This is a genomic window from Krasilnikoviella flava, assembly GCF_900167525.1.
GTDB classification, from domain to species: Bacteria; Actinomycetota; Actinomycetes; order Actinomycetales; family Cellulomonadaceae; genus Isoptericola; species Isoptericola flavus.
In genome coordinates this window covers 1-461,373 of sequence record NZ_FUZQ01000001.1, presented here as the reverse complement: position 1 = coordinate 461,373, position 461,373 = coordinate 1, and the positions used below count along the sequence as shown (strand labels likewise).

373 protein-coding genes, 2 tRNA genes, 1 rRNA gene and 2 pseudogenes (1 of these 378 only partly in view) are annotated in these 461,373 nt (G+C 74.0%); 234 read left to right on the top strand and 144 right to left on the bottom strand.

The genetic code is table 11. The features are described from left to right. Positions 1-95 carry the final stretch of a transcription-repair coupling factor gene (gene mfd, locus B5Y66_RS01875; RefSeq protein WP_079570186.1) on the top strand. Its footprint begins 3,535 nt before the window's first position, so only the last 95 of its 3,630 coding nucleotides appear in the window; its start codon lies off the left edge, out of view; the stop codon is at positions 93-95. Positions 96-113: 18 nt separating this feature from the next. Here mfd and B5Y66_RS01870 read toward each other — a convergent pair whose 3' ends face one another. After that, the gene (locus tag B5Y66_RS01870; protein WP_079570184.1) at positions 114-548 is read right to left on the bottom strand and encodes a TIGR03618 family F420-dependent PPOX class oxidoreductase; all 435 of its coding nucleotides are present in this window, start codon (positions 546-548) and stop codon (positions 114-116) included. Between the two features lie 172 nt (positions 549-720). On the opposite strand from B5Y66_RS01870, the gene B5Y66_RS01865 reads away from it, so the two are divergent. The 3 genes from B5Y66_RS01865 (at position 721) to B5Y66_RS01855 (ending at position 5,629) form a co-directional block, all read left to right on the top strand. Next, complete coding sequence (locus B5Y66_RS01865; protein ID WP_079570182.1) at positions 721-2,151, top strand: hypothetical protein; 1,431 nt, start codon at positions 721-723, stop codon at positions 2,149-2,151. A gap of 64 nt (positions 2,152-2,215) precedes the next feature. Continuing rightward, positions 2,216-3,139, top strand: a complete 924-nt coding sequence (locus B5Y66_RS01860; protein ID WP_079570179.1) for an aminoglycoside phosphotransferase family protein — start codon at positions 2,216-2,218, stop codon at positions 3,137-3,139. A 123-nt stretch (positions 3,140-3,262) separates the two neighbouring features. Then, positions 3,263-5,629, top strand: coding sequence for an arylsulfatase (locus B5Y66_RS01855; protein WP_079570177.1), 2,367 nt, complete (start codon positions 3,263-3,265; stop codon positions 5,627-5,629). Positions 5,630-5,779: 150 nt separating this feature from the next. Here B5Y66_RS01855 and B5Y66_RS01850 read toward each other — a convergent pair whose 3' ends face one another. Further along, entirely contained in the window at positions 5,780-7,039 is a 1,260-nt protein-coding gene (locus B5Y66_RS01850; protein ID WP_079570175.1) for a DUF2254 family protein, read from the bottom strand. Positions 7,040-7,067: 28 nt separating this feature from the next. Further along, positions 7,068-7,517, bottom strand: a complete 450-nt coding sequence (locus B5Y66_RS01845) for an SHOCT domain-containing protein (RefSeq protein WP_322788686.1) — start codon at positions 7,515-7,517, stop codon at positions 7,068-7,070. A gap of 130 nt (positions 7,518-7,647) precedes the next feature. Here B5Y66_RS01845 and B5Y66_RS01840 point away from each other — a divergent pair, with 130 nt between their 5' ends. Then, on the top strand, positions 7,648-7,968 hold the full coding sequence (locus B5Y66_RS01840; RefSeq protein ID WP_079570172.1) for a carboxymuconolactone decarboxylase family protein: 321 nt from the start codon (positions 7,648-7,650) through the stop codon (positions 7,966-7,968). Positions 7,969-7,981: 13 nt separating this feature from the next. Here B5Y66_RS01840 and B5Y66_RS22835 read toward each other — a convergent pair whose 3' ends face one another. Continuing rightward, on the bottom strand, positions 7,982-10,231 hold the full coding sequence (locus B5Y66_RS22835; RefSeq protein ID WP_079570170.1) for a LuxR C-terminal-related transcriptional regulator: 2,250 nt from the start codon (positions 10,229-10,231) through the stop codon (positions 7,982-7,984). On the opposite strand from B5Y66_RS22835, the pseudogene B5Y66_RS22830 reads away from it, so the two are divergent. Further along, positions 10,223-10,813, top strand: a pseudogene (locus B5Y66_RS22830) (DNA alkylation repair protein); the annotation flags it as partial. The gene B5Y66_RS22835 and the pseudogene B5Y66_RS22830 overlap by 9 nt on opposite strands. Before the next feature lie 242 nt (positions 10,814-11,055). On the opposite strand, the gene B5Y66_RS01825 reads toward B5Y66_RS22830, so the two are convergent. Beyond that, the gene (locus B5Y66_RS01825) at positions 11,056-11,787 is read right to left on the bottom strand and encodes a hypothetical protein (protein ID WP_139820670.1); all 732 of its coding nucleotides are present in this window, start codon (positions 11,785-11,787) and stop codon (positions 11,056-11,058) included. 177 nt (positions 11,788-11,964) lie between these two features. On the opposite strand from B5Y66_RS01825, the gene eno reads away from it, so the two are divergent. Together eno and B5Y66_RS22825 are read left to right on the top strand one after the other, a co-directional pair. Next, complete coding sequence (gene eno, locus B5Y66_RS01820; RefSeq protein ID WP_079570166.1) at positions 11,965-13,248, top strand: phosphopyruvate hydratase; 1,284 nt, start codon at positions 11,965-11,967, stop codon at positions 13,246-13,248. A 307-nt stretch (positions 13,249-13,555) separates the two neighbouring features. Next, positions 13,556-14,329, top strand: coding sequence for an FtsB family cell division protein (locus tag B5Y66_RS22825; protein ID WP_245806863.1), 774 nt, complete (start codon positions 13,556-13,558; stop codon positions 14,327-14,329). A gap of 15 nt (positions 14,330-14,344) precedes the next feature. Here B5Y66_RS22825 and B5Y66_RS01810 read toward each other — a convergent pair whose 3' ends face one another. Continuing rightward, positions 14,345-15,166: an IclR family transcriptional regulator gene (locus B5Y66_RS01810; protein ID WP_079570163.1), complete on the bottom strand. Its 822-nt coding sequence runs from the start codon at positions 15,164-15,166 to the stop codon at positions 14,345-14,347. A 68-nt stretch (positions 15,167-15,234) separates the two neighbouring features. On the opposite strand from B5Y66_RS01810, the gene B5Y66_RS01805 reads away from it, so the two are divergent. From B5Y66_RS01805 to B5Y66_RS01775, 7 genes are all read left to right on the top strand, one after another. Next, positions 15,235-16,245 carry a 2-dehydro-3-deoxygalactonokinase gene (locus B5Y66_RS01805; RefSeq protein ID WP_079570160.1) on the top strand — a complete coding sequence of 337 codons (1,011 nt, stop codon included), beginning with the start codon at positions 15,235-15,237 and terminating at the stop codon, positions 16,243-16,245. Continuing rightward, on the top strand, positions 16,242-16,862 hold the full coding sequence (locus tag B5Y66_RS01800; protein WP_079570158.1) for a 2-dehydro-3-deoxy-6-phosphogalactonate aldolase: 621 nt from the start codon (positions 16,242-16,244) through the stop codon (positions 16,860-16,862). The genes B5Y66_RS01805 and B5Y66_RS01800 overlap by 4 nt, the downstream gene beginning before the upstream one ends. Before the next feature lie 10 nt (positions 16,863-16,872). Next, complete coding sequence (dgoD, locus tag B5Y66_RS01795) at positions 16,873-18,021, top strand: galactonate dehydratase (protein WP_079570155.1); 1,149 nt, start codon at positions 16,873-16,875, stop codon at positions 18,019-18,021. A 77-nt stretch (positions 18,022-18,098) separates the two neighbouring features. Continuing rightward, positions 18,099-18,620, top strand: a complete 522-nt coding sequence (locus B5Y66_RS22820) for a DUF501 domain-containing protein (protein WP_245806862.1) — start codon at positions 18,099-18,101, stop codon at positions 18,618-18,620. A gap of 105 nt (positions 18,621-18,725) precedes the next feature. After that, the gene (locus B5Y66_RS22815) at positions 18,726-19,685 is read left to right on the top strand and encodes a Ppx/GppA phosphatase family protein (RefSeq protein ID WP_281251980.1); all 960 of its coding nucleotides are present in this window, start codon (positions 18,726-18,728) and stop codon (positions 19,683-19,685) included. Positions 19,686-19,762: 77 nt separating this feature from the next. Next, entirely contained in the window at positions 19,763-21,214 is a 1,452-nt protein-coding gene (locus B5Y66_RS01780) for an NAD(P)/FAD-dependent oxidoreductase (protein ID WP_079571659.1), read from the top strand. Between the two features lie 113 nt (positions 21,215-21,327). Beyond that, positions 21,328-21,404 (top strand) — tRNA-Leu (locus B5Y66_RS01775). A gap of 257 nt (positions 21,405-21,661) precedes the next feature. On the opposite strand, the gene B5Y66_RS01770 is transcribed toward B5Y66_RS01775, so the two are convergent. After that, on the bottom strand, positions 21,662-22,570 hold the full coding sequence (locus B5Y66_RS01770; protein ID WP_079570150.1) for a LysR family transcriptional regulator: 909 nt from the start codon (positions 22,568-22,570) through the stop codon (positions 21,662-21,664). A gap of 71 nt (positions 22,571-22,641) precedes the next feature. Between B5Y66_RS01770 and B5Y66_RS01765 the strand changes: the two genes are divergently transcribed. Genes B5Y66_RS01765 through B5Y66_RS01755 form a run of 3 tightly spaced genes read left to right on the top strand, consistent with a single transcriptional unit; the run spans position 22,642 to position 24,594 of the window. Further along, positions 22,642-23,580, top strand: a complete 939-nt coding sequence (locus tag B5Y66_RS01765) for an EamA family transporter (RefSeq protein WP_079570147.1) — start codon at positions 22,642-22,644, stop codon at positions 23,578-23,580. Between the two features lie 10 nt (positions 23,581-23,590). Next, positions 23,591-23,986, top strand: coding sequence for a helix-turn-helix domain-containing protein (locus B5Y66_RS01760; RefSeq protein ID WP_079570145.1), 396 nt, complete (start codon positions 23,591-23,593; stop codon positions 23,984-23,986). A 32-nt stretch (positions 23,987-24,018) separates the two neighbouring features. Then, positions 24,019-24,594, top strand: coding sequence for a YciI family protein (locus tag B5Y66_RS01755; RefSeq protein ID WP_079570143.1), 576 nt, complete (start codon positions 24,019-24,021; stop codon positions 24,592-24,594). On the opposite strand, the gene B5Y66_RS01750 is transcribed toward B5Y66_RS01755, so the two are convergent. The 4 genes from B5Y66_RS01750 to B5Y66_RS01735 form a co-directional block, all read right to left on the bottom strand. Beyond that, entirely contained in the window at positions 24,591-25,202 is a 612-nt protein-coding gene (locus tag B5Y66_RS01750) for a ClpP family protease (protein ID WP_079571657.1), read from the bottom strand. The genes B5Y66_RS01755 and B5Y66_RS01750 overlap by 4 nt on opposite strands. A gap of 11 nt (positions 25,203-25,213) precedes the next feature. Beyond that, positions 25,214-25,840, bottom strand: a complete 627-nt coding sequence (locus tag B5Y66_RS01745; protein WP_079570140.1) for a ClpP family protease — start codon at positions 25,838-25,840, stop codon at positions 25,214-25,216. Between the two features lie 90 nt (positions 25,841-25,930). Continuing rightward, complete coding sequence (locus B5Y66_RS01740) at positions 25,931-28,345, bottom strand: hypothetical protein (RefSeq protein ID WP_079570137.1); 2,415 nt, start codon at positions 28,343-28,345, stop codon at positions 25,931-25,933. A gap of 156 nt (positions 28,346-28,501) precedes the next feature. After that, complete coding sequence (locus B5Y66_RS01735) at positions 28,502-29,023, bottom strand: MarR family winged helix-turn-helix transcriptional regulator (RefSeq protein WP_079570134.1); 522 nt, start codon at positions 29,021-29,023, stop codon at positions 28,502-28,504. A 145-nt stretch (positions 29,024-29,168) separates the two neighbouring features. Here B5Y66_RS01735 and B5Y66_RS01730 point away from each other — a divergent pair, with 145 nt between their 5' ends. Then, positions 29,169-30,401: an MFS transporter gene (locus B5Y66_RS01730; RefSeq protein WP_245806861.1), complete on the top strand. Its 1,233-nt coding sequence runs from the start codon at positions 29,169-29,171 to the stop codon at positions 30,399-30,401. Positions 30,402-30,620: 219 nt separating this feature from the next. Beyond that, complete coding sequence (locus tag B5Y66_RS01725) at positions 30,621-34,022, top strand: efflux RND transporter permease subunit (protein ID WP_079570132.1); 3,402 nt, start codon at positions 30,621-30,623, stop codon at positions 34,020-34,022. A gap of 60 nt (positions 34,023-34,082) precedes the next feature. Here B5Y66_RS01725 and B5Y66_RS01720 read toward each other — a convergent pair whose 3' ends face one another. Beyond that, the gene (locus B5Y66_RS01720; RefSeq protein WP_079570129.1) at positions 34,083-34,955 is read right to left on the bottom strand and encodes an ABC transporter permease subunit; all 873 of its coding nucleotides are present in this window, start codon (positions 34,953-34,955) and stop codon (positions 34,083-34,085) included. After that, the gene (locus tag B5Y66_RS01715; RefSeq protein WP_079570127.1) at positions 34,952-35,914 is read right to left on the bottom strand and encodes an ABC transporter ATP-binding protein; all 963 of its coding nucleotides are present in this window, start codon (positions 35,912-35,914) and stop codon (positions 34,952-34,954) included. The genes B5Y66_RS01720 and B5Y66_RS01715 overlap by 4 nt, the downstream gene beginning before the upstream one ends. Positions 35,915-36,103: 189 nt before the next feature. Between B5Y66_RS01715 and B5Y66_RS01710 the strand changes: the two genes are divergently transcribed. Beyond that, complete coding sequence (locus B5Y66_RS01710) at positions 36,104-36,973, top strand: Bax inhibitor-1/YccA family protein (protein ID WP_079570125.1); 870 nt, start codon at positions 36,104-36,106, stop codon at positions 36,971-36,973. Between the two features lie 31 nt (positions 36,974-37,004). Here B5Y66_RS01710 and B5Y66_RS01705 read toward each other — a convergent pair whose 3' ends face one another. Genes B5Y66_RS01705 through B5Y66_RS01695 form a run of 3 tightly spaced genes read right to left on the bottom strand, consistent with a single transcriptional unit; the run spans position 37,005 to position 39,203 of the window. After that, positions 37,005-37,727: a hypothetical protein gene (locus B5Y66_RS01705; protein ID WP_079570119.1), complete on the bottom strand. Its 723-nt coding sequence runs from the start codon at positions 37,725-37,727 to the stop codon at positions 37,005-37,007. Next, a complete protein-coding gene (locus B5Y66_RS01700) occupies positions 37,724-38,341 on the bottom strand; it encodes a TetR/AcrR family transcriptional regulator (protein WP_079570117.1) in 618 nt (205 codons plus the stop codon). The genes B5Y66_RS01705 and B5Y66_RS01700 overlap by 4 nt, the downstream gene beginning before the upstream one ends. Further along, positions 38,334-39,203: an alpha/beta fold hydrolase gene (locus B5Y66_RS01695; protein ID WP_079570114.1), complete on the bottom strand. Its 870-nt coding sequence runs from the start codon at positions 39,201-39,203 to the stop codon at positions 38,334-38,336. The genes B5Y66_RS01700 and B5Y66_RS01695 overlap by 8 nt, the downstream gene beginning before the upstream one ends. 154 nt (positions 39,204-39,357) lie before the next feature. Between B5Y66_RS01695 and B5Y66_RS01690 the strand changes: the two genes are divergently transcribed. Beyond that, entirely contained in the window at positions 39,358-39,786 is a 429-nt protein-coding gene (locus tag B5Y66_RS01690) for a YciI family protein (RefSeq protein WP_217700703.1), read from the top strand. Then, positions 39,783-41,096 (top strand): RNA polymerase sigma factor, encoded by a 1,314-nt coding sequence (locus B5Y66_RS01685; protein WP_079570111.1) that lies wholly within the window; start codon positions 39,783-39,785, stop codon positions 41,094-41,096. The genes B5Y66_RS01690 and B5Y66_RS01685 overlap by 4 nt, the downstream gene beginning before the upstream one ends. A gap of 37 nt (positions 41,097-41,133) precedes the next feature. On the opposite strand, the gene B5Y66_RS01680 is transcribed toward B5Y66_RS01685, so the two are convergent. Beyond that, on the bottom strand, positions 41,134-42,108 hold the full coding sequence (locus tag B5Y66_RS01680; protein ID WP_079570108.1) for a DMT family transporter: 975 nt from the start codon (positions 42,106-42,108) through the stop codon (positions 41,134-41,136). 84 nt (positions 42,109-42,192) lie between these two features. Here B5Y66_RS01680 and B5Y66_RS01675 point away from each other — a divergent pair, with 84 nt between their 5' ends. Next, complete coding sequence (locus tag B5Y66_RS01675; protein ID WP_079570107.1) at positions 42,193-43,098, top strand: LysR family transcriptional regulator; 906 nt, start codon at positions 42,193-42,195, stop codon at positions 43,096-43,098. Between the two features lie 76 nt (positions 43,099-43,174). Next, complete coding sequence (locus tag B5Y66_RS01670; RefSeq protein ID WP_079570106.1) at positions 43,175-43,576, top strand: FKBP-type peptidyl-prolyl cis-trans isomerase; 402 nt, start codon at positions 43,175-43,177, stop codon at positions 43,574-43,576. 68 nt (positions 43,577-43,644) lie between these two features. Here B5Y66_RS01670 and B5Y66_RS01665 read toward each other — a convergent pair whose 3' ends face one another. Further along, positions 43,645-44,856, bottom strand: a complete 1,212-nt coding sequence (locus B5Y66_RS01665; RefSeq protein ID WP_079571648.1) for a class I SAM-dependent methyltransferase — start codon at positions 44,854-44,856, stop codon at positions 43,645-43,647. Positions 44,857-44,990: 134 nt separating this feature from the next. Between B5Y66_RS01665 and B5Y66_RS01660 the strand changes: the two genes are divergently transcribed. After that, positions 44,991-45,323, top strand: coding sequence for a SelT/SelW/SelH family protein (locus B5Y66_RS01660; RefSeq protein WP_079570105.1), 333 nt, complete (start codon positions 44,991-44,993; stop codon positions 45,321-45,323). Positions 45,324-45,363: 40 nt separating this feature from the next. Here the strand turns inward: B5Y66_RS01660 and B5Y66_RS01655 are convergent, their stop codons facing one another. Beyond that, the gene (locus tag B5Y66_RS01655) at positions 45,364-45,771 is read right to left on the bottom strand and encodes a DUF5997 family protein (protein WP_079570104.1); all 408 of its coding nucleotides are present in this window, start codon (positions 45,769-45,771) and stop codon (positions 45,364-45,366) included. Positions 45,772-45,825: 54 nt separating this feature from the next. Between B5Y66_RS01655 and B5Y66_RS01650 the strand changes: the two genes are divergently transcribed. Next, complete coding sequence (locus B5Y66_RS01650; protein ID WP_245806859.1) at positions 45,826-46,749, top strand: LysR substrate-binding domain-containing protein; 924 nt, start codon at positions 45,826-45,828, stop codon at positions 46,747-46,749. A gap of 138 nt (positions 46,750-46,887) precedes the next feature. Beyond that, positions 46,888-47,796, top strand: a complete 909-nt coding sequence (locus B5Y66_RS01645) for a dihydrolipoyllysine-residue succinyltransferase component of 2-oxoglutarate dehydrogenase complex (RefSeq protein WP_139820669.1) — start codon at positions 46,888-46,890, stop codon at positions 47,794-47,796. A 13-nt stretch (positions 47,797-47,809) separates the two neighbouring features. Here B5Y66_RS01645 and B5Y66_RS01640 read toward each other — a convergent pair whose 3' ends face one another. Then, on the bottom strand, positions 47,810-49,366 hold the full coding sequence (locus B5Y66_RS01640; RefSeq protein ID WP_079570101.1) for an ATP-dependent DNA ligase: 1,557 nt from the start codon (positions 49,364-49,366) through the stop codon (positions 47,810-47,812). 113 nt (positions 49,367-49,479) lie between these two features. On the opposite strand from B5Y66_RS01640, the gene B5Y66_RS01635 reads away from it, so the two are divergent. Continuing rightward, a complete protein-coding gene (locus B5Y66_RS01635) occupies positions 49,480-50,286 on the top strand; it encodes a metallophosphoesterase family protein (RefSeq protein ID WP_079570098.1) in 807 nt (268 codons plus the stop codon). Here B5Y66_RS01635 and B5Y66_RS01630 read toward each other — a convergent pair. After that, on the bottom strand, positions 50,271-51,128 hold the full coding sequence (locus B5Y66_RS01630; RefSeq protein WP_079570095.1) for an aldo/keto reductase: 858 nt from the start codon (positions 51,126-51,128) through the stop codon (positions 50,271-50,273). The genes B5Y66_RS01635 and B5Y66_RS01630 overlap by 16 nt on opposite strands. Before the next feature lie 60 nt (positions 51,129-51,188). Between B5Y66_RS01630 and B5Y66_RS01625 the strand changes: the two genes are divergently transcribed. Beyond that, positions 51,189-52,073, top strand: coding sequence for an aminoglycoside phosphotransferase family protein (locus B5Y66_RS01625; RefSeq protein ID WP_245806858.1), 885 nt, complete (start codon positions 51,189-51,191; stop codon positions 52,071-52,073). 246 nt (positions 52,074-52,319) lie between these two features. On the opposite strand, the gene B5Y66_RS01620 is transcribed toward B5Y66_RS01625, so the two are convergent. Continuing rightward, positions 52,320-53,006 (bottom strand): DedA family protein, encoded by a 687-nt coding sequence (locus tag B5Y66_RS01620; RefSeq protein WP_079570093.1) that lies wholly within the window; start codon positions 53,004-53,006, stop codon positions 52,320-52,322. 131 nt (positions 53,007-53,137) lie between these two features. Between B5Y66_RS01620 and B5Y66_RS01615 the strand changes: the two genes are divergently transcribed. Both B5Y66_RS01615 and B5Y66_RS01610 read left to right on the top strand, forming a co-directional pair. Next, entirely contained in the window at positions 53,138-54,307 is a 1,170-nt protein-coding gene (locus B5Y66_RS01615) for a sensor histidine kinase (RefSeq protein ID WP_079570090.1), read from the top strand. Then, positions 54,307-54,945 (top strand): response regulator, encoded by a 639-nt coding sequence (locus B5Y66_RS01610; protein WP_407656356.1) that lies wholly within the window; start codon positions 54,307-54,309, stop codon positions 54,943-54,945. The genes B5Y66_RS01615 and B5Y66_RS01610 overlap by 1 nt, the downstream gene beginning before the upstream one ends. A 13-nt stretch (positions 54,946-54,958) precedes the next feature. On the opposite strand, the gene msrA is transcribed toward B5Y66_RS01610, so the two are convergent. Further along, complete coding sequence (gene msrA / locus B5Y66_RS01605) at positions 54,959-55,639, bottom strand: peptide-methionine (S)-S-oxide reductase MsrA (RefSeq protein WP_079570085.1); 681 nt, start codon at positions 55,637-55,639, stop codon at positions 54,959-54,961. A gap of 126 nt (positions 55,640-55,765) precedes the next feature. Here msrA and B5Y66_RS01600 point away from each other — a divergent pair, with 126 nt between their 5' ends. The 3 genes from B5Y66_RS01600 (at position 55,766) to ilvA (ending at position 58,994) form a co-directional block, all read left to right on the top strand. Beyond that, on the top strand, positions 55,766-56,380 hold the full coding sequence (locus B5Y66_RS01600) for a YdeI/OmpD-associated family protein (RefSeq protein ID WP_079570082.1): 615 nt from the start codon (positions 55,766-55,768) through the stop codon (positions 56,378-56,380). 127 nt (positions 56,381-56,507) lie between these two features. Next, positions 56,508-57,770 (top strand): AI-2E family transporter, encoded by a 1,263-nt coding sequence (locus B5Y66_RS01595; RefSeq protein ID WP_079570079.1) that lies wholly within the window; start codon positions 56,508-56,510, stop codon positions 57,768-57,770. Then, positions 57,771-58,994 carry a threonine ammonia-lyase gene (gene ilvA, locus B5Y66_RS01590; protein WP_079570076.1) on the top strand — a complete coding sequence of 408 codons (1,224 nt, stop codon included), beginning with the start codon at positions 57,771-57,773 and terminating at the stop codon, positions 58,992-58,994. 90 nt (positions 58,995-59,084) lie between these two features. Here ilvA and B5Y66_RS01585 read toward each other — a convergent pair whose 3' ends face one another. Next, the gene (locus B5Y66_RS01585; protein ID WP_245806857.1) at positions 59,085-59,942 is read right to left on the bottom strand and encodes a helix-turn-helix domain-containing protein; all 858 of its coding nucleotides are present in this window, start codon (positions 59,940-59,942) and stop codon (positions 59,085-59,087) included. Between the two features lie 89 nt (positions 59,943-60,031). Here B5Y66_RS01585 and B5Y66_RS01580 point away from each other — a divergent pair, with 89 nt between their 5' ends. From B5Y66_RS01580 to B5Y66_RS01540, 9 genes are all read left to right on the top strand, one after another. Next, entirely contained in the window at positions 60,032-61,798 is a 1,767-nt protein-coding gene (locus B5Y66_RS01580; protein WP_079570073.1) for an ABC transporter ATP-binding protein, read from the top strand. Further along, on the top strand, positions 61,795-63,510 hold the full coding sequence (locus tag B5Y66_RS01575) for an ABC transporter transmembrane domain-containing protein (protein ID WP_079570071.1): 1,716 nt from the start codon (positions 61,795-61,797) through the stop codon (positions 63,508-63,510). The genes B5Y66_RS01580 and B5Y66_RS01575 overlap by 4 nt, the downstream gene beginning before the upstream one ends. 89 nt (positions 63,511-63,599) lie before the next feature. Continuing rightward, a complete protein-coding gene (gene melA / locus B5Y66_RS01570; protein ID WP_079570068.1) occupies positions 63,600-65,033 on the top strand; it encodes an alpha-galactosidase in 1,434 nt (477 codons plus the stop codon). Positions 65,034-65,132: 99 nt separating this feature from the next. After that, positions 65,133-66,446, top strand: coding sequence for an ABC transporter substrate-binding protein (locus B5Y66_RS01565; RefSeq protein WP_079570065.1), 1,314 nt, complete (start codon positions 65,133-65,135; stop codon positions 66,444-66,446). After that, entirely contained in the window at positions 66,430-67,401 is a 972-nt protein-coding gene (locus B5Y66_RS01560; protein ID WP_245806856.1) for a carbohydrate ABC transporter permease, read from the top strand. The genes B5Y66_RS01565 and B5Y66_RS01560 overlap by 17 nt, the downstream gene beginning before the upstream one ends. Next, positions 67,398-68,285: a carbohydrate ABC transporter permease gene (locus tag B5Y66_RS01555; RefSeq protein ID WP_245806855.1), complete on the top strand. Its 888-nt coding sequence runs from the start codon at positions 67,398-67,400 to the stop codon at positions 68,283-68,285. The genes B5Y66_RS01560 and B5Y66_RS01555 overlap by 4 nt, the downstream gene beginning before the upstream one ends. A gap of 111 nt (positions 68,286-68,396) precedes the next feature. Further along, positions 68,397-68,771: a YciI family protein gene (locus B5Y66_RS01550; RefSeq protein WP_245806854.1), complete on the top strand. Its 375-nt coding sequence runs from the start codon at positions 68,397-68,399 to the stop codon at positions 68,769-68,771. Beyond that, complete coding sequence (locus tag B5Y66_RS01545) at positions 68,771-69,115, top strand: YciI family protein (protein ID WP_079570062.1); 345 nt, start codon at positions 68,771-68,773, stop codon at positions 69,113-69,115. Before B5Y66_RS01550 ends, B5Y66_RS01545 begins: the two co-directional genes overlap by 1 nt. Then, positions 69,112-70,437, top strand: coding sequence for an RNA polymerase sigma factor (locus tag B5Y66_RS01540; protein WP_079570059.1), 1,326 nt, complete (start codon positions 69,112-69,114; stop codon positions 70,435-70,437). The genes B5Y66_RS01545 and B5Y66_RS01540 overlap by 4 nt, the downstream gene beginning before the upstream one ends. A 78-nt stretch (positions 70,438-70,515) precedes the next feature. On the opposite strand, the gene B5Y66_RS01535 is transcribed toward B5Y66_RS01540, so the two are convergent. The 5 genes from B5Y66_RS01535 to B5Y66_RS01515 form a co-directional block, all read right to left on the bottom strand. Then, positions 70,516-70,932 (bottom strand): ectoine synthase, encoded by a 417-nt coding sequence (locus tag B5Y66_RS01535; RefSeq protein ID WP_079570057.1) that lies wholly within the window; start codon positions 70,930-70,932, stop codon positions 70,516-70,518. A gap of 50 nt (positions 70,933-70,982) precedes the next feature. Beyond that, the gene (ectB, locus tag B5Y66_RS22650) at positions 70,983-72,281 is read right to left on the bottom strand and encodes a diaminobutyrate--2-oxoglutarate transaminase (RefSeq protein WP_217700702.1); all 1,299 of its coding nucleotides are present in this window, start codon (positions 72,279-72,281) and stop codon (positions 70,983-70,985) included. 119 nt (positions 72,282-72,400) lie between these two features. Continuing rightward, the gene (ectA, locus tag B5Y66_RS22645) at positions 72,401-73,024 is read right to left on the bottom strand and encodes a diaminobutyrate acetyltransferase (protein ID WP_079570054.1); all 624 of its coding nucleotides are present in this window, start codon (positions 73,022-73,024) and stop codon (positions 72,401-72,403) included. Positions 73,025-73,299: 275 nt separating this feature from the next. Beyond that, a complete protein-coding gene (gene greA / locus B5Y66_RS01520) occupies positions 73,300-73,782 on the bottom strand; it encodes a transcription elongation factor GreA (RefSeq protein WP_079570050.1) in 483 nt (160 codons plus the stop codon). 201 nt (positions 73,783-73,983) lie between these two features. Then, positions 73,984-74,403 carry a DUF4307 domain-containing protein gene (locus tag B5Y66_RS01515; protein ID WP_079570047.1) on the bottom strand — a complete coding sequence of 140 codons (420 nt, stop codon included), beginning with the start codon at positions 74,401-74,403 and terminating at the stop codon, positions 73,984-73,986. Positions 74,404-74,509: 106 nt separating this feature from the next. On the opposite strand from B5Y66_RS01515, the gene mca reads away from it, so the two are divergent. From mca to B5Y66_RS01500, 3 genes are read left to right on the top strand one after another with little or no spacing between them, the layout of a single operon-like run. Beyond that, positions 74,510-75,385, top strand: coding sequence for a mycothiol conjugate amidase Mca (mca, locus tag B5Y66_RS01510; protein WP_079570044.1), 876 nt, complete (start codon positions 74,510-74,512; stop codon positions 75,383-75,385). After that, complete coding sequence (locus B5Y66_RS01505) at positions 75,382-75,750, top strand: hypothetical protein (protein WP_079570042.1); 369 nt, start codon at positions 75,382-75,384, stop codon at positions 75,748-75,750. The genes mca and B5Y66_RS01505 overlap by 4 nt, the downstream gene beginning before the upstream one ends. Beyond that, positions 75,747-76,712 carry a carbon-nitrogen hydrolase family protein gene (locus tag B5Y66_RS01500; RefSeq protein WP_079570039.1) on the top strand — a complete coding sequence of 322 codons (966 nt, stop codon included), beginning with the start codon at positions 75,747-75,749 and terminating at the stop codon, positions 76,710-76,712. The genes B5Y66_RS01505 and B5Y66_RS01500 overlap by 4 nt, the downstream gene beginning before the upstream one ends. Positions 76,713-76,740: 28 nt before the next feature. On the opposite strand, the gene trhA is transcribed toward B5Y66_RS01500, so the two are convergent. Beyond that, the gene (gene trhA, locus B5Y66_RS01495) at positions 76,741-77,424 is read right to left on the bottom strand and encodes a PAQR family membrane homeostasis protein TrhA (protein ID WP_245806929.1); all 684 of its coding nucleotides are present in this window, start codon (positions 77,422-77,424) and stop codon (positions 76,741-76,743) included. 349 nt (positions 77,425-77,773) lie between these two features. Here trhA and B5Y66_RS01490 point away from each other — a divergent pair, with 349 nt between their 5' ends. The 7 genes from B5Y66_RS01490 to hemQ all read left to right on the top strand — a co-directional run bounded on the left by B5Y66_RS01490 (position 77,774) and on the right by hemQ (position 83,968). Continuing rightward, complete coding sequence (locus B5Y66_RS01490) at positions 77,774-78,529, top strand: isoprenyl transferase (RefSeq protein ID WP_176168780.1); 756 nt, start codon at positions 77,774-77,776, stop codon at positions 78,527-78,529. Positions 78,530-78,629: 100 nt separating this feature from the next. Beyond that, a complete protein-coding gene (locus B5Y66_RS01485) occupies positions 78,630-79,418 on the top strand; it encodes a hypothetical protein (RefSeq protein ID WP_079570034.1) in 789 nt (262 codons plus the stop codon). 27 nt (positions 79,419-79,445) lie between these two features. Beyond that, positions 79,446-80,639, top strand: coding sequence for a sensor histidine kinase (locus B5Y66_RS01480; RefSeq protein WP_079571627.1), 1,194 nt, complete (start codon positions 79,446-79,448; stop codon positions 80,637-80,639). After that, the gene (locus B5Y66_RS01475) at positions 80,636-81,319 is read left to right on the top strand and encodes a response regulator (RefSeq protein ID WP_079570029.1); all 684 of its coding nucleotides are present in this window, start codon (positions 80,636-80,638) and stop codon (positions 81,317-81,319) included. Before B5Y66_RS01480 ends, B5Y66_RS01475 begins: the two co-directional genes overlap by 4 nt. 68 nt (positions 81,320-81,387) lie before the next feature. After that, positions 81,388-81,903, top strand: coding sequence for a MarR family winged helix-turn-helix transcriptional regulator (locus B5Y66_RS01470; protein ID WP_245806853.1), 516 nt, complete (start codon positions 81,388-81,390; stop codon positions 81,901-81,903). A 110-nt stretch (positions 81,904-82,013) separates the two neighbouring features. After that, positions 82,014-83,159: a ferrochelatase gene (locus tag B5Y66_RS01465; RefSeq protein ID WP_079570027.1), complete on the top strand. Its 1,146-nt coding sequence runs from the start codon at positions 82,014-82,016 to the stop codon at positions 83,157-83,159. Positions 83,160-83,203: 44 nt separating this feature from the next. Continuing rightward, complete coding sequence (gene hemQ, locus B5Y66_RS01460) at positions 83,204-83,968, top strand: hydrogen peroxide-dependent heme synthase (RefSeq protein ID WP_079570024.1); 765 nt, start codon at positions 83,204-83,206, stop codon at positions 83,966-83,968. Position 83,969: 1 nt separating this feature from the next. On the opposite strand, the gene B5Y66_RS22110 is transcribed toward hemQ, so the two are convergent. From B5Y66_RS22110 to B5Y66_RS01450, 3 genes are all read right to left on the bottom strand, one after another. Beyond that, a complete protein-coding gene (locus B5Y66_RS22110) occupies positions 83,970-84,812 on the bottom strand; it encodes a putative protein N(5)-glutamine methyltransferase (RefSeq protein ID WP_245806852.1) in 843 nt (280 codons plus the stop codon). An 80-nt stretch (positions 84,813-84,892) separates the two neighbouring features. Beyond that, the gene (locus tag B5Y66_RS22105) at positions 84,893-86,191 is read right to left on the bottom strand and encodes a Glu/Leu/Phe/Val family dehydrogenase (RefSeq protein ID WP_139820668.1); all 1,299 of its coding nucleotides are present in this window, start codon (positions 86,189-86,191) and stop codon (positions 84,893-84,895) included. 269 nt (positions 86,192-86,460) lie between these two features. Further along, complete coding sequence (locus B5Y66_RS01450; RefSeq protein WP_079570021.1) at positions 86,461-87,054, bottom strand: biotin transporter BioY; 594 nt, start codon at positions 87,052-87,054, stop codon at positions 86,461-86,463. 206 nt (positions 87,055-87,260) lie between these two features. On the opposite strand from B5Y66_RS01450, the gene B5Y66_RS01445 reads away from it, so the two are divergent. Then, the gene (locus B5Y66_RS01445; RefSeq protein ID WP_079571619.1) at positions 87,261-88,559 is read left to right on the top strand and encodes an Nramp family divalent metal transporter; all 1,299 of its coding nucleotides are present in this window, start codon (positions 87,261-87,263) and stop codon (positions 88,557-88,559) included. Positions 88,560-88,618: 59 nt separating this feature from the next. On the opposite strand, the gene B5Y66_RS01440 is transcribed toward B5Y66_RS01445, so the two are convergent. Next, entirely contained in the window at positions 88,619-89,440 is an 822-nt protein-coding gene (locus B5Y66_RS01440; RefSeq protein ID WP_245806851.1) for a helix-turn-helix domain-containing protein, read from the bottom strand. A 53-nt stretch (positions 89,441-89,493) separates the two neighbouring features. On the opposite strand from B5Y66_RS01440, the gene B5Y66_RS01435 reads away from it, so the two are divergent. The 4 genes from B5Y66_RS01435 (at position 89,494) to B5Y66_RS01420 (ending at position 96,808) form a co-directional block, all read left to right on the top strand. Next, the gene (locus tag B5Y66_RS01435) at positions 89,494-93,087 is read left to right on the top strand and encodes a proline dehydrogenase family protein (protein WP_079570018.1); all 3,594 of its coding nucleotides are present in this window, start codon (positions 89,494-89,496) and stop codon (positions 93,085-93,087) included. 78 nt (positions 93,088-93,165) lie between these two features. Continuing rightward, positions 93,166-94,035 (top strand): patatin-like phospholipase family protein, encoded by an 870-nt coding sequence (locus B5Y66_RS01430; protein WP_079570015.1) that lies wholly within the window; start codon positions 93,166-93,168, stop codon positions 94,033-94,035. Then, positions 94,032-95,093, top strand: coding sequence for a 1-acyl-sn-glycerol-3-phosphate acyltransferase (locus B5Y66_RS01425; RefSeq protein WP_245806850.1), 1,062 nt, complete (start codon positions 94,032-94,034; stop codon positions 95,091-95,093). Before B5Y66_RS01430 ends, B5Y66_RS01425 begins: the two co-directional genes overlap by 4 nt. A gap of 98 nt (positions 95,094-95,191) precedes the next feature. Continuing rightward, the gene (locus tag B5Y66_RS01420; RefSeq protein WP_245806928.1) at positions 95,192-96,808 is read left to right on the top strand and encodes an APC family permease; all 1,617 of its coding nucleotides are present in this window, start codon (positions 95,192-95,194) and stop codon (positions 96,806-96,808) included. Between the two features lie 67 nt (positions 96,809-96,875). Here the strand turns inward: B5Y66_RS01420 and B5Y66_RS01415 are convergent, their stop codons facing one another. The 7 genes from B5Y66_RS01415 to B5Y66_RS01385 all read right to left on the bottom strand — a co-directional run bounded on the left by B5Y66_RS01415 (position 96,876) and on the right by B5Y66_RS01385 (position 107,192). Further along, positions 96,876-100,025, bottom strand: a complete 3,150-nt coding sequence (locus tag B5Y66_RS01415; RefSeq protein ID WP_139820667.1) for a hypothetical protein — start codon at positions 100,023-100,025, stop codon at positions 96,876-96,878. A 249-nt stretch (positions 100,026-100,274) separates the two neighbouring features. Then, positions 100,275-101,285: a LacI family DNA-binding transcriptional regulator gene (locus B5Y66_RS01410; protein ID WP_079570006.1), complete on the bottom strand. Its 1,011-nt coding sequence runs from the start codon at positions 101,283-101,285 to the stop codon at positions 100,275-100,277. Between the two features lie 9 nt (positions 101,286-101,294). Further along, complete coding sequence (locus B5Y66_RS01405) at positions 101,295-102,878, bottom strand: glycoside hydrolase family 1 protein (protein ID WP_079570003.1); 1,584 nt, start codon at positions 102,876-102,878, stop codon at positions 101,295-101,297. A gap of 80 nt (positions 102,879-102,958) precedes the next feature. After that, positions 102,959-103,882, bottom strand: a complete 924-nt coding sequence (locus tag B5Y66_RS01400; RefSeq protein WP_079570001.1) for a carbohydrate ABC transporter permease — start codon at positions 103,880-103,882, stop codon at positions 102,959-102,961. Next, positions 103,879-105,024 (bottom strand): carbohydrate ABC transporter permease, encoded by a 1,146-nt coding sequence (locus B5Y66_RS01395; RefSeq protein ID WP_079569998.1) that lies wholly within the window; start codon positions 105,022-105,024, stop codon positions 103,879-103,881. The genes B5Y66_RS01400 and B5Y66_RS01395 overlap by 4 nt, the downstream gene beginning before the upstream one ends. Positions 105,025-105,131: 107 nt before the next feature. Next, positions 105,132-106,460 (bottom strand): ABC transporter substrate-binding protein, encoded by a 1,329-nt coding sequence (locus tag B5Y66_RS01390; protein ID WP_079571612.1) that lies wholly within the window; start codon positions 106,458-106,460, stop codon positions 105,132-105,134. Positions 106,461-106,670: 210 nt separating this feature from the next. Further along, a complete protein-coding gene (locus B5Y66_RS01385) occupies positions 106,671-107,192 on the bottom strand; it encodes a DUF2505 domain-containing protein (protein WP_079569996.1) in 522 nt (173 codons plus the stop codon). 63 nt (positions 107,193-107,255) lie between these two features. Here B5Y66_RS01385 and B5Y66_RS01380 point away from each other — a divergent pair, with 63 nt between their 5' ends. After that, positions 107,256-108,746 carry a sensor histidine kinase gene (locus B5Y66_RS01380; RefSeq protein WP_079571610.1) on the top strand — a complete coding sequence of 497 codons (1,491 nt, stop codon included), beginning with the start codon at positions 107,256-107,258 and terminating at the stop codon, positions 108,744-108,746. A 128-nt stretch (positions 108,747-108,874) separates the two neighbouring features. Here the strand turns inward: B5Y66_RS01380 and B5Y66_RS01375 are convergent, their stop codons facing one another. The 4 genes from B5Y66_RS01375 to B5Y66_RS01360 all read right to left on the bottom strand — a co-directional run bounded on the left by B5Y66_RS01375 (position 108,875) and on the right by B5Y66_RS01360 (position 117,626). Continuing rightward, entirely contained in the window at positions 108,875-109,123 is a 249-nt protein-coding gene (locus tag B5Y66_RS01375) for a WhiB family transcriptional regulator (RefSeq protein WP_079569994.1), read from the bottom strand. 127 nt (positions 109,124-109,250) lie between these two features. Then, positions 109,251-114,140: an FtsK/SpoIIIE domain-containing protein gene (locus tag B5Y66_RS23095; protein WP_139820664.1), complete on the bottom strand. Its 4,890-nt coding sequence runs from the start codon at positions 114,138-114,140 to the stop codon at positions 109,251-109,253. Between the two features lie 58 nt (positions 114,141-114,198). Next, the gene (locus B5Y66_RS01365) at positions 114,199-116,811 is read right to left on the bottom strand and encodes an ABC transporter permease (protein WP_245806848.1); all 2,613 of its coding nucleotides are present in this window, start codon (positions 116,809-116,811) and stop codon (positions 114,199-114,201) included. A gap of 20 nt (positions 116,812-116,831) precedes the next feature. Beyond that, positions 116,832-117,626, bottom strand: a complete 795-nt coding sequence (locus B5Y66_RS01360) for an ABC transporter ATP-binding protein (protein WP_079569987.1) — start codon at positions 117,624-117,626, stop codon at positions 116,832-116,834. 518 nt (positions 117,627-118,144) lie between these two features. Here B5Y66_RS01360 and B5Y66_RS01355 point away from each other — a divergent pair. Further along, positions 118,145-118,723: an endonuclease domain-containing protein gene (locus tag B5Y66_RS01355; protein WP_245806847.1), complete on the top strand. Its 579-nt coding sequence runs from the start codon at positions 118,145-118,147 to the stop codon at positions 118,721-118,723. 53 nt (positions 118,724-118,776) lie between these two features. On the opposite strand, the gene B5Y66_RS01350 is transcribed toward B5Y66_RS01355, so the two are convergent. Next, positions 118,777-119,487, bottom strand: coding sequence for a response regulator (locus B5Y66_RS01350; protein ID WP_079569984.1), 711 nt, complete (start codon positions 119,485-119,487; stop codon positions 118,777-118,779). Next, positions 119,484-120,875, bottom strand: coding sequence for a sensor histidine kinase (locus tag B5Y66_RS01345; RefSeq protein WP_079569982.1), 1,392 nt, complete (start codon positions 120,873-120,875; stop codon positions 119,484-119,486). The genes B5Y66_RS01350 and B5Y66_RS01345 overlap by 4 nt, the downstream gene beginning before the upstream one ends. Before the next feature lie 220 nt (positions 120,876-121,095). Here B5Y66_RS01345 and B5Y66_RS01340 point away from each other — a divergent pair, with 220 nt between their 5' ends. The 4 genes from B5Y66_RS01340 to purE are packed head-to-tail and all read left to right on the top strand — an operon-like array spanning position 121,096 to position 124,936. Next, positions 121,096-121,779, top strand: coding sequence for a response regulator transcription factor (locus tag B5Y66_RS01340; RefSeq protein WP_079569979.1), 684 nt, complete (start codon positions 121,096-121,098; stop codon positions 121,777-121,779). Between the two features lie 24 nt (positions 121,780-121,803). Further along, the gene (locus B5Y66_RS01335) at positions 121,804-123,147 is read left to right on the top strand and encodes an ATP-binding protein (protein ID WP_079569977.1); all 1,344 of its coding nucleotides are present in this window, start codon (positions 121,804-121,806) and stop codon (positions 123,145-123,147) included. A gap of 31 nt (positions 123,148-123,178) precedes the next feature. Then, positions 123,179-124,387, top strand: coding sequence for a 5-(carboxyamino)imidazole ribonucleotide synthase (locus tag B5Y66_RS01330; RefSeq protein ID WP_079569971.1), 1,209 nt, complete (start codon positions 123,179-123,181; stop codon positions 124,385-124,387). 9 nt (positions 124,388-124,396) lie between these two features. Beyond that, entirely contained in the window at positions 124,397-124,936 is a 540-nt protein-coding gene (gene purE, locus B5Y66_RS01325) for a 5-(carboxyamino)imidazole ribonucleotide mutase (RefSeq protein ID WP_079569968.1), read from the top strand. Positions 124,937-125,129: 193 nt separating this feature from the next. On the opposite strand, the gene B5Y66_RS01320 is transcribed toward purE, so the two are convergent. From B5Y66_RS01320 to rfbB, 3 genes are all read right to left on the bottom strand, one after another. Then, positions 125,130-126,503 (bottom strand): LCP family protein, encoded by a 1,374-nt coding sequence (locus B5Y66_RS01320; protein ID WP_079569965.1) that lies wholly within the window; start codon positions 126,501-126,503, stop codon positions 125,130-125,132. Positions 126,504-126,516: 13 nt separating this feature from the next. Beyond that, the gene (locus B5Y66_RS01315; protein WP_245806846.1) at positions 126,517-127,884 is read right to left on the bottom strand and encodes an LCP family protein; all 1,368 of its coding nucleotides are present in this window, start codon (positions 127,882-127,884) and stop codon (positions 126,517-126,519) included. A gap of 115 nt (positions 127,885-127,999) precedes the next feature. Then, the gene (rfbB, locus tag B5Y66_RS01310) at positions 128,000-128,995 is read right to left on the bottom strand and encodes a dTDP-glucose 4,6-dehydratase (RefSeq protein ID WP_079569962.1); all 996 of its coding nucleotides are present in this window, start codon (positions 128,993-128,995) and stop codon (positions 128,000-128,002) included. Between the two features lie 126 nt (positions 128,996-129,121). Here rfbB and B5Y66_RS01305 point away from each other — a divergent pair, with 126 nt between their 5' ends. Genes B5Y66_RS01305 through B5Y66_RS01290 form a run of 4 tightly spaced genes read left to right on the top strand, consistent with a single transcriptional unit; the run spans position 129,122 to position 133,894 of the window. Further along, positions 129,122-130,816: a DUF2142 domain-containing protein gene (locus tag B5Y66_RS01305; RefSeq protein WP_139820663.1), complete on the top strand. Its 1,695-nt coding sequence runs from the start codon at positions 129,122-129,124 to the stop codon at positions 130,814-130,816. Further along, positions 130,813-131,778, top strand: a complete 966-nt coding sequence (locus B5Y66_RS01300; protein WP_079569959.1) for a glycosyltransferase family 2 protein — start codon at positions 130,813-130,815, stop codon at positions 131,776-131,778. The genes B5Y66_RS01305 and B5Y66_RS01300 overlap by 4 nt, the downstream gene beginning before the upstream one ends. Then, positions 131,775-132,926, top strand: a complete 1,152-nt coding sequence (locus B5Y66_RS01295; RefSeq protein ID WP_079569956.1) for a glycosyltransferase — start codon at positions 131,775-131,777, stop codon at positions 132,924-132,926. Before B5Y66_RS01300 ends, B5Y66_RS01295 begins: the two co-directional genes overlap by 4 nt. Further along, positions 132,923-133,894 carry a lysylphosphatidylglycerol synthase domain-containing protein gene (locus B5Y66_RS01290; RefSeq protein WP_245806845.1) on the top strand — a complete coding sequence of 324 codons (972 nt, stop codon included), beginning with the start codon at positions 132,923-132,925 and terminating at the stop codon, positions 133,892-133,894. Before B5Y66_RS01295 ends, B5Y66_RS01290 begins: the two co-directional genes overlap by 4 nt. Here the strand turns inward: B5Y66_RS01290 and B5Y66_RS01285 are convergent. After that, entirely contained in the window at positions 133,870-134,487 is a 618-nt protein-coding gene (locus B5Y66_RS01285; protein WP_079569954.1) for a dTDP-4-dehydrorhamnose 3,5-epimerase family protein, read from the bottom strand. The genes B5Y66_RS01290 and B5Y66_RS01285 overlap by 25 nt on opposite strands. A gap of 155 nt (positions 134,488-134,642) precedes the next feature. Here B5Y66_RS01285 and rfbD point away from each other — a divergent pair, with 155 nt between their 5' ends. Both rfbD and B5Y66_RS01275 read left to right on the top strand, forming a co-directional pair. Then, positions 134,643-135,479: a dTDP-4-dehydrorhamnose reductase gene (rfbD, locus tag B5Y66_RS01280; protein ID WP_281251985.1), complete on the top strand. Its 837-nt coding sequence runs from the start codon at positions 134,643-134,645 to the stop codon at positions 135,477-135,479. Between the two features lie 65 nt (positions 135,480-135,544). Then, a complete protein-coding gene (locus B5Y66_RS01275) occupies positions 135,545-136,300 on the top strand; it encodes a class I SAM-dependent methyltransferase (RefSeq protein ID WP_079569949.1) in 756 nt (251 codons plus the stop codon). Positions 136,301-136,311: 11 nt separating this feature from the next. Here the strand turns inward: B5Y66_RS01275 and rfbA are convergent, their stop codons facing one another. Then, positions 136,312-137,175 carry a glucose-1-phosphate thymidylyltransferase RfbA gene (gene rfbA, locus B5Y66_RS01270; RefSeq protein WP_079569946.1) on the bottom strand — a complete coding sequence of 288 codons (864 nt, stop codon included), beginning with the start codon at positions 137,173-137,175 and terminating at the stop codon, positions 136,312-136,314. A 49-nt stretch (positions 137,176-137,224) separates the two neighbouring features. Continuing rightward, positions 137,225-137,986, bottom strand: a complete 762-nt coding sequence (locus B5Y66_RS01265; RefSeq protein ID WP_079569943.1) for a TIGR03089 family protein — start codon at positions 137,984-137,986, stop codon at positions 137,225-137,227. 162 nt (positions 137,987-138,148) lie between these two features. Here B5Y66_RS01265 and B5Y66_RS23090 point away from each other — a divergent pair, with 162 nt between their 5' ends. From B5Y66_RS23090 to B5Y66_RS01250, 3 genes are all read left to right on the top strand, one after another. Continuing rightward, positions 138,149-138,484 carry a WhiB family transcriptional regulator gene (locus tag B5Y66_RS23090; RefSeq protein WP_079571598.1) on the top strand — a complete coding sequence of 112 codons (336 nt, stop codon included), beginning with the start codon at positions 138,149-138,151 and terminating at the stop codon, positions 138,482-138,484. 150 nt (positions 138,485-138,634) lie between these two features. Beyond that, positions 138,635-141,961: a glycosyltransferase gene (locus B5Y66_RS01255; protein WP_176168747.1), complete on the top strand. Its 3,327-nt coding sequence runs from the start codon at positions 138,635-138,637 to the stop codon at positions 141,959-141,961. Next, positions 141,958-143,649, top strand: a complete 1,692-nt coding sequence (locus B5Y66_RS01250) for a DUF5719 family protein (RefSeq protein WP_139820662.1) — start codon at positions 141,958-141,960, stop codon at positions 143,647-143,649. The genes B5Y66_RS01255 and B5Y66_RS01250 overlap by 4 nt, the downstream gene beginning before the upstream one ends. 29 nt (positions 143,650-143,678) lie before the next feature. Here B5Y66_RS01250 and B5Y66_RS01245 read toward each other — a convergent pair whose 3' ends face one another. Continuing rightward, positions 143,679-144,155: a metallopeptidase family protein gene (locus tag B5Y66_RS01245; protein ID WP_322788685.1), complete on the bottom strand. Its 477-nt coding sequence runs from the start codon at positions 144,153-144,155 to the stop codon at positions 143,679-143,681. A 125-nt stretch (positions 144,156-144,280) separates the two neighbouring features. Here B5Y66_RS01245 and B5Y66_RS01240 point away from each other — a divergent pair, with 125 nt between their 5' ends. The 6 genes from B5Y66_RS01240 (at position 144,281) to B5Y66_RS01215 (ending at position 154,298) form a co-directional block, all read left to right on the top strand. Next, positions 144,281-144,640: a DUF3499 domain-containing protein gene (locus B5Y66_RS01240; RefSeq protein ID WP_079569935.1), complete on the top strand. Its 360-nt coding sequence runs from the start codon at positions 144,281-144,283 to the stop codon at positions 144,638-144,640. A gap of 158 nt (positions 144,641-144,798) precedes the next feature. Then, on the top strand, positions 144,799-146,736 hold the full coding sequence (locus tag B5Y66_RS01235) for a polysaccharide pyruvyl transferase family protein (protein ID WP_079569932.1): 1,938 nt from the start codon (positions 144,799-144,801) through the stop codon (positions 146,734-146,736). A 70-nt stretch (positions 146,737-146,806) separates the two neighbouring features. Continuing rightward, positions 146,807-148,648, top strand: a complete 1,842-nt coding sequence (locus tag B5Y66_RS01230) for a glycosyltransferase family protein (RefSeq protein WP_079569929.1) — start codon at positions 146,807-146,809, stop codon at positions 148,646-148,648. Further along, positions 148,645-151,605: a polysialyltransferase family glycosyltransferase gene (locus B5Y66_RS01225; protein WP_079569926.1), complete on the top strand. Its 2,961-nt coding sequence runs from the start codon at positions 148,645-148,647 to the stop codon at positions 151,603-151,605. The genes B5Y66_RS01230 and B5Y66_RS01225 overlap by 4 nt, the downstream gene beginning before the upstream one ends. Positions 151,606-151,633: 28 nt before the next feature. Next, complete coding sequence (locus B5Y66_RS01220; RefSeq protein WP_079569923.1) at positions 151,634-153,103, top strand: polysaccharide pyruvyl transferase family protein; 1,470 nt, start codon at positions 151,634-151,636, stop codon at positions 153,101-153,103. 13 nt (positions 153,104-153,116) lie between these two features. Next, positions 153,117-154,298, top strand: a complete 1,182-nt coding sequence (locus B5Y66_RS01215; RefSeq protein ID WP_079569920.1) for an FkbM family methyltransferase — start codon at positions 153,117-153,119, stop codon at positions 154,296-154,298. A gap of 107 nt (positions 154,299-154,405) precedes the next feature. Here the strand turns inward: B5Y66_RS01215 and manA (B5Y66_RS01210) are convergent, their stop codons facing one another. Further along, a complete protein-coding gene (manA, locus tag B5Y66_RS01210) occupies positions 154,406-155,614 on the bottom strand; it encodes a mannose-6-phosphate isomerase, class I (RefSeq protein WP_245806844.1) in 1,209 nt (402 codons plus the stop codon). A 103-nt stretch (positions 155,615-155,717) separates the two neighbouring features. Here manA (B5Y66_RS01210) and B5Y66_RS01205 point away from each other — a divergent pair, with 103 nt between their 5' ends. The 5 genes from B5Y66_RS01205 to B5Y66_RS01185 all read left to right on the top strand — a co-directional run bounded on the left by B5Y66_RS01205 (position 155,718) and on the right by B5Y66_RS01185 (position 162,081). Then, entirely contained in the window at positions 155,718-157,163 is a 1,446-nt protein-coding gene (locus tag B5Y66_RS01205) for a phosphomannomutase/phosphoglucomutase (RefSeq protein ID WP_079569915.1), read from the top strand. Then, positions 157,160-157,378, top strand: a complete 219-nt coding sequence (locus B5Y66_RS01200) for a Trm112 family protein (RefSeq protein ID WP_079569912.1) — start codon at positions 157,160-157,162, stop codon at positions 157,376-157,378. The genes B5Y66_RS01205 and B5Y66_RS01200 overlap by 4 nt, the downstream gene beginning before the upstream one ends. Before the next feature lie 131 nt (positions 157,379-157,509). After that, entirely contained in the window at positions 157,510-158,952 is a 1,443-nt protein-coding gene (locus tag B5Y66_RS01195) for a polysaccharide pyruvyl transferase family protein (RefSeq protein WP_139820661.1), read from the top strand. A 103-nt stretch (positions 158,953-159,055) separates the two neighbouring features. Next, positions 159,056-160,978: a glycosyltransferase gene (locus B5Y66_RS01190; protein ID WP_079569906.1), complete on the top strand. Its 1,923-nt coding sequence runs from the start codon at positions 159,056-159,058 to the stop codon at positions 160,976-160,978. Positions 160,979-160,980: 2 nt separating this feature from the next. After that, entirely contained in the window at positions 160,981-162,081 is a 1,101-nt protein-coding gene (locus B5Y66_RS01185; RefSeq protein ID WP_079569903.1) for a sulfotransferase domain-containing protein, read from the top strand. A gap of 48 nt (positions 162,082-162,129) precedes the next feature. On the opposite strand, the gene B5Y66_RS01180 is transcribed toward B5Y66_RS01185, so the two are convergent. Beyond that, complete coding sequence (locus tag B5Y66_RS01180) at positions 162,130-163,491, bottom strand: SpoIID/LytB domain-containing protein (protein WP_079569900.1); 1,362 nt, start codon at positions 163,489-163,491, stop codon at positions 162,130-162,132. Positions 163,492-163,649: 158 nt separating this feature from the next. Between B5Y66_RS01180 and B5Y66_RS01175 the strand changes: the two genes are divergently transcribed. The 5 genes from B5Y66_RS01175 (at position 163,650) to glf (ending at position 171,857) form a co-directional block, all read left to right on the top strand. Then, positions 163,650-165,611 carry a peptidoglycan recognition protein family protein gene (locus tag B5Y66_RS01175; RefSeq protein WP_079569898.1) on the top strand — a complete coding sequence of 654 codons (1,962 nt, stop codon included), beginning with the start codon at positions 163,650-163,652 and terminating at the stop codon, positions 165,609-165,611. 123 nt (positions 165,612-165,734) lie between these two features. After that, positions 165,735-166,949 (top strand): hypothetical protein, encoded by a 1,215-nt coding sequence (locus B5Y66_RS01170; protein WP_079569895.1) that lies wholly within the window; start codon positions 165,735-165,737, stop codon positions 166,947-166,949. Positions 166,950-166,959: 10 nt separating this feature from the next. Then, positions 166,960-168,816 carry a glycosyltransferase gene (locus B5Y66_RS01165; RefSeq protein ID WP_079569893.1) on the top strand — a complete coding sequence of 619 codons (1,857 nt, stop codon included), beginning with the start codon at positions 166,960-166,962 and terminating at the stop codon, positions 168,814-168,816. Between the two features lie 10 nt (positions 168,817-168,826). Next, complete coding sequence (locus B5Y66_RS01160) at positions 168,827-170,695, top strand: glycosyltransferase (RefSeq protein WP_079571592.1); 1,869 nt, start codon at positions 168,827-168,829, stop codon at positions 170,693-170,695. Positions 170,696-170,720: 25 nt separating this feature from the next. Further along, a complete protein-coding gene (gene glf, locus B5Y66_RS01155) occupies positions 170,721-171,857 on the top strand; it encodes a UDP-galactopyranose mutase (RefSeq protein ID WP_079569890.1) in 1,137 nt (378 codons plus the stop codon). Positions 171,858-171,928: 71 nt separating this feature from the next. On the opposite strand, the gene B5Y66_RS01150 is transcribed toward glf, so the two are convergent. Continuing rightward, the gene (locus B5Y66_RS01150; protein ID WP_079569887.1) at positions 171,929-174,064 is read right to left on the bottom strand and encodes an acyltransferase family protein; all 2,136 of its coding nucleotides are present in this window, start codon (positions 174,062-174,064) and stop codon (positions 171,929-171,931) included. A gap of 157 nt (positions 174,065-174,221) precedes the next feature. Further along, positions 174,222-175,547 carry a mannose-6-phosphate isomerase, class I gene (gene manA, locus B5Y66_RS01145; protein ID WP_322788684.1) on the bottom strand — a complete coding sequence of 442 codons (1,326 nt, stop codon included), beginning with the start codon at positions 175,545-175,547 and terminating at the stop codon, positions 174,222-174,224. 180 nt (positions 175,548-175,727) lie between these two features. Between manA (B5Y66_RS01145) and B5Y66_RS22640 the strand changes: the two are divergent. From B5Y66_RS22640 to B5Y66_RS01135, 3 genes and pseudogenes are all read left to right on the top strand, one after another. Then, positions 175,728-176,849, top strand: a pseudogene (locus B5Y66_RS22640) (cytidylyltransferase domain-containing protein); the annotation flags it as partial. Between the two features lie 177 nt (positions 176,850-177,026). Beyond that, entirely contained in the window at positions 177,027-177,884 is an 858-nt protein-coding gene (locus B5Y66_RS22635) for an N-acetylneuraminate synthase family protein (protein WP_245806924.1), read from the top strand. An 11-nt stretch (positions 177,885-177,895) separates the two neighbouring features. Then, positions 177,896-179,011 (top strand): glycosyltransferase family 2 protein, encoded by a 1,116-nt coding sequence (locus tag B5Y66_RS01135; RefSeq protein WP_079569881.1) that lies wholly within the window; start codon positions 177,896-177,898, stop codon positions 179,009-179,011. Between the two features lie 68 nt (positions 179,012-179,079). Here B5Y66_RS01135 and B5Y66_RS01130 read toward each other — a convergent pair whose 3' ends face one another. The 4 genes from B5Y66_RS01130 to B5Y66_RS01115 form a co-directional block, all read right to left on the bottom strand. Continuing rightward, on the bottom strand, positions 179,080-180,294 hold the full coding sequence (locus B5Y66_RS01130) for a DUF6716 putative glycosyltransferase (RefSeq protein ID WP_079569878.1): 1,215 nt from the start codon (positions 180,292-180,294) through the stop codon (positions 179,080-179,082). Then, the gene (locus B5Y66_RS01125; protein ID WP_079569875.1) at positions 180,291-181,349 is read right to left on the bottom strand and encodes a hypothetical protein; all 1,059 of its coding nucleotides are present in this window, start codon (positions 181,347-181,349) and stop codon (positions 180,291-180,293) included. Before B5Y66_RS01125 ends, B5Y66_RS01130 begins: the two co-directional genes overlap by 4 nt. Before the next feature lie 78 nt (positions 181,350-181,427). Beyond that, positions 181,428-182,543 carry an acyltransferase family protein gene (locus tag B5Y66_RS01120; protein WP_079569872.1) on the bottom strand — a complete coding sequence of 372 codons (1,116 nt, stop codon included), beginning with the start codon at positions 182,541-182,543 and terminating at the stop codon, positions 181,428-181,430. An 82-nt stretch (positions 182,544-182,625) separates the two neighbouring features. Next, a complete protein-coding gene (locus B5Y66_RS01115) occupies positions 182,626-185,100 on the bottom strand; it encodes a glycosyltransferase (RefSeq protein WP_079569867.1) in 2,475 nt (824 codons plus the stop codon). 134 nt (positions 185,101-185,234) lie between these two features. On the opposite strand from B5Y66_RS01115, the gene B5Y66_RS01110 reads away from it, so the two are divergent. Genes B5Y66_RS01110 through B5Y66_RS01100 form a run of 3 tightly spaced genes read left to right on the top strand, consistent with a single transcriptional unit; the run spans position 185,235 to position 188,732 of the window. After that, positions 185,235-186,719, top strand: a complete 1,485-nt coding sequence (locus B5Y66_RS01110; RefSeq protein WP_079569864.1) for a glycosyltransferase — start codon at positions 185,235-185,237, stop codon at positions 186,717-186,719. Positions 186,720-186,741: 22 nt separating this feature from the next. Continuing rightward, the gene (locus tag B5Y66_RS01105) at positions 186,742-188,040 is read left to right on the top strand and encodes a CDP-glycerol glycerophosphotransferase family protein (protein ID WP_079569861.1); all 1,299 of its coding nucleotides are present in this window, start codon (positions 186,742-186,744) and stop codon (positions 188,038-188,040) included. Continuing rightward, a complete protein-coding gene (locus B5Y66_RS01100) occupies positions 188,037-188,732 on the top strand; it encodes a phosphocholine cytidylyltransferase family protein (protein ID WP_079569858.1) in 696 nt (231 codons plus the stop codon). The genes B5Y66_RS01105 and B5Y66_RS01100 overlap by 4 nt, the downstream gene beginning before the upstream one ends. A gap of 68 nt (positions 188,733-188,800) precedes the next feature. Here the strand turns inward: B5Y66_RS01100 and B5Y66_RS01095 are convergent, their stop codons facing one another. Next, entirely contained in the window at positions 188,801-190,075 is a 1,275-nt protein-coding gene (locus B5Y66_RS01095) for a CDP-glycerol glycerophosphotransferase family protein (protein WP_079569855.1), read from the bottom strand. A gap of 163 nt (positions 190,076-190,238) precedes the next feature. On the opposite strand from B5Y66_RS01095, the gene B5Y66_RS01090 reads away from it, so the two are divergent. Both B5Y66_RS01090 and B5Y66_RS01085 read left to right on the top strand, forming a co-directional pair. Next, positions 190,239-191,237 carry an ABC transporter permease gene (locus B5Y66_RS01090; RefSeq protein WP_245806843.1) on the top strand — a complete coding sequence of 333 codons (999 nt, stop codon included), beginning with the start codon at positions 190,239-190,241 and terminating at the stop codon, positions 191,235-191,237. Continuing rightward, the gene (locus B5Y66_RS01085; protein ID WP_079569852.1) at positions 191,230-192,186 is read left to right on the top strand and encodes an ABC transporter ATP-binding protein; all 957 of its coding nucleotides are present in this window, start codon (positions 191,230-191,232) and stop codon (positions 192,184-192,186) included. Before B5Y66_RS01090 ends, B5Y66_RS01085 begins: the two co-directional genes overlap by 8 nt. 49 nt (positions 192,187-192,235) lie before the next feature. On the opposite strand, the gene cysC is transcribed toward B5Y66_RS01085, so the two are convergent. Together cysC and B5Y66_RS01075 are read right to left on the bottom strand one after the other, a co-directional pair. Further along, positions 192,236-193,513, bottom strand: coding sequence for an adenylyl-sulfate kinase (cysC, locus tag B5Y66_RS01080; protein ID WP_079569850.1), 1,278 nt, complete (start codon positions 193,511-193,513; stop codon positions 192,236-192,238). Then, the gene (locus B5Y66_RS01075; RefSeq protein ID WP_079569847.1) at positions 193,510-194,475 is read right to left on the bottom strand and encodes a sulfite exporter TauE/SafE family protein; all 966 of its coding nucleotides are present in this window, start codon (positions 194,473-194,475) and stop codon (positions 193,510-193,512) included. The genes cysC and B5Y66_RS01075 overlap by 4 nt, the downstream gene beginning before the upstream one ends. Before the next feature lie 131 nt (positions 194,476-194,606). Here B5Y66_RS01075 and B5Y66_RS01070 point away from each other — a divergent pair, with 131 nt between their 5' ends. The 6 genes from B5Y66_RS01070 (at position 194,607) to B5Y66_RS01045 (ending at position 204,560) form a co-directional block, all read left to right on the top strand. Continuing rightward, a complete protein-coding gene (locus tag B5Y66_RS01070; protein ID WP_079569844.1) occupies positions 194,607-195,518 on the top strand; it encodes an inositol monophosphatase family protein in 912 nt (303 codons plus the stop codon). Continuing rightward, entirely contained in the window at positions 195,515-196,417 is a 903-nt protein-coding gene (gene cysD, locus B5Y66_RS01065) for a sulfate adenylyltransferase subunit CysD (RefSeq protein WP_079569842.1), read from the top strand. The genes B5Y66_RS01070 and cysD overlap by 4 nt, the downstream gene beginning before the upstream one ends. A gap of 3 nt (positions 196,418-196,420) precedes the next feature. Continuing rightward, entirely contained in the window at positions 196,421-197,758 is a 1,338-nt protein-coding gene (gene cysN, locus B5Y66_RS01060) for a sulfate adenylyltransferase subunit CysN (RefSeq protein WP_079569839.1), read from the top strand. Between the two features lie 19 nt (positions 197,759-197,777). Beyond that, the gene (locus tag B5Y66_RS01055) at positions 197,778-198,494 is read left to right on the top strand and encodes a sulfotransferase family 2 domain-containing protein (protein WP_079569836.1); all 717 of its coding nucleotides are present in this window, start codon (positions 197,778-197,780) and stop codon (positions 198,492-198,494) included. A gap of 160 nt (positions 198,495-198,654) precedes the next feature. Next, positions 198,655-202,149, top strand: a complete 3,495-nt coding sequence (locus B5Y66_RS01050; protein WP_079569833.1) for a bifunctional glycosyltransferase/CDP-glycerol:glycerophosphate glycerophosphotransferase — start codon at positions 198,655-198,657, stop codon at positions 202,147-202,149. A gap of 29 nt (positions 202,150-202,178) precedes the next feature. Beyond that, on the top strand, positions 202,179-204,560 hold the full coding sequence (locus tag B5Y66_RS01045) for a polysaccharide pyruvyl transferase family protein (RefSeq protein WP_079569831.1): 2,382 nt from the start codon (positions 202,179-202,181) through the stop codon (positions 204,558-204,560). A 109-nt stretch (positions 204,561-204,669) separates the two neighbouring features. Here the strand turns inward: B5Y66_RS01045 and B5Y66_RS01040 are convergent, their stop codons facing one another. Beyond that, complete coding sequence (locus B5Y66_RS01040; RefSeq protein WP_176168746.1) at positions 204,670-206,766, bottom strand: acyltransferase family protein; 2,097 nt, start codon at positions 206,764-206,766, stop codon at positions 204,670-204,672. Positions 206,767-206,926: 160 nt separating this feature from the next. Here B5Y66_RS01040 and B5Y66_RS01035 point away from each other — a divergent pair, with 160 nt between their 5' ends. Both B5Y66_RS01035 and B5Y66_RS01030 read left to right on the top strand, forming a co-directional pair. Next, the gene (locus B5Y66_RS01035; RefSeq protein WP_176168745.1) at positions 206,927-208,222 is read left to right on the top strand and encodes a hypothetical protein; all 1,296 of its coding nucleotides are present in this window, start codon (positions 206,927-206,929) and stop codon (positions 208,220-208,222) included. A gap of 145 nt (positions 208,223-208,367) precedes the next feature. Then, a complete protein-coding gene (locus B5Y66_RS01030; RefSeq protein WP_079569823.1) occupies positions 208,368-210,050 on the top strand; it encodes a glycosyltransferase family 61 protein in 1,683 nt (560 codons plus the stop codon). Here B5Y66_RS01030 and B5Y66_RS01025 read toward each other — a convergent pair. Next, positions 210,025-210,861, bottom strand: a complete 837-nt coding sequence (locus B5Y66_RS01025; RefSeq protein ID WP_176168744.1) for a class I SAM-dependent methyltransferase — start codon at positions 210,859-210,861, stop codon at positions 210,025-210,027. The genes B5Y66_RS01030 and B5Y66_RS01025 overlap by 26 nt on opposite strands. Before the next feature lie 162 nt (positions 210,862-211,023). On the opposite strand from B5Y66_RS01025, the gene B5Y66_RS01020 reads away from it, so the two are divergent. The 3 genes from B5Y66_RS01020 (at position 211,024) to B5Y66_RS01010 (ending at position 215,890) form a co-directional block, all read left to right on the top strand. Next, positions 211,024-213,126 (top strand): acyltransferase family protein, encoded by a 2,103-nt coding sequence (locus tag B5Y66_RS01020; RefSeq protein WP_079569820.1) that lies wholly within the window; start codon positions 211,024-211,026, stop codon positions 213,124-213,126. Positions 213,127-213,215: 89 nt separating this feature from the next. After that, positions 213,216-214,727: a S8 family peptidase gene (locus tag B5Y66_RS01015; protein ID WP_079569818.1), complete on the top strand. Its 1,512-nt coding sequence runs from the start codon at positions 213,216-213,218 to the stop codon at positions 214,725-214,727. A gap of 188 nt (positions 214,728-214,915) precedes the next feature. After that, complete coding sequence (locus B5Y66_RS01010) at positions 214,916-215,890, top strand: polysaccharide pyruvyl transferase family protein (protein WP_079569813.1); 975 nt, start codon at positions 214,916-214,918, stop codon at positions 215,888-215,890. 13 nt (positions 215,891-215,903) lie between these two features. On the opposite strand, the gene B5Y66_RS01005 is transcribed toward B5Y66_RS01010, so the two are convergent. The 6 genes from B5Y66_RS01005 to B5Y66_RS00980 all read right to left on the bottom strand — a co-directional run bounded on the left by B5Y66_RS01005 (position 215,904) and on the right by B5Y66_RS00980 (position 222,849). Beyond that, positions 215,904-217,811: a gamma-glutamyltransferase family protein gene (locus B5Y66_RS01005; RefSeq protein WP_079569810.1), complete on the bottom strand. Its 1,908-nt coding sequence runs from the start codon at positions 217,809-217,811 to the stop codon at positions 215,904-215,906. After that, positions 217,808-218,500 carry a YoaK family protein gene (locus tag B5Y66_RS01000; RefSeq protein ID WP_322788683.1) on the bottom strand — a complete coding sequence of 231 codons (693 nt, stop codon included), beginning with the start codon at positions 218,498-218,500 and terminating at the stop codon, positions 217,808-217,810. The genes B5Y66_RS01005 and B5Y66_RS01000 overlap by 4 nt, the downstream gene beginning before the upstream one ends. A 170-nt stretch (positions 218,501-218,670) precedes the next feature. Continuing rightward, a complete protein-coding gene (locus B5Y66_RS00995; protein ID WP_079569807.1) occupies positions 218,671-219,594 on the bottom strand; it encodes a glycine betaine ABC transporter substrate-binding protein in 924 nt (307 codons plus the stop codon). Positions 219,595-219,656: 62 nt separating this feature from the next. Continuing rightward, positions 219,657-220,580 carry a glycine betaine ABC transporter substrate-binding protein gene (locus B5Y66_RS00990; RefSeq protein ID WP_079569804.1) on the bottom strand — a complete coding sequence of 308 codons (924 nt, stop codon included), beginning with the start codon at positions 220,578-220,580 and terminating at the stop codon, positions 219,657-219,659. 65 nt (positions 220,581-220,645) lie between these two features. Further along, a complete protein-coding gene (locus B5Y66_RS00985; RefSeq protein ID WP_079569801.1) occupies positions 220,646-221,524 on the bottom strand; it encodes an ABC transporter permease in 879 nt (292 codons plus the stop codon). Then, entirely contained in the window at positions 221,521-222,849 is a 1,329-nt protein-coding gene (locus tag B5Y66_RS00980; protein WP_079569798.1) for a quaternary amine ABC transporter ATP-binding protein, read from the bottom strand. Before B5Y66_RS00980 ends, B5Y66_RS00985 begins: the two co-directional genes overlap by 4 nt. A 657-nt stretch (positions 222,850-223,506) precedes the next feature. Here B5Y66_RS00980 and B5Y66_RS22410 point away from each other — a divergent pair. The 6 genes from B5Y66_RS22410 (at position 223,507) to B5Y66_RS00950 (ending at position 232,148) form a co-directional block, all read left to right on the top strand. Then, the gene (locus B5Y66_RS22410) at positions 223,507-225,780 is read left to right on the top strand and encodes a hypothetical protein (protein ID WP_079569795.1); all 2,274 of its coding nucleotides are present in this window, start codon (positions 223,507-223,509) and stop codon (positions 225,778-225,780) included. A gap of 241 nt (positions 225,781-226,021) precedes the next feature. After that, positions 226,022-226,645 carry a sunset domain-containing protein gene (locus tag B5Y66_RS00970; protein ID WP_079569792.1) on the top strand — a complete coding sequence of 208 codons (624 nt, stop codon included), beginning with the start codon at positions 226,022-226,024 and terminating at the stop codon, positions 226,643-226,645. Between the two features lie 175 nt (positions 226,646-226,820). Continuing rightward, complete coding sequence (ahcY, locus tag B5Y66_RS00965; protein ID WP_079569789.1) at positions 226,821-228,359, top strand: adenosylhomocysteinase; 1,539 nt, start codon at positions 226,821-226,823, stop codon at positions 228,357-228,359. A gap of 203 nt (positions 228,360-228,562) precedes the next feature. Then, a complete protein-coding gene (locus tag B5Y66_RS00960) occupies positions 228,563-230,050 on the top strand; it encodes a sensor histidine kinase (RefSeq protein ID WP_245806842.1) in 1,488 nt (495 codons plus the stop codon). Further along, on the top strand, positions 230,047-230,754 hold the full coding sequence (locus tag B5Y66_RS00955) for a response regulator transcription factor (protein ID WP_079569785.1): 708 nt from the start codon (positions 230,047-230,049) through the stop codon (positions 230,752-230,754). The genes B5Y66_RS00960 and B5Y66_RS00955 overlap by 4 nt, the downstream gene beginning before the upstream one ends. Positions 230,755-230,894: 140 nt before the next feature. Then, positions 230,895-232,148 carry an acyltransferase family protein gene (locus B5Y66_RS00950; RefSeq protein ID WP_245806841.1) on the top strand — a complete coding sequence of 418 codons (1,254 nt, stop codon included), beginning with the start codon at positions 230,895-230,897 and terminating at the stop codon, positions 232,146-232,148. 24 nt (positions 232,149-232,172) lie between these two features. On the opposite strand, the gene B5Y66_RS00945 is transcribed toward B5Y66_RS00950, so the two are convergent. Beyond that, the gene (locus tag B5Y66_RS00945; protein ID WP_322788682.1) at positions 232,173-232,997 is read right to left on the bottom strand and encodes an RDD family protein; all 825 of its coding nucleotides are present in this window, start codon (positions 232,995-232,997) and stop codon (positions 232,173-232,175) included. A 42-nt stretch (positions 232,998-233,039) separates the two neighbouring features. Between B5Y66_RS00945 and B5Y66_RS00940 the strand changes: the two genes are divergently transcribed. Further along, the gene (locus B5Y66_RS00940; RefSeq protein ID WP_079569780.1) at positions 233,040-234,029 is read left to right on the top strand and encodes a stage II sporulation protein M; all 990 of its coding nucleotides are present in this window, start codon (positions 233,040-233,042) and stop codon (positions 234,027-234,029) included. Between the two features lie 19 nt (positions 234,030-234,048). On the opposite strand, the gene B5Y66_RS00935 is transcribed toward B5Y66_RS00940, so the two are convergent. The 5 genes from B5Y66_RS00935 to B5Y66_RS00915 form a co-directional block, all read right to left on the bottom strand. Next, positions 234,049-235,461: a DUF58 domain-containing protein gene (locus B5Y66_RS00935; protein ID WP_079569777.1), complete on the bottom strand. Its 1,413-nt coding sequence runs from the start codon at positions 235,459-235,461 to the stop codon at positions 234,049-234,051. Between the two features lie 82 nt (positions 235,462-235,543). Beyond that, positions 235,544-236,695: an AAA family ATPase gene (locus B5Y66_RS00930; RefSeq protein ID WP_456073084.1), complete on the bottom strand. Its 1,152-nt coding sequence runs from the start codon at positions 236,693-236,695 to the stop codon at positions 235,544-235,546. After that, positions 236,692-237,981, bottom strand: a complete 1,290-nt coding sequence (locus tag B5Y66_RS00925; protein WP_079569775.1) for a DUF4350 domain-containing protein — start codon at positions 237,979-237,981, stop codon at positions 236,692-236,694. Before B5Y66_RS00925 ends, B5Y66_RS00930 begins: the two co-directional genes overlap by 4 nt. Further along, positions 237,978-238,664: a DUF4129 domain-containing protein gene (locus tag B5Y66_RS00920; protein WP_245806840.1), complete on the bottom strand. Its 687-nt coding sequence runs from the start codon at positions 238,662-238,664 to the stop codon at positions 237,978-237,980. The genes B5Y66_RS00925 and B5Y66_RS00920 overlap by 4 nt, the downstream gene beginning before the upstream one ends. After that, complete coding sequence (locus B5Y66_RS00915) at positions 238,661-239,890, bottom strand: glycerophosphoryl diester phosphodiesterase membrane domain-containing protein (protein WP_079569772.1); 1,230 nt, start codon at positions 239,888-239,890, stop codon at positions 238,661-238,663. Before B5Y66_RS00915 ends, B5Y66_RS00920 begins: the two co-directional genes overlap by 4 nt. A gap of 203 nt (positions 239,891-240,093) precedes the next feature. On the opposite strand from B5Y66_RS00915, the gene mtrA reads away from it, so the two are divergent. The 8 genes from mtrA to secA all read left to right on the top strand — a co-directional run bounded on the left by mtrA (position 240,094) and on the right by secA (position 252,486). Then, on the top strand, positions 240,094-240,774 hold the full coding sequence (mtrA, locus tag B5Y66_RS00910; RefSeq protein ID WP_079569769.1) for an MtrAB system response regulator MtrA: 681 nt from the start codon (positions 240,094-240,096) through the stop codon (positions 240,772-240,774). Continuing rightward, positions 240,761-242,545: an MtrAB system histidine kinase MtrB gene (mtrB, locus tag B5Y66_RS00905; RefSeq protein WP_245806839.1), complete on the top strand. Its 1,785-nt coding sequence runs from the start codon at positions 240,761-240,763 to the stop codon at positions 242,543-242,545. The genes mtrA and mtrB overlap by 14 nt, the downstream gene beginning before the upstream one ends. After that, entirely contained in the window at positions 242,542-244,308 is a 1,767-nt protein-coding gene (locus B5Y66_RS00900) for an LpqB family beta-propeller domain-containing protein (protein ID WP_079569766.1), read from the top strand. Before mtrB ends, B5Y66_RS00900 begins: the two co-directional genes overlap by 4 nt. 124 nt (positions 244,309-244,432) lie before the next feature. Then, positions 244,433-245,281, top strand: a complete 849-nt coding sequence (locus tag B5Y66_RS00895) for a ComF family protein (RefSeq protein ID WP_139820659.1) — start codon at positions 244,433-244,435, stop codon at positions 245,279-245,281. A 191-nt stretch (positions 245,282-245,472) separates the two neighbouring features. Further along, positions 245,473-246,135 carry a ribosome hibernation-promoting factor, HPF/YfiA family gene (gene hpf / locus B5Y66_RS00890; protein ID WP_079571569.1) on the top strand — a complete coding sequence of 221 codons (663 nt, stop codon included), beginning with the start codon at positions 245,473-245,475 and terminating at the stop codon, positions 246,133-246,135. A gap of 234 nt (positions 246,136-246,369) precedes the next feature. Next, positions 246,370-247,617 carry a winged helix-turn-helix domain-containing protein gene (locus tag B5Y66_RS00885; RefSeq protein ID WP_079569763.1) on the top strand — a complete coding sequence of 416 codons (1,248 nt, stop codon included), beginning with the start codon at positions 246,370-246,372 and terminating at the stop codon, positions 247,615-247,617. Between the two features lie 90 nt (positions 247,618-247,707). Next, positions 247,708-249,312 (top strand): cation:proton antiporter family protein, encoded by a 1,605-nt coding sequence (locus B5Y66_RS00880; RefSeq protein WP_079569761.1) that lies wholly within the window; start codon positions 247,708-247,710, stop codon positions 249,310-249,312. A gap of 237 nt (positions 249,313-249,549) precedes the next feature. Further along, positions 249,550-252,486, top strand: a complete 2,937-nt coding sequence (gene secA / locus B5Y66_RS00875; RefSeq protein WP_079569758.1) for a preprotein translocase subunit SecA — start codon at positions 249,550-249,552, stop codon at positions 252,484-252,486. Positions 252,487-252,560: 74 nt separating this feature from the next. Here the strand turns inward: secA and B5Y66_RS22800 are convergent, their stop codons facing one another. Both B5Y66_RS22800 and B5Y66_RS00865 read right to left on the bottom strand, forming a co-directional pair. Continuing rightward, positions 252,561-253,355 (bottom strand): Rv3235 family protein, encoded by a 795-nt coding sequence (locus B5Y66_RS22800; RefSeq protein WP_245806838.1) that lies wholly within the window; start codon positions 253,353-253,355, stop codon positions 252,561-252,563. 46 nt (positions 253,356-253,401) lie between these two features. Next, entirely contained in the window at positions 253,402-254,301 is a 900-nt protein-coding gene (locus B5Y66_RS00865; RefSeq protein WP_139820658.1) for a LysM peptidoglycan-binding domain-containing protein, read from the bottom strand. Positions 254,302-254,460: 159 nt separating this feature from the next. On the opposite strand from B5Y66_RS00865, the gene B5Y66_RS00860 reads away from it, so the two are divergent. Then, positions 254,461-255,009, top strand: a complete 549-nt coding sequence (locus B5Y66_RS00860; RefSeq protein WP_079569753.1) for a hypothetical protein — start codon at positions 254,461-254,463, stop codon at positions 255,007-255,009. Between the two features lie 29 nt (positions 255,010-255,038). Here the strand turns inward: B5Y66_RS00860 and B5Y66_RS00855 are convergent, their stop codons facing one another. After that, entirely contained in the window at positions 255,039-255,248 is a 210-nt protein-coding gene (locus tag B5Y66_RS00855; protein WP_079569750.1) for a helix-turn-helix domain-containing protein, read from the bottom strand. 132 nt (positions 255,249-255,380) lie between these two features. Here B5Y66_RS00855 and B5Y66_RS00850 point away from each other — a divergent pair, with 132 nt between their 5' ends. The 3 genes from B5Y66_RS00850 to B5Y66_RS00840 all read left to right on the top strand — a co-directional run bounded on the left by B5Y66_RS00850 (position 255,381) and on the right by B5Y66_RS00840 (position 258,012). Next, a complete protein-coding gene (locus B5Y66_RS00850) occupies positions 255,381-256,034 on the top strand; it encodes a hypothetical protein (protein ID WP_079569747.1) in 654 nt (217 codons plus the stop codon). Beyond that, a complete protein-coding gene (locus B5Y66_RS00845; protein WP_079569745.1) occupies positions 256,034-257,398 on the top strand; it encodes an AAA family ATPase in 1,365 nt (454 codons plus the stop codon). Before B5Y66_RS00850 ends, B5Y66_RS00845 begins: the two co-directional genes overlap by 1 nt. A gap of 71 nt (positions 257,399-257,469) precedes the next feature. Next, positions 257,470-258,012 (top strand): DUF6912 family protein, encoded by a 543-nt coding sequence (locus B5Y66_RS00840; protein WP_079569742.1) that lies wholly within the window; start codon positions 257,470-257,472, stop codon positions 258,010-258,012. 32 nt (positions 258,013-258,044) lie between these two features. Here B5Y66_RS00840 and hisN read toward each other — a convergent pair whose 3' ends face one another. Next, on the bottom strand, positions 258,045-258,866 hold the full coding sequence (gene hisN, locus B5Y66_RS00835; RefSeq protein WP_079569739.1) for a histidinol-phosphatase: 822 nt from the start codon (positions 258,864-258,866) through the stop codon (positions 258,045-258,047). A gap of 101 nt (positions 258,867-258,967) precedes the next feature. Between hisN and B5Y66_RS00830 the strand changes: the two genes are divergently transcribed. Beyond that, a complete protein-coding gene (locus B5Y66_RS00830; RefSeq protein WP_079569736.1) occupies positions 258,968-259,735 on the top strand; it encodes a dihydrofolate reductase family protein in 768 nt (255 codons plus the stop codon). 5 nt (positions 259,736-259,740) lie between these two features. Here B5Y66_RS00830 and B5Y66_RS00825 read toward each other — a convergent pair whose 3' ends face one another. The 7 genes from B5Y66_RS00825 to B5Y66_RS22405 form a co-directional block, all read right to left on the bottom strand. After that, positions 259,741-260,313 (bottom strand): hydrolase, encoded by a 573-nt coding sequence (locus B5Y66_RS00825; protein ID WP_079569733.1) that lies wholly within the window; start codon positions 260,311-260,313, stop codon positions 259,741-259,743. Then, positions 260,310-261,617 (bottom strand): MFS transporter, encoded by a 1,308-nt coding sequence (locus B5Y66_RS00820; RefSeq protein WP_217700700.1) that lies wholly within the window; start codon positions 261,615-261,617, stop codon positions 260,310-260,312. Before B5Y66_RS00820 ends, B5Y66_RS00825 begins: the two co-directional genes overlap by 4 nt. Beyond that, positions 261,614-262,084 (bottom strand): MarR family winged helix-turn-helix transcriptional regulator, encoded by a 471-nt coding sequence (locus B5Y66_RS00815; RefSeq protein WP_079569731.1) that lies wholly within the window; start codon positions 262,082-262,084, stop codon positions 261,614-261,616. The genes B5Y66_RS00820 and B5Y66_RS00815 overlap by 4 nt, the downstream gene beginning before the upstream one ends. A gap of 93 nt (positions 262,085-262,177) precedes the next feature. After that, the gene (gene rsgA, locus B5Y66_RS00810) at positions 262,178-263,221 is read right to left on the bottom strand and encodes a ribosome small subunit-dependent GTPase A (RefSeq protein WP_079569728.1); all 1,044 of its coding nucleotides are present in this window, start codon (positions 263,219-263,221) and stop codon (positions 262,178-262,180) included. Next, on the bottom strand, positions 263,221-264,579 hold the full coding sequence (gene aroA, locus B5Y66_RS00805) for a 3-phosphoshikimate 1-carboxyvinyltransferase (RefSeq protein ID WP_079569726.1): 1,359 nt from the start codon (positions 264,577-264,579) through the stop codon (positions 263,221-263,223). Before aroA ends, rsgA begins: the two co-directional genes overlap by 1 nt. Before the next feature lie 72 nt (positions 264,580-264,651). Beyond that, on the bottom strand, positions 264,652-265,185 hold the full coding sequence (locus B5Y66_RS00800; protein WP_079569724.1) for a DoxX family membrane protein: 534 nt from the start codon (positions 265,183-265,185) through the stop codon (positions 264,652-264,654). Between the two features lie 66 nt (positions 265,186-265,251). Next, positions 265,252-265,392 (bottom strand): hypothetical protein, encoded by a 141-nt coding sequence (locus tag B5Y66_RS22405; protein WP_176168743.1) that lies wholly within the window; start codon positions 265,390-265,392, stop codon positions 265,252-265,254. A gap of 93 nt (positions 265,393-265,485) precedes the next feature. On the opposite strand from B5Y66_RS22405, the gene B5Y66_RS00795 reads away from it, so the two are divergent. The 3 genes from B5Y66_RS00795 to rsrA all read left to right on the top strand — a co-directional run bounded on the left by B5Y66_RS00795 (position 265,486) and on the right by rsrA (position 267,685). Further along, on the top strand, positions 265,486-266,451 hold the full coding sequence (locus B5Y66_RS00795; protein ID WP_079569721.1) for a GlxA family transcriptional regulator: 966 nt from the start codon (positions 265,486-265,488) through the stop codon (positions 266,449-266,451). Between the two features lie 266 nt (positions 266,452-266,717). Further along, entirely contained in the window at positions 266,718-267,407 is a 690-nt protein-coding gene (locus B5Y66_RS00790; RefSeq protein WP_079569718.1) for a sigma-70 family RNA polymerase sigma factor, read from the top strand. Then, complete coding sequence (rsrA, locus tag B5Y66_RS00785) at positions 267,404-267,685, top strand: mycothiol system anti-sigma-R factor (RefSeq protein ID WP_079569712.1); 282 nt, start codon at positions 267,404-267,406, stop codon at positions 267,683-267,685. The genes B5Y66_RS00790 and rsrA overlap by 4 nt, the downstream gene beginning before the upstream one ends. 120 nt (positions 267,686-267,805) lie before the next feature. On the opposite strand, the gene B5Y66_RS23240 is transcribed toward rsrA, so the two are convergent. Continuing rightward, positions 267,806-267,880, bottom strand: a complete 75-nt coding sequence (locus B5Y66_RS23240) for a 50S ribosomal protein bL37 (protein WP_375791718.1) — start codon at positions 267,878-267,880, stop codon at positions 267,806-267,808. 155 nt (positions 267,881-268,035) lie between these two features. Here B5Y66_RS23240 and B5Y66_RS00780 point away from each other — a divergent pair, with 155 nt between their 5' ends. Then, positions 268,036-268,836: a DUF4097 family beta strand repeat-containing protein gene (locus tag B5Y66_RS00780; RefSeq protein WP_079569709.1), complete on the top strand. Its 801-nt coding sequence runs from the start codon at positions 268,036-268,038 to the stop codon at positions 268,834-268,836. Between the two features lie 64 nt (positions 268,837-268,900). Beyond that, positions 268,901-269,428, top strand: a complete 528-nt coding sequence (locus tag B5Y66_RS00775) for a mycothiol transferase (RefSeq protein WP_176168742.1) — start codon at positions 268,901-268,903, stop codon at positions 269,426-269,428. Positions 269,429-269,446: 18 nt separating this feature from the next. On the opposite strand, the gene B5Y66_RS00770 is transcribed toward B5Y66_RS00775, so the two are convergent. Beyond that, the gene (locus tag B5Y66_RS00770) at positions 269,447-270,049 is read right to left on the bottom strand and encodes a GDSL-type esterase/lipase family protein (RefSeq protein ID WP_245806837.1); all 603 of its coding nucleotides are present in this window, start codon (positions 270,047-270,049) and stop codon (positions 269,447-269,449) included. Positions 270,050-270,174: 125 nt separating this feature from the next. Further along, complete coding sequence (locus tag B5Y66_RS00765; protein WP_079571555.1) at positions 270,175-271,101, bottom strand: aldose 1-epimerase family protein; 927 nt, start codon at positions 271,099-271,101, stop codon at positions 270,175-270,177. A 141-nt stretch (positions 271,102-271,242) separates the two neighbouring features. Between B5Y66_RS00765 and B5Y66_RS00760 the strand changes: the two genes are divergently transcribed. Further along, positions 271,243-272,238, top strand: coding sequence for an aldo/keto reductase (locus B5Y66_RS00760; protein ID WP_079569706.1), 996 nt, complete (start codon positions 271,243-271,245; stop codon positions 272,236-272,238). A gap of 52 nt (positions 272,239-272,290) precedes the next feature. On the opposite strand, the gene B5Y66_RS00755 is transcribed toward B5Y66_RS00760, so the two are convergent. From B5Y66_RS00755 to B5Y66_RS00745, 3 genes are all read right to left on the bottom strand, one after another. Next, the gene (locus B5Y66_RS00755) at positions 272,291-276,088 is read right to left on the bottom strand and encodes a multifunctional oxoglutarate decarboxylase/oxoglutarate dehydrogenase thiamine pyrophosphate-binding subunit/dihydrolipoyllysine-residue succinyltransferase subunit (RefSeq protein WP_245806836.1); all 3,798 of its coding nucleotides are present in this window, start codon (positions 276,086-276,088) and stop codon (positions 272,291-272,293) included. A 334-nt stretch (positions 276,089-276,422) separates the two neighbouring features. Then, the gene (locus tag B5Y66_RS00750; RefSeq protein ID WP_079569700.1) at positions 276,423-277,559 is read right to left on the bottom strand and encodes a sensor histidine kinase; all 1,137 of its coding nucleotides are present in this window, start codon (positions 277,557-277,559) and stop codon (positions 276,423-276,425) included. Next, the gene (locus tag B5Y66_RS00745; protein WP_079569698.1) at positions 277,559-278,305 is read right to left on the bottom strand and encodes a response regulator transcription factor; all 747 of its coding nucleotides are present in this window, start codon (positions 278,303-278,305) and stop codon (positions 277,559-277,561) included. The genes B5Y66_RS00750 and B5Y66_RS00745 overlap by 1 nt, the downstream gene beginning before the upstream one ends. A 224-nt stretch (positions 278,306-278,529) precedes the next feature. On the opposite strand from B5Y66_RS00745, the gene B5Y66_RS00740 reads away from it, so the two are divergent. The 3 genes from B5Y66_RS00740 (at position 278,530) to B5Y66_RS00730 (ending at position 281,973) form a co-directional block, all read left to right on the top strand. Beyond that, complete coding sequence (locus tag B5Y66_RS00740) at positions 278,530-279,870, top strand: hemolysin family protein (RefSeq protein ID WP_079569695.1); 1,341 nt, start codon at positions 278,530-278,532, stop codon at positions 279,868-279,870. Beyond that, a complete protein-coding gene (locus B5Y66_RS00735; RefSeq protein ID WP_079569692.1) occupies positions 279,867-280,904 on the top strand; it encodes a hemolysin family protein in 1,038 nt (345 codons plus the stop codon). Before B5Y66_RS00740 ends, B5Y66_RS00735 begins: the two co-directional genes overlap by 4 nt. Before the next feature lie 391 nt (positions 280,905-281,295). Further along, entirely contained in the window at positions 281,296-281,973 is a 678-nt protein-coding gene (locus tag B5Y66_RS00730; RefSeq protein WP_245806835.1) for a M15 family metallopeptidase, read from the top strand. Positions 281,974-282,098: 125 nt separating this feature from the next. Here the strand turns inward: B5Y66_RS00730 and B5Y66_RS00725 are convergent, their stop codons facing one another. The 4 genes from B5Y66_RS00725 to B5Y66_RS00710 all read right to left on the bottom strand — a co-directional run bounded on the left by B5Y66_RS00725 (position 282,099) and on the right by B5Y66_RS00710 (position 286,490). Then, the gene (locus B5Y66_RS00725) at positions 282,099-282,725 is read right to left on the bottom strand and encodes a CYTH domain-containing protein (RefSeq protein WP_079569686.1); all 627 of its coding nucleotides are present in this window, start codon (positions 282,723-282,725) and stop codon (positions 282,099-282,101) included. A gap of 83 nt (positions 282,726-282,808) precedes the next feature. Beyond that, the gene (locus tag B5Y66_RS00720; RefSeq protein WP_079569683.1) at positions 282,809-283,987 is read right to left on the bottom strand and encodes a bifunctional 2-methylcitrate synthase/citrate synthase; all 1,179 of its coding nucleotides are present in this window, start codon (positions 283,985-283,987) and stop codon (positions 282,809-282,811) included. A gap of 62 nt (positions 283,988-284,049) precedes the next feature. Continuing rightward, the gene (gene prpB / locus B5Y66_RS00715) at positions 284,050-284,961 is read right to left on the bottom strand and encodes a methylisocitrate lyase (RefSeq protein WP_079569681.1); all 912 of its coding nucleotides are present in this window, start codon (positions 284,959-284,961) and stop codon (positions 284,050-284,052) included. Between the two features lie 11 nt (positions 284,962-284,972). Further along, complete coding sequence (locus B5Y66_RS00710; RefSeq protein ID WP_079569680.1) at positions 284,973-286,490, bottom strand: MmgE/PrpD family protein; 1,518 nt, start codon at positions 286,488-286,490, stop codon at positions 284,973-284,975. Positions 286,491-286,879: 389 nt separating this feature from the next. On the opposite strand from B5Y66_RS00710, the gene B5Y66_RS00705 reads away from it, so the two are divergent. Then, the gene (locus tag B5Y66_RS00705) at positions 286,880-288,388 is read left to right on the top strand and encodes an MFS transporter (RefSeq protein WP_079569679.1); all 1,509 of its coding nucleotides are present in this window, start codon (positions 286,880-286,882) and stop codon (positions 288,386-288,388) included. Positions 288,389-288,509: 121 nt separating this feature from the next. Here the strand turns inward: B5Y66_RS00705 and B5Y66_RS00700 are convergent. After that, a tRNA-Arg gene (locus B5Y66_RS00700) sits at positions 288,510-288,582 on the bottom strand. A 119-nt stretch (positions 288,583-288,701) separates the two neighbouring features. On the opposite strand from B5Y66_RS00700, the gene argS reads away from it, so the two are divergent. From argS to B5Y66_RS00575, 25 genes are all read left to right on the top strand, one after another. Further along, positions 288,702-290,369 (top strand): arginine--tRNA ligase, encoded by a 1,668-nt coding sequence (argS, locus tag B5Y66_RS00695; protein ID WP_079569677.1) that lies wholly within the window; start codon positions 288,702-288,704, stop codon positions 290,367-290,369. 23 nt (positions 290,370-290,392) lie between these two features. Continuing rightward, entirely contained in the window at positions 290,393-291,781 is a 1,389-nt protein-coding gene (locus B5Y66_RS00690; RefSeq protein ID WP_079571552.1) for a diaminopimelate decarboxylase family protein, read from the top strand. 182 nt (positions 291,782-291,963) lie between these two features. Further along, entirely contained in the window at positions 291,964-293,265 is a 1,302-nt protein-coding gene (locus tag B5Y66_RS00685) for a homoserine dehydrogenase (protein ID WP_139820719.1), read from the top strand. A gap of 1 nt (position 293,266) precedes the next feature. Next, a complete protein-coding gene (thrC, locus tag B5Y66_RS00680; RefSeq protein WP_245806834.1) occupies positions 293,267-294,376 on the top strand; it encodes a threonine synthase in 1,110 nt (369 codons plus the stop codon). Between the two features lie 49 nt (positions 294,377-294,425). Beyond that, the gene (gene thrB / locus B5Y66_RS00675) at positions 294,426-295,388 is read left to right on the top strand and encodes a homoserine kinase (RefSeq protein ID WP_079569672.1); all 963 of its coding nucleotides are present in this window, start codon (positions 294,426-294,428) and stop codon (positions 295,386-295,388) included. 279 nt (positions 295,389-295,667) lie between these two features. After that, entirely contained in the window at positions 295,668-297,704 is a 2,037-nt protein-coding gene (gene rho, locus B5Y66_RS00670; RefSeq protein WP_079569669.1) for a transcription termination factor Rho, read from the top strand. A gap of 141 nt (positions 297,705-297,845) precedes the next feature. Then, a complete protein-coding gene (gene rpmE, locus B5Y66_RS00665; protein WP_079569666.1) occupies positions 297,846-298,055 on the top strand; it encodes a 50S ribosomal protein L31 in 210 nt (69 codons plus the stop codon). Positions 298,056-298,221: 166 nt separating this feature from the next. After that, the gene (gene prfA / locus B5Y66_RS00660; protein WP_079569663.1) at positions 298,222-299,319 is read left to right on the top strand and encodes a peptide chain release factor 1; all 1,098 of its coding nucleotides are present in this window, start codon (positions 298,222-298,224) and stop codon (positions 299,317-299,319) included. Beyond that, complete coding sequence (prmC, locus tag B5Y66_RS00655; RefSeq protein ID WP_139820657.1) at positions 299,312-300,277, top strand: peptide chain release factor N(5)-glutamine methyltransferase; 966 nt, start codon at positions 299,312-299,314, stop codon at positions 300,275-300,277. The genes prfA and prmC overlap by 8 nt, the downstream gene beginning before the upstream one ends. Then, on the top strand, positions 300,274-301,014 hold the full coding sequence (locus B5Y66_RS00650; protein ID WP_245806833.1) for an L-threonylcarbamoyladenylate synthase: 741 nt from the start codon (positions 300,274-300,276) through the stop codon (positions 301,012-301,014). The genes prmC and B5Y66_RS00650 overlap by 4 nt, the downstream gene beginning before the upstream one ends. Continuing rightward, positions 301,011-302,276, top strand: coding sequence for a glycosyltransferase family 4 protein (locus tag B5Y66_RS00645; protein ID WP_079569660.1), 1,266 nt, complete (start codon positions 301,011-301,013; stop codon positions 302,274-302,276). Before B5Y66_RS00650 ends, B5Y66_RS00645 begins: the two co-directional genes overlap by 4 nt. After that, entirely contained in the window at positions 302,273-302,758 is a 486-nt protein-coding gene (locus tag B5Y66_RS00640) for a hypothetical protein (RefSeq protein WP_079569658.1), read from the top strand. Before B5Y66_RS00645 ends, B5Y66_RS00640 begins: the two co-directional genes overlap by 4 nt. Before the next feature lie 170 nt (positions 302,759-302,928). Then, positions 302,929-303,798, top strand: a complete 870-nt coding sequence (gene atpB / locus B5Y66_RS00635) for a F0F1 ATP synthase subunit A (RefSeq protein ID WP_079569655.1) — start codon at positions 302,929-302,931, stop codon at positions 303,796-303,798. A 101-nt stretch (positions 303,799-303,899) separates the two neighbouring features. Then, positions 303,900-304,130 carry an ATP synthase F0 subunit C gene (locus tag B5Y66_RS00630; RefSeq protein ID WP_079569652.1) on the top strand — a complete coding sequence of 77 codons (231 nt, stop codon included), beginning with the start codon at positions 303,900-303,902 and terminating at the stop codon, positions 304,128-304,130. Next, positions 304,130-304,729 (top strand): F0F1 ATP synthase subunit B, encoded by a 600-nt coding sequence (locus B5Y66_RS00625; protein ID WP_407656353.1) that lies wholly within the window; start codon positions 304,130-304,132, stop codon positions 304,727-304,729. The genes B5Y66_RS00630 and B5Y66_RS00625 overlap by 1 nt, the downstream gene beginning before the upstream one ends. Further along, complete coding sequence (locus tag B5Y66_RS00620; RefSeq protein WP_079569649.1) at positions 304,729-305,544, top strand: F0F1 ATP synthase subunit delta; 816 nt, start codon at positions 304,729-304,731, stop codon at positions 305,542-305,544. Before B5Y66_RS00625 ends, B5Y66_RS00620 begins: the two co-directional genes overlap by 1 nt. Before the next feature lie 83 nt (positions 305,545-305,627). Then, on the top strand, positions 305,628-307,256 hold the full coding sequence (gene atpA, locus B5Y66_RS00615) for a F0F1 ATP synthase subunit alpha (protein WP_079569646.1): 1,629 nt from the start codon (positions 305,628-305,630) through the stop codon (positions 307,254-307,256). 2 nt (positions 307,257-307,258) lie between these two features. Continuing rightward, positions 307,259-308,158 carry a F0F1 ATP synthase subunit gamma gene (locus tag B5Y66_RS00610; RefSeq protein WP_079569643.1) on the top strand — a complete coding sequence of 300 codons (900 nt, stop codon included), beginning with the start codon at positions 307,259-307,261 and terminating at the stop codon, positions 308,156-308,158. A gap of 73 nt (positions 308,159-308,231) precedes the next feature. Further along, on the top strand, positions 308,232-309,713 hold the full coding sequence (atpD, locus tag B5Y66_RS00605; RefSeq protein ID WP_079569640.1) for a F0F1 ATP synthase subunit beta: 1,482 nt from the start codon (positions 308,232-308,234) through the stop codon (positions 309,711-309,713). Between the two features lie 100 nt (positions 309,714-309,813). Beyond that, positions 309,814-310,098, top strand: coding sequence for a F0F1 ATP synthase subunit epsilon (locus tag B5Y66_RS00600; RefSeq protein WP_079569637.1), 285 nt, complete (start codon positions 309,814-309,816; stop codon positions 310,096-310,098). 11 nt (positions 310,099-310,109) lie between these two features. Further along, the gene (locus tag B5Y66_RS00595; protein ID WP_079569634.1) at positions 310,110-310,529 is read left to right on the top strand and encodes a DUF2550 domain-containing protein; all 420 of its coding nucleotides are present in this window, start codon (positions 310,110-310,112) and stop codon (positions 310,527-310,529) included. Between the two features lie 58 nt (positions 310,530-310,587). Further along, positions 310,588-311,283 (top strand): endonuclease NucS, encoded by a 696-nt coding sequence (gene nucS / locus B5Y66_RS00590; RefSeq protein ID WP_079569631.1) that lies wholly within the window; start codon positions 310,588-310,590, stop codon positions 311,281-311,283. Between the two features lie 61 nt (positions 311,284-311,344). Then, on the top strand, positions 311,345-312,628 hold the full coding sequence (locus B5Y66_RS00585; protein ID WP_079569628.1) for an N-acetylglucosamine-6-phosphate deacetylase: 1,284 nt from the start codon (positions 311,345-311,347) through the stop codon (positions 312,626-312,628). A 144-nt stretch (positions 312,629-312,772) separates the two neighbouring features. After that, entirely contained in the window at positions 312,773-315,283 is a 2,511-nt protein-coding gene (locus B5Y66_RS00580) for a beta-glucosidase family protein (RefSeq protein ID WP_079569625.1), read from the top strand. A gap of 32 nt (positions 315,284-315,315) precedes the next feature. Continuing rightward, positions 315,316-315,927: a YesL family protein gene (locus B5Y66_RS00575; RefSeq protein ID WP_245806832.1), complete on the top strand. Its 612-nt coding sequence runs from the start codon at positions 315,316-315,318 to the stop codon at positions 315,925-315,927. A 99-nt stretch (positions 315,928-316,026) separates the two neighbouring features. Here B5Y66_RS00575 and B5Y66_RS00570 read toward each other — a convergent pair whose 3' ends face one another. From B5Y66_RS00570 to B5Y66_RS00550, 5 genes are all read right to left on the bottom strand, one after another. Continuing rightward, a complete protein-coding gene (locus tag B5Y66_RS00570; RefSeq protein ID WP_079569619.1) occupies positions 316,027-317,784 on the bottom strand; it encodes a type 2 periplasmic-binding domain-containing protein in 1,758 nt (585 codons plus the stop codon). 29 nt (positions 317,785-317,813) lie between these two features. Next, entirely contained in the window at positions 317,814-318,731 is a 918-nt protein-coding gene (locus tag B5Y66_RS00565) for a carbohydrate ABC transporter permease (RefSeq protein ID WP_245806831.1), read from the bottom strand. Positions 318,732-318,743: 12 nt separating this feature from the next. Beyond that, entirely contained in the window at positions 318,744-319,772 is a 1,029-nt protein-coding gene (locus B5Y66_RS00560) for an ABC transporter permease (RefSeq protein WP_245806830.1), read from the bottom strand. Positions 319,773-319,927: 155 nt separating this feature from the next. After that, positions 319,928-320,926: a LacI family DNA-binding transcriptional regulator gene (locus B5Y66_RS00555; RefSeq protein WP_079569611.1), complete on the bottom strand. Its 999-nt coding sequence runs from the start codon at positions 320,924-320,926 to the stop codon at positions 319,928-319,930. A 2-nt stretch (positions 320,927-320,928) separates the two neighbouring features. Next, entirely contained in the window at positions 320,929-323,502 is a 2,574-nt protein-coding gene (locus B5Y66_RS00550) for a glycosyl hydrolase family 95 catalytic domain-containing protein (RefSeq protein WP_079569608.1), read from the bottom strand. A 209-nt stretch (positions 323,503-323,711) separates the two neighbouring features. On the opposite strand from B5Y66_RS00550, the gene B5Y66_RS00545 reads away from it, so the two are divergent. From B5Y66_RS00545 to nrdF, 10 genes are all read left to right on the top strand, one after another. Next, a complete protein-coding gene (locus B5Y66_RS00545) occupies positions 323,712-325,037 on the top strand; it encodes an ABC transporter substrate-binding protein (protein ID WP_079569606.1) in 1,326 nt (441 codons plus the stop codon). Positions 325,038-325,041: 4 nt separating this feature from the next. Further along, positions 325,042-326,004, top strand: a complete 963-nt coding sequence (locus B5Y66_RS00540) for a carbohydrate ABC transporter permease (protein ID WP_407656352.1) — start codon at positions 325,042-325,044, stop codon at positions 326,002-326,004. Further along, positions 326,004-326,873: a carbohydrate ABC transporter permease gene (locus B5Y66_RS00535; RefSeq protein WP_079569602.1), complete on the top strand. Its 870-nt coding sequence runs from the start codon at positions 326,004-326,006 to the stop codon at positions 326,871-326,873. The genes B5Y66_RS00540 and B5Y66_RS00535 overlap by 1 nt, the downstream gene beginning before the upstream one ends. A gap of 78 nt (positions 326,874-326,951) precedes the next feature. Beyond that, positions 326,952-329,258, top strand: a complete 2,307-nt coding sequence (yicI, locus tag B5Y66_RS00530; protein ID WP_079571534.1) for an alpha-xylosidase — start codon at positions 326,952-326,954, stop codon at positions 329,256-329,258. A gap of 125 nt (positions 329,259-329,383) precedes the next feature. Next, positions 329,384-330,844 (top strand): GH1 family beta-glucosidase, encoded by a 1,461-nt coding sequence (locus B5Y66_RS00525; protein WP_079569598.1) that lies wholly within the window; start codon positions 329,384-329,386, stop codon positions 330,842-330,844. Between the two features lie 25 nt (positions 330,845-330,869). After that, on the top strand, positions 330,870-332,282 hold the full coding sequence (locus B5Y66_RS00520; RefSeq protein ID WP_079569596.1) for a serine hydrolase domain-containing protein: 1,413 nt from the start codon (positions 330,870-330,872) through the stop codon (positions 332,280-332,282). Positions 332,283-332,868: 586 nt separating this feature from the next. Next, positions 332,869-333,111 carry a glutaredoxin-like protein NrdH gene (nrdH, locus tag B5Y66_RS00515; protein WP_079569593.1) on the top strand — a complete coding sequence of 81 codons (243 nt, stop codon included), beginning with the start codon at positions 332,869-332,871 and terminating at the stop codon, positions 333,109-333,111. 149 nt (positions 333,112-333,260) lie between these two features. Beyond that, positions 333,261-333,692, top strand: coding sequence for a class Ib ribonucleoside-diphosphate reductase assembly flavoprotein NrdI (nrdI, locus tag B5Y66_RS00510; protein WP_079569590.1), 432 nt, complete (start codon positions 333,261-333,263; stop codon positions 333,690-333,692). Between the two features lie 38 nt (positions 333,693-333,730). Beyond that, positions 333,731-335,857: a class 1b ribonucleoside-diphosphate reductase subunit alpha gene (gene nrdE / locus B5Y66_RS00505; protein WP_139820717.1), complete on the top strand. Its 2,127-nt coding sequence runs from the start codon at positions 333,731-333,733 to the stop codon at positions 335,855-335,857. A gap of 41 nt (positions 335,858-335,898) precedes the next feature. Continuing rightward, the gene (nrdF, locus tag B5Y66_RS00500) at positions 335,899-336,879 is read left to right on the top strand and encodes a class 1b ribonucleoside-diphosphate reductase subunit beta (protein WP_079569584.1); all 981 of its coding nucleotides are present in this window, start codon (positions 335,899-335,901) and stop codon (positions 336,877-336,879) included. Between the two features lie 116 nt (positions 336,880-336,995). On the opposite strand, the gene B5Y66_RS00495 is transcribed toward nrdF, so the two are convergent. Further along, the gene (locus B5Y66_RS00495; RefSeq protein ID WP_217700699.1) at positions 336,996-337,556 is read right to left on the bottom strand and encodes a TetR/AcrR family transcriptional regulator; all 561 of its coding nucleotides are present in this window, start codon (positions 337,554-337,556) and stop codon (positions 336,996-336,998) included. Between the two features lie 69 nt (positions 337,557-337,625). Here B5Y66_RS00495 and B5Y66_RS00490 point away from each other — a divergent pair, with 69 nt between their 5' ends. Further along, a complete protein-coding gene (locus B5Y66_RS00490) occupies positions 337,626-338,555 on the top strand; it encodes an alpha/beta fold hydrolase (protein WP_217700698.1) in 930 nt (309 codons plus the stop codon). Positions 338,556-338,559: 4 nt separating this feature from the next. Here B5Y66_RS00490 and B5Y66_RS00485 read toward each other — a convergent pair whose 3' ends face one another. Next, positions 338,560-339,102 carry a phosphoribosyltransferase gene (locus B5Y66_RS00485; protein ID WP_079569581.1) on the bottom strand — a complete coding sequence of 181 codons (543 nt, stop codon included), beginning with the start codon at positions 339,100-339,102 and terminating at the stop codon, positions 338,560-338,562. Between the two features lie 129 nt (positions 339,103-339,231). Next, positions 339,232-340,203, bottom strand: a complete 972-nt coding sequence (locus B5Y66_RS00480; protein ID WP_079569577.1) for an FKBP-type peptidyl-prolyl cis-trans isomerase — start codon at positions 340,201-340,203, stop codon at positions 339,232-339,234. 120 nt (positions 340,204-340,323) lie between these two features. Here B5Y66_RS00480 and B5Y66_RS00475 point away from each other — a divergent pair, with 120 nt between their 5' ends. The 3 genes from B5Y66_RS00475 (at position 340,324) to B5Y66_RS00465 (ending at position 342,392) form a co-directional block, all read left to right on the top strand. Continuing rightward, positions 340,324-340,623: a hypothetical protein gene (locus B5Y66_RS00475; protein ID WP_079569574.1), complete on the top strand. Its 300-nt coding sequence runs from the start codon at positions 340,324-340,326 to the stop codon at positions 340,621-340,623. 93 nt (positions 340,624-340,716) lie between these two features. Beyond that, positions 340,717-341,490: an alpha/beta hydrolase gene (locus B5Y66_RS00470; protein ID WP_079569571.1), complete on the top strand. Its 774-nt coding sequence runs from the start codon at positions 340,717-340,719 to the stop codon at positions 341,488-341,490. A 56-nt stretch (positions 341,491-341,546) separates the two neighbouring features. Next, positions 341,547-342,392 carry an alpha/beta fold hydrolase gene (locus B5Y66_RS00465; RefSeq protein ID WP_079569569.1) on the top strand — a complete coding sequence of 282 codons (846 nt, stop codon included), beginning with the start codon at positions 341,547-341,549 and terminating at the stop codon, positions 342,390-342,392. Between the two features lie 57 nt (positions 342,393-342,449). Here the strand turns inward: B5Y66_RS00465 and B5Y66_RS00460 are convergent, their stop codons facing one another. Beyond that, positions 342,450-343,892, bottom strand: coding sequence for a coiled-coil domain-containing protein (locus tag B5Y66_RS00460; RefSeq protein WP_217700697.1), 1,443 nt, complete (start codon positions 343,890-343,892; stop codon positions 342,450-342,452). A 307-nt stretch (positions 343,893-344,199) separates the two neighbouring features. Here B5Y66_RS00460 and B5Y66_RS00455 point away from each other — a divergent pair, with 307 nt between their 5' ends. The 3 genes from B5Y66_RS00455 to B5Y66_RS00445 are packed head-to-tail and all read left to right on the top strand — an operon-like array spanning position 344,200 to position 347,651. Further along, positions 344,200-345,663, top strand: a complete 1,464-nt coding sequence (locus B5Y66_RS00455; protein ID WP_079569566.1) for a hypothetical protein — start codon at positions 344,200-344,202, stop codon at positions 345,661-345,663. Then, complete coding sequence (locus B5Y66_RS00450) at positions 345,660-346,673, top strand: hypothetical protein (RefSeq protein ID WP_079569564.1); 1,014 nt, start codon at positions 345,660-345,662, stop codon at positions 346,671-346,673. Before B5Y66_RS00455 ends, B5Y66_RS00450 begins: the two co-directional genes overlap by 4 nt. A gap of 24 nt (positions 346,674-346,697) precedes the next feature. Beyond that, a complete protein-coding gene (locus B5Y66_RS00445; RefSeq protein ID WP_079569561.1) occupies positions 346,698-347,651 on the top strand; it encodes a tetratricopeptide repeat protein in 954 nt (317 codons plus the stop codon). Between the two features lie 82 nt (positions 347,652-347,733). Here B5Y66_RS00445 and glgB read toward each other — a convergent pair whose 3' ends face one another. Then, positions 347,734-349,947, bottom strand: coding sequence for a 1,4-alpha-glucan branching protein GlgB (glgB, locus tag B5Y66_RS00440; RefSeq protein WP_079569558.1), 2,214 nt, complete (start codon positions 349,945-349,947; stop codon positions 347,734-347,736). 109 nt (positions 349,948-350,056) lie between these two features. Here glgB and B5Y66_RS00435 point away from each other — a divergent pair, with 109 nt between their 5' ends. After that, a complete protein-coding gene (locus tag B5Y66_RS00435; RefSeq protein WP_079569555.1) occupies positions 350,057-351,079 on the top strand; it encodes a LacI family DNA-binding transcriptional regulator in 1,023 nt (340 codons plus the stop codon). Here B5Y66_RS00435 and B5Y66_RS00430 read toward each other — a convergent pair. Together B5Y66_RS00430 and B5Y66_RS00425 are read right to left on the bottom strand one after the other, a co-directional pair. Continuing rightward, entirely contained in the window at positions 351,066-353,198 is a 2,133-nt protein-coding gene (locus B5Y66_RS00430; protein ID WP_079569552.1) for an alpha-galactosidase, read from the bottom strand. The genes B5Y66_RS00435 and B5Y66_RS00430 overlap by 14 nt on opposite strands. After that, a complete protein-coding gene (locus B5Y66_RS00425; RefSeq protein WP_079569549.1) occupies positions 353,195-354,457 on the bottom strand; it encodes an ROK family transcriptional regulator in 1,263 nt (420 codons plus the stop codon). The genes B5Y66_RS00430 and B5Y66_RS00425 overlap by 4 nt, the downstream gene beginning before the upstream one ends. A 132-nt stretch (positions 354,458-354,589) precedes the next feature. Between B5Y66_RS00425 and B5Y66_RS00420 the strand changes: the two genes are divergently transcribed. From B5Y66_RS00420 to B5Y66_RS00390, 7 genes are all read left to right on the top strand, one after another. Further along, the gene (locus B5Y66_RS00420; protein WP_079569546.1) at positions 354,590-356,284 is read left to right on the top strand and encodes an ABC transporter substrate-binding protein; all 1,695 of its coding nucleotides are present in this window, start codon (positions 354,590-354,592) and stop codon (positions 356,282-356,284) included. 39 nt (positions 356,285-356,323) lie between these two features. Then, the gene (locus tag B5Y66_RS00415) at positions 356,324-357,313 is read left to right on the top strand and encodes an ABC transporter permease (RefSeq protein WP_079569543.1); all 990 of its coding nucleotides are present in this window, start codon (positions 356,324-356,326) and stop codon (positions 357,311-357,313) included. 13 nt (positions 357,314-357,326) lie between these two features. Continuing rightward, positions 357,327-358,391, top strand: a complete 1,065-nt coding sequence (locus B5Y66_RS00410; protein WP_079569541.1) for an ABC transporter permease — start codon at positions 357,327-357,329, stop codon at positions 358,389-358,391. Beyond that, positions 358,388-359,314 carry an ABC transporter ATP-binding protein gene (locus tag B5Y66_RS00405; protein WP_079569538.1) on the top strand — a complete coding sequence of 309 codons (927 nt, stop codon included), beginning with the start codon at positions 358,388-358,390 and terminating at the stop codon, positions 359,312-359,314. Before B5Y66_RS00410 ends, B5Y66_RS00405 begins: the two co-directional genes overlap by 4 nt. Beyond that, positions 359,311-360,237, top strand: coding sequence for an ABC transporter ATP-binding protein (locus B5Y66_RS00400; protein ID WP_079569535.1), 927 nt, complete (start codon positions 359,311-359,313; stop codon positions 360,235-360,237). Before B5Y66_RS00405 ends, B5Y66_RS00400 begins: the two co-directional genes overlap by 4 nt. Continuing rightward, the gene (locus B5Y66_RS00395) at positions 360,234-362,273 is read left to right on the top strand and encodes a beta-galactosidase (protein ID WP_079571527.1); all 2,040 of its coding nucleotides are present in this window, start codon (positions 360,234-360,236) and stop codon (positions 362,271-362,273) included. Before B5Y66_RS00400 ends, B5Y66_RS00395 begins: the two co-directional genes overlap by 4 nt. 74 nt (positions 362,274-362,347) lie before the next feature. After that, complete coding sequence (locus tag B5Y66_RS00390) at positions 362,348-364,903, top strand: glycoside hydrolase family 2 protein (protein WP_079569532.1); 2,556 nt, start codon at positions 362,348-362,350, stop codon at positions 364,901-364,903. Between the two features lie 49 nt (positions 364,904-364,952). On the opposite strand, the gene B5Y66_RS00385 is transcribed toward B5Y66_RS00390, so the two are convergent. From B5Y66_RS00385 to B5Y66_RS00375, 3 genes are read right to left on the bottom strand one after another with little or no spacing between them, the layout of a single operon-like run. Next, positions 364,953-366,359, bottom strand: a complete 1,407-nt coding sequence (locus B5Y66_RS00385) for an aminoglycoside phosphotransferase (RefSeq protein WP_079569529.1) — start codon at positions 366,357-366,359, stop codon at positions 364,953-364,955. Continuing rightward, positions 366,356-368,134 carry a maltose alpha-D-glucosyltransferase gene (gene treS, locus B5Y66_RS00380; protein ID WP_079569526.1) on the bottom strand — a complete coding sequence of 593 codons (1,779 nt, stop codon included), beginning with the start codon at positions 368,132-368,134 and terminating at the stop codon, positions 366,356-366,358. The genes B5Y66_RS00385 and treS overlap by 4 nt, the downstream gene beginning before the upstream one ends. A 24-nt stretch (positions 368,135-368,158) precedes the next feature. Continuing rightward, a complete protein-coding gene (locus B5Y66_RS00375) occupies positions 368,159-370,222 on the bottom strand; it encodes an alpha-1,4-glucan--maltose-1-phosphate maltosyltransferase (RefSeq protein ID WP_176168740.1) in 2,064 nt (687 codons plus the stop codon). A gap of 148 nt (positions 370,223-370,370) precedes the next feature. Here B5Y66_RS00375 and B5Y66_RS00370 point away from each other — a divergent pair, with 148 nt between their 5' ends. Further along, on the top strand, positions 370,371-371,360 hold the full coding sequence (locus tag B5Y66_RS00370) for a hypothetical protein (RefSeq protein WP_139820656.1): 990 nt from the start codon (positions 370,371-370,373) through the stop codon (positions 371,358-371,360). A gap of 76 nt (positions 371,361-371,436) precedes the next feature. On the opposite strand, the gene B5Y66_RS00365 is transcribed toward B5Y66_RS00370, so the two are convergent. The 3 genes from B5Y66_RS00365 to B5Y66_RS00355 all read right to left on the bottom strand — a co-directional run bounded on the left by B5Y66_RS00365 (position 371,437) and on the right by B5Y66_RS00355 (position 376,158). Next, positions 371,437-373,152 carry an FAD-binding dehydrogenase gene (locus B5Y66_RS00365; RefSeq protein WP_079571523.1) on the bottom strand — a complete coding sequence of 572 codons (1,716 nt, stop codon included), beginning with the start codon at positions 373,150-373,152 and terminating at the stop codon, positions 371,437-371,439. Positions 373,153-373,240: 88 nt separating this feature from the next. Beyond that, on the bottom strand, positions 373,241-375,529 hold the full coding sequence (gene glgX, locus B5Y66_RS00360) for a glycogen debranching protein GlgX (RefSeq protein WP_079569520.1): 2,289 nt from the start codon (positions 375,527-375,529) through the stop codon (positions 373,241-373,243). Positions 375,530-375,570: 41 nt separating this feature from the next. Next, entirely contained in the window at positions 375,571-376,158 is a 588-nt protein-coding gene (locus tag B5Y66_RS00355; RefSeq protein WP_079569517.1) for a TetR/AcrR family transcriptional regulator, read from the bottom strand. 55 nt (positions 376,159-376,213) lie between these two features. Between B5Y66_RS00355 and B5Y66_RS00350 the strand changes: the two genes are divergently transcribed. From B5Y66_RS00350 to B5Y66_RS00330, 5 genes are all read left to right on the top strand, one after another. Beyond that, a complete protein-coding gene (locus B5Y66_RS00350; RefSeq protein WP_079569514.1) occupies positions 376,214-377,059 on the top strand; it encodes an alpha/beta hydrolase family protein in 846 nt (281 codons plus the stop codon). Positions 377,060-377,110: 51 nt separating this feature from the next. Next, entirely contained in the window at positions 377,111-378,388 is a 1,278-nt protein-coding gene (locus B5Y66_RS00345; protein WP_176168739.1) for an MFS transporter, read from the top strand. Between the two features lie 65 nt (positions 378,389-378,453). After that, entirely contained in the window at positions 378,454-379,260 is an 807-nt protein-coding gene (locus B5Y66_RS00340; RefSeq protein ID WP_079569508.1) for an electron transfer flavoprotein subunit beta/FixA family protein, read from the top strand. A 12-nt stretch (positions 379,261-379,272) separates the two neighbouring features. Further along, positions 379,273-380,283, top strand: coding sequence for an electron transfer flavoprotein subunit alpha/FixB family protein (locus B5Y66_RS00335; RefSeq protein ID WP_079569505.1), 1,011 nt, complete (start codon positions 379,273-379,275; stop codon positions 380,281-380,283). A gap of 199 nt (positions 380,284-380,482) precedes the next feature. Next, entirely contained in the window at positions 380,483-386,554 is a 6,072-nt protein-coding gene (locus tag B5Y66_RS00330) for an Ig-like domain-containing protein (RefSeq protein WP_079569502.1), read from the top strand. 67 nt (positions 386,555-386,621) lie between these two features. Here the strand turns inward: B5Y66_RS00330 and B5Y66_RS00325 are convergent, their stop codons facing one another. The 13 genes from B5Y66_RS00325 to B5Y66_RS00265 form a co-directional block, all read right to left on the bottom strand. After that, positions 386,622-386,942 (bottom strand): MoaD/ThiS family protein, encoded by a 321-nt coding sequence (locus tag B5Y66_RS00325; RefSeq protein WP_322788680.1) that lies wholly within the window; start codon positions 386,940-386,942, stop codon positions 386,622-386,624. 1 nt (position 386,943) lies between these two features. After that, positions 386,944-388,062, bottom strand: coding sequence for a GTP 3',8-cyclase MoaA (moaA, locus tag B5Y66_RS00320; RefSeq protein WP_139820655.1), 1,119 nt, complete (start codon positions 388,060-388,062; stop codon positions 386,944-386,946). A gap of 4 nt (positions 388,063-388,066) precedes the next feature. Further along, entirely contained in the window at positions 388,067-388,384 is a 318-nt protein-coding gene (locus B5Y66_RS00315) for a DUF6457 domain-containing protein (protein ID WP_079569500.1), read from the bottom strand. Beyond that, positions 388,381-389,112 carry a molybdenum cofactor guanylyltransferase gene (gene mobA, locus B5Y66_RS00310; RefSeq protein WP_079569497.1) on the bottom strand — a complete coding sequence of 244 codons (732 nt, stop codon included), beginning with the start codon at positions 389,110-389,112 and terminating at the stop codon, positions 388,381-388,383. The genes B5Y66_RS00315 and mobA overlap by 4 nt, the downstream gene beginning before the upstream one ends. A 1-nt stretch (position 389,113) precedes the next feature. After that, positions 389,114-390,553, bottom strand: coding sequence for a molybdopterin molybdotransferase MoeA (locus B5Y66_RS00305; protein ID WP_079569494.1), 1,440 nt, complete (start codon positions 390,551-390,553; stop codon positions 389,114-389,116). A gap of 100 nt (positions 390,554-390,653) precedes the next feature. Continuing rightward, positions 390,654-391,886: an MFS transporter gene (locus B5Y66_RS00300; protein WP_079569491.1), complete on the bottom strand. Its 1,233-nt coding sequence runs from the start codon at positions 391,884-391,886 to the stop codon at positions 390,654-390,656. Between the two features lie 16 nt (positions 391,887-391,902). After that, positions 391,903-392,664 carry a respiratory nitrate reductase subunit gamma gene (narI, locus tag B5Y66_RS00295; protein ID WP_079569488.1) on the bottom strand — a complete coding sequence of 254 codons (762 nt, stop codon included), beginning with the start codon at positions 392,662-392,664 and terminating at the stop codon, positions 391,903-391,905. Beyond that, positions 392,655-393,377: a nitrate reductase molybdenum cofactor assembly chaperone gene (gene narJ, locus B5Y66_RS00290; RefSeq protein WP_079569486.1), complete on the bottom strand. Its 723-nt coding sequence runs from the start codon at positions 393,375-393,377 to the stop codon at positions 392,655-392,657. The genes narI and narJ overlap by 10 nt, the downstream gene beginning before the upstream one ends. Then, the gene (gene narH, locus B5Y66_RS00285) at positions 393,374-395,071 is read right to left on the bottom strand and encodes a nitrate reductase subunit beta (protein ID WP_079569484.1); all 1,698 of its coding nucleotides are present in this window, start codon (positions 395,069-395,071) and stop codon (positions 393,374-393,376) included. Before narH ends, narJ begins: the two co-directional genes overlap by 4 nt. Beyond that, positions 395,068-398,913: a nitrate reductase subunit alpha gene (locus B5Y66_RS00280; protein ID WP_079569481.1), complete on the bottom strand. Its 3,846-nt coding sequence runs from the start codon at positions 398,911-398,913 to the stop codon at positions 395,068-395,070. Before B5Y66_RS00280 ends, narH begins: the two co-directional genes overlap by 4 nt. A gap of 155 nt (positions 398,914-399,068) precedes the next feature. Further along, positions 399,069-399,524, bottom strand: a complete 456-nt coding sequence (locus tag B5Y66_RS00275) for a hypothetical protein (RefSeq protein WP_139820654.1) — start codon at positions 399,522-399,524, stop codon at positions 399,069-399,071. A gap of 9 nt (positions 399,525-399,533) precedes the next feature. Next, a complete protein-coding gene (locus B5Y66_RS00270) occupies positions 399,534-400,010 on the bottom strand; it encodes a hypothetical protein (protein ID WP_139820653.1) in 477 nt (158 codons plus the stop codon). Between the two features lie 12 nt (positions 400,011-400,022). Further along, entirely contained in the window at positions 400,023-400,475 is a 453-nt protein-coding gene (locus B5Y66_RS00265) for a hypothetical protein (protein WP_079569471.1), read from the bottom strand. Between the two features lie 183 nt (positions 400,476-400,658). On the opposite strand from B5Y66_RS00265, the gene B5Y66_RS00260 reads away from it, so the two are divergent. The 4 genes from B5Y66_RS00260 to B5Y66_RS00245 all read left to right on the top strand — a co-directional run bounded on the left by B5Y66_RS00260 (position 400,659) and on the right by B5Y66_RS00245 (position 406,934). Then, positions 400,659-401,432, top strand: coding sequence for an AfsR/SARP family transcriptional regulator (locus B5Y66_RS00260; RefSeq protein WP_079569468.1), 774 nt, complete (start codon positions 400,659-400,661; stop codon positions 401,430-401,432). Positions 401,433-401,602: 170 nt separating this feature from the next. Further along, on the top strand, positions 401,603-402,961 hold the full coding sequence (locus tag B5Y66_RS00255) for an MFS transporter (RefSeq protein WP_079569463.1): 1,359 nt from the start codon (positions 401,603-401,605) through the stop codon (positions 402,959-402,961). Continuing rightward, positions 402,958-405,297: a molybdopterin oxidoreductase family protein gene (locus tag B5Y66_RS00250; protein WP_079569460.1), complete on the top strand. Its 2,340-nt coding sequence runs from the start codon at positions 402,958-402,960 to the stop codon at positions 405,295-405,297. The genes B5Y66_RS00255 and B5Y66_RS00250 overlap by 4 nt, the downstream gene beginning before the upstream one ends. Then, positions 405,294-406,934: an FAD-dependent oxidoreductase gene (locus B5Y66_RS00245; protein WP_079569457.1), complete on the top strand. Its 1,641-nt coding sequence runs from the start codon at positions 405,294-405,296 to the stop codon at positions 406,932-406,934. Before B5Y66_RS00250 ends, B5Y66_RS00245 begins: the two co-directional genes overlap by 4 nt. A gap of 53 nt (positions 406,935-406,987) precedes the next feature. Here B5Y66_RS00245 and B5Y66_RS00240 read toward each other — a convergent pair whose 3' ends face one another. Further along, complete coding sequence (locus tag B5Y66_RS00240) at positions 406,988-407,740, bottom strand: class I SAM-dependent methyltransferase (RefSeq protein ID WP_079569454.1); 753 nt, start codon at positions 407,738-407,740, stop codon at positions 406,988-406,990. Between the two features lie 25 nt (positions 407,741-407,765). On the opposite strand from B5Y66_RS00240, the gene B5Y66_RS00235 reads away from it, so the two are divergent. The 5 genes from B5Y66_RS00235 (at position 407,766) to B5Y66_RS00215 (ending at position 413,350) form a co-directional block, all read left to right on the top strand. Next, positions 407,766-408,236 carry an AAA family ATPase gene (locus tag B5Y66_RS00235; protein WP_245806829.1) on the top strand — a complete coding sequence of 157 codons (471 nt, stop codon included), beginning with the start codon at positions 407,766-407,768 and terminating at the stop codon, positions 408,234-408,236. Positions 408,237-408,338: 102 nt separating this feature from the next. Continuing rightward, positions 408,339-411,029: a nitrite reductase large subunit NirB gene (nirB, locus tag B5Y66_RS00230; protein ID WP_079569448.1), complete on the top strand. Its 2,691-nt coding sequence runs from the start codon at positions 408,339-408,341 to the stop codon at positions 411,027-411,029. Further along, positions 411,026-411,433: a nitrite reductase small subunit NirD gene (gene nirD, locus B5Y66_RS00225; protein WP_079569445.1), complete on the top strand. Its 408-nt coding sequence runs from the start codon at positions 411,026-411,028 to the stop codon at positions 411,431-411,433. The genes nirB and nirD overlap by 4 nt, the downstream gene beginning before the upstream one ends. Next, a complete protein-coding gene (gene cobA, locus B5Y66_RS00220; protein WP_079569443.1) occupies positions 411,430-412,209 on the top strand; it encodes a uroporphyrinogen-III C-methyltransferase in 780 nt (259 codons plus the stop codon). Before nirD ends, cobA begins: the two co-directional genes overlap by 4 nt. A gap of 40 nt (positions 412,210-412,249) precedes the next feature. Continuing rightward, a complete protein-coding gene (locus B5Y66_RS00215) occupies positions 412,250-413,350 on the top strand; it encodes a uroporphyrinogen-III synthase (protein WP_079571516.1) in 1,101 nt (366 codons plus the stop codon). A 37-nt stretch (positions 413,351-413,387) separates the two neighbouring features. Here the strand turns inward: B5Y66_RS00215 and B5Y66_RS00210 are convergent, their stop codons facing one another. The 4 genes from B5Y66_RS00210 to B5Y66_RS00195 form a co-directional block, all read right to left on the bottom strand. Then, a complete protein-coding gene (locus B5Y66_RS00210) occupies positions 413,388-414,443 on the bottom strand; it encodes a sulfate/molybdate ABC transporter ATP-binding protein (RefSeq protein WP_079569440.1) in 1,056 nt (351 codons plus the stop codon). Continuing rightward, the gene (locus B5Y66_RS00205) at positions 414,440-415,213 is read right to left on the bottom strand and encodes an ABC transporter permease (RefSeq protein WP_245806919.1); all 774 of its coding nucleotides are present in this window, start codon (positions 415,211-415,213) and stop codon (positions 414,440-414,442) included. Before B5Y66_RS00205 ends, B5Y66_RS00210 begins: the two co-directional genes overlap by 4 nt. Positions 415,214-415,278: 65 nt before the next feature. Further along, a complete protein-coding gene (gene modA, locus B5Y66_RS00200; protein ID WP_079569435.1) occupies positions 415,279-416,067 on the bottom strand; it encodes a molybdate ABC transporter substrate-binding protein in 789 nt (262 codons plus the stop codon). Beyond that, positions 416,064-416,471 (bottom strand): TOBE domain-containing protein, encoded by a 408-nt coding sequence (locus B5Y66_RS00195; RefSeq protein ID WP_079571514.1) that lies wholly within the window; start codon positions 416,469-416,471, stop codon positions 416,064-416,066. Before B5Y66_RS00195 ends, modA begins: the two co-directional genes overlap by 4 nt. 113 nt (positions 416,472-416,584) lie before the next feature. On the opposite strand from B5Y66_RS00195, the gene B5Y66_RS00190 reads away from it, so the two are divergent. The 6 genes from B5Y66_RS00190 (at position 416,585) to mnmA (ending at position 424,489) form a co-directional block, all read left to right on the top strand. Continuing rightward, positions 416,585-417,880 (top strand): molybdopterin molybdotransferase MoeA, encoded by a 1,296-nt coding sequence (locus B5Y66_RS00190; RefSeq protein WP_245806828.1) that lies wholly within the window; start codon positions 416,585-416,587, stop codon positions 417,878-417,880. Further along, a complete protein-coding gene (gene moaC / locus B5Y66_RS00185; RefSeq protein ID WP_079569429.1) occupies positions 417,877-418,413 on the top strand; it encodes a cyclic pyranopterin monophosphate synthase MoaC in 537 nt (178 codons plus the stop codon). The genes B5Y66_RS00190 and moaC overlap by 4 nt, the downstream gene beginning before the upstream one ends. Further along, on the top strand, positions 418,410-419,510 hold the full coding sequence (locus tag B5Y66_RS23210) for a molybdenum cofactor biosynthesis protein MoaE (RefSeq protein WP_079569426.1): 1,101 nt from the start codon (positions 418,410-418,412) through the stop codon (positions 419,508-419,510). Before moaC ends, B5Y66_RS23210 begins: the two co-directional genes overlap by 4 nt. A 141-nt stretch (positions 419,511-419,651) precedes the next feature. Continuing rightward, positions 419,652-421,892 (top strand): PhoX family protein, encoded by a 2,241-nt coding sequence (locus tag B5Y66_RS00175; RefSeq protein WP_079569423.1) that lies wholly within the window; start codon positions 419,652-419,654, stop codon positions 421,890-421,892. Positions 421,893-422,099: 207 nt separating this feature from the next. Beyond that, positions 422,100-423,338 carry a cysteine desulfurase family protein gene (locus B5Y66_RS00170; protein ID WP_079569420.1) on the top strand — a complete coding sequence of 413 codons (1,239 nt, stop codon included), beginning with the start codon at positions 422,100-422,102 and terminating at the stop codon, positions 423,336-423,338. Next, a complete protein-coding gene (gene mnmA, locus B5Y66_RS00165; RefSeq protein WP_079569417.1) occupies positions 423,335-424,489 on the top strand; it encodes a tRNA 2-thiouridine(34) synthase MnmA in 1,155 nt (384 codons plus the stop codon). Before B5Y66_RS00170 ends, mnmA begins: the two co-directional genes overlap by 4 nt. Positions 424,490-424,706: 217 nt before the next feature. Here the strand turns inward: mnmA and B5Y66_RS00155 are convergent, their stop codons facing one another. Both B5Y66_RS00155 and B5Y66_RS00150 read right to left on the bottom strand, forming a co-directional pair. Further along, entirely contained in the window at positions 424,707-425,519 is an 813-nt protein-coding gene (locus B5Y66_RS00155) for a TrmH family RNA methyltransferase (protein ID WP_079569411.1), read from the bottom strand. A 21-nt stretch (positions 425,520-425,540) separates the two neighbouring features. Further along, positions 425,541-426,032, bottom strand: coding sequence for an ester cyclase (locus tag B5Y66_RS00150; RefSeq protein ID WP_079569408.1), 492 nt, complete (start codon positions 426,030-426,032; stop codon positions 425,541-425,543). A gap of 135 nt (positions 426,033-426,167) precedes the next feature. Here B5Y66_RS00150 and B5Y66_RS00145 point away from each other — a divergent pair, with 135 nt between their 5' ends. The 9 genes from B5Y66_RS00145 to B5Y66_RS00105 all read left to right on the top strand — a co-directional run bounded on the left by B5Y66_RS00145 (position 426,168) and on the right by B5Y66_RS00105 (position 436,909). Continuing rightward, positions 426,168-427,217, top strand: a complete 1,050-nt coding sequence (locus tag B5Y66_RS00145) for a uroporphyrinogen decarboxylase/cobalamine-independent methonine synthase family protein (protein ID WP_079569405.1) — start codon at positions 426,168-426,170, stop codon at positions 427,215-427,217. A gap of 197 nt (positions 427,218-427,414) precedes the next feature. Beyond that, on the top strand, positions 427,415-428,182 hold the full coding sequence (locus tag B5Y66_RS00140) for an HAD family hydrolase (RefSeq protein ID WP_139820651.1): 768 nt from the start codon (positions 427,415-427,417) through the stop codon (positions 428,180-428,182). Beyond that, positions 428,179-430,656 carry a glycoside hydrolase family 65 protein gene (locus B5Y66_RS00135; protein ID WP_079569399.1) on the top strand — a complete coding sequence of 826 codons (2,478 nt, stop codon included), beginning with the start codon at positions 428,179-428,181 and terminating at the stop codon, positions 430,654-430,656. The genes B5Y66_RS00140 and B5Y66_RS00135 overlap by 4 nt, the downstream gene beginning before the upstream one ends. 135 nt (positions 430,657-430,791) lie before the next feature. Then, complete coding sequence (locus B5Y66_RS00130) at positions 430,792-431,829, top strand: LacI family DNA-binding transcriptional regulator (protein ID WP_079569397.1); 1,038 nt, start codon at positions 430,792-430,794, stop codon at positions 431,827-431,829. 74 nt (positions 431,830-431,903) lie between these two features. Further along, positions 431,904-433,184 (top strand): sugar ABC transporter substrate-binding protein, encoded by a 1,281-nt coding sequence (locus B5Y66_RS00125; RefSeq protein ID WP_079569394.1) that lies wholly within the window; start codon positions 431,904-431,906, stop codon positions 433,182-433,184. Further along, positions 433,181-434,143, top strand: coding sequence for a carbohydrate ABC transporter permease (locus B5Y66_RS00120; RefSeq protein ID WP_079569391.1), 963 nt, complete (start codon positions 433,181-433,183; stop codon positions 434,141-434,143). Before B5Y66_RS00125 ends, B5Y66_RS00120 begins: the two co-directional genes overlap by 4 nt. Before the next feature lie 5 nt (positions 434,144-434,148). Further along, positions 434,149-434,961, top strand: coding sequence for a carbohydrate ABC transporter permease (locus B5Y66_RS00115; protein WP_079569388.1), 813 nt, complete (start codon positions 434,149-434,151; stop codon positions 434,959-434,961). A 47-nt stretch (positions 434,962-435,008) separates the two neighbouring features. Beyond that, positions 435,009-435,812, top strand: a complete 804-nt coding sequence (locus B5Y66_RS00110) for a ThuA domain-containing protein (RefSeq protein ID WP_079569386.1) — start codon at positions 435,009-435,011, stop codon at positions 435,810-435,812. After that, on the top strand, positions 435,809-436,909 hold the full coding sequence (locus B5Y66_RS00105; RefSeq protein ID WP_281251973.1) for a Gfo/Idh/MocA family protein: 1,101 nt from the start codon (positions 435,809-435,811) through the stop codon (positions 436,907-436,909). Before B5Y66_RS00110 ends, B5Y66_RS00105 begins: the two co-directional genes overlap by 4 nt. Positions 436,910-437,003: 94 nt before the next feature. On the opposite strand, the gene B5Y66_RS00100 is transcribed toward B5Y66_RS00105, so the two are convergent. Beyond that, a complete protein-coding gene (locus tag B5Y66_RS00100) occupies positions 437,004-439,214 on the bottom strand; it encodes a prolyl oligopeptidase family serine peptidase (protein ID WP_079569382.1) in 2,211 nt (736 codons plus the stop codon). Positions 439,215-439,422: 208 nt separating this feature from the next. On the opposite strand from B5Y66_RS00100, the gene B5Y66_RS00095 reads away from it, so the two are divergent. The 5 genes from B5Y66_RS00095 to B5Y66_RS00075 are packed head-to-tail and all read left to right on the top strand — an operon-like array spanning position 439,423 to position 443,422. Further along, positions 439,423-440,805, top strand: coding sequence for a histidine kinase (locus B5Y66_RS00095; protein ID WP_139820650.1), 1,383 nt, complete (start codon positions 439,423-439,425; stop codon positions 440,803-440,805). After that, complete coding sequence (locus B5Y66_RS00090) at positions 440,802-441,227, top strand: roadblock/LC7 domain-containing protein (RefSeq protein ID WP_217700696.1); 426 nt, start codon at positions 440,802-440,804, stop codon at positions 441,225-441,227. Before B5Y66_RS00095 ends, B5Y66_RS00090 begins: the two co-directional genes overlap by 4 nt. A gap of 8 nt (positions 441,228-441,235) precedes the next feature. Next, the gene (locus B5Y66_RS00085; RefSeq protein WP_079569376.1) at positions 441,236-441,601 is read left to right on the top strand and encodes a DUF742 domain-containing protein; all 366 of its coding nucleotides are present in this window, start codon (positions 441,236-441,238) and stop codon (positions 441,599-441,601) included. Then, positions 441,582-442,196: a GTP-binding protein gene (locus tag B5Y66_RS00080; RefSeq protein ID WP_079569373.1), complete on the top strand. Its 615-nt coding sequence runs from the start codon at positions 441,582-441,584 to the stop codon at positions 442,194-442,196. The genes B5Y66_RS00085 and B5Y66_RS00080 overlap by 20 nt, the downstream gene beginning before the upstream one ends. Further along, positions 442,193-443,422, top strand: a complete 1,230-nt coding sequence (locus B5Y66_RS00075) for a cytochrome P450 family protein (protein WP_079569370.1) — start codon at positions 442,193-442,195, stop codon at positions 443,420-443,422. Before B5Y66_RS00080 ends, B5Y66_RS00075 begins: the two co-directional genes overlap by 4 nt. Before the next feature lie 45 nt (positions 443,423-443,467). Here B5Y66_RS00075 and B5Y66_RS00070 read toward each other — a convergent pair whose 3' ends face one another. Continuing rightward, entirely contained in the window at positions 443,468-444,964 is a 1,497-nt protein-coding gene (locus B5Y66_RS00070) for a flavin-containing monooxygenase (protein ID WP_079569367.1), read from the bottom strand. Between the two features lie 142 nt (positions 444,965-445,106). On the opposite strand from B5Y66_RS00070, the gene ligA reads away from it, so the two are divergent. Both ligA and B5Y66_RS00060 read left to right on the top strand, forming a co-directional pair. Beyond that, entirely contained in the window at positions 445,107-447,584 is a 2,478-nt protein-coding gene (gene ligA, locus B5Y66_RS00065; protein ID WP_245806827.1) for an NAD-dependent DNA ligase LigA, read from the top strand. Positions 447,585-447,606: 22 nt separating this feature from the next. Beyond that, complete coding sequence (locus tag B5Y66_RS00060; RefSeq protein ID WP_079569361.1) at positions 447,607-448,713, top strand: hypothetical protein; 1,107 nt, start codon at positions 447,607-447,609, stop codon at positions 448,711-448,713. A gap of 37 nt (positions 448,714-448,750) precedes the next feature. Here B5Y66_RS00060 and B5Y66_RS00055 read toward each other — a convergent pair whose 3' ends face one another. Next, on the bottom strand, positions 448,751-450,991 hold the full coding sequence (locus B5Y66_RS00055; RefSeq protein ID WP_245806826.1) for an MMPL family transporter: 2,241 nt from the start codon (positions 450,989-450,991) through the stop codon (positions 448,751-448,753). A gap of 87 nt (positions 450,992-451,078) precedes the next feature. Between B5Y66_RS00055 and B5Y66_RS00050 the strand changes: the two genes are divergently transcribed. Then, positions 451,079-451,711, top strand: coding sequence for a TetR/AcrR family transcriptional regulator (locus B5Y66_RS00050; RefSeq protein WP_079569358.1), 633 nt, complete (start codon positions 451,079-451,081; stop codon positions 451,709-451,711). 10 nt (positions 451,712-451,721) lie between these two features. On the opposite strand, the gene B5Y66_RS00045 is transcribed toward B5Y66_RS00050, so the two are convergent. Next, positions 451,722-452,903 carry an ROK family protein gene (locus tag B5Y66_RS00045; RefSeq protein ID WP_079569355.1) on the bottom strand — a complete coding sequence of 394 codons (1,182 nt, stop codon included), beginning with the start codon at positions 452,901-452,903 and terminating at the stop codon, positions 451,722-451,724. A 75-nt stretch (positions 452,904-452,978) separates the two neighbouring features. Between B5Y66_RS00045 and B5Y66_RS00040 the strand changes: the two genes are divergently transcribed. The 6 genes from B5Y66_RS00040 (at position 452,979) to B5Y66_RS00015 (ending at position 460,055) form a co-directional block, all read left to right on the top strand. Next, a complete protein-coding gene (locus tag B5Y66_RS00040; RefSeq protein WP_217700695.1) occupies positions 452,979-454,535 on the top strand; it encodes a sugar ABC transporter ATP-binding protein in 1,557 nt (518 codons plus the stop codon). Further along, complete coding sequence (locus tag B5Y66_RS00035) at positions 454,532-455,536, top strand: ABC transporter permease (RefSeq protein WP_079569352.1); 1,005 nt, start codon at positions 454,532-454,534, stop codon at positions 455,534-455,536. Before B5Y66_RS00040 ends, B5Y66_RS00035 begins: the two co-directional genes overlap by 4 nt. A gap of 88 nt (positions 455,537-455,624) precedes the next feature. After that, positions 455,625-456,692 (top strand): substrate-binding domain-containing protein, encoded by a 1,068-nt coding sequence (locus B5Y66_RS00030; protein WP_079569349.1) that lies wholly within the window; start codon positions 455,625-455,627, stop codon positions 456,690-456,692. Positions 456,693-456,747: 55 nt separating this feature from the next. Continuing rightward, complete coding sequence (locus B5Y66_RS00025) at positions 456,748-457,944, top strand: Gfo/Idh/MocA family protein (RefSeq protein ID WP_079569346.1); 1,197 nt, start codon at positions 456,748-456,750, stop codon at positions 457,942-457,944. Positions 457,945-458,002: 58 nt separating this feature from the next. Beyond that, positions 458,003-459,004 (top strand): sugar phosphate isomerase/epimerase family protein, encoded by a 1,002-nt coding sequence (locus B5Y66_RS00020; protein ID WP_079569343.1) that lies wholly within the window; start codon positions 458,003-458,005, stop codon positions 459,002-459,004. A 67-nt stretch (positions 459,005-459,071) separates the two neighbouring features. Then, on the top strand, positions 459,072-460,055 hold the full coding sequence (locus tag B5Y66_RS00015; RefSeq protein WP_079569340.1) for a sugar phosphate isomerase/epimerase family protein: 984 nt from the start codon (positions 459,072-459,074) through the stop codon (positions 460,053-460,055). A gap of 55 nt (positions 460,056-460,110) precedes the next feature. On the opposite strand, the gene B5Y66_RS00010 is transcribed toward B5Y66_RS00015, so the two are convergent. Further along, entirely contained in the window at positions 460,111-460,734 is a 624-nt protein-coding gene (locus B5Y66_RS00010; RefSeq protein WP_079569338.1) for a GNAT family N-acetyltransferase, read from the bottom strand. A gap of 510 nt (positions 460,735-461,244) precedes the next feature. Between B5Y66_RS00010 and B5Y66_RS00005 the strand changes: the two genes are divergently transcribed. Then, positions 461,245-461,373: ribosomal RNA gene (locus B5Y66_RS00005) — 16S ribosomal RNA — on the top strand; the annotation flags it as partial.

Genomic DNA, 461,373 nt, shown 5'->3' with positions numbered 1-461,373 from the left:
GCGCCGAGGTGCTCACCTGGGCGCGGCAGCTCATCGACGCGGTCGTGCTGGGGGAGGTGTCCGCGGCGGCGAGCGTCGGCACGGGCGGTCGCTGACCGCCGCCCGGCGGGCCGTCAGCGGAACGACTGCGCGATCGCGTGCTCGACGTCGACGAGGAACGCGATGCGGTCCTCGCCGCGCGGGTAGTCGGCGCCGGTGTACCCGTGGGAGATCCGGTCGACGACGGCCCAGCCGGTGTCACCGAGGAGCACGCGGTCCACGCGGCCGCGCAGCATCGCCATCTCCCACGGGCGCTCGGTGTGCGCCACCGAGATCGCGACGCGCGGGTCGCGGTCGACGTTGCGCGCCTTCTGCGAGCGTGGGCCGGTGAGGAACGCGAGCCGGGCGCCCTCCCACGCCACCCACAGCGGCACGCTGTGCGGCGAGCCGTCCGGCAGCAGCGTCGCGAGGTGCGCGACGTGCGGTTCGGCGACGAGGGTGCGGGCCAGGTCGGGCAGGTGTGCGGGGCCGGGCAGCGGAGCCCGGCCGTCGGTCGGTGCGGTCGTCATGCCAGGGACGACCGGCGTACTCCATGGAACTGATCGCCGGGCGCTTTCACCTCGTTTCGGCAGGTGGGAACGGGCGCGCGTCCCTAGCATGATCCGGAGGGGGCGCCGTGCGGCACGCCCGCGCCGTCCGTGGCGTGGGGTCCCGGGCGACGGGCGACGGACGGAGACCAGGATGAGCGGGACGACCGACGGCGCTGGCAAGGGTGCCGCGCTGCCCTCGGACGCGGCGGCGCGCCTGGCCGCGCTGGAGCGGGAGAACGCCGAGCTGCGCGCGCGGCTCGCAGCCGGCGGCGGCCAACCCGTCGTCGTGGCCGCGGCGCCGGCGCCCGCCGCACCCCGGGAGCGGCGGCACCGCGGCCGGGCCGCGGCCGCCGTCGTGCTCGTCGTCCTGGGCGCGCTGCTCGCACCCGTCGCCGCGGTCGCGGCCTGGGCGGAGCGCACGCTCACCGACACGGACCGGTACGTCGCGACCGTCGGGCCGCTCGCCTCCGACCCCGCGGTCCAGGGCGCCGTCGCCGGCCGCCTCACCGACGTGGTGATGGAGCAGATCGACGTCGACGCCGTCCTCGGCACCGTCGTCGACGGGCTGGAGCAGCGGGGCGTCGGGCCGCGCGCCACCGACGCGCTGACGCAGCTCTCCGGTCCGCTGACCAGCGGCGTCGAGTCGTTCGTGCGCCGCGCCGCGGACAACGTGGTCAGCAGCAGCGCGTTCGAGGACGCGTGGGTGCAGGCCAACCGGGTGGCGCACGAGCAGCTCGTCGCGACGATGCGGGGCGAGGGCGGCGAGCTGTTGCAGATCGGCCAGGACGGCCAGCTCACCATCCAGCTCTCGGGCATGATCGACCTGCTCAAGCAGCGGCTCGTCGACCGGGGCCTCGGGGTCGCGGCGCAGATCCCGGAGGTGAACGCCACGTTCACCCTCATGCAGACGTCGCAGCTGGTGCAGGTGCAGAACCGGTACGCGCAGGTCGTGGCGCTGGGGACGTGGCTCCCGTGGATCTCGCTCGGCCTGCTCGCCGCCGGGGTGCTGGTGGCGCGGCATCGGTCGCGCGCGCTCGTCGTGGCGGGGCTGGCGCTCGCGGCCGGGATGGTGGTGCTCGCCGTGGGGCTGGCGATCGGGCGCGGCGTCTACCTCGACGCGCTCAAGGACGTGGTGCTCCGCCTCGACGCGGCCGAGGTGCTGTTCGACCAGACCGTCTCCTTCCTGCGGGTCACGCTGCGGACGGTCGGCGTGCTCGGGCTGGTGGTCGCGCTCGTCGCGTACCTGGGCGGGGGCAGCGCGTCCGCGCGGTCCCTGCGCGCGGGCGCGGGTCGCGGGTTCACCCGGCTGCGCGAGTACGGCGACCGGCGCGGCGTCTCGACCGGCCCCGTCGGCGAGTGGCTCGGCCGGTACCGCACGCTCGTCCGGGTGGCGGTGATCGCCGTCGCCGCCCTGGTGCTGCTGCTGGCGGGCAGCCCGACGGCGGGGCTCGTCATCGGCACCGCGCTGGTGGCGGGCGTCGTGATCGTGCTGCTGGAGGTGGTAGCGAGGCCGCCCCGGCCCGGCGCCGACACCGACGCCGACGCCGACGAGGCCGTCGACGCGTCGGTGCCGACGTCGTGACGGTTCGGTGAGCGGTCGTGGCGCGGCGCCGGTCCGGCGGTGCGCACCGCTAGCGTGACGCGGCGTGACCACCACCGACGTCGAGATCACCGCCGACCTCGTCCAGGAGCTGCTGCGCGAGCAGCACCCCGACCTCGCCCACCTGCCGGTGCGCCTCGGCGCCCGCGGCTGGGACAACCAGCTGTGGCGGCTGGGGGACGAGTTCGCCGTCCGGCTGCCGTGGGCCACGGACGGCGCGGACGCCCTGCTGCGCAAAGAGCACGCGTGGCTGCCCGGTCTCGCGCCGCACCTCCCGCTGCCGGTGCCCGTGCCGCAGCGGCTCGGCGAGCCGGGTGCGCTGTTCGGCCGGCCGTGGATCGTCACCACCTGGGTGCCCGGGGAGCCCTCTGACCGCGCCCCCGTCACCCGGCCCGAGGCGGCCGACACCCTTGCCGGCTTCCTGACCGCGCTCCACCGGCCGGCCCCCGACGACGCCCCCACGGGCCGAGGCCGGGGCGGCCCGCTGGAGGACCACTCGGCGGGGTTCGAGCAAGGGCTCGCCGAGGCCGCCGGGCGAGGGCTCGTCCCTGACCCCGAGGGGGTCCTCGCCGTCTGGCGCGACGCCCTCGCCGCCCCCGCGTGGGACGGCCCGCGGGTCTGGCTGCACGCCGACCTGCACCCCGCCAACGTGCTCACCGCGGACGGCGGCCTGTGCGGCGTCATCGACTTCGGCGACCTGTGCGCGGGCGACCCGGCCTACGACCTCGCCGGCGCGTGGCGGCTGCTGCCCGACGGCGCCGTCGACCCCTTCCACGCGGCCTACCGCGGCCCGGACGGGCGGGTCGCGGACGAGGCGACCCGCCGCCGCGCCCGCGGGTGGGCTGCCGGCACGGCGCTGGGCGGCCTCCTCGTCGGCGAGGCCGGAGACCACGGGCGTCCGGGCGGCAAGTCCTCGTGGGGCCCGCCCGCCCGCGCGGCGCTTGCCCGCCTCACCGCGACGCTGCCCTGACCCGCGGGGCCGACCCCGAGGGTGCTGCCGCAGCGTCGTTCACCTTGTCTGGGTGATGTGCCGGCCGGGGCGGCGTCCTAGCGTCAACGGTGCCCGTATCCGAGCCCGACAGGCGGTGGAACCATGCCCCCCGACGCGCACGCCCGCACCATGCTGCCCATCCCCGACCGGCCGGCGCCCGGCCTCACGACCTACGACGCCAAGGACCCGGACACCTCCTTCCCCCCGATCGAGCCGCTGCTGCCGCCCGAGGGCGCCCCGAACGTGCTCGTGGTGCTGCTGGACGACGTCGGGTTCGGTGCGTCGAGCGCGTTCGGGGGCCCGTGCCGGACACCGACGGCGGAGCGCCTCGCGGGGGGCGGGCTGCGGTTCAACCGGTTCCACACCACCGCGCTGTGCGCCCCGACGCGGCAGGCGCTGCTCACCGGCCGCAACCACCACTCGGTGGGGATGGGCAGCATCACCGAGACGGCGACGTCGGCGCCCGGCAACAGCTCGCTGCGCCCCAACACGAAGGCTCCGCTGCCGCTGACGCTCAGGCTCAACGGCTACTCGACGGCGCAGTTCGGCAAGTGTCACGAGGTGCCGGTGTGGCAGACGTCGCCGATGGGCCCGTTCGACGCGTGGCCGACGGGCGGCGGCGGGTTCGAGACGTTCTACGGGTTCATCGGGGGCGAGAACAACCAGTGGGACCCGGCCCTGTACGACGGCACCACGCCCGTGGAGCCGCCCGCCACGGCCGAGGAGGGCTACCACCTCACCGAGGATCTCGTCGACCACGCGTGCGCCTGGGTGCGCCAGCAGAAGGCGCTCATGCCCGACCGGCCGTTCTTCGTCTATCTCGCGCCCGGGGCGACCCACGCGCCGCACCACGTGGCCCCGGAGTGGATCGAGAAGTACCGGGGCATGTTCGACGACGGCTGGGACGTCCAGCGCGAACGGATCTTCGCCCGGCAGCAGGAGCTCGGCGTCGTGCCGGCCGAGGCCGAGCTCACCACCCGGCACGACGAGATCCCCGCCTGGGACGAGATGCCCGACGACCTCAAGCCCGTGCTGGCGCGCGAGATGGAAACCTACGCGGGCTTCCTCGAGCACACCGATGTCCAGGTGGGCCGGCTCGTCGACACGCTCGAGGACCTGGAGGTCCTCGACGACACGCTCGTGATCTACATCATCGGCGACAACGGTGCGTCCGCCGAGGGCACCCTCCAGGGTGCGTTCAACGAGATGGCGAACTTCAACGGCATGGCCGCGCTCGAGACGCCGGAGTTCATGCGCAGCAAGCTGGACGAGTTCGGCTCGCCGAGCTCCTACGGCCATTACGCCGTGGGGTGGGCGTGGGCCATGGACACCCCGTACCAGTGGACCAAGCAGGTCGCCTCGCACTGGGGCGGCACGCGGAACGGCACGATCGTGCACTGGCCCGGAGGGATCGCCGAGCGCGGCGGGTTGCGCTCGCAGTTCGCGCACGTCGTCGACGTCGCGCCCACGGTGCTCGAGGCGGCAGGACTGCCGGAGCCGACCACCGTCAACGGCGTGCTGCAGTCGCCCATGGAGGGCACGTCGATGCTGTACGCGTTCTCGGACGCCGAAGCCTCCGAGCGACACGACCTGCAGTACTTCGAGATGTTCGGCAACCGCGGCGTCTACCACCGCGGCTGGAGCGCCGTGACGAAGCACCGCACGCCGTGGGTCATGGTCGGCGGCGCGGTGCCGGCGTTCGACGACGACGTGTGGGAGCTCTACGACGGGGTGGCGGACTTCAGCCAGGCACACGACCTGGCTGCGGCCCACCCGGACGTCCTCGCGCGGCTGCAGCGGCTGTGGCTCGTCGAGGCGACCAAGTACCAGGTGCTGCCGCTGGACGACCGTGTTGCCGAGCGCATCGACCCTGCCCTCGCCGGCCGGCCGACGCTCGTGCACGGCACGTCCCAGCTGTTCTACCCGGGCATGGGGAGACTCTCGGAGAACAGCGTGGTGAGCGTGAAGAACCGGTCGTTCGCCGTGACGGCGGAGGTTGACGTGACCGGTCCCGAGGCGCGGGGCGTCCTCATCGCTCAGGGTGGCCGGTTCGGCGGGTGGAGCATGTACGTCCACGACGGGCGGCTGAGCTTCACGTACAACGTGCTCGGCATCCACCTGTACCGGGTGACGTCCGACGAGCCCGTCCCCGACGGTACCCACCAGCTGCGGGCGGAGCTCGCGTACGACGGCGGCGGGTTCGGCAAGGGCGGGGACGTGACGCTCTACCAGGACGGCACGCTCGTCGGGTCGGGCCGGGTCGAGGCCACGCAGCCGCTGATCTTCTCCGCCGACGAGACGACGGACGTCGGCTACGAGTCCGGCACCACCGTCTCCCCGGACTATTCGGCCCGCGACAGCCGGTTCACCGGCCGGCTCCACTGGGTCCAGCTCGATGTCGGCACGGAGGACGCCGACCACTTCGTCAGCCCCGAGGAGCGCCTCCGTGTCGCGATGGCCAGGCAATAGCGGCCGAACGTGCGGGCGGCGGAGGACATGCCGCGTGGCGATGCCGTCGTTGAGGCCGCTCTCGACATTGAGCGTGCGGCGCCGTGAGGCCTGGACGGCCGAGCCGGTCGGCCCGGACGCACCAGGCGAAGATCGTGGCGAGCACCGCCGTCAGTGCCGACGCGTCCATCCCGCTCCCCGCCGGGACGGCTCGGCGAGTTCCGACCGCACGTCGTCGCGGATCGGTACCAGCGCGTCCCGGGCGGCGGGCGGAGCCACCCCGAGCAGATGGTCGAGCAGCCGCACCATCCGTCGCAGCACCATCGGGGACGCAGCGGCCACCGGCAGCAGGTCGGCGACCCCGGTGCGGACGACGTCCTCCCACGTCGGCACGACCAGCCGGACCCGCACCACGCCGCGGTCGTCGCGGACCTCGGCGACGTCGAGGTCCCGGGTGATGAGGTGCCGCAGGAGCCCGTCGGTGGCGTCGAGCGCGTCGACGGCGGACGCCGGGTCGTTGACCGCCGGGGACAGTGCCCGCAGGGCGATGTCTGCCAGGAGGCGGAAGGCGAGCAGCGGGTCCTGGTCGAACGACCGTTCTGTGCCGCGGACCACGGCGCGACGCACGACGTCGTCCGGGGGGCCGCTGCCGTCGACCGTCGCGAGCGGCGCTCCCTCGTGCACCGTGTCGCCGACCGCGACCGTCATGGACACGACGGCGTCGGCCTGTGAGGCGGCGACCACCAGGCGGGGCAGGTCGAGCTGTTGCACGACCCCGGACCGACCCGTCCAGACCACCGCGTGGTCCGCCGGCGTGGGCCCCGGAGTGCCTTCGCCGTGAGGGCGTCCCGCGGGAGCGTCTCGCGAAGGTGCGCCGGTGACAGCGCCGGAGCGCGGCGGGTACAGGTGGTCGATGACACGCCTGCCCTGGGCCCCGATCGCCTTGAGGACGTAGGCCAGCTGGATCGAGGCGAACGCGCGCAGCTGCAGCCGGCGGATCAGCCCGACGGCCACCAGCACCCCGAGGATCGCCGCGCCCGGCACGAGGACGGACACCCGGTGCTGGTCGGCGCCGGCCACCGCGGCGACCGTGCAGTACACGAAGACCCCGATCGCGAAGGCGAAGGTCCGCCACACCATCGGGTCGTCGCGGAAGAGTGCCAGCCGCGGGGAGAAGGTGCCGGCCGACCACTGGACCACGCCGAAGAGGAGCGAGTAGACGATGCTGACCACGCCGACCACCCCGACCCCCAGGGTGACCAGGGGCTCGGTCAGGCGGCCGCCGTCCACGAACGGGCCGACGCCGGAGGAGGGCAGCGCGAGCCCCGCGACGACGCCCCCGGCCGCGCAGAGCAGCTGGACGACGCCCGACCGCAGCCGGCGGCGCGCCTGGAGCGGTGCTCGGTCGGGCGGGCGACGGGGGAGCCTCATGGCCGCTCCGGCCCCGGCACCGGAGCGGTCAGCCCATAGCCCTCGTCTTGAGGGCGGCGAACTCCTCGTCGTTGATCGCCCCGGCGTCGTACAGAGCCTTGGCCTCGGTGATCTGCGAGGCGGCGGTGGGGCCCCCGGCGGTGGCGCGGATGTACGCGTCGGTCTCGGCGCGGGCCGTGCTCACCCGTGCCGACTGGCGCTCGGCCATCCCGCGGCCGCGGGCGATCAGGTAGACCAGGGCCGAGACGAACGGCACGACGAGCAGCGCGATGAGCCACAGGGCCTTCCACCAGCCGTTCAGCTCATGGTCGCGGAACAGGTCGCCGATGATGTGGAACAGCACCATGAGGTACATGACGAACGCGAACCACCAGAGCATGAGCCAGAACCAGTCCATGAAGCTGTCCACGGGACTGCCCTCCTTGCCGTCGGGGCGGATGTCCGCAGCGTGCGCCGGGAGGAGCCCGCGCGTCGTCACGCAGAGTGCATGAAGTCCGTGGTCACGACGTCCCGGCCGGCCAGGTTCATGTGATCGGGGTGATGCCGCAGTCCGGCCCGAGCGCGTCAATGGAGGAGCAGGTCGACCCGATGCCGGAGAGGCGGACCCCGTGGACTACATCGACCGACTGCGGAGGTTCGCCGTGAACGACCCGCGCCTCGACGGCGACCTGGAGCTCGAGCCGACGCAGCTCGACCCGAGGGACGTCGCGCTGGCCCGCCTGGCCGCGCTCGTCGCCGTCGGCGGGGCCGAGCCCACTTACGGCAGCCTCGTGGACGAGGCGGTCACGGCGGGCGCGAGGTCGGCCGAGATCGTCGACGTGCTCGCCGCCGTCGTCCCGATCGTGGGCCTGCCCGGAGCCGTCGCGGCGGCCCCGAAGCTCGCGCTGGCGCTCGGGCACGACCTGTTCGGGACGGACGGGGCAGGCTGACCGGACGGACGGGTCAGGAGCCGAGCAACCCCATCGCGGTGGCCCGGGCGACGGCCTCGCCGCGCGAGGAGACCCCCAGCTTGCGGTAGATCGAGCCCACCTGGGAGCTGACGGTGTTGCGGGTCACGAAGAGCCGCCCCCCGATCTCCCGGATCGACAGGTGCGTCTGCAGGTACGGCAGGAGCCGCAGCTCCGCGGGCGTGAGCGGTGGCCGCCCGGGGCTGCCCGGTGGGAGGGGGTGGCCGCCGGTGCCGAGCGCCTTGCGCAGGTCGGCGGCCTCGTCGACCAGCACCCCCAGGGCGGGCCGGTGCAGCAGGACGTCGTCGACCTCGCGGAGCAGGTGGCGGACGGCGGCGACGTCACCCGTCGACCAGCTCGCGCGGGCGAGGTGGAGGCGGACCCGGACGGCGACCGTGGGGAAGGCGTAGGTGCACAGCGCCCGGGCCCGCATACCTTGCGTCAGCCGCCTCCGGGCCGCGGCTACGTCGCCACGGTGCAGCGCGAGGCGCGCCCCGGCGGCGTAGCCGAGGGCGCTGGTCGCGTAGTCGTCCGTCCGGTGCCGCCCGATCGCGCCCAGGGCGATCCCGACGCGCTCCGCGGCCTCGTCCCAGCGGTCGCGGTCCATGTCGAGCTGGGCGAGCAGCGCCGCGCCGAGCACCAGGGTGTCCGCGTTCCCGAGGGCGGACGCCGCCTCGACGGCCTGCTCCAGGCGTCGGACGGCTCCCACGGTGTCCCCGGCGAGCAGGAGGGCGTCGCCGGCCAGGACGAGCGCCGTGTCGCGCCACGCGCTCCAGCCCGGTTCCTCGGCCAGGGCGAGGTCGGCGTCGTCGACCATCTGCTGGGGCCCGCCGGGACAGCGCAGCGCCCGGAACATGGCGCGTGCCGAGGCGAACGAGGCGGTCCCGTCGACGGTCGGGCCCGCGAACGACGCGGCGTCGGCGACGGCGCCCCAGCGCTCCGCCTCCAGGGCGTGCCCCTCGTACACCGCCACGTACCCCGCGAGCACCGCGAGCGGCGGGTGGGCCGCGACGGCGTCCTCGCCGAGGGTGCGCAGCCACCGTTCGACGGTCGCGATGCGCCCGGCCCGGAAGTTCCCCATGACGATCCGCGTGACCAGCCCGACGCACCGGTCGCGCTCGGGCGTGGCGAGCAGCTGCTCGACGGCCCGCTCCGGCGAGCCATGGGCCTCGAACCAGTCCGCGGCGCGCACCCGCAGGGCGTCGGCGAGTCCGGGTTCGGCGTCCACGAGCTCGGCGAGCAGGAACTCCCGGAAGAGGGCGTGGTAGCGGAAGAGCTCGCGCCGCCGGTCGAGGGGGACGAGGAACATGCTCGACGCCTCGAGCCGGCGCAGCAGGCGGTGCGACGACTGCTCGCCGAGGACGGCGTCGCAGAGCGGTGCGGACAGCACGTCCAGCACGGCGGTCCGGCGCAGGAACCGCCGGGTGGTCGAGGACAGGCGCCGGAACGTCTCGCGCTGCAGGTAGTCGGCGATGTACGGGTCGGCCCCGGTGATCGTCACGGCGCGCGGGTCGCCGTGCCGGGCGACGAGGGAGGCGAGGTAGACGCCCGCCGGCCATCCCTCGGTGCGCTCCGTCACCGTGGCGGCGACCTCGTGCGAGACCGGCACGCGCGAGGCCTCGAACACCCGCTCCGTCTCGGGGACGCCCAGGGCCAGGTCGGCCGTGACGATCTCGACGACGTCGCCCGACGCGCGCAGGCGCGGGACGTGCGGCTGCTCGGCCCGGCTCGCGGCGACGACCTGCGACCCGTCGGGGATCCCGGCGACGACGACACCGAGCACGTCGTGGCAGGCGGGCGAGCGCACCTCGTGCAGGTCGTCGAGGACGAGGAGGAACGGGTCGGGGCTCTCGTGCAGGGCCGACGCCAGCCGGGGGGCCGCCCGCCCGAGCACCGACACGTCCGGCCCGACCATCTCCGCCGCCAGGTCGGGGTGGCCCGGGAGGATCCGCGAGAGCGCGGAGGCGAGGACGACGAGCAACGAGAGCGGCTCGTCGTCGAGCCGGTCGAGCGACACCCACGCCACCGCCCGGTCGTCGCGCGACGCCCACTCGGCCAGCAGCGTCGACTTGCCGTACCCGGCGGGCGCCGTGACGCCGACGACCCGCCGGCCGCTCGCCCGGGCGGCGTCGATGAGGCCCGCCCGGCTCACCGAGGCGCGCCATCGGGGCGCGGTCGACCGGGCCTCGAGGAGCAGGCGGTCGAGCTCCGCGGACGCCCGTGCCGTGCCCGGCTCGTGGCTCACCCTCCGACTCTAGGAACGGGCGGGGGCGGGGACAACGGGCACGAGCGTCAATCACCCGCCGGATCTCCTCCGGCGGGTGCCCCACCGCCTGGGCTCGTCGGCGCGACCGCGTACGGTGACGACGTGGACCTCACCGCGGACGCCGTCGTCGCCGACCTGCGTGCGGTCGCCGACCCGGCGGCGCACCCGAACCGGCACTACGCCGGGTCGGGCGAGGTGCTCGGGGTACGGATGGGCACGCTGTTCGACGTCGCGAAGCGGTACACCGCGATGCCGCTGGACGAGGTGCACCGCCTGCTCGACGAGCCCGCCTACGAGCCCCGGCTCGCCGCGTTCTGCGTGCTCGACTTCGCGGTGCGCGCGCCGCGGGTCACCGACGCGGAGCGGGAGGCGCGGTACCGCGCCTACCTCGACCGGCACGACCGCATCGACACCTGGGACATGGTGGACCGGGCCGCGCCGCGCGTCGTGGGGGTGTACCTGCGCGACCGTTCGCGCGAGCCGTTGTTCGAGCTCGCCCGCTCCGACGACCCGCTGCGCCGTCGCACGGCGCTGACGGCGTCGCTGGCGTACACCCGCCCGCCCCACCCTGCGGGGATCGCCGACCTGCTGCGCCTCGTCGAGCTGCTGCACACCGATCCCGCCCGGTGGTCCGCAAGCCCGTCGGCATCGCCCTCAAGCACGCCGGCGGCGCGGACCCGGCGGTGGTGCGCGTCTTCCTCGACCGGATGGGCGACGCCCTCGCCGTCCCGCTGCGGCGCGCGGCGCGGCAGAAGCTGCCGGCCGAGCCCTGACGCTCCGGCCGGCGCCGTGAGGCGAGCGCGTCAGGTGCCGGGCCGGTGGCCGGCGCCGCCCGCGGCGTCGTCGTCCCGGGCGACGTCTCGCGGGACAGGGCCCAGCAGGCCGGCGATGCGCTGCTCGAGCGCGTCGGTGGCGGCGTCGGGCAGCACGACGATCCCCTCGAGCTCCTTCATGGCCCGGCGGTAGGCGGACTGCCGCTCGGCCTGCGACGAGCCCTCGTCGTCGGCCAGGGCCAGGAGCTTCTTGGCCCGGTCGAGGGCCTGCCGCTCGGCGGGGGAGAAGTCCGACGCGCGCCGCCGCTTGGCCTCCCGCTCGGCGACGTCGAACCGCACCTGCATCTCGCGCACGGCGTCGCGGTAGCGGTCGAGGCGGCGGCGGACACGCAGCTCGTCGACGTCGTCGGGGCGCAGGTCCTCGGCCGCCCGGCGCGCGCGGTGGAAGTCGACCGTGACCTGCTCGCGCATGTCCTGCATCAGCGGGTACTCGAGGGCCTTCACCGCGTCGAGCTCGTACTCCAGCCAGCGCCGCTGCGTGTCGTCGTGGGCGGACAGCGTGCGCTCGATCTCGCTGGTCAGTGCCTCGTCGTCGACCTGCGCCGCCTGCGCGTCGGCGTGCTTGAGCCGGTACATCTCGAGCTTGTCCTTGCGCCGTCGCTCGTCCCACACCTGGGCGCCGCGGATCCAGCCGCCGACGATGCCGCTCAGCGGGAACACCAGCCACCAGTAGGAACCGAGGAAGTCCCAGATGCTGTCCACGGTGCCCACGCTAGCGGCGGCGGCGTGACCGGTCCGTGGTCGCGGGCGCTGTGGGTGGAGGGCCGGTCTAGGCTGGGTGCCGTCAACCCAGCACCGTCGCGGGCGTCAGCGGCCCCGGGCACCCTCGCCTGGGCCTTGCCGCGCGGTCGCCCGCGGTCCCCGTCTGAAGGAGCACCCGTGGCAAGCATCGAAGCCGTTGGAGCACGCGAGATCCTCGACTCGCGCGGCAACCCCACCGTCGAGGTGGAGATCGCGCTGGACGACGGCACGTTCGCCCGCGCGGCGGTCCCGTCGGGCGCCTCGACCGGCGCGTTCGAGGCCGTCGAGCGCCGTGACGGCGACAAGGGGCGCTACCTGGGCAAGGGCGTCGAGGGCGCGGTCAACGCCGTCATCGACGACATCGCCCCCGAGCTCATCGGCTACGACGCCGAGGAGCAGCGCATCATCGACCAGACCCTGATCGAGCTGGACGGCACCCCCAACAAGGGCAAGCTGGGCGCCAACGCGATCCTCGGCGTCTCCCTCGCCGTCACGAAGGCCGCCGCGAAGTCGGCCGGCCTCGACCTGTTCCGTTACGTCGGCGGCCCGAACGCGCACGTGCTGCCGGTGCCGATGATGAACATCGTCAACGGCGGCTCGCACGCGGACTCGACCGTCGACTTCCAGGAGTTCATGATCGCGCCGATCGGCGCGGGCACCTTCAAGGAGGCCCTGCGCTCGGGCGCCGAGGTCTACCACGCCCTCAAGGGCGTGCTGAAGGCCAAGGGCTTCTCCACGGGCCTCGGCGACGAGGGCGGCTTCGCCCCCGACCTGCCGTCGAACGTCGCTGCCCTCGACCTCATCATGGAGGCCATCGAGAAGGCCGGCTTCACGCCGGGCACCGACATCGCCATCGCGATGGACGTCGCCGCCACGGAGTTCTTCAAGGACGGCGCGTACCACTTCAAGAACGGCGAGGTGCACTCGACCGCGGACATGATCAAGCTCTACGAGAGCATGGTCGCGAACTACCCGATCGTCTCGATCGAGGACCCGCTGTCCGAGGACGAGTGGAGCGCCTGGACGCAGTTCGTCTCCGAGGTCGGCGACAAGGTGCAGGTCGTCGGCGACGACCTGTTCGTCACCAACCCCGAGCGCCTCGCGCGCGGCATCGAGGAGAAGGCCGCCAACTCGCTGCTGGTCAAGCTCAACCAGATCGGCACCCTCACCGAGACGCTCGACGCCGTCACGCTCGCGCAGCGCAACGGCTTCACCACGATGACGTCGCACCGCTCCGGCGAGACCGAGGACACCACCATCGCCGACCTGTCCGTGGCGACCAACGCCGGCCAGATCAAGACCGGTGCCCCCGCCCGCGGCGAGCGCATCAACAAGTACAACCAGCTCCTGCGCATCGAGGAGGCGCTGGACGACGCCGGCCGCTACGCCGGTCGTTCCGCGTTCCCGCGCTTCCAGGGCTGACACCCGGGACGCTGCTCGTCAACGGCCGGTCGCTCCCCCCGGGGGGCGGCCGGCCGTCGTCGTCCCGCGAGGTAGTCCGAACCGTGCCGAGGTAGTCCGAACCCTGCCGAGGTAGTCCGAACCGTGCCGAGGTAGTCCGAACCCTGCCGAGGTAGTTCCCGAGCCGCCGAGGTAGTCCGAGTCTCCGCGAGGTAGTGGACCGGACCACTACCTCGGCGCGGTTCGAACGACCTCGGGGAGGGGCGTCCTCGCGGGCGCGCCGACGACGGTCCCCGGCCAGGGCGGTGCGGCTCGGCAGAATCGGGGCGTGCCTGCCCGTCGCCCGACCTCGCCCGCCGCCCGCCGTCCGGCGTCGCGGCCACAGGGCGCGCGCGGCGGGTCCGCGCGGCCGACGACGACGGCGAACGGGTCGGTGGGCACCAGGCCCAAGGCCCCTGCGAAGGGCACCGGCAAGGGCGGCACCACGGGCTCGGCGAAGGGTGCGACGAAGGGCACCGGGACGAGTGCGGCGAAGGGTGCGGGCAACGGGTCCGGGAGCACGCGCCGGGGTTCGCGCCGTCCCGCCGGCCCGGCGCGGGAGGACCGGCGCCGCAGCCGTTACGGCCTGGTGCTGCCGGAGGTGCTCACCGTCCGGCTCGTCGTGCTGTCGGTGGTGGTGCTGCTGGCGGTGGTGCTGCTGCTGCCCACGGTGCGGGGCGCGGTGCAGCAGTCCCACGAGCTGGACCGGCTGCGCACGGAGCTGGCGCAGAACCAGACCGAGAGAGACCGCCTCGAGGTGGAGCTCGGCCGCTGGGAGGACCGCTCGTACGTCGAGGAGCAGGCGCGGTCGCGTCTCAGCTTCGTCATGCCGTCCGACAAGGTGTGGCGGGTGGTCGACCCGGACGCGGCGGGGGACGACGACGTCGACCCCGTGACGGGCGAGGCGGTCGACTCCGGGCCGGTGGGCACGTCGACCGGGCCGAGCGTGCCCTGGTATCAGTCGGTCTGGGAGTCGGTGCAGGTCGCCGACGGCCCCGCTGCGGCCACCGACGACGTCCCCGACCCCGGCAGCTCGCCGAGCCCGTCGTCGGGGAACGGCTGACCGCGACCGGGCCGGTCAGCGCCCGGCAGGGCGGTGCCCGAGCCCGGTGGCGACGACGGCGGCGGCGTCGAGCACGACGGGCACCAGCGCCTCCACCCGCGCCGGGGGCATGAACGGGCGCCTCGCTGAGACGCTGACGGCCGCGACGATCCCGCCCGACGCGTCCCGCACCGGAGCCGCCACGCACAGCACCCCCGGTTCGTTCTCCTCGAGGTCGAGGGCGGCGCCCCGCAGCGCCGCCGCCTCCATGACGGCGACGAACTCGTCGGCGGTGAGCACCTCGGCCTCGGGCGCGTCCCCGGACCCGACGCGCCGCTCGGCGAGGAACTGGTCGCGCCAGCGGTCCGGTCGATCGAGCAGCAGCGCCTTGCCGATCCCCGTACGGGTCAGGGGCATGCGGTGCCCGATCCGCGACCGCATCGGCGCCCCGCGGCTGCCGGGGATCTTGTCGAGGTAGAGCACCTGCCCGCGGTCCTCGATCGCGAGGTGCACGGTGTCGGACACCCGCGCGGCGAGGCGCTGCAGGGGATCGGCCGCGACGACCGCCACCGGGTTCTCCTGCAGCGCCTGGTAGCCCAGCTCGATGAGGGCGGGGCCGAGCGCGTGGCGGCCGCCGTCGAGCCGGCGCAGGTAGCCGGCGCCGACCAGCAGCTGCAGCAGCCGGTGGGTGGTGCTGCGGCCGACACCCGTGGCTGCCACGACGTCGCGCAGCCGCTCGTGCCCGCGGGCCACGGCGTCGACGACGGCGAGGCCGCGCGCGAGCGTCTGCGTGCCCTCCGGCGCGGAGCCGGCACGGGTCGCGGGGCGGGGCGTCGTCGGGTCGGGCGAGACGGTCACGTCCGCACGATATCCCGATAGTCGGGACGGGGTTCCCCCGGCCGCGGAGCGGGCCTAGCGTCCCGTGCATGGCCGACGACGCTCCCCGCCGCGACGCCGCGCTGGTCGCCCTCGACTGGGGCACCTCCGCGTTCCGCGGCTGGCTCCTGGACGGGTCCGGGCGCGTGCTCGACGGGGTCCGCTCGGGCGACGGGTCGTTGCGGACCTCGGCGGGGGCCGGGACCGCGGCCGAGCGTGCGGCGGCGTTCGGGCGGGCGTTCGAGCGGCTGTGCGGCGGCTGGCTCGCCGCGCACCCGGGGGCGCCCGTGCTGTGCGCGGGCATGGCGGGCTCCGACCACGGCTGGGCCGAGGCCGGGTACCTCGACGTCCCGGGACCGCTCGACGGGCTGGCCCGGCACCTGACCGCGGTGCCGGCACGCGACGCCGGCGGCGCCGACGTGCGCCTCGTGCCCGGGCTGCGGGTCGCGGGCGAGCTGCCCGACGTCATGCGGGGCGAGGAGGTGCAGCTGCTCGGGGCGCTCGAGGACGGCGAGGACCGGCCCGTCGCGGTGGTGCTGCCCGGCACGCACGCGAAGTGGGTGCGGCTCGACGGCGCGGGGGTGGCCGGGTTCGCCACCGTGATGACCGGCGAGGTCTACGACCTGCTGCGGCGCGACAGCATCCTCGCGCGCCTGGCTCGTGGCGAGCCGGGGCCGGTGCCGTCGGACGCCTTCGTGCGGGGCCTCGACGTCGACGCCGAGCACGGCGACGAGCGCGGCGTCCTGGCGCTGCTCTTCACGGCGCGCACGCTGGTCATGACCGGCCGGCTCGGGCCCGAGGACGTGGCCGACTACGTCTCGGGCCTCCTCGTGGGCTCCGAGGTGCGGCACGGGCTGCGCTCCCTGGCCGACGGCCCGGTCGCGGTCTGCGGTTCGGGCTCGACCACCCCGCGCTACCGGCTCGCGCTCGAGCGGCGCGGGCGGACCGTGCGCGCGGTCCCCGAGGACGTCGCGGCGCGCGGCCTGTGGCGGGTCGCCGTCGACGCCGGTCTCGTCGCCGGGCCGTCCGCACCGACACCGATCCTGGAGGACCAGCCATGACGCAGCGCACCACCGGCCTCGTCGCCATCCTGCGCGGGGTGACACCGGACGACGCGGCCGCCGTCGCGGGGGCGGCGCTCGGCGCCGGCCTCGACGCCGTCGAGGTGCCGCTCAACTCGCCGGACCCGTTCGAGTCGGTGCGTCGGGTCCGCGCCGCCGCCGGACCCGGCGCCCGGGTGGGCGCCGGCACCGTCCTGACCCCCGACGACGTGCGCCGCGCCGCCGATGCGGGCGCCTCGCTCGTCGTGTCCCCGAACACCCGGCCCGACGTGGTCGCCGAGGCCGTGCGGCTCGGCCTCGAGAGCTACCCGGGGGCCGCCACGCCCACCGAGGCGTTCGCCGCCCTCGACGCCGGCGCGACGGCGGTCAAGATCTTCCCGGCCACGACGGTCGGGATCTCCGGGATGCGCGCCTGGGCCAGCGTGCTGCCGGCCGGCGCGCGGCTCGTCCCCGTCGGCGGCGTCGACGAGTCCACCCTGGGGCAGTGGGCGCGCGCCGGGGCGGACGGCGCCGGCATCGGCACGTCCCTCTACCGCCCCGGGGACGCGGCCGCCGAGGTCGGCGCGCGCGCCGCCGCGCTCGCGCGGATCTGGGCCGACCATGTGACACGTAGCTGAGAGGACCCTCGTGAAGATCACGTCGCTGACGACGTTCGTCGTCCCGCCCCGCTGGCTGTTCCTGAAGATCGAGACCGACGAGGGGATCGTCGGCTGGGGAGAGCCGGCCCTGGAGGGGCGGGCCGCCAGCGTGGCGGCCGCCGTCGAGGAGCTGTCCGACTATCTCGTCGGCCAGGACCCGCGCCGGATCGAGGACCACTGGACCGTGCTGTACCGCTCCGGCTTCTACCGGGGTGGCGGTATCCACATGAGCGCGCTCGCCGGCATCGACCAGGCCCTGTGGGACATCAAGGGCCGGGCGCTCGGTGTCCCCGTGCACGAGCTGCTCGGTGGCCGGCTGCGCGACCGCATCAAGGTCTACTCGTGGATCGGCGGCGACCGCCCGGCCGAGACCGCCGCCGCCGCGCGCGACGCCGTCGCGCGCGGGTTCTCCGCCGTGAAGATGAACGGCCCCGAGGAGCTGCAGTACCTGGACACGCGCGACAAGGTGGAGAAGGTCGTCGCCAACGTCGCGGCGGTCCGCGCGGCGGTCGGGCCCGACGTCGGTATCGGCGTCGACTTCCACGGCCGCGTGCACCGCCCGATGGCGCGGGTGCTGCTCGACGCGCTCGAGCCGTACCACCTGATGTTCGTCGAGGAGCCGGTGCTGTCCGAGCACGTCGACGGGATCGCGGACGTGCTGCGCGCCTCGAGCACGCCGATCGCGCTGGGGGAGCGGCTCTACTCGCGCTGGGACTTCAGGCACGTCCTCGAGACCGGCGTCGTGGACGTGATCCAGCCCGACCTGTCGCACGCGGGCGGCATCACCGAGGTGCGCAAGATCGCCGCGATGGCCGAGGCCTACGACGTCGCCGTCGCCCCGCACTGCCCGCTGGGGCCGATCGCGCTCGCCGCGTGCCTGCAGCTCGACGCCGTCGCCTACAACGCGGTGATCCAGGAGCAGAGCCTGGGCATCCACTACAACACCGGCAACGACCTGCTCGACTACGTGGTCGACCCGTCCGTCTTCGCGTACGCGGACGGGATGGTCGACATCCCGCGCGGCCCCGGCCTCGGCATCGAGGTGGACGAGGACTACGTGCGCGAGCGCGCCGCGGTCGGGCACCGGTGGCGCAATCCCGTCTGGCGGCACGCGGACGGGTCGTTCGCGGAGTGGTGACCGGTCGCCGCCGCGGCATCCCCGTGTCCGGGGGAGAATGAGGGCTGCCCCGCCCGCGAACGCCTCGAGGACCCACCGTGACCGACCAGCCCGCCGTGCCCACCGACGACCCGACCGTCCTCACCGACCGTGACCTCGAGGTGCTCGCCGAGCAGCTCGGGCGCGAGCCGCGCGGCGTCGTCGGCATCGCCGCGCGGTGCGTGTGCGGCCGCCCGCTCGTCGTGCGCACCGCACCGCGACTCCCCGACGGCACGCCGTTCCCGACGACGTACTACCTCACCCACCCGGGCGCCGTCGCCGCCGCGTCGCGGCTGGAGGCGCAGGGCGTGATGAGGGAGATGACGGAGCGGCTCGGCGAGGACGAGGAGCTCGCCGCGGCGTACCGCCGGGCGCACGAGCACTACCTCGCGCGGCGCGCCGAGCTCGGGCAGGTCGAGGAGATCGACGGCATCTCCGCCGGCGGGATGCCCACGCGCGTCAAGTGCATCCACGTGCTCATGGGGCACGCGCTCGCCGCCGGGTCGGGCGTCAACCCGCTCGGCGACGAGGCCCTCGCGCTGGTCCGCGACCAGTGGCGCCCCGACCGCTGCTCCTGCTGACACCTCCCGTCGGTCGAGCTCCGGTGGTCGCGCCTGTCGGAACCTGGTCGGGTCCCGACAGGCTCGACCAGCGGTGAGTCGGTGGGTGGTGAGAAGGTAGGGCCCGTGATCCCGAGCTCCACCACGCGCGTCGCTGCGATCGACTGCGGCACCAACTCCATCCGCCTCCTCGTCGCCGACGTCGGCCCTGACGGCACGCTCACCGAGGTCGACCGCCGGCTGCGCATCGTGCGTCTCGGGCAGGGCGTGGACCGCACGGGCGAGCTCGCCCCGGAGGCCCTGGAGCGCACGCTCGAGGCGTCGCGCGAGTACGCGTCGGTGATCGCGGAGACGGGCGCCACGCGCGTCCGGTTCGTGGCGACGTCGGCCACGCGCGACGCGCGCAACCGGCAGGACTTCGCGGACGGCGTCCGAGCGGCCGTCGGCGTCGACCCGGAGGTGGCCTCCGGGCGCGAGGAGGCGGAGCTGTCCTTCCGCGGCGCGACGGCGGGGGTAGCCGCCCAGCACCCCGGGCCGTACCTCGTGGTCGACCTCGGCGGCGGCTCGACCGAACTCGTCCTCGGCACGACGACGCCCGAGGCCGCGCTGTCCCTCGACGTCGGGTCGGTGCGGATGACCGAGCGGCACCTGCACTCCGACCCGCCCACCCCGGCCGAGGAGGAGGCCGCGCGCGCCGACGTGCGCGCCGCGCTCGACCACGCGGCGCAGACGGTCCCGTTCGGGCGGACCACGACGCTGGTGGGCCTCGCGGGCTCGGTGACGTCGGTGACGGCGCACGCCCTCGGCCTGCCGGAGTACCGTCGCGCGGCGGTGCACGGCGCCGTCCTCGGCGTCGACCGGGTGCTCGCCGCCTGCGACGACCTGCTGCACCGCACCCGCGAGCAGCGTCTCGCCCTCGGCTTCATGCACCCGGGCCGTGCCGACGTCATCGGCGCCGGCGCACTGGTGTGGGCGGAGGTCGTGACGCGCGTGCGCGACGACGTCGCGGCCGCGGGCGGCACGCTGGCCGACGTCGTGACCAGCGAGAGCGACATCCTCGACGGGATCGCGCTCTCCCTCGCCTGACCTGCGGCGACGCGGCGGAGGGTCGCAGGTTGGACGGCCCGACTGCGGGGGTCCGGGGCGGTCGTAGAATGGTGATCATGCCTCAGAACGTTCTGTCGTCGGACACCTCTGTCCAGGACGCGCCCGCAGCGGCGCCGCGGCCCCGCAAGGTTCCCCGCATCGTCGTCCTCGGCGGTGGTTCCGTCGGCCTCTATGCGGCGCGTCGACTGCGCCGCAAGCTCGGCAAGCAGGACGCGGCGATCGTGGTCGTCGACCCCCGGCCCTACATGACGTACGCGCCGTTCCTGCCGGAGGCCGGCGCGGGCTCGATCGACGCCCGCGACGTCGTGGCCCCGCACCGCAAGGCGCTCAAGGGCATCGACGTGCTGCAGGGCCTGGTCAACCACATCGACCACGCCGGGCACAAGATCACGATCCACCCCGAGGAGGGGCCGGACTACGAGGTCTCCTACGACCAGCTCGTCATCGGCCTCGGCTCGGTGTCCCGCACGCTGCCCATCCCGGGCCTCGCGGAGAACGCGATCGGCTTCAAGAACGTGGAGGAGGCCATCGCGGTCCGCAACCACGTGCTCAACCGGATGGACGTCGCGTCGTCCACGTGGGACGCGGACGCCCGCAGGCGCATGCTCACGTTCACGTTCGTGGGCGGCGGCTTCGCCGGTATCGAGGCGCTGGCCGAGATCGAGGACATGGCGCGGTACGCCACGCGCAACTACCCGACGATCGACGCCGAGGACCTGCGGTTCGTCATGATCGAGGGCTCGGGCCGCATCCTGCCCGAGGTCTCCGAGCCCATGGGCCTGTGGGCGCTCGACGAGATGAAGAAGCGCGGCATCGAGTTCCACCTCAACACGTTCCTGTCGTCCTGCGTGGACGGCCACGTGGTGACCTCGACCGGCGTCGAGTTCGATACCGAGACGATCGTGTGGACGGCGGGCGTCAAGGCGAACCCGGTCATCAAGGAGGAGTCGGACCTGCCGTTCGACCGGATGGGCCGCGTCATCGTCAAGCCCACCCTGCAGGTCGCGACGGAGGACGGCGAGGTCGTCCCCGACGCCTGGGCCGCGGGCGACTGCGCCGCCGTGCCGGACGTGCTCAACCCGGGTCAGTTCTGCCCCCCGAACGCGCAGCACGCGATCCGCGAGGCGACCAAGCTCGCCGACAACATGGTCGCGGTCCTCAAGGGCGAGCAGCCCGAGGACTACGCGCACAAGAGCGTCGGCGTCGTCGCGTCCCTCGGTCTGTACAAGGGCGTCGCGGAGCTGTTCGGCTTCCTCAAGCTGCGCGGCCCGCTCGCGTGGCTCGCGCACCGCGGCTACCACGTGATGGCGATGCCGACCGGCAACCGCAAGGTGCGCATCCTGATCGGCTGGGTCGGCCAGTTCCTCATGGGTCGCGAGATCGTGTCCCTCGGCTCCCTGCACGACCCGCGCGACGAGTTCCGCAAGGCGTCCGTGCCGCCGAAGCAGCCCGGCGAGAAGGTGGAGCAGAAGGCCGAGTCGTCGGCCGCGCGCGCCGAGAAGGGCTGACGCGACGCCGAGAAAGAGAGCGTGTCACGACGAGATAGAGAGGGACGCACCGTAGCCGGCTACGGTGCGTCCCTCTCTATCTCGTCGTGACACGCTCTCTATCTCGGCACGACGCCCCCGTAGCCCAACTGGTAGAGGCAGCCGGCTTAAACCCGGTCCAGTCCCGGTTCGAACCCGGGCGGGGGCACCAAGCCTGACCTGCAACGACGGTGACCGTGATCGATCGCGTGCGCGTCCTGCGTACACACGCGGTCACCGCTGCCGGCGGACACCTCGTGGGTGCCGTCGATTGCCGGATGTCGGTCAGGCGGGGCGGGAGTGGTTCGCGAGCCAGAGTGCGCTGTCTTCGAGCCGCACTGAGGTCCGGGGTGACGTTGCCATCGAACTCTGTCGATCCGCGGCGCCGCTCAGGGCCGCTGTGACCGGGTCGAACCCGGGCGGGTCACGTCAGCTCATCATCTCGGCCGCGACGTCGGCTCCGGCGCGGCGGAACGCGTCGACCACACGCCGCACGGCGAGCCGCTCGGCGCGGTCGGGGCGCAGCACGGCGGAGACGTGCCGCGCGGACGCGATGCCGGCCAGCTCGCGCAGCACCAGCCGGTCGCCGGTGGGGGTGGTGAAGCGGGGGAGGACGGCGACCTGGTCGCCGGCGGCGACGAGCGCCTCGATGAGGCGGTTGTCGCGCAGCCGCTGGGTGACGTGCAGCTCGGCGCCGGTGGCCTGCTCGACGGCGAGGCGCACGGAGTCGAACGGGTAGCCGAGGGGGACCCCGATCCAGTCGGCGTCCACGAGGTCGCGGGGCCGCACCACCGGCAGCCGCGCGAGGCGGTTCCCGGCGGCCATGGCGATGTCGAGGGGCTCACGGGCCAGCGGCACCACGGTGAGGCCCTCGGTCCCGGCGGGTCGCACGCTGGTCAGGGAGTGCGCGACGACGACGTCGTGGTCGGCGGTGAGCGGGCCGTACTCCGCCTCGGCGATGTCGACGTCGGCGCAGCGCAGCGTGATCGCCGTGCCCGCGAGGTCGGCCATGACGCGCGGCAGCAGGAAGGTGGCGGCGCTGGCGAGCGCGGCGACGGTGACCGTGCCCGAGGGCTCGCCCTGGAACTCGTCCCAGCGGGCCTGCACCTGCTCGAGCGCGGCGGCGACGGACGCCCCGCCCTCGGCGAGCAGGCGACCGGCCTCGGTGAGGCGGAGCCCGCGGCCGGACGGCTCGACGAGCGGGGTGCGCAGCTCGCGCTGCGCGGTGCGCAGCTGCTGGGACACGGCCGACGGCGTGCGGTGGGTGGCGCGCGCGACGGCGGTGACGCTGCCCCGGTCGGCGAGCTCGCGGAGCAGCTCGAGATGCCGGACATCCATGAAGGCAGCCTACAGACAGCATGAAGAAACTTTCGCTTGTCCTTCATGGTGGGTGGGGTGAGGCTGGGCGCATGCCCGCACGCCACCGGTTGCTCGCCGTCCTCGTCGCCCTCCTGTGGGGCCTGAACTTCATCGCCATCGACGCGTCGCTGCAGCACTTCCCGCCGATGTTCCTCGTGGCGCTGCGGTTCGCGCTCATCGCGGTGCCCACGGTGCTGCTCGTGCCGTGGCCCGACGTCCCGGTGCGTTGGGTGGTCGGCTACGGGCTCGGCTTCGGCGCGCTGCAGTTCCTCTTCCTGTACTGGGGGATGGCGGCCGGGATGCCCGCCGGGCTGGCGTCGCTGGTGCTGCAGATGTCCGGTCCGTTCACCGTGCTGCTGGGCGCCACCTTCCTCCGCGAGCGGGTGAGCGGGCGGCAGGTGCTCGGCATCCTCGTGGCGGTCGGCGGGCTCACCCTGGTGGCGTGGCAACAGGCCGCCACGGCCACGGTCGTGCCCTTCCTGCTCACCCTCGCGGGCGCGTTCGGCTGGGCGATCGGCAACATCTGCAACCGGCAGGCCAAGCCCCAGAGCCCGCTGCGCCTCACGCTGTGGATGTCCGTGGTGCCGCCGCTGCCGATGCTCGCCCTGTCTCTGCTGGTCGAGGGGCCCGGCGAGATCGCGCACTCGCTCACGTCGTGGGACGACCCGGGCGCCGTGGGCGCCGTCGTCGGCCTGGTCTACACGGTGCTGGTCGCCACGGTGCTGGGCTCCGGCGTGTGGACGTGGCTCATGGCCCGCCACCCGGCGGGCGTGGTGGCGCCCTTCTCCATGCTCGTGCCGGTGGTGGGCATGTCGGCGGCCTGGCTGCTGCTCGGCGAGCGCGTCACGCCCGGCGAGGGGATCGGCGCGGTACTCGTCGTCGGCGGGGTGCTGTACGGGAGCAGCCGCGCGACGCGGCGCCTTCTGCCGTCAGCAGAACGACCGCCCGCCGTGCCGCTCGCGGAGCCGACGGACGCGGGTCGCGGGTAGCGTCGGCGGCATGACGGCGGACATGCGGTTCGGCAGGTTGGTCGAGGCGGAGCACGTGCGCGAGCCGCTGCTGCGCCATCTGGTCGGCGGCATCCTGCGCCGAACCCGGCTGCGCCAGGGCCGCACCCTGCAGGAGGTGGCGGGCACCGCGCGCATGTCGACGGCCTACCTGTCCGAGGTCGAGCGCGGCCGCAAGGAGGCCTCGTCCGAGGTGCTGGCGGCGGTGTGCGCGGCGCTCGGCATCCGCCTCGTCGACCTCGTCGCGCAGGCCCACGACGCCCTGGCCGCCGGCATCGAGCAGCAGGAGCGCGTGCGGGTGCTCACCTCGGTGCGCGAGCGCCCGTCGTCCTCGGCGCGGCACGTGCGCTCGACGACGACGTCGGACGTCGTCGCCCTCGCCGCCTAGCCGCCTCACGGCTCGCGCTACCGTCGGGCGGCATGGAGTTCTTCTGCTACCACCGAGACCGTGCCGGGTCGCTCGCGCTGCGCGAGGCGCTCAACGACGAGCACCTGGCCTACATGGACCGGTTCGCGAGCGGGATGATCGCGCGCGGCCCGACGACGACGGACGATGGCGCCACGCTGACCGGCAGCGTTCACGTCCTCGACCTGCCCGGGCCCGAGGCCGCCCGGGCGTTCGCGTTCGACGAGCCCAACTACCAGGCCGGTGCCTACCGGGACGTGCTGCTGCGCCGGTGGCGCAACACTCTCGGGCGCACCATGTGGGACTACGCCGGCGGCCCGGAGGGCGACCCCCGGTACCTGGTGCTCGGCCTGGGCTGGCAGGGAGCGGGCGAGCCGGGCGTCCCGTCGGCCGGACAGGACGGCCTCGTCGCGGGCCTCGTCGCGATGGGGCCGCTCCTGTCCGACGACGGCGCCGCCGTCCTCGGCGCCGCCGCGCTGGTCGAGGCCGCCGGCGCGGCCGACGCGCGCCGGGTGCTGGTCGCGGACGACTACGCGGTGGTGGAGGTCCACGACTGGAGCTTCGGCGGGCGCCCGGCGGCCGGCTCCTAGGCCGCGGCGCGGGCCGACAGCTTGCGCGACGTGACGACGGCGTCCGCGACCCCGTACTCCACGGCTGCGTGCGCCGACAGGATGAGGTCGCGGTCGGTGTCGGCCCGCAGCCGCTCGACCGTCTGTCCGGTGTGGCGCGCGAGCAGCTGCTCGGTCTCGGCGCGCAGCCGCAGCACCTCGCGCGCCTGGATGGCGAGGTCGGAGACGGTGCCCTGCCCCTGGGCGGACGGCTGGTGCAGCAGCACGCGCGAGTGCTCCAGCACCGTCCGCCTGCCGGGTGTGCCTGCCGCCAGCAGCACGGCGGCGGCCGACGCAGCCTGGCCCATGCAGGTGGTCGCGACGTCGCAGCGTACGTACTGCATGGTGTCGTAGATGGCCGTCATCGCCGTGGCGGAGCCGCCGGGAGAGTTGATGTACAGGCCGATCTCCTGCTCGGGCGCCTCCGACTCCAGGTGCAGCAGCTGCGCCATCACGACGTTCGCCACGCCGTCGTCGATCTCGGTGCCGAGAAAGATGATGCGGTCCCGCAGCAGCCGGCTGAAGACGTCCGCGTAGCGCTCGCCGAGCGGCGTCCGCTCGACGACGTTCGGGATCGTGTAGCCGCTCATCCGCTCGTCCATCACAGCCCCGCCTTCCGGCCGGCGGCCGTGGGCCGCACGTCCTCGACGGTCTCGACGATCCGGTCGACCATCCCGTACTCGACCGCCTCGGCGGCGGTGAACCAGCGGTCGCGGTCGCTGTCGGCGGCGATCTGCTCCACCGTGCGACCGGTGTGCTGGGCGATGAGCTCGTGCATGACGCGCTTGGTGTGCTCGAGGTTCTCGGCCTGGATGGCGATGTCGACCGCGGTGCCCCCGATGCCGGCGGACGGCTGGTGCATCATCACGCGGGTGTGCGGCAGGGCGTACCGCTTGCCCTTGGTGCCGGTGGCCAGCAGGAACTGGCCCATGCTGGCCGCGAAGCCGAACCCGACCGTCACGACGTCGTTCGGGATCAGCCGCATCGTGTCGTAGATGCCGAGCCCCGCGGTGACGGAGCCGCCGGGGGAGTTGATGTAGAGGGCGACGTCGGACCGCGGGTCCTCCGCCGACAGGAGCAGGAGCTGGGCGACGACGCGGTTGGCGACCGCGTCGTCGATCTCGGTGCCGATCACCACGATGCGCTGGTGCAGCAGCCGCGTGGTGAGCTGGTCGTCGAAGGCGGGCGGGCCGGTAGGTGTCGGTGTGCTCATGGCTGGTGTGCTCATGACCTCACCGTCCGCCGGCGGCAGCCGTCGCGGGAGGTCTCTCTGCCGCCAGCGCATCTGCTCAGGGCAGATCGCCGCCGCCCCGCGGGGTCAGGACCGCGGGAACCAGCGGCGTCGCACGCCCACCAGGGCGAGGCCCAGGAGCACGAGAGCGACCGCCGCCGGCAGGAGCCAGGCGTTGCCGATGCCGGTGTCGGCGAGCGCGCCGGGCAGCGGGGCCTGCTCGCTCCGCGGCGGGTCCGCCTGCGGCGGCTCGGGCCGCTGCTCCGCGCGCCCGGCGCCGTCGTCCTGGCCGGGGGAACCGCCCGTCCCGTCGTCGTCCCCGGCGCTCGGCGGGTCGGACGGCTCGGAGCTCTGGGGCGGGTCGGTCGGCCGGGGGGCCGGGGGATCGGTCGGGTCCGGGTCGGGCGGGTCTGTCGGGTCGGGACCGGGCTCGTCCTCCTGGGCGATGCCGCCGCCGAGCCAGGCCGTGCTCTCCGCGCCCTCGGCGAGCGTGCCGACCTCGCCCTGCGCCTCGACGGGCAGGCTGGCCGCCTCGGTCCGGGCGCTGCGCACCGTGCCGGGCAGCCGGGGGTGGTCCCGCTCGAAGGCCTCGGCGTCCACCGGGTCGCGCGGGGCGTCGGGGAACTCGACGCCGCCCGTGATCTCCAGCCAGTACTCCATGTCGCCGTGCTCGTACTCGTACCGGTACAGCGGCGTCTGCAGGCGCTCCAGGTACTGGTCGTAGACCTCCTGCGGGTCCCACGGGGTGCGCGCGGGCCAGGCGGAGACGTCGCTCGTGCCGATGACGTCGTGGAAGGCCCCGGGACGCTCGGCGTCGCGCTCCTTGATCCACTCCGACGCGACGCGGGCGGTGTACACACGGCGCAGGTCCGCGTACACGGGGTCGGTGTTCACCGCCTCCTCGAGGTACGGCGCGTAGGTGTCGACGATCCGCTGGTTGTTGCGCTCGACGACGTCCTCGGGGGCGCCGGCGCACACGTCCTCGCCCGGCATCTCCCAGTCCACCTCGACCGGCTCGATCTGGGCGCGCAACGGAGCGTCGAGGATGTACAGCTCGCCGTCGTCCTGGCGGACGGTCGCGGGCTTCGGGTCCACCCAGAACCGGTACCAGTCGTAACAGATGACGCCGTCCTCGGTGCGCTCCAGCGAGTCCCAGAAGGTCTTGCCGAGCTCCGTCTCCGGGTTCATGCCGTCGGCGATGGTGCGCTTGAACTCGAGGTCGGCCTGCAGCAGCACGCGGCCGGCGTCGGTGGTGGCGAACTGCTCGTCGATGACGGTCTCGGGGGTGTCGGGGTTGAGGTTGACCCAGAACTGGCTCGGGTCCAGCGCGAGCCAGGTGAACAGCGCGTCCGAGGACAGGTCGAGCGCGGCCTCGCCGCCGAAGCCGGGGTCCGCCTCGCCGTCGTCGGGCAGCTCGTCGGCGGAGAAGGCGTAGCCGTAGTCGTCGTTCCCGGGGTCGTCGGTGACGTACCTGAGCTCGAGCGAGCGCCAGTCGATCCCGCCCGGACGCCTCGCGCCGAAGCCGGGGCGGCGGCTGTCCTGCCCGAGGTCGTTGCGGATCCGCTGCCCCTCGCGGGCCTCGGCCGCGTTGCGCCCGGACCCGTTCGCGACCTGCTTGGCCGGGCCGGCTGTGGTGCGGCAGGCGAGCGTCGAGGGCCGGGCGGACGTCGCGCACCGCGGGTCCATCGCGGTGCTCCCGGGCGGGGACGAGGTCCTCGGCACGGCCGTCGAGCGCAGGTTCGAGTGCTCGATGCCGTACTGCTGCAGGAGGCGGACCTGGCCCGGCCGGGGCTCCTTGCTGAAGATGTAGACGACGCGCCAGCCCTTGGCCCGCAGCGCCTTGTCCGCACGCAGCTGCTCCAGCTTGAGCGGCGAGTCGCCCGACTTGAGCTCGTAGGCGATCTTGAGCTTGCGGTTCACCGAGTCGTACCGACGCTTCGAGTCGAGCCCCTGCTCCTCCCAGAGCTTGCTGTCCTCGCACATCCAGTCGGCCCCGCCGAGCTTGAGGCGCTTCGCGACGTTCCGGTGGTAGCCGTCGCCGCGGTAGTCGTTCGACACCGCGGGGATGTAGGTGTTGCGCCACCGGTCCCACGCGTAGTCGCCCTCGTAGACCTTCCAGCGGCGCAGCATGTGGTCCTCGGTGCCGGGCGTGTAGTCCTCGTAGCTGCCGGTGAGGGCGTCGAGCTCCGCCGTGGTCGGCTCCTGGCGGGGCCGGAGCTTCTCGGCCGGGTTGTCGTACTCGTAGTCGTCGATCGTCTCGGTATAGGCGTCGTCCAGGCCTCCGCCCGGCAGGTCGGCCAGGTCGGCGATGCCCTCGATGCCCTCGATGAGCTCGTCGCACCGGACGTTGAACTTCGGGGCGGACTCGCTCTCCGGTCCGGGGACGAGGACCAGCGAGACGGCGAGCGCGAGCACCGTGGCGACGGCGGAGGCGACCGCGCGCTGCACGCGTCGTCGCCGTCGCTCGTGGGGGCTCGGGTCCGCGGTGGCCTGGGTGCTCACGCCGATCTCCTCTGATCCGGTTCGCAAGACGCTGCGGGTCGCTGGCGCACGGCGTCGCCGCGGGCACCGACCATGACGCTAACCAGGAGCGGCGGGGACCGCGACCGGGACAACCGTTGCCTCGAAGAATCGTTCTGCGGGGGTGGCGCACCCGGGTCAGGCCGGGGGAGTGTCCCGCTTGTAGGCGTCGAGGTCGGCGTTGAGGCGTTCGACGAGGTCGGCGAGCTGGGTGCGGTCCTCGGGCGCCCAGCCGGCAAGCACGGTCGTGTACGTGGTGGCACGACGGCGGCGCTGCGCGCGCAGGGCGTCCCGGCCGCTGGCGGTGGCGGTGACGACGACGGCGCGGCCGTCGTGCGGGTCGCGGGAGCGCCGCACGTGGCCCGCGCGCTCGAGGGCCACGACCTGGCGGGTCACGGTGGAGGCGTCGATCCCGAGCCGGTCGGCGAGGGCCTGCACGCGCTGGGGCCCGTCGTCGCGCAGGGCGTGCAGCAGCAGGTATCCGGAGCGGTCGAGGTCGTGGCCCCCTGTCCGGACGGTGGTCGCCGCGGTGGTGCGCTCGGCGCGGCGCAGCAGCTGGGCGAGGCCGAGCTCGACGCGGGCGATCACCTCCGGGGTCGCGTCGCCCGCGCCCTGGTCGGGGCGCTCGTCCTCCACATTGTTTCCCGGGGAAGCGGTCATAGGTGTATCCTACAAGGAAATTGCCTGCATGATGCAGGCATCTCGCCGCCCGGAGCGGCGCGGGCCGGCGACGACGACGGCGCGGCAACCAGCAGACCGCAGCAAGACGAGCCCGCGGCACCCGTGGGGCAGGAGTGAGGAGTCCGTGGCAGGCACACGCAACGAACCGAACAAGACCGCGATCTACGCCACCGCGCTGACGGCGTTCTTCGCGATCGCCGGCATCGCGGTCGTCGACCCGATCCTCCCGATCATCGGCGAGGAGATCGGCGCCACCACGTGGCAGATCGAGCTGCTCTTCACGGCGTACATCGCGGTGATGGCCGTCGGCATGATCCCCGCCGTGCTGGCCACCGGGAAGTTCGGCTACAAGAAGATCCTCGGCGCTGGCGTCACGCTCGTCGCGATCGCCGCGATCCTCGCCGCGCTGAGCACGTCGATCGGCCAGCTCGCCGCCCTGCGCGGCCTGTGGGGCCTCGGCAACGCCATGTTCTTCGCCACCGCGATGGTGCTGCTCGTCTCGCTCGCCAACGACCGCGAGTGGGTGGTCGGCATCTTCGAGACCTGCGTCGGCCTCGGGTTCGCCGTCGGCCCCCTCATCGGCGGCCTGCTCGGCAGCATCAGCTGGCGCGTGCCGTTCTTCGCGTGCGGCCTGTTCATGATCGTGGCCCTGGCCGTGTCCGTCACCAAGCTCAAGGACCCCGCCGAGAAGCCGGCGCCGCTGCACGTGGGCCAGGTCTTCGGCCTGTTCCGCAAGCCCGCGTTCCTCGCCCTCGCCGTCGTGACCGCCACGTACAACTTCGTGTTCTTCATCATCCTCGGCTACACGCCGATCTTCCTCGGGCTCGACGTCGTCCCCCTCGGCCTGGTGTTCACCGCGTGGGGCCTCGGCCTCGCGTTCGGCATCCTCGTCGTCGGCCACAAGCTGGCCCACACGATCGGCGCCGTGCAGACCCTCGGCATCGCCGTCGCCGGCGTGCTCGTCACGACGCTGCTGCTCGCCCTCGGCCTCCCGACGGCCGCGTCGATCGTCGTGCTCGTCGTCGCGGGCGTGTTCATGGGGATCGCCAACGCGATCCTCACCGACCTGTCGCTGGCCCTCGGGGACCCCGACCGACGCGTCACGACCGGCGCCTTCAACCTCGTGCGCTGGGGCTTCGCCGCCCCGGCTCCCGTGATCGCGGGTCTGCTGCACCCGGTCGGCGCGTCCGCCCCGTACTGGGTCGGCGTCGGGGTGCTGGCCGTGGGCGTCGTCGTCTTCCTGCTCACCGCGCACCAGATGGCCGGGCAGCTCGGCGAGCGCGTCCTGTGGTCGCGGTGGAACCGCGCCGCACGCACCGTCGAGGGCACGCCCGAGGAGGCCATGTCCGAGCTGTGACGGTTCCGCCCCGGACGTCGGACCGGGGCAGGGGCGACGACGGGCGCCGGGCGGACCACCGCCCGGCGCCCGTCCGCCTCGTGCGACCCGCACGACCGTCGGCGGACGTCAGACCTTCGGACGATGTGCCGGGGAACTCGGGACGCGTATCGTCCGTTCAGCCCAAGCGTCACGACAGCGGAGTCGTGCCTCCCATGCCGACCGCCCTCTGGAGTGAGCGTGTTCCGACTTGCCCGCCTGTCCCTGGCGAACCGCGCCGTCGTCGCCCTGGCGACGATCGCGATCTTCGTCTTCGGGGTGATGAGCCTGGGCTCCCTCAAGCAGGAGCTCATCCCGTCCCTCGAGCTCCCTGCGGGCGCGGTCGTCGCGACCTACCCGGGTGCGTCGCCGGAGGTGGTGGAGCAGCGCGTCACCGAACCGCTCGAGGCCGCCGCCCAGTCGGTCGAGGGCGTCGAGTCGATCGGCTCGTCGGCGTCCACCGGCAGCTCGGTCACGACCGTGCAGTTCGAGTACGGCACCGACATGGACGCGGCCACTCAGCGGCTGCAGACCGCCGTCACGCGCGTCCAGTCCCAGCTCCCCGAGGACGTCGAGCCGCAGGTCGTCACCGGCTCGCTCGACGACCTGCCCGTCATCCAGCTCGCGGCCGCCGGCAGCCAGGGTTCGGGCGAGGACGTGGACGCCGCGGCGCTCGCGGACACGGTCGACACCGTCGTCGTGCCGGCGCTCGAGGACCTCGACGGCGTCCGCTCGGTCGCCGTGACCGGCGGCGAGACCGACCAGGTGCTGGTCGACGTCAAGACGAAGAAGCTCGCCGAGGCGGGCCTGACGACGCAGGACGTCGCCGACGTGCTGAAGGACAACGGCGTCGTGCTGCCCGCCGGCACCATCACCGACGACGACGTCACCTACTCCGTGCAGGCCGGCTCCAGCATCGACAGCGTCAAGGAGCTCAAGGCGCTCCCGCTCGTGCCGGACCCGGCCACCGGCGCCGGCGCGACGACGGGCGCGGGCGACGCCACCGGGGGCACCACCGGCGAGGTCGGCGACGGCACGGGCGCTCCGCCCGCGGCCGACGGCTCCGCGCAGGGCTCCGTGCCCGGCGCCACCGACCCTTCCGCCGCGCAGACACCGGCCGCCCCCGAGCCCGTGACGCTCTCCGACGTGGCGACCGTGGAGGTCGTGCCGGTGGAGGCCACCTCCCAGTCCCGGCTCGACGGCGAGTCCTCGCTGGGCGTCGCCATCACCAAGACCCCGGACGGCAACACCGTCGACGTCTCCCACGCCGTCCAGGACGCCATGGACGACCTGCGGCCCCAGCTCGAGGCCGCCGGGGTCACCACCGCCGTCGTGTTCGACCAGGCGCCGTTCATCGAGGAGTCGATCGAGGGCCTCGCCACCGAGGGCGGGCTCGGCCTCGTCTTCGCGGTGATCATCATCCTCGTCTTCCTGATGTCCGTGCGCTCCACGCTCGTGTCGGCCGTGTCGATCCCGCTGTCGCTCGCCGTGACCTTCGTGGTCATGAACGCCACCGGCTACACGCTGAACATCCTCACGCTGGGCGCCCTGACCATCTCGATCGGCCGCGTCGTCGACGACGCCATCGTGGTCATCGAGAACATCAAGAGACACCTGTCGTACGGGGAGGACAAGAAGGCGGCGATCCTCACCGCCGTGCGCGAGGTGGGCGGCGCGATCACCGCGTCCACCATCAGCACGGTCGCCGTCTTCCTCCCGATCGCGCTGGTCGGCGGCATGGTGGGCGAGCTGTTCCGGCCCTTCGCGATGACCGTGGCGATCGCGATGCTCGCGTCGCTGGTCGTCGCCCTGACGATCGTGCCCGTGCTCGCGTACTGGTTCGTCAAGTCGCCGTCCGTGGCCACCGACCCGGCCGAGGCGGAGCGGGTCCGCGAGGCCGCCGAGGCCAAGGAACGCCGCGGCCTGTGGCAGCGTGCGTACGTGCCGAGCCTCGGCGCCGCCCTGCGGCACCCGTGGGTGACGCTCGTCGTCGCGGTCGCCGTGCTGGGCGGCACCCTCGCGCTGGTGCCGCGCCTGGAGACCAACTTCATCGGCGACTCCGGCCAGGACACCGTCACCGTGACGCAGTCGTTCGAGACCGGCGCGTCCTTCGAGGCGCAGGACGCCGCGGCCGCCGAGGTCGAGGACGCCCTGGCCGGCGTGGACGCCGTCGAGAGCGTGCAGACCACGGTCGGCTCGGGCGACGCCGCGATGGCCGCGTTCATGGGCGGGGGCTCCGCCCCGCAGGCGACCTTCGCCATCACCCTCGACCCCGACGCCGACGGCGTCGAGGCGCAGGACGAGATCCGCGACGCCGTCGAGCCGCTGGCCGACAGCGGGGTGACCACCGAGGTCAGCGTCTCGGGCGGGGACTCCGGCTTCGGCTCGACCACCGTGGACCTCGTCGTGCAGGCGAACGACAGCGACGACCTCGAGACCGCCGCCCAGCGGGTCACCGACGCGGTGTCCGACCTGGATGGCGTGGCCGAGGTGACCAACGACCTCGCCGCCGCGCAGCAGGTGGTGCAGGTGTCCGTCGACCGCGAGAAGGCGGCCGAGGCGGGGCTGTCCGAGACCCAGGTCTCCGGGATCGTCGCCGCCGCGATGGAGCCCGAGCAGACCGTGGGCGAGGTCGACCTGGGCGACGGGCCCACCGACGTCGTGGTGCGGACCGGTGACGCGCCGGCCACGCAGGGCGCGATCGAGGACCTCGAGGTCCCCACCGCGGCGGGCATGGTGCCGCTCACCGATGTCGCGACCGTCGAGAAGGTCGACGTGCCCACGTCGATCTCCCGCACGGACGGCGAGCGGTCCGCGACCGTGTCGGTGACGCCCGAGACCCAGGACGTCGGCACGCTCAGCGCCGACATCACCGCCGCGACCGACGACCTCGACCTGCCGGCCGGGGCGACCGTGGAGGTCGGTGGCGTCGCCGCCGACCAGGCGGACGCCTTCGCCGACCTCGGCCTGGCGCTGGTGGCCGCGATCGCCATCGTCTACCTGGTGATGGTCGCGACCTTCGGGTCGCTGGTGCAGCCGCTGATCCTGCTGGTCTCGGTGCCGTTCTCCGCCACGGGCGCGCTGCTGGCGCTGCTCGCCACGGACACCCCGCTGGGCGTCCCGGCGCTCATCGGTGTGCTGATGCTGGTGGGCATCGTGGTGTCGAACGCGATCGTGCTCATCGACCTCATCAACCAGTACCGGGACCCGTCGAGGGAACACCCCCGGGCGCTGGAGGAGGCCGTGCGCGAGGGCGCCCGCAAGCGGTTGCGGCCCATCGTCATGACCGCGCTGGCGACGATCTTCGCGCTGACGCCGATGGCGATCGGCCTCACCGGCGGCGGGTCGTTCATCAGCCAGCCGCTGGCGCTCGTGGTCATCGGCGGCCTCATCTCCTCGACGCTGCTCACGCTGTTCGTGGTGCCCGTGCTCTACGAGCTCATCGAGCGCCGCAAGGAGCGCCGCCGCACGAAGCGCGACTCCCGCGTGGTGCGCCGGGCGGAGAAGGCGGAGCGGGCTGCGGCCCGCGCCGCGGAGAGGGCGGAGCAGGCCGAGGAGGCCGCCGCGGTCGCCCGCCGCGAGGCGGGTACCGACCCCGCCTGACGGGGACCGCCGGCCGTACCCGTCGGCCGAGCCTGCTCGGCCGGCGGCGTGCCGGCCGGGTCAGGCGTCGCGGCGCTTGAGCGTCACGGCCGCGACGACGAGCAGCACCACGGTGTACCCGGCGAGGACGCCGTAGCCGACCCACGGGTCGAGCAGCACGTCGGTCGCGGCGCCGCGCGAGATGACGCGCTCGCCGGCCACGCTGGGCAGCAGCTTGTTGACCCAGTCGGTCCACGCGGCGTCGGTGGCCTGGACGACGATGCTGAAGATCAGCGGCACCACGAAGAAGATCGCGACGATCGTGAAGATCGCGCCCGCGCTGTGCCGCATCAGGGTTCCCACGGCCAGGGCGAACGCGGCCACGGTGGCGAGGTAGAGCACGCAGCCGACCAGCGCGCGCACCTGCTCCGGGTCGGAGAGGTCCACGCTCAGCCCGGCGTCCTCGAGCAAGGGGGCGGTGGCGACGTAGGCGATCGCGAGCGCGACGGCCACCACCACCGCGGTGGTGAGCACGATGACGACCAGCTTGGCCCACAGCACGGGCAGCCGGCGCGGCACGGCCGCGAACGTGGAGCGGACGGTGCCGGTGGAGTACTCGCTGGTGACGATCAGCGTGGCCAGCACGCCCACGGCGAGGGCCCCGAACGAGTAGCCGAACGTGACGATCGTCGTGCCGGTGAGGCCGATCGCCTGCAGCCCCGGGTCCTGGGACATGCCCTCGGACATCTCGGGGGTGTCGGCCGCCACCTGCATGATCGCGGCCATCATGAGCGCCAGGCCCACCATGACGACGGCGGTGATCACCACGGTCCACACGGTCGAGCGCAGGGTGCGGAACTTGATCCACTCGCCGCGCAGCACCCGCGTGAACGTCACCCGCTGCACGGCCGTCGTGCTGCGGGCGGCCTCGGCGGTCGTGGTCGGCGCGGTCATCGGTGGCTCCCTTCCGGGGTGTCGGGACGGGCGGCGCCCGCCAGGGCGTCGGCGGGTCTCTCGGTCTGGTACTCGACGGCGTCGGCCGTCAGCTCGAGATAGGCCTCCTCGAGGGTGGAGGCCACCGGGGTGAGCTCGTGCAGGACGACGCCGCCCACGGCGGCGAGCTCGCCCACCCGCGCCGCGTCGACGCCGGTGACCTCGAGGGCGCCGTCGTCGCCCGGCGCGACGGCGCCGCCCTCCCGCCGCAGCGCCTCCGCCAGGGCGGCGGCCTGCGGGGAGCGCACGCGCACGAGTCGCCGCGAGGCGCCGTCCACCAGCTGCTGCACGGGCATGTCCGCCAGGATGCGGCCGCGTCCGATGACGATGACGTGGTCGGCCGTGAGCGCCACCTCGCTCATGAGATGGCTGGACAGGAACACGGTGCGGCCCTCGCCCGCCACGTAGCGGGCGAGGTTCCGCACCCACAGCACCCCCTCGGGGTCCAGGCCGTTGACGGGCTCGTCGAGGATGAGGGTGCGCGGGTCGCCCAGCAGCGCGACGGCGATGCCGAGGCGCTGCCCCATGCCGAGCGAGAAGCCGCCCACGCGCTTGCGCGCGACGGCGGCCAGGCCGGTGAGCTCGACGACCTCGTCCACGCGCGAGGGCGCGATCCCGTGCGTGGCGGCCAGCGCCAGCAGGTGCTGGCGCGCCGTGCGGCCCGGGTGCGCGGCCTTCGCCTCCAGCAGCGCCCCCACCTCGGCCAGCGGGCGGGTGTGCTGCGCGTACGGGCGCCCGTTCACGGTGACCCGCCCGGCCGTGGGCCGGTCGAGGCCCATGATCATGCGCATCGTCGTGGACTTCCCGGCGCCGTTGGGGCCGAGGAAGCCCGTCACGGTGCCGGGGCGCACGGTGAACGTCACGTCGTCGACCGCCAGCTTCGGGCCGTACCTCTTGGTCAGTCCGTGCGCCTCGATCATGATGCCCCTTGTCCCCCGGAGCGGCTCCGGGAACTCTGCTGACCATGCTCGCTCGAAGAGAGGGAGGTCGCGCGGGAACGTCTGCGTACGTCCGCGCGTTCACTAGCATGGATCGCACGGCCAGCGACCCGGCACTGCGCGCGCGACGACCCGTCGTCGGCACCCGGCAGCCGCGACCAGGAGGAGTTCATGAGCAACCCCGTCTTCTCGAACAGCGACGTCTTCGGCGAGCCCCGCCGCACCGCCGCACGCCGTGGGGCCCGGACCGGTAGCACCGCGACGGCGCAGCCGCAGTACGGGCAGGTCGCCTACGGCGCCGGATCCGCGGGCACCACCGGCGCGCAGGCCGCGGACGCCGCGAGCCTCGACGCCATGTACCAGGCGCCGTCGGCCACCACGGCCGACACGAAGCGCCTCACCTACGACGACGTCGTCATCAAGACGGGCGGCCTGCTCGCGCTGCTCGTCGTGGTGGCGGCGGCGACCTGGACGATGGCGCCGGGCATCTGGCCGATCGGCATGGTCGTCGGCCTCGTGCTGGGCCTGGTGAACGCGTTCAAGCGCAACCCGAGTCCCGTGCTGATCATGCTGTACACGGTGGCGCAGGGTGTCTTCCTCGGTGGCATCTCCGCGTACTACGAGTCGTTCTACGACGGCGTGGTCGGCCAGGCGGTGCTCGCCACGATCTGCACCTTCGGCGCGGCGCTGCTGCTGTTCCGCTCCGGCAAGGTCCGTGTGACCCCGAAGTTCACCCGTTGGCTCCTCATCGCCATGGTGGGCTACCTGGTCTTCTCCCTCGTGAACGTCGTCCTGATCTGGACGAACGTGCTCGACGGCTGGGGCATGCGCGGCGGCACGCTCGGCATCGTCATCGGCCTGTTCGCGGTGGGCCTCGCGGCTGCCTCGCTGATCGTCGACTTCGACTCGATCAAGCGCGGCGTCGAGCAGGGTGTCCCGGCCAAGTTCGCCTGGTCGGCGGCGTTCGGCCTGCTCGTCACCCTGATCTGGCTGTACCTGGAGTTCCTGCGCCTGCTGGCGATCTTCCAGAGCGGCGACTGACGCTCCGGCACGCACCACGGCCGACGGCCGGTCACCCCGCGGGGTGGCCGGCCGTCGTCGTGTCCGTGCTCGTGGGCCGGGAGACGGCCCAGGCCAGCAGCCCGAGGCCGAGGGCGACGAGCACGCCGTGCCCGACCCGCACCGCGGGGGCGCCGAAGAACTGCGGCAGGTAGAGCACCAGCCCGGCGGCGAGGGGGATCCCGACCCACGGCGGACGGAGCCCGCCGCGCCAGGTCGCGACGACCGCGAGGACCCCGGCCGCCGCCACGAGGGCGAGGCCCAGGCCGAAGACCGTCATCGCGGCGGGCTGCTCCCGCAGCACGTCGACCTCGGCGAGCAGCGTGGGGTCGCCGGTGCGCAGCGCGGCCTGGGCGATGGTGCGGATGCCGAAGATCTCGGCGCCGAAGTACAGGGCGCACAGCCCGGCACCCGCCCAGGCGGTGACGACCGCGGCGGTCGCGGCCCCCGTCCGCGCGGCGCGGCCGCGCAGCACCGCGCGCAGCCCGAGAAACGTGGGGGCCAGCAGGCCGAGCCCCGCGATCCCGCAGAGGTGGGCGAGCACCCAGCGGTCCGAGGCGAAAGCCTGGGCGAGCGCGAGGGCCGGGACGGACTCGTCGGGCCACGGCCGGAGCGCCGGGAACAGCAGCAGGAGCACGCCGGCCGCGGAGGCGCCGGCCACGGTCCAGGCCGTGGTGCTCCGGGTGGGGGCGGGCGCCGCCGGACGCGCGGCGGGGGCGGGCGTCGCGCGGGTCACGGCTGCTCCTGAGGGTCGGGCGACGACGGCGCGTCGGCGAGGGCGGTGACGCCGGTGACCAGCATGTCGACCAGGGCGTCGAAGCTGCGGTCCAGGTCCTCCGGCAGCCGGAACCCGCCGCCGAGCTCGAGGACCACGAAGCCGTGCACACCGGCGCGCACCACCCGTACCGCGTCGATCGTGCGGTCGTCCGGGAGGTCGAAGCCGTGCAGCACCGCCCCGACCAGCGCGACGACGCGTGCCGCGGCGGTGCGGTGCTCGGCGTCCTCGGCGGCCTCCGGGTCGGGCGCGAGCTGGACGGCGGCGTACCGGCCGGGGTGCGCGGAGGCGTAGGCCCGCCACGCGTGGGCGAGGGCGCGCAGGGCGTCAGGGCCGGCGCGGCCGACGGTCGCCGCGGCGCTCGCCGTCGTCAGCTCCTCCAGGGCGACCAGCGCGACGTGCCGGCGCAGCGCCGCCAGCGAGCCGACGTGCTTGTACAGGCTCGGGGTGGCCACCCCGGCGGACGCTGCCACCTTGGCGAGCGTGAGGTCGGCGAGACCGGTGGGCCCGCCCGCGTCCACCTGTTCCAGGGCGATGCGGACCACCGCGTCCCGCGACAGCCCGGCCCTAGGCACGGGCGCCCCCCTCGTCGACGCCGTCGTGCCCCGCGGCGGGCAGGCCGGCGAGGAAGTCGAGGACGGCCGGGGTGACGGCCTCTGGCGCCTGGTGCTGCGGGTAGTGGCCGACGCCGGGGACGAGGAGCTCCCGGCCGCCGAGCGCGTCGCGCATCCGGGCGAGCTCCGCGCCCGCGTCCTTGTAGTCGGGGTCGAGCTCGCCGACGACGACCAGCGAGGGTGCCTGCACCCGGCCGACGAGCGGCTCGATCACGGAGTGGTCGAGCGCGACGGCGAGGTCGCGGAACGAGCGCAGGTGCGCCCGGTCCGTCATGCTGCGGCGGATCTGCGCGACGTGCTCGGCGTGCCGGGAGGACTTGCGCCCCTTGGCGAACATCGAGGTGTAGAGCGAGGCCCACGCCGCCGCGCCCCAGGGTCCGGTGAACAGGGCGCGGTACAGCAGGCGGTTGAGGCGCAGCTGGCCGGGGGTGGCGAGCTCGCGCAGGTGCGGGGCGAGCAGCACCAGCCCGCGGACCAGGTCGGGCCGCTCGGCGGCGGCCCACACTGCGGCCGACCCGCCCATGGAGCTGCCGACCAGGACGGCGGGCCCGGCGTCGAGGTGCTCGACCAGCGCGACGAGGTCGGTGCCGGTGGCGACGTCGCCGTGGGTGGTGAACGTCGTGTCGGAGTCGCCGTGGCCGCGCAGGTCCGCGACGACGACCCGGTGGCCGGCGGCCACGAGCGCGGGGACGACGTCGTCGTAGGTGGAGCGCAGGTCGCCCATGCCGGGGACCGCGACGACGAGCGGGCCGCGGCCCGCGTCGGTGTAGGCGAGCCGCCCCTCGGGGCGGGAGAGGAACCGGGTCTGCACGGTCGTGGTCATGTCCATAGCCAACAAGCTAATACTGTTAGCCAACGGTGGCAAGAGGTTCCTCGAAAAAACTTCGGAGCCGATGTCGATCCCGCGGTTTCCCGTTCGACCTGGGGATGAGAAGGTCGCCACGAGGGTGACCGCGATCACGACAAGGAGCAGGACGATGGCCAAGTACATGCTGATCATGCGGGGGACCGACGAGGGCCAGGCCGCCTACGAGGAGATGGACTTCACCGAGGTCATCGCCGCGATGGGCCGCTACAACGAGTCGATGATGAACGCCGGCGTGCTGGCCGCGGGCGAGGGGCTGTCCGACGCGTCCGAGGGCGCGGTCGTCGACTTCAGCACCGACACGCCCGTCGTCACCGACGGGCCCTACGGGGAGACCAAGGAGCTGTTCAACGGCTTCTGGATCGTCGACGTGGCCTCCAAGGAGGAGGCGATCGAGTGGGCCAAGCGCGCTCCGCTGAGCGGCGCCGGCACCAAGCTCGAGGTGCGCCGGGTCAACGGCCCCGAGGACTTCCCGCAGGACGACGAGTGGATCCAGAAGGAGCAGGGGTGGCGCGAGGAGCAGGCCCAGCGGGCCCAGTGACCGCGGTCGTGCCGCACGACGAGGGCCGCGCCGACGACGGCGCGGCCTCTCGTCGCGTCGTCGAGGCGGTCTGGCGCATCGAGTCCAGCCGCATCGTCGGCGCGCTCGCCCGGTACACGAACGACTTCGCGCTCGCGGAGGACGTCGCGTCGGAGGCGCTCGCGGAGGCACTGGTCGCCTGGCCGCGCGACGGGGTCCCGCGCGACCCCGTGGCGTGGCTGCTCGCGACGGGGCGCCGTCGCGCGATCGACGCGTTCCGGCGGAGGTCCGGCCGGGACGACCGGTACGCGGCGCTGGCCCGGGACCTCGGCGAGGGGGGCGCCGTCACCGGCGGGCCGGGAACGGTCGCCGAGGCGGGCGACGACCTGCTGTGGGACCCGGACAAGATCGAGGACGACCGGCTCGCGCTGCTGTTCGTGGCATGCCACCCGGTGCTGTCCAAGGAGGCGCGGGTCGCGCTCACGCTGCGCGTGGTGGCCGGGCTCGGCAGCGAGGAGATCGCCCGCGCGTTCCTCGTGCCCGTGCCCACTGTGCAGGCGCGCATCACCCGCGCGAAGAAGACGCTGACGGCCGCGCGGGTGCCGTTCGAGGTGCCGGCCGCCGAGGACCGCGCGGAGCGGCTCGGCTCCGTGCTGAACGTCGTGTACCTCATCTTCTCGGAGGGCTCCACGGCGTCGGGCGGCGACGACTGGATGCGTCCGGACCTGGCCTACGAGGCCGTCCGGCTCGCCCGGGTGCTCACCCGGCTCTCCCCGGACCCCGAGACCTTCGGGCTGCTCGCCCTGCTGGAGCTCACCGCGGCCCGGTTCCCCGCACGCACCGGCCCGGACGGCGAGCCGGTGCTCCTGGAGCACCAGGACCGGCGCCGGTGGGACCGGTCGGCGATCCGGCGCGGTCGTGACGCGCTCGCCCGGGCGGTCGCCGTCGGCCGGGGCCTCGGGCCGTACGGGCTGCAGGCCGCCATCGCCGAGCAGCACGACGTCGCGGCGTCGGTGGCCGAGACGGACTGGGACCGGATCGTGGTGCTGTACGAGGCGCTGGGCCGCGTGGCGCCGTCGCCCGTCGTCGAGCTCAACCGCGCCGTCGCGGTGGCGATGGCGTCCGGGCCGGCCGCGGGGCTCGGGCTCGTGGACGACCTCGTCGCCCGCGAGGTGCTGTCCGGGTCCTACCTGCTGCCGTCGGTGCGCGGCGAGCTGCTCGCGCGGCTCGGGCGGCGCGACGAGGCGCGGGGCGAGCTGGAGCTCGCCGCCCGCCTGTGCGGCAACGCCCGTGAGCGCGGGGTGCTGGAGGCGAAGGCCGCCGCCCTCTGAGCGGCGACCCGTCAGAACCCCAGGTGTCGTCGTCCCGTCACCTGGCTCTGGCGGCGCGACGGGGAAGGGTCGCGACGGCGACGCCGGCCAGGGCCAGCACGCCGCCCACCAGGACGACGGGCACCGGGACCTCGTCGAGGAGCACCCACGACATGAGCACCACCAGCGGCGGCACGGAGTAGGTCGACGCGGCCGCCCGGCCGGCGCTGACGCGCTTGAGCACGTACGCCCAGGTGCTGAACGCGATGGCCGTCGGGAAGATCCCGAGATAGACGACGCCGAGCAGGGACGACGCCGGCGCGGCCCCGGCCTGCGTCACGAGCGCGGGCAGGAACGGCAGCGCGGCCACGGTGCCGGCCAGACAGCCCAGCCAGGTCATGGTGAGGGCGTCCGCGTGGGGCAGGAGGCGCTTCTGCAGCGTCGCGGCGCCGGCGTACAGCACGGCGGTGGCGAGGCCGAGGAGCACGCCGACGGCGTCGAACCGGCCGGTCGTGGTGGCCACCGCGATCACGACGATCCCGGTGAACGCGATCGCGATCCCCACCAGGAGCCGCCGGGGGAAGCCCTCGCCCAGCAGGAACCCGGCGAGCACGGCCACCAGCATCGGCGCGATGTTGACGAGCAGGGCCGTGGTGCCGGCGTCGAGGTGCTGCTCGGCGGCGTTGAGCGTGAGGTTGTAGGCGCCGAACCACGCGACGCCCCACGCGAGCACGAGGACGAGCACCCGGCCTCGCGGGAGCCGGACGGGCGTGCGCCGGCGGGCGTGCACGACCAGCACCATCACGGTCAGCGCGACGCTCCCCACGGCGACGCGGCCGAGGGTGAGCGCGCCGGCGTCGAGGTCGTGCCCGACGGCGCGGACCCCGACGAACGCCGACGCCCAGAGCACGGCGGTGACGGCCATCGCGAGCAGGGTGAGGGCACCGCGTGTCGCCGGTGCATCGGCGGAGGTCGCCGTCGGCGCCCCGGGCGGGATCGCGGTGGGGGCGTCGGGGCGGGCGGGCGTCGTCATGGGCATGATCCTGCCCGCCGCCGACCCGAAAGCACCAGTTCAGATATCTACCGAATTCTTCAGTGCGGCTGTAGCGTCGTGCGCATGCTCGACGTCCACCGCCTCCGCGTCTTCCGGTCCGTCGTCGCCAGCGGCTCGGTCGCCGCCGCGGCGACCAATCTCGGCTACACGCCGTCCGCCGTGAGCCAGCACGTGTCGGCCCTGCAGCGCGAGACAGGGTTGCAGCTGCTCGCCCGGCACGGCCGCGGGGTGCGCCCCACGGCGGCGGGCAAGGCCCTCGCCGTGCAGGCGGACGGCCTCCTCGCGCGCCTGGGGGAGGTGGAGACGTTCGTCGCCGACCTGCGCTCCGGCCGCTCCGGCAGCCTGTCCGTCGCCTACTTCGCGTCCGTCGGCGCGGCCTGGCTCCCGTCGGTGGTGAGCGCGCTGACCGCCGCGTTCCCGGGCGTGCGCCTCGACCTCGAGCTGACCGAGGAGATCTCGACCGACCCGTCCCGGCGCGCGGACCTGCAGCTCACCGTCGCGCAGCCCGACTTCGTGCCCGCCGCCGGCACCACTGCCCATCACCTGCGCGACGACCCGTACGTCGCCGTCCTGCCCGAGTCCCACCCGCTGGCCGACCGCGGCGAGATCGAGCTCGTCGAGCTCGTCGGGGAGCGCTGGATCGACAACGACTTCGCCCGCGGCTGGTGCCGGCGCAACCTGCTGGAGGCGTGCCGCGCGGCGGGATTCGCGCCCGCGTTCGCCGTCGAGGCGCACGACTACCCGACGGCCGTCGCCTTCGTCGCGGCGGGCATCGGCATCACCGTGCTGCCCGCCCTGGGCGCCGTGCGGCCCACCCCCGGCACGGTCGCGGTGCCGGTGCAGCGGCCGGTCCCCGTGCGGTCCATCTACGCGCTGGTCCAGGACGCCGTCGCCGAGACCCCGCCGGTCCGGACGGCGCTCGCCGCGCTGCGGGCCGTCGCCGGGGAACCGGTGCGCACCTCCGCGTAGGCTGGACGGCGCATCGCCGCCCGGGCTGTCGCCCGGCGGTCCTTCTGGATGACGACGACGAAGACGAGGTACCTCTGTGACCACGCTCCCCACCGCCACCGGCGGCTTCGGCGACAAGCCCGCGATCACGTTCCCGGAGGGCGACGCCCCCGCCGGCCTGCAGGTGCAGGTGCTCGAGGAGGGCACGGGCCCGGTGGTCGACGCCGGCCGCACCATCGTCGTCAACTACCTCGGCCAGACCTGGGCCGGCGGCGTGTTCGACAACTCCTACGACCGCGGCCAGACCATCGACTTCCCGATCGGCGTGGGCGCGGTCATCGGCGGCTGGGACAAGGGCCTGGTCGGCCGCAACGTCGGTGACCGCGTGCTGCTGTCCATCCCGTCCGAGCACGGCTACGGCCAGCGCGGTGTGCCGCAGGCCGGCATCCCCGGCGGCGCGACCCTCGTCTTCGTCGTGGACGTCGTCGACGTCCGCTGACACCGGGTGCGCTGACACCGACGGCGAGGTAGTCCGGTCCGCAGGATCGAGCTACCTCGCCGTTCGTGTCAGCGGCGGCGGGACCGGGTGACCGTGAACTTCGGGTTCTGCATGATGTGCACGGTGGGCCCGACGGCCCGGGTGAGCGCCTGCCGGTAGTGCAGCGCCGTGTTGAACACGCACCACAGCTCGCCGCCCTGGCGCAGCGCGCGCCCCGCCGCGACGAACATCCGGTGCGCGGCGTCCGTGCGCACGGCGGCGCGGTCGTGGAACGGCGGGTTGAGCAGGATCAGGTCGAGGCTCGCGGGCTCCAGGCCCTCGCCGGCGTCACCCCGCACGACGACGACACGCCGGCCGGCGCCGTTGGCCTCGGCCGTGGCCCGCGTCGACGCCACGGCGGCGGCCGACCGGTCCGTCCCGACCACCCGGGCCTCCGGGTAGCGCAGCGCGAGGACGGTGGCGAGCAGCCCGGTGCCGCTGCCGAGGTCCAGCGCGTCGTGCACGCGGTCCGCGGTGGGCCACTTGTCCGCCGTCGTGAGCAGGAACCGGGTGCCGAGGTCCAGCGCGGGGCCGGCGAACGTGCCGCCGTGCGCGGCGACGGTGACGCTCTCCGGCGGTGCCCCGCCCGCGGGGGTCGCGGCGGCCAGGAGCTCGTCGTCCCGCAGGACGGCGCGCGCGGGGAAGGACGCGGCGGCCTCGCGCGCCTCCGGCCGGACGCCGGTCGCCACGAGCACCCGGGACTTCTGGCGCGCGAGGCTGGCGCGGACGTCGGTGAACGACGCGGCCAGCACCTCGTTCATCGAGCGCGTCATGTGCTTGACGCGGCCGCCGGCCAGGACGGTGACGTCGTCCGCGGCTTCCCGGGCGATCGCCTCCGCGATCTCGGTGAGCTCGGCGAGCGACGACGGGAGCTGCAGCAGCACGAGGCGGGCGCCGTCGAACAGCCCGGGCTCGAGGTGGTCGAAGCCCTTGACGTCGACCTCGTCCCGGTCGCCCCGGACGGCGGCCATGAGCGGCTCGCCCAGGTGGTGCCGGAGCGCGGCCTCGGCGGTGACGGCGTCGGTGGACGTGCGGACCTCGCCGGGGCCGAGCGTCAGCGCCCCGAGAGCGAGCGCGCCGAACCGGTCGCCGACGATCACGACGTCGCCCGGGCCCGCCGTGGTGAGGAGGGGGGCGGCCTCGTCGAGCAGCAGCCGGTCGGTGGCGTCGACGGCGACCGGGCCGTCCGGGCGGGAGCCGTCCTCGGGCCAAGGGGTCAGCTCGGCCAGGACCGCCGCCAGTCGTGCGGCGGGGTCGGCGGGAGGCGTGGGATCGGGCGTGGCGTCGGGCTCAGAGGAGTGGTGCACCCGACCAGTGTCCCTGACCCGGGTCACGATCACCCGCCCGGGTCGGGCCCGCGACCTACCCTGGCGCCATGAGCGAAGCCGAAGCCGCGCCCGAGTCGTCCGCGCGGGTGTCGATCACCTACTGCACACAGTGCCGCTGGCTGATGCGTGCGGCATGGGTGGCGCAGGAGCTCCTGCAGACGTTCCGCACCCGGCTCGGCGAGGTGGCCCTGGTGCCGGGCACGGGCGGCGTCTTCCGGGTGGAGCTGGACCCGGGCGACGGCCGACCCGCGGTGCTGCTGTGGGACCGCGCCGTCGAGGGCGGGTTCCCGGAGATCCCGCCGCTCAAGCGCGCGGTCCGCGACGCGGTCGCGCCGGACCTCGCGCTCGGTCACACGGACCGGGCCGCCGCGCGCGACTGAGCGATCGCACGTGACGCGCGTCTCGCGTGACGCGAGCGGCTCAGCGGGAGCGCCGCGACTGGCGTGCGGCCTGCTCCGTCGCCTTGACCTTGACGCGGTCCTCCTCCTCGCGCACCTTGGCGGCGGTCTCCCGCTCGGTGGCCAGCCACGCGGGCGGGTCGTCGCGCAGCTCGTTGATCTGCTCGGTGGTGAGCGGGTCGGTGATGCCGCCGCGCGCGAGGCCGGCGATGGAGATGCCGAGGCGGCCGGCGACCACAGGACGCGGGTGCGGGCCGTTGCGGCGCAGGTCGGCGAGCCATTCCGGCGGGTTGGACTCGAGCTCCTCGAGCTCGGCGCGCGTCACGCCGTGCTCCTGGAACTCGGGCGGGGTGGCGGGCAGGTACACCCCGAGCTTCTTCGCCGCGTTCGTCGGCTTGAGGACCTGCTGGGAGAAGGGGGTTCCGGCCATGGGTACCAGGGTAGTCGCGGCGGGCGGCGCGGCACGCCCACGTAGCCTGGTGCCGTGACCGACCAGCCGGGCGATGCCCTCGACGACGCCGCGGACGACGCCTTCGACGGCGCCCCCGACGAGACCCCCGAGGACGGCGTGCGCCCCGACGACGACCGCCCGGCCTTCCGGCTCGGCTACGTGCCGGGCGCGACGCCGGGCCGGTGGGCGCGCACGTGGCGTGACAGGCTCCCGGACGTCCGCCTCGAGCTGGTGCAGACGGAGGTCGCCGACGCGCCCGCCGCGCTGGCCGGGCGGCGCGTCGACGCCGCGCTCCTGCGCCTGCCGGTGGACGGCGACGTGCTGCACGCCATCCCCCTGTACACGGAGCTGCCGGTCGTCGCCGTCTCGCGCGACCACCTGCTCGCGGCGACCACGGAGGAGGAGGTCGTCACGGCGGACGACCTGGCGGACGACGTCGTGTGGCTGCCGGCGGACGACGTGCTCTACCCGGCGGGCGAGGCCGTGCCCGGCCGGGCGCCCGAGGCGTACGACGACGGCGCGGGCGGCGTCGTCGAGCCGGAGCGGCCGGCGACGGCGGCGGACGCGATCGCGCTGGTGGCCACGGGGGTCGGCGTGACCGTCGTGCCGATGTCGCTCGCACGGCTGCACCACCGCAAGGACGTCACCTACCGGGTGCTCGACGGCGGGCCCAAGGCGCCCGTGGGCCTCGCGTGGCTGGTCGAAGGGCTGCCGGACGACGTGCACGAGCAGGTGGAGGAGATGATCGGCATCGTGCGCGGCCGCACCGTCAACAGCTCGCGCGGGCGTGCCGGGCGCGAGCGCGCCGAGACGGAGGAGGCGCCGCGCGGCGCCGCGGACGCACGCCGTGCCGCGGGGCGGCGGGACGGCGGCCGGGGCGTGGGCAGGACGCCCCGCCCACGTGGCGGTGGGAAGCCGGGGCGCGGACGCCCCCGCGGGGGGCGCGGCCGCCACTGACGCGACGTCGGCGGCGCGGGCGACTCGTCCGAAATTTCACCCTTCCCCGGGAAGGTCCGTCTCGTTAGCATTCGGGCGCGGCCGGAGGGCCGCGCCTTTGTATGTCGCGGTCGATCCCGCCTGCCCTTTGGAGTGCTCGTGCGCCCACCCACCGTCCTCGGAGCGTCGCTCCTGCTCGCCGCCGGACTCACGGCCGGCCTCGCTGCCGGCCCTGCCGTCGCGCTGCCCGCCGGCCACGGAGACTGGAGCGGGACGGGCGACTCGCGCACCGGCGGTTCCTGGGACGGCGGCTCGGCCACTGCGGACGGCGAGCGCTACTCGTGGCCCGAGGACACGCGCACCTGGGACGACAACGTCTGCCCGGACATGGACGAGCCGAAGACGGACGTCGACGGCGAGAAGCAGACGATCACCCTGCACGCGCCCGAGGGCGAGCTCATCTCCGCGTACTGCGTGAAGGCCGGGTCGGCCAAGCGGGGCGAGGGACCCAAGATCGTCGAGCTCGACGTGCCCGTCGCGGAGATCACGATCGCGTACCCGACCGGCGGCAAGTGCCGGGCGATCAGCCACTACGCCGTCGAGTACGTCGACGCCCCGGCGCCGTCACCGACGCCCGAGACGGCGACCACGCCTCCGACCGAGCCCTTGGAGCCCGCGGAGCAGACGACCCCGCCGGCGGACGACGGGAACACGCCCGCCGAGGAGTCGCCGACGCCGACCCCGCAGGCCGCCACGGAGGCGCCGCCCGCGGAGCCGTCCCCGACCGCCTCGGAGACCGCCCCCGCCGCCGTCGCCGAGCAGGGGCCGTCCGACGACGTCCCGGCGGGTGGCGCCGGTGGCGCCGACGACGCGGAGGCCGTCGAGACGCGCGCGCAGACCGGCACGGTCAGCACCGGCCGGGTGAGCGCCGACGTCGAGGCAGCGGCCGCCTCGCAGTCGCTCCCGGTCACAGGTGCACAGGTGCTCGGCCTCGTCATGGCCGCCGTCGCGCTGGTGGGCGCGGGCGTGGGCGCCCTGATCTGGACGCGCCAGCGACGCGCGAGCTGACGAGCCCGACGAGTCAGCCGGCCGCCGGGCCGGGGGCCGCCGCCAGGGCGCGCACGGTGTCGACCGTGTCCGCCTCGGCGGCGGTCTTGTCGTCGCGGTAGCGCACCACGCGCGCGAAGCGCAGCGCCATCCCACCGGGGTAGCGGGTGGAGCGCTGCACGCCGTCGAAAGCGATCTCCACCACCTGCTCGGGGCGCACCGTCACGACGTACGACGAGCCGTCGGCGGGCGACGTCGCGAGCTCGGTGAAGCGTTCCGTCTGCCAGGCGAGCATCTGGTCGGTCATGCCCTTGAACGTCTTGCCCAGCATGACGAAGCCGCCGGTGCCGGGGTCGCGGGCGCCGAGGTGGATGTTGGACAGCCGGCCCTGGCGGCGCCCGGAGCCCCACTCGACGGCGAGCACCACGAGGTCGAGGGTGTGCCGCGGCTTGACCTTCACCCAGCCGGCGCCGCGACGCCCGGCGGCGTAGGGCGCGTCCAGGGCCTTGAGCACCAGGCCTTCCTGCCCGCCGGCGACGGTGTCGGCGAAGAACCGCTCGACCTCGGCGACGTCCGAGGAGACCAGGCGGGGCACCACCACCTCGGGCGGCAGCACCCGGTCGAGCACCTCGAGGCGCTCGGCCGCGGGCGCGTCGACGAGGTCGGTGCCGTCGTGATGCAGCACGTCGAAGAACCGCACGCTGAGCGGCACGGTGGCGCTGCCCGCCTCCGCGTCGTGGCTGCCGGTGCGGGCCGCGGTCTCCTGGAAGGGGCGCGGGCGGCCGGCGTCGTCGAGGGCGATGGCCTCGCCGTCGAGCACCACGGTCCGCACGTCCAGCGCCCGGGCCACGGCGACCACCTCGGGCAGCCGCTCGGTGACGTCGTCGAGCGAGCGCGTGAAGACCACGACGTCGTCGCCGCGGCGGTGCACCTGCACCCGGATGCCGTCGAGCTTGGTGTCGGCGGCGACGGCCGCACCCTCGAAGCGCTCCAGCGCGGCGGCGACGTCGGGCGCGGACGCCGCCAGCATGGGCCGCACCGGGCGGCCGGGCTCGAGGTGGAAGCTCTCCAGGGCCGGCGCACCGCCGTCGAGCGCCGCCCGCGCGATCGGTCCGGTCAGGGCGCTGAACATCGCGGCGCGCCGCACGACCGGCAGCGGCACGTCGGCCGCGGCGGCGATCGCGTCGAGCAGCAGGGAGTCCAGCGCGCCCTGGCGCAGCTCGCCCAGCACGAGGCGCCGCACGAAGTCCTGCTCGTCGGCGGTGGCGCGCGCGAACAGCTCGTCGACGGCCGCCCGCCGGGCAGCTTGTGAGCCCGTGCCCGCGAGGCGCTCGAGGCGGCCGAGGGCGTCGTCGACGTCCGCCGGGCTCAGGCTCGCCACGTCGGCGGGCGGCGGGAGGCTGCCGAGGGTCCTCCAGCCCAGGCCGGTGCGGCGCTGGCGCGGACGCCCCGACAGGAAGGCCGCGGCGACCTCGACCTCGTCGCCCGGCTCTGCGGCGCGCAGGGCGTCCGCGAGCAGCTCCCGCTTGCGCAGCCGCGAACGCGTCGCGGCGACGGCGGCGTGCGTGGTGACCAGCTCGGCGAGCAGCACCCGACGATCGTCGCACCCGCCCCCGACGCTGTCGCGGTGCAGTCGTGCGCACGACCGTGCTGCGGGGAGCGGAACCGCGTGCGTCCCGGTCGCCCGCCTGGGAACGTGACGGCATGGATGTACGGAGGGGTGAGCTGGGCACCGTCGCGGTGCTCTCGGACGTGCACGGCGTGCTGCCCGTGCTCGGGGCGGTGCTGGACGAGCCGGACGTGCGCGCGGCGGACGCCGTCGTCGTGACGGGCGACCATGCCGCGGGACCGCAGCCCGTGGCCGTGCTCGACCGCCTGCGGGCGCTGGACGACCGGGCAGTGCTGGTGCGCGGCAACGCTGACCGCGAGCTCGTGTCGCACGCGCGCGACGGGTCCGGCCCGGTGCCCGACCCGATCACCCCGTGGGCGGCGGCGCAGCTGCGCCCGGAGGACGTGGAGCTCCTCGCCGGCCTGCCCCATCCCGTCGAGCTGCGCGTGCGCGGGTTCGGCCGCGTGCTGGCGTGCCACGGGACGCCGCGCGACGACGAGGAGGTGGTGCTCGTCGACTCCTCGCTCGAGCGGTGGGCCGACGTGCTGGGCGGGCTCGACGACGACGTCACGACCGTGCTGTGCGGGCACACGCACATGCCGTTCGTGCGGCTGGTGGACCGGCGCCTTCTCGTGAACCCGGGCAGCGTCGGGATGCCGTACGGCCGCCCGGGCGGGGCGTGGGCGCTGCTGCGCGACGGACAGGTCGAGCTGCGGCACACCACCGTCGACGTCGACGCCGCGGTGGCGGCCGTGGCGGCCGGCTCGACGTACCCCGACGCGCGGTCGTGGGCGGAGGAGTACCTGCGGTCGTCGGCCAGCGACGCCGACGCGTTGCGCGTCTTCGGCCCGCGGGACGGGCGGTCGGCCCGCCCCGCGGGGGAGCGTCAGAGCTCCTCGTAGACCGCCGGGTCCTGGTCGGCGGTGCGGCCGTCGGGGCGGCCGAGGCCGGTGATGCGGGCCATCTCGTCGTCGGTGAGCGCGAAGGAGAACAGGTCGAGGTTGTCGACCTGCCGCTCGGGGCTGGACGCCTTGGGGATCGGCACCACGCCGAGCTGCACGTGCCAGCGCAGGATGGTGCGGGCGGGGGAGACGCCGTGCGCGGCGGCCACCTCGGCGATCACCGGGTCGGTCAGCATCGCGTTGGCCCGGCCGATCGGGCTCCATGCCTCGGTGACGATGCCGCGCTCGGCGTCGGCGGCGCGCTGCTCGGCCTGCGGGAAGTACGGGTGCAGCTCGACCTGGTTCACGGCCGGCGTCACGCCGGTGGCCTCGATGACGGCGTCGAGGTGCTCGGGCAGGAAGTTGGAGACGCCGACGTGCCGGATCAGGCCGCGCTCGCGGCAGTCGACCAGCGCCTGGTACGCCTCGACGTACTTCCCGATCCGCGGGTTCGGCCAGTGGATGAGGTACAGGTCCAGGTGGTCGAGGCCGCTGCGGTACACCGACTCCTCGACAGTCGCGACGGCGTCGTCGTACGCCTGGCGGCGGCCCGGCAGCTTCGACGTGACCAGCAGCTCCTCGCGCGGCACGGACGACGCGCGGACGGCGCGGCCGACGGTGCCCTCGTTCTCGTAGCTGAAGGCGGAGTCGATGAGCCGGTAGCCGGCGTCGATCGCCCGCGCGATCGCGTCGGCCCCCTCCGAGCCCTTGAGCTTGTAGGTGCCGAAGCCGACGGCGGGGATCGCGGTGCCGTCGGCGGCGGCGTGGGTGGGGGCGGCGGGGGTGGCGTTCTGGTCGCTCATGCCTCCCATTCCACACCCGGGGCCCCGCGGGTCGTCCAGCGGTCGCCCTAGGGTGGCGTCGTGATCACCGTGCCGCCCTCCTTCCGCGCGATGCCGCGGTGGTGGCACGACGACGCCGGGCGCGGCTGGCTGGACGTCTTGCCCGGCGGGGTGGCCGCGCGGTGCGCGGCGTGGGGCCTCGTCGTCGACGGCGAGCCGGCGCACGGCTCGAACGCCCTGGTCGTGCCGGTGCGCCGCGGGGACGAGCGGCTGGCGCTCCGGCTGGCGCCGCCCGGGGACGACGTCGCCGGAGAGGTCCGCGCGCTGCGCGTGTGGGCCGGGCGCGGCACGGTGCTGCTGGTCGACGCCGACGAGGGCGAGGGCGCGACGCTCCTGGAACGTCTCGACGGTGGCCGGTCGCTGGCGGACGAGCCGCTGGACGTCGCGGTCGAGGTGCTGGCCGGGCTCACGCGGACGCTGGCGGTGCCCGCCCCCGACGACGTGCCGTCGACCGCCGCGATCGCCGCCGGTATGGCGGAGTCGTTCCCGCGCGAGTGGGCCGAGCTCGGGGAGCCGCTGCCGTCGCGGCAGCTCGACGTCGCGCTCGACCTCGCCGCCGAGCGCGGGGCCGCCCCGACGTCGTCCCTCGCCGTGGACGGCGACCTGCACCACGACCAGGTGCTGGCCGGCATGCGCGCGCCGTGGCTCGTCGTCGACCCCGTGCTGTGGCGGGGCGACCCGGAGGCCGACCTCGCGCGCGTGCTGTGGACCCGGCTGGACGAGCTGCCGTCCGAGCGGGACGTGGTGGCGGCCTTCGACGCGTTCGTCCGCGCGTCCGGCGTGCCGCGCGACCGGGCACGCGCCTGGGTGGTGCTGCGCGCGACGTCGTACCTGCTGTGGGGGCTCGCACACGGGCTCACCGAGGACCCGGTGCGCTGCCGGCGGCTGCTCGACGTGTTCGTCTGACGCGCCCGGCGAGTCGTCCCGTCCGGTGCCACGATCGGGGGGCTGCCCCCGGACGGCGCGATGCCCGGCGACGCTGTTCGCCGTTCTTCGACGTGCGGCAAGCCGCCGCGGCGTCGTCCTGCTGCCGGCCGTCGCGTCCGCGGCGATGCTCCTCGTCGTCTACGACCTCGGCGTCCGGCGCTGGCGCGTCACGCGGTGGGCGTTCGGCATGCACCAGGGCCGTTGAGATCCGCAGGTCCGCCACCGTCACCGGGAGCGAGCATGGCGCGGACCGTCCACCGCGCGACGGGTGATCACCGCATGGACGACGTACCAGGCGAGCGCGACGACGGCCAGCACGATCACGACGGACTGGTAGCGGCCGATCACGCCCTCGACGGCGTGCCACTGCTCGCCCAGCAGATACCCGACGAGCACGAGCGTGGTGTTCCAGATCGCGCTGCCGATCGCCGTCAGCGTCAGGAACTGGCCCAGGTGCATCCGTTCGACACCGGCGGGCACCGAGATCAGACTCCGCACGATCGGGATCAGACGGCCGAGCAGGACGGCGCGCGCGCCGTGGCGTGCGAACCACGCCTCGGCCGTGCCGAGGTCCTCGACGCGCACCAGGGGCATGCGCTCCACGAGGCGGTACAGGCGCTCCCTCCCGATGGCGGCGCCGACGAGGTAGAGGGCGAGCGCTCCGACCACGGAGCCCGCGGTGGTCCACAGGACCACCGACAGGAGGCCGAGGTCCCCCTGGCTCGCGGTGAATCCGGCGAGCGGCAGGATCACCTCGCTGGGGACGGGCGGGAAGAGGTTCTCGAAGGCGACCGCGAGCCCCGCGCCCGGGGCTCCGAGGGCCTCCATGAGGCCCACGGCCCAGTCCGTGAGGCGGGTGATGATGCCGGGCTCGGCGGTGCTGGCCGCCGCCATCAGGGGTGCTGTGCTCATGCCGTCGACGCTAGGGACGGCGGGGCGGTGGCCACATCGCGGCTTCGCGCACGGATCGCGGCGGGGAACCGCAGGTCAGGGGTGCGGTTCACCGCAGTACCGCGCGCGACGCGCGTGGCTAGGGTGGGCGCGTGGCCATCCCCAGCTCCGCCGCCCGCGCGACGTTCGGGGTCGTGCTGGGGGCCTTCCTCGTCCCGCTCGACGGCGCCGCCCTGGTGATCGCCGGAGGGGCGACGGCGGTCGGCGGCGTCGTCCCGGGCTCCGGCCCGTGGCGCGACCGCGTGCTCGGCGCCGCGGTCCGGGTGCACGAGCGGCGCCTCGAGCGGTGGCTCGACCGGCCGGCCCGCGCCGCCGGGCGCCCGGACCGCCGGGCCCGCTACCTCGCCGTGCGCCTGGTGGTCGGGCTCACCAGCCTCGGGGTCGTGCTGCTCCTCGCCTACGGGGCGCTCGCCGCCGCGCTCATGATCGCGTCGTGGGCGTTCGACGCCAGGGTGCCCGCCCTGTCGAACGACGAGGGGGAGCCCACCACCGGGCTGACGATCCTGTCCGCCGCGGTGCCGGGGATGCTCCTGCTCTACCTGGCCGTCATGGGGCTGATCGGCGCGGCCGCGCTCGAGCGGGCCGCCGCGGCCCGCTACCTGGGGACCGACGATCGGGCGGAGCTGGTGTCGCGCATCGAGTCGCTCGTCGCGTCGCGGGCCGGCATCGTCGCCGCCGTGGAGGCCGAGCGACGGCGGATCGAGCGGGACCTGCACGACGGCGCCCAGCAGCACGTCGTCGCGCTCGGCATGCTCGTGGACCGCGGCCGCCGAGCCACCGACGGCGCCGCCCGCGACGCCCTGCTCGCGCAGGCGGCGGACGAGACGGAACGCCTGCTCACGGCCGTGCGCGACGTCGCCTGGAGCGTGCACCCGACGGCCCTGGACACCCAGGGGCTGCGCCCGGTGCTGGGGAGGCTGGCGGCGCGAGCCGCACCCCCTGCCCGGCTGGACTTCCGCCTCGCGGGCCGACTGGCGCCGGCGGTCGAGGCTTGCGTGTACTACGTCGTCGCCGAGTCCCTCACGAACGTCTCGAAGCACGCCCGCGCCGCACGGGTCGACGTCGTCGTGGCGCCGACCGACGGCGCGACCGGGGCCGTGTCCGTGACGGTCCGGGACGACGGCGTCGGTGGGGCCGGGAACGGTCAGGGCCGCGGTCTCGCCGGGCTGTCGGCCCGAGTGGGCGCGCTGGGCGGCACGGTCGACGTCCAGAGCCCGACGGGCGGGCCGACGACGGTGCGGGCGGTGCTGCCGTGCGCGTGATGATCGCGGAGGACTCCGCCCTGCTGCGCGAGGGCCTGCGCGCCCTTCTCGCCGACGAGGGCGTCGACGTGGACGCCGCGGTCGGCGACGCGGACGAGCTCCTCGCGCTCCTGGGCTGCCGTCCGTCGCCGGACGTCGTGGTAGTGGACGTGCGGATGCCGCCCACGCACACGGACGAGGGCCTCCGAGCCGCGGTCGAGATCCGCCGCCGCTGGCCCTCCGTGGGTGTGCTCGTGCTGTCCCAGTATGTCGAGGGGCAGGCGGCGCGCGAGCTCGTGACGAGTGAGGGAGCGGGAGTCGGCTACCTGCTCAAGGACCGGGTCATGCGGGTGTCCGAGCTGCTCGACGCGCTGCACCGCGTGGCGCGCGGCGACTTCGTGGTCGACCCCGAGGTAGTGCGGCAGCTGTTCGCGGACACCCCACGGGTGGACCCGCTGGCACGCCTCACCCCGCGCGAGCGCGACGTGCTCGGCCTGATGGCGGAGGGCAGGACGAACGCCGGGGTGGCGTCCGCCCTGCACCTGTCGCAGTCCGCCGTGGAGAAGCACGGCAACGCCATCTTCACCAAGCTGGGCCTCGACGCGTCCGACGGCTACAGCCGCCGGGTGCTCGCCGTCCTGCAGTTCCTGCAGGGGTGAGGCCGGTGCTGCGCTACGCGGCGTCGGGGAACGGGACTCCGGTGGTCGCGTGGCAGCGGTAGCCGTGCGGGTTCTTCGCGTCGGACAGGTACTGCTGGTGGTAGTCCTCCGCAAAGAAGAACGGTCCGGCCTCGGCGGCCGGGCGCAGCTCCGTGGTGATCGGGTCGTAACCCTTCGCCGCGAGCACCTCGGAGTACGTCTCGGCCGTCTCACGGACCGCCTTCTCCTGCTCGGGCGTGGTCCAGTAGACCGCGGACCGGTACTGGGTGCCGACGTCGTTGCCCTGCCGGAAGCCCTGCGTGGGGTCGTGCCGCTCCCAGAAGATCTTGAGCAGCTCGGCCTCGGAGACCCGCGCCGGGTCGTAGGCCACAAGCGCGGTCTCGGTGTGCCCGGTGCGGGCCGTGCACACCTCCTCGTACGTCGGGTTCGGCGTCGTGCCGCCCATGTACCCGACGGCCGTGCTCACCACGCCCGGCACCTGCCAGTAGATCTCCTCGGCGCCCCAGAAACAGCCCATCGCCAGGTACACCACGCGCGTGCCCTCGGGCCAGGGCCCGGTGAGCGACGTGCCGAGCACCGTGTGCGGGCGAGCGGCGGGCAGGACGGGCGACTCGCGCCCGGGCAGCGCCTCCTCGGGCGCCACCATCGTGGACCTGCCGGAGCGGCCGAGCAGCTGGTCGAAGATCGAGTTCATCGCCGTACCTCCATTGACCTTCATTGCCCTACAGGGTCGGGACGCAGAGGTCCCGGTAGGCGCAACGACACCGTGGGGGCGCATGTTCCCGCGCTCCGAGGGCGTGGTTGGCGCTACGGTCCCGTCATGGCCGACGACCGCCCTGACCTGTCCGACCAGCTCCTGCTGCCCGACCCCGCGGCGTGGCGCGCCTGGCTCGACGAGCACGAGGGCGACACCCCGGACGGCGCGTGGCTGGTGCTCGCGAAGAAGGGCCGCCCGGCGCCGACGACGCTCACCCACGCCACCGGGCTGGAGGAGGCGCTGTGCAGCGGGTGGATCGACGCCCAGATGCGCAGCCTGGGCGCGGACACGATGCTGCAGCGGTTCTGCCCGCGTCGGCCGCGCAGCCGCTGGTCCGTGCGCAACCAGGAGATCGTGGCCCGGCTGACCGGCGAGGGCCGGATGCGGCCCCGCGGCCAGGCGGAGATCGACGCGGCGAAGGCGGACGGTCGCTGGGAGGCCGCCTACCACGGGCCGGCGCGGGCGGAGGTGCCGGCCGACCTGGCCGCGGCGCTCGCGGCCAGCCCCGCGGCGACGGCGACGTTCGACGTCCTCACGTCGCAGAACCGGTACGCCGTCCTGCACCGCCTCGGTGCCCTCAAGACGGCGGAGGCGCGCGAGCGCAACGTGGCGAAGTACGTCGCGATGCTGGCGCGCGGCGAGACCCCGTACCCGCAGCGGCGGCGCCCGGGCGCCTGACGACGGGCCGGCGCAGGCGCGCGACCTGTGGACGCGCCGTGAAGATCCTGGTCGACGGCCGGGCCCGTCCCGGCGCGCGGGGCGTGGCCCCCGCGCGACGTGGCCCCGGGCCACCTAGGGTTTCCGCGTGAGCTCGGAACACTCCTCCCCGTCCGGCGCGGACACCGTCCCGCTGAGCGTCCGCGCGGCCGCCTCCTGGTCGTGGCGCGTCCTGCTGATCGCCGCCGCTGTCGCGGCCTTCCTCTGGCTGCTCGCGTCGCTCAAGACGATCGTCGTGCCGGTCGCCATCGCGCTGCTGGTGACGGTCCTGCTGGCGCCCGTGCGCCGGTCCCTCCAGCGGTGGCACCTGAGCAAGGGCCTCGCGACGGCGGTGTCGATCGTCGGCCTGATCGTGCTGGTGGGCGGCCTGGTGACGCTGGCGGGCACGTCCATCGTGAGCGGCTTCCAGGACCTGGCGGACCAGGCCGTCGAGGGCTTCCGCCAGTTCACGACCTGGCTCGCCGAGGGCCCGCTCCAGCTCGACGCCGAGCAGCTGTCCGGGTACGGCCAGCAGCTCCAGAGCTCGTTGGTCGAGAGCTCGGGGATCGTCTCGGGGGCGCTCGGCGCCGCGACCACCGTGGGGCACGTCTTCGTCGGCGCGCTCATCGCCCTGTTCTGCACGATCTTCTTCCTGCTCGACGGCCGCACCATCTGGACGTGGCTCGTCAACCTGCTGCCCGTGCGGGCGCGGGAGAACGTGCACCAGGCGGGCCGCCGCGGGCTCGTCACCCTGTCGGCCTACGTGCGCACCCAGATCCTCGTCGCGTTCGTCGACGCCGTCGGCATCGGCGTCGGGTCGGTCTTCTTCGTGCCGGCCCTCGCGCTGCCCATCGGCATCCTGGTCTTCATCGGATCGTTCGTGCCGATCATCGGCGCGATCGTCACCGGCGCCATCGCCACGGCCGTCGTGCTGGTGGCCAAGGGGTGGATCGCGGCCCTCATCATGCTGGGCATCGTGCTGCTGGTGCAGCAGGCCGAGAGCCACATCCTCCAGCCGTTCCTCATGGGGCACGCCGTGTCGCTGCACCCCGTGGCCGTGGTGCTCGTCGTCGCCGCCGGAAGCCTCGCGGCCGGCATCGTCGGCGCGCTGTTCGCGGTGCCGCTGGCGGCCGTGCTCAACACGGTGCTGCTGTACTTCCACGGCCACGACAAGTTCCCCGAGCTCGGCACGGAGGACCATCTGCCCCTGCTGCGCAAACGCTCGCAGCTGCCCGGTACCCTGCTCTGGTCGGGACGGGGGTCGTCGCAGGGCGCGACGACCACGGGCGGCACCTCGGGCAGCACCATCGACCTGCCCGACGCCCCTGCCTCGCCCGCCACCGACGCGGGCCCGGCAGGAGAGAACAGGTAAGTGGCAGCACACCCCCCGATCGACCGCGTCACCCTCGAGGACGTCCGCACCGCCGCGGCCCTCCTGGACGGCGTCATCACCCGCACCCCGGTGCAGGCGTTCCGCGCGATGTCCGAGGCCGCGGGCGCGCCCGTCGTCCTCAAGTGCGAGAACCTGCAGCGTGCCGGGTCGTTCAAGATCCGCGGCGCGTACACGCGCCTGAGCCGGATGCCCGACGAGGAGAAGGCGCGCGGCGTCGTCGCGGCCAGCGCGGGCAACCACGCGCAGGGCGTCGCGCTCGCGGCCCAGATGCTCGGCATCCACGCCATCGTCTACATGCCCGTGGACGCGTCGGTGCCCAAGCTCGCCGCCACCCGCGGCTACGGGGCCGAGGTGCGCCAGGTCGGCGACAGCGTGGACGAGGCCCTCGTCGCCGCCCGGGCGGAGGCCGCCCGCTCCGGCCGCACCCTCATCCACCCGTTCGACCACCTGGACGTCGTGACCGGCCAGGGCACGGTCGCCCTCGAGATCCTCGAGCAGGTGCCCGACGTCGGCACGGTCGTCGTGCCGCTCGGCGGCGGCGGCCTGGTCGCGGGCATCGCGACCGTCCTCGCCGAGGCGGCCCCGCACGTCAAGGTCGTCGGCGTGCAGGCCGAGAGCGCCGCCGCGTACCCGGAGTCGCTCGCCGCGGGGCGCCCCGTGCCGCGGGCCCTGGGCGCGACGATGGCGGACGGCATCGCCATCGGCACCCCCGGTGACGTGCCGTTCGAGGTGCTGGCGCGCCTCGGCGTCGAGGTGCGCACCGTCTCCGAGGAGGAGATGTCGCGCGCGCTGCTGCTCGTGGCCGAGCGGGGCAAGCAGATCGTGGAGCCCTCGGGCGCCGCCGGGGTCGCGGCCGTGCTCGCCGCCGAGCCGGGCTCGCTGCCGGGCACCATCGTCCCCGTCCTCACCGGCGGCAACATCGACCCGCTGCTGCTGCTGCGCGTCGTGCAGCACGGTCTCGTCGCCGCCGGCCGGTACCTGCAGCTGCGCGTGTGCATCGACGACAAGCCCGGCTCCCTCGCCGAGCTGCTCGAGGTGGTCGCGCGGGCCGGCGCGAGCATCGCGCAGGTGGAGCACACCCGCACCGACACCTCCCTCAGCGTGTCGCAGGTGCTCGTGAACCTGCAGCTCGAGACCAAGGGCCACGACCACTGCGAGGCCGTCGTGGAGAAGCTGCGCGCCGCCGGGTTCGAGGTCGCGTGACGCCGGTGTCCGGCGACCGCGGCCCGGGACCCGCCTGACCGGCGTGCCCACCGCGCTCGCCCAGCTCGTGCGGCGTCGTCCGGCCCCCGATCAGCGCAGCGCGCGTCGGTAGTCCCCGGGCGCGCACCCGCAGATCTGGCGGAACGTGTCGTAGAAGCTGCTCTGCGACGTGAACCCCGCCGCGTGCCCGACCTCCACGGTGGTCGCGTCCGTGGTGATGAGCAGTCGCTGCGCCTCCGCCACACGGCACCGGGCGATGTACGTGCCGAGGGTGGTGCCCACCACCCGCTTGAACAGCGTCATCGCGTGGCTCGGGCTCAGGTGGACGGCCTGCGCGACGTCTGCCGGCGAGATCGGCGACCGGTAGTGCTCCGCGACGAACTGCGCCATGGCCGTGGCGCGGGCGGCCGCGCCCGACGGGCCCGGCGCACCCGCGGCGTCGGCGGCGTCCGGCGCCCCGCCGGGCGCCCCCGGTGCCTCCGCCGTCGTGAGGGTGCGCCGCACGAAGGCCTGCGCCTCCAGCATCACGACGGTGCTGTCGCCGCCCGCGAGGAGGTCGCGGTGCCACGTCGCGAACAGCGCGTCGACGTCGCGGGCGAGCGCGGCGGCGGGCACCACCACCGGGCGCGCCCGGAGCAGCACCGCGATCTGCTCGGCGGGCAGGGCCCAGCTCAGCACCTCCGTGAGCGGGATGTGCACCCAGGAGACGTCCGACGGGACGGCGTCCGGGTCGACGAGCTGGTGCGGCGTGCCGCCCCAGAAGAGTGCGACCTGGCCGGCGTCGACCCGCAGCGTCGACCCGCCGAAGAGGTACTCCAGGCGGCCCGAGTGCACGAGGTTGAGCTCGAGGTCGTCGTGCCGGTGCGGGTGTTCCATCACGGGCGGAGCACCGTGCCGCACCCACAGGGCGGCCTCCTCCCGGCGGACGTCGTCGACGCGGAGTGTCACGAGGCGAGCCTAGGGCGTGTGCCGGCGCCGGGCCGTGAGGGTCGATTCCACGTTGTACTGGTGGGGGTGGTTCGGCTACCGTCCGGGGCGTGCTCACTGGTGAGAACGCCCGGACGACGACGACGACGGCGACGGCGAGGCGCGGCGACTGGCGCTTTCTCTGGCCGTACTTCCGGCGCGAGTCGAGGCGGCTGGGGCTCCTCGGCGCGGTGATGCTCGGCGCGACCGGCGCGACGCTCGCCAGCCCCTTCGTGGTCCGGGAGTTCATCGACGGCGTCGTCACGGGCACGCTGGACGTCGCCGGTTCGACCCGCCTGGTGCTCCTGTTCGGTGTCCTCGGGCTGGCGCGGTACGCGCTGTCGGCCGTGGAGGCGGGCCTCGCCGAGTCGGTGGCCTGGCGCTCGACGAACAGGCTCCGCGAGGACGTGCTGCAGCACGCGATGGACCTCCCGCTGGAGCACCACCACACCGCGACCCCCGGGGAGTGGGTCGAGCGCGTGGACGGCGACATCAGCCTGCTGAGCAACCTGTTCTCCCGCTTCGTCATCACCATCGTCGGCGAGCTGCTGATCGTGGTCGGCGTCATCACCGCGCTGTTCTCCGTCGACTGGCGCATCGGCCTGCTGTTCCTCGTCTGCCTGCTCGTCGGGCTGGTCGGGATCCGCTGGGTCGCCGGCTGGGGCCGCGACGCCTACCGCGGCAGCCGCGGCGCCGTGGCGCGGTTCATGGGATACGTCGAGGAGCGGCTGCGCGGCACCGAGGACCTGCAGGCCCTCGGGGCGGTCGGCCACGCCATGGAGGGGTTGACCGACCGGCACCGAGGGGTCCTGCGCACCGACCTCCGTGCGGCGCTGGTGGGCAGCAGCCTGGTCTGGGCGTCCGCCTCGCTCTTCACGGCGCTCGTGACGGCGCTCGCCCTGGGCCTGGCGGGGTTGCGGTTCGGCCAGGGGGCGCTGACGATCGGCACGGTCTACCTGGTCTTCGCGTTCACCCAGCAGCTCCAGGAGCCCCTGATCCGCCTCTCGCACCAGCTCCAGGACTACCAGCGCGCGATGGCGGGCCTCAGCCGGACCCGCGAGATCCTCGACCTGCCCGTGGAGCCGCGCGGCGGCACGGCCGTGCTCCCGGACGGCCCGCACGACGTGACCCTGGACGGCGTGACCTTCGGCTACGCCCGGGAGCACCCGGTCGTCACCGACCTGGACCTCGAGCTCCCCGCCGGGCAGACGCTCGGGGTCGTCGGCCGGACGGGCGCCGGGAAGTCGACGGTCGCCAAGCTGCTCTCGGGCCTGGTCCGCCCGGACGCCGGGGCCGTCCGCATCGGCGGGGTGGACACCGCCGACGTGAGCGTCACCGACCTGCGGGCCGCGGTCGCCGTGGTCACCCAGGACGTCTTCCTGCTCGACGCCTCCGTGCGCGACAACGTCACCCTGATGGACCCGGACGTGAGCGACGAGCAGCTGGGCGCGGCCCTGGAGGCGCTCGGGCTGACCGAGTGGGTCGGGCGGCTGCCGCACGGGCTGGACACCCGGGTGAGCGAGCACGTGATGTCGGCGGGGGAGGCTCAGCTGCTCGCCCTGACGCGGGTCCTGATCCGCGACCCCGCGCTCGTCATCCTCGACGAGGCGTCGGCGCGACTGGACCCCGAGACCGAGCGACGCCTCGACGCGGCGCTGCGCCCGGCCCTCGCCGGACGGACGGCCGTGGTCATCGCGCACCGCCTCGCGACGCTGGACTCCGTGGACCTCGTCGCCGTCGTCGACGAGGGGCGGATCGTCGAGCTCGGCCCGCGCGACCAGCTCTCCGTCGACCCGGGGTCGCGCTTCGCGACCATGCTGCAGCAGGGGGGATCATGAGGACGCGCCGAGGTCTCGAGCGGCAGGACGTCGGCCGGGTCGGGCTGCTGGCCGGGATGGTCCGGCCCCACCTGCCCCTGTTCGTCGCCGACGTGGTGACGGGGATCGCCTTCTTCCTCTGTGCCGTGGTGCCCGGCCTGGCGCTGCGCGCCTTCCTGGACGAGCTGCCGGACCAGGCCGCCGGCTGGGCCCTGCCCGTGGCGCCGCTGCTGGCCTACCTCGGCTTCAAGGCCGCCGAGGCGGTCGGCGCCGCGGGCTGGATGGCGGTCGACACCGTGTTCCGCTACCGCATCTACCACGACGTCCGCGTCCGGCTCACCGAGCGCCTGCTGCGCCGCCCGGGCGCGTTGCCGCCCCCGGTGCCGACGGGCGACATCCTGTCCCGCTACCGGGACGACACCGTCGAGGTCGCCGAGGTGCTGGGCAAGCGGGGGATCCAGCTGGTCTCCTCCTCGGTCGTGACGAGTGCCGTCACGTTCGGGGTGCTGTTCTCGATCAGCCTGCGGACCACGCTCCTCGCGGTGCTGCCCACGCTGCTGATCGCGGTCATCGCCTTCGCCGCCAGCCGGCGGATCAAGGAGCTGCAGCACCACACCCGGCAGACCGCCGGCGACGTGTCCGCCTTCCTGCGCGACTGCTTCGCGGGGATCGAGGCGATCAAGGTCAACGACGCCGGCCGCCACGTCGTGGACCGCGTGCGGCACATCAACGACCGCCGCCGCCACGCGGCGGTGCTGAACGGGGTGTTCGGCGGCATCCTGGCGTCGAGCCAGAGCATCGTGGTGCTCCTCGGCACCGCCCTGGTGATGTGGACCTCGGCCGCGGGGATCCGCGACGGCAGCTTCAGCGTCGGCGACTTCGCGTACTTCATCTACGCGCTGGGCACGTTCGGCACCCTCGTCAACGCCGTGGGCCAGTTCGTCAGCCGGTTCCAGCGCTTCAGCGTGACCGGCGAGCGCCTGAGGGAGATCCTCCCCGGCCGGCGGCTGCGCGACCTCACCGCGCCGACTCCCGACCCTCCCGCGCCCATGGTGGTCGCCGACCGCGACGCCGGGCCGCGCGGTGGCCTCGAGGACGGGGCGCCCGTCCTCGAGGTCTCCGGGCTCCGGTACGAGCACCCCGGCGGGCGGCCGGGGGTCCGGGACTTCGACCTCACCGCGCGTCCGGGCGAGCTGGTGGTCGTCGCCGGCCCGGTCGGCGTCGGCAAGACCACCCTGCTGCGGGCCATCCAGGGCACCCTGCCCCGCTCCGCGGGCAGCGTGGCGGTGCGGGGCCGGGTGCTGCCGCCGGGCGTGGCGATGGCCCCGCCCCTCATGTCGCTCACGCCGCAGGCGCCGCACGTCTTCAGCGACACGCTCGCGACCAACGTGCTCCTCGGGAGCCCGCCGTCGCTGCTCGCGGACGTGCTCGCGGCGAGCACGCTGGACCACGACGTCGACCGCATCCCCCACGGCACCCAGGCCGAGATCGGGCCCCAGGGGCACCGGCTCTCCGGCGGGCAGCTGCACCGGCTCGCCGCCGCCCGGATGCTGGCGCACCCCGCGGACGTCATGCTCGTGGACGACCTGTCGGCCTCCCTCGACGTCGACACCGAACGGCGCCTGCTGGAGAACCTGCTCGCCACCGCCCGCGACCGCGTCCTCGTCGTGGTGAGCAACCGCCGCCCCATCCGGGACCTGGCCCACCAGACCTACGACCTCGTCGGCGACTAGGACGGCGGCGCGACCGCATCGAAGGATCCCGGAAATCGGGGCGACCGAACCGGAGGATCAACCGCCATCCTCGGGCCTAGCGTCGCTGCATGGCTCATTCCCCGAAGATCACCATCATCGGTGCCGGCGGCTTCGTCTTCCCGTTCCGCCTCATCGGCGACCTGCTCAGCTTCCCCGCCCTGCGCGGCGCCACGCTCAGCCTCATGGACCTCGACGCCGGCCGGCTCGACCGGGTGGCGACCGCCGCCCGCGAGCTCGTCGACCACCACGGCCTGCCGACCGTCGTCGAGCAGACCACCGACCGCCGCGCGGCCCTCGCCGACGCGGACTTCGTCATCATCACCTTCCAGGTGGGCGGCGTGGAGTCCTACCGGCACGACGTCGAGATCCCGCGCCGCTACGGCGTCGACCAGACGGTGGGCGACACCGTCGGCCCCGGCGGCGTCTTCCGCTTCCTGCGCTCCGTGCGGGCCTACCAGGACATCGCCGCCGACGCGCTCGAGGTCTGCCCGGACGCGCAGTTCATCAACTACGCCAACCCCATGGCGATGGCCACCGCCTACCTCAACGCGCTCGGCCTGCGCACCGTCGGCCTGTGCCACAGCGTGCAGGGCACCACGCGCATGCTCGCCCGCACCCTCGGGGTCCCCTACGACGAGGTGTCCTACCGGTGCGCGGGCATCAACCACCAGGCGTGGATCCTCGACTTCCGCCGCGGCACCGAGGATCTGTACCCGCGCCTGCGCCAGGTCATGGCCGAGCGTCACGTCCGTGGCCGGGCGGCCGCCGACCTGCTGGCCGACGACGGCGACCACTCCGACGCGGCGCTCGCGGCCAGCACCTACGAGGGCGGCAACGAGCAGGTGCGCACCACGCTGATGAACCACTTCGGGTACTTCGAGACGGAGTCCAGCCACCACGCGTCGGAGTACGTGCCGTGGTTCCGCAAGGACCCCGCCACGACGCTCGAGTACCTCCCGGAGCGCTGGGACTACTACGAGATCTGCTCCTCGCACGACGAGCAGGGCGACGTGGACGAGCAGCTCGAGCGGCTCAAGGCCGACCTCAGCCCGTCGGTCGAGTACGGCGCGTCGATCGTCAACGCCGTCGTCACGGGCGTGCCGGCCGTCGTCTACGGCAACGTGCCCAACGCGGGCCAGGTCATCACGAACCTGCCCGACGACGCGTGCGTCGAGGTCGCCTGCCTGGTCGACGCCAACGGCGTGCAGCCGACGTCCTTCGGCGACCTGCCCCCGCAGCTCGCGGCGATCAACCGCACCAACGTCAACGTCCAGACGCTCGCCGTCCGCGCCGTCCTCACCGGCGACGTCGAGCACGTGCACCACGCCGTCGCGCTGGACCCGCTGACGTCGGCGCACTGCACGCTCGAGCAGATCCGGTCGATGACCGACGAGCTCCTCGAGGCGCACGCCGCGCTGCTCCCCGCCGCACTGCGGCCCGCGTCGGCATCCGACGCCGCGGCGTCGTCGGGCGCGGACCGGGACCCCGTCCTGGCGCACTGAGCTCACCGGTGCCCCGGGCGACGACGCCCGGGGCGCCGCCACCCGGGGGCCGCCCGTCTCGACGGACCCTCGGCCCACCCTCGACGAAGAGGAGACGACATGCCGACCCCTGTGGTCCCTGGCAGGCGACCGGCCGCGCGCCGGCTGTCCCGCCGGAGCTTCCTGGCGGTCGCCGGGATCAGCGTGGCCGGGGCGCTCGCGGCCTGCTCCGGCGCCCCGACCGGCACGAAGCACCTGCGGCTGTCCTCGTGGAACATCCCGCTGGACCTGGAGTCCTACCAGGCGCTCGCCGACGAGTTCGTGGCCGCCCACCCCGGCACCAGCGTCGCGGTGGAGGTCACGACCGGGCAGTTCCACCAGTGGTTCATCACGCGCCTGGCGGCGGACCTCGCGCCCGACATCATCCGCATCACCCCGCAGCAGATCGGTCGCTACGCCGCCAACGGCAGCCTCGTGGACCTCACCGGGGCGGTGCCCGCCGACTACCAGGACGACTGGTCGAAGCCGTTCTGGGCCATCGGCGCCAAGGCCGACGGCCTGTTCGGCGTCTTCCAGCACACCGACAACTTCATCACCTACTACGACAAGCGGGTGATCGAGCAGATCGGCGTCGACGTGCCGCAGAGCCTCGACGAGGCATGGCAGTGGGACGAGTTCCTCGAGATCGCGGGCGAGGCGCAGAAGATCACCGGCCGGTACGGCTTCGGCTACGGCTGGAGCGGCCCCGAGACGGCGTACCGGTGGATGCCCGTCGTCTACCAGAACGGCGGCGCTTTCCTCGGCGAGGACGGCGAGACGCCGAGCATGGACACCGACGCCGCCGTCGGGGCCCTGGACTTCGGCCGGCGCTGGTACGCCGACGGGCTCGTCTCGCCGGCGAACATGAGCAAGTCCGGCGGCGGCGCCGTCGGCCGCGACCTCTTCACCACGGGCCAGACCGGGCTGCTCCTGGACAACCCTGAGGCGATCGCGGCCCTCGACGAGGCCCGGCCCGACGAGTGGGGCACCACGTACATGATCCGCAACGGCGGCGAGGCGTCCGACCTGGGCGGCAACGCCCTGGCCGTGACCAGGTCCAGCAAGCACCCCGAGCTGGCGGCGGAGCTCGTCGCGTTCCTCACCAGCCGGACGAACGTCGCCGAGTTCTGCCGCCGCGGCAACTGGCTGCCCGCGCGGTCCTCGCTCGATGCGGCAGACATCGGCTACGAGCGGCACGAGGCCACGATGCAGCAGTTCATCGACCAGGCCGCGACCATCCCGCTGTCCATGGTGCGGGCCCAGTCGGGGCCGTACTTCAGCTCGCTCAACTCGGTCTTCGCGGACTACCTCGACCTGTGCTTCCTCGGCGAGCTCACGCCCGCCGAGTGCGGCGCCCAGATGACGGAGGCGATGCGCAGTGTCACCACACGGTGAGACCCTCACGGCCCCGGAGGCGCCGACGGCCGCCACCCCGGCGGCGGACGTCGCGCGCGCGGCGTCCAGGACGGGCGGGCCCGCGGGCCGCCGTCGTGGCCGCTGGGCGCCCTACCTCTTCGTCGGCCCCGCGGGCCTGCTGTTCCTCGCGTTCTCGCTGGTCCCGATCGTCATCGCCGTCGCACTGTCCTTCCAGGACACCGCGACCCTCGGCGACGGGCAGTGGGTCGGCGCCGACAACTACCGGACCATGCTGTCCGACCCGCTGCTGCGCACCGCCCTGCTCAACACGCTGGTCTTCACCGTCGGCACCGTGCCCACCGCGATGGCGATCGGTCTCGCGCTCGCCGTCGCGCTCAACCGGCCGTTGCCGGGTCGGGGCCTGCTGCGCGCGCTGTTCTTCGTGCCGATGGTCGCGGCCGGCGTCGTGGTCGGCGTGATCATGTCGTGGATCTTCAACCCGGACTACGGCGTCGCGAACAACGCGCTGCGGTCGGTCGGTCTCGAGGGGCTGCCCTGGCTGACGTCGCCGCGGACCGCGATGGTGACGCTGGTGCTCGTCGTCGTGTGGACCCGCATCGGCTTCTGCATGGTGATCTATCTCGGGGCGCTGCAGTCGATCCCGTCCGAGCTGCGCGAGGCCGCCGCGATCGACGGCGCGAGCCGCTGGCAGCGGTTCCGGCGGCTGACCGTGCCGATGCTGGCACCGACGACGTCGATCCTGCTCATCCTCAACGTCGTGTTCTCGCTGCAGGCCTTCGACGTCATCTACGTGATGACCGGCGGCGGCCCCGGCTTCTCCACGACCGTCCTCATCCAGTACGTGTTCCGGTCCGCGTTCGCCGACGCCCGCATGGGTTACGCGGCCGCGCTCGGCCTGCTGCTCGTCCTGATCCTGCTGGTCTTCACGCTGCTGCGGCAGCGGGCGACGAAGAAAGCCGAGGAGCTCCTGTGACCACCACCGTCCTCCCCGCGCGCCCCGTCCCGGTACGGGCGGGCCGCTCGCCCCGCGAGCGCCGGTCGCACCGCCGCCGGTGGCTGCTCACGGCGGGTCTCACCGCCGTCGCGATCCTCGTCGTCTTCCCGCTGTACTGGATGGTCGTCTCGGCCCTCACCCCGGGCGGGCAGTCGCAGAGCAGCGAGTTCTACCTGTGGCCCGACGCGCCGACCACCGGCAACTTCACCGAGGTCTTCGCGACGCAGCCGGTCTGGCACTGGCTGGGCAACTCGTTCCTCGTCGCCACGGTCGGCACGGCGCTGTCCGTGTGCGTCTCGCTCGGCGCCGGCTACGCGCTCGCGAAGTACCGCTTCCGCGGCCGCGGCCTGCTGTACGCCCTGTTCCTCGTGACGATCATGATCCCGATCCAGGTGACGCTCGTCCCGGCGTTCCTCGTTGTCGCGCGCCTGGGACTGGTCGACTCGCCCTGGGCCGTCATCCTGCCGACCCTGTTCGACGTCGTCGGGATCTTCATCGCGCGCCAGTTCATGCTCGGCGTGCCCGACGCGCTCATCGAGGCCGCGCGGCTCGACGGCGCGGGGGAGCTGCGCACCTTCTTCCGGGTGGTGCTGCCGTCCTGCGGGCCGCTGGTCGGGGTGCTCGTGATCCTCGGGTTCATGAACCGCTGGAACGACTTCCTGTGGCCCCTGGTGGTGCTGCAGGGCAACGAGAGCCTCACCGTGCCGGTGGGGCTGTCCACCCTGACGTCCAACCCCGCGTTCAGCTCGCCCTGGGGAGCGGTGATGGCCGTCGCCACGGTGGCCGTCGTGCCGTTGCTCGTGGTGTTCCTCGTCTTCCAGCGCACCTTCGTGCAGGGCATCGCGAGCACGGGGATCAAGTAGCCCGTACGAGTTTCTCCCCGGGTGTCGGTCGGGGGCGCTCCCGTTCGTCGTCCTCATGTACACGGCCACCAGGGCCGTGCAGGATGAGGATCCGACCCGAAGGAGAACGTCGTGCGCTACCTGATGCTGGTGCTGTCCACCCCCGAGGACCCGGAGCTGCGGCCCGGGGACGCCGCGGGCGCGCCGCCCATCGAGGGATGGGTCGAGAAGTACTACGGCAGCGGGACCGCCGTGCTGGGGGACCGGCTCCGGCCGCCCGCCGACGCGGTCGGGGTGCGGGTGCGGGGCGGGCGCACGCTCGTCACCGACGGCCCGTTCTCCGAGACGAAGGAGGCGGTCGGCGGCTTCGACGTCATCGACGCCCCGGACCTCGACACGGCGATCACGATCGCCGGCGAGCACCCCATGGCCCACGCGGGCGCCATCGAGCTGCGGCCGTTCTGGCCGCTGGGCCTCGACGACGCCTCCGACGGGGGGCGGGCGTGATGCGGTACCTGCTGCTGGTGATCGAGCCCGACGTGCCCGACCGCGGGCCGGACGCCGACATCGTCGACTGGGTGCGCCGGCACGACGCCGACGGCTCCCGCGTGCTGGGGGAGCGGCTGCGGCCGGCCGCCGACGTGCGGCGCGTCCGGGTGCGCGACGGAAGCACCCTGGTCACGGACGGGCCGTTCACCGAGTCGAAGGAGGTCATCGGGGGCTTCGACCTGATCGAGGCGCCCGACCTCGACGCCGCGCTCGCGATCGCGGCCGAGCACCCCGGCGCCTGGGGCGGGGGCACGGTGGAGGTGCACCCGTTCTGGCCGACGGACGGGGTCGGGCCGGAGTGACCCCGTCCGCCGCCGTCGAGGACGCGTTCCGCAGCGAGTGGGGGCGCGTCCTCGGCGCGGTCGTGCGCTCCACGGGGGACCTCGACCTGGCCGAGGAGTCCGCGCAGGAGGCGTTCGCGACGGCGCTGCGCACGTGGGGGCGCGACGGCGTCCCCGAGCGGCCGGGCGCGTGGCTCACGACGACGGCGCGCCGGCACGCGCTCGACGTGCTGCGCCGTCGCCGGGTCGAGGCGGACAAGAGCGAGGCCGCGGCACGGCGGGGCGAGCGCGTCGACGGGCCCGGCAGGGCGCCCGACGCGGTGCACGACGAGGTCGAGCGCGGTCTGGACGACGAGGCCTGGACTCCCGACGACCCGGACGGCGACCTGCTGCGCCTGCTGTTCACGTGCTGCCACCCCGCCCTGCCGCTCGACGGGCGCGTGACGCTGACCCTGCGCTCTCTGACCGGCATGACGACGGCGCAGGTGGCGCGGGCCTTCCTCGTCCCGGAGGCGACGATGTCGCAGCGCCTCGTGCGGGCCAAGCGCCGCATCCGGGCCACGGGCATCGCGTTCCGGGTGCCGCCCCCCGCGCAGCGGCCCGAGCGCACGTCGTCGGTGCTCGCCGTGCTCTACGTCCTGTTCACCGAGGGGTACGACGCGTGGGCGGAGCCCGCGGACGACGTCGAGGGGTGCGCCGAGCGCCGGGCGCTCGCGGGCGACGCCGTGCGCCTGGCGCGGCTCGTCGCCCGGCTCCTGCCGGACGAGCCCGAGGCCCGCGGCCTGCTCGCGCTCCTGCTGCTGCAGCACGCGCGCCGCGGTGCGCGGACCGGGTCCGACGGTGTCTCGCGGACCCTCGCGGAGCAGGACCGCGCCCGCTGGCGCCGCGACGAGATCACCGAGGGGCTGTCGGTGCTCGACGGCGCGCTCGCGGTGCGTCGTCCGGGGCCCTATCAGGTGCAGGCGGCGATCGCGGCGCTGCACTGCCGGGCCGCGACGGCGGGGGAGACGGACTGGGCCGAGGTGCTGGCCCTCTACGACGTGCTGTTCGAGATGACGCCCACGCCCGTCGTCGCGCTCAACCGCGCGGTCGCGGTGGCCGAGGTGCACGGGGTCGAGGCCGGGCTGTCCGCCGTCGACGCCGTCGCCCGGGACCCGGCGCTGGCGAGCTACCACCTGCTCCCGGCGCTGCGCGCCGACCTGCTGACCCGCGCGGGGCGGCCCGCCGACGCCGTCGTCGAGCTGCGGCGCGCCCTCGACCAGGTCGACCGCGAGGGCGACCGCCGGCTGCTGCGCTCCCGCCTCGCCGCCCTGGGCGGCGCCTCCGCCCCGGACGCGGGCTGAGGCGGGGCCGGACCCGGTGGTCGAGCCTGTCGAGACCTCGTCCCGGGTCTCGACAGGCGCGACCGGCGGGGTCGTCGATCAGACCGCGGCGGGCTCCGGCTCGGCGGTCGGCTCGGTGACGAGCGGGTAGACGCCGTTCTCGTCGTGCACCTCGCGACCCGTGACCGGCGGGTTGAACACGCACACGCACGTGATGTCGGTGCGCGGGCGCACCTTGTGCTTGTCGTGGTCGTTGAGCAGGTACAGCGAGCCCGGCTTCAGCTGGTGCACCTCGCCGGTGCCGAGGTCCTCGATCTCGCCCTCGCCGGACGTGATGAAGACGGCCTCGATGTGGTTGGCGTACCAGAAGAAGCTCTCGGTGCCGGCGTACAGGGTGGTCTCGTGCACGGAGAAGCCCACGCCCTCCTTCGCCAGGATGATGCGCTTCGAGCGCCAGTTCTCGCTCTTGACGTCGGCGTCGGTGTCGGTGATCTCGTCGAGCGTGCGCACGAGCATGGGTGGTACCTCCGGTGGTTCGGGTGCGGTGGGGTGGACGGGGCGGGGTGTCAGTCCAGGACGGCGGCGACCGACTCGCTGATGATCTTCAGGCCGCGCTGCAGCTCGTCGTACGTGATGGTCAGCGGCGGCAGCAGCTTGACGACCTCCCCGTTGGGGCCCGAGGTCTCCATGAGCAGCCCGCGCGAGAACGCCTCGTCGCAGATGCGGGTGGCGGTCTCGCCGTCCGGCGTCTGCAGGCCGCGCGCGAGGCCGCGGCCCTTGGCCACCAGCACATCGTCGCCGTACCGGGCGACCAGGGAGTTGAAGTGCGCCTCGACCAGCGCGCCCTTGTCGATCGTGGAGCGCTCGAGGGTGTCGTCCGACCAGTAGGTGCGGATCGCCTCCGACGCCGTCGCGAACGCGGGCGCGAAGCCGCGGAACGTGCCGTTGTGCTCGCCCGGCTCCCAGATGTCCAGCTCGGGGCGCACCAGGGTGAGCGCCATCGGCAGGCCGTAGCCGGAGATCGACTTCGAGAGGCAGATGATGTCCGGCACGATGCCGGCCTCCTCGAACGAGAAGAACGCGCCCGTGCGGCCGCAGCCCATCTGGATGTCGTCGAGGATCAGCAGGATGTCGTGCCGCTTGCAGAGGTCGGCCAGCCCGCGCAGCCACTCGGCGCGCGCGGCGTTGATGCCGCCCTCGCCCTGCACCGTCTCGACGATGACGGCGGCCGGCGCGTTGAGGCCCGAGCCGCTGTCGTCGAGCAGGCGCTCGAGGTACACGAAGTCGGGCACGTCGCCGTCGAAGTAGTCGTCGTACGGCATGGGGGTGGCGTGCACCAGGGGGATCCCGGCGCCCCCGCGCTTCATGGAGTTGCCCGTCACGGACAGCGCGCCCAGCGTCATGCCGTGGAAGGCGTTGGTGAAGTTGATGACCGACTCGCGGCCCGTCACCTTGCGCGCGAGCTTCAGCGCCGCCTCCACCGCGTTGGCGCCGCCCGGGCCGGGGAACACGACCTTGTGGTCCAGGCCGCGGGGGCGCAGGATCACCTCGCTGAACGTCTCGAGGAACTCGCGCCGCGCCGAGGTGAACATGTCGAGCGTGTGCACCATGCGGTCGTCCGTCAGGTAGTCCAGCAGCACCTGCTTCAGCAGCGGGTTGTTGTGGCCGTAGTTCAGCGTGCCGGCGCCGGCGAAGAAGTCGAGGTACTCGGTGCCGTCCTCGGCGTGCACCGTCGCCCCGGTGGCCCGGTCGAACACGACGGGCCAGGAGCGCGAGTAGCTGCGAACCTCCGACTCGAGGGCGGTGAAGCCCAGCGGGTCGCCGGCGGCGGACGCCTCGGTGGTGGGGACGGTCGGGGTTGTCACGAAGGACACTCCTTGAGGTGGTGCGCGCCGGTGCGAGTCGTGGTGGGTGGGCTGCGTCGTCACCTGCGCGCCGAACCGGCGCAACCCGTGGTCTGTGCTGGACCTGGTCGTGGACCCCGTCAACGAGGAGGGCGGATGCCCTCGATCACCAGCAGCGGCTCGGCCTCGTGGCCGTCCGGGAAGTGGGCGGCCTCGTAGCCCGAGGTCTCGCGGAGCGTCGCGCCGCGCTCGGCGGCCCAGCGCGCGAACACGCGACGCGACGACGTGTTGTCGGTGGTCACGGTGGTGTGCAACCGGGTCACGGGGGGCCCGCCGTCGTCCGCCGCCGCGTCGACGACGGCGTCCAGCAGCCGCCCCGCGACGCGCCGGCCGCGGGCCCGCGGGTCGACGGCGACCTGCCACACGAACAGCGTGGCGGGGTCGGCAGGCAGCCGGTACGCGGACAGGAAGCCCACGGGCGTGCCCTCGGCGCCGTCCCCCGCGGAGCCGTCGCCCAGGAAGGCGAGGCGGCAGGTCGCGGCGAAGTGGTCCGCCAGCAGCAGGTACGCGTAGGAGGAGTTGAGGTCGAGCGAGCCCGAGTCGCGCGCCAGGCGCCACATCGCGGCACCGTCCGCGGTCGTCGGCGGGCGGACCGTGAGGCCTGCGAGGGGCTGCGCGGTGCGGGGCGACGCCGTGGTGCCCGGGGCGCCGGTCGAGCTGTCGTCGGTCGGGTGGTTGGTCGTTGCGGGGTCCGTCGTGTCCATACCGCCATCGACCATAGACGTATCGCGGGGGAAAGTTCACCTCGACCATGACCATTCCTCGACCAGCAGACCGTGCCGGGAGCGCCGAGGATCGTTGCCAGCGCGCCGAAAGGTCGCGATGACCATCGACGGATCATCGACGGATCTATGGAGCGTCATTCGTCTCGGAGTGTGAGACGAACGGGGGCGGGGACCCTGGAGACGACGATGGGCGTGCCCGTGGGGACGGGCACGCCCATCGGCATGCGTCGGGTCCGGGCGTCGCCCGGGAGAGGTCAGCCGGCGAAGGGCGTGGCCTTGAGGATCTCGACGGGGATCTCGCGACCGTTCGGCGCGGTGTACGCCGCCTTCTCGCCGATGCGGTGCCCGTCGATCGCGGCGCCGAGCGGCGACGTCGGCGAGTACACGTCGAGGTCGGTGGTGCCGGCGATCTCGCGGGAACCGAGCAGGAACGTCATCTCGTCCCCGGCGACCACGGCGGTGACGACCATGCCGGCCTCGACGACGCCGTCGTCCGCGGGCGTGCCGACCTGCACGTGCCTCAGCTTCTCGGCGAGCTCGCGGATGCGGGCCTCGTTCTTCGCCTGCTCCTCACGGGCGGCGTGGTAGCCGCCGTTCTCCTTGAGGTCGCCCTCGTCGCGGGCGGCGGCGATGCGCTCGGCGATCTCGGTGCGGGCGGGGCCAGAGAGGTGCTCCAGCTCGGCCTGCAGCCGGTCGTGAGCCTCCTGGGTGAGCCAGGTGACGGTGCTCTCGGTCACGAGGGCTCTCCTTTCGTGGTGCTCGTTGGCCTGTTTCGGCCGTGCGCGGGCAACCGACGGGCGTCGGCACGCGCGTCGGCTGGGGCAGGACTGCGTGTGAATCCCTCAGGATAGCCCGGCGATGCGTCAGAACCCAGGTCTCTGCCCTGGGCGAACAGGGTGACCGTCGGTGGTGGCGTGCCCGGGACGTCCCCGCAGGGGTCAGGAGGGGTCGGGGACGTCGCAGGACTCGACGACCGCCGTGGTGGCCTCTTCGGACGTGCGGAGCGTGACCGTGTACGTGGAGGTCTGCTTGTCGCTGGGGCCGACCGGTACCTCGAGGGTGCCCACCTGGGCGTAGCTCTGCGCCAGCGCCTCGACCTCGCAGACCGCCGTCGTGCCGGGCGGCATGTGCACCTGGAACGTCACGTCCACCTGCTCGGCGTCGCGCACGTCGAAGCCGACGACGTCCACGGTCACGGGGTCGCGACGGTTCTGCTCCACGGAGAACCAGGCGGCCACGGCGACGGCCGCCGCGAGCACGGCGCCGATCGCCACCTTGGCCCCGGTCCCGAGGCCGCGCCGGCCCTGGTGCGTGCCGTACCGGTCGGCGGGGGGAGTGGGGCTGACGGGCTCGCTCATGGTGCACCATTGTCCCTGAACCCTGCTGCCGACCGTCACCCCGGGAGGGACCTTGTCCTCCGCCTCCTCCGCGCCGCCCGCGGCGCCGTCCGAGCCCCTGCGTCTGATGGCGGTGCACGCGCACCCGGACGACGAGTCCAGCAAGGGGGCCGCGACCACCGCGCGGTACGCCGCCGAAGGTGTCGAGGTCCTCGTCGTGACCTGCACCGGGGGCGAGCGGGGCGACGTGCTCAACCCGAGCTTCGAGGTCCCCGCGGGGCACGAGTTCGAGACGATCGAGGGCCGCCGGGCCGTGCGCCGGCTGGAGATGGCTGCCGCGGCCGAGGCGCTCGGCGTGCGTCAGACCTGGCTCGGTTTCGTCGACTCCGGCCTGCCGGAGGGCGACCCGCTGCCGCCCCTGCCCGAGGGGTCGTTCGGCCTCGTGCCGCCCGCCGAGGCGGCCGCGCCGCTGGTGGAGCTCGTGCGCGAGTTCCGGCCGCACGTCATCACGACCTACGACCCGTCCGGCGGGTACCCGCACCCGGACCACATCAAGTGCCACGAGGTGGCCGTCGAGGCGTACCACGCGGCCGGCGACGGCTCCCGGTACGTCGTCGAGGGCGGCGCCGAGCCCTGGGAGCCGCTCAAGCTCTACTACAACCACGGATTCTCGATGGCGCGCATGCGCGCCGTGCACGAGGCGATGCAGGGCGCCGGGCTGGAGTCGCCGTTCGGCGACTGGATCGAGTCGCGAACGGCTCGCGAGATCCCCGAGCGCGAGGCGACCACCCACGTCGCCGTGGCGGACTTCTTCACCCAGCGGGACTCCGCGCTCGTGGCGCACGCGTCGCAGATCGACCCGGACGGGTTCTTCTTCGCCGTGCCGCGCGACCTCGAGGCCGACGTGTGGCCCACCGAGGAGTACGAGCTCGCGGACTCGCGCGTGCCGACGGCGTTGCCCGAGGACGACCTGTTCGCCGGCGTGCGGGAGGGTGACCGATGAGCATCGTCGGGACGCTGCTGCCCGCGCTCGCCGCGGCGCCCAGCCCGAGTCCCAGCCCGAGCCAGGGCCCGGACGAGCTGCAGGTGACGCCGGGCCTGGCGGGCTTCGTCGCGACCTTCGCCGTGGCGGTCGCGTGCGTGCTGCTGTTCCTGTCGCTCACCCGGCACCTGCGCCGCGCCCAGCACAACGCCGAGGAGCAGGGGATCCCGCTCCAGGAGCCCAAGCACCTGGGCTTCCGGCGCCCGGACGACGACGCCGCCTCGCCCGAGAGCCGGCCCGACGACCGGCCCGACGATGGTGACGGGCCGCAGGGCGGGCCGGACGGCGGGACGAGCGACGAGACGGACGGCCGGGCGGGCCGATGAGCGCCACGGTGCGCGTCACGGTCGGCCAGCTCGCGGTCACGGCCGACCACGACGCGAACCGTGAGGCGGTCGCCGAGGCGTTCCTCGCCGCCGGCCGGGTAGGCGCCGACCTGCTGGTGCTGCCCGAGTACTCCTCCGGCTACGACCCGCACGGCGTCGGCGTCGAGCACGCCGAGCCGCTCGACGGCCCGTTCGTCACGGCCCTGCGCCAGCACGCCGCGCGCTACCGCATCGCGGTGGTGGCCGGCACCACCCTGCCCGCGTACGGCGCGCCCGCGGCGGGCACGGGGCAGCACCCGGCCGTGAGCGGCACGTTCCCCGCGGTCACCGGCTCCTTCCCGGCGGTGACCGGTGCGTTCCCGGCGGTCACGGGGTCGCTGCCGGCGATCACCGGGACGACGCCGACGGTCGGCTCGCAGCCGGAGCCCCCGACGCGCGCCTTCAACACGGTCGTCGCCGTCGACGCCACCGGGTCCCTCGTCGGCGCGTACCGCAAGGTGCACCTCTACGACGCGTTCGGCACCCGGGAGTCCGACCGGCTCGAGCCGGGGCCCGCCAACGTGCCGCCGCTCGTGATCCGGCTGGGCGACCTCACGTTCGGGGTCGTCACCTGCTACGACCTGCGCTTCCCGGAGTCGGCGCGCCGCCTCGTGGACGCCGGCGCGGACGTCATCGTCGTACCGGCGGCGTGGGTGGACGGGCCCCTCAAGGCGGACCACTGGCGCACCCTGCTGCGTGCGCGGGCGATCGAGAACACGGCGGTGGTGATCGGCGTCGGGATGTCCGGCCCCGGCCTGGTGGGCCGATCCCTGCTGGCCGGGCCGGACGGCGTGGTCGGTCTCGAGCTCGACGAGTCCCCGCAGGTGCGCACCGTGGACCTCGACCCGGAGCCGCTGGCGCAGGTGCGCCGGCAGAACCCGTCGCTGGCGAACCGGCGCTACCTCGTGGTGCCGGCGACCTGACTCGGGCCGCGGTCACGAGGCCGGGCGGTCACAGGGCCGCCAGGTAGATCGCCACGGTGTGGCACGTGAAGCCGACCACGGTGAGCACGTGGAAGATCTCGTGGAACCCGAACCAGCGGGGCGACGGGTTCGGGCGCTTGGTGCCGTACACGACGGCGCCGAGGATGTACGCCGCGCCGCCCGCGGCGACGAGCCAGGCGACGGCCGGGCCGCCCGAGGCGGAGAACTGCGGGATGTAGCCGACGGCCACGCAGCCGAGCGCGACGTAGACGGGTACGTACAGCCAGCGCGGTGCGCTCATCCACAGCACCCGGGCCACCAGGCCCAGGATCGCGCCGCTCCACACGACGGCGAGCAGCACGGTGGCGGTGTCGCGGGGCAGCAGCATCACGGCCAGCGGCGTGTACGTGCCCGCGATGATGAGGAAGATGTTCGCGTGGTCCAGGCGTCGCAGCACGGCGGCGGTCCGCGGCGACCAGGTGCCGGTGCCGAGGTGGTAGACGGCGCTGGTGCCGAACAGCATGACGGCGGTGAGGCCGAAGACCGCGCACGCGATCTTGTCGGCCGTCGTGTCGGCCAGCACGACGAGCACGATCGCGGCGGCCAGCGCCAGCGGGGTCGTCACGGCGTGGATCCAGCCGCGCAGGTGGGGCTTGAGGAGAGCGGCCTTCCCGGCGGCGGCCGTCGACGCGGTGTGCACGGCGTCGCCCACGACGACCTTCGCCTCGCGGGCCACCTCCGCGACGTCGGAGACGTCGAGGCGGTCGGCCCGGTGGTCGTTCGGCTGGGCAGCAGCTGCCACGGTGGTCTCCTTGCTCCTCGATCAACCTACGCTTGCGTAGGTTACGTCAGCGTAGGGGACGCGCCGGGGCCGGGTCGAACGCACGCTGTGAAGATCATGCGTGGGGGTTGCGGGACGACCCGGCGGGCACGGGAGCGCTGGTCAGGCGGGTGCGGGGGAGCGGTACCGTTGACCCGCTCTCCGTCCGTCCCTGCCCGCCGGGTGCCCGCGCCGTCGCGCGCCCATGGTGCGGCCCGAACCCCCGAGGTCCCGCGTGCACATGCCCCACCTGCTCTACGGCCTGTACGAGCGGCGCCTCGCCGCCTCGCTGCCGACGGCGCAGACCCCCCGGCACGTCGGCGTCATCCTCGACGGCAACCGGCGCTGGGCCCGGTCGTTCGGGGAGGCGGCGGCCACCGGGCACCGCCGGGGCGCGGACAAGATCACGGAGTTCCTGGGCTGGGCCGAGGAGCTGGGCGTCGAGGTCGTCACCCTGTGGATGCTGTCGACCGACAACCTCGCGCGCCCCGCGGGCGAGCTCACCGACCTGCTCGACATCATCCGCGACGCCGTCCAGGACCTCGCCGAGTCGCGGCGGTGGCGGCTGCGGGTCATGGGTCGCCTCGACCTGCTGCCGGCCGAGCTCGCGGACGCCGTCCGCGCCGCCGCAGACGGCACCGCGGACGTCCAGGGGCTGCAGGTGAACGTCGCGATCGGGTACGGCGGCCGGCACGAGATCGCCGACGCCGTCCGCTCCTACCTCACGCAGGAGGCGGCGCACGGTGCCACGCTCGAGGAGCTGGCCGAGCGGATCGACGTCGACGACATCGCCGCCCACCTGTACACCAAGGGCCAGCCGGACCCTGAGCTCGTGATCCGCACGTCGGGGGAGCTCCGCGTGGGCGGCTTCCTCATGTGGCAGAGCGCGCACTCCGAGCTCTACTTCTGCGAGGCGTACTGGCCCGACTTCCGGCGCGTCGACTTCCTGCGCGCCCTGCGCGACTTCTCCCGCCGGGAGCGGCGGCTCGGGCGCTGATCGCCCGGGTCGTCGGTCGTCCGCGTCATCCCTGGGGATGACGTCGAGATCCATGCCCTGATCCGATGTCCGGCGGCGCGCCACGGGACAGGGTCGTGGCATGACCGCACAGACCGCCCCCTCGGGCGAGCCGACCACGACGCTCGTCGCCCGCCTCCGTTCCCTCCTCCCCGTCGAGCGGTGGCAGGCGCTGGGCTTCCCCGGCCGCTGGGTGGGGGGCACCGCCATGGTGCTCGGCCCGCTCCTGATGCTCGCCGGGGCATTGCTGCGGGCCCGTGTCCATTTCTTCTACCCCGACCAGCTCGCGGCGTTCCAGGAGCGCCCGGTGCTGATGTCCGCCGCGTACGGCCTGTTCGCCGCCGGGAACGTGCTGCTGTGGCCGGCCGTCGTCGCGCTCGCGTCCCGCATCGGCACGCGCCGGCCCGGCTGGGCCCTGTGGGGCGGGGTCCTGGCCGTCTCCGGACTGTTCGCCCGGGCGTTCCACGCCGGGGTGGACCACCTGGCGTTCCAGCTCGTGCGTGCCCAGGGCGCCGATGCCGCCACCGCCGCCGTCTCGGCCGGGTACGGCGCCTTCCACGTGTTCTCCGCCCTGAACCTCGCGGTGCTCGCCGGGTGGGTCGTCCTCGCGGTCGGGGCGTGGCGCGCCGGGGTGCTCGGCGCCTGGCGCGCGGTCGCGCTCGGGCTGGCGGCGATGCTGCCCCTGGGCGTCCTCAAGGGCACGACGCCGCTGTCGCTGCTGGCCCTGGCCGGCCTCGGTGTCGCGCTCGTCCCGCTGGGGGTCTCCCTCCTGCGCGCCCGCCCTCGCCCCGGGCGCGCGACGGCGCTGCGGTGGGTGACCACGACGTCGCTGGTCGTCGTGGTGCTCACGCTGCTCGGTCAGGCCGGCTGAGTGGACACGCTCGGCTACGGTCGGGCCATGAGGCCCGAGGCGGGGAGCCGCCCGCTGCTGCTGGTCGACGCCGCGGTCGCGCTCGCCCTGACCGCGGTCTACGTCGTCTTCGTCCGGCTGGGGTCGGACGACGGCCAGGCCAGCTACGCCGGGCCGCTCTGGCTGGGCTACCTGGTCGCCGCCGCGGCGGGCCTGCCGGTCGCGGCACGCCGCCTCCGGCCGGTCCCCGTCCTCGCGACGGTCGTCGCTGCCCTGGTGGTCGCGACGATGCTGGACATGGTCCGCGAGCCCTACGCCGCGGCAGGCCTGGCCGCCTATCTCGTCGCGCTCGCCGAGCCGACGCGGCGCTCGACGGCGGCCCTCGCGGTCGTCCTCCCGGTGGCGGGGGTCGCCGTCTACGTCGGCGGGGCGGTCGTCACCCCGACGGAGGGCCCGCAGGGGGCACTGGGCCTGGTCGCGCTCGTGGTGCTGGTGGTCGGCGGCGCCTGGACGGCCGGCTCCGTGGTGCGCGGCAGGCGCGCCGACGCCGAGCGGCGACGGCGGTACGAGTCCGAGCGGGCGCTCGAGGAGGAACGGCTCCGGATCGCCCGCGAGATGCACGACATCGTCTCCCACCACCTCAGCCTCATCGCAGTCCGGGCAGGCGTGGCCGGCCACGTCGCGGAGGCGGCGCCGGGGGAGACGCGCGCGGCCCTGCACGACATCGAGGAGACCAGCAGGAGCGCGCTCGACGAGATGCGCCGCACGCTCGGGGTGCTACGCAGCGACGGGGCGCCGCGAGGCCCTGCCCCCGGCCTCGGCGGCCTGGACGCGCTGGCGGCCGACGCACGGCGCGCAGGGGTCGACGTGGTCCTCACGGTCGACGGCACGGCCCGTCTCCCCGAGGGGGTGCAGGCCACCGTCCACCGGATCGTCCAGGAGGCGCTGACCAACGTGGTGCGGCACGCCGCGCCGACCCGCTGCACGGTCACGGTCGCCGGTCCCGACGGGTCCGACGAGACCGGTGACGGGAGGACGGGCGAGGTCCGCGTCGACGTCGTGGACGAGGGGCCGCCCCGCGGACGCCGGCACGGGCACCGGACGCTGCCGGGCGGTCACGGGCTGCTCGGGGTGCGGGAGCGGGTCGGGCTCCACGGCGGGACGTTCGCGGCCGGGCCTGGCCCCCGCGGGGGGTTCGCGCTGTCCGCCCGGCTCCCGGTCGGCGACGGGCGTCCCGCATGACCGGCGACGCTCCGGTCCGGGTGCTGGTGGCGGACGACCAGGCCATGGTGCGCGGAAGCTTTCGCCTCCTGGTCTCGCACGCGCCGGGGATGACCGCCGTCGGCGAGGCCGCGACGGGTGCGGAGGCCGTCGAGCTCGCCCGGCGCGAGCTGCCCGACGTCGTCCTGATGGACGTGCGGATGCCGGTGCTCGACGGGATCGAGGCGACCCGCCGGATCAGCGCGGACCCCGCGCTCGCCGGCGTCCGTGTCCTCATGCTCACGACCTTCGACCTGGACGAGTACGTCTACGCCGCCCTGCGCGCCGGTGCGGCCGGGTTCCTCCTGAAGGACTCGCCGCCCACCGACGTCCTGGCCGCCGTGGGGGTGGTGGCCGCCGGCCAGGCGCTCCTCGCACCGTCGGTCACCCGCCGGCTCATCGCCGAGTTCGCCCGTCGCGCCGAGCCGGGCCGGCCTCCCGCCCGATCCCTGGAGGGGGTCACGGACCGTGAGCTGGAGGTGCTGGGCCTGGTCGCGCGCGGGCTGTCGAACACGGAGATCGCGGAGCACCTCCGGGTGAGCCTCGCCACGGTGAAGACCCACATCGGCCACCTGCTCGCCAAGCTGCACGCCCGCGACCGGGCGCAGCTCGTCATCGTCGCCTACGAGACCGGTCTCGTCGGCGACGGGAGACGCACGTGAGGGTGCCGCGCACGACCCGCCGCGACATCGAGCGCGCGTCCGTCGGAGGCCTGCGGCACACTGCCACGGTGACCCCGCCCGAGCCGACGACGACGTCCCCACCCCCGCCCGAGCCCCGGCCCACCGCGGACGTCCGCCTCGCCGCCGAGGCGTGGGAGTCCCTGTTCCGCGCGCAGGTCACGCTGATGCGCCGGTTCCAGGCCGACGACATCTGGCACGACCTCACGATGCGCGAGTACGACGTGCTGTTCACCCTGTCGCGCGCGCCGCAGGGCGAGCTGCGGCTGCGGGACCTCAACGAGGGGATGCTCATCGCGCAGTCGTCGCTGTCACGGATGGTCGAGCGTCTCGAGGCGCGCGGCCTCGTGGCGCGGTCCGTGCCCGCGGACGACGCCCGCGGCACCCTGGTGCGGCTCACCCCCGAGGGAGCGCGGCGGCAGCGCGAGACCGGTCTCGCCCACGTGCGCACGATCGCGGAGTACGTGGCCCCGGGGCTTGCCGCGGACGAGCTGGAACAGCTGCGCGACCTGCTGGACCGGCTGCGGCTGGCCCAGGCGGAGATCCCGGACCGGCCGTCGAGCTGACCCACGGACCGGGTCGCCGGGCCGAGATGACAAGGCGTGCCATCAACGTCACGTCGCAGCACGGGCCTTCTCGGCGGGCCGGGCCGCGCCCTGGTGCGAGGATGGCAGTCATGTCGCTGACCCCCCAGTCGGCCGATGCCGGCCCCTACGACGCCCTGCTCCTGTACTCCTTCGGTGGTCCCAACAAGCCGGAGGACGTGGTCCCGTTCCTCCGCAACGTGACCGCAGGCAAGGGGATCCCCGACGAGCGGCTCGAGGAGGTCGGCGAGCACTACTACGGCTTCGGCGGCAAGAGCCCGATCAACGAGCAGAACCTCGCGCTGAAGGCGGCGCTCGAGGCCGAGCTCGCCGACCGCGGGATCGACCTGCCCGTCGTGTGGGGCAACCGCAACTGGGAGCCCTACACCACCGACGCGATCGACGAGCTCGAGCGGGTGGGGGCGCAGCGCGCCGTCGCGCTCGTGACGTCCGCGTACTCGTCCTACTCCGGCTGCCGCCAGTACCGCGAGGACCTCGCGGTGACGCTGGAGAGGCGCGGCCAGCTCGGCTCCGACGGCTCCACCGGCGTGCAGTTCGACAAGATCCGCTCCTACTTCAATCACCCCGGCTTCGTCGCGGCCAACGCCGAGGCCGTGCTCGAGGGGTACGAGGCACTCGAGGCGAAGGGCGGCGACCCGGCCGCGGCCAAGCTCGTCTTCGTCACGCACTCCATCCCCAACACGATGGAGGAGGCGTCCCGGGTCTCGCACGCCACCTACTCCGCGCAGCACCTCGATGTGGCCGCGGTCATCGCCGCGGTCGTGTCCGAGGTGCGCGGGCACGCCGTCGAGTGGGAGCTCGCGTACTGCTCGCGCTCCGGCCCGCCCTCGCAGCCGTGGCTCGAGCCCGACGTCAACGACCTGCTCACCGAGCGGGCCGGCGAGGGGCTCAAGGACGTCGTCCTGTCCCCGATCGGCTTCGTCTCCGACCACATGGAGGTGGCCTACGACCTCGACACCGAGGCGATGGCCACCGCCACCGAGCTGGGCATGACCGCCGTGCGAGCGGGCACCGTCGGCACCCGGCCGGTGTTCGTGTCCGGCCTGGTGGACCTGCTCCTCGAGCGCGCGGCGATCGCTCGCGGCGAGGAGGTCGCGGAGGAGACGGTCGGCAACCTCCCCGCGTTCCGGTCCGTGTGCGCGCCCGGCTGCTGCCTGCGGCGCGACGGCGAGCCCAGCGGCGTCCCCGCCCTCTGCAGCGTCGACCTGCACTCCTGACCCGCACTCCCCGACCTGCACCTGACCCGCACCGAGAGGACGTCATGACCGACAGCCACATCCACGGCGACACCGGCGAGAGCGTCGACGCCGCCGCGATCAACGGCTCCATCCGGTACGCGATGATCGCGGTCTTCTCCCTCGCGGAGCCCCTGCCGGCCGGCGACGCCGAGCGCGCCGAGGTCGCCGCCGAGGCGGAGGCCGCGCTGTGGGACGGCCAGCCCGACGACGCCCGTGACGCCGCCCGCGCCGAGGGCGACGTCGTCGTGCGCGGCGTGTACGACGTCGCAGGGCTTCGCGCCGACGCCGACCTCATGGTGTGGGTGCACGGCTCGTCCGTCGAGGCGGTGCAGGGTGCCTATCAGCGGCTGCGCGCCTCCCGGCTCGGGTCGGCCCTCGCGCCGGAGTGGTCGGTCGTGGCTCTGCACCGCGCCGCCGAGTTCAACAAGGGCCACGTGCCCGCGTTCCTCGCCGGCGAGCGTCCGCGTGACTACCTGTCGGTGTACCCGTTCGTGCGCTCCTACGACTGGTACCTGCTGCCGGACGCCGAGCGCCGCACCATGCTGCGCGACCACGGCATGGCCGCGGCCGGCTACAAGGACGTGCGCGCCAACACCATGAGCACGTTCGCGCTGAGCGACTACGAGTGGCTGCTGGCGTTCGAGGCCGACGAGCTGCACAGGATCGTGGACCTCATGCGTGACCTGCGGGCCACCGAGGCCCGCCGCCACGTGCGCGACGAGGTGCCGTTCTTCACCGGCCCGCGTGTCACCCTCGCCGACTGGGCGGAGAAGCAGCCCCGCGCCTGAACTACCTCGCCCTCAGGGTGGCGACGACGACCGTGCCGCCGGTGGCGTCGTCGTCGTCCGGGTCCTCGTCCGTGACGACGGCCGCGCGCAGGCCGTGGGCGGTGACCAGCGCCGTCGCACCGGGCACCTGGTCCGTGCCCACCTCGAACAGCAGCGACCCGCCGGGCGCGAGCCAGCCCGGGGCGGCGGCCACGACGCGGCGCAGGACGTCGAGGCCGTCGGTGCCGCCGTCCAGCGCGACCGTCGGCTCGTGGTCGCGCGCCTCTGGCGGCATGGTCGCGATGGCGGCGGTCGGCACGTAGGGCGCGTTGCACAGCAGCAGGTCGACGCGGCCCCGCAGGATGGCGGGGACGGCGCCCAGCAGGTCGCCCTCGTGCACGGCGGCGCCGAGCGGCTCCAGGTTGCGGCGCGTGTGCACCACGGCGGCCGGCTCGACGTCGCTCGCGTGCAGCACGGGCCGTGCCCCGGCGGCCCGCAGGCCGAGCAGCACGGACCCGCCGACCGCGCCGCACCCGCAGCACAGGTCGAGCACCGTGGCCGGCGCGGGCAGCGCCAGCGCGGCCGAGACCATCAGCTCGGTGCGGCGCCGCGGCACGAACACCCCGGGCCCGACCGACCAGCGCCTGCCGGCGAACGCGACCCAGCCCAGCACGTGCTCCAGCGGCTCGCCCGCGACGCGTCTGGCGACGAGCTCCTCGAGGCGCGCGACATCGACGACGTCGGCAGTTCGCGCTCGGGGCAGCAGTTCGAGCTGCCGCCCCGAGCGCGAGCTGCCGCCCCGAGGGGCCGGTACCTGGCTCGTGACGGCGTCGAGCAGCAGCGCCGCCTCGTCCTCGGCGAACACGCAGCCCGCGGCCCGCAACCGCGCGACCAGGAGCTCCCGGTCGCCGGCCGCGGACCGCGGGCTCGGGGTGTCGGTGGTGCTCAGGGGTACAGCCCTCGGATGCGGTGGGCCTCGGCGGTGCGCTGCACGCCGATGACGAGCGCGGCGTCGCGCAGCGACAGGCACTCGCGCCTCGCGAGCGCGGAGACGTCCCCGTACGCGGAGGTCATGCGGTGCTCCAGCTTGTCCGCGATCTCCTGCTCCGACCACCAGTACGTCTGGTTCGCCTGCACCCACTCGAAGTAGGAGACGACGACACCGCCGGCGTTGGCGAGCACGTCCGGCACCACCGTGACGCCGTTCTTCGCGAGGACCCGGTCGCCCTCGGTGGTGGTCGGGCCGTTGGCACCCTCGACGACCCAGCGTGCCCGGACGCGCGCGGCCGTGACGTCGTCGAGCACGCCCTCGACCGCGGCGGGCACGAGGACGTCGACGTCGAGGGCGAGCAGCTCGTCGTTCGACAGCGGGTCCGCGCCGTCGAAGCCGACGACGGAGCCGGTCGCGGCGACGTGCGCGAGCAGGCGGCCCATGTCGAGGCCGGCGTCGTTGCGGAGGCCGCCGTACTGGTCGCTCACCGCCACGACGGTGGCGCCGCGGGCCGCGAAGATCGCGGCGGCGTGCGAGCCGACCTTGCCGAAGCCCTGCACCGCGACGGTGACGCCGTCCAGGGGCACGCCGGCCTCGCCCAGGGCGGCGGCGGTGACGTGCACGATGCCGGCGCTGGTGGCGGTGCCGCGCCCGCGGGAGCCGCCCACGGCCAGCGGCTTGCCGGTCACGACGGCGGGGATCGTGTACCCGCGGTTGACGGAGTAGGTGTCCATGACCCAGGCCATGGTCTGCTCGTCGGTGCCCATGTCGGGGGCCATGACGTCGGTGTCCGGGCCGATCATGGGCATGATCTCCGACGTGTACCGCCGGGTGACGCGCTCCAGCTCGGCCGTCGAGTAGTCGCGCGGGTCGATGGCGATGCCGCCCTTGGCGCCGCCGTACGGGAGGTCGACGATGCCGCACTTCCACGTCATCCACATGGCCAGCGCCCGCACCTCGTCGATGTCGACGCCGGGCGCGTACCGCAGCCCGCCCTTGCCGGGGCCGCGGGAGATGTTGTGCTGCACGCGGAAGCCGTGGAACAGGGCCGTCTCGCCGTCGTCGCGGCCGAGCGGCACGGCCACGTGGATCTCGCGGCGCGGGGTGGCGAGCATCTGGTGCTGGCCCTCGTCGTAGCCGAGCACGGCTACGGCGCTGGCGAGCTGGCTGTGCGCGGTGGCGAGCGGGGAGCCGGCGCGGGGGGCGGGACCGGCGGGACCGGCCGGGGTGTCGGGCAGAGCTGTCGAGGTCATCGACGTCGTCGTCGTCACGGGTCCTCCAGGACACGGTGCCGGTGACCCCGGGTGAGGGCCCGGCAGGGGTGGCGCGGCCCGGGATGGTGGGCCTCGGCGCCCACCGTAGCCCCTCTCGCGCCCGCCTCGGCGGGCGAAACCCGAGGGTTGCGGAGCCGTGTCCGAGCGTTGACCCGGCCATGGCGCTGGTTGAGCTTGTCGACACCGGAAGCCTAGGTTTCGACAAGCTCAACCGGCGGACGACGGGCGGCGGACGACGGTGCCGAGGGTCAGCGCGCGAGCCGCCACGCCGTCGGCAGCAGGGCGGCGGCGAGGGCGGCCTTGAGCGCGTCGCCGGGAAGGAAGACGACGGCGCCGGTGAGCAGGGCGGCGCCCAGGGGCATCCCGGTGCTCACGGCCAGCCACGGCACGCCGACCGCGTACACGGCGAGGGTGCCGAGGGCGTAGGTGCCGACGGTGGACAGCACGCGGCGGTCGGCGCCACGACGTGCGAGCGCGCCGACGATCACGCCGGCCAGGAGGAATCCGACGAGGTAGCCGCCGGACGCGCCGGCGACGGACTGCCAGCCCGCCGTCGCACCGGCGAACACCGGCAGGCCGCCGACGCCGGCGGCGAGGTAGACCCCCTGCGCGGCGGCCCCGCGCCACGGGCCGAGGGCGGCGGCGCCCAGCAGCACGGCGAACGTCTGGCCGGTGAGCGGCACCGGCAGCCCGGGCACCGGGATCACGACCTGGGCCGCCAGCGCGGTGAGGGCGGCCACGGCGACGACGAGCACGGCGTCGCGGGCCAGGGCCCCGGGCAGGAGGTCCGCGAGGACGCGGTGCGGGCGGGCGGGGGCGAGGGGGAGGGCGGCTGCGGTCATGACGACGACGCTAGGTGCGCGCGGCCGGGCGGGTCACGCAGGAGTGCCTCCCGAGTCCGGGCGCCTCGTTTGTGCAGGTCGTACACACGGTCAGCCGCGAGCGGCGTGCCGGAGCACGATCGTTGTGGGAATCGTGCACGGCGACCGACGGCGTGTCCGGCATGTCGCGGATGGGCGGGAACGGGAAGCCGGTAGCCTCCGGCGACATGGCTGACAAGGACGTCTCACCTCCCGCCCTCGACCACGGCATCGACCACGGCTCCGAAGGGGAGCGCCCACGCTGGCGCATCGTCGGCCCCGGGCTGGTCGTCGCGGCCACGGGCATCGGCGCCGGCGACCTCGTCGCCACGCTCGTCGCCGGCAGCAAGTTCGGATACACGCTGCTGTGGGCGGCGGTGCTGGGCGTCCTCATCAAGATCGTGCTCGTGGAGGGCGCGGGCCGCTGGTCGCTCGCCACCGGCCGCACGATCTTCGACGGCTGGAAGTCGCTCGGGGCGTGGGCGAGCGTCTACTTCGGCATCTACATCGTGGTGTGGGGCTTCAGCTACGGCGCCGCGGCGATGTCGAGCTCGGCGCTGCCGCTCGTGGCGCTGTTCCCGCAGGTGGACCTCTTCTGGTTCGCGGTCGCGATGGGGCTGATCGGCGCGGCCGTCGTGTGGCTCGGCAAGTACAAGATGTTCGAGTACGTCATCGCCGTGCTCGTGGGCGTCATGTTCGTGACGATCGTGGGCTCCGCGGTGCTCACCGTGCCGAACCTCGGGGAGATCGTCGGCGGCCTCGTGCCGCGCATCCCGGAGGGCTCCATCCTCTACACGCTCAGCCTCGCCGGCGGCGTCGGGGGCACCATCACCCTGGCGGCCTACGGCTACTGGCTCAAGGAGAAGGGCTGGCACTCGCCGCGCTGGATGAAGGTCATGCGGATCGACAACGCCATGGCGTACGTGATCTCCGGCGTGTTCGTCGTCTCGATGCTCGTCGTGGGCGCCGAGCTGCTCTACTCCTCCGGCATCACGGTCGCCGACGGCGAGGGCGGCCTGGTCGACCTGGCCGACGTGCTCGCCGAGCGGTACGGCACCTTCATGGCGCCGCTGTTCCTCGTGGGGTTCTGGGCGTCGTCGTTCTCGTCGGTGCTGGGCGTGTGGAACGGCGTGTCCCTGATGTTCGCCGACTTCGTCGCGACCGCGCGAGGCCTGGCCGAGGACGACCCGCGGCGCAAGGCGGGCGGCAGCTACTACAAGGCGTACATCCTGTGGCTCACGTTCCCGCCGATGCTGCTGCTCCTGCTCGACAAGCCGATCGCCCTCGTCGTGGCGTACGGCGCGCTGGGCTCCCTGTTCATGCCGTTCCTCGCGATCACGCTGCTGATCCTCATGAACTCCTCGCGCGTGCCGGCGCGGTGGCGCAACAAGCCGATCACGAACGTGATCCTGGTGCTGGTGGCGGGGATGTTCGTCGTGCTCGGGGTGCAGCAGCTCGTCGAGGCGCTCGCGCCGGTCTTCGGCTGATCGTCGGTCGAGCCTGTCGAGACCACCTCCTGGGTCTCGACGAGCTCGACCACCGGGGCTCAGCCGGCGGCGCGGGCGCGGCGGCGGAACGACGACGGCGTCTCTCCGGTGAGCCGCGCGAACGTGCGCGTGAACGACGGCTGGTCGTAGAAGCCGGCCGCTGCCGCGACCTCGGCCAGCGGCGTCGTCGTCGAGGTCAGCAGGTGCGCCGCGCGGTCCACGCGGGTGCGCAGCACGAGCTGGCGGGGCGAGAGCCCGAAGACCTTGCGCACCCGGCGGTCCAGCACGGCGGGCGTGCTCCTCGACAGCCTCGCCAGGTCGGCCACCGACAGCGGCTGACCGGGGGAGTCGTCGAGGTGCCGCTCGACGGCGGCGACCAGGCGGGCCATCGCGTCCATGGTCGCGTCGTCGGCGTCGCCCGAGCGAAGGTCCTGCGACACGGAGACGAGGCCGACCACCCGGCCGGCGTCGTCGCGCACGGGCAGCTTCGCGGTGAGGAACCAGCCGGGCGTGCCGCCCACGCGGCGGATGAGCTCGAGCTCGTTGCGCAGCGGCCGGCCGGTGCGCAGCACCTCGGCGTCCTGCGCCTCGTAGCGCTCGGCGAGCTCGGGCACGAAGAGGTCGACCGCGCGCCGGCCCAGCACCTGCCGGCGGGAGCGCTCGTTGGTGCGGCGCACAAACACCTGGTTGACGGCGAGGTAGCGCCCGTCGGCGTCCTTGGCGCAGAACATGACGTCGGACAGCTCGTCCATCAGGGACACCATCACGGGGGAGAGCGCCGCCATGAGGGCGGCGGTGCCCGGCACGTCCGGGGGCGTCCGGGAGGGGTCGCCGACGGCGTCTCCCGGAGTGCCGGTGGTGTTGTCGGAATCTGCGCCCATCGCGCGCCCGATCGTACAAGACGGCCGCCCGCACGAGGGCGCACCCTGGGGGCATGAGTACCTCCGTTCCGGCGCACGGCGGCGCCACCTCCTCCGCCCTGCGCAGCGCCGACACCGGCGCAGGTCCCCTGGGTCAGGACGCGCTGGGCGCCGAAGCCCTCGTCGAGGACGCCGTCGCCCTCGCCCACCACTGGATCGCCGTCGCCTCCGGGTCGTCGGCGCAGGCCGGCGCACAGGCCACGCGGGCCGACCGCAAGACCCGCGCCACCGCCGAGCGGCTCGGCTCGCTCGTCTCCGACCCGGCCGGGCTCGAGCTCGCCGTCGGGTTCGTCGACGACGTCGCCCGCCCGCACGACGTCGGCGTCGCCGCCACCGCGCTCGCGCGCCTCGGCCGGGACGCCGGCTCCGCCACGTTCCTCGGCCCCGTCGACCGCGCGCTGTTCAAGGTGGGCGCGGTCGTCGCCCCCGTGCTGCCGTCCGTCGTCGTGCCCGCCGCGCGGGTGCGGCTGCGCCAGCTCGTCGGCCACCTCGTGGCAGACGCCGGCAAGGGCCTCACGCAGCACCTCGCGCGCACCCGGGCCGAGGGCTACACCCTCAACGTCAACCTGCTCGGCGAGGCCGTGCTGGGCGACGACGAGGCCGCCGCGCGGCTGCAGCGCACCATCGACCTGGTGCGCCGCCCCGACGTCGACTACGTCTCGGTCAAGGTGTCCTCCGTGGCGGCGCAGCTCGTCACGTGGGACCTGGACGGCTCGCGCGAGCGCGTCGTCGAGCACCTGCTGCCCCTGTACCGGGCGGCCCGCGACCACGGCGTGTTCCTCAACCTCGACATGGAGGAGTACAAGGACCTCGCGCTGACCGCCGCGGTCTTCACGCAGGTGCTCGATCGCGACGAGTTCCGCGACCTCGAGGCCGGCATCGTCCTCCAGGCCTACCTGCCCGACGCGATGGGCGCGCTCGACGAGCTCACCGCCTTCGCGCAGGAGCGCGTGGCCGCCGGCGGTGCGCGCATCAAGGTGCGCCTCGTCAAGGGCGCCAACCTGGCGATGGAGCACGTCGAGGCCGAGCTGCACGACTGGGCGCAGGCGCCGTACCCGACCAAGCCCGACGTGGACGCGAACTACGTGCGCATCCTCGACCACCACCTGCGCGCCGACCGCACCGCCGCCGTGCGCCTCGGCGTCGCGTCGCACAACCTCTTCCACGTGGCGCTCGCGGTGCTGCTCGCCCGCGGCCGCGGTGTCACCGAGGGCCTCGACATCGAGATGCTGCAGGGCATGGCCCCCATCGAGGCGCGCCTGGTGCGCGACGAGGTGGCCAAGGACGGCGGCCACGTCGTGCTGTACACCCCGGTGGTGCGCGACGAGGACTTCGACGTCGCGATCTCCTACCTGGTGCGCCGGCTCGAGGAGAACGCGGCCGAGCAGAACTTCCTGCACGCCGCCTTCGCGCCCGCCGCCGGGTCCGCGGGCGTCGAGGCCACGGCGATGGAGCGGCAGGAGCTCGCGTTCCGGGCGTCCGTGACGCACGGCGTGCACTACCAGCCGGTGGACGTCGCGCCCCGCCGCCGCGACCGCTTCTCGCGCCCGTCGGTCGAGCCCGTCGAGTCCACGGGTGTCTCAACCCTTCGACAGGCTCAGGACGGCGCAAGCTCGACCGACGAGTTCCGCAACGCCGTCGACACCGACCCGGCGGTCGCCGGGCACCGCGCGTGGGCGCGCGGCATCACCGGGCCGGACTCCGGGTACGTGCCCGTCCAGGCCCCCGAGGTCACCTCCACCGAGACGATCGACGAGGCCGTCGCGCGCGCCGTCGCCGCGCAGCGTGCCTGGGCCGCCGTCGCGCCCGCGGACCGGGCGCGCGTGCTGCGGGCCGCCGCCCGCGAGCTCGAGTCCCGCCGCACCGACCTCGTCACCGCCATGGTGCACGAGCCGGGCAAGACCGTGGCCGAGGCCGACCCCGAGGTCAGCGAGGCCATCGACTTCGCCAACTACTACGCCGCGTCGGCGGAGGCGCTCGAGCAGGTGGACGGCGCCACGTTCACGCCCGGCGGCGTCACCCTCGTCACGCCGCCGTGGAACTTCCCCGTCGCCATCCCGGCGGGCGGCGCGCTCGCGGCGCTCGCGGCCGGGTCGGCCGTGCTCGCCAAGCCCGCCCCGACGACGCCGCGCTGCTACGAGCTGGCGATCGAGGCCGTGCACGCGGCGCTCGACGAGGCCGCGCCCGAGATCGGGCTCGACCCGCAGCTCGCGCGCGACGTCGTGCAGTTCCTGCGGGTGCCCGACGGCGACCTCGGCAAGCACCTGGTGACGCACCCCGACGTGGCGCGCGTCGTCCTCACCGGCTCCATCGAGACGGCCGAGATGTTCGCGTCCTGGCGGCCGGAGCGTCCCCTGCTCGCGGAGACGTCGGGCAAGAACGCGCTGGTCGTGACGCCGTCGGCGGACCTCGACCTCGCCGTCGCCGACCTCGCGAAGAGCGCGTTCGGTCACGCGGGGCAGAAGTGCTCCGCCGCGTCGCTGGTCATCCTGGTGGGCTCCGTGGGCGACCCGGCCACCGAGACCGGCAAGCGGTTCCGCCGCCAGCTCGTCGACGCCGTGCAGTCGCTCTCGGTGGGGTCGCCCACCGAGCTGTCCACCGTGATGGGGCCGCTCACCGAGCCCGCGCAGGGCAAGCTGCTGCGCGCCCTCACGACGCTCGAGCCGGGGGAGTCGTGGCTGGTGCGACCGCGCCGCCTCGACGACGCCGCCCGCGCCGCGGGGCTCGACGAGGACCGGCTCTGGACGCCGGGCCTGCGTGACGGCGTCGCCCCCGGGTCGTTCTTCCACCTCACCGAGGTGTTCGGCCCGGTGCTCGGCGTGATGACCGCGAAGGACCTGGACGAGGCGATCCGCCTGCAGAACCAGGTGGACTTCGGCCTCACCGCCGGCATCCACTCCCTCGACGACGACGAGATCGCGACCTGGCTCGACCGCGTCGAGGCCGGCAACGTGTACGTCAACCGGCACATCACCGGCGCCATCGTGCAGCGCCAGTCGTTCGGCGGCTGGAAGGCGTCGGCGGTGGGCCCCGGTGCCAAGGCGGGCGGCCCCAACTACGTGGCCGAGCTCGGTGGGTGGGCGGACGCCGACGGCGTGCCGTCGCGGACCACCGACCCCGAGGGCTGGCTCGCCGCGGCGCAGGCGTCGGACGACGCCGCGTGGGCGGCCGAGGTCGGCGTCGGGCACGACAGGTCCGGTCTGCAGGTGGAGGAGAACACCTTCCGCTACCGGCCGATCGACCGCCTCACCGTGCGCGTCGGCGACGGCGCCCTGCCGATCGAGGTACGGCGCGTGCTCGCCGCGGCGAAGCGGGCCGGCGTGCCCGCCGTCGTCGTGCCGGACACCGACTCGGGCTGGGGCGTGCCGCACGAGGCGCCGATGTCCCACGAGGACTTCGCCGCCGCCGTCGCTGCGGGCCGGGTCACCGGCCGCGTCCGCGTGATCGGCGGTGCGCCGGGACTGCACGAGGCCGCGGCGACGTGTCTCGGCACCGTGACGGTCCTCGACGCGCCGGTCGTGGTCAGCGGCCGCCGCGAGCTGCTCGCCGTCGTGCGCGAGCAGGCCGTCAGCCGCACCCGGCACCGGTACGGGCACGTGCACGCCTGACGCGACCCTGCCGCAGGCCCGTGCCGTCTCCAGGTGCCCGCCGTGCCGACCCCGGGGGCCCGTGGCACGATCGCGGCCATGACGGTCGCGTTCGTGCTGGGCGGGGGCGGCGTGCGCGGTGCCGTGCACGTGGGCATGCTGCAGGCGCTCTTCGAGGCGGGCGTGGCGCCCGACCTGGTGGTCGGCACGTCGATCGGCGCGATCAACGGCGCCGCGGTGGCCGCCGAGCCGAGCACCGCCGTCGTCGACCGTCTCGCCGCGGCCTGGGCGTCCCCGACGGCGAACGAGGTCTACGGCGAGCCGTGGTATCGGCAGCTGACCCGGCTCGCCCGCTCCCGCACCCACCTGTACGACCCGGCGGCGCTGCGCCGACTCATCGCCGGGACCCTGGGTGAGCACGCGTCGTTCGAGGACCTGGCGGTGCCGTTGGTGGTCGCCGCGGCGAGCATCGAGCGGTCGTCGGAGCACTGGTTCGACTCGGGGCCGCTCGTCGAGGCGGTGCTCGCCTCGGCGTCGGTGCCGGGCGCCCTGCCGCCCACGGAGATCGACGGCGAGCACTTCGTCGACGGCGGCATGGTGAACTCCATCCCGCTCGGCGAGGCCGTGCGGCGCGGCGCCACGACGGTCTACGTCCTGCAGGTGGGCCGGGTCGAGGAGCCCCTGACCGTCCCGACCAAGCCGTCCGACGTCGCCCGCGTGAGCTTCGAGATCGCCCGGCGGCACCGCTACTTCCGGGAGCTGGAGGAGGCGCGCCGGGTGGCGACCGTGCACGTGCTGCCCACCGGCGGCGCGCTGCCGGGGGACGCGAAGCTGGGGGCGTTCCGCAAGCTGGACGTGACCCAGCGGCGCATCGCCCAGTCCTACGCCGCGGCGAGCGCGTACCTGTCCGACGCCGCGACCCGCGGCGCCCCCGGCGACACCTCCGACGGCGCCGGCGGCGACGCGTGATCGCGCCCCCGCCCCGCTGGGTGCGACGGCTGGTGCTGGCGCCGCTGGTCGTGCTGCTCGCGGTGCTGCTGGTGCCGACGTCGATCATGCTGGCCCTGGTCGTGGGCGCCGCGCTGACGTGGCTGCTCCCCGGCAGGCTGCGGGTGCTGCGCCTGCTGTGGATGCTGTCGTTCTACGTGCTGTGGGACGCCGCCGCGCTGGTCGTGCTGTTCGCGCTGTGGGTGGCCTCGGGCTTCGGGCTGGCGATGCGCCGGCCGTGGATGCAGCGGGCGCACGTGGCCGTCGCGCGGTGGGCCCTGGCGGCGCTGTTCTGGCAGGTGCGCTGGACGCTGCGGCTGAAGATCGTCGTCGAGGCCCCGACCGGCGCGAGCGTGCCCGACGTCCCCGTCCTCGTGCTCAGCCGGCACGCTGGTCCGGGCGACTCGTTCATCCTGGTCGACACGCTGCTGGGCCGCGGGCACCGGACCCCGGCCGTCGTCCTCAAGGACACGCTGCAGTGGGACCCGGCGATCGACGTGCTCCTCAACCGCCTGCCCGCAGCCTTCGTGACGCCGTTGTCGCGCCGCAAGCGGGGGCAGCCCGGCGCCACCGAGACGATCGCGCGGATCTCGGCCGGCCTGGGGCCCGACGGCGCGCTCGTGCTGTTCCCGGAAGGGGGCAACGTGACGCCGAGGCGCCGGGCCCGGCGGATCGCGGCGCTGCGGGCCCGCGGCAAGGACGTGCTCGCCGACCGGGCCGAGCGCATGCCGCACGTCATGGCGCCGCACGCGGGCGGGTTCCTGTCCGCGCTCGAGGTCGTCTCGCCCGACGCGGTCGTGCTCGTCGTCGCGCACAGCGGCCTCGAGCGGCTCGTCACCGCGCGCGACATCTGGCGCGAGCTGCCCATGGACAAGGAGATCGTGCTCGGCGGGGAGCTCACCCGGGTCGCCGACCTGCCCACCGACGCGGAGGGCCGCGAGCTGTGGCTCTTCGACCAGTGGGAGCGCGTGGACGCCTGGATCTCGGAGCGCGACGTCGACCGTCCGGTCGTGCGGGCACCCCGGGACCGCTCGCACTGAACGCCCCGTTCACCGATGTCGTAGCGTCGGGTAGGGTCTCCCAGCCGCCGCGTCCCGGTGGTATGGACCACCCAGTAAGGAGCACCACCGTGCAGCTCATGCGGAGGCGCTCGATCGAAGCGACGATCGCAGCGTCCGACGAGCCTCAGCGCCAGCTCAAGCGCACCCTCGGTGCCGGGGACCTCATGGTCCTGGGCATCTCCGTCGTCATCGGCGCCGGCATCTTCTCCAAGGCCGCCCAGGTCTCGGCGACGCAGACGGGACCCTCCGTCGTCGTCTCGTTCGTCATCGCCGGGATCGTCTGCGCGCTGGCCGCGCTCTGCTACGCCGAGTTCGCCTCGTACATGCCCGTGGCCGGGTCCGCGTACACGTTCTCGTACGCGTCGATGGGCGAGCTGCTCGCCTGGATCATCGGCTGGGACCTCATCCTCGAGATGTTCTTCGCCGCGTCGGTGGTCGCGAAGGCGTGGGGCCTGTACTTCGACAACTTCCTCCACGTGTTCGGCCTGGGCGGCGTGGACTCCGACGGTGTCCCGTCGGGCATCCACAACACGGTGCAGCTCGGCGGGGTCTCCTTCGACTGGGGCACCGCGATCCTCATCGCCGTGCTCGCGACGCTGCTCGCCGCCGGGACCAAGCTCTCGACACGCGTCACCGGCGTCCTGACGGCCGTCAAGGTCGCCATCGTGCTGCTCATCATCGTGGTGGGCTTCGCGTTCTTCAGCGCGTCGAACCTCAGCCCGTTCGTGCCCAGCCCGGAGTCGTTCGGCGAGTCCACGACGCACGGCACCACGATGACGCAGACCCTCTTCTCCTGGATGGCCGGCGCCGAGCTCTCGGTGGGCGGCGTCATGGGCATCCTCGCGGGCGCCGGCACGGTGTTCTTCGCGTTCATCGGGTTCGACGTCGTCGCCACGGCGGCCGAGGAGACCAAGAACCCCCGCCGGAACGTCCCGCGCGGCATCCTCGGCGGCCTGGCCATCTGCACCGGCCTCTACATCGCGGTGTCGATCGCGCTGTCCGGCATGGCCACCCCGCAGCAGCTGCGCGACGCCACGCCCGACGGCGGCGCGTCCGCGACGATCATCACCGCGTTCCAGCTGCAGCCGAACGCCCCGGCGTGGGCCACCCAGGTCATCACCGTCGGCATCCTCGTGGGCCTGACCACCGTGGTCATGGTGCTCATGCTCGGCCTGACCCGCATCGTCTTCGCGATGAGCCGCGACGGCCTGCTGCCCCGCGGCATGTCGAAGACGTCGGAGAAGCGCGGCACCCCGGTGATGATCCAGGTCGGCACGGCCGTGCTCCTGGTGATCGTCACCTGCTTCTTCTCCGTCGACGTGCTCGGCAACATGGTGAACATCGGGACCCTGTCCGCGTTCGTGCTGGTGAGCTTCGGCATCCCGATCCTGCGCCGGCGCCAGCTCAAGGCGGGCGGCGGCGAGGCCAAGGCCGACCACTTCAAGGTCCCGTGGTCGCCGGCGCTGCCGATCATCTCGGGCGTGCTGTGCCTGTGGCTGATGCTCCAGCTCGACGTCGAGACCTGGCTGCGGTTCCTCGTGTGGCTCGCCCTCGGGTTCGCGATCTACTTCGGCTACAGCTACCGCAGCTCGCAGCTGGGCAAGAACCCGGACCAGCTCGCCGCCGACTACCGCGAGGCCCTGCAGACGGCCGTCGGCGTGGACGACGACACCCCTCGTCGCGACCGCGACTGATCTCGGCCCGGCCGGTGACCGCACCCGAGTCCGGGGCGGTCACCGGCAGGGTGACGTCGCCGCCGCGTCAGCGGATCGTCGACGTCCGGTAGCTCGTGACCGACCTGGTCGCGTACCCGGTCCGGGAACCGACCACCGTGACGGTCAGGTGCTTGCCCCGCGCCCGCGCGGGGACGACGAACCGCTTGCTCTCCCGCGTCGCGATCCTGACGCCGTCCGCCTTCCACACGTAGGTCACCGACGACGGCGCCGGCGACCACGTCCCGCGGCTGACGGTCAGCGTCCTCCCGACCCGCTTCGTCCCCGTGATCGTCGGCCGCGACGCCGTGAAGGTCCCCCGCACGACGGTCGCGGTCGCGGCGCTCGTCACCGACCTCGTGGTGTAGCCGGCACGCGACCCGGTCACCGTGACCGTCAGCCGCTTGCCCCGCGCGGAGGCGGGCACCACGAACGTGCTCGACGTCCGCGTCGAGATCGTCGTCCCGTTCGCCTTCCACACGTACTTCACCGACGACGGCGCCGGGGACCACGTGCCGCGGCTCACCGTCAGCGTCCTGCCGACCTTGGCGGTGCCCTTCACCGTCGGTCGCGGTGCCGCGAACGTGCCCGGCACGACGGCGGCCGTGGGGGCGCTGGTCACCGACTTCGTCGGGTAGCCCGCGCGCGTACCGGTGACGCGCACGGTGATCCGCTTGCCCACGGCCGAGGCCGGGACCTTGAGCGTCGACGCCGTCGCGCCCGCGATCGTCACTCCGCCCGCCTGCCAGGAGTACGCCACGGTCGACGGAGACGGCGACCAGGTACCGAGCGCGGTGGTGAGCGTGGACCCCACCCGGGCGGTGCCGACGACCGAGGGCGTCGGGGCGACGAAGGCCCTCGCGATGTGCGACCAGGAGACAGGGTCCGCCTCGCTGGGGGAGTGCCAGGCCGATCCCGAGTAGCGCGCGCCGACCGCGAGCACGCCGAGGGGCAGTGCCGCGGCGTCGAGCCGGAACGAGGTGTCGCCCAGTCCTTCGGTGGTCTGCGTGGCGACGTCGGTCCCGTCGACGCTCAGCACGACCTGGGCGGGCCGGCCGAGCTCCTCGCCCGGTCCGTGCACGGCGACGTCGACCTGGACCTTGCCTGCCGCGACGTCCTCCGTCACGCCGGTGACGGTGGTCGTCGTCTCCGCCCGGCGGATGGTGAACTGCAGCGGCGAGGTCTCCGACACGAGCGTCGGCCCCGCGTCGGCCGAGGTGGCGTCGGCCGGCCGCGTACCCTCCCAGCGCACCACCACCTCGTGGTCGCCCGGCGCGAGCCCGAAGGTGTGCGCCGACCCGCTGAGCTCGAGCGACGACGTGGTCGAGCAGCCTTGTGCCACGGGGCCGAGGTCCGTGCCGTCCGTCAGCTCAGCGACCATCGACCCGCACTCGACGGCTGATCCGTCGAGCGTCTCGACGCGCGCCTCGACGTCGATCTGGTTCTCGTAGTGAACGGTCTCGTCGACCAAGGTCGCCGCGATCCTCGTCGCCGACGGCGGGCGGACGGTGACGGGACGGACCACCGGGTCTGACGAGGCCGCCGCGTAGTCCGCGACGTACCGGACCTCGAGCTCGTGCGGGCCGGGCGCCAGGCCCGACACGTCGAGCGAACGATCGGAGCCGTACCCGGTGGTGGACAGGCGCCCGCCGGTGACCCGGTCGACGACCTGGATCGTCCCGGACACGGCAGGGGTCCCGTCGACCGTGCCGACCGTGGTGACGAACGGGACGAAGTCGGTCCCCGTCCGCCACGACTCCGGGCCTTCCACGCCGACCGTCGTACGGGACGGCTCGGGCACCGTGAACGGCCGCTGCACCTCGGCGCCACGGAACGGCGGCCCGTCGAAGCGGACCTCCAGGGTCCGGGCCCCGGGCCAGGTCATCCGCAGCTCCTTCTCGGCGTGCCCCGTACGGTCCAGAGGAAGGTAGTGCTCGGCGTGGAACCCGCCGTCGGCGTCGCGGTACCCGACGCTGGCGGTGCCGCGCGGCGTGACCCCGCTCGACGACGTGACGTCGATGCTGACGGTCGCCGAGGTATCCATGTGCCACGGGTCCGGAACACCCGTCACCGTGATCTCGGTCGGCAGCAGGGGCGCGTCCATGAGCAGCCAGGTCGCCGTCTCGCCGCTCGCCATGGCCCGGTAGGCCCCGTGTGCGTCGGGCACCGCGGGCACGGCCCGTCCGCCGCCCCAGGTGAGCAGCGAGCCGTCGTCGAGCAGGGCCGCCCCGCCGGGCTCGCCGGAGCCGGTGGGCAGGCTGACCTTGCTCGAGGACAGTGCGACGACGGAACGACCGGTCGGCACGACCGGCGGCGTCGGCGCCTCACCGAACGGCACGACCGTGCCGTCGCTGCGGGCCGCGTACCCGTACCGGCGCGCGGTGTCGACCCCGACGAACCGGGTGCCGGCCGCGGGGTTCGTCACCCGGGCCTTCGTGTCGATGCCCTGCAGGCACGAGACCACGGCGCCGTCGGACCGCACGGCCATCCAGCTCACGTTCGTGACGTTGACCGCCTCGTACGCGGTCCCCGTCGGCGGCACGAGCGCCTCGGGGCAGGGCACCGCGATCGACGTCCGCTGCCGCTCGGCTACCAGGGCGCCGTCGGACCGCACGGCCATCGTGATCGTCGTGCCGGAGTCGATCGAGAGGTATCGCATCCCGGCCGGGGGGCCGGTGAACGTCGGCGTCGAGGACGAGCTCCTCCCCGTCCCGACGATCGACCCGTCCGAGCGGAGCAGCGCCGCGGAGGGCTGGCCCATCCCCGAGATGAGCGAGACGCCGGTGTAGCGCAGCCCCGCGGGCAGCTCCGGGATCGGGAGCGGGCCCCAATGCTCGTCGAGCGGGACGGCGGTGACCTGCCCGTCGCTGCGCAGCGCGAGCAGCGAGCTGCCGTCCGCGTCGATCCCGGTGTGCTGCACCCCGTCCGGCAGTTCCCACGGCCGCGACCCGTCAGGTTGCGCGAGCCCCCAGCCGTTGTCCCACGGCACGAGTCGGCCGCCCTGCGCCGCGGGGGTCCCCTCCTGGACGAAGCCCGACGAGACCGCGGCCACGGTGTCGGCACTCGCTGCCGGCGCGACCTGAGCGGGCACCGCACCCGCGGAAGTCGTGGCGAACCCGAGCACGAGCCCGGTCGCGACGAGCGACGCGCACGTCCGCCGGGCGGCAGGAACGAGCCGTCGGAGAGCTGAGGTCGACATCGAACGCTCCAGCTGGAAGGGCGCAGGTCCGTGCGCCAGGACGACAGGTCGCGTGGACTGTATCGGTCGCAACGCCACGATTACGCCGAAATCAGCACCGGTCGCCCTTTTCACCCGGTGCGTCTGGGTGGCCGCTTCCTGGTCTCCTTCAACGCCGGACGCCGCGAGCGCCGCGCCACGAAGGTCCTCGACCCCCTGGCGGCCTGGTCACGGCGCGCTGGCGCCGGGCGCCCAGCACGGTAGCGACGGCTAGGCCGACTCGCCCTCGATCAGGCGCGGCACGAAGATCTGCGGCTCGGCGGGCACGTCGGCCCCGCTGAGCACGTCGAGCAGCGTGGACGTCGCGGAGGTGACCATCTCGACGACGGGCTGCAGCACGGTCGTCAGCCGCGGCGTCGTCCGCTCGGCGCCGAGGGCGTCGAAGCCGACCACGGCGACGTCGTCGGGCACCTGCCGGCCGGCCTCGCGCAGCACCTGCAGGGCGCCGGTGGCCATGAGGTCCGACGCGGCGAACACGCCGTCGACGTCCGGGTGCTGCGCCAGGATCCGCTCCATCGCGGCAGCGCCCCCGGCGACGGTGAAGTCGCCGTTCTCGACGGCGACGGCCGGCAGGTCCGCGTCCTCGAGCGTGTGCTGCCACGCGTCGTGCCGGTCGACGGCGGCCGTCATGTCGAGCGGGCCCGTGATGGTCGCGATGCGCCGGCAGCCCCGGTCGACGAGCCGCTGGGTGGCCGTGCGGCCGCCCGAGGCGTTGTCGACGTCGACGAAGTGCAGCGACTCCGTGTCGAACGGGCGCCCCACGAACACGGAGGGCAGGTGGGACCGCATCAGCTCGGACTCGAGCTGGTCCTCCTTGTGGTGCGAGGCCACGATGACGCCGTCGACGTGCCCCGACCGCAGGTACCGCGCGATGTGGCCCGGCGGCTCGCCGGGGCGCGCGAGCAGGAGGACGAGCTGGAGCTCCGTGCCCGTCAGGCCCTCGCTGACGCCCCGCAGCACGCCCGCGAGGAACGGGTCGGTGAGGATGCGGGCGTCGGGCTCGGGCACGACCAGCGCGATGGAGTCGGTGCGACGGGTGACCAACGAACGGGCCGCACGGTTCGGGGCGTACCCGAGCCGCGCGACCGCGTCGTCGACGGCGGTCTGCGCCTCGGGCGAGACCCGGTCGCCGCCGTTGATGGCGCGTGAGGCCGTGGACCGTGAGACCCCCGCGGTCCGCGCGACGTCGTCCAGCGTGGGGCTGGCATGCTCGATGACCACCTGCGGAGACTACTCCGCGTCCGTGCCGGTCGAGCCGACGTCACCGGTGGCCGCGCCGTGCGCCGGAACGACGCCCGTGCGGGCGACGTCCGCGTACCAGCGGCCGGAGGACTTCACGGTGCGCTCCTGCGTCGCGTAGTCCACGTGGACCAGGCCGAAGCGCTTGGCGTAGCCGAGCGCCCACTCGAAGTTGTCCATCAGCGACCAGGCGAAGTAGCCGCGCACGTCGGCGCCGGCGTCGATCGCGTCGCGGACGGCGCGCAGGTGCGCGTCGACGAACGCGAGGCGCTCGGGGTCGTCGACGCTCCCGTCGGCCTGCACGACGTCGGGGTACGCGGCGCCGTTCTCGGTGATGAACATCGACGTGCCGCGCGGCCCGGTGTAGTCCTGCTGCAGCCGGGTGAGCAGGCGGGTGAGACCCTCCGGCTGCACCTCCCAGCCCATGTCCGTGGTGGGCAGGCCGCGGCCGTGGTGGTAGATGCCGTCGGGCACCGGGTTGGGGGAACGGGTCGCCCACACCGCCGCGTCGGCGCGCTCGCCGCCGGGGTCGGCCGTGCCCGCGGGCGCCTCGCCGGTCGGCCCCTGCGGCCGGGCCGAGACCGCACCCCCGTTGTAGTAGTTGACGCCGAGCACGTCGATCGGCGTGGAGATCACCTCGAGGTCCCCGTCGTGCACGACGTCGGTGAACCCGAGGTGCGCGACGTCGTCGAGCAGGTCCTGCGGGTACGCGCCGCGCAGGATCGGGTCGAGGAAGAACCGGTTGAACATGCCGTCGTCGCGACGCGCGACGTCGACGTCCGCGGGGTCGGACGGGTCGACGGGGTCGGACACGGTGAAGTTGAGCGTCAGCCCGACCACGGACTCCGGGTCGCGCTCGCGCAGGGCCCGGACGGCGCCGCCGTGGGCCAGCATCAGGTGGTGGGCGGCGGCCAGGCCGTCGGCCGGCGACTTGCGGCCGGGGGCGTGCGCGCCGGCGGTGTAGCCCAGGAAGGCCGAGCACCACGGCTCGTTGAGCGTCGTCCAGACCTTCACCCGGTCGCCGAGGGCCTCCTGCATGGTCACGGCGTAGTCGACGAAGCGGGACGCGGTGTCCCGGTTCGGCCAGCCACCGAGCTCCTCGAGCGCCTGCGGCAGGTCCCAGTGGTAGAGCGTCAGCCAGGGCAGGATGTCCGCGCCGAGCAGCTCGTCGACCAGGCGGGAGTAGAAGTCCAGCCCCTCGGCGTTGACGGTCTTCCCGTCGGGGACGACCCGGGCCCACGACGTCGAGAACCGGTACGTGTCGAGGTTCAGGCGCCGCATGAGCGCCACGTCCTCGCGGTAGCGGTGGTAGTGGTCGTCGGCGACCGACCCGTCGTCGCCGTTCCGCACGGCGCCGGGGACACGGCAGAAGGCGTCCCAGATCGAGTCCTCGCGGCCGCCCTCGGCGGACGCGCCCTCGATCTGGAAGGCGGCCGTCGCGGCGCCCCAGAGGAAGCCGTCGGGGAAGGTGACGGCCCCGGTGGCGTGCGGCGAGCTCGTGAGGGGTGCGGTGGGCGTGAACGGCACGGCCGTGCCGGGGGCCGCCCGGCGCGCGCCGGGGGTGGGGAGGGTCATGGATTCGGATCTTTCCATCGGTGGTGGGCCCACGCAGCCGCACGACGGTGCGGCTGCGCGGGCGAGACGACGAGTCGGGATCAGCCCTTGACGGCGCCGGCCATGATGCCTGCGACGAGCTGCTTGCCGACGAAGGCGAAGATCACCAGCAGCGGCAGCGTCACGAGGAAGATGCCCGCCATCACGAGCGAGTAGTCCACGAAGAAGTTGGCCTGCAGCGACTGCACCACGAGGGGCAGGGTCGGGTTCTCGCTGTTCAGCACGATCGACGGCCAGAAGAAGTTGGTCCACTGCTGCACGAACGTGAACAGGCCCAGCATCGCGGCGGCGGGTCGCGCGGCCGGCAGGGCCACGGACCAGAACGTGCGGATCATCGACGCCCCGTCGACGCGGGCCGCCTCGATGAGCTCGTAGGGCAGGGCCTCGGACAGGTACTGCGTCATCCAGAAGACGCCGAACGCAGTGACGAGGGCGGGAACGATGACCGCCTGCAGCTTGCCGATCCAGTCCAGGTCGGTCATGAGGATGTACATCGGGATGACGCCGAGCTGGGTGGGCACGGCCATCGTGGCGATCACGAACACGAGGAGCGGCCCGCGGCCGCGGAAACGCAGCTTGGCGAACGAGTAGCCGGCGAGCGTGGAGAACAGCACCACCGACGCGGACGTGACCACGGCGATGATCACCGAGTTGGTGAGGGCCTTCCAGAAGTTGATCCGTGAGGAGTTGATCACCTCGGCGAACTGCTGGAAGAGGCCCGCGTCGGGCAACCACTGCGGCACCGCGTTCTTCGCGATCGTGACCGGGTCGGAGGACCCGAGCAGCAGCGTGAAGTACAGCGGGAAGATCGAGATCAGCAGCGCGACCCCGAGAAGCGTGTAGGTGAGCCAGCCGGGACGGCGCTGTGCGCTGCGCGTGGCGCGCGAGCCGCGGTTCCGGCGCTTGGCGGCCGCGCGGGCCGCGCCCGGTCCGGCGGTCTGGGCGGTGACGGCGACGGAGCTCATCGGCGGTCCTCCCGGTCGGTGGTCGAGGTGGTCGGGGGGAAGGTGGGCGGTAGCGGCGGCGTGGAGGTCGTGGCCCCGCTAGCAGGGGCGGTCGAACCGGACGCCTGCGCGACCCGAGCCTCCGCCAGAACGCGACGGGCGTGCCGGCGGCTCACCTTGGCCCCCTTCGGGCCGGAGGTCGCGATCCGCTGCGTGATGAGGAAGTTGACCATGCCGATGACGATGATCAGCAGGAAGAGCAGCAGCGCGACCGCCGACGCACGGCCGAGGTTCTTCTGGTTGCCCCACGCGACGTCGTAGAGGTAGACGACCGTGGTCATCCAGTCCTGGTCGGGTCCGCCGAGGCCCTTCGGGTCGTACATGCGGACCTCGTCGAAGATCTGCAGGCCACCGATGGTCGACGTGATGACGACGAAGATGATCGTGGCGCGGATCTGCGGCACGGTGATGGAGAAGAACTGCCGCGCGCGGCCGGCGCCGTCGATGACGGACGCCTCGTAGAGCTCGCGGGGCACGGCCTGCATGGCGGCGAGGAAGATCAGCGCGTTGTAGCCGGTCCAGCGGAAGTTCACCATGCTGGCGATGGCGACATGGCTGGCGACGCGGTCGGTGTGCCAGCCGATCGGGTCGACGCCGACGAACCCGAGCAGCTCGTTGATGAGGCCGTAGTCGTCGGCGAACAGTCGGCCGAAGATCATGGAGACCGCGACCGGCGCGACGACGTAGGGGATCAGCACGCCCATCCGCCAGAAGGTGGCGGCGCGCAGGTTCTGGTCGAGCAGCGCCGCGATCGTGATCGCGAGGATCACCTGCGGGACGCTCGAGAAGACGAAGATCGAGAACGTGTTGACCAGGGACTTCCAGAACAGCGGCTGTGCCAGCACGGCGGCGTAGTTCTGCAGCCCCGTGAACTCGCCCTGGCCGCCGAGCAGGCTCCACTCGTGCAGGGACACGAACGCCGTGTACGCGAGCGGGAACAGGCCGGTGAGCGCGAAGAGCAGGAAGAACGGCGAGATGTACAGGTACGGGGAGACCTTCACGTCCCAGCGGCCGAGGCGCTGGGAGAGACCGACGCGTCGGGGAGGACGGGCGCCGGGGGCACCGTGTCGGTGCGTGGGCTGGGTGGGGGAGAGGACGGCCATCTGCTGCTTCCTGTGCTCGCCGGGCGGGCCTGGCGGACGCTGGTCGAGCCTGTCGAGATCCTGTCTCGACAGGCTCGACCAGCGAGGGTCAGTGACTGGTCAGGGGGTCAGAGCCCGAGCGAGGCGTACTCGTCGAGGGCGCCCTGCCAGCTCTTCTCCGGGTCGTCACCGTTGAGGTCCACGCGGTTCAGCGCGTTCTGCACGGCCGTGTGGATCGCGAAGTAGTTCTTGCCCTTGAACGGGGCACCCTCGATCGCCTGGGCGCGGGCCGAGAAGATCGGGCCGACCGGGGCGTCGTTGAAGAAGTCGTTCGTCGAGTTCTGCACGGCGTCGGAAGCCTGGGCGTCGAGCTGCGACGGGAACGTGTTGGCGTTCTCGTAGGCCTGGATCTGGACCTCCGGCGAGGTCAGCCACGCCGCGAGCTCCTTGGCCGCGGCGGCGTTGTCGCCCGAGGAGGGCACGGTGAGGAACGAGCCGCCCCAGTTGCCACCGCCGCCGGGGAAGACGTCCGCGACGTCCCAGCCCTTGACGCCACCGGCGTTCTGCTCGATGGACGCCGTCATCCACGGCGGGCAGAGCATGGTGGCCCAGGCGTTGTTCTGGAAGCCGGCGGTCCAGTCCTCGCCCCACTGCTCGAGGCCGGCGGACAGTTCGTCGTCCACGGACGCGGTCAGGACCTGGTCGTACAGGTCCTTGATCTCCTGGTTGGTCTTGAGGTCCTTGGGGTCACCGGTCGCGGGGTCCTCGTAGGCGCCCTCGAGCTGGTTCACCATGCCCTGGTAGGTCGGCACGGCCCCGTCGAACCAGGCCGAGTCCGACTTGGCGACGAACGTCTTGCCGAGGTCGAAGTAGTCCTGCCACGTCGCGTCGTCGCCGCCGAGGGCCTCGGCGACCTTCTCGCGGTCGGTCGGCAGGCCGGCCTTCTCGAAGAGGTCGGCGCGGTAGCAGATGGCCTCCGGGCCGATATCCGTGCCGTAGCCGATGAGCTTGCCGTCGGTGGTCGTGGCCTGCTGGACCTTCCAGTCCACCCAGCGGCCATCGAGGGCCGGGTCGGCCAGGTCCTCGAACAGGTCGGGGTACTGCATGAGCTCGGGCAGCCAGTCGACCTCGATGCCCTCGATGTCGGCCAGGCCCTCGCCGCCGGCGGCGAGCTTGGTCGTGAGGTTGTTGCGCGCGTCCTCGGACGTCGCGGCGGTGACCTGCTTGACGGTGACGTTCGGGTGGTCCTCGGTGTAGGAGGCGAGGAGCTCGTCGGTGTAGCCGAACTGGTTGAAGGTGGCGACGGTCAGGGTGATCTTCTCGTCACCGGTGGCGGTGTCGTCGCCGCCGTCGTCCGAGCCGCCGCAGGCGGTCAGGGCGAGGGCGAGGGTCGCGACGCCGGCGGTCGCCGCGACGACGCGGCGGGTTCGGCGGGTGGGTCGGGTGCTGCTGGGCACGGTGACTCCCTTGTCTGGGTCGGGCATGCGAGATGGAGGGTTGGTAGCGCTCCCACCTCCATGGTGGTAGCGCTCCCACAGCCAGGTCATGATGCTGGCTGTCGGTGATGACGAAAGTCAAGCCCGCCGAGGTGTCGATGCCGCACCGTGACCTGGGCGGCGGTGTCGGCGCAGGTCAGAAGAGTGAGTGGCCGCCGCGTGTCCGGATCGTTATCGGTCTTCCCCGGCGGTGGGCGGCGCCGAGAGCCACTCCTGGCCGGCCGCACCCTCGGCCTCGAGGGTCGAGCGGACCGCCCGCGCGGCGGCCTCGGCCACCGCGGCGCCGAACAGGGGCACCGTGGCCCGGACCTCGCCGTCGTACACCTGCCGGGTGCCGCCGTCCGCCGTCGGCTCGAGGCGGACCGTCCCGGTCACGCGCACGGGGGCGCCGGCGATCTCGAGGGCGATGGTCCCGGTGCGGCGGTCGCCGGACGGCGCCTCCCACACCTCCGCCTGGCGCACCTCGAGGTGGTCGCCGACGAACGGCCGTACCTGCGCGGGGATGAGGTCGGTGGGCAGCGTGCGCCGCACCGCGATGGTGAAGCCCTCGGCAGGGCTCCCGGTCACGTCTGCCTGCTCGACGCGGCCGCCCGGGCCGCGCATCGCACGCCAGCGGATGAACGACTCGTCGGCGAGCATCGCCACGACGGCGTCGGCGTCCGCCGCGTACGTCAGCTCCACGGTCAGGTGCACGAGGTCACCCTACCGAGGCCGGAGCGGAGCGGGAGCGCCCGTACTCTGGTGGGCGTGTCCGCCATGAGTGACCTCATCGCCCAGAACACCGACCTCTCCGAGGGGGACGTCGAGTGGTTGCACCTCCTCGTGGGCGACTGGCAGCTCGTGTCAGACCTCGCCTTCGCCGACCTGGTGCTGTGGCTGCCGACCTCCGACGACGGCTTCGTCGCCCTCGCTCAGGCCCGGCCGTCCACGGGCGCCACCGTGCACTACGACGACATCGTCGGGTCGTTCGCCCCCGACGGGCAGCGCCCGCAGCTCGCGGCCGCCATGACGGAGGTGCGGGCGCAGCGCTCGCGCGAGCCGCGCTGGTTCGGCGCGTACGCCGTCCGCGAGGAGGCGGTGCCCGTCGTGCACGAGGGGCGCCCCATCGCCGTCGTCGCCCGCCAGACCAACCTCGGCTCCGGGCGCACGCCCAGCCGCCTCGAGCTCAACTACGTGGAGTCCGCCGACGACATCCTCGCGATGATCGCGCGCGGCGAGTACCCCGCCACGAATGCCGCCACCGGCCCCCGTCGCGGCGCCCCGCGCGTCGGCGACGGGCTGATCCGCCTCAACTCCGAGGGCGAGGTGCTGTACGCCAGCCCGAACGCGCTGTCCTGCTTCCACCGGCTCGGCGTCATCGGGCCGCTGGTCGGGCAGTCGCTGGTCGAGGTGACCGCCGACATCGTGCAGTACCAGGACACGGTGGACGAGTCGCTGCCGCTGGTCGTCATGGGTCGCGCCCCGTGGCGTACCGACATCGAGGCCAAGGGCGTGGCGCTGTCCCTGCGCGCCCTGCCGCTCACGGACCGGGGGCAGCGCATCGGCGCGGTGCTGCTGTGCCGCGACGTGTCGGAGCTGCGTCGTCGCGAGCGCGAGCTCATGACCAAGGACGCGACGATCCGCGAGATCCACCACCGGGTGAAGAACAACCTCGCCACCGTCGCCGCGCTCCTGCGGCTGCAGGCGCGTCGCATGGACGTGCCCGAGGCGCGGGCGGCGCTGGAGGAGGCGATGCGGCGCGTCGCAACCATCTCGATGGTGCACGAGTCCCTGTCGCAGACGCTCGACGAGAACGTGGAGCTCGACGACATGCTGAGCCGCGCCCTGCGTTTGGCGGCCGACGTCGCGTCGACCCGCACGCAGGTGCGCACCCGCCAGACCGGGTCGTTCGGGCTCGTGCCCGCGCAGGACGCCACGCCCCTCGCGCTGGTGCTCACCGAGCTGGTGACCAACGCCGTCGAGCACGGGTTCCCCGGGCGGGAGTCCGGCACCGTCGAGATCGACGTGCAGCGCGACGGGGCATCGATGCGCATCGTCGTCGCGGACGACGGCGTGGGGATGCCGGAGGGGATCGCCGCGCTGGGGCGGGCGTCGCGCAGCGGCCTGGGTTCGCAGATCGTGCAGACCCTCGTGACGAACGAGCTCGGCGGCACCATCGACTGGGAGGCGCGCGACGGCGGCGGCACGCAGGTCGTGCTCAAGCTGGAGCTGCGCGACGGGCAGTCCTCGGCCCGCTCGGGGTACTGACGGCTAGCTGTGATGCCCAGCCAGGTCGGGGCAACGCCCTGACGAGACAACGAGGGGACGGACAGCCGAGGCGGTCCGTCCCCTCGTCGTCATACGGTGTCGTGCGGGAGCGGTGGCGACCGGTGAGGTCAGCCGGCGCGACGGGCGCGCGCGGTGCGGCGCTTGAGCGCGCGGCGCTCGTCCTCGCTCAGGCCGCCCCAAACGCCGGCGTCCTGGCCGGACTCGATGGCCCACTTGAGGCACGTGTCGACGACGTCGCAGCGACGGCAGACGGCCTTGGCCTCCTCGATCTGCAGGAGGGCGGGGCCGGTGTTGCCGATGGGGAAGAAGAGCTCAGGGTCCTCGTCGAGGCAGGCGGCCTTGTGGCGCCAGTCCATGTCATCTCCTCGGTGCAGGGGAACCCGGTCCGTCATGCGGCCGCATCAGGGCGCGCCAATCCGGGTCCGGTGGGTGGGGGTTGATCTGCCGTCCAGCGTCACACCTCGTGAAGCGCGGCACAAGGGGTTACGCGGAAGTTTCTCGCGCATGAAGCGTGAGTGCTTCATCACACTGTCGTGAAACCGCAGGTCGCACGTATTCTGACGTGTCATGCGCGCTCCTGTCACCCCCTCTTCCGACGCCGACGGCGCTCCCGACAGGTCCCGACCGCCCGGCCTGAAGGTCGTCGCCGTGGGGATCCTGATCGAGGTGGTGCTGCTCGTCGGCGCGGCAGGCATGGTCGGTTTCGAGGTCGTCCGCGGCGCCTCCAACAGCGTAGCCGTGAGCGTGTTCCTCGTGCTCTTCTTCCTCGGGCTCTCCTGGCTGCTCGTCGGGTCCTGCCGCGCCCTGTGGGCCGGCAGGCGCGGCGGCCGCGCGCCGATCGTGGTGTGGCAGATCATGCAGGGCCTCATCGGCATCAGCCTGCTGACCGCCGGCGTGTCCTGGGCGGTGCTCGCGGGCATCGGCCTGTTTCTCGTCGCGGCCTCCGTGCTCGTCGCGGTCATGACGCGCCGGGTCGTCGAGGCGACCTCCGGCTGAGCGCCCGCCCGGCCCCGCGGGCCGCGCCACCTGCACTGCCAGCACCTCGCCCGACTGCACGAGCGCGCCGCGTCCCGCCCGCGCGGGGCCCGGGTCGACCGCGTCCGCGAGCGGCACGCCCAGCAGGTCGTCGGCCCCGCGCTCGCCCGGGTGCAGCACCACGCCGGTGCGCCGGGCGCGCAGCTCGGCGAGCACGCCCCGGTGCGCCAGCGCCGTCCCCGTGGTCGTCGACGACGCCACGACGGCGTGGCCGGGCGCGTCGAGCAGCGCACCGATGCGGTCCGCCTCGAGCGGGTGCTGCTGGGCGAGGGCGTCCAGGTCGTCCACGAGGAGCACCTGCGGGCCCGTCGCCCCGTCGGCCCGCGGGACCGGCAGCCGGTCCAGCATCGCGGCCAGCGCCGACGGGGACGGCCCTGCCGCCGGGGCGTCGCCCGCGTCCCGTCGCAACACGGCGTCGCGCGAGACCACGCCGGCGAGCCGGCCGGCCGCGGCGAGGCGCCGGGCGATCACGCGCAGGACGGTCGTGCGGCCGCTGCCGCGGGGCCCGGTGACCAGCGCGCCCTGTGCGACGTCGAGCCCGACCGGTGCGGCATCGTCGCCCCCGACGCCGATCGGGACGACCAGCTCGTCGCCGGGCGGGACGTCGCGAGCCACCTCGTCGCCGGGCATCCCGGCGACGAGGTGGCGTGGGCGCCGCGTGGCAGGGCGGGGCAGGTCGTCCTCCGCGACGGTCGCGGGGAGCGGACGGACCACCACCGGGGGGACGGCCGGGCTCACCGGGGCCCGGCCGACCGGTGCGTTGACCAGGGCGCCGACCGGGGCGCCGTGCGGGTCGAGCCCGAGGTCGTGTCCCAGGTCGAGGTCTCCCGGCAGCAGGACCTGGCACAGGAGCTGCTCCTGCCCGAGCCATGCCGCACGACCCGGTGGCCCGCCGCGCCCCGCCAGGTCCGACGGCGCGCCGAGGATGACGTCGGCGTGCGCCTCACGCCCGACGAGCACCAGCCGCGACCCGACCCGGGCAGCCAGCCCGCCGAGCATCGCGCCGTCGGACGCGAGGGCGAACGCGACCCCGGGCGTCGCCAGCGCCCGGACCAAGGGGTCCCACGGGTCGGGGCCGGCGAGGGCGGCGCGCAGCTCCTCGACGCCGTCGACCACGACGAGCGTCGGTGCCGGCGCGGGACCCGAACCCAGCAGGCGCAGCAAACGTGCCGCCCGGCGTGGCGACCCGGGTCCGGCCACCGTGCCGAGGCCGGGGTGTCGATCGAGCGGCCCGAACCGGGGGAGCGCGGCGCGCGTGGCGAGCACGTGCACGTGCCACCCCCGGCCCAGGGCGGCGCCCGCCAGCGTCAGCAGCGCCGTCGTCCGGCCGGAGCGGGCGCGACCCACGACCCCCAGGTGTCCTGCGTCCGGGTCCCAGCGCACGACGGTCCGGCGCTGCCGGGCCGGGTCGTCGCCGAGGGCGAGCGGGAGGCCTGCGGCCGCGTCGGGGCCTGCGTGCCCGGGCCGCGTGGTGCAGCCGGCCGGGCCGCCGGGAGAGGCGGCCCTGCCGCGGCCCGCCGGCGGCCCGACAGCACCGACGTCGCCCACCTCGCCGACGTCGCTCACGTCACCCACCAGGACGCGCTCCGGCAACGGGGGCAGCCACGGCGCGGCGCCGGCCCGCAGCCCGCGCTCGGCGGCGGCAGCGCGGCACGCGGCGACGAGCTCGTCGACCGGGTCGGGGCCCGTTCCCGGGCCGGCGGCCGCCGCGGACCCGTCCTGATCGGGAACCGGAAGGGCGGCCGCGGGCGGTGATCCCCAGGCCGGCGCGTGCCGTACCCGGCTGCCGGCCGCCGCAACACGGCCCGCCGCGTGGGCGCACTGGAGCGCCACCGGGGGCTCGGCGCCGCAACGCAGGACGGCGCGCCCGGGGGAGCCCGGGGGGATCCTCGCCGCCGCGGACGTCTCGACCACGTCGAGCGAGTCGGCGGCGTCCACGACCCGCAGCGCGAGCCGCGCCGACACGTTGGCGCGGACGTCGGCGCTCACCGCACCTGCCGGCCGCTGAGTCGCGAGCACGAGGTGCACGCCCAGCGAGCGGCCCTGTGCCGCCACGCGCAGCAGCCCGGGCAGGAAGTCGGGGAGGTCGTCGGCGAGAGCCCGGAACTCGTCCACGACCACGACCAGCCGGGGCGGGGCGTCGGGCAGCCCCGGCGGCAGGGCGGCGAGGTCCGCGGCGCCGTGCGCTGCCAGGACGCGCTCGCGCCGGTGCAGCTCGGCACGGAGGCCGGCCAGGGCGCGCCCCGCGAGCCCTGGGTCCAGGTCGGTGACCTGGCCGACGACGTGCGGCAGCCGCCCGCAGACGCCGAACGACGCGCCGCCCTTGAAGTCGACGAGCGCGAGCGCCAGGTCGCGAGGGGACCGGCGCCCGGCGAGCCCCAGCACCAGGGACTGCAGCAGCTCGGACTTGCCCGCGCCGGTGGTGCCCGCGACGAGCAGGTGGGGCCCGTCCGCCACCAGGTCGAAGGTGACCGCCCGACCGCGGGCGTCGCGCCCGAGCGGCACCGCCCACCCGAGGGCGGAGTCCCACGCCGCACCGGGGTCGCTCACACCGTCCAGCAGGTCCGCCAGCGGGACCGCGTCGGGCAGCCGCGGGTCGGTCGGGTCGCCGTCGTCGCTCCCGGGCCCGCCGACGGGCCCGAGGCCGTCGGCCGAGTCCAGCGTGCCCAACGACCGGCGCAGCCCCGACAGGCCGGCGACGGTCCGCGCGGCCTGCTCCGCCCGGTCGACGTCGACACCGACCAGGGGCCCGGTCGCCGCGGAGCCGTCCGGTGCGGCGCGCCGCACCCGGCCGCCCCGGACCCGCCACGTCGTGCGGCACCAGGAGGGGACGGGTGCGTCGTCGGGGAGGCAGAGCAGCACCGCGCCGCCGCGGGCGAGGACGTCGTCCCGCCGGGCGGGGTCGGAGGCCGTGCCGCGATCCGTCGCGTCGACGGCGTCGACGACCAGCACGGGCGGTCCGCCGCCCGGGATCCAGCGGCACCACGACCATGCCTCGACCGCCCCCACGACGTCCACCGACGCCCCGGCCGCGGCCAGCTCCACCACCACCGACCGTGCGACGGCGAGCACGTCGGCGCGGGGGCCGACCAGGGCCATCGCGCCGTCGGGCACGAGGCCCACGACGGCACGGGCTGCGTCCGCGCCGCCCGACGCGTCCCCGGCCCGCGCCCCGACCGGGAGCGGGCCCGCGTGGCCGACGGAGCGGGTCGCGGCGCGCTGGGTGGCCGCGCGCCACGCCCCGTCGGAGGCCTGGTGGGCGGCGAGGAGCCGCGCCAGCAGCGGACCGGGAGCGTCGCCCGGGGCTCGGGCGGGGGCACCGGGCGCGATGTCGGGAGCGTCCGTGGCGACGCCTGCGGTCGCGCCCGGGGTGGCGCCGCCCGTACCTGCGCGCCGCCGGCGGCGGGCGGCGACGAGCTGGGGCACCAGGGTCGCGAGGCCGAGCAGGGAGAACAGCGCGTAGGCCGGTTGGCGCAGCACGGCCGCGAGCACGAGCGACCCGACGACGGGTAGCGCGGCGGTGGCGAGCATGCCCGCGCCCGGGGACGCGGACCGGCCGTCCTCCGCCGCAGCGCCCGGGCGGGCGTCGAGCCACGTCGCGACCGTCCCCGAACGGTGCAGGGTCCACGAGCCCGGGCCGCGTGGGTCGCCCAGCTCCAGCCGGTGCCCCGGGCGCCAGCGCCGCGGCCACCGCCCGACGCGGCGGGGCCGGCGCCGCGCCGCGCCGTCCGGCGGGACGAGTCGCGGCGAACCCGGTGCGGCTCCGCGGGCCGCTCGACCCAGGAGGGGTCGCACCCGCGTCGCGCCCGCGACCCGGACGCGGACCCGTTCAGGCCGGCGCTGGTCCACGCGCACCACGACGCGGGCCGCGGGACGAGCACCGCCGGGGACGGCGTCGTCGGGCAGCGCGGTGGGGGCGCCGGGCGGGAGCGGGAGGGTCGCGCCGGCGGCCGGGCCGTCGGAGCGGGCGGCGAGCCACGGGCCGCCGAGCACCGCGGACGGTGACGTGTCGTCCGGTGCGCCGTCGAGCGGCGGTGGGGCGGCTCCGCGGCGGCGCCCGGCGCCCGGGGCACGCGCCGCCGCGTGCACCGCGAGCACGACCCCCGGCAGGAGCGGGCGGTCCCCGACGAGGTCGTCGTCCGAGACGGGGAGGCCGTCGGCGCGCAGGGGCGCGTGCCGCAGCTCGGGACGGCGCAGGAGGGCGGCGAGCTCGCCCCGGCACGCGCCGAGCGGTACCCCGGCGGGCAGGAGCGCGTCCTCGCCGGGCCGCACGGTCACCCGGACGTCCCCGCCGCGCACGGCGGGGACCGCGAGGGCGGGCACTCCGGAGGTCGACATGACCTCCAGGGTGCCCGCCCGGGACGGCCGTCTCGGACGGCCTGTGGACAACCTCCCGCTACTCGCTGGCGAGGGCCTCCACCGGCGAGGTCTTCACCGCGGTGCGGGCCGGGGCGACGGACGCCACGAGCCCGGCCACGGCAGCCACGACGAGCATCAGCAGCACGTCGCGCCACGGGACCACGATGACGGGCGTGCCCGCCCAGCCGAGCGCCGCCGCGGCGCCGGCCCAGCCGTACACCAGGCCGAGCAGCACGCCGAGCGCGGCGCCCACGAGCGCGATGAGCAGGCCCTCGACCGCGAGCATGCCGCGCAGCTGGCCCTTCGACAGCCCGATCGCCCGCAGGGTCGCGGACTCCCGACGCCGCTCGATGACCGACAGGGACAGCGTGTTCGCCACGCCGATCAGCGCGATCACGACGGCCGCCGCGAGCAGCCCCACGACGATCCCCAGCGCGGTGTCGATCACCTGCTGGAAGCCGGCGCGCTCGACCGCCGCGCCCATGACGTCGGCCGGCGCCTCGGTGTCGGCCACCGCGTCCTGGATCGTGGGCACGACGCTCGCGGCGTCGCCCGGGTCGTCGAGACCCACCCACAGGCTGGTCACCGGGGCGTCGGCGTCCAGGGAGGCCAGGTCGTCCGGCACCACGAGGAGGCCGCTGTCCGCGAGGTCGGTGACCGCGGCCGTGACCTCGAGCGACCCGTCCGGGCCGGTGAGCGTGAGCGTCTGCCCGTCGCTGATGTTCCACACCTCGGAGAGCTCCTCCGGCACGACGGCCGTGCCTGCCGCGAGCGGGGCGACCATCTCGGTGCTGCGCAGCACCGACCCGGCGTCCGCGGGATCGACGGCGCGGACCGTCATGGCGAGCCCGTCGTCGACGCCGTCCCCGGCGACCTGGGCGGCTGTGGCCGGCGACTCGACCACCGTGGCGACGCCGGCGACGTCGCGCACCGTCCCGGCCAGGGTGCCGGGCACCGCCGGCACGGCGGCGTCGCCCGCGGCGACGCTCACCGGGTCGCTCGACAGGTCGGTCGAGACGGTGACGTCCACCGGGTAGCGGGAGTCGAGCTCGGCGTCCATCGTCACGCGGGCGCTGGCGGCACCCGTCGACATCATGCCCACGAGGGTCACGCCGATGAGCAGCGCCGTGGACGTCGCCGCGGTGCGGCGCGGGTTGCGCAGCGTGTTCGCGGCCGCGAGCCGCGCCGTCGGGCCGGACATGCCGACCAGACGCCCGGCGAGCGCCACCACGCGGGGCAGCCAGAACACCGCGCCCACGAGCACGCCGAGGAAGGACAGCACCCCGCCCGCGACGCCGACCATGAGGCCGAGGCTCGGCTCGCCGCCCACGGTGCTGACGGCGACGCCGCCGCCCAGCAGGGCGAAGCCGACGACCGCGACGAGGGTCGACAGGACCAGACGCACGCGCCCGGCGCCGCGGGCCCCCGACGGCGCGTCGGCGGGGCGGAGCGCCTCGAGCGGGGCGACGCGGGTCGCGGCCCGGGCGGGGGAGAGCGCGGCGACGAGGGTCACGAGCGTGCCCACCACGAGGGGGATGAGGATCACGGCCGGGGTGATGTCGACCGTCGCCGGCAGCGGGACACCGAGGTCCATGCCGCGGCCGATCGTGAGCGCCGCCTGTCCCAGGCCGACGCCGGCCGCGAGGCCGACCACCGACGAGACGAGGCCGAGCACGGCCGCCTCGAACAGCACGGATCGGCGCAGCTGCCCCTTGTCCGCCCCGACGCAGCGCAGCAGCGCGAGGGTGCGGGTGCGCTGGGCGACCAGCACCTGGAAGGTGTTCGCGATGACGAGCGCGGCGACCAGCAGCGCGACGGCGGCGAAGACCAGCACGAACGTCGTGAAGATGACGTTGTCGCCGCCGGTCATCTCGGTGGCGACCGTCTCCGCGTGCTCGGAGGGCGTCACGACCTTGAGGCCCGAGGTGTCGGTGCCCGAGCCCGCGGCTGCGCTGGTGAGCGCGCCGGTGATGGCCGTGCGGGCCGTCTCGACGTCGGTGCCGTCGTCGAGCGTGACGAGCACGGTGGTCGGCTCGACGGGCTCCTCGCCGGGGGCGCGCAGGTCGTCGTCCCAGGCCGTGACGTCCGCCGCGGGGGCGACGGCCGCGCCGCCCTGCATCGAGTACGCGCCGTACGGGTCGGTGAGCGTGCCGGAGACGGTCAGCTGCTCGCGGACCTCGGTCCACGCGTCCTCGTCGGACTCCTGGTCGCCCTCGAGGACGTTGCGCACGAGGGTGACGGTGTCGCCCGTCGTGGTGTCGAGCCGCTCGGCCACGTCGACCGGCAGCGCGATCTCGCCCGAGGCCTCGGGGAGGTTGCCGTCGGCGACCTCGAGCGGCAGCACGCTCGTGTCGGTGGGCTCGGCCAGCACGCCCTGGAAGATGGTGCGGCCGCCGGCCTCGAGCTGCTGGTAGGACATGAGCTGCGGGTCGGCCGTGGCCACGCCGTCGGTGTCCCGCACGGCGTCGAGGGCGGTGTCGTCGGCGGGGACGCCGCGGACGACGAGGTCGGCGCCCGTGAACTGGGCGGCGATCGAGTCGTAGGTGGTGCGGGTGATGACGTTGCCCGCGAGCAGGGTGATTGCGACGAACGCGGTGCCGATGACGATCGCGAGGCCGGCGGCGGCGAGCCGGCCGACGCTGCGTCGCATCTGCGACAGGGTGAGGCGGATCATCGCGCGGCCACCGTCCGCAGCGCGTCGAGGCCGGCCAGGGCGGACTCCGGCGTCGGGTCGGTGATGTCGCCGGCGATCTTGCCGTCGGCGATGAGGATGACGCGGTCGGCGTACGCGGCGGCCGCCGGGTCGTGCGTGACCATGATGATCGTGCGGCCGAGCTCGCGCACCGAGCGGCGCAGGAAGCTCAGCACCTCGGCGCCCGAGCGGGAGTCGAGGTTGCCGGTGGGCTCGTCCGCGAAGACGACGTCCGGCTGGGCGATGAGCGCGCGCGCGATGGCGACGCGCTGCTGCTGACCGCCGGACAGCTCGCTCGGGCGGTGGGTGAGCCGCTTGCCGAGGCCGAGGGTGTCGACGAGGGTGCCGAGCCACTGCTTGTCGACCGTGCCCCCGGCGAGCTCCACGGGCAGGGTGATGTTCTGCTCCGCCGTGAACATCGGCAGCAGGTTGAACTGCTGGAACACGAAGCCCACGCGGGTGCGGCGCAGCGCGGTGAGGGCCTTGTCGTTCAAGCCGGTCACCTCGGTGGAGCCGATGAACGACTGCCCGCTCGTGGCCGAGTCCAGGCCGGCGAGCAGGTGCATGAGCGTGGACTTGCCGGAGCCCGACGGGCCCATGATCGCGGTGAAGCGGCCGGCCGTGAAGTCGACGTCGACCCCGTCCAGGGCGCGCACCTGCGCCTCGCCGCGGCCGTACGTCTTGGTCAGGGCGCGGGCCCGCACCGCGGGGGTGACGGTCGGTCGGGCGGCGGTGCCCTCGTCGGGGATCGGGACGTACACGGTGGTGTCCACGGAAGCTCTCCGGTGTCTCGGGGTGGTGGTCCGCGAGCCGTCAGGAGCCCTCGGACCAGGACACCGGCGACGCTACGGAGCGGCGGCGCCGTGGACATCGGCCCGGGGGCTGGTCCTGCGGGGCTCCCGGGTCATCCCCCGGTATGACGTCGACCCTGACCGGCACCCTGATCCGCCCCTGACCTGCACCCTCGCTGACAACTCGCGCGGCGACGCTGCCCCCAGGACACGGCCGTCCCCAGATGACGACCGGGACGGTGTCCGCCCACAGCGACGCCGCCACCGTGGGCGCATGACAGGTTCCGCTCGCCTCTACCGCGACGTCCCCGGGCTCCGCGAGCTCGCCCACCGGCAGCAGGGCGTCGTCACCCGCGGTCAGGTCGGTCGTCTGGCCACGACGCCGGACCACGTCGAGCGCCTGGACGTCGCTGGAGCTCCAAGGGCTGCAGGGCTGGCACAGAGATCCGATCCACCTGGTCGGCCCGCGCGGGGCACGACCGGACCGGCACCCGTGGCTCGTGGTGCACGAGTCACGCCGGCTGCGCGAGGAGGACGTGGTGGACGCCGGCGGCCTGCCCGTCCACGGCATCGCCCGGGCCGCCGTCGACGCTGCGGCGTGGCAGCGCTCGTGGCGCACCGCGTCGGGCCTGATGGCCGCCGTCGTGCAGCAGGCCCTCGCCACGACCGACGACCTCTTCACGATGCTCGACTCCGTGGGGAAGGTGCGGCACCGCAAGGTCATGCGGCTGGCGCTCGCGGACGTCGTCGGCCGTGCGGACTCGCTGGCGGAGATCGACTTCGCGCGCCTGTGCCGCGACGGCGGGCTGCCGGAGCCCTCGCGCCAGGCGGTCCGCACGGACGCCCGCGGCCGACGACGCTTCCTCGACGTGGAGTGGCGGCTGCCGGGCGGGCGGGCGTTCGTCGTCGAGATCGACGGCGTCGGCCACCTGGAGCGCGAGCGCTGGTACGACGACCTCCTGCGCGACGCGGAGATCGGCGCGGACGCCGCCACGGTGCGGGTCCGCCTGCCCGCCATGGCCGCGCGCTACGAGCCGGAGCGAGTGCTCGCCGTCGTGCGCCGCCACCTCGGCTGGTGAATTGTCAGAGCCACTCGGGTGTATACCCCGACCTGGATCTGACAGGTCGGGGGTCAGGCGCCGGGGCGGACCAGGCCGGCCTCGTAGGCCGTGACGACGGCCTGCACGCGGTCGCGAGCGTCGAGCTTCGCGAGGATGCGCCCGACGTGGGTCTTCACCGTGGCCTCGGCGACGAACAGGTCGGCCGCGATCTCCGTGTTGGACCGGCCGCGCGCCATGAGCACGAGCACCTCGCGCTCGCGGTCGGTGAGGGCGGCCAGGGCGTCGTGCTGAGGCGCCGCCTGGTCGGTAGGCAGGGCGGTGACCAGGTGCTCCAGCAGGCGGCGGGTGGACGACGGCGCGATGACGGCGTCCCCGGCGTGCACCGTGCGGATGGCGGCGAGCATCTCCTCCGGCGGGGCGTCCTTGAGCAGGAACCCCGACGCGCCGCTGCGGATGGCCTCGAGCACGTACTCGTCGAGGTCGAACGTGGTGAGCACGATGACCCGCGGCGCGTCGGGCGCGGCGGTGAGGCGGGCTGTCGCCGTGAGCCCGTCGAGGTGCGGCATCCGCACGTCCATGAGCACGACGTCGACGCGGTGGTCGGCGAGCAGCCGCAGCGCCTGGGCGCCGTCGCCGGCCTCGATCGTGACCTTCAGGTCGGGCTGCGAGTCGATGACCATGCGGAAGCCCGCGCGCACGAGCTGCTGGTCGTCGACCAGCGCGACGCGCACGGCGCCGCTCCCGGGTGCGGGCGGCGCGACATCGTCGGCGGGCGGGGTCATGCGTCCTCCTGGCTGGTGGCCGAGCTGGTGGCCGAGCTGGTGGTCGAGCTGGTGGTCGGGGGAGCGGCGACCACGGGCACGCCGGGCAGCGGCAGCTCGAGGTGCACGCGGAACCCGCCGCCGCGGCGGGGGCCGGTCTCGAGCGTGCCGCCGTACAGATTGGCCCGCTCGCGCATCCCGCGCAGCCCGAAGCCGGGGTCGTGCTCGGTGGCGGCGGCGCCGCGGCCGTCGTCGAGCACCTCGAGCTCGACGGTCGACGACGTCCACCGCACCGAGACGGTGACCGCGGGGTCGGGGCCGGCGTGCTTGCGCACGTTGGTGAGCGACTCCTGGCACACGCGGTACAGGGTGAGCCCCATGCCGGCGGGCAGGGCGCGCGGCTCGCCGACGCGGACCAGCGACACCCGCTGCCCGCCGTCGCGCGCCTGGACGACGAGGTCCTCGATGTCCCCGACGCCCGGCTGCGGAGCCGGGCGGGCCGCGCGCGGCTCCTCGCGCGTCGGGGGCGCCGGCGGCCGTGCGCCGGCGGTCCCGCCCCCGGTGGGCGTCGTCGCGCCGCCCGGGGCGTCGTCGCGCGCGGCCTCCTCGTCGTCCTGCGAGCGCAGCACGCCGAGGAGGCGGCGCATGTCGGTGAGGGCGGTGCGGCCGGTCTCGCTGATGGTGCCGAGCGCGCGCACCGCGGCCGGGGGGTCGGACGCCGCGGCGTACCGGCCGCCGTCGGCCTGGGCCACGACGATGGACAGGGAGTGGGCCACGATGTCGTGCATCTCGCGGGCGATGCGGGCGCGCTCGGCGGCGGCGCTGATCCGCGCCTGCTGGTCGCGCTCGATCTCGAGCCGGTGCGCGCGGTCGCGCAGGGCGTCCATCGTGACCCGACGCGAGCGTCGCGCGAGCGCGAACGCCCACACGGCGAGCGCGGTCACCAGGCAGAAGATCCCGATCGGGAGCATCTCGGCGATCCCGGCGGCGCGGAGCCCGCCCAGGGTGGAGACGGCGACGGCTACGGGCAGCACGATGACGCTCCCCACGGCCGTGGCGCAGATCGCGGTGACGTGCGCCCACGTCGGGCCGTAGACCGTCACCGAGAAGAGCGCGACGAGCACGAGCAGGTCACCCGGCATGATCATCGGGTAGCCGACGAGCATGTGGGCGAGCGCGACGGCGAAGACGGCCACCGCGGAGGGGACGGGCCGGGTGCGACGCCACGGGAGCGGCACCAGCAGGGCGACGGTCCACGAGATGGACGCGGTGCGGGAGAGGTCGGGGTCGGACGCGTACAGGTCGGTGGCCGACGCGAGCATGAGCCCGGCGAGCAGCAACGTCGTCGTCAGGTCGACGGCGAAGCGGTGGGCCTCGAACCAGCGCCCCATCCTCTCGATCCAGCTCATGACCGCCAGGGTAGGTGGGCCTCGTGCGCGACGCGTCCGTCCGCGGGCGGACGGTCGACGCAGCCCTGTCGTCCCGCAGGGGGACCGCCCGCGCCGCGCGGGGCTCCCGCCGTCGCGGACGACGTCGTGCCGGCGCGTCATCTCCATGTCACACCCGACCGGCACCGACCCGGCGTGGGGAGGGGTCCAGGACCAGCGACGTTGCCGCTAGCATGAGGGAATGACCCACGTACTGCTGGCCGAGGACGACCCGGCTATTGCCGAGCCTTTGGCGCGGGCTCTCACGCGTGAGGGTTACGACGTCATCGTGCAAGGAACTGGTCAAGGAGCCGTTGACAACGCCGGGAACGCGGACATCGTCGTCCTCGACCTGGGCCTGCCGGACATGGACGGCCTGGACGTGGCGCGGGAGATCCGCGGCTCCGGGCTGACCGTCCCGGTGCTGGTGCTCACGGCCCGCGCCGACGAGGTGGACCTGGTCGTCGGCCTCGACGCCGGCGCCGACGACTACGTGACCAAGCCGTTCCGCCTCGCGGAGCTGCTCGCCCGGGTCCGGGCGCTGCTGCGTCGCACGCACGGCGAGACGGGCGAGGACGAGGAGCTGCGCGCGCAGGACGTGCGGGTCGACGTGTCCGCGCACCGCGCCTTCCAGGGCGACCGCGAGCTGCACCTCACCACCAAGGAGTTCGACCTGCTCAAGGTGCTGGTCGCGAACGCCGGGTCGGTCGTGGTGCGCGACACGCTGATGCGCGACGTCTGGGGCTCGGACCCGGTGGGGTCCACCAAGACGCTCGACATGCACGTGTCGTGGCTGCGCCGCAAGCTCGGCGACGACGCCAACGCCCCGCGCTACGTCTCGACCGTGCGAGGGCTCGGGTTCCGCTTCGAGCTCGGCGCGAGCTGACGCCGGCGGGCAAGGGCTGACCTCGTGCGTCGCCGCGTCCTGCTGGCGACCATCTCCGCGGTCGCCGTCGCCGTCCTGCTGCTCGGCGTGCCGCTGGGCATCTTCGGGGCGCGGTACGTGCTCGCGGGCGAGGAGCAGCGGATCACGTACCGCGTCGACACCCTCGCGCGGAGCATCGACAACGCCCTCGAGCGGGGCGACGTCGTCAGCGACGCGACGGTCGAGCGCGCCGCTGAGGGCAGCGACGGTGACCTGCCCGCGTACGTCGTCGTGACCCTGCCGGACGGCACCCAGCTCACGGCCGGGGAGCCCGTCTCCCCGCCGACGATCGACAAGGCCAAGCTCACGGACCAGAACGTGGGCGTGTCGATGACGGTGTCGGCCATCAGCGCGTACGTGAAGTCCGCCCAGACCGTGGTGCTGGTCATCATCGCGGGCATCGTCGCGATCGCGGCAGGCATCGCGGTGGCCGTCTGGCAGGCGAACCGGCTGTCCGCGCCCCTGGTCTACCTCGCGGCGTCCGCGGAGCAGCTCGGGTCGGGGCAGGTGCGCCCGCGCCTGGAGCCCTCGGGGGTCGAGGAGATCGACCTCGTCGCCGCCGAGCTGGCCCGCTCCGCCGACCGCCTCGCCGGGCGGCTGGCGGCCGAGCGGCAGTTCACCCAGGACGCGTCGCACCAGCTGCGCACCCCGCTGACGGCGCTCACGATGCGACTCGAGGAGATCACGCTCGCGTCCGACGATCCGGAGGTCGTGGAGGAGGCCCGCATCTCGCTCGAACAGGTGGAGCGGCTGGTCAGCGTGGTCGACGACCTGCTCACCGCGTCGCGCCGGTCCCAGGGCGGCACGACGGAGGCGGTGGTCCTGGCCGACGTCGTGCACCAGCAGGAGGAGGAGTGGGCGCCGACGTTCGAGCGGGCCGGGCGCCCGCTCGTCATCGAGGTCCCCGACGGGATGCAGGTGCTCGCGACGCCGGGCGCCCTGGCGCAGATCATCGCGACGCTGCTGGAGAACTCGCTCAAGTACGGGGACGGCACCACGACGGTGCGGTCCCGCCCGTCGGGCACGACGGGCGCCGTCGCCGTCGAGGTCTCGGACGAGGGTCCGGGGGTGGCCGACGACGTCGCGACCCGGATCTTCGAGCGCGGGACGACGACGGGCGGCAGCACCGGCCTCGGCCTCGCGCTGGCGCGCGACCTGGCGGCGGCCGACGGCGGCCGGCTCGAGCTGGCGCAGCGCAGGCCCCCGGTCTTCGCGCTCTTCCTGGCGGGCGTCCCGCGCACCCTCGACCCGCACCTCGTGCTGCCGCCGGGCACGACGATCTCCTCGCGGGGCCGCCGGCGCGGCTGGCTGCACCACCACGGGGACTGACCGTGCGGTCGTCCCGGTATCCTCGATCCCCGTGACCGGACCCACCTCAGCATCCGCCCCTGTCGTCGCCGTCGTGGGAGGGGGGCAGCTCGCTCGCATGATGGCCCCCGCTGCCGCCGAGCTGGGGGTGGGCCTGCGCGTCCTGGTCGAGGACCCGGCGTCGTCGGCGGCCCAGGTGGTCACCGACGCCCCGGTCGGTGTGGCGAGCGACGACGCGGCGATCCGCGCCCTCATCGCCCCCGACGACGGGCGCGCCCCGGCGGCCGTGCTCACGTTCGAGCACGAGCACGTGCCGAACGCGCTGCTGCAGGACCTCATCGACCACGGCACCCCCGTGCGCCCCGGCCCCGACGCGCTGGTCCAGGCGCAGGACAAGATCGTCATGCGGCGGCGGCTCTCCGAGCTGGGCCTGCCGTGCCCGCGCTGGGCCGCGCTCCCGACGGAGCCCGCGGCCGCACGTGACGCGCTCACGGCGTTCCTCGCCGAGGAGCCGGGCCACGAGGCCGTCGTGAAGACCTCGCGCGGCGGGTACGACGGCAAGGGCGTGCGTGTCGTGTCGTCCCCGGACGACGTCGCGGACTGGTTGGCGGCGGCCGCCGACGGCGCCCCGGCGCTGCTGGTCGAGCGGAAGGTGCCGTTCGTGCGCGAGCTCGCGGCGCTGGTCGCCCGCCGGCCGTCGGGCGAGGTGCGCACGTGGCCGGTGGTCGAGTCCGTGCAGCGTGACGGCGTGTGCGCGGAGGTCGTGGCGCCGGCGCCCGGCCTCGACCCGGCGGTGGACGCCGAGGCGCGGCGGATCGCCGTCGCGGTCGCCGAAGGGCTCGACGTCACCGGAGTCCTCGCTGTCGAGCTGTTCGAGACGCGCGGGGCCGAGGGCGCCGCCGAGGTGTGGGTCAACGAGCTCGCGATGCGTCCCCACAACTCGGGGCACTGGACCATCGACGGCGCGGTGACGAGCCAGTTCGAGCAGCACCTGCGCGCGGTGCTCGACCTGCCCCTTGGTGAGACCGCCGCCCGCGCGCCGTGGACGGTCATGGCGAACGTGCTCGGCTCGAGCCTCGACGCCCTCACCGACGCCCTGCCCGAGGTGCTCGCACGGTTCCCCGAGGCCCGCGTCAACCTGTACGGCAAGAGCATCCGCCCCGGGCGCAAGCTCGGGCACGTCAACGTCAGCGGCACCGACCTCGACGAGGTCCGGCGCCGCGCCCTCGACGCCGCCGCGCTGCTGCGCGGCGAGAACTAAGGAGCACGCATGAGCACGCAGCCCGTCGTCGGGATCGTCATGGGGTCGGACTCGGACTGGCCCGTCATGGAGGCCGCCGCGGACGCGCTGGCCGAGCTCGGCGTCGAGGTCGAGGTCGACGTCGTCTCCGCGCACCGCATGCCCACCGAGATGATCGACTACGGCCGGTCCGCGTCGGAGCGCGGGCTGCGCGCGATCATCGCGGGCGCGGGCGGCGCGGCGCACCTTCCCGGCATGCTCGCGGCCGTCACGCCGCTGCCGGTCATCGGGGTACCCGTGCCGCTGCGGTACCTGGACGGCATGGACTCGCTGCTGTCGATCGTGCAGATGCCCGCGGGCGTGCCCGTCGCGACCGTGTCGATCGGGGGGGCGCGGAACGCGGGCCTGCTCGCCGCGCGCATCCTCGCCGCGGGCACGGACGCCGAGTCGCTCGCCCTGCGCGAGCGGATCGTCGCCTTCCAGGCCGAGCTCGGGGACGTCGCCCGCGCGAAGGGGGAGAAGCTGCGCGCCGCCCGCGAGGGCTCGCGCCGCACCGGCTTCTCCGCCTGACGGCGGTGCGTCGGGATCCGCCTCGACGCGTTCGCCCACGGTGAGTCGTCACTCCGGGGTCGCCCCGTCCGCGGACGTCCGGCGAGGTAGTGCGAGTCTCGCCGAGGTAGTCCGGAGCCTCGCGAGGTAGTGGACCAGACCACTACCTCGGCACGATGCGAACTACCTCGGCGAGATTCGCACTACTTCGGCGTCAGCCGGGCATGCCGCCGACGGTGGCGCCGGGCTTCAGCTCGCCGTCGCGGACGTCGGCCCAGAACTGGTCGACCTTGTCCTCGTCGAGCAGCACGGTGGAGCCGACGCCCGTTCCCGGGTCGTAGCCCGGGTCCGCGATCGGCGGGGTGCCGGTGACGCCCTCGGGGCCGGTGGCCGCCTTGAACGCCAGGCCCAGGCGGCCGAGGTCGACGATGCCGGTCTTCTCGTCCACGGTCAGTGCGTCGGTGCCCGCGTTGACGAGCTGCACCTGGTTGACGGGGTTGAGCAGCACGCTCGGCTTGACCACCTTCGCGGCGACGGCGGCGATGACCTGCTGCTGCCGCTCCGCGCGGCCGATGTCGCCCTTGGGGTCCGAGTAGCGCATGCGCGAGAACGCGAGCGCGGTCTCGCCGTCCGCCAGGTGGCAGCCGGCCTCCCACTCCATGCCGCTCTTCGGGTCGTCGACGTCGTCGTCGTAGCAGAGCTCGACACCGCCGACGGCGTCGACGATCTCCTCGACGCTGCCGAACCCGACCTCGGCGTAGTGGTCGATGGTCAGGCCCGTCAGCCCCTCCACCGTCTGCACGAGCAGCGGGGCACCGCCGAACGAGTACGCGGCGTTGATCTTGTTCGGGTCGTGCCCGGGGATCTCGGTGTACGTGTCCCGGGGGATCGAGATGAGCGACGCCGGCCCGCTGCGAGGCTTGTGCAGCACCATGATCGTGTCGGTGCGGGCGCCCTCGGTGCCGTCGTCGGCGACGCTGCCCGAGCCGCGCGCGTCCGACCCGGCGAGCAGGTACGTGGTGCCCGGGGTGCCCTTGGCGTCCGACAGGGCGTCGACATGCTGGATCTTGCCGTTCGCCCACACGACGAGGCCGATGGGCCACGCGAGCAGGAGCACCAGCAGGAGCACCAGGACGAGGCCCGCGACCCGGCCCTTGCGCACACGGAAGCCGCCGCCCCCGGCGGTCGCCGCGGCGGCGCCCCCCGTCCGGCCGGGCGGGGGGGTGCGGCGCGCCTGACCCTGGGCCGACGCGGGCATCACCCGCGTGCCCGAGCCCTGACGGGACTGGGCCGGGCGGGAGGCCGGGGACGACTGCGAGGAGCCGCGCGGCGAGTACGACCGGGGCTTCTGCTGCCCGCCGCCGCGCCGCTCGGGCGGCGTCGTCGGGATCTCGCGCGACGACTGGCGGCGCACGCGCGGCTCCACCGGGGCGGCGTCGTCGCGCCGTCCCACGCGGCCGCCGGTGGGCGGCGCGGGCGGGCGGGACGTGCCGCCCACGGGGATGGCGTCGCCGGCGCCGCTGGGCCGGTCGGAGGGGCCACCGGACGGCGTGAAGCTCGGCGGGATGCGCTGGTCGTCGTTGCTCATGAGATCCCCGCGCTCATCCGCACACCGACGTCACGTCGGCGCCCGTGAACGCCTCTTCGCCGGCGTCGCGGGTCCGCTTCGGCTCCGGGTCCTTCGCGTCCTCGCCCGAGCCGTCCGTGCTCTCGTCGGTCGACGAGGCGGGGTCGTCGTCGGCCACCGGGGTGGCGTCGACGTCGTCGGACGCCTCGGCGTCCTGCGTGCCCGAGCCGGCGTCGTCCTTCGTGCCGTCCTTGTCACCGTCCTTGGCGCCGTCGGACGACTCGGCGTCGATCGCGTCGCTCAGGGGGAGGTCGTTCTTGAGGTTGCCCCAGACCTCGTCCGCCTCGTCGGTGAGCAGGACGTTCGCCGCGTTGTTCGGGTCGTACTCGTACGGCGCGGTCATGAACGCGATCGTGTCAGGGCGGACGTTGCGCGCGCTGTACGCGAGCCCGGCGAGTCCTTGGATGGAGGCGAAGTTGCTGCTCATCGTCATCGAGCCGGTCACGGCGCCGAGGAACTTCAGCGACTTCGTCGGGTCGGCGAGCGTCCCGGCGCTGAGCACCTGGCGCGCGACGGCGGCGAGCAGCTCCTGCTGGCGGCCGATGCGGCCGAGGTCCGAGCCGTCGCCCAGCCCCTTGCCCGTGCGCGCCCGGGCGTACTTGAGCGCCGTGTCGCCGTCGAGCTCCTGCACGCCGGCCGACAGCACGAGGTGGTCGGCCTTGGGGGCGTCGATGTCGTCGGGGATGCAGATCTCGACGCCACCGAGGGCGTCGACCATCTTCTCGAAGCCCGCGAAGTCCACGACGACGAACCCGTTCATGCGGACGTCGGTGATCTCCTCGATCGTCTGCATCGTGCAGAGCGCGCCCGACTCCACGTCGCCGCCCGTCAGGACGCCCTGGGCGAAGGCCGCGTTGAACTTCGACCGGGACACGGGCGACGTCTGGCCACCCGAGGACGTCGGGCACGACGGGATGTCGACGGTCGTGTCGCGGGGGATGGACAGCATCTCCACGCGGGACCGGTCGGACGAGATGTGCATGATCATCGTCGTGTCCGAGCGGGCGCCGTCGGTGCCGTCGCCGACGATGTCGGCGTTGTCGCCACCGCGGCTGTCGGAGCCCATGAGCACGATGTTCAGCGGCTTCTCGGCGTTCGGGTCCTCCGGGACGACCTCCTCGGGCCGGTCCTCACCGAGCAGCTTGTCGGAGTCGACGGCGGTGATGTTGTTGGTGAGCCTCACCGCCGCGGTCGCGCCGCCGACGGTGACGAACGCCAGGACCGCGGTCAGCCCCATCCCCAGGGTGCGCGCGACCGTGTGCCGGCGCAGGGCGCGGGCGTGCGAGGGCCCCGTGGTCGTGCCGGGGCGCGAGGCGACGTGGCGTGGGGTGGTGCGGGTCACGGGAAGCGAGCATAGAGGGTCGGTGTTACGCGGCTGAGGTGCCCGCGGACCGGGACGGTAGAGGAAATGTGTGGGTCGAACGTCGTCCCTGCTCGGCGCCCCGTCGTGGTCCTGGTCACTGGCCGCTCCGCGCGTACCGCGCCTCGGCGGCGGCCTTGTGCGGGCGCCACCAGTCCTCGTTCGCCCGGTACCAGTCGACCGTGGCGGCCAGCCCGGTGCGGAAGTCGGTGTAGCGGGGGGTCCAGCCGAGCTCGTCGCGCAGCTTGGACGCGTCGATCGCGTACCGCAGGTCGTGGCCGGGGCGGTCGGTGACGTGGTCGAAGTCGTCCGCCTCGCGCCCGAACAGCTCGTTCAGGGCGCGCACCACCTCGAGGTTGGACGTCTCGCCGTCGGCGCCGATGAGGTACGTCTCCCCGATGCGGCCGCCCTCGATGACCGCCCACACCGCGGTGTTGTGGTCGGCCACGTGGATCCAGTCGCGCACGTTCAGCCCGGCCCCGTACAGGCGGGGCCGTACCCCGTCGACGAGGTTGGTGACCTGCCGGGGGATGAACTTCTCCACGTGCTGGTAGGGCCCGTAGTTGTTCGAGCAGTTCGAGATCGTCGCCGCGACGCCGAACGACCGCACCCAGGCGCGCACCAGCAGGTCCGAGCCCGCCTTCGTCGCCGAGTACGGGGACGACGGGTTGTACGGCGTGGTGGGGGTGAACTTCTCGTCGCCCTCCAGCGGCAGGTCGCCGTAGACCTCGTCCGTGGACACGTGGTGGAACCGCACCCCGTGGCGGCGTACCGCCTCCAGCAGAGTGAACGTGCCCACCACGTTGGTCTGCACGAACGGCGACGGGTCCGCCAGCGAGTTGTCGTTGTGCGACTCGGCGGCGAAGTGCACCACCACGTCCGCGGCGGCGACCAGCGAGTCCACCAGGTCGGCGTCCGCGATCGAGCCGTGCACCAGCTCCACCCGGTCCGCGACCGGCGCCAGCGACGACCGGTCCCCGGCATACGTCAACGCGTCCAGCACGGTCACCACCGCCTCCGGACGCTCGGCCACCGTCTGCTGGACGAAGTTCGCCCCGATGAACCCGGCTCCACCCGTCACAAGAACGCGCATGCGCGGCACCCTACCGGCGTGCCGCCGGGCGCCGGGGGGAAGACGCACGGTGAAGAGCGGGCGAATCCTCGCGCCCGGGGGCGGCCCGGCGCCGCCCCGGGGGCGTCGCTGGGGGACACTGTGGTCGTGACGGACACGACGCCGCACGCGCGCCCGGCTCCCGCGGCGGCGGCCGGCACCCCCCGCACTCGCACGGGCACCGCGCGGCCCCCGGCCGGCCGCCGCTACCGGCGCGCCGTCGCCGTGCTCACGCTCGTCGTGGCGGCGTGGACGGTGGTGTGGGCCGTGGTCACGCCGATGTTCCGCTCGCCCGACGAGCAGAACCACGTCAACAGCGTGCTGCGGATCGCCTACGGGGGCGGCTGGCCGCCCCCCGGCGACGCGTACTTCTCGCCGGCGGTCGTCGACGCGGTCGACGAGGCCGGGTACCCGGCCGACCTGCCCGGCCGCTGGCGGCACCGCGAGGACGTGCGGCAGTTCGTCGACGTCGTCCCCGTGCCGCGCGAGGACCGCACCAGCGTCGACGCCGGCAACGCCGTCGGCGACGCCTCGTCGGGCACGGACGTGGACCAGATGACGCAGCACCCGCCCCTCTACTACGCGCTCGGCGCCGGGGTGCTGCACGCCACCGGGCTCACCGACGCGCGCTGGGACCAGGTGACGCTCGCGCTGCGGCTGCTGGACGCCCTGCTGCTCGCGCTCGTCGTGCCGCTCGCCGCGGAGTCCGCGCGCCGCGCCACCGGGTCGCCGTCCGCGGGCCTGGTCGCCGCCGCGTTCCCCCTGGTCCTGCCGCAGCTCGGGCACGTCATGGGCGCCGTGAACAACGACGCCCTCGTCGTGCTGGCGTGCGCCGCCGCCACCTACCTCGCGGTCCGGGTCGTCACGGGCGACCTGCGCTGGCGGGTGGCCGTGGCGATCGGCGTCGTGCTCGGCCTCGGGATGCTCACCAAGGTGATGCTCGCGTTCGCCGTGCCGATGGTCGTCGCGGCGTACGCGCTCGCACGCGGGCAGCGCTGGCCGGGGCGCCTCGGCCGGCTCGCCGTCGCCGGCGGGGTGACGCTCGCCGTCGGCGGCTGGTGGTGGCTGCGCAACGTCGTCACCCTTGGCGCCGTGCAGCCCGTCGGACGCCCGCGCGACCTGGGGATCCTCGCGACCGTGCCCGACGCCGACGTCCCGTCGATCATCGCGGGCCGCCTCGCGCAGTCGTTCTTCGGGAACCTGTCGTGGCTCGAGGTGCACCTGGCCGGCGCGTGGGTGGTGTGGGGCACGGTGGCGCTCGCGGCCGCGGCGCTCGTGGCGGTCGTCCTGCCGGGTACGCGCCGCAGTGCCGTCGTCGTGCTGCTCACCCCCGCCGCGCTCGCGCTGGGCGTCGCGTACAACGCGTGGGACTTCCACACCGAGACCGGTCGGCTCGTCGCGATCCAGGGCCGGTACGTGTTCGGGGGCGTCGCGGCCCTGGCGACGGCGGTGGCGATCACGGCCTGGCAGCTCGCGCGCCGGTCCGACAGGCGCCTCGCGCGGGGCGTGCCCGTCGCCGTGACGCTCGCCCTCGCCGCGGCCGTCGGCGGCCTCCTGTGGGCGTTCGGCGCGTTCTACCGCGGCCCCGGCGAGGCGTTCGGCGACGCCGTGGACCGGTGGCTGGCCTGGAGCCCGCTGCCCGTGCCCGCGCTCGTCGCCCTGCTGGCGGCCGCGGCCGCGGTGCTGCTGGCGGGCCTGGTCACGGGGCTCGTCTGGCCCCGTAGACTCGCGGCGTCGTCGACCGACCCGGCCCCCGGCACCCCGTCGCCGGCGGTCCCCGGCGCCCCGAAGGATGCGCGATGAAGCTCTTCGTCCAGATCCCGTGCCTCGACGAGGCCGGGACCCTCCCGCTCGTGCTCGCGACGATCCCGCGCGAGGTCAAGGGGTTCGACAGCGTCGAGATCCTCGTGATCGACGACGGGTCGACGGACGGCACGGCCGAGATCGCCCGCCGTCTCGGCGTGCGGCACGTCGTGCGGCACACCAGCACGCGAGGGCTCGCCCGGTCGTTCCGCGACGGGGTGGACTACGCCCTCGCCCACGGGGCGGACGTCGTGGTCAACACGGACGGCGACAACCAGTACCCGTCGGAGCGCATCGGCGACCTCGTGGCGCCGATCGTCGCGGGGGAGGCCGACATCGTCGTCGCCGACCGGCAGACCGCGACCATCGAGCACTTCTCCCCGTTCAAGAAGCGGATGCAGCGCCTGGGCAGCCGCGTCGTCAGCGCGGCGGCGGGGACGTCCCTGCCCGACGCCGCGAGCGGGTTCCGCGCCTACTCCCGGGGCGCGCTGCTGCGGCTCAACGTGGTCACCCAGTTCAGCTACACGATGGAGACGATCATCCAGGCGGGGAACAAGCGCCTGCGGATCGCGACCCTGCCGATCACCACCAACGCCAAGACGCGCGAGTCGCGGCTGTTCACCAACATCTGGCAGCACATGGGCCGGTCGGGGCGGGCGATCGTGCGCTCCTGGATCATGTTCCGCCCGCACCTGGTGTTCCTCACGCTCGCCGCGGTGTTCTTCGTCGCGGCAGCCGTGCCCGCCGTGCGCTTCCTCGTGTTCCTCGCGCAGGGGGACGCCGGCGGCCACGTGCAGTCCCTCGTGTTCGCCGGCGCGATGCTCGTCGGCGCCCTGCTGTGCCTGGCGCTGCTGGTCATCGCCGACCTGCAGCGCACCAACCGCACGCTGGTGGAGGAGACCCTCGAGCGGGTCAAGGAGCTCCAGTACGGCACGCGCGACGACGAGGACGCGCACACGTGATCGTCGCGTTCGGCACGTACGACGCGTCCCGGCACCCCCGCGTCGGCGTGCTCGTCGCCGGGCTGCGCGCCCACGGGTACACGGTGCGCGAGCTGGACCGGCCGCTCGGCCTGAGCACCGCCGCGCGGGTGCGGATGCTGCGTCAGCCGTGGCGGCTGCCCGGGCTGCTGGTGCGGCTGCTGCGCTGCTGGGCGCTGCTCGTGGGCGACGTCGTCCGGCACCGCCGGGCCCACGGCCGCCCGGACGCGGTGCTGGTCGGGTACCTCGGGCACTTCGACGTCGTGCTGGCGCGCCTGCTGTTCGGCCGCACCCCGGTGCTGCTCGACCACCTCGTCTTCGCGGGGGACACGGCCGCCGACCGGGGCGCCCGCGGCGTGCGCGTGCGGCTGCTGCGCGGCCTGGACCGGCTCGCCGCCGCCTGCGCCGACGTCGTGCTGCTCGACACGCCCGAGCACCTGCGGATGCTGGGCGAGCTCGCGCCGCGCCGTGCCCGCCGCGGGCTCGTCGTGCCCGTCGGCGCGCCGGCCCAGTGGTTCGACGCCGCGCCCGCGGCGGTGCGCGACCCCGCGCGCGACGGCGGCCCGCTGCGCGTCGTCTTCTTCGGCCTGTTCACCCCGCTGCAGGGCGCCGACGTGCTGGCCGACGCCCTTGCCGGCGCGCTGCCGCGGGCGGCCGAGGACGCCGAGCACGGCGGCCGGGCGCTCGCGGTCACCCTCGTCGGCTCGGGCCAGGACCTGCCCGCCGCTCGCGAACGGCTGCGCGGCACGCCGGGCATCGCCTGGCGTGACTGGGTGGAGCCCGCCGACCTGCCTGCCCTGGTCGCCGCCCACGACGTCTGCCTCGGGATCTTCTCCGCCACCCCCAAGGGGCTGCGGGTCGTGCCGAACAAGGTCTTCCAGGGCCTGGCGGCCGGCTGCGTGGTCGTCACCTCCGACACCGAGCCGCAGCGCCGCCTGCTCGGCGGGCACCTCGAGCTCGTGCCGCCCGCCGACCCCGGCGCGCTGGCCGACCGGCTGCTCGCCCTGCGCGACGCCGACGCCCTCACCGCCGCCCACGCGCGCGCCGCGGCCGGCCGGGACCTCGCCCGGCCCGCCGCCGTCGTCGAGCCGCTGGTCCGGCTGCTCGACGCCCGCGGGGTCCGCCCGTGACGGGCGAGCCCGCCGGGGGGACGCTGTCGCGGGCGCTCGTCGTGCTGCGGTCCCCGTGGGTGCGGTGGGGGTTCCTCGTCCTCGCGCTCGGGCTCGCGGTCTACGCCGTCGTGGCCGCGGGCGACGACCTCGCCCGGGCGGCCGCCGCGCTCTCGTGGCAGCGCCTCGTCGTCGCCCTCGTGCTGTCCCTCGCGTTCGTGCTGTGCACCTTCGCGTCGTGGCGCGTCGTGCTCGCCGACCTCGGCGCGCCGACCAGGCTGCGGGTCGCGCTGCGGGTGTTCGGCCTCAGCCAGCTCGGCAAGTACGTGCCCGGCGGGGTGTGGAACGTCGTCGCGGCGGCCGAGCTCGGCGCGGACCACGGCATCGCGCGCCGCACCTCCGTGACGACGACGGCGGTCGCGACGCTCGTCGGCGTCGTCTCCGGAGCCGTCGTGGGGCTGGTGGCGCTGCCGTTCGTCGCGACCGGAGCCCTCGGGAGCGCCGGGCCGGTGCTGTGGGCGCTGCCCGCGGTCGCCGTCGTGCTGGCGCCGCCGGTGCTCAACCGGCTGGTCGCGTGGGCGCTGCGGGTCGCGCGCCGGCCCCCGCTCGAGCGTCCCCTGGGCTGGCGCGGGCTCGGCGCCGCCACGCTGTGGTCCGTGGCCGGGTGGCTGCTCGCGGGCGCGCAGGTGTGGGTGCTGGCCGTCGGCCTGGGCATGTCCGCCGACGCCCGCGGGGCCGCCCTCGCCGTCGGCGGCTACGCGCTGGCCTGGGTGGTGGGCTTCCTCGTCGTCGTGGTGCCCGCCGGGGCCGGCGCGCGCGAGCTGGTGCTGCTCGCCGTCCTCGCCGGGACGCTGCCGCACGCCGCGGTGCTGCTGCTGGTGCTGGTCAGTCGCGTGCTGGTGACGCTCGCCGACCTGGCCCTGGCCGGGCTCGGTGCGCTCGTGCGCGACGGGGGCGGCGGTCGTCAGGCGCGCAGCGACGCGAGGTAGTCCTGGACGGCGGCGTGGGTGGGCAGCAGGCCCTGGGCCGTCGCGTCGGCAAGGCTGGGGGCGGCGGTGTCCTTGTCGGACAGCTGGGGGACCAGGGGGGAGCCGTCGCGGGAGGTGGTGGGCCAGTCGATGCCGACCTCCGGGTCGAGGGGGTGGATGCCGTGCTCGGCACCGGGGTTGTAGCCGGTCGAGCACAGGTAGAGCACGGTCGAGTCGTCCTCGAGGGAGCAGAAGGCGTGGCCGAGGCCCTCGCCGAGGTAGATGGCGCGGCGGTCGACGTCGTCGAGGAGCACCGAGTCCCACCGCCCGAACGTCGGTGACCCGAGGCGGAGGTCGACGACGACGTCCAGCACGGCGCCCTTCGCGCAGGTGACGTACTTGGCCTGGCCGGGCGGGACGTCGGCGAAGTGGATGCCGCGCAGCACCCCGGCGGCGGACACCGACGCGTTGGCCTGCTGCAGGTCGAGCGGGTGGCCGACGGCGTCGGCGAAGGGCCCGGCCTTGAACCACTCGAGAAAGACGCCGCGGGGGTCGCCGTGCTGCTTCGGGGTGATCTCGTAGGCGCCGGGCACGGCCAGCTCGCGGATCTGCACGAATGCTCCCTCGGGTCCAGGGGGTGGGTCGTCCGGTCTTGCCGGCGGCCGGGTGCGGGCCGCCGGTGCTTAGGATCCTAGGCGTGAGCACCGTCGCCGATCCCGCCGCCGCCGCCGTCGACCGCGCCCCGACGTCCCCCGCCGGGGCGCGCTGGGTGGTGACGGGCGCCGGCGGGATGCTCGGCCACGACCTGCTCGACGTGCTGCGGGCCGCGGGGGCCGACGTCGTCGCGCTGGACCGCGCCGACCTGGACGTGACGGACGCGGCCGCGGCGGCGGCCGCCGTGCAGGGCGCCGACGTCGTCGTGAACTGCGCCGCGTGGACGGCGGTGGACGACGCCGAGACCCATGAGCCCGACGCGTTCCGCGTCAACGCGACCGGGGCCGCCAACCTGGCCCGGGCGGCGCACGCGGCGGGCGCCCGCCTGGTGCAGGTTTCCACGGACTATGTCTTCGACGGGAGCGCGAGCGCGCCGTACGCCGAGGACGCGCCGCCGGCGCCGGTGTCCGCGTACGGGCGCACCAAGGCGGCCGGGGAGTGGGCGGTGCGGGCGGAGGCGCCCGACCACCTGATCGTGCGCACCGCCTGGCTGTACGGCGCGTACGGCGCCTGCTTCCCCCGCACGATGGCGCGCCTCGCCGCCGAGCGGGACGAGCTGACCGTCGTCGACGACCAGGTCGGCCAGCCCACCTGGACCCGTGACCTGGCCGACCTCGTCGTCCGTCTCGTCGAGGCGCAGGCGCCGGCGGGCACCTACCACGGCACCGCCTCGGGGCAGACGTCGTGGTACGGCTTCACGCGCCGCATCGTGGCGGGCCTGGGCGCGGCGACGCGCGTGGCCCCCACGACCAGCGACGCGTTCGTGCGTCCCGCGCCCCGCCCGGCGTACTCCGTGCTCGGCCACGACGCCCTGCGCGCGGTGGGCGTCGAGCCGATCGAGGACTGGTCCGCGCGGTGGGACGTCGCCGCGGCCGAGGTGCTGGCAGGCTGACCCCGGCCGACGTCGGCAGATCACCGCTGCCGTCGGCGCCGTCGAGGACGAAGGAGCGCCCGCCCGTGCCGAACCCCGCCACCACCCTGCCCCCGCTCACGCTGTACGGCAGCCTGCGGTGGGACGTCGTGGAACCGTTGCTGCCCGGCGCCGCCGGGCGCGTGCTCGAGGTCGGCTGCGGCCAGGGGGCCGTCGGCGTCCGCCTCGCCGCCCGCGCCGCCGCCTACACGGGCGTGGAGCTCGACGCGGACAGCGCCCGCACGGCCGAGCAGCGGCTCGTCGACGCGGGGGTGCCCGGCACGGTGGTGCACGGTGCGCTCGACGCCCTGCCCGCCGCGGAGCGCTTCGACCTCGTGTGCGCCTTCGAGGTGATCGAGCACATCGAGGACGACGCCGCCGCGCTGCGGGAGTGGGCCGCCCGGCTGCGCCCAGGTGGCACGCTCCTGCTCTCCACCCCGGCCTGGCAACGCCGGTACGGCCCCATGGACGAGGCCGTCGGCCACTTCCGCCGCTACGACCCGGCCGCCCTCGTGGCGCTGCTGCGCGACGCGGGCCTCGCCGACGTCGGCCTGCGCCTGTACGGCGTCCCGCTCGGCTACGCCCTCGAGGCGGTGCGCAACCAGGTGGCGCGCCGGCGCCCGGGCCTGCGCGAGGAGGGCAGCACCGCGGACCGCACCGCCCGCAGCGGCCGCCTGTTCCAACCGTCCACCGAGGCCCAGGGCGTCGCGGTCAGCGCGGCGACCTGGCCGTTCCGCGTCGCGCAGCGTGCCTTCCCCCGCACCGGCACCGGCCTCGTCGCCTGGGGCCGCGCCACCTCCTGAGATCCCGTGGCTCAGGAGTCGAGGAGGCCGAGCAGGTACGACCCGTACCCGGACTTGACCAGCTTCTCGGCGCGGACGCGCAGCTCGTCGTCGGACAGGAAGCCGCGACGCCAGGCGACCTCCTCGGGGGAGCCGATCTTGAGCCCCTGCCGGCGCTCGACGGTGCGCACGTAGTCGGACGCCTCCAGCAGGGAGTCGAACGTGCCGGTGTCGAGCCAGGCGGTGCCGCGCGGCAGCACCTCGACCTGCAGGGTGCCGCGGCGCAGGTACTCGAGGTTGACGTCGGTGATCTCGTACTCGCCGCGGGCCGACGGCTCCAGCGACCGCGCGATCTCGACGACGTCGTTGTCGTAGAAGTACAGGCCGGGCACGGCGTACGACGACCGGGGGCGCGCGGGCTTCTCCTCCAGCGAGAGCGCCTGCCCGGCGGCGTCGAACTCGACGACGCCGTACGCGGTCGGGTCCGCCACCCGGTAGGCGAAGACGGCGCCGCCGACCAGGTCGTGGAAGCGTGTGAGCTGCCGGCCGAGCCCGGGGCCGTAGAAGATGTTGTCGCCCAGCACGAGCGCGACCTCGTCCGAGCCCACGAAGTCCGCGCCGAGCACGAACGCCTGGGCGAGCCCGTTCGGCTCGGCCTGCACCGTGTACTCGATCGACACCCCGAACTGGGAGCCGTCGCCCAGGAGCCGGTGGAACTGGTCGGCGTCGTGCGGGGTGGTGATGACCAGGACGTCACGGATGCCCGCGAGGATCAGCGTGGACAACGGGTAGTAGATCATCGGCTTGTCGTAGACGGGCACGAGCTGCTTGCTCACGCCGAGCGTGATCGGGTGCAGGCGGGTTCCGCTGCCGCCGGCGAGGATGATTCCGCGCATGGCAGTTGATTGTGGCCCACCCGCCCGGTGCAGGCAGGGTGAACTTCGGTCAGCCGGTGATCCGCTCCGACGTGCGCAGGCGTTCCAGGCGTGCCGGGTCGGCGGCGAGCTCGGCCGTGGTCGTGGCGGACGCGAGCACCACGGAGCCGTCGGCGGCCCAGGTGGCGAGCAGCGCGCGCAGGAGGTCCCCGAGCGGTCGCGCGCCGTCGACGAGCACCCGGCCGCCGGGCACGCCGGGGGCAGGCACAAGGTCGGCGAAGGTCACCGGTTCGGCGCCGGGGGCCTCGAGCGCGACGGCGGACGGGTCGGTCTCGGGGACCCACCCGATGACGTCGCCGTACGTCATGACGGCGCCCGCGGCGTCGAGCGTGCCGGGCGGCAGGTCGCCGTCGAACGCCCGCGCGAGGGCGGGGAGCGCGACGGCCACGAGGTCGGCCGCGCCCGGTCCGCCCAGTACGGGGGCCCAGGCCGCGGGCCGGGAGGTCACGACGACGTCGCCGCCCGCGGCGGGGGCGTCGCCGGCGAGCGTCACGGTGGCGCCGCAGCGCCACGCCGCCAGCGCCCAGAGCACGCCCCGCCAGTGGGCGGGCAGGTCGAGCGCCACGACCGTGCCCGGCGCGGCGTCGAACTCCTCCACGAGAAGGTTCACGGTCTTGCTCACCCAGTTCTGCAGGACGGCACCCGAGAGCTCCACGCGTTCGCCACCGTCGCCGTACCAGGTGAGCCGGGGACGGCCCGGGTCCGACGCGACGAGATCGAGCACCTGGGAGATCGTGGAGGGGTTCCGGCCGGCGGCGGGGAGAGGGTTCACGCAGGTCAGCCTACGAGGGGGGCTTGCAGCGGCGGACGGCACGCTTGTGAATGGGCAGTGGAGATCGCAATCACTAGCACATTTCGACTTGACGCCTTCGAAGGACACGCGTGTAATTCCAGGTATGCAGTTTCCCTAGAGAACGGCATGGAGGGGCACGCCATGTGGAACTTGCTCGATGGGGACCGGGGGGTCTTCCCGTCAGACGTCGGACGTGAGCCCGAGCGCGTGGCGCCGGTGCTTCCGCTGTTCGGAGACGACACGGCCGACGACGAGACTCTCCTGGGGTGGCAGGAACGAGCCCTGTGCGCCCAGACCGACCCGGAGGCCTTCTTTCCCGAGAAGGGCGGGTCCACGCGCGAGGCCAAGAAGGTCTGCACGTCTTGTGAGGTCCGGGCCGAGTGCCTGGACTACGCGCTCGCGAACGACGAGCGTTTCGGCATCTGGGGCGGGCTCTCCGAGCGCGAGCGCCGAAAGCTGAAGCGCCGCGCCGTCTGAGCCGGCACCGACCGGCAGGGGATGTCCGGCCCGACACGCTCGGGCCGGATATCCCACGACGCGATCGGGGCCCGTCGCATCATGGCGGGCAGGATGACTGCTCCGCACCCGATCCCAGCCCGCCCCGGCGGTGAGGTCGCACCCCCGGGCGTGACCACCGCCGTCGCGCCCGTGACCGTCGGCGACCGCACGCTGGACGGCACCGGTGCCGTCCCTCTGGTGGTCACCGTGACGGCCGTGGTCGTCACCCGTGGGCGCACCCCCTTCCTCGACGCCACGCTGGACGCCCTCGCGCGCCAGGAGCGCTCCGCGGACGAGGTCGTGGTCGTGGACGTCGGCGCCGCGGAGTCCACCGCGCACCCCGGCCTGCGCCTCGGCGGCGCCCGCTTCGTCGCGGCGTCGGGCGTCCGCAGCCTCGGGGAGGCCGTGGACCGGGCCCACGAGGTGGTCGGCGTCCCCGAGGCCGGCTGGCTGTGGATCCTGCACGACGACTCCGCGCCCGAGCCGGACGCCCTGTCCCGCCTGCTGCGCGCCGTCGAGCACTCGAGCGCGGTCGCCGTCGCGGGCTGCAAGCAGCGTCGCTGGCCCGTCGCCGAGGACGGCACGCCCGCCGCGGACGCGAGCATGCTCATCGAGGTGGGCAGCACCGTCTCGCCGCTGGGGCGGCGCATGACCGGCATCGACGACACCGAGATCGACCAGGGCCAGCACGACGCGCGGGAGGACGTGCTCGCGGTCGGTCTCGCGGGGTCCCTGGTGCGGGCGCACGTCTGGGCCGAGCTGGGCGGCACCGACCCCGAGCTCGGCCCGTTCGGCGACGGCCTCGACCTGTGCCGCCGCGCCCGGCTCGCGGGGCACCGCGTGGTCGTGGTGCCGGACGCCGTGGTGAAGCACGCGCAGGCCTCGCTGCTCGGCGTGCGCGGCCGACCCACCGCGACGCCGGACCTGGAGGCGTCGCGCTACGCCCGGCGCCGCAGCCAGCTCTACCTGCGCCTCGTCGACACGCCGCTGCCGCTGCTGCCGTTCGTCTGGCTCGCGACCCTGCTGTGGGCGCCCTTCGCGGCCATGTACCGGCTCGCGCTCAAGCGCCCGGCGCACGCGCGGGACGAGATCCTCGCGGCCGTGGTCACCGCGCTGCGGCTCGTGCCGCTGTACCGCGCCCGACGACGCGCGGCTCGCACCCGGCGCCTGCCGCGCCGGGTCCTGGCCCCGCTGCTCGGCACGTGGCGGCAGGTGCTCGGCGAGCGCCGGGACGCGCGGCTCGCCCGCGCGGAGGCGCAGCGTGCCCGGTGGGCGCCGAGCGAGCTGGAGCGCGTCGAGCTGCGCCGGCTCGGGCGCACGCGGCGCGCGGTGCTGGCGGTCGTCGTGCTGGCTGTCCTGGCCCTCGACGTCGCGCTCTTCGGCCCGTGGCAGGGCGTCCTGGCCGACGGTGGTCGCGTCGTGGGCGGAGGCCTGCTCCCGGCCCCAGGCACCGTGGGCGACGTGTGGGAGGCGGCGACGTCGGGCTGGGTGCGTGACGGCCTCGGGGTCCGGGCGCCGGCCGACCCGCTGCTGGCGCCGCTCGCGGGGTTCGCCGTGCTGGCCGGCGGCGGGCTGCAGACGGCGGTGAACGCGCTCGTGCTGGTCGCGCTGCCGCTGGCCGCACTCGGGGGCTGGTTCGCCGCCGGCGCCCTGACCCGGTCGGTCGTCGTGCGGGCCGTCGCGGCGCTCGCCTGGGCGGCGGCGCCCGGCTTCCTCGCCGCGCTGGGCTCGGGCCGTCTCGGCGCCGTCGTCGTGCACCTCACGCTGCCGTGGCTGCTCGTCGCCGTGCTGCGCACCGTGGGGGCCCACGCGCGAGACGTCGCGCCCGCCCGGCGCCGGGGGTCGCTCGGGGCCGCCGGGGCCGCGGGCCTGCTGCTCGCTGTCGCGGTCTGCGCCGCCCCCGTGCTGCTGCCCGTGGCCGTGGTGCTGATCGGCGTCGGTGCGCTGCTGGTGCGCCGCTCGTGGCGGTCGCTGCTGCTCGTGCTGCTGCCGGCCGTGGTGGTGCCGCTGCCCTTCTGGGGCGAGGTGCTCAGCACGTGGTCGAGCGGCGGGTGGCGGCTCCTCGTCGCCGAACCCGGCGCGCCGATGGTCGCGTCGGGCACGCCCACCGCGGTGGAGCTGCTGCTCGGCCTGCCGGGCGACACCGCGTGGTTCGAGCCGTGGCTCCCCGCCGACGGTCCGCTCGCGCGGGCCGCCGTGGTGGGCCCGGCGCTGCTGGGCGGCGCCGTGCTGGTGCTGGCGGCCGTGGCGCTGGTGCGCCCGCGCGCGGTGCGCGGGGTGCGGCTGGCGTGGCTGGCCGCGGCGGCCGGCCTGACGACCGCGGTGCTCGCCGTCGCGACGGCGGTGGCGAGCGGGACCGCGGACGACGGCACCGCCGCCAGCGTGACGGGCTGGCCCGGCGTCGGGCTCTCCGTGCTGCTGCTCGCGCTGGGCGCCGCCGCGATCTGCGCGCTGCCGTCCACCGGGCGAGCGCCGACGGCCGTGCCCGCCGCCCGCGAGGAGCGCGGCGGCGTGCACCGCGCCGTGCGGGCGGGCGTCGTCGCCCTGGGCGTGGTGGCGCTCGCGCTGCCGGTGACCCAGCTCGCCTCGTGGGCGCTCGGCTCGACCGGCGGTGGCGCCGTGGGTGACCTGCGGGCCGCCGAGACGGCCGTGGTACCCGCCGTCGGCACGCAGATGCAGGCGCCGCCACGGTCGGCACGCGTGCTGCAGATCGACCGCGTGCAGCCCGGCGGCGAGGCCGACGGGTCGGGCGCCGCGGTGGTGGACTACGCGCTGCTGCACGCGGACGGGACCCGGCTGGAGGACTCGTCCGCCGTGGTGCGGGCGCGCGCGGCCGGCCTGGTCGCCGGCGTCGGGCGCACCGACACCGGGTTGCTGGACCAGGTCGTCGCGGAAGTGGCCACCGGGCGCTCGACCGACGTCGTGGACCGGCTCGCGGCGCTCGGCATCGGCGCCGTGCAGGTGCCTGCCGGCGGCGACGCGGAGCTCGCGACGACGCTCGACCTGGTGCCCGGTCTCGCCCGCGTGACCGAGGAGGGCGCGCTCGTCTGGCGGGTCACGACCGACGGCCCCGCGCCCGGCTGGGCGACGGTGCTGAAGGGCGACGGCGCGGCAGACGACGGCACGCCGACGCCGTTCTTCGCGCCCCGGGCCGCGGTCCGTACCCTGCCGTCCGACGGTACGAGCGCCGGCGGCCGCCTCGCCGAGGGCGGTGAGGACCGCACCCTGCGGCTCGCGGAGACGGCGGACGGCGGCTGGCACGCCACCCTCGACGGACGCCCGCTCCCGGCGGTCGACGCGGGCGGCACGCAGGCCTTCGCGGTCGGGCCGGAGAGCGGCCACGTGAGCGTCTCGTACGAGGCGCCGCACCGCACCGCCTGGCTGGCGGTGGCGGGCCTGGTGCTCCTCGTGCACGCGCTGCTGGCGCTGCCCGTCGGACGGCGGAGGGGACGATGACGACGCCCGAGGAGAGGTTGGCGGCGACGACGGCGGAGCAGGGGACCGGAGGACGAGACGTGCGGGACACCCGGGTGCGGCGCGGCGTGCGAGCGACGGCGGCCGCGGTCACCGGGGTGGCGGCGGTCGCGGCGCTGGCTGCGGTGGCCGTGCTCGGGGACCAGTGGGCGCAGTCGTGGACCGGGGCGGAGCAGCGCGCGGTCGCCGCCGGGACACGGACGGTCGGCGTGCAGCCCGCGGACGCGACCCTCGTCTGCCCGGCGCCCGTCGCGCTCCCGCAGGGGGCCGACGTCGGCGACCAGCAGTTCGACGCGACCCCGGTGCCCACCACCAGCGGCCTCGGCGCGCTCGTGCTCGGCGGCGCCGCAGAGGGCGCCCGCACGACCGGTCTCGACGGCAAGGACGACGCGCCCTTCGGCACCGGGGACGAGGCGGCGGGGCAACAGGCCGGCGTGAGCAGCACACGCGTGCTGCGGGCGACCCCCGTGGCCGACGAGCCGTTCCGCGCGGCGGGCACGATGGGGTCGGTGACGACACAGGGCGACCTGCGCGGACTGGGGGCGGGCGCCTGCGCCGCCCCGTCCACGTCCCAGTGGCTGGTGGGCGGCGGCACCGAGGTGGGCGCCACCGCCACGCTCACGGTGCAGAACCCGTCCGAGCAGCCGGCCACGGTAGCCCTGGACGTGTACGGGCCGGGCGGCCCGGTGGCGCTCGGGGGCAAGGGGACGTTCACGGTCGCGCCGCACGAGCAGGTCACCACGCGGCTGGAGTCCGTGGCGCCCGAGCAGGACCGCCTCGCGGTGCACGTGCGCGCGGCCGGGGCGCGGGTCGACGCGAGCCTGCAGACCCAGGCCATCGACGGCCTGCTGCCGGCCGGCGTGGACGTCCTCACGGCGGGTGCCTCGCCGCGCGAGGCGTTCGCGGTGGGAGCCGTGCTCAGCCGGGGCGAGGCGGTCGACGACCCGCACGCCCCGCGGTTGCGGGTCCTCGCGCCGGGCGAGAAGGGCGGCACGGCCCGGGTCACCGTGTACGGCCCGTCCGGTCCGGTCGTGCTGCGCGGCGCCGACGAGGTGGAGCTGGAGCCGGGCGTCGTGACGGACGTGCCGCTCGGCGGGCTGCCGGACGGCGCGTACACGGTGGTCGTCGACGCCGACGTGCCGGTCGTGGGCGCCGCCCGCTCGGACCAGCCGGGCGAGCAGCCCGAGGACTCCGTGGTCGACGGCACCCCGTACGACGTGGCGTGGTCGGCGGGGCAGCCGGTCACCAGGGCGGCCGCCGGGCCTGCGGGGCAGCTGGGCGTCCCCGGGGGCGTGCGGACCGGGATCGCGCTGGCGGCCGTGCCCGTGGACCGGGACCCGGACGCCGACCCGGAGGGCTCCGCGCCGGTGACGCTGCGCCTCTACGACGCGTCGGGGGCCGAGATCGGCAGCCGCGAGCTGGAGCTCGCGGCCGGCGCGACGACGACGCTCGCCCTGTCCGACGTCGCCGCGGAGGGCACCGTGCCCGCCGGGCTGAGCCTGGACCGCGCGGACGGTGGCGCCGCCGACCTGGCCGTCACCTGGGCCGCCGTCCTGCGGGCCGACGACGGCACCTCCGCCACCGGCACGCTGGTGGCGGCGGTCGCGCCCACCGCCGCCGTCACCACCCCTGGCGCCGTCGAGGTGCGCGCGGTCGACGCCGCCGGCTGACTCCCCGCGCCCGTCGTGGCGGCCGCGGGTCAGGAGCCGTAGCCGGGGTCGATCTCCTCGGGGGTGCGGGCCAGGAGGTGCGCCACCTGCTCGACGACGACCTCGCGCACCAGGTCCGCCCGGTCGGTGTCGTCGGCCGCGCGGAAGTCCACCGGGCGGCGGTACACCACGACGCGCGCGGGCCGGCCCGACTCGGCGGGGAAGCAGCGGCCCAGCGGGACTCCGTCGGACTCCCACGGCGCCGGCTCGGACGGCGGCACGTCCTCGACGGCGAACTCGGTCCCGGCCAGCTGCGGGCCCCAGCGGCGCTGCAGCAGCTCGACCACGTCCAGCACGACGTCGTCGAACTCCTCCGCCCGGGTGCGGTACGCGGGCATCCCCGGCGGCAGGAGCGGACCCCGCACGCCGCGACCGCGACGGTCGCGGCGACGCACCGGCGGGGCGGCGTCGGGATCGGGCGCGGGGCCCGGCTCCGGGAAGGGCTCGGGCGGGGAGGCATGCTGCACGCGTCGAGCCTATGCGGCGCCGAGCACCCGTCGCGCGAACGGGCGGCGGGTCACGGTGCGGTCACGACGGTCGCCGACCGGCGAGCCCCGCGCGCGGGTCGGCGGGCGCGGCGTATTCTCCCCGCGTGAGATCGGTGAGGCAGTGCTCGCGCACGGCATGCACGCATGCCGCCGTCGCGACGCTCACGTATGTGTACGCGGACTCCACGGCCGTGCTGGGTCCGCTCGCACAGCACGCCGAGCCGCACAGCTACGACCTGTGCGCCCAGCACGCCGAAGGGTTGACCGCGCCCCGCGGGTGGGAGGTCGTGCGTCTCACGCCCGCCTTCGAGGAGCCGGCACCGTCGCCCGACGACCTGTCGGCGCTGGCCGAGGCGGTCCGCGAGGCAGGTCGCGTCCGGCAGGAACCCGCGGGCGAGCCGTCGTCCGTCACGGAGACCGCCCGCCGCGGGCACCTGCGGGTGCTGCGCGCCGAGGGCGACTGACCTCTCACCTCGTCCGGTGCCGACCAGGTCGGTCGTGCCGACCAGCTCGCCCCCCTCCGTTCAGCCCCGGTTCACCGGGAGGTCCTGCCTTGTGAGGATGGCGTGCAGAGGTCGACGGCGGCCCGCTGCGCCGTCGGACGCTGTGGTTCTCTGACGCCATGGTGGCCACGTCGCACGGTGCGCCGTCCGGCGGGAGGCCGGCGGAGATCCTCAGGCGGCTCGTCCGTCCCGTCGTGCGGCGGCTCGACGGACGGGTGCGCCGCCTCGCCCGCCAGGAGCTCGAGGGGACCGCGTCGTCGGCCGACCTCGCGCACGCCCGGGCCGCGCTGGAGGCCGAGGCCGAGAAGCTGCAGGGCGAGCTCGCCGACCTGCGCGACCAGGCGCGCTCCCTGAGCGCACGGGAGCAGGCGCTCGCGGCCGGGCTCGAGGAGGAGCGAGCGCGCGCCGAGGGGCTGCGGGCGACGCTCTCGGCGCACGCCGCCACGACCGCGGCGCTCGGCGTCGTCGCCGAGGAGCGGCTCGCCCGCCTCGCCCTCGCCGGGCACCCGCTGCCGCCCGGCCTCGTCGACGTCTACCTCGCGGCGTTGCGCCCGCTCCCCGAGCCGACGGCCCGCCTCGCCGTCGCCCGGGAGCGCGCCGTCGCGCTCGCCGCCGAGGCCGACCACCGGGCCGCGCTCGACGTGCTCGCCGAGGTGGCGGACGAGCCCGGGTTCCTCGACTACGCGACGGTGTTCCAGGTGGCGGAGCTCCTGCGCGCCACCAGCCGGTACGACGCCGCGCGGGACGTCGCGCGGCTGGCCGGCACCGGGCCGCGCGCGAGGACCCGCGCCGCCCTGGTGCGAGCGCAGACGAGCTGGATCACGCACGACCACGTCGCGGGCGCGGCAGCGGCTCGTGGCGCCCTGGAGATCGACCCCGACCACGAGCTCGCCCGGACCTGGCTGCGCCGCCACGTCGAGCCCGTCACGCCGCCGCCGGGCGACGCGCCGACGGGCGGGATCGGGCACGCGGCGCTGTACCTGCCCGAGGGCGGGAACTTCGGCGACGTCGCGCTGCCGCACGCCGTGCGGCAGGCCGTCGAGGCCGCCACCGGCGCGCGGCCCGACTGGGTGCCGTTCCACGTGCACCAGGTGTTCGACGACGAGCGCGTCGAGATCGCCAACGCGCAGCGCGCGCTCGTCGTCGGGGGCGGCGGCCTGTTCCTGCCGGACACGGCGCCCAACGGGAACAGCGGCTGGCAGTGGAACGTGCCGCGGGCGTCGCTGGACAGGCTCGACGTGCCGCTGCACGTCTTCGCGGTGGGCTACAACCTGTTCCGCGGGCAGGAGTTCCGCACGGACCTGTTCCGCGAGAACGTCGTCGCGCTCGCCGAGGCCGCCACGCAGCTCGGCCTGCGCAACCACGGGTCGATCGAACGAATCCGCGAGCTGCTCCCTGCGGACCTGCACGACCGGGTCGCCTACGTGCCCTGCCCCACCACGGTGCTGCGGCACGTGCACCCCGAGCCGCCCGAGGGGTCCGCCGGCTCCGGGAGGGTCTACGTCAACGCCGCCTTCGACCGCGGCGAGCGCCGTTTCGCTGGGGGATACCCACGGTTCCTCGAGGTCATGGCGGGCTACGTGACGGCGCTGCGGGAGCGGGGCGCGGAGGTCGCGCTCACCGCGCACCTCGACGCCGACGAGCGGCTGGCGGCCGACCTCGCGACGGCGCACGGGATCGACGTCCCGGTGGTCGCGATGAACGGGATGACGCCCGACGAGGGCTACCGGCTGTACGCCGACGCGTCCCTGGTCGTGGGCATGCGGGGGCACGCCACGATGATCCCGTTCGGGCTCGGCACGCCGGTGCTCAGCCTCGTCTCGCACCCCAAGATGCGGTACTTCCTGGAGGACCTCGGGCGGCCCGAGTGGGGCTTCGAGGTGAACGCCGAACGGCTCGGCGATGAACTCTTGGAACGTTCCGTCGACGTTCTCTCCCGGGAGCCGGAATACCGCCAGGACGTGAGTAGCCTCCAGGCAGATCTCTGGGAGCACGTGCGCGCCGCGGCGCGCCGGGTGATCCCTCCGGAGCACGGGACGGCCCCGACGGACGGTTAGCAGCCGGCCGCTCGCCGGGCCCGGTGCACGACGAGCAAGGCGGCCCCGCGGGGCCGAGAAGGGCGGGCCCATGGAGGCTCTCAGCCGTCTGGACGTCTCGCGTCCCGTCGTCCTGGTGACGGCGCGCGTGTCGCTGGAGGAGATCGACTACGCGAGCCTGCCGGCCGACGCGTACGTCTTCCGCGAGGGCGACGTCGCCGCCGAGGACCACTACTGGTTCGGGCGCGAGATCGCCGCCTGGTTCGTGCCGCCCCGGCAGGCCGCCCTGCAGAAGGTGCGCACCACCGCGTACCGCGGCGACTACGAGATCGGCGCGGTGCTCACCGACCTGCGTCGCGCGCAGCAGCTCGTCGCGCACACGCTGGAGGGCATGGTCCGCGACGGCCAGGTCGAGGACTGGGCGGACTACCTCGTGCGGGACCGGGCGACGGCGGAGATCCTCGCCGACCCGCACCCGCCGAGCATGCTCACCGTCATGCTCGGCACGGCGCTGTCGCTCGGGTTCGAGCGGCTGGTGGTGCTGGACGGGCAGACGGACGGCACGTACGTCGGCAAGATCCGCCGCTCGATCCTCACCGAGGACGCGGTCGGCGCCGGGCTGCGCTCGACGAGCCGCGTGGCCTACTCCTACGAGCTGGGCCACCTCAAGCGGCTGCGCGACGCGTACCCGCAGGCCTCGATCGTCGACGGCGCGGCGAGCGAGCCGCTGAAGCAGTTCGTGTCGCACGCGCCGGAGGCGGACGGTGCGCGCATGACGCCGGAGGCCAAGCCGGGCGCCGACCTCGCCGCGACCGGCGACCAGCGCCTCTACGCCCGGCGCCGGACGCCCGCGGGCGAGCGCCGGGTCGCGTACGTGACGTACTTCGACGACGACGGGTACTTCTGGGGGGCGCTGGCGATGGCCCGCTCCCTGGCGAAGGTCTCGTCGTACCCGCTCCTCGCCCTGGTCCCGGCCGGGTACCGGATCCCGGACGTGCCGTTCCTGCCCGAGAACCTCGTCGTGGTGCGGGCCCCCCGCATCCGCAACGAGCTCTTCGGCGGCAGGCACCAGGGCCGGTTCGAGTACACGTTCTCCAAGCTGGGCGTCTTCGCCCTCACCTTCCTCGACCGCGGCGTCTACCTCGACGCCGACACCGTGGTGCTCGACGGGCTCGACGAGCTCTTCGACCGCGACGGGTTCTCGGCCGCCCCCGACTTCGGGTTCACGCTGCACCGGGAGATCTTCAACAGCGGCGTGTTCGCGTTCACGCCCGACGCCGACGTGTTCCGCGACATGATGGCGAAGAACGGGTCGCTCGAGTCCTACGACGGCGGTGACCAGGGCTTCCTCAACAGCTACTTCCCCGACGTCGACTGGCTCGACAGCTCGTACAACACGCTGTGGCGGATGCTCGAGTCCAACCCCGGCGTCGTCGGGCTGGGCGACGTCAAGGTGCTGCACTTCGTGGGGCCCAAGCCGTGGAACCGGGAGCCTGAGCTGCCCGAGTCCCTCGTGAGCCTGTGGCTCGACCGCCTCGGCCCGGACTACCTGGGCTACCTCACGCTCTGGCAGCTGGCCCGGGAACGGGCGCGGCGGGAGGCCGCGTCCCCGCGCGACGGCGGCCCGGAGAAGGTGTCGTCCGCCCGCGGGCCCGCGCGTGACGAGGCGCCCCCGCCGGAGGGCGACGACGGCGACGCTGCCTCGCCGAGCGGCAAGCGCTGGCTCGAGGCCCAGGTGCTCATGGAGACCGGGCGGTTCGACGAGGCCGAGGCGGTGGTGCGCCGCAACCTCGAGCGGTGGCCGGGCTCGGTGCGCAACCTGCGGATCCTGGCTCAGGTGCAGCGGCGGCGCGGCCAGCGCCGGGCGTCGGCCGGCACCTACGCGCGGCTGGCGACGACGGCGGGACGCCGCGCCGTGGGGATCCGCGCATGACCACGCTGCATCTCGTCACGGGCCTGTACTCGGCGGTCAACTCCTTCGCGTCGCGCTACGTGGGGCCCGAGGACGACCACCACGTGGTCGTGCTGTTCTCGGACCCGGCGGACGAGCCGGTGCTCACCGAGCGGATCCGCCGGCTGCGGGGCGTCAAGAGCGTCTCGTTCCTCGCGGACCCGCCCGAGTACCTGGAGATCCTCGCCGACCCGGAGCGGATGACGCGGCTGTGCGCCGGGCGGGCTCCCGACCAGCTGCGGATGTTCCTGTCGCACTCGCACTGGCTGCTGGACGCGCTCGCCGGGGCTTTCCCCGACGCGGGCGTGAGCCTGTTCGAGGAGGGCATGGCCGGGCTGTACCCGGACAACCTGCTGCCCCTGCAGTTCCTCGACCGTGTCGTGCGGGTCGAGTACCACCACTACCTCGGGGCGTTCGCGCCGTTGTCGGCCCTGGACCGTCCGGAGCTGTTCGAGGAGATCGACGCGACCGCGTTCACCGGCGCCCTCGAGCGCGCCTGCGGGCGCCACGACGCGGGCCTCACCCCGGACACGGTGGTGCTGGTCGAGCAGTACTTCGACCGGAAGGGCGACGCTGTCTCCACCGCGGAGCTGGTCGACGTCTACCGCCAGGCGGCCCACGACCTGCTCGCCAAGGGCTACCGGGTGGCCTACAAGCCGCACCCGCGCCACGCGTCGGAGGTCTTCGAGGCGGTAGCGGCCGACCTGCCGGCGGAGCTCGCCGGCGGGCTGAGCCGCATGACCGACCGCGACCTGCCGCTCGAGGTGCTGATCGCCACCTCCCGTCCGGCCGCCGTCGTCGCCGTGAACTCCACGCTGCTGCTCACCGCCCCGCACCTGCTGGGGGTGCCGTCGTTCCTCCTCGACGTCGACTTCGGGCTGCGGATGGCCGCGAGCCTGGGCGCCGAGCGCACGGGGCAGCTCGCCACCTACCTGGCGCTGCGCGACCGGGTGCCGTCGCTGGAGCGGCTGCCCGCGGTCGACTCCGGCGTGGACCCGTGGACGGTGCTGGAACGCCAGGTGGACTCGGTGCCGCCCACGACGCAGGACCCGCTGCTCGCCGCCGTGCGCGGCGTCGGGGGAGCGGTCACCCCGGCGCTGCCCGAGGCCTTCCGCACGCTGCGCTCGTCCGGGGCTGCCACCGTCTCGTTCGACGTGTTCGACACGCTCGTGACCCGGCCGGTGTCCCGCGCCGCGGACCTCGTGAGCGTGCTGGACCGTGAGCTGGCGCCCGGCCTGACGCCGATGGCGCGCTACAGCAACGCCCGGAACGCGGCCGTCGGGACCCTGCGTGCCGCCGACCGCGCCACCGGGGCCGAGCGCGACGAGTACCCCATCGGGGCGGTGGCCGACCAGACGGCCCGCCTTCTCGGCGGCGTCGACGGCCAGGCGCTGCTCGCCGCGGAGGTCGAGCTCGAGCAGCGGCACCTCGCCCCGCGGGCCCTCGGCGCCGCCCTCATGCTGTTCGCGCACCGGCTCGGCAAGCGGGTCGGTCTGGTATCGGACACGTTCTACCCGGCGGACGAGCTGCTCGACCTGGTGGGCCCGCACCTGCCGGTGGAGCCGGCGTTCGTCTTCGCGTCGGCCGACGCGGACGCGACCAAGGCGTCCGGCGCGCTCTACGACGTGGTCCTGCGTGACCTCGGGATCGAGGCCGGCGACCTGCTGCACGTGGGTGACAACCCGGTCTCCGACGTCGAGCGTGCCGCCGAGCGCGGCATCGCGACCCTGCACGTGCCCGCGGCGGCCGACGCGGCCCGGCGCACGCACGCGCTGGGCGGGCTGTGGAAGGGCTTCCGGGAGGAGAAGGGCCTGTCCCTCGTCAAGGGGGTGGTGGCGCACCGGTTCTTCGACAACCCGTTCGTGGCCTTCCCGAAGGGCGGCGTCTCGCTCGGCACGCCGTACTCCCTCGGCTACGGGATCGCGGGGCCCGCCCTGCTGGGCTGGACGCTGTGGGTCGCACGGCAGGCGCGCGACCTCGGGTACGACGACGTGTCGTTCCTGGCGCGCGACGGCTACGTGCCGCACCGCGTGTACGAGCGGCTGCGCGAGGCCGACCCCGAGCTGCCCAGGGCCCGCTACCTGCTCGCGTCGCGTCGTGCCGCCTTCCAGGTGTTCTCCGGTGACCCGGCGCACGTGGCCGCCACCCAGTTCGTGCACGGGCTCAACCCGGCGAACACCCCGCGCACGCTGCTCACGACGCGGTTCGGCGCGGGCGTGGTCGGGACGCTCGGGCCGGCGCTCGCGCGTGCCGGCGTCGCCGACCTGGACGCCCCGCTGGGCCGGGACCGGGCCGCGGCGCTGACCGCGGTGCTGGTCGAGCACGCGGACGAGGTCGCCGCGGCGTGCGCCGCTCGCAGCGCCGCCGCCCGTGGCCACTACGCGGAGCGCCTGGCCGGTGCCGAGCGGCCGGTCGTCGTCGACCTCGGCTACTCGGGGTCCTCGCAGCGGGCGATCATGACGAGCCTCGGGCGCCGCGTCGACGGGCTGTACTTCACCGGGATGGAGCACGCGCTGGAGTACGCGGTCATCACCGGCGCCCGGTTCGAGCCATGGTCGCAGGACCGCACCTTCTTCCGGCACGGCACGGCGCTCGAGTACCTGCTGACCCCGGTGGGGCTGCCGGAGTGCCACGGGTTCGGCCCGGACGGGCGGCCCGTGCTCGCCCCGACCGTCGCCACCGACCGCCGCAACGCCGAGATCCAGCGGGGCGTGGCCGACTTCGTCGACGACGTCTTCGCCCGCTTCGGCGAACGCGTCCCGATGCTGGCGATGCGCCCGGACTCCGCGACGCACGCCCTCGCGCGGCTCATCGCGGCGCCGTCGGCGGCCGACGCCCGGATGCTCGCCGGCGCCCTGCAGGACGACGCCACCGGGGCGGGCACCACCGGGCTGATGGACGCGTGGCAGCCGGGGCGCGACGCGCTCGCGGCCGCCTGAGCCGGACCTGAGACACCAAGGAGATCCCATGACGACCCCGGCGACCCCGGCCGCACCGGCCCGGCTGTTCTCGTGGCAGTACTACACCCACAACAACTACGGCGACGCGCTCCTGGCCGAGGCGGTGCGCTACCTGTTCCACTCGTTCGGCGGGCAGCGGTACTTCCGCGTCGAGGACGGCGCGGACAGCCGGTACCCGGTCGGCCCCCGGCTCGTGGACAAGGCGAACTCGTTCGACGCCGGCCTCATCGCCGGCGGGGGCGTCATCATCCCGCGCAACCACGACCTGTCCGGGTGGGCCTTCAGGTCCAGCGTGGCGCAGGCGCGCCGGATGCGGCGCACGATCGTCTTCGCCGTCGGATTCAACCTGTACCGCAACCACCGGGGCCTGGCGCCGAAGTTCAAGGAGCACTTCGAGGCGGTCATCGAGGGCTCGCCGTTCGTCGGGATGCGCAACCACGGCTCGATCGAACGCCTCAAGGAGGTCGTGGACCCGCGCTTCCACGACCGCATCGTGTTCCAGCCGTGCCCGACGACGTTCTTGCGGCACCTCGTCGACGGCGCCGGCAGCCCGGACGCCGTCCCCGGGCGCTCGCGGCGCGTGACGCTGCAGATCACCCGCTCGCCGTCGGAGAAGGACGACCGGGTGGCGGACCAGGTGCTGCAGGCGTGCCGATCGCTGAGGGCGGCCGGGTACGAGATCGAGCTCGCGTCGTTCTTCGCCAAGTTCGACACCCCCGTCGTCGACCACCTGCGAGCCCACGGCTTCGACGACTTCACGTTCGTCGAGATGAACACGCAGGGCCGGGACATGCTGTCCGGGCCGCGGTACTTCTCGCAGGTGCCGATCGTGGTGTCCACGCGCGGGCACGGGGCGATGGTCCCGTTCGGCGCGGGCTCGCTGGTGGTGCCGATCGACAACTCCCCGAAGATGGTCTACTTCGCCCGCGAGGTGGGCATCGAGGACCTGCTGATCGACGTCGACGACCCGGACCTCGGCGCCCGGATCGTGGCCCACGTCGAGCGCTGCCACGACGACTACGACGCCATGCAGGACCGCGCCCGCAAGGAGCGCGAGCGGCTGTACGAGGTCTCGCTGGAGAACCTCTCGCGCATCTACCGCTCGCTGACCGGGCAGGCGCCGTCCGAGCGCGAGTGCCTCCCGCTCGGCGACCTCGAGGTGTGGCTGTCCAGCCGCCTGCACGCCAAGACCATGGCCTTCGAGGGCAAGACCCGCGGCGAGGCGGCGCAGGCCGCGGCGAAGCCCGCCGCTCCGACGACCTCCGCCCCGGCGCCCGCTCCTGACCGCGCGGACGTCGCGCGCGAGTGGCTCCGCGAGCAGCGGGAGGAGCTGTACGCGCAGGGCGACACCGCCCGCGCGACGCAGGTGCGCCGGGCGCTCGAGGTCGTGACAGACCCCGACGCGCCGACGACCACCGTCGGCCGCGGCGCACGGTACGTGCGCCGTCGGCTCCGGCCGGGCGGGGAGCGCCGCTGACGAGGAGGTAGCGATGGGTGGGACCGCACGCACGACCCCGGACGACGGCAGCAGGGTCCGCCGGACCCTGCTGAGGTGGGCCGACCGGCTCGCGGGCGACGAGCTCCGCGAGCTCGTCGACCGGAGGGTGCGGCGCGCGCTCGACGAGCGCGCCGCCGCGCCCTCGGCCCCGTCCGCGGCGCCCGCCGAGCGCGGGACGCCGCCGGCGCGCGGCACCCGGCAGACGCTGGCGGCGCACGCGGCGCGCCCGTGGCTCAGCGCCGGCCGCTCGATCCCCACCCGGGTCCAGTCTCCCGAGCTGCGCGCGCTCCGCCGGGCCCATCCGTACACGGGCCCGGTGCTCGTGCAGGCGGGCGTGTCCCGCCCGGCGTGGATGTGGTTCGACGAGGACGACCTCGTCGCCGCCGTCGCGTTCTGGTTCGGCCCGAACGCCTACGAGTCCCTCTCCACCGCGGTGTTCTCCGTCCTGGCCGCGCGTGCCGGGCACGTCCTCGACGTCGGCGCCCACACCGGGGTCTTCTCGCTGGTCGCGGGGGCGTCGTCGCCCGACGTCGTGGTCGACGCGTTCGAGGTGATGGACCGCATCGCCCGGCGTGCCGAGACCAACGTGCGGATCTCCGGTCTGGCCGACCGGGTGCACGTCCACGCGACCGGGGTCTCCTCCGAGCCCGGCACCCTGACCCTGCACCACAACGGCGCCGCCCGGCTGGCGACCGGGTCCTCGTTCGAGCAGATCGCCGAGCGTCAGGCGGCGCGCGGGGCCACGACGTCCGAGGTGGAGGTCACCACCCTCGATGCCTGGTGGGGGGAGCAGGGCCGCCCGGGCGTCGACCTCGTGAAGCTCGACGTCGAGCGGCACGAGAGCCACGTCATCGCGGGTGCGCGCGGACTGCTGGCCGCCGAGCAGCCGGTGCTGCTCGCCGAGGTGCTCTCCCGCGAGGACTTCGCGACGCTCTACGGGCTGCTCGGCGAGAGCGGCTACGCACGGGCGTGGTCGGTGGACGACGACGCGGGGCTCGCGTACCCGGTCCGGCCGGACCTCACGTACGCCACCGGCGCCGACTACGTCTACACGCGGTACCACAACGTGCTGTTCGCGGGGGAGCGGCGAGCGCCGGCCGTCGCCGCCGCGCTCGCCGGCCTCGACGTCGCGGCCGACGCCCCTGCACAGGTGGTCCGAGACGCGCCGAGGTAGTCCTGCGCCCGGACGCCTGCTGGCTCCTGAACTACCTCGGCGAGACTTGAACTACCTCGGCGAGACTTGAACTACCTCGGCGAGACTTGAACTACCTCGGCGTCGGCTCAGGGCACCCAGGCGCAGACGGCGTGGCCGGAGCCGGACAGCCGCAGCTCCCCGGCGTCGTGCGGCACGAACACGGAGCCGCCGCGGTGCAGCGTCGCGGGGGCGGGGCAGTCCTGGGCGGTGAGCTTCAGGTCGCCCGTGAGGCACAGCACGATGCGGGGGCCCTCGGCGGGCAGGTCGACGTCCTCGCCCGGGTCGACGTCCGCGACGGTCAGCGCGAACTCCCGCACGGGGGCGCGATAGGTGGTCACCTGTCCCCGCCCGCCCGCGGACCGCGTGCGGGGCGGCTGCGGCGGGCGCGGCACGAACGACGCGCACTCGACGAGCGCGGCCTCGTCGACCAGCTTCGTGGTGAGGCCGGCCCGCAGCACGTTGTCCGAGGACGCCATGATCTCGATCCCGAGCCCGGACAGGTACGCGTGCACCTCGCCCGCCGGGAGGAAGAGGCCCTGGCCGGGGTCGAGCGTCACGCGGTTGAGCAGCAGCGACGCGAGCGCGGCCGGGTCGCCCGGGTGCTGCTCGGCGAGCTGCAGCACGGTCGCGTCGGCGCGCGACGACGGCGAGCCCGCCGCCAGGCGGGTGGCGACGGAGGCGACCGTGGTGGCGACCTCGGCCGGGGCGCCCGGGTCGCGACGCGCGGCGACGAGCCGGGAGAACGCCGCCTTGACGCCGGCCGGGGAGCGGTCGGCGGCCAGCGTCCCGCGGACGGCGTCCACCAGGTCGCCGTCGAGCCCGTCGAGCAGGTCGAGGACGGCGCGCGGCGCCCGGAAGCCCGCCAGTCCTTCGAACTCGGTGAGCGCGACCACCATCTCCGGCTTGTGCTGGTCGTCGTGGAAGGAGCGGCCCGGGTCGCCGGGGCGCAGGCCCTGACGGTTCTCCCGGTTGAACCCGGCGCGGGCCGCGTGCGGCTTGGGGTGCACCTGGAGCGACAGCGCCCGCTCGGCCGCGAGGACCTTGAGCAGGTAGGGCAGCCGGGGGCCGTACTCGTCGGCGACCCGGCGGCCCAGCATCGCGTCCGGCGCCGAGCGCACGAGCTCCAGCAGGGAGCGGTCGCCGGCGACCCGGGACGGAGCGCTGGGATGGGCGCCGAGCCACAGCTCGGCGGCCGGGGAGCCGTCCGGGACCGTGCCCAGCAGCTGGGGGATCCGCGTGCGCGAGCCCCAGTCGGCGTGCTGGACGGTGTTCTCCAGCGGGTAGAGCTCGGGCACGGGCACCACACTTCCACACGCGCCGCGGAGAGGGGGCCCCGGGCCGGAAGTCCGCCCGCAGAACCACCCGCTCGCGGCGGGCGGGGCACGTACGCTGTGGGACGTGACGATCGACCTGGCCACCATCATCAAGGCGTACGACGTGCGCGGCACCGTGCCCGACCAGCTCTCGCCGGAGGTGGCCCGTGCGATCGGCGCGGCGTTCGCCCGCGTGGTGGCCGTGCCCGAGGGCGCGTCCCGGGTCGTCGTCGGGCACGACATGCGCGAGTCCGGCCCCGGGCTGGTCGACGCGTTCACCGCGGGCGTCACGGCCGCGGGGGTCGACGTCGTGCGCATCGGGCTGTGCTCCACGGACGGGCTGTACCACGCGTCCGGCGCGCTGGACGCGCCCGGCGCGATGTTCACCGCCTCCCACAACCCCGCCGTCTACAACGGGATCAAGCTGTGCCGCGCGGGTGCCAGGCCCGTAGGGCAGGACACCGGCCTGGCCGACGTCCGCGAGCTGGCGCAGCGGATCCTCGACGACGCGTCGTCGGTCGAGCCCGTCGAGACCACGGACCGGGACTCGACAGGCTCGACCAGCGAGCGGGACACGCTCGCCGACTACGCCGCGTTCCTGCGCGGTCTCGTCGACCTGTCGGGCATCCGCCCGCTCAAGGTCGTGGTGGACGCCGGCAACGGCATGGCCGGGTACACCGCGCCGGCGGTGCTCGGCACGGCCGCGGGGCTGACCGCGCTGCCGCTCGACGTCGTGCCGCTGTACTTCGAGCTCGACGGCAGCTTCCCGAACCACGAGGCCAACCCGCTCGAGCCCGCCAACCTGCGCGACCTGCAGGCCGCCGTCGTCGAGCACGACGCCGACCTGGGCCTCGCGTTCGACGGCGACGCCGACCGCTGCTTCGTCGTCGACCAGCACGGCGACCCCGTCTCGCCGTCCGCGGTGACGGCCCTCGTGGGGCTGCGCGAGGTGGCGAAGGAGCTCGAGGCGGGGCGCACGCCCACGGTGATCCACAACCTCATCACCTCCCGCGCCGTGCCCGACCTGCTGCAGGCCGCGGGCGCGACGACGGTGCGCACCCGGGTGGGCCACTCGTTCATCAAGGCGCAGATGGCCGAGCACGACGCGGTGTTCGGCGGCGAGCACAGCGCGCACTACTACTTCCGCGACTTCTTCTTCGCGGACACCGGCATGCTCGCGGCGCTGCACGTGCTGGCCGCGCTCGGCGGGCAGCCGCACCCGCTGTCGGTGCTGGCGGAGATGTACTCCCCGTACGTGGCGTCGGGGGAGATCAACTCGACCGTGGCGGACGCCGCCGCGGCCACGGCCCGGGTGCGCGAGGCGTACGCGGCGGCCTACCCGCAGGCCGACGTCGACGAGCTCGACGGCCTCACCGTGGCGCACTGGGACGGCCACCCGCAGTGGTGGTTCAACCTGCGCGCGTCGAACACGGAGCCGCTGCTGCGGCTCAACGTCGAGGCCGCGGACGAGGACATCATGATCAAGGTGCGCGACGACGTCCTGTCGCTCGTGCGGACGGAGGACGCATGAGCGACGGCACGCGACCCGAGAACCCCGGCGCGGCCGGGATCGACCCCTGGGTGCGGGGCATCCTGCGCTGCCCCGTGACCGGCGCGGAGCTGGTCGACGCGGTCGGCCCCGACGGGCAGCCGGAGCTGCGCTCGACCGACCCGGAGCGGCCCCTCGCGTACCCCGTCCGGGACGGCATCCCCGTGCTGCTGGAGAGCGACGCCCGCCCGCTGTGAGCCAGGGCCCGGCGCCCGTGGGAGAACACGCACGGAGCACCGGCTGGCCCGCAGATGAACAGTCGATGAGCAGCCGGTGATCGGGCCGGATTCCGGCCTTGCGGCGGCCATCCGGTGCTTACGCTCGCGCCGTGCCGACTCACGCCGCCGCCGTGCGACCGACCTCCGGAGAACCCCGACCGGGGCGCCGCCTGCGCCTGTTCCACTTCGACATCAAGACGTACGGGAACTACGGCGACACGCTCCTGTTCGAGGCCGTCCGCGAGACCTTCGAGGGTTTCGCGGGGGGCGCGGCCTTCGAGGTCGCGGGCAGCCGGTCCCTGCGTGACCCGGTCGGGCCGCGCCTCGTGGACCACATCAACGAGCACTACGACGCCGTGGTCGTGGGCGGTGGCGGGCTCTTCCTGCGCGACACCAACGCGAACGCGCGCTCCGGGTGGCAGTGGAACATCTCCCTGGAGCAGCTGCGCCGGCTCGAGGTGCCGATCGTCGTCTTCGCCGTCGGCAACAACCGGTTCATCGACCAGGAGGACTTCGCGGAGCCGTTCCGCGAGCACCTCAACCTGACGCTCGACAAGTCCGTCTTCTTCGGGCTGCGCAACCACGGCTCGGTGCGCACGGTCCGCGAGTACGTGGACCACGACCCCGAGCGGGTCGAGTACCAGCCGTGCCCCACGACGATCTCGTCGTACCTCTTCCCCGACCTGTACCGCGAGCGCCTCGACGGGCGCGCCGGGCCCGCCGGCGACGGCCGAGTGCTCGCCGTGGAGTCCATCGTCGGCAAGCGGCAGATCGCGGCCGGCTTCGACCGGGACCGCATCTACGCCGACCAGGCCGACGTCCTCGCCCGGCTGCGCGGCGAGGGCTGGGAGCTGGTGAGCGTGCCGCACGCCCGCGCCGACACGCTGTTCGGCGACGTGCTGCGCGAGCGCGGGCTCGTGGACTCCGAGCGCGTGCTGTGGGGCAGCCGCGACGTGCTGTTCCGGGGCGTGCAGGATCTCGCCGACCTGCCCGTCATCCTCGGCACGCGGGGGCACGCGCAGATGGTGCCGTTCGGCATGGGCGCGATCCCGCTGTCGCTGTACGTGCACCACAAGACGCGGTACTTCGCGACCGACCTCGGGCACCCCGAGTGGGCGCTCGACCCGCGCGCGGACACCTTCACCGACGACCTCTACGCCACGATCCACGACGTCACCGAGCGCCGCGTCGCGCTGCGCGCCGAGCTCGCCGCGACCCGGCGCGGCCTGTACGACACGACCCTGGCGAACCTCGCGACCATCTACGAGCGCCTGACGGGCGTCGCCGTCGCGCCGTCCTTCACCCCGCTGACGCCGAAGGAGCGGCGCCTCGCCGCCCGCACCTACGACGCGTCGCTGGAGAAGGCGCGCGCCGAGGAGCGGCTGCGCACCAAGGACGCCGAGCTCGGCGCGAAGGACGCCCAGATCCGCACGCTGGGGGCCGAGGTCGAGGAGTCGCGCGCCTCGCTGCGCGACTTCCGCGCCTCCCTCGCGCGCGGCTCGCTCGTCTCGCGGGCCGCGAACCGGGCGCGCCGCCTCGTGCGCCCGCGCTGACCTGCCGACACCGCATCGCCAGCACTGCATCCCCAGCACCGCATCGCCAGCACCGCACCGCACCGACAGCACCGACAGGTACGACCCGACAGGAGCCCACCCCATGCCCACCATGCGGAGCGTCCCGCTCGGCCGCGAGCCGGGCGAGCCGGAGATCACGTCGTTCGCCGACCTCACGGACCGGCCCCTGCTGATCGTCGGCAACGGGCCGTCGTCTGCGATGCCGCCCTACCACCGCATCCCGGCCGACGTCGTGGTCTTCCGGATGAACTGGTTCTTCCTGGAGAGCAACTACCACGTCGGGGACCGCGTCGACGCGTGGTTCAGCGCCGTGCCGCACGAGCAGCTCGAGAAGCGGCTCCAGGACGAGATCCGGTCGGGCCGCTACGACGTGCGCCGGGTGCTGTCGCCCATGCGCCACGCCGCGCACCGCGACGGCGACCGGTACGGGCTGGAGCCGCTGGTCGACGTCGAGGAGCTGGACTCGTGGAGCGTGCCGGCGCGCAACCCGCGTCTCGCGCGGCACTTCATGAGCCGGCCGGGCCTGCCCACGACGGGCATGCAGGCCCTGGCGTTCGGGCTGGGCGTCGGCTTCCGCGAGATCTACCTCGCGGGCATCGACCTGTACGAGTCCAAGGACGTGCGATACGGCTACACGATGCCGCAGGTGGCCGAGCTGGGCCTGCAGGCGAAGGACGCGACGCCCGGGTACGAGGCAGCGCACGGGCTCGACACCGACCTCGCGTTCCTGCGCTCGTGCCTCGCTGCGTACCCCGACGCCACCGTCCGCTCGGTGAGCCAGTCGGAGATGCTGCACCTGTACGTGCCGCCGGCCGAGGACCTGCCCGCCGGCCGCCCGCACCTGGGGCCGGGGGAGGGGTCGAGCGTCGCCGCCACCAAGGACACCGTCGAGATCGAGCTGCCGGCCACCGGTGGCGTCCAGGCCCTCACGGTGCCGAAGGTCGACGGGCCCCTGTGGAAGGAGGTCGACGGCCGTCGCTGCGCGTTCGTCACCGTCGTCTCCGGCTCGTACCACCACGGGGCGCGGGCCTTGGCGAACTCCCTGCGCGCGGTCACGGACGTGCCGCTGGTCGCCCTGTGCACCCCGGACGCCGACAAGGCGGCGCTCGCGGCGAGCGGCATCCTCACGCTCGACGTCCCGCCGATCGTCAACCCGGTGCTGCGGGCGAACGGTGCCGGCGGTCGACCGCAGAAGGTGCAGGAGAGGTTCGCCGCCACCTACACCAAGCTGCACGTCTTCCGGCTCGACTTCCTCGACCGTGCGGTCTATGTGGACAGTGACGCCGTCGTGCGGCAGAACATCGACGACCTGTTCGCCGGGGACGACTTCGCCGCCGTCCCCGACGCCGGCCTGGACGCGCCGAACCCCGGCGTCTTCAACTCCGGGGTGTTCGCGTTCACGCCGTCGTACGCCACGTTCGAGGCGATGATGTCCCGCCTGCCGCACACCCCGTCGTACGACGGCGGGGACCAGGGCTTCCTCAACATCTTCTTCGACACGTGGCGTGCCCTGCCCCCGGAGAACAACACGACGAAGCGGATCTTCTCCCACCACCCCGCGCTCTTCCACGACGAGGACGTGCGGGTGCTGCACTACGTGGGCAAGAAGCCGTGGGAGCCGGCGGGCGGCGACGACCGCTACGACACCCTCGACCTGGAGTGGCTCGACCACCTCACGGGCGCCGAGAAGAACGAGCTGATCCGCGACCTGCGCCGCCAGACCGACCTGTCGACCACGACGGCCGAGCCCCCCGCCGAGGTGCTCCGGGCGGTCAAGGCGCACCTGGCCGCCGGCCGCGCCGAGCCCGCGGCCCGGCTCCTCGGCGAGACGGCGCGCAAGCGGAGCCTCACCACGGCCGAGCAGCGCCAGCTCGCGATCGCGAGCATGCGGCTGGGCCGCCGCCGCGACGCGCTGCGCACCCTGGAGCGGGCGAAGGGACCGCTGGCCACGGCCGCCGTCGGCAGCGGGATCCTCGTGCAGTACTACCGGAACCGGAGGAAGTGACGATGGCCCGCTGGCTCACGGCCTCGCGCACCGCGAGGAAGGTCCGCGCCGCCGCGGAGGAGCACCTGCCCCCGCACCTGGGCAGCGCCCTGCTGACCCGCGACTGGGAGACGCTGGCCGCGCACGCCGGCACGACGTCGAAGGACGCCCGGCTCGCCGGCGCCCTGGTCGGGCTGCGGGCCGGCGAGGACGCCGCGGTGGTCGCGGCCCTGCCTCCGGACCCGGGCGAGGCGCTGCGCTACCTGGGCGACGTCGCCCGCTGGCGTCTCGGGACGCTCGCCGCCGAGCGCGGGGACGCCTTCGCCGAGGCGTTCGGCCGCCTGCACGCCGCGGACCTCGTGACCGTCGCGACGATCCAGAAGTCCGGCACGCACTGGATGCGGTTCTTCCTCACCAACTATGCGCGCGCCCTCGCCGCCCCCGGTGTGGAGCGCCCGATCTCCTACCCCCAGCTGCAGCAGGAGTTCTACGGCAACAACCGCTGGCAGGTGTTCCGCGAGGCGGAGCCGTACCGCACGCCCTGCGCGCTGCTGGCGGGGCACGGTGTCTCGGACGTGACCATGCAGCACTTCCGGCACGACGTCGACCCGTTCGCCTTCTCGCCCGGCCGCAAGATCATGCTGTACCGCAACCCGCTCGACTACGTCGTGTCGCTGTACCACTACACGATCAAGCAGCGGCCGCAGCGCCGGGAGGAGGCCGCGCACCCGCGCGACGTCATCGAGCCGATGCTCGACACGTACGCGCTGCACTACCTCACCCTGGACAGCTACCGCGACGACCCCGACGTGCACGTCGCGTCGTACGAGGACCTCAAGAAGGACCCGGGCGCGCGCTTCCGCGAGGTGGTGCGCTTCCTCGGCCTGCCGCTCGTGGACGACGCCGTCGACCGCGCCCTCGCCCTGTCCGACATCTCCACCATCCGCGCCATGGAGGACCTCACCGGTCGCTCCATGGTGGTCAAGCTGGACGGCTACTTCACGCGCGACGGCTCGATCGGGCAGTGGAAGCAGTTCTTCGACGATGCCGACGTCGGCCGCGCCCGGCGCGCCCTCGCCGCGCACGGGCTCGACCTCGACGCGTTCACCGTCGACGCCGGTTGAGCTCGCCGAACCCCAGGACGGAGTCTCGACGGGCTCGACCGGCGGAGGCTAGCCGGCGGCGATCTTCGTGATCCACGCGGCGGGCATCGAGCCCGCCGTGGTCCGCGCGCCCACCTTCGAGCGGATCGTGTCCGCCTTGCCGGTGACCGTCGCCGTCCTCCCGGTCGACGACGTCGCCGTGAGGGTGCGGGCCTGACCGCTCGACCATTTCGCGCTCACCCTGATCGACTGCACGTCGGCCAGCCCGAACAGCGTGCGCGCCTGCGCCTGGGTGAGCTTGCGCGTCCAGGACGCGTACGAGTTGCCGGGCGCCGCCTTGCTGTACGGGTCGGACACGGAGCGCTCGTACGCGATGCGCGACGACCACACGTCCTCCGAGTTCGCCGTCCGCCCGCCGCTGGAGGAGTAGTAGTGCGCGGCGACCGCCGTGCCGCCGTAGGTCAGCACCCGGGCCCTGGTGCGGCTCGACGTGGTGGCGTCGACGGCCTTCTTCCAGACCTTGCCGTACCTGGCGCCCGTCCCCTCGCTCTCCTTCTTCCAGCCGGAGTAGTACTGGTCGCGCACGTCGTCGACGACGTTGCACCGGCACGCGGCGGCGAGCGGCTTGGTCACGACGTACGAGCGGGCGGTGATGGCCTGCGCGGCGAGCGCCGACAGACCGCCGTTGAGGCCCCACGACGACGGCATCTCCGCGATGCCGTACAGGTACTCGGTGTTGAGCAGCACGTCGTTGGTGATGTTGGGGACGCCGCCCCGGGCCGTCGCGGTGAGCCGGCCGTGCTTGTACGAGCCGTGCGCCCCGGCGATCGTCGCCACCGCCGTCTTCCCGGTGGGCTTGTAGTACCGGGTGCCCGACCAGTTGATGCGCAGCAGCTGGTCGTAGTACTTGGTGCCGTTCACCGTGATCCGGGACCGCCCGCCGGCCGTCACGGTGACGTCGAAGGTCTCGGTGCCGGTGCCGGCGGCCAGGGTCTTGCCGTCCTCGTTGCCCAGGCGCCAGTCGCCGCCGCTCACCGTGACCCTGGTCGTGGTCTTCGTGTCCCCGTAGCCGGACCGGCCCACGGGGTCCTTGCCGTAGACCTGGACCAGGATGTTGTTGCCGGTCGTGGTCCTCCAGGCGACCTTGCCGCCGGAGTAGTAGTGCTGGAGGACGTCCCAGCTGGCCGACCCCTGCCGCGCCATCTGGTACGCGCCGTACTGCGGCATCCCCACGCCGTGCCCGAAGCCGGAGCCGGTCAGCGTGAAGGAGGACGGCACCGCGGCCTGCGCGGACGTCGTCCCGACGACGGTTCCGGCGGCGGCCAGCACGCCGGAGACGACCGCTGCCAGGACGGACCGCGCGCGCGACCGGCGCCGTCGGAACGGCGGCGTCGCGGTGTGCTGGATCGAGAACTCGTGCGTCATGGTCATGCACCCCCTCAAGAACTGTGCCCCAGGGGCGGCGCACGGGCATCCGGAGGACGCCCGCCCCGTTCGAGGTGCTGGCGGGCGGATCCGTCCCTATCGTCGTGCGGGTCAGGTGCCCGGCGCGACCATGATCGACCAGAGCTGGACGAGCGGAGACGAGCATGACGACACGCGTGGCTCGAAAGACGGCCCGGACCGCCGTCACGACGACGACCGTCGTGGCGCTGGCCCTCGCGGGGGTGGTGCTCCCCACGGTCTCGCTCCCGGTGCCGGAGGCGCACGCCGTGGCCCCGGACGTGGAGCACGTGCCCGTGCGCGGCATCGACGCCGACGCGCGGCAGCAGAAGGGGGCGCTCGACGACGCGGTCGGGCACGAGCACGTCGCCCCCGAGAAGTCCGAGCTGGCGAAGGAGATCGCTCCCGACGGCGCGGCCGCCGCGCTCACGCAGAATGAGCCCGACGAGGGCGACCTGGCGGCGCTGAGCGAGCGCACGGCGACGCAGGACTTCCTCGTCGCGGGCGTCACCTGGGACGAGGCGACCGGGAGCGAGGTCACCGAGGTCGCCGTGCGGGTGCGCGAGGACGGCCGCTGGAGCGACTGGCAGTCCCTGGGCCTGGACGGCGTCACCGTCGACGGCGGCCGCGCGGGGACGGAGCCGATCGTGTCGACCGGCGCCGACGGCGTGCAGGCCCGGGTGCGCACCGCCGACGGGACACCGCCGAGCGGGCTCCAGGTGGACGTCGTCGACCCGGGCACGTCGCGCGCCGACGCCAACGTCGGGCAGGACTCCGACCCGGCCGCCTCCGCCGGCGCGGGCACGGGATTCGAGATCCGCCCGTCGGTCGTCACCCGGTCCGGGTGGGGCGCGGACGAGTCGCTGTCGGGGAGCTGGCCCGAGACGTCGAAGGCGCTCAAGGCGATCTACGTGCACCACACGGCGGGCACGAACAGCTACCGGGAGAGCCAGTCCGCCGCGCTGGTGCGCGGCATCTACGCGTACCACACCAAGTCGCGCGGCTGGCCGGACATCGGCTACCAGTTCCTGGTCGACAAGTACGGCAACATCTTCCAGGGCCGCAAGGACGCGCGCGTCGACAACCCGATCGGCGCCCAGGCCGGCGGGTACAACACGGGCACGATCGGGGTGTCCGCCATGGGCAACTTCGACACCGCCCGGCCCACCAGCGCGCTGCTCACGGCCATGGCGAAGGTCATCGCCTGGAAGTCGTACCAGTACCGGATCGACCCGAAGGGGACGACCACCCTGCTCACCGGCGGCAGCACCGGGTCGGGGACCCGGGCCAAGCCCGGCACGAAGGTCAGGGTTCCCACGGTGCTGATGCACCGCACGACCAACGAGACGGCCTGCCCGGGCCGCTACCTCGCCGAGAAGATGGGCACGCTGCGCAACGGCGCGGCGTCGCGCAAGGCGGCCGCGATCAAGAAGTACGGCTCCATGCGGTGGGCGGTCGCCGCCCCGACGCGGTACGCGCCGTCGGCGGCCCAGTACCCGGTGCAGTGGTCCACGAAGGCCACGTACAAGTGGAAGAAGGTCTCCGGCGCCCGCTACTACCAGGTGCTCTATCGCGACGCGCACTGGAGCTCCGACATGCCCAGCACCAACTACTGGCGCGTGCTCAGGTCGGCGACGACGGCGACGTCGGTCACCGTGAACCTCGACCGCGGCACGGCGCGCGAGATCGCCGTGCGGGCCGTCGGCCAGAAGTACCACCGGGGGCCCATGACGACGCTCGTGCGAACCAGCACGACGATCATGCCCAAGTCCTGGTCGTTCTCGAGCGGGTGGAAGAAGGTCAACCACACGATCTACTACGGCGACTACGCGTACCAGACGGCCACGGGCGGCAAGACGATCAGCCTCAAGAGCGCCAACCAGGTGCGGCGAGTCGTCCTGCGCGGTCCGACGAACCCCGCCGACGGCAAGCTGCAGGTGCTGGTGGCGGGCAAGGTGCGTGCCACGCTCGACTTCGGCAAGCCCCGCGACGGCGACCGTGTCTTCACGGTCACGCTGCCGGACCACACGGACGGCACCGTGACCCTGCGGAAGGTCAGCGACGGGAAGAAGGTCAGGATCAGCCAGATCTCCCTCGCCCGCTGGTAGGGCGAGGCTCGACGCCGGGGGCCGGCAAGCGCTCCCAGCGGGCACGCAGCGCGGGCCGGTAGCCTGCTGGCCACGAGCCCCCGGCGTCGAGGGACCCGACGTCGGGTCCTGGAGGAGAATGGGATGTCCACCAGCACGGCCCCGAGCACGTCCTTGCAGCTGCCCGAGCGGGCGGTGCTCCTGCACATCGGGCTGATGAAGACCGGGACGACGAGCCTGCAGAACGCCGCCGCCGCGCTGCGACCGGAGCTCCTGGCCCAGGGCGTCCGGTACCCCGGCACCACCGTCAACCATCGCAGCGCCGTGAACGACTTCATGGGGCACTCCTGGGGCTGGGACACCACGCCGGTGCACGGGGCGTGGAGCAGGCTGCGGGCCGAGATCGACCGCGACGCGGGCAACCGGATCTGGGTCGGGCACGAGTTCGGCGCCAATGCCGACGACGCGACGGCGCTGCGCTGGCGGGCCGAGCTCGGGGAGCGCGCGCACGTCGTCGTCACGCTGCGGAACTACGCCTCGATCCTGCCGTCGCTGTGGCAGCAGATGACCAAGGAGGGGGAGCGGGCCGGGTTCGAGCAGTGGTTGCGGGGCGTGCTCTCCGACGACCCGGCCGACGAGCTGCGGTCGTTCCGCGACCGGATCGACCAGGGGCGGGTCGTGACGCGCTGGGCGGAGGCGTTCGGCCCGCAGAACGTGACCGTGGTGGTGGTCGACAAGTCGACGCCGGAGCTGCTGTTCGACGCCTTCGAGTCGATGCTCGGCCTGGAGCCCGGCCTGCTGAGCACCGCGAAGCTGGACGGCAAGGCCTCGAACCGGGGGATGTCCCTGGAGGAGGCCGAGCTCCTGCGCCTGCTCAACCACAAGCTGCGCAAGCAGCTCGCCTGGCTCGAGTACTGCAAGTGGCTGCGCGACTCGGCCTCCACCTCGGTGCTCCGGTACCGCCGGACGGGGGACCACGACACGAAGCTCGTGCTGCCCACGTGGGCGGCGCAGGTCGCGCAGGAGCGGGCGGCGACGCACGTGGAGCAGATCGTCGCGTCGGGCGTGCGGGTGGTGGGCGACCTGGAGCACCTGCGTGCCGAGGTCCGGTCCGCCGAGGACCCGCCCATGCGGAGCGCCGTCGTGCCGATCGACGCGGCCGTCGAGGCGATCCTCGGGGTGATCCGGCAGGGGCGGCGCGAGGAGGACCGCCTCGCCACCGCCCGGGAGGAGATCGCCGCGCTCGAGGCCGATGCCCGGGCCCGGCGCAAGACCGGCCCCGCGCTGTCGGAGGCCAGCGGTCGCGAGCTCGTGCGCGCGCTCGGCTCGCGCGTCAAGCGTCGCCTGCGGCGCGGCTAGGCTCGCCGGCGTGCACCTCGCCCAGCAGCTGATCCTGCCCACCCCCGACCCCGGGGACGCCCGCCGCGCCCTGTGCGTGGAGGACGGCCCCGCCGTCGTCGAGGACGCCGGCGTGCGGGTCCCCGCGGGCGCCACCCAGGGCTTCGCCACGTACTTCTCCGCGTTCCCGGCCTCGTACTGGGCGCGCTGGGCGGGCGTCGCGACCGTGCGGCTGGAGGTCGCGGCCACCGGCGCCGGCAGCGTGCGCCTGGTGCGTTCGGACGCGGGCGGAGCCGCGTCCGTCGTCGCCGTCTCGTCGCTCGAGCCCGGCGAGACCACCGTGACCACCGTGACCATCGACGCCGACGTGTCCGGGCTGACCGACGGCGGCTGGCTGTGGTTCGAGGTGGACGCGGGCGACACGGACCTCGTGGTCGCCGACGCGCGGTGGCTCGTGGACGTCGCGCCGCGGCGCACGGGGGACGTGTGCCTGTCGATCACCACGATGGACAAGCCGGAGTTCTGCGTCGCGACGCTGCGCCGGATCGCGGCGTCCGCCCCGCTGGCCGAGGCGGCGGGCACGGTCCTCGTGATCGACCAGGGCTCGCGCCGCGTCGTCGACCACCCGGGCTACGCCGAGGTGGCCGCGGCCCTGGGCGACCGGCTCACCGTCATCGACCAGCGCAACCTCGGCGGGTCGGGCGGGTTCTCCCGGGGGATGCTCGAGGCCCTGGACCGCCCCGACGCCGACGCGGTGCTCATCCTCGACGACGACGTCGAGGTGGAGCCCGAGGCGCTGCTGCGCGCGATCCGGTTCCACCGGGCGGCGCGCACGCCCGTCGTCGTGGGCGGGCACATGCTCGACCTGCACCGCCCCACGGTGCTCAACTCGTTCAGCGAGGTGGTGCACGAACGCAGCTTCAACTGGGGGCCGCCGCAGCCGGACCAACAGTGGCACGACCTGGCCGCCGGGACGCTGCGCGACACCCCGTGGCTGCACGCCCGCGGCGAGAGCGACTTCAACGGGTGGTGGATGTGCCTCATCCCCACCGCCGTGCTGCGTGACGTCGGCCTGTCGCTGCCGCTGTTCCTCAAGTGGGACGACGCCGAGTTCGGGCTGCGCGCCCGGGACGCCGGACACGCCACCGTCTCCTTCCCGGGGGCGGCGCTGTGGCACGTGGCGTGGACCGAGAAGGACGACACCGTCGAGTGGCAGGCGTACCTGCACGTGCGCAACCGGGTGGCCGCGGCGCTGCTGCACGCCCGTCGCCCGCGGGCGGCGCTGCTGCTGCCGCTGCTGCTCGCGAACGACCTCAAGCTGCTGCTCGGCCTGCGGTACTACGCCGTCGACCTGCACGTGCGCGCCCTGCGCGACGTCCTCGCAGGTCCGGGCGACCTGCACGCCGACCTCGAGCGCGTCGTCCCGGCCGCGCGGGCCGTCGGGCGGGAGTACCCCGAGACGGTCGTGCGGCGCGCGGGGGACCCGGTCTTCGACGCGGCCGCGCCGCGCGCCCGGGCGGGGGAGCCCGGGCCCAGGCCGGCGTCGCCCGCGGCGCTCGCGGGGCTGGCCGTGCGCGGGGTGGTGCGGAACCTGCGCGCCGCCGCGGGCGGCCCGGCGCCGCGGGCCACGCTGACCCGCGAGCAGGCCACCTGGTGGGAGGTGCCCGGCCACGACTCGGTGCTGGTGCTCGCCGGTGACGGCGCGTCCGGCGTCTGGTTGCGCCGCGACCCCCGCCGGTTCTGGCGGCTGGCCGGCGCGTCGGTCGCGGCGCACGCCCGCCTCGCGCTGCGGTGGTCGCAGGTGTCCGCGCGGTGGCGCGCCGCCGCGCCCGGGCTCGTCGACCCGGGGACCTGGCGGGCGACCTTCGCACCCCGCGCGCCCCACTAGGATGGTCCGGATGTCCACCCCCTCCGTCGTCGCGGTCGTCGTGTCGTACAACCGGGCCGCGCTCCTCGGCGCGGCCCTCGACGCGCTGGCCGCCCAGAGCCGGCCCCTCGAGCGCACGGTCGTGGTCGACAACGCGTCGACCGACGACGCCCTCGAGGTGGCGCGCGCCCACCCCAGCGCCCCCGACGTGGTGGCGCTCAAGCGCAACACGGGCGGCGCGGGCGGCTTCGCCGTCGGCCTCGCGACCGCCGTCGCGGACCTCGACGCCGACCTGGTGTGGCTCATGGACGACGACACCGTCCCGACCGAGACGGCGCTCGAGGCGCTGCTCGGAGCGCGGGACGCGTACCCCGGCGACGTCACCGCGATGGCCAGCCGCGTCGTGTGGACCGACGGCAGCGACCACCCGATGAACACACCCCGCAGCCGCCCGGGGGCGTCGCCCGCCGAGCTGTCGCGGGCGCGCGCCGCCGGCGCGATGCCGGTGCGGTCGATGTCGTTCGTGTCGATGCTGGTCGACGCGCGGGCGGTGCGGGAGCACGGGCTGCCCGTCAGCGACTTCTTCATCTGGAACGACGACTTCGAGTACTCCACCCGCCTGCTGCGCCGCGGCACCGGGCTGTACGTGCCGGGCAGCGTCGTCGAGCACCGCACGGCACGCCTGGTCGGCACCGACCACGACCCGGGCCCGCGCTTCTACTACGAGGTGCGCAACAAGGTCTGGACGTTCACGCGCTCGTCCGCCCTCGCCCCGTCGGAGCGACTGCTGTACGGCGGGTCCACGCTGCGTCGGTGGGCGCGCACCGTCGCGCGCTCGTCCGACCGCGGCACCCTGCTCAAGTCCGGCGGCCGCGGGCTGTGGCACGGCCTCGTGCGCCGGCCGCGCGCCGACACCGAGGTGCTGGCCGGCGTCGGCCCCGCCGCCCTCAGCGTCGCGCGGGTCGAGCTCGGGCAGGACGCCGACCACGCCGTCGCCGAGCGGCCGGCGGCCCGGCGGTCGGCCGCGGCCCCTGCGGCGGCGCCGGTCGTGTCCGGGCCGCTCGACGACCACCGGTTCTCCGTGCTGCTGCCCGTGTACGCGGGCGACGACGCGGCGCACCTGGAGCGCGGGTTCCTGTCCGTCACGCGCGACCAGACGCTGCGCCCGGACGAGGTCGTCGTCGTGCGCGACGGGCCCGTGGGCGACGAGATCGCCGCCGTGCTCGGTCGCCTGCACGAGCTCACCGCCGTGCCGGTCACCCTCGTGCCGCTGGAGCGCAACGTCGGCCTGGCCCGTGCGCTGGAGGCGGGGCTGGAGGCGTGCAAGCACGAGATCGTGGCGCGCGCCGACGCCGACGACATCTCCCGTCCCGAGCGGTTCGCCGTGCAGGTGCCGCTGGTGGCCGGCGGGTGCGACATCGTCGGTTCCGCGATCCAGGAGTTCGACGACGACGAGCACGCGCCGGGCATGGTGCGTGTGCCGCCCACGGGCGACGCCATCGCGACCACGGCCCGGTTCCGCGACCCGTTCAACCACCCGTCGGTCGTGTACCGGCGCTCGGCGGTCGCCGCTGCGGGCGGGTACGAGCACCTGGACCTCATGGAGGACTACCTGCTGTTCGCCCGCATGATCGCGGGCGGCGCGGACGCGCACAACGTCGTCGACCCGCTGGTGCTGTACCGCGTGGGCGCCGGGGCGTACGCGCGCCGCGGCGGCCGGCGCCTGCTGGCGTCCGAGCTCGCGCTGCAGCGCACCCTGCACTCGGAGGGCTTCCTCACCGGCCCTCAGATGGTGCGCAACGTGGTGGTCCGCGCGGGCTACCGGGTGGTGCCCGAGTCGGTGCGCAAGGCCGGCTACCGCGCGTACACGCGCCTGCGCGGCGGCTACGAGCCCGACTGATCAACCCGACCTGGAGGCAGCAAGCATGACCGACCTCGTCGTCGTCGGCACCGGGCTCTTCGGCCTGACCGTCGCGGAGCGGATGGCCGAGCAGGGGCGCAAGGTGCTCATGATCGACCGCCGCGACCACCTCGGCGGCAACGCGTACAGCGAGACCGACCCGGCCACCGGCATCGAGGTGCACCGGTACGGCGCGCACCTCTTCCACACGTCGAACGAGCGCGTGTGGGAGTACGTCAACCGGTTCACGGCGTTCACCTCCTACGTGCACCGCGTGTACACCACGCACCGCGGCGAGGTGTTCCCGATGCCGATCAACCTCGGCACGATCAACCAGTTCTTCCGGTCCGCGCACGGCCCCGACGCGGCCCGCGCGCTGGTGCGCGAGCAGGCCGCGGAGCTGGAGGGCCGGCGGCCGGCGAACCTCGACGAGCAGGGCGTGTCGCTCATCGGGCGCCCCCTGTACGAAGCGTTCATCCAGGGCTACACCGCCAAGCAGTGGCAGACCGACCCGCGCGAGCTGCCGGCGTCGATCATCTCCCGCCTGCCCGTGCGGTACACGTACGACAACCGGTACTTCAACGACACCCACGAGGGTCTGCCGACCGGCGGGTACACGGCCTGGCTGGAGCGGATGGCCGACCACCCGAACATCGAGGTACGGCTGTCCACCGACTTCTTCGACGACGCGCAGCCGGTGAACAAGAAGGCGGTCGTGGGTCAGGTGCCGGTCGTGTACACGGGTCCGGTGGACCGGTACTTCGACGACGCCGAGGGGTCGCTGTCGTGGCGCACCCTCGACTTCGAGCGCGAGGTGCTGCCCGTGGGCGACTTCCAGGGCACGCCGGTGATGAACTACGCCGACACCGAGGTCCCGTACACGCGCATCCTCGAGTTCCGCCACTTCCACCCGGAGCGCGAGTACACGAGCGACAAGACCGTCATCGTGCGCGAGTACTCCCGCTTCGCCGAGCGCGGCGACGAGCCGTACTACCCGGTGAACACCCCCGCCGACCGCGAGCGCCTCAAGCGCTACCGCGAGCTCATGGCCGGCGAGCGCGACGTGCACTTCGGTGGCCGCCTCGGCACGTACCAGTACCTCGACATGCACATGGCCATCGGCTCCGCCCTCTCGATGGTGGACAACCAGCTCACCTCCTGACGCCGAACATGCAGCTGCGCGCGTTCTGAGCCCTCAGGACGCGCGCAGCTGCATGTTCGGCGGGAGGGGTGTCAGACGGGGACGCCGGCGTCGCGCAGTTCGCGCTCGAGGTAGGGCGTCATGGTGCGCGTGTACGTCGTGGTCAGGTGGTGCTCGTCCCGGTACACGTTGACGCCGCCGATGACGGCGGGGCAGGACCCGTCGCGGCAGTAGAACCGGGTGAGGTCGACGAACGTCGCGCCGGGCACCTCGTCGGCGGCGTCCTCGAACACCTGCGGATCCGGGAAGGCCTGCCGCTGCGGGACGTCGCACCGGTCGGGGCGGGCGAGCAGGCCCTGGTCGAGGCACTGCGACGGCTCGTCGTCGTGGCTCGGGTTGTCGGAGAGCGCGACGACGGGGACGCCGCGCTCGGCGACGGGCCGCCAGGCCGCGGCCAGGTCGGTCGCCTGGCGGGTCCGGTCGCCGGAGAGGTACTTCAGGTAGCCCGTCGTGACGACGGCGTCGGTGGCGGGGGCCTGCTCCTCGAGCCACGGCTCGAGCCGGTCCTTCCACTGCTCGCAGGTGCGGGCCCGCTCGTCGTCGGAGTCGACGGGGCCGGTGCTCCACGCGCAGGAGGACTTGAGCTGCACGCTCAGGCTGAGGCGGCCCTGGTCGACCAGCTCGAGGAACGCCGGCATCAGCGCCCGGGCGTGCGAGTCGCCCACCAGCACGACGTGCGGGACGTCGGGGTCGTCCACCGGACCGAAGGAGCAGTCCGCGAGCGCGGACTCGTCGACGTCCACGAAGCACTTCCCGGGCCCCGCGACGTCGTCGGCGACGGCCTCGGGCGCGGGGACGGCGACGTCGTCGAGGTCGGGGTTGGCGCAGGGCCGGTCGCCGTCCATCGCCTCGGCGCCGAAGCACGCGGGTCGTTCGGCCACCACCCGCGCGGCGACCTCCCGCTGTTCCGCGGCGCGGTGCTGGGCCACGCTGAGGGCGCACCCGGCCACGAGCGAGAGCGCGGCGGTCCCGGCCACGGTGGCACCGAGGGCACGGCGGGTGCGGTGCAGGTCCCAGCGGGTCGAGAAGCGCGCCGGGTCTTCCACGAAGCGCTTGGACAGCGCGGACAGCAGCACCACGCCGGCGAGCAGCAGCAGCCGCTCGACGAGGCCCGCCTCGTGGCCCAGCACGAACGGCGCCAGCACGATGGCAGGCCAGTGCCACAGGTAGAGCGAGTAGGAGACGTCCGCGGTGAACGACACGGGCCGCCAGGCGTACAGCGGGGCGGGGGAGAGCCGGCCGCCCGGCGCCCCGGCGGCGATGACGGCCACCGTCGCGAGCACGGGGACGACGGCGGCCGTGCCCGGGAACGGCGTCGAGGCGTCATAGACGAGCGCGCACGCGACGAGCGCGGCCAGCCCCGCCCAGCCGGCGGCCACCCGGACGCCGTCGCGCACCGGCCGGCGGTCGGGCCGGGCGAGCCACAGGGCGAGCAGGGCCCCGGCCCCGAACTGCCACGCGCGTGCCGGCGTGACGAAGTACGCGGACGCGGGGCTGGCGGAGGTCAGCCACAGGGAGTACGCGAACGACCCGGCCGTGGCGGCCGCGAGCAGGACGGCGGTGGTGCGGCGCGTGGACGCGCCACGGCGGGTCGCGACCACTGCGGCGAGCAGCGCCAGTAGCGGCCAGACCAGGTAGAACTGCTCCTCGGTGGACAGGGACCAGTAGTGCTGCACGGGCGACGGGTCGGCGTCGGCCGCGAGGTAGTCGACGGCGTCGGCGGCGAGCACCCAGTTCTCGACGTAGAGGGTGGCGCCGAGCGTCTCGCGGAACCACTGCTGCCACAGCGAGCGGGGCGCCACCAGCACCGTCGCGACGACGGTGACCGCGAGGACGAGGTAGGCGGCGGGCAGCAGGCGGCGCGCCCGCCGGGCCCAGAAGCGGGCGAGCCGGACGCGTCCGGTCGCCTCCGTCTCGCGCAGCAGGTGGCCTGTGATGAGGAACCCCGAGATGACGAAGAAGACGTCGACGCCGACGTACCCGCCGGGGAGCCGGCCGGGCCAGAGGTGGAACAGCACCACCATCGCGACCGCCAGCGCCCGCAGCGCCTGCACCTCCGGCCGGAACCCGCGCGGGCTGCCGCGGCCCGGGGTGCCGCGGTCCGGCGTGCCGCCGTCCGGGGTCGCGCGTTCGAGAGGTCGGGCGGCGTCGCGGAGCGAGCTGGGCATGCGGAGGGATCACCGTGGGTCGGGGGCAGTGCGCGTCGCGCGCCGTCGGCTCCGGTGGGAGCCGGTGCGCGCGAACGCCGGTCAGGCTAACCGCGCCCCCGGGGCCACGGGCAACCCGACCCGCCCGCCGGGCCGCACGGCCAGCGAGGACCGGTGGTCAGGGGACCCAGGCGCAGACGACGTGCGCGGAGCCGTCGACGGTCAGCGGCCCGGCGGCGTCGGGCACGAAGCAGGACTCGCCGCGACGCAGCAGGAGCCTGCCGGCGTTGGTGAGCAGCCGGGCCTCGCCGTCGAGCGCCAGGACGACGCGGGGGCCGTCGGGGGCGAGGGCCACCGGCTCGCCGGGCACGACGTCGGCGAACGTCAGCGCGAACTCCTCGACCGGGGCGCGGTACGTCACCACGACGCTCTCGCCGCCGGACACCAGCGTGGCCGGTCGTGCGGGCGGGCGCGGGGCGAACGACGCGCACTCCAGCAGCGCGGGGGCGTCGACGTGCTTGGTGGTCAGCCCGGCGCGCAGCACGTTGTCGGAGGCGGCCATCACCTCGACCCCGAAGCCGCTGAGGTAGGCGTGCACCTCGCCGGCGGGCACGTACATCGCCTCGCCCGGCTCCAGGGTGACGCGGTGCAGCAGCAGGGACACGAGGGCGCCCGGGTCGCCGGGGTGCTGCTCGGCGAGGGTGAGGACGGTGGCGTCGGCGCGCGCGGTCTCCGCGTTCCCGGCCTCGTGGCGGCGGGCGACGGCGGCGACCGCGGCCGCGACGTCGGCCGCGGTCGACGGCGAGGTGCGCGCCGCGACGAGGGCCTCGGTGGCGGCGCGCACCCCCGCGGTGGACGGCCGGTCGGCGAGCGCGCCCCGCACCGCGTCGAGGAGGGCGCCGTCGAGCCCGTCCAGCAGGCGGAGCACCGTCCGCGGGCTGCGGAACCCGGCGAGGGCCTCGAACGGGCTGAGCGCCACGATCATCTCGGGCTTGTGCTGGTCGTCGTGGAACGACCGCTGCGCGTGTCCCGCGGGCAGGCCCGCGCGGGTCTCGCGGTGGTAGCCGGCCCGCGCGAGGTGCGGGCGGGGGTGCACCTGCAGGGAGAGCGCGCGGTCCGCCGCGAGCACCTTGAGCAGGAACGGCAGCCGGGGGCCGAAGCGGTCCGCGACGCGCCGGCCGAGGGCGTCGTGCGGCTCGGCGCCCACCAGGTCCTCGAGGCTGCGGCCCGCGCCGCCGCCCGGCGTGCGCAGGCGGGACGGCGCGCCGGGGTGCGCGCCGAGCCACAGCTCGGCCGCGGGGCTCCCGTCGGGCTCGCGCCCGAGCAGGTCGGGGATGCGGGTGGGCGACCCCCAGTCGTACGCGCGGACCGGGTTGTCGAGGTGCAGCACGGGCATGCCTCCGCGTCGTCCCGTCGCCGTCGGGACGGCGCGGAGGCGAGCGGCGCTCAGGGGAGCGGGGGCGGGGACGGTGCGCGGGTGCGAGCGGGCGGTCAGGGCGTCCATCGGACCTCCTCGGACAGGGGAATTCTCCCGGTGACTTCTCCCATGAAAGGGCACCGGGAAAGCACGACCGACCATTCTCGGAGGGGATCGGAAAGTGTTCACCTGACAGCATCCTGATGTTCGGCGACAGTTTTCCGTAAAGCGCCGGTCGCGCCTTGTCGCGCTCTTAGTGTCGGTGCCATGAACGACATCCACCCGGGGTCAGGCCCCGACCGCGGTGCGCTCGTCGTGATCCCCGCCCGCGGCGGTTCGGCCGGCATCCCGCTGAAGAACCTGCAGCGGGTGGGCGGCACGACGCTCGTCGCCCGGGCCGTGCGCTCGGCGCTGGCGGCGCCCTCGGTGACCGCGGTCGTGGTCTCGACCGACCACGACGAGATCGCCCGCGAGGCCACGGCGCACGGCGCTCAGGTGCTCCGCCGCCCGGCGGACATCGCCGGCGCCACCGCCAGCTCCGAGTCCGCCGTCCTGCACGCGCTCGACGCCCTGCGCGCCGAGGCCGGCGACCCGGCCGTGACCGTGCTGCTGCAGGCCACGTCGCCGTTCGTCGACCCTGCCGACCTGGACGTCGCCGTGCGCCGGGTCGGCTCCGGCGAGCACGACGTCGTCGTGGCCGTGGCGCCCACGCACGACTTCCAGTGGCGGCTCGACGACGACGTGCCCACGCCGGTGGGTCACGGCACCGACCACCGTCCCCGGCGCCAGGACCGGGCGCCGCACTTCCGCGAGACGGGCGCGTTCTACGCGATGCGCACGGCCGGGCTGCGGGAGGCGGGCAGCCGCTTCTTCGGCTCGGTGGGGCTGCAGCCCGTGGCCCCGGAGTGGTCGATGGAGATCGACGAGCCCCGCGACCTGTGGCTGGCCCGCACCCTCCTCGGGCAGCCCGGCACGCCGCCGTCCGACGAGCCGATCGACGTCGACGCCCTGGTCACGGACTTCGACGGCGTGCACACGGACGACGCCGCCTTCGTGACCCAGGACGGCACGGAGAGCGTGCGCGTGCACCGGGGCGACGGGCTGGGCGTGGCCCGCCTGCGCCGCACGGGCGTGCCGCTGCTGATCCTGTCCACCGAGACCAACCCGGTGGTGGCGGCCCGGGCCCGCAAGCTCGGTGTCGACGTGCTGCACGGCGTGGACGACAAGGCCGCCGCGCTGCGCGACTGGTGCGCCGTGAACCGCCTCGACCCGGGCCGGGTCGCGTACGTCGGCAACGACGTGAACGACCTGCCCGCCCTGAACCTCGTCGGCTGGCCCGTGGCCGTCGCCGACGCCCACCCCGAGGTCGCCGCCGCCGCGCGCGTCGTCCTCGCCCGCGCGGGCGGCCACGGCGCCGTCCGCGAGGTCTGCGAGCGGATCCTCGCAGCCCGCCCGGACGCCGCCGCGCGTCCTGCCCCGCAGCTCCACGAACGGAAGGACACCCCCGTGACCAGCACCGCCAGCACGACCTCCGCGACCCCCCGCCCCGAGGCGCCCGTCGTCCGCGTGGGCGACCACGAGGTCGGCACCGGCCAGCCGGTGTACGTGATCGGCGAGATCGGCATCAACCACAACGGCGACGTCGAGATCGCCAAGCAGCTGATCGACGTCGCGGTGGCCGCCGGCTGCCAGGCCGTGAAGTTCCAGAAGCGCACGCCGGAGATCAGCACCCCGAAGGACCAGCGGGACAAGATCCGCCAGACGCCGTGGGGCGAGATGACCTATCTCGAGTACAAGTACCGGGTCGAGTTCGAGCACGACCAGTACACGGAGATCGACCAGTACGCGAAGGCGAACGGCATCCAGTGGTTCGCCTCCCCGTGGGACGTGCCCTCGGTGGCCTTCCTCGAGGAGTTCGGCGTCCCGACGCACAAGATCGCGTCGGCCTCCGTCACGGACCACGACCTGCTGCGTGCCCTGGCCGACACGGGCAAGCCGCTGATCCTGTCGACCGGCATGTCGACGCTCGAGCAGATCGACGCCGCGGTGGAGATCCTCGGCACCGACGGGCTCGTCATGCTGCACGCCACCTCCACCTACCCGCTGCCGGCGGAGGAGGCGAACCTGCGGACCATCACGACCCTCCAGGAGCGCTACGGCGTGCCGGTCGGATACTCCGGCCACGAGACGGGGCTGCAGATCTCCCTCGCCGCCGTCGCGCTGGGCGCCGTGGCCGTCGAGCGGCACATCACGCTGGACCGGGCCATGTGGGGCTCGGACCACGCGGCGTCGCTGGAGCCGAAGGGCCTGTCCAACCTGGTGCGCGACATCCGCATCCTGCAGGACGCGCTCGGCGACGGCGAGAAGCGCGTCATGCCCGGCGAGCTGTCGCCGATGTCGCGGCTGCGCCGCGTCGACGCCTGACGGCGGGCCCGATGTCGGACGCGTATCCGGCGACCGTCGGCCGGGCCCGTCGGGACCAGGTCCCGACGGGCCCGGCCGGCGGTCAGGACGCGGCGGCGGAGGTCGAGGCGCCGCCCGGCGTCGCCGTCGTCGCGTGCGTGCGCGACGAGGAGGCGTACCTGGACGAGGCCGTCGCGTCGGTGCTCGCCCAGGACTACGCCGGGCCGCTGCGGCTCGTGCTCGCCGTGGGTCCGTCCCACGACGCGACGGCGCAGGTCGCGGCCCGGCTCGCCGAGGCCGACCCGCGCGTGGTGCTCGTGGACAACCCGACGGGCTCGCGCTCGATCGGGCTGAACCTCGCCGCCGGCCTGGCGGACGACGCCGACCGGGTGCTGCTGCGCGTGGACGGGCACACGGTGCTGCCGGCCGACTACGTGACGCGGGCGGTCGCCACGCTCGAGCGCACGGGCGCCGTCGGGGTCGGGGGTCTCATGCACCCGGTCGGCACGAGCACCGTGCAGCGGGCCGCGGCGCGGGCGATGAGCCACCCGGCCGGCATCGGCGCGGCGTCGTTCCACGTGGGCGGCGAGGCGGGGCCCTCCGAGACGGTGTACCTCGGGGCGTTCCGGCGCTCCGCCGTCGCGGCCGTCGGCGGGTACGACCCGTCGCTGGTGCGGGCGGAGGACTGGGAGCTGTGCCTGCGCCTGCGCCGCGCGGGCGGTGTCCTGTGGTTCGACCCGGCCCTGCAGGTCACCTACCGCCCGCGGCGCACGCTGCGCGCGGTGGCCAAGCAGTTCTGGCGCACCGGCATGTGGCGGCGCGAGGTGATCCGCCGCGACCCGTCGACGGCGAGCGTGCGCTACCTCGCGCCGCCCGTCCTGGTGCTCGGGCTGCTGGCCTCGGCGGTCACCGTGGCCGGCGGCCTGCTGGCCGCGCTGCCCGGCCTCGTCGTGCTCGGCGCGGCGCTCCCGGCGGCGTACACGGCGGGGGTGGTCGCCGCGAGCGTGCACGCGGCCGGCCGTCGTCCGCGGCTGGGGCTCCGCGAGGCTCTCGTGCTGCCCGCCGTCGTCGCGATCATGCACGTCGCGTGGGGCGCCGGCTTCGTCCGCGGCCTCACCGACCGCGCGGTGGCCGACCACCGGGCGTAGCGCACCGCCGGCCGGGCCGGTCGACTCCCGTTCGGGGTGCCGACCGGCCCGACCGGCGTCGTCGTCCCTCAGCGGGAGAGCGTCAGGCGCCGGCCGACGGCGACCGGCAACGCGGAGCGCGCGGCCGTATAGGCGTGCCGCGGCCGCGACCACGGCCGGACGGACAGCGCGGGCAGCGCGCCGTCCCGCGACCGGCGAGCGAGGTCGTGCACGGCCGCGGGCAGCCCGGACGGCGCGGAGTGGAGGTAGTGCTCCTCGAGCCAGGCCGGGTCGGGGGCCGGGCCACCGGCCCGCAGGGCGGCCGCCACCTCGTCGAGGCGCAGCAGGCAGCCCGACCGCGCGAACGGCTCGTTGAGCTGCGCGGGGCCGACGCCGAAGTCGGCGAGGAACACCGTCGGCAGCCCGAGGGCGAGGGACTCCAGGCCCGCGGTCGAGCTGACCGTGAGCAGCGCCGTCCCGGGGGTGAGCTGGTCGGCCATCGGGCCCGTGACGAAGGAGACGGCGTCGCCGGGTCGTCCGAGGCGCGCGTGCTCCGCGGCCCAGAGCGCGTCCAACGGGTGGGCCTCGTTGTGCGTCTGGCGCTCGCCGGCCCGGGCCCGCAGCTTGACGACGACGTCGAGCCCCTCGGCCGCGAGGCGGGCGAGGCCGTCCAGCAGGTCCACCCGCTCGTCGCGCGACCCCGGCACCTTGGCCTGGGCGGCGAGCACCACGCGGCGCACCGCGGCGTCGGGGGACCCGGGCGCCCGGGCGGCGGAGGGCTCGAGGAACGGCAACCGGGTCAGCACGACGTCGGGCCGCGCCCCCTGCCGGGCGAACGCCTCGACGTACGGGCCGGCCTCGACCCGGGCGTGCACGAGGAACGCGTCGCACCAGCGCCGCCAGCCCGCGCCCTGCGGGGTCGCGGGCAGCGCCATCCCGGGGAGCCCGGACAGGAGCGCCGGGCGTCGTCCGGGGCGGGTCGCCCGCACGACCTCGCGGGCCACGAGCTCCGCGACGGGACCGGTGGCGGCCACGAGCACCACGTCGGGACGCGTGCGCCGGACGAGCCGGCGCAGGTCGCGCGGGGACAGCGTCGGCGGCCCGGGGACGCCCGAGCCGCGGACGGCGGCGTCCACCTGGGCCGGGGTGGGCGCGATGGGGGACCGGACGAGCACGGCGGAGACGTCCACGGGCGCGCCGTCCGCGCGCAGGCCGGCCAGCGTCCACACCGCCCACTTGAGGTACGAGTCCGCGTCGGCGACGGCGAGCACCCGCGGCGGGCGCGGGGAGGTGCGGCCCGTCATGCGGGCGACACCACGGCGGCGGGCAGGCCGCGCGGCGGGGTGCTGCTGCGCCCGGGGACGTGCGCGGTGCGGGCGGCGCCGGCGCTCTCGGCGGCGGCGCGGGTGGCGAGCGCGTGCGTGCGCCCCAGGTGGCGGCGCAGCTCCGGCGTCGCACGGTCGGTCCACCAGGCGTCGGGCACGGCGTGCGGCGCGACGACGACGCCCCGCGGCGCCAGCAGCCGCGACAGCGTGACCGCCGAGGTCGACGGCAGCATGACCGTCCGCTGACCGGGCCGCAGGCCGCGGAGGCGGATCTCCACGGGGGCGCCGGGCTCGTCCACGACGACGCCGGGCAGGCGTTCCAGCAGGGCGGACACGAGCGGGTCGTGGCGGCGGTGCGGGACGTACCGGACGGGGCCGTCGCTGGCGATCCCGCGCACCCAGGCGGCGTACCGGTCGGCGTGCACCAGGCCGTCGGCCACCAGCGCGGAGCCGACGACGACCGTCGACTCCTGCGGCGCGTTGCGCTGCGGGCGCGAGCGCAGCCACGCGAAGTCGTGCGGGCGCACGTCGACGCCGAGCCCGCGCAGCCCGGCGACCGTGTCGTCGTCCAGCGGGATCGTGGTGCACAGCGTCAGCCGCCCCCCGGCGACCAGCCGGTGCAGCCGGCGCCCGGCCAGGGCGCCCAGTCCGTAGCGCAGCGGGTCCGGGGGCGCCGTCAGGCGCACGAGCGGCGTGCCCGTGAGCACGCGGCGGGCCAGGTCGAGGGTGGCCAGGCCGTCGTCGACGACGACGAGGTGCTGCGGCGGGCGCGGGGTGCGCAGCAGCGCGGCCTGGAAGGCGCCCGAGAACGGGTCGCCCACCACCACGACGTCGTCGGGCAGGCGGCGGGGCGCCGGCGCGGGCTGCACGTCCAGCCCCGAGGGCAGGCCGAGGGCGCGCACGGCGTCGATCCCGGCGGTGAGAGCCGGGACGTCCGCGCGGGCCAGCACGCGCGTGCTGGTGCCGGCGTGCCCGGCGGCGTGGGCCTCGACGGCGCACAGCAGCTGGAGCGGGGACTCGACGAACGCGGTCACGCCGCCAGTGTCACCGCCGCGGACGACGCAGAGGGGACCTCGGCGTGGACGGCGGATGAACGCTCGGTGCCCGCCTCGTCAGCGGGCGGGCAGCGTCTTCTCGAGGCCGTGCCGGACGCCGTCACGCAGCCGGTCGTGCACGCGGTTCTCCACGAGGTAGTGCAGCATCGCCGCGATCGCCACGGAGAGCGCGGTGGCGAGGGCGAGCACGACCCAGCGCGACGCGTCGTCGTGCAGCACGTCGATGACGGCGAACCCGAACTGGCCGTGCACCAGGTACAGCGGGTAGGTGAGGGCGCCCAGGGTGGAGAGCACCCGCCAGTCCACGTGGCGCAAGGGCCCGGCGCTCAGCGCCCACACCAGGGCGACGAGCGCCGCGACCGCCGCCGCGCACACCGCGGGGGAGACGTCCGCGCCCACGTGCTCGGCCGCCGTCCCGGCGTAGTGGTACGCCTGCCGCATGGACAGGATCGTGGTGAGCGCGACGCCGAGCCACACGGCCAGGTCGCCGCCGTCCCGGTACACCAGGAACAGCAGCATGCCGACGGCGAAGTACGGGGCGTAGGACGGGATCAGCAGCGATGACAGCAGGGCGCTGTCGGTGGCGCGCGCGAGCTCCGCGACCAGCGGCCACAGGACCGCGACGGCGATGAGGCGACGGCGCGTGATGCCCACCAGCACGAAGACGCCGATGAGCAGGTAGAACTTCATCTCGAACCACAGCGTCCAGAAGGCGCCCTGGACGTTCGGCACGTCCCACGCCTCCTGCAGCATGGTGAGGTTCACCAGCGAGTCGAGCAGGGTCGGGTTGCGGCCGCCGTCCCACACGAGCTGCAGCACCACGGTGAGCGCGACGGCCGCCCAGTACGCCGGGAACAGGCGCGCCACCCGGGAGGCGGCGAAGCCGGTGATGGTGCGCCCGTACGCCGTCATCATGATCACGAACCCGCTGATCACGAAGAACAGCTGGACGCCGAGGAAGCCGTACCTGGTGACCTCGTTGAGCACCGGGAACACGTCGTGCGGGGGCGCGCCCCACTGCGGGATCCCGATGCCGGTGTAGTGGAAGCCGAGCACCAGCGCGGCCGCGAGGAAGCGCAGCCCGTCGAGCCCGCGCAGCCGCGGGCGGGGCTGCACGCGCGCCGGGGCGGAGCCCCTGGCGGGCGGCGCGGCGGTGGTCGGCTGGGAGGTCATGGGCGGCGACGATACCGAATCCGGTGGTCGAGCCCGTCGAGACCTCGGGCGTGGTCTCGACGAGCTCGACCGACGGGCGAGGTCAGGAGGCGACCCTGACGGTGGGCTCGGTCACGCGCGCGTGCCAGAGGTCCTGGCGGGCGACGTACGCGTCGTCCCAGGGCTTGACCGGGTCGGCCCAGTGCACGAGCCGGGCCTCGGCGTCCGGCAGGTCGCGCGTCGGCACGTGGTCCCAGACGGCGTCGAGCTCGGTGCGGTGGGGGCCCGTGTACAGGTGCAGCGCCTCGCGCGCGTCGATGCGGAACTCCCGCATCGCGACCAGCGACTCCGCCGTGTACCCGTCGGCCCGCAGCCGCGCGAGGTCGAGCACCAGCACGTCCGCGTCGAAGGCGTTGAAGTCGAACACGTGGCGGGCGTGGATGCGGCGGTAGAAGTCGTAGGCCGTCGCGGGCGCGTCGTCCAGGCGGCGGGCCGCCCGGTACAGGAGGCCGAAGCCGCTGGGGTCCGCGTGCGAGGTGTGCCGGGCCGCGACGGCCGTGGAGCCCAGGTCCACCGCGGCGAGGTCGGCGACGTCGCCCAGGACCACGGCGTCCACGGGCAGCACCACCGCGCGGTCGACGTCGGGCAGCAGGTGCGGCAGCAGCGCGTGGTGGGCGCGCTGCGCCGGCACCAGGCCGAGGGCGCCGAGGTCGAGGGAGCCGGTGGGCACCCGGAGCACGGAGGTGCGCGAGGAGAGCTCGGGCACGCTGACCCGGGCGACGCCGGGGCCCACGAGCCAGACGCGCAGCGGCGTGGTGGCCGCGACGTCGAGCGCGCGCACCGCCTCGCCCACGTGGGGCAGCTCGCCGCGCTTCGGCAGCAGGACGACGTCGACGGCGTCGGCGGCACCGTCGGCGGGCGCGGTGACCGCGGCGGGCGCGGCGAGGGCCGCCGGCTCGGCCGGGAGCGCCGGCAGCGGCGTCGCCGCGACGTGCCGGGCCCGCGCGGTCTCGACCTCGGGGGCGACGGTCTCGCGCCACAGCGCGTACACGGACTCGGCGTCCTGACCGGCGAAGATCGCGGACAGCACGGGCTCGAGCCGGGCGAGCATGCCGGTACGGATGGCCTCGAAGCCGTCGTGGTCCAGCGGGTGCAGGCCGGCGAACCGCACGTCGGCGTAGTTCGCGGGCTGGAAGTCGACGTCCAGGCCCAGCGACGTCGTGGGCAGGTAGCAGTGCAGGCGCTTGGTGACCACGTGCGTGAAGCTGGTGCGGTACCACTCGAGCAGCCGCACGGCCTCCCGCATGTTCTCCACGAAGGTGCGGTCCTTCACCCCGCGGTAGCTCTGCTTGATGTTCTCCTGCCCGTCGGGCACCGGCTCGCGGACGGCGTCCACGTGCACGGTGGCGGGCGCGGGATGCTCGTCGAGCTCGGGGAAGACCGTGCTCACGGTGGTCGTGAGGCAGCCGGAGAAGAAGGCCGGGACGTCCAGCGACAGCAGGAGGTCGACCGTGGTCCAGTCGCGGCAGCCGACCGGGCCGTGGGCGCGCAGGTAGTCGAGCACCTCCGGGGTCAGCAGGCCGCGCTTGTTGCAGTGGAACGACACGAAGATCGGGCGCAGGTTCTCGTGCATCGGGAAGTCCCACACGCCCGTGCCGGCCAGGTCGTGCGAGTGCCAGCCGAACTCGAGCAGCCAGGTGCCCTCGGGGAAGGCCTGGAACGAGGACCCGTCGCGGTCGACGCGGTAGAGCTCCACGTCGGTGGCCGTGCCGTCGAGCCGCAGCTCCGGGCGCACCCGCTCCTGCATGTCCTGGGCGAAGCCCACCAGGTCGGCGCGCCCGTGGAAGCGGAGGTTCTGGCGGCGCACGACATGACCGAGGGAGGACAGGGTCTGCACGTGGTCGCCGATGTTCTGCGACGACTTCCCCTTGCCGGGCTGCACGTAGTCCATGACCGCGAAGGGCACGCGGCCGACCGGCGCCGGGGCGGTGGTGTGGCGTGCGGCCCCGCGCCACCGCTCGAGCCACTCGACCTCGGCGGCGCCTCCGGGCCACTGCTGCTCCTGCCCGCGGTACGCGGCCACGAACCGGTCGTGGACGCGGTGGCGCAGCGCGTCGTCCCCGTGCGCGAAGACGTAGCGCAGCACGGTGTGCCAGGTGCGCGCGTCGGGCGTGACCGAGGCGTCGTCGAGCCAGGCGCAGGTGAGCGCGAGCCCGCGCTGCGGGTCGACGCGGAAGAGCGACTCGACGAAGGGCACGGGCGCCGCGGCGAGGGCGTCGTCGCCGGCGCGGTCGAAGAGGTGCAGCGCGCGCTCGTGCAGGTGACGCCGGTGCGCGACCACGCCGGCCGCGACGAACGCGTCGGGGGCGGGGGAGGGCTGGGCCAGGGCCTCGTCGACCAGCGACTGCGCCCCCGGGACGTCCCGGGACGCCAGCAGGGCGAGCGCCGCGTGGGTCGTCGGGTGGCTCAGCGCGAGGGCGTCCTCGCGCGACGCGGCCGGCCGCGGGCCGATCGCGGACCTCAGGACGCGGCGGGCGCCGCGGAGCCAGGTGGCGGGGTGCAGCGGACGACGGGGCATCAGATCTCCCGGTTCGGGGGTCGACGGGCCGGGCGATACTACACCGGGGCAGTCGGATTACTGCCCGGCAGCTCGCCGCGCCGCCCGCCCGCCGGGGCGGCGAGGGACGGCGCCCCAGACCCTACGATGGGCCGGTGCCTCACAGCCACGGACCGACGACCCCGCTCCCGGCCGGGAGCCACGCCGCCGCGACCTGGACGATCCCCGCCGACTACGGCGGCATGACGTCGGCGCTGCTGCGGCGCTCGCGCGCGTTCGTCCAGGAGGCCGGGGTCCCGGTGCGGATCCTCACGTTCTCCCCGGACCTCGACCTCGAGGCCGCCCGCCGCATCCTCGAGGAGCGCGGCGAGCTCGTGCCCGGCCTGACGCTCCACAACGTGTGGCACGACCTGCGCCTGCTGCCCGACGACGTCGTCGCCCCGCCGCCCGGCAGCCGCCCGGCCACCCGGCCCCGTGCGGAGCCGGGTGAGCTCGTGCGCACCGAGACGGCGCCCGACGGCGAGGTGCTGCGCCAGCTCCACTTCCGGGCGGACGGCACGCTCGCCGCGGTGGACGAGCGGGCCGGACGGCGCATCACCCTGTACTCCCGGGACGGCCGCCCCGGGCGGCGGTGGACCTCTGCGTGGTCCCTCTACCGGTACTGGTTGGACGGCGTGCTGCCGGAACGGCCCGGCTACGTGATCGTCGACAGCAAGACCATGGTGAAGTTCTTCGCGTCCCTGCAGCGCAAGGACCTCTACACCGCGCACCTCGTGCACGGCGCGCACCTGTCCGCGAAGGCGACGGACGCGCACGGGCCGCTCACCGCCGCCCGGACCCCGCTCGTCGAGCACCTCGACGACTACGACGCGATGGTCTTCCTCACCGACGGCCAGCGGCGCGACGTCGTCGACCGCGTCGGCGAGCGCGCCCACACCTACGTGGTGCCCAACAGCACGGACCTGCCCGACGGGCCCGTGCCCGCGCACGAGGACCGGCTCCGCGGCGCGGTGCTGGCCTCCCTGCACGGGCGCAAGCGGGTGGGGCAGGCCGTCGCCGGGATCGAGCGGGCCCGGCGTCGCTCCGGGCTCGACCTGACCCTGGACGTGTACGGCGACGGCCCCGAGCGCGACCGGGTCGCGGCCCGCGCGGCGAAGGTGCCGGGCGTCACGCTGCACGGTTTCGTGCGTGGCGCGGCGGACCGGCTCGCCGACACCTCGTTCCTGCTCCTCACCAGCCGGGCCGAGGGCCTGCCGCTCGTGTTCGCCGAGGCGATGTCGCGCGGCTGCGTGCCCATCGCGTACGACATCCGCTACGGGCCGGCGGACATCATCACGGACGGGACGGACGGGTTCCTCGTGCCGGACGGCGACGTCGACGCGCTCGCGGCCGCCGTCGAGCGGTTCGTCACCCTCGACGACGACGCCGTGCGGCGCATGCGCGAGGCGGCCGTCGTCACCGCGCAGCGCTACTCGGACGCCGCCGTCGTCGCCCGCTGGGCCAACGTCCTCGAGGACGTGACGCGCCGGCACCCGCAGCCGGCCGCGCGCCGGCCGAGCGCGTCGCGACCCCGGCGGCGGGCCACCCGGCAGACCCTGCGCGCACGCCTGGCCGGTATGCTGCGACGCGCCCCCCGCTGACCGACGACGCATCAGGAGAACCATGCCTGCCACACCCCGGGGCGCCACCCTGCGGCGCCGGATCCGATCCCTGGGGGGCAAGGTGATCCGGCGGCTGGGGCTGCTGCCCGGCGGCATGCCGGACGGGCTGGGCGAGGACCAGGAGCTGCTCGGCACCTCCTGGCCGTACGAGGTGCTCGTCTACTTCGCCGACACCCCCGAGGCGCTCTACCAGATCGAGCAGTGGTACGACACGTTCCGCGCGCTGCACGCCGAGCACCCGGTCGTCGTCGTCACCCAGGACTCCCGCACCGCGCGTGCGATCCGCCGGGACAGCGGCCTGGACGTGCGCACCGTGGCGCACTACACGACGCTCGACGACATCCTCGGGCGCTCCCCGACGAAGCTCGCGCTGTACGTCAACCACAACCCCGAGAACTTCACCTGCCTGCGGTTCGGGCAGCTCGTGCACGCCTCGCTGATGCACGGCGACAGCGACAAGCTCGTCACCGTGTCCAACCAGACGAAGGCGTACGACTTCTCGTTCGTCGCGGGCCAGGCTGCCGTCGAGCGCATGGCGCGCTTCAGCACCCTGTACGACGCGCACGCCCGCTGCGTGCCCGTGGGTCGGCCCCAGCTCGACGACCAGCTGCGCCTGCGCGCGCGGACGCCGCGCGGGCCGCTGCCCACCGTCCTGTACGCCCCCACCTGGGAGGGCGGTCAGCCGTCCGCCGAGTACGGGTCGGTCGCGACGCACGGGCTCGCGGTCGTGCGGGCCCTCGTGGAGTCGGGGCGCTACCGCGTGCTCTACCGCCCGCACCCCCTGACGGGCGTGCGCGTCGCGGCGTACGGGGAGGCGGACAAGGCGATCCGCGAGTACCTGGCTGCCGCGCCGGCGCCCGCCGAGGGGCCCGCGCACGGCACGGACACCCACGGCGACGTCGCACCGGCGTTCGCGGCGGCCGACCTGCTGGTCTGCGACGTGTCCGGCGTCGCGATGGACTGGCTCGCCACCGGGGAGCCGATCGTGGTGACCCGGCCGGTGGGCGACGTGGTCATCGCGTCGAGCCCGCTGCTCGAGCTCGCGCCGGCGCTGCCGGTCGCCGCGCTCGGCGACGTGCTGGCCACGGTGGACCGTGAGCTCACCCAGGACCCGACGCGGGACCGGCGGCTCACGCTGCGCGAGCACTACCTGGGCGACACCGCCCCCGGCGCGTCCACGCAGCGGTTCGTCGCCGCGTGCGAGCGCCTCATGGAGATCCGTGACCGCGAGGTCGCCCGGATCGAGGCCTACGGCGCGCCGAGCGCCGCACCGACAGGAAACGAGAGAGGAACGCGATGAGCATCCAGACAGTGATCTTGGCAGCGGGCATGGGGACCCGGCTGGGCCGGCCTCACCCCAAGCCGCTGACGGAGCTGCGCGACGGCCGCACGATCCTCGCCCAGCAGCTGGGCAACCTGCGCTCGGTCTACGGCCGCGAGGCCGAGGTGCTGATCGTCGTCGGGTTCAAGCTCGAGATGATCCTCGAGGCGGCGCCGAACGTGGCCTTCACCTACAACGAGGTCTACGACCAGACGAACACGTCGAAGAGCCTGCTGCGCGCCCTGCGTGTCACCGGTGACCGCGGCGTCCTGTGGCTGAACGGCGACGTCGTCTTCCACCCGGACGTGCTGCGCCGCGTGCAGCCGCTCATCGACGAGAGCAAGTCGTTCGTGTGCGTCAACACGTCGTCGGTCGGCGACGAGGAGGTCAAGTACACGGTCGACGACGAGGGCTTCATCAAGGAGCTGTCGAAGAAGGTCGGCGCCGGGGCGCTCGGCGAGGCCGTCGGCATCAACTACATCGCGGCGCAGGACAAGGCGAAGCTGCTGCAGCGCCTCGACGAGGTGCACGACCAGGAGTACTTCGAGGGCGGCCTCGAGCTCGCCATCGCGCACGACGGCGTGAAGGTGACGCCGGTGGACATCTCCGACCTGTACGCGGTCGAGGTGGACTTCGCGGAGGACCTGGAGCGCGCGAACCAGGAGCTCTGACCCGGGCTCTGGGCAAGACACACGCACGAGGGCGGCGACCGACGGTCGCCGCCCTCGTGCGTTCGCGGTCAGGCGGTCGTCCCGTCCGTCCGGACCAGCGCGTCGCGGCGGGCGACGCAGTCCGTCATGAACTCCAGGAACCGGCGGCTGCTCTCGCCGCGCACGAAGCCGAAGTAGTGGTCGCGGACGGCGGCGCGGGCATCGCGGTGGGGGTCGCCGGTGAGGTTCGCGGCGAAGAGGCCGGCGACGTCGCCCACGGTGTCGCCGTCGACGATGTCGACGGCGCTCGCGACGGGCGCCTCGGCGACGATCCGGGCGCGGTCGGTGCGCCGGTCGGTGAGGACGATCGGGGCGTCGGGGCGCAGGTAGAGGAAGTCGAGGCCGACCGACGAGATGTCGGTGACGATCAGGTCGGCGTCCTGGAACAGGCCGAGGATGTCCGCGTCGAGCGGCAGCTCGTGGGGCGCGCCGGCCGCGCGTGCGGCGCTGAGGAGCCGCACGATCTCGGCGTGGGCGGCGACGATCGTGGGGTCCTCGGCGGTGAGCACGCGCGGGTGCGGCTTGTAGACGACCCGGACGTCGGGGCGGCCCAGCAGTGCGCGCACGATCGCGACGCCGTACAGGTCCAGCGACGTGTAGTTGTTGGCGTCGTCCTCGCCCGACCAGGTGGGCGCGTACAGCACGGTGCGCCGGCCTGCGACGGGCCCGAGGGCGGGCGGGACGTCGAGGTCCAGCTGGGGGCGTCCGCAGACGACGAGCCGGTCGAGGTCGAAGTTGATGAGCGCGCGCCGGTGCCGCTCGATCGCCGCCTGGCCGGCGACGACCACGTGGTCGTACGCCTTGGCCTGGTTGGAGACCATGGAGATCTTGTCGGACTCGCCGTGGTTGACGTGCACGTGCAGGGCGCGCTGGTAGATCAGCGACTGGAAGTTGCGCCAGCCGTTGTTGACGTAGACGACGGTCTTGACGTCGATCTGCTCGTAGAGCCGCCGCAGGCCGTCGAGCCGGAGCGTGAACAGCACGGGGAGGGTCGTGACGCCGCGCAGGAGCTCGGCGAGCTCCCAGTTGCGGGTGACGATCGCGAGCGGCTGCTGCGCGGCGAGGCGCTCGAGCACGGGCAGCCACTGCCGCAGCTGGTAGGCCTGGTTCGGGGTGTCGGCGAAGTACGCCACGACGGGGTAGCGGGGCAGCTCGTCCAGCGGCGGGGAGAACTCCGGGGGCTCGCCCGCGATGGTCGTGGTCACGAGGCGCTTGACCCGTGATCCCGCTCCCAGCAAGATCCGGGCGACGGCCTTCCGTGCGCGGTCCGTGAGCGTGGGCTGCTGTGGGCTGACGTGCGACATCCGTGCCTTCCTGGTGGGCGGGCTCCCCGTGGCCGCCCTGAGTATTCCACGGCACCTCCACGGTTCCCCGAGGTCCGCGCGAGGAGCGGGCAGGTCACCGCTGTAGGATCGACGGGGCCTGTCAGCCGCTGGCCGTACCTCACAAGACGGGTATGCAAGTTACGTGACCACCGACACCACCACGGGCGCCACACCGGGTGACCGCGGGACGCCGGGTCCCGGTCGTGACCCGCTCCGCCCGCCGGAGCCGATCGTGCCGGGCACCACCTCGCAGGAGCGGCAGGCGATCGCGAAGCAGTACGGGTTGCAGCAGATGGGCGTGCGCCCGCCGCTCGGCCGGTACATCCGCGACGTCGCCTCCCGCTGGGCGTTCATCCGCGTCCTCGGCACCGCGACGGCCTACTCCAAGAACCAGAACAACTATCTGGGTCAGCTGTGGGCCGTGCTCAACCCGATCCTCAACGCGACCGTCTACGTGCTGATCTTCGGCATCCTGCTCGGGGCGAACCGAGGCGTCGAGAACACGATCGCGTTCATCACCATCGGCACGTTCCTCTACCGCTTCTTCGAGCAGTCGGTGCACGCGGGGTCCCGCTCGATCGCGCAGAAGACGAACCTCATCCGGTCGTTGCACTTCCCGCGCGCCGTGCTGCCCATCGCCCAGGTGGTCTCGCTGCTCACGACCCTGCTGCCCGCGCTGGTCGTCATGTGCGCGATCGTGCTGCTCAGCGGCCTGCTCCCGGCCTACCCGATGGTGCACATCACCTGGAGCTGGCTGCTGCTGCCGGCCATCGTGGCGCTGATGTGGATCTTCAACACCGGGATCGCGTTCATCGTGGCGCGGGCCGTGGCCATCACCCCCGACCTCGACAACGTCATCGGGTTCGTGCTGCGCCTCGTGATGTACGGCTCCGGCGTGATCTTCCCGGTCACGCACTACGTCTATCGACTGCCGGAGGCGTTGCAGCCGGTCGTCGGGGCGATCCTCGAGTACCAGCCGATCGGCGTGTTCCTCTACGTGGCCCGCTCGATCCTCACCCAGGAGCCGCTGTTCCCGCAGGACCCGTGGATGTGGGCCTGGGCGGCGGGCTGGGCCGTGGTGGCGTTCGTCGCCGGGTTCATCATCTTCTGGCGTGGAGAGGAGCGGTACGGCCGTGACTGAGTCAGACCTTCACCTCGACGTGGACCTCGACGAGGACTTCGAGCCCGAGGACCTCGAGGGGCCGCGGCCCGTCGCGACGCCGGGCGACCCGGTGCTCGTCGTCGACGACCTGCACATCGTCTACCGCGTGTTCGGCGGCAAGGCGAAGCAGGTGGCCGCCAAGGGTGCCGAGAACGTGCGCGAGGCCCAGGCGCCGAAGCGCTCCCTGCTGCGCCGCCTGGTGAGCTCCACGTCCCAGCACGTGGGTGCGGTGAGCGAGGTGCACGCCGTGCGCGGCATCTCGTTCGTCGCCCGGCACGGCGAGTCCATCGGCATCGTGGGCATCAACGGCTCCGGCAAGAGCACGCTCCTGCGCGCCGTCACCGGCCTCATCCCGCCGCGCTCCGGCGGGGTGTACGTGGCCGGCGAGCCGGCGCTGCTGGGCGTCAACGCCGCCCTCATGCCGCAGCTCACGGGCGAGAAGAACATCTGGATCGGTGGCCTCGCGCTGGGGCTGACGCCCAAGCAGGTCGAGGAGCGCTTCGACGAGGTGGTGGAGTTCGCCGACATCGGCGACTTCGTCTACATGCCGATGCGCACGTACTCCTCGGGGATGGGCGCGCGGCTGCGCTTCGCGATCTCCTCGGCGGCGACGCCGGACATCCTCATGATCGACGAGGCGCTGGCCACCGGCGACGCTGCGTTCAAGGCACGCTCCAAGGCCCGCATCGACGAGGTGCGCAAGAACGCCGGCACGATCTTCCTGGTGAGCCACTCGATCAGCACGGTCGAGGCGATGTGCACCCGCGTGCTGTGGGTGCACCAGGGGCAGCTCGTCATGGACGGCAGCACGGACGAGGTGCTCGGGGAGTACCGGAAGTTCGTGCGCGCCCACCGCCAGGCGAACTCGTCCGGCCGCGCCGGCGGCGTCGGGCCCCGCGCACGGCGCAAGAAGAAGCAGCAGGACTGAGTCCTCGCTGGTCGAGCCTGTCGAGACCCTGCACCGGGTTTCGACAGGCTCAGCCTGCGACGGCGTCCAGCGCGGCGCGGACCTGGGCGACGGCGTCGGCGACGTCCACCCGTGACGTGTCGATGACGACGTCGGCGTCGGCCGGGGCCTCGTACGGCGAGGAGATGCCCGTGAACTCGGGGATCTCGCCGCGTCGGGCCTTGGCGTACAGCCCCTTGCGGTCGCGGGCCTCGCACACCTCGAGCGGGGTGCTGACGTGCACCAGCAGGAAGGCGCCCGCTGCCTCGGCGAGCGCACGCACGCGGGCGCGGCCCGACGCGAACGGGGCGATCGGGGCGGCCACGGCCACCCCGCCGTGCGAGGACACCAGCGACGCGACGTAGCCGATGCGCTCGACGTTCAGCTCGCGGGACGCCTTGTCGAAGCCGAGCCCCTTCGACAGGTGGTGGCGCACCTCGTCGCCGTCGAGCAGCGTGCTGTGCCGCCCCTCGTCGTCGAGCTCGGCGGCGAGCGCCCGGGCCACGGTCGACTTCCCGGAGCCGGACAGCCCGGTGAAGAAGACGACGGCGCCGCGCGGGCGGGCGGTGGCCGCCGCGCGCGCGACCTCGGCGGCGGGCGCTTCGGGATAGAGGGCGGCGACCTCGTCGGACCAGAGCGTGCCGAGCCCCGCGACGCGGTCGCGCGCCTCGGGGGAGCGGTGCGCGGGGAGCACCTCGGTGCGTGCGGCGCCGTACCGCGCCCCGACGTCCGGCCAGCGCAGCCCGTCCGGGGCGTCCGCCGGCCACGGCACGACGACGACCGTGGCGCGGCGGCCGGCGTCGTCGAGCCGGTCGGCCAGGTCGCCGGCCACGCGGACGAGCCCGGGCGCGCCGACGTGCCCCGGGGCGGGAGAGCGGCGCGCGGCGGGCACGAGCAGCAGCACCGGGCCGGCGTCACCGACGAGGCCGGGCAGCGCGTCGACCTCGGAGCGCGTGGGCGGCTCGGCCACGACCACGGCGACGGCCGCGTCGGCGTCCGGGCCGCCCCGGACGTCGTCCCGTACCTCGACGGCGGCGCGGCGCAGGGCGGGGTCCCAGTGCGGGCCGGCGGCGCGGGCGAACGGTCGCACGGCCCGCGGGGAGCCGTCGTCGTCCGCCACGCCCACGACGGCGAGCGGCGTGTTCTCGGCGTCCGTGAGGGTCACGGGGCCGGCGGGCAGCCCGGCCGGCGGGAACCACGAGGCGCCGCCGGTGAGGGCGAGCTCGAGGAGGTCGAGCGCGTCGGGCGAGAGGACCTGGGCGGCGGCGGGCAGGTCGGAGGGCACGGTGCCGGGCCTGGGCTCGGTCATGATCGCGTCGTGTCCTTCGGGTCGGGGTCGGGTTGCGGGGCCGAGACGGTGCCCAGCGGCAGCGGCTTGGGCGGGAGCCGCTTGATGCGCTCGCGGACCACGATCCACAGCAGGTTCCCGACGACGAGGGCGCCGACCGCGGCCGCGATCACGACGCCGAGCGAGGCGCCCAGCAGCTTGAGGCCGGAGGCCAGCAGAAGGATCGCGAGGGCGCGGCGGATGACGCCGCCCGGGGCGCGGCTGGAGACGTGGGCGCCGAACCAGGCGCCGGGGATGGCGCCGACCAGCAGGGAGGTGGTCAGGCCCAGCTCGAAGTCGCCGTAGAGGATGTGGCCCAGCGAGGCTGCGGCGACGAGCGGGACCGCCTGCACCAGGTCGGTGCCGACGAGCTGCGACGCTTTGAGCGCGGGGTACAGCAGGAGCAGCACCACGATGATGATCGAGCCGGCGCCCACGGACGTGAGGCCGACCATGAGGCCGGCCACGGCGCCGAGGATCACCGTGGGCACCTTGCGCACGACGACGTCGGGGCTGCTGGGCGCGGCGGGCCCCTCGCCGAGCGCGGTGCGGCGCTGGAGCATGCTGAGCACCGCCCGCACGACGAGCCCCGCCGAGGCGACGAGCAGCGCGACACCCAGGATCTGCTTGAGCATCTCGTCGAACCCGTCGCCGAGCGGCAGGTAGCGGATGAGGAGCGCCCCGGAGAACGCCGCGGGCACCGACCCGATGCAGAGCCACAGCACGAGCTGCAGGTTCACGGTGCGCCGGCGCAGGTGCACGATCGCGCCCGCGGGCTTCATGAACAGGCTGGCCACGACGTCGGAGGAGACCGCGGTGAGCGGGTCGACGCGAAAGACGAAGATGAGCATGGGCGTCATCAGGGCGCCGCCACCCATTCCCGTGAGGCCCACGACGAATCCCACGACGAGGCCGCCGAGGACCAGGGGCAGGTCGATGCTCAAAAGGGCACCATTCCTATCGGAAAAACAGAATTCAACAATGTGAACTCTCAGGGAAATCGTCCAATGGGGAATGGTAGCGTCGGCCGCGGCCCGCCCGGGCCCCCGTCCAGAGCCGCCAGCCGAGGAGCCGTATGCCCCCGTCCGCCCCGTCCTTCCCGGACCCGGGCCTGCCCGACGGCGAGCTCGCCGTCGCGCTCGCGCTGGGCGCCGGCGAGGTGCTGCGCGGCCTGCGGGCGGACGTCGACGCCGCCGGTGGCGCGTTCGTCGCCGGGGAGCTCAAGGACGCCGGCGACGCCGCGAGCCAGGCCTGGATCGCGGCAGCCCTCGCGCACGCCCGTCCCGACGACGCCGTCCTCTCCGAAGAGGCCGCGGACTCCGCGGCCCGGCTGACGGCGGACCGGGTGTGGATCGTCGACCCGCTGGACGGCACCCGCGAGTTCGCCGAGCGGGTGCCGCCGGTCGAGCCTGTCGGGACCCGGGTCTCGACAGGCTCGACCAGCCCGGCGTGGCGCGACGACTTCGCCGTCCACGTGGCCCTGTGGGAGCGCGGTTCCGCCCGGTCCGACGGGCTCGTCGCCGGGGCGGTCGGACTGCCCGCCCGCGACGCCGTCCTCAGCACCGTGACGCCCGGGGGCGCCCGCCCCGTCGCCGGCGCCGAGGCGGTGCTCGACGGTCGCCGCCGGCTGCGCCTCGCGGCGAGCCGCAGCCGACCGCCCCAGTTCGTGCAGGACCTCGCCGCCCGCGGTCACGTCGAGCTCGTCCCCATGGGGTCGGCCGGCGTCAAGGTGGTGTCCGTCGTCGACGGCACCGTCGACGCCTACGTGCACGCCGGCGGGCAGTACGAGTGGGACTCGGCGGCACCCGTCGCGGTCGCGCTCGCCGCCGGCCTCGACTGCACCCGTCTGGACGGCACCCCGCTCGAGTACAACCGCCAGGACCCCTGGCTCCCGGACCTCTTCGTCTGCCATCCGGCGCTCGCAGCCCGCCTGCGCGCCGCGCTGACGGCGGTCGGGGTCGATATCAAGGAAGGTGCCCAGCCGTGACGTCTCACGTCCTGAGCCAGCTCCGCAGCCTCGAAGCGGAGAGCATCCACATCATCCGCGAGGTGGTGGCGGAGATGCAGCGCCCCTGTCTGCTCTTCTCGGGCGGCAAGGACTCGATCGTCATGCTGCACCTGGCCGCGAAGGCGTTCGCGCCGGCGCGGATCCCGTTCCCGATCATGCACGTGGACACGGGGCTCAACTTCCGGTCGGTGCTCGAGACGCGCGACCGCTGGGTCGAGCGGCTCGGCATCCAGCTCGTCGTCGCGTCCGTACCGGAGGCCATCGAGCGCGGCCTGGTGCAGGAGGAGCCCAACGGCTCCCGCAACCGCATCCAGACCCCGGTGCTGCTCGAGGCCGCGGAGAAGAACGGCTTCGACGCGCTGTTCGGCGGCGGGCGCCGCGACGAGGAGAAGGCGCGCGCCAAGGAGCGCGTGTTCTCCTTCCGTGACGACTTCGGTCAGTGGGACCCCAAGAACCAGCGCCCCGAGGTCTGGGACCTGTACAACGGCCGCGTCCACCAGGGTGAGTCGATCCGTGTGTTCCCGCTGTCCAACTGGACCGAGCTGGACATCTGGGCCTACATCGAGGCCGAGGAGATCGACCTCCCCGACCTGTACTTCGCTGCCGAGCGCGAGGTCGTGGACCGGGGCGGCATGCTGTTCGCCGTCAACGAGTTCACGCCGCTCAAGGAGGGCGAGACCGCCGAGGTGCGGTCCGTGCGCTACCGCACGGTGGGGGACGCGAACCTCACCGCGGCCGTCGCGTCGACGGCCGCGACCCGCGCGGAGATCGTCGAGGAGGTCGCCGCGGTGCGCCTCACCGAGCGCGGCGCCACCCGTGGCGACGACAAGGTGAGCGAGGCCGCGATGGAGGACCGTAAGCGAGAGGGCTACTTCTAAGCCATGAGCACCGAGAGCATCGAGAGCACCGTGACCTCCTCCGAGGACCTCGCGGGCCAGCAGGCGATCGACACCTCCGCCGACCTGCTGCGCTTCGCGACCGCTGGATCCGTGGACGACGGCAAGAGCACCCTCATCGGGCGCCTGCTGTTCGACTCCAAGACGATCTTCGAGGACCAGCTCGAGTCGGTCGAGCAGGTGAGCAAGGACCGCGGGAACGACTACACGGACCTGGCGCTGCTCACGGACGGCCTGCGCGCCGAGCGCGAGCAGGGCATCACGATCGACGTGGCCTACCGCTACTTCGCCACGCCCAAGCGCAAGTTCATCATCGCGGACACCCCCGGCCACATCCAGTACACGCGGAACATGGTCACCGGGGCGTCGACGGCCGACGTCGCGCTCATCCTCGTGGACGCCCGCAAGGGCGTCATCGAGCAGAGCCGTCGGCACACGTTCCTGGCCACGCTGCTGAGCGTGCCGCACATCGTGGTCTGCGTGAACAAGATGGACCTCGTCGACTACGCGGAAGAGGTCTTCGAGGACATCCGCCGGGAGTTCACGGACTTCGCGTCGCGCCTGCGCGTCCCGGACCTCACGTTCATCCCGATCTCGGCCCTCGCCGGCGACAACGTGGTGAACCGCAGCGAGAAGATGCCGTGGTTCGACGGGCGCCCGCTGCTCAGCCACCTGGAGTCCCTGCACGTGGCCAGCGACCGCAACCTGCAGGACGTGCGGTTCCCGGTGCAGTACGTGATCCGGCCGCAGTCGCACGAGGCGCGCGACTACCGCGGTTACGCGGGCACGGTGGCCGGCGGGGTCCTGAAGAAGGGCGACGCGGTCCGCGTGCTCCCGTCGGGGCTCGAGACCACGATCGAGGGGATCGACACGGCCGACGGCCCGGTGGACGAGGCGTACCCGCCCATGTCCGTGACGGTGCGCCTGAGCGACGAGATCGACATCTCGCGCGGGGACATGATCTGCCGCCCGAACAACTCGCCGGCCGCGCTGCAGGACATCGACGCCCAGATCTGCTGGATGGACGAGTCCGCGCCCCTGGTGCGGGGCAAGAAGTACGCGATCAAGCACACCACCCGCTGGGCGCGGGCCATGGTCAAGGACATCAACTACCGCGTGGACGTCAACACGCTGCACCGTGACGAGGAGGCGACCGAGATCCGGCTCAACGAGATCGGCCGCATCCAGCTGCGCGTCACGCAGCCGCTGTTCGTCGACCCCTACCGCCAGAACCGCCGCACGGGCGCGTTCATCCTGGTGGACGAGGCCACGAACAAGACGGTGGCCGCGGGGATGGTCGGCACCCTGCCGCACCGCTCCTGACGGCGGCCGGCGCAGCACCATGCCAGTCCTCACCCGGGGCGACCGCAACGTCCTGTTCATCCACGTCCCCAAGACCGGCGGCTCGGCGATCGAGAAGCACTTCGTCGCCGCCGGCTGGGAGATGTCGTACCACGACGGCCGCATGAGCAAGGGCGACCCGAACTACCTGCGCCGCTGCACGCCGCAGCACATGCACGGCGAGCTGCTGCGCGAGACGTTCCGCCTGCGCCGGTTCGACGCGGTCTTCGCGGTGGTCCGCGACCCGGTCGCGCGGTTCCGCTCGGAGTACGTGATGCGGCACAAGCAGGAGCTGTCGACCAGTGCCGAGGCGGTGGAGGCATGGGGGCTCGCGGAGCTCGAGAAGCTCGCGCGGAACCCGTACCTGCACGACAACCACATGCGGCCGCAGGTGGAGTTCCTCGTGAAGCAGGCGCATGTCTACCGGCTCGAGGACGGCCTCGACGCGGCGCTGTCCGACCTCAACGAGCGGCACGACCTGGGCCTGCCCACGGAAGTGGTGCGGTCACGCACCAGCGAGCGCACGCGTGGCATCTCCAGCCGGGACGTCGAGGTGTCGGCGACGCTCCGGGCTCGGCTCGAGGAGGTCTACGCGGACGACTTCCGCCGGTTCGGGTACAAGGACATCCCGCTGCCGCCGCCGCCGCACCGGAGCCTCGCGGCCCGGGTGGTGTCGCGGGCGTCGCGGGACCTGGCCGGTCTCGCCGAACGGCTCTGACGCCGGCCGGCCGGTGTCCGGCGGTCCTGGGCACGGGACGGGTGCGTGGCGTGCGAGGCGGTACCGTGCCCGGCGGACCCTTAGAGTTGGCTGATGCTCTGCCGCCCGCGGCAGGGTCCCCGCCCCGCGAAACCGTCCTTCCGTGCCCGAACGCGAGTTGATGTCTACCGTGCTGACGAACCTCCTGCGGTCCACCTACCGTCGCCTTCCGGTGCCCTGGCGCGCGCGCGTCGCGGAGCTGCGGCGACCGGGCCGGCGGACCCTCGTGTCCGTCGTCGTGCCGGTGTACAACGTCGAGCGGTATGTGGGGGAGTGCCTGGAGTCGATCCTCGCGCAGACGCACCGCCGTCTCGAGGTCGTGGTCGTCGACGACGGGTCCCCGGACCGGTCGATCGACGTCGTGAACGCGATCGCCGCGCGCGACCGGCGCGTGCGGGTGGTGCGGCAGGAGAATGCCGGCCTGGGCGCGGCGCGCAACACCGGGGTGCGGCACGCGCGCGGCGCGATGCTGTGCTTCGTCGACTCGGACGACACCGTGCCGCCGAACGCGGTGGAGGCGATGCTGACGTCGCTGACCCGCAGCGGGTCCGACTTCGCGGTCGGGTCGCTGGTGCGGGACACCTCGGCGGGCAAGCACATGCCGCCGTGGGCGCGGAAGCTGCACGACCGCACCCGGACCGGCGTGACCATCGCCGACGAGCCCGAGGTGCTCAAGAACGTCTTCGCGTGGACCAAGCTGTTCCGGACGGACTACTTCCGCCGGGTCGTCGGTGGGTTCCCGGAGGGGCTGTACGAGGACCAGGTGCCGTCCGCCAAGGCGTACCTGCACGGCCGGTTCGACGTGCTGGAGGACGTGGTCTGCCACTGGCGGATCCGCGACGACGAGTCGTCGATCACCCAGCAGAAGTCGACGATGCGCGACCTCACCGGCCGCTGGCGGATGCTCGACGAGCTGCACGAGGTGATGCGCGACGCCCCGGGGCCCGTGCGACAGGCGTGGGAGGCCAAGGTCGTCGGCTTCGACATGCGGCCGTACTACGAGCAGGTGCCACGCACGGACGACGAGTACTGGAGCTTCCTGCAGCGGGAGATCCGTGGCTTCGTCGACATGGCCGGGTACGAGCGCCTGGCGGAGGTCCCGGTCGCGGACCGTCTGCTGGCCGCGGCGACGTTCCACGGCCTGCGCGACGACGTCGTGGAGCTCGTCGCCCGGCGCGAGTCGCTGACCTGGAAGGTGCACGGCGTCGTCCGCGACGGCCGGGTGGGCATCGGGTCGGACTACCTCGCGGGCCTCGAGCTGGCGCCCGACGGCGTGGTGGACGACCTCGAGGCCGACGTCGAGGTCGTGTCCCGCGTGGCGGACGTCGTGCTCGAGGACAGCAGCGTCACGGTCGAGGGGAGCGCGTACCTCGCCTTCGTCGACCTCGACGGCATGGAGAGCGAGATCGCCGTGGAGGCGGTCTCGGACCTCGGGCACCGTGTCGCGGGCCGGGTCGAGCGCTTCGCCGACCAGACGATCGACATGCGCGCGGTGGACCCGTGGAACGACCACGCGGCCTCCGGATACCGCGCTCGTTTCGACCTGGGCGAGCTCGTGTCGCCGCCGTACCGGTTCGAGATCGGCGTGCGGGTGGCCGGGGTCGAGCGCACCGCGCCCCTGGCGCTGCCCGACCCGCGCGGCCTCGGGCGCCTGCCGAAGTTCGGCACGCTCGACGCCACCGGGCGCTGGTACGTCGACCAGCCCTCGGGTTCCGACGTGCTGGAGCTGCGGTGCATGACGTCCGCCCGGGTGCCGGTCGCAGACGTGCGGGTGGACGGGCGCCGGGTGGACCTCGTCCTCGCCGGGAGCATGCCCGCGGTCCGGGGCTGCGTCGCGCGGGCGGGGACGGTGTCGGTGCCCGGGGTGCGGCGGCAGGAGGACGGGCGCGAGATCGTCGCGTTCACGCTGCCCGAGCCGGCGCAGGACGAGCGCGCCCGGAGCTGGGCGTTCGCGGCCCGGCCTGCCGCCGGCGGGCGCGAGCAGCGGTTCTCCTGGGTGACGCCCAGCCGGACCCTGGACCCGCCCACCCGGTCCGGGGCTCTGGTCGGTGCCACCCGGTTCGGGAACGTGAACGCCCAGACCGGTCCGCTGCTGGGCGAGGTCGAGGAGCTGGCGCTCGGCCACGGCGGGCTGCGGGTGCGGGGCTGGGCCGCCGTCTCCTCCTCGCTGCGCGGGGTGCCGCTGAGCCTCGCCCTCGCGCACGACGTCGCCGACGGCAGCGCGGTGCCGCTCGACCTGGACGTGGACGGCGGGTTCGACGTCGTCGTCCCCGTGGCCGACGCGCTCGGCAACACCCTGTCCAAGACGGTGAACTTCGTCGTCACGCTGGTGGCCGGCGACGTCGCCGTGCGGCCCCGCGCGGCGTCGGGTCTGGTGCGCTCCCTGCCGCACGACCTCACGAACTCCGCGGTCTCGGCGACCGTCTCGGCCACGCCCAAGGCGGGCTCGGTGAGCCTGCGCCTGCGGACGTTCCTCGACGACACGGAGCGGAGCCGCCGGGCTCAGCACCGCCTGCAGCAGCGGTATCACCGCGGCGAGCAGGAGCCGCTGGACGCGGTGCTGCTCGAGTCGTTCGGCGGCCGGTCGGTGGGGGACTCCCCGTTGGCGCTGAGCCGGGAGCTGCACCGCCGCGGCGACGGGCGGCCGCAGTACTGGTCTGTCGCGTGCCTGTCGACCCCGGTGCCGGAGTGGGCCACCCCGGTGCTGCGCTTCTCGACCGCCTGGTACGACCTGCTCGAGCGCGCCACGCTGCTCGTGAACAACAACAACTGGCCGTGGTACTTCCGCAAGGGTCAGCACCAGACGTACCTGCAGACGTGGCACGGCACGCCGCTCAAGCGGATCGGGAACGACGTCCCGAGCGCGAACCTCACCATCACCTACCGCCGCCTCATGCAGCGCGAGGCGCAGTCCTGGGACGTCCTGCTGGCGCAGAACGAGTACTCCGCGGAGATCTTCCCGGGCGCCTTCGGCTACGACGGCAAGGTGCTCGTCGAGGGCTACCCGCGCAACGACTCGCTCGTGGACGGCACGGCCGAGGCGACCCGTGCAGCGGTGCGCGAGCGGCTCGGGCTCGGCGACGACGTCCGGGTGCTGCTGTACGCGCCGACGTGGCGGGACAACATCAAGGAGGGTGCCCGGTACGGCCGGGTGGCGTTCCTCGACTTCGACGAGCTGGCCCGCGCGGCCGGGCCGCGCACGGTCGTGCTGTACCGCGGCCACGCCAACACGGCCTCGTCGTCGAGCGACCTGCCCGACGGCGTCCTCGACGTGACGCACCACCCGGACGTGAACGAGCTGATGCTCGCGTCGGACGGTCTGATCACCGACTACTCGTCGATCATGTTCGACTACGGTGTGCTGCGGCGCCCGATCTACCTGCTCGTGCCCGACCTCGAGCTCTACGGGTCGACGACGCGTGGTTTCTACCGCGACCTGGTCGACGTGGCGCCCGGCCCGCTGTGCGCGGACACGTCCGAGCTGGTGACCGCGCTCGGGGCGGACCACTGGTCCGCGTGGGGCACCGCGCACGATAGGTTCGTCGCCGAGTTCGCACCGCAGGACGACGGCGCCGCGTCGGCGCGCGTGATCGACGCCGCCGGCCTGACCTCCTGACCGCCCCCACCAGCACCGGAGCACCCACCATGTCGATCTACCGTTCTGCCCGGGGCCGGCTCGCGCGCGAAGCGCGGACCCGCCTCGGGCGTCGCCTCCCGGACCGCTTCGGGATGCGGCGGTTCCGCCACCTCCTCGACGACTACGAGGTGGCGTCGCTCATCGAGGTGGACGGCAAGGTCCCGCTCAACTACTTCACGTACCGGCCGAACTTCGGCGACCTCCTGTCGCCGTGGCTCGTGGAGCAGATGACGGGCCGTGAGGTCGTCGTGGCGGACCGCAAGAAGCCGCACTACGTGGTGATCGGCTCGATCATCAACCAGGCGACGGCCAAGTCGATCGTGTGGGGCAGCGGCACCTACGGCACCGAGGGCAAGGACGAGGTCTCCCCCAAGGCGCACTACGCCGCCGTCCGCGGCCCGCTGACGCGCGCCAAGCTGGGCGCCTCGCGGGGCTTCGGTATCCGCGCACCCGAGATCTACGGCGACCCGGCGCTGCTGCTGCCGCTGTACTACATGCCCGAGGTGCCGGTCACGCACGAGTACGGCGTCGTCGTGCGCTGGAGCGAGCGGCGCTGGGCGCAGGCCACGTTCGGCCCGGGAGTGAAGATGATCGACTTCGCCCGCAGCGACGTGGAGGCGGTGATCCGGGAGCTGCTCTCGTGCAAGCGGATCGTCACCTCGTCGCTGCACGGGCTCATCGTCGCGGACGCCTACGGCATCCCCAACGCGTGGCTGGCCTCCGACTCGCCGCGCGGCGGCGTCTACAAGTTCTACGACTACTTCGCGTCGGTCGACAAGTTCCGGAACCCGCAGGCACTCGACCTCGCCGCCGGGCCGGTGACGCAGGAGCGCCTGCGCGACTCGCTGACGTTCGACGACGAGGCGATCACGTACGACTACCGGCCGTTGCTCGACTCCTCCCCCTTCCTGCGCCGCAAGAAGGGAGCGCGGCCCGCGCCGGCGGCGGCCCTGCCCGCCCGCGAGCCCAGCACGCGCCCGGACAAGCAGCCCGGCCGCAGCGTGCTGCTGCCGTCGTTGGGATTCTTCGCCGGGAATGCCGTGAACTACCTCCCGGTGCGGATGGAGGGCCCGGTGTCGCAGATCCGCCTCTTCCTGCCGAAGATCGCGGGGGAGCTCGACCTGCGGGGCCTGGAGCTCTATCAGGCGGGTCGACGGGTGACCGTCGACGACGGGAAGACGACGGTCGACCAGAGCTCGGACGCCAGGCGTCCGGGCAACCGTCGCAGCCCGTTCGTCCTGGGTGGGATCCGGTCGCGGAAGGAGTCGGGCGCCTGGTGGACCGTCTCGTTCGACACGCCGGTCGGCGCGGACGAGGTCCGGGTCTTCAACCGGCTCGACGGTTGGGGCTCCCGGGCGCGCCACCTGTCGGTGGCCGTCGCCGGTCCTGACGGGCAGTTCTCCACGGTGCGCTCGGTGGACTCCGACCGCGTCGTCACGGAGACCCTCGAGCTCCTCGCCCGGCTGACCGGCCGAAAGCTGGACGCGTCCGTGCTCGCGTCGGCGGAGTCCGCCGCCGCCGCGCGGACGGAGGTCCTCGCGGAGCTCGCGCGCCGCGCGGGCGAAGGTCTGCTCACCCCGGACCGCGAGGAGCAGCGGCTGCTGGCGGCGCTCGTCCGCACGCACCGGCTGGCCGCGGACGAGATCCTGACCGACGACGAGTGGACGCTGCTCGCCCACCTGCTGGTGGCGGAGCGGGTCCGGGTCCCCGCGACCAAGACGTCGATGCGGTCGTTCCACCTGGTGCTCGACTCCCACGAGGCGCTGCGGCGGCTGCAGTCGGAGGTCGATCGGGCGGGCGAGGTGCTCGGCACACCCCCGGCGGTGGTGACCCGGCACGGGCTCACCGACGTCGGCGGGCTGCGCAAGCGCTCCGACGACCACGTCGCGCTGATGCGCAAGGCCGCCGGCGTGCTCGACGAGTGCGGCTACCCGGCGATGCTCGCCTACGGGACCCTGCTGGGCGCCGTGCGCGAGGGCGACTTCCTGGCGCACGACGACGACATCGACATGCTGATCCCGCTGCAGGCCGCGACCCGGGAGGAGGCCGACGAGATCCTCGGCGGCCTGCACACCCGGCTCCGTGAGCTCGGATGGAAGGTGTCGCGCCCGAACAGCTACACCAACTTCCACCTCACCGACCCGGCGACCGGTCTCCACATCGACGTCTTCCCGCTGCTGGTGGACGGGGACAGCACGCAGCTGCACATGGAGAAGATGAAGCTGCGCGCGATCCCCACCTCCGTGGTGCTGCCGTCGTCGACGATCACGTTCCTCGGCGAGGAGATGCTGGCGCCGGCGCAGCCGGAGGCGTTCCTCGCCGAGCGCTACGGCGAGACCTGGTCCACGCCGGACCCGTTCTACGACTGGCCCTGGGCGCTGCGCGACTGACCGGCTGCGCGACCGACCAGGGAGACCTGACGCCGACGGGGGACGACCGCAAGGTCGTCCCCCGTCGGCGTCCTGCGTCGTGAGGTGGCGATGCCGTTCTCGGCGTCCGTCAGGGCAGGGCGTCGGCCTCGCGCAGCTCGCGGAGCACGTACGGCGCCATCGTCTTGGTGTACGTCGTCGTGAGGTGGCTGTTGTCGCGGTAGACGTTCACGCCGCCGATGACGGACGGGCAGGTCGTGTCGTCGCAGTAGTAGTCGGTGAGGTCCACGTAGTCCGCGCCGGGCACGTCCTTCGCCGTGGCGGCGAACGTGTTCGGGAAGGGGAACGCCTTCTCCCGCGTCGTGTCGCAGGAGTCGGGCTCGATCACGTCGAGCTCCTCGAGGCACCGGGAGGGACCGGTGGGATGCCACGGGTTGTCCGACAGCGCCACGATCGGCACGTCGCGGTCGGCCAGGGGCTTCCAGGCGGCCGCCATCTCCCGGCGCTGCTGGTCGGCGTCGCCGGAGAGCATCTTGAGGTAGGCGGTGGTGACGACGAGGTCGATGTCGTCGGCGTGCTCCACCAGCCAGGGGTCGAGCTGGTCCTTCCACGTCTCGCACGTCTCGGAGCGCTGCGGGTCGTCGTAGTTGATGGTGCCGGTGGTCCATGCGCACGTGGCCTTGAGCTGCGGCGTCAGGCTGATGGTGCCCTGCTCGGCCATCGCGATGAAGGCCGGCAGCATGGCGCGCGCGTGCGAGTCGCCGATGAGGACGACGTGCGGGACGTCGGGGTCGTCCACGGGCCCGAACGAGCACTCCTTGAGGGTGTCCTCGAACCCCTCGACCCAGCAGTCCGGGTAGTCGGCGTAGTCGCCGCCGACCGCCTCCGGGGCGGGCACGAGCATGCCGTCGAGGTCGGGGTTGTCGCAGGGCTTCTCCGGGTCCATCGACCCGGCGCCGAAGCAGGGCGGCATGTCGGCGACAAGGCGGGCGGCGAGCGCCTCCTGCTGCGCGGTGCGGTGGTCGGCGACGGCGAGGCCGCCGCCCGCGACCAGGGCGAGCACGGCGGCGCCCGCCGCGGTGAGGCCCAGCGCGCGCCCGGTCCGCTGCAGCCCCCAGCGGGTCGAGAACCGGAACGTGTCCTCGACGTAGCGCTTGCTGACGGCCGAGAGCAGCACGACCGCGACGAGCAGGCCGGCGCGCTCGACGAGGCCGGGGTTGTGCCCGATGACGTAGGGGAGGATGACGATCGCGGGCCAGTGCCACAGGTACAGCGAGTAGGAGATCTCGCCCGCGTACTGGACCGGTCGCCAGCGCATGAGCGGCGTGGGGCTGAGCGCCCCCGCGGGCGTGCCCGCCCAGATCACGGCGAGCGTGGCCACCACCGGCAGGATGGCGGCGGTGCCAGGGAACGGCGTCTGCGCGTCGTAGGCTAGACCGCCCGCGGCGATCGCCACGAGGCCCGCCCAGCTCACGAGCACCCGCCAGCGACCGTCGAGACGGGGGACGACCGTCCGCGCGAGCACCACGGCCAGCAGGGCGCCGGCGCCGAACTGCCAGGCGCGCGTCGTCGTGACGAAGTAGGCGGACGCCGGGTTGGTGGTGGTGAGCCACAGGGAGTACCCGAACGAGGCGAGCGTCGCGACGGCGAGCACGGCGCCCGTGACGCCGCGGCGCGACCGGCCGGCGCGGGCCGCGAGCACGGCGGAGGCCAGCACGAGCAGCGGCCACACGAGGTAGAACTGCTCCTCGGCCGAGAGGGACCAGTAGTGCTGGACCGGCGACGGCGCGTTCTCGGCGGCAAGATAGTCGACCGAGTCGGCCGCCAGCACCCAGTTCTCGACGTACAGGGTGGCGCCGATCGCCTCGCGGAACCACTGGTGCCACTGCGTCATGGGGACGAGCAGGAGCGTCGCGACGACCGAGACGGCGATCACCAGGTACGCGACCGGGAGGAGGCGGCGGGCGCGCCGCGCCCAGAACCTGCCGAGGGCGACGGTGCCGGTCGCGTCGACCTCGCGCAGCAGGTGGCCGGTGATGAGGAACCCCGAGATGACGAAGAAGACGTCCACACCGATGTAGCCGCCGGGCATCCGGCCCGGCCAGAAGTGGAACAGCACGACGAGCAGCACCGCCAGGGCGCGCAGCGCCTGCACCTCGTAGCGCAGGACCGTGGCGGGGCGGGCGGGGGCCGCGGCGCGCTCGGGAGCGTCGACGGCGTTGCTCACAGCGCGGGTCCGGTCGCTGCGGGCGTGCGGGAGGGCATCTTGGCCACGGGTGAACCTTCGATGGGAGGCGGAGTCAACGGGACATGCTAACGGTGACCCGGACCGTGACCTTCGCCGTCCGGATTTCGGGGACGCGCCACCGGGCCCGTACGGTGCCGGGATGGTTCGAATCACCACTCCCGAACTGGTGCGCGACGGCGACGATGCCGTCGTCACCGCCGAGCTGTCCGGTATCCGCCCCGCGGGCACCCTCCGATATCGCTTCCCGGTCGCCCACTCCCCGACACCGGAGGCGATGGCCGACGCGGTCCTCCCGATCGGCCTGATGCTCGCGATGGCCACCGACCGGGAGCTCGTGCTCGACGCGCCGGTCTCGCCGGCGCTGCTCGCGCAGAGCGAGACGATCCAGGACGTCTTCGCCGCGTGGTACCCCGAGACGTTCGGTCGTGCGCGGCTCGAGGTCGACACCCGTGCGGCCACGCCCCCGCGCCGGGCCGATCGGGCGCTGTCGACCTTCACCGGCGGCGTGGACTCCTTCTACACGCTGCACCAGAACTCCGACGCCATCTCCAGCCTGCTCTTCGTGCACGGCTTCGACATCCCGCTGGCGCACCGGGAGTTCCGCAAGGTCACGTCGGAGCACCTCCAGGCGTCCGCCGCGGCGGCGGGCAAGGAGCTGATCGAGGGGGCCACCAACCTCCGCCGGTTCCTCAACCCGCACCTGAAGTGGTCGAGCATGTCGCACGGCGCGGCCATCACCAGCTTCGTGCTGCTGCTGTCCGGCACCCACGGCACCCTCTACCTCCCGGCGTCCTACTCCTACTCCGACCTCTTCCCGTGGGGCAGCCATCCGCTCGTCGACCCGCTGTGGTCGACCGAGTACCTGACGGTCCACCACGACGGCGCCGGCGCGACCCGCGTCGCGAAGACGCGCGCCATCGCGCACGACCGGGTGGCCCAGGAGCACCTGCGGGTCTGCTTCCAGCGGACCGGCGACTACAACTGCGACCGGTGCAAGAAGTGCGTGCGCACCAAGATCGCCCTCGAGCTCGAGGGGCGGCTCGGCTCCTTCGCCACGTTCGCGGAAGGCGTCGACGCGGACGCGGTGCGGGCCCTCGGCGTGCACAGCGAGACGGACCTCGCCTTCGCCCGCGAGAACCTGGACTTCGCGTACGCGCAGGGTCGGGAGGACTTCGCCGACGCCCTCAGCGGGTCCATCGACGCGTACCTGGCCGCGCGGGACGCGCCCGACGGCACCGCCACGCCGGAGGAGCAGCGGCTCCGGGCGCAGCTCGAGGAGGCGCACGCGCAGATCCTGCGGCTCGAGCAGCGTCCGGCGACGCGGGCGTGGAAGGTCGTGCGTGGCACCGCGCGCACGGCAGTGCGACGGGCCCGGCAGGTCGGGCCGCCGTTGCGCCGCGCTCGCGGGACGGGTCCGGAGCAGCGCCGCGGGTAGTCGGCGGCCTCGACCCGGTGGGGGCGGCGGCGCGGCCGGCCCCTCACCCCGCGGACCTGCGCACACGACGGCGTCAGGGCGTGACGGCGGCGGCGTGCACACCCATACTGGGGACTTCGCGGAGCACGAGGACGGGGAGACTGTCGTGGCGCTTGGCAGGTCGGACGAGCAGCAGCACCGCCGCACGGAAGGGGCACGACGGCGGGTCGTCGTCGTCGCGGACGACGTCCCACCGGCCGTGCTGCGCACCGCCGTCGAGCCGTACCGGGACGAGGACCTCTTCGTCATCGCCCCCACCCCGTACGACGAGTGGGCTCTCGACGAGACGCACCAGCGGTACCTGAGGTTCGTCAAGGAGTCGAACCTGCAGTGGTACCTCAAGCTCCACGGCCCGGTCGACCGCATCGTCGACGTCCGCCAGCGGTGGCCGAAGGAGCACGAGGCGACGCTGCGGAAGCTGCTCTTCCACCTCCTGCCGGGTGGTGAGTACGTGATCCCGCGGTCGGCGCTCACGGGGTACAAGGAGGGGAACCCGCTCGAGGCCAGGCTGGCCCGGTTCGCGCGGGCGCTGTCGCGCGGGGAGCCGGACGACGACGACGACTTCGCCGAGCTGTCCCGCGCCGTGGCCCAGGTGCGTCTCGACCGCGAGGAGATCGTGGTCCGCAAGAGCGGGACCCACTACCTCAAGCTGTCGGACCGGTGGGCGAACCGCCTGCTGTCCACCCGGAACGGCGGGACGACGACGGTGCAGGAGCTCGCGCTGCTCCCGGAGCAGAAGTTCGCGTCGTCGACCACGATCGACTCCCACGGCGCGTCACGACCGCTGCAAGGGCTGGAGACGACCGTCGCCGTCCCCCCGCACCACCTGCGGCACTACGAGGGCCGGATCGGCCTGGTGAGCCACTCGCTGACCTATACGGCGCACGAGATCCTGCCCGACTCGTTCCGGCACCACCTGTCCAACTCCCGCAACCGGCGGCTGGTCCAGGTGGACGAGAACTTCGCCCGGATCCCGCGGCACGTGCAGCCGGTCGAGGAGCTGGCGGGCTCCTACTACCTGCTGGACTCGGAGAACTCGGGCCACTACGGGCACCTCATGACCGAGGTGATCTCGCGGCTGTGGGGCTGGGACGCCGCGAAGGCGGACGACCCCGGTCTCAAGGCGGTCTTCCGGCTCCGGTACGCGGCCGAGCGCGACCCCAGGCTCGAGCGCACGGTCCTCGCGGCCTTCGGCATCGGCCCGGAGGACGTCGTGACCGTCGACCACCCGGTGTACCTCGAGTCGATGTACGCCGCGACCCCCATGTTCCACAACGCCCGCCCGTACTACGTGCACCCGGAGATCCGCGCGGTGTGGCGCCGCATCCGCGACGGCCTGCCCGCGGACCCGGGGCCCACCTGGGACCGGGTGTTCGTCTCGCGCAAGGACCGGTACGGGAACCGTCGCTGCCTCAACCGGGTGGAGGTGGAGGACTATTTCGCCGAGGCCGGGTTCCAGGTGATCTATCCCGAGGAGTTCTCGCTCGGGCGGCAGGCGGAGATCTTCGCCCGTGCCCGGGCGGTCGCAGGGTTCGGGGGCTCGGCCATGTTCAACACCCTGTTCGCGGAGAACCTCGAGCACATGATCGTGCTCACGCAGGAGGCGTACACGGCCCGCAACGAGGCGCTGATCGCGCTGCCGCTCGGTGTGCGGATGCACTACTTCTGGAACCAGCCCCGGATCCCGCACCCGCCCGGCGGGTGGGCGGAGGAGGCGTACAAGTCCGACTGGACGTTCGACTTCTCCCGCCACCGGAGCGAGCTCAGCGGGCTGGTGAGATCGCTCTGACCCGCTCCTGCGCCCACTCCCGCGCCGCCCGACGACGACGGCGGTAGGTCTTCGGGTCCTCCAGCGCCTGGCGGATCTCGGCCAGGCCACGGTCGCGCCGCCGCCACAGGCGGTCGCCGCGGTGCAGCAGGCCCCACACGGGACGGTTCAGGAGCCGCGTGCCGTCCCACGCGTCCGTCCGGTCGATCACCGACTGCGGCACCGGCTGCGGGTCGTCGTGCACGTACGCCTCGAGGATCTGGTCGTAGCTGTCGCTGAGCACGGTGCTCGTCGGGTCCAGGCCGAGGACGACCACGACCCCCGTCGGGCTGGTGTCGACCGGCAGCACGGTGAGGTCGGGGCGGTAGGCGCGCAGCACGTCGGCGACACGGAACACGTCACCGGTCCACGCGCTCGTGTGCCGCTCCCGTGCCGCCTCGTCGACGTTCCGCGGCAGCATGTCGTCGAGGACGACGACGCTCGACCACCGGCAGTGCTTCTCGACGTTGATGAAGTCGCGCAGCGCGTACTCGAACAGGTGCATGCCGTCGATGAACGCCAGCTCGACCGGGCCGCCGAGCCACTCCTTCGGGTCGGTCGTGGCGAAGTACTCGTCGCCGGTGGTCCGCGCGAGCCGGACCGGCGCGCTGAGCTCCTTCCGGATCGCGTAGGCGGGGTCGATGCCGACGCTCGGCACCGACGAGAGGCGCAGGCTCGAGCCGTCGGCCACGCCCACCTCCAGGTAGGTGCGGGGCCGGAGCCGGCGGTGGAGGCCGGTCAGCAGCGCGTGCCTGCTGAGGCGGGTCTGCGGGGTGCGCGCCTTCTGTGACATGGGGCACATCATCGCGAGGTTGGCGGCACAGCGGAAGGCCGCCGCGCGACCGCGGCGATCTTGGCGACCCTTTCTGCGGGAGCGGGGGCCCGCCTTGGGAGGGTCGGGGCCCGCCGGGATATCCTCCGAGCCGGCCCCGCACCCCTCTGAAGGAGCCCTCCGTTGTCCGCACCCGTCGGCGCCCCCGAGCGCGTGACCGCCCCGGCGGCCGCGCCCACGCACGTCCGCACGGACGTCCAGGGGCTGCGTGCGCTGGCGGTGAGCGCGGTGCTCGTCTACCACCTGCTGCCGGGCACGGTCACGGGCGGGTACGTGGGCGTCGATGTCTTCTTCGTCATCTCCGGCTTCCTCATCACCTCCCACCTGCTGCGCCGTCCGGTGCGCGGGGTGCGCGACCTGCTGGAGTTCTGGGCCCGCCGGGTGCGCCGGCTGATCCCCGCGGCGACGGTGGTGCTGCTCGCCACGCTCGCGGCGACGCTGCTGTGGCTCCCGACGACCGTGCACGCCCGGGTGGCACGGGACGTCGCCGCCGCAGCCCTGTACGTGGAGAACTGGTCGCTGGCCCGGTCGGCGACGGACTACCTCGCCGCCGAGGAGCTGGCGTCGCCGGTCCAGCACTACTGGTCGCTGTCGGTCGAGGAACAGTTCTACGTGGTGTGGCCGGTGCTGGTCGGGCTGACGGTATGGCTCGCGGTGCGCCTGCGCCGGCGCGGCACGGGGTTCTCGACGTGGCTGCCGACGGCGGTGGTGGGGCTGGTCGTCGTCGTGTCCCTCGCGTGGTCCGTGCACCTGACGGCGACGAACCCGGCCGCGGCGTACTTCGTCACGACGACGCGGCTGTGGGAGCTCGCGCTCGGCGGGCTCGTCGCGGCGGCCGTGACGGTCCGCCCCTGGCGGCTGTCCGCGCCCGTGCGGGCGACCCTGGCGTGGGCCGGGCTCGCGGCCGTGCTGGCCGCGGTGGTCCTCCTCGACGGGTCGACGCCGTTCCCCGGGGTCGCGGCAGCGCTGCCCACGGTGGGTGCGGCGCTGGTGATCGCGGCGGCGGCCGACGGCGCCCGCGGCGGCCCCGGCGGGCTGCTCGCGCTGCGCCCGGTGCAGTGGCTGGGCGACGTCTCGTACAGCGTCTACCTCTGGCACTGGCCGCTGATCGTCGTGGTGCCGTACGTGCTCGGGCGCGCGCTGGGCGCGGCCGAGCTGGTCGGCGTCGTGCTGGCGTCCCTGCTGCTGGCCGCCGCGACCAAGCGCTGGGTGGAGGACCCGCTGCGTCGCCAGCCGCTGCTGGTGCGACGCCGGGCCGCGACGTTCGGCCTGCTCGCGGTGTGCGTCGGGGTCACCGCGGTCTGGGGCCTGTCCACGGCGTCGACGGCGGAGGCCCGCGAGCGCGAGGCCATCGCCGCCGCGCCGGCGAACGTCGCCGCGGCGGGGGAGTGCGCGGGCGCCGGCGCGGTGCGCGACCCGTCCTGCGACGTCCGGGGCCTGCTCACCCCGCCGGAGGCGGCCGCGCAGGACGAGCCCGACGTGTACGCCGACGGTTGCTGGAACGACCCGCCGTTCACGACCCGGAACTCCTGCTCCTACGGCTCCGACGACGCGCCGCTGCGGATCGCCGTGCTGGGCAACTCGCACGCCGGGCACTGGACGCCGGCGCTGGAGGCGGGGGAGGTCGCCGGGGACTGGCAGGTCGACACGTACCTGCAGTCGTCGTGCTACCCGGTCGAGCGGCTCCTGGAGTACGAGGCCGCCGCCGACGCCCAGGGCTGCCTCGACACCACCCGCTGGGCGACCGACTCGATCACCGGCGGCGGGTACGACCTCGTGGTCGTGTCGGCCCGGACCAACCAGCTCCTGGCGGACGTCCCGGAGGACCAGCAGGCCGACGTCGCGCAGGACGCGTACGCGGACACGCTGGCGACGTTCACCGACGCGGGCCTTCCCGTGCTCGTGCTGCGCGACACCCCCGCGATGCCGGACAGCGTGCCGGACTGCCTCGCCACCGGCCCGGTCGCCTGGGACGACTGCGGCGCCCCGCCGTCGCAGGCGCTCGAGCCGGACCCGCTGGCCGCCGCCGCCCGCGCCGACTCCTCCGGGCTGGTGACCGCGCGCGAGGTCACCGACCTCATGTGCGACGAGGAGGTCTGCCACCCGGTGATCGGCGGCGTCGTCGCGTACTTCGACCACGGCCACCTCACCGCGACGTTCGCGCGCACGCTCACCCCCGAGGTGACGGAGGGCGTCCGGGCGGCGCTCGGCACGCGCCCCGGCTGAGTGTGCTTCACCTCACATTCACGAGGTTCGCGCTCTACTGTCACCCTTGACGGCCGCTTCCGGCGGCCGCACCTCACGAAGGGGTCACCATGAGCATGCGCACCACCCATCGCGCGCGTCTGGTCGCCGTCGGCGCCGCCACGGCTCTCCTGATCGCGGGCGCCGGCAGCGCCGCCGTCGCCGGCGACACCGCGGCCGAGCCGCCCTCCACCCCGGTCCCGGTCGCCACCCCGGACGGTCAGACCTTCTCCTACGTCGTCAACGCCAAGCACGCCAACCCCGGCCAGACCCGCCTCGCCGCGCGGGCGGTCGAGGCGGCGGGCGGGGTCGTCGTGCAGTCGTGGCCCGAGATCGGCGTCGTCGTCGCGCACTCCGCGCGCGAGGACTTCCGGCCCGACGTCGTCCGCCTCGCGAAGGGGCACGCGGTCGAGTCGGTCGGGGTCACCCGCACCGTCCCGGTGAGCGAGGGCACGCCGGCCGCCGCGGCCGACGTGCCCGGGGCCAAGGGCGGCCCCTTCACGCCGAAGGTCACCAAGAAGCCCGGTGCGGGCGTCGAGGACGACGCCGGCACGGCGGCCGTCCCGGATCCCGGCGAGGCCACCCAGTGGGACATGGCGATGATCAAGGCCGACCAGGCGATCGAGATCGACCCGGGCTCGCCGGACGTGCTGGTCGGGGTGCTCGACTCCGGCATCGACGTCACCCACCCCGACCTCGCCACGCAGGTCGACACCGACGCGTCGGTGAACTGCACGGCGGCGGGCCGGCCCGACACGTCGGCCACCGGCTGGCTGCCCACGACGTCCGACCACGGCACCCACGTGGCCGGCACCATCGCCGCCGCCGACAACGGCCTCGGCATCGTCGGCGTCGCGCCGGGCGTGAAGATGGCGTCGGTGAAGGTCGTCAACGACGACGGCTTCATCTACCCGGAGTACGCCGTCTGCGGCTTCGTGTGGGCGGGCCTGCACGGCGTGGACGTCACCAACAACTCGTACTACATCGACCCGTTCATGTACTGGTGCGCCGACCAGCCCGACCAGGCGGCCGTGAAGGAGGCCGTGCGCCGCGCGATCGACTTCTCCACCGACCGGGGAGCGGTGCACGCGGCCGCGGCCGGCAACGCGTCCACCGACCTGGCGAACAACACGCAGGACACGTCGAGCCCGAACGACTCCACGGCCGTGGACCGCACCATCAACTCCGGCTGCGAGGACATCCCGACGGAGGCGGACGGTGTGGTGACGGTGTCGTCGGTGACGAGCACGGGCGCGCTCAGCTCGTTCTCCAACCGCGGCCTCGGCAAGATCGACGTGGCTGCCCCGGGCAGCGCCATCGTCTCGACCGAGCTGAACGGCACGTGGGACACCAAGAGCGGCACGTCGATGGCGTCGCCGCACGTCGCGGGAGTGCTGGCGCTCATGGTGTCCGCGCACCCCGACTGGACGCCCGCGCAGCTCGAGCAGGCGGTGCGCGACCAGGCCGACGACCGGCCCTGCGGCACCACGCCCGTCGGGCCGACATGCGTCGGGACGCCGGAGGAGAACTCGTTCTTCGGTGACGGCATGGTCGACGCGCTCGACGCGGTGACGCTCGGCTGACCGTCCCGCACGGCTGATCGCGACGGCCCGTCGGAGTCCTCCTCCGGCGGGCCGTCGCCCGTGCCGGGTCCCGGCGGCTTCCGACCGTGAAAACCCTGTAGCCTGATCGGAATAATGCACAATCTGGACGTCCCGCTGCGCCGCTCTCCAGCCTGGCACTGCGGACCTGAAGCACCGGAGCAGAGAGCATGTCGACGTATCCCCCTGTCCGAGACCGGCTCGCTCGTGCGGCGAGGGCCGGTCTCGGGCGCCGTGTCCCGGACGTCTTCGGCACGCGGCGCTCGCGCCGTCTGCTCGACGACTACGAGGTGGCGGACCTCATCGAGGTGGAGGGCAAGGTCCCGCTCAACTACTTCACCTACCGCCCGAACTTCGGGGACCTCCTCTCGCCCTGGCTCGTGCGGAAGATGACGGGCAAGAAGGTGGTGGTCGCCGACCGGACGAAGCCGCACTACATGGTGATCGGCTCGATCATCAGCCAGGCCACCGCCGGCACCGTCGTCTGGGGCAGCGGCACCTACGGCACCGAGGGCAGGGACGAGGTGTCCCCGGACGCGCAGTACACCGCGGTCCGCGGCCCCCTGACCCGGGCGAAGCTCGGCGCGTCCAAGGGCTTCGGCATCGAGGTGCCCGAGGTCTACGGCGACCCGGCCCTGCTGCTCCCGCTGTACTACCTGCCGAAGGTGCCGATCACGCACGAGTACGGCGTCGTGGTGCGCTGGAGCGAGCGCCGCTGGGCACGGGCGACGTTCGGCCCCGGTGTGAAGCTGATCGACTTCGCCCGGACCGACGTGGAGGCCGTGGTCCGGGAGCTGCTCTCGTGCAAGCGGGTCGTCACGTCCTCCCTGCACGGGCTCATCGTCGCGGACGCCTACGGCATCCCCAACGCCTGGCTGGCCTCCGCCTCGCCGCGGGGAGGCGTCTACAAGTTCTACGACTACTTCGCCTCGGTCGAGAAGTTCCGGAACCCGCAGTCCTTCGACCTCTCCGGCGGTCCCGTCACCAGGGAGCGGCTGCGCGACGGGCTCTCGTTCAGCGGCGACCCGATCGAGTACGACTACCGGCCGCTCCTCGACGCGTCGCCGTTCCTCCGGCGCAAGGCGTCCCTCCCTCCCCGCCAGGCCGACCCCGAGCCTGTCGAGGTCGTCGCCACCGCCGGTTGAGCCGGGACGGACGTCACCGGCCGGCGGCGTACCCCTGCGCGCCGCGGGGGTTCGCCGCCGCGCCGAGCACGCCGGTGGCCGGGTCGCGGGTGACGGCACTGAGCCGCCCGAGCGCCCAGTCCCCGGCGAGGGTGAGCACGTGGCCGCGCTCGGCCAGCCCGGCGAGGACGTCGGCGCCCAGCCGGTCCTCGACGACGGCCCCGCCGGGCGTCCACGTGCGGGGCCAGAACGAACCCGGCGCGGACGTGGTGTGCAGCGCGGGCGCGTCGATCGCCTCCTGCGGCGTGTAGCCACCGACCAGCACGCGCAGCAGGAACGCGAGCTGCCACTGGTCCTGCTGGTCGCCGCCCGGCGACCCGCACGCCAGCACGGGCTCGCCGTCGCGCAGCACGAGCGTCGGGGTGAGCGTGGTGCGCGGGCGCCGGCCCGGCACCAGCGCCGACGGCGACGCCTCGTCCAGCCATGTCATCTGCAGCCGGGTGCCCAGCGCGAACCCGAGCCCGGGCACCGTGGGGGAGGACTGGAGCCACCCGCCCGACGGCGTCGCGCTGATCATGTTCCCCCAGCGGTCCACGACGTCCAGGTGGCACGTGTCCCCCCGGGTCGCGCCCGTCGCGTCGGTCTCCAGGCCGTCGCCGTTCAGGGGCGCTCGGGCCCCGACGACGACGGTCGGCTCGCCGATGCCGGCCGCCGCGCCGCCGGTCGGCGCACCCGGCAGGGCGGCGGCGGGCACGTCCGTGGCGTACGAGGTGCGCAGCGGGGGAGCGGGCGGCGTCGTGCGGCCGGGCACGTCACCGGGGCGCACGTCGTGGGACGCGCGGTCTCCGATCAGCGCGCGGCGGGCGGCCGCATACTCCGCGGAGAGCAGGACGTCGAGGGGCACGGGCTCGCCGCCGTCGCTGGACCCGTCACCGAACCAGGTGTCGCGGTCAGCGAGCGCGAGCTTGAGCGCCTCGAGCACCGTGTGCGCGCCGGCCTCGGTGGAGGGGTCGAGCCGCGCGTCGTCGAACCCGTCGAGGATCCGCAGCGCCTGCAGCAGCGCGGGGCCCTGCCCCCAGGCGCGGGTCTTGGCCACGGTGTGCCCGCGGAAGTCGACCGTCGCGGCGTCCTCGAACGAGGCCTCGAACCCGGCGACGTCCGCCGCCGTGAGGACGCCCGCGTGGTCGCGGCCGTCGGCGTGCCGGTGCGGGGTGCGCACGAACTCCTCGACCGCCTCGCCGACGACGGCACGCCACGCGGTGCGGGCGGCGTCGACGGCGGCAGCCCGGTCGGCGCCTTCCGCAGCGGAGGTGGCCTCCGCGGCCGTCAGCCGCTCGAGCACGCCCGCCAGCTCCGGGTTGGTGACCAGGTCGCCGGGCCGCGGGGTGTGCCCGCCCGGCAGCCACCGCTCCGCCGAGGTGGGCCAGTGCTCCCGGAACAGCTCGCCGACCCCCTCGATCGTGCGGCACACGGCCGCCAGCACGGGGTGGCCGTCGCGGGCGTAGCCGAGCGCCGGGGCGAGGGCGTCCGCGACGGTCCAGGTGCCGTGGTCGCGCAGCAGCAGCAGCCACGCGTCGACGGCGCCGGGCACGGCGGCCGCGAGCGCGCCCGAGCCGGGCACCAGGTCCAGTCCCTCGCCGTCGCGGTAGTGCGCGATCGTGGCCCCCGCCGGGGCAGGCCCCTGCCCCATGAGCACGCGCGGCCGCGTGGGCGCGTCCGCCGTCGCGAGGACCGCCGTCATGTCCCCGCCAGGGCCGTTGAGGTGCGGCTCGACGACGTGCAGCACGAACGCCCCCGCCACGGCGGCGTCGAACGCGTTGCCGCCGCGCTCCAGCACGGACTGGGCGCTCGCGCTCGCCAGCCAGTGCGTGGACGCGACCATCCCGAACGTGCCGCGCAGGTCGGGGCGCGTGGGGTGGGGGCTCGGGGGGACGAACGTCATGCGGCTTCCTCCGTGGTGTGTCCGAGGGCGGCGACGAGGAGCGTGAGCACGGCGCTCACGCCCACGCCCCACGCCAGGTGGGCCTGCAGCAGCAGCGCGCCGGCGGCGGCGCCGGCGCAGATGAGGGCGATCGCGGCGACGCGCCGCCCGGAGTTCGTGCCGTGACCGCCCGCGAGCCGGGAGTCGGCGGCCAGGCCGGTGATGGTCGACGTGACGACGACGGTCGTGACGTCCTTGACCGACAGGTGTCGTGCCGTCGCCGCCTGCGTCCCCATCGCGAGGGCGAGCAGCCCCGTCACCGTGAGCTGGACGGCGTGCGGAAGGGCGTCGGCGGAGACGACGAGCAGCACCGTGATCGCGGCCAGCAGCAGCCCCACGGTCGCGAACAGCCCGGTGGTGCGGGGCGTCCAGCCCACCTGCACCGGGCGCAGCACCACGCCCGCGAGCACCGCCCCGGCCATGAACGTGCCCAGCGCGAGCAGCGGGCCGACGACGGGCAGGTCGTCGGCGCCGGCCAGCGCCATCCCGAGGATCACGACGTTGCCCGTCATGTTGCCGGTGAACACCCGGTCCAGACCGAGGTACCCCACGGCGTCGGCGATGCCCGTGGAGAAGGTCAGCGCGAGCATCAGGACCAGGTGCAGCCGGTCGCGGTCGCGACCGAGCGGGCCGAGGAAGGAGCGGGGCACCAGGTCACCGTACCGACCGGCGCCGAGGTAGTCCGATCCTCGCCGAGGTAGTTCGCACGTCGCCGAGGTAGTTCGCACGTCCTTGCGGATGGACGAGAAGAGCCGAGGTGGGACGTGACCGGAGGGTCACGTCCCACCTCGGCTCGAATCGAACTACCTGGGCAGGACCGTCACTTGCCGGCGGCGGCGCCGCCCGTGACCTGGTCGACGAAGTCCGGGTTGTCCTTCAGCCACGCGTCGACGGCGGCCTCGGGGTCGTCCGCGTACTCCTCGTCGTTGAACATGAGGTTCTCCAGCGAGAACAGCTGCTTGTCGTCGAGGGTGAAGTCCTTTAGCCAGCCGGAGAGCTCCGGGTAGCGGTCCGCGAAGTCGGCGGTGCCGTAGGTGTGGATCTCCTCGGCGTCGCCCATCGTGCCCTCGGGGTCCTCGAGGTCACGGATGGGGAACTCGTCGTAGGCCCAGTGCGGGCGCCACAGCGTGACGGCGATGTTGTTGCCCTTGTCGACGGCGCCCTTGAGCTCGGCGAGCATCGCCGGGGTCGACGAGATCGTGTAGTCGAGGCCCTCCAGACCGTAGGTCGGGATGGCGTTCTCCTTGGTCACCTTGGTGAGCCCGGCGCCCGCCTCGATGCCGACCAGCTTGTTGTCGTAGTCGTCGGCGTAGGTGGCGAGGTCGCCGATCGTCTTGGCGGGCGAGTCCTCGTTCACCGCGATGGTGAGCTTGGCGTCGTCGTACCAGGTGCCGAGGTCGGAGATGTCGTCGCCGAACTTGTCGACGTAGTCGGCGTGCGTGATCGGCAGCCACGTGTCGAACAGCACGTCCATGTCGCCGCCGGCCAGGCCGGTGAAGACCACGCCGATGTCGGCGGTCTTGGTCTCGACCTCGTAGCCCTTCTCCTCGAGCACCTTGGCCCAGAGGTTCGACACGGCGATGCCCTCGTCCCAGCCGGACGGGATGCCGATCGTGATCTCCTTCTCGTCGCCCGAGGCGGTGTCCGACCCGCCGTCGTCGCTCGACGCGCAGGCGGCGAGGGAGAAGGCGAGTGCGAGGGTGCCGCCGGCGGCGGCGACTCGTCGGGTGTGACGCGTGTTCATGCTGTCCTCCTTGGGATCTGGCTGTACCGGTGCGGGCCGTCGTGCGGTCCGCTCCGGACGACTCAGGCGGTTGCGGCGGCCTTGAGGTCGTCGAAGAAGTCGGGGTTCTGCTCGAGCCACGCGTCGACGGCCCCCTCGGGGTCGTCCGTGTGCTCGGGGTCGTTGAACATGAGGTTCTGCAGGCTGAAGAGCTGCTCGTCGTCCATCTCGAACGCCTGGAACCAGGTCGACGCCTGCGGGTAGCGCTCCGAGAAGTCCTTCGTGCCCCAGTTGTGGATCTCCTCCGCGCCGCCGAGCGTGCCCTCGGGGTCCTCGAGGTCACGGACGGGGAACTCGTCGTAGGCCCAGTGCGGGCGCCACAGCGTGACGGCGATGTCGTTGCCCTGGTCGATCGCGCCCTGGAGCTCGGCGAGCATGGCCGGGGTGGAGGAGATCGTGTAGTCCAGGTCGTCCAGGCCGTAGGTCGGCACGACGACGTCCTTGGTGATCTTGGTCTGTCCGGCGCCCGCCTCGATGCCGACCAGCTTGTTGCCGTAGTCGTCGGCATACGTCTTGAGGTCGCCGATGGTCTTCGCCGGCGAGTCCTCGTTCACGGCGATGGTGATCCGGGCCTGGTCGTACCACACGCCCTGGTCGGAGACGTCGTCGCCGTACTGCTCCAGGTATGCGGCATGGGTGTTCGGGAGCCAGGCGGCCACGGTGAGGTCGTAGTCGCCGCCCGCGAGCGCGGTGTAGACGACCCCGATGTCCCCGGACTTCACCGTGACGTCGTAACCCTCGCTCTCGAGGAGGTCCTTCCACAGGTAGGAGACCGCCTCGGCCTCGGCCCAGCCGGAGCCGTAGGCGAGGGTGAGGTCCTTCTGGTCGCCGGCAGGGCCGGGGCCCGCGTCGCCGGAGGCGCTCGAGGCGCACGCGGCGAGGGAGACGGCGAGGGTGAGTGCGCCGCCGGTGGCGGCGAGACGGCGAAGGTTCCGTCCGAAGAGCATGTATTCCTTCCGTTGGCGTCGCGCGGCGGCCGGAGCCCGACCGCCGCGCGACGGGAGTGCAGTCCTCAGCGCGCGGCCTTGAGGGCCTTCGCGACGGGGGAGCGGTCCGCGAGGGCCGACGTGACGCGGTCGAGGTAGATCGCGAGGAACACGACCGCGAGGCCGGCCTCGAACCCGAGCGCGATGTCGACGCTCGACAGCGCGCCCACGACGTCGCCACCGAGGCCGCCGGCGCCGACCATGCCGGAGATGACCACCATCGACAGGGCGAGCATGATCACCTGGTTGACGCCCGCCATGATCGTGGGCATCGCCAGCGGGATCTGGATCTGCCGCAGGATGCGGCGGTCCGTGGAGCCGAAGGCACGTCCCGCCTCGACCACCTCGGAGTCGACCTGGCGGATGCCCAGCTCCGTGAACCGCACGCCGGGGGCGAGCGCGAACACGATGGTCGCGATGATGCCGGGCACGGGGCCGGTGAGGAAGATGACGACCGTCGGGATCAGGTAGACGAAGGCGGGCATCGTCTGCATGAAGTCGAGGATCGGTCGCACGATGCGGGAGACGTGCTCGTTGCGTGCCGACCAGATCCCGAGCGGGATACCGATCAGGAGCGCGACCACGGAGGCCAGCAGCACGAGCGCCAGGGAGTCCATGGCGTTGTCCCACTGGTCCATCGCGGCGATGAGCACGAAGCCGACCAGGGACCCGACGGCGAGCTTCCAGCCCTTGGCCCAGAACGCGATCGCGGCGAGCACGATGGCGACGACGAAGAACGGCGGGGTGCTGAGCACCCAGTCCAGGCTGTCGTAGATGGACTCGAAGAACGTCTTGATCGCGTCGAAGAGCGGGTCGAACGTGTCGGTGACCCAGTCGATCGCGGTCTCGATCCAGTCCCCGACGGGGACGCGGGGGACGAGGGTGTCGGTCGCGGCGGAGATCATGCCGTGGCTCCTTCCGTCGTCCCGGTGGCTTCGTCGTCGGTCGGACGCAGCTGCGCCTCCTGCAGCGTCTTCTCGGGCGTGGAGACGTTGCCGTTCTCGACGGCCTCTCCGGCCATCGCCTCGAGCAGCGTCACGCGCGGCACGACGCCGACCAGACGGCCCTCGTCGTCGACCACCGCGAGCGGCACGGCGGACTCCGCCGCCGGCGCGAACAGCTCGGCGATCGGCGTGTCCTGGTGCACCGAGGTCACGTCGGCGTCGATGAGGCCCTCGAGCTTCTCGACCCCCTCCTTGGTGGCGCGCACGGCGTCGTCGGCGCGGACGAGGCCCTTGAGCACTCGGCGACGGTCGACGGCGAAGGCACCGGACACCTCGGCCTCGCGCATCTCGCGGGCCGCCTGCCGGGGCCCGCCGCCGGCCGGCACCGTGAGGCGCGGGCGCTGCATGACGGACGAGGCGGTGAGCACGCGGGAACGGTCGACGTCGGCCACGAACTTCTCCACGTAGGAGTTGGCCGGGTCGGACAGGATCTGCTCGGCGGTGCCGATCTGCACGATGCGGCCGTCGCGCATGACGGCGATGCGGTCGCCGAGGTGCATGGCCTCGTTGAGGTCGTGGGTGATGAAGATGATCGTCTTGCCGAGCTTCTCCTGGAGCTCCAGGAGCTGCTCCTGCATCTCCGAGCGGATCAGCGGGTCGAGGGCGCTGAACGCCTCGTCCATGAGCAGCACGTCGGTGTCGGCCGCGAGCGCGCGGGCGAGGCCCACACGCTGGCGCATGCCGCCGGAGAGCTGCGACGGCAGGGAGTCCTGCCAGCCGGACAGGCCGACCATGTCGAGCGCCTGCTGCGCCTTCTCCTGGCGCTCGGCCTTGCCGACCCCTTGGATCTCCAGCGGGTACGCGGCGTTGTCGAGCACCGTGCGGTGCGGGAGCAGCGCGAAGTGCTGGAAGACCATGCTGACCCGGCTACGGCGCAGCTCGCGCAGACGCTTGCCGTCCACCGTGGCGAGGTTGGCGTCCCCGAGGAGGACGTCACCCGCGCTCGGGGTCCACAGGCCGTTGAGCATGCGGATGAGGGTCGACTTGCCGGAGCCGGACAGGCCCATGACGACGAAGATCTCGCCGGGGGCCACGTCGAAGGTCGCGTCGATCACTGCGGCGGTCCCGAGGCTCTTCACCTCGTCGCGCGAAGCGCCGGCCTCCAGGCGGCGGACCGCCTCGCCGGGCTTGGGGCCGAAGACCTTGTACACGCCTCTCACCGACACCGCGGGCGTCACCGCGGTCGTCTCGGCGGGCGTTGTGGTGGTACTGCTGTCTCCCGTCATACGGGCAGGCTCGCCACCTTCCATCACGTTCGGATGTACCCACGGATCGCCGGGCGATGCGTCGAGCACCGGTCACGGGTTCACGTGCTTCCGCAGCTTCGGTGGGCACAAGGGCATCAAGCACCCTCCTACGTCGACGGGTGCCGTGGCGAACCGGCACCCCGTGCCGGATCTGCACGTTTATTCCTTGTTGTCCTGGGGCTTTACCGGCTTTCTGCTGGTCAGAAGCGTGAAGTGATCGTTATCCGAATGTGATGTGCGGCGTGGCGCCGCTCACGTTCGCGGCCCGTTCAGTGTGGCCCCGGCCACTCTCGGCCGCCACCCGGGGTCGAGCGTTGATGAAGCCATCGTCAAGGGATCGGCAACCTGGCGGTCTCCCGCCCTCGGTCGGTGCCCCGGGGGAGGCTCGGTCCCGGCGGAGTCCGGAGCGCCCGCGACGGGTGCGACTGCGGGTGAAGTTCGGTCCTGGGCCGGGTGAAATGTGCCCGGCCCCGGCATCCGGGGGGTTCGGGCCGTCACCCGGGCCCGATACTCGGCGCAGCACCGCCCCGATCGCGCCCGCGCGTGTCGCGGCGACCGGCACCGGAGCCGCTGTGGCCGCACGGCCGTGCCCCCATGCCGGCCGGCGTCCCGGTCGGCACGAGTCCCGGAGGATCCGTGGAACCTGTCCTGTCCCGTCGCGAGCGCCGTCGTGCGCGGACGACGGCGCTCGTCGCCGCACTCTCGCTGGTGATGGCGCCACTGCTCGTCGCGCCCGTCGCCACCGCGGCCACCGACCCCGCGCCGCCCCCGGCGTCGTCCGTCGTCGACGCGACCGTCGACCCGGTGTCCGACCCGACCGACCCGACCGAGCCGACCGAGCCGACCGAGCAGACCGAGCCGACCGAGCCGACCGAGCCGACCGAGCCGGTGGTGCCCGTCGACGTGGTCGCGCCCGCGCCGGAGCAGCTGACCTTGACGGGTTCGCCGCGCGTGGGCGAGCTGGTCTCCGTCGACCCGCGGCCCGCGCTGTGGACGCCGGAGGGGCTGACGTTCGGCTACCGCTGGTTCGCCGACGGCGTGGAGCTGCCCGGCGAGACCGCGGCCACGCTGACGCTCGCGCCCGCGACGGTCGGCACGAGGCTCAGCGTCGAGGTGACGGGCACCGCGTCGGAGGGGTCCGTCGACGGCGCCACCTCGGCCGCGGTCGTCGTGACGGCAGGCGGCGTCGTCTCCGCCGGGACGCTCACCGGTAGCGACCCCGTGCTCCCGGGCACGGTCCGCGTGGGCGGCAAGGTGACGCCGGCGCCGGGCGAGTGGCCCGAGGGGACCGCGCTCGCGTTCCGCTGGACCGTGGACGGCGTACCGGTCGGCGAGGCGACCACGTACACGCCGAAGGCGGTGGACAAGGACAAGACCCTGGTCGTCGCCGTGACCGGCACGCGGACCGGGTACGAGACCACGACCCGCACCAGCGCCACCGCGAAGGTCGGGGCCGGGGTGCTCACCGCCCCCACCCCGGCGCTGTCGGGCACCGTGCGCGTCGGGTCGAGGGTCACCGCGAAGCCGGGCACGTGGACGTCCGGCACCACGCTGAGGTACCAGTGGTACGCGTCCGGCCGGGCGATCTCCGGGGCGACGAAGTCCACCTACACGCCGACGTCGTCGGTCCGGGGCGCGACCCTGCGCGTCCGGGTGACCGGGACCAAGACCGGGTACGCCACGGCCGCCCGCACGAGCGCCGCGTCGACGGTCGCGGCGGGCGTCCTGTCGGCGCCGCGACCGAAGATCAGCGGCACCGTGCGCGCGGGCGCCAAGGTCTCGGTCTCGCGGGGCACGTGGACGCCGTCCGCGAGCACCTACCGCTACCAGTGGCGCGTCAACGGCACGGCGGTCCGCGGCGCCACGGCGTCGTCGTACTCGATCCCGGCGAAGCACGCCGGCAAGAAGCTCACCGTCACCGTGACCGGGAGCCGCTCGGGCTACGCCACGAAGTCCGTGACGAGCGCCTCCGCCACGGTGCTGAAGGTCTACTCGCGCACGTCTGCCCCGACGATCTCCGGCACGGTGCGGGTCAGCTCCACCCTCAAGGTGAGCAGTCGCGGCACCTGGACGCCGAAGCCGTCGTCGTGGCGGTACCAGTGGCGCGCGAACGGCACCGCCATCAAGGGGGCGACCCGCTCGTCGTTCACGCTGACGTCCGCCCAGCACGGCAAGCGCATCAGCGTGACCGTGAAGGGCGTGCGGGCGGGGTACTACGCCTCGGCCCGGACGAGCGCGAGGACGGCGACCGTGCGCTGGCCCGTCGGCGTGAGCAAGCCGACGGTGACGAGCCAGCCGAAGGGCCTGTACGTCCGTACCGGGACCGGGGTCCGCTTCTCGGCGTCCGCCACCGGCGGCTGGCTGCACTACCAGTGGCAGAAGCGCACCGCGGAGTCCGGCAAGTGGGAGAACATGTCGGGCCGCACGTCGTCGTCGACCGGATTCACGGCGCGGTCGCAGCACACGCTCATGGATGTCCGGCTGCGCGTGTCGAACGTCGCGGGCACCGCCTACTCCAAGGCCGTGACGCTGTACGTCGACTCGAGCCGTGCCGACCCCTACGCGGCCGGCAAGTGGTACGTCGGCAACTTCTGGCTGCAGACGCTGTGGGACACGGAGGCCTACTCCGACCGCTCCATCGACGCGTGGTTCGTCGGGTGCACCCTCGGCGGGTACGCCACCGACGTCTGGTCCGACATCGACGTCGTCTACGTGGGCTCGGACGGGCGGACCTACCGCGACGTCGCCGCCTCCCCGTACGCCAGCGACGGCGAGGGGTGCGAGCAGATCATCGTCACGGTGAACGGCATCAGCGCGTCCGCCGCGAAGGGCGGCGTCTGGAAGGTCGTCGACCGCTCCGGGGCGTCCGTGTACGGCTCGTCCACCCAGTGGGTGCGCGGTCTGCGGTAGCCCGGTGCCGGCCGTCGTGGTCCGTCGTCCTCCCGACCGGGGACGGCGACGGACCGCGGCGCGCGGCGGCCGACGTCACAGTTTCACCCGGGTGAGGAACCGGTCAGACGGGGCAGGTCGAACGGTTGCCCCGCACATACTGGGAGGGACGCCGGCGCGCGGCCCCGCGAGGGGCGCGTCCGCAGGAGGTCATGCGGACGCCGGCCTCGGGGATCGAGGCCGCCCTACCCCCGGAGAAACCGTGACGTTCAGCCTGCCCCGACGCCCCGGCCGCCCCGGCCGCCTCGTCGCCCTCGTCACCGCCGTGACGCTCCTGGCGGCGCCGCTCGCCGTCGTCCCCGCGACCTTGGCCGCGCCGCCGGCGTCGGCCGCGACAGCGACGTCGGTGACGATCAAGAAGATCGGCACGAAGACCGCGCCCTACACGAAGAAGGCGACGGTCAAGCCGAGCGTCACCGCCAAGGGCAAGGTCTCCGTGAAGTCCAAGACGCTCACGGTCGCCCAGCGCGGCAAGCACCTCGCGAAGAACAAGACGTCCGTCGCGCTCAAGGCCGGCACGTACACGGTGACCACGAAGGTCACCTACAAGACGTACAAGCTGACGTCGGCCAAGAAGAAGGTCTGGTCGAGCACGAAGACGAAGAAGCTCACCCAGAAGCTCGTCGTCAAGCAGGGCAAGAAGCCCTCGCGCACGACGCCGGTCAGCAAGGACGACTGCCCCAGCTGGGCCCCGGTCAAGGGCAACCAGTCCGGGATCTACCACGTGCCGGGTGGGCGGTACTACGAGGTGACCACCCCGGAGGAGTGCTTCACCACGGCCGCCGCCGCGCGCAACGCGGGCTACCGCGCGTCGAAGAACGGCTGACGCCAGCCCGGAGCACGACGAGACGAGGCCGGCACCCCCATGGTGCCGGCCTCGCTGCGTCCCGGGTGCGCCGCGGTCTACCCTGGGTGCTGGCCCACGCCGACGACGGCGGGCCGCGCGCAGACGGGAGCCCCCAGCGCACACGGCTCATCCCGCAGACCCCAGGAGGGCGACCATGTCCACGACCGCTGAGGCACCCGGTACGACAGGCTTCGACGAGGCTCCCGGCCGCTACAAGGTGCGCTCGCTCGCGCTGGCGGAGGCCGGGCGGCACCAGATCCGCCTCGCCGAGCACGAGATGCCCGGCCTCATGGCGCTGCGTGCCGAGTACGGCCAGGCGCAGCCGCTGGCGGGAGCCCGCATCGCCGGATCCCTGCACATGACGGTGCAGACCGCCGTCCTCATCGAGACGCTCGTCGCGCTCGGCGCCGAGGTGCGCTGGGCGAGCTGCAACATCTTCAGCACGCAGGACGAGGCGGCGGCGGCGATCGTCGTCGGCCCGCACGGCACCCCCGAGGACCCGCAGGGCGTGCCCGTCTTCGCGTGGAAGGGCGAGAGCCTCGAGGAGTACTGGGACTGCACCGAGCGGATCCTCGTGTGGCCGGGCGCGGAGAACGGCCAGGGCGGGCCGAACCTCATCCTCGACGACGGCGGCGACGCCACGATGCTCGTGCACCTCGGCCTGCAGTACGAGCGCGCCGGCGTGGTGCCGCCCGACACGCTGCCGGGCGAGCCGGACCACACGCACGAGATGAACGTGGTGCGCGGCGTGCTGCGCCGGGCGCTGGACTCCGACCCGCTGCGCTGGACGACGGTCGCGCAGAGCATCGGCGGCGTCACCGAGGAGACGACCACGGGCGTGCACCGGCTCTACCACCTCGCCGAGGCGGGGGAGCTGATCTTCCCGGCGATCAACGTCAACGACTCGGTGACGAAGTCGAAGTTCGACAACAAGTACGGCATCCGCCACTCGCTGCCGGACGGCATCAACCGTGCCACGGACGTCCTCATCGGCGGCAAGGTCGCGTTCGTGTGCGGGTACGGCGACGTCGGCAAGGGCGCCGCCGAGGCGTTCCGCGGCCAGGGCGCCCGCGTCATCGTGTCCGAGGTGGACCCGATCTGCGCGCTGCAGGCGGCGATGGACGGCTTCCAGGTGGCGCGCCTCGACGACGTCATCGGCGAGGCGGACTTCGTCATCACCACCACGGGCAACAAGGACGTCGTGCGGGTCGAGCACATGCTCGCGCTCAAGGACAAGGCCGTCGTCGGCAACATCGGGCACTTCGACAACGAGATCGACATGGCCGGGCTGGCCGCCGTCCCGGGCGTCGTGAGGACCGAGATCAAGCCGCAGGTCCACGAGTGGACCCTGCCGGCCGCCGACGGCCGTGCCGAGCGGTCGATCATCGTGCTGTCCGAGGGTCGCCTGCTCAACCTCGGCAACGCGACCGGCCACCCGTCGTTCGTCATGTCCAACTCGTTCGCCAACCAGGTGATCGGGCAGATGGAGCTGTTCGCCGACATGGCCCGCCCCGCCGAGGAGCGCCAGTACGAGCGCCAGGTGTACCGCCTGCCCAAGGTGCTCGACGAGAAGGTCGCGCGCCTGCACCTCGACGCCCTCGGCGTGCGGCTCACCGAGCTGAGCAAGGACCAGGCCGAGTACCTCGGCGTGCCGGTCGAGGGCCCGTACAAGGCGGAGCACTACCGCTACTGATACTGACGCCACCACCGCTGGTCGAGCTTGTCCAGACCCTGCCCGTCGGTCGAGCGTGTCGAGACCACGTCACCGGGTTTCGACAGGCTCGACCAGCGGTGGGGTTTCGCCACGCTCGACCGGCGACGAGACGGGGGACAGCCCCCGTGCGCGGGGTGGCCCGCCGGATGTCGGCCCGGCGCCGCGGGCGGCAGCCTGGAAGCATGTCCAGCATGACGTCCACCGACGGCTCCGTCCCGTCGTCCGCACCCTCGCCGTCGTCCGCACAGGCGACCCCGCAGACGGCGGCGCGTCCGGCCGCGTCCCCCCGCGCGGCTCACGACGGGGCGCCGCCGTTCCTGCTCGCTCCGTTCGACCGCCGCACCTGGCGGGCGTACGGCTTCCTGTGGCTCGCGCTCCTGCTGGCGCCGTTCGCTCTTGCCTACTCGCTGATCACGGTGTCCTTCATGGCGGGTGTCGCGGTGACGGTGGTGGGCCTGTTCGTCGCCGGCGGCGTGCTGCTCGGGGCGCGCGGCTGGGGCTCGATGTACCGGCGGATGGCGGTGCGGTACCTGGGCGTGGAGATCGCCGAGCCCGCCCCGCGCACGCCCCGCAAGGGCTTCTGGCGCCGCCTCGGCGGGATGCTCGGCGACGCGACGGCGTGGCGGGCGCTGCTGTACATGTTCGTCACGTTCCCGCTGGCCATCGCGGGGTTCGTCGTGAGCACGGTGTTCCTGGCAGTGGCCCTCGGCGGGATGACGCACTGGTTCTGGTCGGGCTGGCTGCCGCTGCAGCAGGCGCACGACGGCACGTGGCACCGGGGGGCGTCGTTCGGCACGGACTGGTTCGTCGACACCCCGGCCCGACAGCTCCTGCTCGTGGCGGCCGGCGTGATCCTCTTCTACCTGTGGCCGCAGTTCCAGGCGCTGTTCGTCGGGCTCTTCCGCCTGCTGGCCGTGGGGCTGCTCAGCCCCACACGGGCCAGCCTGCGTGTCGCGTACGCCGAGCGGGCCCGGGCGGTGACGGTGGAGGATGCCGACGAGCGCCTGCGGCGCATCGAGCGCGACCTGCACGACGGCACCCAGGCGCACCTCGTGGCCGTGGCCATGCAGATCGGCGAGGCGCGCGAGCTGCTCCGTGACGGCGCCGGCGGCGCCGGCGCCGGCGTGGACACGGCCGAGCTCGCGGCCGTCCTGGAGACGGCCCACTCCAGCACCAAGGACACGTTGGCGGAGCTGCGCGAGCTCGCCCGCGGCATCCGCCCGCCCGCGCTGGACGCGGGCCTCGCCGTCGCCCTCGAGACGCTGGCCGCCCGCGCCGCGCTGCCGGTGCGGGTGCACGCCGTCGGGCTCGAGGGTGCCGACCTGCCGCCCAGCGTCACCGCGATCTCCTACTTCGCCGTCGCGGAGCTCGTCGCCAACGCGACCAAGCACGCCCGCGCGAGCGGCGTGGACGTCGTCGCGGGCGTCGAGCCCGTCGCCGACGCGGCCACCGGCGCGGCGGTGCGCGCCCTGGTGCTGCGCGTGCACGACGACGGCGTGGGCGGCGCGGCGGTGCGCGCCCCGGACCCGTCGGGCCGGGGGAGCGGGCTGGCCGGGCTCACGGACCGCCTGTCGGGCGTCGACGGCACGCTCGGAGTGGTCAGCCCGGTGGGAGGGCCTACGGTGATCACCGTGACCATCCCGCTGCCGGCCCCTGCCGCCCGCCGATGACGACCGACACCCCGACTCCTGCGCCCGCGCACGGCTTGCGCGTCGTCGTCGCCGAAGACTCCGCCATCCTGCGCGACGGCCTGGTCGCACTCCTGTCCCGACGGGGGTACGACGTCGTCGCGGCGGTGCCCGACGGCGACGCCCTCGTCCGCGAGGTCACGACCCTCGCCGCCGCGGACGCCCTGCCCGACGTGCTCGTCGCCGACATCCGCATGCCCCCGTCGCACACCGACGAAGGGCTGCGCGCGGCCGAGGCCCTGCGTGCCGCGCACCCCGGGCTGCCCGTGCTGGTGTTCTCGCAGTGGGTCGAGACGCGGTACGCGTCCCGCCTGCTCGAGGGCGACCCGCGCGGCGTCGGCTACCTGCTCAAGGACCGGGTGGCCGACGTCGGAGACTTCGTCGCCGCGCTGGGCCGCGTGGCCGCGGGGGAGACCGTCCTCGACCCGGAGGTGGTGCGCCAGCTCATGGGTGCGCACCGCTCGCAGGAGGACGGCGTGGCCAGCCTGACGCCGCGGGAGAGCGAGGTGCTCGAGCTCATGGCCCAGGGGCGGTCCAACGGCGCCATCGCCGAGCAGCTCTACCTGTCGTACGGGGCGGTGGAGAAGAACGTGGCGTCCATCTTCACCAAGCTCGACCTGCCGCAGGACTCCGCCGACCACCGGCGCGTGCTCGCCGTCCTGCGGTACCTCGGCGTCGACGCCTGACCTGACCGGCCGGGTGCGGGGGAGATCCCCCGCACCGACCCGGGGGGCGGGCCGGCGGCCGCGGGGGCCAGGCCCATGTCGGACGACGTCGCAGGTCACGAGGCTGGAAGCGTCCTCGTCGCCCAGCCTCAGGAGCCATCGTGGCCGTCCTCGACGCCCCCGCCCCGCCAGTCCCGTCCGCGTCACCGGGAGTCCGGCGGCGCCCCGCCGCCCCGTCCGCGCGGCCGTCCGCGGCACCCGTCGACCGGCCCCGCCGGGCGCGCGACCCGTTCGTCGACGTCGTGCGGGCGCTCGGCACGCTCGGGGTGGTGCTGCTGCACTGGTCGATGGCGGAGGCCACATGGGACGGGAGCACCCTGCTGGTGGGCAACGCCCTCGGGCACGGTGCCGGCTGGCTGGCGACCTGGCTGCAGCCGCTGGCCCTGCTCTTCTTCGCCGCGGGCGCCTCGGCCGGCTACCAGCACGACGCCAGGGCCGCGGGCGGCCGCGGCTGGGGCGGCACGATCGTCGCGCGGTTGCGGGCCACGGCGCGGCCCGTCGGGGCGTTCGCCGGGGCCTGGGCGCTCGCGGTCGGGGCGCTCCTCGCCCTCGGGGCGCCCGACGACGCCGTGTGGCGCACGGCGCGGATGGCGCCGCAGCTGCTGTGGTTCCTCGCGGTGTGGGTGGTGCTCATGGCGCTGACCCCGCTGCTCCGCGCGGCCTGGCGACGCTGGCGGTGGGGCGCCCTCGCCGTCGCCGTCGCCCTGCCCCTGGCCCTCGACGCGCTGCGGTTCGGGCTCCCCGGCGAGCTCACGGGCACGCTGGCCTGGGCCAACGTGCTCCTGGCGTGGGCCGCGCCGTTCCTCGCCGGGATCGCCTACGCGGCCGAGCGGGGCGCCCCGCGGCGGCCGGCCCTCGCCCGGTCCGCAGACCCGTCCGCCGGCCCGCTGGCCGGCCGTGGCGCCCGGCTGCTGCTCGCCGCGGGGGCCGTGACGGCCGTCGCCACGACGGTCGTGCTGGTCGCGGCCGGCCCCTACCCGCTCAGCCTCATCGGGATGCCGGGCGACGAGATCTCGAACCTCGGCCCGCCGACGGCCCCCGTCGTCGCGCACGCCGTCGCGCAGGTCTGCCTGGTCCTGCTGTTCCGTGCCGCCCTGGTGCGCCGCGCCGCGACCGGCGTCGGGCGGCAGGCGGTCGGGGCCCTGGCCCGCCGGTCGATGACGGTCTACCTGTGGCACCTCACCGCGATGTTCGCCGTCGTCGGCGTCGCCCTGCTCGGTCTCGGGCAGCAGCTGCCCGCCGCGTGGGGCGCGGACTGGTGGGCGTCGCGACCGATCTGGTTCGCGGCCTTCCTGCTGGTGCTGCTCGGCCTGGTGCGCGTCTTCGGCCGCTTCGAGGACCGCCGCCGACCCTGACGTGGTGCTGTGAGCGGGGCGAGGTCAGCGGGGTGGGTCGGGGATGGAGTACGGCAGGCGGTGCAGGGTGTCCGCGCGGGCTTCGGCCCGCTCCTGCTCGACCCGACCGCGCTCCAGCTCGCGGTCGCGGCGCGCGTGCAGGACGGCGTGCAGGAAGGCCTCGGGCGGGGTGCCCGGTGGTGGCCCGGGGGCGACGAACGGCTCGACGCGGCCGGCGAGCTCGTCGGCCAGACCGGACCGCGACACCGGCGCGAGGCGCGACGCACGGCCGAGGAACTGGCGGGCGGCGAGCGCCAGCCCGTCGGGCAGGCGCCGGATGTCGGCCGTGCGCGCCCACGCGGCGAGCTCCGGCGGCATCCCCAGCGGCGCCGTCTGCGCGCGGCCGCCCCGCACGCGGATGACGTAGGTACCGGCCAGCAGGTCGCCCAGCCGTTTGCCGCGGGAGTTGGACAACGAGGCGACGAGCGCGACGCTGCCGAACGTCAGCCACAGCTCGCCCACCCCCACCAGCGCGCGGACGAGCGAGTGCCGGAAGCGCACCGGGCCGCCGTCGTCCCGCACGACGCGTGTGCCGACCGCGAGCTTCCCCAGCGACCGCCCGCGCGACAGCGTCTCGACCGTCACCGGCAGCACGACCATCACCACCACGGCCACGACGACGGACAGCACGGCCGCCCACTGCTCGTCGATCGACACGTTCTGCACCGCGACCACGATGAGCAGCGCGATCCCGACGAACGCGAGCGCCCCGAGGTCGAGCAGCGCCGCGAGCGTGCGGCTGACGAACGACGCCGGGCGCGCGTCGAGCACCACGCCCTCGCCGATGACGATCCCGTCCTGCATGTGCATCTCCCGCTCGTGCGACGTCTCCCGTGTGGAAGGGTATCGACCGTGGACCTCGACGCCTTCACCGCCGTGCACAGCCCGCAGTGGGAGCGGCTGCGGCAGCTCACCCGGAAGCGCAGGCTGGACGGCGCCGAGGCCGACGAGCTGGTGCGCCTGTACCAGGCGGTCGCCACGCACCTGTCGACGGTACGGTCCGCCGCCCCCGACCCGGTGCTCGTCACGCGGTTGTCGGACCTGTTGAGCCGTGCCCGCGTGCGCGTGGCGGGGACGCACGAGCCGGCGTGGGCCGACGTCGTGCGGTTCGTCGTGGTGACCGTGCCGGCCGCCCTGTATCGGGTGCGGTGGTGGACGCTCGGGGTGGTCGTGGTGTGTCTCGCCCTCGCGGTGGTCGCCGGGTACCGCGTCGCCACCGAACCCGACGTCCTCGCGCAGATGGGCACGCCCGCCGAGCGCGAGGCGTACGTCAACGAGGCGTTCGCGTCGTACTACGACCCGGGCGCGTCGTTCGCGGCCATGGTCTGGACGAACAACGCGTGGATCGCGGCGCAGTGCGTCGGCCTCGGCATCACCGGCGTCTGGCCGGCGTTCGTGCTGATCCAGAACGCGGTGGGCGTGGGCGCCACCGGCGGCATGATGGCCGCCTACGGCGAGCTGGACCTGTTCCTGCAGCTCATCGCGCCGCACGGTCTGCTCGAGCTCACGGCCGTGTTCGTGGCCGGCGCGGCCGGGCTGAAGCTGTTCTGGACGGCGGTGTCGCCCGGCCCGCGGCCGCGCTCCGTCGCGCTGGCGCAGGAGGGCCGGGCGCTGGTGACCGTCGCGATCGGGCTCGCGGGGGCGCTCGCGGTATCCGGGCTGGTCGAGGGCTATGTGACCGGCTCGGCGCTGCCGTGGTGGCTCAAGATCGTCATCGGCGCGATCGCGCTCGCCGGCTTCTGGGTCTACGTCGTGGTGCTGGGCCGCCGCGCCACGCAGGCGGGGCTCTCCGGCGACCTCGACGCCGACCGCGCCGGCGAGGTCGTGCCGACCGTCGGCTGAGTCCCCCCTCGCGGGAGGATCAGAGGCGGCCGGCGGCCTTGAGCGCGAGATAGGTGTCCGCGAGCCGCGGCGCGAGGTCGTCGGGCAGCGCCTCGACCACCTCGGCGCCGTGCTGGCGCAGCACGGTCGAGACGGCGGCACGTTCCAGGTCGGCGCGGGCGGCCGCGGCGGCGTCGTAGACGGCGGCCGCCGACGAGCGGTCGGCGCGCAGCCGCGCGGCGTCCGCGTCGGCGACGGCCGCCACCACCACCTGGTGGGTGCCCGAGATCCGGTCGATCACCGGCAGCAGACCGGTCTCGACGGCCGCCGGGTCGAGGGACGTCAGCAGCACCACGAGCGAGCGCTGCGACACGCGCTGGCGCACCTGCCCGACCAGGCCCGGCCAGTCCGTCTCAAGCAGCGCGGGCTCGACGTTCGCCAGCGACTCGGCCAGCGCGGGCAGCAGCCGCGGCCCGGACGCCCCCGCGACCCGGGCTCGGAGCACGCGGTCGTACGCCAGCACCTGGACGCGGTCGCCCGCCCGGTCCGCGAGCGCCCCGAGGAGCAGTGCCGCCTCGATGCTCGCCTCCAGCCGGGTGCCGCCCAGCGCCCTCGGCGCGTCGGCGTCGACCTGGTCGCCCTCCGCACCCTGGGCGTCGGCCACAGCGGTGGTGCCGATCCGCGCTGCCGACGTGCGGCCGGTGTCGAGCACGACCACGACGCGCCGGTCGCGCTCGGGCCGCCACGTGCGCACGACGACGTCGCCCCGCCGCGCGGTGGCGCGCCAGTCGATCGAGCGCACGTCGTCACCCACCACGTACTCGCGCAGCGAGTCGAACTCGGTGCCCTCGCCGCGCACCTGCACCGCGGCACGACCGTCCATCTCCCGCAGGCGCGCGAGCCGGGACGGCAGGTGCCGGCGGCTCGCGAACTCGGGCAGCACGCGCAGGCGGGCCGGGACCGGGATCGACGCCTGGCGGGCCGCGACCCGCAGCGGCCCGAACGAGCGGACCGTCACCGGGCCCGCGGTACGGTCCCCGCGCCGGGTCGGCTGCAGCGGCGTGCGCACGCGGGCGGACTCGCCGGGCGGCAGGTCGACGTCGTGCCGGGCCGAGCGCGCCACCAGCGGCTCGCCCGCCGCCGCGCCGTCGGTGCGCACGGTCGCGTCGGGCACGAGCGACGGCGGCCACGCGTCGCGCACCACGGCCCGCAAGCGGCGTCGCGCCGTGTTGGTGACCACCAGCTCCGAACGAGCGGTCACGCCGAGGCGCACCGAGCGCGGCGTCCGGCGCTGCAGCGCGACGGCGCGCGGGGACGCGGCGAGGGCGACGTCGACGGCGCACACCGCCGCGACGACCAGCGCCCACACCACGACCGTCCCGGGCACGGGGAACAGCGCCACCGGGACCACCCCGAGCGCCGCCAGCACGACGGCGCGCCACGTCAGCGCCATCTCGCCACCACGTCGTCGACGGGGGCCGCCGCACGTGCCGCCATGCCGTTCGCGATACCTGTCGCCATGCCCGCCGCCGTGCTCAGCGGGGGACGGGGACGGTGGCGAGCACGGTGGTCAGCACGCTCTCGGCGGTGACGCCCTCGAGCTCCGCCTCGGGACGCAGCTGGACGCGGTGCCGCAGCGTGGGGTGCGCCAGCGCCTTGACGTCGTCGGGCGTGACGTACGAGCGCCCGGACAGCCAGGCCCACGCGCGGGACGTCGCGAGCAGCGCGGTGGCGCCGCGGGGCGACACACCGAGGGAGAGGGAGGGGGAGCGTCGGGTGGCGCGGCACAGGTCGACGGCGTAGCCGAGCACCTCCGGCGCCACCTGGACGCGGCGCACCTCGGCGCGCGCGGCCGCGAGCTGTTCGGCGCCGGCGACCGAGCGCACGCCCGCGGCGGCCAGGTCGCGCGGGTCGAAGCCGGCGGCGTGCCGGGCGAGCACCTCGATCTCGTGGTCGCGGTCCGGCACGGGCAGCACCACCTTGAGCAGGAAGCGGTCGAGCTGCGCCTCCGGCAGCGGGTACGTGCCCTCGTGCTCCACCGGGTTCTGCGTCGCGATGACGACGAACGGGTCCGGCAGCGGCCGCGGCGTGCCGTCCACGGACACCTGCCGCTCCTCCATCGCCTCGAGCAGCGACGCCTGCGTCTTCGGGGGCGTGCGGTTGATCTCGTCCGCGAGCAGCAGGTTCGTGAAGACCGGCCCCTCGCGGAACGAGAACTCCGCGGTGCGCGCGTCGTACACGAGGGAGCCGGTCACGTCGCCGGGCATGAGGTCGGGGGTGAACTGGACCCGCTTGGTGGACAGGTCGAGCGACGCGCCCAGGGTCCGCACCAGCAGCGTCTTGGCGACGCCGGGCACGCCCTCGAGCAGCACGTGGCCCGAGCAGAGCAGCGCGATGAGCAGGCTCGTCACCGCCGAGTCCTGGCCCACCACCGCCTTGCCGACCTCGGTGCGCACGCCGGCGAGCGCGCCGCGCAGCTCGAGGGACGGGGCGGCGACGCCGGGCGAGCCGGGCGAAACGCGGGCCGTGGCCTCTGCGGGCCCGGCGGGCTCCGCGTGCTCGGGGGGCTCCGCGATCTCGACCGGCGGGGCCGCGGTCTCGACGGCCGCGGTCGCGGGCGGTGCGGTGCTCTCGACAGGTGCGGCCGCGTGCGGCGTGCCCTGCGGGTTCTCGTCGGGGGTCGTCACGATCGGTGGACCTCGCTCTCCAGGGTGTCGAGCCGGCGCGCGAGCTCGGTCAGCGCGTCGTCGTCGTGGGGTGGTGGGCCGTACAGCAGGTCGGCCACGTCGTGCGCGGGGCGACCGGTGGCGCGGGAGACGGCGTCGGTGAGCGCCGTCGGGTCGGCGGACCGGGGCACGCCCAGGCGGCGCGCCACGGTCTCGGCGGTGGCGGCGCGCAGGCCCGCGGCGGCGTGGCCGCGGGACCGGGCCCGCCGGTAGAGGCGGCCGCGCCCGCGGGTGGTCTCGGCGGCGCGGACCACGACCGGCAGCTCCTCGGCGACCAGCGGGCCCAGCCGCCGCGCCCGCCACACGCCGGCGACGAGCACGACGAGCAGTGCCCAGAGGCCGACGACGCCCGCCCACGGCGGCAGCACCGAGCCGTCGGCGGCGGGGGCGCCGCCGTCGCCGGTCGAGCTGGTGTCCAGGGGGTCCGGCACCAGCCACACGAGCGTCTCGTGCGCGCCGAGCAGCCCCAGCGCGAACGCCGCGTTGCCGTTGTCCAGCACGGTGTCGTTGCGGACGAAGGTCGGGTCGTCGACGGCGGTCACCGCCCGGGTGCCGTCGGGTCCGGGCCGCTCGACGCGGGCGAGCGCCGCCGAGCTCTCGACCGGCCAGCACAGCGTCACGTCGGAGGCCCCGGGCTCGGCCTGCAGGCCCGGCGTGAGCAACAGCTCCCCGGCCCGGACCGCGAGGGGGAGGTCGCACCCCGGCTCGACGGCGAACGCAGGAGCGGCGGCGCCGGGCGTGCGGCTCACGTCGCCGTCGGTGGCGGCGCGCACCAGCGCGTCGTCGGCGCCGAGCAGCACGAGGTCCGCGTCCACGCCGGCCAGGGCGTCGACCTGCTCGGGCAGCAGCATCGTGCCGGGCGTCACGACGAGGGTGGTGCCCGGCCCGGCGGCGGCGACGGCGTCCGCCACCCGGGTGACGTGGTCGACCTCGACTCCTTGCCGCCCGAGCACCTGCGCCACGGCGCGGGCGCCGTTCGGCTGGGCGTTGTCGGGCGCGTACGGGGTGGTGGAGGTGGCGGGCCGCAGCACCGCGAGCACCGCCACCACGAGCACGAGCACGGCCAGCACGAGCAGCGCCCACCGCGTGCGCTGCCAGCGCCGCGCCGCGCGGCCGCGGCCCGTGGTGCCGTCGCCCGTCACGACGGGCGACGTCACGGCGTCGGGCGCAGCCGCGGACGCCACGGTCGCGGTGCTCGACCCGGTGCTCGACCCGGTGCTCGTCCGGGTGTTCGTCGCCGTCGTCATGGTGCGCCCACCTCGCTCGGCGGGGCGTCGGCCGTGCGGGGTTCGGGCCGCAGGTCGCGCACCCGCTCGTCGAGGTCGCGCAGGCGCCGGTCGTCGTCGGGGCGGGCGGGGAGCGTGCCGTAGCAGACGTCGTCGAAGAGGCCGGCGGCGCCGTGCAGCTCCGCGGCGACGCCGGGCAGCCGGACGGCCGCGTCGTGGGCGGCCTCCTGCGCCGTGCGGCCCGGGCGCTCGTCCAGGACGACGCGCTCCTCCAGGGACCGCACCAGGGCGCGGAAGCGGTCGAGCACCGCCGCCGACCAGTCCCCGCGGGCGGCCGCCGCGCCCGCGGACGCCCGCAGCTCGGCCGCGGTGCGCTCGTCGTCGCCGAGGACGACGACGGAGCGTCGCCGGCGGCGCGTCAGCCGCACGGGCCCGGCCACCCACCAGGCGATCACGGCGACGAGCACCACGACGACCACGACGACGAACGCCAGCGGGAACCGGCCCTCGCCCAGCGTCAGGCCGTCGAACAGGTCGCCGAGCCACTGCAGCAGGCGCTCCAGCAGGGAGGGCGCCGTGGAGTACTCCGGGCGGGACAGCTCCTCCAGGAGCCAGCGGTGCGCCGTCTCCCGGTCGGGGTCCACGGGCACGCCGACGGGCAGGGCCGCCAGGGCCCCGTGCACCACCGCCGACGCGCCGGTCACGCGATCATGCCGGGCGGCGGGCCCGGTCGGGGACCGGGCTCACCGGGCCGCCCGCCGTCCGACGCCTGTGCCGCGGCTGCGAGCTGCACGTCCAGGCCCTCGCGGCGCATCCGGACGTCGATGTACAGCAGGGCGACCACCGACGCCATGAAGATCGTGGTGATCGCGGCGGAGATGACCGACGAGACCACGCTCGAGACGACCGTCGCCGTGGTCAGCGCCTCGGTGCTCCCGCCCGTCCCGCCGATCACCCCGCCGATGAGGCTGATGGGGATCGTGATGATGTACGACACGGCGCCCACGATGATGACGGCGAGCAGGTAGATGCCGAACAGGCGCCAGAAGGAGCCCCGCGTCAGCCGCCAGGCGCGTGCGATCGTGGTGCCCAGCCTGCTCCCCTCGAGCGCGAGCGCCGGGGCGACGAGGCCGACGCGCACGCCGAGCCACACGAGCAGCACGAGGTACCCGATCCCGAGCAGGAGGCCGAGGCCCACCGCGGCTCCCGGGGACTGCTCGGCGACCAGGGCGACGAGCAGGATCAGGAGGAAGAACCACGCGAACGTCAGGACGGCGCCGGCGAGCGCGCGCAGCAGGGCCCAGCCGATCAGCCGGCCGACGCGGCCCCGCAGACGCTCCCAGACCTCGCCGAGGCTCAGCTTCCGCCCGATGACCGACTGGCTCACCGACACCGTGAGGAGGCCCTCCACCACCGGCTGGGCGAGCAGCATCGTCAGGCTGATCCCGAGGGACGACGCGAGCGTCTGGGCGATGAGGCTGTCGAAGCCGAGGTCGGCGAGCTCCGGGTCGGTCTCCGCCAGGGAGCTGAACGACGACGAGATCGCCGGCACCAGGAGCTGCGCGACGAGCACGCCGAGGACGGTCGCCACCAGGATCACCAGGGTGGCCGCGCCGAGCATCACCTTCGGGTTGTGTCGGATCGCGGTGAACGCGCCGTCGTAGATCTCGCCGAGCGACAGCGGGCGCAGCGGCACGACGCCGGGCTTGGTCGCGGACGGGCCGTACGGGCCGGGAGCGCTGGGGGGCCGTGGGCCGTACTGAGCCTGGCCGTACTGCTGGCCGTACTGGCCCTGCCCGTACTGGCCTTGCCCCTGCTGCCCGTACCCGGGCGGCTGCGGGGTGCCCTCAGGCGCGCGCTGGCCGTACCGCGGCGGCTCGGTGGCGTCGCCCCAGCCGGACGGCGGTGTGGGCTGGTCGGGCGTGCTCATCGCGGCCTCCCGGGCTGCAGGGCGGTCGGGTCGTGCCGACGCGTCGTCGGCGGACGGGGCTGGTGGGAGATGCTGGTGGGTCGTGCTGATGGCCGGTGGTGACGCCGGTCGTCCTGACCCTAGTACGGCGCGGCCGCTCCCTCACGCGGCTTTCCACCGGTCGATTCCACGGAAACATGCCCGAGGCCTGGCATCATGGCCCCATGAAGTCCCGTGTCCTGGTGGTCGACGACGACACTGCGCTGTCCGAGATGATCGGCATCGTCCTGAAGTCGGAAGGTTTCGAACCGACGTTCTGCGCCGACGGCGACGGTGCCCTCGTCGCCTTCCGGGACGAGCAGCCCGACCTCGTCCTGCTCGACCTGATGCTGCCGGGCAAGGACGGCATCGAGGTCGCCCGCGAGATCCGCGCCGAGTCCGGCGTGCCGATCATCATGCTCACGGCCAAGACGGACACCGTCGACGTCGTGCTCGGCCTCGAGTCCGGGGCCGACGACTACGTGACGAAGCCCTTCAAGCCCAAGGAGCTCGTCGCGCGCATCCGGACCCGGCTGCGCCGCACCGACGAGCCCGGCCCCGAGCGCGTGCGCATCGGTGACGTCGAGATCGATGTCACCGGCCACAACGTGGTGCGCGACGGCGAGCGCATCAGCCTCACCCCGCTGGAGTTCGACCTGCTCGTGGCCCTGGCCCGCAAGCCCTGGCAGGTCTTCACGCGCGAGGTGCTGCTGGAGAAGGTGTGGGGGTACCGGCACAGCGCCGACACCCGCCTGGTCAACGTGCACGTGCAGCGCCTGCGCTCCAAGGTGGAGCGCGACCCCGAGAACCCGACGGTCGTGCTGACCGTGCGGGGTGTGGGCTACAAGGCCGGTGCCCCGCGCTGAGCCCGCCGCGCGCCGCGTCCGCCGGACGTGGCGGCGGTGGCGCGCATGGGCCGTCTCGCGGACGCGGTACGTCGTCCGGCGGTGGCGGTCGTCGCTGCAGCTGCGGGTCGTGACGTCGGCGCTCGCGCTGGGCGTCGTCGCGGTCGCCCTCCTCGGCCTCTACCTGTCGATCTCGATCCGGGACGGGCTCTTCGAGCAGCGCGTGGACCGCATCGAGCGCGAGAACGCGTCCATGACCGAGCAGGTCCGCACCTCGTTCTCCATCTCTCCCGCGACGTCGCGCTCCGACCTGCAGCTGCTGCTCACCCAGATGGTGCAGACCCTCGCGTCGAGCGCGTCGAGCGCGCAGGACTTCCTGCTGCTCAGCGCCCCCGACCAGCCGCAGCGCCTCGCCGACACGGGCACCCAGCCGGGGATCAAGGACATCATCAGCGAGGACCTGCGCGAGTCCACGCGCGCCACCGCCGGCCAGGTGCTCCAGTCGGTGCAGATCCCCGCCGAGTACACGGACTCCGAGGTGTCGGAACCGGGCGTCGTCGTCGGTTCGACGGTCGAGGTCCCGTCGATCGGCACCTACGAGCTGTACGCGATCTACTCGCTGCAGGCCGAGCAGGAGACGCTGTCGTTCGTGCAGCGCACCCTCGCGATCGGCGCGCTCGCGATCCTCGCGCTGCTCGGCGTGCTCACGTGGGTCGTGACCCGGCAGACCGTCGCGCCCGTGCGCCGGGCGGCGACGGTCGCGTCGCGGCTGGCCGACGGACACCTCGACGAGCGGCTGCCCGATGCCAAGGGGCAGGACGAGATGGCGACGCTCACCCGCACGTTCAACGAGATGGCGGGCAACCTCGAGGACCAGATCGCGCGCATGGAGGAGCTCTCCGCCGCGCAGCGCCGCTTCGTCTCCGACGTCTCGCACGAGCTGCGCACCCCGCTGACCACGATCCGGATGGCGGGCGAGGTGATCCACGCCTCGCGCGACGACCTCGACCCGGCCGCCCGCCGGTCCGCCGAGCTGCTCTACACCCAGCTCGACCGCTTCGAGATCCTGCTCACGGACCTCCTGGAGATCAGCCGGTTCGACGCCGGTGCGGCGGTGCTCGACGTCGAGCAGCGGGACCTGCGCGACGTCGTCGCGGCCGTGGCCGACGCGTCGATGCCGCTCGCCGAGAGCAAGCACGTCTTCCTGTCCGTCACCCTCCCGGACGAGCCGGCCACGGCGGACGTCGACCCGCGCCGCGTGGAGCGCATCGTGCGCAACCTGGTCGTGAACGCCGTCGAGCACGCCGAGGGCAAGCCCGTCGAGGTCACCGTCGGGGTGGATGCGGACGCCGTCGCGGTCGTGGTGCGCGACCACGGCGTGGGGCTCGCCCCCGACGAGATCGACCGTGTCTTCCACCGCTTCTGGCGGGCCGACCCGGCTCGGGCCCGCACGACGGGCGGCACCGGGCTGGGCCTCGCGATCTCGCTCGAGGACGCACGCCTGCACGCGGGCCGGCTCGAGGCCTGGGGGCGCCCGGGGGAGGGCGCGAGCTTCCGGCTCACGCTGCCGCGCCGCGCCGGGATCCGGCTGGCTCGCTCGCCCCTGCCCCTCGAGGGGCCGTCGAAGGGGGTGACGGCGCCGCCCACCGGGCAGCTCCCCGTGGTGAACCCGCCGACCGGGCCCACCCCCACCGCCATCCCCGAGCTCGGGGTCGTGGACATCGACGGCGTGGACATCGCCCACGCGCACGTCCCGACCGTCCGGCCCGACGTCGACGAGGAGGCCCGATGACGACCACGCCCGTGACCATGTCCACCTCCGAGCGTGCGTCGACGAACCGGCCCGTGCGCCGCCGGCGTCGCCGGCTCGCGGCGCTGCTCGCCGCCACGGCCGTGCTCGCCGTGACCGTCGCGTGCGCGCGCATCCCCACGAACGGTCCGGTGCGCGACGGCGACACCGAGCTGGAGAACATCAGCGAGATCGGGTACATCGCGTCCGGGCCGGCGGCCGGCGCCAGCCCCGACCAGGTGGTGCAGGGCTTCCTGAGCGTGGCGCAGCTCGGCCCTACCTCCAGCTCGTCCTTCGCCGTCGCTCAGGAGTACGTGACGGATCCGGCCTGGGAGGGGTGGGACCGGTACGCGCGCGTGCTGGTGCTCGAGGAGGACCCCGAGCTCGAGCTCGACGACGTCCCGGCGGACGCCACCGAGACGACCGTCGACGCGACCGTGCGCGTGGTCGCGACGCTCGACGAGCGGGGCATGTACACGGAGGAGCCGAGGACGTCGGAGTTCACGGTGTCCTTCGGCCTGACCCGCAGCCCGGGCGGGGAGTGGCGGATCTCCCAGCTCGAGGACGGCCTCATGCTGCCGGCGGCGTTCTTCGGCCAGGCCTTCCACCCGACGAACCTCTACTTCCCGACGCCCGACCTCACCTGGTGGGTACCGGACACGCGGTGGTTCCCGCGCCAGACCTGGCGCACCGACGCGACCAGCGAGGTCCTGGCGGGCCCGCCGGAATGGCTGCAGGACTCGACGACGACGGTCATCCCGGAGGGTACGTCGCTCGCCATCGACGCGGTGACGGTGACCGACGACGGCACCATCGACGTGAGCCTCACGTCGACGATCTCGCAGGCCAGCGCCGAGCAGCGGTCGCTCGCCGCCGCACAGCTGCAGGCGACGCTCGCGGAGGGGGAGGGCCGCACGGTCGTGCTCTCCGACCGGAACACGCCGCTCACGATCGCGGGTACCGACGCGATCTCCGCCCCCCGGACGTCGGGGGAGGCGCTGGCGCTCACCGGCGGCAAGCTCGTGCGGGTCGTCGGGCGCGAGCTGCGCGAGCCGGACGAGCCGGTCTCGCTCGCCGGCCTCGACCCGACGGCCCTCGCCGCCGGCCCCGGGGACGAGCCGGTCGTCGTGCGCGACGGCACGGAGCGCATCGTCCGCGTCACGGGCGACGACGCGCCCGACCTGCTCCTGTCCGGCACCAAGCTGGTAGCGCCGTCCGTCGACCGGTTCGGCGCCGTGTGGAGCGCGCAGGGGTCGGAGCTCCTGGTGGCGCTCGCGTCGGGGGCGGTACGAACGTTGGACGTCGACTGGCTCTCGTCGCGCACCATCCAGTCGGTGCGGGTGTCGCCGGAGGGCGCGCGCGTGGCGATCGTCAGCTCCGGACCGAGCGGCCGCCTGGTGCACGTGGCGGGCGTGGTCCGCGATGCGGAGAACGTCCCGACCGGCCTCTCGGCGCCGGTGCAGGTCGGCGCGTCCGTGCGCCAGGTGACACAGGCGGTGTGGCAGGACGAGGCGGCGCTCGCACTGATCGGCCGGGAGTCGGACGGCGACGGCGCGGTCTTCCTCGCCGGCGTCGGCGGCCTCGCCGGGCAGGGCGGGCTGTCCCGGGCGCAGCCCGGGGTGGCCGACCCGCGCTGGGTGACGGCGTCGGTCGGCACGGGCGCCATGCTCACCGTGGACGAGGGCGGCACGCTGTACTCGCGGCAGAGCTCCGCGCTGTGGTCGATGGTGTCGGACGACGTCGACCTCGTCGCCTACCCGGGCTGACGGCTCCCCGGCTGACGGACGCCGGGCGGTCCCGCGCGCGCGGGACGCTGCCCCCAGTCCGCGGCCGTCCCCAGGCCGCCGGTCGGGGGCCGGCGCGACCGTCCCGGCGCGACACGCTGACGGCATGACCACGTCCCCGGCAGCGCCGCCCACCCCGACGCCGACCGCCGCACCGCCCCGCGTCGTCGCCGGCTGGCTGCGCGAGCTGGCCCGACTCGTCGTCCCGGTGGCCTGCCCCGGGTGCGGGGCCCTCGACGTCCCCTGGTGCCCCGCCTGCCGGTCCCTGCTGGACGGCCCGCCGGTGCGGGTCGAGACCGCGGCCGGGCGGCTGGACCGGCTGGACGACGTGCCCGCCCTGCCGGTGTGGGCGCTCGCGGCGTACGCGGGTCCCGTGCGGGAGGTCGTCGTCGCCTGGAAGGACCGGGGCCGTGTCGACCTGGACCGGCTCCTGGCCCCGCCCGTGCGGGCCGCGGCGCGCGACGTCGCGGCCCGGGTGCGCGGCGCCGTCGCCGGCCGGACGCTGCTCGTCGTCGGCGCCCCCTCCACGGCCGCGTCGCGGCGCGCCCGCGGGCGCGACCACGTGCGCGTGCTGGCCCGTGCCGCCGCGACCGGGCTGCGCGACGGCGGCGCCGGCGCGACCGTCGTCCCGGCACTGACCCGGCGGGGCCGCGGACGCGACCAGGTGGGCCTCGGGGCGCGTGCCCGCGGGCGCAACCTCACCGGGTCCGTGGCGGCGCGCGACCGGGCGCTCGAGCGTGCCGGCGGACCCCGCCCCGCCGTCCTCCTCGTGGACGACGTCCTCACGACCGGATCGACGCTGGCGGCCGCCGAGCGTGCTCTCGAGGACGCCGGGGCCGACGTCGTCGGTGCCCTGGTGGTGGGCGCGACGCCGCCTCCCGGGACCGTCACGAGAGCCGCCACGAATCTCCCGGGGCCAGCGGTGTACCTGGTGCGCGAGAGGGGGTTAGCCTGAGGGTCCCACGCGGGCGAGACGCCCCCGAGACCTCGGTCCGGGACGGTCGCCCGTGCGACCCACGAGCGGTCCGGACCACGGTCCGGCGACCCGGGAGGTGGTGCCAGACACGGCGCCCCACCGGGGTGCCCAGAGGAACATCTCGGGCCGCTCGTGCAGTGGGCGGCCTCACGACGAAGTGGAGCAACACGATGGAGATCGTCGTCGTCGGCAGGCACACGGAGGTGGCGGACCGGTTCCGCCGTCACGTGGAGGACAAGCTGAGCAAGGTCACCCAGCTCGCACCGGCCGCCCGTCGGGTGGACGTGGAGGTGACGCGCGAGAACAACCCGCGGCTCTCCGAGGTCCGTGAGCGGGTGGAGCTCACCGTGCACGACAAGGGGCCCGTGATCCGCGCGGAGGCCGCGGCGGACGACAGGTTCGGTGCCCTCGACATCGCGTTGGACAAGCTCAGCGAGAGGTTGCGCCGATCGCGCGACCGCCGCAAGGACCACCGCCGCCGCGGCAACGGCGTCCTCCCGTCCGTGGACGTCCGCCCCTACGACGAGGTCGCCGCGGCCGAGGCCGTGGCGCCCCAGACTGCGCCGGTCGCACTCGCGGAGCCCGGCGACGCCGTCGAGCAGCAGCTCGGCGACTCCCCGGTGGTGATCCGGCGCAAGCTGCACCACGCCGAGCCGATGACCGTCGACGACGCGGTCTACCAGATGGAGATGGTGGGTCACGACTTCTTCCTCTTCATCGACAAGGAGACCGCGCGTCCCTCGGCCGTCTACCGTCGCCGGGGCTGGACGTACGGCGTGATCGAGCTCGACTCGACGGTCGGCGGCGTGGAGCCGGTGACGGAACTGACGTGATCTGATCCGCGGGCCCTTTTCGGGCTTGCGGTCGAGCCGGTCGAGACCTTCGTCGCGGGGACGCGTTCACGGGCGCCAGGGCGCCCTCCACTTCGGGAGGGATACGTCCCCGCGACGAAGGTCTCGACCGGCTCTCGTCTGCCCCTCGCCGTCGCAGGTCCACCGGCGTCGTCCGTCCTGTGGTTCGACGCTGGCGGCAGGCGCGCTGTCGGTGGGGGTGGGCAGGATGCAGGGGTGGAATCCTTCTCGCTCGCGCAGGCCCGCCGCGTCGCCCTCGGGGCCCAGGGGCTGCACCGGCCGCGGCCCGGCTCTGCTGACGGCTCCGTCGACGGCGGCGTGACGATGCGCCGCGCGATGGCGACCGTGGAGCGGCTCAACCTGCTGCAGATCGACTCCGTGAACGTGCTGGCGCGGGCGCACCTCATGCCGCTGTACTCGCGGCTCGGGCCGTACGACGTCGGGCTGCTCGACCGGGCGTCGGGGCGGTCACCGCGCCGGATCGTGGAGACGTGGGCGCACGTGGCGTCGTTCGTGCCCGCCGCGACGTACCCGCTGCTGGAGTGGCGCCGGCGCAACTACCTGGACGAGGCCTGGGGCACCATCGCGGGGGCGCCGCTGGCGCACGCCGCGGAGATGGACCTGGTGCGGCAGCTGGTCGCCGAGCGCGGCCCGGTGACGGCGCGCGAGATCCACGACGAGCTGGTCGCCACGGGTCGCTCCGGGCCGCGGTCGCGCGAGGAGTGGGGGTGGAACTGGACGATGGCCAAGCGATGCCTGGAGTTCCTGTTCTTCACGGGCGAGGTGATGTCGGCGCGGCGCAATCCCGCGTTCGAGCGCTGCTACGACCTGCCCGAGCGGGTGCTGCCCGCCGCCGTCCGCGCGCAGGAGCCGGTGCCCGACGACGAGGCCGTGCGGCGACTGCTGGAGCTCGGCGCGCGGGCACACGGCGTCGGCACGGTCCGCTGCTTCGCGGACTACTTCCGGCTGCGGGGCCCCGCGGTGCGCCGGGCCCAGGCCGAGCTGGTCGAGGAGGGCGTGCTGGTGCCCGTCGAGGTGCGTGGCTGGGACGAGCGCACCTACCGGCACCGGGACGCGCGCGTACCGCGGCGGGCGGAGGCCCGGACCCTGCTCAGCCCGTTCGACCCGGTGGTGTGGGAGCGGCGCCGTCTCGAGGCGCTCTTCGACGTCTACTACCGGATCGAGATCTACGTGCCCGGCCCGCAGCGGGTGCTCGGCTACTACGTGCTCCCGTTCCTCGAGGGCGACGCGATCACGGCGTTCGTCGACCTCAAGGCCGACCGGCAGGCGGGCGTGCTGCGCGTGCAGGCGGTGCACCCGACCGTGCACGCCGGCCCGGATACCGCCGCCGCGCTCGGCGCGGAGCTCGACGTCCTCGCGGGATGGCTCGGGCTCGGCGCCACGGGGGTCGCGCCCGTCGGCGAGCTCGCGCCCGCGCTGGCCGACGTCGTGCGCGCGGCTTAGGCGGCCGGGCGGCGGCAGCGCTCGTAGGATCGGCGCCACGACGTCGGGTGCGCCCGCGTCGGTCGGGACCGGAGAGGGTCGGGAGCGCTGATGGCCACGGCAGTGCTGTACCTCGCTGCGGCGCTCGTGGGCGGCCTGGCGGCGACGCTGCTGCGGCTGCCCCCGCTGGTGGGCTTCCTCGCCGCCGGGTTCGCACTCGGGGCGGCGGGCGCGCCCGAGCTGCCGGGCCTGGAGACGGTCGCCGAGCTGGGCGTCGCGCTGCTGCTGTTCGCGATCGGGCTGAAGCTCGACGTCCGCTCGCTGCTGCGACCGGAGATCTGGCTCACCACCGTGGCGCACCTGGTGCTGAGCGTCGCGGTGGCGGTGGGGTTCCTCGGCCTGCTCGCCGTCGTCGGGGTCCGGCTGCTCGCCGACGAGTCGCTCGGGTCGCTGGCCCTCGTGGGGCTGGCGCTGTCGTTCTCCTCGACCGTCTTCGTGGTCAAGGTGCTGGAGGACCGCTCCGACGCGACGGCCCTGTACGGGCGCATCGCCGTGGGCGTGCTCGTGGTCCAGGACATCGTCGCCGTCGCGTTCCTCGCCGTCTCGACGGGGGAGCCGCCGAGCCCGTGGGCGCCCTGCGTCGTCGCGCTGATCCCTGGCGCGTGGGTGCTGCGGCGGGTCTGGGACCGTGCCGGCCACGGCGAGCTGCAGGCGTTGTTCGGCGCGTTCGTCGCCCTCGTGCCGGGCTTCTGGCTGTTCGACGCGGTCGGCCTGTCGGGCGACCTCGGGGCGTTGGTGATGGGCGCGCTGCTCGCCGGGCACCCCCGGGCCACCGAGCTCTCCCGCTCCCTCCTCACGGTCAAGGACCTCGCCCTCGTCGCGTTCTTCCTGCAGATCGGGCTGCACGGGATGCCCGCACCGGTCGACGTGGCCCTCGCCGGGTTGCTCCTCCTGCTGCTCCCGCTCCAGGCGGCCGGCTACGCCGTGCTGCTGTGGCTGATGCGGCTGCGGCGGCGCACGTCGTTCCTCGTCGGGCTGACGCTCGGCAACTTCTCCGAGTTCGGCATCATCGTCGTCGCGTTCGGGGCGACGGCGGGCCTGCTCGATGAGGAGTGGACGGTCATCGTCTCCTTGGCGGTCGCCGCGAGCTTCGTCGTCTCGGCGATCGTCAACCGGCGCGGCGTGGAGCTCGCGGCCCGGCTCACCGCGCTCCTGCCGCGGCGCGACGTCGCCCGCCTGCACCCCGACGACCGCCCGGTCGACATCGGCAGGGCGGACGCCGTCGTGATGGGCCTCGGGCGGGTGGGTTCGGCGACGTACCGCCGGCTGCGCGACGTGCACGGGCTGTCGGCCGTGGGGGTCGAGCACGACCGCACCCGCGTCGACGCGCTGCGGGCCGAGGGGATCGCCGTCGTCCCGGCGGACGCCACCGACGCCGAGTTCTGGGCGCGGGTCAAGCGGGCGGGTCAGGTGCGCCTCGCCGTGCTGGCGATGCCGTTCCACAAGGCGAACCTCATCGCCCTGGCCCAGCTGCGCGCCGCGGGCTTCACCGGGCGGGTGGCGGCGATCGCTCGCTACGACGAGGACGCGGAAGAGCTGCGGCGTCACGGCGCGGACGCCGTCTTCCACCTCTACGGGGCCGCGGGCGCCGAGTTGGCCGACCGCGCCGCGGCCGACCTCGCCCCCGGCGAGGGATCCGGCCGCGAGCCCCGGTGAGCGGGCGGGCCGCCCCGCGGCGAGAACCGGGCGGAACGCCCGCTCATGACGGCCGCGGGGCGCCGGCGCGCCGTTCGTCCGTCGCGAACCCGTGCCGGACTCTCAGGTGATCGGCCTAGGATGGCACGGGTGTGACCCAGGCGACGGCGCGGACGTGCGATCCCGACCGCCCGTCGTCGCCCGTCGCGCCGCACGGTCCCGGCCATCCCCGGGGCGCCACCGACCCTGGAGTACTGCGTGCCTGCGATCCTCGAGAAGGTCCTGCGTTTCGGCGAGGGCCGGATTCTCAAGAAGCTCAACAGCCTGGCCGAGCAGGTCAACCGGCTCGAGCCCAGCTTCGAGGAGCTGAGTGACGCCGAGCTGCACGAGGAGACGGACCGGTTCAAGGAGCGCCTCGAGCACGGAGCCACGCTCGACGAGCTGCTCCCCGAGGCGTTCGCCTCGGTGCGCGAGGCAGCGCGCCGGACCCTCGGCCAGCGACACTTCGACGTGCAGCTCATGGGTGGCGCGGCCCTGCACCTCGGCAACATCGCCGAGATGAAGACCGGTGAGGGCAAGACCCTCGTCGCCACGACGGCGGCCTACCTCAACGCCCTCGAGGGCAAGGGTGTGCACGTCGTCACGACCAACGACTTCCTCGCGAAGTACCAGGGCGAGCTCATGGGCCGCGTCTACCGCTTCCTCGGCATGACGACGGGCGTGATCGTCTCGGGTCAGACGCCCGAGGAGCGCCGGAAGCAGTACGCCGCCGACATCACGTACGGCACCAACAACGAGTTCGGCTTCGACTACCTGCGCGACAACATGGCCTGGTCGCCGGACGACCTGGTGCAGCGCGGGCACCACTTCGCCATCGTCGACGAGGTGGACTCGATCCTCATCGACGAGGCCCGTACGCCGCTCATCATCTCCGGCCCCGCGTCGGGGGACGCGAACCGCTGGTACACGGAGTTCGCGAAGGTGGTGCGCCGCCTCGAGGTCGAGAAGGACTACGAGGTCGACGAGAAGAAGAAGACCGTCGGCGTGCTCGAGCCGGGCATCGAGAAGATCGAGGACTACCTCGGCATCGACAACCTGTACGAGTCGCTGAACACGCCGCTGATCGGCTTCCTGAACAACGCGATCAAGGCCAAGGAGCTGTTCAAGCGCGACAAGGACTACGTCGTGCTCAACGGCGAGGTCATGATCGTCGACGAGCACACCGGTCGTATCCTCGCCGGTCGTCGCTACAACGAGGGCATGCACCAGGCCATCGAGGCCAAGGAGGGCGTGCAGATCAAGGCGGAGAACCAGACCCTCGCCACGATCACCCTGCAGAACTACTTCCGCCTCTACGACAAGATCGCCGGGATGACGGGTACGGCCGAGACCGAGGCCGCCGAGTTCCAGGGCACGTACAAGCTGGGCGTGGTGCCGATCCCGACCAACCGGCCGATGATCCGCTTGGACCAGGCGGACCTCGTCTACAAGAACGAGGACGGCAAGTTCGGCGCCGTCGTCGACGACATCGTCGAGCGGCACGCCAAGGGCCAGCCCGTGCTGGTCGGCACCACGAGCGTCGAGAAGTCCGAGCTGCTCTCGGGCCTGCTCAAGCGCGCCGGGGTGCCGCACAGCGTGCTGAACGCGAAGGAGCACGAGCGCGAGGCGGCCGTCGTCGCGCAGGCGGGCCGCAAGGGCGCCGTCACCGTGGCGACGAACATGGCCGGTCGCGGTACGGACATCATGCTCGGTGGCAACGCCGAGTTCCTCGCCGTCACCGAGATGACAGAGCGCGGGCTCGACGCGGCGGAGGACCCGGAGGCGTACGAGGCCGCGTGGCCCGACGTCCTCGAGAAGGCCAAGGAGGCCGTGGGCACCGAGCACGAGGAGGTCACCGACCTCGGTGGGCTGTACGTGCTGGGCACGGAGCGGCACGAGTCGCGCCGTATCGACAACCAGCTCCGTGGCCGGTCCGGCCGACAGGGCGACCCGGGCGAGTCGCGGTTCTACCTGTCCATGCAGGACGACCTGATGCGCCTGTTCAACTCGGGCCTGGCGTCCTCCATGATGGACCGTGCCGGCTTCCCGGACGACATGCCGCTCGAGTCGAAGATGGTGACGCGCGGCATCCAGAGCGCGCAGTCCCAGGTCGAGGCCCGCAACTTCGAGATCCGCAAGAACGTGCTCAAGTACGACGACGTGCTGTCCCGGCAGCGCTCCGTCATCTACGCCGAGCGCAAGCGCGTGCTCGAGGGCGAGGACCTGGAAGACCAGGTGCAGCACTTCCTCACCGACGTCGTCACGGCGTACGTCGAGGGGGCGACGACCGAGGGCAACCCCGAGGCGTGGGACCTCGACAGCCTGTGGACGGCGCTGAAGTCGGTGTACCCGGTGTCGATCACACCTGAGGACGTGGTCGAGGAGGCGGGCGGCGTCGGCCGGCTCACCCACGAGCTGATCCTCGAGGAGCTGCTCTCCGACGCCCGGGTGGCGTACGAGGGGCGTGAGGAGTCCCTCGGCGAGGCCGCGATGCGGCAGCTGGAGCGCCGCGTCGTCCTGTCGGTGCTGGACCGCAAGTGGCGCGAGCACCTCTACGAGATGGACTACCTGAAGGAGGGCATCGGCCTGCGCGCGATGGCGCAGCGTGACCCCCTGATCGAGTACCAGCGCGAGGGCTTCCAGCTGTTCCAGGCGATGACGGAGTCCATCAAGGAGGAGTCCGTCGGGTTCCTGTTCAACCTCGAGGTGCAGGTGCAGCAGCCCGGCGCCCCGGGTGCCGCCGACGGCCCCGTGATCTCCGCGGCCAGCGCCGCGGCCGCCGCCCAGTCCGACGCCGCTCAGGTGGTCTCGGGTGGCGCGGCCCCGACCGCCGCCGCCCCGGTCGCGGAGCCCGAGACCCCGGCCGTGCCGGAGGAGCCTCAGGCCGCCCCGGCCGCCCTCGAGGCCGACGAGCCCGTGCTGCTGGCCAAGGGCCTGGACGCCCCGGCACCGCAGCGCCTGTCCTACTCGTCCCCGAGCGAGGACGGCTCGACCACGACGACGGGCGGCGCCACGCGCCGTTCACGCCGTGAGCTGCACGGCGAGGCCACCGCGGCCACCAGCGACGGCCGGACCTTCCCCGGCACGCCGCGCAACGCCCAGTGCCCGTGCGGCTCGGGCAAGAAGTACAAGGTGTGCCACGGCATGAACGAGTGACGCGCACGCTGTGACGACGAGGGGACGGACCGCACGACGGTCCGTCCCTTCGTCGTCTCGGCGACCCGGTGCGCTCAGCCGATCTCCAGCACCGCGACCCGCCAGGCGCCGCGGCGCGCCTCCATCCGGACGGCGGCGGCGCGCACCCGTCCGTCGTCGTCCAGGACCACCGTCGCCTCGGCGACGTCCTCGCCGACGCGGATCAGCCGGACGCGTCGCACCTGGACGGGCCGGTGGTGGTCCGCGTCCCGCAGGAGATCGTGCGCGAGCCCGATCCGGGCGCGCTCGGCGAGCTGGTCGCGCACCTGCGGCGTGACCCAGCGGGCGAGCTGCGCCGCGGGGCGCTCCCCGCGCAGCACCTCGAGGGCGGCGCGCACCACGGTGCAGCACTGCGCGGTGGGGTCGGGCAGCGGCGCCGGGGAGACCTCCTGCAGCGGTCGCGCCGGCACGTCCGCGTCGTCGACGCGGGGGCGTCGCGTGCCGGGGGCGCCGACCCGCACGCGCCGTGCCCGCGGCGCGGGACGGGTGCTCGCCTCGGGGTAACCGGCCGGGCCGGCCGGCCGCGGCGGGGCGGACACGCGCGGCGCGGGGCGTGCCGGGGTGGCGTCGTCCTCCGAGCGCGCGGGCGCGGCGTCCTCGTGCCGGTCGGTCGGGGTACCGGGAGCGTCCGCCGGCAGCGCGTGGCCCGGCGCCGCCGTGCCGCCCGGTGCCGGCGTCCCGTCGTGTCCCGTCGCGGCGCCCGGTGGCGTCGAGCCGCCGGACCTCGCCGCGGTCGGCGCGGGGGCCGGCCCTGGCGCCGTCGCAAGGGTGCCGGCGGCCGGGGGCGCGACCGGTGCTGGGGCGGTCGGCGCGGTGGTCGTCGCAGTCATGATGCCCTCCGGGTGGGTGCGGGGAGTCGTGGGGAGGTCCGGGCGGTCAGGCAGGGGCGCGCAGGATCTGGCCGGGCAGGATGCGGTCGGGGTCCGCGCCGACGACGTCGCGGTTCGCGTCGTGCCAGCGCGTCACCTCGCGGACGATCTCGGCGTCGGTGGGCGTGCCGCCGAGCGACCGGGTCGCGATGTCCCACAGGGTGTCGCCGCGCAGCACGACGCGCGTCGTCGCGTCGTCCGCCTCGTCGGCCCTCGTGTCGTCGGCCCTCGTGCCGTCTGCCGTGGTGCGTGCGACGGGAGCGGCGGCGACCTCCTCGACGGGGCCGGCGTCCGTCGCCTGCGCGAGAGCCTCCTCGACGAGGACGTCCGCGGTCTCGGCACCGTCCTCGCGCATGGCCCCGGCAGGGTCCGGTGCGCCGGCCGTCGTCTCCGCTGCCCGGGGGCCGGCGTCGGCGGTCGTGGACTGCCAGCCGAGGTCCAGGACGACCGGCGCGCCGTCGGCGGCCGGAGAGGTGGGCGAGACGTCGGCGGCCAGGGCGGCGGTGGGGACGAGCGTGAGACCCGCGCCGACACCCACGCCGACGGCGGTACGGACGACGCGTCGGACGGCGGCGGGTGCGAGCCGTTCGACAGCAGCCTCGCCGGCGCGCCACCGGCGGCCGAGCAGAGCCGCGGCCACGCATGCGAGGGCGAGCGCCCCGCTCAGTGCCAGCCAGGCGGCGGCGAGCAGCCCGGCGGCGAGGACGGCGAGCTCGACCCACCGGTCGACGGTGAGGCCGGCGGCCGCGACGGCCGTGCGCGGGGCCAGGGCGGCGGTGCGCACCAGCAGGGCCGCGCCCGTGACGCCGGCCACGACGGTGAGGAGGGCGAGCCGACCGGGTCCGCCCGCGCCGGCGGGGCGCCGCTTTCGCGGTGCAGGTCGTCCACGACGTGTGCTGCCGGGCATCAGGTCTCCTTCGTCCCACCGCCATCGCCATCGGATCATTCTTGATGATGCGCTTTGATGGCTGTTGATGTGTTCTGGTGGTCGATATTGAAGCGGACTGGTGCCGGGTCTGTCTACCCGGGCATCCTGTGGTCATCGACCCTTGACGAGAGGAGCCCCATGACGGGCACGGGTCCGGCCAGGTGGGAGCTGCTCTTCGCGGACCTCGAGGCACGCTTCGACGCGGAGCAGGCCGCAGAGCAGGAGGGCACGGTGGCCGAGCTGACGCGTGCCGAGCAGGCGTCGATCCCGCTCACGGACCGGATGCGGGCCGCGACCGGTGCCGTGCTGCGGCTCGAGCTGCTCGACGGGGAGGGGATCGAGGGCCGGCTGGCCCGCGTCGCGCACGCCTGGGTGCTCCTCGACGGCCGCGGCGCCCGCGGCCAGGTGCAGCACCTGGTGCCGTTGGCCGCGCTCGCCTCCGTGGTCGGCCTCGGCCGGTTCGCGACGCCCTCCCGGGCGCGCACCGACGGCCTCGGGCTGGGGCATGTGCTGCGCGGGCTGCAGCGTGACCGCGCCCGGGTGCTGGTCCGCACGGCGGGCGGATCGGTCATCGGGCGGATCGGCCGGGTGGGCGCCGACCACCTCGACGTCGAGGAGGCCGAGCGCGCGCGGCCCGTCGTGCGGACGGTGCCGTTCGGTGCCGTGCTACGGGTCAGCGAGGCGTGAGCCCGGCGGGGGAGCCTGGCGGGAAGGAGTCAGAGGTCGCCCGAGGCGATCCGCTCGCGCGTCCGGGCGTACTGGTGCTCGATGTACTCCTCGAGCTTGCTGGTCTCGACCCGCCAGACCTTCTTCGGGCCCACCTGGATGGCGGGCAGCTCGCCCGAGCGCACCAGGGAGTACGCCTGGGTGCTCGAGATGTTGAGCATCTCCTGCACGTCCGCGAGGGACAGGAACCGGCTGGCCATACGGGCAATTCTGGCACAGCGGTCACGGACGATGACGTGGGTTGTCCACAGTGGTTGCCGAAAGCACGCGTGGGGTGCCTGATGATAGGTTCCGGCGCGACGCCGCGCCCCTGACCACCCCGGAGGACGTCCGTGAGCACCGACCCGTTGCCGGCACCCGTGGCCGCACGCCTGCGCCGTCCCACCTGGCGCGACCCCCGCCTCGTCGTCGGCGTCGTCATCGTCGCCGCGTCCGTGGCCCTCGGCTCGTGGGCCGTCTCCTCCGCGGGGCGCACCGTGCCCGTGTACGCGGCCGACGGCACCCTGACGCCGGGGGAGGCGGTCGACGTGGCGCGGCTGCGCACGGTCGACGTCCGCATCGACTCCGGGACGGAGCTGTACCTGCGCGCCGACCAGGAGCTGCCCGACGAGGTCGTCGCGCTGCGCGTGGTCGACGACGGCGAGCTCGTCGCCCGGTCGGCTCTCGGCGACGCCGCCGACGTCGACGTCCGCTCCGTGTCGGTGCCCGTGGACCGGGCCATGTCGTCCCGCGTGACGCCGGGCGCCGTGGTCGACCTCTGGTCCGCTCCCGAGGCCCTGGCGGGCGCCGAGCCCGCCGCCGAACCGTCACCGCTGGTGGAGGGCGTCGTCGTGGAGCAGGTCGACGAGGCGGGCTCGGGGCTCGTCGTCGCGGACGGTGCCACGCTGCACGTGCTCGTCCCCGCAGAGGATCTGCCCGCCGTCCTCCAGGCGCTGGCGGTGCCCGGGAGCGTGACCGTGGTGCCGCAGGCCGGGGCCGGCGTCTGATGGCCGCCGGCGTCACCGTCCTGTGCGCGGTGCGCGGCGCGGCGGAGACCGACGTCGTCGTCGCCCTCGGGGCGCCCGGGTCGGGGGCGACCGTCACGAGGCGCTGCGGCGACGTCGCCGAGCTGCTTGCCGCGGCGGCTGCGGGCGCGGGGTCCGTCGCGCTCGTCTCCGGGGACCTGCCCGGCCTGGACCGGGAGGCGGTCGGCCGGCTCCACGCCGCGGGGGTCCGCGTCGTCGCGCTGGGCGACGACGTCGCGCCGGCCGCCCGGCTGCACGCCCTGGGCGTCGACGCCGTGGTCGAGCGGTACGACGAGGCGCTCCTGCTCGCCGCGGTCCGCGACGCGACCCCGGTGCGCGCGGGCGCGACGGACCATGCGCCCGGCCATCTCGTGCTGGGGCCCGGCGGACACGATGTCGTCGACGACCCGCTCGCCGCCGACGACCCGTTCGGCCTCGAGGACGTCGTCGCGGACGACGCCGCGCCGCGCCGCGGGCGCGTGGTCGCGGTCTGGGGGCCTGTCGGGGCACCGGGCCGCACGACGACGACGCTCGAGCTCGCTGCGGCGCTGGGCGGCCTGTCCCGCGGGCGGCGACGGCACGGCCGCGCCCGCCGCGACGTCGCGGGGCCGGCGCCCGAGAGCGCGCTGGTCGTGGACGCCGACACGTATGGCGCGTCGGTGGCGGCCCGCCTGGGTCTGCTCGACGACGCGCCGGGGCTGGCCGCTGTCGCCCGCGCCGCCGGGCACGGGTCGCTCGACCTGCCGACGCTGGCCCGGCACAGCCCGGTGGTCGGGGGCCGGCTGCGCGTGCTGACGGGAATCACCCGGGCGGCGCGATGGCCCGAGCTGCCCGCCAGTGCGATCGAGGTCGTGGTCGAGCGGGCCCGCGAGCTCGCCGACTGGACGGTCGTGGACTGCGGCCCGCTCCTCGAGGCCGACGAGCTGCTCATGTACGACACGCACGCCCCGCAGCGCAACGGCGCGACGCTCGCCGCGCTGCAGGCGGCGGACGTCGTCGTGGTCGTCGGTGCGGCGGACCCGGTGGGCATCCAGCGCCTCGTCCGCGGGCTGGAGGACCTGCGCGAGGTGCCGGTGCCGGTCTCGGCCGAGCGCGTCGTCGTCGCCAACCGCGTACGCGCGTCGGCGGTGGGCTCGCGCCCCGAGGTGGCCGTGCGGGACGCGCTGGCGCGCTACGCGGGGATCGACGACGTGCACCTGGTCCCGGACGACGCCGCCGGTCTCGACGCCGCGCTCCTGGCGGGGCGCACGCTGGCGGAGGAGGCACCCGGCTCGCCGGCGAGCGCGGCCTTCGAAGGGCTGGCCCAGCGGGTGCGGGCCGCGGTCGCCGCCACCGTCGCCGGTTGAGCCCGCGTCGTCCTGGGCCTGCCGAAGGGTCGCAACCGGGCTGAGCGCCGCGGACGCGGCAGACTGTGCGCATGCGCATCTACGTTCCCGCCACCCTGGACGAGCTCGAGGGCGCCGTCGTCGCCGCCGCAGGAGCGCGGTGGGACGTCCCCGCGCGCCGGGCGCACGCCGTGACGCCGGCTCTCGTGCGTGAGCTCGCCGACGAGGACGACGAGAGCCGGGAGTACGAGGCCTTTCTCGCGGCCGCGGACGACTCGCTCGCGCTGGTGGCCGCACGTCGCGCCGTCGTGCCGTTGCGCGTCGTGGTCTCGGTCGACGTGCCGGCCGCCGAGGTCACGGCCGCCGACGGCGCCGACGAGCCCAGCGCGGTCGACGTCGCCGCCCTGACCGGGGTGGCCGTGGTCGCCGTCCACGTCGACGAGCCCGAGGCCGCGGAGGACGTGCGGTCGGTGCTCGCCGCCGCCGACGAGGAGAACGACGCCGAGCGCACGGGGGACGTCGGCGCCACGTCAGAGGCGGCGCTGGACGCCGCGCTGCAGCGCGTCACCGACCGCGACCTGCTCTGGTACGACCCGACCGAGATCCCCCAGGTCCCGCGCCCGGAGGAACAGTGAGCGGGACCTAGGCCCACTCACCGCAACCCGGATCAGCCCAGGTAGACGAGCGTCTCGTCGTGCAGGCGGCCGTTGGTGGCCAGGGCGTTGCCGTGCCAGGGGCCGGGGGTGCCGTCGAGCGCGGTGAACCGGCCGCCGGCCTCGGTGACGATAGGGACGAGGGCGGCCATGTCGTAGACCTCGAGCTCGGGCTCGGCGGCGATGTCGGCGGAGCCCTCGGCGACGAGCATGTACGACCAGAAGTCTCCGTACCCGCGGGTGCGCCACACCTGGCGGGTGAGGTCGAGGAAGCCGTTGAGCTTGCCGTGGGACTCCCAGCCGGACAACGACGAATAGGAGAAGGACGCGTCGGACAGCGTGCTCACCCCGGAGACGGACATGCGGGACGCCGACGCGAGCGACTTGCCCGTCCAGGCCCCGGACCCCTTGGCGGCCCACCAGCGGCGGCCGATCGCGGGCGCCGACACGAGGCCCATGACGACGTCCTCGCCGTCGGCCAGCGCGATGAGCGTGGCCCACACCGGCACGCCGCGCACGAAGTTCTTGGTGCCGTCGATCGGGTCGATGATCCAGCGCCTCGCACCGCTACCGGCGGAGCCGTACTCCTCCCCGACGATCGCGTCGCGGGTGCGTGCCCGGTGCAGCTGGGCGCGGATGAACTCCTCGGCGGAGCGGTCGGCGTCCGAGACGGGGGTGTCGTCGGGCTTGCGCTCCACGTGCAGGTCCACGGCCTTGAAGCGGGACATCGTGATGGCGTCCACCTGGTCGGCGATCACGTGGGCCAGGCGCAGGTCGTCCTCGTACGTGCGCGCGGGTCCGCTGGTCGGGCTGGGAGACGGCTGGGTGTACGACACGCCTCACACGGTAGCGGTCCCGTACCGCCACCAGGACCCCGCCGCGCGGTGCACGACGGAGTCTCGGGGATCGTGTCGGCGCGGCTCCCTACGGTGGTGGCATGAGATCACCGCACGGCGTCGGGCGACCGCGCGTCGTGCTGTGCACGACGGCGAGCGTCGACGGTCGCGTGACGACGTCGCCGAGCGAGCGGCTCCTCGATCCCGATGTCCGGGCCCGGTGGCAGTCCGTATGGCCGCCGGACGTGCCCACCTTGCTCGAGCGGCGACGCCGGTGGATCGAGGAGCATCACGCGCCCACGGTGACGCTGGAGGGGAGCGGTACGTTCGTCGCCCCCGCCGCCCTGTCGCCGTGGGCGGGATCGCCGCCCGCGGAGGTCGCGGACACCGACTGGCGGGACCATCTCCCGCGCGGTGCACCGCGCTGGTTCGTCGTCGTGGACGGGCGAGGGCGCGTCGACTGGCAGTTCACAGGAGACGACGAGACGGCGCTGCTCGTCCTCGTCTGCTGCGCGACGCCCGCGGGCTACCTCCGGCGTCTCCGCGAGCTCGGGGTCGGGTATCTCGTCGCGGGGGAGGAGCAGGTCGACCTCGAGCTCGCGCTGGGCAGGCTCAGGGGCGTGCTCGGAGCCCGGACCGTCGTGGCCGAGGGCGGCGGTGGCCTGCACGGCGCGCTGCTGCGTGCGGGGCTGGTGGACGAGCTGCACGTCGTCGTCTTCCCCGCCCTGGTCGGTGGCCTGGGCACCCCGTCCTTCGTCGACGGTGCGCCGCTCGCCGCGGGCGGTTCCCCCGTCCGGCTGCGCGTCCGGTCCGCCGAGAGCGGTCCGGACGGCAGCACCTGGACGCGCTACGAGGTCGGCCGGGGCTGACCGGGTCAGGCGTCCAGAAGGGTCAGGAGGTCGGCGGTGGTGCCGCACTCGCCGAGCCGGGGGAAGACGCGCCCGGTGCTGTGCTCGTGGTCCTGGGCGGAGCGGTCCGACATCGCGTCGGTGACGAGCGAGACGTGGTAGCCGTGCTCGTGCGCGGCGCGGGCGGTGGACTCGACGCCGGTGCTCGTCGCGATGCCCGTCAGTACGACCTGGGTCACGCCGCGGCGCCGCAGCTGCAGGTCGAGGTCGGTGCCGTAGAACGCGCCCCAGCTGCGCTTGGTCACGACGATGTCGGACGCCGCGGTGTGCAGCTCGGGCGCGAGCACGTCCCAGCCGTCCGGACGTGCGGCGCCCGGGGCGGCGTCGGTGCGGCCGGGCACGGCGTCCGCGCCGTCGGGCGCGGCGGTCACGCGCACGAGGACCACGGGCAGGCCGCGGGCGCGGAAGGCGTCGGCGAGGTCGACGCTGCGGGCGAGGACGGCGTCGGCGGGGTGTGGTGCGGTGGGCGCGGCGAGGATGCCGGCCTGCAGGTCGACGACGACGAGCGCGGTGCGGGGGTCGAGCGCGGTCACGGTCATGAGCGGGTCTCTCCGGAGGTGAGGGTGGGTCGGACGGTGGCGGTGGCCGGTCGGGGGCGCAGGGAGCGGTCGACCAGGGTGAGGACGAGGACGAGGGCGGCGCACGCCACCATCGCGAGGGCGAGGTCGTGGAGGCCCGCGGTCGTGGGCCCGTGGGCGTAGAGGACGGCGATCGCCGCCGTGGAGACCAGGGCCCCGACGTACATGAAGGTGCGCAGCAACCCGGACGCGGCGCCGACCGAGCCGGTGTCCGCCTGCCGGGCGAGCGCCTTCTGGTTCGCGAGGCCGGCCAGGCCCTGCATGCCACCGATGCCGACACCCGCGAGCACGAGCACCCAGGTCGGGCTGTCGGGCTGCACGACGGCGAGGACCGCGCCGCCGAGCAGCAGGGCCACCGAGCCGATGACGAGGGCCGGGCGCACGGGTGCCCGTCGCCCGGTGGCCGACGCGACGACGACGGCGACGACGGAGGTGGGCAGCATGAGCATCCCGGCGCCGGCCTCGCTCAGGCCGCGGCTCTGCTCGAGCCACTGCACGTCACCGAACATGAACGCGTAGGTCGCGGTGGCCGTGAGCAGGACGCGGACGTAGGTGAGCAGCAGCGGGCGATTGCCGGCGAGACCCCGCAGGTCGATGAACCGGTGCGCGGCGGCGTCGTCGCCGACGTCGAGGTCCGCGCCCGGGACGCGCGGAAGGCGCAGCCCGCCGAGCACGAGGCAGGCCGCGGCGAGAGGGACGTTGACGAGGAAGATGGCCCGCCAGCCGCCCAGACCGACGAGCAGGCCGCCGAGCGTCGGCCCCACGATCATCACGACCTGGTTGGTCACGGCGAGGACGGTGAGCACGGCGGCGGTGCTGCGCCCCTCGCCGGAACGGTCGGTCGTGCGCCGCACGAGGAACATCGCGGCCGGGTACGCCGCACAGGTGCCGAGGCCGAGCAGCGCCCGAGCGAGCACGAGCACCCCGAACGTGGGCGCGAACGCGCCGAGCAGCCCGGCGAGACCGACCAGGGCGGTGCCCGCCAGGTAGGGCCGCCGGGGACCGACGAGGTCGACCACCCGGCCGACGACGGGCTGCGCGACCGCCGTCACCAGGTAGAGCGCGGTGACGAGCCACACCGTCTGCGTGGGCGGGGCGCCGAACGCGAGCCCGATGGGCACGAGGGCCACCGCGATCATCGAGGAGTTGATCGGGTTGAGCAGCGACCCCAGCGCCAGCGGCAGGGTCAGTTGTGTGTCGTAGCCCTCCGGCCCGCGCAAGGCGGCGGCCGGCCCGACAGCGGGGTGGCGGTGGAGCACGTTCACGGGCGGGCGGCCTCGGTGGGGCCGTCGTCGAGGAGCGTCCGGTCCAGGAGCGCCAGCGCGGCGGTGACGCCGGTGAGCTCCTCGGGGGTGAGCCGCGCGTGCAGGGTGCGGGTCAGCCACTCCTGACCGACCTCGCGCCGTCCCTCGACGAACGCCCGCCCGTCGTCGTTGAGGGAGATGACCTGGCGGCGGCCGTCCGCCGGGTCGGGGTCGCGGCGCACGAGGCCGTGCTCGACGAGGACACCCAGCGTCGCGCCGACCGACTGCGGCCGGACCCGTTCGGCGGCGGCGAGCGTGCCCGGCGACGCCGGGCCGTGCTTGGCGAGCCGGGAGAGGAGCGCCGTCTGTGAGGGCGTCAGGTCCTGGTTGTCGCTCAGCTCGAGGAAGCGGCGGCGCAGCCGCCCGACGAGCGAGCGCAGCTCGCGGGCGGCCTCGGCGGCCGGGGCGGGATCGGGGGAGGTGGGCACCTCGCCACGGTAGAACTCATCAGTCCAGACTGACAAGGTGTGCCTGACGATGCGGGCAGGTCTGCCGCGTCACAGGCACACGGAGCGCTGACCTCAGTCGGCGGCGTGCCGTGCCGTCAGGAGCCGCCGGAACGACGCGACCCGGGCCTCGCGCGCGGGGCGCTCGTCGTCGGACGACGCGGCCAGCCAGTCGTCGAGGGCGCAGTCGGGGGCGTCCGCGAGGTGCGTGCAGCCCCGCGGGCAGTCCGCCGCGACCTCGGCGAGGTCCTCGAACGCCTGCAGCAGGTCGTCCGTCTCCACGTGCGCCAGGCCGAACGACCGCACGCCCGGCGTGTCCACCACCCAGCCGTCTTGCTCGGCCCCCGGCTCCGGGGACTCGGGCAGGCGCAGCGCCACGGCGGAGGTCGACGTGTGGCGGCCGCGGCCGGTGACGTCGTTGACGACGCCGGTGGCGCGGTCGGCCTCCGGGACGAGGGCGTTGATCAGCGTCGACTTGCCCACGCCGGAGTGCCCGACCAGCACGGACGTACGGCCGGTGAGGCGCTCGCGCACGGTCTCGACGCTCGCGGGGTCGTCCTGCCGCGTGACCGCGACCTCGACGCCGATCGGCGTGTACAGGTCACGCAGAGGGGAAGGGTCCGCGAGGTCGGCCTTGGTGAGGCACAGGAGCACGTCCATGCCGGCGTCGTAGGCGGCCACGACGCACCGGTCGATCATGCCGGTGCGCGGCTCCGGCTGGGCGAGCGCGGTCACGACGACGAGCTGGTCGGCGTTCGCGACGACGATCCGCTCGTACGGGTCCGTGTCGTCCGCCGTGCGGCGCAGCACCGAGGTCCGGTCCTGGATGCGCACGATCCGCGCCAGGGTGCCCTCGCCGCCCGAGGCGTCGCCGACGACGTCCACGCGGTCGCCCACGACGACGCGGGTGCGGGTGAGCTCGCGCGCCTTCATCGCGAGCACGGTGCGCTGACGGGCCGTGCCGTCGTCGACGACGAGCGTGTACCGGCCGCGGTCGACGCCCGTGACCATGCCCGTGACGGCGTCGGCGTGCTCGGGCCGCTGCTTCGTGCGGGGGCGCGAGCCGCGCTTCGAGGGCCGCGCGTACTGCGCGTCCTCGTCGACGGCGTGGCGGACCATCAGGCCTCGCCCGCCGTGACGGACACCGCGCCCAGCATCCGCTCCCACATCGCGTCGAAGCCGGGCAGGGTCTTGGCGGTGGTGCCCACGTTCTCGACCCGGACGCCCGGCACGCGCAGGCCGAGGACGGCGGCCGAGGTGGCCATGCGGTGGTCGGAGTAGGTGCGGAACAGGCCCCCGTGCAGGGGGCGCGGCGTGATGACGAGGCCGTCGCGGGTCTCCTCCGCCTGGCCGCCGAGCCGGGTGATCTCCGTGGCGAGCGCCGCCAGCCTGTCCGTCTCGTGCCCCCGCAGGTGCGCGATGCCGCGCAGGCGGCTGGGGGAGTCGGCCAGGGCGGCGAGGACGGCGAACGTGGGGGCGAGCTCGCCCGCCGCGTGCAGGTCCAGGTCCGCGCCGCGGACCTCGCCCGTGCCGGTGACGGTCAGGACGTCGCCGTCCAGCCGCGTCTCGGCCCCGAGCCGGGAGAACAGGTCCGGGAGCAGGGCGCCCGGCTGGGTGGTCTGCGCGGGCCACCCCGGGACGCGCACGCTGCCGCCGCCCACGAGCGCGGCGGCGAGGAACGGGGCGGCGTTCGACAGGTCGGGCTCCACCCGCACGTCGCGCGCCGCGACCGGACCGGACGCCACCTGCCAGATGCCGTCGCGGGAGTCGTCCACCTCGACGCCGACGTCGCGCAGGGTCGCCACCGTCATGGCGATGTGGGGCAGGCTCGGCAGCGTGGTGCCGATGTGCCGCAGCGTGAGGCCGCGCTCGAAGCGGGCGCCCGCGAGCAGCAGGGCGGAGACGAACTGGGACGACGCCGACGCGTCGACGTCGACAGCGCCGCCCGCCACGCGGCCCCTGCCGTGCACCGTGAACGGCAGGTGGGTGGGGGTGCCGCCGTCGGGGCTCGTGACCTGCACGCCGATGGTGCGCAGCGCGGCGAGCACCGGGAGCATCGGTCGCACGCGGGCCTCGGGGTCGCCGTCGAACCGCACCGGCCCGTCGGCGAGCGCCGCCACCGGAGGCAGGAACCGCATCACCGTGCCCGCGAGGCCGGTGTCGACGTCGACGTCCCCGCGCAGCATCGCGGGGGTGACGCGCAGGGTGCTCGGGTCGTCGCCCTCCTCGATGCCGGCCCCGAGGGCGCGCAGGGCGCCGATCATGAGGTCGGCGTCGCGCGAGCGCAGCGCCCCGCGCAGCGTGCCGGGGGCGTCGGCGAGCGCGGCCAGCACGAGCAGCCGGTTGGTCAGCGACTTGCTGCCCGGCACCTCGACGGTCGCGTCCAGGGGCCCCGTCGCGACCGGAGCCGCCCAGCCGTCGGCGCGCTCGGCGTCGGGGGCGGGCGGGGTGGCGTGCGGCGGGACGGCTGAGGTCATGGCAACGAGGCTAGTTCACCGGCCGTGGCGCGGGCGGCGCGTCTCGCGACCCGTCGAGGCCGCGAGGGCGCGTCACACGGCCTCCGCGACTTTCGCCCGCAGCTTCGCGGCCTCCGCCTTCGTCGCCGACTTCACGGTCTCGGCCTTCGACTCCGCGAGCCGGGCAGCGTGCTCGCGCGCCTGCTGCACGCGGTAGGTGACGCCGGGCCGCCCCTCGAGGTCGACGCCCGCGATCACCGCGGCGCCGACCTTGCCCAGGTCCTTGACGAAGGCCGCGGTGCGCAGGGTGCGCTCCGCGCCCTTGCTCGTGAAGGGCTGGTGGGCGACGGCGAGCGGCGCGGTGAGCGCGGCCAGCGCGAGGGCCGCGGTGCGCGGGGTGCGTCCGACGGCGAGGAGCAGGCCGGCGACGGCGGTCGCGGCGCCGTGCACCCGGACCAGCAGGCCGAGCTGGCGGTCGCTGAGGGGCTCGGCGCCGACGGCGTCCGTGACCAGCGCGGAGCCGTCGCGGGCGGCGTCCACGTGCTCGGCGGGGTGCAGCGCGGCCTGGATCCCGTCGTAGACGAACGGGGCGGCCAGGAGGGGGCGGGCGATACGGCGCAACAGCATGGGCCCACTGTGGCAGAGCGGCCCCGGGCTTGCGCGGCGACCGGCGGGCGCGTCCGTGACGGGGTGTCACGTGAGCGCGTGGTCCCACCAGTCGGGGTGGGAGCGCGGCGGCCGGCGGGTGCCGAGCCCGTCGCGGCGGACCGTGCGGACGAGGGTTGCGGCGTAGGCGGCGACGAGCAGGAGGGCGAGGATCAGGAGGAGGGTCATGGCAGTAATCATTCGCGCGTTGCACTTCTGCCACGAGTGGCAGAAGTGCCAGGATGCGTCGACTTCCCGCCATGTTCGTGGCACCATGGCGACATGATCCGGAAGGTCGCGGCCGTCGTCGTCCCCGGCGTCGCGCCGTTCGAGCTCGGCGTGGCCTACGAGGTGTTCGGCATCGACCGCACCGACACCGGTGGGCCGGCGTTCGACTTCACCCTCTGCGCGCCCGAGCCCGGGCCGGTCATGACCAAGGGCGGGTTCCCCGTCGTCGTCGAGCACGGCCTCGAGGCGCTGGAGGACGCCGACCTCGTCGTCGCGGTCGCGTACGGCATCGACGAGGACGACGAGGACGTCCTGACGCCCGCCTACCTCGACGGGCTGCGGCGTGCCCACGAGCGCGGGGCGTGGCTGTTCGCCATCTGCTCGGGCGCGTTCGCGCTCGCCCGCGCGGGACTGCTCGACGGTCGGCGCTGCACCACGCACTGGATGTACACCGAGCGGCTGGCCCGGGAGGTCCCCACCGCCGACGTCGACCCCGACGCGCTCTACGTCGCGGACGGGCGGGTGCTCACCAGCGCGGGCACCGCGGCCGGGATCGACGCGGCCCTGTACCTGGTGCGGTCGGAGGTCGGCGCCGACGCCGCGCGCGCCGTCGCTCGGCGCATGGTGGTGCCGCCGCAGCGGGAGGGCGGGCAGGCGCAGTTCGTCGTCGACCCGTTGCCACGCGAGGGTGAGTCGCTCGCCGCGCTCCTCGCCTGGATGCGCGAGCACCTCGCCGACGAGCAAGCCGTGCCGTGGCTGGCGCGGCGTGCCGCGCTGTCCGAGCGCACCTTCGCCCGCCGCTTCCGGCAGGAGACGGGGACGACGCCGGGCGCCTGGCTCGCGCGCCAGCGCGTGGCGCGCGCCCAGGAGCTGCTCGAGTCGACCGAGGCGCCCGTCGACGAGATCGCGCGGCTGTGCGGCTTCGGCAGCGCGCCCGTGCTGCGGCACCACTTCGCGCGGCAGCTCGGCACCAGCCCGGTCGCGTACCGGCGCAGGTTCGCCGCGCCGCTGGCCTCCTGACGCGGCCCGCGCCGGCCTGCGTCGGTCGGGTCGGGGCCGGGAATGCGCGAGCCCGTCCCACGGTTGCCAACCACGTGAACACCCGCACCTCGCCGACGGCGCCCGCCGCCGTCCCTGCAGCCGGACCCGCGTCCGTGCGGCTGTTCGCCGTCCCGGCCGACGCCCTGACCGCGGGCACGGCCGGCCCGGCGTCCGGCGGCACGACTGACCTGCACACCCCGTGGATCGGAGGACCCCACCCAGTGGCTGGACTAGGCTCGACGGTGATGACCCAGGACCTTGGCCCGGCGGGCGGCGACGCCCCGCGCGGGAGCACCGGGCACGTCCCGGACAGCGAGGAGATCCCGGAGGACACCGAGCGTGCCCCCGAGGACGAGACGAGCGCGGCCCGCGCCGAGCGCTTCGAGCGCGACGCGCTGCAATACCTGGACCAGCTCTACTCGGCCGCGCTGCGCATGACGCGCAACCCCGCTGACGCCGAGGACCTGGTGCAGGAGACGTTCGCCAAGGCGTTCGCCGCGTTCCACCAGTACAAGCCCGGCACCAACCTCAAGGCCTGGCTGTACCGGATCCTCACGAACACGTTCATCAACACGTACCGCAAGAAGCAGCGCGAGCCGCAGCAGTCCCAGGCCGAGGACGTCGAGGACTGGCAGATCGCGCGTGCCGCGTCGCACACGTCGCGGGGGCTGCGGTCGGCCGAGGCGGAGGCGCTCGACCGGCTGCCGGACTCCGACGTGAAGCGGGCGCTGCAGGAGCTGCCCGAGGACCGGCGCATGGTCGTCTACTACGCCGACGTCGAGGGCTTCCCCTACAAGGAGATCGCCGAGATCATGGGTACGCCGATCGGGACGGTGATGTCCCGTCTGCACCGCGGCCGCCGGCAGCTGCGCGAGCTGCTCGCCGACTACGCCGCCCAGCGTGGCTTGGTCCCGGCTCGTGGAGGAGCGTCATGACCGACCCCATCACCCCCATCCCGCACGACCGGGCCGCGGGGGAGAACGAGTGCGAGCACGCTCTCGTGCACCTGAACGAGTTCCTCGACTCGGAGATGACGCCGGAGGACGAGCAGCGGATGCGCGCGCACGTGGCGCACTGCTCGCCGTGCCTCGCCGAGCTGAGCGTCGAGGAGCTCGTCAAGCAGCTGGTCCGGCGCTCCTGCTCGGAGCGCGCGCCGGAGACCCTCCGGGTGCGGATCCATGCACAGCTGACCGTGATGTCCACGGTCGAGTAGCCGTTCCCGGCCCCCCGCCGAGGTAGTACGAAATTCGCCGAGGTGGTTCCGGTGGAGCTGTGGCCACAGGCCACGCCACCACCGGAACCACCTCGGCGAATTTCGTACTACCTCGGCGTGTCAGGCGTTGGGACGCTTGCCGTGGTTGGCGCCGTTGCCCTTGCGGCTACGACGCTTGCGACCGCGCTTGCTCATGGTGGTCTCCTCACGAAGGATGGACGAGGGGTCGGGCCCATGGTCCCACACCCGAGGCCCGGGGTCGGAATCCGGGGCATCCCCGATCCGCGCCGTGGGTGCGCTCTGACAGGGTGGTGCCCGTTACCAGCAGCCCGAGCAGCATAGGGAGCCTCATGAGCACGGAGTCGTGGGCGGTCGCCGCCCCGCAGACCATCGACGTCGAGCAGGCCACGGGGGTGACGCTCCGTCTGCAGGACGGGCGAGCCGACGTCGTCGCCGACCCCGCGGCGAGCGGCGTGCGGATCGAGCTGCTCGAGGTGGGCGCCAAGCCGCTCCAGGTGACCCGCGACGGCGACCGCCTGCGCGTCGGCTACGAGACCTCCGTGCTCGACTCCGTCATGGCGAAGCTGCGCAACCCGCGCCAGAGCGAGCGGGCCGTCGTGCGCGTCGTCGTCCCGGCCGACGGGGCCGTCGACGTCGGCACGCTGGGCGCCGACGTCGAGCTCACGGGCGGCCGCAAGGTCGCCGCGAAGACCGTCACCGGTGCCGTGCGGACCACCGGCACGACCGGCCCGATGTCGCTCAAGACCGTGTCCGGCGCGCTGTCGGCCGACGAGCACACGGGGGACGTGACGGCGAACAGCGCGGCCGGGTCGATCGCGCTCTCCGGGGCCCTCGCCCGGGTGTCGCTCACCACGGTGTCGGGCGCCGCCACGGTGACCGCCACGCAGGCGAGCCCTCTGGTCACGGCCAAGACGGTCTCGGGGGCCGTCGACCTGCGCCTGCCGGCCGGCACGCCGGTGAACCTCAAGGTGCGTGGCGCGTCCGGCCGGGTCGTCCTCGACGGCTCGGTGCTGCCCAGCGCCGGCGCGACGCTCGTCGTCGACCACGGGGAGCAGCCCGCCGACGGCCGCAGCGCCGCCTACCTGTCCGCGACGGTGACGTCCGCGCACGTCACCGTCGACCGTCGCTGACCACCGAGGGCCGGGCCCGTCGCGTGTGTCGACAGGCTCGCCCGCCGGACCGGAAGGAACCACCGTGCCCGAGACGCCCGCAGCCCATGTCGCCCTGCTGACCGATGCCTTCGGGCGGGTCGCCGAGGGGGGACGTCGCGTGCTCCGCGGCGCCACCGCGGAGCGGCTCGCCTTCCGTCCCGACCCGGAGGCGAACACGGTGGCGTGGCTCGTCTGGCACCTGACGCGGGTGCAGGACGACCACGTCGCGGACGTGGCCGGTACCGAGCAGCGGTGGACGGCGGGCGGCTGGGCGGAGCGGTTCGCCCTCCCGTTCGACGTGGCGGACACGGGCTACGGCCACACGCCGGAGCAGGTCGCGGCCGTCCGCGCCGACGCGGCGCTGCTCCGCGGCTACCTCGACGACGTGCACGCCGCCACGACGGAGTACCTGGCGACCGTCACGGCCGAGGACCTGGAGCGCGTGGTGGACACGCGCTGGGACCCTCCGGTCACCCTCGCGGTGCGGCTCGTCAGCGTCGCAGCCGACGACCTGCAGCACGTCGGCCAGGCCGCGTACGTCCGCGGCCTGGCCGAGCGGGCAGGCGTCTGACGGCTCGCCGCAGGGCGGTCAGTCGTCGGCGGGCAGCCCCAGCCAGGCGTGCCATCCCGTGTGCAGCACGAGCCACGCCATGAGGCCGTAGCCCGCCTGCCCAGGGTAGGTCGAGCCGTTCGTCGCGAGGTCGGCCAGCCACTGCTCGTGCTGCGCCAGCGGCGTGTACGTGTCCACGTACGGCACGCGGCGCCGGCTCGCGACGTCGGAGAACGCAGCCGACAGGTCCGCGATACGACCCCCGTCCTCCGGCCGCCCGGGCGGGGGGCCGACGACGAACGCCGGGATCCGGCTCGTCTCCGCCACGTCGAGGATGTTCGCCAGGTTGAGCCGCGACCGCGCCACCGAGAGCGACGAGTCCACGTCGTGCCGGCCGAGGGCGACGACGAGACGGTTCTCGCACGTGTCCTCCGGCCCGAAACGCGACTCCGTCTCCGCCTGCCAGCGGGCGCCGAGCGCCGAGCTGGTCTCCCCGGGCACGGCGAGCGTGAACGCCATCGCCGGCCGTCCGAACCGGGTGCGGGCCATGACGCGCCCCGTCCACCCCAGGGCACGGGCGTCCCCGACTCCCACGCTGAGCTCGTCGCCCACGACGCAGATGCGCACCTCGGTCTGGGTCACAGAGCCTTCACCGTCCAAGTCCTGTCTCGCAGTTGCGCGGCCATTCTGGCCCCCGGCCCGGCCGCGTGGCAGGATCCCACGCCGAGCCGGGCCGGCGCGCGCCGACCGTCGGTCCCGGGGCCGGGTCAGAGCAGGGTGGCGCCCCAGCGCACGACGTGCTCGTCGCCAGGGGCGAGCCGCACCAGGCGCTCGCCGGTGTTGAAGGCGTCGGCCACGCAGCTCATCGGCTCCGCCGCGAGCCCGAAGCGCTCGTAGCCGTCGATGTGGTCGGCCGAGCAGACCTGCCAGCAGTCCATGGAGCCGTCCATCCAGATCGCGGCCGTGGTCCCGTCCGGCCGGCCGAGCCGGGCCCAGGACAGGCCCGAGTCGTCGCGTGTGGCGTCCACCCACGCGTCATCGAGGTCCAGCCCGGCGAGCGAGCGTGTGGCGCGCAGGTCGTACGGACCGGCGACGGGCTCGGTGCCCGTGGGCAGCAGGCGGTCGTCCACGGTGACGTGCGTCGTGGCGTCCAGGCTCACGGTGCACTCGTCGAGCGGCGTGCCGCCCGTCGACAGCCAGGGGTGGAACCCGACGCCGTACGGTGCGGTCCCCGTGCCGACGTTGCGCGCCCGCACGACGACCTCGAGGCCGTCGTCGGACACCGTGTACCGGGCCTGGAGCACGAGCTGGAACGGCCAGCCCTTCTGCGCCGGGAGCGCCAGCTCGAGCGTCACGGCGTCGTCGGCCACGTCGACCGGCGTCCAGCGGTACCAGCAGACGAGGCCGTGCAGCGCGGTGTCGCGGTCGGGCTCGCTCACCGCGACCTGGTGACGGACCCCGTCCGCCGTGTAGGCGCCGTCGCGCAGGCGGTTCGGCCAGGGCTGCAGGACGGCGGCGTTGAAGACGGGGGCGGGCTCGTTCTCGGCGAACGGGACGAACACGTCGCGGCCGGCGACGGTGTACTCGCGCACCATCGCCCCGACCTCGGTGATGGTGGCCCGGTGCTCGCCGGAGGAGATGCGGAACTGCCGGCCCGACGGGGCGGGGACGGCGGAGGATTCAGCGGTGTTCACGCTCACACCGTAGTCGGCACGCCGGATCGGTGCGGGCGACGTAGCGTAGGAGAACCAGAAATATGACAACACGTCCTCTCGCGCGCGAGGGGTCCGCGCCGCCCCGTCCGAAGACGGGCAGCGCCATCGAACGGGGGAACGATGGAGAAACAGGTGCTCGGCCGCACCGGCCGGCTGGTGTCGGTCGTCGGCCTGGGAACCTGGCAGCTGGGGGCGGACTGGGGCGCGGTCGACGACGACCAGGCCCGGTCGGTGCTCGATGCCGCGTTCGAGTCCGGCGTGACCTTCTTCGACACCGCTGACGTCTACGGCGACGGTCGCAGCGAGCAGACCGTCGGTGCGTTCCTCGCGGACCACCGCGGCGACGGGATCACCGTGGCCACGAAGATGGGCCGCCGGATGGACCAGGTGCCGGAGAACTACGTCCTGGCGAACTTCCGCGAGTGGACGGACCGGTCGCGCCGCAACCTCGGCGTCGACACGCTCGACCTCGTCCAGCTGCACTGCCCGCCGACCGCGGTGTACTCGGACGACGAGGTGTTCGACGCATTGGACACGCTTGTCGCCGAGGGCGTCATGGCGGCCTACGGCGTCTCCGTGGAGACCGTCGACGAGGCGCTCACCGCCATCGCCCGGCCTGGCGTCGCGTCCGTGCAGATCATCCTCAACGCGTTCCGGCTCAAGCCGCTGGAGAAGGTGCTGCCCGCGGCGTCCGGTGCCGGGGTCGGCGTCATCGCACGGGTGCCGCTCGCCTCGGGGCTCCTGTCGGGGCGCTACACCCACGACACCACGTTCGGCGAGGACGACCACCGGACGTTCAACCGCGAGGGCAAGGCGTTCGACGTCGGCGAGACGTTCGCCGGCGTGCCGTTCGACGTCGGCGTCGACGCGGCCGCCCGCTTCACGGAGCTCGTCGGCTCGGCCCTGAACGACGACCTCACGCCCGCGCAGGCGGCCATCGCCTGGGTGTGGCAGCAGCCGGGCGTCTCCACGGTCATCCCGGGCGCGCGCAGCGCCGAGCAGGCGCGGCTGAACGCCGCCGCGGGGGAGGCCGGCGTGCTCGGGCCGCTGTTCACCTCGGGGGTGCGTGAGATCTACGAGGAGTCGATCAAGGAGCACGTGCACGACCGCTGGTGACCGTGCTGCCGAGATAGAGCGCGTGTCTTGACACGCGCTCTATCTCGGCACGTCAGGCCCGGTCGAAGGCCTGCGTGACCAGGATCTCCTGCTGCTCCTTATGCCGCTTGGCGGTGCCGGCGGCGGTGGAGGCGGACGCCGGGCGGGAGACGACCTGCACGCGCGGCAGGTCCTCCGGCAGTGCCAGGTGCAGGAAGGACCAGGCGCCCTGGTTCTCCGGCTCGTCCTGGACCCACACGACGTCGGCGTTCGGGTACTGCGACAGCTGCGCGCGGATCTGCTCCTCCGGGAACGGGTAGAGCTGCTCCAGGCGGACGATGGCGGTCCGGGTGTCCTGGCGCTTGGTCCGCTCGGCGAGCAGGTCGTAGTACAGGCGCCCGGTGCACAGCAGCACGCGGTCGACCTGCGCCGCGTCCACCGTGGTGTCCGCCAGCACCGGCTCGAAGGTTCCGGTGGTGAAGTCCTCCACGCTCGAGGCGGCGGCCTTGAGGCGCAGCAGCTGCTTCGGCGTGAAGACGACCAGCGGACGGCGCGGGCGGGCGTAGGCCTGCTGGCGCAGCAGGTGGAAGTACGACGCCGGCGTGGACGGCTGCGCCACCGTCATGTTGTTCTCGGCCGCGAGCTGCAGGAAGCGCTCGATCCGGGCGGACGAGTGGTCCGGCCCCTGGCCCTCGTAGCCGTGCGGCAGCAGCATGACCAGCGACGAGCTCTGGCCCCACTTCTGCTCGGCCGACGAGATGAACTCGTCGATGATGGTCTGCGCGCCGTTGACGAAGTCGCCGAACTGCGCCTCCCAGAGCACGAGGGCGTCCGGGCGCTCCACGGAGTAGCCGTACTCGAAGCCCAGGGCGGCGTACTCGCTGAGCGAGGAGTCGTACACCCAGAACTTCGCCTGGTCGCCCGACAGGTACAGCAGCGGGGTCCACTCGGCACCGGTGTTGCGGTCGTGCAGCACGGCGTGGCGCTGCACGAACGTGCCGCGGCGGGAGTCCTGCCCGGCGAGGCGCACCGGGGTGCCCTCCATGAGCAGCGACCCGAACGCGGCGAGCTCGCCGAAGCCCCAGTCGATGCCGCCCTCCTTGGCCATGAGCTGGCGCTTCTCCAGCATCTGGGCCAGCTTCGGGTGCACCGTGAAGCCCTCGGGCGCCGCCACCTGGACGGTGCCCACGCGCTCGAGCACGGCGTGCGGCACGGCCGTCTGCCAGCCCACCATGTCGCCGGCGCCCTCGCGCTGGGACTCGGGGCGCTCCAGGCCGAGGATCTCGTCCTCGCCGTCGGGCGTGCTGGCCTTGCCGGCGGTCTTGGTCTCGGTGAAGACCCGCTCGAGCTGCGACTGGTAGTCCTGCAGCGCCTGCTCGGCCTCCTCGACCGTGATGTCGCCGCGCGCCACGAGGTTCTTCGTGTAGAGCTTGCGCACCGACTGCTTGGCCTCGATGAGGTTGTACATCAGCGGCTGCGTCATCGAGGGGTCGTCGCCCTCGTTGTGGCCGCGGCGGCGGTAGCAGACCATGTCGATGATGACGTCGCGGTCGAACTGCTCGCGGTAGGCGAAGGCGAGCTCGGCCACGCGCACGCAGGCTTCGGGGTCGTCGCCGTTCACGTGGAAGACGGGGATCTGGTAGCCCTTGGCCACGTCGGTCGCATAGGTCGTGGAGCGCGACGACGACGGCCCGGTGGTGAAGCCCACCTGGTTGTTGATGATCACGTGGATCGTGCCGCCGGTGCGGTACCCGCGCAGCTGCGCGAGGTTGAGCACCTCGGGCACCACGCCCTGGCCGGCGAACGCAGCGTCGCCGTGGATGAGGATCGGCAGCACGGAGAAGCCGTCGCCGCCCAGGTCGATGCGGTCCTGCTTGGCGCGCACGATGCCCTCGAGCACCGGGTCGACGGCCTCGAGGTGCGACGGGTTCGCGGCCAAGTACACCTTGGTGGTGGCGCCGGTCTCGGCGGTGAAGACGCCCTCGGTTCCGAGGTGGTACTTGACGTCGCCCGAGCCCTGCACGCTCTTCGGGTCGAGCTGGCCCTCGAACTCCTTGAAGATCTGGCCGTAGCTCTTGCCCGCGATGTTCGCCAGCACGTTGAGGCGCCCGCGGTGCGCCAGGCCGATGCCGACCTCGTCGAGCCCGCCCTCGGCGGCCCTCGACAGGATGGCGTCCAGCAGCGGGATGACGGACTCCCCGCCCTCGAGGGAGAAACGCTTCTGGCCGACGTACTTGGTCTGCAGGAAGGTCTCGAACGCCTCGGCGGAGTTCAGGCGGCGCAGGATCCGCAGCTGGTCCTCGCGCGGGGTGCGGGCGTAGCCCGACTCGAGCCGCTCCTGGAGCCACTTGCGCTGGGCCGGGTCGGCGATGTGCATGTACTCGACGCCGATGGTGCGGCAGTACGAGTCGCGCAGCAGGCCGAGGACGTCGCGCAGCGTGTCCTTGGTCTTGCCGCCGAAGCCGCCCGTGGGGAAGGCGCGGTCCAGGTCCCACAGCGTGAGGCCGTGGTTCTGGATGTCCAGGTCGGGGTGCTTGCGCTGGCGGTAGGCCAGCGGGTCGGTCTCCGCCATGAGGTGCCCGCGCGAGCGGTAGGAGTGCACGAGCTCGGCGATGCGGGCCGGCTTCGCGGCCTCGACGTCGGCGTCCACCGTGTTGTCCCGGACCCAGCGCACGGGCTCGTACGGCACGCGGAGGGCGGCGAAGACCCGGTCGTAGAAGCCGTCCAGGCCGAGCAGCTTGCCGGCGAGCACCTTGAGGAACTCACCGGACTGCGCGCCCTGGATGATGCGGTGGTCGTAGGTCGACGTGATCGTCATGACCTTCGAGATGCCCATGCGGGCGAGCTGCTCCTCGGACGCCCCCGCGAACTCGGCGGGGTAGTCCATGGCGCCGACGCCGATGATCGTGCCCTGGCCCGACATGAGGCGGGGGACCGAGTGCACGGTGCCGATGCCGCCGGGGTTGGTCAGCGAGATCGTGGTGCCGGCGAAGTCGTCCATGCCGAGCTTGCCGCCGCGAGCCTTGCGGACGAGGTCCTCGTACGCCGCCCAGAAGCCGGCGAAGTCGAGCTCCTCGGCATTCTTGACGCTCGGCACCAGCAGCTGGCGCGAGCCGTCCGGCTTGGCGAGGTCGATCGCGAGGCCGAAGCCCACGTGCGCCGGCTGCACGATGTGCGGCTTGCCGTCGATGCTCTCGTAGTGCGCGTTCATCACCGGCATGTCGGACAGCGCCTCGACGAGCGCGAAACCGATGAGGTGCGTGAACGAGATCTTGCCGCCGCGGCCGCGCGCCAGATGGTTATTGATGACGATGCGGTTGTCCACCATGAGCTTGGCGGGCACGGCGCGCACCGACGTCGCCGTCGGGACCTCGATCGAGGCCTCCATGTTGGTGACGACGCGCGCGGCGGGGCCGCGCAGCTTCTGGACGTCGTCCGTGGCCTCGTCCTCGGCGGCCTTCGGCGAGGCCTTCGCGACCTCGGCGTACGGCGCGGTCGAGGGCAGCGCCTCGGCGACCGGGCGGACGGCACTCACCTCGGGGTCAGCGGGGAGCGGGGCGGGCTTCGAGGCCTTCCGCTCGGACTTCGCTGTCTCGGCGGCGGCGGTGCCCGACCCGGTGGCCTGGGCCGCGGGGGCCTGGGGCTGCGCCGGGGCGGCCGGAGCTGCGGCGGGCTGCGCCGGTGCTGAGGGCTGCGCCGGTGCCGCGGGCTGCGCGGGAGCGGCGTCCTCCGTCGTGCCGTTGTGCGACTCGCTCGGCTCGTAGTCGGCGAAGAAGTCCCACCACGCGGGGTCCACCGCGTTCTTGTCCTTCAGGTACTGCTCGTAGAGCTCGTCCACCAACCATTCGTTGGCTCCGAACGCGCTCGCCACGCTGATCGACTCTGACCCGTCCTTCGGGGACACCACGCGCGGATCGCCCACTTTCACACAGTTGCAACTCGTTCGACCGGAAATGCGCCCGGCGGAGCCGGTGCGCAGGTCCAGCCTACGTCCTTCACGGGCTCCGACCGGGGAGGGCGAGCGGCGTCAGCGGGCCGTTCCGGGCCGCTCAGCGCGGCATCGTGACCGTCCGGTAATGCGGTGGGCAACGACTCCTCGGGTCGACCCGATGAGTCCGTTGTCCGGCGTCATGTCCGGACCACGCGCGTGGCCGTGTGACGGGCGAGTGTGACCAACGTCACCCGGGCCGCCCGGCGGGGCGGGCTCAGTCGTCGGCCTCGGTCGTGACGCCGGGGGCCGGCCGGGCCTGGGCGGGGAGGGTCACGCGCATCGTCGCGCCGCGATCGGTGTCGGCGACCTCCACGTGCCCGCCGTGCAGGTCGACCGCCCACCGGACGATCGCGAGCCCGATGCCCGTGCCGCCGCTGGCCATGCCGCTCGGCGGGGCGGCGTGCGGTCGGGTGGACGCCGAGCCGCTCGCGAAGCGCTCGAAGATGCGGCCCCGGTCCTCGGGTGCGATGCCGGGGCCCTCGTCGCTCACCTCGAGCACGACGTCGTCGTCCACAGGGTAGGCGTCGAGCCGCACCGTGCCGCCGTGCGGCGAGTGCCGGATCGCGTTCTGCAGCAGGTTGGTGACCACCTGGCGCAGCCGCTCCACGTCGGCCTCGAGCACCAGGTCCGGCGGGGTGACGTCGACGACGTAGCTGAGGCCCTTCGCGGCGTCGACCATCGACATCGCCTGGGCCGACTCCTCCAGGAAGTCGCCCACCGAGAACTCGCTGAGCACCAGCGCGGACGCCCCCGCCTCCACGCGCGACAGGTCGAGCAGGTAGGTGACCAGCCGGGTGAGCCGCTCCGTCTGCTCGAGCGACAGCTCGAGGGCTGACGGCGTCGGCTCGGTGACGCCGTCGACCATGTTCTCGAGCTGCGCCTGCAGCGCCGCGACCGGCGTGCGCAGCTCGTGCGACACGTTGGCGATGAGCTCGCGCCGCACGCGGTCGGAGGAGTCGAGGTCCGCCGCCATGACGTTGAACGCCTCGGCGAGCTGGCCCACCTCGTCCCGGCTCGTGGCCCGCACGCGGATGGAGTAGTCCCCGGCCGCCATCGTCTGCACGGCCGCCGTCATGTCGCGCAGCGGGGACGTCATCCCGCGCGCGAGGAGCTGCACGATGACCAGCGACAGGAAGATCGCCAGGGGCAACGTGCGGGTGGGGCCCAGCTCGTTCTGCAGGCCGATCCAGGTGATGAGGACGGCGAACGTCACCGTCGCCACCACCAGCACGCCCAGTTTCGTCTTCAGCGACCTCAGCGGGTCGAGCGGGCGCACGTCGGGCAGCCGGTGGTGCTCCTTGCGGCGCGGTGCGGCCGGCCCGGCGCCGTCGTCGCCGGGGGCGAGGTCCATCAGGCCTCCGGCGGCTCGAAGGCGTACCCGACGCCGTGCACGGTGCGGATGAGGTCCGGCCCGAGCTTGCGGCGCAGCGCCTTGATGTGCGAGTCCACGGTGCGGGTGCCGCTCGCGTCGGCCCAGTCCCACACCTCGGCGAGCAGCCGCTCGCGCGTCTGCACGGTCTTGGGCGAGCTCGCGAGCATGACGAGCAGCTCGAACTCCGTCGGCGTCAGGTGCACCTCGTCGCCGGCGCGGTGCACGCGGCGCTGGGCGCGGTCGATCGTCACGTCGCCCATGACCATCGGCGGGTCGGCGGGCGTGGTCACGGCCGCCTGCTGTGCCCGCTCGACGCGCCGCAGCAGCGCCTTGACGCGCGCGACGAGCTCGCGCATGGAGAACGGCTTGGTCATGTAGTCGTCGGCGCCGACGCCGAGCCCGACCAGCATGTCGGTCTCGTCGTCGCGGGCCGTGAGCATGAGGATCGGGATCGGGTGGTCCGCCTGGATGCGGCGAGTGACCTCGAGGCCGTCGATGCCCGGCAGCATGACGTCCAGCACGATGGCGTCCGGGCTCAGGCGGGAGGCGGCGTCGACGCCGGCGAGGCCGTCGCGCGCCACCTCGACCCGCCAGCCCTCGGCGGACAGGCGCTGCGCGATGGCGGCCGCGATCGCGGGCTCGTCCTCGACGACGAGCACGGTGGCGTTCTGCTGGCCGGACGTGCCCGAGGTGCCCGGGGTGCCCGGAGGGGTCGCGGTGGTCATGGTGCCATCTTGCACCGGCTCCCTGGGGGCGCGCTGAGCACACGCTGTCCGGGCCCACGCCGGACGGCGGGCCGGTGAATGTGGACTCGCCGCCGCGCCTCCTGCCGATAGCATCGGAGCACGATGGACGAGAGCCGATATCGCGCGGGGTCGCCCGCGCCGTCCCGCCTGGCCGCCACGCCGCCCCGCCCCACGCCACGCGGCCGCACCGCCGGGAGCCGCCTGTGCTAGGCGACGTCCTCATGATCGTGCTCGGCGTCGTGCTCACCGCAGGGACCGCGGTGTTCGTCGCGAGCGAGTTCTCCCTCGTGACCCTCGACCCGGCCGTCCTCGCGGCCGACGACGAGGAGGGCGACAGTCCTCCGCCCGGCCGGAGGCGCCCGTCGGACCGACGGGACCGCGCCGTCCGCGCCGGGCTCAAGCACCTGTCGACGGAGCTGAGCTCCGCCCAGGTGGGCATCACCATCACGACCATCCTGCTCGGCTACACGGCCCAGCCGGCGCTGCTGTCCCTGTTCTCCGAGGCGTTCGCGTCCACGGCGATGGGCCGCGGCGTCGCCGGCGTCCTCGCGGGCGTCCTCGCGCTCGTCGTGGTCAACGCGTTCTCGATGCTGTTCGGGGAGCTGATCCCGAAGAACTTCGCGCTCTCCGCCCCGCACGCGACGGCACGCGTCGTGGTCCCGGTGCAGCGGGTGTTCACCATGCTGTTCCGGCCCCTGATCGCCGTGCTCAACGGCTCCGCCAACGCGCTCCTGCGCCGCGTCGGGGTGGAGCCCCGGGAGGAGCTGTCGGGTGCGCGGTCGTCGTCGGAGCTGCTGTCGCTCGTACGGCGGTCCGCGCAGGAGGGCACGCTCGACCAGTCCGTCGCCACGCTGCTGGCCAACTCCCTCGAGCTCGACGAGCTGTCCGCGCGCGACGTCATGACCGACCGCATGCGCATGGCCGTCGTCGAGCGGGAGACCACGGCGGCCGAGGTCGTGGCCCTCGCGCGGCGCACCGGCCACTCGCGGTTCCCGGTGATCGGCGAGGACCGGGACGACGTCGTCGGGCTGGTCCACCTGCGCCGGGCGGTCGGGGTGCCGCACGACCGGCGCGGCGAGGTGCCGTCCGCCGCCCTCATGGTCGACGCGCCCCGCGTGCCGGAGACGGTGCGCCTGGGGCCGCTGCTCGTGGAGCTGCGCGGCCTCGGGCTGCAGATGGCAGTGGTCGTGGACGAGTACGGCGGCACCTCGGGCATCGTCACGCTCGAGGACGTCGTGGAGGAGCTCGTGGGCGACGTCGCGGACGAGCACGACCCGCGGCGGGCCGGGGTCGTGCGCGGCACCGACGGGTCGTGGGTCGTGCCCGGTGTGCTGCGGCCCGACGAGCTCGAGGAGCGTACCGGCCTGGTGGTCCCCGAGGGGCCGGCGTACGAGACGCTCGGCGGGCTGGTCATGGCGGAGCTGGGGAGGGTGCCCGACGTGGGCGACGAGATCGAGACCGACGGGGTGCGGCTGCGCGTGGAGGCGATGGACGCCCGGCGCGTCGAGCGGCTGCGCGTCCTCGGCGAGGAGGACGCGCGATGAGCACCGGGACCGCCCTGCTGGTCGGCGTGCTGCTGCTCGCGGGCAACGCCTTCTTCGTCGGCGCCGAGTTCGCCGTCATCTCCGCGCGCCGCAGCGCCATCGAGCCGCGGGCCGAGGCCGGCGACCGGCGCGCCCGCACCGCCCTCTGGGCCATGGAGCACGTCTCCCTCATGCTCGCGTGCGCGCAGCTCGGCGTGACGGTCTGCTCGACCGGCCTGGGCATCGTCGCGGAGCCCGCGCTCGCGCACCTGCTCGAGGTCCCGTTCCACGCGCTCGGCGTCCCCGAGTCGCTCGTGCACCCCGTGGCGCTCGTCCTCGCGCTCGCGATCGTCGTGTACCTGCACGTGGTGCTCGGAGAGATGGTGCCCAAGAACCTCGCCGTGGCCGGGCCCGAGACGGCGGCCCTCTGGTTCGCGCCGCCGCTCGTGCTGCTGGGCCGGGCGGTGCGCCCGGTGATCGCGGCGCTCAACTGGGTGGCCAACCACGCCGTGCGGCTCGCGGGCGTGGAGCCCAAGGACGAGGTCGCCTCCGCGTTCACGGCGCAGGAGGTGCAGTCGATCGTCGAGCACTCGCAGGCCGAGGGCGTGCTCCGCGACGAGCAGGGGCTGCTCGCCGGCGCGATCGAGTTCTCGTCGCGCACGGCGGGCGACGTCATGGTGGCCGTGGACGCACTGGTCACCGTGGGCCCCGAGAGTGCGCCGGACGACGTCGAGCACCTCGTGGCGCGCACCGGTTACAGCCGGTTCCCGGTGCGCGACGACGCCGGCGTCCTGCGCGGCTACCTGCACCTCAAGGACGTGCTGTACGCCTCCGACGGCGACCGTTTCCTGCCCGTCCCCGCGTGGCGCGTGCGGGCGCTCGCGTCGGTGCGCCCGGACGACGAGGTGGAGGACGCCCTACGCGCCATGCAGCGCTCCGGGACGCACCTGGCCCGCGTCGAGGGGCCGGACGGCGTGCTCGGCGTCGTCTTCCTCGAGGACATCCTCGAGGAGCTCGTCGGGGAGGTCCGGGACGCCATGCAGCGCCGCCGGTGAGCAGGGTGGACACCCTTCCACGGTGACGCCGCCCGGGGACGTCAGGGCGGCCTGTGGACGGGGACTTGGCGGGGGAGCCCGACACCGTTATGGTTCCGTGACGGATCGCCTCTCGCGGCCGCGTGCAGGGCACGCGGCGCCGGGCGGTCCGTGTTCGGGTCGGTAGAGTCCGGGCGGCCAAGGCGGCTGCCCCGGGCACGAGCGCGGAGGTGCCGTGGAGGCGACGTCGCAGAGTGACGCAGCCGCGCCGCGCTCCCGCCGGGAGATCCGAGAGGCCGAGCTGGCAAGGGCCGGCAAGAAGCCCCGCAAACGTCCGTCTTCCGCGCGGGGCGACCGTACGTCCGGCCGACACGCCGCCCCCGCCGGCCACGCATGGGTCACCCGGCTGACCGTGCTCGGCTCGCTCGCCGCCGCCACCATCGCCGCCCCCCTCGTCGCCGACGACCAGGCCCACGGCAGCACCCCGTTCGACCTCGACACCCAGCCCACGGGCCCGTCCACCCTCGCCCTCCTCGAGCAGGGCGTCGACACCCCCCGCACCTCCCAGGGCATCGCCGCCGCCCCGCGCGACGTGCGTGTCGAGGCGTCCGCCGCCAGCCGGTCCACCGAGCGCAGCCCCCTGCCCGGCTGCGACGCCGACGCCCCGATCGACGGCGGCAACGGCACGCTGGCCGACCACTCGCTCTGCGACATCTGGCAGCCCGGCGAGAAGCTGCGCGCCGACGCCGCCGTCGCGCTCAGCGGCCTCAACGAGGCGTTCCGGGCCCGCTTCGGCCGCGACCTCTGCCTCGTCGACAGCTACCGCTCCATCTCCTCGCAGTACGCCGTCAAGGCCAGCCGCGGCTACCTCGCCGCCACCCCCGGCACCTCCATGCACGGGTGGGGGCTCGCCATCGACCTGTGCGGCGACGAGTACCGCTCCAGCGAGGTCTACGGGTGGCTGTGGGAGAACGGGCCCGCGTACGGGTGGGAGAACCCGCCGTGGGCGCAGCGCGGGGGCATGGGCAACTACGAGCCGTGGCACTTCGAGTACAAGCCGGGCGTCGTGGAGATCACGCCCTGGCACTGAGCGCTGGTTGAGCCCGTCGAAAACCTTGGCTCACCGCCGCGGGACGTGCAGGATCCTGCACCTCCCGCTCTCCTGAGCCTTCACCCTTGGCGTCGCCTCGACTTTCGCCTGCCCCGGGGGCGCCGTCAGGTGGTGATGGTGGTGTTGCCGCCGAAGTCGTCGCGGAACCGGGGCCCCTGGGTGGCGAGCTCCTGCGCGTAGGCCGCGGACCAGCCGCGGAAGGGGTCGACGGCGAGTGACTCGTTGGAGAAGCGCCGGTCGTCGGTGAGCTCGGTGACGCAGAAGTCGGGGATCTGCAGGTCGGTCACCGGGCCCGAGCGCTCGCACTCGGCGACGACGAGGGGCGCGTTGGCGCCGCCGAAGACGTCGAGTGACCAGCCGTCCGCGCCGAGCCAGGCGGCATAGCGCGTCTTGATCACCTGGGCGCCGCCGCGGCGGACCAGCTCCACGCCGACCTGCGGGTCGAGCTGGCGCTCGGCCTCGTACCGGGTGCCGCCCACCGAGGGACCCTTGACCGTCACGGCGGCGAAGTCCACCCGCGAGCGGTAGAGCTCGAGGACGTCGCGCGCGTCGCTGTCCGGGCCCAGGCGTGCCTCCACGCCGGTGGCCTGCACGCGCACGCGCAGCGCGTAGCCGCCGTCGGACAGAAAGTACGACTGGACGATGAGGGCGGGCGCGTCGCGCAGCGCGTCGGGCAGCTCGCGGACGAAGAACCGGCGCTCGAACTCGAAGTCGGAGTAGTCGGCGGACATGACGACGAGCCTAGTGGGCCGCGGCGGGCCGCCGCGCCGAACGACCTGGCGTGCCGGACCGGCGCGCGCCCGTCCACGGACGGTCAGGCCGAGGCCGACGTCCGGGGCACCTCGCGTCGCTCAGGGCCGACGTACGCCGACAGCGGGCGGATGAGAGAGTTGGTGGCCTGCTGCTCCATGATGTGCGCGGTCCAGCCGGTGACGCGGGCGGCGACGAACAGCGGCGTGAACGTCGGCGTGTCGAAGCCCATGAGGTGGTAGGCCGGGCCCGACGGGTAGTCGAGGTTGGGGTAGATGCCCTTGCGGCTCACGAACCCCGACTCGAGCGCGTCGTAGAGCGCGCCCAGGTCCGGGCGGTCGTAGTGCTCGACCAGGGTGTCGAGCGCGGCCTTCATGGTGGGCACGCGCGAGTCGCCGTGCTTGTAGACGCGGTGCCCGAAGCCCATGATCTTGCGCTTCGCGGCGAGCGCGTCGTCGAGCCAGGCCGCGGCCCGGTCGGCCGAGCCGATCTCGGCGAGGGTCTCCATGACGGCCTCGTTGGCGCCGCCGTGCAGCGGGCCCTTGAGGGCCGCGATCGCGCCCACGACGGCGGAGTGCAGGTCGCTGAGGGTGGAGGTGATGACGCGCGCCGTGAACGTGGAGGCGTTGAAGGAGTGCTCGGCGTACAGGATCATCGACCGGTTGAACGCGTCGACGACGACCGGGTCGGGCTCGACCTCGAACGTCGTCCACAGGAAGTTCGCGGAGAAGCCCAGGTCGTCGCGCGGCGCCACCGGCCGGAGACCCTGGCGACGGCGCTGCCCGTACGCGACGACGGCCGGGAGGGCCGCGAAGAGGCGCACGCTGCGCTCGAGATTGACGGCGCGGTCGGCGGCGGCCTCCAGGGCGGTCAGCCCGGCGGCCTCACGGGCGCCGATCACGCTGACGGCGGTGCGTACCTCGTCCATCGGGTGGGCGGTGACGGGCAGCAGGTCGATCGCCGCGCGCACGTCGTCGGCCAACGGGCGGTGCTCCCGCTCGGTGGCGCGGAAGGCGTCCAGCTCGTCGGCCGTCGGGAGCTCGCCGTGCCACAGCAGCCATGCCACCGCCTCGAAGGGCTGGGTCGCGGCGAGGTCCTGCACGGGGTAGCCGCGGTACAGCAGGGAGTTGGTCTCGGGGTCCACCTTGGAGATGGCCGTGACGTCGGCGACCACCCCCGCCAGCCCGCGGCGCACCTCGGGTCCGTCGGCCTGTCCGGGGATCTGCTCGCTGTGCTCGGTCATCGGTGCTCCTTCGCTGCGATGCGGCGTGCGGTGGCCCTGCGGCGCCGGGGCGCCCCGGGTCGTCAGCTGTGGTCGTTGTCGTCCAGGGTGAAGTCGAAGACTCCCGTGTCGAAAGTCGAGTAGCCCGCGTAGTCCACGAGCTCGTACAACCGGGCCCGGGTCTGCATGTTCCCCACCTGCCCGGCCAGGGAACCCTCGGCGCGCAGGGCGTCCAGACCGCGCTCGGCGGCACCCATCGCGAGCCGCAGCAGCGACACCGGGTAGATGACGAGGCTCACGCCGGCGTCGGCGAGCTGGGTCGTCGTGAACAGCTCGGACTTGCCGAACTCGGTCATGTTGGCCAGCACGGGCACGTCGACGGCGCTCGCGACGGCCTCGAACTCCGCGAGGTCGCGCATGGCCTCGGGGAAGATGGCGTCCGCGCCGGCGTCGACGAGGGCCTTGGCGCGGTCGACCGCCACGGGGAGGCCGGCGACCGCACGCACGTCCGTGCGGGCCATGACCAGCAGGTTCCCGTCCCGGCGGGCGGCGACGGCGGCACGTACCCGCTGCAGCGCCGTCGGCTCGTCCACCACCTGCTTGCCGTCCAGGTGCCCGCAGCGCTTGGGGTTCACCTGGTCCTCGACGTGCAGGCCGGCGACGCCCGCGTCCTCCAGGGTCTGCACCGTGCGCGCCATGTTCATCGCCTCGCCGAACCCGGTGTCGGCGTCCACGAGGGTGGGCAGGTCCGTCATGCGCGCGATCTGTCCGGCGCGGGTCGCGACCTCGGTGAGCGTCGTCAGCCCGACGTCGGGCAGACCCAGGTCGGCCGCGACCACCGCGCCCGAGACGTAGACGCCGTCGAACCCCTTCTCCTGGATCAACCGCGCCGCGAGCGGGTTGAACGCCCCGGGCAGCTGCAGCAGCTCGCCCGACCGCAGGCGCTCGCGGAACGCCGCGCGCTTGGCGGCGGGGGTGGTGGTCGAGTAGAGCACGGGCTGGCTCCTCAGAAGATGCCGGGCGCGACGGGGTGCGCGGCCAGCGCGTCGGTGAGCGGCGTGACGGTGAGGCCGGACAGCTCGTCGGCCGAGAGCTCGGGCAAGCGCTGCGCGACGTCGAGGAACCGCTCGGTCTCCTCGTCGGCCAGCACCCCGGCGGCCAGCGCGCGGAACTTCGCCACGTACTGCTCCCGGGCGAACGGGCGCGCGCCCAGGGGGTGCGCGTCGGCGACCGCGATCTCCTCCACGACCCGCGAGCCGTCGGCCAGCTCGATCTCCACCCGGCCGCCGAACGCCTTCTCGGCGGGGTCGGGGGAGTGGTACCGGCGCGTCCACTCCGCGTCCTCCGCGGTCGTGACCTTGCGCCACAGCTCCACCGTGTCCGGGCGGCCCGCGCGCTCGGGTGCGTAGGACGCCACGTGGTCCCAGGCGCCGTCCTGCAGGGCGACCGTGAAGATGTACGGGATCGAGTGGTCGAGCGTCTCGCGGCTCGCGGCCGGGTCGTACTTCTGCGGGTCGCCGGAGCCGGAGCCGATGACGTAGTGCGTGTGGTGGCTGGTGTGCAGCACGACCGACGTCACGCGAGCCGGGTCGCGCAGGTCGGGACGCTCGGTGCCGAGGCGGCGGGCGAGGTCGATCCAGGCCTGCGCCTGGTACTCGGCCGAGTGCTCCTTGGTGTACGTGTCGAGGATGGCGCGCCGGGCCTCGCCCGCGGCCGGCAGCGGCACGGTGTAGCGGGCTTCGGGCCCGTCGAGCAGCCAGGCGATCACGCCGTCCTCGCCCTCGTAGACGGGGCTGGGCGAGGTCTGGCCGCGCATGGCGCGGTCCACGGCCTCCACCGCCATCTTGCCCGCGAACGCGGGTGCGTGGGCCTTCCAGGTGGAGATCTCACCCTTGCGCGACTGCCGCGTCGCGGTGGTGGTGTGCAGGGCCTGGCCCACCGCCTGGTAGACGGTGTCGGCAGGGAGTCCGAGCAGCGTCCCGAGGCCCGCCGCCGCCGACGGCCCGAGGTGGGCCACGTGGTCGATCTTGTGCGCGTGCAGGCTGATGCCCTTGACGAGGTCCACCTGGATCTCGTAACCGGTGACGATCCCGCGCAGCAGGTCCGCCCCGCTGCGGCCCAGGTGCTGCGCGACGGCGAGCAGGGGCGGCACGTTGTCGCCCGGGTGCGAGTACTCGGCGGCGAGGAACGTGTCGTGGTAGTCGAGCTCGCGGACGGCGACGCCGTTCGCCCACGCCGCCCACTCGGGGCTGGTGCGTGCGGGCGAGCCGAACACCGTGGAGCCCGCGCCGCCGAGGGAGACCGGGTGGGCCTCCGCCTGGGAGCGCGCCGCGAGGATCGGGGCGCGCCCGAGTGACGCCGTCGCCACGGCAGCGTTGTCGATGACACGGTTGATCACCATGTCCGTGACCTCGGGCGTCGGCTCGATCCGCTCGGCCGCGACCTCCGCGATCTTCCATGCGAGCTGCTGCTCGCGGGGGAGCTGCTCGTCGGAACGATGGACGCGGACCTCGTGGTCGATCATGCGGGGGAGTCCTCCGGTAGGTGCAGGCATCGTGCGCAGGCGCCGTCGCCGCCCGTGGTCCCGGGCTGCCCCGAGAACGTAACCCTCGACGCCCGCACGGTCCAGCGAGCGGCACGGGGCGGGGGGCGCGGAGGCGGGCGTCGAGAGCCCTGTGGTGGGCTTCACGAACGGCGTGTCAAGGATCGGTGTCGTCGCAGGTGAGGGCGTCGGCCACCGGTGGTCCCGAGGTCCTCGGTTGCCCCGGCGAACTTGAATCTGAGTCAAGACTGAGTAACGTAGCCGCCCATGTTCGGGCTCGGCGTCTGCTCTTGTGGCGGGCGCCGGCTCCCTGTCACGGGTCGGGCTGCTGCGACACACCGCGTGTCGCCGCGCCGGCCACGGAAGGAAACATGACCGCCGTACTCCCGCAGGAACCGACCGGCACCAGCCGCGCAGCATCCCCGGCCACCCGGGCCGCACGCCGCAGGTTGCGCGTCTCCGACGTCACCGTCGTCGACAACTCCATGCTCAAGAAGACGATCGGCGGCACCGCCGTCGGCAACCTCATGGAGTGGTACGACGTGGGCGTCTACGGCTACCTCGCCGTGACCATGGGTGCCGTGTTCCTGCCGCAGGCGTCGTCCGGCGTGCAGATCCTCTTCTCCCTCGGCGTCTTCGCCGCCACCTACGTGGCACGCCCGCTGGGCGGCATCGTCTGCGGCCGCATCGGCGACCGTGTCGGCCGCCAGAAGGTGCTCGCCTTCACCCTCGTGATGATGGCGGCCTCCACGTTCCTCATCGGCCTGCTGCCGACGTACGGGGTGCTCGGCGTCGCCGCGCCTCTGCTGCTCGTGCTCCTCAAGCTGGTGCAGGGCTTCTCCACCGGCGGCGAGTACGCCGGCGTCACGACCTTCGTCGCCGAGCACGCCCCCGACCGCCGTCGTGGCTGGGCGGCGTCGTTCCTCGACTTCGGCAGCTACCTCGGCTTCGCGCTGGGCGCCGTCGTGGTGACCCTGCTGCAGGTGACGCTCGGCGAGCAGGCCATGCTCGACGGCGGGTGGCGCATCCCGTTCCTGATCGCCGGTCCGATCGGCGCGTTCGCCGTGTGGTTCCGCCTGAAGATCGAGGAGTCGCCGGCGTTCCAGGCGCAGCAGGTGGCGGCCGAGGCGGCCAAGGAGCAGGGCGCCGAGGTCCCGGCGCCCAGCGAGGTCACGCTGCGCTCGCAGTGGCGTCCGCTCGCCGTCGCGATGGTGCTCGTGGCCGTGGCGAACACCGCCGGCTACGCCCTCACCAGCTACATGCCGACCTACCTGACGGACACCCTCGGCTACGCGGCGACGTCGGGCACCCTGCTGACCGTGCCCGTGCTGGTGCTGCTCGCGGTGCTGATCCTCGTCGCCGGCCCGGTCAGCGACCGCGTCGGGCGCCGCCCGCTGCTGTGGTTCGGTGCCGGCGCGCTGGCGGTCGTCGCCGCGCCTGCCTTCCTGCTCCTGGCGATGGGCCACGTGTGGTCCACGCTGCTGGGACTGTGCCTCATGGCCGTGCCGGTCGCGTGCATGGTCGGCGTGCAGGCCGCGACTCTCCCCGCGATGTTCCCGACCGCGGTGCGCTACCGGTCGATGGGGCTGGCGTACAACGTCGCGCTCGCGGTGTTCGGCGGCACGACGCCGCTCATCGTGGAGGCGCTGACGCAGGCCACCGGCTCGAGCATGGCTCCGGCCTACTACCTCATCGGCTTCGCCCTCGTCGGCGCGGTCGCCGTCGGCTTCGTCAAGGAGAGCGCCGGCAAGCCGCTGCCGGGCTCGATGCCGTCGGTGGACACCGACGCCGAGGCGAAGGCGCTCGTGAAGACGCAGGAGAAGAACCCGGACCTCGACCTCGACGCCCTGCCGCTGGGTGGCCTCGTCGGCGCGCGCTGACCGGCCGACGTAGCGATTCCTGCTCGTCCCACGGCGGGACGAGCAGGAATCGCTACGTCATCGCCGTCGGACACGAAGAACGGCCCTGGTCGATGACCAGGGCCGTTCTCGTCGTTCTCGGTGCGCCTGAAGGGATTCGAACCCCCGACCTTCTGCTCCGGAGGCAGACGCTCTATCCACTGAGCTACAGGCGCGGGCGCCGACGCGGAACCGCTCGGCACGGTGCACGAGACTACCAGCACCTGGGCTCCGGGTGGCACACACGAGCGGACGGCGAGCACCCGGCGGCCCGTCGCCTTTGTAGAATCGCCCGGTGACCCCCGACGAGCTCTCCGGAGCACTCAGCGCTGCCCTCGCCTCGGCCGTGGCCGACGGCACCCTCGCCCTGCCCGCCGACGCCGTCCCGGCCTCGGTGCACGTGGAGCGACCCCGGCAGCGCGAGCACGGCGACTGGGCCACGAACGTGGCGCTGCAGCTCGCGAAGAAGGCGGGCACCACGCCGCGGGCCCTCGCGGAGGACCTGGCGGCGCGTCTCGCGGCGACGCCGGGGATCAAGGCGGCCGACGTCGCCGGGCCGGGCTTCCTCAACATCACGCTCGAGGCGGGCGCCGCGGGCGAGCTCGCGCGCACGATCGTCACGGCCGGCGACGCGTACGGCCGCACGGACGCCCTCGCGGGCCAGGTGCACAACCTCGAGTACATCTCGGCCAACCCGACGGGCCCGCTGCACATCGGCCACACCCGCTGGGCCGCCCTGGGTGACGCCCTGGCGCGGATCATGCGCGCCGCCGGCGCAGACGTGACGGCCGAGTACTACATCAACGACGCCGGCGCGCAGATGGACAAGTTCGGTGCGTCGATCATCGCCCGCGCGAAGGGCGAGGCCGTGCCCGAGGGCGGGTACCCGGGCGAGTACGTCGTCGAGCGGGCCGCCGAGGTGCTCGAGCAGGAGCCCGACCTCCTCTCCCTGCCCGCCGACGAGGCACTCACGACGGCGCGCGAGCTCGGCTACCAGGCGCAGCTCGAGGCGATCCGCCGCACCCTCGACGCCTTCGGGGTGCACTTCGACGTGTGGTTCTCCGAGCGCACCCTGCACGAGTCGGGCGCCGTGGAGCAGGCCGTCGCCCGCCTGCGCGAGCAGGGCCACGTCTTCGACGTCGACGGCGCGGTGTGGCTGCGCACGACCGACTTCGGCGACGACAAGGACCGCGTGATGATCCGCGCGAACGGCGAGCCCACGTACTTCGCCGCCGACGCCGCCTACTACCTGTCCAAGAAGGACCGCGGCTTCCCGGGCAAGATCTACCTGCTCGGCGCCGACCACCACGGGTACATCAACCGCCTCAAGGCCATCGCCGCGTGCGCGGGCGACGACCCGGAGGCGAACATCGAGGTGCTCATCGGCCAGCTCGTCAACATCGGCGGCGAGCGCATGGGCAAGCGCCGCGGCAACGCCCTGTACATGGACGACCTCATCGAGTGGCTGGGCTCGGACCCGCTGCGCTACTCACTCGCCCGCTACCCGGCGGACTCGCCGCTGTCCCTGTCGGGCGAGGAGATGCTCAAGCAGAGCAACGACAACCCCGTCTACTACGTGCAGTACGCGCACTCGCGCACCTGCGCCGTCGACCGCAACGCGGCCGACCGCGCCGTCGTGCGCGTCGCCCCCGACGGTTCCGACGCCTTCGACCCGGCTCTCCTCACCCACGAGACCGAGGCCGCGCTGGTCGGCGCGCTCACCGAGTTCCCGCGGATCGTGTCCCAGGCCGCCGAGCTGCGCGAGCCGCACCGCGTCGCGCGGTACCTCGAGTCCCTGGCCGCGGACTACCACAAGTGGTACCAGGAGTGCCGCGTGACGCCGTACCCGGACGAGGAGGTCACGGACACGCACCGCACCCGCCTGTGGCTGAACGACGCCGTCCGTCAGGTGCTGGCCAACGGCCTCGAGCTGCTCGGCGTCTCGGCCCCGGAGCGGATGTGACCCGGTCCGAGGCCGCGACGGGCATGCTCGGCGTGCCCTGGTCGACCGGCGTGCGCCGCCGTGACGACGGCGTCGTCGCGGTGGCCGGGGTCGGCGTGGACGCGCTCGCGGCCCGGCACGGCACCCCCGCGTACGTCCTGGACGAGGCGGACTTCCGCGCCCGCGCCCGGGGCTACCGGACGGCGTTCGCGACGGCGTTCGCCGAGGTCGGCACCGGCGTCGACGTCTACTACGCGGGCAAGGCGCTGCTCACGGTCGCGGTGGCGCGCTGGGCCCGCGAGGAAGGGCTGCGCGTCGACACGGCCTCGGGCGGCGAGCTCGCCGTCGCACTGCGCGCCGGGGTGCCCGGCGCGGAGATCGGCCTGCACGGCAACAACAAGTCGGACGCCGAGATCCTGGCCGCGCTCGACGCCGGCGTGGGGCGGATCATCGTCGACTCGCTCGTCGAGATCGACCGCGTCGCGGCGCTCGCGGCCTCCCGCGGCGTCGTCGCGCCCGTCATGGTGCGCGTCACCACCGGGGTGCACGCCGGCGGCCACGAGTACATCTCCACCGCGCACGAGGACCAGAAGTTCGGGCTCTCGGTGAACGCCGCCCCGTCGGTCGCCCTTCGACAGGCTCAGGACGCGCCGGTCGGGACGACGGACAGCCCCGCGATGCGGGCGCTGCTCGCCGTCGTCGAGCGGCCCGGGCTGCGCCTGCTCGGCATCCACTCGCACATCGGCTCGCAGATCCTCGACCCGGCGGGCTTCGAGGCGGCGGCGCAGGTCGTGCTGCGGCTGCGCGCGGAGCTGGCGGAGCGCACCGGCGTGCTCGTCGACGATGTCGACCTCGGCGGCGGCTACGGCATCGCGTACCTGCCGGGGGAGGTGCCGCTGGACCCGGACCGCATCGCCAAGGACGTCGCGGGCGCGGTGGCCGCGGTCTGCGGCGAGCTCGGCACGCCCCTGCCGCGGATCTCGATCGAGCCGGGTCGCGCCGTCGTCGGACCGGCCGGGCTCACGCTCTACACGGTCGGCACGGTGAAGCCCGTCGCGCTCGACGACGGCCGGGTCCGCACGTACGTGTCGGTCGACGGCGGGATGAGCGACAACATCCGGCCGGCCCTGTACGAGGCGCAGTACCACGCGGAGCTCGTGGGCCGGGTCTCGGACGCGGAGCCGGTGCTCGCGCGCGTCGTGGGCAAGCACTGCGAGAGCGGCGACATCGTCGTGCACGAGGTGCAGCTGCCGGGCGACGTGCGCGCGGGCGACCTGCTCGCCGTCCCCGTCACGGGCGCCTACGGGCGGTCCATGGCCTCGAACTACAACCTGCTGACGCGGCCGCCCGTGGTGGCGGTCGCGGGCGGCACGTCGCGCGTCCTGGTGCGGCGCGAGACGGTCGACGACCTGCTCGCGCTCGACCTGGGTTGAGCGCCCCCGGCGGGCGTGGACAAGCGGCCCGCCGCACGCCATGCCGCGGCTATCCTGACGTTCGTCCCGGCATCTCGTTCGAAGGTTCTCCCGTGCCTGCAGCCCCCACCTCCGGGCCCCACCCCGGGGTCGTCCCCGCGGCCCGACCCGGCCCCGCGACCGATCCGAGCCCCGCGCCGGGCGTGCTGCGCGTCGCGCTGCTCGGCTACGGCGTCGTCGGCTCGCAGGTCGCGCGGACCCTGCTCCAGCGCGCGGACGACCTCGCCGCCCGCGCCGGGGCCCGCCTCGAGCTGACGGGCATCGCGGTGCGCGACGCGAGACGTCCGCGCGAGGGCGTCCCCGCCGTCGTGCCGGCGGACCTGCTCACCGAGGACGCGGGGTCGCTCGTCGACGGCGCCGACCTCGTCATCGAGCTCATGGGCGGCATCGAGCCGGCCCGCGGGCTGATCCACCGCGCCATCGCGGGCGGCGCGAGCGTCGTCACCGCCAACAAGGCGCTGCTGGCCGCGCACGGCCCGGAGCTCTTCGAGGCCGCCGACGCGGCCGGCGTCGACCTGTCGTTCGAGGCGGCCGTCGCGGGTGCGATCCCGATCGTCCGGCCGGTGCGCGAGTCGCTCGCGGGCGATCACGTGCGCCGCGTGCTCGGGATCGTCAACGGCACCACCAACTACGTGCTCGACCAGATGACGACGCACGGGCTGGAGCTGGAGGAGGCGCTCAAGGAGGCGCAGGGCCTCGGCTACGCGGAGGCGGACCCGACCGCGGACGTCGAGGGGCACGACGCCGCGGCCAAGGCGGCGATCCTCGCGTCGCTCGCCTTCCACACGCGGGTGTCGCTGAGCCAGGTGGCCTGCGAGGGCATTACCGGCATCACGGCCGCGGACGTCGCCGCCGCACAGCAGACGGGCCACGTCGTCAAGCTGCTCGCGATCGCCGAGCAGACCGCGGAGGGCGTCTCCGTGCGCGTGCATCCCGCGCTCGTGCCGGTGGCCCACCCCCTCGCCGCGGTGCGGGGCGCCTTCAACGCGGTGTTCGTCGAGGCCGACGACGCCGGCCCGCTGATGTTCTACGGCCAGGGCGCGGGTGGGCGGCCGACGTCGTCCGCGGTGCTCGGCGACCTGGTCTCGGCCGCCCGCGACCGGATGGTCGGGGGCCGCGGCCCGCGCGAGTCGGCCTACGCGTCCCTGCCGGTGCTGCCGCACGACGCCGCGGTGACGCGCTACCAGGTCCGCCTCGTCGTGGCCGACCGCCCCGGCGTGCTCGCCCACGTGGCGCAGGTGCTCGCGGACCACGGCGTCTCGATCGACACCGTCCGCCAGGCGCCCGACGAGCCGTACGCCGTCGACGTCGCCGCGGGCACCGCCGCCCTGCTGATCACCACGCACTCCGCCCGCGAGGCGTCGCTCGCCGCGACGGTCGCGGCCGTGCGCGACCTCGAACCGGTGCACGAGATCACGTCCGTCCTGCGAGTCGAGGGAGCCTGACATGTCGACCACGTCGATGCGTGCCCACCAGTGGCGCGGTGTCATCACCGAGTACGCCGACCGGCTGCCCGCCCACCTGCGCGAGAAGGTCGTGACGCTCGGTGAGGGCGGCACGCCGCTGGTGCCCGCCCCGGCCCTGTCGGACCGCACCGGGGCCGACGTCCACGTCAAGGTCGAGGGCATGAACCCGACCGGGTCGTTCAAGGACCGCGGCATGACGGCAGCCATCTCGGCGGCCGCCGGCCGAGGGGCGCGCGCCGTGGTGTGCGCGTCGACAGGCAACACGTCGGCGTCGGCGGCGGCGTACGCGACCCGCGCGGGCATGACCTGCGCGGTGCTCGTGCCGGACGGCAAGATCGCGATGGGCAAGCTCAGCCAGGCGGTGGCGCACGGCGCCCGCCTGCTCCAGGTGGACGGCAACTTCGACGACTGCCTCGTCGCGGCGCGCAAGCTCGCCGAGGTGTACCCGGTCGAGCTCGTCAACTCCGTCAACCCCGACCGCATCCAGGGCCAGAAGACGGCGGCGTTCGAGGTGGTCGACGCGCTCGGCGACGCCCCCGACATCCACTGCCTCCCGGTCGGCAACGCCGGCAACATCACCGCGTACTGGAAGGGCTATCGCGAGTACGCGGGCCTGGACGACGGTGCGGCGCAGGGCGCGGTCGCGACCCGCACGCCGCAGATGTGGGGCTTCCAGGCCGCGGGTGCCGCGCCGATCGTGCTGGGGCACCCGGTCGACCAGCCGGAGACGATCGCCACCGCGATCCGGATCGGCAACCCGGCGTCGTGGGAGCAGGCGGAGGCGGCGCGCGACACGTCGGGCGGCGTCATCGAGTCCGTCACGGACGAGCAGATCCTCGCCGCGCACCGCATCCTGTCGGCGGAGGTCGGCGTGTTCGTCGAGCCCGCCTCCGCGGCCGGCGTCGCCGGGCTGCTCGCCCGCGCCGAGCGGGGCCTGGTCCCCGCCGGCGCCCGCGTCGTCGTGACCGTCACCGGGCACGGCCTCAAGGACCCGCAGTGGGCGTTGCGCACGCCCGACGGTGGCGAGGTCGCGCCCACCCGCGTGAGCGCCGACGTCGTCTCGATCGCCGACGCGCTCGGCCTCGACTGAGCCCGCACCGCTGAGACCACTCCGACCGATCCCCCGGGAGGGGAGCACGATGCAGCTCGGCGCCGACCACGTCCTGGTCCGGGTTCCTGCCACGAGCGCGAACCTCGGCCCGGGGTTCGACGCGATGGGCCTGGCCCTCGCCCTGTATGACGACCTCGAGGTCGAGCTCCTCGCGAGCGACGACGTCGTCGTGGAGGTCGAGGGGCAGGGGGCGGGGGAGGTGCCCGTCGGCGAGGACCACCTCGTGGTGCGTGCGCTGCGGCACACGCTCGACCTCGCCGGCGCCCCGCGGACCGGCCTGCGGCTGCGCTGCCTCAACCGCATCCCGCACGGCCGCGGTCTGGGGTCGTCGGCGGCGGCCGTGGTCGCGGGCGTGGTCGCGGCCCGCGCGCTGCTCGCGGACCCGCACGTGCTGGACGCGACCGCGGTGCTGAGGATCGCCACGGAGTTCGAGGGGCACCCGGACAACGCGGCCCCCGCGATCCGGGGCGGCGCGACGCTCGCCTGGCAGTCCGCCGACGGGGCGCGCGCCGTGGACCTCGACGTCGACGAGCGCATCGAGGCCACCGTGCTGGTGCCCGACGTCCGCCTGGCCACGAGCCGGGCGCGGGGCGTGCTGCCGGCGGAGGTGCCGCACGGCGACGCGGCGTTCACCGCGGGCCGGGCGGGGCTCCTGGTCGAGGCGCTGGCACGGCGCCCCGAGCTGCTGCTCGACGCCACGGAGGACCGGCTGCACCAGGACTACCGGGCGGGCGTGATGGCGGGATCGGCCGAGCTCCTGCGCGCGCTCCGGACCGAGGGGCTCGCGGCCACGATCTCCGGCGCCGGCCCGACGGTCCTCGTGCTCACTGCGGGGGAGGGGACGGGCCGGCTCGACGCCGTGCTCGCCGATCTCGTGGACGACGTGGCGGGCTGGCGGGCGCTGCGGCCGGGAGTGGACCACGGCGGCGCGGTGGCGCGCCGGGTGACGAGTGGCGGGAGGCCCGGCGCGTCGGTCCCCGGCACGGTGTGAGGTGATATGATGCGGTAAGCCTTCGGGATCGACCGCGAGGCACTCCCTCTTCACCGCACGGCGCGCTCGCGTGCCCGGTCAGAGCCTGGTGCCCGGTGGTTGCGATGCGGTGCACGATCCGCCGCGGCAGTCCCGCGAGAAGGCGAATACCAACCCCGCCAGCCGACGTCGTCGTACCACTGATGCGAGGTTCCACGCGTCTCGGCGCTCCCCGCGCCAGGACGGCAGCCACCCCGGCCCCGACTTCTGAGGGCCGCATACGAGGGGGAAGGGTCCTTCGTGACGAACACCACCGACAGCCGGAACGGCTCCGCCGCATCCGGAAACCTGAGCTCGATGCGTCTGGCCGAGCTCCAGGCGCTGGCCTCCGGCATGGGCGTCAAGGGCACGTCCCGGATGCGCAAGAGCGACCTGCAGGACGCGATCCGGTCGGCAGGCGGCCAGGGCGCGCGCACCGCCGGTGCCCCGGTCGCCGCGGCGACCGCCGTGGCGTCCACGGTCCGCAGCGACGCCCCGGCCCAGGCGCCGGCCGAGCAGGCCTCCGGCGACGTGCGCGCTCCGCGCGCCGACGGTGCCGAGGCCCCGCGCCGCTCGCGCCGCGCCACCCGCACCGCGGGTTCCTCGGGCGATGGCGACGCCGCGCCGCAGCAGGCCGCGGCGGAGCCCACGACCGAGGCCCAGCCCGCCCGTGGGGGCGAGCGTGGCGACCAGCGCTCCGACGTCGACCGCGAGGCGCGGCTCGCCCAGCTCGCGGAGGCCGTTGCGGCCCCGCGCGAGCGCGGGGGCCGGCGGTCCGGGAACCAGGGCGGCCAGAACGGCAACCAGGGCGAGGGGGACGGCCAGCGCTCCGCCCAGAGCCGTGGGAGCGACGGCTCCGGCCAGGGCCGCGGGAACGACGGCTCCGGCCAGGGCCGCGGGAACGACGGCTCCGGCCAGCAGCGCTCCGGCGCGCAGAGCGGTCAGGGGGCACAGGGCGGTCAGCGCGACGAGCGCCAGCGTCGTGACGAGGAGGACGACCGCGGCTCGCGCCGTCGCCGGGGTCGCGACCGCGGCCGCGACCGCAAGCGCAACCGCGGCGGCCGGGTGGGCGGCCCCGACGTCGCCGGCCTCGACGACGTCGAGGTGCGCGAGGACGACGTCCTGCTGCCCGTCGCCGGCGTGCTGGACATCCTCGACAACTACGGGTTCGTGCGCACGAGCGGCTACCTGCCGGGGGCGGGCGACGTCTACGTCTCCCTCAACCAGGTCAAGAAGTCCGGTCTGCGTCGCGGCGACGCGATCGTCGGCGCCATCCGCCAGCCCAGCGAGGGCGAGGAGCCGCCGTCGGGCAAGAACGTCCGCAGCAAGTTCAACGCCCTGGTGCGCCTGGACTCGGTCAACGGCATGACGCCGGAGGAGGCGCGGCAGCGGCCCGAGTTCACCAAGCTGACGCCGCTGTACCCGCAGGAGCGGCTGCGCCTGGAGAACCCTGAGGCCACCCGCCTCACGCCGCGCGTGATCGACATCGTCGCCCCGGTCGGGAAGGGCCAGCGCGGCCTCATCGTCGCGCCGCCCAAGGCCGGCAAGACGATCATCATGCAGCAGATCGCCAACGCGATCACCGCGAACAACCCCGAGGTCCACCTCATGGTGGTGCTCGTGGACGAGCGGCCCGAAGAGGTCACCGACATGGAGCGGACGGTCAAGGGCGAGGTCATCGCCTCGACGTTCGACCGCCCCGCGTCGGACCACACGATCGTCGCGGAGCTCGCGATCGAGCGCGCCAAGCGCCTGGTCGAGCTCGGCCAGGACGTCGTCGTGCTGCTCGACTCGCTCACCCGCCTGTCGCGTGCCTACAACCTGGCTGCGCCGGCGTCGGGCCGCATCCTCTCCGGTGGTGTGGACGCCGCGGCGCTCTACCCGCCGAAGAGGTTCTTCGGCGCGGCGCGCAACATCGAGAACGGCGGCTCGCTGACCATCCTCGCCTCGGCGCTCGTGGAGACGGGCTCGAAGATGGACGAGGTGATCTTCGAGGAGTTCAAGGGCACGGGCAACATGGAGCTGCGTCTGTCCCGGAACCTGGCGGACAAGCGGATCTTCCCGGCGGTGGACGTCAACGCGTCCGGCACCCGCCGCGAGGAGATCCTCATGGCGAAGGACGAGCTCGGCATCGTCTACAAGCTGCGTCGCGTCATGGGCGCCCTGGACCAGCAGCAGGCGATCGAGCTGCTGCTCGGCCAGCTCAAGAAGACCAAGTCGAACGTCGAGTTCCTGCTGCACGTGCAGAAGACGACGCCGGCCGGTCTCTCGGACGACAACCCGGGCGAGACGATCTGATCGTCCGGCCCGGACCCCGCGCGGGTCCGGGCCGGGAATTTCCTCAGGCGCTCTGCGTTCTGGCACAATGGCTCGTCGGCCTTCCGGTTCACGGCCCGCTGTCCTGCGGGGCGACCCGGTGGCATCACACCAAGGAGCATCATGAAGTCCGGTATCCACCCCGAGTACGTCGTCACCCAGGTGAGCTGCACCTGTGGCAACACGTTCACCACCCACAGCACCGCGACCTCCGGCAAGATCAGCGTCGAGGTCTGCAGCGCGTGCCACCCGTTCTACACGGGCAAGCAGAAGATCCTCGACACCGGCGGCCGCGTCGCCCGCTTCGAGGCTCGCTACGGCAAGAAGAAGTAGCTGCTTCTCAGCGCCGGCGGTCCGCCCGACAACCTCTCCAGGGGCAGTCGGACGACGGACCGCCGGCGCTGTTGCTTTGCCTACCGGTGGTTGAGCTCGTCGAGACCACCTCGGAGCGACCGGGTGGTTGCGACAAGCTCAACCATCGGAAAGTCGGGGACGCGTCGTGACCACGGAAACCTTCGCCGCCGCGCGGCCGCTGCTCGACGAGCACGCCGAGATCGAGCGGGCGCTGGCCGACCCGGCCGTGCACGCCGACGCCGGCCGGGCGAGGTCGCTCGGCCGCCGCTACGCCGAGCTGAACCAGGTCGCCGCTGCCTACCGGGCGTGGGAGCTGGCCCGCGACGATGCGGAGGCCGCCGCAGAGCTCGCTGACGAGGACGAGGCGTTCGCCGCCGAGCTGCCGGGCCTGCGCACCGCGGCCGACGCCGCCGCCGAGCGGCTCCGGCGCGTGCTGGTCCCGCGCGACCCCGACGACGCGCGCGACGTCATCCTCGAGATCAAGGCGGGGGAGGGCGGCGACGAGTCCGCGCTCTTCGCCGGCGACCTGCTGCGGATGTACCTGCGCTACGCGGAGCGGCGCGGCTGGGCCACCCAGGTGCTGGACGCGACCGAGACCGAGCTGGGCGGCTACAAAGACGTGCAGGTCGCGATCAAGGCGCGCAGCATCTCCGACCCCGCCGAGGGCGTGTGGGCCAGCCTCAAGTACGAGGGCGGCGTGCACCGCGTGCAGCGGGTGCCGGTCACGGAGTCGCAGGGCCGCATCCACACGTCGGCCGCCGGGGTGCTGGTGCTGCCCGAGGTGGACGACCCGGGCGAGGTCGAGATCGACCCGGGCGACCTGCGCATCGACGTGTACCGCTCGTCGGGGCCGGGCGGCCAGTCCGTCAACACCACCGACTCCGCCGTGCGCATCACGCACGTGCCCACCGGGATCGTGGTCTCGATGCAGAACGAGAAGTCGCAGCTGCAGAACAAGGAGCAGGCCATGCGCGTGCTGCGCGCCCGGCTGCTCGCCGCGCAGCAGGAGGCGGCCGCTGCGGCCGCCGCCGACGTGCGGCGCTCCCAGGTGCGCACCGTGGACCGCAGCGAGCGGATCCGCACCTACAACTTCCCGGAGAACCGCATCGCGGACCACCGCACCGGGTACAAGGCGTACAACCTCGACCACGTGCTCACCGGTGACCTCGACCCGGTGGTGCGCTCCGCGGTCGACGCCGACGAGGCGGCGCGGCTCGCGGCCGCGGGCGGCACCGGTGCCTGACGTCGCGCTCACCTCGATCGGCGGCGCGACCCGGTGGGCGGTGTCGCGGCTCGCGGCGGCGGACGTGCCCAGCCCGCGCGTCGACGCCGAGACGCTGCTCGCGCACGCCCTCGGCGTCGACCGGGCCGAGGTGCGGCGGCTCGCGGTGCTGGACCGGGACCTGCCGGGCGCCGCCGCCGCCCGGTTCGCCGCCGCCGTCGAGCGCCGGGCGGCCCGCGAACCGCTGCAGCACCTCACCGGCGTGGCCCCGTTCCGACACCTCGAGCTCTCGGTCGGCCCCGGCGTCTTCGTGCCGCGGCCGGAGACGGAGCAGGTGGCGCAGGTGGCGATCGACGAGGCCGCGCGCGTGGTGACCCGCCAGGGGTCGGCGGTGGTGGTCGACCTGTGCACCGGCTCGGGCGCCATCGCGCTGGCCGTGGCCACGGAGGTGCCGGGCGCGCGCGTGCACGCCGTGGAGCTGGACGCCGCCGCCCACGGCTGGGCGGCGCGCAACGTGGCGGCGACGCAGGCCGGGGTGCCGGCCGTCGTCGTCCACCTGGTCCGCGGCGACGCGCGCACCGCGCTGCGCGAGCTGGCGGGCACGGTGGACGTGGTGGTCTCGAACCCGCCGTACGTGCCGCCGGGCGCGGTGCCGCGCGACCCCGAGGTGGCCGAGCACGATCCGGCCGTGGCGCTCTACGGGCTGGGCGACGACGGGCTGGAGGTGCCGCGCGGCGTCACCGCGGCGGCGGCCCGGCTGCTGCGGCCCGGCGGGCTGTACGTCATGGAGCACGCGGAGGTCCAGGCCGCGGCGGCGCGGGCGATGGTGGCGCACTCCGGCGGTTTCGGCCCGGCGAGCACGGGCGACGACCTCACCGGGAGGCCCCGGATGGTGGTGGCACGCCGCTGCGGCGACGCGGGCGCGAGCCCGGACGCACCGGCCGGCGGCCGGGCGAACCGTGACAGACTGAGCCCGTGAGCAGCGTGCACGACGTCACCGACCCGAACACCTGGGGCCCTGCGATCGACGAGGCGGTGAACACGGTCTCGCGCGGCGGCCTGCTGGTGCTGCCGACCGACACCGTCTACGGCATCGGCGCCGACGCCTTCGACGCGGAGGCCGTCGCGGCCCTGCTCGCCGCCAAGGGCCGCGGGCGCCAGATGCCCCCGCCCGTCCTGATCCCCGACGTCCGCACCCTCGACGGGCTGGCCACCGAGGTCCCGGACGACGCGCGCAAGCTGGCCGAGGCGTTCTGGCCGGGCGGCCTGACGATCATCCTGCAGGCGCAGCCCTCGCTGCAGTGGGACCTGGGGGAGACCCACGGCACCGTCGCGCTCCGCATGCCCGACCACCCCGCCGCGCTGGCGCTGCTGCGCCGCACGGGCCCGCTCGCGGTCTCGAGCGCCAACGCCACCGGCAACCCGGCGGCCCTCGAGGTCGCCGACGCGCAGGCGCAGCTCGGTGACGCCGTGACCGTCTACCTGGACGGCGGCGACGCCCCCGGCGGCGTGGCCTCGACCATCGTGGACGCGACCGGCGAGCGGCTGCGCGTCGTGCGCCAGGGCGCGATCACGCTCGAGGCCCTCAACGACGTCGCGCCCGTGCGCGGGGTGGACGAGCCCGCCGACGAGCCCGCCGACGAGGCGTCGCCCGAGCCCGCGGACGCGCCGGCCGAGGAGCCGGGCGCCGCACCCGCGGAGGAGTCCGCCGGGTGAGGGCCTATCTGCTCCTGATGCTCGTCTCGGCGGCGGTCACGTACCTCGCCACGCCGGGCGCGCGGTGGGTCGCGCGACGCACCAACGCGATCACCGCGGTGCGGGCCCGCGACGTGCACCTGCAGCCGACACCACGGCTGGGCGGCCTGGCGATGCTGCTCGGCATCGTCGTCGCCGTCGTGCTGGCCTCCCAGATGCCGTTCCTCGCGGGGGTGTTCGAGAGCGGGCCGCAGGTGTGGGGCATCGTCGGCGGCGCCGCCATCGTCTGCCTGCTGGGATGGGCCGACGACGTGTGGGACCTGGACTGGATGACCAAGCTCGCGGGACAGGTGCTCGCGGCGGGGTTCATGGCCTGGCAGCAGGTGCAGCTCACGTCGTTGCCCACCCCGGACTGGCTGTTCATCACCTCGTCGAGGATCTCGCTGTTCGTGACGATCCTGGTCGTCGTGGTGGCGATGAACGCGGTGAACTTCGTCGACGGCCTGGACGGTCTGGCCGCGGGGCTGATCGCGATCGGCGGTACCGCGTTCCTGCTCTACACCTACGGGCTCACCCAGCAGGCCACCCCGGAGAACTACGCCAACCTCGCGACCCTCATGATGGCCGTGCTGGTCGGGGCGTGTCTGGGCTTCCTGCCGCACAACTTCTTCCCGGCACACATCTTCATGGGCGACTCGGGCTCGATGGTGCTCGGCCTCGTCTTCGCCGGCGCGGCGATCACCATCACCGGGAACGTCGACCCCGTCTCGATGGGCGCCACGCTCTCCGGGGCGCAGCGCGTCCCGCTGTTCATCCCCCTCCTGCTGCCGGTCGCGGTGGTGCTGCTGCCGCTGCTCGACATGGCGCTGGCCGTGGTGCGCCGGCTCGCCGCCGGCAAGTCGCCGTTCCATCCCGACCGCATGCACCTGCACCACCGGATGCTGGCGCTGGGCCACTCCCACCGCCGCGCCGTGCTCATCCTCTACGTGTGGGCCGCCGTCCTGGCGTTCGGCGCGGCCGCGCTCGTGCTGTGGGACTGGAAGGCCGTGCTCGCGGGGCTCGGTGCCGCAGTGGTGGTGGCGCTCCTGCTCACGCTCGGCCCGCTGCGGACCCGCGGCCGCTTCCTCGACGACGACGTCGCGACGGGCAGCCACCCCACGGTGGCGCCCGCGCACCCCGGGGGGCCGCTCGGCCCGCACACCCCCGGTCCGCACGCCGCCACCCCGCCCCCGGCGGCCCCGGCCGCGCCCACCCTGACGACGCACGAAGGACGCCCCCGATGACGACGCCCGACACCCCCGGCCCGACGCCCGACCGCGACGCCGCCACCGCCCCCGACGCAGCTCCCGGTGCGGACGCCGCGACCGTCGCGGAGCGCGCCGTGCTGCGGACGGCGCTGCGGGACACCCTGCTGCTGGTCGGTGCCCTGGTGGTGCTGGGCGGCGGCATCGGCCTCCTGGTCGCCGGAATGCCCGGGCTGTGGGGCGCCCTGGTGGGCGCGGCGATCGCGGCCTTCTTCTGCGCGACGACGATCTGGTCGATGATGCGGACGGTCGGCTCGAGCCCGGCGCGCATGGCCGCGTTCGTGATGGGCGCGTGGGTGGCCAAGATCGTCGTGCTCATCGTCGTGCTCGCGCTGCTGCAGGGCGCCACGTTCTACGCCCCGTGGGTGCTGATCGTGGTGCTCGGGGTGGGCGCGATCGGGTCGGCCCTGCTCGACTACCGGGCCGTGAACAGCGGTCGTGTGCCCTACGTGCAGCCCTGACGCGGCCCCTTCTGACCAGGGTGCTTGCGCAGGGCGACCATTCGTCGCCAGGGGCAACATCGTGCGCTTCTTCACAAGCCGCGGGATCTGGCCGGAAATTCTGCTCCGGGATGTCGGAGCACCTGTGAACATCCGGTAGGCTGTCCGCGAATCCATGACGGCCAGGTCCGATGGCGTGCCCTCCCAGGAGTGGAGCGCCCGGACCGTACGACCTCCGGGAGAACCCCCTGTCTACGCCAGCGATCCCCCTGCTGCTCGCCGCCGAAGGTGACGGCGAGTTCCATGCGCCGACGATCGCCGACTTCTTCCCCCCGGCCATCTTCTTCGAGGGCACGCCCTTCGAGTTCAACCGGATCATGCTGGTCCGCGTCATCATGGCCGTCGTCCTGCTGGTCGTCTTCTGCATCGCGGCGCGCCGCGCGAAGCTCGTGCCGGGGCGGTTCCAGAACGCGATCGAGATGATCCTCGACTTCGTGCGCAACTCGATCGCCGTCGAGGTGCTGGGCCAGGAGAACGGCCGCAAGTACTTCAAGCTGCTGGCGACGATCTTCTGCACGGTCCTGGTGATGAACATCGCCGCCGTCATCCCGTTCCTCAACATTGCGGGCACCTCCGTGATCGGCCTGCCGATCGTGCTGGCCGCCTGGACGTACGTGATGTACCTCGGCGCGGGCGTCAAGGCGCACGGCGTGGGCGGGTTCCTCAAGAACTCGCTGTTCCCGCCGGGCGTGCCGCCGGTGCTGTACATCCTCCTGGTGCCGATCGAGTTCCTCCAGGTCTTCATCCTGCGGCCGGCGACGCTGGTCATCCGGCTGCTGGCCAACATGGTGGCCGGGCACCTCATGCTCGCGATCTGCTTCACGGCCACGTCGTTCTTCCTCTTCGACTCCGCCGGGGCGATGAAGCTCTTCGGCGCGGGCACGTTCGTGGCCGGCTTTGCGTTCTTCCTCTTCGAGGTCTTCGTGGCAGCGCTGCAGGCCTACGTGTTCGCGATCCTCACCGCCGTCTACCTCAACATGTCCGTCGAGGCGGAGCACTGACCGTCTCGCGGTCTCCGGCCTGAGCCGGACCAGCTTCACAACTGCACTCACAACGTCGACGTCGGGCCACCGAGGCCCGACGCCCAACGGAAGGAAACCCAGTGGACGTCACCACCCTCGCCGAGGTCACCGGAAACATCGGCACCGTCGGTTACGGCCTCGCGGCGGTCGGCCCGGGCATCGGCCTCGGCATCCTCATCGGCAAGACGATCGAGGGCATGGCCCGCCAGCCCGAGGTGTCCGGCCAGCTCCGTACCACGATGTTCATCGGCATCGCCTTCGTCGAGGTGCTCGCGCTCCTCGGCCTGGTGGCCGGCTTCATCGTCCCGTGATGATGACCCCCCTGAACACCCCCACCGCGACCGTGCTCGCGGCGGAGACGTCAGAGCCGAACCTCCTGATTCCCCACTGGCCGGACATCATCTGGTCGCTGGTGATCGTCGTGATCATCGGTCTCGTCTTCTACAAGTACGCGCTGCCCAAGTTCCAGGCCGTGCTGGACGAGCGCACCGCGAAGATCGAGGGCGGCATCGCCAAGGCGGAGCGGGCGCAGGAGGAGGCCGCGGAGGCGCTGAAGGAGTACCACCAGCAGCTCGCCGAGGCCCGCGCCGACGCCGCGAAGACCCGCGAGGAGGCGCGTGCCGAGGGCACCGTCATCGTCGCGGAGATGCGCAGCAAGGCGCAGGACGAGGCGTCCCGCATCGTCGAGACGGCGCACCGGCAGATCGAGGCCGAGCGCCAGACGGCGGCGGTCTCGCTGCGCACCGAGGTCGGCTCGCTGGCCACGGAGCTGGCGTCCAAGATCGTCGGCGAGTCGCTGCAGGACTCGGCGCGCCAGTCGCGCGTCGTCGACCGCTTCCTCGACGAGCTCGAGGCCGCCGGTGACGAGTCGCGCTCGGCGCAGGCGACGCCGGTCGGCAAGGAGGGCTGATGCGGGGCACCAGCGGAGCCTCCCTCGCGGCGGCACAGGAGCGGTTCGAGCCGGTCCTGAGGTCGGCCGGGGCGGACGGGCAGACGCTCGGCGAACAGCTTTTCGCCGTCGTCGCGGCCCTGGACTCCTCCGGGCCGCTGCGCCGGTCGCTGGCCGACCCGTCGCGTGACCCGGAGGACCGGGCGGCGCTGGCCGGCCGCGTCCTCGCCGGCGGCTTCGACGAGCGTGTCGTGGACCTGGTCACGGGGCTGGCGCGGTCGCGCTGGTCCGGGGACGCGGACCTCGCCGACGCCGTCGAGCGCCTCGGGCTGGACGCCGTGCTGGCGTCCGCCGAGTCGCGGGGCGCCCTCGAGACCGTCGAGGACGAGCTGTTCCGGCTGACCCGGGCGCTCGTCGGCCAGCGCGAGGCGCGGCAGGTGCTCTCGGGCGGTGCGACCGACCCCGAGCGCCGGGCCCAGCTCGTCGACGCCCTGCTCACCGGCAAGGTGGACGGTGTCACGCTGACGCTCGCCCGCCGGGCCACGACGCACCTCCGCGGCCGCCGCTTCGTGGCGACGCTGCTGTGGTACGGGGAGATCGCCGCCGAGCGGCGCCGTCGCCTCGTGGCCACGGTCACCAGCGGTTCCGTCCTCAGCCAGTCCCAGCAGGACCGGCTCGCCGGGCTGCTCGAGCGCGCCTACGGGCGCGCGGTGCAGCTCAACGTCACGGTCGACCCGGCCGTGATCGGTGGCCTGCGCATCCAGGTCGGCGCGGACGTCGTCGACTCCACCGTGCTGTCCCGCCTGGCCGACGCCCGTCGCCGGCTGGCCGGCTGAACCCTTCCCAGGCCCAGCGCCGGCTCCGGTCGGCTACGCAGAACGTGAGGCCGCGCGATACGCGGCCACGACAGGAGAGAGCAATGGCTGAGCTGACGATCAGGCCGGAGGAGATCCGCGCCGCACTGGACAGCTTCGTGAAGTCGTACGAGCCCGAGGGCGCGGTCAGCGAGGAGGTCGGCCGCGTCACCTCCGCCGCCGACGGCATCGCGCAGGTCGAGGGCCTCCCGGGCGCGATGGCGAACGAGCTGCTGCGCTTCGAGGACGGCACGCTCGGCCTCGCGCTGAACCTGGACGTCCGGGAGATCGGCGTCGTCGTCCTCGGCGAGTTCGCCGGCATCGAGGAGGGGCAGGAGGTCCGCCGTACCGGCGAGGTCCTGTCCGTCCCCGTCGGCGAGGGCTACCTCGGGCGCGTCGTCGACCCGCTGGGCAACCCGATCGACGGTCTGGGCGACGTCGAGAGCGAGGGCCGCCGCGCCCTCGAGCTCCAGGCGCCCGGCGTCATGCAGCGCAAGTCGGTGCACGAGCCGCTGCAGACCGGCATGAAGGCGATCGACTCGATGATCCCGATCGGGCGCGGTCAGCGCCAGCTGATCATCGGCGACCGGCAGACCGGCAAGACGGCGATCGCGATCGACACGATCATCAACCAGAAGGCCAACTGGGAGTCGGGCGACCCGGCCAAGCAGGTGCGCTGCATCTACGTGGCCATCGGTCAGAAGGGCTCGACGATCGCCTCCGTGCGCGGCGCCCTCGAGGAGGCCGGCGCGCTCGAGTACACGACGATCGTCGCGGCCCCGGCGTCCGACCCGGCGGGCTTCAAGTACATCGCCCCGTACACCGGCTCGGCCATCGGCCAGCACTGGATGTACCAGGGCAAGCACGTGCTGGTCATCTTCGACGACCTGTCGAAGCAGGCCGAGGCCTACCGCGCCGTGTCGCTGCTGCTGCGCCGCCCGCCGGGCCGCGAGGCGTACCCCGGCGACGTCTTCTACCTGCACTCCCGCCTGCTCGAGCGTTGCGCCAAGCTCTCGGACGAGCTGGGCGCGGGCTCGATGACCGGCCTGCCGATCATCGAGACGAAGGCGAACGACGTCTCGGCGTACATCCCGACCAACGTCATCTCCATCACCGACGGCCAGATCTTCCTGCAGTCGGACCTCTTCAACGCCGACCAGCGCCCGGCGGTCGACGTCGGCATCTCCGTCTCCCGAGTCGGCGGTGACGCGCAGATCAAGGCGATGAAGAAGGTCTCCGGCACGCTGAAGCTCGAGCTGGCGCAGTACCGGTCGCTCGAGGCGTTCGCGATGTTCGCGTCCGACCTCGACGCCGCCTCGCGTGGCCAGCTCGCCCGCGGCGCGGTGCTCATGGAGCTGCTCAAGCAGCCGCAGTACACGCCGTACCCGGTCGAGGACCAGGTCGCGTCCGTGTGGGCCGGTACCAAGGGCAAGCTCGACGACGTCCCCGTCGAGGACGTCAAGCGGTTCGAGTCCGAGATGCTCGACCACCTGCGCCGCCACACCTCCGTGCTCTCCACGATCGCGGAGACGGGCAAGCTCGAGCAGGAGACCGAGGACGCGCTCACCGCGGCGGTCGAGGACGTGCGCAACGGCTTCCTCAAGGCCGACGGCACCCCGCTCGTCGGCGGTGACGCCGAGGACGAGGCCGCGGACGTCGAGCAGGAGCAGCTCGTCGTGCAGAAGAAGGCCTGAGCATGGCCGGTGGAGCCCAGCGCATCTACAAGCAGCGGATCAAGTCGACGCAGTCGCTGAAGAAGATGTTCCGCGCGCAGGAGCTGATCGCGGCCTCCCGCATCGGCAAGGCGCGGGCGCGCACCGCCGCGGCGGCACCGTACGAGCGGGCCATCACCCGCGCGGTGTCCGCGGTGGCGACGCACTCGTCGACCAAGCACCCGCTGACGAGCGAGCGGCACGACACCGACCGCGTCGCGGTCCTCGTGATCGCGTCCGACCGCGGCATGGCCGGCGCCTACTCGGCGTCGATCATCCGCGAGGCCGAGCGTCTGGTCGCACAGCTCAAGAACGAGGGCAAGCAGGTCGACCTGTACGCGACCGGCCGGCGTGCCGTCTCGTACTACGGCTACCGCGGGCGTCAGCTCGCGGGGCAGTGGTCGTACGGCTCGGACAGCCCGGACTCGGACGTCGCCGGCGAGATCGCCGACACGCTGCTCGGGGCGTTCCTCGCCCCGGTGGACGAGGGCGGCGTCTCGGAGCTGCACGTCGTGTACACGCAGTTCGTCAACATGGTCACGCAGCGACCGCGCGTGGTGCGGATGCTTCCCCTCGAGGTCGTCGAGGGCGTGGCCGTGCCGGGCGAGAGCGACACGTTCCCCCTGTACGACTTCGAGCCGTCGCCGGAGAGCGTCCTCGACGCGCTCCTGCCGCGGTACGTGCGCAGCCGCATCTTCAGCTTCATGCTCGACGCCGCGGCATCCGAGCTGGCCGCGCGCCAGCGGGCGATGCACACGGCGACGGACAACGCCGAGGACCTGATCCGCACCTACACGCGCCTGGCGAACCAGGCCCGCCAGGCCGACATCACCCAGGAGATCAGCGAGATCGTCTCGGGTGCCGACGCCCTCGCGGCGTCATGACGCCGGCTTCATCAGAGCCGGCTCTGACGACCGTCCCGACATCCGCAACGTTCCTTTCGAAGCGAGGCAAGCAATGACCGCCACCACCGTGGAAGCCCCGGTCGAGCACCAGAGCGGACCCGGCGTGGGCCGGGTCGCGCGCGTGATCGGCCCCGTCGTCGACATCGAGTTCCCCGAGGACGCGATCCCCGACATCTACAACGCCCTGACGGTCGACATCGACCTGTCGTCGCAGGGCGAGGGGGAGAAGTCCTTCACCCTCATGCTCGAGGTCGCCCAGCACCTCGGCGACTCCCTGGTCCGTGCGATCGCGCTCAAGCCGACGGACGGCCTCGTGCGCGGTGCCGCCGTCACCGACACCGGCTCGCCGATCAGCGTGCCCGTGGGCGACGTCACCAAGGGCAAGGTCTTCAACGTGACCGGCGACGTCCTCAACCTCGCCGAGGGCGAGAAGCTCGAGATCACCGAGCGCTGGCCGATCCACCGCCGGCCCCCGGCGTTCGACCAGCTCGAGTCGAAGACCGAGATGTTCGAGACCGGCATCAAGTCGATCGACCTGCTCACCCCGTACGTCCAGGGTGGCAAGATCGGCCTCTTCGGCGGTGCGGGCGTCGGCAAGACGGTCCTCATCCAGGAGATGATCCAGCGCGTCGCCCAGGACCACGGCGGTGTGTCCGTGTTCGCCGGTGTCGGCGAGCGCACCCGTGAGGGCAACGACCTCATCGCCGAGATGGAGGAGGCCGGCGTCTTCGACAAGACGGCACTGGTCTTCGGCCAGATGGACGAGCCGCCGGGCACGCGTCTGCGCGTCGCCCTGTCCGCGCTGACGATGGCGGAGTACTTCCGCGACGTGCGCAAGCAGGACGTCCTGCTGTTCATCGACAACATCTTCCGGTTCACGCAGGCCGGCTCCGAGGTCTCGACGCTGCTCGGTCGCATGCCGTCCGCGGTGGGCTACCAGCCGAACCTCGCCGACGAGATGGGCCTCCTGCAGGAGCGCATCACCTCGACGCGCGGTCACTCGATCACCTCGCTGCAGGCGATCTACGTGCCGGCGGACGACTACACCGACCCTGCGCCGGCGACCACGTTCGCCCACCTGGACGCGACGACGGAGCTCTCCCGCGAGATCGCGTCGAAGGGTCTGTACCCGGCGATCGACCCGCTGACCTCGACGTCCCGCATCCTCGACCCGCGCTACGTGGGCCAGGAGCACTACGACGTGGCCACCCAGGTGAAGTCGATCCTGCAGCGCAACAAGGAGCTGCAGGACATCATCGCGATCCTCGGTGTGGACGAGCTCTCGGAGGAGGACAAGACGGTCGTCGCGCGTGCGCGTCGCATCCAGCAGTTCCTCTCGCAGAACACCTACATGGCGAAGAAGTTCACCGGCGTGGAGGGTTCCACCGTGCCGCTGAGCGAGACCATCGAGGCGTTCAAGAAGATCGCCGAGGGCGAGTTCGACCACATCGCCGAGCAGGCGTTCTACAACATCGGTGGCCTCGAGATGCTCGAGGAGAACTGGGCTCGGATCCAGAAGGAGTACGGGGCCTGACGGTCTCGTCCCCGCGTCGTCCCGCCGGGAGGACCACCCTCCCGGCGGGACGACGTGACCGATGCACGACCCCTCGCACGATGGGAAAGAGGACTTGGAGATGGCAGAGCTGAACGTGGACCTCGTCGCGGCCGACCGCAAGGTCTGGTCCGGCGCGGCGCGCGAGGTCAGCGCACCGTCCGTCGACGGGCAGGTCGGCATCCTGGCCGGCCACGCCCCGCTCCTCGCGGTGCTGCGCCCGGGCACGGTCAAGGTGTCGACGGCCCACGAGACCGCGGTCGAGGCGCACGTGACCGGCGGGTTCGTCTCCGTCGACGGCAACCTCGTCACGATCGTCGTGGACGAGGTCACGGAGCTGTCCGGCCGCGAGCCGGCGCTGCGCTGAGGTAGGTGTCGGTGGCGTACGTCGTCTGGACCGCGGTGGCTCTCGTCGTCGCGCTCGGACTGGTGCTCGCCGCCGGCGCCTCCCGCCTGCGGACCCTCTCCCGGAGGGTCGGCTCCTTCCCCTGCCACGCCCGGCCCGCGGACGACCCGCAGGCCGCGTGGATGGTGGGGATCGCCCACTACGCCGTGGGCCGCATCGACTGGTGGCGCGGGTGGTCGCTCGCGCCTCGTCCGGCGCGTGTCTGGTTGCGCGACGGGCTCTCGATCACCGGCCGGGCCCCGCTCGACCAGGCCGGCCAGCCCGACCAGGTGCTGGTGCGCTGTCGCTACGACGGCACCGACTTCGAGCTGCTGATGTCCTCCGGCGCGTACGCCGGGCTGGCGTCCTGGCTCGAGTCCGCGCCCCCGGGGCGCCGCGACCTGGTCCTGTAGGCCGGTCCGGACGAACGGCACCGCACCGACCGCCCGACACCACACCACGAGGGGGACCGTGCGTCTCGTCGTCGCCCGCTGCTCGGCCCGGTACACCGGCCGGCTCACCGCGCACCTGCCGCTCGCCACGCGGCTCATCGTCGTCAAGGCGGACGGCAGCGTGCTGCTGCACTCCGACGGCGGCTCGTACAAGCCGCTGAACTGGATGAGCCCGCCCTGCTCGACGGCGGTCGGGGAGCCCGACGACGAGGCCCGCGAGCGCGGCGTCACCCAGGTGTGGACGGTGCAGCACCAGAAGTCGGACGACCGCCTGGAGATCGAGCTGCACGAGGTCGAGCACGACTCCGCCCACGACCTGGGCATCGATCCCGGCCTGGTCAAGGACGGTGTCGAGGCCCACCTGCAGGAGCTGCTGGCCGCACAGATCCACCACCTCGGCGCAGGGCACACGCTGGTGCGCCGCGAGTACATGACGGCGATCGGGCCGGTGGACATCCTCGCCCGCGACGCCTCCGGCGCGACGGTCGCGGTGGAGCTCAAGCGCCGTGGCGACATCGACGGCGTCGAGCAGCTGACCCGGTACCTCGAGCTCCTCAACCGGGACCCCCTGCTCGCCCCGGTGCGCGGCGTCTTCGCCGCCCAGGAGATCAAGCCCCAGGCGCGCGTGCTCGCGACGGACCGCGGGATCGAGTGCCTGGTCCTCGACTACGACGCGATGCGCGGGGTCGACGACGTGGATTCGCGTCTCTTCTGACCACCCAAGGGTTTGTCAGGATGGTTTCGCAATGCCGGCGCCGTGCGGCAGGATGTGGCGCATGAGCGCTGCCACCCCCACGGCCACCACCCCTGAGCACGGCGAGCTCGTCGCTCTGCGCGGGCGTGTCGTGACGCCGCACGACGACGTCGAGGACGGCGTGGTCGTCCTGGCCGACAGCCTCGTGCGGTGGGTGGGCCCGATCGCCGCGGCCGAGCACGCCGACCGGGACGTGGCCGCGGCAGTGGCCCGCGCCCAGGCCCCCGAGCCGGGGACGGTGCTGTTGCCCGGCCTCGTGGACCTGCACGACCACGGCGGCGGCGGTGTCGGTTTCCCGGACGCGACGTCCGCCGACGAGGCGATGGTCGCGGTGCTCGAGCACCGCCGGCACGGCACGACGACGATGCTCGCGTCGCTGGTCACGGCGGGCCGCGAGACGCTGCTGGCCCGTGCGGCGATGCTCGCCGACCTCGCGGAGGCCGGCGAGATCGCGGGCATCCACGCCGAGGGCCCGTTCCTCTCGCACGCGCGCCGCGGTGCGCAGAGCCCCGACGACCTCGTGCCCGGCGACACCCGCCTGGTCCGCGACCTCGTCGAGGCATCGCGCGGGCAGCTGCGCACCATGACCGTGGCCCCCGAGGTCGACGGCGTCGCCGGGCCCGGCGGGGCGGCCGAGGCCCTCGTGGCCGCAGGCGTGGTGCCCTCGCTCGGGCACACCGACGCGACGACGGAGCAGGCCGAGGCGCTGCTCGCGCAGGTCGCCGCGGGCCTGGTCGCGCAGGCCGCCGCCGGGGCCGCGCCCGCGCGCGAGATGACCGCCACCCACCTGTTCAACGGGATGCGCCCGCTGCACCACCGCGCGCCCGGCCCGATCGCCGCGTGCCTGGCCGCTGCCGCCCGCGGCGAGCTGGTCGTGGAGCTCGTCGCGGACGGCGTGCATCTCGCCCCGGCCACCGTGCGCACCGTCGTCGAGACGGTCGGGGCCGACCAGGTCGCCCTCGTCACGGACGCGATGGCTGCGGTCGGAATGGCCGACGGCTCCTACGAGCTGGGGCCCATGGCGGTGACGGTGCGCGACGGCGTCGCCCGCCTCGCCGACCCGGCCGATCCCGACGGCGGCGCGATCGCGGGCGGCACGGCCCACCTGCTCGACGTCGTTCGCGCGACCGTCGCCGCGGGCGTCCCGCTCGTCGACGCCGTCCGCTCCGCGTCCTGGGTGCCGGCCCGCGTGCTCGGGCTCGCCGACGTCGGCGGCCTCGTGGTCGGCCGTCGCGCCGACGTCGTGGTGACGGACGGCGACCTGCGCGTACGCCGCGTGCTGCGGGCGGGCGTGCCCGTCGCCTGACGCGCGAGCCCCGAGGGTGTGCCCGCCACGGTGCTCGGAGGCCCTTTGCTCTCGGAGGCGGGGAGTCGGTAGCGTTGTTGAAGCGCTTCGACGCAGGAGTGCGACCCGTCGTGCCGCACCGCCGCGGCGCCCCGAGGAGGACCCGTGGACGTGCCTGCCTTCCGTGACCACCGCCTGCCCGTGCCCGAGCGCGCCCGGGACCTGCTGTCCCGCCTCTCCCACGACGAGCGGGTCGCGATGCTGCACCAGCACGCGCCCGCCGTCCAGCGGCTCGGGCTCGCGCCGTTCCACACCGGCTGCGAGGCGCTGCACGGGGTGGCGTGGCTCGGCGAGGCCACCGTCTTCCCGCAGCCGGTGGGGCTCGCGGCGACCTGGGACACCGACCTGCTGCGCCGCGTCGGCGCTGCGGTCGCGGGCGAGGTGCGGGCCAAGCACCGCGCCGACCCGTCGGTGAGCCTCAACGTCTGGGCGCCGGTCGTCAACACGCTGCGACACCCGGGCTGGGGCCGCAACGAGGAGGGGTACGCGGAGGACCCGCACCTCACCGCGCACCTCGCGACCGCGTACAGCCGGGGTCTGCGCGGCGAGCACGAGCGGGTGTGGACGACGGTGCCGACCCTCAAGCACTTCCTCGCGTACAACAACGAGACCGACCGGTCCTCGACGAGCTCGAACCTCGACCCCCGCACCCTGCACGAGGAGGAGCTGCCCGCCTTCCGCGGACCCGTCGAGGCGGGGGTGGCCGGCGCGGTGATGCCGTCGTACAACCAGGTGAACGGCGTGCCGGCGCACCTGCAGGGCGAGCTGTTCGACGAGCTGCGGTCGTGGGCCCCGGGCTCGGTCGCGCTCGTGTCGGACGCCGCGGCGCCGGCCTTCCTCGTGACGCTGCAGGGTGCGGCTCCCGACCGCGCCGCCGGGAACGCCGCGATGGTGCGGGCGGGCGTCGACTCGTTCACGGACGACGACGCGGACCGCGGTCCCACCGTCCGGCGGATCGAGGAGGCGCTGGAGCGTGGCCTGCTCACGCGGGAGGAGATCGACCGGGCGGTGCTGCGGCTCCTGGAGCTGCGGATCCGCACTGGCGAGCTGGACGGCGACCAGGACCCGTACGCGCAGCACGGCACGATCGACCCCCCGGAGCACCGCCGGCTCGCCCGGGAGGCCGCCGCCCGGTCCGTCGTCGTCCTGCGCGACGACGACCGGACGCTGCCGCTGGCCGCCGGCTCGGTGGCCGTCGTCGGCCCGCTCGCCGACGTCGTGCTCACCGACTGGTACTCGGGCACGCCGCCCTACGCGGTCACGCCCGCGGACGGGCTGCGCGACGTCTTCGGTCCCGACCGCGTGGAGGTCGCGACCGGGGCCGACGTCGTCGCGCTGCGCGTGGCGGGCTCCGACCGCTACGTCGCGGTCTCCGCGGACGGGGCGAGCGTCGTCGCCGACGCCGCCGGCGCGGACAAGAGCACGCACCTCCAGGTGACCGACTGGGGCGACGGCGTGCTGACCCTGCGCGCGGCGGCGTCCGGGCGGCTGCTGACCGGCGCGTCCTGGCCGCTGCGTGCCGACGCGGACCGGGTGGGCGGCTGGGAGGTGCAGGAGAGCTTCCGCCGCCACGTGCACGCCGACGGCTCGTGGTCGCTGCTGCACCTGGGCTCGGGGCGCTGGGTGCGGGTGCAGCGGGGCACCGGCGTGCTGTGCGCCGAGGGCCGGACGCTCGGCGACGCCGCGCGGTTCGTGCCCCGCGTCCTGGAGTCCGGGGCGGCGCGGGTGGCCGAGGTCGCCGCGCTCTGCGACGCGGTCGTCGTGGTGGTCGGCAACGACCCGCACCTGGGCGGGCGCGAGACGCAGGACCGCCCGCACCTGATGCTCCCGGACGCCGCGGTCGAGGTGTGGCGGGCGGCCTCCGACGCCAACCCTCGCGCCGTCCTGGCGATCGTGTCGAGCTACCCCTACGTGCTCGGGCCGGGCGCCGAGCACGCGGCGGCCGTCGTGTGGAGCAGTCACGGCGGGCAGGAGCTCGGGCACGGCCTCGCCGACGTGCTGACCGGGGCCGTCGAGCCCACCGGCCGCCTCGCCCAGACGTGGCCGGCGCGGCCGGAGCAGGCCGGCGACCTGTTCGACTACGACACCCGCCGCCAGCAGGTCACCTACCGGCACCTGCCCGCCGGCGACCTCGGGGTCCCGGCGTTCGCCTTCGGCCACGGCCTCACGTACGGCGACGTCGTCTACGGCGGGCTCGACCTCTCACCGGCCGCCGTCGCCGCCCCGGCGCCGACCCGCGACCACCCGCCGCTGCACCCGACCGACCCGTCCGCGCCCGGTGTGCTCACGGCGCGCGTGACGGTGCGGAACTCCGGCGACCGCCCGGCCGAGGAGCTCGTGCAGGTCTACTCGCTCGGCTGCCCGGCGGCGGAGACCGGCACCCCCGTGCGCCTGCTGCTGGGCTACCGGCGCGTGCGCCTCGCGCCCGGTCAGGAGGCTGTCGTGGACGTCCCGGTCGACGTGGCTCGCCTGGCCGTCTGGGAGGACGCGCCCGGGGGCGGCGCGCTCGACGGCGCCCTCCGCGTCCAGCCGGGGGAGTACCTGCTCGCGGCCGGGCCGTCCAGCGTCGACCTGCCGGCGCGGCAGCGGCTCACGGTGGAGGTCGCGACACGATGAGGATCGACCCCGAGGGCCGAGGAGCCCAGGGCATGACCACGTTCGTCCTGTTCGTGGTCCTCAACGTCCTGTACCTCGTGGCCTGCCTGCCCGTCGTCACGATCGGCGCCGCCACCAGCGCGCTGTTCGAGGTGACGCTGCGCTATGCCGACGACGAGCGCGGGCACCTGGTGCGCGGGTTCGTCGTCGCTCTCGGGCGCAACGCCTGGCGGGGCACCGCGGCGTTCGCGGCGCTCGGGCTGCCGGCGGCGATGCTCGTGTTCAGCGGCGTCTTCTGGCTCTCGCTGACCGGCGTGCCGAGCGCCGTGGCGGGGGTGCTCGCGCTGCTGGGCGCGTGCTTCCTCCTGGCGTCGCTGCTTTACGCCCTCGCCCTGGCGGCGTGGTTCGACGCTCCGCTGCGCCGGACGCTGCGCAACGCGCTGCTCCTGCCGCTGATCGAGCCGGCGCGCACGCTGCTGCTGGTGCTGATCCCGGTGGGCGCGGTCTGCCTGTCCCTCGTCGCCCCGCAGACGCTCTTCCTGGGCGCGACGATCGGGCTCTCGTTCGGCGCGTACGTGTGCGCCTTCCTGCTGCACGGCGTCTTCCGCCGCCGACAGGCCCACCCGTCGGCGCTCGAGCCGGTGAGCCCGCACTCCGGGCAGTGACGCGCGAGCACGACGAAGGGCTCGGGCGCCGTGTGCCCGAGCCCTTCGTCGTGCGGTGACCGGCGACCCGTCAGCGGGCCGTGGCCGTCACCTGAACCTTCACCCGAACTCCTTGGCGACCGCGACGCGCGCGTCGTTCTGCGCCTTGGCGTTCGCCATGTCGAACTCGAGCACGGTGGCGTAGCCGAGGCCGTCGACCGTCGACTGCATCTGTGCGAGCAGGGCGTCGAACTCCGCGTCGTCCTTGGCGAAGACCATCTTCCAGGAGTGCTCGATGATGGTGGCCTTGACCTGGCTGCGGATGGCCTCGATCTCGGAGCTGTCCGTCGGGGTGGTGAAGCTCGCGCCCGGGGCGACGACGACCTGGTCGTTCTGCTGCAGGTAGTCCATCGTCGAGGCGGGGTCGCCCATGTGGGAGGTCCAGTCGTCGGTCAGCGGGTTGCTGGTCGTCTCCTGGTAGCTCGGCCAGTACTTGTAGCTGTACGGGTAGCCCGTGTCGGGGTTCTCGTCGATCGGCAGCACCGTGGAGACGTTGAGCGCCGAGACACCGTCCTTGTACGCGCCGCCGCCCCACTCGGCGGGCACGTCGGCGCCGCCCTCGAGGATCGCCTTCGTGCCGAAGTCGGTGAACACGGGGGCACCGTCCTCGCCCTTCTCCCAGGTGAGGCCCTCGGGGCCGGCCGCCCCCTGGGTCTCCGAGGCACTGGCGAGGATGCCCTCGGGGGAGTAGAGCCAGTCGACGAACGCGGCCAGGCGGGCCGGGTCCTCGGCGCCCGAGCCGATGCCGATGATCTGCTTGCCGCCGTACACCTCGGCGCCGTAGGAGAAGACCTTCTGGTCCTGCAGCGGGGCCAGCTCGAAGCCCTTGCCGTCCGCCATGTTCTGCTCGGTGTTGTACGCGGACTGACCCAGCCACGGCCACCACGAGAGCAGCACCTGGCCGGCCTGGTACTTCGCGAACATCGTGTCGTAGTTCTGGGTGGTGGACTCCGGGTCCACCAGGCCCAGCTGGTTGGCGTCGAAGTAGAACTTCAGCGAACGCACGTACTGGGAGTCCGGGTCGACGATGCTCTGGTAGTCGGACCCGTCCGCCTTCGCGAGGACGAAGCCCATCTCGTCGTACCCGTAGAGGGTCGCGGGCTGCTTGGCGGTGACCATCATGTTGCCGTCCCAGTCCTTGAACAGGGAGATGGCGTGGACCGGCTTGCCGTCGTCGGTCTGGGGATGGGCGTCCTGCATCGTCTTGAGGATCGGCAGGAGGTCCTCGAGCGTGCCGATCTCCGGGTAGCCGGCGTCGGCGTACAGGTCCCACCGCAGGTACGGGCCGAACGTGGGGTCGATGCCCTCGGACGACTCGGTCGGCTTGAGGGAGGAGACCGACGTGGGGAAGCCGTAGACGCCCTCCTTGCCCTCGTTGAGGTGCTGGACGGCCGTGTCGAACGGCGACACGTTCGTCATGGACCCGTAGTAGTCGGAGGCGTCCAGCAGCAGGCCGCCCTCGACGAGCTCGTCCATCTGCCGCCCCTTGTCGACGACGACGAGGTCGCCCAGCTCACCCCCGGAGACGCGGGTGTTGTAGAGGGTGTCGCCCCCGCCCGCGACGTTGGGAGCGATGATGTTGAGCTCCATGTTGAACTTGTCCTTGACGATCTTGCCGAACCACCCGCCCTGGATCCCCATGTAGTTGGCCAGGCCGTCGTAGACGTCGACGGTGATCGGGTCGGCCTCGGACCAGTCCTGGTCGATGCTGACCGGGCCGGACGGGTCGTCGTCGGACCCTGCGGCCGTGCAGGCCGCCAGCGACAGCGCCCCGAGCAGCGGGACCACCACCATGGCGACGGTTCTCCTGAGTTTCATGACACCCCTTCGTGCGCGACGAGACGCGGTCAGCCCTTGACCGCGCCGAGCATGATTCCCTTGACGAAATACCGCTGGAACAGCGGGTAGATGAAGATGATCGGCAGCACCACGAGCACGGCGACCGTCATGCGGATCGACGTCGGTGTCTGCGTGGTGGCCGCAGAGACGATGGCGCCGAGGTTTCCCTGGGCGTTCTGCGCCGCCTGCGCCAGGCTGTTCGCCTGGTTCGTGTACGTGTAGAGCAGGTACTGCAGGGAGTAGAGCTTCTGGTCGGTGATGTACAGGAGCGTGTCCTGGAACGAGTTCCACTGGGCCACCGCCGTGAAGATCGCCACGGTGGCGAGGATCGGCGTCATGTTCGGCAGGATGATCCGGAAGAAGGTCCGGATCGTGCCGGCCCCGTCGATCTCGGCCGCCTCCTGCAGCGAGCGCGGCATCGACTCCACGTACGTCTTGACGAGGATGATGTTGAACGGCTGCACGATCGCCGGGAGGATGTACACCCAGAACGAGTTGGTGAGCCCCAGCGTCTTCATCGTGATGTACAGCGGGATGAGCCCTGCGCTGAAGTACATCGTGAAGATGATGAGGCGATACCAGAGGGAGCGCTTCCACATTCGTTCCTGAGTGAACATGTAGCCCAGGAACGCGGACGCCAGGACCGTGCACGCGGTGCCGATCACGGTGCGGGCGACGGAGACGACGGCGGCGGCGGAGAGGCCGTCCAGCTGGAGGATCTGGGAGTAGTTCGACAGGTGCAGCCCCTCGGGCCACAGCCGGATGTCCCCGAGTGCGCTGACGTCGTTGGCGCTGACCGAGTTGATGATCAGGAAGTAGAAGGGGTACGCGCACAGGAGCGCGAAGAGCAGGAACCCGACGTAGTTGACGAGCGCGAAGGGGACGTCCCCGCGCGTGCGCTTCAGCGCGTCGCTGGTCTTGGGCACGATTCGTCCCTCTCAGATGATCGACGTGCCGCGGGCACGCTTGGCGATCGCGTTGGCCGTGACGAGCAGGAGGACGGAGATGACGCTCTTCAACATGCCCAGCGCGGTGGCCATCGACAGGCTGTTGCCGGTGATGCCGATGTTGTAGACGTACAGGTCCAGCACCTGGATGTGCTCCTTGTTGAAGGCGTTCTGGAACACGTAGTACTGCTCCATCCCGTTGTTGAGCATGTTCGCGATGGAGAGCACGAGCAGGACCACATAGGTGGGCATCAGCTGCGGGAAGGTGATGTACCGCATGAGCTGGAACCGGCCGGCGCCGTCGATGCGCGCCGACTCGTACAGCGCCGGGTCGATCGAGGTGATGGCGGCGAGATACATGATCGCGCCCCACCCGAGCCCCTTCCACAGGCTCCAGAGCAGCATGGTGAGCCACACGTGCTCACCGGTGTCGAGGAACTTGATCGGCGTGGTGATCAGGCCCCAGTCGTTCAGCACCGAGTTCACGAGACCCGACGTGGAGAACATCGAGAACGCGATCATGTAGACGAGCACCCACGAGATGAAGTTCGGGAGCGTCGTGAGGGTCTGCACCGCGTTCTTGAACCACGGGGCGCGGATCTCGTTGAGGAGCATCGCGAAGAACACCGGGAGCAGCGAGGTCGCGATGCCGAGGAAGCTCATGGCGAGCGTGTTCGCCATGACCTGCCCGATCTGCTGCAGCTGCGTGGGGGAGGACACGAGCATCCGGAACCACTGGAGCCCGACGAACTCGCTGCCGGACAGCCCGAGGGCGGGCTTGTAGTCGAAGAAGGCCGTCGCCCAGCCGGCGAGCGGCAGGTAGGAGAACACGAGGACGAGGACGAGGAAGGGGAGGACGACGAGGAACATCGCCGGGGACGCCTTCTTCTTGCCCGTCCGGCGCGCGACCCGCGTGTGCCGTCGCCCCTCCTGGTCGTCGTCCCGTCCTCGCCGCCGATCTCGTACCGGTGGTGCGGTGGCGCCGCTGTCGAGCGGCGGCGCTCCCTGGGTGAGGCTCACCTGTCACTCCCTCGTGATGGGTCTCGCGCGCTCGGCGGCCGCCCTCGCTGGCTGCCGCGTCGAAGCGCTTCGAATTGATATCACCCCCACGACGGGTTCCGCAATGGTCTGCGGCGATCCGGAAGGATGTGGCCCGCGGCGTCGCGGGCCGCCCGTCAGTGGCGGGCGGTGCTGCCGCGGGTGGTCAGCACGGGCGTCAGCAGCCGGGTCTCGGCGTGCTGGCCGCCGTCCAGCCGGGCCATGACCATGTCCACGGCGAGGCTGCCGATCGTCGACGCCGGGAGGTCGATGGCGGTCATCGGGACCTGCTGTGCCAGCGCGACGTCCTCCGGGCACAGGGCGATCACGGACACGTCCCCGGGCACCGACCGGCCCGCCTCGCGCAGGGAGGACAGCACGTGCGGCAGCGCGCGCTCGTTGTGCACGAACAGCCCGCTCGTCCCAGGGGCCTCGGCGAGAAGCTCGTCGACCACGCGGGCGACCTCGGCGGGAGCGCCCGGGCAGGAGACCACCTTCGCGTCGAGCCCGTGGTCCGGGGCTCCCTCCGCGAACCCGCGCATCACGCGGTCCACGTACGAGGTGTGCCGGTCCACGACCTCCGGCGGCGCACCGAGCATCGCCACCTGGCGGTGCCCGAGCTCCGACAGGTGCTGGGCCGCGAGGCGGCCGGCGGCCTCGAAGTCCAGGTCGACGCACGACAGCCCCGAGGCGTCCCGGGGCAGGCCGACCAGGACGGACGGCTGCCGGGACCGGGTAAGGATCGGGATGCGGGCGTCGTCGGCCTCGACGTCCATGACGACGAGCGCGTCGACCATCGAGCCGTTCGTGGCGCGCTCGAGGCCCTCCAGGTCGTCCTGGGTGAGCAGCAGGACGTCGTGCGAGTGCTCGCGGGCCCGGGTCACGACGCCGCCCGCGAACTGCATGATCACGGGCACGTCGATGCCGGAGCGCAGCGGGATCGTGAGCCCGATGACCTCCGTGCGCGCCGAGGCGAGCGCGCGCGCCCCGGCGTGCGGCCGGTAGCCCAGCGTGGCGATCGCCTGCTCCACCCGCCGGCGCGTGGGCGCGGAGATGGACCGCTTGCCCGAGAGCACGTAGGAGACGGTCGACGCCGAGACTCCCGCCGCCTTCGCGACGTCCTCGATGGTGGCCACGGCTAGCTCCTGGGTGCGAGAGGGACGGCGGTGCCCGCGACCGGCAGGTCACGGGGCACGTCGAGGATCACGGTAGCGCCCGCGGGGACCGTGACCGCGCTCCCCGCGGCGTCCACGCCGCCGTGGCGCACCACGACGTCCAGCGCCCGGCCCACGGGGGCGCGCAGCACCGCCCGGGTGAGCACGCCGTCGTGCCAGGCGAGGTCGACCTCGGCCCCGCCGCGGGCCCGCAGGCCCGTCACCTCGCCGTCGGGCCACGCGTGCGGCAGGGCGGGCAGCAGGTCGAGGCGGACCACGCCGTCGGCCCGCCGGTGCGACTGCAGCAGCATCTCCGCCACGCCCGCGGTGAGGCCGAGGTTGCCGTCGATCTGGAACGGCGGGTGCGCGCTGAACAGGTTGGGGTACAGGCCGCCCCTCTGTCCGCCCGATTGCCGGCCGTCCGAGTCGTCCGCCGGGCGCAGGGACAGCAGCACCTGGTCGTGGGCCCGCTCGCCCTCGCCGAGGCGGGCCCAGAGGGAGATCCGCCACGCGAGCGACCAGCCGGTGGACTCGCGGCCCCGCAGCTCGAGGCTCCGCGCGGCGGCCCTGGCGAGGTCGGGCGTCGTGACCGGGTCCAGGCCGCCGAGCGGGTAGAGCCCCACGAGGTGCGACAGGTGCCGGTGATCCGGCTCGGCCTCGGCGACCTCGCGGCCCCACTCCAGCAGCTCGCCGCGCGCCCCGACGCTCGGGTCGGGCAGTGCCGCGACGACCGCCTCGAGGCGCGCGAGCCACGGTTCGTCGGCGTCGTCGAGCTCGAGGGCGCCGGCGGCCTCCCGGCAGCCCGTGGCCAGCGCGCGCAGCAGCGCGACGTCCATCGCGGCACTGGTCGTCACGGCGGCGGGCGCGCCGTCGGGAGCGACGTACTGGTTCTCCGGCGACGTCGACGGGCTGGTCCACGCGTGCGCGGGCGCGCCGTCCCCCGCCGGCGGCGGGGCCGTCTGCGCCCAGTCGAGCGCGAACTCGGCCGCGCCCCGCAGCGCGGGCCACGCAGCGCGCAGCTCCTCGTCGTCCCCCGTGAACCGGTGGTGCTCCACCAGGTGCTGGGCCAGCCACGTGCCGCCGAGCGCCCACGCGGACCACTTCGCCTCGCCGCGCCCGTTCCCTACCGGGGCGGCATGTCCCCACGCGTCGGAGTTGTGGTGCGCCACCCATCCGGCCGTGCCGTACAGGTCGCGGGCGACGGCGGCGCCCGGCCCCGCGGCGAGGCGCCCGACGTAGCGCAGCAGCGGCTCCTGGCACGCGGCGAGGCCGGTGGTACCGGCCGCCCAGTACGCCATCTGCAGGTTGATGTTCAGCGTGTAGCCACTGCTCCACGGGCCCGGAAGCCACGGGTTCCACAGGCCCTGCAGGGTGGTGGGCAGGCCGCCCGGCCGCGAGGACGACAGCAGCAGGTAGCGCCCGAAGTGGAAGGCGAGCGCGGCGAGGCCCGGGTCCGGGCGGTCGGTGGCCGCGTCGATCCGCCGGGACGTGGGCAGCACGGCCGCGCCGGCCGGCGTCGGCAGCCCGAGGTCCACCCGGCCGTAGTGCCGCGTGTGCTCCGCGACGTGCGCGGCCCGCAGGCGCTCGCGGAGCTCTGCGGCGGCAGCGCCGTCGTCGTCTGCGTCGTCGTCCCCGCGGTCGTCGTCGCCCGGCGCCGCGGCCGGCGCGAGCTGCTCCGCGAGACGGTCGCCCACCGTCGCCGCGCCGGAACCGCCGGGACCACCGGAACCGCCGGGAGGGTCGGTGGTGGCGGTGGCGACCAGCAGCACGTGCGTGCGCGCGGCGCCGGTGCGCAGCGCGCCGTCGGCCACCACCGCGGCGCGGTCCGTGGGCGCGGTCACGGCGACCGTGCCGGTGCGGCCGCGTGCGGCGTCGTAGCGCACCTCGCCCTCGGGATGGTGCGTCGGCGGGACGTCGACGGGCAGGTCGACGGTCCGCACGAGCGTGGCGGGACCGTCCGCGGCGAGGTGGACCGGCGGCCGGGCCGACGCGCGCAGCAGGCTCTCGACGCGCACGACCAGGCGGACCGGTCGGGCGGCGCGCACGGTGTGCACCACTGCGCCGCCCCGGGCGTCCGCCCAGGTCTCCTGCACGACGCGGCCGGCGACAGGGTCCTCCCACGTGTGCATGGCGACGCCGGTGCGCAGGTCCAGCTCGCGGCGCTCGATGCGGCGGGGGTGCGGCACCGGCCCGCCGGGGCGCGGGGAGGGGCCGGCGGCCTCGACGGCGACGTCGGCCTCGGCGAGCGGGAGGTACGCCTGCGCCCACGGGGTCTGGGTCTCCGCGAGCAGGGTCTCGGCGCCGCGCACGTCGCCCGTCGCGAGGTCGGCGCGCACCCGGGCGAGGTGCTCGGGCCCGCGGGCGCGGGCTCCGGCCAGCGGGTCGGCGGGCGGGGGGCCCGACCAGGCGGTGCCGTCGTTGAGCCACAGGTGCTCCACCCCGGGGCGGCCCGCACACATCACCCCCCGGAACCCGTTGCCCACGGGGTAGGCCTCGACCCACCGTGTCGCGCTGCGGTCGGCGTGCAGGACGTGCGTCGTCGCGGAGAGTTCGCCCATGGACGACGAGCGTAGTGGGGCGGACGAATCGCTTCGACGAGGTGCGGGGACGAGCCGCCACGAGGTGACCGGTCGAGGGCGGGCTGCTTGACGACGATCGCGCCGGGGTCGATACTCGCCGTCGAAGCGCTTCGACTTGTCGGTGCGCCTCGGTCGCGGCGGACCCGAGCACTGCCGCCGCGGCGCTGGACTCGACGAGGAGGACCCCCATGCTCCACCGCGCGCGCACCGTCTCCGCGGCCGCCCTGATCGCCGCGTCGGCCCTGACGCTGACCGCCTGCGTGGGCGGTGACGGAGGGGGCGGAACGACCGCCGGGGCCGGCGACACCGACGACAAGACCCTGACGATCTGGCACTACGAGAACGACGACTCGGCAATGGGCCAGGCCTGGGCCAAGGCGATCGAGATCTTCGAGGACGAGCACCCGGACGTCACCGTCGAGGTCGAGAAGCAGACCTTCGAGCAGATCCAGAAGAACGCGAAGATCGTGCTGACCGGCGACGACGTGCCCGACGTCATGGAGTACAACAAGGGCAACGCGACCGCGGGGCAGCTCGCCGCGCAGGGGCTGATCGCCCCGCTGACCGACGCGGCCGAGCAGAACGGCTGGGCCGACATGCTGACCGGCTCGCTGCAGACCACCGCGCGGTACGACGAGAACGGCCTCATGGGCTCCGGCGACTGGTACGGGGTGCCCAACTACGGCGAGTTCGTGGGCGTCTACTACAACAAGACGATGTTCAGCGAGGCGGGCCTCGAGGTGCCCACCACCCTCGACGAGCTCGAGCAGGTCATGAAGGCGTTCAAGGACGACGGCATCACCCCGCTCGCCGAGGCCGGCGCCGAGTATCCGATGGGGCAGCTCTGGTACGAGCTCGTGCTGGCCAACGCCGACCGGGAGCTCGTGGACCAGTACCAGCTCTTCGACGGCGACGTCGACTTCCACGGTCCCGAGATGACGGCGGCCACCGAGCAGCTCGACCGGTGGATCGAGGACGGGTACGTCGCCCCTGACTCCGCCGGCCTGACGGCCGAGGACATGGGCGTCGCCTTCATGAAGGGCGACTACCCGATGATGATCTCCGGCTCCTGGTGGTTCGGCCGCGTGACGGCCGAGATGAAGGACGACTGGGGCCAGTTCAACTTCCCGGGCAACGCGCTGCACACCGGCTCGTCGGGCAACCTGTGGGTGGTCCCGACCAACGCGGACTCCTCGTCGCTGGCCACCGAGTTCATCGACACGACGCTGCGGCCCGAGGTGCAGGACGTCCTGGCGCAGACCGGCGGCCTGCCGGTCGCGGGCGACGCGTCGACCATCACGGACGACAAGACGCGCGAGCTCACCGAGAACTTCCAGGCGATCCTCGACGACGACGGCCTGGCGTTCTACCCCGACTGGCCGGTGCCCGGCTACTACGACACGGTCGTCAGCCAGCTGCAGTCCTTGGTGAACCGGTCGAAGTCGCCCGAGCAGGTGCTCGACGGGCTGCAGTCCGCCTACACGGACGGCAAGGCCGACCTGCTCGGCGAGTGACGACGTGACCGCCACCCTCAGCCCGCCCGCGGCGGCGTCCCGGGCCCGCGTCCGGACGCCCCGCCGCCGCGGCCGATCCCTGCCCTACCTGGCGTACCTGCTGCCCGGCGCGGTGCTCTTCGTGCTCGTCATCGGGTACCCGCTGGTGACCAACGTCTACATCAGCCTCTTCTCCTGGCGCGGCGGGCTGGCCCCCCTCACGTGGGTGGGTCTCGACAACTACACGGAGCTCTGGCACGACGCGGCCTTCTGGACGTCGTTCCAGAACTCGATCGCGATGATCGTCGCGATGGTGCTCGTACCGACGGTGGTCGGCCTCCTGCTCGCGGCGGTGCTGTTCGACTACCTGGGCCGGCGCTTCGGCACCCGCGTGGCGTCCGTCCTGCGGGCCACGTACTACCTGCCGCAGATCCTCCCCGTCGCGGTCGCGGGCGTGCTGTGGAACTGGATCCTCAACGCCCAGACCGGCGCGCTCAACGAGCTCCTGCGCGCCCTGGGTGTCGCGAGCCCGCCGAACTGGCTCGGCGACCCGAGCACGGCGCTGCCGAGCGTCATGCTCGTGCTGATCTGGGTGCAGATCGGCTACCCCGTGGTGATCTTCATGGCGGCGCTGCAGCGGGTCGACCCCGAGCTGTACGAGGCGGCGGAGCTCGACGGCGCCGGCTGGTGGCGGCGGTTCCGGGCCATCACGATCCCGCAGATCCGGCCGGAGACGTTCGTCGTGACGCTCACGTGCACGGTCGCGGCGCTCAAGGTCTTCGGCCCGATCTACGTGCTGACCCGCGGCGGCCCGGAGAGCTCCACGCTCGTGCCGAGCTACTACTCGTACCTCAACTTCTTCGACAAGTCGCGCGTCGGCTACGGCGCCGCCGTCGCGACCGTGCTCACGGTGGTGATCGTCGTGGTGGCCGTCGTCATCCTCGCGCTGCAGTCGCGCGCCGAGCGGGCCGAGGAGGTGGGGCGCTGATGGCCGCGACCCTGGCGACCGTGCGGGCCCGCACCGGCGACCGTCACCACCGGGGCGCCGGGCGCTGGTTCGTGCTCGCGGGCGCCGTCGTCGTCGCGCTGCTCGTCGTCGCGCCGCTGCTGGTCATGCTGCTCAACGCGTTCAAGTCGCCCGACGACTACACGCAGAACGGGCCGCTCAGCCTCCCGACCGGGCTCTACCTCGACGGGCTCGTGAACTTCTGGCAGCGCACCGAGTTCCCCGTGAAGCTGTGGAACTCGTTCTTCATCTCCGCGGTCGTGGCGGTGGCGGCCTGCGTGCTCTCGCTCCTCAACGCCTACGCGATCGGGATCGGCCGGATCAAGGGCCGGATGTGGGTGGTGCTGTTGTTCCTGCTCGCGAACATGCTGCCGCAGGAGGCGCTGATCTACCCGCTGTTCGACATGGCCCGCCAGGTGGGCCTGTCGAACTCGCAGTGGTCCGTCATCATCATCTTCACGGTCATCCAGTCGGCCTTCGGCACCTATCTGCTGGCATCCGTGCTGGGCACGTTCCCGCCGGCGCTGCTCGAGGCCGCGGCGCTGGACGGCGCGGGGCGCTGGCGGATCCTGTGGCGCGTGGTGTTCCCGATCGTGCGCCCCACCCTGATGGTGCTGATGATCTTCTTCTTCATCTGGACCTGGAACGAGTTCTTCATCCCGTTGGTCATGCTCACGACCGGTGACACCCAGACGATCCCCATCGCGCTCGCGTCGCTGCAGGGCGACCGGATGATGGACGCCCCCACGACCAACGCCGGGGCCCTCGTCTCCCTCGTCCCGGCCCTCGTCTTCTTCCTGATCTTCCAGCGCACCCTCACGCGTGGCGTCACCGCCGGCGCGGTGAAGTAGCACCCCCGACCCCCTGGCGCGGCGAGCCCCCGGGCCCGGCGTCATCATCGACACGACAGCACGGAGTAGGTGCACCTGATGAAGTTCACCGACGGCTACTGGCAGACCCGCCGCGGCATCGAGCCGCTGTACGCGGTGGAGGTCGACGACGTCCGTGTCGACGAGGCCGCCGGCACGATGACCGTCTACGCCCCGACCGCACGGATCCGACGCCGCGGCGACACCCTCAACCGGCCGATGCTCACGGTCACGTACTCCTCGCCCGCGCCGGGCGTGGTCCGCGTGCGGGTGGAGCACTTCGCGGGCGCCGCGCGCCGCGGCCCCGAGTTCGCCGTGACGGCGGAGCCGGGGTTCCGGCCGGTCGTGAAGGTCGACGAGACGGAGGGCGTGCTCGAGACCGGCGGCCTCAGCGTGCGCGTGCACCGGGGCGGCGGGTGGCACGTGGACTTCGAGCACGACGGCCGCGTGCTCACCTCCAGCCTGCCCAAGTCGGTGGGTGCCATGAGCGCGACGTCGGGCCCGCTCGAGGGCGGCGCCTGGGTGCACGAGCAGCTCACGATCGACCCCGGCGAGCACGTGTACGGGCTCGGCGAGAGGTTCGGTCCGTTCGTCAAGAACGGGCAGTCGGTCGACGTCTGGAACGAGGACGGCGGGACGTCCAGCGAGCAGGCGTACAAGAACGTCCCCCTGTACCTGACGAGCAAGGGCTACGGGGTGTTCGTGGCGCACCCGGAGCGGGTGTCGCTCGAGGTCGCCTCCGAGGTGAACACTCGCGTCCAGTTCTCGGTGGAGGGGCAGGCGCTCGAGTACTACGTCATCGCCGGCCCGACACCGAAGGACGTGCTGCGCCGGTACACCGGGCTCACGGGACGTCCGGCGCGCGTGCCCGCCTGGTCGTACGGCACCTGGCTGTCGACGTCGTTCACCACGGACTACGACGAGGCCACGGTGACCCGGTTCGTGGACGGGATGGCCGAGCGCGGGCTGCCGCTCAGCGTCTTCCACTTCGACTGCTTCTGGATGCGTGAGTACCAGTGGTGCGACTTCGAGTGGGACCCGCGCGTCTTCCCGGACCCGGAGGGCATGCTGGCGCGCCTGCACGAGCGCGGGCTGAAGGTGAGCGTCTGGATCAACCCGTACATCGGGCAGCGTTCGCCGCTGTTCGCGGAGGGTCGCGAGAAGGGCTACCTGCTGCGGACCACGGACGGCGGGGTGTGGCAGTGGGACCTGTGGCAGGCCGGCATGGCCCTGGTCGACTTCACGAACCCCGAGGCCACGGACTGGTACCTGGGCCACCTGGAGCGCCTGCTCGACCAGGGCGTGGACTGCTTCAAGACCGACTTCGGCGAGCGCGTGCCCACCGAGGGGGTCGTCTGGCACGACGGCTCCGACCCGCGCCGGATGCACAACTACTACGCGGAGCTGTACAACGAGGCGGTCTTCCGGCTGCTGGAGCGGCGTCGCGGGCACGGGGAGGCCGTCGTCTTCGCACGGGCAGCCACGGCGGGCGGCCAGCAGTTCCCGGTGCACTGGGGCGGTGACTGCGACTCGACGTATGCGTCGATGGGCGAGTCGCTGCGCGGCGGGCTGTCGCTCGCGATGTCCGGGTTCGGGTACTGGAGCCACGACATCGGCGGCTTCGAGGGCACGCCCGACGCCGGGGTGTTCAAGCGCTGGCTCGCGTTCGGGCTGCTGTCCAGCCACTCGCGCCTCCACGGCTCGTCGTCGTACCGCGTGCCGTGGGCGTTCGACGAGGAGGCCGTCGACGTCGCGCGCCGCTTCACCCACCTGAAGATGTCGCTCATGCCCTACCTCGCCGCGGCGGGGGAGGAGGCGCACGCCGCGGGCACGCCGGTCATGCGACCGATGGCGCTGGAGTTCCCCGCCGACCGCGGCACCTACGGCGTGGACACGCAGTACATGCTGGGCGGCGCCCTGCTCGTCGCCCCGGTCCTCACGGCCGACGGCGCGGTCGAGTACTACGTGCCGGAGGGCACGTGGACCCGGCTGCTCGACGGCGCGGGCGGCACGCACGCGGCCACCGTGACGGGCCCGCGCTGGGTCACCGAGACCCACGACTTCGACTCCCTGCCCGTGCTGGTCCGCCCGGGCACGGTGCTGCCGGTCGGGAGCCGCAGGGACCGGCCCGACTACGCCTGGGCCGACGGCGTCGAGCTGCGGTGCATCGAGCTCCCGGACGGGTACGACGCCGTCACCGTCGTGCCGACGGGCGGGCCGGACGGCGAGGCGGCGCGGTTCCGCGTGCGTCGCGCCGGCGACGACGTCGTCGTCACGACCGACGACGCCCCCGGCTCCTGGAGCGTCCGGGCGGGGGAGCGGACGGCGGCCGGCGAGGGCCCCGGCACCGTCACCCTGGGCCGATGAGGTCGACTGCCGGACGTCGGGAGCCCGACGTCGCGTCCGCGCCGGGCGCCCCTGGCTACACTGCCGATCAGAGGTGGGAGCGCTTCCACCAACCCGCGACCCCGAGCATCGAGGACCGAACCCCAATGACGACGACGAGCACCGCCACCGCCGCGACCGCCTCACGCACGTTCCCGGCCGACTTCCTGTGGGGCACCGCCACCGCCGCGTACCAGATCGAGGGGGCCGCCGCCGAAGGGGGCCGCGGCCCGTCCATCTGGGACACGTACTCCCGCACGCCGGGGCGCACCCGGGACGGCGACACGGGCGACGTCGCCTGCGACCACTACCACCGGTGGGCCGAGGACGTGGAGCACCTCGACCGGTTGGGTGTCGGCGCCTACCGCCTGTCGATCTCGTGGTCCCGGGTGCAGCCCGGCGGGAGCGGCCCCCTCAACCCCGAGGGCGTCGCCTTCTACCGCACCCTTCTCGAGGAGCTCCGCGCGCGAGGCATCCGGCCGTTCGTCACGCTCTATCACTGGGACCTGCCCCAGGAGCTCGAGGACGAGGGCGGCTGGGCGAACCGGGAGACGGCGTACGCCTTCGCCGAGTACGCCCGGTCCATGGCGGTGGTGCTCGGGGACCGCGTCGAGGCCTGGACCACTCTCAACGAGCCGTGGTGCTCCGCCTACCTCGGGTACGGCTCCGGCGTGCACGCGCCCGGCCGCACCGAGCCCGCCGCGGCGCTCGCGGCCGTCCACCACCTCAACCTGGCGCACGGCCTGGCGGCCCGCGCGATCCGCGACGTGCTGCCGGGCGCGCAGGTGTCCATCACCCTGAACCTGCACGCGATCCGCCCGGTGGACGCGGCGTCGGAGGGCGACGCCGACGCCGTCCGCACGATCGACGCGCTCGCCAACCGGGCGTTCCTCGGCCCGATCCTCGACGGCGCGTACCCCGAGGACCTGCTCGCCGACACCGCGCACGTCTCCGACTGGTCCTTCGTGCGCGACGGCGACCTCGAGCAGATCCGCCAGCCGCTCGACGTGCTCGGCGTGAACTACTACTCCACGGTCACCGTGCGCCGGTTCACCGGCGACGGGGAGCGGTCGGAGAACGACGGGCACGGCGCGTCCCGGCACAGCCCGTGGATCGGCGTGACCGACGTCGAGTTCGCCCAGCAGCCCGGTCCGTACACCGCCATGGGCTGGAACATCGAGCCGTCCGGCCTCACGGACCTGCTGCTGCGGCTGCACCGCACCTACCCGGGCCTTCCGCTGGCCGTCACCGAGAACGGCGCGGCCTTCGACGACGATCTCGTCGTCACCGGCGGCGAGCGCCGGGTGCACGACGACCGCCGCGTCGCCTACCTGCACGACCACGTCGACGCCGTGGGCGCGGCCCGTGATGCCGGGGTGGACGTGCGCGGGTACTTCGCCTGGTCGCTGATGGACAACTTCGAGTGGGGCTACGGCTACTCCAAGCGCTTCGGCATCCTGCACGTCGACTACCCGACGGGCGAGCGCACCTGGAAGGACTCGGCCCACTGGTACCGCCGCCTCGTCTCCACCGGCGAGCTGCCGCCGGTCGGCGCCGTCGCTCCCTGACGGCGCCGGCACTACGGTGCGGGGCATGGCCGACGCGCACCCCGCACCGTTCCCGCCCGACACCACCTCCCGGCTCGGCGACGCCCTGCGCGCCCGGTGCCGTGACCGGCGCGTCCCGGCGCTGTCCGCCGCGGTGGGCCGGGCCGGCGAGGTGGCATGGGCCGGCACCGCGGGATGGTCCCCGGCGGACGCGGGCACGGTGTTCCGCATCGGGTCGATCACCAAGCCGATGACGGCGGTCGCGGTGCTGCGCCTGGTGGCCGCGGGGCGGGTCGGGCTGAACGACCCGGTCGGGCGCCACCTGCCGGACGCCCCGGCTCCCGACGCGACCCTCGCCCACCTGCTCACCCACACCGCGGGCCTGCCCGCCGAGCCGCCCGGGCCGTGGTGGGAGCGGCACGGCGCGGGCTCCTGGGACGAGCTGGTCGCCTCGGGCGTCACGCCGGTGGGGCAGCCCGGCGAGCGGCACCACTACTCCAACGTCGGCTACGCCGTGCTGGGCCGGCTGCTGGAGGAGGCGCACGGGCGGTCGTGGGACGCCGTCCTGCACGACGAGGTCTGGGCGCCGCTGGGCATGTCGGCCACGGGCCGGACGCCGCGGGGCGGGGCCGCCGCCGGATACGCCGTGCACCCGCACGCCGACGCCGTGCTCGCCGAGCCCGTCGCCGCCTACGGCGCGATGGGACCCGCGGGGGAGGTGTGGTCCACGCCGTCGGACCTGGTGCGGTTCGGGTCGTGGCTGGTCGGCGCGACAGACGGCGGAGACGACGTCCTGCCGCTCGGATGGCGACGCCGGATGGCGGCGCCGCGCGCGGTGGTCGACGACGGCGAGCCGTTCGCGGCGGCGTGGGGACTGGGCGTGTCCGTCCACCACGCGGCGGCCACGGGCGGGTCGTCCGCGCGCCGCACCGTGGGCCACGGCGGCTCGGTGCCCGGGTTCACCGCCACCCTGCGCGCCGACCCCGCCACGGGGGAGGTGGTCGCCGTCTGCGGCAGCTCGACGGCCGGGTTCGGGGACGCCGCGTTCCTGCTCGACCTCCTGGACGAGCCGGGCCGCGGGAGCGGGGCCGCGGGAGGTGTGGACGCGGAGGTCTTCGCCCTGACCGGCACGTGGTACTGGGGCCCGACGCCGTACACGCTGGAGCTGCGCGCGGACGGGCGCCTGGACCTGAGCGCCGAGGGCGGGCGGGGCACCGTGTTCGGCCGGTCGGCCGACGGCGGCTGGATCGGCGTCCAGGGCGGCTACTGGTGGGGGGAGCGGCTGCGCCCGGTCACCACCGGCACGCCCGCCCAGGCCCTCGACGTCGGCACGTTCCACCTCACCCGTGTGCCGTACGACCCCGCGACCCCGGTGCCGGGCGGCGTCGATCCGGCGGGCTGGAGCGCGGCGGGTCGTGCGGCGGGACATGACTCGGCCGTGCAGGACACCGCCGGCTGACGACGCAGGGGCGTCGCCCGGGCTGTGCGACACACCACCGTGCGCGACACGCCGACGACCTCGACGAGTTTTCGACGGGATTCGCCGTCAGGAATGTCCGTTCTGCCGGGACGGCCGTGCGCTCGCGACGGGGCGGCGGAACGACCTGAGTCCGGGTGGGTGTCGACCCGCCGTCACGCACATGCTGTGGACGCCCGTCGCCCACCGCCTGTGGACATCCGGGCAGGAGCCGCACGGTGCTGCGGAAGGGTGCTCCCGGGCGCTGGGGACGGAGCCCCGGCCCGCCTGTGGACGAGGGCTGTCGGACCCCCGTGGGACGCTGTTCCTGGGGCCGACGAGCGAGGGGTGTTCGACGAATGACAAGGATGTCAACCACTAGATGTCGGTCCCGCGCGCGCCCCGACCACTAGGTGTAGTGTTTGGAGCACGCGGGGCGCACAGCCCTTCGAACAAAGCACACCGGCGTAGTTCCACGGGCGTCATCCCAGGTCCGGGCCCTTCGGGGCCCGTCCGGGGACCGGCTCGCAGGGCATCGGCACGGGTCGGACGAAGCCCCCCGGCGGGGAGCGCAGAGAGGGAGAGACACATGAGCATCACGGTCTACAGCAAGCCGGCCTGTGTGCAGTGCGACGCGACCTACCGCGCTCTCGATCGCAAGGGCGTCGAGTACTCGGTGGTCGACATCACGCAGGACGCCGAGGCGCTCGAGATGGTGCGCGGGCTCGGCTACCTGCAGGCTCCCGTCGTCGTCGCCGGCGACACCCACTGGTCGGGCTTCCGGCCCGACCAGATCGCCGCGGTCGCGGCGCAGCAGTCCGTCTCGGCCTGACACCAGGGCCGACACCGCCGGGCCGCGCGCGTCGCGGCCGGCACCCCACGAACGGCCGGCGCCCCGGGCTTCGATCTCGACCCGGGGCGCCGCGCGTCGTCGGCGGCTCGTCCGCCGCTCAGGCAAGCAGCATCCGGGGGAGGGGGACCATGGGTTCTCTCGTCTACTTCTCCAGCGTGTCGGAGAACACCCACCGGTTCGTCCGGCGCCTCGGGCTCGAGGAGCTCGGGATGTCCGTACACCGCATCCCGGTGCGCAAGACCGACGGATCTCTCACGGTGACCGAGCCCTACGTGCTCATGGTCCCGACCTACGGCGGGGGCAACGAGGGCGGCGCCGTGCCACGGCGCGTGCGCGAGTTCCTCAACGACCCGCACAACCGGTCGCTCGTCCGCGGCGTCATCGCCGCGGGGAACACCAACTTCGGCGCTGCGTACTGCATCGCCGGCGACATCATCTCCGCGAAGTGCCAGGTGCCCTACCTGTACGCCTTCGAACTCCTGGGGACGGCTGAGGACGCCGTGCGCGTCCGTGACGGATTGGGACGATTTTGGCAACGACAGTCACTGATCTCGGCGTGAGCGCGACGACGACCCCGGAGGTCCCCGGCGCCACCCCGGTGCCGCTGCAGGGCGTGCAGCTCGACTACCACGCCCTCAACGCGATGCTGAACCTGTACGGACCGGACGGCAAGATCCAGTTCGACAAGGACCGCGAGGCCACCACGGCCTACTTCGAGCAGCACGTGGTGCCGAACACCATCCAGTTCGAGACGCTCGACGCGAAGCTCGACTACCTGGTCGAGAACAAGTACTACGACCCGACGGTCCTCGAGAAGTACTCGCGTGCCTTCGTCAAGGAGCTGTTCCGGCTCGCGTACTCGAAGGACTTCCAGTTCGAGTCGTTCCTCGGCGCGTTCAAGTACTACACCTCGTACACGCTGAAGACCTTCGACGGGAAGAAATACCTCGAGCGCTTCGAGGACCGCGTGTCGATGGTCGCGCTCGGCCTGGCCGACGGCGACGAGCAGGTCGCGCGCGACGTCGTCGAGGAGGTCGTCTCGGGACGGTTCCAGCCGGCGACGCCGACGTTCCTCAACGTGGGCAAGGCGCAGCGCGGCGAGCCCGTGTCCTGCTTCCTGCTGCGCATCGAGGACAACATGGAGTCCATCGCGCGCGGCATCAACTCCGCCCTGCAGCTGTCCAAGCGCGGCGGCGGCGTGGCCCTGCTGCTGAGCAACATCCGCGAGCACGGCGCGCCGATCAAGCACATCCAGAACCAGTCGTCCGGCGTCATCCCCGTGATGAAGCTGCTCGAGGACTCGTTCTCCTACGCCAACCAGCTCGGGGCGCGCCAGGGCGCCGGCGCCGTGTACCTGCACGCGCACCACCCCGACATCATGCGGTTCCTCGACACCAAGCGGGAGAACGCGGACGAGAAGATCCGCATCAAGACCCTCTCGCTGGGCGTCGTGATCCCGGACATCACGTTCGAGCTCGCCAAGACGAACGCGGACATGCACCTGTTCAGCCCGTACGACGTCGAGCGCGTCTACGGCAAGCCGTTCGCCGACGTCTCCATCTCGGAGAAGTACGACGAGCTCGTCGCCGACGACCGGATCACGAAGACCACGATCAAGGCGCGCGACTTCTTCCAGACGATCGCCGAGCTGCAGTTCGAGTCCGGCTACCCGTACGTGATGTTCGAGGACACCGTGAACCGGGCCAACCCGATCAAGGGCCGGATCACGCACTCCAACCTGTGCTCGGAGATCCTGCAGGTCTCGACGCCCTCGACCTTCAACGAGGACCTCTCCTACGACCACGTGGGCCGGGACATCTCTTGCAACCTCGGGTCGCTCAACATCGCCAGGACGATGGACTCGCCGGACTTCGCCAAGACGATCGACACCGCGATCCGTGCGCTCACCGCCGTCTCCGACCAGACGGACATCGAGTCCGTCCCGTCGATCCGCCGCGCCAACGACCTCGGCCACGCGATCGGCCTCGGGCAGATGAACCTGCACGGGTACCTCGCCCGCGAGCGGATCTACTACGGCTCCGCCGAGGGCATCGACTTCACGAACCTCTACTTCTACACGGTCGCCTACCACGCGATCGCCGCGTCGAACCGGCTGGCGATCGAGCGCGGCAAGGCGTTCGGCGGGTTCGAGGACTCGAAGTACGCCACGGGCGAGTACTTCGACAAGTACACCGACGGGGAGTGGAAGCCGGCGACGGAGCGCGTCGCGCAGCTCTTCGCCGCTGCCGGGGTCGCCATCCCGACTCAGGACGACTGGCGCGCGCTCAAGGTGTCGGTCATGGAGCACGGCATCTACAACCAGAACCTCCAGGCCGTGCCGCCCACCGGCTCGATCAGCTACATCAACAACTCGACGTCGTCGATCCACCCGGTGGCTGCCAAGATCGAGATCCGCAAGGAGGGCAAGCTCGGTCGCGTGTACTACCCGGCGCCGTACATGACGAACGACAACCTGGACTACTACCAGGACGCGTACGAGATCGGCTACGAGAAGATCATCGACACCTACGCCGCGGCGACGCAGCACGTGGACCAGGGCCTGTCGCTGACGCTGTTCTTCCCCGACACGGTGACGACGCGCGACGTGAACCGGGCGCAGATCTACGCCTGGCGCAAGGGGATCAAGACGCTGTACTACATCCGTCTCCGCCAGATGGCCCTCGAGGGCACCGAGGTGGAGAACTGCGTCAGCTGCATGCTGTGAGTGCGTTGAGCAACGATCGGGAATTCGGGGAAGAGAAGACCATGGCGCCCACGGGGAAGCTCAAGCTCATCGATCGCGTGACCGCGATCAACTGGAACCGTCTGCAGGACGAGAAGGACCTCGAGGTCTGGGACCGTCTGGTCGGCAACTTCTGGCTGCCGGAGAAGGTGCCGGTCTCGAACGACATCCAGTCGTGGCACACGCTCAGCGAGGCCGAGCGGCTCATGACGACCCGCGTGTTCACCGGCCTCACGCTGCTGGACACCATCCAGGGCACGGTCGGCGCGGTGTCGCTCATCCCCGACGCGCTGACCCCGCACGAGGAGGCGGTGTACACCAACATCGCGTTCATGGAGTCGGTACACGCCAAGAGCTACTCGTCGATCTTCTCGACGCTGATCTCGACGCGAGAGATCGACGAGGCGTTCGCCTGGTCGGAGGAGAACCCGCACCTGCAGCGCAAGGCCGAGATCGTGCTCGACTACTACCGGGGCGACGACCCGCTGAAGCGCAAGGTCGCCTCGACCATGCTCGAGTCGTTCCTCTTCTACTCCGGCTTCTACGCGCCGATGTACTGGTCCAGCCGCGCCAAGCTGACGAACACGGCCGACCTGATCCGGCTCATCATCCGCGACGAGGCGGTGCACGGGTACTACATCGGCTACAAGTACCAGAAGGGCCTGGCGCAGGTCAGCCAGACCGAGCAGGACGAGCTCAAGGCGTACACGTTCGAGCTGCTCTTCGAGCTGTACGAGAACGAGGTCGCGTACACGGACGCCCTGTACGGCGAGCTCGGCCTCACCGAGGACGTCAAGGCGTTCCTGCGGTACAACGCCAACAAGGCCCTGATGAACCTGGGCTACGAGGCGCTGTTCCCGAAGGAGGACACGGCCGTGAACCCGGCCATCCTGGCCGCGCTGTCGCCGAACGCCGACGAGAACCACGACTTCTTCTCCGGGTCCGGTTCGTCGTACGTCATCGGCAAGGCCGTCGCCACCGAGGACGACGACTGGGACTTCTGACCCTGCTGAGATAGTCCGAGATCCGCCGATGTAGTGCGAAGGGGCGGCCCGCATCAATGCGGGCCGCCCTTTCGCGCTACCTCGGCGCGTCCGGAACTACCTCGGCGCGTCCGGAACTACCTCGGCGGTCCCAGCGCCGCGTCGACGACGAGCGCGAGCGTCGGGCGCGGGTCGGCGGGGTCGTGGCGCGCGATCGCGTGCAGCAGCAGGCCCTCGTAGGTGCCGGCGACGGCGAGCATCGCCGCCCGCGCGTCGGCCGCGCCGAGCCGGCCCGCCATCCGTTCGCCCCAGTCGATGAGCGCGTCGCGCCCTCGGTTCACGCGCCCTCGCAGGTCGGCGTCGTGGCTCGCCTCGAGGAAGAGGGCGAGGCGGGCGGTCGTGGCGGCGCGGTCGGGGCCGGTCGCCTGCGCGAAGCCGGCGCACAGCATGTCGACGAAGTCGGCCGCCGACCCGGGCTCCGGCGCGGCGGCCAGGGCGGCGAGGTCACGGGCGGCGAGCTCGTCGGAGACCCCGGCCAGCAGGGCGGTGCGGGTGCGGAAATAGTTCGACGTCGACCCGCGGGGGAGGCCGGCGCGCTCGTCGACCCGTCCGTGCGTGAGGGCGCGGAGCCCCTCGGTGCCGAGCAGGTCGACGGCCGCGTCGAGCGCGCGACGGCGGGGCGGGGCGATGGTGGTCACGACGGCACCCTAGCCCGATTACTGCGGATGTAGTGACATGACACTACAGCCATAGTAGCGTCGGACGGTATGGACGAGAACGCGGTGGGTAGAGGGCGGGCCGCCACGACGCTGCCCGCGGTACCGATGCCCGAGCTGGCCGGCGTCACCCATCGGTGGGTCGACGTCGACGGGCTCGCGATGCACGTCGTCGAGCAGGGCGCCGGCGAGCCGGTGCTGCTGCTCCACGGGTTCCCGCAGCACTGGTGGGAGTGGCGCGGCGTGATCGGGCCGCTGGCCGAGGACCACCACGTCGTGTGCCCCGACATGCGTGGTTGCGGCTGGACCGACGCTCCGTCCGACGGCTACACCCACGACCGGCTCCTGGCCGACGTCGTCGGGCTGCTCGACGCGCTGGGGCTGAGCCGCGCGCACGTCGTCGCCCACGACTGGGGCGCGATCGTCGGCTTCCACCTCGGCCTCGAGCACCCCGACCGGGCCGCGTCGTTGCTGACCATGGGCGTGCCCCACCCGTGGCTGCGGTTCGACCCGCGGATGCTGCTCACGCTGCGGCACACGTGGTTCCAGATGGTGCTCGCCTCCCGGCTGACCGGGCCGCGGGCCCTCGGTCGGGGCGGTCAGCGCCTCCCGCGCCACCTGCTGCGGGCATACGGCGGCGAGAAGCCCGCGATGACCGACGCGGACGTCGAGGCGTTCGTCGCTCCGCTCCGGCAGCCCGCGCGCGCACGCGCGGGGTCGGCGCTCTGCCGCGACTTCGTGCGGCGCGAGCTGTGGGCCGTGCTGCGCGGGGCCTACCGGGACGGGTACCTGACCACGCCAACGGTGTCGCTGCTCGGCGAGGGCGACATCCTCAGCGACCCGCGCCTGATGGGCGGGTACGAGGAGCGTGCCGACGACCTCACCGTCGACGTGCTCCCCGGGGTCTCGCACTTCATGGTCGACGAGCGCCCGGACCTCGTGGTCGACCGGGCCCGGGAGCTGTTCGCCCGGGCCGCATGACGGCTCAGACGTCGGCCGAGTGCGCACCGGTGACGGGCGGGTCGGCGGACCACGGGAAGGTGATCCACAGGTCCGTGTCCCGCCAGGAGTAGTCCGGCCGGATGATGGTGCGCGGCTTGGTGTAGAGCACCACGGAGCGGGCGTCGGCGCCCTGCTTCGCGAGGAGGTCCATGACCAGCGCGAGGGTGCGGCCCGAGTCGGCGACGTCGTCCACCACGAGCACCTTGGACCCGGGAAGCTCGGACGTGTCCATGAGGGGCGGGAGCACGCGCGGGTCGTCGAGCGTCTTGCCGATGTCGGTGTAGAACTCGACGTTCAGCGTGCCCACTCCCTTGGTGCCCAGCGCGTACGCCATGGCGCCGCCGGGCACGAGGCCGCCACGGGCGACCGCGACCACGACGTCGGGCAGGAACCCGCTGTCGACGACCCGCTGCGCCAGCTCGCGGATCGCCACGGGCAGCAGGGTCCAGGTGAGCACCTCGCGCTCGGGGGCGACGTCGACGGCGGTGGGCGGCTCGGTGCCGGCAGGGACGGGCTGTGCGCTCATGGACCCCGAGAATACGCGCGGCGGCGAACCCCCGTGACCGGGGGCCCGCCGCCGTGGTGGTGCTGACCTGCAGGTGACCTGCACGGCCGTCGTCGTGACGTGCGGGACGTCACGACGACGGCCGCGGCGTCACTGCGCGTCGAGGATGTCGACCACGAAGACCAGCGGCTGGCCGGCGAGCTCGTTGTCGTCGCTCTTCTCGGCGCCGTACGCCTGCTCGGCGGGGATCACGAGGAGCACCTGGCTCCCGACGGTCTGGCCGGCGAGGCCCTTGACCCAGCCGTCGATGACCTGGCCCTGCGCGATCGGGAAGCTGGCGGGCGTGCCGCGCTCCCACGACGAGTCGAAGGACTTCCCGTCGAGCGTCCAGCCGGTGTACTGGGCCGTGATCGTCTGGCCCTCCTTCACCTTCGCCCCGTCGCCCTTGATGAGCGGCTGCGAGACGAGGTCCTTCGGCGCCTCGTAGCCCTTCGGGATCTCCACCGACGGCTTGCCCGAGTCGTCGAGCGTGACGGTCGGCAGGCCCTTCTCCGGCTCGACGGCCTCGCCCTCGGCGCGCGTCGGGATCTTCTTCGCGTCTGTGACCTCGATGAGGTTGACGGCCGTGACGGCCTGCCCCTGGGCGTCCTGCGACGGGAACGCGACGAGGACGCGGGAGCCGACCTTCTGGCCCTGGAGGGGCTCGGTCAGCACGCCGTAGCTCGCGTCGCCGAGGACGAAGCTCTGCGGCGCCTTCTGCGCCCAGGTGGAGCCCTGGCTCTTGCCGTCGGCCCCGAGGTAGCCGACGAAGTCGATCGTGACCTTCATCCCCTCGGCCAGCTCGGCGCCGTCGCCCTCGTCGATGACGCGGGACGTCGCGGTCGACACCTCGAGCGGGGCCTTGAAGGACAGCTTCGGCTCCTTGCCGGCCTCGCCCTCGACCTTCACGGACTCCAGGGCGGCGACGTCCTCCTTGGTGGGGGCAGGGGTCTCGGGCGCCGCCGACGACGACGCCGAGGCCGACGGGGTAGCACCGTCGCCCGAGTCGTCGGCGCAGGCGGTCAGGGTCAGGGCCGCGGCCAGCGCCAGCGCGGTGGCGGCGGCGGACGTGCGGAGCTTCACGGGGAGTCCTTCGGTCGGCGGTGGCGAACCGGGCCACTGTAACGGCACCACCTGACCGCGCCGTCCAGGCTTCCAGGGGCCCGCGGGGGGCGGAGCGTGCCGTCGCGCGACAATGGGTGCATGCCCTCGCGTCGTCCCTCCCGCAAGCGCCCCTGGAGCGCGCCGCCCCCGCCGATCGACCTCGACCGTGCCCTCGGCGGGGTGCGCCGCGAGAGCGCCGACGACGGCGAGTGGACGGTGCGGCGGCTGCGCGGCGGCGACAAGGCGTACCGCTGCCCGGCCTGCCGGCAGGAGATCCCGGCGGGCACGCCGCACGTGGTCGCGTGGCAGCGGGACGGCGTCGGGGGAGAGGCCGCGGGCCTCGAGGACCGCCGGCACTGGCACGCCTCCTGCTGGGAGCGTCGCGCGCGGCTGCGCTGACGTGACGCCGCGCACCTGTGCCGACCTCACGACGAGGCGGACCGCCGTCCCCGGACCGGCCTGGAGCGCCGGGCGGAACTACGCTGGGAGGCGATGAACGACGACGCAGCCGGGCAGGCCACCGGTCACCAGATCCGCTCCCTCACGATGCTCCCAGCGCGCCGTGAGGACGTCGAGCTGCACACGGCGGACGGGCTCACGCTCGTCGGCGAGCTCGCCCTCCCGGCCGGCCGGGACCCGGTCGCGACCCTCCTCACGTTCCACCCGTTGCCCACGCACGGCGGTTACATGGACTCGCACGTGTACCGCAAGGCGGCGTGGCGCCTGCCCGCGCTCGCGGACCTCGCCGTGCTGCGGTTCAACACCCGGGGGACGTCGTCGCCCCGCGGCACGTCCGGCGGGGCGTTCGACGGCGGGGACGCGGAGCGGTACGACGTGGCCGCCGCGATCGAGCTCGCGGAGTTCCGTGAGCTGCCACGGCCGTGGCTCGTCGGCTGGTCGTTCGGCACCGAGCTGGTGCTCAAGCACGGCACCGACCCGGCCGTCGAGGGCGCGATCCTGCTGTCGCCGCCGCTGCACCGTGCCACGGACGCCGACCTCGACCGTTGGGCGGCGTTCGGCCGTCCGCTGGTGGTGCTCGTGCCCGAGCACGACGACTACCTGCGCCCCGACGAGGCCCGCCGCCGGTTCGCCCGCGTGCCGCAGGCCGAGGTGATCGGCGTCGACGGCGCGAAGCACCTGTGGGTCGGGGAGCCGGCGGTGCGCCGGGTGCTCGACGAGATCGTCGGGCACGTGCTGCCCGGCCACGCCCCGCTGCCGACGCACTTCGACGGCGAGGTACATCAGGCCGAGACCGTTCCGCGATGACCCGGCACGGGCGGGACCACCCGCTGATGTGATCCGCTGATGACGAGGAGTCGACGATGACCACCACCTCTGCGCTCCTGGCGACCTACCCGCTCCACGAGGGGGCGGGCACGCCGGTCCTGCTGCTGCACGGCTTCCCGCTCGACCACCGCATGTGGGCGGCCGCGGCACAGGCCCTGCCCGAGGGGGTGCGCGCCATCGGCGTGGACCTGCCCGGCCAGGGCCACTCCGACCTCGGGGGTATCCCGCCGCGGCTCGAGGACGTGGCCGACGCCGTCCATCGCACCATGCGCGCGCAGGGCGAGGGAAACGCGGTCGTGGTCGGGCTGTCGATGGGTGGCTACGTGGCGCTGGCCCTGGCCGAGCGGCACCCGGGGTTCGTCGTCGGGCTCGGGCTCGTGGACACCAAGTCGACGGCGGACCTCGACGCGGCGCGGGCCAACCGGCTCCGGATCGCGGACCTCGTCACCGAAGGCCAGACGCTCGACCCGGTGCTCAGCATGCCCGGCGCGCTGCTCGGCACCACGAGCGCCGAGCAGCGCCGCAACCTCTTCCCGCTGCTCGAGTCCTGGATCCGTGCGCAGTCGCCGTCGGGCGTGGCCTGGGCGCAGCGTGCGATGGCCGCGCGGCCCGACCGCACCCCCGTGCTGGAGACGTTCGACGGCCCCGTCGCGGTGGTGGTCGGGGCCGAGGACCAGGTGACCCCGTTGGTCGAGGCCGAGCACATGGTGCACGCGGCGCGCGACGGCGCGCTCACCGTGGTCCCCGCTGCCGGCCACATGAGCGCCGTCGAGGACCCGGCCACCGTCGCGGCCGCGATCGGCCTGCTGCACCGGCGCGTGGCCGAGCGCACCAACCCGCCCCGGTGGCCCTGGCAGTACCGGCCGGCGTCGACCCGCTGACGAGACGCCGAGGGCCCGCCACCGGATCGGTGGCGGGCCCTCGGCGGGGTGCGGCGCTCAGGCCTTCGAGGCCGCAGGCGTCTCCTTCTCGGCGCCGGCGTCCGTGTCGGCGGCGTCCTCCGGCTGCACGGGCTCGCTCGGCGTCGGCTCCTCGTCGGCAGCCTCCTCGGGCTCCTCCGGGGCAGCCTCGGCGACCGGCTCGGCCTCGACCACCGGCTCCGGCGGGGGGCCGGGGACGTCCGCGACGACGACGGGCTCGGCGACGGCGGCGGCGGGCGCGGCCTTCTCCGCGCCGAGCAGGCCGCGCAGCTCGTCGAGGTAGGAGTTGATCGAGTCGTGCCGCCGCGTGAGGTCCTCGAGCTGCCGGGTCGCCGTGGTGCGGTGGTGCTCCGCCTCGGCACGGGCGTCGTTCACCATCTGCTCGGTGAACTCGCGCGCCTCGGAGACGATCCCGTCGGCCGTGCGGCGGGCGTCCGCCACGAGCGCCTTGACGTACGCGTCCGACTCCGCGCGGACCTTCTCCGCCTGCTGCAGCGCCAGGGCGACGCGCTGCTCGGCCTCCGCGGCGTGCTCCTCGGCGGCGCGCACGAGCAGGTCGGTCTCCTGCCGCGCCGTCTCGTGCCGGGCGGCGGCCTCGTGCTCCACCTGCTCGCGGCGCTGGGCGATCTCGAGCTCGGCGTCGGCCAGCGCGGCGCGGGCCTGCTCGCGGAGCTGCTCGAGCTCGGTCGTGACGGCGTCGGACGCCTCGGCCGCGTGGTGCTTGGCCTCGGCGACGATGCGGGCAGCCTCGCGACGGGTGCGCTCGAGCAGGTCGGTCGACTCGCGGTCGGCCTCCTCGCGCAGGGCGGCGGCCTCGGCGGCGGTCTGCGCCCGCTGCTGCGCGGTGTCCCGCTCGGCGGAGACCCGCAGCTCGGTGGTCTCGCGCTCGGCGGTGGAACGCTGGACGCCGATCTCGCGCTCGAGGGTGGCGCGCCGCTCGCTCTCCTCCGCGGAGAGCGTGGAGGTGATGAGGGCGGCCTCGCGCTCGGCAGAGCCGACCAGCTCCTCGGCGCGGCGCTGGGCGGCGAGGAGCGTGCCCTCGGCCTCCGCGGCCGTCGTGGACCGGATCTCCTCGGCCTCGCGGCGTGCGCTGCCCAGCAGCTCGGAGGCCTCGGACTCCGCGCGGGCGCGCACCTGGCCGGCGGACAGCTTGGCTCGCGCCATCACGTCGGCGGCCTGCTGGTTGGCCTGGGTGAGCACCTCGGTGGACTGCTCCTCGGCGGACCGCAGCAGCCGCTCGACGCGGGAGCCGAGCCCGGCGTACGACGGCTTCTCGTTCTCCCGGAGCTGGCGCTGCACCAGCGCGAGCTCCGAGGAGATCTGCATGGCGCGCGCGTCGGTGCTCTCGACGTTCCGGCGGGCCTCCTCGAGCGCCTGCTCGAGTCGGGCGATGTGACCGTCCACCTGGGTGCGGTCGTAACCGCGCATGGTGATCGGGAAGAGCGTGCGCTCGTCGGACACGTGCAGACCTCCGTACATGGTGGGTGCCCCGGCCTCGCCAGGATAGTGGTGGGGGCAGGACGCCGATACTCGGGACATTCTTGCCCTCGCGGGACGAGTCGGACATCTTCCCACGCCGGGTCGGTGCGGCGCGACGGCGTCGCCCCGGCAGTGTTCCATGGGTCGTGACGGCGCGCAGGAGCCGGGGCGCGCCCGCAGCACGCAAGTCGTGAAGGGTTCGTGAACCGCACCCTGCCAGGACGGTCACATGGACGGAGCCCGGCCTGCCGTCCCTATGCTGGACTGTCCACGTCGAAGGGAAAGCTCGGTGCTGCAACGCATTCTGGGCGGTGTCCTGGTCCTCCTCGGACTGGTCGCCGCCGCGCTCGGTGTCGCCTCCGCCACGGTCTGGCGCGACACCGACACGGTGGTCGCCACGGCCACACCGACCGGTGACGGCACGTTCGTCGTCACCGATCCCGGTGTGCTCGGACTCGTCGGAGGCGACGTCACGGTCAGCGCGTCCGTACCCGAGGGGCAGAAGGTCACCCTGGCCGTCGGCCGGGACGTCGACGTCGCGGGATGGGTCGGCAACGACCCGTACTCGCGCGTGACGGGCCTGAGCGACTGGGAGAACCTCGCGGTCACGGCGGGTGAGCCCGCCGACGCCGACGCGGAGACCAACGAGGCGCCGAAGTCCGGGCCCGACCCCGCCGGGTCGGACATGTGGGTGGCCGAGGCCAGCGACGAGAACAGCGTCACGCTGCGCTGGAGCGACCGCCCCGGCCGTTGGACGCTGCTCGCCGCGGGTGTCGGGGAGGGCGCGCAGGCGCCGACCCTCGAGCTCACCTGGCCGCGCAGCGTCAGCACGCCGTACCTGTGGCCCGGCGTCGGGGTGGGCGCGGCGCTGGTCCTCATCGGCGCCGCTCTGCTCGTCGTCGGCGGCCGGCGGGCCCGCGCCCGCCGTGCCGACGAGGCGGACATGGCTGACACGGCCGAGCAGGGGTCGCGCGACGAGACCGGCACCGACCTCCACGGCGACGGCCCGCCTGCAGCCGGCCTCGGGAGCCCTTTCGCCCCGGTGCGTCCGGGGTCGGCGGGCGCCGACGCGGCGGCCCCGGTGGACGGCGCGGCCGCGCCGGGCGGGCTCGTGGCGGGCGAACCGCTCGACCGCCCCGCCCACGACGACGGCACCGCGCAGGACGACGGCACCGCGCAGGACGACGGCACCGCGCAGGACGACGGCAGCGCGCGTGACGCCGCCGGCACGGCGGAGGTCCCCCTCGCGAGCCGGCTGCTGCGCCGGTCGCGTCGCCGGCAGCGCGAGGACGTCGTCGCCGACCCGGCCGCACCGGCCGTCGAGGAGGGCGCGGCGCCGTTCGGCGGCGTCGCCGCTCCCGCACCCGTCCCCGCCCCGGCGGTGCCGGTCCCGGCGGAGCCGGTGGCGGCGGACCCGTCGCCGCACGACCCGGTGCCCGGGGAGCCCACCACGGCCACCGGTGCCCTGCGCATGACGCGGCGTGAGCTGCGCGCCCAGGAAGAGGCCCGGCGGGTCGCCGAGCAGGGCGGGATGACCCGCATGCTGCGCGCCATCACGGGCTCGATCCCCGCGGTGCGCCCGCAGCAGGGCGTGCCGGTGCCCGAGGAGGGCGTCACCCGCCCCGACACGTCCACGCCCGCGGGCCGCGCCGCCGCCTGGCGCGCCACCTGGGGCTTCGGCGACACCTCCCGGACCGGGCAGGCCGCCGACCCGACCGACAGCTCGACCTCCGCAGACGGGGAGAACCGATGAACCGCCGAACCACCCGCGGCCTGGCCGTGGCGAGCGCCGTCGTCGTCTCGACGACGCTGCTCGCCGGCTGCGCCGACGAGCTGCCCCAGCCCGTGCCCGGCGAGGCGTTCAGCGGGCCCGTGCTGACCGAGGAGCAGGACACCCAGGTGTTCACCGCGGTCGCGGACACGGTCAAGAAGGCCGACAAGGCCCTCAAGGGCAAGGACCTCAAGCCGCGCGTCACCGGGCCGGCGTACGAGGTGCGCACGAGCCAGCTGTCCGTGGCCAAGGAGCGGGACAACGCGGAGTTCGTCACGGACATCCCGAGCGAGTCCCAGCAGATGGTGATCCCGACCACCGAGGGCTGGCCGCGCACGAGCTACTCGATCACGACCAGCACCGAGGACCTCGAGACGCCGCGCCTGGTCGCCTTCGAGCAGGAGACCGCGCGCTCGGACTACAAGATGTGGGCCTGGACACAGCTCATCCCGGGCGTGGCGATGCCCGCCTTCGCCGACGCCGGCATCGGGTCGGAGGCCGTGGCCGCCGACGACGACACGCTCGCGGCGTCGCCCACCGACGCGCTCGCGCAGTACGCCGACCTGGTCACCCTGGGGGCCAAGAAGTCGTCCTTCGCCAAGGGGTTCGACCTGCCGGACGGCGACCTGGTCGCGGCGGTCGCGGCCGACGCGGCGGCGTGGAAGGAGGTTCCCGGGTTCGAGGAGTCCGGGACCAAGTACACGCAGAAGTACAAGGCGCGCAAGGACGAGGTGCGCTCCGTCCGCACCGCCGACGGCGGGGCGCTCGTGATGGGCGTCCTCGACGGCCAGACCACCGTCGAGGCGGAGGACGAGGCCAAGGTGCCCGCACTGTCGGAGACGCAGAAGGCCCTGCTCGGCGACGCCGGCGAGTCGAACGTGCTGAAGACCGAGTACACCGACATGGTCGCGCTGTACGTCCCGGCCAAGGGCTCCGACGAGAAGATCCGGCCGCTCGGCTACTCGCACGTGGCGACGGCGGCCTCCAACTGACGCTCGCCTCTTAGGATGGCGCCCATGACCAACCCCACGCCCGACCCGACCTTCAGCACGCGTGGCGCCGTCGACCTGTCGGCCCTGAACCGCCCCCAGTCGCCGCCCCCGGGGGAGCCCGGCGGCGCGCCGTCGGCGGAGGGCTACGTGCTGGACGTCACGGACGCGAACTTCCAGCAGGTGGTGCAGGACTCGACCACGTACCCCGTGGTCATGCTCCTGTGGATCCCCACCGACAAGGCGAACGCCGACCTCGCCGAGCTGCTCGGGCGGCTCGCCCACGAGTACGCCGGGCGCTTCCTGCTCGGCCGCCTCGACGCCCAGGCCTACCCCCAGGTGGCTGCGGCCTTCCAGGTGCAGGGCGTGCCGACCGTCGTCGCCGTGCTCCAGGGTCAGCCGCTGCCCCTGTTCCAGGGCGCGGCGCCCGAGGAGCAGGTCCGCGGCGTGCTCGACCAGGTGCTGGCCGCGGCCGAGCAGAACGGCGTCACCGGGCGCGCACCCGCCCAGGGCGGCGACGGCGAGGAGCTCCCCGAGGCCGCCGAGGAGGAGCCGGTCGAGGAGCCGCTGCCGCCGCTGCACCAGGAGGCGTACGACGCGATCGAGCGCGACGACCTGGACACCGCCGTCGCCGCGTACGAGAAGGCGATCAAGCAGGACCCGAAGGACTCGCTCGCGGTGGCGGGGCTCGCGCAGGTGCGGCTGCTGCAGCGAACCCGCGGCGCCGACCTGCAGGTCGCACGCACCGCGGCGGCGGACGCTCCGGCGGACGTCGACGCCCAGCTCGCGGTGGCGGACATGGACATGCTCGGCGGCAAGGTCGAGGACGCGTTCGCCCGCCTGCTCGAGCAGCTGCCCGGCGCCGACGCCGACACGAAGGAGCAGCTGCGCGTGCGGCTCGTCGAGTACTTCGAGATCGTCGGCCCTACCGACCCGCGCGTGGTCAAGGCCCGCCAGCGCCTGGCGATCAGCCTCTACTGAGCGCGCCCGTCGGTCGAGCCTGTCGAGACCCGGCTCTGGGTTTCGACAGGCTCGACCGGCGGCGGTGGGCGTGTCCGCAGGCTCAGCCGGCGGCGGGACGGAGGACCAGCGCAGCCAGCGGCGGCACGCGCAGCGTGACGGAGTGCCGTCGCCCCTTCCAGGGGACGTCCTGGGCGTGCACCCGCCCCAGGTTCCCGACGCCGGAGCCGCCGTAGTCCAGCGCGTCGGTGTTCAGCGACTCGTCCCAGGCGCCGCCGTCCGGCAGCGCGAGGCGGTAGCCCTCGTGCGGCACGCCGGCGAAGTTCACGACCACGACGGCGGGGCTGCCGTCGGCCGCCCGCCGCACCCACGACAGCGTGTCGTGGTCGGCGTCGTCGGCGTCCAGCCACTCGAAGCCGCCGGCGTCGAAGTCCCGCTCCCACAGGGCGGGCGTGTGGCGGTAGAGGGCGTTGAGGTCGCGCACGAGGTGCTGCACGCCCGCGTGACCGGGCGTCTCGAGCAGCCACCAGTCGAGGCCGGAGGCCTCGTCCCACTCGGCGTCCTGCGCGAACTCCTGGCCCATGAACAGCAGCTGCTTGCCGGGATGGGTCCACTGGTAGGCGAGGAACGACCGCACGCCTGCGAGCTGCTTCCACCGGTCGCCGGGCATCCGGCGCAGCAGCGAGCCCTTGCCGTGCACCACCTCGTCGTGGCTGACGGGCAGCACGTACTGCTCGGAGAAGGCGTAGACCAGCGAGAACGTCAGCTCGTGGTGGTGAAAGCGCCGGTACATCGGGTCGTGGGCCACGTACCGGAGCCCGTCGTTCATCCAGCCCATGTTCCACTTCAGCCCGAAACCGAGCCCGCCCGCGTCGGTGGGCCGCGTGACGCCCGGAAAGGCGGTGGACTCCTCGGCGATCATCATGACGCCGGGGGAGCGGCGATAGGCCGTGGCGTTCGCCTCCTGCAGGAACGCGATCGCCTCGAGGTTCTCCCGGCCGCCGCGCACGTTGGGCTCCCACTCGCCGGGCTTGCGCGAGTAGTCGAGGTAGAGCATCGACGCGACGGCGTCCACGCGCAGGCCGTCCGCGTGGAACTCCTCGAACCAGTACGTGGCGTTGGCGACGAGGAAGTTGCGCACCTCGCGGCGGCCGAAGTCGAAGACGTACGTGCCCCAGTCGGGCTGCTCGCCGCGGCGCGGGTCGGCGTGCTCGTACAGCGGTGAGCCGTCGAACCGGGCGAGGGCGAACTCGTCGCGCGGGAAGTGGCCCGGCACCCAGTCGAGGATGACGCCCACCCCGGCCTGGTGCAGCCGGTCCACGAGGTACCTGAAGTCGTCCGGGTGGCCGAACCGCGCCGTCGGCGCGTAGTAGCCCGTGACCTGGTACCCCCACGACCCGCCGAAGGGGTGCTCCGCCACGGGCAGGAGCTCGACGTGGGTGAAGCCCTGCTCGACCACGTACGCCGTGAGCTCGGTGGCCAGCTCGCGGTAGCCGAGCCCTGGCCGCCACGAGCCGAGGTGCACCTCGTACACGCTGATCGGGCCGCCGTGCGGGTCGCGCGCGGCCCGCGTGGTCAGCCAGTCGTCGTCGCCCCAGGCGTAGGCGGAGTCGACGACGACGGACGCCGTCGCCGGCGGCACCTCGGTGCCCTTGGCGAGCGGGTCGGCCTTGGCCCGCCACACGCGGTCGGCGCCCAGCACCTCGAACTTGTAGCGGCTGCCCGCACCCACGCCGGGCACGAAGAGCTCCCACACCCCGCTCGCGCCGAGCGAGCGCATCGGGTGCACCGTGGTCCACCGGTTGTGGTCGCCCACCAGCCGCACGCCGCGCGCGTTCGGTGCCCAGACGGCGAACGCGGTGCCCTCGACGTCGCCGAGCGCGCTCGGGTAGCGGTGCGGGTTCGCGCCGAGCACCCGCCACAGCTCCTCGTGCCGGCCCTCGGCGATCAGGTGCAGGTCCATCTCGCCCACGGTGGGCAGGAAGCGGTAGGGGTCGTCGACCGTCTGTACGTCGTCGTCGTACCGCGTGCGGACCCGGTAGTCCGGCGCGTGCCTGACGCCGCCCGCGTCGGCGCCGGCCGGCACCACGGCCTCCCAGACGCCCGCCGCCGCGTGCCGAGCCGGGTGCTCGCCGTCCGGCGTCACGACCACCACCTCGTCGGCCAGCGGCCGCAGCACCCGCACGGCCGCCCACGCCCGGCCGTCCGCGACGTCGTCCAGCAGGTGCGGGCCGAGCACGGCGTGCGGGTCGTGCAGGGTGCCCTGCGCGAGGGCGGTCAGCACCTCGGGGTCGACGGGCGGCGGTGACGGCGTCATGCGCACACGATTCCACGGACGAGGGACCGTCGCGTCCCGGCGCGCGGCCAGGCTCCGCGACCGCGAGGAGGTCCGCGAGGCATACCATCCTCGACGGGAAGGAGAGCGAATGGCGCGGATCACGATCGCGGACATCGCCCGGCAGGCCGGGGTGTCCACGGGTGCGGTGTCCTACGCCCTCAACGACCGGCCGGGCGTCTCCGACGAGACCCGGGCACGGATCCTGGGGGTCGCGGCGGAGCTGGGCTGGGTGCCGAGCCAGGCCGCTCGCGCCCTGTCCGGCGCGCGGGTGGAGACCATCGGCCTCGTGCTGGCCCGTGCCCCCGAGACGCTGGGCTTCGAGTCGTTCTACATGCAGTTCATCGCCGGCATCGAGCAGGTCCTCACGGAGCGGTCGTACGGCCTCCTGCTGCAGGTCGTCCCCGACATCGAGGGCGAGGTCCAGACGCACCGCCGGTGGCACGCGGCTCGCCGTGTCGACGGGGTGATCGTGGTGGACCCGCGCCGGGACGACCCGCGCCTCGTGGCGCTGTCGGGTCGTGACGCGCTGCCCGCCGTCGTCGTGGGCGACCCGGAGTTCGCGGGGAACCTGCCTTCGGTGTTCACCGACGACGCCGCGGCGCTGCGCGAGTGCGTGGGCTACCTCGCCGGGCTCGGGCACCGCAGGATCGGCCGGGTCTCCGGCACGGAGGGCTTCGGGCACACGACCATCCGCGACCTCGCGTTCGACGGTGAGGCGGCGCGCGCGGGGGTCGTCGCCCGGGTGGCGCGCGCCGACTTCACGCCGGACGCCGGCGCCGCCGCCACGCGGTCCCTGCTGGACACCGACGACCCCGTGACGGCGGTGATCTACGACAACGACGTCATGGCGTTCGCCGGGCTCGGCGTCGCGCACGAGCTGGGTGCTCGCGTGCCCGAGGACGTCTCGCTGGTGGCGTGGGACGACTCGCCCCTGTGTCAGGCGGCGTACCCCCAGCTCACCGCGCTGAGCCACGACGTGACGAGCTACGGGGCGCACGTGGCCCGGCGGCTGTTCGAGCGGATGGCGGGGGCCGAGGCGCGGGCGTACCGCGACTCGACCCCCACCCTCACGGTGCGCGGGAGCACCGGACCGCCGGCTACGCGGCGGTGAGGTGCAGCACGAGCGCCTGGACCGGCCAGAGCGTCGGCAGCTGCAGGCCGACGTCGGCGAGCGCCCCGCCGGGGAGGGTGACCGGGCCGTCGCCGAGCCAGCTCGGCGTGACCCAGCCCCAGCGTGACGCGCCGATCTCGTCCCGCAGCCGCACGGTGTAGCGGCGTCGCGGGTCCAGCCCCTCGATGCGCAGCCGCTCGGCCAGGGCCTCCTCGAGGGAGGCGACGGTCGCGACGACGACGAGGGCCTCCGACCGGTCCTGCGCGACCACGGTCCGCACCCGCAGGGCGGGGTCGGTCGTGTCGGGGTGGCGCACCGTGCCCGAGTGCAGGAGCCCGCGCAGCTCCTTGTAGAGCGTGGCGAAGGCCGCGATCCGGGCGGTCTCCTCGGCGTCGCAGCCCAGGAGGTCCCACTCGAAGCCCGCGGACCCCTGCAGCGACGCGGCGATCCGGTAGGACAGGTCGGTGGCCCGCCCGGACGAGTGCGCCGGCGAGGGCCCGACGTGCGCGCCGATCAGCTCCGGCGGCAGCACCAGCTCGGTCCACCGCTGGATGTCCTGGCGTTCCACGGGGTCGTTGGAGTCCGAGGCCCACACCCGGTCGGTCCGGGCCAGCATCCCGAGGTCGGTCCGGGCCCCGCCCGAGGAGCACGACTCGATCTCCAGGCCGGGGTGGTCGGCCTTGAGCCGGTCCACGAGCCGGTACGTCGCGAGGGTCTGGGCGTGCGTGCCGGGCACCCCGTCGTGCACGGGCTCCACGAGGTCGCGGTTGTGGTCCCACTTGACGAAGTCGATGCCGAGGCGGCCGATCAGGGCGGACATCTGCCCGCGCACGTGCTCCCATGCGTCGGGGTTCGCGAGGTCCAGCACGTACTGGGTGCGGAAGGACACGCCGTCGGGCGACGGCACGGACGCCGGGTTCCCGAGGATCCATTCGGGGTGGGTCCGTGCGAGGTCGGAGTCGAGGTTCACCATCTCGGGCTCGAACCACAGCCCGAACTGCATGCCCAGCCCGTGCACGAGGTCGGCGAGCGGTTCCAGGCCGTCGGGCCAGACGTCGCGGTCGACCACCCAGTCGCCCAGGCCCCGGGTGTCGTCCCGGCGGGCGGGGAACCAGCCGTCGTCGAGGACGAAGCGCTCGACACCGACGTCGGCCGCCCGCTCGGCGAGCGCGGTCAGCCGCTCCGGGTCGTGGTCGAAGTACACGGCCTCCCACGTGTTGAGCACCAGCGGCCGGGGCGTCCGCGGGTGCTGGGGGCGTGCGCGCAGCCAGGTGTGGAACCGGGCCGCGATGCCGTCGAGGCCGCCGTCCGACCAGGCGAAGTACGCCGTCGGCGCCCGGTACGACTCGCCGGGTGCCAGGCGCAGCTCGCCCGGCCGCAGCAGCTCGCCCGCCCCCAGCAGCGGGACGTGCTCGGTGACGCGGTCCACGCGGTGTCGCACGTCGGCGCTCCAGCCCAGGTGGATCGCCCACACCCGGCCGTCGCCGGCCCGCGGTACCCCCTCGGAGGCGAGCGTCACCCACGGGGCGTCGTGGCCGCCGCGACCGCGCCGGGACTCGCGCACGGTGCTGCCGCGCGGCATCTCGGTCGTGAGGGGCGACTTCTCCCGGGTCCAGCGGCCCCCGAACGTGGTGAGGTGGTCGGCGCTCCTGGGCACGGGCAGCGTCGCCTCGAGCCAGGCGACGTCGAGGAGGTCGGCACCGTCGTTGACGATCTCGTGGTCGAGCAGCACGACGCCTCCGGCCCCGATCTCGAGGCGGGTGCGCAGGGTGAGACCGCCGTCGGGGTCGGTGGCGGTGACGACCGCGGTCGCGTCGTCCGGCCGGTCGGTCTCGCACTGCCAGCGCGGGTAGACGGGGGCGCCGGCGCGCGAGAGGAGGAGGGCCGGGCGTCCCGACCAGCCGTCGGACTCCTGCGGGAGGAGCGGCAGCCGCCAGGCGGCGTCGAGCGTGCCGGGCGGAGTCTGACGGCTGGTCGCCTGCAGGAGGGCGGCGAGGCCGGCGTCGTCGAGCGGGCCGAGGTCGGCGCCCCAGTGCACGACGGCCGGGAGGCCGGCTCCCGGCAGGTGGAGGACGAGGGCGGTCCCGTCGCGGTGCAGGACGGCGTTGTCGGTGGTCACAGGGCTCCGATCGTTGCGGGGTGGTCGTCGGGCAGCCGGGGCCTCGTGCCCGGCCCGCCCACGGGGACGGTGGTGTCGGGCGTGCCGCGCAGCACGGTCAGGGCGCCGCCGACGGCAGCGACGGTGGCGACCTGGCCGGACAGCTCGACCCGGGGCGGGCTGAGGGTGCGGCCGAGCGCGTGCTTCTCGAGGGCGGCGGCGACGACCCGGCGGTAGAGCGGCCCGGCCGTCGCGAACGCGGGGCCGGCGAGCAGCACCGTGTCCACGTCGAAGAGGTTGACGAGCACGGTGGCTGCCTGGCCGACGCGCTGCGCGGAACGGGCGAGCAGGTCGGCGGCGTCCGGGTCGCCTCCTCGCCAGGCGCGGGCCACGCGTTCGAAGTCGGCGAGCGTGTCCTCGGACCGCCCGTGCACGCCCCATCGGCGGGCGGGCTCGCCGTGCGCGAGCGCCCGCGCGACGACGGCCGCCGGGCCCGCCTCGGCCTGGGTGCAGCCGCGGTTGCCGCACACGCAGGACGCCCGGGCGCCGGGCAGCGGGACGTGCCCGATCTCGACGGCGTTCGAGGCGCGTCCCCGGTAGGCGACGCCGTCCACCACGACGGCCCCGCCGATCCCCGAGGCCATGTAGACGAGGCCGAAGGTCTCGGTCCCGAGGTGCTGGGTCCACAGCTCGCCCACGGCCGCGGCGGTCGCGTCGTTCTCCAGCAGCACGGGCAGCCCGAGCCCGGCGCCGAGCCGCGCCGTCAGCGGGTACTCCTCCCACGCCGGCGTGGGCTGGGCGGTGAGGAGCACGCCCCGGCCGCGGTCCTGGGGGCCGTGGGTCACGAGCCCGACGCCGAGCACGCGGTCGCGCGGCACGCCGGCGCCGGCGAGCAGGTCGCCGACGTGGTCGATCAGCGCCGCGACCGTCCGGTCGGGGGAGCGGTGCCCGGAACCCCGCAGCCCGGTGCTGGCGACGGTCGCGCCGGCGAAGTCGACCACCACCACCGTGGTGGTGGTCAGGTCCACCTGGATCCCCACGGCGTACCCGGCCTCGGCCGTGACGCTCAGGAGCCGTCGGGGCTGGCCGCGGCCGCGCTGCTGGACCCCGGTCTCGTGCACCAGGCCGAGGTCGAGGAGCCCTCGGACGACGTGGGTCACGGTGGGCGAGGTCAGGCCCGAGAGCCGAGCGAGCTCGACCCGGCTGATCGTGCCGCGGGTGCGGACAAGGTCGAGCAGACGGCGCGACGAGACGACCTGCGTGACGCCGTCCAGCAGCATGGATCGCCCCCTCGCGACGAGTGATCTAGAGCACTTGACCGGTTAAGTTCGGTGTGGCAAGAATACACACCGAGCGCCGACGACGGCGCCGCTGGCAGCCGGCTCTGGAGCCGGCTCGAGAAAGGACCGCAGATGTTCCTCACGTCAGGAATCCGTCGGCGCGGCACGGTGCTCGCCGGCGTCGCGGCCCTCGGTCTCGCCCTTGCGGCGTGCTCCGGGGGCGGCTCCAACGGCAACCCGGGTGGCTCGGACGGGGGCGCGAACAGCACGCTCGTCGCCTACACGGGCCAGGCCGGGGACTACCAGATCAACTTCAACCCGTTCTCGCCCTCGAAGATCGGCGGGCTCGGGACCATCTACGAGCCCCTGTTCTTCTACAACAAGGCCGAGGTGAGCGACCCGGTGCCGCTGCTCGGCACGGAGCAGGCGTGGAACGACGACGGCACCGAGCTGTCCGTCACCCTGCGCGAGGGGGTCACCTGGAGCGACGGCGAGCCGTTCACGGCGAAGGACGTCGCGTTCACGTTCACGCTCCTCAAGGACAACCCGTCGATCAACAGCGGCGGGTTCGACGGCACCGCGAAGGCCGTCGACGACACGCACGTGACGTTCACGTTCGACGAGCCGGCGTTCGTCAAGGGGCCGGACGTGATGAATACGCCGATCGTCCCCGAGCACCTGTGGAAGGACGTCAACCCGGTCGAGGACGTCATCGAGAAGCCCGTGGGCACCGGCGCCTACCTGCTCGACGACTTCAAGCCGCAGGCGTTCACCTACAAGGTCAACCCCGACTACTGGGGCGGTGCGCCCGCGCTCACGAACATCCGGTTCCTGTCGCTGTCGGGCAACCAGGCCGGTGCCGACGCGATCGCGGCCGGCACGGTCGACTGGCAGACCGGCCCCATCCCCGACATCCAGAACACGCACCAGAACTTCCCGAGCTACGACGCGTACACGCAGTGGCAGAACCAGATGGTGCTGTCGACCTGCTCGAGCGCGGAGATGGGCTGCGAGGGGCCGCAGACGGACCCGGCGGTCCGCAAGGCGCTGTACTACGCGATGGACCGCACCCAGCTCAACAAGCTGGCGTTCATGGAGACGGCGAACGAGATCTCGCCCGTCTTCACGCTGACGCCCGGCCAGGACGCGTTCGTCTCGGACGCGGTCACGGAGAAGGTGGCCCCGATGGCCGCCGAGCCTGACAAGGCGGCGCAGGCGCTCGAGGACGCCGGCTGGGCGAAGGGCTCCGACGGCATCTACGCCAAGGACGGCGAGAAGCTCACGCTGACCGTCGAGGTCGTGACCGGGTGGACGGACTACATCACCGCCCTCGACACGATGGCCTCCCAGGCGAAGGCGGCCGGTATCGACCTGCAGACCGCGCAGTCGTCGTGGAACGAGTGGACGGAGAAGAAGGGCTCGGGCAAGTTCGAGCTCGCCATCGACTCCCTGTGGCAGGGCCCCGCGCCCGACCCGTTCTACCTCTACAACTACTTCTTCGACTCCGGCTCGGGGGCGAAGGTCGGCAAGTCGGCGGGGAACAACTACTCGCGGTACTCCGACCCTGAGGTCGACAAGGCGCTCGACGAGCTCGCCAAGCTGCCGCTCGACGACGCCGCGGCGCGCCAGCCGTACTTCGACACGATCCAGGAGCACGTCTTCGAGGACATGCCGTACGTGCCGATCCTCACCGGCGGCACCACCAGCGTGTGGAACACGGCGAAGTTCAGCGGCTGGCCGTCCGACGACGATCTCTACGCCTTCCCGGCCGTGTGGTCGGCGATGGACGCGGCCGAGATCTTCAAGAAGATCCAGCCGGCCGGCTGACATGTCCCGAGTCGTCGTCCCCGAGGAAAGCACCCTGCCGTGAACTACTTCCTGCGCAAGATGGGCTTCTACGTCGTGGCGTTGTGGGCCGCGCTGACGTTGAACTTCGCGATCCCCCGGCTCCTGCCGGGCAACCCGGTCGACATCCTGCTCGCCAAGCTGCAGCAGCGCGGCGGGACCGTGACGCCCGAGACCCGTGAGGCGTACGCGCTCCTCCTCGGGGGCGACGACTCCCAACCGCTGTGGAACCAGTACGTCGACTACCTGAACAACCTGCTGCACGGCGATCTCGGCGTGTCGGTCAGCTACTACCCGGCACAGGTCACCGACGTCATCGCGCAGTCGCTGCCGTGGACGGTGGTCCTCGTCGGCATCGCCACCGTCATGGCGGCCGTCCTGGGCGTGACGCTGGGGGCCTTCGTCGGGTGGAAGCCCGGGACCTGGCTGGACTCGCTGATCCCGGCGACGACGCTGCTGGCGGCCGTGCCCTACTTCTGGCTGGCGCTGATCCTGGCGTACTTCCTCGCCCGGGTGCTCGGCTGGTTCCCGCTGCAGGGTGGCTACGACGTCGTCCTGGACCCGGGGTGGAACGCCGAGTTCATCGCCTCCGCGATCCACTACGGCGCCCTGCCGGCGCTGACGATCGTGCTGGCCTCCGTCGGCGGCTGGCTGCTCGGGATGCGCAACATGATGGTCTCCACCCTGTCCGAGGACTACGTCCTCACCGCCGAGGCCAAGGGCCTGTCCCCGCGCAAGGTGCTGCGCTCGTACGCCTCGCGCAACGCCGTGCTGCCGTCGGTCGCCGGCTTCGCGATCTCGCTGGGCTTCGTGGTCTCGGGCTCGGTGATCACCGAGCAGGTGTTCTCCTACCCCGGCATCGGCGGACGGCTCCTGGGGGCCGTGACCAACAACGACTACGCGCTCATGCAGGGGCTGTTCCTCGTCATCACGCTCGCCGTGCTCGGCGCGAACCTCGTGGTCGACATGCTGTACGGCCTGATCGACCCGCGCACCCGAGCCCGGTCCTGAAGGAGGCCCCGTCATGACGAACCTGAGTCCTGCGAACGAACCGTCCCTCGTGGACGAGACCGAGGCCGCGGAGGTCGCGCGCGACCGGGCCGGCGACGCGCCGCGCTCCGGCTGGCGCATGCTGCTGCCCACGATGACTCCCTGGCTGGTGATCGGCCTCGTGCTGGTGGGAGCCATCACGCTCTTCGGCATCTTCGGCCCCTACCTGGTGGGCGACCCGCGGCAGATCCGCGACATCGGCCTGACGCCACCCTCGGGCGACTTCCTGCTCGGGACCACCCAGACCGGCCAGGACGTGCTCGCGCAGCTCGCGTACGCCACGCGCGGGTCGCTGCAGATCGGCCTGCTGGTCGGCGTCCTGGCCACCGCCCTGTCCGCGTTCTTCGGCATCTACGGCGCCTACCGCGGCGGCTTCGCCGACGAGGCGTTCTCGCTGCTCTCGAACGTCTTCCTGGTGATCCCCGGGCTGCCGCTCGTGATCGTCATCTCCGGCTTCGTGCCGCGCGAGAGCCGCGGACTGTGGACGATCGCCGTCGTGCTGGCGGTGACGAGCTGGGCCGCGTCGGCGCGGGTGCTGCGCGCCCAGACCCTCTCGGTGCGCCACCGCGACTACGTGGCGGCGTCGAAGGTCTCGGGCGAGAAGCCGTGGCGCGTCATCGTGGTGGAGATCCTCCCGAACCTGCTGCCCGTCATCGCCTCGCAGTTCGTCTTCGCGGTCATCGCGGCGATCCTCGGCGAGGCCGGGCTGTCGTTCATCGGGCTGGGGGCGTCCAACTCCGCGACCCTCGGCACGATGCTCTTCTACGCGCAGAACGGCTTCGCGCTCTCGCTCGGGGCATGGTGGTGGTTCGTGCCGCCGGGCCTGATGATCGCGCTGTTCGGCATGGGTCTGTCGCTCATCAACTTCTCGATCGACGAGATCATCAACCCCAAGCTCAAGAACCTGCGCCAGCACCGCAAGCGGGCCCGCAAGGCCGCCCGCCTCGAGCGCGAGCTGGCTCGCGCGACCCGCCGGTCGCGCCCGCAGGAGCCCGACGCGGTCCGTGCGGACCGCGCGAAGGAGGTGTCCACGCGATGACGACCACCCTGCTGCAGGACGAGGGGACCACCGCCCGCGGTGGCCGGACGGAGCCGGTGCTCACCGTCTCCGACCTCACGGTGGTCTACGAGGTCGAACGGCCCGTCACCGCCGTGAAGGACGCGAGCCTGACCCTGCACCGCGGCGAGATCCTCGGCCTGGCCGGGGAGTCCGGCTGCGGCAAGACGACGCTCGCCTACGCGGTCAACCGGCTGCACCGCCCGCCGGCACGGATCGCGTCGGGGAGCATCACCTTCCACGACCGCGACGGCTCCGACGTGGACGTGCTCGCCCTGGAGGACTCCGCGCTGCGGGCGTTCCGCTGGGACAAGCTGTCGATGGTGTTCCAGGGCGCGATGAACGCCCTCAACCCCGTGACCACCGTGAAGGCACAGCTGCGGGACACGCTGCTGGCCCACCGGCCGCGCACGTCGCGCGCCGAGGTGCGGCGGCGGTCGGAGGAGGTGCTGACCCGCGTCGGGGTGGACCCGCGCCGCCTCGGCTCGTACGCGCACGAGCTGTCGGGCGGCATGCGCCAGCGCGTCATGATCGCGATGGCGATGCTGCTCGAGCCGCAGATCATGATCATGGACGAGCCGACGACGGCGCTCGACGTCGTCGTCCAGCGCGACATCCTGCGCGAGATCGTGCGCCTGCGCGACGAGCTCGACTTCGCGGTCGTGTTCATCACCCACGACCTGCCGCTGCTCCTGGAGATCAGCGACCGCATCGCGGTCATGCTCGAGGGCGAGATCGTCGAGCTCGACACCGCCCAGCGCCTGTACCGAGACGCGCGCCACCCGTACACCCGCAAGCTGCTGGGCTCGTTCCCGAGCCTGTCGGGGGAGCGGGGCGGCTTCATCCGCAGCGGCGTCGACGACTTCGCCGAGCCCGCCGGCGTCCCCGAGGAGGACCGAGCATGACCCGCGTCCACGTGTCCGACCTGGTCAAGGACTACTCGATCCGCTCGGGGCTGCGGCGGTCGCGGCTGCGCGCCGTCGACCATGTGAGCCTTGACCTGGTCCCCGGCCGCACCGTCGCCCTCGTGGGGGAGTCGGGCTCCGGCAAGTCGACGATCGCGAAGATCCTCACGCGCATGGAGAAGCCGACGTCGGGCACGGTCGACGTGCGCCTCGACGACGACACCCCGGTCCAGGGGTCGCTCTACCGGCGTCAGGTGCAGATGGTCTTCCAGGACCCGTTCGCGTCGCTCAACCCGTTCCACTCGATCGAGCACCACATCGCCCGCCCGCTGCGGATCCACCAGCGCACGCACACGGCGACCGAGACCCACGAGCGGGTGGTCGAGATGCTCGAGCGGGTCAACCTCACGCCCGCCGAGGACCTCACCTCGCGCCGGCCCCACGAGCTGTCCGGGGGCCAGCGCCAGCGCGTCGCCATCGCCCGCGCGCTCGCCCCGGGCGCCCAGGTGCTCATCGCCGACGAGCCCGTGTCGATGCTGGACGTGTCGATCCGGCTCGGCGTCCTCAACCTGCTCGGCCGCCTGCAGCGCGAGGACCGCCTGGCAGTCCTGTACATCACGCACGACCTCGCCACGGCCCGGCACTTCTCGGACGAGATCGTCGTGCTGTACCGGGGCCGGGTCGTCGAGCGCGGTCCGGCCGACGCCGTCATCCTCGACCCGCACCACGACTACACCAAGCTCCTGGCGATGGCGGCGCCCGACCCCGAGCGGGTCGACCGGGTGACGCTCACCCAGGAGGGGACGGACCGCGGCGCGATCGACAACAGCGTGTGCTTCGACCACTTCGTGGGCGAGTGGCAGGAGGCGGGCGTCCCGGCGGCCCGGGCGCGGCGCGAGGCCGCCCCGCGGAGCGTGTCGTGACGGCCGCCACGCCCGGGGCGACGGCGCCGTGGCCGACGGACGGGCTGTCGTACGGCGGCGACTACAACCCCGAGCAGTGGCCGCGCGTGGTCTGGGACGACGACGTGCGCCTGATGGCCGAGGCGGGGGTCAACCTCGTGACGCTCGGCGTCTTCGCGTGGGGCACCGTCGAGGTCGCGGACGACGTGCGGGACTGGTCGTGGCTGGACGACGCGATCGGGCTGCTGCACGCGCACGGGATCGCCGTGGACCTGGCCACCCCCACCGCGGCGCCGCCGAGCTGGCTGCTCACCGCGCACCCCGGCATCGCCCCGGTGCTCGCCGACGGGTACCGCGAGCCGGCCGGCGGGCGCAACGCCTGGTGCCCCGAGTCGGAGGTGTACCGCCGGTACGCGTTGCGGCACGTCGACGCCCTGGCCCGCCGGTACGGGGACCACCCGGCCGTGCGCCTGTGGCACGTCGGCAACGAGCTCGGCGGCGGCAACGCGCGCTGCTACTGCGACGACTCCGCGGCGGGGTTCCGGCGCTGGCTGCACGCCCGGCACGGCAGCCTCGAGGCCGTGAACGCGGCCTGGGGCACGGCGCAGTGGGGGCACCGGTACGGGGCCTGGGAGGAGATCATGCCGCCGCGCGGGCGGCACGGTGCCCCCAACCCCGGGCTCTTCCTGGACTTCGAGCGCTACTCCTCCGACGCGCTGCTGGCGCACTACCTGGCGGAGAAGGAGGTCCTCGAGCGGCACTCCGCCGTGCCCGTCACGACCAACCTCATGGTCGGTGCCGGGGCGCAGGTCGTGGACTACGCGTCGTGGGCCCCGCACACGGCCGTCGTCGCCAACGACCACTACACGCTGGTCGGCGACCTCCCCGCCGGTGTCCGTGAGCACGACCTCGCCCTCGCCGCGGACCGGATGCGCGGCATGTCCCCGGGGCGGCCGTGGCTGCTGATGGAGAGCTCGACCGGCGGCCCGAGCTGGCAGCGGCGCAACCGCGCCAAGGATCCCGGGGAGATCGTGCGCCACTCGCTCGGGCACGTGGCCCGAGGCTCGGACGGCGCGATGTTCTTCCAGTGGCGCGCGTCGCGGGCCGGCGCCGAGCAGTTCCACTCCGCGATGCTGCCGCACGCCGGCACCCGTTCGCGCGTGTGGCAGGAGGTCGTGGAGCTCGGCGGGCACCTGCGCGCGCTCCAGGAGGTCGCCGGCACCGCCGTCGAGCCCGCGCGCGCCGCGATGATCGTCGACGACGCCGCGGGCTGGGCCCTCCAGCACGGCCTGATGCCGCACCGCGAGCTGTCCTACGGGCGGGAGCTCGGCGCGTGGCACCGGGCCCTGTGGGACCGGCAGGTGCTGTGCGACGTCGTGCCGCCGGGCACGGCGCTGGACGGCTACGACCTCGTCGTCGTCCCCACGCTGATGGTCGTCGACGACGACACGGCGGCCCGGGTCTCCGCCGTCGTCGCTCGTGGCGGCACCGTGCTGGTCACCTACCTGTCCGGGGTCTGCGACGCGCACGGCCAGGTCCGCACGGGCGGCTTCCCCGGCGCGTTCGCCGACCTGCTCGGCGCCTGGAGCGACGAGTTCTACCCGCTCCAGGACGGGCAGGCCGTCGGCCTGGACGACGGCGGCGAGGCGGCGGACTGGACCGAGCGCGTCCACCTCGACGGGGCGGAGGCGGTGGTCCGGTACGCCACGAGCTCGCTCGCCGGCGGGCCGGCGGTGACACGGCGGCGGCACGGCGGCGGGTCCGCCTGGTACGTCTCCGCCGCGCTCGGCGCCGACGGCGTCGGCCGCGTCGTCGACCACCTCCTGGCCGAGTCGGGCGTCCCGCGCGTGCTCGAGGCGGCGCCCGGGCTGGAGGCGGTGCGCCGCCGGCGCGACGACCGCTCCTACCTCTTCCTGCTCAACCACACGGACGACGACCAGAAGGTCGCCGCCGCCGGGTACGACCTGCTGTCCGGGGCGGACGTCGGACCTCTGACGGTCGTGGCCGCGGGCGGCGTGCGCGTCCTGCGCGAACCGCGCCGCCCGGCGCCCGGCTGAGCCACCTGCGACCCTGGCCGGACCAGCACCGGCAGCACCCCGCGAACTCCCTGCGAACCACGAAGGACTCCTCCATGACGTACCTCCCCTCGACCTTCCGCGCCCTGCACCAGGGGTGGAGCCTGACCGCCGCGGAGCCGGCGTCCGACGCGCCGGACGCCGTGGCGCCGGCGCTCGCGGCGGGGATCCCGGCCGTCGTGCCTGGCGAGGCGCACCTCGACCTGCACCGTGCGGGCCTGATCGACGAGCCGTTCGACGGCGACAACGAGGCGGCGCAGCAGTGGATCGGCGACACGTCGTGGCGGTACGCGACGACGTTCGACTGGCAGGCCGGCGACGCCGCGCGGCACGACCTCGTGGCCCTCGGCCTCGACACCGTCGCGACCGTGCAGCTCAACGACGTCGAGCTGGGGCGCACCCAGAACATGCACCGGTCCTACCGGTGGGACGCCCGCGACGCGCTGCGCGAGGGCAGCAACTCCCTCGTCGTCACGTTCGCCGCCCCGGTGCCCGAGGCCCTGGCCCGCGCCGAGCGGGACGGCGAGCTGCCCTCGACCAACCACCACGAGTACAACCAGCTGCGCAAGATGGCGTGCTCCTTCGGCTGGGACTGGGGCATCGACGTCGCCGGCGCCGGCATCTGGAAGCCTCTCGGCCTCGACTCCTGGTCGGGGGTGCGCGTCGCCACGGTGCGCCCGCTCGTCGACGTCGTGCCGGGGGCGGAGGGAGCGCACGACGGCGTCCTCACCGCGCACGTCGAGATCGAGCGCGACGGCGTCGCGGCGGACGGCGACGTGCCGCTGCGCGTGCGCCTGACCGGCCCGGACGGCGAACGGCTCGACGCCACGGGCACGGTGCCCGCCGGGCAGGTCGAGGGCGTCGTGACCGTCCGCGTGCCGGGCGTGCGCCGGTGGTGGCCGGTCGGCCACGGGGACCAGCCCCTGTACGGCGTCGAGGTGACCGCGGCGCACGGCGCCGACGCCGCCCGCTGGACCGGGCGGGTCGGGTTCCGCACGGTGGAGCTGGACACCGCCGCGGACGAGGCGGGCGCGCCGTTCCTGCTGAAGGTGAACGGCGAGACCGTCCTCGTGCGCGGGGCGAACTGGATCCCTGACCACGCGTTCCTCACGCTGATCGACCGGGACCGGTACGCGCGCCGCGTGGACGACGCGCTGGAGGCGAACGCCAACCTGCTGCGGGTATGGGGAGGCGGCATCTACGAGTCCGACGACCTGTACGACCTGGCCGACGAGCAGGGCCTGTTGCTGTGGCAGGACTTCCCGTTCGCGTGCGCCGCGTACAACGAGGACGAGCCCATGCGTTCCGAGGTGGAGGCAGAGGCACGGGAGAACGTCACCCGGCTCAGCCCGCACCCGTCGCTGGTGATCTGGAACGGCAACAACGAGAACACGTGGGGCTCGGTCGACTGGGGCTGGGCCGGCCGGCTGGGCGGGCGGCCGTGGGGCGACCTGTACTACCGCGAGCTGCTGCCCGGCGTGCTCGCCGAGCTGGACCCGACGCGCCCGTACTCGCCGGCGAGCCCCTACTCGTACGGCGACTACCGGCACCCGAACGACGAGCGCTACGGCACCATGCACATCTGGGACGTGTGGAACCGGGAGGACTACTCCGTCTACGCCCGCTACGCGCCGCGGTTCCTGTCGGAGTTCGGCTTCCAGGGTCCGCCCGCCTGGTCGACGCTCATGCGCGTGGTCCACGACGAGCCGCTCGACCCGTTCGGGCACCAGATGCTCGTGCACCAGAAGGCGCACCTGGGCAACGCGAAGCTCGAGCGCGGCTGGAAGGGGCACCTGCCCGACCCGGCCACGATCGAGGACTGGCACTGGACGACGCAGCTCAACCAGGCGCACGCCGTGCGGTTCGGCATCGAGCACGTCCGGTCCCTCACCCCGCACAACACGGGCTCCATCATGTGGCAGCTGAACGACAACTGGCCCGTGGTGTCGTGGGCGGCGGTCGACCACGACGAGCACCGCAAGCCGCTCTGGCACGCCCTGCGCGCGGCGTACGCGCCGCGGCTGGCCACCTTCCAGCCCCGCGTGTCCGAGCAGGCGCGGGCGGCGGCGTGGGAGGGGCTGGCGGCGGAGCCCGACACCCTCGCGCTCGTGGTGGTCAACGACACCGGCGAGCGCCTCGCCGGGACGTGGACCGTCACCCGCGAGGCGCTCGACGGGGCGGTGGTCGCGAAGGCGACCCTGGAGGTGGACGCGCCGGCCCGCGGCGCCGCCACCGTCGTGGTGCCCGCGGACGTCGCGACGTTCGCGGAGCCCGGCGCCGAGGTGCTCGTGGCCACGGCGGACGCCCCCGGCACCGGGGTCGCCGACGCCCTGCGGCACGGCGCCGAGGTGGTGGACCAGCGCCTCGACCCGCGCCCGCTGAGGATCGAGACGTCGCCCGTGGACGGCGGCTGCGAGCTGCGGGTCACCGCCACCTCGCTGGCGCGCGACGTCTTCTGCCATGCCGACGTCGTGGACCCGGCGGCGCGCGTCGACGCCGGCCTGGTCACGCTGCGGGCCGGGCAGAGCACGACGCTGCGGATCACGTCGCCCGCGGGCGGCGACCCGGCGGCCTTCGCCGCCGCCGTGCGCTGCGCCAACGACCTGCGCTGAGCGCGCCTCCGCCCGGGTCGCGCCTCGGCGGGACGCCCGCCGTGCCCGCTCAGCGGGTGCGGCGGGCGCTCTCCAGCACCCGGTCCACGGCGGACAACGGGATGTGCACCCACGTGGGCCGCTGCCGGGTCTCGTAGACCACCTCGTAGAGGGCCTTGTCGAGGACGAGGGCGGCGAGGGCGGCGTCGGCGGTCGGCGGGTCGAGCTCGGGGGCGCGGCGGGTGCCCGGGCTCTGCAGAGCCGCAGGGGCGGCTGACTGGCGGTAGCGGCCGAGGAAGGCGTGCACCGCCTCCGCCTCCCATGACGGGTCGGGAGCCCCACCGACGGCCGCGGCGTACGCGAACGAGCGGATCATGCCCGCGACGTCGCGCAGCGGGAGGTCGGGTGCGGCGCGCTCCTCGGCGGGCCGCTGCGGCTCGCCCTCGAAGTCGAGCAGCTTCCACCCGGTCTCCCCGTGCAGCGCCTGGCCCAGGTGCAGGTCGCCGTGGACGGTCTGGAGGCGCAGCCGCGGCAGGCGGCCCTGCAGGTCGTCGAGGAGGGCGTCGATCGCGGGGGCGCGCGCGGCCAGGCCGGGCGCCTCGGCGACGGCGAGCACCGCCCGGTCCCGCAGCCCCGCGACGAACGTCGCCGGGTCGAGCAGGGGGCCCGGCGGCATCGCCTGGACCAGCACCGTGTGCAGCTCGGCCACGACGCGGCCGAGGTCCGCCGCGAGGTGCGCGAACGACTCGCCGCGACCGGCGTGCTCGCAGGCCAGCTCGAAGCCGTCGCGGGCGTGCGGCACCAGCTCGCTGAGCACGGCGAGAGCGGTGGTCGTGCCGGGGTCGGTGGTCACCTGCACGGCGCCGAGGAACCGTGGTACGCCGTCCCAGCCGGCGCGGGTCAGGGCACGAGGGACCACCACGTCCGGGTGCGGACCCGGGGTCACGGTGCGCAGGATCTTGAGCATCCCGCCCGTGCCGTCGGGGGAGGGCGCGCCCGGGAGCACCACGCTCGTGTTCGACTGCTCGCCGGCCACCACGTGCCCGGCTGCGGTGAGGGCGCGGCCGTCCACGCCGTCGCCCACGCCGGCCGCGCGCAGCAGCGTGAGCCAGCAGGCGGGGTGGGCGCCGCCGTCGTGCACCGCGACGTCGCCCGCGGCGGTGCGCAGCTCGGTGATGAAGCCCGGGCCGCGCGCGGCCGGGTCGGTGAGCACCAGCGGCACCTGCGCCACCACCTCGCCGCCCGGCACGCCCGCGCCGCGCAGGCGGACCAGGAGGACGACGACGTCGGCCCCGTCGCCGTCGTCCCCGCCGCCCGAGGCGTCGTCGTCGAAGGTCACCGCGAGCCACGGCTCGACCCGCACCCCGGCGGCGCTCGCGCCGCCCGCGGGGAACCAGCGCCGGCCCGGCAGCCAGGCCGCGAGCAGGTCGCCGACGCTCGGGTCGGGGGCGCCCACGGCCGGCCGCACGGCGCTCACGCCGGCTCGCCCCCGGGGTCTCCGGCGGCGGACGGCGGTGTCAGGAGCAGCCAGTAGAAGTCGCGCGAGCCCCACGTCATCGTCACCGCGCCGTCGGGGCCGACGTCGGGGAAGCGGGCGCCGCCGAACAGGTCCGTCAGCGACCAGCCGGCGTGGCCCGTCAGGTGCACGCGCGAGGACCGGGCCGTGGCGGACAGGTTCGCCGCCACCAGCAGCGTCTCGGCCGGCGTCGTCCGGACGAAGGCGAAGACCGCGTCGTCGTCCGCGGACAGGGCCGTGAACCCGCCGGAGCCGAACGCCGGGTGCAGGCGCCGCACCGCGAGCATGCCGTGCACCCAGTGCAGCAGCGACGACGACTGCGCGAGCTGGGCCTCGACGTTCGTGTGCTGGTAGTGGTGCACCAGCGACTGCACCAGCGGCAGGTACAGCTGGCCGGGGTCCGCGGTGGAGAAGCCGGCGTTGCGGTCCGGCGTCCACTGCATCGGGGTGCGCACCGCGTCCCGGTCGGGCAGCCAGATGTTGTCGCCCATGCCGATCTCGTCGCCGTAGTACAGGCAGGGGCTGCCCGGCATGCTCAGCAGCAGGGCGTGCGCGAGCTCGATCTCCTTGCGCGAGCTGTCGAGCAGCGGCGACAGGCGCCGGCGGATGCCGATGTTGGCGCGCATGCGCGGGTCGGGGGCGAACCACCCGTACATCGCCGCGCGCTCCTCGGTGGAGACCATCTCGAGGGTGAGCTCGTCGTGGTTGCGCAGGAACGTCGACCACTGGCCGCCGGGCGCCGGGATGTCCGGGGTGTCGGCCAGGATGTCCAGCAGCGGGCGGGCGCGCTGGTCGCGCATCGCGTAGTAGACGCGCGGCATCACGGGGAAGTGGAAGCACATGTGGCACTCGGGCGCGTCCGCGGTGCCGAAGTAGTCCACCACCTCCTGCGGCCACTGGTTCGCCTCGGCGAGCATGATCCGGCCCGGGAACTCGTCGTCGATCATGCGGCGCACCCGGCGCAGGAACGCGTGGGTCTCCGGCAGGTTCTCGCAGTTGGTGCCCTCGGCCTCGAACAGGTACGGCACCGCGTCGAGCCGGAAGCCGTCCACGCCGATGCCGAGCCAGAACCGCGCCACGTCGAGCATCGCGTCCACCACGCGCGGGTTCTCGAAGTTGAGGTCCGGCTGGTGGTGGAAGAACCGGTGCCAGAAGTACTGCCGCCGCACCGGGTCGAACGTCCAGTTCGACGTCTCCGTGTCCACGAAGATGATGCGCGCGTCCTCGTACCGGGTGTCGTCGTCGGACCACACGTAGAAGTCGCCGTACGGGCCCTCCGGGTCCGACCGCGACGCCTGGAACCACGGGTGCTGGTCGCTGGTGTGGTTCATCACCAGGTCCACCACCACCCGGATGCCGCGCGCGTGCGCCGCCTCGATGAGCTCGGTGAAGTCCGCGACCGTCCCGAACTGCGGCGCGATCGACGTGTAGTCCGCGATGTCGTACCCGCCGTCCCGCAGCGGTGACGGGTAGAACGGCGGCAGCCACAGGCAGTCCACGCCCAGCCACTGCAGGTAGTCGAGCCGCTCCGTGATGCCGCGCAGGTCGCCCGTGCCCGCCCCGCCGGTGTCCGAGAACGCCCGCACGATGACCTCGTAGAACACGGCGGTGCGGTACCACTCCGGGTCGTCGGACAGGCCCGGCTTGTCCAGGGGCGGCGGCGTCGGCTGCGGCCGCGTCGGCAGCGCCTGCACCGGCACCTGGCGCGTGACGGGGCGCGGCACCTGGGGAGTCATCGGGGCCCCCTCATGCCGGCCCCGTCATGCCAGCCCGATCTTCAGGACGTGCGCCACCTGCTCGCGCGGGTCGAGGCGGACGTACGGGTGGCCGCCCCACGGGTAGGTCGCGCCGGACAGCTCGTCGTGCGCGACGAAGAACGGCTGGTCCTCCACGCCGTCCGGCCGCGTCAGGCCCAGCGCCTCGAGGTCGAGGAGGACGGTCGACTCCTGGGCGGCCCACGGGTCCAGGTTGAGCACGACGAGCACGACGTCGTCCTGCGTGGCACCCGGCCGGCCGGCGCCCGGCAGGTGCTCGGCACGGACCCGCCGCGAGAACGCGACGACCTGGTCGTTCGTCGTCGGATGCACGGTCAGGTCGCGCAGCTGCTGCAGCGCCGGGTGCGCGCGCCGGATCTCGTTGAGGCGGCGCAGCAGCGTCGAGATGCCGATGACCTCGGCCTGCGACCAGTCGCGCGGCTTGAGCTCGTACTTCTCGTTGTCGATCTGCTCCTCGACGCCCGGGCGCGGCACGTTCTCCACCAGCTCGTAGCCCGCGTAGACGCCCCACGTGGGGCTGCCCGTCGCGGCCAGGACGGCGCGGACGGCGAAGCCCGCGACGCCGCCGTGCTGCAGGTACGGGGGCAGGATGTCGTGCGTCGTGGGCCAGAAGCTCGGGCGCAGCACCGACCCCTGCGGGCCGGAGACCTCCTGCAGGTACTCCTCGACCTCGTCCTTCGTGGTGCGCCAGGTGAAGTACGTGTACGACTGGTGGAACCCGATCCGCGCCAGGGTCTGCATCATCGCGGGGCGCGTGAACGCCTCGGACAGGAAGATCACGTCCGGGCGCTCCGCGTGCACCTGCCTGAGCAGCCACTCCCAGAAGTCCAGCGGCTTGGTGTGCGGGTTGTCGACGCGGAACGCCGTGACGCCGCGGTCGATCCACAGCCGCACGATCCGCAGGATCTCCGCGGACAGGCCGGCAGGGTCGCGGTCGAAGTTCAGCGGGTAGATGTCCTGGTACTTCTTGGGTGGGTTCTCGGCGTACGCGATGGTGCCGTCCGCGCGGACCGTGAACCACTCCGGGTGCTCCGTCACCCACGGGTGGTCGGGGGAGCACTGCAGCGCCAGGTCGAGGGCGACCTCGAGCCCCTCCTTGCGGGCGGAGGCGGTGAAGGCCCGGAAGTCCTTCTCGGTGCCCAGCTCCGGGTGGATCGCGTCGTGACCCCCGTCGGGAGAGCCGATCGCGTACGGGCTGCCCGGGTCGCCCGGCTGCGGGTCCAGCGTGTTGTTCCGGCCCTTTCGGAACGTCGTGCCGATCGGGTGCACCGGGGTGAGGTAGACGACGTCGAACCCCATCCCGGCGATCGCGGGCAGCCGCTTCGCCGCCGTCCGGAACGTGCCCGAGCGCCAGCGGCCGTCCTTGCGTCGGGTCGCGCCCTCGGAGCGCGGGAACATCTCGTACCAGCTCGCGGCCAGGGCGAGCGGGCGGCTCACGCGCAGCGGGTAAGCGGCGCTCGCGGTGACGAGGTCGCGCAGCGGGGCGCGCCGGAGGGCGTCCTTGACCGCCGCCGTCATCGCCATCGCGAGGCGTGCCTCGGGCGGGCGCGTGGCGTCGGCCAGCTCGTGGGCCGCGGCCGCGAGCGTGGCGGCGTCCTCGGCGGACCGTGTCGCCTGCAGCTCCGGTGCCACGACGCGCTCGAACAGCATCCGGCCCTCCGCCAGGACCAGGTCGACGTCCTGCCCGGCGTCGAACTTGATCACCGCGTCGTGCGCCCACGTGCCGTACGGGTCCGACCACGCCTCGACGCGGAACGACCAGTCGCCCTCCGCGTCCGGCTGCAGGAAGCCCCGGAAGCGGTCCAGGCCGGGTGCGACGTCGACCATCGGCGCGGTGGAGTGCACCGACCCGTCCTGTGCGAGCAGCACGGCGGTGGCCGCGACGGCGTCGTGCCCCTCCCGGAACACCGTGGCCTCGACCGGCACCACCTCGCCGACGGTCGCCTTCGCGGGCCAGCGCCCGCCCTCGACGACGGGGGAGAGCTCCAGGACGGGGATCCGTCCGATCGGCGCGTGCGGCGTGGGCTGCGGAGACGTCACGGCCTCCACGCTAGCCAGCCGCCGCGCGTTCCGCGCGGTAGTGCCATTCGTCGTCCGGTCGTGCCCGCCGAGCACTACCGGGAAGCGGGAGGCACTACCGCGCGGCGCCGTCCACAGGCCTCGCACGGAGACGCCGTCGTCCTGCCACGCTGTCGGCATGCCCGACGACGCCCCACCGACCCGGCGTGACGCGCGCAGGCCGGGCGACACCGCCGTTCCCCGACCACGACCGCTGCCGGCCCTCGTGCGCTACGACGAGGCCTGGCGCTCCGTGATCGAGCGTCGCGCGAGTCGCGGGGAGCTGGTGCGCGTCCGGCGCGGGCAGTACACCGGCCCGGCGTCGTCGGACGGCGGTGTCGCGCGGCAGCGGGAGCAGCGCGTCCTCGCGCTGGTCGCCGCGACGGCAGCCACGTTGCGGACCGCGTACTGCTTCAGTCACGAGACGGCCGCGCTGCTGCACGGGCTCTGGGTCTACCGGCTCGCCGAGGAGGTCCACGTCAGCCAGGGGTGGAAGCCGAAGGTCCGGCGAGGCAGCGGCAGCCCGGTCCACCGGCACCCCGTCGACCTCCCCGCGAAGGACCGGACCGTCGTGCCTGCCGGGCTGCCGGTGTCCACCCTCGAACGCACGATGGTCGACTGCGCCCGCTGGCTGCCGGGGGAGCGGGCGCTCGTCGTCGCCGACTCCGCGTTCCGTGCGGGTGCCGATCGACGTGTGGCCGAGGCCGTCCTGGCCGAGGCCGCTGGAAAGCCCGGGGTGCGGCAGGCACGGCGGATCGTGGAGCTCGCCGACGCGAGATCGGAGTCGGTGGGAGAGACGAGGCTGCGGTGGCTCCTCGACGCGGCCGGCCTGGAGCCGCCGGACCTCGCCGTCGCCGTTGACACCTGGCGCGGCACCGTGTGGATCGACCTGGGCTGGCCCGGTCTGGCGGTGGGCATCGAGTTCGACGGGACCGTGAAGTACTCGGGCGGCGAGTACGGCGACCCTCGCGAGCGGCTTCTCGCGGAGAAGCGTCGGCACGACGCGCTCACGGAGGCGGGGTGGACGCTCCTGCACGTCACGTGGGAGGACCTCGCTGATCCGGACCGTCTGGTCGCCCGGATCCGGCGCGCGCTCGCGGAAGCGGCCCGACGCCAGGTGGCGAGGTAGTGCCTCCCGTTCGCGGGTAGGGCACGCGGGGTACGACCGCGCGACCGGAGGCACTACCTCGCGGTATGGCCGGGGGTCAGACGTCGGCGGCGAGCGCCCGACCGGTGGTGCGGCCGGTGTGCAGGCAGCCGCCGAGGAACGTGCCCTCGAGCGCGCGATGGCCGTGCACGCCGCCGCCGCCGAAGCCGGCGGCCTCGCCCACGGCCCACAACCCGTCGAGCACCGATCCGTCGGCCCGCAGCACCCGGCCGGACGGGTCGCACCACAGGCCGCCGAGGGTCTTGCGGGTCAGCACGGACAGGCGGACGGCGAGCAGCGGGCCGTCCTTCGGCGTCGTCAGCGGGCGGGGCTTCGCCACGCGGATGAGCTTGTCCACGCGGTAGTCGCGGGCGGCGCGCGTGGCGACGACCTGCGGGTCCTTGCCGAGGCCGGAGGCGACCTGCGCGTCGCGGGCGGCGACGACGGCGGCGAGGGCCCCCGGGTCGACGTGGCCCTTCGACCCCGGGGTGGCGTCCACGAGAGCGTTCATCTTCGCCGCGAGGTCGGTGGGGTTGTCGGCCCAGAGGAACTCGGGCGACTCGTTCGCGAACCGTTCCACCGGCCCGACGGCGCGCGGCAGCACCCGCTGGGCCAGCAGCTTGACGTCTTTGCCGGTGAGGTCGGGGTTCTGCTCCGACCCGGACAGGGCGAACTCGGACTCCATGATCGCCTTGTTGAGCACGAACCAGGAGTGGTCGTCGCCGCGCCGCGTCACGTGCTGCAGCGCGCCGAGCGCGTCGAACCCCGGGAACAGCGGGGCCGGCAGGCGTCCGCCGTCGGCGTCGAGCCACAGCGACGACGGCCCGGGCAGGATCCGGATGCCGTGGTTCGTCCACACGGGCGAATGGTTGGCGATGCCCTCGGGGTAGTGCCACATCCGGTCCTCGTGCACGAGCGCGCCGCCGGCCTCCGCGGCGACGCCGAGCATGAGCCCGTCGGTGGAGTCCGGGACGCCGGAGAGCATCCGGTCGGGCAGCGTGCCGGCCTCGGCGTCCCAGTGCGCGCGGGCCAGGTCGTGGTTCGCGCCGATGCCGCCGGTCGCGACGACGACGGCACCCGCGGCGATCTCCTCGGCGCCCACCACGTCCCGGTTCGACGGCGCACCGCGGCCGCCGAACGGCAGGCCGGTGAGCGGCTGGTCGGCCAGCACGTCCGCCCGCACGCCGGTGACGCGGCCGTCCGTGGTGACGAGGCCCGTGACGCGACGGCGGAAGCGCAGGTCGAGCAGCCCGGCGTCGCGGGCGGCCAGGGCGGCCGCCACGAACGGCGCGACGATGCCGGGGCCGGTGCCCCAGGTGACGTGGAAGCGGGGGACGGAGTTGCCGTGCTCGGTGCGTGCGTCGTCGTGCCCCACCGTGTACCCGCCGCGCTCGGCCCACTGCACGAGCGGGAACCAGCGCACGCCCTTGCCGCGCAGCCACGACCTGAGGTCGCCCGCCGCGAACTCCACGAAGCGGCGGGCCCACGCGTAGCCATGGCGGTCGGGCCCCTCGCCGCGCTCGGCACCGGCGTCGAAACGCGCCGACCCCAGCCAGTCGGACCATGCCAGCTCGGGCGAGTCGTGCACGCCCATCGCGCGCTGCTCCGGGGAGCCGACGAGGAACAGCCCCCCGAACGACCACCACGCCTGGCCGCCGAACGACGCCTCCGGCTCCTGGTCGAGCAGCACCACCCGGCGGCCCGCGGCGGTGAGCTCCGTGGCCGTGACCAGCCCCGACAGGCCCCCACCGATGACGACGACGTCAGCTTCCATGCGCGCAGTCTGGCAGAGGAGCGGCGCCGTGCCCACGGTTCGCGCGCCGGCCTCACGGGTGACGTCACCGGCCACGTCACCGGCCACGTCACCGGCCCAGGAAGACCTCCACGCTCAGCGACTCGAGCACGACGTCCTCGGCCTCGTCGTCGGGTGCCTCCGGCCGGTCCCACGACGAGCTCCACGCCCGCTCCCACGCGCCGCCGCCGGGGGCAGGGGGCAGGGTGACGCCGACGTCGTCCAGCCCGCCGTTGAGGACCAGCAGCACGTGCGCGTCGCCGTCGTCGGGCCCGGGGCGCAGCATCTGCACCACCCGCCGCCCGGCGACGGCCCACGCGTCCCGGTCCATGGGCGCGCCGTCGGAGCCGAACCACAGCAGGTCGGGCTCGTCCTCGCCGGGGCGGGGGCTGCCGAGGAAGAACGAGTCGGCCCGCAGCGCCGGGTGCTCGGCGCGCAGGGCCAGCAGCGCGCGCGTGGTGTCAAGCAGGTCGCGGGCGGCGTCCTCGAGGTCCCACGACACCCACGAGATCGGGTTGTCCTGCGCGTACGCGTTGTTGTTGCCGCGCTGGGTGCGGCCCAGCTCGTCGCCGGCCGTGAGCATCGGGGTGCCCGCCGAAAGCAGCAGCATGGCCAGCAGGTTGCGCTGGGAGCGGCGGCGCAGCGGCACGACGGCGGACCACGGCTCGGTGGCGGTGTCGCCGCCGCCCTCCCCGTCGTCGGCCCCCGGGGCGTGCCCCTCGACGCCGTGGTTCCAGGACAGGTTGTGGTCCGACCCGTCGCGGTTGTCCTCGCCGTTGGCCTCGTTGTGCTTGTGGTCGTACGCCACGAGGTCGGCGAGCGTGAACCCGTCGTGCGCGGTGACGTAGTTGACCGACGCGACCGGCCCTCGTGCCAGGGGCGGGTCCGAGTGCCCGAACAGGTCGGCCGACCCGGCCAGCCGGGTGGTGAGCTCCCGCAGCCCGTGCATGGGGCGGCCGTGCGAACCCTCCCGGGGCGCGTCGAGCCAGAACCCGCGCACGGCGTCGCGGAAGCGGTCGTTCCACTCGGCCATGGGCGGCGGGAAGTTCCCGGTCTGCCAGCCGCCGGGGCCGACGTCCCACGGCTCGGCCACGAGCTTGAGGTTGTTCAGCACCGGGTCGGCCTGCAGCGCCACGAGGAACGGGTGGTCGGGGGAGAAGCCGTGGTGCGTGCGGCCGAGCGTGACCGCGAGGTCGAAGCGGAACCCGTCCACGCCGACCACCTCGGCCCAGTAGCGCAGGGAGTCCAGCGCGAGCTGCACCACCCGCGGGCGGCGGAAGTCGAGCGAGTTCCCGGTGCCGGTGACGTCGGCCAGCGCCGCCGGCGAGGCGCCGTCGTGCAGGTAGTAGCCGACGTTGTCGAGGCCGCGCCAGCTCACGTGCAGGGCGTCGTCGCCGCCCTCGCAGGTGTGGTTGTACACGACGTCGAGCAGCACCTCGATGCCCGCGGAGTGCAGCAGGTGCACCATGCCGCGCACCTCGTCGAGGACGGCGGCCGGTCCCGCCTCGCGCGCCGCCCGCGTCGCGTACCCGGCGTGCGGGGCGAAGAAGCCGAGGGTCTGGTAGCCCCAGTAGTTGGTGAGCCCCTGCGCCGCGAGGTGCGGCTCGTCGGCGAACGTGTGGATCGGCAGCAGCTCGAGCGTCGTGACGCCGAGGCTCGTGAGGTGGGCGATCATCGCCGGGTGCGCGACACCCGCGTACGTGCCGCGCAGCTCCGGCGGCACGTCGGGGTGCTGCGCCGTCAGCCCGCGGACGTGCGCCTCGTAGACCACGGTGTCCGCCCACGGCACGCGCGGCCGGCTCAGCGGCGGCGGCCCCGGGTGCGACGCCACGACGACGGAGTGCGGCACGAAGGCGAGGGAGTCGCGGTCGTCGGCGGCTCCGTACCGCTCGGCCACCCACCAGCGGCCGTCGGGGGAGTCCGGCTCGTCCGGGCGTCGGGGCGCGCTCACCGCGCCGAGCGTCTCCGGCCCGTACGTCAGGTCCCCGGCCAGCCCCCGCGCGTAAGGGTCGACGAGCAGCTTGGCCGGGTTGTGCCGCTGGCCCGCCCGCGGGTCCCACGCCCCGTGCACCCGGAACCCGTACCGCTGCCCGGGCTTCACGTGCGGCACGTGCCCGTGCCAGACGCCGTACACCGGGCCGTCGAGCGGGAACCTCCGCTCGGCGTAGCGGGCCGGGTCGTGGGCGTCGCGGTGCGGCTCGACGACGTCCACGAGGCACAGCTCGACGCCGGCGGCGTGCGACGCCGCCACCGCCACGTCGATCCCGCCGTCCGGCGTCGGGTGCACGCCCAGGGGCGGCACATGACTGCGCCTGGCGCTCGGTCGTGTCAGCGGCGTGACCTTGGGTCGCGATTCCATGAGGACATGCTGCCCGGGATGAGCCGTAGAGGCGCGCGCCGTCAGGTCCGGGAGGCGGCCAGCAGGGCCAGGGCCGCGTCCCGGCCGGTGCGGGCGGCGTCTGCCGGGTGCGGCGACGTGGAGGCGAGGAGGGTGGCGCCCTCGAGGACCTGCAGGAGCTGTTCCGCGGTCCCGGCGGCGTCCGCGGCCCCGGCGTCGACGGCGATCGCGGCGAGGAGCCCGCGGTATCGGTCGAGGTGGCGGGCAGCGAGCCGCAGCAGGCCGGCCGAGCGGTGCTGCGTGACGGCGTTCATGACGCCGCACCCGCGGAACTCCGCTTCGGAGAACCAGCCTCCCAGAGCGTCGAACACGGCCGTCAGACGTGCCTGCGGCGCCGGCCCAGCGGCGGTCGCGGCATCCTCGAGCCATCGCCATACCCGCTCGCTGCGCCGTTCGACCATCGCCTCCACCAGGCCGTCCTTGGACCCGAAGTGGCGGTAGAGCGTCTGCTTGGAGATGCCCGCCGTGCTGCACACCTCGGCCACGCCCACGGCGTCGACGCCGCGCGCGTAGAAGAGCTCGGTGGCCACGTCGAGGCAGGCGGAGCGGGTGCGGTCCGGGTCGAGGGTGGATCCCTGGGGTACGGGCACGCGTTGATGGTACCGCTCGGTACCGATCCGGTTCCGGGCGCGCTAGGGTGCGCAGATGGAACCGATCAGTACCATCGAGGGCCCGGGCGGCGACGACCCGTTCGTGAGCGACCCACCGGCCCACCCGTGGCCGCCTACCTCGGTCGAGCTGCCCCTCGTGTCCGGTGGGCACCGGCTGCTCAACAGCGCGCTGCTCCCCGCCGGCACCGGACCCCATCCCGTCGTCCTCCTCCTGCACGGCTTCCCCGGTCACGACACCTGGCAGGACCTGGCCCAGGTGCTGCGGCGGGCCGGGTACGCCGCCGTGACCCCCCACTACCGTGGCTCGTGGGGCAGCCCCGGTTCCTGGTCCTGGGCGGCCGCGCTGGACGACGCGCGCGCCGTCGTGACCGCCCTGCGCGACGACGCCCGGTTCGACGGCGGCCGCATCAGCCTGGTCGGCCACAGCTTCGGAGGGTTCGTGGCCCTGCAGACCCTGGCAGCCGACCCGACGCTCGACGCCGCGGTGTCGATCGCCGGCTTCGACTTCGGCCGTGCCCGACGAGAGGTGGGCGAGCCCGGCGGCCGGGCGCGCTACGAGCAGGCCTGGGGCGGCCTCCTCGCGCCGCTGCGGGGGACCACCGCCCGCGCGCTCGTGGACGAGATGATGTCCCAGGGGGAGCGGTGGTCGCTCCCCGCCCTGGCGCCCCACCTCACCGGCCGCCGGGTCCTGCTCGTCGGGACCGGTCGCGACCAGGTGACCCCCGCCGCGCACCACCACGCACCCGTCGCCGAGGCGTTCCGCCGGCACGGCGTAGCGCTGTCCGCGACGGTGCTCGACACCGACCACGCACTCGCCGACTCCCGTGTCCGGGCCGCGCGCGAGGTCCTGCAGTTCCTCGGCCCCGCACGGCGTTCGTGACCGATGGACCCGTCGAGACCCCCGGACCCTCCGGGACCTGACGGGTACGTCGTGCCCGGCGGACCTGACCACCCCGGTGTTCCCGGGATCCCGCTCCGCCCTTCGCGGGCACCGGTGCGCCGGCTGTGGGCGGCCGTGGCGCTCGGCTATCTCTCCCTCGGGGTGGGGCTCCAGCTGCTGCCGCACGACCTCGCCCAGCGGGGCGGCACGCCCGAGCCGCTGGTTCCCGTGCTCGTGGGCCTGCCGTTCCTCGCGAGCGCGTGGGTGCGGCCCCGCGCGGGCCGGCTGGCGGACCGCGGTCTCGCGCGCGGTGCCGTCGCGGCCGGCGCCGTCGCGGTGGCGGTCGGTGCTGCGGGGCAGGCTGCGACGGTCAACCCGGGATCGGTGGCCATCGCGCGATTGCTGGTGGGGCTCGGCGAGGGGCTGCTCTTCTCCGGGGCGCTCCCGTGGGTGCTCGCCGCGGCGCCCGCCGCGCGCCGCGGCCGGGTCGCCGGCTGGTTCGGCCTGTCGATGTGGACCGGGCTGACGGTCGGGCCGGCGGCCGCCGTGCTGACCGCCGGCCTGGGCGCCGCCGGAACGACCCTTGCGTGGGTGCTGGCCGTCGCGGCTCCGCTGACGGCGCTGGGGCTCGTCGCCTCCGCCGGGCGACAGGCGGAGGTCCGGTCGAGGGACGCCTCGCCCGCGCCCTCCGACCCGCCGACCGGCCGGCGACGACGGCGGTGGGGGCGACGGTCCTCCGCCGAGCGGCTCCCCGGCATCTACCTCGGTCTCGTCGCGTGCGGGTACGGGGTCGTGATCAGCATGCTCGCGCTGTACCTGAGGTCCCGCGGCCTGCCGGACACCGCAGGCCTCACCGTGCTCGCCGCCGCGTTCCTCGTGGTCCGGGCGGCGGGCAGCCCCGCGGTCGACCGCTGGGGCCCCGCGCGCCCCGCGGCAGTCCTCGCCGTCGTGCAGGGGGTGGCGCTGGCCGTGCTCCCGACGGTCACCGGCGTGCCAGGGGCACTGGTCGTGTGTGCCGCGGTCGGGGCGGGGGTGGCTCTCGCCTACCCGTGCGCCGTGGCGCTCACCCTCGGAACGCCGTCCGCCCGTCCGCCCGGCGTCGCGATCGGCGTCACGACGTCATGCTGGGACCTCGGCCTGTTCGCCGCGGGCCTCGGTGCAGGGGCCCTCTCGCTCGCGGCCGGCCAGGCGGCGCCCTTCTTCGCGGGTGCCATGGCGTCTGCCGGCGCTGCGGCCGTCCTCCTCCCCGCCGCCGTGACGGCGATGCGTGGACGCGGTGCCGACGGCGACGCACGGACTCCGCGCCGACAGCGTGGAGGCCGCGGGTAGGCTCGACACCGTCGGCCGCAGCGACTGCGGCCGGTCGTCACCACCGTGAGCTGGAGGTCGCGCCCGTGCGCATCGTCGTCGCCGTGAAGTACGTGCCGGACATCAACGCGGATCGGCGTTTCGTGGACTGTCGCGTCGACCGCGACCCGGGCGTCGGCACCCTCAACGAGCTGGACGAGAACGCCCTCGAGGCGGCCCTGCGGATCCTCGACGCGCTGCCCGAGGACGAGCGCGCGGCCAGCGAGGTGGTCGCGCTCACCGTGGCCCCGGCGGACGGCGACGTGGCGCTGCGCAAGTCGTTCCAGATGGGGGTGGACCGCGCGGTCCGGGTCACCGACGACGCGCTGGCCGGCTCGGACTACTTCGGCACCGCCGCGGCGCTCGCCGCCGGCGTCCGTCGGCTCGAGGCGGACGGCGCACCGGTCGACCTCGTGATCACCGGCATGGCGGCCCTCGACGGCCTCGGCTCCGTGGTCCCGGCGCTGGTCGCGGCCGAGCTCGGCCGACCGGCGATCACCCTGGCGAAGAAGGTCGACGTCGCGGACGGCACCCTCACCGTGGGCCGGGAGACCGACGAGGCTTCGGAGACGCTGACCGCCCCGCTGCCCGCCGTCCTGTCCGTCGCGGACACGGCGAACACGCCCCGCATGCCGAACTTCAAGCTGATCATGGCGGCCCGCACCAAGCAGATCGAGGAGTGGTCGGCGGCCGACCTCGGCCTCGACCCCGCCGCCGTCGGCGCCGCGGGCGCCCGCACCGAGGCGGTGTCCGCGACGCCGCGCCCCGCCCGCCCCGAGGTCGAGCTGGTGGTCGACAAGGGCGAGGGCGGCACCGCCCTGGCCGAGTACCTCATCCGCAACGAGCTGGTCTGAGAGGACGCGACCGTGTCGACGAACGACCCCACCCGCAACCGCACCGCCCTCGTCCTGGTGGACCCCGCCACCGAGGTGCGCTCCAGCGTGCTGGAGCTGCTCACGATCGCGCGCGGCCTCGGCCGCGTCGAGGCCGTGACCCTGGAGGCGCCCACGGTCGAGGTGCTCGCCCAGCTCGGCGCCTACGGCGTGGAGACCGTGCACCAGGCCGAGGTGCCGACCGACGCGCTCGCCGCCGCCGGGGGCGACGGCGCCCGGCACCTGCCGTCCGTCGTGGGCGCGACGCTCGCCGCCGCGGTGCGCCGCACCGACGCCGACGTCGTCCTGGCCCCCGCCACGTTCGGCGCGAAGGAGGCCGCCGCTCTGGCGGCGCACGTGCTCGGCGCGGGGCTGGTCATCGACGCCGCCGCCGTGGGTGAGGACGAGGCGGGCCGCGTCGTGGCCGGCAAGCGCGTCTTCGCCGGCGCCTGGGACACCCGGTGCGTCGTCACCGCGGACGTCGCGGTGCTGACCGTGCGTGCCAACGCCGTCGTGCCCGAACCTGCCGCGGCCCCGGTCGCGACCGAGGTCGACCCGCTGCCCGTGGCTCTGCCCGGGACGGCCGGCGTCGTCGTCACGTCGCGCGAGGTGAAGGAGCGCGCCCCGAGCCGCCCCACGCTCGAGGAGGCGGCCGTCGTCGTCGCCGGCGGGCGCGGCACCGGTGGGGACTTCGGCCCGGTCGAGAAGTTCGCCGACGCCGTCGGCGCCGCGGTCGGCGCCTCCCGCGACGCCGTCTTCGAGGGCTGGTTCGACCGCTACATCGGCCAGACCGGCGTCACCATCGCGCCGCGCCTCTACGTGGGCGCGGGCATCTCCGGCGCCCCCCACCACCGCGGCGGCATGCAGGCGTCGCAGGTGATCGTGGCCGTGAACGCCGACCCCGAGGCGCCGATCTTCGAGATCTGCGACTTCGCCGTCGTCGGCGACCTCACGGACGTGCTGCCGCAGGCTGCCGCCGCCATCCGCGCGCACCGGGACGCGTGACGCCGCCGCCGCGGCGGCATGGGTAGACCTCCCCATCGGACGAACGCCCCCGTGCCGGGCAGTTTCGGTATGCTCCGGCGAGGAATGCATCGCGCTGTTCCCCATCGCCCTCCCCGGATGGGTCACGCCGGGCCTCCGCCCGCGCCGCCACGGTGGCGCGTGGGCTGTCGCACCCGTACAGGGGATCGAGAGGAATGGCATGAGCTTCGTCTCGCGCGTCCTGGAGAACCGTCGTTCCATCGCCTCCGTGGGCGTCGTCGCGCTGTTCGGCGCAGGCCTCACCGGATTCGCGCTCTGGTACGACGGCGAGGCGACGGTCGACGTCGACCTCAACGACTCGGGCGTGTGGGTGACGCAGACGTCCACGGGCACCCTCGGCCGGTTCAACTACGAGGCCCGGGCCCTCGACGGCACCCTCCTGGCGAACTCCGTGAGCTTCGACGTCGAGCAGGATGCACAGCACGTGCTGCTCGAGAGCTCCGTGGACTCCTCCGCCAGCCCGGTCGACCCGGCGCAGCTGGCGCTGCGCAGCACCCTCAAGCTGCCCGCCGGCGCCGACGTCGCGACCGGCGGGAACACCGCCGCGGTGCTCGACGGGGAGACGGGGCGGGTCTGGGTCGTGCCGTTCGACGGCGCGATGGCGTTCGACGCGGAGGAGACGGAGCCCGAGCTCGAGGAGGTGGGCGCGGGCGCCCAGGTCGAGGTGAGCACGGACGGCACGGTCATCGTGGCGGCCCCCGCCGAGGGGAAGCTCTACACCGTGGCGACGGGGGCCCGGGGCACGGCGGAGTCCACCGACGAGGAGCGCCTGTCGGTGGCGAAGGACGCGGAGCTCCAGGTGACCACGGTGGGCGACGCCGCGGTCGTGCTCGACCGCTCGACGGGCAAGGTCGTGCTGCCCGGCGGTGACGCGGTGGAGATCGACGGCGGCGCGGCGGCGCAGCTGCAGCAGCCGTCGGCCGACTCCGACGTCGTGGTGCTCGCCACGGCGCGCGGGCTGGTCTCCCAGCCGCTGGACGGCAAGGCCGCCGCGAAGCGGACCGCGAACGGCACCCCCTCCCGCCCGGTACAGCTCGGCGAGTGCGTGTACGGCGCGTGGTCCGTCTCGGGCCAGGTGGTGCGCGACTGCCCCGGCACCGACGCCGACGAGGACACGGTGCTCGAGGGCATCGGCACCGACACCAACCTCGTGTACCGCGTGAACCGCGACGTCATCGTGCTCAACGACGTCGTCAACGGCACGTTGTGGATGGCCGCGGACGAGTTCCAGAAGGTCGACGACTGGGACCTGACCATCCCCGAGGACGCGGAGGGCGAGAAGACCGAGTCGGAGGAGACGACGCCGGAGCAGGTCGACCAGTTCGTCGCGGACCGGGACAAGAAGAACCGGCCGCCGCAGGCGGAGGACGACACGTTCGGCGTCCGCGCCGGGGGCACCACGGTGCTCAACGTGCTGGGCAACGACATCGACCCGGACGGCGACGTCATGACGGCGTCGGTCGACGGCGACGTCGACGGGGACATCGACGTCGACCGGGTCCTGGACGGCGCGGCGTTGCAGGCCGACGTGCCGGCGGACGCCACCGGGAGCGCGACGTTCACCTACCAGGTCGACGACGGCCGCGACGGCACGGACACCGCGAAGGTGACGGTCGAGGTGGTGCCGGAGTCCGAGAACGACCCGCCCACGCAGTCGGGGAAGCCCGTGCTGCGCGTCGGCCAGGACGGCACCGGGAGCGTCAAGGTGCTGCCGTACTTCAAGGACCCGGACGGCGACGACCTGTTCCTCTCGCACGCCAGCACCGCGGACCCGAAGGACGAGGTGCGCTCGCGCCCGGACGGCACCGTCGAGTTCCGCGACGGTGGTTCGGCCACGGGTCGCAAGATCGTCGACATCACGGTCTCCGACTCCCGCGGCGAGCCGGTCGAGGGCACCTTGATCGTCCAGGTCGTGGCGACCAACGAGCCGCCGGTCGCGGTGCAGGATCACGTCACGGTCCTGGCCGGCCAGCCGGTCACGGTGCGGCCGCTGGAGAACGACACCGACCCCAACGGGGACGAGCTGCGGCTCGTGCACGTGGCGGAGAAGAAGGGGCTGAAGGTCACGAACAACCTGTCCGCCGGGGTGTTCTCGGTGCTGGGGCAGGAGCCGGGCTCCTTCGACATCACCTACCAGGTGAGCGACGGCCCCAACGTGGCGCTCGGCCTCGTCCGGGTGGACGTGGTCGCGCCGCCGGAGGACGACGCGCCGCCGGTGGTGGTCTCCGACCAGGTGCTGCTGCCGTCGGACGGCTCCGCGCTGCTCGACGTGCTGGCGAACGACTCCGACCCGGCGGGCGGCGTCCTCGTGGTGCAGTCGGTCACCGTGCCGGACGACTCGCCCGTGGACGTGACGGTGCTCAACCACGAGATCCTCAAGGTCACGGAGAAGCGGCGCCTGACCGAGCCGGTGACCTTCGACTACACGGTCGCGAACGGCACCGGCTCCGCGACCGGCCAGGTGCGGGTGGTCCCGATCCCGGCGCCCGACCGGCTGCGTCCCCCGGAGGCCGGCGCGGACAAGGCGCTGGTGCACGCGGGTGACGTCGTGACGATCCCCGTGCTGAAGAACGACTCGCACCCCGACGGCCTCGAGATCGTCCTCAACGACGAGCTGCAGGAGGAGCCCGAGGCGGAGCTCGGCGAGGCGTTCGTCTCCGAGGACACGGTGCGGTTCAGGGCCGGCGCCGAGGCGGGCACCGCGCACCTCGTGTACGAGGTGCGCGACAGCAACGGGCAGAAGGACTCCGCGCAGGTCACCATCACGATCAAGGACGACGAGGAGAACGCGGCGCCCCAGGTGCCGGACACCGAGAGCCGGGTGCTCAGCGGCAAGACCGTGCGCATCCCGCTCGAGCTCGACGGCACGGACCCCGACGGCGACCAGGTGACGCTGAGCTCGATCTCGGAGGCGCCGAGCCAGGGGACGGCGGAGATCGTGGACGGCTTCGTCGACTACACGGCGGCCGAGGGCGCGGCGGGCTTCGACTCGTTCGCCTACGAGGTGACCGACACGCGCGGGGCCGTGGGCCGCGGGGTCGTGCGGGTGGGCATCGCCGTCCCCCCGGAGACCAACCAGCCGCCGCAGGTCGTGGACGACGAGAGCACGGTGCGGCCGGGCCGCACGGTGGCCGTGCGGGCGCTGGAGAACGACAACGACCCCGACGGCGACGAGATCGGCCTCGTCAAGGACGGCTTCAGCGGCATGCGCGAGGGCGTCGAGCCCGAGGCCGTGGAGGACGAGGTCGTGCTCACCGCCCCCGGCAAGGACGGCGCGTACTCCTTCTACTACACGGTCCAGGACGCCTTCAAGGCGCGCTCCACCGGGTCGATCACGGTGACCGTGGACGCCGAGGCGCCGCTGCTCAAGCCGATCGCGCACGACGACGTCGTCACGGCCGGCCAGATCCGGGACGCGTCCACGGTGACGGTGGACGTGCTCGCCAACGACGTCGACCCGGACGGCGTGGGCGCCGACCTCGAGGTCTCGGTGGACCGGGCGTCGGAGGGCGTGACCGTCGGCGACGACGGCACGATCCAGGTCGCGGTGCGCGCGACGGCCCAGGTCGTCACCTACACGGTCACCGACGTCGACGGGCTGCAGGCCAAGGCGTTCGTGCGCGTGCCGGGCGACCAGTCGCGGCCGTACCTCAAGCCGGGCTCGACCCCCCTGCAGGCGGTCAGCGGCGAGCCGCTGACCGTCGAGCTGGGCGACCTCGTCGTGGTGCGGGAGAACCACGTGCCGCGCGTCACCGAGGAGAAGACCGTCAAGGCCACCGGCGGCTCGACCGAGGTCAAGGACCGCGACACGATCGAGTTCACGTCGGCCGAGGACTTCGCCGGCGGGGCGTCGGTGAGCTTCGAGGTGACCGACGGCGAGGGGCCCGACGACAAGGAAGGGCTGACGGCCGTCCTCACGGTGCCGATCGACGTCGTGCCGTCGAAGAACCAGCCGCCGCAGGTGGTCGGGACGCCGACGCTCCAGGTGGCGGCGGGCGAGGAGAACGTCGTCGACCTGTCGCGCTACGTCAAGGACCCCGACAAGGACGCGCTGACGTTCGACGTCGAGGGTGCCAAGGGCATCTCGACGGCGGTCTCGGGCGGCACCGTGACCGCGCAGGTCGAGCCGTCGGTGTCGAAGGGCACCCGCCAGGACGTCGCGTTCAGCGTCTCGGACGGCAAGAACCCGCCGGTCAGCGGCAACCTCGAGCTCACGGTCGTGGGCTCCACCCGGCCGCTCGTGCAGACGACGCCCGACAAGGTGCCGGACGCGCACCAGGGCCAGCCGGTGACGATCCCGGTGCTCGAGAACGACACCAACCCCTTCCCGGGCGAGGACCTGACGGTGGTGGGCGCGGTCGGCGAGGCCGGCTCCGGCGACGTCTCGTTCGACGGCTCGAACGTGACCGTGACCCCCGACGCCGACTTCCACGGCGTGCTCACCGCCCGTTACACGGTGGAGGACGCCACGCAGGACCCGGACCGCCAGGTGGACGGCACCGTGACCGTGACGGTGCTCGGCAGGCCGGAGCCTCCTCGGGCGCCGGCGGTCGAGGAGGTGCGCTCCGGCACCGTGGTGCTGAGCTGGGAGCAGCCGAACGACAACGGCGCCCCCATCACCGGGTACACGCTGCACGCCAGCGACGGCAAGACCAAGGACTGCACCACCACCACCTGCACCTTCGACGGCCTGACGAACAACGTGGAGTACACGTTCACCGTGACGGCGACCAACGACGTCGGCGAGTCCGACCCGTCGGCGGCGTCGGAGATGGCTCGCCCGGACGAGAAGCCGGACCCGCCGGCGGCCCCCACGCTGACGTTCGGCGACCAGAAGCTCACGGTGGACTGGACGAACAAGACGTACTCCGACCGGTCGCCGATCGAGTGCGTCAACCTGGAGATCAGCCCCGCTCCCACGAGCGGCGCGATCCAGCAGCAGTGCGTCACGGGCGGCACGTTCGTGTGGGACGGGCTGACCAACGGCACGGCGTACACGGTGCGCCTGCAGGCCGTGAACGCCGCGCCCGATCCGTCGGAGTGGGGCGACCCGTCGGCCCCGGAGACCCCGGCCGGGCCGCCGGCCGCGCCCGCCGCGCCGTCCGCGAGCCGCGTCGACACCGCCGTGGGCGGCCAGACGACGGTGAGCTGGCAGCAGCCGGACACCAACGGCGCCCCGATCGACATGTACTTCCTCGACGTCTACGAGGACGGGACGAAGACCCGCACGATCGAGGCGGGCACGGCGCTCTCCCAGACCGTCGAGGGCCTCAAGACCACCTCCACCTACACGTTCACCGTCCGGGCGCGGAACAAGGCCGACACCTCCGAGGCCAGCGCCGCGTCGAACGCCGTCGTGCCCTACGGCGTGCCGGGCGTGCCCGGCAACGTCCGGGCCGAGCTGGGCTCGAACACCAGCGGCCAGGCGAACGTGAGCTGGAGCGCCACGGACGACTACCGCGGGAGCGGCGGGTACTACCAGGTGCGGGCGAACGGCTCCGGCGGGACGAACGTCGGCAACGCGACCTCGTACACCTACCCGGGGCTGTCGAACGGCACCGAGTACACGTTCGACGTCCGGGCCTGCAACGCGTACACCTGCTCCGGCTGGTCGGCGAGGTCGGGCGCGGTCACGCCGTACACGACGCCGGGCACCCCGGGGATCTCGCCGTCGAAGGTGTCCGCGACGCAGGGCCGGTTCACCATCTCGGCCCCGGGCAACAACGGCGGGCGGCCGGTGCAGCGCATCGAGTGGCAGCGGTCGTGGGGCACGGGCAGCGGGTCGTCGGCGACGTTCCCCTTCTCGATGGACACGGGGTCCGCCTACTCGACCACGTACTCGGTCCAGGCGCGGGCGTGCAACCTCGCGGGCTGCGGCGCCTGGGCGAGCGCGAGCCACACCACGGACGCCCCGCCGAACCCGCGCGCGGTGGTCTCGCGGGGCAGCTCGGTGAACAACGGCGACTGCGGCGATCCCACCTGCGCCAAGCTGGTGGTCACCACGCACGACTTCCAGGACACGGGCAGCCAGAGCGTCGCCTGCTGGACCGACTTCGACGGCTCCGCGCACCAGTTCTACGGGTCGTCGACCTACCGCCGTGACATCCCGGCGAACGGGTCCCTCGAGCTGCTGTGCTTCATCGGCAGCGCCTCGCCGCAGTACCGCGGCCACAACGTGTGGGTCGTCATCAACGGCAAGGCCTACGAGAAGACCTGGTGGAGCACGAACTAGGCGCGATGCCCCGCCCATGACCCGGCACTGACCCGGCCCTGAGCCGGCGCCCGCGCAGGGCGCCGGCTCAGCCGCCGGCGAAGGGCGGCAGCAGGTCGAGGCTCGCGCCGGCCGGCACGACGTCGGCGGGCGCGGCCCGGCGCCCGTCGAGCAGCACGCTGCAGCGGGCGAGCACGGGCTCGGCCGCGGGGGTGGCGGCGGCGAGCCGGGCGACGACGTCGGCGACGGTGGCGCCGGGCGGGACGGTGAGCGTCTCCTCCGAGCGGCCGAGGGCGGCGCGAGCGGCGGCGAAGTAGCGCAGGCCCACGGGCTGCGTGTCCTGCCCGGTCGTCGGCTCGCTCGTCGGCTGGCCGATCGGCCGGTCCGTCATGGTCGGCTGGTCGGGCACGTCATCCTCCGATGGCGCTCATGGTGCGTGCGGGCTGCGTGAACCCCGAGCCCGGCCGGGTGTCCAGGTCCGTGCCGGACCCGGTGTCGTCCATGCCGTGCCCCGCCTGCTTGCCCCACATGGCGGTGCGCCACAGGTCGGCCAGGACGGCGTCGTCGGCGCCCGCACGGAGCGGGCCCAGCAGGTCGGTCTCGGTGTGCGCGAACAGGCAGTCGCGCACCCCGCCCTCCGCGGTGAGGCGGGTGCGGCGGCAGTCGCCGCAGAACGGCTCGGTGACCGACGCGATGATGCCCACCCGGCCCAGGCGGCCGCCGTGGGCGTCGCGCACGACGAACCGCTCCGCGGGTGCGCCGTCGCGCGGCTCTTCGTCGGGCTCCAGGGCGAACCGCTCGCCGAGCTGCTCGCGCACCTCCGCCGCGGTCACCATCGCCGCGCGGTCCCAGGCGTGGTCGGCGTCCAACGGCATCTGCTCGATGAACCGCAGCTCGAACCCGCGCTCGAGGCACCACGCCAGGAGCTCGGCCGCGTGGTCGAGGTTGACGCCGCGCACCAGCACCGCGTTGATCTTCACGAGGTCGAACTCGCGCGCGGCGGCGTCGATCCCGGCCAGCGTGCGGGCGAGGAACGGGCGCCGGGCCAGCGTGGCGAACGTGTCCGGGTCCAGGGTGTCGAGCGAGACGTTCACCCGGTCCAGCCCGGCCTCGCGCAGGGCCGCGGCGCGGGAGTCGAGCCCCACGGCGTTGGTGGTGAGGCTGAGCTCCGGGCGGAGGGGGAGGGCGGCGCAGTCGCGCACGATCTCCACCAGGTCCCGGCGCAGCAGCGGCTCCCCGCCGGTGAACCGCACCTGCCGCACGCCGAGGTCGCGCGTCGCGACGCCCACGAGGCGCACGATCTCCTCGCGCGTCATCACCGAGTCCTTCGGCAGCGTGGGCAGGCCCTCGGCGGGCATGCAGTACGTGCAGCGCAGGTTGCAGCGGTCGGTGAGCGACACGCGCAGGTCGGTCGCGACGCGGCCGAACCGGTCCACGAGGCCCCCGGTGGCCGGGCGGTCCGCGGGCAGGGCGACGTCGGGCACCCCCGCCGCGGGCAGTCGCGGCATCCCGAGCGAGACGGTCGTCATCCGGTCAGCTCCCCGTCCCGGAGGTGCCAGGACCCGGGTCCTGCCAGGACAGCGCCGCCGACGTCGCGCGCCCGAGCGCGTCGGAGCCCTCGCCGCGCGCGGCGGCGAGCCCGGCCGCGTAGCCCACGGCGTAGGCCGTGACGGGGGCGGCGGGCCGCGCGACCTGGTGCGCGGCATCGCGCGCGAGGTCCAGCACGGCGCCGACGTCCACGCTGCGCAGCGGCAGCCCGAGCTCCGCCTCCAGGGCGTCCACCCACCGGTCCAGCACGCTGGAGCCGGGCTCTGTGCCGCGGGCGGTGCCGCGAGGCGTCTGGTCGGTCATCGGGTTCCTCCCCAGCGGTCGGTCGGCGGTCGGGGCGTCGTGGGCTCCGCGCCGGCGCGGGCGGCCACGACGGTGTGGTCTCCTGTGTGGCTTCCTGTGTGAAGTCCTACCGTAAGGCGTCGTAGGTCGTCCCAGGTGTCGACGTCCGCGCTCACCTCGTCGCGGTCGGGCACCTCGACGCACGAGAGGTGCGCGACCAGGCGCTTGACCGGCACCCCGGCGAGCCCCGCGGGGCCGTCCGGACCGGCCACCGCGTCCAGAGCGCGCCGCAGCGCGGCGCGGCGGTACAGGCCGACCAGCCACTGCGCACGGTCCTCCCGGACGAGGTAGGCGCCGTCGGTCCCCTCGTGCCCTGCGACGGCGGCGCGCAGCAGCGGGACCGCCTCGGCCGCGCGCGGCACGTCCACGGCGAGCACGAGGACCCATGCGGGAGCGCCGCCCTCGGTCGCCGCGCCGAGAGCCCCCAGCCCGGCGTCGAGCCCGGCGACGGGACCACCGAACGGCGGGTCCTCGCGCGCGACGAGCACGTCCCGGCCGGGCGGCAGCGAGGGATCGGGCCCGACGACGACGGTGCGCTCGGCGTCGCGGGCCGCGGCCAGCGCGCGGTCGAGCAGCGTGGCGCCGTCGAGCACGACGGTCGGCTTGGGGACGCCGCCGAGACGCGTGGCACGCCCGCCGGCCAGGACGACGGCGTCGTGCCGGACGTGCGGGGCGGCGCCGGGACCCATGTCAGGCCCCGGCGCCGAACGGCAGGTCGAGGGGCAGGACGTCGACCTCGTCGCCGGCCTCGACCTTGTCCACATCGGGGTGCACGAGAGCGAGCGCGTCGGCGCCCAGCAGGGCCGACGTGGCGTGCCCGGCTGCGCCAGAGCCAGGGCCCTCGCCGCGGACGGCGCCGGGGGAGACGGCGCGCTCGACGACGCCCGAGGGCAGGCTCCGCACCGGCACGACATGGGTGCGTCCCGGCGGGCTCGGCCACGCCTCGGCCACGGTGCGCCGGACCGGCCGCACCGGCTCCCGGCCCGCGAGGACGGCGACCGCGGGCCGGACGAACAGCGCGAACGACACGAACGCGCTCACCGGGTTGCCGGGCAGCGCCACCCAGGGCACGCCCCGCCAGCGGGCCAGCGCCTGCGGGCGCCCGGGCCGCAGCGCCACGGCCGCGACCTCGACGTCGGCCAGGCGCACGTCGTCCCCGTCCAGCACCGCCCGCACCACGTCCGACGCCCCCGCCGACACCCCGCCGGTCGTGACGAGCAGGTCGACCCCCGGCCCGGCCGCGACACGGTCGAGGGCGGCACGGAGGGCGTCGGCGTCGTCGGGGACGGCGCCGACGCGCACGACGTCGGCCCCGGCGGCGCGGGCGAGGGCGGCGAGGAGCAGCGAGTTCGAGTCCGGGATGAGGCCTGTCGGGTCGGCAGCCCGTCCTTCGTCGGGCAGGCCGTCGTGCCGGACGGGGGACGAGCTGCCGACCCGAGCGGGGACGAGCTCCGACCCGGTGGACAGCACGGCCACGCGGGGCCGCCGCCGCACGGGCAGCGCGGTCAGCCCGGCGGACGCCGCGACGGCCACCAGCGCGGGTGTCACGGCGTCGCCGGCCCGGCCGAGCAGGTCGCCCGGTCGCACGTCCTCGCCGCGGTGCCGCACGTGGCCCCGGGGCTGGCGGGCGAGCGTGACCTCGCGCTCCGTCGTCGGGCCGCCCGCGACGAACCGTCCTGTCGACGTGCGCTCCACCGGCACCACGGCGTCGGCCCACCCGGGCACCGGCGCGCCGGTCATGATGCGCACGGCGGCTCCGGTGGCGTGGTGAGCGGGAGGACGGCCCTCCACGACGGCGTGTCCAGCGCCTGCCGCACGGCGACGGCGATCGGGGGGCGAGCCGGGGCGGAGGTCGCCGACGACGGGGAGGGTCGCCGGGGAGCCGTCGGCCGGGAGGTCGGCGAGGCGCACGGCGTAGCCGTCCATCGCGGCGGCGTCGAACGGCGGCACCAGCGCGACGGCGCGCACGTCGGCGCCGAGCACCCGCCCCGGGCCCTCGACGGCGAGCTCGTCCAGGCCGACGTCCTCGGCGGGCAGCGCGGCGACCCGCGCGAGCACGGCGGCCACGTGCTCCGTCAGGCTGCGCGTGCTGCCCGGCGTGCTGCCCGGCGTCGTGGACTCGGCGCTCATGCGACCACGCTAGGCCGACGACGTGTCGCCCGTGCGGCGCGGACCTCACGGCGGGTCCGGCGCGCGGGTGAGACGGCGGCGCAGGTCGCCGGCCGTGCCGTCATCCGGCGTTCGCCCGCACGCGCTTGCGCACCGGGCCGAGCGTGAACAGCAGGGTGAGGAGGGCCGTCAGCGCGAGCAGGCCGAACCCGATGCCGTAGTCGCCCCGCGCGCCGTACACGGCGCCCATGATCAGCGGCGGGATGAAGCCGCCCAGGCCGCCCGCGGCGCCGACGACGCCGGTCACCGCACCCACCGTGCCGGGAGGTGCCATCTTGGCCACGAGCGCGAACGTCGCTCCGGACGAGGCCCCGAGCGCGGCCGCCATGCCGAGGAAGGCGATCGTCGCGCCGGGGATCAAGGCCGGCTGGAAGACGATCACGGCCGCGAACACGGTGACCACCGCGAAGCACGCGATGGACACGGGGACGCCGCCCACCTTGTCCGACAGCGTGCCCCCGAGGGGCCGGCAGACCACCGCGAGCACCACGAAGCCCGCGGTGCGGAACGACGCGTCGCTGGCGCTGAGGTCGTACGCGTTCTGCAGGAACGTCGGCAGGTACACCGAGAACGCGACGAAGCCGCCGAAGCCGATGGCGTACAGCCAGGACAGCTGCAGCGTGGCGGGGATCTTGAGGGTGGCCCACGTGCGCGCCCACATGCCCTCGCCGCCGGTCCCCGGGCTCCAGGCGGGGGAGTCCTGCAGCAGGGCCCGCGAGGCGAGGGCGAAGACCGCGAGGAACACGGCGACGATGATGAACGGGGCGCCGTCGCCCCACGCGTCGCGGATCGGCACGGTGGAGAACGACGCGATGGCCGTGCCGCCCATGCCGGCGCCGAAGATGCCGATCGCGGTGCCGCGGCGGGCCGGCGGGTACCAGTTGTTGACGAACGGGACGCCGATGGCGAAGGTCGTGCCGCCGAGGCCGAGGAAGAACCCGCCGATCAGCAGCCACGGCAGGCTGTTCGCGACGAACCCGATGAACAGCACCGGGACGATCGTCAGGGCGGCGCACAGCGGGAACATCACCTTGGCGCCGAACCGGTCGGTGAGCGCACCGATCGGGATGCGACCGAGCGACCCGACGATGACGGGCACGGCCACCAGCACGGACACCTCGAAGTCCGACAGGTGGTACAGCTGCCCGTAGCTGTTGCCCAGCGGCCCGAGCAGCGCCCACGCCCAGAAGCAGATCGCGAAGCCGACGGTCGCGAGGGCGAGCTGCGTCGTGTTGCCCTGCATGGCCGGGGCCGTCGGGGCGTCCGTCGGTCCGGGGGTGGCTGCCGAGGTCATCGCATTCCTCCTGAGTTCAGCGGGGCGGCGTGTTCGTGGGGTCCCACCCGGGCCGCGGCGCCCGCGACGACACGGAGGCCTCGCGGGACCGGTAGACCACGTAGGGCCGGAACGGGTACTGCACGGGGGCGGAGAACGCGTGCACCAGACGGGTGAAGGGCCACAGCGCGAACAGCAGCATCGCGACGGTGATGTGCACCTGGAACGCGGCGGGCACCCCGGCCATGAGGGCCGGCTCCGGCTGCAGGTACCACAGGGACCGGAACCAGGGCGAGATGGTCTCCCGGTAGTCGTACCCGTGACCGGCCGCGATCACCTGCGTCTGCACCGTCGCCCATGCGCCGGACAGCAGCGACCCTGCGAGGAAGACGTACATGAGCTTGTCCGTCTTGGTCGTGGCGAGGAAGACGGGGCCGGTGGCGCGGCGGCGGTAGATGAGGATGAGCAGCCCGGCGACGGCGACGAGGGCCGCGAGCGAGCCCATCCATGTCGCGACGAAGTGGTACTGCGCCTCCGAGACCCCCACGGCCTCGGTCCACGACTTCGGGACGACGAGCCCCAGGAAGTGCCCGAGCACCACGAACAGCAGACCGAAGTGGAACAGCGGGGAGCCCCAGCGCAGCAGGCGCTTCTCGTAGAGCTCGCTGGAGCGGGTGGTCCACCCGAACTTGTCGTAGCGGTAGCGCCAGACCGACCCCACGACGAGGACGGCGAAGGTCACGTAGGGCACCACGACCCACAGGATGATCTTGTCGGCGGAAGCGTCCGTCAGGCCCATGGCAGGTCCTTCCCGTCGTTCGCGTGCCCCGTGTCACCGCTCCCGTACCCGCTCAGCCCCACCAGCTCTGCCGGTGGGCCGGCCGCCACCAGGTCGGCGACGCGCTCGGCGGTGGCGGCGTCGACCGGCGACAGGGTGAGGCAGACGGCCTCGATCGCCGGCGTCCAGGGCGAGCGCTGCGCAGCGAGCGCCGAGCGCAGCACCTCGATGCCGTCGCGGTGGGCCGACAGCAGGGCGCCCGCGATCCGGGCGCCGTCAGGCCCGCCGCGGGCGGACAGCTCCAGGACGGTGGGCAGGTAGTCGGGCAGCTCGTCGCCGGTGGTCTCGAAGCCGGCGGCGCGGTAGGCCTCGACGAAGCGCACGAGCGCGGCACCGCGCTTCCGGGTGTCGCCCGCCGCGTAGTACGACAGGTACATGGCGCAGCGGCGCTTGAGGTCGAACGTGGCGACGTACTCCGCCTGCAGTGCGGCCGGGTCGCCGTCCGTCAGGGCGGTGGCCAGCCCGGTCAGCCGGTCGCGCACCGGGGCGGGGAGGCCCGCGGCGGCGTCGCGCACGGTGGCCGCGGCCGCGCGCGCCTCGTCGTCGGGGTAGCGCAGCAGCACCGCGGCGCCCATGTGCGCGACGGCGCGGCCCCGGTCGTCCAGCGGCACGGGGGCGAGCGGGTCGAGCCGCTTGGCGCGGACGCCGGGGCGGGGCAGGAACGCGAGGCTCACGGCCGACCCTCCTCGTCCGCGCCGTCGCCGCCCTCGCCGGCCGCGCCCCCGCCGATGTCGCCCGGCGGGAACAGCCCGCTGGGCCGGCCGTTGCCGTCCCAGTTGAGCAGGTTCACGCGCCCGGGCGTGGTCGGGCCGTAGGGGGAGTCGGCGGTCTGCCGCGCAGCGAGGGCGTGGAAGTTCTCCACCGCCACGGGGGTGGGTGTGCCCGACGACGAGCCGAACGGACCCGCGCCGCCCATCCCCGGGCCGCCCTCGAAGTCGAGGGAGCAGGCCATCTCCTCCAGCTCGCGCGCCACCTCGGTGTGCGCGGTGGGGATGACGTACCGCTCCTCGTACTTGGCGATCGCGAGCAGGCGGTACATCTCCTGGACCTGGTCAGCGGTCATGCCGACGGCGGTGGCGGTCTCCTCGGGGAACTCCCGGCCGAGGTTGACCTCGCGCATGCCGGACCGCATCGCCGCGAGCCTCCGCAGCACGCGCTCCACCGGCGCGGTGTCGCCCGCGGTGAACAGCCCGGCCAGGTACTCCAGCGGGATGCGCAGCTGGGAGATCGCGGCGAACAGGGTGCGCCCGTCCTCGCCGTCGTTGCCGGAGCTGGCCACGACGTCGACCACCGGCGACAGCGGCGGGATGTACCAGACCATCGGCAGCGTGCGGTACTCCGGGTGCAGGGGGAGCGCCACCTCGTAGTCGTGGATGAGCTTCCAGATGGGGGAGCGCTGCGCGGCGGTGATCCAGTCGTCCGGGATGCCCTCGCGGCGGGCGGCGGCGACCACCTCGGGGTCGTCCGGGTCGAGGAAGACGGAGCGCTGGGCGGCGAGCAGGTCGTGCTCGTCCTCGATGGCGGCGGCGGCGCCGACCTTGTCGGCGTCGTACAGCACGAGGCCGAGGTAGCGCAGCCGGCCCACGCAGGTCTCCGAGCACACGGTGGGCAGGCCCACCTCGATGCGCGGGTAGCACAGGGTGCACTTCTCGGCCTTGCCGGTCTTGTGGTTGAAGTAGACCTTCTTGTACGGGCAGCCGGTGACGCACATGCGCCAGCCGCGGCACTGGTCCTGGTCCACCAGCACGATGCCGTCCTCGACCCGCTTGTACATCGCGCCCGACGGGCAGGACGCGACGCAGGACGGGTTGAGGCAGTGCTCGCAGATGCGCGGCAGGTAGAACATGAACGTCTGCTCGAGCTCCTCGGCGACGTGCTCGCTCATGTGCTTGAGGATCGGGTCGTCCTGCATCGTCGCGGTCGACCCGCCGAGGTCGTCGTCCCAGTTGGCCGACCACTGGATCGACATGTCGTCGCCGGTGAGGAGGGACTTCGGCTTCGCCACCGGGGTGTGCTCGCCCTGCGGGGCGCTGAGCAGCATGTCGTACTCGTACGTCCACGGCTCGTAGTAGTCGTGGATGGACGGCAGCTTGGGGTTGGCGAAGATCGTGGCGAGCTTCTTGGCCCGCCCGCCCGCGCGGAGCTTGAGCTTGCCCCGCTTGGTGCGCACCCAGCCGCCCTGCCAGGTGTCCTGGTCCTCGTAGGTGCGGGGGTAGCCGAGCCCGGGGCGGGTCTCGACGTTGTTGAACCACACGTACTCCATGCCGGTGCGGTTCGTCCACGCCTGCTTGCACGTGACCGAGCAGGTGTGGCAACCGATGCACTTGTCGAGGTTCATCACCATCGACATCTGCGCCATGACCTTCACGAGTAACGCACCTCCTGCGAGCGGCGTCGGATGACGGTGACCTCGTCGCGCTGGTTGCCGGTGGGGCCGAGGTAGTTGAACGCGTAGGTGAGCTGCCCGTACCCGCCGGCGAGGTGCGTGGGTTTCAGCAGGATGCGGGTCAGCGAGTTGTGGATGCCGCCGCGGCGCCCGGACGTCTCGGCGAGCGGCACGTCGACCGTGCGGTCCGTGGCGTGGTGCATGTACACCGTGCCCTCGGGCATGCGGTGGGAGACGACGGCGCGGGCCACGACGACGCCGTTGCGGTTCACCGCCTCGATCCACTCGTTGTCCGCGACGCCGATCTTCGCGGCGTCCGCCGGGCTCATCCAGATGTTCGGTCCACCGCGCGACAGCGACAGCATGAACAGGTTGTCCTGGTACTCGGAGTGGATGGACCACTTGGAGTGCGGGGTCAGGTAGCGCACCGCGACGGCGGCGTGCCCGGTGCCGCTGCCGTCGGGGCCCCCGTCGTCGAACGCGCCCGGCCGTGGCGAGTCGCCGAACAGGTGGTGCAGGTCCAGCGGCGGCCGGTACACCGGCAGCTGCTCGCCCAGCTCGATCATCCAGTCGTGGTCGAGGTAGAAGTGCTGGCGGCCGGTGAGCGTGTGCCACGGCTTGAGCCGCTCCACGTTCACGGCGAACGCCGTGTACCGGCGCCCGCCGTGCTCCGACCCGGACCACTCCGGGGAGGTGATCACCGTCGTCGGGCGCGACTGCACGTCCGGGAAGGTGACGCGCTTGGCCTGGTCGTCCCGCGCCAGGTCGGCCAGCGGCCGTCCCGTCCGCTGCTCCAGGTGCTCGAAGCCCTGCACCGCGAGGCGGCCGTTGGTGGTGCCGGACAGGGCGAGGATCGTCTCGCAGGCGTGCGTGTCGCGGTCCAGGCGCGGGCGCCCGGCCGCGGGGCCCGAGGTCACCAGGCCGTTGACCTGCCCGAGCTTGCGCACCTCCTCGTCGGGCATGAACGCGACGCCCTTGGTGGACATGCCCTTGGTGTCCGTCAGCGGCCCGAGCGCGGCCATCCGCGCGGCGAACGCCGGGTAGTCGCGCTGCACCACCTGCAGGCGCGGCATCGTCACGCCGGGCACCAGCTCGCGCTCGGTGACCGGCGCCCCGGCGTCGGTGAGCGTGCCGTGCGGCACCGCGAGCTCGTCGGGGGAGTCGTGCAGCAGCGGGGTGGCGACCAGGTCCTCGCGCACGCCCAGGTGCTCCTCGGACATCTGCGCCACGAGCCCCGCCAGCGTGTGGAACGTGTCGAAGTCGGTCCTCGTCTGCCACGGCGGGCTGATCGCCGGGTTGAACGAGTGCACGAACGGGTGCATGTCCGTGCTCGACAGGTCGTGCTTCTCGTACCAGGTGGCCGCGGGGAGCACGACGTCGGAGAACAGCGTGGTGCTCGTCATCCGGAAGTCCATCGTGACCAGCAGGTCGAGCTTGCCGCGCGGCGCCTCGTCACGCCACGTCATCGACGTCGGCCGGCGACCCTCGGGGGCCTCGTCGGCGAGCACCGACGCGTCCGTGCCGAGCAGGTGCTTGAGGAAGTACTCGTTGCCCTTGCCGGACGAGCCGAGGATGTTGGCCCGCCAGATCGTCAGCACGCGCGGGAAGTTCGCCGGGTCGTCGGGGTCCTCGCACGCGAAGTGCAGCCGGCCCGCCCTGAGCTCGTCGACGACGTGCTGCTCGGGCTCCTTGCCCGCCGCGCGCGCCTCGTCCACGAGGTCCAGCGGGTTGCGGTCGAAGGTCGGGTAGCTCGGCATCCAGCCGCGCTGCGCGGACTCCACCAGGGCGTCCGCCGTCGTGCGACCGGCCAGCCGGCCCGGGGCCAGCGGCGACGCCAGCGCGTCGGCCGGCATCCCGTCGTACCGCCACTGGTCGGTGGCGAGGTAGAACCAGCCCGTGCCGATCATCTGCCGCGGCGGGCGCACCCAGTCCAGCCCGCCCGCATACTGGGCCCACCCCGTGATCGGCCGGCACTTCTCCTGCCCCACGTAGTGCGCCCAGCCGCCGCCGTTGACGCCCTGGCAGCCGGTGATCGTGGTGAGCGTGAGGAACGCGCGGTAGATGGTGTCCGAGTGGAACCAGTGGTTGGCCCCCGCGCCCATGATGATCATCGACCGGCCGCCGGAGTCCTCCGCGTTCTGCGCGAACTCCCGGCCGATCTGCGCGGCGTCGGCGGCCCGCACGCCGGTGATCTCCTCCTGCCAGGCCGGCGTGCCGGGGGCCGTCGCGTCGTCGTAGCCCGTGGGCCACTCGCCCGGCAGCCCGAGCTCCGCCCGCTCGACGCCGTACTGTGCCAGCAGCAGGTCGAAGACCGTCGTCACCAGGTGGCCGCCCACCCGCCGGGTCGGCACGCCGCGCGTCAGCACGCCCTTGCCGCCGAGGTGCGCGGCGGCGTCGTCCGAGCCGTCGGGCAGGACGTCGAACCTGGGGAGCAGCACCGGGACGCCGGTCGAGCCCGTCGATACCCCGTCGGTGGTTTCGACGGGCTCGACCACCGGGGCGTCCGCCACCGACAGCACGGGGTCGACGTCGCCCAGGTCGAGGTTCCACTTCCCCTCGCCGGCCTCGCCGTACCGGTCCGCGAGCGTCCCGTTCGGTGCGACGACGGCGCCGTCCGCGCCCAGCAGCAGCGTCCGGAAGTGCGGGTTGGCCGCCGTCGACGCCCCGGGCAGGACGGCGTCGTCCACGTCCGCGGCGGTGAGGAACTTGCCGGGCACGTACGCGCCGTCGTGCTCGTCGAGGCGCACCAGGAAGGGCGCGTCCGCGTACTTCTTGAGGTAGTCGACGAACGGTGCGGTGCGCTTCTCGACGAGGAACTCGCGCAGGATCACGTGCCCCATCGCCATGGCCAGGGCGCCGTCCGTGCCCGGCTGCGGCGCCAGCCACTGGTCGGCGAACTTCGTGTTGTCCGCGTAGTCCGGCGAGACCGAGACCACCTTGGTGCCGCGGTAGCGCGCCTCGGCCATGAAGTGCGCGTCCGGGGTGCGGGTCACGGGGATGTTCGAGCCCCACATGATGAGGTAGGAGGAGTTCCACCAGTCCGCGGACTCCGGCACGTCCGTCTGGTCGCCGAACACCTGCGGGGACGCGACCGGCAGGTCCGCGTACCAGTCGTAGAACGACAGCATCGTGCCGCCCAGCATCTGCACGAACCGTGCCCCGACGCCGTGCGACACCATCGACATCGCCGGGATGGGGGAGAAGCCGGCCACCCGGTCAGGCCCGTGCGCCTTGATCGTGTGCACGTGCGCGGCGGCCACGAGCTCCGCGGCCTCGTCCCACGTGGCGCGCACCAGGCCGCCCTTGCCCCGCGCGCTCTTGTACGCCCGCGCCGTCTGGGGGTCCGATGTCAGCCGCTCCCACGCCAGCACCGGGTCGCCGCCCACCGCGGCCTTCGCCTCCCGGTACGCCCGCAGCAGCACGCCGCGCACGTACGGGTAGCGCACCCGCGTGGGCGAGTACGTGTACCAGGAGAACGCGGCGCCGCGCGGGCAGCCGCGCGGCTCGTACTCGGGGGAGTCCGGGCCCACCGACGGGTAGTCCGTCTGCTGCGTCTCCCACGTGATGATGCCGTCCTTGACGTACACCTTCCACGAGCACGATCCCGTGCAGTTCACGCCGTGCGTGGAGCGCACCACCTTGTCGTGCGACCACCGGTCCCGGTAGAAGACGTCGCCCTCGCGGCCGCCCTTGAGGAACAGCTGCCGCAGGTCCTCGGACACGTCCCCCTTGCGCAGGTGCTTGCCGAGCCGCAGCAGGGCGTCGGACGCGTCGGTCGGCGGTGCCGACCCGAGGTCGCGGACGGGCGGGCGGGTGGTCGACATGCGCACTCCTGGGGCTGGGGAACCGGAGAGTCACTGCTTCGCATCATGGGCCCGGACCTGCGACAGCGCACGTCGAGGGTGCGCGCGGCGACGAGCCCCGGGTCTGCGACGAGACCCGGGGCTCCGGCGTCGTCCACCGGTCGTGCGGACGCCAGTCAGGACCTGCCCGGAACCTTCTTCTTCTCCGTGCACACCGCCCCGGCGCCGTCGGACGTGCAGGTCTGGATATAGACGGTCTGCCCCTCGTCGTACGACAGGTTCTTCTCCCGATAGGTGTTGTCCCCGTTCGAGTAGAAGACGGCGGGGCCGCTCCCGCCGACCCAGAGCCGCACGACCGACTTGCGGTCGTTGTCGTGGTAGTCCCAGATCGACAGGACCTCGCCGTAGGCGCGGAACCGGCCGTGGACGTACTCGTCGCTGGTGGTCTTGTACGCCATCTCGGCCACGGAGACGCCGCCGGCGTCCTCGGGGTCGTTCCAGGCGTAGTAGTCGGTGCCCCAGCCGGCCTGCGGTGCCGCGGTGGCAGCCGCGGCACCGGCCGCGCCGCCGAGCGTCCCCAGGGCGGCGACGGTGAGCGCCGCGGCCGCTGCTGTCATGGTTCGAAGTCGCATGGGTCCTCCTCAGGACGTGCCCTTCTCCCGCTTGGGAGTGCAGACGGCGTTGACGGACGTCGAGGTGCAGGCCTGCAGGTAGACCCGCTGGCCCTCGTCGTAGGACAGGTTGAACTCCTTCTTCGTGCCGTCACCCGCGGCGTAGAAGACGGCGGGCCCGCTCGAGCCGACCCAGAGCCGGACGATCGCCTTGCGGTCGTTGGGGTGGTGGTCCCAGACGGTCAGGTGCTCGCCCTTGGCCTCGAACATCCCCATGACGTACTGGGAGGTGCCGTTCTTGATGGCCTGCTCGTAGATGCTGACGCCACCCGCGTCGCCGTCCTTGGCCCAGGCGGCCGTGTCCATGGACCAGCTCGCGGCCGCGGTGGCGCGGTCGGCCCCCGACGTGTCCGGCGCCGGTGCGGCGGTGGCGGCGGGGGCGAGCAACGCCGCCCCGGCCGTGACGAGCGCGGCGGCCGCGGCCGCCGTCGTGGTGCGAAGTCGCATGATCATGCCTCCTCAGGACCGGCCGCGGTGGGTGCCGGACGAGCACTGGGCCTGCGAGGACGTGGACGTGCAGACCTGGATCTTGACGGTCTGGCCCTCGTCGTAGGAGAGGTTGAACCTGGTCTCCGTGTTGTCGCCCTTGGCGTAGAAGACCGCCGGGCCGCTCTTGCCGACCCAGAGCTTGACGATCGCCTTGCGGTCGTTGTCGTGGTCGTCCCAGATCGTGAGGTGCTCGCCGTTCGCGATGAACTGCGCCATCACGCTCTCGCTGTTGCTGTACTTGACCGTCTTCTCGTAGACGGAGATGCCGCCCGCGTCGTTCGGGTCGTTCCAGGACGCCCCGTAGTCGTTCCAGGACGCCGCGGTCGTGGCGGGAGCGGCGGTGGCCGCCGTGGTGCCCAGCAGGCCCAGGCCCGCGGCGCCGACCGCCGCGGCGGCCAGGGTCCTTCTCGTGCCGTGTCTCATGGGTTCCCCTCCGTGCTGTCAGGGGCCGCGCTCCGGCGACCGATGCCCCTCACCGTGCCGACCGACGCTTTCCTCGCCCTTCCCTCGTGCTTTCTCGGCGCTCCCGCGTACTTTCGTCGCCTTGGTCACCTCTTGAAGGGAGTGGGCGCACGGGAGAGGCGCCGGCCGGACGGAGGGGGAGCGATGCGCTTCGAGGTACTGGGACCGGTGCGCGTGACGCACGGTGAGGACGTCGCGCCGGTCTCCGGCGCGGTGCGTCTCGGCCTCCTGGGGCTGCTCCTCGCGAACGCGAACGCGCCGGTCCCCGCGGAGACGTTGCTCGACGCGCTCTGGGACACGGCGGACCCTCCCGACCCGCAGCGGCTGCACCTGACCGTGCACCGCCTGCGTCGTGCGTTGGGGGAGCCCGAACGGCTGGTGCTGGACGCCGGGGGCTACGTGCTGCAGGTGGCGCCGGACGAGCTGGACGCGCAGCTCTTCGTCGACGCCCTGGAGCAGGCCGAGCGGACGGCGGACCCCTGCCGGCGGGCGTCCCTCCTGCGCCAGGCGCTGCGGCTGTGGCGGGGCGAGGCGTACCAAGGCCTGGACCTGTGCTCCCTGGCGGGTGACGCCGAGCGGCTCACCGAGCGCCGGGACTCGGCGTGTGAGCAGCTCTGTGCCGCCGAGCTCGACCGCGGGCGGCACGAGACCGCCGTGGCGGACCTCGCCGCCCTGGTGCGCCGGCACCCGCTGCGCGAGCACCCGCACGCCCTGCTGATGACGGCCCTGTGCCGCAGCGGCCGGCAGGCGGACGCGCTCGCGGTCTATCGGGACGTCCGGCGCACGCTGGTCGACGAGCTCGGCGTGGAGCCCGGGCCCGAGCTGCGCGACCTCGAACGACGCATCCTCGCCGGCGGCGACGATCTCGTGCTGCTCGCCGGCGGGCCGGGCTCTCGCACGGTCTCCCGGGTGCCCTGAGCCTCACAGGTCGTCGGTGGGCCCTGTGCGTTCGTGCTCACGCGTATTTCACGCCTCGACGACCGGCGTCGAAACACCCTGTTCCTAGCGTCGGGGTACCGGCCCGACGACGCGCCGGCGGTACGTACCCACCGCCCGCGTCGTCGGGCTCGCGCACAGGAGGACACGCGATGGTTGCTCCGACCACGGCTGTTCCGGCCCACGACGCAGCACCCCCGGCACCGGGCGCACATTCCCGTCCGGGCCGCTGGATCGACGACTGGCGGCCCGAGGACCCGGCGTTCTGGGCCGGCGGCGGCCGCCGCGTCGCCCGCCGCAACCTCGTGCTCTCGGTGTTCGCCGAGTTCCTCGGGTTCTGCGTGTGGGCGCTGTGGTCGATCGTCGTGCCGCAGCTGCCCGCCGCCGGCTTCGCCCTCACCACCGACCAGATGTTCTGGCTCATCGCCGTGCCGTCGCTGGTCGGTGCCACGCTGCGCATCCCGTACACCCTCGCGGTGCCCGTGTTCGGCGGGCGCACCTGGACGGTCGTGTCGGCGTCGCTGCTGCTGATCCCCACCCTGGCGCTGGCGGTCGTCGTGCAGCGGCCGGAGACGTCGTTCGGCGTCCTGCTGGGCGTCGCGGCGCTCGCGGGCTTCGGGGGCGGCAACTTCGCCTCCTCGATGGCGAACATCTCCTTCTTCTTCCCGGAGAAGGAGAAGGGCGCGGCCCTCGGGTGGAACGCGGCTGGCGGCAACCTCGGCACGGCCGTCGTGCAGCTCGTCGTGCCGCTGGTGATCGTGTCCGGGGCGGGCATCGCGCTCGAGCGGGCGAGCCTGGTGTTCGTGCCGTTCATCGTGCTGGCGGCGTTCCTCGCCTGGCGGTTCATGGACAACCTGTCGGCCGCGAAGGCCGACCCGCGCTCGTTCGCGGTGGCCGTGCGCGAGCCGCACACGTGGGTCATCTCGTTCCTGTACATCGGCACGTTCGGGTCGTTCATCGGGTTCTCCGGCGCGTTTCCCACCCTGCTCGCCGGCCAGTTCCCGGAGGTGAGCCTGTCGCTGGCCTTCCTGGGCGCGCTCGTGGGGTCGGTCGCGCGACCGCTCGGCGGCATCCTCGCCGACCGCGTGGGCGGCGCGATCGTCACGGTCTGCTGCTACGCCGTGATGATCGCCGGGGCTGTCGGCGCGATCTCCGCGCTCGGGAGCCACCGGTTCGGCCTCTTCTTCGCCTCGTTCCTCGTGCTGTTCGTCGCCACCGGCGTCGGCAACGGGTCGGTGTACCGCATGATCCCGGCCACGTTCCGGGTCGCCGGCGTCGGGCGCGACGCCGCGGCCACCGCCCGCGCGGCCGCCGGGTGCATCGGCATCGCGGGGGCCGTCGGGGCGTTCGGCGGGTTCCTCATCCCGCGCGGCTTCGCGATCTCGACGTCGATGACCGGCTCGCTGGTCGCGGCGCTGTGGGTGTTCGTCGGCGCGTACGCGGTGATGGGCGTGGTGACGTGGGCGGTGTACGCGCGGCGCGGCACGGCGATGCGGACGGCCCGGGTATGACGCCGGCCCCGCTGGCGGCCCACCCTGCGGCGGACGCGCCCGCGCCGGTCGCGACGCACTGCCCGTACTGCGCGCTGCAGTGCGGGATGGACCTCGCGCCCGCCGCTCCGGGCGGCCCCCCGGGCGCCGTCGCCGCGGACGGCCGGGAGGCGCTGCCGGTGACCGTCGCGCCGCGACAGTTCCCCACCAACGGCGGCGGTCTGTGCCAGAAGGGGTGGACCAGCGCGACGGTGCTGCGCGCGACCGACCGGCTCACGACGCCGTTGGTGCGGGGGGCCGACGGCCGGCTCGCGCCGACGTCGTGGGACGCCGCCCTCGACCTCGTGGCGGGCCGCCTGGCCGCGCTGGCCGCGGAGCACGGGCCGGGGGCGGTGGCGGTGTTCGGCGGCGGGGGGCTGACGAACGAGAAGGCGTACACGCTCGGCAAGTTCGCCCGCACGGTGCTGCGCACGCCGAACATCGACTACAACGGCCGGTTCTGCATGTCGTCCGCGGCCGCCGCGGGGAACCGGGCCTTCGGCCTCGACCGCGGGCTGCCGTTCCCCGTGACCGACCTCGGCGGCGCCGACGCGATCCTGCTGCTCGGGTCCAACGTGGCCGAGACGATGCCGCCGTTCGTCCAGCACCTCGCGGGGGCGCGCGCGGCGGGCGGGCTCGTCGTCGTCGACCCGCGCCGGTCGGCCACGGCGCGGCTGGCCGACCCCTCGCCCGGATCAGGGCAGGGCCTTGGCGAGGGCGTGCACCTGCAGCCCGTGCCCGGCACGGACATGGTGGTGCTGCTCGCGCTGCTGCACGTGCTGCTCGCCGAGCGGCTGGCCGACCGGGAGTACCTGGCGGAGCGGGCGTCCGGGTTCGACGACGTGGCCCGCTCGGTCGCGGCGTGGTGGCCCGAGCGGGCGGAGACGGTGTGCGGCGTGCCCGCCGAGGAGCTGCGCCGGGTGGCGCGACTGCTGGCCGCGGCGTCGCCGTCACGCGGCGGCCGAGGCGCCTACGTGCTCACCGGCCGCGGGGTCGAGCAGTCGGCGCAGGGCACCGCGACGGTGACGGCGGCGATCAACCTGGCGCTCGCGCTCGGGCTCGTGGGTCGCGTGGGCTCGGGCTACGGGTGCCTCACCGGGCAGGGCAACGGGCAGGGTGGGCGCGAGCACGGGCAGAAGTGCGACCAGCTGCCCGGCTACCGCAGGATCGACGACCCGGCGGCCCGCGCGCACGTCGCCGCCGTGTGGGGCGTGGACGCGGGCTCGCTGCCGGGGCCGGGCCTGCCCGCCGTCGCGCTGCTGACCTCGCTCGGCACGCCCGGCGGGCCGCGCGCGCTGCTCGTGCACGGCTCGAACGTCGTCGTGTCGGCGCCGAACGCCGATCGCGTGCGCGAGCGCCTGGCCGCCCTCGACCTCCTCGTCGTGTGCGACGTCGTGCCGTCGGAGACGGCGCTGCTCGCCGATGTCGTGCTGCCCACCACCCAGTGGGCCGAGGAGGAGGGCACGATGACGAATCTCGAGGGCCGCGTCCTGCGGCGCCGGCGCGCCACCGCGCCGCCCGGCGCCGCGCGCTCCGAGCTGTGGATCCTCGCCGAGCTGGCCCGCCGGCTGGGCTCGGACGTCGCGTTCCCGACCGACCCGGCCGACGTCTTCGACGAGCTGGCGCGCGCGTCGGCCGGCGGCGTCGCCGACTACTCCGGCCTCAGCCATGCCCGCCTCGACGCGCACGAGGCCGACGGCGCCGGGCTGTACTGGCCCTGCCCCGCGACCCCGGACTCAGCGGCTCAAGAGTCGTCAGAGCCGCCTGGGGTCATGGCGCGACGTCGCTCGGACAGCTCGCGGGGGGAGCACCCCGGGACGCCGCGCGTCTTCCTGGACCGGTTCGCGACGCCGGACGGGCGGGCGCGGATGGTCGTGGTGGACCACGCCGGCCCGGCCGACGACGTGCGCCCCGACGCGCCCGTGCACCTGGTCACCGGCCGGGTGCTGCAGCACTACCAGTCCGGCGCGCAGACGCACCGCGTGCCCGAGCTGGAGCGGTTGGTGCCCGAGCCGTACGTCGAGCTGCACCCGCTGCTCGGGCTGCGCGTCGGGGTAGGCGACGGAGCACTGGCGCGCCTGGCCTCGGCGCGCGGGGTGATCGAGGCGACGGCCCGCTGGACCGACGCCGTCCGGCCGGACACCGTCTTCATGCCGTTCCACTGGAGCGGCGCCGGGAGCGTCAACCGCCTCACCACCGACGCCGTCGACCCGGTCTCGGCCATGCCGGAGTTCAAGGTCTGCGCGGTGTCGGTGACGCCGGTGGTCGAGCCGGGGCCGGCGGTCGAGCCTGTCGAGACCCAGGAGGTACGGGCATGAGCCACGAACCGCACGAAGGGCTGAGGGTGCCGCACCGCGTGGTCGTCGTCGGGCACGGGATGGTCGGCGCGCGCCTGGCCGACGAGCTGTCCCGTCGCGACGCCGACGGCGCGCTCGACGTCACGGTGCTGGGCGCCGAGCCCTACGAGCCGTACAACCGGGTGCTGCTCTCCGACGTCGTCGCCGGGCGCACGGACGTCGCGGCGATCGGCATGCCCACGGTCGACGACGGCCGCACCCGGGTGCTGCGCGGCACGGCCGCGGCGGCCGTGGACCGGGACGCCCGCGTGGTGCTCGCCGACGACGGCACCCGGCACCCCTACGACCACCTGGTGCTCGCCACCGGCGCCGTCGCGCGCCTGCCCGACGTGCCGGGCCTGGGCGTCGACCCCGGGGCCCTGCCCGCCGGCGTGCACGCGCTGCGCACGCTCGACGACGCCCGCGAGGTGGTGGCGGCCACGGTGAACGCGCCGCGCGCGGTCGTCGTCGGCGGCGGGGTGCTGGGCGTGGAGGTGGCCCTCGGGCTCGCCGGGCGCGGCCTGCCGACGACGCTCGTGCACGGCGCCGGGGCCCCCATGGACCGCCAGCTCGACCACGAGGCGGGCGCCGTGCTGCGCGCGGGGCTGGAGGCGGCGGGCGTGGCGGTGCGCACCGGGGTGCGGCCGCAGGAGGTGCTCGTCGTCGGGGGCCGGGCGGTCGGGGTGCGGCTCGACGGCGCGACAGCCGAGCCGGGGGAGACCCTCGGCGCCGGCCTGGTGGTCCTCGCGTGCGGCACGGCCCCCGAGACGGCGCTGGCGCGGCGGGCGGGTCTCGCCGTCGAGCGGGGCGTGGTGGTCGGGCCCGACCTGGCGAGCGTCAGCGACCCTCGCGTCTTCGCGGTGGGGGACTGCGCCCAGCCGCCGGAGGGATCGCGCGGGCTCGTCGCCGAGGGGTGGGACCAGGCGCGCCGCCTCGCCGACGCCCTGGTGGCGCTCGCGGCGCGTCCCCGCCCGGTGCCGCCGCGCCCGGAGGGCCCCCGCGAGCACCTGCGCCTGCCGGGCGACGGCGCGAGCCCGTCGATGGCGGTGCGCCTCGGCACGCTGCTGTCCTCGCGGGCGCCGGGCGCGGCCGCGGGCGTGGACACCCGCGGGACCGACGTCGTCAAGGTCAAGGCAGGGCCTTTGAGCGTGGTCGCGATGGGCCGGTGCGGCACGGGTCGCGCGCCGGCGCCGGGGGAGCGGGCCGTGCGCCTCGGCGACCCCGTTGCGGGCCGGTACGTCGAGGTCGTGGTCGCCGACGGCGTCCTGGTGGGCGCCACCTGCGTCGGCGACCCGCGGGTGGCCGCGGACCTCACCGCCGCCTACACCCGTCGCACACCCGTGCCCGCCGACCCGGCGTTCCTGCTGCTCACGCCGGTGATGGCCACGGCGGAGCCGGCGTCCAGCCCCGAGCACATGCCCGACGACGCCACGGTCTGCCGCTGCAACGGCGTCACCAAGCACGACATCGCGGCGTGCGTCGCCGACGGCGCGTCGACCAAGGACGACGTCGCGCGCGCCACCCGCGCCACCACCGGCTGCGGCAGCTGTACGGAGGCCGTGTGCGGGCTGGTGGGCTGGCTGGGGGTCGCGCGGAAGGAGGCCGTCACCTCCGGGTAGTGCCTCCGGTACCGGAGTCGTGCCCGCGGGGCACTACCGCGGCACCGGAGGCACTACTGCGCGACCGGGGCGGTGGCCGGGCGCGTCCACTCGAGCGTGTAGCGGAAGAACAGCCGCCGCCGGAACCGTGCGCCCGGCAGCACGCGGCGGGCGGTCTCGCGGACCTCGCCGTACGTCTCGCGCGCGCTGCGCACGGGCATGGGCGGGCCGTCGTCGGCCGGGTCGCTGTCGGCGACGCCGCGGACAGGGCGCGGGTGCTTGACCATGCCGACGACGGGGTTGGCGAACGACGAGACGAGGTCGACGGCCAGGTCGCGCGGCGCGCCGATCCGCGCCAGGCCGACCACCAGCAACCGGCCGCCGGGCGCCAGCACGCCGGCGGCGTGCCGCAGCGCGGGCTCCAGGTCCATGTGGTGCAGCGAGGCGACCATCGTCACGACGTCGAACGAGCCGTCGGCGGGGACGTCCTCGAACCGGCCCTGCCGTGCGGTGACGCCGGGGTCGCCCGCGAACCGGGCGGCGGTGGCCGCGGTCATCGTCGCGTCGGCATCGAGCCCCACCACCGTGGCGCCGGCGCGCCGCAGGCGGTCGACGAGGGCCCCGGTGCCGCACCCGACGTCCATCGCGCGCCGCCGCCGTCGCGGCAGCCGGCGCACCACCCAGCCGTGGAAACGGTCGTTGTGGTTCCACGGGTGCCGGCCGTTGACACGGCCCAGCCACCGGCCGGCCGAGCGGACCAGCGGGTTCGTCGTCGTGCGCAGGTCGAGGCGCGAGGCGGGCCGCCTATCAGGCCGGGAATCAGGCATGGACACGGAGGGTAGCGTCACGCGGGTGCCGACTCTCGTCCTCATGTGCGGGCCCGCCGGGGCGGGCAAGTCCACCCACGCCCGCCGGTACGCGGACGCGGACCGCGCGCTCGCGTCCGTCGACGAGCTCGCCTGGGAGGCCGGGCACGCCGCCGCCCACCCGCTGCCCGAGGACGCCGCCCGCCGCGTGGCGACCGCGCTGCGGTCCCGGGTCGAGGGGCTGCTGACCGACGGGCGCGACGTCGTCGTCGACTCGTCCTTCTGGTCGCGGGCGTCGCGCGACGAGTACCGGGCGCTCGGCCGAGCCCACGGCGCGAACACCCTGGTGGTCTACGTCGAGACCCCCCGCGAGGTGGCCCTCGCCCGGGTCGCGGCCCGGACGGCTGCGCACCCGCACGACGTCGTCCTCGCCCCGGAGGTCGCGACGTCCTATCACGACGGCTTCGAGGTCCCGACGCCGGACGAGGGCCCGCTGGAGGTCGTCCGGGGGTGGTGAAGGCGGTCCTCTCGCGCGGCATGTTTCGCGCGTGAGGCAGATGTTCCCGTGAGGTAACCGCGGCCTGACGGCGGCGACACGGCGGTTTCCTACCTTCGGGACATGAGCAGCGAGCCCTCCACCTCAGGCAGCGTCGACCGACGCCACGTCGTCGTCATCGGCGGCGGCATGGTCGCCCAGCGGTTCGTCGAGGCCCTGCGGGCCCGCGACGCCGCGGGCGACTGGCGGGTGACCGTCTTCGCCGAGGAGCCGCGCAAGCCGTACGACCGCGTGGGCCTCACCCGCTACTTCGAGGTGCGGGACGCCGAGGAGCTCACGCTCGGCGACCCGGCGCTGTGGGACGACCCGCTGGTCGACCTGCACCGCGACTGCAAGGTCGAGGCGATCGACCGCGAGGCGCGGACCGTCACGGACCGGCTCGGCCGGGTGCACGCCTACGACGAGCTCGTGCTCGCCACGGGCTCGAGCGCCGCCATGCCGCCCATCGACGGCCACGACCTGCCCGGCGTCTTCGTCTACCGCACCATCGACGACGTCGCGGCGCTGCGCGGCTGGGTCGAGGCCAAGCGGGAGGCGGGCCACGTCGAGACGCGGGGCGGCGTCGTCGAGCGGCCGGTGCGCGGTGCGGTCGTCGGCGGCGGTCTGCTGGGCCTGGAGGCGGCGGGCGCGCTCAAGGCCCTCGGCGCGCAGGCCACCGTGATCCAGTTCGGCACGCACCTCATGGACGTGCAGATCGACCTGGGCGGCGGGCACGCGCTCAAGCGGCTCATCAACGACAAGGGCATCTCCGTCCGCACCGACACCGCGACGAAATCGATCCGCCCGCACCGGCGCACCGGGCACGTGGGGCGGATGGACTTCGCCGACGGCGGGCGGCTGGACGTGGACGTCGTCGTGATGGCCACGGGTGTGCGGCCGCGCGACGAGCTGGCCCGCGCGGCCGGCCTGGAGGTCGGCGAGCGCGGCGGCGCCGTCGTCGACCTGACCTGCCGCACCGCGGACGAGCACGTGTGGGCGATCGGCGAGGTCGCGTGCATCGAGGGCCGCTGCCTCGGCCTGGTCGCACCGGGCAACACGATGGCGGAGGTCGTGGCCGACCGGCTGCTCGGCGGCGGGGCCACCTTCCCCGGCGCGGACACGGCCACCAAGCTCAAGCTCTCGGGCGTCGACGTCGCGAGCTTCGGCGACGCGCACGGCCGCACCGAGAAGTCGGTCGAGATCGTGTGGGCCGACCCGCTGCGGGGCATCTACAGCAAGCTCGTCATGGCCGACGACGCGCGCACCCTGCTGGGCGGCGTCTTCGTCGGCGACGCGACGCCCTACGCGTCGCTGCGGCCGATGCTCGGCGCGGAGCTGCCGGGCGACCCGTCCGCGTTCCTGCTGCCGGAGGGCACGGGCGGCGCACCGGCCCTCGAGCTGCCCGACGACGCGAACGTCTGCTCCTGCAACAACGTCTCCGCGGGCACGATCCGCGGCGCCGTCACCGAGCACGACTGCACCGACGTCGCCGGGGTCAAGGCGTGCACCCGCGCCGGCACCACGTGCGGCGCCTGCCTGCCGCTGGTCACCAAGCTCACCAAGGCCGAGCTGACCAAGGCGGGTGTCGAGGTGAGTACCGCCCTGTGCGAGCACTTCGAGCTCTCCCGCGCCCAGCTCTTCGACGCCGTGCGGGTGGCCGACCTGCACACGTTCAGCGAGATCATCGCCCGCTTCGGCCGGGTCCCCGAGGGCGCGACCGACGCCGGGCGCGGCTGCGACATCTGCAAGCCCACCGTCGCGTCGGTCCTGGCCAGCCTCGGCAACGGGCACATCCTCGCGGGCGAGCAGGCCACGCTGCAGGACACCAACGACCACATGCTCGCCAACATGCAGAAGGACGGCACGTACTCGGTCGTCCCGCGCATGCCGGGCGGCGAGGTGACCCCCGAGGGGCTGATCGTCGTCGGTCAGGTCGCGAAGGACTTCGGCCTCTACACGAAGATCACCGGCGGCCAGCGTATCGACATGTTCGGCGCCCGCGTCGAGCAGCTCCCGGAGATCTGGCGGCGGCTCGTGGACGCCGGATTCGAGTCCGGGCACGCCTACGGCAAGTCGCTGCGCACCGTGAAGTCGTGCGTCGGGTCCACCTGGTGCCGCTACGGCGTGCAGGACTCCGTGGGCATGGCCGTCGAGCTCGAGCTGCGTTACCGCGGCCTGCGTTCCCCGCACAAGCTCAAGCTCGGCGTCTCCGGCTGCGCCCGCGAGTGCGCCGAGGCGCGCGGCAAGGACGTCGGGGTCATCGCCACCGACAAGGGGTGGAACGTCTACGTGGGCGGCAACGGCGGCCAGACGCCGAAGCACGCGCAGCTGCTCGCGGAGAACCTCAGCTCCGAGGAGCTGCTGCGCACGATCGACCGCTTCCTCATGCTGTACATCCGCACTGCCGACCGGCTGCAGCGCACGGCCCCCTGGGTGGAGGAGTACGAGGGCGGCCTGGAGGCGATCCGCGAGGTCGTGATCGAGGACTCGCTCGGCATCGGCGCAGACCTCGACGCCGCGATGGCCCAGCACGTCGAGGGGTACGAGGACGAGTGGAAGGCCGTCCTCGAGGACCCGGCGAAGCTGGCCCGCTTCGGCTCCTTCGTCAACGCCCCCACGACGCCCGACCCGGCGCTCGCGTACGTGCCCGAGCGCGGCCAGAAGCGCCCGGCCACCGCGGACGAGGTCGCGTCCGGGACCGCCGACCCCGAGCTCGTCTCCGCCCTCACCAGCCCCGTCCTCGTCGCCGGCCCCACCCTGGAGGTGCGCGCATGACCGCCCTGACCCCCACGTCCGAGACCGCCGTCGTGGACGGCCCCGGCTGGACCGCCGTCTGCCCGCTGGACGCCCTGGCCCCCGAGCGCGGCGCCGCCGCCCTGGTGACCGGCTCTGACGGTGAGGAACGGCAGGTGGCGCTGTTCCGCCTCCTCGACGGCACCGTGTGCGCGGTGCAGCAGCTCGACCCGTACTCCGGCGCGAACGTCATGTCGCGGGGGATCGTCGGCACCCGCGGGGGCACGCCCACCGTGGCGTCGCCGGTGTACAAGCAGGTCTTCGAGCTGCACACCGGCCGCTGCCTCGACGCGGCGAGCAAGGAGCCGCGCGTCGGCCTGGCGGCCGACCTCGCGTCGTACCCGGTCGTGGTGACCGGCGGCGTCGTGCACGTGGGGATCGGATGACGACCGGGCGGGTCACCCTCGTCGGCGCCGGTCCCGGCGCCGCCGACCTGCTCACCTACCGCGCGTGGCGCGCGCTGACCACGGCCGACGTCGTCGTCACCGACCGCCTGGTGCCGCACGAGGTGCTCGACGAGCTGGACGCGCGCACCGAGGTCGTCGACGTCGGCAAGACGCCCGGGCGGCACACGCTGCCGCAGGAGGAGATCGACGCGCTGATCGTGGCGCGCGCCCTGGCCGGGGCGCACGTGGTGCGGCTCAAGGGCGGCGACCCGTTCGTGTTCGGCCGCGGCGGCGAGGAGGTCGCGGCCTGCCGTGCGGCGGGAGTGCCGGTCGAGGTGGTGCCCGGGGTGTCGTCGGCCTTGGCCGCGCCCGCGCTGGCCGGCGTGCCGCTCACGCACCGCGGCACGACGACGGCGTTCCACGTCGTCACCGGTCACACCCGCGACGGCGAGGCGCAGCTCGACGACGTCTCCGTCGCCTGCGTGACCTCCCGCGCGGCGACGCTCGTGGTGCTCATGGGCGTGGCGGCGCTGCCCGGCATCGTCGCCCGCCTGCTGGACGCCGGCGCGGCCCCGGACACGCCCGTCGCTATCGTGGAACGAGGTTCGCTGCCCGACCAGCGGGTCACGCGCGTCGCCCTCGACCTGGCCGCCAAGCGTGCCGAGGAGGTCGGGGTCCGTGCGCCGGCCGTGGTCGTGATCGGCGACGTGGCCCACTCGACGCTGCTGGAGGTCGCGCGTGACGCAGGAGGAGCCGCAGGGCGGGGCGGTGGCTGACGCCGCCGACCGCGCGCCCCGACCGGCGCTGGGCCAGGTGATGGCGGGCTGCACGGTGCTCGTCACGGCAGACCGCCGTTCGGGGGAGCTGGCCGCGGCGCTGGAGCGCCGCGGCGCCGCCGTCCGGCACGCGCCCGCGCTGAGCATGATCCCGCACGTGGACGACGACGCCCTGATCGCCGCCACGCGCGCCCTCGTCGCCGACCCGCCGGACGTCGTCGTCGCGACCACCGGCGTCGGCTTCCGCGCATGGATCGAGGCCGCCGACGCGCACGGGCTCGCGGACGACCTGCTCGCCGTGCTCGGCCGCGCCCGCCTCGTCGCGCGCGGCCCGAAGGCGCGCGGGGCCATCCAGGCCGCGGGCCTCCAGGCGGACTGGGTCGCGGAGTCGGAGACGTCGGCCGAGGTCGCGGAGGTGCTGCTCAGCGAGGGCGTGAGCGGCCTGCACGTCGCCATCCAGCACCACGGTGCGGGCGCCGACGGGCTCGACGTCGTCTTCGCGAAGGCGGGTGCGCGGGTCTCCGCGCTGGTCGTGTACCGCTGGGGCCCGCCGCCCGGCCCGGCGGCCGTCGAGGCGTCCGTGCGCGCCGCCGCCGCGGGCGAGATCGACGCCGTCGCGTTCACGTCCGCCCCCGGCGCCGAGGCGTGGCTGCGCGCCGTCGAGGCGCAGGGCCTGCGCGACGCCGTCGTGGCCCGCTTCGTCGACGGGTCGATGGTGGCCGCCGCCGTCGGCCCGGTCACCGCGCGCCCGCTGGAGTCCCGCGGCATCCCGACGCTGCAGCCCGAGCGAGGTCGGCTCGGCGCGCTCGTCCGCTCGATCGTGGGCCACTACGAGCACCTCGAGTCCGTCGCTCTCGCCACCGTGGCAGGGCCGCTCGTCATCCGGGCGCGCGTCGCCGTCCTCGACTCGCAGGTGCTGCCGCTGTCGCCCACGGGCGTCGGGGTGCTCCGGCTGCTCGCCTCGGCGGGCGGTGACGTCGTGCCGCGCGACCGCGTCCTCGACGTGCTGCCCGGCAACTCCCGCGACCCGCACGCCGTCGAGGTCGCCGTCGCCCGGCTGCGCGAGGCCGCGGGCCGGCGCGACCTGATCAAGACGGTCGTCAAGCGCGGCTACCGGCTGGAGCTCGCGCACGGCGGCTGAGCCTGTCGGGACCCCGGAACCCCGAGCGCCGCCGAGGTCAGCCCGGGTAGACGTCCACCTCCGCCGCCTTGACGGACAGCCAGACGCGGGTGCCGGGGGTGAGCGAGAGCTCCGCCGCGGCCTGGGGCGTGACGTCAGCGGCGAGGTGGTCGGTGCGCACGCGCACCAGGTCGCCGCGCGGCTCCAGCGAGCGCACCGTGCCGCGGAACGTGTTGCGCGGCGAGCCGTGCCGCTCGTCGAGGTAGACGGAGACCGCGGCGGGGCGGAAGACGGCGGTCATGGGCGCGCCCGCGGCGAGACCGTCGCCCGGGTCGTGGCCGTGCACCATCTCGCCCGCGGGCGTGCGGACTCCGCCGCCCGTCCACACCCCCGTGAGCAGGTTCAGCCCGGCGATCCGTGCGGCGAACGCGCTGCGGGGCCGGCTCAGCACCTGCGGCGTCGGCCCGCGCTCGACGACGCGCCCGTCCTCGATCACGGCCACCTCGTCGGCGAGCAGGAGGGCGTCCAGGACGTCGTGGGTCGTGATGATCGCGGTCTGCCCGGCGAGCAGGTGCTTGAGGGTCTGGCGCAGCTCGGGCGTGACGTCGACGTCCAGGGCGGCCATGGGCTCGTCGAGCAGCAGGAGCCGGGGCTCGGCGGCCAGCGCGCGGGCGACCGCGACCCGCTGGGCCTGCCCGCCCGACAGGGTCGACGGCGGCCGGTCCGCCAGGTGCGCGAGGCCGACCTGCGCGAGCCGGCGGTCCGCCGCGGCGTCGGCCGCCCGTCGCGCGGCCCCCTGGGAACGCGGCCCGAACGCGACGTTCTGCCGCACCGACAGGTGCGGGAACAGCAGCGGCTCCTGGGCGAGCAGCGCGACCTGCCGGGCGTGCGGGGGCACCCAGGTGCGGGTGCGGCCGTCCTCGGCGCGGACCAGGGGCCGTCCGTCGAGCGTGACGTGGCCGTCGTGCGGGCGCAGCGTCCCAGCCGTGATCCCGAGCGCCGTCGACTTGCCCGCCCCGTTCGGGCCGAGCAGGGCGAGCGTGCGGCCCTCGGCGACGTCGAGCTCGACGTCGAACCCGCGGGCCGGCAGCGCGGCGGCGAAGGCGAGCGTCACAGCACGCTCCGGCCCGGGCGGCCCTGCCGGGTGGCGGCGATGACGAGCACCGCGACCACGACCAGCAGCAGGGACAAGGCCACGGCCGCGTCGGGGTCGGTCTCGCGCTGCAGGTAGATCTCCAGCGGCAGGGTGCGCGTGACGCCCTGCAGGCTGCCGGCGAACGTGATCGTCGCGCCGAACTCCCCGAGCGCGCGGGCGAACGACAGCACCGCCCCGGACAGCAGGCCCGGCCACACCAGGGGGAGGGTCACGCGGCGCAGCACCGTGGTGGGGCGGGCGCCGAGCGAGGCCGCGACCACCTCGTAGCGGGCGCCCGCGGTGCGCAGCGCCCCCTCGAGGCTCATCACGAGGAACGGCAGTGCGACGAACGTCTGCGCGAGCACCACCGCCGTCGTGGAGAACGCGATCTGCAGGCCCGCGACCTCCAGGGTCTCGCCGAGCAGGCCGCGGCGGCCGAAGGTGTAGAGCAGTGCGATGCCGCCCACCACGGGCGGCAGCACCAGCGGCACCATCACCAGCGAGCGCAGCAGGTCGATCCCCGGGAACCGGCAACGCGCGAGCACCAGCGCCATCGGGACGCCGAGCACGAGGCACACCACCGTGCTGGCCGCCGACGTCTGCAGGCTGAGCAGCAGCGCCGCCCGCGCGGACTCGCTCGTGACCAGCGACCAGTAGCTCGACCAGTCGACCCGCGTCGCCATCGCGACCAGCGGCAGCAGCACGAAGAGCCCGCCCACCGCGGCGGGCGCGAAGGCCCACCGCGGCAGGCCGACGGCCGCCGCGCCTCCGGTGGTCGAGCCTGTCCGCCCGGTGGTGGAGCCCGTCGAAACCCTCACGGCGCGGCGAAGCCGAAGCCGGCGAGCGTCTGCTGCCCGTCGTCGGAGAGCACGAGGTCGACGAACTGCTGCGCGAGGTCCGCCTGCTCGTCGCCACCGTCCGCCACGGGGGCGATCGGATAGGTGTTCACGGCGCTGTCCGACTCGGGGAACTCGACGCCCTCGACGTCGTCGCCCGCGGCAGCGACGTCCGTGACGTAGACCAGCCCGGCGTCCGCCTCGCCCGCGATCACCTTGCCGAGGACGTCGGTGACGCTCTGCTCCTCGCTCACCGGTTGCAGGTCGAGGCCCGCGGCGTCCTCGACCTTCGCGGACGCCGCCCCGCACGGCACCTCGGGGGCGCACAGCACGAGCTTCACGTCGGGGGCGGCCAGGTCGGCGAGGGTCTCGACGCCGGCGGGGTTGTCCGGCGGGACGGCGATCTCCAGGGTGTTGGTGGCGAAGTCCTGCGGGTTGCCGACCAGGTCGTCCGCGACGAGCTTGTCCATGTTCGCCGTGTCGGCGGAGGCGAAGACGTCGGCCGGCGCGCCCTGCTGGACCTGCGCCACCAGGTCCGACGACCCGGCGAAGCTGAGCCGTACGTCCACCCCGTCGTGCGCGTCCTCGAACTGCTCTGCGAGGTCCTCGAACGAGCCCTGGAGCGACGCCGCCGCGAACACGGTGAGCGTCGTCGTGTCGCCGTCCGCGCCGTCGTCCCCGGTCGCCGACGTGCCGCAGCCGGCCAGCACCGTCACGGCGAGCGCCGCGATCCCGGCGGCGACGTGCTTCCTCCGGTGCTTCCTCACGCGTCTCCCCGGTCCTCGGCCTCGATCACCACGGTGGTCGACTTGATCACCGCCACCGCCACGGAGCCCCGCTCGAGCCCGAGGTCGCGCACGGCCTCGCTGCTCATGAGCGACACCACGCGGAACGGGCCGCACTGCAGCTCCACCTGCGCCATCACCGTGTCCACCTGCAGGTCCGTGACGAGCCCGACGAAGCGGTTGCGCGCCGAGCTCTTCATCCCGCCCGGCAGCGCCGGGACCGTGGCGTGCTCGCGCGCCACCATCGCCACCTCGTAGCCGTCCACGACCTTGCGGCCCGACGCGTCCGTGCTGGATCCGAGCAGGCCGCGGTCGATCCAGCGGCGCACGGTGTCGTCGCTGACGCCGAGGTAGACGGACGCTTCAGAAACTCGCATGTGCGGCACAATGACGAGCATATCCCCGCACCTGCGACTTCACGCGCCTGTCGAGCTTGTCGAGACCCGGGTTTCGACGAGCTCAACCAGCGGTGCAGGGCGGAGAACATAGGCTGACGCCCGTGCATGACGACGTGACGCAGCGGCGGTCCGTGGCCGACCACGCCGCCGCGGTGGCCGAGCTGGTCGCGCCCGCGCTGGCGGTGGCGCGCGGGCAGGGCACGGCGCGGGTCGACATCGCGACGCTGCTGACGCAGGTCGGCGCCGGAGCCGGGCTGTCGCCGCGCGTGCTCGCCCGCGACGCGGTGGCCGCCGTCGCGCTGCCCGGCTTCGACAACTCGCAGATGGACGGGTACGCGGTGCGCTCCGCGGACCTCGACGGCGCGTCCCCGGGCGCACCGGTGACGCTTCCCGTGGTCACCCCCGTTCCTGCTGGCACACAGCCGCCGCCGCTGGAGCCGGGCTCCGCGGCACCCGTGATGACCGGCGCCCCGGTGCCGCCGGGAGCGGACGCCGTCGTGCGGGTCGAGGACGCCGACCCGCCCGCCTTCCCGTCGTTCGACGACGCGTCCGGCGACGGCGTGGTGCGGTTCGCGGCGCCCGTCGCGCCGGACACGTACGTGCGGGCCGCCGGGTCCGACGTCGCGGCGGGCAGCGTGCTGGTCCCCGCCGGGACGCCGCTCGGTGCCACCCAGCTCGGGGCGCTCGTCGCGGCCGGCGTCCGGACCGTCGACGTCGCCGCCCCGCCGCACGTGCTGCTCGTCTCGACCGGGTCGGAGCTCGCGCCCGCGGGCGCGCCGCTCGGCCCGGCGCAGGTGCACGACGCCAACGGCGCCGCCCTCACCGCCGCGCTCGCGCAGGCCGGCGCCCGCGTCACGACGCGCGTCGCCCCCGACGAGCCCGACGCCCTGCGCCGTCTGCTCGCCGACGCGCCAAGCGACGTCGCCCTCGTCGTGACCACCGGGGGCGTGTCCGCGGGGGCGTACGAGGTGGTGCGCCAGACGCTCACGGACGCCTGGTTCGGCCACGTCGCCGTCCAGCCCGGCGGACCGCAGGGCCTCGGCACCGTCGCACTCGGCCCGCGGGAGGTCCCGCTCGTCGCGTTCCCCGGCAACCCGGTGAGCGCGTACGTGTCGTTCGAGCTGTTCCTGCGCCCGGTGCTCGCCACCGCCACGGGGGCCGCGCCTGCGCGTCGTGCGGCAGGCCGGGCGCCCCTCGCCGAGGCCCTCGACTCGCCGCGCGCGTTGCACCAGGTGCGGCGCGGCACGCTCGACTCCGACGGCCGGGTGCGCATGAGCGGAGGCCCCGGCTCGCACCTGCTGACCCACCTCGCCGTCGCGACGGTCCTCGTGCACGTCCCGCCCGGCGTCGCCCACCTCGACGCCGGCGACCCCGTCGACTACCAGGAGCTCCTGTGACCGAACAGCCCGACCCGACCTCCGACCCGGCGCAGGGCCTGTCCCACTACCGCGCCGACGGCGCCGCGCACATGGTCGACGTCTCCGCCAAGGGCGTGACGAAGCGCGAGGCCACCGCGACCGGGGTGCTGCGCACCCGCGCGGACGTCGTCGCGCGGATCGCGTCGGGCGACCTGCCGAAGGGGGAGGCGATCGCCACCGCCCGCATCGCCGGGATCCTGGGCGCCAAGCGCACGCCCGACCTCGTGCCGCTGTGCCACCCGCTGCCGATCTCCGGCGTGGAGATCGACGTCGTGCCCGCGAGGGATCTCGTCGAGATCACCGCGACCGTGCGCACCACCGGCCGCACCGGCGTGGAGATGGAGGCGCTCACCGCCGTCACGGTCGCCGGGCTCACGCTGTACGACATGATCAAGGCCGTCGACAAGGCGGCCGTGCTCACGGACGTCCAGGTCGTGGCGAAGTCGGGCGGGAAGTCGGGCGACTGGACGCGCGCGGCGTCGGCCTCCGAGACGGACCCGGAGGACGCATGAGCGGCGAGCACGAGCACGGCAGCGGCGCCGGGAGCGACGGCGCGGAGCGGCCCGAGCGGCGCGTCGCCGTCGTCGTCGCTTCCGACCGCGCGGCGGCGGGGGAGTACGAGGACCGTTCCGGCCCGGCGGCCGTGGAGTGGTTCGCCTCCCGGGGGTGGCGCGTGGCCGCGCCTGTCGTGGTGTCTGACGGCGACCCGGTGCGCGAGGCGATCGCCGCGCTGGTCGGGACGCCACCCCAGGAGGCGCCGCACCTGATCGTCACCAGCGGCGGCACCGGGCTCGGCCCGCGCGACCGCACCCCGGAGGCGACCCGCGCCGTCCTGGACCGTGAGGTGCCGGGGATCGCGGAGCTCGTCCGCGCGCGCTCCCTGGGGCCCACGGACCCCGCGAAGAAGGCGGTGCCAGCGGCGGCACTGTCCCGCGGCGTGGCCGGGGTCGCCGGTCGCACGCTGGTCGTGAACCTGCCCGGCTCGGTCGGCGGCGTCGTCGACGGCCTCGACGCGCTCGCCGAGGTGCTGCCGCACGCCGTCGACCAGCTCGCCGGCGGCGACCACCCGACCCTCGCCGACCCGCGGGGTAGTGCCTCCCGCTCCGGGGAAGTGCCCGGGGGGACCTACCGGGGGACGGAAGGCACTACCTCGGTGGAGGCGGCGGCCGTGGTGCTGCGCGCCGACGTCGTCGAGGTGCCCCTGGACGCGCTGGTCGCGGAGCTGAGCGCCCTGGTGCGCGACGACGCGTGCGGCGGGGTCGCGACGTTCACGGGCTACGTGCGCGACCACGACGGCGGGCGCGGGGTCGCGCGGCTGCACTACGAGGCGCACCCCGATGCCGCGGCGGTGCTGCGGTCGGTGGCGGAGCGGGTCGCGCGCCGCACGGTCGAGGCGACGGGGGACCGCGTCCGCGTCGCCGTCGTGCACCGCACGGGCGACCTGGCGATCGGCGACGTCGCGGTGGTGGCGGCCGTCGCCGCCGGGCACCGGCAGGCCGCGTTCACCGCGGCGTCGGACCTGGTCGAGGAGCTCAAGGCCGAGGTGCCGATCTGGAAGGAGCAGGGCTTCGACGACGGCACGTCGGAGTGGGTGGCCTCGCTGGGCTGACCGGTCGCGGAGGCGCACGGCGGGGACGGACCTGCAGGTCATCTGCTGTTCACCTGAGGGTCGGTGTCACGACGGCGGAGCGCCATCGGTGGTCCCTACGTTCGGGCACGTCACCCCCCGGACCACCCTCAGGAGTGCCCGATGACGATCGCCCCCGAGTCGCGCCCGCTGCTGGAGCTCGCGGCCACGCCTCACACCCCCCACTACGCGCGCGGCAAGCGCAGCGCGGTCACCTGCCGGCTCAAGTGCGCCGACGCGTGCTCGCACCCGGCGCCGAACGCGTCCGCCAACGAATACTTCCGTGACATCGCGTCGCGGGCGCTGTCCCGCCGGGTCATGCTCGGCGGCCTCGCCGCCGCGGCCGCCACCGTCGTCGTCGGCGCCCAGGTCGCGGGCGCGCCCGGCGCGAGCGCCGTCACGGCCGCGGGCCGAGGCCCCGGCAAGGGCCTCGCCTTCGGTGCGATCGCCCCGCAGGACGCCGGGGTCGACGCGTTCGTCGTCCCTGACGGCTACGAGTGGTCGCCGATCATCCGGTGGGGCGACCCGATCCTGCCGGGCGGTCGTGCGTTCGACGCCGCGAACCAGACGCCGGAGCAGCAGGCCAAGCAGTTCGGCTACAACGTCGACTACCTGGACATCCTGCCCGCCGACCCGGACGACGTCCGGCCCCACGGGAAGACGAAGCGCGGCAAGCGCGGCCTCCTGGTGAGCAACCACGAGTACACCAACGCCGGGATCATGTTCGACGACTCGTACGACGCCGCCACGCGCCGCGCCATCGAGCGGGCGGCCTGGGGCATGTCGGTGGTCGAGGTGCGCCGGGACCGTGAGGGCTCTCCGTGGACGTACTCGCGGATCAGCCGTTACAACCGCCGCCTCACCGTGGAGACCGAGTTCCACGTGGACGGCCCGGCGGCCGGCTCCTACCTGATGAAGACGGTCGAGGACCCGACCGGCACCCGCGTGCGCGGCACCCTCAACAACTGCGCGGGCGGCACCACGCCATGGGGCACCGTGGTCTCCGGCGAGGAGAACTACAACGCCAACTTCCGCGTCAACGGCAAGGACCCCCGCGACGCGCGCTACGGCCTCAAGGATGCGGCCACCAGCTACGGCTGGGAGCTCGACGACCCGCGCTTCGACGGTCGGAACCCGGGCTACGAGTACGAGAGCCACCGCTTCGGCTGGGTGGTCGAGGTGGACCCGTACGAGCCCGACGAGGCGCCGGTGAAGCACACGGCGATGGGTCGCCTCAAGCACGAGGGCGCCAACGTCATCCTCTCGAAGCGCGGCCACGCCGTCGCGTACATGGGCGACGACGAGCGCTTCGACTACGTGTACAAGTTCGTGTCGAAGGACCGATTCCGCGAGGGCAGCAGCCGCTGGGCGCGACGCCACAACAAGACGCTGCTCTCCGAGGGCGACCTGTACGTCGCGCGGTTCACCGGCGACTCGCCGGTATCCGAGATCGACGGCACGGGTGCGGTGCCCTCCGACGGCGGGTTCGACGGCACGGGCGAGTGGATCCCCCTGGTGAAGGACGGCGAGTCGCGTGTGCCGGGCATGACGCTCGAGGAGGTGCTCGTCTTCACCCGCCTCGCGGCCGACGCGGTGGGCGCCACCAAGATGGACCGCCCGGAGGACGTGGAGCCGAACCCGCTGACCGGCCGTGTCTACGTGGCGTGCACCAACAACACCGACCGTGGCAAGGCGGGCAAGGAGGGCGCCACCGAGCCCAACCCCCGCAACACCAACCGCGACGGCCACGTGGTCGAGATCATCGAGGACCGCGGCGACCAGACCGCCACGACCTTCACCTGGAACCTGCTGCTCGTCGCAGGCGACCCGTCGGTGAACGGCTCGACGTACTTCTCCGGCTTCCCGGCCGACCAGGTCTCGCCCATCTCGTGCCCGGACAACCTGGCGTTCGACGCCGACGGCAACCTGTGGATCTCCACGGACGGCGCGCCGTCCACCATCCAGAAGTGCGACGGCCTGTTCAAGGTGACCCTCACCGGGCGCCAGCGCGGCCGCGTGGAGCAGTTCCTGTCCGTGCCGCGCGACGCCGAGACCTGCGGGCCCGTCGTCGACTCCCGCGACGCGATGGTCTACGTCAACGTCCAGCACCCGGGCGAGGACGGCAGCATCGACGCCCAGAACTCCTACTTCCCGGACTACCTCGCCGAGGGCGAGCGGGCCCCGGCGGGTGCCTGGCGCGGACCGCGCCCGTCCACCGTGCAGGTCTACAAGGCCGGTCGCGGCGAGGACCCGGGTCACGGGAACGGTCACGGGAACGGCAACGGTCACGGGAACGGCAATGGTCACGGGGGCGACGACGGCTGGGACGGACCCGGGCCGTTCCCCTGGCCCCGCCACCGCTGACCGCGAGGTAGCTCCGTTCGCGCCGAGGTAGTTCAGATCTCGTCGAGGTAGTGGACCAGACCACTACCTCGGCGAGAGCTGAACTACCTCGCGGGTTCTCGAACTACCTCGGCACGAACGGAACTACCTCGGCAAGAGCCGAACTACCTCGCGGTGTCTCGGGCCCGCTCGCGGAGCCCGGGGGAACAGTTCGTAGACTGGGGGACCGTGACCACCCCCGAGGTGCCCGCGGGCGCCTACCTCGACCACGCCGCCACGACCCCCATGTCGCGCGCGGCGCTCGAGGCGTACGTGGCGGAGGCTGGCCGGCCGGGCAACGCGAGCTCGCTGCACTCCGCGGGTCGGGCGGCGCGCCGGGTGGTCGAGGAGTCGCGCGAGTCGGTGGCCGCGGCCCTGGGGGCGCGGCCCAGCGAGGTGATCTTCACCGCCGGCGGCACGGAGGCGGACAACCTCGCGATCAAGGGGATCTTCTGGGGCCGACGGCGGCAGGACCCGCGCCGCACCCGCGTGCTGGTCTCCGCCGTCGAGCACCACGCGGTGCTCGACCCGGCGTTCTGGCTCGCGGGGCACGCGGGTGCGGAGATCGTGCTGCTGCCGGTGGACGACGACGGCCGCGTGGACCTCGCGGCGCTGCGCGCGGAGCTCGCCGAGCACAGCGACGAGGTGGCGCTCGTGTCGGTGATGTGGGCCAACAACGAGGTGGGCACGCTGCAACCGGTGCGCGACGTCGTCCGGCTCGCGCACCAGCACGGCGTGCCCGTGCACACGGACGCGGTGCAGGCCGTGGCCCAGGTCGAGGTCGACTTCGCGGCGTCCGGTGTGGACGCGATGACGGTGACGGGGCACAAGCTCGGCGGCCCGCCCGGCGTGGGCGCCCTGCTGGCCCGTCGCGACCTGCCGATCGAGGCGGTCCTGCACGGGGGCGGGCAGGAGCGCGGGGTGCGCTCCGGCACGCTGGACGTGCCGGCGATCCGGTCGTTCGCCGTCGCGCTGGCCGAGACGGTGGCGGCCCGGCCCGAGCGCGCCGCGACGCTGGCCGCGCTGCGCGACGCGCTCGTCGCCGGTGTCCGCGCCGCGGACCCCGAGGCGGTGCTGCGCGGCCCGGACCCGGCGTCCGACGACGGGGCGGCCGCGCGCCTGCCGGGCAACGCGCACTTCACCTTCCCCGGGGCTGAGGGCGACTCGCTGCTGTACCTGCTGGACTCCGCGGGCGTGCAGGCCTCCACCGGGTCGGCCTGCCAGGCCGGGGTGCCGCAGCCGTCGCACGTGCTGCTCGCGATGGGCGTGACCGAGCTCGACGCGCGCGGCGCCCTGCGCTTCTCGCTGGGTGCGACGTCGACCCGCCATGACGTCGACCGCCTGCTCGCCGCACTGCCGCAGGTCGTGGAGCGGGCCCGCGCGGCCGGGCTGGTCACCGGCGGGTTCCGGGCGGGGGGTGCGGCATGAGGGTGCTGGCCGCGATGTCCGGCGGCGTGGACTCCGCGGTGGCGGCGGCGCTCGCCGTCGAGGCCGGGCACGACGTCGTCGGCGTGCACATGGCCCTGAGCCGCAACCGTGACCAGTTCCGCACCGGCTCGCGCGGGTGCTGCTCCATCGAGGACGCGGGCGACGCGCGCCGCGCCGCGGACGTGCTCGGCATCCCGTACTACGTCTGGGACCTGTCGGAGCGGTTCGAGGAGACCGTGGTCGCGGACTTCCTGGCCGAGTACGAGGCCGGCCGCACGCCCAACCCGTGCGTGCGCTGCAACGAGCACATCAAGTTCGAGGCGCTGCTCGACAAGGCGACAGCGCTCGGCTTCGACGCCGTCGCCACCGGGCACTACGCGCAGGTCGTGACGCACGAGGCTCCGGACGGGACGGTGTCGCGCGAGCTGCACCGGTCGCCGAACGACGAGAAGGACCAGTCGTACGTGCTGGCCGTGATGGGCCCCGACCGGCTGGCGCGCGCGATGTTCCCGCTGGGCGGCTTCGCCTCGAAGGCGGAGGTGCGTTCGGAGGCCGAGCGGCGCGGGCTGTCGGTGAGCGCCAAGCCCGACTCCTACGACATCTGCTTCGTGGCCGACGGCGACACCCGCGGCTTCCTGCGCGACCGGCTCGGCGCCCGGCCGGGGGAGGTCGTCGACACCGACGGCACCGTCGTCGGGGAGCACGACGGTGCGTACGCGTACACGGTCGGGCAGCGCAAGGGCCTCGGCCTCGGCCGCCCCGCCGCCGACGGGCGCGCGCGCTACGTCGTGGACGTGCAGACGTCGTCCAACACCGTGGTCGTGGGCCCGGCGGAGCTGCTGAGCGTGGATCGGGTCGCCGCGCGGGACGCCGTCTGGTTCACGACGCCCGCGGCGGCGGCCGGCGGGGACCCGTGGGACGACGCCGAGCTGCAGATCCGCGCCCACGGCGCGCCGGTGCCGGTCCGGGTGCGGGCGACGACCGGCACGCCGCGGCGGGACGGCTCGGTGGCCGACGACGGCGGGCCCGGCATGGAGCTGCGCCTCACGGGCACCCCGCTGCGGGGCGTCGCCGCCGGCCAGTCCGCCGTCGTCTACCGCGGCACCCAGGTGCTCGGCCAGGCGACCGTGGCCGACGCCTGGCGCGGCTAGGCCCGGCCTCGCCCGCGGCGGTCCGCCCGTACGTCTCGAGCGGCCGCAGCCAGATCTCGCTGCCGGTCGGGTACGCGGGGACCGGGTGCCACAGGAGGCCGAGCGGCACGGTCTCCGCGGCTTTCATCGACGCCACCCGGGTCGCCGCCTCGTTCCTGCGCAGCTGCCGCGCCGTCGTGCGCCCTGACGCCGCGCGAGCGCCGCCCGCCGGTGGGCGTCAGCCCCGCGCGAGCCGCTGCCGGTGCGCCTCGTAGAGCACGATCGACGCGGCGTTGGAGGCGTTGAGCGAGCTCGCGGACCCTGCCATGGGGATCGCCAGCGTGACGTCCGCGGCCTCGCGCCACCCCTTCGACAGCCCGGCGGTCTCGTTGCCGACGGCGAGCAGCACCGGGCCGGTGAGGTCGACGTCGGCGGGCGCGGCGTCGCCGTCCTCGTCGGTCGCGACGACGGTGACGGGCGTCCCGGCGTCCCGCTGCGCGCCGACCCAGTCCATGACCTCGGCGTGCGAGGCGGCACGCACCACGGGCAGGGCGAACAGGGAGCCGGTCGAGGCGCGCACCGCCTTCGGGTCGTAGGGGTCGGCGGCGTGGCCCGTCACGACCAGCCCGTCGGCGCCGAACGCGTCGGCCGACCGGACGACCGCCCCGACGTTGCCCGGCTGGGTGGGCCGGTCGAAGACGACGCCGAGGAACGACGGCCCTACGGGGACCCGGGTGAGGTCGTCCGCCGGCATCGCGACGACGGCCAGCAGCTCGGAGGCGCCGGTGTCCTTCTCCGAGAGCTCGGCGAGCAGCTCCGGGGCCATCGCGATCGTCTCCGCGCCCGTGGTCTGCAGCACGTCCTGGGCCCAGGACGACAGGCGCCGGTCGGTCTCGTGCAGCAGGGTGCGCACCTGCCAGCCGTGCTCCACGGCCATCGAGACCGGTCGCACGCCTTGCACCAGGAACTCCCCGGCCCGGCCCCGCTTGGTGCGGTTGGTGAGCAACGTCTGCAGCTGCTGGAAACGGGCGTTGCGCACGGTGATCCGCATGCCCGCAGTCTCCCACGGCGGTCAGCGGCGCAGCTCGTGCTCCCACCACACCTGGTCGCGCATCACCCAGTGCTCGGCCTCGAGCCCGTCGGCCACGCGCACCAGGTGCATCTCGCGCACGGTGAAGCGCCGGTGCGACGGCGCGACGCCGAGGAAGAACCCCGAGTGCAGCGCGCTGAACGCGACGTGCAGGGCCACCATGTCGCCGTCGGCGACGGCGTGCAGCACCTCGACCCGCTGCTCGTCGAACGCGTCGTGGAACCAGCGCATGGTGGCGACCAGGGCGTCGGGCCCGCCGGCGCAGCCCGGCAGCACGTCGTGGTTGTGGAAGCCGGGCGCGAGCTGGCGGCGCAGCACCGCCTCCGCGCCCGAGGGCATCGCGTTCGCATGCACCCGGGTCGCGACCGCTCGGGGGGTGGAGAGCACGGTCGACCCGCCCGTCGCGTGCGCGGACGACGACGCGACGGCCCCGCCCATTGGTGTCGCGGGCGCCTGGTCGAGGATGACGGACATCGGGACTCCTTCGTCGGACCGTTACCGTGCTCCTACTCTTCGAGAGCGACAAGTCGCCGCGGCATGACGTGGCGCGAGAGGTGACGTGGTGGTGAACTTCGTGGACGAGCGCCCGGTCGAGCCGGGGGCGGAGGCATGACGGCGGTCTCCGGGCACGGCCCGTGGCCCGGTGGCACGCACGACGAGCTGACGGCGCAGCAGACCGTCCTGGACGACCTGGCGTCGCTGCCCACCGGCGTCGACCCCGTGCCGTTCCTCGCCCAGCTCCCCGGGCGGGGGCCGGGGGCGGACGCCGTCGGGCGCACGGCGGCGCTGCTGGCCGAGATGCCGGTCGAGCTGGGGCCCCACGGCTGGAAGCTGACCGACCGTCCCGGTGCCGACCTGCGCCGCGCCGAGGGGCTGCTCCGCGAGGACCTGTCCGCGCTGGCGGTCGCGGCCGTCGGGCACACGGGTCCGCTCGCGCTCGAGCTCGTGGGCCCGTGGACCCTCGCGGCCCAGCTGTGGTCGGCGCGGGGCGACCGCGTGCTCGCCGACGTCGGCGCCCGCCAGGACCTGTCGCTCGCACTGGCCGAGGCGGTCCGCGCCCACCTCGCCGACGTGCGCATGCAGGTGCCGGGTGCGACGGCGGTCGTGCAGCTCACGGAGCCGCTGCTGGGCCAGGTGCACGCGGGCGTGCTGCCCAGCTTCTCGGGCTACTCCCGCCTGCGGGCGGTGCCCGGTCCCGACGTCGTGGAGGGGCTGCAGCCCGTCGTCGACGCCGCGCACGACGCCGGCGCGCGCGTCGTGGTGCACCTCGGCGCCACCTGGGTCGGCGTCCCGCCTGTCGCGCTCGCCGGGGCGGATGCCGTGGGCCTCGACCTCGCCGACCTCGGCGGCGGTCGCGAGGGGAGCGGCTGGAACGAGCGGGCCTGGGAGCTGCTGGCCCGCGCCACGGAGCGTGGCCTGGCGCTGTGGGCGGGGCTGCCGCCCGCCACGGTCTCGCAGTGCTCCGGGCCGCAGCTCGGGGAGCTTGTGCGCCTGGTCGCGGAGCCGTGGCGCCGCATCGGGCTGCCGGCGGCCGGGCTGGGGGACGTCACGCTGCTCGCCGCCCCGCGACGGAGCCTCGCGGACGTCGACACCCATCGCGCGGAGCTGGCGAACCTCGGCCGGGTGGCGGAGGCGCTCGCCGAGCGCGCCGCCTCCTGACCCGGCCCAGACCACGCCCTCCTGGGACCGGGTGCGAGACCGGTGGGGGACCGGCGTGGGACCGATCCGGGGAGATGTCGGTACGGTGCGGCGAGGGCGCGCGGCGGCCGACGCGGACTCAGTAGGCTGAACCCCGGCGTCGGGCACCACGGCGTGCCTCTCGCCCACGATCTGACCCCGACCCGCGAAGGATCCTCGTGACCAGCCTCCGAGCCGTGCTGTTCGACCTCGACGGCGTGCTCACCCCGACCGCCGAGGTGCACATGCGGGCGTGGGAGCGCCTGTTCGCGCCCTACTGCGACGCCCGGGGCCTCGCGCCGTACACGTCCGCGGACTACTTCGCGCACATCGACGGCAAACCGCGGTACGACGGCGTGGCGACGTTCCTCGCCTCCCGCGGCGTCGAGCTGCCGCGCGGTGCGGCCGACGATGCGCCCGGCGAGGACACCGTGTGCGCGCTCGGCAACCGCAAGGACGTCATCGTCAACCGGATGTTCGACGAGGAGGGCATCGCCCCCTACCCGGGATCGGTGCGGTTCCTGGACGCCGTGACCGCCGCGGGCGCGCAGGTGGCCGTGGTCTCGTCGTCGCGCAACACGCCCGCCGTGCTCGCCGCGGCCGGGCTGACGGAGCGCTTCGCCGTCGTCGTGGACGGCAACGTCGCGGCGCGCGAGCACCTGGCCGGGAAGCCGGCGCCGGACACGTACCTGCGGGCCGCCGCACTGCTCGGCGTCCCGGCCGCCGAGGCGGTCGTCGTGGAGGACGCCCTGTCCGGCGTGCAGGCCGGCGCGGCAGGTCCGTTCGGTCTGGTGCTCGGCGTCGACCGCGGCGTCGGGGCGCAGGCCCTCGTCGCGCACGGCGCGGACCGCGTGGTCGCCGACCTCGGCGAGCTCGACGCGGCCGTCCTGGACACCCCGGCCCGTCCCGTCGCCCGGCCGGCCGACAACCAGGGGGAGCAGGCATGATCCGCCGCACCGTCGACGAGCAGCGGTCCGTGGACCGGCTGCGCTTCCCCGCCGAGCCGTGGCGTCTCGTGGAGGCCGAGTTCTCCGCGGAGGACCTCGGCGTCACCGAGTCGCTCTTCGCGGTGGGCAACGGCTACCTCGGCATGCGCGGCAATGTCGAGGAGGGCCGCGAGTCCCACGCGCACGGCACCTTCGTCAACGGCTTCCACGAGACGTGGCCGATCCGGCACGCCGAGGAGGCGTACGGCTTCGCCAAGGTCGGGCAGACCATCGTCAACGCACCGGACACCAAGGTGATCCGGCTCTACGTGGACGACGAGCCCCTGCTGCTCCCCGTGGCCGACCTCGTGGACTACGAGCGCTCCCTGGACCTGCGCGACGGTGTGCTGCGCCGCGAGATCCTGTGGCGCACGCCGTCGGGCAAGCGGGTGCAGGTGAGCACCGAGCGCATGGTCTCGTTCGTCGAGCGGCACCTGGCCGTGATGACGTTCGAGGTCACGCTGCTGGACGCGGACGGCCCCGTGGCGATCTCGTCGCAGATCCTCAACCGGCAGGACGGGCAGGACGAGTACCACGTGTCCTCCGCCTCGCTCGGGGAGGGCTTCGACCCGCGCAAGGCCGAGGCGTTCGCGGGCCGGGTGCTGCAGCCGCAGACCCGCTGGGGCGACGACGAGCGCCTCGTGCTGTCCTACCGGTGCACCAACTCCGGCATGACGCTCGCCGTCGCGGCCGACCACCACCTGGAGACCGAGGACGAGTGGGACGTGCGCACGCAGGTCGAAGACGATCTCGCCAAGCACGTCTTCCGCGTCGACGCGAAGGCCGGGCACACCATCCGGCTCACCAAGGTGGCGACGTACCACACGTCCCGCGGCGTCCCGACGCGCGAGCTCGTCGACCGGTGCCGCCGCACGCTGGACCGCGTGCGCGTCGGCGGCATCGAGGAGCAGTTCGCCCACCAGCGCACGTGGCTGGACGACTACTGGGCCCGGTCGGACGTCGAGATCGCCGGCCGCCCGGAGATCCAGCAGGCGGTGCGCTGGAACCTCTTCCAGCTCGCCCAGGCCACCGCGCGGGCCGAGGGCTCCGGCGTCCCCGCCAAGGGCCTGACCGGCAGCGGCTACTCGGGGCACTACTTCTGGGACACGGAGATCTACGTGCTCCCGTTCCTCACGTACACGAGCCCGCGGTACGCCCGCAACGCGCTGCGGTTCCGGTACCAGATGCTCGACGCCGCGCGTCGGCGCGCCCGGGAGCTCTCGCAGAAGGGCGCCCTCTTCCCGTGGCGCACGATCAACGGGGAGGAGGCGTCGGCCTACTACGCGGCAGGCACGGCGCAGTACCACATCGACGCCGACATCTGCTTCGCGCTGGTGCAGTACGTGCGCGCCACGGGCGACAGGGACTTCCTGCGCCGGGAGGCCGCCGACGTCCTCGTCGAGACGGCCCGCATGTGGGAGGACCTGGGCTTCTGGCGGGCCAACGGCGACGACAACTTCCACATCCACGGCGTCACGGGTCCGGACGAGTACACGACCGTGGTGAACGACAACCTGTTCACCAACGTCATGGCGCGGTTCAACCTGCGCGCCGCGGCGATCGTCGTGGAGACGATGCGCGAGGAGTACCCGGAGGACTACGCCCGCCTCGTCGACCGCCTGTCGCTCGGCGTGCACGAGACCACCGAGTGGACGCGGGCCGCCGACCACATGTCGATCCCGTACGCGGAGAGCATCGGCATCCACCCGCAGGACTCGCACTTCCTGGAGCGGGAGATCTGGGACCTGGCGGCGACGCCGGTGACCAAGCGGCCGCTGCTGCTGCACTACCACCCCCTGGTGATCTACCGGTACCAGGTGCTCAAGCAGGCCGACGTGGTGCTCGCGCTGTTCCTGCAGGGGCAGCACTTCTCCGCCGAGCAGAAGCTGGCCGACTTCGAGTACTACGACCCGCTGACCACGGGCGACTCGACCCTGTCCGGCGTCGTGCAGTCGATCGTCGCGGCCGAGGTGGGGTACCACGAGCTCGCGCTCGAGTACTTCGTGTCGTCGCTGCTCGTGGACCTGGCCAACCTGCACGACAACGCGGCCGACGGCGTGCACGTCGCGTCCGCGGGCGGCACCTGGTCCGCGCTCGCGTTCGGGTTCGGCGGCATGCGCGACCACGACGGCGTGCTGTCCTTCGACCCGCGGCTGCCGCAGGGCTGGGAGGCCCTGACGTTCCGCGTCACCTGGCAGGGCTCGCGCCTGCGCGTCACGGTGCGGCCCGACGAGCTCGAGCTCGCCACGGAGACGGGGGACGGGGCGCAGGTCGTGGTGCGCGGCGAGCAGGTGAAGGTCGGGCCGGGCGAGCCGGTCGTCGTGGCCCTCGACGGCCAGGGCCCGGTCCGCCCGGGCCGTCCCAGCCTGCGCGCGCTGTCCGGCAACCGGCGCGACGACGGCACGCTCATCACGGCGACGGTGCCGCACTCCTGACCCGGCCGGGCGGTCGAGCCTGTCGAGACCTGGTCCTGGGTCTCGGCAGGCTCGACCGGGGCGCCCGTCGTCCGCCCCTTGCCACACCGTGGCGCGTTCGTTAGTGTCGTCGGCCATGCGCATCGATGCGCATCGATGACGTTCCGCGACGAGGAGGGCGACATGCCGAAGGGCCCCACGAGCGCCGACGTCGCGCGCGAGGCCGGGGTGTCGCAGTCGACGGTCTCCTACGTCATGAGCGGCAAGCGCCCGATCTCCCCGGAGACGCGGAGACGCGTCCAGGAGGCCATCGACCGCCTGACCTACGAGCCCCACGCCGGGGCGCGGGCCCTGGCCGGGCACCGCACCAGCACCATCGCGGTCGTCGTGCCGATGAAGCCGGAGGCCGGCGCGCAGCGGCTCATGATGTTCGTCGAGGAGATCGTGCTGGCCGCCCGCCGCCGCGACCACGACGTGCTCCTCGTGACCGCCGACGAGGGCCCGGCCGGGCTGCGCCGCGTCGCGGGCCGCTCGTTGTGCGACGCCGTCGTCGTCATGGAGGTCGGCACCGAGGACGAGCGCGTGGCGGTGGCGCGGTCGCTGCCCCTGCCCGTCGTGTTCATCGGCATCCCGGGCGACAGCACCGGCCTCGACTGCCTCGACTTCGACTTCGAGGGGGCCGGCGGGCTGCTCGTGGCCGAGCTGGCCGACCTGGGGCACCGGACGGTCGACGTGCTGGGCTGGGGGCCTGACGCCGTCGCGCAGGGCATCAACTACGTGCCGCGCTTCGAGCGCGGCGCCCGGGCGACGGCCGCCGAGCGTGGCGTCGAGCTGCGCTGGCACCGGCCCGCCGGCGAGGCCGACGTGCGCGGGGCGGTCGATCGCGCGCTGGACTCCGGCGAGGTGCCCGGGCTGGTGCTCGTGACGGCGATCCCGGAGACGCTGCGCGCGCTCTCCGACCGAGGCCGCCGCCCCGGCCGGGACGCCGACGTGGTGGGACTGGCCACCGACTCCGAGGCGGAGTCGTACGGCCTGACCGCCGCCTCGACGCAGCCGCGGGACGTCTCCCGACGCGTGATGGAGCGCGTCTTCGCGCTGATCGACGACGACACCGTTCCGGGCCGCGGCCCGGAGCTCGTGCCCGCGGTGCTCGCGCGCCGCGGGTCGACGCGTGCCGCGAGGCCGGCGGGGTAGTCCCCGGACGACCCCGGGCGCGCGACCCGCACCCGGACAGCTACCCGAACCGATGACGAGGAAGGTGGAGACGCATGGGACATCGATGCGCATCGACGACGAGGGAGGGGCCGCCGCCCGCGGCCCCCTGGTACGACCGGCCGGTCAGCCGCCGGGCCGTCACGACGGCAGGGCTGGTCGCCCCGCTCGCGGCCCTGCTGGCCGGCTGCGGCAGCACCGGCGCGACCGGCCCCCGCACGCTGCGGGTCCTCGACACCTACACCAACGACCCTGACCGGACGATCATCGGCGGCGCGCTCGCCGCCGCGGCGGCCGAGGTCGGGGTGACGCTCGAGCGGGTGTCGGTCGCGGGCGACTCGCTGATCCAGCGCGTGCTGCAGCAGGGGTCGTCCGGCACGCTGCCGGACATCCTCATGCTCGACAACCCGGACCTGCAGCAGATCGCCTCCACCACCGCGCTGCGGCCGTTCGACGCGCTCGGCATCCCCACGGACGGGTACACCGACGGCGTCACGGCGGCCGGCACCTACGAGGGCCGCGTCTACGGCCTGGCACCGACGGTCAACACCGTCGCGCTGTTCTACGACGTCCCGGCGCTGGAGGCGGCGGGCATCGAGCCGCCCACCACCTGGAGCGCCCTGCGGGAGGCGGCGGCGGCGCTGACCCGGGGCGACCGGTACGGCATCGCCTTCTGCGGGAACGCGACGTACGAGGGCACCTGGCAGTACCTGCCCTTCTTCTGGTCGAACGGGGCCGACGAGCGCGACATCGCGTCGCCCGAGGCAGCCGGCGCCCTGGACCTGCTCGCCGGACTGGTCCGCCAGGGTCACGCGTCGACCTCGGTGCTGAACTGGAGCCAGGCGGACGTCAAGGACCAGTTCGTCGCGGGCCGTGCGGCCATGATGGTCAACGGGCCCTGGCAGATCCCGGAGCTGTCCGGCGTCGAGGGGCTGGAGTACGACGTCGTCACGCTCCCGACCCGCGACCCGGCCACCCAGGCGGCCGTCGCGCCGCTCGGGGGCGAGGTGTGGACCGTCCCGGCCACCGGTGACCGCGCCAAGGAGCGGCTCGCCGCCCAGGTGCTGACCCGGTTCCTCGCCGACGACAGCATCCTGTCCATGGCGGAGCAGCGCTTCACGGTGCCGGGCCGCCACGCCCTCACGGACGCGTTCCTCGAGCGGCGCCCGGAGATGGCGGCCTTCGCCGACCTCCTCGGCGACGCCCGCGCCCGGACCGCCCAGCTCGGCCCCGACTGGCCGGCCACCGCCACCGCCCTCTACACGGCGGTCCAGCTCGCGCTGTCCGGCCAGGTCTCAGCGGCCGACGCGCTCCGGGAAGCGGGGGAGTACGCATGACGTCCACGCTCGCCCCGGTACGCACCCGTCCCCGCCCGGCGTCCGCCTCGCCGCGCCGGCGCCCGGGCGCCGCGCGCGCACGCCAGCGCCGGCTCGTGGCGGCCCTCTTCCTCGGGCCCGCCGTCGTCTACCTGCTGCTGTTCTACGGCTACCCCGTGGTGCAGAACGTCGTGATGGGCTTCCAGCACTACACGATCTCGACCTTCTTCACGGGCCAGGCGCCCTGGGCCGGCCTCGACAACTACCGCGAGGTGGTGGGCAGCCCGCTGTTCCGCACGGCCCTGCTCAACACGGTCGTGTTCACGGTGGGCTCCATCGCCGGCCAGTTCGCCCTCGGGCTGGGGATCGCGCTGTTCTTCCGGCGCCGGTTCCCGCTCTCCGGGTTCCTCCGGTCGCTGATCCTGCTGCCCTGGCTCATCCCGCTCATCGCGGCGAGCGCCGTGTGGAAGTGGCTCCTCGACACCGAGTCGGGGGCGATCAACCGGGTGCTCGTGGGCACCGGCCTGGTGGACACGGGCGTGCCGTGGCTGAGCAGCACGTCGCTGGCGCTGGTCACGGTGATCGCGGTCAACGTCTGGATCGGCATCCCGTTCAACGCCGTCATCCTGCACGGCGGCCTGCAGGGCATCCCCGACGAGCTCTACGAGGCGGGCGCGCTCGACGGCGCCACCGGCCGGCGGGCGTTCCGGCACATCACGTGGCCCATGCTGCGGCCGGTGGTCACCGTGGTGCTGGTGCTCGGCGTCGTCTACACGCTCAAGGTGCTCGACATCATCCTGGGGCTCACCGGGGGAGGGCCCGCCAACGCCACGCAGACCCTGGCCACGCAGTCCTACCAGCTGTCGTTCGCCACCTTCGACTTCGGCCAGGGGGCAGCGGTGAGCAACATCCTCATCGTGATCTCGCTGGTCTTCGCTGCCGTCTATCTGCGCCTCAACCGGCGCGCCGTGGATGAGTGAGGCCCATGACCACCGTCCGACACCCCTGGCTGCACACCGCGGCGGGAATCCTCGTCATCGCCGTCCTGCTGTTCCCGATCTACTGGATGGTGAACGCGTCGCTGCAGCCGAACGGCGCGACCGTCGACACCTCGTGGCTGCCGCTGGCGCCCGACCTGAGCGGCTATCGCACGGCGCTCGCGGACCAGGGCGCCCACCTCGTCACGAGCATGGTCGTCGCGCTCGGCAGCGTCGTCCTGAGCCTGGCGATCGCCGTCCCGGCGGCCTACGCGCTGGCCCAGTTCCGCCTGCGCTGGGCCGGGCTGGTCCTGTTCGGCATCCTCATCAGCCAGATGATCCCCGGGATCGTCATCGCGAACGCGCTCTACGGCGCGTACGCGGACCTCGGGCTGCTCAACTCGATCCCCGGGCTGATCCTCGCCGACTCCACCGCGGGCATCCCGTTCGCGATCCTCATCTGCCGGGCCTTCATGCAGTCGCTGCCGCCGGCCGTCGTCGAGGCCGCCCTGGTCGACGGCGCGGGCCCGGTCCGCGCGTTCGTGTCGGTCGTGCTGCCGATCAGCCGCAACGCGGTCATCACGGCCGCCCTGTTCACGTTCCTCTTCACGTGGAGCGACTTCCTGTTCGCGCTGACGCTGACGACCACCGAGGACGTCCGGCCCGTCACGCTCGGCATCTACACCTACCTCGGCGCGTACGTGAACGACTGGAGCGCGGTGATGGCCACCGCCGTGCTCGCCTCGGTCCCCGCGATCGTGCTCCTCGTGATCGCCCAGAAGTACGTGGCCGCCGGCGCCACCGGCGGGGCGGTCAAGTGACCGGCGTCCCGCCCGAGATCCCGACCCATCCGAGAGAAGGAGACATCATGTCCGCACCGATCCGCGTCACCGTCTGGGGCGAGAACCGCCACGAGCAGCTCGAGCCGGAGGTCGCCGCCCGCTACCCCGACGGCATGCACGGCGCCGTCGCGCAGGGCATCGAGGCCCACCTCGGCGCCGGCGTGCGCGTGCGCACGGCCACGCTCGACGACCCCGAGCACGGCCTCACCGAGGAGGTCCTGCGCGACACCGACGTCCTCACGTGGTGGGGGCACGCCGCGCACGGCGAGGTCTCCGACGAGGTCGTCGAGCGGGTGCACCGGCACGTGCTGGACGGGATGGGGCTGATCGTCCTGCACTCCGGCCACTGGTCGAAGATCTTCATGAAGCTCATGGGCACCACCTGCACCCTGCGCTGGCGTGCCGAGCACGACCGCGAGCTGGTGTGGACCATCGACCCGACGCACCCCATCGCCCAGGGCGTCCCGCACCCGATGATCATCGAGGAGGACGAGATGTACGGGGAGTTCTTCGACGTCCCCGCCCCGGACGAGACCGTCTTCCTCAGCACGTTCTCCGGCGGGGAGGTCTTCCGCTCCGGGATCACCTACCGGCGTGGCTTCGGCAAGATCTTCTACTTCCGCCCGGGGGACCAGGAATACCCGACGTACTTCCACGACGGGGTCCGCAAGGTCATCTCCAACGCCGTCGGGTGGGCCGTCACCCTGCGCCCCGAGCGGACGACCCCCACCCTGCTGCGGTACGAGACCGAGGACTTCTACCGCGGCCAGGGCTACGGCGGCGCGCTGAACGACGACGCGCGCGCCGCCGCGGCGGAGGCCGGGCTGTGAGCACCCCGCTCGTCCTCGTCGGCGCCGGCGGCATGGGCCGGGCGTGGCTCGCGGCGATCCAGGCGGAGGCGGGCGCCGAGCTCGCAGGCGTCGTCGACCTCGACCTCCACGCGGCCCGCGGGGCGCTCGCCGACGCCGGCCTGGCGGGCGTCCCGGTGGGCACGGACGCCGTCGCCCTCGCCCGCGAGACCGGGGCGCGGGCCGTCGTGAACGTCACCGTCCCGGCCGCGCACCATCCCGTCACCACCGCCGCGCTGTTCGCGGGGCTGCCCGTGCTGGGCGAGAAGCCGGTGGCCGAGTCCGTGCCGCGCGCGCTCTCGCTCGCCGCTGCCGCCGAGGTGACCGGCGAGCTCTTCGTCGTGAGCCAGTCGCGCCGCTACAACCGGCAGCTCTTCGCCTTCCGGGAGCAGGCGCGCACCCTGGGCGACCTGGGGGTGCTGACCACGGAGTTCTTCAAGGCGCCCCGCTTCGGCGGCTTCCGCGACGAGATGGCGCACCCCCTCCTGCTCGACATGGCGATCCACCCGTTCGACACCGCCCGGTTCCTGCTGGGGGCCGAGCCCGTCGCGGTGTACTGCGAGGAGTTCAACCCGTCGTGGAGCTGGTACACCGGCGACGCTGCGGCGACCGCGGTCTTCGAGATGACCGGGGGCGTGCGGTACGCCTACACGGGGAGCTGGTGCAGCCCCGGTCAGGAGACGTCGTGGAACGGGTCGTGGCGGCTCTCGGGGCGTGACGGTACCGCGCTCTGGGACGGCGACCACGAGCCGGTCCTCGACGGGCCGAGCGCGGCGGCCGAGGGCGCGGACCCCGGCGACGGGATCGCCGGGTCGCTGGCGACCTTCCTGGCGGCGCTCGACGGCGGCCCTGCACCCATGGGCGAGGTGCACGAGAACGTGCTCAGCCTCGTCATGGTGGCCGCGGCCGTCGAGTCGGCCGCCACCGGCGCGAAGGTCCTCGTCGACGACCTGCTCGAGCGCGCCTACGACGAGGCCCTGGCCACGGAGACCCGGGAGGACGTGCGCGCGCAGCTCGCGTCGTGGACGTCGGTGCGTGCAGCGCTCGACACGGCAGAGGCCACGGCGCCCCGCGCCTGACCCACCCGCCGGTCGAGCCTGTCGAGACCCGCTCCGGTGGTCGAGCCCGTCGAGACCCGGTCCCCGGTCTCGACGGGCTCGACCGACGGTGCGGTCAGGCCAGGCGCTCGTGCAGGAAGGTCCACGCCAGCGCGGACATGTGCGCGGCCTGCGCGTTGTTGGCCGCGCCGCCGTGCCCGCCCTCGACGTTCTCGTACGACGTGACGTCGGCGCCCGCCGCCAGCATCAGCGCGGCCATCTTGCGCGCGTGGCCCGGGTGCACGCGGTCGTCCTTGGTCGACGTCGTGAACAGCACGGGCGGGTAGCGGCGGTCCCCGTCGAGGAGGTGGTACGGGGAGAACGTGCGGACGAACTCCCAGTCGGCGGTGTCGGGGTCGCCGTACTCCGCGATCCACGACGCGCCCGCGAGCAGGTGCGAGTAGCGCAACATGTCGAGCAGCGGCACCTGCACCACGACGGCGCCGAAGAGGTCGGGGTACCGCGTGAGCATGTTCCCCGCCAGCAGCCCGCCGTTGGAGCCGCCCTGCGCACCGAGGTGGGCGGGCGTCGTGATGCCGCGGTCCACGAGGTCGCGCGCGACGGCGGCGAAGTCCTCGTAGGCCTTGTGCCGCTTCTCGCGCAGCGCGGCCTGGTGCCACGCGGGGCCGTACTCGCCGCCGCCGCGGATGTTCGCCACGACGTACACGCCGCCGCGGGCGAGCCAGGCCCGCCCCACCGTGCCGGAGTAGCCGGGCAGCAGCGGGATCTCGAAGCCGCCGTACCCGTACAGCAGCGTGGGCGCCGTGCCCGCGGCCGCCGGGTCTGCCGGCTGGACCAGCTCCGCGCGGCCCACGACGAAGTACGGCACGCGGGTGCCGTCGTCGGACACGGCGAAGTGCTGCACCGCGACCATGCCGTCGGCGTCGAAGTATGCCGGCGCCGCCTTGAGCGGCTCGGGCACGCCCGGCTCCGCCCCCGGCCCGGTGACGGTCGCCAGCGCGAGGGTCGACGGCGTGAGGTAGCCGGTCGTGGTGACCCAGACGTCGTCGCTGTCCACCGCGTCGACGGCGCGCACCCCGACGGTCAGCAGCCCGCCGCCGAGCGGCAGCTCGGAGCGCGTCCAGGCCGCGCCGGGGGACGCGTCCGCGGGCGGGGTGAGCACGTGCAGGGCGTTCTTCACGTCGTCGAGCACGTTGACGACCAGGTGGTGGCGCGTCCAGGAGGCGCCGACCAGCGACGTCGACGGCGTGGGCTCGAACAGCACGGCCAGGTCGCGGGAGCCGGCCAGGAACGCGTCGGCGGGCGCCGCGAGCAGGGATCCGGAGGGGTAGGTGCGCTCGCCCGCCCTGGAGGTGACGGTCCAGTCGTCGCGCAGCTCGACGAGCAGCCACTCGCGGTGGAAGCCGACCTCGGCGGACTCGGGCACGTCGATCTTCACGAGACGCTGCCGTGGCGTGCCGACGGCCTCGACGAGGAAGGTCTCGGAGCGGTAGAACGCGATCGACCGGCTCACGAGGTCCCGCTCGAAGCCCGGCGTGCGGGAACGGCGCGCCGAGATGTACATGTCGTCCTCGGCGCCCTCGTACACGAGCGCCGCGTCCGTCAGCGGCGTCCCGCGACGCCACAGCCGGACGGTCCGCGGGTAGCCGGAGGGGGTCGTGGTGCCCGGCCCGAGGTCGGTGAACACGTACACCGTGTCCTCGTCCGCCCAGGCCAGGCCGCCCTTGGCGCCGGTGCGGCCGTCGTCGCGCGCCGTGTCCCGTTCGAAGCCGCCCTCGGTGGCGGGCACGAACCGCTTGGCGACGAGGTCGAACTCGCGGGTGACGTCGGCGTCGGATCCGCCGGGGGAGAGGTCCACCAGCGCGCGCCGCCACGGCTCGCCGGCGGCGAGCTGCTCGGGCGTCGGGCGCAGCAGCGACGCGCCGTGCCACACCCAGCTCTCGCCCTCGGCCGTGGCGAGGGCGTCGAGGTCGAGCACGGTCTCCCACGCCGGGTCGTCGGTGCGGTAGGACCCGAGCGTCGTGCGTCGCCACAGGCCGCGCTCGTGCTCGGCGTCGCGCCAGAAGTTGTACAGGTGGTCGCCGATGCGCGAGACGTCGGGGATGCGCTCGTCGGAGTCGAGCACCTCGCGGACGGCGGCCTCCGTCGCCGCGAAGCCCTCGGCCGACCCGACGGTCGTGTGCGCGTGGTCGTTGCGCTCGCGCACCCAGGCCAGCGCCTCCTCGCCCTCGACCTCCTCGAGCCACGCGAACGGGTCCGGCGCGGACGGGTCGAGCGGTGTCGTCGGGGCGGCGGACGGGGCGGTCTCGAGGTGCTCGGCGGTCATGCTGGGCACCCTAGCCGCCGGACGGCGGACGGCGGCCGGGCGCCGGGCGCGCCGACCGGGGGTTCCTTTCACCCGGGGCGTGCCCGTGGTAGAAACTCCTGGTCAGGGCATTGATCCCGTATGGACGTTCCAGGGGTTTCGCGGAGAAGGCCGCTTTCGTGGCCGGAGCAACGCCGTCGGACCCGACCTTTCCACCCACGGGGGTGTGGTGAGCACGACGACCTCTGCCGGACTGCGCGCGACGACGCGCGTGCCGGCCCAGCTCTGCGGCGCGGCGGCCGTGCTGTGCGCAGCGGCCGCGCCGCTGCTCGACGACCGGCTGCCGCGCGAGGCCGGGTGGGCCCTGGCCGCGGCGGCGGCCCTGCTCGTCGTCGTCGCGGTGGCCCTGCTGTCGCGTGCGGCCGCGCGGGCCGACACCGAGCGCCGGGACCTGCGCGCCGAGCGCGACGCGCTGGCCACGGACCTCGCGGCGGGTGGCCGCGCCCTCGACGACACGACCGTCGAGCTGGCGCGCACCCGCGAGGCCCGCGACGAGCAGCGCCTCGCGGTCGAGACCGCCGTCGTCGCGCTGGGCCGCAAGGTGCAGGCCTCCGCGCACCGCATCCAGGAGGAGGCGGCACGCATGGTGCAGCAGCACGCCGCCGACCCCGACGTGCTGCAGACCTCCATGCGCATCGACCACGCGGCCGCCCAGCACGCGCGGCAGGCGCAGAACCTCGTCGCGCTGTGCGGCCGGCGGCCCGGCCAGACCTGGGACGACCCGCTGCCGCTGCCCGACGTCGTCCGTGCCGCCGCCGGGCGCATCACGGCGTTCCAGCGGGTCGAGGTGTCCGGCGACCCGGGGCTGGCCGTCGTCGGCCGCGCGGTCGAGCCGATCGTGCACGTCGTGGCCGAGCTGCTCGCGAACGCGACGCAGTGCTCCCCGCCGAGCACCCAGGTGCTCGTCGCCGTCCGGCAGGTGCAGCGCGGCGCCGTCATCGAGGTCGACGACTGCGGCGTCGGCATGGTGGCCCGCGAGCTGGACCGGGTGCGCGCGGTCGCGTCCGGCGCCCGGCCCGTGGGCATCGCCGACCTGGGCGAGGTGCCGCAGACCGGTCTGGCGGTCGTCGGGTCGTACGCCCGCGCCCTCGACCTGCGCGTCGACCTCCAGGAGTCCGTGTACGGCGGCCTGCGGGCCGTCGTCATGGTGCCCGCCGACCTGACCACCACGGCCGCCGCGGCCCCGGAGACGCTCGCCCCGAGCGTGGCGGCGGCCTGGCCCGAGGACGCCGCCGCCGCCGCCGGGCCGGCGCCGGCTCCCGGCCCGGTCACCGCAGGGGTGCCCGCGCTGCCCCAGCGGCGCTCCCGCCGCGGCACCGGCCCGGCCACGGGCGCCCAGCGTGCCGTCCCGGCCGGTCCGCGCACCGCCGTGGGGAGCGTCGCGCCCGAAACCGCACCCGCCCAGTCGGCGGAAGAGGCGGGCGCCTGGATCGGCGCGTTCTTCTCCACCGACCGCACGGCCACCGACCGCACGGCCACCGACCGCACGGCCACCGACCGCACCAGCCAGCCGCCGTCCGCCGTGACGGACGGGACCCCGGAGGACTCATGACGACCCAGACCACCGACGCGACGCCGCCGCTGTCCGCGCACCCGGACAGCTGGATGCTCGACCTGGTGGCGGGGGTGCGGGGCGTCGAGCACGCCGTCGTGCTCAGCTCCGACGGCCTCGTGAAGGTCCGCACCGACGTCACCGAGCCCGACACGGCCGACAAGGTCGCAGCCGCCTGCGCCGGGCTCGTCGCGCTCGGCATGAGCATGGGGCGGGAGTTCGGCGCGGGCGATCGGCTGCGCCAGGTGCTCGTCGAGTTCGAGGGCGGCTTCCTGTTCGTGCGCGGTGCGGGCGACGGCTCGCGGCTCGCGGTGGTCACGGACACGACGGTGGACCCGGGACTCGTGGCACAGCAGATGCAGGCACAGGTGCTCATGATCGGCGAGCGCGCCCTCGGCACCGAGCCTGCGCTCCAGGACTGAGGCGGACGATGGCCACCCAGACGCCGGCGGACGGCTACCGCGACCACCCGGTCCGCTCCTATGTCCTCACGGGAGGTCGAGCGCACCCGAGCCGCAACACGCTGCGGCCCGAGACGCTGCTGTGCGCCGTGGACGACGGGCGCGAGCTGCCCGTCGGCGCCGGGCGGCACGAGCGCGCGCTCCTCGAGACGTGCCGCGGCACGCTCGCCCTCGCGGAGCTCGCCGCGTACCTGAGCCTGCCCACGAGCCTGGCCGCCGTGTTGGCCTCCGACCTGGTCGACGCCGGCTACCTGACGATCCGGTCGCACGGCGAGCACGTCCTGCCGGGCGTCGACCTGCTGGAGGAGGTCCTCGATGGGCTCCGCCGGTTCTGAGCCGGCGGCCGTCACCGGGGCGGCGCTGCACCTGGCGCCCACGGTCGAGCGTTCGGTCAAGGTGCTGGTGGTGGGCGCGTACGGCGTCGGCAAGACCACCCTCATCGGTGCGGTCAGCGAGATCCCCGTGCTGAGCACCGAGGAGACCGTGACGGCGGCCAGCCTGGGTGTCGACCCGCGGCTGGGGGACAAGTCGACGACGACGGTCGCGATGGACTTCGGCCGTGTCACGGTGGGTGGGTCCACCGCGCTCTACCTGTTCGGCACCCCGGGCCAGAAGCGCTTCTGGGACCTGTGGGTCGGCCTGGCGGACGGCGCCGTGGGCGCGCTCGTCGTCGTGGACACGCGCCGGCTGGAGGACAGCTTCGAGGTGCTGGACCAGCTGGAGGAGCACACGTCGCTGCCGGTCGCGGTGGTGGTGAACGAGTTCCCGGGCGCGCAGCACTCCACGGACGCCGTGCGCGCCGCGCTCGACCTGCCGGCCGGCACGCCCGTGGTGTCGGGCGACCTGCGCGAGCGTCGGCAGGCCGTGGAGGCGCTCAAGGCGCTCGTCGCCCATGCCGTGCGGCTGGCGGGCGGGAGCGCGGCCGCATGAGCCTCACGGGGGCGGTCCGCGTCGTGCGGCTCGAGGACGTGGCCGACCGGCCGCTGCTGGCCGACCTGGCCGGTGCGACGGACCCGGCGGCGCGGTACGAGGCCCTGCGCTCGCGCTGGGGTGCGCTCGCGCCGGTCGACCTCGAGCCGGGGGTGCCCGCCTGGCTGGCGCTGGGCCATGCGGAGGTCGCCGCGGTGCTGCGCAACGAGGCGTTGTTCTCCCGCGACTCGCGGCACTGGCGGTACGAGGCGGAGCGGCTCGTCGCATGGCGCTCGCCCACGCGGGCCGTGCTCGCGCAGCGCGACAGCGCTCACGACCGTGACGGTGCGGAGCACCGCCGCCTGCGCACGCCGCTGGCCGACGCCCTCGACGCGGTCGAGGACAGGCGCGTGCGGCGGACCGTCGACGTCGCGTGCGTCTCCGTGCTGGACCGGCTCGCCGCCCGCGGCACCGCCGACATGGTGGCCGAGTACGCCGTGGACGTCCCGGTGCGGGTGCTGGCCGACCTGCTGGGCATGACCCTTGCCGACGCGCGCCGCATGCACGAGCTGACGGTCGTGCAGCGCTCGGGGACGCAGGACGCGTTCGCGGCCGCTGCCGAGGCGGAGGACCTGCTCGCGGGCTTCGTCGCGGCGCGGCGGGCCGAGCCCAGCGACGACCTCACCTCGGCGCTGCTGGCGCACCCGGCGCACACGAACGACCTCGAGGTGATGGGCGCCGTCGCCCTCGTCTTCGCCACGGCGCACGACGCCGAGATCGCGTGGATCGCCACCGCGCTGCAGCGCCTGCTCACCGACCCGGCGTTCGCCGCCCGGCTGCACGGCGGGCGCATCTCCCTCGACGACGCCCTGGACGAGGTGGCCCGCGAGTCCCCGCCGCTGCCGCACCTGCGGCCGCGTTACGCCCTGGCGGACGGCGAGCTGGGCGGGCAGGCGATCGCGGCGGGGGACGCCGTCGTGCCCGCCGTCGCCGCCGCCAACGCCGACCGCGCGGTCCGGGCGGCGGACCCGTGGGAGCAGGTCGACTCGAGGTTCCACCTCACGTGGGGGACGGGCGCGCACGCCTGCCCGGCGCACCGGACGGCGCCGCTGATCACGCGGACGGTCGTGGGGCACTTCCTGGCGCGCGTCGCGGACCTGGAGCTGGCCGTCGCGCCGGCCGACGTCGTGCCGGTGCGCTCGGCGTGGGTGCGCCACCCGCGCGAGCTCCCGGTCCGGTTCGTGTGACGGCCGCCTGACCGCCTCCGACCGGACCGGGCTCCCGCGCGGACGTCACGCCGCCGGGCCGAGCCGCCGGAGCAGCCGCTCGGACACGTGGCGGTACGCCTTCGGGTCCACCGGCAGCAGCCACTGGCCGGCGCGCGTCGCGGCGGGCAGCTGCAGGTCCAGGTCGGCCAGCATCTCGTCGATCTGGTGCAGCGAGAACGGGATGACGTTGGTGCCGCGAGCGTGCTTGCCCTCGGTGCGCTTCTCCATCCAGTCCACCCGGTTCGCCACGTGCTCACGACGCACCTGGATCGGCGGCACCCGGACCGAGCCGGCCAGGTGGGCGGCGGTCCACAGGGCCGCGACCTCGGCCGACAGCGGGCTGAACAGCGACGAGTTGTACCCGGCGAACGTCAGGTGCGGCACGTCATGGGGCAGCACCTGGCGGTAGAGCTGGAAGTTGCCGCGGTCGTCGATCAGGCGCGCCTGCAGGTCGTCGTCGAGGAACGGCACGCGCTGGTGGAAGCCGGTGCCGCACACCACGAGGTCCGCGGGCACGGACGTGCCGTCGTCGAGCACGGCGACCGGGGCACCGTCGTCGTCCACCCCGAGGCACTCGACCTCGGCGTCCCGGTGCACGGTGATCGCCCCGTCGGCGACCTGCTCGAAGAAGCCGTCGGTGGCGAGCGAGACCGTCGACCGGGCGATGTCCGCGAACTCGCCGCGCGGCACGAGCCCGAGCTCCTTCAGGTGCAGCTGCTTGGTCGAGACCGAGCCGACGCTCGAGAGCATCGACTTCCGCACGCCGTTGCCGGGGCCGTGCAGGAAGCGCTCCATGCCGCCGCCCAGCGTCTGGTACCGGAACAGCCCTTCGCCCAGGCGGGTGAGCAGGAGGTACTTGTAGTTGACCGCGTTGCCGATCCGCTTGGGGAGCTTCCACAGCAGGTGTCGCGCGACGACGTGGGTGGTCGCGGCGACCTGGCCCAGCTCGGCGGCCACGTCGCAGGCGGACTTGCCGTAGCCGACGACGACGACGTGCTTGCCCCGCGCGTCCTCGAGCGCCGTGATCTGGCTGGCCGCGACGACCTTGCCGCCCGCGCGCATGAGCTGCGCCAGCCCCTCGAAGCGGGGGATCACCGGGTCGGAGAAGATGCCGTTGGCGACGACGAGGTGGTCGTAGCGCTCCGGGTCGGCCACCGGCTCGCCCGCGCGGCGCGCGGTGACGGTCCAGCCGCTCTCGTCGGCGGTGAGCTCGGCGCGCACGACCTCCGTGGACAGCCGCAGCGTGCCGCGCAGGTCGTGGAGGTCGACGTAGCGCTCCAGGTAGGCCTGCACCTGCTCGCCGCTGGGCCACTCGGGGTAGTCCTTCGGCATCGGCAGGTCGGAGAAGGCGTACGAGCCCTTGTTGTTCTGTGTCGTGAGCCCGGAGTACCGGCGGCTGGCGCTCCACACGCCGCCGACGTCGGGGGTCTTGTCGAACACGGTGACGTCGTGCCCGAACTCGCGGAGCACCTTGGCACTGGCCAGGCCGGCGAAGCCGGCGCCGACGACGGCGATCTTCATGAGCGTCCTTGCTGTCGGTCGAGTGGGCCAAATCGGCAGAATCGTAGCGGTTCGGACAGGGCCGGCGACAGGGCCTCCACAGGCCGGGGCCGGTCGGGTCCCCGGCACGGCCGGTGTCGGCGGGAAGCGGCAAGATGGGCCCGTGACCGACACCGAGAACCCCGTGCTCGACGAGGCCGCGGCGCAGCGCCGCTGGGCGGAGCTGGTCGCGCTGGTCGAGGCGGACCAGCGCGCCTACTACGAGGACGACGCCCCCCGGGTCTCCGACGCCGAGTACGACGCCCGGATGCACGAGCTGCAGGCGATCGAGGCCGCGCACCCGGCGCTCGTCACGCCGGAGTCGCCGACGCAGCGGGTGGGCGGGGCGGCCGCGGGCGGCTTCGCCACGGTCGAGCACGTCGAGCGCATGCTCAGCCTCGACAACGTGTTCTCCGTCGAGGAGCTGCGTGCGTGGGACGCCCGGGTGGCCCGCGACCTGGGTGCGGAGCACGTCGGCTACCTGTCGGAGGTGAAGATCGACGGTCTCGCGATCGCCCTGCTGTACGAGAAGGGCCGCCTGGTGCGGGCGGCGACCCGCGGCGACGGCCGCACGGGCGAGGACGTCACGCAGAACGCGTTGCGGATCGCCGACATCCCGCGCCGGCTGGCCGGCGACGGTCACCCCGACCTCGTCGAGATCCGCGGCGAGGTCTTCATCCCCGTCGCGGCCTTCGAGCGGCTCAACGACCTGCAGGCGCAGCTGCGCGAGCGGGTCCTGACGGAGGCCCGCACGCGGCACGGCGGCCGGGCGGCGGCCGCGCGCCCGTTCGACGAGGAGCGCGCACGGGTCGCGGCGCTCCGCCGCTTCCCGCAGTTCGCGAACCCGCGGAACGCGGCGGCGGGCGGCCTGCGCCAGCTGCTCGACAAGAAGGAGGGCATGGAGCTCGAGGCCGGGCTCGCCCGCGTGGAGTCCCTGCGCCTGTACGTGCACGGGATCGGCGCGCTGCAGTGGACGGCCGGGGAGCACACGGAGCTGGCCCGGCAGTCGGAGGCGTACGAGCACTTCGCGCGCTGGGGGCTGCCGGTCTCCCCGCACAACCGCGTGGTCGGGGGCGTGGACGGCGTGGTCGAGATGATCGAGCACTTCGGCGTCCACCGGCACGACATCGAGCACGAGCTGGACGGCATCGTCGTCAAGGTCGACGCCCTGGACGACCAGCGGCGCCTCGGCGCCACGAGCCGCGCGCCCCGCTGGGCCATCGCCTACAAGTACCCGCCGGAGGAGGTCACCACCCGCCTCCTGGCGATCCAGGTGGGCGTGGGCCGCACGGGCCGGGCCACCCCCTACGCCGTGATGGAGCCGGTCCTGGTGGCGGGCTCCACGGTGCGGCAGGCCACCCTGCACAACCAGGACGTGGTGCGCGCCAAGGGTGTGCGCATCGGCGACATGGTGGTGCTGCGCAAGGCGGGCGACGTCATCCCCGAGATCCTCGGCCCCGTCACCGCGCTGGCCGACGACGGGTACCCGCGCGAGGAGTTCGTCATGCCGGAGCGGTGCCCCGAGTGCGGCACGCCGCTGCGGCCGATGAAGGAGGGCGACGTCGACCTGCGCTGCCCGAACGCGGAGACGTGCCCGGCGCAGGTGCGCGGCCGGGTGGAGCACATCGGCTCGCGCGGCGGGCTGGACGTCGAGGTGCTCGGCGAGGTGACGGCGGCAGCGCTGACGCAGCCGCTGGAGCCCGCCGAGCCTCCGTTGCGGACCGAGGCAGGCCTGTTCGACCTGCGTGTCGAGCAGCTCGTACCGATCCGCGTCGTCGTGCGCGACTCCGAGACGGGGCTGCCGCGCGAGTACGACGGCACCGGTGAGGCCGCCGAGATCACGATGCCCGACGGCTCGACCGCGACCGTCAAGTCCGTGTGGCCGTTCCGGAAGAAGCGCAAGCTCTCCAGGGCGGAGGAGCGGGCGGCGATCGAGTCCGGCGAGCCGCTCTTCGAGGCGTCGACGAACGCGACGAAGCTCGTCGACGAGCTCGAGCTCGCCAAGACCAAGGACCTGTGGCGCATCCTCGTCAGCCTCAACATCCGGCACGTCGGGCCCGTGGCGGCCCGGGCGCTCGCGGGCTGGTTCGGCTCGCTCGACGCGGTCCGCGCGGCGTCGCGGGAGGAGCTGGCCGCCGTCGAGGGCGTCGGCCCGATCATCGCGGACGCGCTGCTGGCCTGGTTCGACGTCGAGTGGCACCGCGAGATCGTGGACCGGTGGCAGGCCGCGGGGGTGCGGACCTGGATCCCCGAGCACCCGGGCCCGGCCGCGATGGCCGCCCAGGCGGACGAGGGCCCGACCGGCCCGCTCGCCGGCCTGACGGTCGTGGTCACGGGCTCGCTCGAGGGGTACAGCCGCGACGGTGCCAAGGAGGCCGTCATCGGGGCGGGCGGCAAGTCGGCCGGGTCGGTCTCCAAGAAGACCGACTACGTCGTCGTGGGCGAGAACGCCGGGTCGAAGGCGGCCAAGGCGGAGGAGCTCGGCCTGCCGATCCTCGACGAGGCCGCGTTCACGCGCCTGCTCGCGGGCGGCCCGGCGGCGCTGGAGGGCAGCACGCCGGACGGGACGGACGACGACGCGGACGGCCCCGGGGCCGACTGACGCCCGGGGCTACGATGCGCGGGTGCCGGACTCGCTCACCTCGAACCTGACCCTGCGCGGCGCCCATCTCGTGGGCTCCGTGAACCTGCCGACCGCGCGCGACACGCTGCGCACCGTCGCGACGCGCCTGGGCTCCCACGCTCGCCGCATCCCGGACGGCGAGGCGGGCGAGCGGTTCCACTGGATCCTGTTCCAGGGCACCCGGTTCGAGGCGGTGGAGGGCCTGTCACGCGTGGGCGGCGAGCCGGTCGTCGTGGCCGGCTTCGACGTGCGCCCGCACGTGCTCGACGGCTCGGTGCCGGCCGACGAGCTGCAGTTCGGGCCGCTGGGCTACGCGGAGGCGGCGCGTGCCTCGTACGCGGACTTCGTGGCGCTGCGCGCCGAGGGCGTGATCGCGCCGGGCACCCGGTTCCAGGTCTGCCTGCCCTCGCCGCTGGCCGCCGTCACGACGTTCGTCGCGCCGGCCGACCGGGCCGCGGTGCACCCGGTCTACGAGGCGGCACTCGTGCGGGAGCTCGAGGAGATCCTCGCGGCCGTGCCGGCCGAGGACCTCGCCGTCCAGGTGGACCTTGCCACCGAGTTCGCCTTCGTGGAGGGGGCGAACCTGGGTGGAGGCGCCGCGCGGGCCTGGTTCGAGAACGACGGTGGCCGGGGTGCCGACGGGGCCGCTGAGGACGTCGTGCAGGGCTGCGCCGTCCGCGCCGCACGGTTCGCGGCGCACGTGCCGGCGGCCGTCCAGCTCGGCTTCCACCTCTGCTACGGCGACGTCGCGGAGAAGCACTTCGTCGAGCCGACGGACACCGGCCGTCTGGTGGAGATGGCGAACTCCCTGGTGGTGGCCGTGCCGCGCCCGATCACCTGGGTGCACCTGCCGGTGCCGATCGACCGGGACGACGTCGCGTACGTCGCACCCCTCGCCCAGCTCGCCCTGGACGCGGCCACCGAGCTCTACCTCGGGGTCCTGCACCACGAGGACGGCGCGGCGGGGGCCCGCCGCCGACTGGCCGCGGTGGCGCAGGTGCTCGGGGAGCGAACGGTCGGCGTGGCCACGGAGTGCGGGTTCGGCCGCGGTCCGAGCGAGCGGACCGCCGCGCTGCTCGACCTGCACGTCGAGGTGCTCGCGGCCTGACCGTGCCGGGCGATGCCTGACCCCAGCCGGGCCGGGGTCAGGCCCTGCCGCCGACGAGGTCGGGCACGGGCACGCGCTCGTCGGCGGGCGGCCCGGCCTCCCCGAGCCGCCACCGGCGCGCCAGGCGCCGCAGCGGGGCGGGCGACCACCAGGCGACGTCGCCGGCGAGGCTCAGCGCCGCGGGCAGCAGCACGCCCCGCACCACGGTGGCATCGACGAGCACCGCCACGGCCATGCCGATGCCGAGCTGCTGCAGGAAGGTGATGCCGCTCGTCGCGTAGACGGCGAACGACGCGGCGAGGATGACCGCGGCGGCGGTGACGAGCGGCGCGGAGCGGCCGACCCCCCGGGGGACGGCGCCGAGCGCGTCGCCCGTGCGCAGGTAGTCTTCCTGCACCCGGGACAGCAGGAAGACCTGATAGTCCATGGACAACCCGTAGGCGATGCAGAACATCAGCAACGGGATGCTCGGCTCGATCGTGCCGGTCGCCTCGAACCCGAGGATGCCGGACAGCAGCCCGTCCTGGAAGCCGGCCACGAGGACGCCGAACATCACGGCCAGGCTCAGCACGTTGAGCAGCCCGGCGATGGCGGGCACCACCACGGACCCGGTCATGGCGAACAGGACGAGCAGGGTGACCACCACGACGAGGGCGGCGACGAGGGGGAGCCGCTCCGCGACGCCGTCCCGGTAGTCGGTGAGGTCGGCGGGGTAGCCCCCGACGAGGGCGGCACCGAGCGCGGGCGGAGGCGCCGTGGCCCGGACCGTCGCGACCAGGCCCGTGGGGTCGTCGGCGAGGGTCTGCCCGGTGGGCAGCACGGACAGCCAGGTGCCGCCGTCGGCGAGCGCGAAGCGGGAGGCGGCGTCGGCGCCGGACGGCACGGCGGCCTCGCCGCCGGCGGACGACCCCACCGCAGAGTCGACCCGCTCGACGCCGGGCAGCCCCGACAGCCGGGCGGCGAAGGCGGCGACGGACTCGTCGTCGGCCGCGTCGGCGTCCGGCAGCACCACCTGCAGGGCGTCGGCCTCCTCGGTACGGAAGTCGGCCCGGATCGTGTCGTACATGGCGCGGACGGGCGACCCGGTGGGCAGCACCCGGTCGTCGGGCGCCCCGAAGCTGACGCCCAGCGCCGGGGCGCCCAGGAGCACGAGGACCGCGAGGCCCGCGCCGCCCCAGGCCAGCGGCCGGGCGGTGACGCGCTCCACCGTCCGGCGCCAGAAGGCCCCGTCGGGCGGCGCGCCCCGGGACAGCACCCGCCGGCCCAGGAGCGTGAGGGCCGCGGGCAGGAAGACCAGGGACGCCAGCAGCGCGCTGAGCACCACGGCGATCCCGGCGTAGGCGAACGACGACAGGAACGGGAACGGGAAGACGAGGAGCACGGCGAGCGCCGCCCCGACGGTGAGCCCGCTGAACGCGATGGTCCGCCCAGCGACCCGCACGGCCTGACGCACCGCGCCGCGCACGTCGACGCCCGCCGTCAGCTCCTCGCGGAACCGGTACACCATGAAGAGTCCGTAGTCGACGCCCAGCCCGATGCCCATGACGAGCGCGATGTTGGAGGCGAACGTCGAGATCTCGGTGACGGCCGCCATGCCACGCAGCGCGGCGAGGGTGCCGACGACGGCGAGCACCCCGGTGGCGAGGGTGACCAGCGCGACGCCGAGCCGGCGGTAGACGGCCCACAGCAGCAGCCCGACGAGGGGGATCACGACGAGCTCCGCCCGCAGGAAGTCGGTGCGGGCCTGGTCTGCCACCACGCGGAACACCTGGTCGCCGCCGCCGAGCGTCGCCGTCACCGGCCCGTCCTGCGGCACGGCGGCGAGCACGCGCTCCTCGATCGCGGGGAGCACGGTGCCGCGCACCTGGTCGGCGTCTCCTGGCGCCCACGCCAGCACGAGCCCGGCGGTGCGGTCGTCGCTCGCCAGGGTGTCCGGGGCGCCGTCCTCCCAGGCGGACCACACGTCGCCGACGCCGGGGACGGCCTCGAGGCCGCGCGCGAGGTCTCGTGCCGCCGTCGCGACGGCCGGGTCGTCGATCCTGGCGGGGTCGCCGGCGGCCGGCTCGACGAGGACCGCGACGTTCGGGCTGCCTCGCCCGGACGCGGCCAGGGCCTCGCGCGCCGCCAGGGACTCGGATCCCGGCGCCTCGTAGCGGTTGAGGGAGAGGGCGTCCACGACGCCCGCCGCGACGGCGGTCAGGGCGAGGAAGACCAGACAGCTGAGCGCGACGACCCCCCGCGGGCGGCGGGACACGGTCCGGGCGAGGTTCTCCAGCACGGGGGCCTCCTGTTAGCGTGAACGCGAGCACTTGTTCGTATTCCGCGAGAATACGAGCGATTGCTCGTGTTTGTCGAGAGGGAGGCCATGACCAGTTCCGACGAGACGTCGGCGGGCGCGCCGGCGCCGCGACGTCAGGCGCGCGGGCAGCGGCGGATCGAGGAGATCCTCGGGGCCGCGGCGCAGGTGTTCGTCCGCGACGGGTACGACGCCGCGACGACCAACGCCGTGGCGAAGGAGGCGGGCATCTCGCCCGGATCCCTGTACCAGTACTTCCGGAACAAGGACGAGATCGCGCACGGGCTGGCGGAACGGTTCGCGGCCGGCCTCGCGGAGCTCCAGGCGGCCGCGTTCGACGGCGTCGACCCCCTGTCCCTCACGCTCGAGGAGCTGGTACGTCGCGTCATCGACCCCGTCGTCGCGTTCAACGTGGCGCACCCCGCGTTCAAGACCCTCTTCGCGCGGACCGACCCGCCTCCCGGCCTGGCCGAGGCGACCGCGCCCCTGGACGCGTCGATCCACGAGCGCGCCGCCCGGCTCGTCGCCGCCCGCGCACCGCATCTCGCTCCCGACGACGCGCAGCGCGTGAGCGTCGTCGCGACGCAGATCGTCCGGGCGACGATGCCCCTGGTGGTGGCCGCGTCGGGGGACGAGCGCGAGCGCATGGCCGCGGAGGCGCGGGCCGCGCTGGTGGCCTACCTGCGGGCGGCGACCGGCTGACGCCGCGCCGTCAGGCGGTGAGCGCGTCCACGGCGTCGGGGGAGAGCGCGTGGTCGGCCGCCATGGCGGCGGCGCCGAGCACGCCGGCCTGGGCCCCGGACCGCGCCACGGCGATGCGCAGGTGCTGCGTCGCGAGCGGGAGGGAGCGTCGGTACACGACCTCCCGGATCCCGGCGAGCAGGTGCTCGCCCGCCTCGGCGAGGATGCCGCCCAGCACGATGACCGACGGGTTCAGGAGGCTGACGGTCGCCGCGAGGACGCTGCCGATCTCGCGGCCGGCCTGACGCACGGCCCGTCCGGCGCTGACGTCGCCGCCGCGCACGAGCGCGACGACGTCGGCCGGGCCGGCCACGTCGAGCCCCTCCTCCCGGAGGCGTGCGGCCAGCGCCTGTGCGCTGGCGATCGCCTCGAGACAGCCCACGTTGCCGCAGCGGCAGACGACCTCCTCGGCGCCGGGGACCGCGACGTGCCCGATGTCGCCGGCCGCGCCCTGCGCGCCTCGCCGCAGTGCGCCGTCGGCGATGATGCCGGCGCCGATGCCCGTGGCGACCTTGACGAGGATGAGGTCGGCCACGTCGGGCCAGGCGATGCGGTGCTCGCCGAGGGCCATGATGTTGACGTCGTTGTCCACGAGCACGGGGGCGTCGAAGTGCGACCGGAGGATGCCGGGCACGTCCGCGTCGTCCCAGCCGGGCATGATCGGCGGGTTGTTCGGGTGGCCGGTGGCGTGCTCGACCGGCCCGGGCAGGCCGAGGCCGACCCCCGCGAGGTCGGCGGCGCTGCGGCCGGCGGTCTCGAGGAGCTTGTGCCCGGTCTCGGCGACCCAGGCGAGCACCGGCCCGGGCCCGTCCGCGATGGCGAGCGGGGCGTCCAGCTCGGCGAGGACGGTCGAGGCGAGGTCGGTCACGGCGAGGCGCGCGTGGGTGGCGCCCAGGTCGACACCCAGCACCGCCTGGGAGGAGGCGTTGAAGGCGAACGTCGCGGGCGGGCGCCCGCCGGTGGAGGTCGCCTCGCCTGCCGGGGCGATGAGCCCGGTGGCCATGAGCGCGTCGATGCGCCCGGCCACCGTGGACCGGGCCTGCCCGGTGAGGGTGGCGAGCTCCGCCCGTGTCCGTGGCCGCCCGTCGCGCAGGAGCTGGAACATCTCGCCGGCCCCAGGGGTCCGTGGGCTGACCGCCACACCTTCCGTCATGGGCTTAGTGAATCACGGTCGGTTCACCCGCACCTTTTGCTTGACCACCGTCAGAAGTGACCTTAGGTTCGGACCATGGTCGACGTGGACCGCGACGACGCGGCACCGCCCGAGGGCGCAGACGCCCCCGATGTCCCCTTGCTGCGCATGGAGGGCATCGTCAAGCACTTCCCGGGGGCCAAGGCCCTCGACGGGGTGGACCTCGACGTGCTGCCCGGCGAGGTGCACTGCCTGCTCGGCCAGAACGGCGCCGGCAAGTCCACGCTGATCAAGGTCCTCGCAGGCGCGCACCAGCCCACCTCGGGCCGGATCGTGCTCGACGGCGAGGAGATCGCCATCCCGCACCCGGTCGCGGCCCTGCGGCACGGCGTCGCCACCATCTACCAGGAGCTCGACGTCGTCGACGGGCTCACCGTCGCGGAGAACGTCTTCCTCGGCCACGAGCTCGACCGCGGCGGGTTCACCCAGAGGCGCGAGGCCATCCGCAGCACGCGCGAGATGCTCCGCCGGCTCGGCCACCCCGAGATCTCCCCGCACCGCGAGGTCGGCCGGCTGTCGGCCGCCGGCAAGCAGATCGTGTCGATGGCCCGTGCGCTCTCCCACGACGCGCGGGTCATCGTCATGGACGAGCCCTCGGCCGTGCTCGACGCGGGCGAGGTGCAGAACCTCTTCCGCGTGGTCCGGGGGCTCACCGCGCAGGGGGTGGCCGTCGTCTACATCTCCCACCGCCTGGAGGAGATCCGCCAGATCGGCGACCGCATCACGGTCCTCAAGAACGGCCGCACGGTGGGCCGGGACCTCCCGGCGGCCACCACCCCCACGGCCGAGCTCATCCGCCTCATGACGGGGCGCAACGTCGAGTACGCCTTCCCGACCCGGCCCGGGGTGCCCGAGGACGCGCCGGTCGTGCTCGACGTCGAGGACCTCGCCCTCGCGGGCACGTTCGAGGACGTGTCCTTCCAGGTCCGGGCCGGCGAGATCGTGGGCCTCGCGGGGCTCGTCGGGGCGGGCCGGTCGGAGATCCTCGAGACGCTCTACGGCGCCCGGCGGCGGACGGCGGGCAGCGTCGCTGTCAAGGGCCGGCGCCTCCGGAGCGGCTCGGTCGACGCCGCGGTGGCCGCCGGCATCGGCCTGTGCCCCGAGGAGCGCAAGAGCCAGGGACTCGTCCTCGACGAGCCCGTCTACCGGAACATCACTCTCTCCACGTTCGCGCGCATCGCGCGCGGCGGCTGGCTCGACGAGCGCGCGGAGCGCGCCGCCGCGCGCGAGCAGGTCGCGGCCCTCGACCTGCGGCCCGCCGGCGTGGACCGCGCCGCCCGCACGCTGTCCGGCGGCAACCAGCAGAAGGCCCTGCTCGGCCGGTGGCTCGTGCACGGCTGCGACGTGCTGCTCCTGGACGAGCCCACCCGCGGCGTCGACGTCGGCGCGCGCTCCGAGCTGTACGCCCTGGTGCGCCGGCTCGCCGACGCCGGGACGGCGGTGGTCGTCGTCTCCAGCGAGATCCCCGAGGTCCTGGGGCTCGCCGACCACGTGCTCGTGGTCTCCGAGGGACGCGTCGTGCACCGTGCACCGGCGCAGGACATCGACGAGCACCGCGTGCTCGACCTCGTCATGGAAGGAACCGTCGCATGAGCACCCAGGTGGATGCGTCGCCCGCGGCAGAGTCGCGGTCCTCGTGGTTGTCCGGGCCCGCCGGGCGCACCGTCGGGCTCGTCGTGGCCCTGGTCCTCCTCGCCGTCGTCGGGGTGATCACCGGCGGCGAGCGCTTCGCCAGCCTCGACAACGTCATGACCATCCTCCGGCTCGCGTCGGTGACCGGGGTCCTGGCGATCGGGATGACGTTCGTCATCACGGCCGGCGGCATCGACCTCTCGGTCGGGTCGGTGCTCGGGCTCGCGACCGTCTGGGCCAGCACGCTCGCCACCCAGACGATGGCCGAGGACCTGCACTGGACGGTCATGGTCCTGACGGGGCTCGCGGTGGGCACCGCCGCCGGCCTCATCAACGGCCTGATCATCGCGTACGGCAAGGTCGTGGCGTTCATCGCCACCCTCGCGATGATGATCGCCGCCCGCGGCCTCGCGGAGATGATCTCCGGCCGGCAGACGCAGGTCGTCCAGGTGGACGGCTTCCTCGACTTCGTCCGCGCCGACTTCATCGGCGTGCCGGTGCTGGTCTGGATGTTCGTCGTGGTCGCCGTGGCGGGTTGGTTCCTGTTCAATCGCACCACGTTCGGCCGCCGCACGGTGGCCGTCGGCGGCAACGCCGAGGCGTCGCGGCTCGCCGGCATCAAGGTGCAGCGCCACCTGCTGTACGTCTACGGGCTGTCCGGGCTGACCGCCGGCATCGCGGGCGTCATGATGCTCGGCCGGACCACGGCCGGGACCTCCACGAACGGCCTCTACTACGAGCTCGAGGTGATCGCCGCGGTGGTCGTCGGCGGCACGCTGCTGATCGGCGGCCGCGGCACGATCGTCGGCACCGTGATCGGCGTCCTCATCTTCGCGATGCTGACCAACGTGTTCACGATCAACAACCTGTCGATCTCCGCCCAGAACGTCGCCAAGGGCGTGATCATCGTGGTCGCCGTGCTGATCCAGCAGCGCTTCGCCGCGCGCTCCACGTCGACCTGACGCCGCCCGGAACCTCCCCGCATCACCCCAGCACCACCCTCACCGGGCCACCCGCCCGGCAGGGCCGGACCGAATCGAGGATGATCACATGTCCGCACGCACCGAGCTGGCACGCTCCAGCCGTCGCCGGCGCACCGTGGCGCTGGCCGCGGTGGCCACCACCGCCGTCCTGCTCGCCGCCGGCTGCACCAGCAACGAGCCGCCCGAGGACGAGGGTTCGGCCGCGCCGCAGGTCGCGGCCGAGGGCAACGACGAGCCGGGGGAGAAGGTCGTCATCGGCTTCTCCGCCCCCGCCGCCGACCACGGCTGGATGGGCGCCATCACCCAGTCGGCGGTCGACACGGCCGACCAGTACTCCGACGTGGAGCTCCGCCAGGCGGAGGCCACCAACGACGTCAACGTGCAGATCAGCCAGGTCGAGCAGTTCATCAACGACGGCGTGGACGCGATCGTGCTCCTGCCGTTCGACGGCGCCGCGCTCACCGAGGTCGCCACGAAGGCGATGGACGCGGGCATCCCGGTCATCAACGTCGACCGGGAATTCTCCAGCCCGTTCGCGGCACGCGCCACGGTGCTCGGCGACAACTACGGGATGGGCGTGAGCGCCGGCACCTACATCTGCGAGCAGCTCGGCGACACCCCGGACGCCGTCGTCGCCGAGGTCGCGGGCATCGACTCGCTGCCGCTCACCCAGGACCGCAGCAAGGGCTTCAAGGACGCGCTGTCCGACTGCGGGCTCGACGTCGACGCTCGGGTCGCCGCGGACTTCACCGTCCAGGGCGGCGAGACGGCGACGTCGAACCTCCTGCAGGCGGAGCCGAAGATCGACGCCATCTGGAACCACGACGACGACCAGGGCGTCGGTGTCCTGGCCGCGATCGAGAACGCCGGCCGCGACGAGTTCTTCATGGTCGGCGGCGCGGGGTCCCTCGACGTCATGGAGCACATCAAGGCCGACGACTCGGTGCTGCAGGCCACGGTCATCTACCCGTCGACGCAGGCCGCCGACGGCATCAAGCTGGCCCGGCTCGTGGTGCACGACAAGAACATGGGCGACCTGGTCTCGGCCGGCGTCCCGCGCACCACGCAGCTGTACGCACCCGTCGTCACGGCGGACAACGTCGACCAGTACATGTCCATCGGGTTCCGTTCCTGAGGCACCCGCCCGGCATGATCCGCACGACAGAGGCACGACAGAGGGAGGTCGCTCGATGAGCGAGCACGCCACGGCAGGGGGCACGCCGACGCTGGGCGTCGGGATGGTCGGATACGCGTTCATGGGAGCCGCGCACTCGCACGCGTGGCGGACGGCGCCGCGATTCTTCGATCTCCCGCTCGCCCCCCGGATGCGGGTCGTGGCGGGCCGCAGCGCCGACGGGGTCCGCGCTGCGGCGGACCGGCTCGGCTGGGACGACGTCGTCACCGACTGGCGGCAGCTCGTCGCCCGGGACGACGTCGACCTCGTCGACGTCTGCACACCGGGGGACACCCACGCCGAGATCGCGATCGCGGCGCTCGAGGCGGGCAAGCACGTGCTGTGCGAGAAGCCGCTCGCGAACTCGGTGGCCGAGGCGGAGGAGATGGTCCGCGCGGCCGATGCCGCGGCCGCGCGCGGGGTGTTCGCGACGGTGGGGTTCACCTACCGTCGCGTCCCCGCGATCCAGCTCGCGCGACGCCTCGTCGAGCAGGGCCGGATCGGCGAGGTGCGGCACGTGCGTGCCCAGTACCTGCAGGACTGGCTGTCGGACCCCGCGGCCCCGCTGTCGTGGCGGCTCGACAAGGAGAAGGCCGGATCGGGGGCGCTCGGCGACATCGGGGCGCACGTCGTGGACCTCGCCCAGTTCGTCACGGGGGAGCGGCTGACCGGCGTGGCCGGCATGCTCGAGACCTTCGTGCGCGAGCGCCCGGTCCCGGCGTCGTTCTCGGGGCTGTCCGGCGAGGCGGGGGAGGGCGTCGGCCCGGTGACCGTCGATGACGCGGCCGTCTTCTTCGGCCGCCTCTCCGGGGGCGGGATGGCCAGCTTCGAGGCCACCCGGTACGCGTGGGGGCGTAAGAACGCCATCCGGCTGGAGGTGAACGGCACCCACGGTTCGCTCGCCTTCGACTTCGAGGACATGAACCTGCTGCACTTCTTCGACGCCGGCGAGGACGCCGAGGTGGCGGGCTTCCGCCGGATCGTCGTGACGGAGCCGGAACACCCGTACGGCGGCCACTGGTGGCCCGCCGGCCACGGCCTGGGCTACGAGCACGCCTTCACCCACCAGGTCGTCGACCTCGTCGAGGACCTGGCGGCCGGCAAGCAGCCGACGCCGTCGTTCGCCGACGGCCTCGCGGTGCAGCGCGTGCTCGACGCAGTCGAGCGCAGCTCCGCCGGCGGCAGCGGCTGGGTCGACCTGCCGTCGTCATAGCGCTCGCAGGTACCTCCGCACGTTTCCCACCCGACGAGCTCGACGAGGAGAGCGCACCATGGCACGACCGATCACCCTGTTCACGGGCCAGTGGGCCGACCTGCCGCTGGAGGAGGTGGCCCGCCTCGCCGCGGGCTGGGGCTACGACGGCCTGGAGCTCGCCTGCTGGGGCGACCACCTCGATCCGTGGCGGTGGGACGACGACGCCTACGTGCAGTCCCGGCTCGACCTTCTGGAGCGGCACGGGCTGAAGGTGTACGCCATCTCGAACCACCTCAAGGGTCAGGCGGTCTGCGACGACCCGATCGACGAGCGTCACCGCGACATCCTGCCCGACGTCGTGTGGGGCGACGGCGACCCCGAGGGCGTGCGGCAGCGCGCGGCGGAGGAGATGAAGCACACCGCGCGGCTGGCGGCGCGGCTCGGCGTGGACACCGTCGTGGGGTTCACGGGGTCGTCGATCTGGAAGTACGTGGCGATGTTCCCGCCGGCGACGGAGGCGATGGTCGAGGCGGGCTACCAGGACTTCGCCGACCGGTGGAACCCGATCCTCGACGTCTTCGACGAGGTGGGCGTGCGCTTCGCGCACGAGGTGCACCCCAGCGAGATCGCCTACGACTACTGGACCACCGTGCGCACCCTGGAGGCGATCGGGCACCGCGAGGCCTTCGGCCTCAACTGGGACCCGTCCCACATGGTGTGGCAGGACCTCGACCCGGTGAGCTTCCTGTGGGACTTCAAGGACCGGATCTACCACGTGGACTGCAAGGACACGAAGAAGCGGATGGGCAACGGCCGCAACGGCCGCCTGTCGTCCCACCTGCCGTGGGCGGACCCGCGGCGGGGGTGGGACTTCATCTCCACCGGGCACGGGGACGTGCCGTGGGAGGACGCGTTCCGGATGCTCAACACCATCGGTTACGCCGGGCCGATCTCGATCGAGTGGGAGGACGCCGGCATGGACCGCCTGGTCGGCGCGCCCGAGGCCCTGGAGCTGGTGCGACGGCTCGCGTTCGACGCGCCGGAGGCCGCGTTCGACGCGGCGTTCTCCCAGCGCTGACCCGTCTCCCGCAGCTCGCGACAGCGTGGCGCCGGGTGGTCCGGCGTCCTGATCGAAGGAGATCAGCATGACCAGTCGTACCGAGCTCGACCGCCGGACGTTCCTGCGTCTGGCGGGCTCCACCGTCGCGGTCGGGGCCGCGACCGTCGGCGCGACGGGCGTCGGGGCCGCGACGGCGTCCTCCGCCCTCGCCGCCGGTGGCGGTCGTCGGCTCGTCCCACCGGGCAAGCTGGGGATCCAGCTCTTCTCGATCCGGGACAAGGTCTCGTCGCTGGGATTCCGGGCCGTCTTCGAGCGGCTCTCGGCCCTGGGGTACCGGGAGGTGGAGTTCGCCGGGTATACCCAGGGCACGATCGGCGCCATCACCCCGGCCGAGATCAGGACGCTGCTCGACGACAACGGCCTCGTCGCGGTCGGGTCGCACCGGGGCATCGGCGACTTCGCCCGGAACATGGAGGCGGAGCTCGACGTCGCCGAGACGCTCGGCATGGCGCACGTCGGCACGGCGAACGCCCCGACCAACGACCGCACCGTCGCCGGCTACCTCGCGGCCGCGGAGCAGTTCAACGGGTTCGGGGCGGCAGCCGCTGCGCGCGGGCTGAAGTTCTACCAGCACAACCACCAGCACGAGTTCGGCTTCGCGACCGACGACGCGGGCGTGCGGCTGTACGACGTCTTCCTCGAGAACACGGACCCCGGAACGGTGTTCCTCGAGATGGACGTCTTCTGGGCGTTCGTCGGCCGGCACCTGTACCCGGGGTTCGAGCCGGTCGAGTACGTGCTGGCGCACCGGGACCGGTACCCGATGTTCCACCTCAAGGACGGCCGTGCGAACCCGCTGTCGTCCAACGGGTACGACATCGTGGAGTTCGGGGTGGGCGACCTGGACTACCAGGCGTTCCTCGGGGCCCTGGCAGGCTCGGGCCGCCAGCACGGCATCTGGGAGCAGGACAACGCGTCCTCGGTCGCCGAGCCTCCGTTCCCCGTGGACTCCTTCGGCAACGCGGAGCGGAGCGCCGACGCGATCCTCGCCCTCCGCGCGAGGGGCTGACGACGACGGCGGCGACCGGGCAGCGGAGGCCGCTCGGCCGCCGCCGTGCTCGTGGTCAGGCCGGCCGGTGGAGCATGATGACGTCGTCGTGCCGCACGCCGCCGACGTCGTAGGTGCGGGTCCCCGCTACCTCGAACCCGTGCTTGCGGTAGAACGCCTGGGCCCGCTCGTTCTGCCCGTTGGTGCCGAGCCACAGCGGTGCGACGGTACCCGGGCCGGCGAGCCCGGCAACGGCGTCGACGGCGCCGGCCATCAGCCGTGCGGCGACACCCGCGCCCAGAGCCTGGGGGTGCACGTAGATCTTGGAGAGCTCGGCGTACGGCCCGGGCCCCGCGGCGGCGAGGAGCACGTCCCGCTCCTCGGCGCCGTCGGGGGAGCCGAAGGACACCAGGGTGTATCCGAGGAGATCCGGTTGGCGGACCTCGATCGGTCGGTCCGTGGCGCCCGGGTCGACGGCGACAAGGAGGGCGTGCCGGTCGGACGCGGTCCAGTCGGCGAAGGCCGCCGGGGTGAGATGGGCGGCGACGTGCGAGGCCATCGTGGCGACCGGCGTCCCGGGCGGGCAGGCCAGGGGGAACGTGAGGGCGGCGAGCCAGGCCACGTGAGCGCTCTCGTCAGGGCGGGCAGGGCGGACGACGACGGTGGAGCGGCGGGACGCCGCGGTCTGCGGGGTGGTCACGACACGATTCTGACCCCCCGTCGGAGGGTGTGCCCCGCGTCACCGCGGAGGGAGTTGGCCGGGGGCGGGGGAGCGTGTAATGTTCTACGACGTCAGCCCGACAGGGAGACGGACACCAAGGAGCACAATCCGGGAGACCGGAGCTCAGGTGGCCGACCGGGGCTGGAACTCACATCGAGGAACGGGAAGCATTCGTGCGCCCCGAGCATCGATGTCGGGCTCACCGACGGAAGTCGGGCGGCCCGCTGCCCCGGAAACGGGCGGTGGGAACGGCCGAAAAAGTCTGGTAAGTTTGAGGGGTTGCCCCGGCGGGGCTGGGATCCTGGAAAGGGGTTCTGGTTGCGCGGTGTGCGTCGGTTGTTTGAGAACTCAACAGTGTGTTTGATAGTCAATGCCAAGTATTTTTGAACCTTTTTGGTTCCTTTGGATCGGACTGAGCAGTTCAGCTTGGTCTGGCCAGTATCGTTGAATGCTGCGGGCTCTTTTGGGGGTTCGTGGTGTTTCTCTTCTTTTACGGAGAGTTTGATCCTGGCTCAGGACGAACGCTGGTGGCGTGCTTAACACATGCAAGTCGAACGGTGAAGCCCAGCTTGCTGGGTGGATCAGTGGCGAACGGGTGAGTAACACGTGAGCAACCTG

Excerpts from the sequence above, each read along its gene's own strand:
- B5Y66_RS01380 (WP_079571610.1), top strand. The coding sequence starts at position 107,256 with ATGAGTGACCTCATCGCCCAGAACACCGACCTCTCCGAGGGGGACGTC.
- B5Y66_RS00800 (WP_079569724.1), bottom strand. The coding sequence starts at position 265,185 with ATGCTGTTGCGCCGTATCGCCCGCCCCCTCCTGGCCGCCCCGTTCGTC.
- B5Y66_RS00150 (WP_079569408.1), bottom strand. The coding sequence starts at position 426,032 with ATGTCCGTCATCCTCGACCAGGCGCCCGCGACACCAATGGGCGGGGCC.
- B5Y66_RS01375 (WP_079569994.1), bottom strand. The coding sequence starts at position 109,123 with ATGGACTGGCGCCACAAGGCCGCCTGCCTCGACGAGGACCCTGAGCTC.
- B5Y66_RS00215 (WP_079571516.1), top strand. The coding sequence starts at position 412,250 with ATGGCGGGCTGCACGGTGCTCGTCACGGCAGACCGCCGTTCGGGGGAG.
- B5Y66_RS00490 (WP_217700698.1), top strand. The coding sequence starts at position 337,626 with ATGGACGAGAACGCGGTGGGTAGAGGGCGGGCCGCCACGACGCTGCCC.
- B5Y66_RS00575 (WP_245806832.1), top strand. The coding sequence starts at position 315,316 with ATGACCACGTTCGTCCTGTTCGTGGTCCTCAACGTCCTGTACCTCGTG.
- B5Y66_RS01420 (WP_245806928.1), top strand. The coding sequence starts at position 95,192 with ATGCGGAGGCGCTCGATCGAAGCGACGATCGCAGCGTCCGACGAGCCT.
- B5Y66_RS01160 (WP_079571592.1), top strand. The coding sequence starts at position 168,827 with ATGTCCACCCCCTCCGTCGTCGCGGTCGTCGTGTCGTACAACCGGGCC.
- B5Y66_RS01340 (WP_079569979.1), top strand. The coding sequence starts at position 121,096 with ATGACCCACGTACTGCTGGCCGAGGACGACCCGGCTATTGCCGAGCCT.
- B5Y66_RS01750 (WP_079571657.1), bottom strand. The coding sequence starts at position 25,202 with ATGAGCGGCTACACGATCCCGAACGTCGTCGAGCGGACGCCGCTCGGC.
- B5Y66_RS00030 (WP_079569349.1), top strand. The coding sequence starts at position 455,625 with ATGTCCGCACGCACCGAGCTGGCACGCTCCAGCCGTCGCCGGCGCACC.
- B5Y66_RS00725 (WP_079569686.1), bottom strand. The coding sequence starts at position 282,725 with ATGTCCGCCGACTACTCCGACTTCGAGTTCGAGCGCCGGTTCTTCGTC.
- B5Y66_RS01800 (WP_079570158.1), top strand. The coding sequence starts at position 16,242 with ATGACGCAGCGCACCACCGGCCTCGTCGCCATCCTGCGCGGGGTGACA.
- B5Y66_RS00370 (WP_139820656.1), top strand. The coding sequence starts at position 370,371 with ATGCCCGACGACGCCCCACCGACCCGGCGTGACGCGCGCAGGCCGGGC.
- B5Y66_RS00110 (WP_079569386.1), top strand. The coding sequence starts at position 435,009 with ATGTCCGCACCGATCCGCGTCACCGTCTGGGGCGAGAACCGCCACGAG.
- B5Y66_RS00795 (WP_079569721.1), top strand. The coding sequence starts at position 265,486 with ATGATCCGGAAGGTCGCGGCCGTCGTCGTCCCCGGCGTCGCGCCGTTC.
- B5Y66_RS00570 (WP_079569619.1), bottom strand. The coding sequence starts at position 317,784 with ATGAAACTCAGGAGAACCGTCGCCATGGTGGTGGTCCCGCTGCTCGGG.
- B5Y66_RS00400 (WP_079569535.1), top strand. The coding sequence starts at position 359,311 with ATGACCCGCGTCCACGTGTCCGACCTGGTCAAGGACTACTCGATCCGC.
- B5Y66_RS01070 (WP_079569844.1), top strand. The coding sequence starts at position 194,607 with ATGCCCCCGTCCGCCCCGTCCTTCCCGGACCCGGGCCTGCCCGACGGC.
- B5Y66_RS01760 (WP_079570145.1), top strand. The coding sequence starts at position 23,591 with ATGACGGCGGACATGCGGTTCGGCAGGTTGGTCGAGGCGGAGCACGTG.
- hemQ (WP_079570024.1), top strand. The coding sequence starts at position 83,204 with ATGACCGACAGCCACATCCACGGCGACACCGGCGAGAGCGTCGACGCC.
- B5Y66_RS00830 (WP_079569736.1), top strand. The coding sequence starts at position 258,968 with ATGAGATCACCGCACGGCGTCGGGCGACCGCGCGTCGTGCTGTGCACG.
- B5Y66_RS00365 (WP_079571523.1), bottom strand. The coding sequence starts at position 373,152 with ATGGAAGCTGACGTCGTCGTCATCGGTGGGGGCCTGTCGGGGCTGGTC.
- B5Y66_RS00640 (WP_079569658.1), top strand. The coding sequence starts at position 302,273 with ATGACGACGCCCGACACCCCCGGCCCGACGCCCGACCGCGACGCCGCC.
- hpf (WP_079571569.1), top strand. The coding sequence starts at position 245,473 with ATGGAGATCGTCGTCGTCGGCAGGCACACGGAGGTGGCGGACCGGTTC.
- nrdF (WP_079569584.1), top strand. The coding sequence starts at position 335,899 with ATGGCGCCCACGGGGAAGCTCAAGCTCATCGATCGCGTGACCGCGATC.
- nrdH (WP_079569593.1), top strand. The coding sequence starts at position 332,869 with ATGAGCATCACGGTCTACAGCAAGCCGGCCTGTGTGCAGTGCGACGCG.
- B5Y66_RS00545 (WP_079569606.1), top strand. The coding sequence starts at position 323,712 with ATGCTCCACCGCGCGCGCACCGTCTCCGCGGCCGCCCTGATCGCCGCG.
- B5Y66_RS01855 (WP_079570177.1), top strand. The coding sequence starts at position 3,263 with ATGCCCCCCGACGCGCACGCCCGCACCATGCTGCCCATCCCCGACCGG.
- B5Y66_RS01430 (WP_079570015.1), top strand. The coding sequence starts at position 93,166 with ATGACGGTCGCGTTCGTGCTGGGCGGGGGCGGCGTGCGCGGTGCCGTG.
- glgB (WP_079569558.1), bottom strand. The coding sequence starts at position 349,947 with ATGACGCCGTCACCGCCGCCCGTCGACCCCGAGGTGCTGACCGCCCTC.
- B5Y66_RS00305 (WP_079569494.1), bottom strand. The coding sequence starts at position 390,553 with ATGAGCGCCGAGTCCACGACGCCGGGCAGCACGCCGGGCAGCACGCGC.
- B5Y66_RS00465 (WP_079569569.1), top strand. The coding sequence starts at position 341,547 with ATGACCACCACCTCTGCGCTCCTGGCGACCTACCCGCTCCACGAGGGG.
- manA (WP_322788684.1), bottom strand. The coding sequence starts at position 175,547 with ATGGACGCCCTGACCGCCCGCTCGCACCCGCGCACCGTCCCCGCCCCC.
- B5Y66_RS00050 (WP_079569358.1), top strand. The coding sequence starts at position 451,079 with ATGACCAGTTCCGACGAGACGTCGGCGGGCGCGCCGGCGCCGCGACGT.
- purE (WP_079569968.1), top strand. The coding sequence starts at position 124,397 with ATGAGCACGCAGCCCGTCGTCGGGATCGTCATGGGGTCGGACTCGGAC.
- B5Y66_RS00840 (WP_079569742.1), top strand. The coding sequence starts at position 257,470 with ATGCGCATCTACGTTCCCGCCACCCTGGACGAGCTCGAGGGCGCCGTC.
- B5Y66_RS00585 (WP_079569628.1), top strand. The coding sequence starts at position 311,345 with ATGAGCGCTGCCACCCCCACGGCCACCACCCCTGAGCACGGCGAGCTC.
- B5Y66_RS00915 (WP_079569772.1), bottom strand. The coding sequence starts at position 239,890 with ATGAGCACGCCCGACCAGCCCACACCGCCGTCCGGCTGGGGCGACGCC.
- B5Y66_RS01695 (WP_079570114.1), bottom strand. The coding sequence starts at position 39,203 with ATGACCACGACCGTGCAGACCCGGTTCCTCTCCCGCCCCGAGGGGCGG.
- cysC (WP_079569850.1), bottom strand. The coding sequence starts at position 193,513 with ATGACCGAGCCCAGGCCCGGCACCGTGCCCTCCGACCTGCCCGCCGCC.
- thrB (WP_079569672.1), top strand. The coding sequence starts at position 294,426 with ATGCAGCTCGGCGCCGACCACGTCCTGGTCCGGGTTCCTGCCACGAGC.
- B5Y66_RS01690 (WP_217700703.1), top strand. The coding sequence starts at position 39,358 with ATGGCCAAGTACATGCTGATCATGCGGGGGACCGACGAGGGCCAGGCC.
- B5Y66_RS00735 (WP_079569692.1), top strand. The coding sequence starts at position 279,867 with ATGAGCACCGGGACCGCCCTGCTGGTCGGCGTGCTGCTGCTCGCGGGC.
- B5Y66_RS00260 (WP_079569468.1), top strand. The coding sequence starts at position 400,659 with ATGCGCTTCGAGGTACTGGGACCGGTGCGCGTGACGCACGGTGAGGAC.
- B5Y66_RS01565 (WP_079570065.1), top strand. The coding sequence starts at position 65,133 with ATGCCGACCCCTGTGGTCCCTGGCAGGCGACCGGCCGCGCGCCGGCTG.
- B5Y66_RS00330 (WP_079569502.1), top strand. The coding sequence starts at position 380,483 with ATGAGCTTCGTCTCGCGCGTCCTGGAGAACCGTCGTTCCATCGCCTCC.
- B5Y66_RS01720 (WP_079570129.1), bottom strand. The coding sequence starts at position 34,955 with ATGACCGCGCCGACCACGACCGCCGAGGCCGCCCGCAGCACGACGGCC.
- B5Y66_RS00895 (WP_139820659.1), top strand. The coding sequence starts at position 244,433 with ATGACCACGTCCCCGGCAGCGCCGCCCACCCCGACGCCGACCGCCGCA.
- B5Y66_RS00925 (WP_079569775.1), bottom strand. The coding sequence starts at position 237,981 with ATGACGACGGCGACGAACACCCGGACGAGCACCGGGTCGAGCACCGGG.
- B5Y66_RS01535 (WP_079570057.1), bottom strand. The coding sequence starts at position 70,932 with ATGCTCGTGCGCACGCTCGACGAGATCACCGACACCGACGCCGACGTC.
- mobA (WP_079569497.1), bottom strand. The coding sequence starts at position 389,112 with ATGGGTCCCGGCGCCGCCCCGCACGTCCGGCACGACGCCGTCGTCCTG.
- B5Y66_RS01655 (WP_079570104.1), bottom strand. The coding sequence starts at position 45,771 with ATGGCCGGAACCCCCTTCTCCCAGCAGGTCCTCAAGCCGACGAACGCG.
- B5Y66_RS01180 (WP_079569900.1), bottom strand. The coding sequence starts at position 163,491 with ATGACCATGACGCACGAGTTCTCGATCCAGCACACCGCGACGCCGCCG.
- B5Y66_RS01100 (WP_079569858.1), top strand. The coding sequence starts at position 188,037 with ATGAGCATCCAGACAGTGATCTTGGCAGCGGGCATGGGGACCCGGCTG.
- mnmA (WP_079569417.1), top strand. The coding sequence starts at position 423,335 with ATGAGGGTGCTGGCCGCGATGTCCGGCGGCGTGGACTCCGCGGTGGCG.
- B5Y66_RS01035 (WP_176168745.1), top strand. The coding sequence starts at position 206,927 with ATGGTTCGAATCACCACTCCCGAACTGGTGCGCGACGGCGACGATGCC.
- B5Y66_RS01220 (WP_079569923.1), top strand. The coding sequence starts at position 151,634 with ATGACGACCCCGGCGACCCCGGCCGCACCGGCCCGGCTGTTCTCGTGG.
- B5Y66_RS01190 (WP_079569906.1), top strand. The coding sequence starts at position 159,056 with ATGCCCACCATGCGGAGCGTCCCGCTCGGCCGCGAGCCGGGCGAGCCG.
- B5Y66_RS01780 (WP_079571659.1), top strand. The coding sequence starts at position 19,763 with ATGCCTCAGAACGTTCTGTCGTCGGACACCTCTGTCCAGGACGCGCCC.
- B5Y66_RS00250 (WP_079569460.1), top strand. The coding sequence starts at position 402,958 with ATGACGCCGGCCCCGCTGGCGGCCCACCCTGCGGCGGACGCGCCCGCG.
- B5Y66_RS01120 (WP_079569872.1), bottom strand. The coding sequence starts at position 182,543 with ATGACCTCCCAGCCGACCACCGCCGCGCCGCCCGCCAGGGGCTCCGCC.
- B5Y66_RS00470 (WP_079569571.1), top strand. The coding sequence starts at position 340,717 with ATGAACGACGACGCAGCCGGGCAGGCCACCGGTCACCAGATCCGCTCC.
- B5Y66_RS01225 (WP_079569926.1), top strand. The coding sequence starts at position 148,645 with ATGACCACGCTGCATCTCGTCACGGGCCTGTACTCGGCGGTCAACTCC.
- B5Y66_RS00040 (WP_217700695.1), top strand. The coding sequence starts at position 452,979 with ATGGTCGACGTGGACCGCGACGACGCGGCACCGCCCGAGGGCGCAGAC.
- B5Y66_RS01185 (WP_079569903.1), top strand. The coding sequence starts at position 160,981 with ATGGCCCGCTGGCTCACGGCCTCGCGCACCGCGAGGAAGGTCCGCGCC.
- B5Y66_RS00080 (WP_079569373.1), top strand. The coding sequence starts at position 441,582 with ATGGGCTCCGCCGGTTCTGAGCCGGCGGCCGTCACCGGGGCGGCGCTG.
- B5Y66_RS00045 (WP_079569355.1), bottom strand. The coding sequence starts at position 452,903 with ATGACGGAAGGTGTGGCGGTCAGCCCACGGACCCCTGGGGCCGGCGAG.
- B5Y66_RS01235 (WP_079569932.1), top strand. The coding sequence starts at position 144,799 with ATGGTGGCCACGTCGCACGGTGCGCCGTCCGGCGGGAGGCCGGCGGAG.
- B5Y66_RS00990 (WP_079569804.1), bottom strand. The coding sequence starts at position 220,580 with ATGCTCTTCGGACGGAACCTTCGCCGTCTCGCCGCCACCGGCGGCGCA.
- melA (WP_079570068.1), top strand. The coding sequence starts at position 63,600 with ATGGCTCATTCCCCGAAGATCACCATCATCGGTGCCGGCGGCTTCGTC.
- B5Y66_RS00960 (WP_245806842.1), top strand. The coding sequence starts at position 228,563 with ATGTCCAGCATGACGTCCACCGACGGCTCCGTCCCGTCGTCCGCACCC.
- B5Y66_RS01635 (WP_079570098.1), top strand. The coding sequence starts at position 49,480 with ATGGATGTACGGAGGGGTGAGCTGGGCACCGTCGCGGTGCTCTCGGAC.
- B5Y66_RS00705 (WP_079569679.1), top strand. The coding sequence starts at position 286,880 with ATGACCGCCGTACTCCCGCAGGAACCGACCGGCACCAGCCGCGCAGCA.
- cysN (WP_079569839.1), top strand. The coding sequence starts at position 196,421 with ATGAGCACCGAGAGCATCGAGAGCACCGTGACCTCCTCCGAGGACCTC.
- B5Y66_RS00690 (WP_079571552.1), top strand. The coding sequence starts at position 290,393 with ATGCTCGGCGTGCCCTGGTCGACCGGCGTGCGCCGCCGTGACGACGGC.
- B5Y66_RS00845 (WP_079569745.1), top strand. The coding sequence starts at position 256,034 with ATGGCCGCCGGCGTCACCGTCCTGTGCGCGGTGCGCGGCGCGGCGGAG.
- nirD (WP_079569445.1), top strand. The coding sequence starts at position 411,026 with ATGACCGCCCTGACCCCCACGTCCGAGACCGCCGTCGTGGACGGCCCC.
- B5Y66_RS00450 (WP_079569564.1), top strand. The coding sequence starts at position 345,660 with ATGAACCGCCGAACCACCCGCGGCCTGGCCGTGGCGAGCGCCGTCGTC.
- B5Y66_RS01770 (WP_079570150.1), bottom strand. The coding sequence starts at position 22,570 with ATGGATGTCCGGCATCTCGAGCTGCTCCGCGAGCTCGCCGACCGGGGC.
- B5Y66_RS01130 (WP_079569878.1), bottom strand. The coding sequence starts at position 180,294 with ATGACGGGCCGCACCTCCCCGCGCCCGCCGCGGGTGCTCGCCGTCGCC.
- B5Y66_RS00425 (WP_079569549.1), bottom strand. The coding sequence starts at position 354,457 with ATGCTGCTGGACGGCGTCACGCAGGTCGTCTCGTCGCGCCGTCTGCTC.
- B5Y66_RS00300 (WP_079569491.1), bottom strand. The coding sequence starts at position 391,886 with ATGACCTCGGCAGCCACCCCCGGACCGACGGACGCCCCGACGGCCCCG.
- B5Y66_RS00070 (WP_079569367.1), bottom strand. The coding sequence starts at position 444,964 with ATGAAGATCGCCGTCGTCGGCGCCGGCTTCGCCGGCCTGGCCAGTGCC.
- B5Y66_RS01405 (WP_079570003.1), bottom strand. The coding sequence starts at position 102,878 with ATGACCCTCCCCACCCCCGGCGCGCGCCGGGCGGCCCCCGGCACGGCC.
- B5Y66_RS00145 (WP_079569405.1), top strand. The coding sequence starts at position 426,168 with ATGACGGCGGTCTCCGGGCACGGCCCGTGGCCCGGTGGCACGCACGAC.
- B5Y66_RS00620 (WP_079569649.1), top strand. The coding sequence starts at position 304,729 with ATGCGGGGCACCAGCGGAGCCTCCCTCGCGGCGGCACAGGAGCGGTTC.
- B5Y66_RS01735 (WP_079570134.1), bottom strand. The coding sequence starts at position 29,023 with ATGACCGCTTCCCCGGGAAACAATGTGGAGGACGAGCGCCCCGACCAG.
- B5Y66_RS01435 (WP_079570018.1), top strand. The coding sequence starts at position 89,494 with ATGAGTACCTCCGTTCCGGCGCACGGCGGCGCCACCTCCTCCGCCCTG.
- B5Y66_RS00255 (WP_079569463.1), top strand. The coding sequence starts at position 401,603 with ATGGTTGCTCCGACCACGGCTGTTCCGGCCCACGACGCAGCACCCCCG.
- B5Y66_RS00550 (WP_079569608.1), bottom strand. The coding sequence starts at position 323,502 with ATGGGCGAACTCTCCGCGACGACGCACGTCCTGCACGCCGACCGCAGC.
- B5Y66_RS01490 (WP_176168780.1), top strand. The coding sequence starts at position 77,774 with ATGCCCCACCTGCTCTACGGCCTGTACGAGCGGCGCCTCGCCGCCTCG.
- B5Y66_RS00270 (WP_139820653.1), bottom strand. The coding sequence starts at position 400,010 with ATGCGACTTCGCACCACGACGGCGGCCGCGGCCGCCGCGCTCGTCACG.
- B5Y66_RS00880 (WP_079569761.1), top strand. The coding sequence starts at position 247,708 with ATGGCCACGGCAGTGCTGTACCTCGCTGCGGCGCTCGTGGGCGGCCTG.
- B5Y66_RS00315 (WP_079569500.1), bottom strand. The coding sequence starts at position 388,384 with ATGACCGACCAGACGCCTCGCGGCACCGCCCGCGGCACAGAGCCCGGC.
- atpB (WP_079569655.1), top strand. The coding sequence starts at position 302,929 with ATGGCGTGCCCTCCCAGGAGTGGAGCGCCCGGACCGTACGACCTCCGG.
- B5Y66_RS01545 (WP_079570062.1), top strand. The coding sequence starts at position 68,771 with ATGCGGTACCTGCTGCTGGTGATCGAGCCCGACGTGCCCGACCGCGGG.
- B5Y66_RS00130 (WP_079569397.1), top strand. The coding sequence starts at position 430,792 with ATGACGTTCCGCGACGAGGAGGGCGACATGCCGAAGGGCCCCACGAGC.
- B5Y66_RS01230 (WP_079569929.1), top strand. The coding sequence starts at position 146,807 with ATGGAGGCTCTCAGCCGTCTGGACGTCTCGCGTCCCGTCGTCCTGGTG.
- B5Y66_RS00710 (WP_079569680.1), bottom strand. The coding sequence starts at position 286,490 with ATGATCGACCACGAGGTCCGCGTCCATCGTTCCGACGAGCAGCTCCCC.
- mtrA (WP_079569769.1), top strand. The coding sequence starts at position 240,094 with ATGAAGTCCCGTGTCCTGGTGGTCGACGACGACACTGCGCTGTCCGAG.
- B5Y66_RS00020 (WP_079569343.1), top strand. The coding sequence starts at position 458,003 with ATGGCACGACCGATCACCCTGTTCACGGGCCAGTGGGCCGACCTGCCG.
- B5Y66_RS01715 (WP_079570127.1), bottom strand. The coding sequence starts at position 35,914 with ATGATCGAGGCGCACGGACTGACCAAGAGGTACGGCCCGAAGCTGGCG.
- B5Y66_RS01575 (WP_079570071.1), top strand. The coding sequence starts at position 61,795 with ATGAGGACGCGCCGAGGTCTCGAGCGGCAGGACGTCGGCCGGGTCGGG.
- B5Y66_RS00075 (WP_079569370.1), top strand. The coding sequence starts at position 442,193 with ATGAGCCTCACGGGGGCGGTCCGCGTCGTGCGGCTCGAGGACGTGGCC.
- B5Y66_RS01660 (WP_079570105.1), top strand. The coding sequence starts at position 44,991 with ATGAGCGAAGCCGAAGCCGCGCCCGAGTCGTCCGCGCGGGTGTCGATC.
- B5Y66_RS00240 (WP_079569454.1), bottom strand. The coding sequence starts at position 407,740 with ATGCCTGATTCCCGGCCTGATAGGCGGCCCGCCTCGCGCCTCGACCTG.
- B5Y66_RS00985 (WP_079569801.1), bottom strand. The coding sequence starts at position 221,524 with ATGATCTCCGCCGCGACCGACACCCTCGTCCCCCGCGTCCCCGTCGGG.
- B5Y66_RS01680 (WP_079570108.1), bottom strand. The coding sequence starts at position 42,108 with ATGACGACGCCCGCCCGCCCCGACGCCCCCACCGCGATCCCGCCCGGG.
- narI (WP_079569488.1), bottom strand. The coding sequence starts at position 392,664 with ATGGGCCTGACGGACGCTTCCGCCGACAAGATCATCCTGTGGGTCGTG.
- B5Y66_RS01630 (WP_079570095.1), bottom strand. The coding sequence starts at position 51,128 with ATGAGCGACCAGAACGCCACCCCCGCCGCCCCCACCCACGCCGCCGCC.
- B5Y66_RS01480 (WP_079571627.1), top strand. The coding sequence starts at position 79,446 with ATGAGGCCCGAGGCGGGGAGCCGCCCGCTGCTGCTGGTCGACGCCGCG.
- B5Y66_RS01400 (WP_079570001.1), bottom strand. The coding sequence starts at position 103,882 with ATGAGCTCCGTCGCCGTCACCGCCCAGACCGCCGGACCGGGCGCGGCC.
- thrC (WP_245806834.1), top strand. The coding sequence starts at position 293,267 with ATGTCGACCACGTCGATGCGTGCCCACCAGTGGCGCGGTGTCATCACC.
- B5Y66_RS00405 (WP_079569538.1), top strand. The coding sequence starts at position 358,388 with ATGACGACCACCCTGCTGCAGGACGAGGGGACCACCGCCCGCGGTGGC.
- mca (WP_079570044.1), top strand. The coding sequence starts at position 74,510 with ATGGCGGTGCACGCGCACCCGGACGACGAGTCCAGCAAGGGGGCCGCG.
- B5Y66_RS01850 (WP_079570175.1), bottom strand. The coding sequence starts at position 7,039 with ATGAGGCTCCCCCGTCGCCCGCCCGACCGAGCACCGCTCCAGGCGCGC.
- B5Y66_RS00855 (WP_079569750.1), bottom strand. The coding sequence starts at position 255,248 with ATGGCCAGCCGGTTCCTGTCCCTCGCGGACGTGCAGGAGATGCTCAAC.
- B5Y66_RS01865 (WP_079570182.1), top strand. The coding sequence starts at position 721 with ATGAGCGGGACGACCGACGGCGCTGGCAAGGGTGCCGCGCTGCCCTCG.
- B5Y66_RS01870 (WP_079570184.1), bottom strand. The coding sequence starts at position 548 with ATGACGACCGCACCGACCGACGGCCGGGCTCCGCTGCCCGGCCCCGCA.
- B5Y66_RS00860 (WP_079569753.1), top strand. The coding sequence starts at position 254,461 with ATGACGGGCACGGGTCCGGCCAGGTGGGAGCTGCTCTTCGCGGACCTC.
- B5Y66_RS01675 (WP_079570107.1), top strand. The coding sequence starts at position 42,193 with ATGCTCGACGTCCACCGCCTCCGCGTCTTCCGGTCCGTCGTCGCCAGC.
- B5Y66_RS00035 (WP_079569352.1), top strand. The coding sequence starts at position 454,532 with ATGAGCACCCAGGTGGATGCGTCGCCCGCGGCAGAGTCGCGGTCCTCG.
- B5Y66_RS01505 (WP_079570042.1), top strand. The coding sequence starts at position 75,382 with ATGAGCATCGTCGGGACGCTGCTGCCCGCGCTCGCCGCGGCGCCCAGC.
- B5Y66_RS01745 (WP_079570140.1), bottom strand. The coding sequence starts at position 25,840 with ATGAGCACACCAGCCATGAGCACACCGACACCTACCGGCCCGCCCGCC.
- B5Y66_RS00750 (WP_079569700.1), bottom strand. The coding sequence starts at position 277,559 with ATGGACCTCGCCCCCGGCGACGACGGCGCCGGGCCGGCCGCACCGCGC.
- B5Y66_RS00525 (WP_079569598.1), top strand. The coding sequence starts at position 329,384 with ATGACGACGACGAGCACCGCCACCGCCGCGACCGCCTCACGCACGTTC.
- ectA (WP_079570054.1), bottom strand. The coding sequence starts at position 73,024 with ATGGACACGACGGACCCCGCAACGACCAACCACCCGACCGACGACAGC.
- yicI (WP_079571534.1), top strand. The coding sequence starts at position 326,952 with ATGAAGTTCACCGACGGCTACTGGCAGACCCGCCGCGGCATCGAGCCG.
- B5Y66_RS01710 (WP_079570125.1), top strand. The coding sequence starts at position 36,104 with ATGAGCAACCCCGTCTTCTCGAACAGCGACGTCTTCGGCGAGCCCCGC.
- treS (WP_079569526.1), bottom strand. The coding sequence starts at position 368,134 with ATGACTCCCCAGGTGCCGCGCCCCGTCACGCGCCAGGTGCCGGTGCAG.
- B5Y66_RS00825 (WP_079569733.1), bottom strand. The coding sequence starts at position 260,313 with ATGACCGTGACCGCGCTCGACCCCCGCACCGCGCTCGTCGTCGTCGAC.
- B5Y66_RS01610 (WP_407656356.1), top strand. The coding sequence starts at position 54,307 with ATGATCGCGGAGGACTCCGCCCTGCTGCGCGAGGGCCTGCGCGCCCTT.
- B5Y66_RS00085 (WP_079569376.1), top strand. The coding sequence starts at position 441,236 with ATGGCCACCCAGACGCCGGCGGACGGCTACCGCGACCACCCGGTCCGC.
- B5Y66_RS00600 (WP_079569637.1), top strand. The coding sequence starts at position 309,814 with ATGGCAGAGCTGAACGTGGACCTCGTCGCGGCCGACCGCAAGGTCTGG.
- B5Y66_RS00155 (WP_079569411.1), bottom strand. The coding sequence starts at position 425,519 with ATGCGGATCACCGTGCGCAACGCCCGTTTCCAGCAGCTGCAGACGTTG.
- B5Y66_RS01485 (WP_079570034.1), top strand. The coding sequence starts at position 78,630 with ATGACCGCACAGACCGCCCCCTCGGGCGAGCCGACCACGACGCTCGTC.
- B5Y66_RS01440 (WP_245806851.1), bottom strand. The coding sequence starts at position 89,440 with ATGGGCGCAGATTCCGACAACACCACCGGCACTCCGGGAGACGCCGTC.
- B5Y66_RS01115 (WP_079569867.1), bottom strand. The coding sequence starts at position 185,100 with ATGCCCCGTCGTCCGCTGCACCCCGCCACCTGGCTCCGCGGCGCCCGC.
- B5Y66_RS00995 (WP_079569807.1), bottom strand. The coding sequence starts at position 219,594 with ATGAACACGCGTCACACCCGACGAGTCGCCGCCGCCGGCGGCACCCTC.
- B5Y66_RS00275 (WP_139820654.1), bottom strand. The coding sequence starts at position 399,524 with ATGCGACTTCGAACCATGACAGCAGCGGCCGCGGCGCTCACCGTCGCC.
- B5Y66_RS23090 (WP_079571598.1), top strand. The coding sequence starts at position 138,149 with ATGTGGAACTTGCTCGATGGGGACCGGGGGGTCTTCCCGTCAGACGTC.
- B5Y66_RS01620 (WP_079570093.1), bottom strand. The coding sequence starts at position 53,006 with ATGAGCACAGCACCCCTGATGGCGGCGGCCAGCACCGCCGAGCCCGGC.
- B5Y66_RS01475 (WP_079570029.1), top strand. The coding sequence starts at position 80,636 with ATGACCGGCGACGCTCCGGTCCGGGTGCTGGTGGCGGACGACCAGGCC.
- B5Y66_RS00120 (WP_079569391.1), top strand. The coding sequence starts at position 433,181 with ATGACGTCCACGCTCGCCCCGGTACGCACCCGTCCCCGCCCGGCGTCC.
- B5Y66_RS01600 (WP_079570082.1), top strand. The coding sequence starts at position 55,766 with ATGGCCGACGACCGCCCTGACCTGTCCGACCAGCTCCTGCTGCCCGAC.
- rfbB (WP_079569962.1), bottom strand. The coding sequence starts at position 128,995 with ATGCGCGTTCTTGTGACGGGTGGAGCCGGGTTCATCGGGGCGAACTTC.
- nirB (WP_079569448.1), top strand. The coding sequence starts at position 408,339 with ATGAGCAGCGAGCCCTCCACCTCAGGCAGCGTCGACCGACGCCACGTC.
- B5Y66_RS01045 (WP_079569831.1), top strand. The coding sequence starts at position 202,179 with ATGTCGATCTACCGTTCTGCCCGGGGCCGGCTCGCGCGCGAAGCGCGG.
- B5Y66_RS00435 (WP_079569555.1), top strand. The coding sequence starts at position 350,057 with ATGGCGCGGATCACGATCGCGGACATCGCCCGGCAGGCCGGGGTGTCC.
- B5Y66_RS00475 (WP_079569574.1), top strand. The coding sequence starts at position 340,324 with ATGCCCTCGCGTCGTCCCTCCCGCAAGCGCCCCTGGAGCGCGCCGCCC.
- B5Y66_RS22405 (WP_176168743.1), bottom strand. The coding sequence starts at position 265,392 with ATGACCCTCCTCCTGATCCTCGCCCTCCTGCTCGTCGCCGCCTACGCC.
- B5Y66_RS01345 (WP_079569982.1), bottom strand. The coding sequence starts at position 120,875 with ATGAGCTGGATCGAGAGGATGGGGCGCTGGTTCGAGGCCCACCGCTTC.
- rsrA (WP_079569712.1), top strand. The coding sequence starts at position 267,404 with ATGACCGACCCCATCACCCCCATCCCGCACGACCGGGCCGCGGGGGAG.
- B5Y66_RS23095 (WP_139820664.1), bottom strand. The coding sequence starts at position 114,140 with ATGTCGACCTCCGGAGTGCCCGCCCTCGCGGTCCCCGCCGTGCGCGGC.
- glgX (WP_079569520.1), bottom strand. The coding sequence starts at position 375,529 with ATGGAATCGCGACCCAAGGTCACGCCGCTGACACGACCGAGCGCCAGG.
- B5Y66_RS01105 (WP_079569861.1), top strand. The coding sequence starts at position 186,742 with ATGCCTGCCACACCCCGGGGCGCCACCCTGCGGCGCCGGATCCGATCC.
- B5Y66_RS00865 (WP_139820658.1), bottom strand. The coding sequence starts at position 254,301 with ATGCCCGGCAGCACACGTCGTGGACGACCTGCACCGCGAAAGCGGCGC.
- nrdI (WP_079569590.1), top strand. The coding sequence starts at position 333,261 with ATGGGTTCTCTCGTCTACTTCTCCAGCGTGTCGGAGAACACCCACCGG.
- B5Y66_RS00410 (WP_079569541.1), top strand. The coding sequence starts at position 357,327 with ATGACGAACCTGAGTCCTGCGAACGAACCGTCCCTCGTGGACGAGACC.
- B5Y66_RS01010 (WP_079569813.1), top strand. The coding sequence starts at position 214,916 with ATGTCGACGTATCCCCCTGTCCGAGACCGGCTCGCTCGTGCGGCGAGG.
- B5Y66_RS00350 (WP_079569514.1), top strand. The coding sequence starts at position 376,214 with ATGGAACCGATCAGTACCATCGAGGGCCCGGGCGGCGACGACCCGTTC.
- B5Y66_RS01445 (WP_079571619.1), top strand. The coding sequence starts at position 87,261 with ATGGCTGACAAGGACGTCTCACCTCCCGCCCTCGACCACGGCATCGAC.
- B5Y66_RS01450 (WP_079570021.1), bottom strand. The coding sequence starts at position 87,054 with ATGACCGCAGCCGCCCTCCCCCTCGCCCCCGCCCGCCCGCACCGCGTC.
- aroA (WP_079569726.1), bottom strand. The coding sequence starts at position 264,579 with ATGACCTCAGCCGTCCCGCCGCACGCCACCCCGCCCGCCCCCGACGCC.
- B5Y66_RS00610 (WP_079569643.1), top strand. The coding sequence starts at position 307,259 with ATGGCCGGTGGAGCCCAGCGCATCTACAAGCAGCGGATCAAGTCGACG.
- glf (WP_079569890.1), top strand. The coding sequence starts at position 170,721 with ATGACCGACCTCGTCGTCGTCGGCACCGGGCTCTTCGGCCTGACCGTC.
- B5Y66_RS01320 (WP_079569965.1), bottom strand. The coding sequence starts at position 126,503 with ATGAGCAACGACGACCAGCGCATCCCGCCGAGCTTCACGCCGTCCGGT.
- B5Y66_RS00485 (WP_079569581.1), bottom strand. The coding sequence starts at position 339,102 with ATGAGCGCACAGCCCGTCCCTGCCGGCACCGAGCCGCCCACCGCCGTC.
- B5Y66_RS01025 (WP_176168744.1), bottom strand. The coding sequence starts at position 210,861 with ATGTCACAGAAGGCGCGCACCCCGCAGACCCGCCTCAGCAGGCACGCG.
- B5Y66_RS01170 (WP_079569895.1), top strand. The coding sequence starts at position 165,735 with ATGTCCACCAGCACGGCCCCGAGCACGTCCTTGCAGCTGCCCGAGCGG.
- B5Y66_RS00520 (WP_079569596.1), top strand. The coding sequence starts at position 330,870 with ATGGCCGACGCGCACCCCGCACCGTTCCCGCCCGACACCACCTCCCGG.
- B5Y66_RS00125 (WP_079569394.1), top strand. The coding sequence starts at position 431,904 with ATGGGACATCGATGCGCATCGACGACGAGGGAGGGGCCGCCGCCCGCG.
- B5Y66_RS00900 (WP_079569766.1), top strand. The coding sequence starts at position 242,542 with ATGACGACCACGCCCGTGACCATGTCCACCTCCGAGCGTGCGTCGACG.
- B5Y66_RS00025 (WP_079569346.1), top strand. The coding sequence starts at position 456,748 with ATGAGCGAGCACGCCACGGCAGGGGGCACGCCGACGCTGGGCGTCGGG.
- rsgA (WP_079569728.1), bottom strand. The coding sequence starts at position 263,221 with ATGGTCCGCCACGCCGTCGACGAGGACGCGCAGTACGCGCGGCCCTCG.
- B5Y66_RS01250 (WP_139820662.1), top strand. The coding sequence starts at position 141,958 with ATGACGACGCCCGAGGAGAGGTTGGCGGCGACGACGGCGGAGCAGGGG.
- B5Y66_RS00280 (WP_079569481.1), bottom strand. The coding sequence starts at position 398,913 with ATGTCGACCACCCGCCCGCCCGTCCGCGACCTCGGGTCGGCACCGCCG.
- B5Y66_RS00115 (WP_079569388.1), top strand. The coding sequence starts at position 434,149 with ATGACCACCGTCCGACACCCCTGGCTGCACACCGCGGCGGGAATCCTC.
- rpmE (WP_079569666.1), top strand. The coding sequence starts at position 297,846 with ATGAAGTCCGGTATCCACCCCGAGTACGTCGTCACCCAGGTGAGCTGC.
- B5Y66_RS00935 (WP_079569777.1), bottom strand. The coding sequence starts at position 235,461 with ATGGCGCTGACGTGGCGCGCCGTCGTGCTGGCGGCGCTCGGGGTGGTC.
- B5Y66_RS01395 (WP_079569998.1), bottom strand. The coding sequence starts at position 105,024 with ATGGCCGTCCTCTCCCCCACCCAGCCCACGCACCGACACGGTGCCCCC.
- B5Y66_RS01050 (WP_079569833.1), top strand. The coding sequence starts at position 198,655 with ATGTCTACCGTGCTGACGAACCTCCTGCGGTCCACCTACCGTCGCCTT.
- B5Y66_RS00100 (WP_079569382.1), bottom strand. The coding sequence starts at position 439,214 with ATGACCGCCGAGCACCTCGAGACCGCCCCGTCCGCCGCCCCGACGACA.
- B5Y66_RS00245 (WP_079569457.1), top strand. The coding sequence starts at position 405,294 with ATGAGCCACGAACCGCACGAAGGGCTGAGGGTGCCGCACCGCGTGGTC.
- B5Y66_RS00390 (WP_079569532.1), top strand. The coding sequence starts at position 362,348 with ATGACGTACCTCCCCTCGACCTTCCGCGCCCTGCACCAGGGGTGGAGC.
- B5Y66_RS00175 (WP_079569423.1), top strand. The coding sequence starts at position 419,652 with ATGACGATCGCCCCCGAGTCGCGCCCGCTGCTGGAGCTCGCGGCCACG.
- moaA (WP_139820655.1), bottom strand. The coding sequence starts at position 388,062 with ATGACGACCGTCTCGCTCGGGATGCCGCGACTGCCCGCGGCGGGGGTG.
- msrA (WP_079570085.1), bottom strand. The coding sequence starts at position 55,639 with ATGAACTCGATCTTCGACCAGCTGCTCGGCCGCTCCGGCAGGTCCACG.
- B5Y66_RS22105 (WP_139820668.1), bottom strand. The coding sequence starts at position 86,191 with ATGACCTCGACAGCTCTGCCCGACACCCCGGCCGGTCCCGCCGGTCCC.
- B5Y66_RS00980 (WP_079569798.1), bottom strand. The coding sequence starts at position 222,849 with ATGACGGGAGACAGCAGTACCACCACAACGCCCGCCGAGACGACCGCG.
- cobA (WP_079569443.1), top strand. The coding sequence starts at position 411,430 with ATGACGACCGGGCGGGTCACCCTCGTCGGCGCCGGTCCCGGCGCCGCC.
- B5Y66_RS01200 (WP_079569912.1), top strand. The coding sequence starts at position 157,160 with ATGAGCGACGGCACGCGACCCGAGAACCCCGGCGCGGCCGGGATCGAC.
- B5Y66_RS00015 (WP_079569340.1), top strand. The coding sequence starts at position 459,072 with ATGACCAGTCGTACCGAGCTCGACCGCCGGACGTTCCTGCGTCTGGCG.
- B5Y66_RS01515 (WP_079570047.1), bottom strand. The coding sequence starts at position 74,403 with ATGAGCGAGCCCGTCAGCCCCACTCCCCCCGCCGACCGGTACGGCACG.
- B5Y66_RS01005 (WP_079569810.1), bottom strand. The coding sequence starts at position 217,811 with ATGACGTTCGTCCCCCCGAGCCCCCACCCCACGCGCCCCGACCTGCGC.
- atpD (WP_079569640.1), top strand. The coding sequence starts at position 308,232 with ATGACCGCCACCACCGTGGAAGCCCCGGTCGAGCACCAGAGCGGACCC.
- B5Y66_RS00945 (WP_322788682.1), bottom strand. The coding sequence starts at position 232,997 with ATGCACATGCAGGACGGGATCGTCATCGGCGAGGGCGTGGTGCTCGAC.
- B5Y66_RS00760 (WP_079569706.1), top strand. The coding sequence starts at position 271,243 with ATGGAGAAACAGGTGCTCGGCCGCACCGGCCGGCTGGTGTCGGTCGTC.
- B5Y66_RS01150 (WP_079569887.1), bottom strand. The coding sequence starts at position 174,064 with ATGCCCAGCTCGCTCCGCGACGCCGCCCGACCTCTCGAACGCGCGACC.
- B5Y66_RS00090 (WP_217700696.1), top strand. The coding sequence starts at position 440,802 with ATGACGACCCAGACCACCGACGCGACGCCGCCGCTGTCCGCGCACCCG.
- B5Y66_RS01755 (WP_079570143.1), top strand. The coding sequence starts at position 24,019 with ATGGAGTTCTTCTGCTACCACCGAGACCGTGCCGGGTCGCTCGCGCTG.
- B5Y66_RS00625 (WP_407656353.1), top strand. The coding sequence starts at position 304,130 with ATGATGACCCCCCTGAACACCCCCACCGCGACCGTGCTCGCGGCGGAG.
- B5Y66_RS00445 (WP_079569561.1), top strand. The coding sequence starts at position 346,698 with ATGACCAACCCCACGCCCGACCCGACCTTCAGCACGCGTGGCGCCGTC.
- B5Y66_RS00745 (WP_079569698.1), bottom strand. The coding sequence starts at position 278,305 with ATGACCACCGCGACCCCTCCGGGCACCCCGGGCACCTCGGGCACGTCC.
- B5Y66_RS01350 (WP_079569984.1), bottom strand. The coding sequence starts at position 119,487 with ATGACCCCGCCCGCCGACGATGTCGCGCCGCCCGCACCCGGGAGCGGC.
- ahcY (WP_079569789.1), top strand. The coding sequence starts at position 226,821 with ATGTCCACGACCGCTGAGGCACCCGGTACGACAGGCTTCGACGAGGCT.
- B5Y66_RS00955 (WP_079569785.1), top strand. The coding sequence starts at position 230,047 with ATGACGACCGACACCCCGACTCCTGCGCCCGCGCACGGCTTGCGCGTC.
- rfbA (WP_079569946.1), bottom strand. The coding sequence starts at position 137,175 with ATGCGCGGAATCATCCTCGCCGGCGGCAGCGGAACCCGCCTGCACCCG.
- B5Y66_RS00790 (WP_079569718.1), top strand. The coding sequence starts at position 266,718 with ATGACCCAGGACCTTGGCCCGGCGGGCGGCGACGCCCCGCGCGGGAGC.
- B5Y66_RS01805 (WP_079570160.1), top strand. The coding sequence starts at position 15,235 with ATGGCCGACGACGCTCCCCGCCGCGACGCCGCGCTGGTCGCCCTCGAC.
- B5Y66_RS01215 (WP_079569920.1), top strand. The coding sequence starts at position 153,117 with ATGGGTGGGACCGCACGCACGACCCCGGACGACGGCAGCAGGGTCCGC.
- B5Y66_RS01055 (WP_079569836.1), top strand. The coding sequence starts at position 197,778 with ATGCCAGTCCTCACCCGGGGCGACCGCAACGTCCTGTTCATCCACGTC.
- B5Y66_RS01465 (WP_079570027.1), top strand. The coding sequence starts at position 82,014 with ATGTCGCTGACCCCCCAGTCGGCCGATGCCGGCCCCTACGACGCCCTG.
- B5Y66_RS01500 (WP_079570039.1), top strand. The coding sequence starts at position 75,747 with ATGAGCGCCACGGTGCGCGTCACGGTCGGCCAGCTCGCGGTCACGGCC.
- B5Y66_RS00780 (WP_079569709.1), top strand. The coding sequence starts at position 268,036 with ATGAGCACGGAGTCGTGGGCGGTCGCCGCCCCGCAGACCATCGACGTC.
- B5Y66_RS01365 (WP_245806848.1), bottom strand. The coding sequence starts at position 116,811 with ATGCGACGCAGCGTCGGCCGGCTCGCCGCCGCCGGCCTCGCGATCGTC.
- B5Y66_RS22800 (WP_245806838.1), bottom strand. The coding sequence starts at position 253,355 with ATGACTGCGACGACCACCGCGCCGACCGCCCCAGCACCGGTCGCGCCC.
- atpA (WP_079569646.1), top strand. The coding sequence starts at position 305,628 with ATGGCTGAGCTGACGATCAGGCCGGAGGAGATCCGCGCCGCACTGGAC.
- B5Y66_RS01415 (WP_139820667.1), bottom strand. The coding sequence starts at position 100,025 with ATGTCGACCTCAGCTCTCCGACGGCTCGTTCCTGCCGCCCGGCGGACG.
- B5Y66_RS01015 (WP_079569818.1), top strand. The coding sequence starts at position 213,216 with ATGAGCATGCGCACCACCCATCGCGCGCGTCTGGTCGCCGTCGGCGCC.
- B5Y66_RS00135 (WP_079569399.1), top strand. The coding sequence starts at position 428,179 with ATGATCCGCCGCACCGTCGACGAGCAGCGGTCCGTGGACCGGCTGCGC.
- B5Y66_RS00535 (WP_079569602.1), top strand. The coding sequence starts at position 326,004 with ATGGCCGCGACCCTGGCGACCGTGCGGGCCCGCACCGGCGACCGTCAC.
- B5Y66_RS00265 (WP_079569471.1), bottom strand. The coding sequence starts at position 400,475 with ATGAGACACGGCACGAGAAGGACCCTGGCCGCCGCGGCGGTCGGCGCC.
- B5Y66_RS23210 (WP_079569426.1), top strand. The coding sequence starts at position 418,410 with ATGAGCGGCGAGCACGAGCACGGCAGCGGCGCCGGGAGCGACGGCGCG.
- B5Y66_RS01095 (WP_079569855.1), bottom strand. The coding sequence starts at position 190,075 with ATGTCGCACGTCAGCCCACAGCAGCCCACGCTCACGGACCGCGCACGG.
- B5Y66_RS00720 (WP_079569683.1), bottom strand. The coding sequence starts at position 283,987 with ATGACCGAGCACAGCGAGCAGATCCCCGGACAGGCCGACGGACCCGAG.
- B5Y66_RS01135 (WP_079569881.1), top strand. The coding sequence starts at position 177,896 with ATGTCGGACGCGTATCCGGCGACCGTCGGCCGGGCCCGTCGGGACCAG.
- B5Y66_RS00420 (WP_079569546.1), top strand. The coding sequence starts at position 354,590 with ATGTTCCTCACGTCAGGAATCCGTCGGCGCGGCACGGTGCTCGCCGGC.
- B5Y66_RS01175 (WP_079569898.1), top strand. The coding sequence starts at position 163,650 with ATGACGACACGCGTGGCTCGAAAGACGGCCCGGACCGCCGTCACGACG.
- B5Y66_RS01300 (WP_079569959.1), top strand. The coding sequence starts at position 130,813 with ATGAAGCTCTTCGTCCAGATCCCGTGCCTCGACGAGGCCGGGACCCTC.
- B5Y66_RS01765 (WP_079570147.1), top strand. The coding sequence starts at position 22,642 with ATGCCCGCACGCCACCGGTTGCTCGCCGTCCTCGTCGCCCTCCTGTGG.